Source organism: Stieleria neptunia, assembly GCF_007754155.1.
GTDB classification, from domain to species: domain Bacteria; phylum Planctomycetota; class Planctomycetia; order Pirellulales; family Pirellulaceae; genus Stieleria; species Stieleria neptunia.
The window spans coordinates 3,113,671-3,575,043 of the sequence record NZ_CP037423.1 but is presented as its reverse complement, the minus strand read 5'-3'; the positions used below and the strand labels follow the sequence as shown (position 1 = coordinate 3,575,043).

Genomic DNA, 461,373 nt, shown 5'->3' with positions numbered 1-461,373 from the left:
TCGAGACCACGTTGGTGATCTTTACCAGCGACAACGGCGCGGAGAAGAACAGTGACATTGCGACCGGACCGTTTCGTTCACACAAGGGATCGATTTATGAAGGCGGCCACCGCGTGCCCTTCCTCGCCGCTTGGGCGGCCGGAGGCATCGGCGACGGTGATGCGACGACGCCGGGCCGGACGTATCACGAACCCATCGGGCTGCAAGATCTCTATGCAACCGTCGCTGAAATCGTCGCCGCCGATCTGCCCGACCTGGCCCGTGGTGAAAAAGGCGCCGAAGACAGCTTCAGCGTCCTGGCGGCACTCCGAGGCGAATCGATCGCCGACCGCCCGCCGCTGTTGTTCAACGATCACAAAGAAGCCAAGGGGGACCCGGCCGCGGTCGCCCTTCGTCTCGATTCGCCCACGATCGACGGAACAACCTATGACGGGCAGTGGAAGCTGTTTTTCGATGCCCGGTTGTTGCGAGCCGGAGTAGCCAATCCGTACGAACTGTACAACCTGGCGGTCGACCAGTGGGAAACGAATGATCGAATCGACGACCCGACGCTTGAACCGTTGGTCCATTTCATGACCGACCAAGCGTTGTTGCATCGCACTGCCGGCGGTCATCGCGTCGCACAGTTTGCGACCACCGAGCGGCTGACGATTGAATGGCAGGCCGGTGGGGACATTGCTAACCAGGTCGACGGGAAGTCGGTCGCCGAGACGGTGATCGACTTCGGTGACACGCCGTTGACGATGGTGATGGCAGCGGTGGGCGGCGATCAAGCCGTCGCGGGCGATCGCGCGGCCGCGGGCCCAGCGTTCCGCGTCGGTGCGGCCGGTTTAGGGATCCGCGGCGGCCGTCCGGGCAAGGTCGATCGGCACGAAGCCATCGAGATCACGTTTGATCGGGATGTGATCGTTGAATCCGCCGCGATCGTGGCCGGCCAAGACGGCGTCTGCGGCGGGTCTTACCGAGTCGGCGAAGGGGCGCCCTTGGCCATTTACTGCATCGACGCCGATCTGGACGCCAAGGACCAAAGTGGCTTGCTAAGCGACATCGGGGTACTCAAGGCCGGAGCGACGTTGCGCCTGGACAGCAGCCCGCACTACGGCGTGGAAGCCCCCGGAAGCTGGACTCTGCAAAACCTGACCATTCGGCTGATCCAACCGTAGTCGTTGGGTGACCTTCGATTGGGGCAAGCTGTCTTTCGTTAGCGGCAGGGCGCGAGCCCTCCGGTCTTTCCAACGCGTTTTTGAAACGCCACCGGACGGCTCGCGGGCTGTCGTTTTTGTGAGCCGCGCGCCGCGTCAGCGGCCGGGCACTGCGACGCTGCCCGAGGCCTTGCGGCCAGCGGCTCACCATTGACTCAGCAGATCCCGACTCAATCGACAACCCGCTCGCGCCGTTCCGCTAACAAGAACGACTGGTGCACGAGCGGACAACGCTGAAAAAGGAATCACAAGCGATTGAAGTGGTCGCCGCCTTAGTCCAAGAGAAGCCGAGCGTTTTGGTTTGCATGGAAGCGGAACCGTGTCAGTGCCATCGTTTGCGGTTGGCCAATTCCGTGGCATCGCTGACGGGATTGGAAATTGTGAATTTGAGGGCGTAGTAGTGGGCAACTGGAAAAGGTTCTGATCACGGTGATGACGTATCCACATCCGTCGGAAAAGTACCGTGAAAGCGTATGTACCGCCGGCGTAACGGAATCGGGCAAGTGGATCCGTCTCTATCCGGTCGATTACCGCTATCAGCCGCGATCGAATCAGTTCCGCAAGTATCAGTGGATCGAGATCGAACTCGAGAAGACCGAATCGGCCAAAGACAACCGGTCGGCAAGCCATCGACCAAACCTTGATACCCTTCGTGTTCTTGGCGAACCGATTTCATCGAAGAACGGTTGGCGAGATCGAAAAGCGATCATCGACGCGTTGCCACATCGAACGGTCAATGAGTGGAAAGCTCAGTGGGAGGGAAGATAAGACATCGCTGGGCGTAGTGCGACCGACGAAAGTGATCGACTTGGAGATCCGACCGGCCGAAGAAGAGTGGAAGCCTAAGTGGCAAGCGTTGTTTTCCCAAATGCTACTGTTTGGTCCACCGCAGAAACCATTGTTGAAACTTCCGTTCAGCTTCCACTACGTCTTTGCGTGTAAGGACTCGGAAAAGCCGCACACGGCGATGTGCGAAGACTGGGAATTGGGTGTTCTGTTTCTGAGCGAGGGTTCTTCGTGGATTTTAGTGGCCAATCGCTCAGCCGCCGCAGGCCACAAGTGACCAAATGATTCCGAGGAACTGGGTGTGAGGATTATCATGTCGGATACGCGGCGGGTCGTGGAGGCCGTTCTCTACGTGGTGCTTCGTGCCCGCTTCTCAGCCTGGTCCCGGGAGTTTGCTTGAAAATGACATTGGTGGCTCGCCTCACGGCGTTGACCCCGTTTGAGAGAATAACAGAGCCCTACTCCCGCGCCTGCCGCGTTTTTCCGTTGAAGTCACCTTTCGGAGTTCCGCCATGGCCAAGAAGAAATCCTCTGGGAAACCTAAGCGTCGATCACGTGGTGGGTTTCCGATTGACAACGCACCCGTTCCACAATCACTTGACACAATCAACTTGAACGCTGCCGGCATCGATATTGGTTCGACCCAGCACTATGTTGCCGTGCCCTCCGATCGCGACTCATCACACGTTCGCTGCTTCGGCACCTTTACATCCGATCTGGCGTCGCTCGCAGATTGGTTGGAAGAGTGCGGCAATTTGTGTTCTGCGTTCTTACATGCGGCAACGAGCCATGCTCGTCGCCAACGCGAGCGAGCATATCCAACGGATGCAGAAGGCGATGATGGAAATGAATGTCCAGCTCCATCACGTCATTTCGGACATCACCGGCACCACTGGCCTTGCCATTTTGGATGCCATTGTTGCGGGCAGTCGAGACCCTCACCTACTCGCAAAACTTCGCGATCCAAGGTGCAAAAATGACGAGTCGACGATCGCGAAAGCTCTGGAAGGCAATTGGCGTGAAGAACATGTATTTGCGTTAAAACAGGCTCTGGAACTGTACCGTTTTTACGGTTCCAAACTGTCGGAAGTCGATTCCAAGCTTGAAGAACATTTGGGTACATTTTCCGACCGAAGTGACGGTGAGATTCTGCCGAAGCTGAAGGCTCCTAAAGCTGGAAGCAATAGCCCCCGGTTCGATATGCGCAATCAGCTCTACCGGGTGCTGGGCGTCGACATGACGACCATTGATGGGATTAGCGGTCAATCCGCAATCACACTGATTTCTGAAATCGGTACCGACATGAGTAGGTGGGCAACAGAGAAGCATTTCACTTCTTGGCTTTGCCTATGTCCGGGCAGTAAGAAGACAGGTGGGAAATTGCTCAGTGGTAAAACACGTACAAGTGCGAACCGAGCCGCCGCCGCACTTCGAACAGCCGCCGCGTCCCTGGCACGATCAAACTGCGCCTTAGGAGCGTTCTTTCGCAGGATCCGTTCCCGTCTTGGTTCACCCAAAGCGATCACGGCGACGGCCCACAAGCTCGCGAAAATAGTTTATGGGATGCTGAAGTACGGGAGGGAATATGTCGATGTCGGCAACGACTATTACGAACAGCAATACAAGAAGCGAGCAATGGAAAACCTGGCGAAACGGGCAGCTGCACTCAACCTGCGAGTGGTCCCCAATGAACTAGCTGGGTAGGAAGTTCCTTGAGAGCAGAGCCCGCCTCCGCTTCACCTGGCTTCGCCAGCCTACCGAACACAACCATCGGACATCGCAGTCATCCCTCAAAAAACCTGCCCCGAGTATTCGAGAGCGAAGACGAAGGGGTCAGCGGCGACGCCGGGATCCTGATCGTGAAGAACATGCTGTTGACCGGTTTCGATGCGCCAGTTGAACAGGTGATGTATCGGGTCCGCTGTGAACGCGAGCGCCCAATTGCTGGCAGAGGTTGTTCGCTCGAAGCAAACACCGGACCGGACACGATTGAGCAGGGTGCCATCATTTTGCAGTCATGCGATCGGTGTCCGTCGCGTTGACCCTGCCCCCGGGGCCTTGCGTCAGCAAGGCTCGTTCAGGTTGATCGACGAGGGCGGGGCAGTGGGCGGGACGGGACTGGGCAATTCCTCTTCGTCACCGGGGATTTCGCCGGGGGTCAGGTGGGGCGACGCTTCGAGATGTTCGGCGTCCATCAGGCCAGCGACGCGCTGCAGGGTGGAAAGGATTTGCAACCGCTCCCACTCTTCCAACGACGAAAGCGCGTCGCGAAAGCGGTCTTGAAGCAGTGAGGGCGAAGCCTGGAGGACCTGTTCGCCCTGCGGCGAAATCTCGATCATCACGGAGCGTTTGTCGTTCGCACTCGGTTTGCGGAGGATCAGTTCCCGCCGCTCCAGTCGCTGCAAGATGCCCGACACCGTCGCCTGGCTGAGATGCACCGCGCGGGCGATCGCTTTAGGCGATGCACTGCCGAGGCGTTGGGCTTCTTGCAACACGGCCAGCTGCGGGCCCGTGAACCCGTGGCCGTTGACCAATTTTCGAGAATGCAGGTCCACCGCCCGAATGATCTGCCTGATCGCCGCAACGATCTGGTCCTCATGCGTCAACAAATGCATTGATCCCAAAGTTGATGTAACAAAACGCGACTTCCACCACCATCACTCAATTTACCGCAATCGGCGTTCCGGGGAAATTTCAGATGGGTTCCCACGCCGAGTTCGGCGGAAAAACGCGAGGTTGACGTCACCGGGGAGCCGTCCATAGACTCCCGCCGAAGGCAAAACTGCTTTCAACACAAACCACTTTCTGATAACCTGGATCGCTCGTCCAGAGCGGCTTGACCGCAAGTTGACGATTTCTTTCCTAAGGCAACAACACATGGCGCCCGACGAATTCCTGCTCGAATACAAATCCCAAGACTACGGCACCGACCCCACGGAGGTGAGGTCAACGGATACCTACACCGATGAATATGTGCGGGGATTCGTGGAGAAGTGGGATGAGCTGATTGACTGGCAGCAGCGCTGGGAATCGGAGGGGGATTTTTTCATCGAGCAGCTCAAGGCCCACGGCGTCAAGCGGGTGCTGGACGTGGCCACCGGGACCGGTTTTCATTCGGTTCGGCTGCTTGAGGCCGGTTTTGATGTGGTCAGCGTGGACGGCAGCCCCTACATGCTCGCAAGGGCCTTTGAAAACGCCCGCCAGCGGGGACGTGTCTTGCGGACCGTCCAGGCGGATTGGCGTTGGCTGAACCAGGACGTTTACGGTCGTTTTGACGCCGTGATTTGCCTGGGCAACTCGTTCACGCACTTGTTCGACGAGCGGGACCGGCGGAAGGCGTTGGCGGAATTCTATTCGGCGTTGGTCCACGACGGCGTTTTGATTCTGGACCAGCGAAACTATGACGAAATGCTCGATCACGGTTTCAGTTCAAAGCATAAATATTACTACTGTGGCGAAAAAGTCTCGGCGGAACCGGAGCACGTCGACGAGGGGCTGGCGCGATTCCAGTACTCGTTCGACGACGGATCGGTGTACCACTTGAATATGTTTCCGCTGCGGAAGGATTACACGCGTCATCTGATGCAAGAGGTCGGTTTCCAGTCGGTGAGCACCTACGGAGATTTCCAGGAAACCTATCACGAGCGCGAGCCGGACTTTTTCGTCCACGTTGCGTCGAAGAAGTACGAGGGGGCGCCACGATGAGCATGAGTTCAGAGACAGCCACGCAGGTCGCCCGGGAGTACTACAACAGTTCCGATGCGGACCATTTTTACTCGGAGATCTGGGGTGGCGAGGACATTCACATCGGGTTGTACGAATCCGACGCGGAGCCGATCAAGGATGCCAGCCGGCGCACGGTCGATCATTTGCTCGATCGGATCGGCGATTTAAACCAGCACTCCACGGTGATCGACGTCGGGTCGGGATACGGCGGCGCGGCGCGGCGGATGGTCGAACGCTTTGGCTGTCGCGTGACGTGCGTCAACCTGTCGGAGACCGAGAACGCGCGCAATCGTCGACTGAACGAGCAGGCCGGCGTGGCAGACCGGATCGATGTCGTCGACGGCAGTTTTGAAGAGCTGCCGTTTGAGGGCGGCCTGTTTGACGCCGCCTGGTCCCAGGACGCCATTTTGCATGCCGGCAATCGGCCGCGTGTCTTGGGCGAGGTGGATCGGGTCCTCAAGCCCGGCGGGCGATTCGTCTTTACCGATCCGATGCAGTCGAACGATTGCCCCGACGGTGTGCTGGATCCGATTCTGGCGCGGATCCATTTGGCCGACCTCGGTTCGCCGAAATTCTATCAAGGCGTCGCAGAAGATCTCGGTTGGAACGATTTGGGGTTTGAGGACCTGACCGATCAACTGGTCAATCACTACGCGCGTGTGCTGCAGGTGACCGAAGACCGCCAGTCGGACTTGAATGGCAAAATCTCCGACGATTACTTGGAACGCATGAAAACGGGGCTCCAGCACTGGGTGGATGGAGGCCGAAACGGGCACTTGAGCTGGGGCGTGTTTCTATTCGGTAAGCCGTAGGGAATCAGCAATCGGCGGAAAAGAAGGGGGGCTCGACCCGACACCTCTTTTCCGCGCGATGTTAAGCTTGGCAGACCACTGCGGCGACGGACCACCGCAACACCTCCATTTCAGGCACGTATTCAGGCACGTTCCATTTCCTTTACCGATTGATTCTTGACCCAAACGACCACTTCCCAACGCCCCGCACCACCCCGCGCTCCGCAGATGCCGCGCGTGGTGATCGGTCCGCATTTTGAGATGCATCCGGTCGTATTCCTTTCCAGCGCTGCGATCGTGTTGGCGGTCGCCTTGCTGTGTTTCGTGTGGCCCGCCAACGAGTTACAGGACGCGTTTGTTGCCGTTCGCAAGACGATCGCGGTCCATTTCGGCTGGCTTTACGTCGCCTCGATGGCGTTCTTTTTCGGCTTTGCGATTTGGCTGGCGGTTGGCAAGTACGGGCAGGTCCGACTCGGTCGCGATGACGAGTCACCGGAGTTCAGCCGGGGGTCGTGGTTCGCCATGTTGTTCAGCGCCGGCATGGGCATCGGGTTGTTGTTTTTTGGTGTGGCGGAACCGATCATCCATTACGAAAGCACGCCGCCGGGTTTTGCCGACGGGCTGGACCAGTCGCGATTGTCGATGGCGGTCACGATCTTTCACTGGGGGCTTCATCCCTGGGCGCTCTACTGCGTCGTCGGCCTGGCGCTCGCCTACAGTGGTTTTCGCCGGGGGTTGCCGCTGAGCTTCCGGTCGTTGCTGTACCCGGTGTTCGGCGATCGAGTTTGGGGGCGGCTGGGCGATCTGGTCGACATCCTGGCGATCGTTTCGACGTTGACCGGTGTGGCCACGTCGTTGGGGATCGGAGCCCAGCAGGTCAACGCCGGGCTGTCGCATTTGTTCGGGATCGGTTCGGGCATCGAAGTGCAGATGACACTGATCGCCGCGATCACCGCGATGGCAACCGCGTCGGTGGTCGTCGGATTGCACGGCGGGATTCGGCGTTTGAGCGAGTTGAATTTGGTGCTCGCCGCGACGTTGATGACGTTGGTGGTGTTGGGCGTCGGCGTGTTCACGTACCTGGGTGCCGCGATCGAAAACACCGGCGCCTATTTGCAAACGCTGCCGTTTAATTCATTGCGAACCGGGGCGTTCAACGAGCAGTCACAAACGTGGGTCAACGGCTGGACCGTGTTCTACTGGGCGTGGTGGATTTCATGGTCGCCGTTTGTCGGGATGTTCATCGCCCGTATTTCCCGCGGGCGGACGATCAAGGAGTTTGTGATCGGCGTGTTGCTGGTCCCCACGGCAGTGGGCATCGCCTGGCTGACCGCCTTTGGCACGACCACGCTGCGGCAATACACCGACCATATGGAACGGTTGTCGAGCGACGACAACTATGACCCTGCCGACGAGTTGCCGAAGTACTGGGTCGGTGAAGCCGGTCCGGCGGGCGAGTTGGTTCGGCTGGATTCGGGCGAGTTCAAGCGTGAGCAGCAACCCTTGACAGCGGTCGAGTACTATCAAGCGGCGGTGGTCACGCCTGACGGGCGGTCCACGGTCGATACGCTGCCGACGGTCTTGTTTGTTCTGCTGGAAGGGTTGTTTCCCTCGGTTGTCATTCAAACGATCGCGATCGGCATCGCCACGCTTTGCATCGTTCTCTTCTTCGTCACCTCGTCGGATTCCGCGTCGATGGTGATCGATATCATCGCGTCGGGCGGGTCTCGAAATCCACCCGTCGGAACGCGACTTTTCTGGGCGATCAGTGAAGGGCTGGTCGCCGCTGCACTGCTCTATGGCGGAGGCCTGGACGCATTGCAGGCCGCATCGATTGCGGCCGCACTTCCCTTGACGTTAGTCTTGTTGCTGGCCTGTTACGGGTTGGTGACTTCGCTTCACAGAGATTCTCAAATCTCTTCATCACCACTTTACTCCTAGGGAGACATGACAATGGAATGGTCGGATTCACTACACAAAACTTACGAAGTCAAACAGATCGACGGCGACGGCACCGTGCTGGAGTCGTTTCCGGTGGACGCCAAGAGCGGCGAAGCGGCCGCGAAGCAGCTGGAAAACGTCGCCGACGGGACGGAGAAAATCACCGTTTGCCTGGACGGCGACCCCATCAACGAGATGGGTGTCGACTATTGGCTTAAACGCGTGCGACGCCGCTAGACGAGAAGTTCGATTCCATGTGGATGCTAGCTCACTTCAACACTCGCCGGAAGCGCCGCGGCGCACGGGCACTCGCCTGCCCGCGGCTGCGCCGGGTGGTCGCCGCGGCGGTGGTGCTGATCGGATCTTCGACGGCGGTTTGGGACTCGGTTGCGATGGCGGCCGAGTCGGAGCCGCAGCCGCGGCCCGCGTTGGCGTTTGTCGGCCCCGAGTTGGACGTCTCGCGTGAAGGCTATTTCACGCTGGAGTGGACGGCGGTGGACGGGGCGGCGTTGTACCGCGTCCGCGACCGCGCCGATCAGATCGCGTATCAGGGCGTGGCGACCCAATCGTTTCAGTCCGGGTTGAGCGACGGGGTCTACCAGTTTTACGTCGAGGCGATCGGCGCCGACGGAGAAATCCTGGCGACGTCCGCACCGGCCGTGGCAACGGTCGAACATTGGCGGCTGGCTCCCTCGCTGACCCTGTTTGCGATCGGAGCGATCGTGGTTGGCGGAATCGCCTTTGTGATCCTGCGAGGCCGTTGGATCGAAAAACAGATCGCAGCCGGCGACGACGATCGCGCGTCGATGTTGCAAACCGAGGTCAAGTCGGGTGGGGAATCATGATGACCGCAGACGGTGGGGCCGAAGGAATCTTCGCCATTTTGTTGTTTTCTCAATCGGTCGATGCCGGCCGCATCCTCAGCCCCGAGGCCGGTTACGGGATGCTGGTGCTGTTCGGAGTGGCATGGATCGGGCTGGGCATCTGGTGGGGCCGCCGGGCGACGTCGTATGACGGATTTGCCGTGGCGGGCCGGAACGTCGGATTGGCCCTCGGCACCGCGACGGCGGTGGCGACTTGGGTGACATCCAACACGACCATGTTGGCGCCGCAGTTCGCGCTGCAGCTCGGCATTTGGGGTGCGTTGGCGTATTCAACGGCCAGTTTCGGGTTGTTCGCATTCGCCCCGCTGAGCGGCAGGATTCGCCGCTTGATGCCGCACGGCTACACGGCGGTGGAGTTTGTCCGGCGTCGCTACGGGCGTCTGGGATCGATCCCGTTTCTGATCATCTCGCTGTTTTACGCGATGACGTGGTTGATTTCGATGGCGATGGCGGGCGGCAAATTGCTCAACGCGCTCTCGGGCATTCCGTATGAAGTCGGGATGACGGTCGTGCTGGCGGTTTGTGTGCTGTACACGCTGTTCGGCGGCATGTACGCGGTCATCGGCACCGACTTTGTGCAAAGCATTATTATCCTGATCGGGCTGGTCGTCGTCGCCATTGCGGTGCTTTTGCATGTCGACATCGCAGACGTCCATCACCAGCTACAAGAGGATCGACCGATGTTGTTGTCGATCCTGTTTCCGGCGGCATTGATGGCGTTGTTCAATAATATGCTATTCGGATTTGGAGAAATTTTTCACAGCAATGTGTGGTGGAGCCGCGCGTTTGCGATGCGTGAGGGGGTCGGCCCCAAGGCGTATTTGTTGGGCGGATTGTTGTGGCTGCCCGTTCCGATCGTCGCCGGTTTTTTGGGCCTGGCCGCGCCGGCGCTGGGGATCGGGGTCAGTCAACCCGACACGGTGGGCCCGCTGGTTGCCGCGACGCTGCTGGGGACCGGGGGCGCGCTGCTGGTGTTCGTGGTCGTCTTTTGCTCACTGGCATCGAGCATCGACAGCTTGTTGGCCGCGACGAGCGACTTGGTGGTCAACGACATCGCCGAACCGCTGGCGAAGCGGATCAGTGGCACGACCGCCACCGACCCGGTCAAACGGCGTTGGTCGTTGTTCGCGATCATTGGGTTGGGGGTTGTCACGTGGTGCGTCGCTTATCCCAATATCGGCACCCTTGCGACGGTTTTGTTTTTTGCCGGACCGATGGTCGGCAGTTGCATTTGGCCGATCATCGGTGGTCTGTATTTTCGCCGTTCCAGTCCGATCGCGGCCTGTATGGCGATGGTGGTCGGCACGTCAATCGGGCTGGTGGCGTACTATATGATCGGTTGGTTCGTCGCCTCGTTGGTGGGAGCGGCGACTTCGGGGGTGGTGTTCTTCATAGGGATGTATTTGTACCCCGATGACTTTGATTTCCGATTGTTGTCTCATTTGCCCGGTCCGCCGCCTGCGGCCCGACCGGAAGACGGCCCCATCGACCCCAGTGGACGAATTGGTATGGTTGGAGATATTTCCAGCGGAGGTGAAACGCGATGATGTTCCCCCTCTGGTTTCTGGAGTTGATCGTGGTGGGTGGGCTCACGCTGTGTGGCGTGGGCGCGGCGGCACTCATTGTGTTTTGGATCCTCGACTTTAAAGAAAAAAGAATCTGGTAGACCCGTACTGATGATGAACACGACACAAATGCGCCGTGCGTTGACGGAGTTCGCGACCAATTCGAAGGGCCGCAAATTGGATCCGGTTGATCTGCTCACCCACAGCGACATGCAAGTCGACTGGGAGACGCTCCACAAGCTCGCCGGCACGTCGATCGTCAATCCGCGGCAATTCGACCGCGAGACGGTAGTGGCGATCGCTCAGCTGGCCGCGTTGTTGGAAACGCGGAATGTCGAGATGAAAAAGCCGCTGGACGGAAAAATCGCGATCACGGCGTTCTTCGAAGCGAGCACGCGGACGCGATTGTCGTTCGAAAGCGCGGTGCTCCGGCTGGACGGCAAGGTGCTGTCGGTCCCCGACGGGCAAGTCACCGGCATCGCCAAGGGCGAATCGTTGGCCGACATCGGGGAGATGTTCAATACCTACGGAGATGTCGTGATCATGCGGCATCCCGAAACCGAAAGTGTCGAAGAGATCCAAAAGAATCTCGAACGCCCGTTGATCAATGCCGGCAACGGCAGCGGTCACCATCCGACACAGGCGTTGTTGGACTGGTACACGTTGCTGAAATGGCGACCGGAATTGAGTGACCAATCGTGCCCGAACGACAAGAAGATTCATCTGGGGATCGTCGGCACGCCGGGCTCGATGCGTGCGGTCAAGAGTTTTCTGCGTCTGTCGCTGATGTTCGTCAATGCGGTCTCCAAAATCACGTTGGTTTCCGAGATGGCCGACCCGGTCGGGTTGGATTTGACCGAACCGATCGAAGAGTCGCCGATTCCGATCGAAATCACCAACGACGTCCAAGACGTTTTGCCCACGCTGGATGTCGTCTACGTCAACTCGATCGCGTTTCTCGGTGACAGCTACCGAAATCTGGACAGCCGGTACGGGTTGGACGCGTCGTGCAATTTAAAACCGGGTGCGGTGATCATGCACCCGCTGGCGCGCAACGAGGAACTGTCCGAAGACTTGGACGAAACCGAACACAACCTTTATTTCGCCCAAGCCGCGGGCGCCGTGTTCGTCCGACAAGCCGTGTTGGCCTCCGTCCTGAATCGGCTGGATCGAATTTCGGACCTCTGCTAACGACACCACGATAGAGATTAATACGGAAGGCACCCATGTGCGGAATCACTGGATTTTGGAATCCTGCGCGGACGAACGAGCGCGAGCTGCGTTTCACTCTGGACCAGATGTTGGACGTTTTGGACCACCGCGGTCCGGACGAACGGGGCAGCAAGTTTTTTCTCGACCAAGGTTTGGCCCTCGGGCACACCCGTCTGTCGATCATCGGCTTGGATCACGGGCACCAACCGATCGAGACCCGCGACGGTGACTACGCGGTCACGGTCAACGGTGAATTGTATGGCTACAAGCGCGAACGAACTCGGCTGGCATGCCAGTCGCTGCCGAGTGACGGTAAGAGCGACAGCGCGATCACGTTGCCGCTGTACCTCCGGCACGGACTGTCATTCGTGGAGCGGTTGCGTGGAGAATTTGCGATCGTCTTGTACGACCACCGCGAAAAACGTTTGATTCTGATCCGAGATCGGTTCGGGATCAAACCGCTGTATTACGCCGTCAAGGACGACGGGATCGTTTGGGGGTCGGAGGTCAAGTCGATCCTGAAACACCCCAGCGTCGTTCCGCGACTGTGTCCCAAGGCTGCGATTCACCAGATGATGCAGGTCATGGTTCCGGGGACGACGGCGTTCGAAGGCGTGCAAGCGGTCCAGCCCGGCCACATGCTGATCGTGCAACGCGTGGGCGATCGACTGGTGACCGAATCGAAGCGTTGGTGGGACCTGGAGTTCCCCACGTCCCACGAATCGGGCGCGGATCCGCAGGAGTATGTCCAGGGCGTTCAGGACCGGTTGATCGACGCGGTCGCAACCCGATTGGAGGCCGACGTGCCGGTGGGGTGTTACCTGTCCGGCGGCATCGACAGCTGTTCGATCCTGGGGCTGGCGACGACCCTGCAGCAATCGCCGGTCAAGGCGTTCACCATCGCCTTTGACAGCGATGAGTACGACGAATCGAACATCGCCAAATTGATGGCCGATCGTACCGGCGCCGAACAGGAACTGTTACGTTTGACCGAAAAGGAACTCTACGGGCCGGCGTTCGAGCGGGCGACATGGCACGCCGAGCGGACGTTTTACAACACGCTGGCGGTGGCCAAGTGGCACATGAGCCGACGCGTCAGGGCCTGCAACTACAAAGCGGTCATCACCGGCGAAGGCTCCGATGAACTGTTCGGCGGCTATCCATTCTTCAAACGCGACTGGCTGGGACGCGAAAAAGGGGAAGGGGGGATTTTTGCCGGCGCCATCTTGGCCGAAGAGGACCAGTTGCACCCGGCCTGGCAAGACCTGTGTGGTTTCACGCCTTCGTGGATTCAACCTTGGATGCTGACGCTGCGTGCGGCACGTGCATTGCTGTCGGACGAGTTGATCGATCTGCTGGAGACCTACGACCCGATCGCCGAAGTCGCCGCGGCGATCGACCCCGACCAGGTGCGTGGCCGGCATCGTTTGGACATCTCGCAATACACCTGGAGCAAAACCATGCTGGAAGGTCAGATCCTGACCTGGGGCGGTGACCGAATGGACATGGCCAACAGCATGGAAGCCCGTCCGGCGTTCCTGGACCACCATCTGGCCGAGTACGCGGTGACCATCCCCCCAGACATCCGCATCCGTGACGGCATTGAGAAATGGGTGCTGCGTGAAGCGATGGTCAACGTGTTGCCCAGGGAACTGTACGAACGCAAGAAATTTGCGTTCATGGCGCCGCCGGCGCACACGGATCCGGTCAAACGAAACGCGGTGCAAGAGATGATCAATCACTGGTTGACGCCGACGCGGATGAACGAGTTGGGGATTTTGAACCACGAACGGGTGGAGCAGTTTGTTTCTCAGGCATGGCGTGAAACCGATGGCACGATTGCTCGTCGAAATGACATTTTGATGAATCACGCGTTGCAACTGCACATGTTGCAGGGACAGTACGTCGAAGGCATGCCGCTTCCCACGGTCGACTAACGATGAGAACTCCATGGACTTGAGCGTCAACCTAGAACGAATCAAAACCGACATCCACGAACTTGCCGAAATCGGGCGCTGCCGTGACGATCGCGGCATCTACCGGATGGCGTTCACCGATGCGGACATGGAGGGGAAACGCTGGCTGAAGGACCGGATCGAGCAAGCCGGTTTCGAGCCGCGGACCGATGGCGCCGTCAATATTTCGGCCGAGCTGTCGGGGTCGACCGACCGGCCGAGGATTTTGGTCGGGTCGCACATTGACACGGTGCCCTGCGCCGGAGCCCTGGACGGGACGCTGGGCGTCATCGTCGCCTTGGAATGCCTTCGTTGTCTTCGCGAACAGGGCGTCGTCCCCGAGCGCACGATCGAATTGATTGCGTTCAGCGACGAAGAAGGGCGATTCGGCGGGATGTTCGGCTCTCAGGCGGTGTGCGGACAATTGAACCCAGACGCGTTGGCCACGCTTTCTGATTTGGACGGCGTGCTACTGGGCGACGAGCTGCGGCGGCATGGATTCGATCCCCTCGGTGCGCTCGATGCGGCTCGCGACCCCGAGACGATTGCGAGCTATTTGGAATTGCACATCGAGCAAGGCCCGGTGCTCGATCGCGGTCAGAAATCGGTGGGCATTGTCGACGAGATCACCGGATTGTTTACCTGGTCGGTCAATCTGAAGGGCGAAGCGAACCACGCCGGTACGACTCCGATGGAGATGCGGCATGACGCCTTCATGGGCTTGGCCGACTTTGCATCGGCCATCCCCCGGATCTTGGACGAAAACGGCAGTGCGCGAAGCCGTGCGACAATCGGCAAAGCTCAGATCTTGCCGGGTGCGGCCAACACGGTGCCGGGAATCGTCGAGTTTTCACTGGATGTGCGCGACACCAGTCCGGAAACTCTGGCCGATCTGGGCAACGCGTTTCGCAAGGCGCTCTCGGCCATTGCCCGTCGCCGAAACCTGATGTTCGAATTTCAGCAAAAGAGTTACTTGCCGCCGGTCGCCGCCGACCCCGCGGTCGTCCAACGTTTGCTCCGCCAAGCCGAACAGTTGGAGTTGACACATCTGCAAATGCATAGCGGGGCAGCCCACGACGCACAAATCATGGGTAGTATGGTTCCGGTTGGCATGATTTTTGTCCCCAGCAAAAATGGACAAAGCCACTCCCCGGCCGAATGGACTGCCTGGACGGACATCGAAGCCGGGGCAAACCTGATGCTGCACTCCCTGATCGATCTGGCCAACCCGATTTCAACGACCTGACGAAACACGCCCCATGAACCGAGACGAAAACGAACCGTACGCTTCCCCGTTACTCGATCCCTCCCACGTCGATCCGCTCCGGGATGTCTATCACGAGGCCATCGTCGACAATCCCGAGCGGCAGGAATTGTTGGTCGAGGGGCACACGGCGTTGCTGTGCATCGATATCCAGTATCTCGACGCGGCGCGCGGGCACGGGGTCTTTCGCGATGCCGAGAACAGCGGTATCCCGATGGAGGCCCAGGAATATTATTTCGACCGACTCGAGAAACTAGTGTTGCCCAATGTGAGACGGTTGCAGGATGCGTTCCGGGCCCGCCAATTGGAAGTGATTCACACGCGAATTCAGGCGCTCACGCGGGACGGCCGCGACCGCAGCAAGGGGCATCGGCGCCTGGGATTACTGGCCGCTCCCGGTTCCCGTGACGCGGACTTTTTGGAGATGGTGGCGCCGGACGAAGCGCGGGACGAGATCGTGATCAACAAGACGGCCAGCGGAGTGTTTTCATCGACCAACCTGCATTACGTCTTGAATAACATGGGAATTGAGTCGCTGATGGTGGTTGGCGTGTACACCAACGAGTGCGTGGAAACGACGGTCCGCGACGCCTGCGACCTGGGATACCTGGTGACCGTCGTCGAAGATTGCTGCGCGACGGTGACGCCGGAGTTACACGAGGCGTCCTTGGCGACCTTGTGTGATCGCTACGCCCGCGTGGCGCGGTTGTCGGACGTCTTGACGACGATTCGCTCGGCCCTGCCATCGGAAACACCGGTCGACGCGACGGACGCTTGACCCCCGCCCAAGCGGACCGCTCCTCGTGCCACCTGCCTTGACACTGTGGTGTTAGCGGAACGGCGCGAGCGGGCTGTCGTTTTCGTGAGCCGCGCGCCGCGTCAGCGGCCGGGCCCTCCAACGCTGCCCGAGGCCTTACGGCCAGCGGCTCACCATTGACTCAGCGGATCCCGACTCAATCGACGGCCCGCGAGCCGTCCGGTTTCAGCGTGACAGACCGGAGGGCTCGCGCCCAACCGCTAACAAGAACCAGCCCGATCGGCGCCAAAGGTCGGGGGCATTGGCCGGCGGGGGTATTGGCCGGCAGAGGTATTGCGAGGCACCGTCGACGACCAGAACGATCGATTACAATCGGGCGTGTCCGGCATTCGATGCCCTTCGTATTGCAATTCCCCCATCGCGACCGAATCATGCACTTCCCCACCAATCAGATCGCGATCGCCGCGTTTGTGGCTATCGCGTTGATGCAAACGACGCGGATCGATGCGGCCACCGACCGCCCCAATCTGGTCTTCATCATCGCCGACGACTGTACGTTTCGTGATATCGGATGCTACGGCGGCCAGGCTCATACGCCGAACATCGATCGCTTGGCCGAACAGGGCATGAAGTTCACACGTTGCTTTCAAGCCGCACCGATGTGCTCGCCGACGCGGCACAACATCTATACCGGCTTGTATCCGGTCAAATCGGGTGCGTACCCGAATCACACGTTTGCCGAGGATGGAACCCAGAGCATCGTCCAGTATTTGAAACCGTTGGGTTATCGGGTCGCGTTGTCGGGCAAAAAGCACATCGGTCCGCAAGAGGTTTTCCCATTTGAATTCAGCGGCAAGGGCAACAACCCGGACATGCAGGCGGTCGATCAGTTGCTTTCCCAGTGCGGCGAATCCTCCACCCCGTTTTGTCTGTTCGCATGCTCCAACGAACCGCATTCGCCCTGGAACAAGGGAGACGCCTCGCGTTATCCGCCGGAAGAAGTGATCCTGCCGCCGTATCTGGCGGACACGCCCGTGATGCGGGAAACCTTCAGCCGCTATCTGGCCGAGATCACGTACTACGACGGACAGGTGGGACAGATCTTGGAATTGATCGACAAGCACAAGATGGCGGACAACACGCTGGTGGTCGTGGTTTCCGAGCAGGGCAATTCGTTCCCGTTCGCCAAGTGGACGTGCTACGGAAATGGGCTGCAATCGGCAATGATCGTGCGTTGGCCGGGGCAAGTGAAACCGGGGACCGTCACCGATGCGATGGTGGAATACGTCGACGTGGCGCCGACCTTTGTCGAAGCCGCCGGCGGGACGCCCGCTGAGGTCTTAGACGGAAAAAGCTTTGTCCCGGTGCTGACCAGCCAAGCCAACACCCACAAAGCGTTTGCCTACGGCATCATGACGACGCGAGGCATCATCAATGGCAGCGATGCGTATGCCATCCGCACCGTGCGGGGTTGGCGCTATCGGCTGGTCTGGAATCTGAATCACGAGACGAAGTTTACCAACGCCTGCACCAAGGCAGACTATTTCCAATCCATGATCCAAGCCGGTCGCGATGGTGATGCCAAGGCGGCGGAGGTCGTCCGGAAATATCAGCACCGACCCGAATACGAGTTATTCGATTGTGAAACCGATCCCTTGGAAATGAACAACATCGTCGACGATCCCAAGTACGCCAAAGTCGTCGCGCGATTGAAGAGCGAGCTTGCCGATTGGATGAAGTCGCAGGGAGATGCAGGAGTCCAGACCGAACAGGATGCGCTCCTGCATCAAACCAGGTACAAAGGGATGTCTCGTGAAGAAGCGAATGAAGCGTTTCACAAGCGGGGAATCAAAGCGAAACAAGGGCAGGGAACGCGTGCCAAGGGTAAGAAACGCAAATCCCCCTAGTGCTTTGTCAGTTTTCAATTTTCGAGCCTGCGTTTGCATTTCGATGGGAGTTGGCGATGAAGCTGCTTGTGATTTTGATAACGCTTGGTTGTGTCGGTTTGGTCTGTGTCTCGAAAGCGACGTGTGAAGACGAACCAACCGACATGCCGCCGTACTTTGTGGCACCGATCAAAACCGAGCTGCAACGTCGGGAGATTTCGGCGACTGCCAAGGCGTATGCCGTGGTCAACTGCAATGCCTTTCTGGTTGATTCTCGATTTGCCCCCGACGCGGTTGACACCACCGCGCTGGTGTCAGAATTGCAGAAGCTTGCCGGTGCGGATCCTGGGCCGTTAAAACTCGTGATGAGATTCCAGCTTGGCGGTGAAATCGAGCGATCGACGCGAACGACGATCAAGAACCATGTCAAACAAATTTGCCAATCCGCCGGCTTTGATTCGGTCAGCACTTCGGAGATCAACACATCGGCCAGTTGGGAGAACCACTACAAGCCGCTGAAAGATTTTGTCGGCGGCGAGTCGGCGATCGAGACAGTGAAGACGGATCGGTTGATCAACGCCTATCCGCTTCGCACCAAGCTCTCTCGGATCGTGATCGGCGATGCCGACTGTGTGATCGAAATCAAGCAGCCCATCGATGGTCGGCAACAGGAATTGTCGCCCGAGCTTCAATCTGCGATTCGCAGTGCGATTGAATCATTCGGGCCGGAATTAACGAAGCGGAAACTGCTGTTCCGCGTGCGAAGTACCGACGCCGGCCGAGAGCTGGTCGAGCAGATCTTTGATGCCCGTCGACCGCCGGAGATTCCGGAGAACGTGAAGGATGGCCCATTGTTTGATTTTTTGCAGTCTCAGCAAAAACAATACCGTCCCTCGCCGGCAATGAAGCTGGCGCGTGCATTGGGGTTCGACGCGATCAGCTACACGCATTCGCCGGGAGGTGGGGCGCCGGAGAAACGGATCGGACATCCGGCTCCCGATTTCGCGTTGGATCGCGTGGGCGGCGATCGGTTGGAACTGAGTCGATTTCTGAACGGGCGGCCGGGGCTGGTGACCTTTTGGGGCGTCGCTTGCGGACCGTGCCGCTTAGAAGCCCCGCATCTCACTCGCTTGCATCAAAAGTATCAAGACAGGTTCGCGATCGTCGCGGTCAACGGATACAACGAGACGCCCGAAGTGGTCGCGAAGTTCGCGGCGCAGAACCAACTGGATCACCCGATCGTGGTCGGCGGTGGAAAGGTTGCTTCGAAAGCCTATTTCGTCGGTGCTTACCCCACGACGTTTTTTGTCGATCGCAATGGCACGGTGGTGGACTACAAGGTGGGGTTTGATTCTGGCGAGGAACTTGAGGAGCGGGTTCGTGAGATGGTCGGGGACGGGGAGATCGACTGACGGGAGACGGCGGGGTTCATCTCGATCCGACGGAACGCTGTCGCAGCTCAATTTTCGGTTAGCGGATCGTTGTGCGACGTCGTCGGGGCGAGCCCGACGGACGACGGCCCGGAAGGGCCGTCGTACATGCGAAAAGCGGTCGCCTGAAGGCTAGACACCAACGGCTGCTGAACCCCTTTCATCCGTTTAACACGGATCGGTCGCCAGGTAGGCCTTCATGACTTTGGCGACGGCGGCAACGGAAGCCCGCAGTTGGGTCACACATTCGGCGGCATCGTCGAAGGGTCCACCGTCTTCGACCGATCGCAGTTCCTGGGCGAGGTCAGAGGTTTCCGCCGCGCCGACGCTGCGTGATGCTCCGCTGAGCGTGTGGCCGGCGCGTCGGACTGCTTCGCCGTCGCCCGACAAGATTGCGGATTCGATCTGCGACAACAGCATTTCGCTTTCATCCAAATACATGGCCAACAATTCACGCAGCAATTCGTCGTTGCCGGCGACCATCGTCCGGACGGGCTCGAGGTCATAGCATGCCGATTGTTCGCCGCACGCGTCCGGGGCGGTCTTCGCTTCCGGGGCAGCCTCGGTCACACTCGTTTCTGGTTCGGCTTCGATGGCCCCCGATTCCGATGCACGCGATTCCGAGGCACGCGTTTCCGGCACCTCGGGTTCCGCCGCATCGGAAGGCGGGCGTGGTGAATCGACCTCGGGTGACTGCAGGACTTTGATGAGTTTCTCTTTGAGGACGCTGATGCGAATCGGTTTGGCGACATACTCGTCCATCCCGACTTCGAGGCATTTTTCCCGGTCGCCCTTCATGGCGTGTGCGGTCATGGCGATGATGGGAATGTGGCTGCCGGATTTCTTTTCGAGTTCGCGGATCGCCTCGGTGGCGGCAAATCCATCCATGACGGGCATTTGAACGTCCATCAGCACGACGTCGAAGTGATCGTTTTGGAACGCTTCGACCGCCTCGGCTCCGTTGTTGGCCACGGTCACTTGATGGCCGAACCGGGTGAGGACACCGATCGCCAGTTTTTGATTGATGGCGTTGTCTTCGGTCAACAAGACTTTGAGGTGATCGATCGATTCGTGAATGGGCTCACTGAAATCGTAGTCGGGCGTGTCTTCGGGTGCCGTCACGCCCAGGGTCCGCACGATCGCATCAAACAACTCGGATTGCTTGACGGGTTTCATCAATCGTTCGGAGATATCCAGTCGATCGCGAAGTGCGTCTTCACCTTCGCGGCCGCCACTGGTCAAGACGATGATGGGAGTCTTGGAAAGGTTATCGTCGCGCCGCACCTGTTCGATAAAGTCATACCCACTCATTTCGGGCATGTGCACATCACTGACGACCAACTTGCACGGTTCATTACGTTGTTCGGCTTCACGCATCAGCTCCAGAGCGGATTCTCCCGAGTCAGCGAGGATGGGGACCATGCCCCAGTTGCCGAGCATTTCCTGCAGGATCCTTCGATTGGTCATGTTGTCATCGACGACTAGGACTTTGGAACCGCCGACGTACACGAGTCCGTTGGTCGCGTTGGCTTCGGTGCCGTTGGGGGCCTGACGCAGATGGATGTTGAAGGTGAATTGACTGCCCTCGCCGACTTCACTTTCCACCGCGATCGCTCCGCCCATCAAACCGACCAGACGCGACGAGATGGCCAGTCCCAGGCCAGTGCCACCGAAGCGACGTGTGACCGAGGTGTCGGCCTGTTCGAATTCTTCGAAGATCGCATTGCAGCGGTCTTCTGGAATCCCGACGCCGGTGTCACGCACGCGGAGTTGCAATTCCAGATCGTCGTCGGTTTGCGTGACGAGTTCGACTTCGACAAACACCTCTCCCTGTTCGGTGAACTTGATGGCGTTGCCGACCAGATTGACAACGATCTGGCGCAGACGTCCGGCGTCGCCGCAGAGGTAGCGTGGGATGGCGGGGTCGACGCGGAAGGCGAGTTCCAGGCCTTTGGCATGAGCCTTCAGCCCCAGCGTCTTCATCGTATCGCCGAGACTTTCGCGGAGATCGAAGGTTTGCGATTCGATCTCGAGTTTGCCGGCTTCGATTTTCGAGAAGTCCAGGATGTCGTTGATGACCGCGAGCAGCGCTTCGCCCGATTCTTGGACCATGGACAGAAAGTTGCGTTGGGTGGCATCCAGACGCGTGTCGAGCACCAGGTCGGTCATGCCGATGATGGCATTCATCGGCGTGCGGATCTCATGGCTCATGTTGGCCAGGAAATCGCTTTTGGCCCGATTGGCCTTGTCCGCGACCTCTTTGGCCTGCATGAGTTCCTTTTCGAACTTCTTTCGTTCGGTGATGTCGTGTCCGATTCCGACCACTCCGATGACATCGCCTTCGGGGCTGCGAAGCGGGACTTTGGTTGTCAACAGCCAGAGTTCTTCGCCTTGGTCTCCGTGATGCGACTCTTCGCGGTCCAGCAAGGGCTCGCCGGTCCGCATGACGTTTTGATCGTCCGTGACATAGTTGCACGCCATTTCCGGTGGTGAATAATCGTAATCGGTTTTGCCGAGCAGATCATCGGCGGATTGCAGTCCCAGCAGTTGGACGAGTGCGGCGTTGGCGGTGATGAAACGGCCAGCCCGGTCTTTGACGTAAATCAGATCGGGGACGTTGTTGATGATCGTTTTCAGCAGGTCCCGTTCGCGTGAGAGTTCCTGCTCGGCCTTCTTTTGCTCGGAGACGTCGCGTGAGATGCCGAAGGTGCCGACGATCTCACCGTGCAGGTCTCTCAGCGGCACCTTGGTGGTGCTGCACCACGTGTCCTCGCGGTTGGTGTAGGTTTCACGTTCGATCTTGGCCAAAATGGTCTCGCCGGTTTCCATGATGCGACGTTCATCGGCGAGCGCTTCCCTGGCATGTTCGCGGCCGAAGAAGTCCGCATCGGATTTCCCGATCGCCTGACGAGGATCATCCAGGCCCAGCTTGTGAGCACAGCTGCGGCTGAGTCGAATGAAGCGGCTGTCGCGATCCTTGAAATAAACGGCATCGGGAACGGTATCGAGCAGGATGGAGAGCAAGAATTTTTCGTACTCGACTTGGTGCTCGGCGTTTTTCTGATCGGTGATGTCCCAAAACATCACCTGGATTCCGACCACTTCGCCGCTGACGTCGTGAACGGGTGCCTTCCAGACTTCGACGTGCTTGAGATTGCCGCCGGAATCCTGGTGGCGTTCAACGTTGTGGTGCAGTTTGCCGGTTTCGATCACCTGACGGTCATCGGCCAAGTACTTCTTGGCGAGGTCCGCGGGGAACAGATCGAAATCGGTCTTCCCGACGATGGCCGGCGCCGACACGCCCATCACTTCGCAGGCCAGTTCGTTGGCGTATTGCAATCGGCCGCGAAGGTCTTTGCGAAGCACGCACAGCGGAAGACTTTCGACCAACGAATGATAGACCGCCTCGGCGTCTCCCAACGATCGGCTGAGATGCCGTTGTTCAGAAACGTCGTGACTGGCACCACAGAGCAGCGGTTCCGGCGATGCGTCATGGTCCAAGAGGACCGTTTCGCGGATCCAGATCGTGGGACCTTCGGTTACCGCCAGCCGATAGTCGTATTCGGCGTGTTCCGTTCTCTCCAAGTCCCCCCAGATCCCGGCAACGACGTCTCGGTCGTCGGGATGGATCAGTTCCAGCCGCGCGTTGGGGTTGGCCAGCAGGTCCTCGGCGGATTTGCGGAAAACATTTACCGTCGCCGAATCGATCCATTGAAACCGTGGCTCGTCCAAGGTCGCGGTCCAGCGACACTCGCTGGACCGTTGCAGCAATCGTTCCGGGATGGCAGGCACCAGGCCCGAATCGAGTTCAGTGTTGTTGGAAGCACTTCCGATTTCTGCATTTGCCATGGCGTCAGACCAGCAAAGTGGGGGACGACTCGATTTACCTCCCATCATAGCCGCTTCAGCCCCAGATGGCGGGCAAATACGGACCGATCGATCGAGGTGCCCAAGAAAAGCTGGACCTGGACCGGAGGATGAGTAATCATGGTGCCCATTGCCAAACTCCCGATTCTGCAACGAAGAGCCACACAACGATGACGCGATCCTGGAGGCCCGCCGCGTGCCGGCCGATGTTCCTGTTTGTCTTGCTACTGACCGTGTCTGTCCCTGCCGGCTATGCAGAGGAAAAGGAGGACAAAGCCGCATCGTCGGCTGACTCCGCCGACGTGACGGTCAAATTGGATGGCACGTTCGAAGCCATCCGGCAATTCGAAGTCACCGCGGACAACGAACATTTGACGAACTTGGTGATCGAGCGAATCGTTCCCTCCGGGACAAGCGTGACCGAAGGGCAGACGCTTGTCTGGTTCGAAACCAAACCTCTCGATGACAAGATCCGCAGCGCCGAATCGGACCTCGCGATCGCACGATTGGACTTGGAATCCGACGAGTTTGCCCACGAGCAGTTTTTGAAACAACAAACGCTCGACAAAGCCAAGGCCCGGCGGACGCGGGATCAGGCGCAACAGGCCTACGACAACTACCAACGGGTGGACCGCGAGCGGGCCATCAAGCAGGCCAAGTTCTCGCTCGAGTCCTCCCAGTTTTCGCTCGAGAGTGCCACCGAAGAGTATCGGCAACTCGAACAGATGTACAAAGAAGACGACCTGACCGAAGAGTCCGAAGAGATCGTGTTGCGACGGGCCAAGCGGGCGATGGAGTCGGCCCAGTTCTCTCTCGATCGGGCCAAGATTCAGCACGATCGAACCATCAAGCAGTCGATCCCCCGTGACGATGCCAATCAAGAAGAAACCTTGGCACGCGCCCTGATCGACTATGAAAAAGCCGTTCACGCGATGGGCATCGACAAACAAAAACGCGAGCTCGAATTGCGACGCAAACGCGTCAAGCTGGAACAGCAAGCTGAAAAGTTTGACGAGATGCGGGCCGAACGAAAGAAGGTCGTGCTGAAGTCAGCACTGGACGGGATCTTCGTTTACGGCACCGTCACGCGGGCCAAACTGCCGGCCAAACCGGTCGAACTGAAAAAGGGATCGGGTGTCAGTGGCAAGCAAGTGATCGGCACGGTCCTTGCCCCCACCAAATTGCAAGTGCGTGTCGAATTGCCCGAACCGCAATTGAAATCGGTTCACGTCGGGGACCGCTGCAAGGTCGTGCCCAAGGGGATCGCCGATGCGGAACTGAACGGCGTCGTCAAATCGATCGGCATCGTGCCCCTGACCGCCGGAAAATACGACTGCATCGTTTCCCTGCGTGGCAAAGCATCGGCCGACGTGCTGCCGGCGATGACGTGTGAGTTGCAGTTTACCACGGCGAAACCAAAGGCTGCTGACGACGCCGAGAAAGACGGCGCCGAGAAAGACGGCGCCGAGAAAAAGGACGAAGCATCGAAATGAGATTCTTGTCGCGTGGTTGGCTGGTTGCCGTTGGAGTCCTGATGCTGTTGCAGGCGGAAGGTCAAACCCAGGAGACGGTTCGGATCGGCGATGAAGTCCGACCGTTGCCGGTGGTCGAGCCGACTGAGCCGGAGGCATTGCAGGCCGCGATCGAACGTGGCGTTCAGTTCTTGATCGACGACCAGAACCCCAACGGATCCTGGGGGTCGCCGACCAAGACCAAGGCACTCAACATCTACGCCCCCGTTCCCGGTGCGCACCACGCGTTTCGCGCCGGAACGACGTCGTTGGCGCTTTCCGGCTTGCTGGAAGTCGCCCCCGATGACCCCAAAACCCAGTCGACGATCGATCGGGCCGAAGCTTGGTTGTACGAGCATCTCGGATCGCTCCGGCGGGCCAGTGGCGACGCGATCTACAACGTCTGGGGACACGCCTATTCGATCCAGGCACTCGTCCGGTTGCACCGGCGACACGCCGGCGAGACCGCGGCTCAGGAAAAGATTGTCGCGCTGATCCGCGATCAATTCGACATGCTGCAACGCTACGAATCGGTGGACGGCGGCTGGGGGTACTACGATTTCCGGTACCAGTCCAATCAGCCGACATCCAGCTCGATCAGTTTCGTCAACGGCGCCGTGCTGATCGCCTTGGCCGAAGCGCGGGAGATCGGGGTGGAACCACCCAAGCGAATCGTCGATCGAGCGATCGCCGCGACCAACCGTCAAAAGAAGTCGGATTTCAGTTACTTGTACGGCGAGTACCTGAAGGACCGTCCGGCACGAGAAATCAATCGCCCGGGCGGCAGCCTGGGACGGACACAGTGCTGCAACGCCGCGTTGCGGGCCTGGGGCGACAAAACGGTGACCGATGACGTGATCAAGACTTGGCTGTATCGCTTGTACGTCCGCAACGGTTGGTTGGACATCGGACGCAAACGACCGGTTCCCCACGAATCCTGGATGCAGGTGGCAGGCTACTTCTACTACTTCGGGCACTACTACGGAGCGGTGTGCTTGGACCAATTACCCGCCGAACAACGCGCGCCCTATCAAGCGATGCTGGCGAAATTGATCTTGGACCGTCAAGAAAAGAACGGGTCGTGGTGGGATTACCCGCTGTACGATTACCACCGACCCTACGGCACCGGATTCGCTCTGATGACGCTGCATCGGTGCAAGGCAGTCGAGGGGGAGAGGGCAGAAAAATAGGGGGCAGAGAAATGGGGGTGGGTTGGAAGCAGTGAGACAAGAAAATGGGGTAGCAGCGGATGGTGCGCGATGTCCAAACGCGCCTCTCAAAGCCCGAATCGGACGGAGTAAATTTCCGTTCCCCCTTTTCTTGTCTGGTTTCACCTCCCCATTTTTCTGCCCACCATTTTTCTGCCATCCCGTCCCCACCCTCGCCCCCGGCAACGATCGCTAAAGATCCAATTCAACGGCGCGATGCTCGGCGGCGGATTGATAGCAGGCATCGACCAGCGCCATCGTGGCCAAATTGTCTTCGCCGCTGAGGGCCGGATCGACTCCATTTTCCAACGCCACCAACAATTCGGCCATCGGTCCCAAGAACGCATCGGGGAACCAGACCTGGTCCCAGTGCGGACGCTGCCAGGTGCCCGTCGCTGTCGTGCTGTACTGCAGGGTGCTGGGGGTCCGCTGGGGATACTTGGGCCAACCGATTTCGCCGAGCGCTAATCCGCGGGTGCCTTCGACTCGGTAGGTGATGCCGATGGCCTCGGCGGCGCCCTCGCGGACCGGTCCGGCCCAGACGTCGTCACAGATCATGCAACGTAAGCCCGATGCGTATTCCAAGATGTACAGCCCGATCCCATCGGTATGTTTGAATCGGGTGCGTGGATCGGTGCGAAAGCTGGCGTAGACTCGTTGTGGATTGCCGAACCAAAAACGCATCGTGTCCAAATGGTGGATCGACAGGATTCGGCAGGTGACCCAGCCCTGTCGTTCTTGCCAGGGCATCCAGTGGGGGATCGCACGGGTGTCGATCGTTGCCAGCACCGGATCGCCCAAATCGCCCCGCGCGATCAGTCGGTGGCAGACCCGAACGGATTGGTCGTAGCGCATGTTTTGGTTGACGCACAACGTGATTCCGGCGTCGCGGCACAATCGCACGATCTGTCGGGCTTGATCGAGACAAACGCCGAGCGGCTTTTGTGCCAGGATGCCGCGGATCTGTTTGTGCCGGACGACTTCGCGGACGACGTCCAGCAGACAATCGGGAGGGACCGCGATGTCGACGACTGCGACGCGCGGGTCTTGCAGCAATTGCTGGTAGCTCGAATACACCGATTCGATCGCATGCCGCTGGGCAACCTGCCGGGCGTTGTCGATCGTTCGCGAACTGATGGCGATCGGTTGCAAGCCGGCGGCGCGATAGGCCACCAGATGGCAATCGGCCATGATGAATCCCGCGCCGATACAGCCGATGCCGACGTCCAGACGGTCGGGGAGCGTCGGCAGGTAATCGAGTGCTGCGCGGGCGGATGCTTCCGAAGCGGATCGTTGGGGCATCGAACGGTTACTCGTCCCGGAGCGACTTGGCGCTGGCGTCGTGGTTGGGATCCAAAAATGCCGCCTCCGCGGTGTCTGCATCGAATCGCTTGATACCGATCTGTTTGATCGCCGAATCCTGCAAACGATCAATCGGCGTGTAGCGGGGGTGGTGCGAGTCCTTGTAGGGGTCGTTGGATTTCGCGTTGTAGCAACAAATCATGGACCAGCGCGGGTCGGCAGATTTGTTTTGGTCACTGCGATGCAACAGATTGGAATGAAAGAAGAGCACGTCGCCGGGATCCATTTCGACATAGATCAATTCCATGCGTTTCAGGATCTCTCCAACGCGTTCAACATCCGCACCGGCCTGATCGCCGGTCAATTGGTGATGGACCCTGCCACAATGATGGGAACCCCGGATGACTTGCAAACAACCGTTTTCCCGCGTGGCCGGATCGACGGCGATGAAGGCGCTGACCAGGTTCGGTGTGAGCACCCCGTTGGCGTACCAGTACCCGTAGTCCTGGTGCCACGCCCAGGCGCCGCCGACGCGGGCATCCTTCATGATCATTTTGGAATGGTAATGATACGGCTCGTCGTCGAGCAGTTGTTCGGCAGTATCGACCATTCGATGGCAGCGGGCGAAGGCTCCATAAATCCCTTGGCCGGGGTGATTCCATAGCGACAACCGTACCGTCCCGCCTTCACCATCGGCGCGGCCGAAGGCGTGATCATCAAGTTGTTTGTCCTCCCGGGCCGATCGACGCAAAAGATCGATCTCCTGGGCGTCGAACAACGATTTGCGAAGCAAAAAGCCGTCGCGTTGGTATTGTTCACGATCGAGCAGGGAAATCGGTGCGGACATGGGGGATGGGGGATGGGGAGAGGGGGGAGACACGGAGACACGGAGACACGGAGACAAGGAGATGGGGAGAGCACTGTGTAGGATAGCAAACTTGGGGGCCCCCGAATCGAAAAACGTCGAGCGCTGCGGAGCGATCGACGTTTCAGCTCGGCGGGGCGTTGGAGCGGGCGAATTGAAGGATTTGCGCGGTGTTCAACGCGCCGGTTTGGCGGGCGATTTCGGATCCGCGATGGAACAGAATGATCGTGGGGATTCCGGAGAGCGAAAACTGGGCCGCGGTCTGCGCGGCGGCATCGGTGTCCAGCTTGGCGAGGATAAAACGGGGCGACAAGTCCGCCGCGGCTTCGGCAAACGAAGGCGCCATCATCCGGCAAGGGCCGCACCAAGACGCCCAGAAATCAACCAGGACCGGGACGTCGGATCGCGACACAAATTTGCCGAACGAGCGATCGGTCAACTCAACCGGGTTGGCGGGCAGCAAGGGGGTTTGGCATTTGCCACAGATCGGTCGGTCGTTGAGCCGATTGCCCGGCACACGATTGACGGCGAGACAGTCGGAGCAAACAAGACTCAGTGGATGTTCAGTCATAGCAATGGAGTTTGGAGTATCTGTGTGGGACGTGGCGTCACCACCTGAGCATTTTTGCGCGTCCCGCGCGTTTGGTTGTGCGAGACCGGTGGGAAGGTGAACGGGTTGCCGACGGGCATGCTGTGCATGCCGACGGGCCGTCAGCCACCGCAAAGTGCCCCATCCTTTCAGCCTGCTACTTTAACGCCAAGCGGAGCGTTGTTGGTTAGCGGCAGGGCGCGAGCCCTCCGGTATTTCAAGCTGCGACCGGGCGGCTCGCGGGCTGTCGATTTAGTCGGGATCTGCTGAGTTAATGGTGAGCCGCCGGCCGTAAGGCCTCGGGCAACGTCGCAGTGCCCGGCCGCTTACGCGTCGCGGCTCACAAAACCGACAGCCCGCTCGCGCCGTTCCGCGAACACCTGCAGTGCCAAGGCCCATCGGTCAACTCGACGGACGTGCGCTAATTCGGCATCTCGACCACGCGGTTTTGTTCGGCGGCCGAAAGCGGCTCGATGCTGGACAGTTGGTGGTCCAGGACGTCCAGATTGGCATCCGAGGCGTCGTCGTCGCGGGCGATCCGGTCACTGATCCGCTGCCGCAGCGTTTGCTCTTCGGCGTGGCAGTTCAGGATTCCGAACGTCGCCGATTCGCGCGCGGCCAGGGTCTGAAACATCTGGCGGTCTTCCCGTCGCAGAAACGTCGCATCGATCACGACGGAGTGGCCGGAACGGAGGATGCAACGCGCCATCCGGCGCAACCTTTCGTAGGTCGCATGATCGGCCGTTTCACAGTACAGAGCGCGTTTTTGCCGGTCGCTGGGACGATCCGTCGGCTGCATTCCGAAATGCCGCTTTCGTTCGATGTCGCTGCGGAGTCGGATCGCACCGTGCCGCTGGACGATCCATTCGCTGGCGGTGGTTTTACCACTGCCGCTGACGCCGTGCGTGATCCACAATGCGGGGCGGTCACGCAACGAATACTGATAAGCCAGTTCGATGTGGTGCTCGCAATCCTGCATCGCCGCGGCCCGCTCGGAGTCGGACAGACCGGGCTGGGAGGCCCGGATCACTGCCACCTTGGCACGGATCATCGCGCGATAGACCAGGTACCACCGGAGCACGACCAGTGAGGCATGGTCGCCGGTGTGTTCCAGGTAGGCGTTGATGAAACTGCGGGACAGATCCAACCGGTCGCGGGCGGCGAAATCCATGGCGGCAAACGCGGCGTCGCTGAGCACATCGATCCAACGAAACTGATCGTTGAACTCGATTCCATCGAAGGGGATCAAACGGTCGTTCCAGTGGACGATATTGGCCAAGTGCATGTCGCCGTGGCATTCGCGAATGAAGCCGTTGGCGACTCGCTGCGCGAACACGTGTCGGTGTTCTTGAAAAAACTTGCCGGTCCAATCGCCGAGCACGCGGAGGACCTTGGCCGATGGACCGGCGACCGCATCCTTGAGTGCGGTCAGATTGTCGGTCGCGTTTCGGTGGACCGAGTGGATCGAGCCGAGCCGTTTGCCATGGGCGTCGCCGGGCAGCCGTTCGGCAGTCTGATGGAACTCGGCAACACGCCGGGCCAGATCGAAGACTTCGTCGCTCGTCAGTTTGCCGGCGTCCAGTCGTTCACTGAGCAGCGCGCCGGCCGGAAACCGTCGCATTTTGACGGCGTACTCCACCGCCGGCCCCGTGCCTTCCACCACCGGCTTTCCCGCGCTCCACGTCAGCGGGACGACGTCCAAGTAAAGCTCCGCGGCGAAGCGTCGATCCAGCCGTAGTTCCTGCTTGCAAAACTGTTTGCGTTTTTCGAGTGATGAATAGTCCAAGAACGCGGTGCGAACCGGCTTTTTGATCTTGTACGCAAACTCGCCGACCAGGAAGACCCACGAGATGTGCGTCTGATGCAATTCCACTTCGTCCGCTTGGATCCCCGGATAGGCTTCGGGATTGCGAAGCCCTTCGACCAGTTCTTTGCTGGATGGTGGGTTGGCGGTCGCGGTGGCGTCGGCGTGACTCATTGTCCTACCTGGTTCGACGTATCCGTTTGGTTAGATCATCGGCAACAAAAGTGTGTCCACCGACTCGTCATCTTCGCTGATGTGGATCGGCGTTTCAAAGCCTTCGGGTTTGAGGGCGAGCACCGAACAGTTCAATTGACTGAGCAGGCTTTCGGCGGTGTTGCCGATCAGGAATCCGGCCACGCCGGTCCGACAGACCGTCCCCATGACCACCAAGTCGGCTTCGATGGTTTCGGCGACGGCAAGAATGTTGGCGGCGGCCGGCCCACGATGCAGATGGACTTCGATGTCGTCGGCGTCGGCAAACGGTTCGTGCAACAGTCGGTCAAGTCGTTTGCGGACCTTGGCTTCGCGTTTGGCCAACGCGGCATTGACTTCCGCGTCGCCGGCGCGTCGACGAAGGGCGTGTTCCATCCACATGTCCCAGACGCTGACGACGTGCAGTTTGGCGCGGTCACGCAAGGCGATCGCGTAAGCCAACTCGAGAATGTCGTTGTTCAAGTTCAAATGGGTTTCATCATCGGCATCCATGTCGATCGACGCGAGCACCTGTTTAAACTCGGGGTGGATCAGCGGCTTGAGCAACCACACGGGACAGGGACAAACACGTAGCAGCGAACGAGCGATGCTGCCGAACAACCGCCCCGTGGTCGAAACTCCATCGGCCGTCTTGATCACCAAATCGTGTCCCGCGGCGAGCACGCGTTTGGTAATTTCTTGCGCCGGATCGCCACAACGAACCAGGATCTCCACGGAAAGACTTTCGCGGCAAAACTGATTGGCCAGTTGGACCAATTTTTGTCCGCGGTCCTCGATCATCAGGTGTTCGAGTTCGTCCGGACTGGCCCCATGCGTCATCAGCCCGATCGCCCCAGGCAGCGGCTTGATCGCGTCCATCAGCGTGACCACCGCCTTGTTCTCCTTGGCGATCTCGAAGGCGCGTTTGATTGCCGTCTCGGGATCGTTCGTTCCCGCGTAGACCAAGATGTTCTTAAATCGTTGCATGCCATATTCCTAAGTGTGGTTCTACCTCTAGGTTTGCATGATTTGTGCCAAAATCAATCCGCGAAGGATTGCGAAGAGTTTGCTACGGCAAGCGCGCTGATTGTCGCGCCTGTGCGGATTCGGCACGGAGGCCTGTGGCCGTTTACTCCGACCTAGGTGTCGCCGCAGTGGCGTGATGGGCTACCGTGAGACCGACATTGCAGCCCGGGGCGTCGTCGTGATCGCCAGAATGCCAGCCTGTTCCCCCACCGTCCGGAGGCGGCTAGCGCACGACGGAACGCGATCGCCGGCGCGATGGTATGCACATTGCACGACGTGCCTGCGGTCCCCCTTCGCATCATTCAACCCCGGCATGCACGATGAGTACGGCAGCAGAATCCGCCACGGACTTGATCCGCTGGTTCGACCAGGTCGGGATGGACGATGTCGCCGTGGTGGGCGGCAAGAACGCCTCGCTGGGCGAGATGTATCGCGAATTGACACCCCGCGGCGTGCGGATTCCCAACGGGTTTGCCACCACGGCATCGGCCTACCGGCGCCATTTGTCCGAGAGCGGATTGGACGACAAGATTCGACAGATTTTGAGCGGGATCAATTACCGGGACGTGGGGTCGCTTCAACATCACGGCAGAATCATCCGGCACATGATCTTGGACACGCCGCTGTCGGACGAACTCTCCCACGCGATCGTCAGCGCCTACCACGTGTTGTCCAGCGGTCGGGGGGAATTGGCCGACGTGGCGGTCCGCAGCAGCGCGACGGCAGAGGATTTACCGGACGCCAGTTTCGCCGGCCAGCAAGAGACGTATTTGAATGTCCGCGGTCAGGCATCGCTGTTGGACGCTTGCCGGCGTTGTCTGGCGTCGTTGTTCACCGATCGCGCCATCTCGTACCGCACCGATCAAGGTTTTGACCACATGCAGGTCGCGTTGTCGATCGGCATCCAGCAAATGGTGCGTTCGGATCTGGCATCGTCGGGGGTGATGTTTTCGATCGACACCGAGACCGGTTTTCGTGATGCCGTGCTGATCAATGCCGCCTACGGGCTGGGAGAAAACGTCGTCCAGGGGAGCGTCAATCCGGATGAATACTATGTCTTTAAACCGACGCTGCGGGAGGGCTATCGTCCGATTTTGAAACGCACGCTGGGGTCGAAAGCCATCAAGATGGTGTACGACTTGGGTGGCAGCAAGATGGTCAAAAACGTTCCGGTGTCGGACGACATGGCGAGACGATTCGCGTTGTCCGACGACGACATTCTGCAACTGGCGCAGTGGGCGTGCGACATCGAAGACCACTACAGCCGCGTTCGCGGTTCGTTTTGCCCGATGGATATGGAATGGGCGAAAGACGGAATCAGCGGCGAATTGTTTATCGTGCAAGCCCGGCCCGAGACGGTCCAGTCGCGACGATCGGTCAACGCCTTGCAGCGATATCATCTGAAAGCGGAAGGGGTGAAACTATTGGAAGGCCGTGCGGTCGGCGAGAAGATCGCCTCGGGACCGGTGCGGTTGATCCGCGATGTCCATGAGTTGTCGCAGTTTGCCGACGGCGAGATCTTGGTCACCGACAAGACCGATCCGGATTGGGAACCGGTGATGAAACGCGCCGCGGCGATCATCACCAATCGCGGCGGACGCACCTGCCATGCGGCGATCGTCAGCCGCGAACTGGGATTGCCGGCGATCGTCGGCACCGGCGACGCCACGGATCGACTTCGCAATGGCCAGGTCGTCACGATCAGCTGCGCCAGCGGGGATGCCGGCGTGGTTTACGACGGCGAGTTGGCGTTTGAGGTCGAAACGATCGATCTGGGAGCGATCGGCCGCCCCCAAACCAAAATCATGATGAATGTCGCCACGCCCGACGAAGCGTTCGCGCTCTCGGCAATCCCCAATGACGGCGTGGGGTTGGCGCGGGAGGAATTCATCATTTCCAACTACGTCAAGGTGCATCCCCAAGCCTTGCTGGATTTCGACCAACTGGATCCCGCCACCCGGGCCGCGGTCGAACAAGCCACCCAGGGGTATGACGACAAGCCGCAGTTCTTTATCGATCGCCTGTCCGAGGGCATTGCGATGATCGCCGCGGCGTTCTATCCCAAAGACGTGATCGTTCGCATGAGCGATTTTAAGACGAACGAGTACGCAAACTTGATCGGGGGACGCCGCTACGAGCCGAAGGAAGAGAATCCGATGATCGGATTTCGCGGCGCGTCGCGTTATTACCACGAGAGTTTTCAAGCCGCGTTCGCACTCGAATGCCAAGCCGCGCTGCGGGTCCGCCGCGACATGGGGCTGAGCAATGTCAAGCTGATGATCCCGTTCTGCCGCACCATCGAAGAAGGGAGAAAGGTTCAAGCGGAGATGAAAAAGAATGGCTTGGTCCGTGGCGAAGACGGCTTGGAGGTCTACGTGATGTGCGAAATCCCCAGCAACGTGATCCTGGCCGACCAATTCGCCGAAATCTTCGACGGATTCTCCATCGGGTCGAACGATCTGACCCAATTGACGCTGGGGGTGGACCGCGATTCGGCGATCGTGGCCCATGTCTTCGATGAGCAAAACGAAGCGGTCAAACGGATGATTTCCAGCGTGATTGCCGAGGCGAAGCGTTGCGGTCGCAAGATCGGAATCTGCGGCCAGGCGCCCAGTGATTACCCCGAGTTTGCCCAGTTTTTGGTCGAGCAGGGGATCGACAGCATGTCGTTGACCCCGGATTCGGTGCTGAAGACCACCGTGCACATTCTAAAAGTCGAAGGGTCTGGTTCCTGACAGAATCGGTGCCGGAGGTTACAACAGGAGCGTTGCTGAACCCCTTCTGTGAGATTTCCATGACCGACGAATCACGAGCCCTGTTTGACCGACTCGGTGGCACCGCCGCCGTCGCTGCGATTGTCCAGGAGATGTACGCCCGGGTCCTCGACGACCCGGAATTGGCACCGTTTTTCGATGGCGTCTCGATGGACCGGTTGCAGACGATGCAGTTTCACTTTCTGGCCTCCGCCTTTGACGGGCCGGCCGAATATTCGGGGGCCGATTTGACCCGGATTCACTCCGGGCGTGGAATCACGGCGGTGCACTTCGCCAAATTCTGTGGGCACTTCGCCGATGCCTTGGAGGACCACGGCGCCTCCAAACGCGACGTCGATGACGCCTTGGGGCGACTGGCCCTGTACAAAGACAAAATCACCGGCGACGCCAACGTGGATGGCTAGGAGCGGCGAGTCGTCACTCGACCGCGCTCAACGGGGCTTCGGATTCGGCTTCGTTGCAGCTGAACCGTTCCAGCAGGCGATAGAGTTTTCGTCGGTGAATGCCCAGCACACGTGCCGCCTTGGCCTTGTTGCCGTTTTCTTTGGCCAACACATACATCACGTGCGCCTTGGCGATGTCGTCCAGTTTGAGCGAGTCGGGTTTGAACGCGGATTCGGCATCGCTGGTCTCCGCCGTCTCGGGGGCGCTGACGCGGTCGGTGGTATGACGCTCGACATCACCATCGACACAATCGGCGATCTCCGAGGGCAGGTCATCGAGGGTCACATCATGGCCATCGGCCAGGATCGTGGCGCGTTGGATCACGTTGATCAACTGACGAACATTTCCCGGCCAAGCGTAGCGATTGAGCGCATCCCTGGCGGCCTGGTCGACGTGCCAGGGAACCGGCAAGTAGTGATCAACCAAGCGGTCCACGTCGCCTTCACGCTCGCGCAGCGGTGGCAATTCCAATGAGAGGACGTTGATCCGGTAGAACAAGTCCTCGCGGAAATTCCCCGATTCGACTTCTTTGGTCAGATCTCGGTTGGTGGCCGCGATGATTCGGACACGGACAAAACGTTCCTTGTGTGATCCGATCCGACGCATCGAACCGTCTTCCAAGACACGCAGCAATTTGGGCTGCAACGACAGCGGCAGCTCGCCGATTTCGTCGATGAACAACGTCCCACCGTCGGCGATCTCAAACAGACCGGGTTTGTCCGAGGTCGCGCCGGTGAATGAACCTTTCTGGTGGCCGAACAGTTCGCTTTCGACCAACTGTTCGGGCAGCGCGGCGCAGTTGATGGTGACAAACGGTTTGTCCCCGAGCTTGCTGTTCTGTTGGATCGCCCTGGCCACCACTTCTTTGCCGGTTCCGCTTTCGCCCTGGATCAACACCGGCTTGTCGGTCGGCGCCACCTTGTGCACCATCTTGACGACCTGTCGCATTGACGGTGATTCACCGACCAGCTCCAGCGCGGGCCGGCTGCGCGAAATGATCGCTTTGAGTTGTTTGTTCTCGCGACGCAATCGGCCGCGATCCCGGGCCAACATGCAGTGGTGTTCCAAATCGCCCAGCGAACAGGGCTTGGTCAAAAAATCGCAGGCGCCCAGTTTCATCGCCGCGACCGCGGACTCGATCGTTCCCTGGCCGGTCAAGATGATCACTTCCATCTCGATCTTGTCCTGCTGCACACGCTGCAACAGTTCCATCCCGGACATCCCCGGCATGTTCATGTCGAACACGGCAACGTCAAAACTGTCTTGGGCGCACAACTCCAACGCTTCGGCACCGCTCGCCGCGGCGCTGACGTCATGCCCCTTTCGCTCCATCCAACGGGCGGAGGTTTCGCGGAAATCATCTTCGTCTTCAACAAGCAGGAGCTTGATCGGTGAACTGGACATGGTGGCTTGCTGAACTCGTTGGCAAGGTTTTGCGGGTGGGTAATCTGCTCGAGCGATCAATAATGCCAAACCTTTGGCATTCGTTTTGATCGCCCCATCGACTGGCTACCATCGACCCACGGGCGTGCATTATCGCACACCCGTGACGAGAACGCACGACTAGGGTGCGTTTTTTCGTCTCGACGGCAGGGCCACTCGGGAGTCCCGCCTGACTTGATCCCGCGATGGAGCTGGTCGGCGAAGAAACAGGGGGCGAAGACTGGCCGGAATTGAATTCAGTGCGATCCAGACGGATTCGCGGACCAAACCGAAGCGATGGTTGAATTCTATTGGCCGTTCCACTTTCCCAGTGTCTCCTTGACGCGTTCCACGCTGGGGAGCCAGGCTCCCGGTCGACACGGGACTGTAATGCAAACAGCGGACCAAGTGGGTTGGAACAGAGACGACGGCAGCCGAACCGGCCCACCCATGGCGTCGTGACGCTCGGCGGCGAACCGCACGACGGAGTGAAATGGGTCCGGCGCGTGAGCGCGCGGGGCAGATCGGCGATCGTTCCCAATGCGATGAAACGCTCGCCGTTGATGCGGCTCTGTGGCGACGCGACCGACAACTGCGGCACCGCATCGCCGCAAGACCGCGGCAACCCGGTAACACAGCCCCGCCGGTCACTCCAGATCGAACTTGATGCCGCCGACGAAGGTGGCACACAGGTTGTAGAGCAGCGCGCCGATGACGCCACCGATGAATCCGCCGAAGCCGTAGAACAACGGCATCAGGATGATCGCACCGATGCCGCCGATCAGGCCTGCCATCGCGTCGCCTCCCTGTGCCGCCATCCCGCCCAGTGCCATCAGCGTGACCAATCCTCCCACGAACAACCCGATGATGGCGTACAGCACGCCCAGCATGACTCCGCAGGACATCACGTCCAGCCGTTTCACCGTGACGGTTCGACGCGAAGGGGTGATCGAATGAGAGACGTTAGGGGTTTCGTAGGGATTGCCGGTTGCCATGTTGGGATCCTTGACCGAAGCGGTCGATTGGAAGAGAGAATGAGCACGCGCTACTAACGTAGCGTATCGGATCCATGCGGATGGGTGCTTGATCAGGAATCAAGGGGTCAACTTGATGTGCCGTCTCGATTTCATCTTCGGGTTGTGCCGACCGGGAAGGCTCGCGGGCTGGTTCGAACAAACAAATCAAGGTGTTAGCGGAACGGCGCGAGCCGTCCGGTCGCAGCTCGGAAACACTTCAAAGACCGGAGGGCTCGCGCCCTGCCGCTAACAAAACTGACGTGTTGTTTAGTCCCGTGGTTTAGTCCCGGTTTTGGGAGACCAGATTCGCCCGACCGACCAGCAGCGGATCGACGGTGCCGATTCGCTCCAGATCTCGATTGGCGTAGGGGATGGTGTTCAGGACGAACCGCATCGCATTGAGCCGGGCGCGTTTTTTGCAATCCGATTTGACGACCGTCCACGGGGCGTCATAGGTGTCCGAATAGAAGAACATCGCTTCTTTGGCACGGGTGTAATCGTCCCACTTATCCAGCGAGGCCAGGTCGACCGGCGAGAGTTTCCATTGTTTCAGCGGATGGGCTTCGCGTTCCTTGAACCGGCGGCGTTGCTCCTCTTGGCTGACCGAGAACCAGAATTTGATCAACCAGGTGCCACTGCGGACCAGGTTCCGTTCAAAGTCGGGCACTTGCCGCATGAATTCGGCGTATTCATCGTCGCTGCAAAACCCCATCACGCGTTCGACACCGGCGCGGTTGTACCACGATCGGTCGAACATGGTGATTTCGCCCGCGGTGGGCAGATGTTGGATGTAGCGTTGAAAGTACCATTGCCCGCGTTCGGTTTCGCTCGGTTTTTCCAACGCGACGACACGTGCACCGCGGGGATTGAGGTGTTCCATGAAACGTTTGATGGTTCCACCTTTGCCGGCGGCATCGCGGCCTTCGAACAGGATGACGACCTTCTCTTTGGATTCCTTGACCCAGGCCTGAAGCTTCAGCAGCTCGACCTGCAGTTGGTACTTTTGCTTTTCATAGTTTTTTCGCGACATCAAGTTGCGATAGGGGAAGGCCCCGTCGCGCCACCCGCTGGCGAGCTGGTCGTCGGGGCTGCTGCGGCCACGCCCGGCGGACGAGGGGCGAGCTTTTTTGAGCAAGGCATTGCGGAGCACGGTGGCGTCTTCGGGCGAGGCGCCGTCGATGATCACTTCCAGCGTCTTGGCCAGCGTGTGCACGTCATGCGGCGGCGTCGTCTCGATGATGTCGCGGACCGCGGTGATCTTGCTCTGCTGGGCCGCCGCGACGGATTGGTCGACCTCAAAGGCCTGCAACTCGTCCGGCGTCAGCGAGGGTGAGGTGTCACCGTCAGCGACAAGGCGGTTGCGGCGTTTGGACTTCTTCTTTGACTTCGCCTTCGAGCTGCTGGTGCCATTTTTCGACGGTTTGGCAGGTTTTGAGGACATTTCCGAATTGGTGGTGCGAGGGGCGACTGCCGGCGGGACACGCGCGGAATTCTACCGCAGTAGCATAGCTCGTACCAAAGGTCGATGAACCCGATGCGTCGAGTTGCCCACCACGAAACTGCGATCCGAACGTGGGTGGTTGTGATTCCGTCAATCATTCTCCGCCACGACGCCAACGCGGGGGCTCGGTGAGGGTTACAATCAACGTCTTGCCGTTTCCCCCGCCGTTCGCTTCGTCCGGAGCTGATCCATGATGCGATTCCCGATTCGAGCCGTCGTTTGTGCTTGTCTGTTCCTTGGAGTGGCTGGTTTTCCCGATGTCGGCCGTGCGGACGTGCAGGAGGATGCGGCCGCGCTGATCGATCAGGCGGGCGTCAAAGCAGGTTTTTTTGTGCATCTGGGCGCGGGGGATGGTCGACTCACCGCGGCGCTGCGGCAAAACGATTCGACTCAGGTGCACGGCTTGGTCACCGATGCGGCCGGCTTGAAAGCGATTCGCGACCGGGTGCTTGGCGAGGGCGGCTATGGTGACGTGGCGTTCGATCGCATCGATGGCTACCAGCTTCCCTATGTCGACAACATGGTGAATCTGCTGATCGCCGAATCGCTCGGCGACGTCACGATGGACGAGGTGACGCGGGTGCTGGTTCCCAACGGGGTTGCCCTGATCAAACAGGCCGGCCAATGGACCAAGGTTCGCAAACCGCGCCCGGACAACATCGACGAGTGGTCGCATTACTTGCACGATGCCACCGGCAACTCGGTCGCCCATGACGACGTCGTCGCGCCGCCGCGTCACTTGCAATGGGTGGGCAGCCCGCGTTGGTCGCGGCACCACGACCGGATGGCCAGCATGAGCGCATTGGTTTCCACCGGCGGACGGATGTTTTACATCATGGACGAGGGCAGTCGGATTTCGATCCAGTTGCCGCCGAAATGGAAATTGATCGCGCGGGATGCCTTCAACGGCAGCGTGTTGTGGAAAAAAGACATCGACCACTGGCAGCCACACCTCTGGCCGCTTAAAAGCGGACCGTCGCAGTTGTCGCGCCGATTGGTTTCGACCGACTCGGAAGTTTTCGTCACGCTGGGATTCAACGCGCCCCTGTCGGCACTCGATGCCGCCACCGGTGAACTGCTGCGGACCTACGAAGGCAGCGACGCGACCGAAGAGATCATCTCGACGGGCGACTTGTTGTTCCTAGTCGTACGAAAAGGAAAGGCGGAGCTGGAAGACTACGCCCCGCTGCACGGCACGGTCGGTGACCAGGCGCGTTCACGCAGCTTTTTCTGGAACGAAGAACCGCGTGTGTTGATGGCGTTTCAGGCCAGCACGGGAAAACAGCTGTGGGCCAAGAAGACCAAGGTTTCTCCGCTGACCCTGGCCGCCAAAGACTCGCAACTCTACTTTCACGATGGCGAAAAGATCGTCAGCTTGGACGGACGCTCGGGCGACGTCGTCTGGGAAAGTGAGTCGGTGACCCGCCGCGATGCGTTCACGTTTAACTTCGGACCGCGTCTGGTCGTCTACAACGACGTGGTGTTGTATGCCGGCGGCGACGGCAAGATGATCAGCAGCGACGCCAAGAGCGGCGAAAAACTGTGGGACGCAAGTTTCCCCAATAGCGGCTATCAATCGCCGCAAGACTTGATGGTCGTCGACGGATTGGTTTGGCTGGCACCGTTGACCTCGGGCAAGGACAGCGGCGTTTACACCGGACGCAACCCGAGAACCGGTGAAGTCGTCAAATCGTTCGCGCCCGATGTGGACACGTATTGGTTTCACCACCGCTGCTACATCGCCAAGGCGACCGATAATTTCCTGATGCCGTCGCGGACCGGAATCGAGTTTGTTGATCCGGACAAGGAACACTGGGATATCAATCACTGGGTGCGTGGTGGGTGTTTGTATGGCGTGATGCCTTGCAACGGATTGACCTACGCACCGCCACACAATTGTGCCTGTTACCCGGAAGCCAAGCTGTTCGGATTCAATGCCCTGGCCCCGCTGGCCCCCACGCGACCGATCCCGACGAAGGTGTTGGAGGCGGGACGGCGTGAAAAAGGTCCCGCGTTTGGTGCGGAACTGGCAGCGACCCAACCGGCCGCTGCGACGCCGGCGGATGACTGGCCGACCTATCGCCACGACGCCGGCCGCAGCGGCACGACCAGCGGCCCGATTTCCGAAGACGTTGATTCCAAGTGGACGGTCAACCTGGGTGGCCGGCTGACCTCGCCGGTCATCGCCGGCGGCGTCGTCTACGTGGCGCAGATCGACCAGCACACCTTGCACGCCCTGGACGAGACGACGGGCGATTCAAAATGGACCTTCACCGCCGGTGCACGGATCGATTCGCCGCCGACGATTCACCGCGGCCGAGTCGTCTTCGGCGGCGCCGATGGATGGGTGTATTGCTTGACGACCGACGGAGAATTGGTTTGGCGTTACCGTGCGGCGCCGATGGATCGCCGTGCGATGGCCTATGAACAACTGGAATCCTTATGGCCGGTCCACGGCAGCGTGCTGATTCACGATGACACGGTGTACACCGTCGCCGGACGATCAAATTTCCTTGACGGCGGGTTGCGTCTGCTGCGGCTGGATTTGGCCACCGGCAAAAAACTCTCCGAAACGATCATGGATGAAACCAATCCCGACAGCGGCAACAACCTGCAGGAAAAAATTCAAATCCTGCAAATGCCGGTCGGGCTTCCCGACATCTTGTCCACCGACGGGCGGCACATTTACATGAAGTCACAGAAATTTGACTTCGAAGGCAACCGGTTGGAAATCGGACCGAATTCCGGCGACTTCGCCACCCAAGCGTCCAAGCAACGTGGCGAGGACGCGCATATCTTCGCACCGATGGGATTCCTGGATGACACCTGGTTCCATCGATCGTATTGGGTGCTGGGGCAAAGCTTTGCCGGTGGTCACGGCGGTTACTACCAAGCCGGCAAGTTCGCGCCCTCGGGCCGAATCCTGGTCAAAGGCGACGGGTACGTTTACGGTTACGGCCGCAAACCACAATACCTGCGTTGGACCACGGTGTTGGAACACCAGTTGTTCTCCGCCGAGCAGAACCCGCCGGAGATCCCGGAGGGGTTTGGGAAGAAGCGTGGCGGTGGCGGCCCGTCGGCTCCATCGGCCTCGTTCCCGAAATCGCCGAGTTTAAATCCGCAGGGCAAACCGATCACGGTGGAGGCCTGGATCACATCGACTAAGCCCCAGGGCGTGATCATCGCCCGCGGCGGGCCGGCCGCCGGATTCGCGCTGACACTCAAAGCCGGCAAACCGCAATTTTTGGTTCGCAGCGAACAGGGACTCGCGACCGTCGCAGGCCCCAAACGCATCGTCGGCGGCTGGCATCACGTGGTGGGGGTCTTGGGTGAAGACAAAACGATGTCGTTGTATGTCGATGGCGAACTGGCCGCCAGCGGCAAGTCGGGCGGCCTGATTCATACCGATCCCGCGCAGGGCATGGACATCGGTGCGGACGGACAGACCGCCGTCGGCGACTACACGTCTCCGCTGCCGTTTGCCGGTGCGATCGACGAAGTGCGGTTGTACTTTCAGGCGGCAACCGCCGAGCAGATCGCCAAACGTTACGACGACGGGTCGGAGATCTCTGCCGACGCCGTGTTGGCGGTCAGCTTTGACGATGGCACGGCCCGCGACCACGGTCTGCATCGCAACAACGGAACATTGCAGGGCGGCAAACTGGTCGAAGGCAAGTTCGGCAAGGCCATCCAGTTCACCAGCCGCAATCAAGGTCCCAAGAAAAAGGCCGGTAACAACAGCACCGTCAAACCCGGCGACTCGCTGGTCAAACCGAAGTGGGCCAAGGACGTCCCGGTCTATGTTCGCGGCATGGTGTTGGCCGGAAACAAACTGTTTATCGTAGGTCCGCCGGACACGATCAACGAAGAGGAAACATTTCAAAAACTCAGTGAGAGCGACCCCGAGGTGCAAGCGTTGCTCGATGACCAGGATGCGGCATTGATGGGCAAGGACGGATCGTCATTGCTGGCCGTGAACATTGACACCGGTGAAATCGAAAATGAGATTAAACTGGACACGCTGCCCGCCTGGGACGGTTTGGCCGGCGCCAACGGAAGCCTGTTCCTGTCGACACTCGACGGCAGCGTGATGTGTTTTGGGAAGTAGACGCTCCACTCTCCTGAAACATTCAAGCCGACAAATGATTCAGCTTTGCCGGACTGCCGAAACCACGTCTGATACGGCTCGTTCTATGTTCAATCCTTCGCGGGGACTTCTCCTGACCTTCATCCTTTTGGCCTGGAGTTCTTGCGCCGGCGCGTGCAACATTCCGGTCTTTCGCTATGCACTGGAACGTTGGACGCCGGATGATTGCGAAGTGATTGTTTTTCACGATGGACCGCTCTCCCCCGCCGACGCCAACTTGATGAATCGATTGAATGCTTCGACCGACGACCATGGCGGACATGCCAATGCCAAGGTCATGGCCATCGATGTCCGCGGCGACGCAAACGCTGAGCGTGTGGCATTGTGGAACGAAATCGACGCAGACGCGAAGAAGTCCACGTTGCCCCATGTCCTGGTTCGAACGAAGCTGGGGCGGGGACGTTTCGTCAACCATTGGCACGGAACGCTTACCGACGCTGATCGATTGGGGATCTTTCATTCGCCGGTCCGGAACGAACTGCGTGACCGACTGCTGGCCGGGCACAGTGTCGTTTGGTTGCTGATCCGATCCGCCGACCGTGAAAAAACCGAGAACGCCAAACGGCTTGTTCAACAGACGTTCCAGACGCTGTCGTCCAAGGTGACGTTGCCCGAGGGAATTGGTTTGCCGGGTTCCGAGTTGTACGCCGACTTGCCGCTGGTCGTGAAATTCAGTCTGCTGGAGATCGATCCGGACGACCCGAACGAGTCGTTTTTGGTCGGTCTGCTTTCCGGGTTGCGTTTGTCGGCGTTCGAGGACGGAGAGCCGTTATTGGTTCCGGTGTTTGGACGCGGGCGGGCACTGGAAGTCATCCCGGCGGGTGACTTGTCGGCCCGATTGATGGAAGAGCTGACGATCTTTCTCAGCGGGGCGTGTTCGTGTCAGGTCAAAGAACAAAACCCCGGATTTGATTTGCTGATCGATGCCGATTGGGATGGCCAGCTTTTCGGCGACATCGACAACCGCCCGCCGGACCGCAGTGCAGAAGAAGGACGCAATCGCAATCCCGTCCTGGTTCCGATCCCGCAGGGCCGCAAGTAAAATAAAAACCATGAATCGAACCTACCTGTTGATGGCCGGCTCGCTGGTCGCATTGATCGGCATCGTCGTGATGCTCGGTGATCGAGAGAAACCCTCGTCCAGCGGACGGGCCGTGATGCTGTACTGTGCCGCCAGCAACCGGGCGGTGATGGAATCGATCCGCAAGGAGTACGAGCAAGAGTTCGACCGCAGCGTCGACATCCAATACGGACCGTCACAAACGCTGCTGTCGTCGATCGAAGTGGCCAAGCAGGGGGACCTGTATTTGCCGGCCGACGACAGCTACCTGAACCTGGGTAAAGAAAAGGGGCTGATCGCCGAAGAGATCCCGATCGCGAAAATGCAAGCCGTGATCGCGGTCCCCAAGGGGAATCCGAAATCGATCCAAAGCTTGAACGACTTGTTGCGCGACGATGTCCGCGTGGTGTTGGCGAGTCCCGATTCGGCCGCGATCGGCAAGGTCGTTCGTGAAACACTCAGCGCGATCGATCGCTGGGACGGCCTGGACAAGACCACCAAGGCGTATCGCGGAACCGTCAACGAAGTCGCCAACGACATCAAGATCGGTGCCGCCGATGCCGGGATCGTGTATGACGCGGTGTTGCACACCTATCCCGATTTGACCTTCGTCGAGATTCCCGAACTGGCGGCGACGGCGTCTCAGATTTCCGTCGGCGTGATCGCGTCGACCGAACACACCGCCGATGCGTTGCATTTTGCCCGCTACATCGCGTCCGCCGATCGAGGACTGGAGCATTACGGCAATCACGGATTCCGCGTCTCCGGTGGTGACACCTGGGCCGACCAACCCGAGTTGTCGGTGTTCGCCGGTTCGATGCTGCGTCCGGCGATCGAAGACACGATCGCGGCGTTCGAAAAACGCGAGGGGGTGAAGGTCAATCGCGTCTACAACGGATGCGGCATTTTGGTGGCGCAGATGAAAGCCGGCCAGCATCCCGACGCCTACTTTGCCTGTGACAGCGAATTCATGAACCAAGTCCACGACCTGTTTCCCGAACCGGTACCGGTCTCGCAGAACGAACTGGTGATCCTGGTGCAAAAAGGGAACCCCAAGGGGATCTCGTCGTTGCGTGATTTGTCCAAAGAAGGCTTGCGTGTGGGGATCGGTCATGAAAAACAATGCGCGATGGGCTGGATCACTCAGAATACGTTTCGCGAAGGCGGGGTCCAGCAGGAGATCATGCCCAACGTGACCGTCCAAACGCCGACCGGCGACATGCTGGTCAACCAATTGCAGACCGGTTCACTCGACGCCGCGGTGGCTTATCTGAGCAACGCGGCCGGTGCGTCGGAGTTTTTGGACGCGATCCGGATTCAGGGCATCGATTGCAGCGTCGCGACCCAGCCGTGGGCGGTCGCCAAACAGTCCCCATATCCGAACCTGGCATCGCGATTGTTCCAACAGATCTGCTCCACCGAGTCACAAGACATCTTCGCCGCCGAAGGATTTCGTTGGCAGAATCTCGGCAAAGACGCGACGGATGAGTGAGCCGGTGAAATCCACTTCGTCGCCGACGTTTCGGCGCCGCAGCGACACGCCGTTCTTTCTGGTGATGGGTGGGATCTCGGCCTGCTTTATCATCTTGATCGTGCTGCTGTTGGCCGCAGATGTCGTGTTCACTTCGCCGAGTGACTTCATCGATGCACTTCGAAAGCCGGAGATTCAGGCCGCGTTTCGGTTGACGATTTTGAGTTGTTCGGCGGCGGCGGTGCTGTCGCTGTGGGTCGCAACGCCGCTGGGGTACCTGTTGTCGCGCTATCGCTTTCCCGGCCGTTGGCTGGTCGACACCCTGGTCGACATTCCGATCGTGTTGCCTCCGTTGGTGCTGGGATTGAGTCTGCTGATTTTATTTCACCTGCCGATTTTCGGTTGGGAATTGGAAGCCTGGTTGCGTGACAGCGTCGGTTTTCCGGTCACGTATCAATGGCCTGCCGTCGTGCTCGCACAGTTCTCGGTCGCTTGTGCCTTTGCGGTGCGAACGATGCGAGTGACGTTCGACCAGATCGATCCGCGTGCCGAAGACGTGGCGCGGACGCTCGGTTGCACGCGGGGTCAGGCGTTCATGCAGATCGCCCTGCCGCAAGCGTGGCGTGGGATGATCGCCGCGACGACGATCGCCTGGGCACGGGCGCTCGGCGAGTTCGGGCCGATCTTGGTGTTCGCCGGGGCGACGCGGATGCGGACGGAGGTGCTTTCGACGACGGTCTTTTTGGAGTTGAGTATCGGCCAGCTGAACGCCGCCGTCGCCGTCTCGCTGTTGATGGTCGCGATGGCCGTCGTCGTGTTGTTGATTCTTCGCGTGCTCGGGACGGGGTTGAACGCGTGATCGAGTTGGACCATGTCTCCATTCATGCCGGCGAGTTTTCGCTCTCGGACATCTGCATGCAAGTTCCCCGCGGTCACTACGCCGTGCTGATGGGGCGGACCGGTCGCGGCAAGACCACGATCCTGGAATCGATTTGCGGGTTACGCAAGGTCACCTCGGGGCGAATTCTGATCGACGGCGTCGACGTGACGACGTGGTTGCCGGGGGATCGCCAAATCGGATATGTCCCCCAAGACCTGGCGCTCTTTCCCACGCTGACGGTCGGACAACACTTGGCGTTCGCGTTGCGGTTGCGGAAACGTCCGCAGAGCGAGATCGACGAGCGGATTTCTCAGCTCGCCAAAGTGCTCGGGATCACATCGCTGTTGGGGCGCAAGGTCGACGCGCTCAGTGGCGGCGAATCACAACGGGTCGCACTCGGTCGGGCGCTGTCGTTTCGCCCCGCCGTGTTGTTGCTCGATGAACCGCTCAGCGCACTCGACGAATCGACTCGCGCGGAGATGCACGAATTGCTCAAACGGGTCAAGGAGACGACCGGAGTCACGACGCTGCACGTCACCCACAGCAACGAAGAAGCCGAAGTCTTGGCGGATCAGCGTTTCGAACTCCACGACGGGGTGTTGACGGTGGCGTAAGCGTCCAGCTTGCGATCGCACGAGTGGCGTAAGCTTCCAGCTTGCGATCGCACGAGTGGCGTAAGCTTCCAGCTTGCGATCGGGACAGCGCAAGCGTCCCGCTTAAAAACGCAAGCTAGAAGCTTACGCCACTAGTAGGTCGGCACGGTGGCATCAATCTGTTTGGACCAGCGATTGATTCCGCCGTTCAAATTGCTGACGTCGGTGAATCCGGCGTCACGTAACAATTGGACGGCTTTGGCGCTCCGCAGGCCCATTTTGCAGTGAACGACGATCGGCAAGGAACGATCCAGTTCGCCGGTTCGCGTCGGCAATTCATCGAGGGGGATCAGTGTCCCGCCGAGATTGCAGATGTCGTACTCGTGCTGCTGACGGACGTCCAAGATCGTCAGCGGCTCGGCGGCATCGATGCGCCGTTTCAATTCGGACGGCTCGATGTCCCAGGGGCTTTGTGCGGTGTCCTGTTTGGGCGTCCCGCAAAACTGGTCGTAGTCGATCGGGGCGGTGATGGTCGGCTGATCGCCGCACACCGGGCACTTCGGATCTCGGCTGACTTTTAATTCGCGAAACTTCATCTCCAGGGCATCGAGCAACAACAGCCTACCCGAAAGGGACTCGCCGATCCCCAAGATCAACTTGATCGCTTCGGTCGCTTGAAGGGTTCCGACGATGCCCGGCAAGATCCCCAGCACACCGCCTTCGGCACAGTTGGGAATCATCCCCGGATCGGGCGGTTTCGGGTACAGGCATCGATAGCAGGGGCCGCCGGGCAGCCCGAACACGGACGCCTGGCCTTCGAACCGAAAGATGCTGCCGTAGCAGTTCGGTTTGCCGAGCAGGACGCAGACATCGTTGACCAGGTAGCGTGTCGCAAAGTTATCGGTGCCGTCGATGATGATGTCATAATCGGCACTGATCCGCATCGCGTTGGCGCTGCTGAACGCTTCGTCGTGCTGGTCGACTTGAACCAAGGGGTTGACCCGCCGGATGGATTCAGCCGCCGACTGGACTTTGGGCCGGCCGACGTCGTCGGAGCCGTGGATGATTTGTCGCTGCAGATTCGAGTACTCGACCCGGTCAAAGTCGACGATTCCGAGTCGGCCGACGCCGGCGGCGGCCAGATACAAACTGACCGGTGACCCCAATCCCCCGGTTCCCACGATCAGGACCGAGGCCGATTTCAATTTGACTTGGCCATCGGCGCCAACTTCCGGCAGCGTCAGATGCCGGGCGTAGCGAGCCGTCTCTTCCCGTACTAGCAGTGTTTTTTCCGCCATCCGATTATCCTCCGGCGATCGCCGGTACCAACAAAATCTCGTCCGTTTCGTTTAGCGGTGTCGCTTCGTTTTCCAAGTCACGGATATTGCGATCGTTGACAAAAACATTGACAAACGACACCAATTGATTCGCATCATCGAACAAGCTGCTGCGCAGCTCCGGGTGCGCGGTGACGACTTGATTCAAGGCGTCTTCAACGGTGGTGGCTGTAACGGAGAGATGATTCTGGCCGTCGGTATGTTTTCGCAGCGCGGTGGGTATGATGACTTTCATGCGACATCCGTGGAGGGATCGGGAGAGAGGTGGCCACAGGTGGGGCAATCGGGACGTCGGGTCACATTGAGCCGATGGAAGCTCATGTCCCGCAAGTCCATTTTAAGCAAGCGGCCGGCAAGCGGGTCGCCGATTCCGGCGATTGTTTTGATCGTTTCCATCGCAGCCATGCAGGCGACGGTGCCGGAGACGGCGCCGAAGACGGGGAATTGGCGGGTCCAAGTCGGCGGCTCCTGCGGGAACAGGCAGCGCAGACAGGGCGACCGGCCGGGGATCAGCGTCGTCAGATGGGCTTCCAATTCATACATCGCGCATTCGACCATCGGTTTGTTTTGCAACACCGCTTGTGCATTCATCGCGAATCGCTCGGGGAACAGCGGCGCGCAGTCGACGACGATGTCAGATTGGGCAACCAAATCGGCGGCGTTGGATTCGCTGACGTTTTCTCCGACGGCGACGATTTCCAGCCGCGGATTCAATTCCAACAATCGGCGGGCGATGGACTCGATCCGCGGTTTGCCGATCCAGTCGTGTGTCATCAACAGCTGGCGATTCAGATCGCTCGGCTTGACATTGCCGGCGTGCGCGAGAACCAGTTTTCCGACTCCCGCCGCGGCAAGCTCGTACGCCACCACACTGCCGACGCCGCCGACGCGCGAGATCATCACCGAGGCGGCCTTCAGTTTTTCTTGCCCCGATTCGCCGAAGTCGGGCACCCACATCTGCCACTCGTACGTGGCGCGTTCTTCATCGGTCAGTGATTGGGGAGTCGGCATCGGACAGAAGCACGCTGGAACAAGTCGGAATCGTTGGATCGGTCCGGCGTAGTTTATCGTGTGGCGGCGTTGTTTCCTACCGAGCAAATCCAGTCGGTCACGTGGTGCGTGACAGGCGCCCTTGTTCCCAGGCTCCCGCCTGGGAACACACTGTCATGGAGGCTCCCGCCTCCTGACCGCCCTCGGCGTGTGGCAGGAGCCACACCGGCCTCGCGTTCCAAGGCAGAGCCCTGGAACGAGTAGAAAAGCATGCCCCAGCGCGCGCCTAAACGCTGGCTTCGACCCGTCGCGTGAATTTCCCCAGCACCGATCGGGCGAAATTGACGAGCGTGGCGAGCTGGGGACGCCAATCATCCGGGGCATAAAAATCCAGGTAATCCCTGCCGAACAACAAGTTCTCCAGTTCAAATTCTGTCGCTTGCTGATGCCGGAAGGCGCGCAGATCGTTGATCAGATTTCGGCAGCGGACGCCGATCGTGTGGTTTGTGTGAAAGTTTGTCTGGCCTTTGACCAACAGTTCATACAAGGCAAAGGGGAAATTCGCTTTGGCCGCGATCGCCAGCGGCAGCGAGCCCCAGAACCGCGCGTTGATTTCCAGGAACACCCAGGCACCGGTTTCTCGGTTGTATCGAAATTCAAACATCCCGACGCCGGTGTAGTTCAACCGGTGGACCAGTTTCCGCGTCGCTTCGGTCAATTCCGGAATTTCGGCGATCGTTTCTCGATAGGTGCTGCCCCCGTCGATCGTTTCGCGCAATCGTTGATGTTGGATTTGCATCACGATCTGCCCCTGGTGGGCCAGGATTTCGACGCCGATCCCGACCCCCGAAAAACTCTCCTGGATCAGCACGCCATCATCGGGGAACTCGTGAATCAGGCACTCAGCCAACTCGTCGGGCGAATCGACCCGCCGCGCGGCCCGTTTGTTGGTCACGTCGCACGCGGTGATCGAAGAACGCGGTTTGACGTAAACCGGGAAACGCAGTGAGCGACGGTCGACCAGGTTGAATTTCCGGTCCGAAAAACCGCGTTGAATGTCGGCGTCGGTGATTTCACATTCACGCGGCACGTTGATTCCCAATTCCGTTGCGACGCGGCTTGTTCTGGCTTTGTCAAACGCGACCTGAAAGGCATCGTCGTTGATCAGATACCAGTGCGTGTCGGGATCCAGTTTCTCGCGTTCAAGTTGCAGGGGCACGACGGCATAGTCGTTGCAGGGGATGACCAGATCGTAATCGTTATCCTTGACCAATGCGTGCAAGGCATCGAGCCATTGGTCGTCGTGGGGCGTGTAGGGCGCCAGACAGTGAAACGCGTGAACGTACTGGGACTTCAGTGCCGGCGAATCCGGGTCGCACCAGGCGGCGTCCACCGAAATGCCGTTGCGTCCCAGCCCCCGCGCAACGGCCAACAGCACGCGGTCGTCATTGCCCAGCAGCAGCACGCGGCGTGTCAGATTTTGGCGTCGTTCGTGATTGCCAATCTCGGGTTGGTCGACTAATTCTGCCAAACTCATGGAGTATTCCCGGCAAGAGTGGAGCGAAGTTTTACGATGGCGCTGCGACGGAGCGCATCGCTGAAAAGAAGCGGGGTGAACCAGACGCTCAGTAGCAAGGCGATCAGGCACAACAGCGCGATCCATTTGCCGAAGCAGAGCGCGAACAAGGCGATGGAAATCACAAACACGCCGAGGTCGATTCGGAGCTTGTGGTACTTGCTGATCAGCAGCACACCGGCCAACACGATTGCGTGCGAAATCAACGTGGAGGCGACGACACCGTCGATACCGAAGTCTCCGATCAATGCCAGACCGACCAGGAAATTGCAGGCCAATCCGAGCAGCAAAAAGCAACTGCTGATCCAGGTCTTTTCCAGGCACCAAAAGTACTTCTGGGCGACCATCGTCATCGCCGCCAACGAACAATAACAAAGTGTCATCGGCAGCAACGATTCGCCCATCGCAAATTTGTCTTTCCAGAGTTGCCCGAACAACAGCGGGGCGAGCAACAGGATCGCAACCGACGCGGTAACGCAGAACAATCCGATCGCTTTGAGCATCAAATTCATGCGATCGGCGACGGCTTGGCGGTCACCGGATTCCCAGTCCTTGCTCAGATATGGCATGCCGGTCGATCCCGCCATCGCGCCGATCGTCATCAACAACAAAGGGAAAATGCAGGCGGTGTGGTACTGGCCGACCAGAAACTGAATGTCGACCTGTTGATCGGGATAAAAGTTGACCAACAGTAGGCGGTCACAGACCGTAAACAGATTGATCAGCGCATTGCTGATCCAGACCCAGACGGCAAAGGGAAGGATCTTTCGCCAGATCGGATCGGTCGGGTCGGAAGTGTCGTGATCATCCGCGTGCTCCGCCTCGGATCGTCCGTCGACCAGGGTGTAGCTGGCGGCAAGCGTGGTGCCGACGAGACAGGAGACCAGGTAGGCGACGATGACCGAAAACGCGCTGACCGAAGTCAATTGAAACAGGACAACGCACAACAGGGCAAAGAACAGGGTTTGTGCGAATTGGATGCGAAAGACGAATCGATTGAGACGTTTTCCTGAGAACCAGCTGGTGGCGAAATTAAAGAACACGACGAGGGGTAGCCCGATCGCCAACAGCGAGACCAACGGCGCATCGTCAGCGCTGCCGAAAAAGTACCGTGCAACGGTTGCTCGGAACAACCAGATCGACACGGACGCCAGCACCGTCAGCGCGAGACAGGCCAACAGGGTTTGGCGAAGGAAACGCGATTGCTGGCCCTTTTTTTCGAATCGGGCGACGTAGCGTCCGAACGAGCCCGGGATCCCAAACACGGCCAACGGTGCGACCAGCATCAAAAAGCTGAACGCCAAATCCCAACGGCCCACTTCGGCTGCCGACAGCGTGCCGCAAACATAGAAGCTGCGGACAAACCCGATGCCGCGCTGCACGATCATCAGCAGGCTGATCAGGACGACACTTTGGGAAAACGAATCGGCGACGATCTTCTTGGCCGACTTCGGACGCGGTTGCGAAAGGGTGGCTTGGCTCATGGACGGGAAAAGCGTAAACGTCGAATGTCGTTGCGATCGTGGGTTGATGACAGCCGTCCTTGTGTCCCGAACCGCGATTCCCGCGACGAACGACCACTGTTGGCCAACCCTACGTTGCGAAGCCTGCCGATTGCGTTGATCCGGAGTCCGAGACGTTATTGGCGGGCAGGCACGTGCGGATCGTTCCGATTGATCCAGTCGCGCGGATCGCTCGATCCCGCTGCTCGGATCCGACGTCGCCGAATCGACGCCCCTTGGCGTGGCCCGACGTTTTGGCAACCCACCACAACATCTGCCGACACAAACGTTGCGACCGGCGAATGCGATTCGGGATCCGACGGCAAGTTGGCATGACGTGTTTGCCTTGCCCACGCCTCAACCCACAGTTCTTTGCGCGGACCGATCCGCGCACGCTATCGGACACCCCCGAACCCTGGCCGGAACAAAGCATGGTCCCATCGGTTGAATTGATCACAAGTGTCGAACAGTTTTCCCCGGATGAGCTGGATCGCTGGAACGAGCTTGCCCGCAACCCGCTGCAACGTTGGGAGTGGTTGGGGAGCTGGTGGAGGGCGTACCAGGGCGATTACCGCTTGTGCGTGTTGAAGGTCAAACGCGGCGACGAAATCATCGCCTTTGTGCCGTGGTGCCTGGAGAGTCGCGTTGGAACGGGAAAGACGATCCAGTTTCTGGGATCAGGAAAGGCGTGTACCGACCACCTGTCCCTGCTGGTCGCCGACGATGACATCGATGACGTCTGTGCCGCGGTCGCTCGCTGGTTGGCCCATTCGGCGGCCCCGACGGAAAACGCCGACGAGCAACGTCTGCTCTGGGACTCGATCGAGTTGATCGGTGTCGATCGATCGGACCGGACGATGAACAGACTCATCGAGGCGATGCGACGGGAGAATCTGGAGGTTGACGTCGCCGACGGGTTGGGGTGCTACGCAATCGATCTGCCCGCATCCTGGGACGAATACGTCCGCATGCGATCCAAGAGCGGCCGTCGCGAGGTTCGGCAGTCGCTGAAGAACATCGACACGGGCACGATCCAAGTGGAGCGGGTCGAGACCCCACAGCAGCTCGATGCCGTTTGGGATTCCTTCGTCAGCCTTCATCAACGACGTCGGCACGCCTCCGGCACGACAGGCTGTTTCGACCATCCGCATTTTGACGTGTTCCTGCGTGATGCGGCATCCGCATTGTTCGACGCCGGGATGTTGGAATTGATCATCGCGTCGCATGACGGCGTCCCGGTGGCGGCCCATTTCGCGATCGCCGACGACGACCGCTGGTACTTTTACCAGTCAGGCATGGATCCAGATGCCGAAACGCTGCGTCCGGGGTTGAGCCTGTTCTGCCAGGCGATTCGCAGCTCCATTGAGACGGGGCGAAAGACGTTTGACATGATGCGTGGGGACGAACCGTACAAACTGCGTTGGCGGGCCGAACTGATGCCGGCTCAGGAGATCCGCGTATGCAGCCCCAGACGATCGGCCCAATTGCGGCATCAAGTCGTCAAGGTCGGCTTGACCTTCAAAAATCTGGTCAAGTCCGGTCTCGGGATCGGTCAACCGCAGCTTTAGTGGATTGCAACGTCAAGCCCCAGGTTCCTTGCGCCACCCCTGAAAACCAAACCCGAGACAACGCACCGGGATGTCCGTGACGATGAAGATTCGCGAACTCGCACTGCACGCTTATTACTACGGCAGCTTGCCGCTGCGGAGACGCTATCGCAACCGACTCGAAGCGGAGGGACAGGCGCCGCTGTGCGTGCTGTTTTATCATCGCGTCGCCGACACGCATCCGAACGGTTGGTCGATCGGCAATCGTGAATTTCAACGTCAGATGCGATGGTTGAAGCAAAACGTCGATGTGGTCTCGCTGCAGGAAATCCAAGCGCGGATGCGATCCGGTCGCAATGATCGGGTGGCCGTCGCGGTGACCTTTGACGACGGGTACGCGGAAAATTGCCAGCAAGCGATTCCGTTTTTGATCGAGCACGAGATCCCGATGACCTACTTCGTCGCCTTGGATTTTGTCGTCCACGATCGTCCGTTCCCGCACGATGTTGCCGAGGGCCAGCCGTTGCCCGTCAATACGCCGCAGCAGCTTCGCGAGATGGCTGCGTCGGGGATCGAAATCGGGGCGCACACCCGCAGCCATTGCGACGTCGGGGCGATCAACGACTCCGAGACGATGGTCGATGAAATCGTGACCGCCACGACAGAGCTCGGCAGATTGGTGGAACAACCGATTCGCTACTTTGCGTTTCCCTACGGCCAGAAAACCAATTTGAGCGCGGCGGCCGTTCATCTGGCCAAATCGCAGGGACTCTCGGGCGTCTGTTCGGCTTATGGCGCGTACAATTTCCCCGGCAGCGATCCGTTTCACATCCAACGGTTTCATGCCGACCCCGAGTTCATACGATTGAAGAACTGGGTCACCATTGATCGTCGCAAAGTCGGATTTGGACGCGGCTACGAATTTGCCGAAACTGGCGTCAAGACGGCCGACGTGACGGGGTAAGGCGGTCGACCGGCGGTCGTACCTGGTATGCTACCAGACGCCAATCCTTTGATTTCGCTCGTGGTATTGTTGAGGTGATACTCTTTCGATGGCGACTCGACGTCCGGCGCGTCGGCGAAAGCGACGACACGATTCCGCCGATTTTGAACAAGAACTGATCGCACTGGCCCGACAAGGTCGGTTCCGCGACATCGTGGCGGCCTGCGACAAACAGCGGCGACACGGTCCGCTGTCGGTATCGCTGTCGGTGTCGGCGATGCATGTCCATGGGGTGGCGTTGACGCAGGTGGAGCGGTTTGATTCTGCGGTCGCGACGCTTCAGACGGCGGCCGAACGAAGCGAAGCGGCGAAGAACGCGGCGCAGGCGTTGGCGATCCGAAACGACTTGTCCAAGGCATTGTTTGCGGCGAAGCGATACGGGGAAGCCGTCGCGGTGCTGACGCGGCTGCGGGATCAGAACCCCGATGAAGTCACTTTTGCGCGGAACCTGATTCTGGTGCAGGAGGAATCGGGTCGACTCGATGCCGCGTTGAAGGATTGCCAGGCGGCGGTGGAGCGCTGGCCCGACGACGTGCACTTGGCGTTCCAGCTGGGCGAATTGCGGATGGCGGCGGAATCGTGGCAGGAAGCCGTCGACGCATGGTTGGACGTTTTGAAACGGGATCCCGATCATCAGCCGGCTCGGCGAAAGCTGGTGGCGGCGTACCGGAGGCTGGGGGATCAGGCGGGCGTGACCGGGGCACTTCGCGATTGGTTGCAACAGGATCCCGGCAATCCGATCGCCCGTCATCTGTTGTCCGCACAGGAATTTGATGTGCTCGATGTGAAAGCGTTACCGACGCGGGCTTCGGACGGCTATGTGCGGGACGTATTTGATCGGTTTGCCGAAACGTTTGACGAGCAGTTGCAGTCGCTCGATTACGCCGCTCCGCGATTGCTTGGATCAATGATGGCGGAACTCGGGTTGTCGGCCGACGGCAACCTGTCGATCTTGGATGCAGGTTGCGGCACCGGTTTGATGGGCGAACGGTTGCGGCCGTTTGCGTCACGATTGGTGGGCGTGGACCTGTCTTCGGGAATGCTCCAACGGGCCGGTGAGCGCGGTTACGACGCGTTGGTTTGTGCGGAGCTGGTGTCGTATTTGAGTGCCCATCCGGCCGAATTTGAGTTAATCGTTTCGATGGACACCTTGATCTATTTTGGTGATCTGGCCGCCGTTTTTTTGGCGGCCAATCAGGCGCTGCGTGGCAAGCGCGCCCCGTTGGTTTTTACGCTCGAAAAAGGGGGCGTCGTCGACGGGGCGACGGGATACCGTCTCAATCCATCGGGACGCTATTCGCATCGTGTCGACTACGTTCGGAAGACCTTGGAACGATGCGGTTTTTCAGAGATCGGCGTCAAGGAGTCCGTGTTGCGAAAAGAGGCCGGCGAGGAGGTCACCGGACTGTGCTGGACCGCGCGCAAGGGTGAAGAGGGGTAAAAACATGGAATCGGGTGTCAGCCACAGTGAATCATCTGCAGATGCCCGCTCCCGTAACGCTCGATGTTGATTTGAAAGGCATCTGGTTTCCACGACGATTGCCACTCGGGCATGACGGCATCCTGTTCAAAGCGGACCTCGCTCAGCACGACTCGGCGACTGGGCCGATAGAAGAACAGGTTCACCGAGATGTTGAAGACTTCGTAGGCGTTGGCTCTCAGATTGGCAGACAGTTCGCCGCTTTGCAGGCTGTCGGCGACGACACCCATCGGGATTTGGGTCAAGGCGGCGCCCAGGATGGCGACGCTGCGAAGGTCACAAGCGATCTGTCCGCGGACCGCGTCATTTCCGTCGGTATAGATCGCGACAGCGGCCGGCGGATGAACAGGTTCTTCCGGCTTGATTTTGGCGGCCGAAACCTTCAACCCGAACAGGTGGTTCATGAATTTGCCGATTTCGTCGGCAAGGATGGCGGGACTGGCGATAGACATGGAATGGGGCACTAACGGTAAGACGGGGGCATCGTGAGGATCGGACCGCATGGACACGCTAGGCGAGGATCGGATCGAGCGCCGCTTGCATCGAACCTGGCGTGAAGGGTTTGGTGACGAGGAAGTCGGCCCCCGACTCGTGGGCCAGTTTTTTGGTTTCCAGGCTGCTTTCAGAGGTGATAAAACCGAAGCGAACGTTGTTGCCGGAATCGCGGACACGTTTGAGCAGATCGATGCCCTTCATCTCGGGCATGTTCCAGTCGGACAGCACCAGATCAGGCGATTCGGTGGCGATCTTGTTCAGCGCGTCCATTCCGTTTTCGGCCTCGATCACGGTGAATCCGCTGAAGTCGGTTTGTTTCAGTGTGCGGCAGACAATCATTCGCATTGCTTTGCTGTCGTCAACGATCAGGATTTTCATCTTCGTTCTCCTTGAAACGATTGGCCAGTAGCTGGCGAGGGGCTCATGCTTGGATCAGTTCGACGGTGAGCGGGGCACCACAGACGTCGTACATGATCATCAGACTGGTGGATGTTGGATCCGGCCGGGCGGCTCCGACACAAGGCAGCGAGAGGGTGCAATCCTGGTCGATCATTCCTTTCACGTTCCCACCGATGACATTGACGACTTCGCCGAACGCATCCAAAACGTCTTCGTCGTCCAGGACGTCGGTGGCTTGCGCAAACATAGCACAGGCGATGCGGCGGGCTAGTTGCTCGGGCGCGTAAATTTGAAGAGTTGCTTGCCAGGAGCCAGAGACACGAACCGCAGCCATGAGTTGGTCGGGGACGTCGGTTGCGGGCGAACCGTTCAAAGCGTGGTGCGGCAATTCGAGCATGGTCGTCAAGACATCCTGGACCATCAGCGCGAGACTCTGGTGACTGATCCTGTCGTGACCGCTCGGCTCAGATGGCCGTGGGGCGATAATAAACGGTGTCATCAATTTCTTTCCTTTGATAGGGAACGCACAGTCCGATCAGCGTCTCGGCGGCTCCGATGAAAAGGTATCCATCGGGACGCATGGCACCGCGAAGCCGTTTCAGAATGTCTTGTTTGGTCGGCTGGTCGAAGTACAGCAGCACGTTGCGGGCGAGAACGATGTCGAATGGTCCGAGGTAGGGCCAGGGCCGCGCCAGATTGATGCGATGGAATTCGATCCGCTCGCGCAGCGCGGGCTTGGCTTGCCAGGCCGCACCGCGGCGATCGAAATGGCGGAGGAGTTGGGCGGCGGGCAAGCCGCGGGAAACTTCCAGGGAGCTGAAGGTTCCCAGCCGTGCCCGTTGGATCATCTTCTCGCACAAGTCCGATGCGGTGATGCGAATGTCCCAGTCGTGCAAGTGGGAAAAGTGATCTTCCAGCAACATCGCGATGGAGTACGGTTCTTGGCCGCTGGAACACGCCGCGCACCAGATTCGCAGTTGCTTTCGATTGCGGTTCTCGGCGACGAATTGCGGCAGCACTCGTTTGGCGAGCGTTTCAAATGCGGAGGCGTCACGAAAGAAGCTGGTCTCGTTGACGGCGACCGCTTCGACCACCTGGGAGGAGAGCGCGGAATCGTCACCGCGACGCAGCTGTCGGACCAGCGAGGAGACATCTTTCAGACCTGCGGTGCCGGCGATCGGCGCCAGCCGTTGTTCGAGCATGCCGACGTGTCGCGACGCCAACCGTTGCCCCGAATGATCGGCGACCAGCGTGCGCAGAAAGGCGAAGTCGGCGGTTGGGAGTGTCATTGCGAAGGCGACCGGCTGCGTTGCGGTGATCAACTGGTGGAGGCGGTCAGCGGTTCGCGGATGCCGGAACCGACGACGCGAAGGATTTGAAAGGCGATTTGATCGAGCGGCAAAACGCGATCGGCCAGTCCGCATTCGGCCACCTGGCCGGGCATGCCCCACACGATGCTGCTCTCTTGGTCTTGGACGTAGACCCGGGCGCCGCAGGCTTTCAGCGATTGAGCGCCCCGCGTCCCGTCTTGTCCCATACCGGTCAGGACGACCCCCAATGCTTGATCGCCGAAGCAGTTGCCCAACGAACAGAACAGCGGATTGACCGAGGGGCGACAGGCATTTTCCGGGGGCTCCTGATTCAACCGCACGTGGACCCCGTCACGCTCACGCGAAGCGACCATGTGATAGTCACCCGGGGCGATCAGGATGGTGCCCGGCGTGAGCCGATCGCCGTCGGCCGCTTCGCGAACGCAGTGACCGGTTTGCGCGGAAAGCCGTTCGGCGAGCAGTCCGGTGAACACCGGCGGCATGTGTTGGACGATTAGAATCGGCGCGGGGAAGTCGTGGGGCAGCCCCGAGAGCAGTTTGGACAAGGCCTGGGGGCCACCGGTGGAAACGCCGATCGCGATCGCAGCGACGCCGCGTTTGGATCCCTCGGCGTCCCTGGTCGCGAAGGCGGGGGTCGGCTCGGCTGGGGAGACCGTCGCAATCGAATCGGCTCGCTTGCCGGCGGTCCACTGCAGCAGCTTGGGGATCAAGTCGCGCCGCAGCGACTCCAAGGCTTGTTGGATGTGTCCGGCGCCGGTCGGTTTGGTGGCGAAGTCGGTTGCCCCGGCGGCGATGGCGTCCAGCGACGCTTCGGCACCACGGCTGGTCAGCGAACTGAACATGATGACCGGCAGCGTGCGCCCCAGTTTGCGAATCTCTCGGACCGCCTCGACGCCGTCCATGACCGGCATTTCGATGTCCATCACCACGATGTCGGGACGGGTCGGGTCGAGTTGATCGATGGCGTCACGTCCGTGTTTGGCTTCGCAAACCACCTTCATCGACGGTTCCAGCTCCAGCGCGGTTTTGATCAACCGGCGCATGATCGCGGAATCGTCACACACCATGACGCGAATCTCTTTGTTCATTGTCAAGCTTCCTTTGACGTTAGGAAAGATCGCTGGAATCGCGCTGGTCGTCTTGCAGGACTTCGCCGAAAATCGTTTCGACGATCCCGTGGTCGTTTTTCAACAGCTGCGGGTGCCCGTTCTTGGCGATCACATGCGCCCCGCGGTTGAGTCCGACGTCATAGTCGGTGGCTTCTTCGTAGCGTTGGAAGTGATTGGCGATGTGATCGGCGGCGGCGACCAGCGAAATCAGCTTGCCGTCGGGATGATGGGTTTCTGGCAGGTGATGCAATTCGATGGAAGCGACCAGGGCGCGGGGAAGTCCGTTGTGCGTGGCGAACCAGGCGCCGAACGCGCAGTGGTCGATACCCAGGATTTCGTTTTCGGCCGTCAAGCACTGTCCGTCTTCGACGAACGCCAACGGATCAGCCTTGGCGAAGGACTCGGGGGCGGCGACGGCCAACAACAGACGGCCGAAATCGTGCAGCAATCCGGCGGTGAATTCTTCGCCCTCAAACCCCATCCGCAGCTGTTTATTGATGTAGCTGGCCACCTTGGCGGTGCGAAAGCTGTGTTGCCAAATGACTTCGCGGACCCACTCCTGCTCCAGCGGCATGCTTTTCATCAAGCTCGCCGCGCTGGAGGTCAAGATCAGGTTTCGACACTGCCGCAATCCGAGTCGAACCACCGCCTGGCGAAGGCTGACCACGGGAGAGCTGGCGGCGAAGTACACGCTGTTGGACAGCGACAGGATTTCGGTGGCGAGTTTGACATCGCGCTCGATGACCCCGGCGAATTCGGCGGCCACGCAATCGGGATCCTGTGCCAACTCCAACGCTTCGGTGGCAACCGCCGGCAGCATGGCCAATTCGTCCGAACGCTTGAGAAGGGCTTGTTTGAGCTTTTCGGGTGGTGAGCAGGTTTGGACGGTCATCGGAGATACCACTGTGATGGTTACGTAGGGGAGTCGGGCAATTGTCGGTGCCGCTGCGCGACGGGGTCGGCAGGAACTGCAAATTTTCTAGAACGTGGGGGAACACGGACATCGCCCCCCGACGTTGCCCCCAACCCTTGCGCGCAACCGCTCCCTCCAAATGGTGCCACCCACTTTTTTTATTGACTCGACATCGCTCCCTCCAAATGGTGCCACCCACTTTTTTTATTGACTCGACATCACCACAGGGCTATCATCAGACCACCACTCATCATAAAGGGGAGTTTGCGATGGGACGTCCGCTGCGTTCGGAACAAGTTGCTGATAGCGAAGCAAATCTCCAGATGGTGCCACCCACTTTTTTTATTGACTCGACATCACCACAGGGCTATCATCAGACCACCACTCATCATAAAGGGGAGTTTGCGATGGGACGTCCGCTGCGTTCGGAACAAGTTGCTGATAGCGAAGTGTCGATTGTTCATGCCGTCCAGCGGTGCGTTCGGCGTGCTTTTTTGGCTGGATTCGACCAAGCGACCGGAAAGGATTATGAATACAGACGTGAGTGGATCCGGCGGCGGATGGAAGCTCTGGCGTCTGTCTTCGGCGTCGATGTTCTCTCCTATGCCGTGATGTCCAATCACATGCATCTGGTCCTCCGCAATCGCCCCGATGTCGTCATTGCATGGACCGATCAAGAGGTCGCCCTTCGGTGGTTAAAAGTCTATCCCGGCCGTCGGATTGAGGAGCACTTGGGCGAACCCACTGAAAGTGACGTGCAGATGTTGGTGGCCGATCGAGAACGACTCGCTGAAGTGCGGCGTCGGCTGTCGGACATTTCCTGGTTCATGCGTTCTTTGAGCGAACCGATCGCACGCATGGCCAATCGGCAAGACGAGTGTACCGGTCGATTTTGGGAAGGCCGATTCAAGCTACAGCGGATCACAGACGAAGCGGGATTGCTGGCCTGTGCGATGTATGTGGACCTCAATCCGGTCCGTGCCGCAATGGCGGAATCGCCGGACGATTCGGTGCACACCTCAGGCTACGATCGCATCAAAGGAGACCAAGGTCAGGAAATCGATTCAGCCGCGTTTGATCTTGTTCCGATTACCACGGAGCAGGCGGGCGCAGAACGCCGCAACACGCCGGTAGATGAAATGCGTGAAAAGCAGCGAGCAAAACGAAAGAACCCGACCGGCAGACGCATCCGTCGCGACGGTTGGCTGGCGCCGTTGACTCTGGATGGTTCGACGCTCGCCAGCGACGCTGAGCTGAATCACGATGGCGTGCGGGCGAGCGACAAGGGGTTTCTGGGGATCAGCTTGAAAGACTACGTCGAACTGCTTCGTTGGACGGCCAAGCTGAGCGAAGAAGGGGCGGGGCGCAACGTACCACCGAGTCTGCAGGGTCTAGTTTCACGTCTCGGCATCGACTTATCGATGTGGCGGGACTTGGTCTGGAACTTCCAACGCTACTTTGGCAATAGCTGCTGCGCGGGTTCACCGAGTGCGATGTCACAGTTCGCCGAGTCGAGCGGCCGCAAATGGGCCAGGGGGCACCGGCGAGTCGCCGAGTGTTTTGCTGCATAGCAAAAGCCAGATCCGCATCGCTACGGTTGGTGAACGGTCACTCTATGTGACACGGTCGTCTCATATGTCTTAAGGCGATTCCCGCCGTCATCCAAAGCAGCTGGAGTGCTCGCTTGCTGCGCCCCGCTGACCGGTACTCCTAAAGGACCGCTTCGATCTCTGGTGTACTCGGTCCGATGAATGCATGGATGGTGGGTGGCACCATTTGGGAGCGGTCATTCACCGGCTTTTACGTCTCGATGCTCTTGCAGGTAGTCATCAAGTGCCTCGTGGCCCCTGCTGGTCTGAGACACAATCAACGATAGATTCTGCGGGTAAGGTCTGAGTGTTCCGGGCCCGCCATTGCTCTCCCACGACTCCGGCTCGACATCAGAGACGATTGATTCCATCAACGTGCTAAAATCTGCGAATCCTTCGCCGCTGCCGTCCTTCAAAACCAGGTCACTCACTCGATAGCTTTTGTTGACCAGCTTCGCGGACATTGCTTCATTCCACCCATTGCGATAGCCATCGCTATACCCCTCATCGCGCCCAGTGGTCCTGCCAAATTTGTGACTTCCAAACCCGACTGCGAGAATCAGCATCCAAACGAGAAGAAACTTGATGCTAAACCGTGCTCTCGGATTCTGCGGCAATTGAATCCGTAATTCGATGCCTGACTGTTTCACCTTTTTGATCCTCGGTATTCGTGGTGGATGAACCCGGCCGATTGTATGACAAAATGGCTGCAATCTGGCATCGGTGAAAGTTTGTCACCTGAACCGAAAGCCATCTGAACGACACGACCGACGCGGAGATCGCATCTATTTTCTCCAGATGATCTCGCGAAGGGTGCGAAACGTTAGGTGGCACCGATTAGAGATTGTGGGTAGTGTCTTGGAAACGGCGGCTCGACCTCGTGGTTCACGATTGAATTCGTTTTCAAGCTGGGTTTACGAGTGAGCCATGATTCGAAAAGTGCCTGCCGGTTTGCTGCCGGCAGGCACGCGGACTCGGTAGATCGTTGTGGGTAGACACTCGATGTCGTGTGCCATCTAGATCGCCGGTCCGTTTCGTTCAAAACCCGAACAGCCGAAGGAGCCACCGACAAGCGTGAGCTCGCACTACTATCCAGGGATCAAGCGATGACCACAGTTTACAAAAGATTTATTGGAGTTGATGTTGCAAGCCGCAAACTCGATCTCTTCGATTCGGTATCAACCGAACATCAAATGATCGACAACACACCCGAAGCAATCAACGCGTGGATGAAACACCTTCGTCGCAAGCGTGTCAAGACGATCGTGGTGATGGAAGCCACCGGAGGCTACGAAAGTAATCTGGTGGACGCTTTGCACGAAGCTGACATCGACTGTAGCGTGTGCAACCCCGCGCAGGTGCGATCGTTCGCCAAAGGAATTGGACTGATTGAAAAGAACGATCCGATCGACGCCAGAATGATCGCCCGTTTTGGTGAAGTCGTCACGCCAAAGTTGCGTGAAAAACCTTCTCCCGAAGAACGCAAGCTCAAAGCACTCGTGCATCGACGAGATCAAATACTCTCGCAACAGTCGGCCGAACGGAACCGCCTTGCCCAAGCCCGTGACGAGGAAGTACGTGAAGTGATCCAGGAAGCGTTGGACTTCTATAAGCGACAAATCGCAGGGATTGAGAAGAAAATTGCCTCGGTGATCGATGCCAGCGGCCCCATGTCAGAGCGATCATCGCTGCTCTCTTCGTGCCCCGGTGTCGGCACCGCAACGGTCGCGATGTTTCTGGCCGAGCTCCCCGAACTCGGCTCGCTTAACCGCGGCCAAATCGCCAAGCTCGTTGGCGTCGCACCGATCGTCCGTGATAGCGGCCAAAAGGAAGGCAAGCGTAGCACGTTTGCCGGTCGCTCCCTGGTCCGCAAAGTGCTTTACATGGCCGCGTTGGTTGCCACGCGACACAACTCGATCATGAAAGCGTTCTACCAACGCCTGCTGGCCAAAGGCAAGCCGCCGAAGGTGGCGATCGTAGCGGTGATGCGAAAGCTCTTGGTAACGCTGAACGTCATGGTACGCGAAGGAACGCCTTGGCGTGAACCCACTCTCGATCCTGCGGCCTAGCCCTCGGGGCACCATTGACATCGATCCGACCTGGCAAAGTCCCACATGCATACGCGTCGCATCGGACGGCACTCCCCCCCCTTCCTAGAACACGATGTTTGATGAGCCCCTTTCGCGTCGCCGTCACCTTGGCCTGCGCCAGCAGATGAGGCCGAGGTGACGGCGATGCGGAATGGGGCGGCCCATTTCGTTGAGTCCCGAACGAGCGTCTCGCGCCCATCACCAACACCCTGAGCTGAATCTCATCAACCAGAGCCAAAGATGTAAAACCAAGAAAAATTCTCGGCGAGCCATCACTCGCCATTGACAGGAACTAAGACAGCCGATGGCACCGTTTGGAGTGGAGATTTGGATTTGGTGGGTGGCACCATTTGGAGTCGGTGTTTGGAGTCGGCACCATTTGGAGTCGGTGGGTGGCGAACGGCTGCGGTGGGTGTCGATCAGCCGTGGCGTTTGTTTTGGATCAGAGCGATTCCAGGAACGCGTCTTCCTTGGCGGCCGGCAAACGATACTTGCCACCGGAAGCGTCTCGGTTTGAGTCGCTGGCTTGCTCGGTGGGTTGGCGTCCGGACGCTTCACCGGATTGCCCGACGAGCAGCATCAGGTCGGCGGCCAGCCGCTCGATGCTGGCGGCGGTCACCAGGGTTTCATCACTGCCGGAGGTCGTGCTCTGCGCCGTCTCGGCGACCATGGTGATGCTTTTGACGATTTCATAGCTGCCGGTTGCGACATCGGAAATGTTGCGAGAGATTTCCGAGGTCATTGCCGTTTGCTCTTCGACGGCGCCGGCGATCACGTTTTGGCTTTCGTCGATCTCGCGGATGATTTCGCTGACCAGTCCGATCGCGTTGACCGCTTCTTGCGTGTCGGCTTGAATCGCTTCGATCCGTCCGATGATGTGTTTGGTCGCCCGGCTGGTTTCTTTGGCCAGCTCCTTGACTTCGTTGGCGACGACGGCAAAGCCCTTGCCGGCCTCACCGGCCCGGGCCGCTTCGATGGTCGCATTGAGAGCCAGCAGGTTGGTTTGCTGTGCGATCGAGTTGATGACTTTGATGACGTTGCCGATTTCCGCACTGCTTTCGCCCAGACGCGTGATGGTCTGGTTGGTTTGTTCGGTGGCGCAAACGGCATTGCGGGCGACCGAGGCGGCGTTGGCCGCGTTGGCGGCGATTTCTTTGATGCTTTCTTCGAACTGCTCGACGGCAGTCGCCAGGGCATGCGCATTGGCGCTGACCTCTTCGGCCGCCCCGCTGGCCATGGTGGCTTGATCGCTCGTGTTCTCGGCATCCCGGCGCAACCGTCGGCTGACATCGGTCAGGTCATGGGTGGAAAGGTAACGAAGATTGGTTGCCGAGCGGCGCAGTGGCAGGATGGTTTCGCGGGCGACATAGATGCCGAAACCGGCGATCCCCAACAGAATGCTCGCGGCGCCGGCCAGCGACCACAGCATCCGCGCATCGACCAAGGCTTGGACAGCCGCTTCGTCGGCCGCATTGCGACGAGTCGCCATCGAAGCGACCGCATTGACCGCGGCGCGATGTTGTTCGTACTGTTGCCGCATCGGCCCTCGAGAAAGCAACTTGGCCGTTTTCACATCCCCCCGCAAACAGGCCGGCACGAACTCCTGATCCCGCACCCGATAGAACTCCTTGGCCGCTGCATAGCACTCGACGGTTTTCAACTTCTTCATCGGCCCTTCGGCGAGTTCTTGTTCCCAAAAGCGATGACCGTTCTCGAATTCTTGCTTTAATTCGATGCCGCGTCGCACCAGTTGTTGAATCTGTTCCGCACCGACGCCCTCTTCGACCTCGTGTGCCATTTCGAGCGACAGCAAGTAGGATTCGATCAGGTTGTTGGAAGGCGGGACGGTGTCCGAGATCAAATCCTTGCCCTGAATGATCCGGTTGTAGTAGGGGCCATGGACTTTGGCGACCGACAGCGTGTTCCAAGACCACAATCCGTAACCGACGAAGGAGAGTGCACAGGCACCGACAAGGATGAAGATTTTGGAGCGAACGGTGAAGCGATTGAAGGACACGAAACTATTCCTTTCCGGCGTGAATCTGTTGAATGGTAGGTTGGGCGGGTGGTGGTGACGACCACGTCAATCCATGGCGGTGGCGACGCGATCGGCATCGAGGATCAGCAACAATCGTTGTTCAAGTTTGTAGGCACAGCGCAAGAACGAACGCTGCCGGCGGTGCAGTGTGCCGGGGACCGATTCGCAGTCAGCCTGGTCAACCCGCATCACATCGCCGATTTCATCAACCAGCAAGCCGACCGGGCCTTCGCTCGAACGAATGATCACACTCATCTCCGGCCGGTCACTGGAACGGGGCGCCAACCCCAGCGCGTTGCGAAGACTTAACATGCTGACAATGTGGCCACGCAAATTCATCAGACCACGCACGACTCGGGGAGCGAGCGGGACGCGTGTGGTCGGCTGAGCCCGGATGACTTCCTGGACCTTTTGGACTTCGATGCCATACAACAGCCCATCGACCAGAAACGTGCAATAAGATTCCGGCGGGGCAGACGTGGTGGTGTTCATGATGTGTTTCAAGTGGCGTGATCGGGATGCGAGGCCGAGGTTCTAGGCGGCGAACCAAGTGTCGGCCCAACGCCGCATGGCCGGTCGGAGGAATGATTTCAGGTCAATGATTCGGGTGACGCGTTGTTGGATCACCAAGTGCCTTGCGGCGGCCGCCCGGCCACCTTCGGGTTCGGCGTGGACCGGCTGGTTGTGCAAAATGTCTAAGATTTTTTTCACCACGATCCCCGCGACGCGGTCGCCGTCTCGAAAGACAACCGTATGCAACGGAGAATCGGCACCGACCTGCAGGGAGTTCGAATCGACGAGTTGACATTCCAGCGCCCCGTCGATCGAGAACAGCGGAATGGTTTGGCCGCGGTATTGAACGACATGGAAGTCACCGAGTCGTTCAACATCCGATGTCGCGAATTTCTCCAGCCGTGCGACCGACGACAACGGGATCGCGGCGCGTGATCCGTCCCCCAAATCGACGATCAACAGCGATTCGCTGGATGATTCCTGTGAATGCCATGGGGGCAGTGTGACCGGCACGTTGCGTTCCGCCTGCCCACCGGTGATGCCGCCGGTCTGGGCCAATCCGATCAGATCCAAGATCAAGCAGATTTTCCCATCGCCCATGATGGTCGCGCCGGCGTAGACGGGAATCTCTTTGAAATGCGAGCCGAGCGGCTTGATGACAATCTCCTGCGTGTCGGTGATCTCATCGACGACCAGACCGAATTGGCGACCGTCCGCATGGAGCACGACGATGTTCAGGTCCGACGGCGGATCGCCACGCCGCCGCGGCGGGTGGAGGCCCAGTTGTTCATCCAGATAAATCAGCGGCAACAACTGTTCGCGAAGCCGGAATAACGGTGCATCGTGAATGTATTCGATTTCCTGGTGCGCCCGCAGGCTGTCGATGTGAACGAGTTCGAGCAGACTGACTTGCGGAATCGCGTACCGATCCCCTTCGGTCGTGACCAGCAGCACCGGAATGATGGCCAACGTCAGCGGGATCTTGATTCGTAGCGTCGTGCCCAGCCCGAGCGTGCTGTGAATCTCCAAGCTTCCGCCGATGCATTCAATGTTTGTCTTGACGACATCCATCCCGACCCCGCGGCCGGAAACGTTCGTCACCGCAGCGGCGGTGGAGAACCCCGGCAACAGGATCAGATGGGTCAGGTCAGTTTCGCTGAGTGTGGACGCCTGTTGATTGGAGAGGATTCCCCGTTCGATGGCTTTGGCGCGGATGATGTTGGTGTCGATCCCTCCCCCATCATCGTTGATCTCGATGATCATCTGACCGCCCTCGTGAAACGCGTTCAGACGCAGCAGGCCGCGCGGTGGTTTTCCGCAGGCGATGCGACGCTCGGGCAGTTCGATGCCGTGATCGACCACGTTGCGGACGATGTGGGTCAACGGATCCTTGATCGCTTCCAAGACCGTCTTGTCGACCTCCGTCTCTTCACCTTCCATGCGGACGTCGACCTGCTTGCCGCGGGAAGCGGCGAGGTCACGAACCAGGCGAGGCAGTTTCCCCCACGCGTTGCGGATCGGCTGCATCCGCGTCTTCATGACGCCTTCTTGCAGTTCGCTGGTGATCTGGTTGAGACGCTGTGCCGCGGCGTGCAACGGGGCGTCGTCGGTGGATCGACTGAATTGAACGATCTGGTTTCGCGCGAGTACCAGTTCGCCGACTAGATTGACCAGTTTGTCCAACAGTTCGACGTCCAGGCGAACCGAAGCATCGACGAGCGAGGCTTCGTTTTTGCTGACAGCGGGTGCTTCTTTCCAATCGGAACGGGCTTGCACCGCTGCTGCTTGCTCCGCTGCTGCTTGCTCCGCTGCTACTTGCTCCGCTGCTGCTTGCTCCGCTGCTGCTTGCACGGGACGCAACGATTCGGCGGCGTCGTGGCGGTCTGGCAAAGTCGCTTCGTCCGCCGATCCCCTGCCGCTCGTGTCGGGGTTCCCCGCCGACGTCCCGGCATCGGTCCGGGTCGCGGTCGGCACGGTCGATTCGGTCGCGGCGGGAGTTGTCGAGTCATCCGCGGCGAGCTGATCCGCCGATGGCGTTGCCGGTTGCGTTGCCGGTTGCGTTGCCGGTTGCGTTGCCGGTTGCGTTGCCGGTTGCGTCCGTACGGCTTCCAGTCGGGCGACCAGCGCGTCGTAGTTGTCATCGCCTTCGCCTTGGCCGGATTCGACTTGCCGCAGCATCGCACGAATCGCATCGACCATGTCCAGCAGGGTGTCGGCGATCGGGCGGGTGAGCTTCAGTTCGCCGTCGCGGAGCGGGACCAGCAGATTTTCGCCGACGTGGGTGACGCGTTCCAGTTTGGGCAGCGCGAGAAATCCGCAGGTTCCCTTGATGGTATGAACGGTGCGAAAAATACTGCCCAGCCGCTGTTGATCGTCCGGCGTGTCTTCCAGGGCGAGCAGATCATCATCAAGCTTGTCGAGATTCTCGTAGCTTTCGACGAGGAATTCCTTGATGATGTCTTCGAAACCGTCCACAAAAAGATCTCCGGGTATGACCCACCACCGGGCAATATCGGAGAACTTTGTGTCCCGCGTTTTTATACGTCATCGCCCCCGATTCAATGGTTGTCATCGAGGGGCGGGCGAAACACTTGCCAACGGATTGGTAAATCTGTGCGAGCGATTGGGAAGCGGTGTCGACGGCGCCGCCTTTCGCGCTTGGGGACATGGCGACGATTACGTGGCCGGGTCCGTTTGCAGCGGATTGACCAGCGCGAGCACGGCGTCCCCCGGCTCGGGGTTGGCATCGTCATCGGTGGTGACAAGCTTCAGCGTCATCCTCTCGCTGTTCTGAGACGTTTTGTCGGCGATGATGGCCAGGACATATTGCTCGGCATACAGATTCTGAAAGTCCTGGAAGGTGAATTCGTCACTGATCGCGGTGGTTTTGAATTCAAATCCCTGTGCGACCAGTTGGCTGATTCGGGAGTGGGTCAGGGTGGTGTCAAAGAGTTCGCGCCCCATCAGGTGCCGCGTCATCCCGCGGGGATTTTCTGACTTGAAGGTCAACTGGTACGTCTTGGCCCGTCCGAAGACGGATCGGCACTCGCGGACGGCCAGGCTGTTGACTTCGTCGTTGGGCGTCATGGCCAGCATGTGACCGATTCCCGAAAGCGAAATCTCGTCCCGGGCGTGTTCGTTCATGATATTGGCACAAACCGCTTCCAGCCCCTCGAGTTTCGCTTTGGTGACTTTGCGATAGTTGGTATCGATCATGACGACGGGACACCCCGCTTTCTTCACTTCCAACGCAAACCGAATCACCCACTCGTCGGCGCCCGCGATCAACACGCCGTTTCGGTTGGGATCGGACAACCCGAGCGCCTGGGCGATCGGCGAAGCCAACAGGCCATAGAAGGCCACGGTGCTGATGATGACAAGGAACGTGATGATGGCCAGTTGATCGGCACCGGCCAATTCGATTTCGGCGGTCTGCTCGATCCGCAGCGCAAAAATACTGCTGACCGCGGCGGCAACGATGCCACGCGGGGCGAGCATCGCGATAAACGTCTGCTCGCGAAAATTCAGACCGCTGCCGAGCAAGGCCACGAAGACACTCAGCGGGCGGACCAAAACGATCAACAGGGCGACGAACAGCAAGCCCGACCAGCCGACCTGTCCGACCGCGGTGATGTCGACCCGCGAACCCAGCACGATGAACAAACAACCGATCAGCAACGTCCGCAGGTTCTCTTTGAATTCGATGATGTGTTCGATATCAAATTCATGCTGATTGGTCAGCCAGATCCCCAGCACGGTGACGGTGATCAGCCCGGACTCGTGAGCGAAATGGTCGCTGACGGCGAACAACAACAGGGCGGTCGTCAGCGACACGACGCCGTGCAGGTGATCGGGAATCATGTAGCGGCGGATCCCCTGGGTGAGTCCCCAGCCGCCTGCGGCGCCCAAGACGGCGCCGACCAACACGGTCCACCCCAACAGCATCACTCCGTGCCCCACGTCGGCTTGCCCCGGATGAAGCAATAAAATCTCAAACACCAAGACGGCCAACACGGCGCCGATCGGGTCGATCACGATGCCTTCCCATTTCAACGTGTTGGCAACGCGTCGACTCGGTTTGACCTGTTGCAGCAGGGGCCCGATCACCGTCGGACCGGTGACGACCAGGATCGCGCCGAGCAGGGCGCTGAGCCGCCAGGTGAAGTCGAAACAGAAGTGGGCCGCGATGGTGGCGGCCGTCGCGGTCAGCGCGGCGCCGAGGGTGCAGAGGCGGAACGCGGGCGAACCCGCCTCGCGGAGCTCGCTCAATTTCAGCGATAAACCGCCCTCGAGCATGATCACGGCGACGGCCAGCGAGACCAGCGGAAACAGGATGCGGGGCCCGGTGATGGTCGGATCACCGCTGACCAGTTCGGCCAACAGATCGTCCGGACGGGACAACCCGCCGACGGCGACCCCGATCAACAACAGCAGCAGGATCCCGGGCAGGTTGGTGCGCCAGGCGATCCACTGGGCGGCGACCGCCAGGGCAGGAATCAACGCCAGGTAGAATAAAAAATCCATCAGCCGTCCGTCCATCCGCAGTCAGCGGGATCGTGTGTGGAGCGCCGGGTCGCGTGGGCGCCGGATCAATCGTTCGGTGCGATCCTTCAGATCGCTTCCCGCATCGTTTCGACTACGGCATCATCGTGTTGGTCGTGAACCTGGTTGGCCACCGGCAATTCCGGCAATTCTTTCACCGTCGGGCGGCGCCGGCGGCGGGTCTTCTTGGGCACCAGATGGCGGAGGGTTTCGAGTTTGCCGAAACAGAGCAGACGATCGCCGGCTTGCAGTTCGCGGTCGCCGCGGGGGTTGGGGATCACCGCGGCATCGCGATACAGCGTCAGCACGTTGACGTGATTGTCCATCAGCCCGCTGCTGGCGATCGTCGAACCGATCATGTCGGCGCCCTCGGGGATGCTGATTTCGGTCACCCCGTATCCGCGACTGACCGTCAGCCGCTGCCGCAGATCGATTTCGGGGAAATCGACGTGCGAGGCGATGTGGTCGACGATCGCGCCGGCGATGTCCAATTGGGTGCAGCGTTCGATGCCCTCGAGTCCCGGTGAGGAGTTGATTTCCATGATCTGGGGACCGTCGCGGCCTTCCAACATGTCGACTCCGGCCACACGCAGCCCCATGATTTGGGTGGCCCGCAACGCCGTATTGCGATACACCTCGTCCAATTCGATCGCTTCGGTCACCCCGCCGCGATGAACGTTGCTGCGAAATTCGTGCCCCTGGGCGACACGCCGCATCGCCGCGATCACTTGATCGCCGACGACAAAGGCACGAATGTCGCGGCCCTTGCTTTCGGCGACAAACTTTTGAATCAGCACGTTTTGGTTTTGACTTTGCAGCAGTTCGACAATCGTCTCGGCCGATTGAATCGTTTCGGCCAACAACACCCCGATCCCCTGCGTTCCCTCGAGCAGCTTGATGATCACCGGTGCGCCGCCGACACGCTCAATGGCGGGAAACACGTCACGCTTATCGCGCACAAAGGTGGTGCGGGGGATTCCGATTTGATGCCGGCTGAGGATCTGCAGGCTGCGGAGTTTGTCGCGTGAACTGGCGATGCCGGCAGAACTGTTGGCCGAGAACACGTTCATCTGTTCGAACTGGCGAACGACCGCGGTCCCGTAATAGGTGATCGAGGCGCCGATGCGGGGCAGAATCGCATCGTAATCGCTGAGATGTTTGCGGCGGAAATACAGATCCGGTGCGCCGCGTTCCAAGTCGATGGCGAACTTCAAGGTATCGAGCACCTTGACCTTGTGGCCACGTTGATCCGCCGCCTCGCGCAATCGACGCGTGCTGTAGGCGCGCGGACTGCAAGAAAGGATTCCGAGTTTCATGAAACCAGTGCTGGTGGTGTGAGTGTGGAAAGGGGCCGACGCCCGGTCGAGTCGGGCGACATGAAAATCGGAGTGCTTCCGAGTGACGGGACGCTGTGTCGAAGGTTGCGGTGTCGAAGGATGCGGTGGGTCAGGGGTGCCGTTTTCGCTTCTTCGGGATCCCTCCACGGTAGGACTTTCCCGGGTCGATCAAGAACCGTCGACGAAACGCTTCGCGGCCGAGCAGCATGCGAAACCCCATCTGGTTGCGGTCGGCCAAGGTCAGCTCGATGTCGAATTGTTGGCCCATCAACCGCACCGTCGTTTTGACCACCGGACGGACTTCGGATTGGCCACTTGAACTACGGATCGCACGCATGTCGATCACTGGAGCGGTTGATTCGACCTCCCAGGTTTCGTTTCGCTGCACCGGGTTCACTTTGAATCGCGCCCATTGCCCGTCGTCTTGTTCAAACACTTCGATGTCGAACGCGTGCAACGACGAAGAGCGCGCCCCGGTATCGATTTTGGCTTTGATAAACTTGATGCCCAAATCGGGCAGGGCAATCCATTCGCGCCAACCAATGATCGGCAGGCTGGTTTTGTCGGTCATCAACTTTGCATCAACAGAACGGGTGTGGTCATCGGCGCGGCAGGGTTGGTCACTATGCGGGGTTGGTCACTATGCGGGGTTGGTCACTGTGCGGGGTTGGTCACTGTGCGGGTCTTCGCAGTGCTACGGAACGCAGTGCAACGGAACATTGACAGATTCGCACATTTCATCGGGATCGTCCCTTCAGTGCAAGAGAAGCTGGGGGGATTCCGCCCGGGGTCGGAGCCCGCATTGTGTCACGCCGTCGGCCGCGCCGGAGCGTGTTTTTGGAATTTCCGGACTTGATCTCAAGATTGGAATGAATGTTGCGTTTCGATTGCCGATAAGCCATTATCGGATTCTTCTCTCAATCGGAAGCGAGATCACAAATGAGCACGATCATCCCACAAGCGGCGTCTAACGGCCAGCCATCTCCCCAGATCGTCATTTCGACGGTTCACGGGTTGCTGTTCACGGTCCCCGTGGAGCTGTTAAACAGTCTAAATAACGGGCGAGTTTCGAACGAATTGCCGACTTCCGCAGCAGCCTCGAACGGCCGCAGCGTGCGGGAAACTCGATAGTCGTTTGACGGCACCGAGAATCGGTAAACTCGTCATTTCCTGACACTTGGTCCGGCCGTCACCGTCTGGGATGGCCGTGCGTCACCGCAGCTGCATTCCGAAATCGAGTTCCCCATCGAGCCGCCCGGGAATTGGGGTCGGACCGTCTGCAGGACGCTGCGGGGGCTCTGCAGCCTCTTGCGGTAGGCTTGCCGGTGCCTCCGAACCGCGAGCACCCGAACCGCGAGCACCCGAACCGCGTGTCTCCGAACCGCGTGTCTCCGAACCGGGCGTGACGGCAGCGGGCGGGTCGATGGGGACGATCGATTCCACCATCGGCGCGGTGAAATTGGGCAGATCGGTGGGGGCGACGCGTGGGTCACAGCAAGCGACTTGCCGCTTGCAACAACGGTCGCATGTTTTACCGCCGAGCAGCGAACCGGTGAGTTCTTCGCACAGCGATTGCCGGGAGACGAAGATTCGATCGCCGGGTTTCAAGTGGTAGTTCGTCGTCGTATCACCGAGCTGTGTGATCGACCGATAACAGACCGGAAGGGTGACGCGACAGGAAGTCGGTTCGGTCGGCCGTGCCAGCAACAGATCACAGGCCGACGCCCGCGCGGTCAATCCGCCGGCTTCCATGATCGCGTCCAACACGGTTTCGTGGCCGGTCAACGCGTAGGCTCCCGGCGAATTGACTTCACCAATCACGTAATAGCGGTGAATCGGCTGGATCAATCGGACGTTGACGCGTGTCGATTCATGGGTGGTGTCGGAGATCAGACGCTGGATCGCGGCTTCGGCTTGTTCGAGCGTTTTGCTGGCCACCACGACGCGGCCGAATCGCGCCAGGTCGATCGTGCCGTCGGCGAGGACGCGTTGATCGGCGGGCAATCGGAAATCGGCATCACTGTCGACCGTTTCGATCAGTAATTCATCCCCGGGCTGAAGGTAGTGCGCCACTTGGACTTCTTTGGCCAGTTCACGGGGGACGTCCAGGTTGGTTGGCGTTTGCGCCAAAACCGCCTTGGTGTCGTCGGTCATGACGTGTGCGACCGGGTACGTTGAAAACCCCAGCGCGCTGCACCCGGCCAGTAGTGGCAACAGTGCGATTTGGAAAACGAACGGAATTTTAGGTTGCGTCGTGGTCATATCCAGAGCATCGGCACGACCGGTCACCTCAGCGTCGCAGAAACGGACGAGGCGTTACAGCTTCACCACCCGTTATTGATTGCCCCGGCGGGACTAGTGCTTCAACCACCTTTCGTTCTCGGGCTGCGTTTGATCAGCGGAAAAGGGGTCAGGCACCCTCAGTTTAAAAGTAGACGAAGCACTAGTCGAACAGCACGGAGTCCGCGATGACCAGCCCGAAAGCTTCTTGAAGGGCGAAGCGGCGCACATTGGCTCGCAGCGTTTCGCCGGTCATCAGCCGGATCACCGGGTCTCGCGTCGGGCCGACCATCTGAATCACGATCGTTCGATCGCTCAACAGACGGTTGACCGATCCGATCGGCACGATGTCGGTCAGCGTTTGCGTGCCGAGTTTCTGCAGCAAGAAGTTTTGACCCTGGAAATTCCCCGTGGAGATCACGGTGTCGATGTCCAGTCGTCGGTTGAGCAAGCCGACCTTGCCGGTGGCCGTCACGTTGACACGATCGGACGTCATGGCGACCGACTCGAGCAACATGTTTCCGTTCCGGATCCGACCGATCGCTTCGCCTTGTTCAAATCGCACGCCGACCAATGAGGTCGCCCCCAGCAGCGAGCCGGCCGAGGACAGGCCGGGCACGGCGGTCGCGTCGGTTCCGCCGAGTTGCATGCGGAACTGGCCTTCCAAGTCCCTGGCGTCTTTGATGTTGCGGCCCTCGAGGCGGAAGTCGCCGGTCAAATCACCGCGGCCGATCGTGCTGGTCCCCACGTAGGTGTCGAGCAACGATTCAAAATCGACGTGGTTGATACGCCAATCGCTGCGAAGGTGCGTTCCCCCCTGTCCCGCTCCGGGGGAACGGAAAGCCATGTTGCCGGTCACCCGCCCACCGGCCAAGGTGGAACGAATCATCGGAAAGCTTGCCCGCCAGACCAAGGGAGAAACCGAGACGGTCACTTCCAATGGGCTGTAGGCGTCACCGACGGGAATCCCGAACGTGGTACCTTTCTCGACGTTCGCCGAACCGGAGATCCGCACGGAATCGAAAATCCCCTCTCCGCGTCCGGCCAGCGAGGCGCGACCGGAAACCCGACCGCCGACCCAGTCGCCCGCTTGGCGGTGAATCGGCAACAGCAATCGGCTGCCGTCGGCTCGGGTCAGCCGGGCGGTCAATAACTTCGTGCCGTTGCCCAGCGACCATTGGCCGTCGACTTCCAACTGGCCGCCGGCGTAGGTGCCGCGAGCCGATTTGATCTGCACAGATCGGTTGGAGAGATCGGCATCGATTCGTAATGTGCGGGCGATCAAGACGCCGTCTGCGGTCAAGCCGTCCAACCGCAACGCGACGTCGGCCGACGGGGAATCGACGGTCAGGTTGATCGGTGTGACCGCCAAGCTCACGCGTCCGCCAAACCGGGGCTGGCTGGACATGGCCAGGTCCAGGATCCGTCGCAGCGAAAGCGTTTTGAATTCGAATTCGCTGAACCGCAATCTGCCAGGGATCTGGTCCCAACGGGTCGTCGTCTCCAACGCCGCGGCGGACCGGATGCTGACGGTCCCGCCCAGCAGGGTTCCATCCACGGACAAATCCAACGCGTCGGGTTGCACTTGCAGATGGACGTCGCACTGGCCGACCGTTTCCTCGCCGATTTTCAGCGCGTTGAGGTTGATCGTCAGATTGCCGCGGTGGTCAGTCGGTTGCAGGACTTTGGCGGCCGGGACGGTCCACTGGACGTCGCCGGACGTTTGCAACGACAGTTTGGGGCGGCGTGGCAACGATCCAATCGGAAGAGTGAATTCGGGATTGATGTGATCCCATTGCAGATCCAGCGAATGGTCGAGTTGTGTGTTGCGGGCGAATTGTCCCGAGCCGCGGACCGTGCCGCCGAACAGGTTTCCGGACAGGTTGCTGAATCGGGCAAACCGGTCGGTCGCGTCAAAATCGGTCTCCAGCGACTCAATGATCAGATCGGATTGCAGCTCGGCTTGCGGTGGCGTGTCGGTCGGGGGACGAGATGCAGTGCGCGGAGCCAGGGAAAGGTGATCGCGGGTCAGACGGATGTCGTGTTCCAGCAATCCGAGCTGCACGCCGCCGACCGCCAACGCGGGTGACGCAATGCTCAGCTCGACGTCCAGGGCGTTGAGGGTCCCCGCCGGACCGATCTCACCGACCATCTTGCCTTTCGCATCGAGTTTGCCCATGACGATCGATTCGGCGTCGGCAAGGACCAGACCGAACAGTTGATCCAAGGGCATGTCGTTGGCCGAGAGATTCGATTCGAATTGCGTGGAGTCATCGAAACGGAGCTTGGCATCGGCGCTGACGAAAAAGTCCGGGCGATCGGCTGATTCGATTCGCAAATGGGGCAGCAAGAGTTCGCGTTGTTTCCAACTGAATGTTTTGGCAGCCAGATTGAATCCGATCGACGGGCCGCGGCGCACGTCTTTGGCCGCGAAATCGCCTTCGACCGTCAACTGTTCCGGCTGATTGAGCTGGTCGACTTGCCCCCGCACCGAAACGTTTGCCGTGACCGAGCCTTGGGGAACACCGTCGGCCGCGTCAAACCCCAAACGGGAAAACAACGTGGCGACCGGGCCGATGCGGAGGTTGGCGGTTTTGACATCGGCGCTGAAACTGCCCCGCGGCAACAACTCGGCCGAAGCGGAACCGACAATCGAACCGGCGGTGGGCACCGCGTTGCCGCCGCCATCGAGTTGTTCGACCGCCCGCAACGTCTCCAGATCCAAGCGGCCATCGGCATACGTCACCTCGGCGCGAAACACGTCAAAACGCATCTGGTCGGCGACCAGGTCGCGGATCGAAAGCGATCCTTCCAGACGATAGGCCTTGCCCGTGCGGAGGGCATTGAGCGGAACGCCGACTTCGAATTCCACCGTCGCCAGACCGTCGACTTGGATCGGCAGCCCCAGGCCGATCGTCCGCAGCTTCTTGGCCAAGTCGCCGACGGCGATGTCTTGGAGCGACCAGTTGGTGGTCCAGTAGCGATAGGGGCTTTGAACCGGCGGGGTCGCAGCAGGCTGGGCAGGCGCCGGTTGGGCGGGCGCCGGCTGGGCAGGCGCTGGCTGGGCGGGCGCAGCCTGTTGGGCCTGAAGGGGCGACGCCGTGGTCGCACCGATCAGGATGGCAGCGATCAGAAGCGCAGCGATCAGAACAGGGGGCATGGTGGTTTCGTTGCGGATCATCATTTCGGGATACTCAATCGCCATTGTGTTGGCTAGGCCAATCCAACCGGGACACTTGTGCGTGACCGCACACCCGAGACGTATTGTCGCAGCGTCCTGGCTACTATTCCATGGCGACAACCGTGCGACATCGCAACCTCGAGGCATTTCGAAATTTCGAAAGCCCAGGGGGAATGCCCAGCGGGAAAGCCCAGCGACTCGACGGGACGCCCTCATCAACTCGGTGCAGACCGTTGCCGACGGCACGGAGATTGCTCGCACGAAATCATGGAAAAACGGTTCGTCGGCACTGGCGTTCGAACCCTGTGTAAAACTTGAGCCAAAGGGATTTGACGATGACACGATCGACCATTTTACTTCTGTTCGCATTGTTACCGGCGGTCAGCTGGGGGGCAGAGCCCCAGGCTCCATCGAAAACCCAGGGTGCCGCGGATCCGGTCCAGCAGGCCGAGGCGGAGACGGAGACCGACGCGACGACGATGAGCGTCTGGATGGAGAAGAAGCTGAAGCATTCCCAGGCGATCCTGCGGGGGTTGGCGATGGGAGACTTTGAGGACGTGAAATACAACGCCGGCCGCTTGAAATTGCTCAATCGTGTCGAGGGGTTTGTCCGTCGTCGGCATCCCAGTTACCGCGTGCATGTCAACACGTTCAGCCGGGTCAGTTCGGAAATCGAGCGCCAAGCCGAAAAAAAGAACATCGAAGGGGCGACGCTGGCGTTCAACCAATTGACCGTCAGCTGTGTCGAATGCCACAAGTCGCTGCGAAACGACGAGGCGGCGGACGCCGAATCGCCGGGGCTCGACCAGTTGGGCGCGGAGGACGAGCAATAGCAACGGGATGCGCACCCCCCCCAATGGGAGCAGAACGGCGCGAGCGGGCTGTTTGATTGAGTGAGCCGTGACACGTAAGCAGCCGGGCATTCTGGCGCCTGGCCGAGGCCTGGCGTCCTGCCGCTCACCATTGTGGAACCGGGGATTCATTCGGTTTCGGCCGGGCCGAGCACTCGCCGGATGATTGACCACCCGACGAGCAGACGAGGGAACGGACGAACGCGACGCATTGGCACACTTTTCCTGCCGGAGTGATTTCGCCCTGCTCGGGCATCGCGGTGCGGTGTTCGGCACCAATTTTGCAGCCCTTGCTGACGCGGTTTCTCGGGTTTCATTCCGAGCGTGGGATCACGCACCAACGTGGGAGAATTCGATGGGCACCAAAAGGACCTCTGAGCTCTGCCAGCTGTTCGAGGATTGGAAGGCGGAAGACCGCAAGCTTGCCGGGTGTGTGGATGAAATCCGTGACTGGATGTCGGAAGTCAATCAATTGGGGGTTCCCCATTTCGGCGAGACCGCGTCGCGGTTGCAGCCGTTGCGAGAGTGCTTGTTGCAGCATTTTGACCGCGAAGACGAGATGTTGGCGAAGCTGGAGACGATGTATCCCGATGCGTCGCCGGAAGTCAGTGCGTTCAAGCGACAGACGGCTGCGGATCACCGGTTGCTGCTGACCCGGTTGGACGAATTGCACGTCCGACTCAAGCAGGTCGATCCTCCGTTCAAGACATGGACCGACGCGATGGATGAAGTCGATGTCTTTTTTGAAACGATGGACCAGCACGAACGCAGCGAAGCCGATCGTGTGGGTATGTTGATGCCGGGGCAGTGTGACGCAGACGATGGTTTAATCGGCTGACCGCAATCGTCTCATTTTTCGAAAACCGATCCGAGTGTTGGGAGAGCCAGACGATGATTTCAGAATCCACACGCGGATTGCGCGTGGCCGACGTGATGTCGGGTCGAGTGAAGTCGGTGACGGCGGAGACGCCGACCGGCAAGGTGCTGGAGATCATGGAGGACAATCATGTGCACGCCTTGCCGGTCGTCGAACACGACCAGTGTGTGGGGATCGTCACGGCGACCGACTTGGTGCGGCTGATTCGCGAGACCAACGCGGCGCTGCGGAGCGGTTACCCGCACTATGAAGATTGCTTGTGGGCGGTTGATTTGGCCCATCGAAAGTTGGATCAACAACCGGTCCGCGAGATCATGAGTGTTTCGGTGGAGAAGGTTTCGCCACAGACGTCACTGTGCGACGCGGCCAAACGTCTTTCCAGCTGTGCCCGTCATCATCTGGTCGTCGAAGAGGACGGTAAACTGGTCGGATTTCTCTCGTCCTGGGACGTCGCCGCGGCGTTCTGTTAGGGGGCAGCGACGTCCGGTCTTTGTTAGCGGCAGGGCGCGAGCCCTCCGGTCTTGCAAGGTGTGATTGAACCGCCACCGGACGGCTCGCGCCGTTCCGCTAACACCTTCTGTGACATCGGGCAGACACCACAGGGGTCGCAAGCTGGAAGCTTACGCCACTTGGCGGTTGCGTGGCGCGATCAATGATTTCGGAGATCGAGCGTGGCGAGTTTGATTTTGTTTTCGCGCATGTAGCTGTGGCAATCGACGCAGCGGACGGTCAGGGAGACATAGGCCAGTGCGGCGCGATGGATGTCTTTGGCGTCGGCTGCTTTTTCAATCGACGTGCACGCTCGGCGAAAGTCGTCACTCTGTTTGCGGTATTCCTCGGTTTGGACCACGTTCCAGCCGGCTTCCATGCTCAACAAGCGAAGCGAGCGTGCGTTGCTGGCGATCTTGTCGAACTGTTCCAGCGTAAGCCCCTCCAGGATGTTTTTGGCCCGATCGAGTTTACGCCGCATCAGCGGGGCAATTTTGTCTGGGGCCAAGCGGTCGCCGCCGGCGGGATCTTGGGCGACGGCGGGCGAGGCGTGAAAGGATTGCATCGCGACGGCGGCGATGAGAGCGAACAGGAGGGCGGTGGCGCGGCGCATCGGTTTTTCCATCAGTCGGGAGAGAATCAAGGTTGGTCAACGTCAGTCTTCATCGCGAGCGGTCAGTCTTCATCGCGGGCTGGCAGGGTCGATTCGATTTCATCCAACACCCGTTGTTCGGCGGGGCAGATTTTCTCGACCCCCAGGACACCGCCGGAGGCCATGGCGACTTCCTTGGCTTGTTCGAGCAACCGGGCGCGAAGTTTGTTCGCGGTTTCGGCCGGCAAGTCTTGGTGGACCGCCGCGGCGTATTCCTTCCACAGATGCCACATTTCGCGCGGGGGCCGCCGTTGCAGCCACTGTTCGAGCAGTCGGAAGGCGAGCGGATTGGAGCTGACCCCGCGTCGCAACGCGGCACTCATCACCCCTTTGCGTTCTTCCGGCGTGACCGACCCGCTGGCCCAGGCGACGAAAACGATCGGCGTCAGCGTCATCGCGGCGATGTTCGAGGCGTCGAAGCCGGCTTCGATCAGGTGATTGGCCACTTGTTCGTCACGCACCCCGGTCGCCTTGGTCAGCTCGGCCAAACGTTCGGCGCGTTCGCTCTTCTCACGAAGTTTCTTCAAGAGTTCTTGGTCGACCCGCTGAAAGTATTGGTCTTCCAACGCCTGTCCACGTCGGTGAAGATTGTCCCGTTCGATCATTTTCCTTTCCCTTCGGTTGCGGGGCGTATAAGTTCGGCCTCGGATTCAAATTGGCTGTATTGCAAACGCGGTGCCGATCGCGGTGTGATCAGGGGCAGTTTTGGACAGGACTTGCTGGGAAAGACACGAATCGCATCGTCGGCGTGGCAGCCGCCGAATTGGACCGGCTCGGGTCGGACGTGACCTGGCGTTTTGCCTGTGCGATCCGGCGCGCCGGATCACGCAGCTGTGCGTCTGGGCACGAATTCCGGTTTTTTGGATGCGGCAAACCGTCACGTCTGGTGTGCGTTTCGCGGCGTTTCGCCGCTGTAGGGTCCAGATTTGGATTTAACACTCCGCCTTCGGCACCAAATTTGTTAAACAGCGGGCTTGTCGCGGTCGTCCCCGTTAAGGCCGCATGGAAATCACTGACCAAGAATGAACGCCGCTGATGGACACGCATGTCGCGAATCAATCGGAGCAACCCGATGCAACAGATGGGACCACGACACAACGCACGACCGTACTGGAGTCATTTAGCTATGACGACGGGATCGTGCGGCTGTTTGCGACGGCGACCATCGTCTGGGCGTTGGTCGCCACGTTGGTCGGCTTGGTCGTCGCGTTATTGTTGGTGATGCCGACGCTGACCGGCGGGCTGCCCTGGTTTTCCTTCGGGCGACTGCGGCCGTTGCACACCAACGCGGCGATCTTCGCCTTTGCCGGCAACGCGATATTCGCGGCCGTCTACTACAGCACCCAGCGTTTGTGCAAGGCCCGGATGTGGAGCGACACGCTCAGTCGGCTGCACTTTTGGGGTTGGCAATTGATCATCGTGGCGGCCGCGGTGACGCTTCCGTTGGGGATCACGCAATCCAGGGAGTACGCCGAGCTGGAATGGCCGATCGACATCCTGATCGCCGTGGTTTGGCTGCTGATCTTTGGCGGCAACTTTCTGATGACGCTGATCAACCGCCGCGAGCGACACATGTATGTGGCGTTGTGGTTCTACATCGCGACGATTGTCACCGTCGCGGTCTTGCACGTGTTCAACAATTTGGTCGTGCCGGCCGGACTGTTCAAAGGCTACAGCGTTTACGCCGGTGTTCAGGACGCGTTCATGCAGTGGTGGTACGGCCACAACGCGGTGGCGTTTTTCCTGACGACGCCGTTCTTGGGGCTGATGTATTATTTCCTACCCAAGGCGGCCGATCGACCGGTTTTCAGTTACCGATTGAGCATCATTCACTTTTGGTCGCTGGTCTTCATCTACATCTGGGCGGGCCCCCACCACCTGCATTACACGGCGTTGCCGGAGTGGGCCAGCACGTTGGGGATGTTGTTCAGTTTGATGCTCTGGATGCCCAGCTGGGGCGGGATGATCAACGGTTTGTTGACCCTGCGCGGGGCCTGGCACAAGGTCGCCGCCGATCCGGTGCTGAAATTCTTCGTCGTCGGCGTGACCTTTTACGGCATGTCGACCTTCGAAGGCCCGATGTTGTCGATCAAGTCGGTCAACTCGCTCAGCCACTATACCGACTGGACGATCGCACACGTGCACTCCGGCGCCCTCGGTTGGAACGGTTTCATGTCCTTCGGCATGCTGTATTGGCTGTTGCCGCGGATTTTCCAGACCAAGATTTGGAGCAACAAGCTGGTCAGCCTGCACTTCTGGACGGGCACGATCGGAATTCTGTTGTACATCATTCCGATTTACGCCGCCGGGCTGATGCAAGGCCTGATGTGGCGAGCGATGGATGAGACCGGAAATCTGCAATACCCGGACTTCATCGAAACGGTCCAGTCGATCGTTCCGCTGTGGTGGCTGCGGGTCCTCGGCGGTGCGTTGTACGTCGGCGGCGTCGTGATGCTGTGCATCAACGCATTGTTCACCTGGTTCGGTCGACCGGACAGCTACGACGTGCCGGTCTACTCGGCACCTCGGCTGACGGACGACTACCAAGATGAACCGAAGCCGAAAAGCGACATGGATGACGTGCCGATGCTGGACACGGCGAAAAGCTTGAGTGTTTGGGCCAAGATGGGTTGGCACCGCCGCTGGGAGCGTTTGCCGGTCAAGTTCACGATTCTGACGACGCTGGCGGTGGTGATCGCGACCCTGTTCGAGTTGGTCCCGACGTTCTTGATTCGATCCAACGTGCCGACAATCGCGACGGTCAAACCTTACACGCCGCTGGAGCTTGCCGGACGTCACATCTTTGTGTCCGAAGGCTGTTACAACTGTCATTCACAGATGATTCGCCCGATCGTTGCGGAAACCAAACGCTATGGGGAATACAGCAAACCCGGCGAGTTCATCTATGACCGTCCGTTCCAGTGGGGCAGCCGTCGAATCGGTCCCGACTTGGCGCGTGAAGGCGGGCGTCAGAGCAGTTTCTGGCACTGGCGGCACTTCGAAAATCCGGAATATGTCTCCCCCGGTTCGGTGATGCCCAGCTACGAGCATCTGTTGACCGCGGAAATGAATTACGACGGCATCGCACCGCACGTCAAAGCGGCCTGGCAATTGGGCGCACCGTACTCGGACGAAGAACTAAACAACACGGCCGAAGTCGCTTACAAGCAAGCCGAGAAGGTTGCCGCGGACATCGTCGCGCAGGGCGGACCGGCAAGCACGATGGATACCCAGGCGGTGGCTTTGATCGCTTATCTGCAACGGATCGGGATCGACTTGTTCGCGACCCCGGAACCCACTGCGGACGAAAATGCCGGTGATGCGGCAGCCGCAGCAGCGGTCGAAACTTCGGAGAGTGCCGAAGCGGCGCCGGCTTCCGAAGCAACGCCCGCGGAAGCCGAATCTGACCCAGCCCCCGAAACCGAGTGACCCACTGTTAGTGTTGTTCAAGCCATGATCAAAGACTTAGTTTCCTTCATCGACTATTCCGCCTGTGCCGAGGTTGCCTTGGCACTGTTTGTGGGCACATTTTTCCTGATCTTTTTCGGCGCGTTTCGGCTCAGCAAAAACGCCACGGAGAAGTTTGCCGCCATTCCGTTAAGCGATCGAATCGAGGACCCGCGCAGTGAGTGAAGCACCAAAGACCGACCACGCCTACGACGGCATCGAAGAGTACGACAATCCGTTGCCGGGTTGGTGGAAATGGTTGTTTATCGCGTCGATCGTTTTCAGCCCGTTTTATTGGGTGTACTACCACAACGGGGCGAAAGGCAGATCGGTGGAAGATCAGTACGGAGTCGCGTTGGCGGAGAACACGCGATTGCAATTTGCCGAGATCGGAGACTTGAAATTGGACGGTCCGACGATCGCCAAATTCATGGCCAAAGAAAGTTGGGTCAAGGTCGGCGAGTCGGTGTTTCGTGCCAATTGCGTGTCCTGTCACGGCCGCGAGGGGGAAGGCAAAGTCGGCCCGAACTTGACGGACGAAGCGTACAAGAACGTCGCGGTGTTGGGTGACATCGGCAAAGTCATCAACAACGGAGCCGGCAACGGGGCGATGCCCAAGTGGTCCAACCGTCTGCACATCAATGAGATCGTGTTGGTGTCGGCGTATGTGGCCAATCTGCGGGGACAAAACGTGGAAGGCGGTCGGCCGGCCGAAGGACGCGAAATCCCGCCGTGGCCGGAACCGGTCGTCGAGGAAGAACCGGCCGCAGATGAGGAGGCGAAGTCTTAGGAGGATTCGAACAGAACCGAAATGACCAAAACCGTACCGGACAACGACGCGCTACTGGATTCTCCCGAACACGTGCTCAGCACGATGGAGCGAGACGGCAGTCGGCGCTGGTTGCGTCCGCGATTGTCGACCGGATCGTGGTGGCAGCGTCGGCGTGTTGTGGCGTATTTGTTGATGGTGGTGTTCGTCGTGGTCCCGCACCTGCGAATCGGCGGCAATCCCGTCATCTTGCTGGACATCGCCGCTCGCGAGTTCACGATCCTCGGACGCACCTTTCTGCCGACCGACACGTTGTTGCTGGCGCTGCTGATGCTGACGGTGTTCGTCTCCATCGTCTTGGTCACCGCGATCGCCGGTCGCGCCTGGTGCGGTTGGGCCTGTCCCCAGACGGTTTACATGGAGTTTCTGTTTCGCCCAATCGACCGCTTGTTCGAAGGGACCGTCGGCAAGGGCGGCAAGGCGAAACGATCCGGCAGCGCGGCGCTGCAGATCGCTCGATTCGGCGTTTACGTGCTGCTGTGCGGTTTTCTCGCCCACACGTTCTTGGCCTACTTCGTCCGCACCGATCAGCTCACCGAATGGGTGACCAGTTCACCGATCCAGCACCCGATCGCGTTTGCGGTGATGACGGCGACGCTGGGCTTGATGCTGTTTGATTTTATGTTCTTCCGCGAACAGCTTTGTCTGATCGCGTGCCCGTATGGTCGATTCCAGTCGGTCATGCTGGACGAACAATCTTTGATCGTGGCCTACGATCACGTCCGCGGTGAGCCTCGCAAACGGGGCAAGCACACGCCCGGTGACGGCGCGGGCGATTGTGTGGATTGCAACCAATGTGTCGTGGTTTGTCCGACGGGCATCGACATCCGCGAAGGGTTGCAAATGGAGTGCGTCAATTGCACCCAGTGTATCGATGCGTGTGACGATGTGATGGAAAAGGTCGGATCACCGAAAGGTCTGATCCGATACAGCTCTCAAGATTCGATCGCGGGAAAGGCGAAGAAGATGTTTCGCGCCCGAACGATCGTCTATCCGGTGATCCTGTTGCTGTTGATGAGCGGGCTGGTGTTTGCGATCTCCACCAAGTCGGGATTCGACGCGCGGATCATTCGCCCCGGCGGAGCCCCGTTTACGGTGTACGCCGACGGCACCGCGTCCAACGAGTTTCGGATTCGCTTGGTCAACCGCACGTCCGAGCCCCAAAATTACGCGTTGGTCGCCGATCAGGGAGAAGACGTGACGATCGAAGTGTTGGATGAAGAAAAAATGAGTCTGGAGCCGGGCGAGTCGGTGCTGGTTCCGGTTCACGTCACGTTCAAGGGATCGATGACGCGTGGCAGCGGCCGCCAGGTGGTGGCGGCTACGATTTCGGATCAAAGCGACAATGTTCGCGAAGTAGAATTTTCACTGTTGGGACCCCGATAATGGCAACGGCGACGGCAATCGAATCGAACGAAACGGCAGAACGCCGCGCCAAGCGATTTTGGATCGCCCTGGTGGTGTTTCTGTTTCTCATCCAGAGCACGATCATGGGGTTGGTGATGCACCTGGCCATCGGCGACCCTTCGGCGGCCGTGGTCCCCGACTACCACAACCGGGCGCTCAACTGGGATGCGACCCGGCGCACCTTGGAGGCCGCCGACCGATTGGGCTGGAGCGTCACGTTTGAAGCTTCCGATGTGGCCGACGGCCGCGGCATGCGGGCGCTGGAACTGAAAATGGTTGATCGTGACGGACAGCCCCTGAATGACTTGGTGGTCAGCGGCAAGCTGTACCACCACGCGCGTGCCGGAGACGTCCACCCGATCACGCTCAAGTCCGTCGGCGATGGAAAGTACCTGGCGTTGGCACCGGCGGCGCGGTCGGGGATCTGGCAGTTGGAACTCAAGATCGATGGCGGATCGGAACCGGTGACACAGTCCTTGACGTTCCACATCGAAGGCGAGTGATGGATACGATTTTTGTACTGGTGACGGCGGTGGTGACCGCCAGCGTGTTGGGTAGCATGCATTGCGTCGGCATGTGCGGTCCGTTGGCAATCTGGGCCAGCGGCGGCGGCGACCAGGTCAGTCGCGGCACGTTGGTCGCTTCGACGACGCTGTACCATCTGGGACGGTTGGCGACGTACACGTTGGCCGGATGCGTTGCCGGATTGATCGGCAGCGTGATCGATATCGGCGGCGCGACGCTGGGCATTCAAGTCGCGGCGGCCAGGGTGGTCGGCACGGTGATGATTGCGATGGGGCTATGGAAGCTTTGCAGTCTGTGGGCGGGCCGATCCAACAACACCGCAGTCGCTCCGTCGGCGGTGGGCAAACTGCTCGTCAAGTTGCGTCCGTACATCTTTCGTTTGCCGGTCGCGGGGCGGGGTTTTGCGACGGGATTGTTGACGACGTTGCTGCCGTGCGGCTGGTTGTATCTGTTCGCATTGATCGCGGCGGGGACGGGAAGCCCGCTGCGTGGCGCGATCGTGATGGCCGCGTTTTGGCTCGGCAGTGTCCCGGCGCTGGTCGCGTTGGTTGCGGGGTTGCGGGTGCTGTCGCTTCGATTTGCCCGCCTGATCCCCGCATTGGCCGCGGTGATGCTGATTTTTGCGGGTTGCTTCACGGCATCGGGACGCGGATTCAGCGGTTTGGAATCGTTGCAATCACTCAAATCATCCGGGACCACGATCGAGCAGGTCGATCAAACGGGCGAGAAAGTGCTGCCGTGCTGCCAGGTGAAGGATTCACAGCCTGGGCAGGAATAAGGGGCATGCGTACCATCTGACCATGTCATCGACCGCCCCCACGCCGGACTCCGTATCCAGTACACCGCCGCAGCGCTGCGAGATTCCTTGCGTGCATTGTGGGCTGCCGACCGTTTGCAGCACCGCGGATGACCCGACACGGGTGTTTTGTTGCGGCGGTTGTCGACAGGCCTACGAGTTGATCCATGGCTGGGGGCTGGACGACTACTACGCGATTCGTGATCGAACGGGCGGATCGACCGGAGTGTTTTCCAAGGCGGACGCGTCGCGTTATGACGCGTTTGACGACGACCAGTATTTGGGCGCGTCGGCTCCCCGGCGGGCGGCCGATGGCAGCTTGTCGACCGAGTTGTCCGTCAGCGGACTGCACTGTGCGGCGTGCGCGTGGCTGATCGAGAACGTCGCCGGGCGGACGCGAGGGTGGACGCTGGCGCGGGTCAAACTGAACCGCCACACCGTTCAAATTGTGTTTGATCCCCAACAGATCAAACTCAGCGAGATCGCTGATCTGATCGGCAGGTTGGGTTACACACTGTCGCCGCTGACGACCGAGCCGGTGGACCGATTTCGCCAGGAGAATCGTCGGCTGTTGATGCAGATCGCCGTGGCCGGATTTTGCGCGGCCAACGCGATGTGGATCGCGATCGCGCTGTATGCCGGCGACGCGTCGGGCGTGGCCGGCGAGCACCGTTTGTTTTTGCGGTTGGCGGCGGCGGCGTTGGGGATCGCCACGGTGGCGTTTCCCGGCCGGACGTTTTTCGTCAGCGCGCTGGCGGCACTCCGCAATTGGACGCCGCACATGGATCTGCCGGTCGCGTTGGGGCTGTCCGTCGGGACGATCGTCGGGCTGGTCAACGCCATCAGCGGCAGCGGCGAAGTGTATTTTGATTCGTTGGCGATGCTGGTGTTCTTGCTGTTGATCGGGCGTTGGATTCAGTTTCGACAACAGCATCGTGCGGCCAGCGCGGTGGATCTGTTGCTTCGCATCACGCCGCAACACGCCCGCTTGGTCGATGAAGATTCGCCGGAGGGGCCGGACCGTTGGGTGATGGTCAATTCGCTCAAGGCGGGGCAGGTGATCCGGGTCAACGTTTCAGAAAGTCTTCCGGTGGATGGTCGGATCATCGCGGGCGAATCGATGCTGGACCGATCGTTGTTGACCGGCGAAAGCGTTCCGGTCGAAGCCAAGGTCGGGGATGGCGTGACCGCGGGAACCGTCAATCTGTCGCGACCGATCAAGGTTCGCGTCGAAGCCATCGGGGCGGACAGCCGAATCGGACGGGTGATGGAATCGGTGGAAGCGGCGATGGCCCAGCGGACGCCGATCGTTCAATTAGCCGATCGAATCGGTGGCGTGTTTGTGGTGGTCGTGACGCTGTTGGCGGCGATTGCGTTTGCCGCCTGGTTTTCCCACGGGATCGATGTCGCGACAGCCAACGCCACGTCGCTGTTGATTGTGGCCTGCCCCTGTGCGTTAGCGTTGGCGACACCGCTGGCGATCGCGGTTTCGCTCGGTCGCGCGGCAAAACGTAAGATCTTGATTCGCGACGGCGATGTGCTGCAACAGCTCAGCGGCCGCGGGAAGGTCTGGTTCGACAAAACGGGGACATTGACCGAAGGCCGCCCCCGCGCGGAATTGGTTTATGGGTCAACCGACGGTTTGCGGATGGCCGCGGCGATCGAACGCGAGTGTTGTCACCCGATCGCCGATGCGATCTTGCGCGAGGCGGACCGGCTGGATTTGATTCCGGCGACCGGTGCCGATGAAATTCAACTGGGGGCCGGCGGTTTGTCGGGCCGCTGCCAGGGACTACGGGTCGACGTCGGCAACGAATCGTTCTTGCGACGTCAGGGGGTGGAACTCTCGAGCGATGTCACCGAACACTGCGAGCGTTGTTTGCAGAATCAAACCACGCCGGTGATCGTCGCGGTCGCTGGCTGCGTGGTTGCGGTGCTGGCGATCGCCGATCCGGTCAAGCAAGACGCCAAGTCCACGATCGATCGAATCCGGCAGGCCGGTTGGGACGTCGGGATTCTGTCGGGTGACCATCAGGAGCTGGTCGGCAAAGTGTCGCGCCGGGTCGGGATCGATCCACAAAACGCATTTGGGGGACTTTCGCCCGAAGACAAATTGAAACGCGTGACGACGGGTGCCGCGGGGCCGGTGGTGATGATCGGCGATGGTGCCAACGACGCGGCGGCACTGGCGGCGGCGGACGTCGGCATCGCGGTGCGTGGGGGGGCGGAAGTGAGTCTTCAAGCCGCGCCGGTATTCGTCGCTTCGGGGACGCTGGAAAGTGTGGCGGACTTGATGGATGCATCGCGACGGACCAATCATTTGATCCGGACGACGTTCGCGGTCTCGCTGGCGTACAATGTGATCGCCGTCGTGTTGGCGATTTTCGGATTCATCAGCCCGCTGGTCGCCGCGGTGTTGATGCCGATCAGTTCGGTTTCCGTGTTGTCGCTGACACTCGGCTGGCCGACGTTTGCCGAGGACGCATCATAAATAGGTGGCAAGAGCCTACGTGTTGGTGTTTAGCCTTCAGGCGATTCGCCGTCGCTGCGATGCAGCGACCGGGGGCGGCTAAAGCCTGCACACCAACGGTTGCTGCATCCCTTATTGCGCCTATCCCCACTAATCGAGTGTTCGCAAGATGAGTGTGCTTTACATCGCATTGCCGATCGCGTTGCTGCTGGGCGGCGGCGGACTGCTCGCATGTCTGTACTGCATCCGGGACGGTCAGTATGACGATTTAGATTCGCCGTCGGTGCGGATCCTGGTGGATGAGCATCGGGTGGATGAACAGGCTCAACCAAAAGAAGAACTTGGGGAGGCCTAACCGAGAGCGGCAACGGATGTCGCTTTCGATGGGACCGATCGGTCTGCTGGGGCTGGTACGTCCGGTGTGTCTTATGGGTTTCATTCGAATCGGGATAGGGCGCCGGATTGCTCCGGGTTCCCTCCCACACCACCTAGTGCGTGTCCGCCCAGGGCAAGCTAGCACAGTGCGGTTCGCCGTTTCGGTGCAAGCACGCTTATTGTTAATGTCGTCGGCAACTGCTTCCATCAGAGAAAAGAGAGAACGGTTCAAGGCTGACTTCTCCGTAGCCGCCGAACCGCAGTTGCCCTCGCCTCGTACTCTCTTTCGTTAGGATTTCATTCGGTAGACTGACCTCTCGAAAGAACCGTGCCCCGAAATTAAAGTTACTCGCGGCGTCCAGGTGAACGCTGCCGTTACCCGACAACGATGCTTGCACCGAAACGAGATTGCAATGCCGCTCAATGACATACTCAATTGCCCGAAAAATGAACTCTGGTCGGTACTTGATTCTGACGAAGCCTATGACGACAAGGAACGTTGGTTTTTCTGCAAAGGTATCGGTATGATCGAGCTATGTCAGCTTGGGGAAATGCTGAGTGTTGACTCATACGACAACCTGATGAGCGGATTTGACCTTGTTGGCGAGCCACGTGATGAAGGACCTTGGCCGCAGACGATACCGGAAACATTGACGACGCGATTGGCAACGCTTTCCGATGACGAAATCGCAGACGTAGCACCGCGATGGGTGACAATTGAAGAGCTTCAAACGACAGCAACCGTCGAGTCCCTGACCGACTATCTGACGCGACTAAGAACCTACCTGTCGGGTAAATCGGGTGGCTTCTTCCTCGTTAATGCCCTCTGATCCGACAAGAGCGGGGTCCTGATGATGAAGTGCGGATGAAGCATTGGTTGGAGATGGAGGTAGGAAAAATTGGGGTAGGAAAAGAGAGCGTGGTGTTTGCCGGGTGTGTCGTTTTTCGGGCATCCGTTTTCCTACCCGAAATTTTCCTACCTTCTTACTGCGATATGCGTGGCCCGGAGGTGGTGCTGCGCCGACCTCCGGCTACTCGCTGCAATCCCTCCGGGATAGCTCGGACGCCGCGATGGGTGAAGGTTTTTCGCACTTGGTACGCCTGGTAGTGCGAAAAACGAAGAAGAAAGAGAAGAACAACGACTAGGCCGTGTTCGAAATCTTCAATGGTGGAAGGGAGCGATACCGGCAAATCTGGGGTCGGCACCGTGTTAGGATGGGACCGCTGAATGATCTGATGACCCTTGATCGCCTCGGATACTCTACCTAGAGTTGTCAGCGTGACGCCGATCCTCTTGATGGAATTGCTCAACGGGATGTTTTGGAAAATGTGATGGACAAACTGGAGGAAACGAAATCTGAGTCCGTGTCAGAATTAAAAACTGCCGAGGTGAACCGACGGGCCGAATTCAACGTGTCGGGCATGACTTGTGCCGGGTGCGCTCAATCGATCGAGCGGTCGTTGTTGCGGCAGCCGGACGTGAGTTCCGCCGTGGTTAATTTCGCCGGCGGAAACGTCGTCGTCAGCTACGATCCGTCGGGAACCGACGAAGCGGAATTGGCCGAAGTGATTCGTCAGACCGGGTTCCAGGTGGAAACGGGTGACCGCGACACCGCCGAGCAAGATCGTCGACAAGAGGATCACGACACATTGGTCATGTGGATCGGCGTCGCGCTGACGTTGCCGTTGTTCGTGCTCAGCATGGGCCGTGATTTCGGCCTCTGGGGTCCGTGGGCGCATGCCGGCTGGGTGAACTACTTGATGTTCGCCCTGGCCACGCCGGTGCAGTTTTATGTCGGCCGTGAGTTCTATCTGGGGGCGTATCGATCGCTGCGAAGCCGATTCGCCAACATGGATGTGTTGGTGACGATGAGCACTTCGGTCGCCTACTTTTTTAGCGTGGCGGTGATGCTGTTGTTGTCCTTCGGTAGCGAGATGCTGGGGCAACATGTTTATTTCGAAACCTCCGCCACGATCATTTCCCTGGTGATGGTCGGCCACTGGATCGAGAGCCGTGCCAAGACGCGAACCAATGGTGCGATCACGTCGCTGTTGAATCTGCAAGCGAAAAACGCGCGCGTCCTCCGTGATGGCGTGGAAGTCGATCTGCCGATCCAAGAAGTGGTTGTGGGAGATCACGTGATCGTGCGAGCGGGAGAACAGATTCCCGTCGACGGCGCGGTGATCGCGGGCGAAAGCGTGGTCGACGAGAGCATGATCACCGGTGAGAGCATGCCGATCCACAAACCGATCGGGAGCGGTGTGATCGGCGCGACGATCAACGGCGATGGAATGCTAACGGTCGAGGCGCGTCACTTGGGCGCCGAATCGGCGCTCGCGCGGATCGTCAAACAGGTCGCCGAGGCCCAGGCGACCAAGGCGCCGATCCAAAAGCTGGCCGATCAGATCTCCGGGATCTTTGTTCCGATCGTGATCGCGGTCGCGCTGGTCGCGTTTTGCGTCTGGTTCTTCGTCCTCGGCGACACCGTCGGGGCGATCTTGCGGATGATCTCGGTGTTGATCATTTCCTGTCCCTGTGCGATGGGCCTGGCGACGCCGCTGGCCGTGACGGTCGGAATGGGACGCGGCGCCGAGAACGGGATACTGTTCAAGTCCAGTGAAGCGATCCAGCGCGTCGGTGCGATCAAGCACGTCGTGCTGGACAAAACGGGAACGATTACGCGCGGCGAACAAGTGGTCACCGATACGATCACCGTCGCGGGACTCAGCGGCGAGCGATTGATCGAGATGGCTGGCAGTGTCGAACGCGGCAGCCAGCACCCGATCGCCACCGCCATCTTGGCCGAAGCCGATCGCTTGGGCGTGGACACCACGATGCCTGACGACGTCCAGTCCAGCTCTGGTCAGGGCGTGACGGCGGTTTGGAAAGGACAACGCGTCCGAGTCGGCAATCAACGTTTCATCGAGCAGGAGGCATCCATCGATCCGACGCTACAGACCCGCGCGGCGGAACTGCAACGCCAAGCCAAAACGGTCATGTGGATCGCTTGCGAAGGCGAAGTGGTCGGCTTGATTGCCGTGGCGGACACGATCAAGCCGGAGTCGGCCGAGGCGATTGCAAGGCTGCATGGCCAAGGCATCGTGGTTTCCATGCTGACCGGCGACAATCAACACACCGCCGCCGCGGTCGCCAGCCAGGTCGGGATCGATGACGTGATGGCGGAGGTGTTGCCGGGGGAGAAAACAGAGCGGATTCGCGAGCTGCAGTCGCGGGGCGAATTCACGGCGATGGTGGGCGACGGAATCAACGACGCCCCGGCGCTGGCCCAGGCGGATGTGGGAATCGCGATCGGCACCGGCACGGATGTCGCGATCGAAGCGGCGGACGTCACGTTGTTGGGCGGAGAGTTGCGAGGTGTCTCACGGGCCGTCAAGTTGTCAGCGCTGACGATGCGGAACATCAAACAAAACCTGTTCTGGGCCTTTGCCTACAACGTCGCACTGATCCCGATCGCCGCGGGCGTGCTGGCCGGTGTTGAGTCGGCGCCGATGTGGCTGAGAGAGCTGCATCCGATCACCGCGGCGCTGGCCATGGTCGGTTCGGATCTGGTGATCGTGAGTAATGCGCTCAGGCTGAGACGGGCGAAGGTGGACTAGGCTCTGTCGAATACTGAAGGGAGGGGGCGGCGGAAAGGGGGTAAGAAGATTTTGGAGGTAAGAAAATTCTGAAATGCAACTTCCCTTCGATTTCATGAATTTTCCTATCTCTCCACCGGTCGACCAGGTCCGGTCAAGTTGATGGGTACCAGTGGTCCGATGGCAGAATGATTCGGGGCAGAATGATGGGGGGGGCGTGCCCGGGTGGCTGCAAACGGTTGAACTCACGAGAGCGTCCGCGAAAAGGCAGTCGTCGGCATCGGGTTGGATCACACCCACGGATGGCAAAGCGTACCCACGGATCCCATACGGTTTGACATCTGTGGGTACGCCTTGCCATCCGTGGTCCGATCTCTGGTGTCGATCACCGACTCCCTTTAATCCAACCGTTGTTGATGTACCAATTTGTGGTCTCGTCGATTCTTTCTTGAAGCGTCTTGGCGGGTTGAAATCCGGTTTCGCGGCGAAGCCGCGAGGCGTCGCAGACCCAGGAGCCCGCGGTGGCTTCTCTGGCTTTGTCGATGCTGAGGATATGTGGCCGGCCGCGAAGTCGGGAAATACCGCTGTTGATCGTTGCGATGGTCCAGATCAGTGGCGAGGGGCTGCGGACGATCCGCACGTGTTGTTTACCCAATGATCGGCCGATCATCTGTCCGAGTTCGGCGTACGTCGGTGTTTCGTCGGCGGCGGCGAAATAGATGCCTCGGCGATCGGTCGCGTTGTGGCAAACACGCTTGCCGCTCGATGCAACGTGTTGTAGTGCGTGGGAGAGGTCGTCGACATGGATCACGGAGAAGAGATGGTCGGCAAAGCCGGGGACCAAGTGCAAGTTCCATTTCGCGATCCCGTTAAACATCTCGAATCCGTCGCGATCGCCGGGGCCGAGGACGATCGGCGGGCGGAGGATCGAGATCGGAACGGAAGCGGCAAATTCCAGCAGCGCTGCTTCACCGCGCAGTTTGCTTCTCCCGTAGTCGGAAACCGGCGTGGGATCGTCGGTTTCGGTTCGCAGGGTGGATCCGCTGCACGGTCCGGCGGCGGCCAAGGAGGACACGTGGACCAGCGTGGGCGGGGTGTCGCGATCGGCACAGGCCTCGGCCAACAGCCTTGGTCCGAGCACGTTGGCTTGTTCGAACTCCCGTTGCCGCAGCGCTTTGGTCGTTCCGGCCAGATTAAAGACGATGTCGCAATCATGGACGGCATTGTCCAGCGATCGCCGGTCCGACAGATCGCCGACGACGAACTGTGGGGCGGAGGCTTGCAGGCCGCGTCGATCCGAGCTGGATCGAACCAGGCACACGACGCGATCACCGCGCGATGAAAGATGGCGGACCAACTGGGTGCCGATGAAACCGGTCGCGCCGGTGACGAGAACGTTGGCCATCACTTCGGATCGGCTAGAGTCTGCGATGTCGTCATGACGTTGGGCGATTCGCGGTGCCGGACGAAACTCTTGGCGAGTTCCGCTACTTGAGGACCGAGCCGTAGCCTGCCGCTACGTCCGTGTCGGTTCAAGCCCCTTCATCGTCGTTTTCCCGCTCGAAAACGCATCGGTTGGCAGGCCGGATTGCTGCAACACCGAAACGAACAGGTTCGCTAAAGGATAGTTGCTGTTGCGATCAAAGGCGAGATGTTGCCCGTGGCGGAAGCCGCCACCCCCAACCAGAACCGGTAAGTTGCGGTTGTCGTGGCTCGATGCGTTGCCGAGATTGCTGGTCATCAGGACGGAGGTCTGGTCCAACAAGTTGCCATCGGTTTCTTCGAAGCCGGCCAAGCTGCGGAGGAAGTCGCCATAGGCACCAACGATCTGTTCTTCGATCAACGCCAATTGGGCGAGCTTGTCGGCGTCGCGACCGTGATGGCTGAGCGTGTGATAGCCTTCATCGACGCCTTCGATCGGCAACTTGCTGTTGCCACCGGGCAGATTCAACGTGATGAATCGTGTCGAGTCGGTTTGCAGGGCCAGTTTCATCAAGCTCAGCATCATCGCCTGGCAACCGACCAGGTCGTTGGCGTCCGGTGGGGTCGGCGGTTTGGCGTCGACGACCGGCTTGGGCAGTTTCGCCCAACGTTCGTTGGCGGCCATCCGCTGTTCCAACTCACGGACGCTGGAGAAATACGAATCCAACCGGTTACGGTCGCCGGCCCCCAGATCGCGTTGCAATCGTTTGGCGTCTTCGTTGACCACATCCATGATGCTGCGTCCGCTGCGAATTCGATCGGCTTGCCGCAAGCGTTCTTGTTGCGACTGGTCGATAAACAACGTCGCAAACAGTCGAGCCGGAGAGCTTTCCGAAGGAATCATGGCCCCGGTGTCGGTGTACGAAGGGCTTTGCGTTCCGCTGGTGCTGAGGACCAACGATGGATAGCGCGTGGCGCCGCCGCGATGTTTGGCCAGGTATTGGTCGACCGAGATGGTATTCTTGGCGCTGCCGCTGTTTCCGATCGGCGTGGCGGTCAGGATGCTCGCTTCGGCGCGGTGCCCGTTGGAAACGCCCGGGTGGCTGCTGCCGGAGACGACTGTGAATTGATCACGGATGTCGGCCATGGAGTTCAGATAGCGGGACGGCGCATACCCGCGACCGGCTTGTTCGGGGAACAGGTTTTCGCCCAATAACCCCAATCCGATCGTGACCGAGACGAAGCGTTGGGCCGGGGGAACGGATGATGTTCCGGCAGAGGCTTCCATCGCCGAGAGCCACGGCAGTGACATCGCGACGCCGCTGCCGCGCAGCACGGTGCGACGCGCCAGGCGAGTTTTTGCAGAGTGGAAACGGGTGGGGGCGGTACGCGGGGCGTGATCGTGTTTGTTCGTCATCGTTTCACTTGGTGAGGAAAGTTTGGCTGGTCACGACGGCTTCGATCAGCGAACGCAATCGATAGCCATCGGACTTGGTTTGAGAGACGATTTGGTCCAGGGTCTTGCGGTCGGCGAACGTGATTTCATGCCCGGTCGCATAGACAAGCAGTTGGGCGGCAAAGTTGCGGGCGACGAGATGGTCATCACCGGCGGCGAGTTCTCGGAAGGCGACGAAGGAATCAAATTCTCGACCGTCGGCAAGCCGATACGCCGAGTCGACTTCGGGGCCTTGTTTGTACGCCCCGCCGCGACGCGTCAGGTAATGATCACGCCACTTACCGGCGGCATCAAAGTGCTCCAACGCGAATCCGGGGGGATCGATTTTGGCATGGCATGATGCGCACTCGGTTTGCGAACGGTGTTTTTCAAGGATCTGGCGAACCGTCGTGGCACCACGCACGTCGGGTTCGATCGCAGGCACGTTGGCCGGCGGATCAGGGATGGGAATGCCGAGCAATCGATCACAGATCCAAACGCCGCGGACGACCGGCGAGGTGTTGGATCCGTTGGCCGTCACCTTCAGGATCGATCCGTGCGTCATCAGCCCGCCGCGAAACGGATGGTCCGCGATCGAGACGCGTTTCCATTGCGAAGGGGCGATGTCGGCATCGATGTCATAGTACCGCGCCAGACGATTGTTCAGCCACGTGAAATCAGAATCGACCAGCATCCGCGCCGGTTGGTTTTCGACAATCAACGTTTCCAAATAGCGACGCGTCTCACCGAGCATCGCATTTTGGACCACCAAGTCAAAGTCCTTGTGCATCCTTCGATCCGGTTCGGTGAAATCGATATCGGCAAGGTCCAGCCATTGGTCGGAGAAATCGCTGACGAACTGCTGAAGTGTTTTGCCTTGAAGCAAGCGACGCGTCTGGGCGATGATCTCCGCCGGATCGGACAAGCGCCCCGCGTCGGCGGCCGCACGCAGTTTGGGGTCGGGCCCCCTGCCGGTCAGCATGTAACTGAGTCGATTGGCGACGGCGTGGTCGCTCAGACGTCCGGGTGTTTCGGTGAAATAGATGAATCGAGGCGAACACAGCACGGCCCGATAGGTTTGACGAAGCACTTCGATCGGATCGTTATTGCCGTCGATGCCGTGATCGATCAGGCTGGCGTAGGGTTCCAGCATCTCCTTCGTGACCGGGCCGCGGAAGGCTGCGGTGGCAAAGTCATGCAACCGTTTCTTCAGGTCTTCCGCCGGTGAATCACTTTGCAATTGAAAACGTTTCGATTTCCGATCGTATCGAACGTCCAGGTCGCCGAACAAAGCCTGCTGGACGGCGGCTTGGTCTCCGCCGGGATAAATCCGCTCGATCTTCAGCGAGTGCATCGCGACACCGGGGACGTTTTGCGATTCCCCTTCGCCGAACCCGACTTGACCGCCGTTGAAGCGTGCTTTCTTCAGCGTGCTGTCGGCGGGACGAATTTCAAGCATGTGATCGGCTTCGATCCATGTGGTGAAGGTAAACGTTTGCGGAGTCTCGGTCGCTTCGAACGCGCCGACCCAATGCATCAACGGTGCGTTGGAAACACATTTGCCACTTCGAATGGAACACCACAGACCGCGATCCTCGGGCATCTTCAGCGAAGACGCATCGAGTGTGATGCGATACCAACCGGAGTGGTCCAATTCGGTCCGGGAGATCCGTCCGTAAAACGAGATTCCACAGGACCAGATCACCGCCGCGCCATCGCGCAACTCGGGATCGCGATTGCGTTGCCCCTTGCGTTTGTTTGCGATCCGTGACGCCGGCAGATCGATGACGACGTCGGACCGGTTGGGGCGAAGCCGATCAAAGGCTTGATCCAGGGCCGCATCGACGACACGCAGGTGGTCTTCGAGATGATAGTGGGACATCGACTGGGCATCGGCGATGTTGCGAAACCCATCGGTGCGCTGTTCGTCGGGCATCAATTGCGAAAGCGGGGTCGCGATCGCGAACAGGTCACCGAGCGTTCGTTCCAGTTGCCGATTGGTCAGTCGTCTGGCGAGCACACGTCCGAGTGATTGATGACGCGAGGTGATCGTTTCGTCGATCGATTCAGCGGCCGTGTGGAGAAACCGTGCTTTGGGCTCTGCTTCGACGTCGCCGTATTCCTCCGGCGGCATTTCACCGTCGGCGACGCGATCAAAAACGCGAACCCAAGTGGCAAGGTTCTGGGGTTCGGTGCTCTGGGGTTCGGTGCTCTGGGGTTCGGTGCTCTGGGGTTCGGTGCTCTGGGGTTCGGTCGAGTGTGCCAGATCGGCCCACTTCAGTCGGTTCAAATCAAATCCGCCCTCGCCTTCACTGCCGTCGTGGCAGTCCAGACAGTTTTGTCGCAAGAACGTCATCACGTTGTTCTTGCGCTGATCGGTTTGTCGCGTGCCTTGGGTGTCGGTTGCTTCCGCGGCTGCGGCCGACGGTGGCAGCAACAGTGCCATGATCAGCACTGCAAATATCGTGAGCATCGGCAACGCGTTGCGTCGCGCGGCGGTCCTCGTAGTCATGGTCATACGGCGCGCATGGCCTATGCGACGTCGACGCCTTTGGTGCAACGGCATGAAGGCTTGATTCATCACTGGGCAAGTCATTGGAGGTGGGATCGGGCGCGGCTGGGTTTGGCGCGGCTGGGTTTGGCGATCAAGGTGATCGCGGGTGTCACGACCCGTGTGGAAGGCGGGAGGGGTCGATACGGCCACGGCTGCCATTATAGCTGCAAGCACCGAGATTCACGATGCGTTTTGGTGTGCGAAGGCTTGGATCGCCCGTTGCTGAACTGTGAAGAAGGGACACAACGCGGTATTCTGGGCAAGGTTTTGGTCCGTCCGACGAATCAGGCCACGCTTCCTGTCTCCCGAAATTGTCCGCACAGGCATACCCCATGCTGTTATCCGAGCCCCCCGAGACCGCTTACGACATCCGTTTCACCCTACTCGGTTTCCCGGTCAGGATTGCGGTGACGTTTTGGTTGGGCGCCGTCGTTTTCGGCTACTCGCTGTGCCGTTTTTTTTCCAGCGAGGAGCTAGGCGTCGGGCCACTGATGATCGCCTGGGCGCTGTGTTTGCTGCTTTCGATCTTGATTCACGAGCTGGGGCATGCGTTGGCGTTCCGCCATTACGGCATTCAGTCATCGATTGTGCTGTATCACTTCGGCGGCTTGGCGATTCCGACCAGCACCTACATGCCGGGTCGATCGATCGCGCGGATCGGCGAGAAGGAACAGTTGATCATTTCGGCAGCCGGGCCGGCGTTTCAGTTGTTGTCCGCATTGGCGGTGATCCTGGCCGTCAAGTCGGCAGGTTTCAAAGTGTCTGCGTTTCACTGGATGCCATCGTTCCTGGCCGATCTTCCTTGGGTCACCGAGGGAGCTTTCATCGATAGCCAAGGGATGGAGGCATTGGTGACGTTTTACATCTTGCCGAGTGTCTTGTGGGCGTTGCTGAACCTTGTTCCGGTCTGGCCACTCGATGGAGGGCGCATCGCGCGCAGTCTGATTGTGATCAATGGTGGTACGGTCGCGCAATCGCTATGGGTCAGCGTGATCTGCAGTGGCTTGTTGGCCTTCTATGCGTTCAATCATGGGCAACCGATGATGGGCATCTTCTTCTTGATGTTCGGTGTCAGCAGTTACCAGATGTTGAACCCGATGAACAACGGTTGGCGTTAGCGCGGTCTGGTTGGCGCTAGCGCGGTGCAACGAAACGGAGTGCGTTGCAACAAAGATCGCGCGCGTCGATCCAACGATGCAGCGCGAGATGGACAACAAAGCGCGCTAAGACAGTTCGATCAAGCGGTTGTTTACAAAATTTTTCTCAAAAAGTTTTGCATGCGTTTGATGTGGCTTCCAATCACTGCACTTGATGTCGTCGCGCATGCAGGAAGCCATCCAATGTCAAGTGCTTCCAGTGACATCAAGACAACGAAGCGCTTCGTTTGCGTGTCCGCAGTCGATTCGATCGAATGCGCACAACGCATTGCTGTATCGATATTTGCGTCAACACACGTAAGACGATGTCGTTGAACGACACGGACAGCCGCGCGTTGACGCATCGCTTGTCGTGCAACGTTCAACGGGATCGCTGCGACACGTCGCGCGATCGCGAAGAACAACGACGAGGTAGCAGGAACGGAGTGTCTTGCAAGCATAATTTTTCCGAAAACATGTTGCGGAATTTGATGCAGAGCGTACAAATACCGCAGGTTTACGTCAGACAGCATTGATTGGTCCGTTGGATAACTGGCTTCAACGTTTGTCTGTCACTTACTAACGCATGGTGAGCCGTGGCCGGTGGCTTGTCGGGGAACGTTCCCACGCAAGTCACAATGACTCGCCATCGTTTCCAATTCCGCGGAGGAAAAACGTGGCTAAAAAGAAAGCAACCAAGAAGAAGGCTGCCAAGAAAAAGGCAACCAAGAAGAAAGCAACCAAGAAGAAGGCTGCTAAGAAGAAGGCCGTGAAGAAGAAGGCTGCCAAGAAGAAGGCAACCAAGAAAAAGGCGACCAAAAAGAAGAAGGCAACCAAGAAGAAGGCTGCCAAGAAGCGCAAGTAAGCTTCTGCTCTTCGCCGATTTTCAATCGGCCCCATCCATCCACCAAACCGCTCGGGTCACCCCCGAGCGGTTTTTTTGTGGTGGGTACGCGAGAGAGGCCTTCACACGCGGCAGGGGGGGCCCGTTGACGGGCTGGAAGTCTCTCCCTACCGGTGTTTAGGTCAGCAAGCAAGTGGCGTAAGCTTCTAGCTTGCGTTTTACGAGTGAAACGAGACGGCAAGCTGGAAGCTTACCCCACTTCGAAGATTGACCAAGCACGCGGTCAGAGTGTCGGCAGCGACGGCTTGGGCGGTGCGGCGGCATTTCGAGCAGCCAGGGTACGAACCATCGCTTGGCTGACGCGTTCCAGGGGGGCACGAGCGGCTTCGTCGCTGCTGAGAACCGCAGCCAGCCGTCCTTCGTCACCGGCGACACGCAGTTTGATGTCCAACGGAAGGCCGCCCAGGAAGGCGACGTCCATCTGCTCGGCCTTCTCGCGTGCCCCACCGGCCCCAAAGATGTCATAGGTCTTGCCGCAATCGGGGCACAGGAAGCCGCTCATGTTTTCGACCATGCCCAGGATCGGAATGTTGACCTTTCGAAACATCGCGATCGCCTTGACGGCATCGAGCAGCGCGACCTCTTGGGGCGTGCAGACGACCACACTGCCGGCCAGCGGGATGGCTTGCGAGAGCGTCAAGGCGACGTCGCCGGTTCCCGGTGGCATGTCGATGATCAGGTAATCCAGTTCACCCCATTCGGTCATGCCCAGAAACTGGTTGATCGAACCGTGCAGCATCGGGCCGCGCCAAATCACGGCTTCCTTGGGGTCGACCAGGAATCCCATCGACATCACGGGCATTGGCGACAGGTCGGGGCTGTCGTCGAGCATGATCGGATCGATCCGTTTGGACTCGCTAAAACCGGGACGGCCGGAGAGCCCCAGCAGATGTGGAATGCTGGGTCCGTAGACATCCGCGTCCATCAAGCCGACTCGGCTGCCCAGTCGCCGCAGCGTCAGCGCGATCGAAGCCGCCACGGTGCTTTTGCCGACGCCGCCTTTGCCGCTGCCGACCGCGATCACGCTTTTGGCGCGGAGCGCGGTTTGGCCGACGCGCGTGGCCGGACGGGCGTGCGTCTTGAATTCCAGATCGACCTGGATGCCAGGAAAGGCGGCGGCCAGTTTGGACAGCACGGCGTCGCGCACATCGTCTTGGATCGGAAGCGAGTGGGAGGTGAGGCCGAGCTGGATCTTGGCGTGCTGGCCGTCCACACCGACCGAGACGACTTGCCCCATCGAGCCCATCGGGCGTCCGGTTTCGGGGTCGGGGTGCCCATCGAGAAGCTGGCGGACGGAAGATTCGGAGAGATCAGGCATGTTTTTGAGTTCCAGGTTCCGGGTTCCAGGTTTCAAGTTGGCAGCGCCAAGTCGGATGTTGAGTCGGTTACAGGGTAACGATTTGCCAAAGAAGTGGGACCCAGCTAGGAAAATCGCAAACCTGAAACCTGAAACCTGAAACCTGAAACCTGAAACCTGAAACCTGAAACCTGAAACCTGAAACCTGAAACTTGAAACAAAAAAAAGCGGCTCGGCAGCGAACTGCCGAGCCGCTTTCGCGGTTCACGTCTTGAGTCCAGCAGCCGGGTTTATCACCCGGTTGCTACGTTTCGCTTTATCAGCGGACGTAGCGGGCACTGGCTTGAATGACGCGACGCTTTTGTGAGATGCTCGCACTCGGATCAACGATCGGAGCGGGAGGCATGGGAGCTGCGTCGGCGGCGGGAGCAGCGGCCGGAGCCGGTGCGGGAGCCATCGGGGCGCTGTAGGTTGCTCCGCATCCGCAACCGCTGTCGCACGCCGGAGCGTCGCAGCAGCTGTCACATCCGCAGGAGCTTTTGCGAAGGTTGCCGAACAGTTTCTTCAGCAGTCCTCCGCTCTTGGAGCCGCAACCGCAAGGCGAGTCGCAGCCGCTGTCGCAACCGCAGGGGGCAGCGACTTCGCAGCCACAAGCCGGAGCGGTTTCGCAGCAAGCGGTTTCGCAACCACAAGCCGGTTCACAGCACGAGCTTTTCTTGCAAGCGAACAGGTGAGCGAGCAGTCCGCCGCTTTTCTTGCTGCAGCCACACGCCGGGGCGGTGTCACAGCAAGGTGCAGCGACTTCGCAGCCACAAGCCGGAGCGGTTTCGCAGCACGGTGCAGCGACTTCGCAGCCACATGCCGGAGCGGTTTCGCAGCAAGGTGCAGCGACTTCGCAGCCACATGCCGGTTCAGCGGCGCAACCGCAAGCGGGTGCTTCGCAACCACAGGCCGGTTCGGCGGCGCATCCGCCGCAGGGGGCTTCGCAGCCACAAGCGGGGTCTGCTTCGCAGCCGCACGGTGCGGCGGCACAGCCGGTGTCACAGCATGAAGAGCTAACGCTGCCCTTCATCAATTTTTGGAGCAAGTCCATCCCTTGTGTTTGGCAACACGTCGTGGTGCCAAGAACGAGGGCCATCATCATCAGTGTCCGTATCATCGGAGCCACGTCTCCCTTAGTTTGTTACGCGGGTCGATTTGAAAAGCGGGTCATGTTGGTCGAATTCGACTGCCACTCGGGTGCGTTCGCTGGACGAAGTTGCCGGCGATCGCATCCGATTGATACACCCTTCGAGCACGGACGGACCGCGGTGTGGGTTACACAGCCCGCCGACTTCGTTCAGCTCGATGGCAATTTGTCGTGGTGGAACAACGTCTTGCCAATTGATCGGCAATTCGAATCCGCACGCGAAATCGCTTTTCAAATCCCCCGTTGCGTCCTGTGCAACGAGGAATTCTGGGTCGATCGTTCGCCGTCGGTTCGTCCCGGTCGGGACGATTTGTCAGCTTGGATCACTAACCGTATCGGACCGGTTACGGTCCGAGATTACTGTTCCACTCTATTTTCGCCAGCTTGCGAAGCTTTGACGGCTGGGCAAGCTGCTCTCGATGTGGGGGGGGACAACCGACACCCGGGTTGGTCACGTGGAACAACCGGACTGGACGGTATAAACTATCATCGACCGGATCAGGTGAGGCGTTCGGCTGCCGCCCGTTCGGGGGCTCTGGCCGCGGGAACGCCAAACGCCGCGGTGACGGGTCAGCCTGTGTTCTGTGCATTTCAGTTCTGTTCCGAGCAGTTCTGTACATTGGATTCACAGCCGTTGCCGGAATGATCCCTAGAGAAGTTGCCACTTTCGAGCGTGGGAGACGCCAGAGATGCCCGACCAAGGCCCCGCCATCGTCGATCTGACCGCCCTGCCCGGGGTCGCGTGCCCCTGTGGCATCGCGCGTCGGGCATTTCACGACCGGGGCGAGTTCCCCGGGACCGTTCATCTGACAAAAATCGATCGATCAGCCCGAACGCACTACCATACCGAACACACCGAGGTTTACGTCGTATTGGAGTGTGATGATGATGCGGCGATCGAGCTGGACGGCCGATTGCACCCCGTCCGCCCCAAAACCTCGATCTTGATCCCACCCGGCACCCGACATCGTGCGGTCGGATGCATGGAAGTGGTGATCGTTTGCCTACCCGACTTCGATCCCGCCGACGAACACTTCGATTGAGGGACTAATGAACCTCGTCGAGTCCAGTTAAGATAGCGACCAAGAGCACATCGTCCGTTGCCCAAACTCCCCTCCTGCCAGATTGCCTCCCTATGACGCGACCAACTTCTGACCTCCGACGTCGATTCGATGCGGCGTTGCCATTCCTGTTGATGCTTCCGATCTTGTGGCTCGGTGTCGCGGCGCCGGCGGCCGACTGGCCCTATTGGCGTGGTCCGAACATGGACGGGACCGCCCAGGTCAGCGGCTTGCCCGACGACTGGGATTCCAAGGGAGGCGACGGCAGCAATCTGCTGTGGAAACGCGAAGACATCGGCAGTTTCTGCACCCCGGTCACGATGGGGGGACGACTCTACACGATCCAACGGCACCTGCCCGACACCGAGCGAGAAGGCGAGAAAGTCGTCTGCCTGGACGCCAAGACCGGCGAGACGATCTGGGAAAACAGCTACAACGTCTGGCTGTCGGATGTCCCGGCAGAGCGGATCGGGTGGACCAGCGTCGTCGCCGACCCGGAGTCGGGCAACGTGTATGTGCTGGGCGCCTGCGACATCTTCCAGTGCATGGACGGGGAATCCGGCGAGACGCTTTGGAAGGTCCCGTTGCACGAACAGTTCGGCATGCTCAGCACCTACGGGGGGCGGACGAATTTCCCGATCGTGCACGAAGACTTGGTGATCATCAGCGGGATCATCATCAACTGGGGCGACTACGCCAAACCCAATCACCGCATGCTGGCACTGGACAAGCTGACGGGCGAATTCGTTTGGTTCAGCGGAACGCGTGATTTGCCCTACGACACGTCCTACTCGGCACCGACCATTACGACCATCGACGGTCAACGGCAATTGATCATGGGCTTTGGCGACGGCCAGGTCTGGGGCATTCAGCCTCGAACGGGCAAACCGCTCTGGAAATACGAACTGTCGCGTCGGGGACTATTCGCCGCACCCCTGGTCGTCGGCGACAAAATCTTTTGCAGCCACAATGAAGAAAACGTCGGCGAATGGGCCAACGTGATGGGCGCCGTCGCGGGAATCAAGGTTTCCGGCACCGGTGATCAAACCCAAGTCAGTGAGCTGTGGAAACAGTACGAAGTCGTGGCGGGATTCAGCGAACCGGTGCTCATCGATGGGCGTTTGTACCTGGTCGATGACCGCTGCAAGATGTGGGTTTTCGATGCCGAAACGGGAGAACCGATTGTCGAACAAGAACGGTTCGCCGACAGCCGCCAAAAATCGGCGCTGTTGTACGCCGACGGAAAGATCTACGTGACGACCGAAAATGGTCGCTGGTCGATCGTCAAGCCGACCGCCGACGGGTTTGAAGTGATCAACGACGGACGCTTGCGGAGTGAATCCTTTGTCGCCTCGCCGATCGTCGCCGACGGTCGCTTGTATTTCCAAAGCACGCGAAATCTGTACTGCATCAGCAATGAAGCGGCCAAACAGTCCGACCAATCGATCCGCGATGCCTTCGGAGAGGAGCGACCGGTTGCCGAGGACACGCAGATCGCCCAGGTCCAAATCGTTCCGGTCGAAGCCGTCATCCAACCCGGTGAATCGATCGAGTACAAGGTCAATGTGTTCAACGCGATCGGCCAAAAACTGGAAACGCCCGGCGACGTGACGTTCCGAGTCGAAGGCGGCGCGGCCTCCATCGACGGCAACAAGCTGACCGCTGCGGCCGATGCGGCCCACACCGGGGTCCAAGTCATCGCCCAGTTGGGCGACGCCACCGGCACCGCGCGCGTGCGGATCGTGCCCCCGCTGCCCTGGAAATTCACCTTTGACGGCCTGTCCGATCCGCCCCTGTCGTGGGTCGGTGCCCGATACCGCCACGTGATTCGCGAAATCGACGGGTCGGCCGCCTTGACCAAGATCAGCACGATCCCCAAGGGGGCCCGAAGCCGTGCCTGGATGGGGCCGAGCGATTTGTCACAGTACACCATTTCCGCCGACGCACGCGGCCAGCGAGCGTTGGGCGCCCTGCCGGACATCGGGTTGACGGCCCACGGTTATGTGCTCGACTTAATGGGCGAAGCCCAACAGGTTCAAATCCGGACCTGGGCGTCGTCCGAGGAACGGTCTTCGGCAAACGCGGCGTTCCCCTGGTCGGAAGACCAGTGGTACCGGATGAAGCTGCGGGTCGATTTGGAGAGCGAAGCCCCCGCACAGGTGGCGGTGATCCGCGGCAAGGTTTGGCCTCGCGATCAGGAGGAGCCCCAGGAATGGACACTGACGGTGCGAGACGAATCGCCTAATTTAAACGCCAGCCCCGGTCTTTACGGCAACGCAAAGGTCGCGGAAATTTATTTGGACAATATCGAAGTCGTTGAAAACAGCAACGAACCATAGTGGGGGGCTTCGTCCCGCAACGCGGCCGACGATTTGCTTCATCGGTCGTGTTGCCTAGAATGAGTTTCCCTCCCCAATGCCCCTTCCCACCCCACACCAGGTCGACTGACCCCATCGCAATGCGAAAACAAGAACTCTCGGCGTTCTCGATGATCTTGGCTGCTTTCTGTCTCGGCACGCTGACCACCGTTGCGTTCAGTGGTTGCAAGCCACCGACCGCCGTGCCACCCGCCGCGGCAACCAGCAACACGTCGGGCAGCAATACCACCGGCAGCAACACGACCACGTCGGCCCGCTGGGCGTCCAACACGACGGCCAACACCACCGTCGCGGCCGAGACTCCGGTTGCCGAAGTCCCGATGCCGGTCAAACCCGCCGTCGAAGTGGTCGAGCCTGCAGCGGCCGAGCCGATCGCCAGCGAACCGGCAGCCAGCGAACCGGCAGCCAGCGAACCGGCAGCCAGCGAACCGGCAGCCAGCGAACCCGTCGCCAAGGTCGCCGCCAAACCGACCAGCGATGCCAAGGTGGAAAACCAAGCATCGGCGACCACGTTGGTTGCCGAGGTCTCGGATCCCAACGAAGTGATGGCGAGCGGGAAGGACTGGCCGCAGTGGGGCGGAACGCGATTGCGCAACAACACGCCGGGCGTGACCGGATTGCCGCGAACCTGGAACATCGGGAAATTTGATCGTCGCAGCGGAGAGTGGGACAACAGCAACGCGGAAAACATCGTGTGGTATGCCAATCTGGGCAGCCAGACGTACGGGAATCCCGTCGTCGCCGGCGGCCGCGTGTTTGTCGGCACCAACAACGGTGCCGGGCACCTGAAACGGTATCCGTCTCAAGTCGACTTGGGATGCTTGTTGGCCTTTAACGAAGCCGATGGAGAATTCCTGTGGCAGCACAGCAGCGAAAAGCTGATCACCGGACGCGTTCACGATTGGCCGCTGCAAGGCATTTGCTGTGCACCGCTGGTCGAAGGCAATCGGTTGTGGTTTGTGACCAGCCGCGGGGAAGTCCGCTGTCTCGACGTCGAAGGCTATTATGACGGCGAAGACGACGGGCCGGTGACAGGGGAAACGGCGTTTGTCGCCGAACTGATGCTCGCCAGCGACGCCGGCAAGGCAGCGGTCGCGGCACTCGGTGAAGGCAAACTGTCCGACGGCTTGGTCGAAGCGCTGCAAACGGCCGGCGAAGCGGTCAGCGGTGACGTCAAAATTGAAACGGTCAACGAAGGCGCCGGCTGGGTCGCCAGCGGAAACTTCGGCGGCGTCGACCGCACATTCGAACTGAAAAAGGCCGGGCCTCGGTTGAGCGTGCTCAAGAGTCTGGGCATCCACGACAAACGCGACGCCGACACCATCTGGATCTACAACATGATGCAGGAACTGGGCACCAGCCAACACAACATGTGCTCGTGCAGCGTGACCAGCTATGGCGATTACCTGTTCGTCAACACCAGCAATGGCCTGGACGAATCGCACCTGAACTTGCCCGCCCCCGATGCACCGACGTTCCTGTGCATGAACAAAAACACCGGCGAATTGCTGTGGCAGGACTCCTCGCCGGGATCCAACATCCTGCACGGCCAATGGTCCAGCCCCACCGTCGCTGTGCTGGGCGGCGTGCCGCAGGTTTTGTTTTGCGGCGGAGACGGATGGTTGTACAGCTTCAAAGCCGACGGTGGCGTCGAGGGCAAGCCGGAATTGCTGTGGAAATTCGACTGCAACCCGAAGGAATCCAAATGGGTCATCGGCGGTGAAGGAACGCGTAACAATCTGATCGCGACGCCCGTCGTCTACAACGATTTGGTTTACATCGCGGTCGGGCAGGATCCCGAGCACGGTGAGGGCGAAGGCCACTTCTGGTGCATCGATCCCAACAAGCGTGGCAACGTGTCACCGCAATTGGCGATGAAGGTCGAAGGCGACAGTCGCACCGAGATCCCCCACAAACGGATCCAAGCGGTTGAACCTGAGAAGGGCGAAATCGCCGTCGACAATCCGAATTCGGCCGTGGTCTGGCACTATTCGCTGTCGGACAACAACGACGACGGCGAAATCGACTTCGAAGAGGAAATGCACCGCACGATCGGCACCTGTGCGATCAAAGACGACGTGATCTATGTCGCCGACTTTTCGGGATTGCTGCACTGTTTGGATGCCCGTGGCGAGAACGGCCAGGCCAAAGTGCACTTCACCTATGACATGTTCGCACAAAGCTGGGGCAGCCCGCTGATCAGTGATGGGCACGTCTACGTGGGCGACGAAGACGGCGACGTGGCGATTTTCCAGTTCGGCCCGCAGTACAACGAGCCGATGGAAGAAATCAACATGGGCAGCAGCGTCTACAGCACGCCGATTGCGGCCAACGGCCGAATCTACATCAGCACCAAAGACAAGTTGTTCGCCATCGAGAAGCAATCGCAATGACGAAGACCGTTGTGGACTGTGGTAATTGCGGTCCCGATTTTCACTCGATCCGTCAGTTTGTGACTTCCAACTTCGATGCCGTCGTCGTGCAATCACACAACGCGGAAGAGACGCTCACGTTGCTCCGTCAACGTGACGTCGCGCTGGTGACCGTCAATCGGAAACTTGATCGTGACTACTCCGATGGAATGGACGTGGTCAAAACGATCAAAGCGGAAGGGGACGTCGCCGAAGTGCCCGTGATGTTGGTCACCAATTACGAAGAGCACCAGCAAGCGGCGATGGAGGCCGGTTGCGTGCGAGGCTTCGGAAAGCTTGCCTTGCGAGACCCGAAGACCGTCGAACTGCTTCAACCGTATTTGGGTTCAAATTGAACCATTCCACCAGCTTCTTTTTGATCGCGATCGGCGTCGGCTTGTTGGCCGGCGGTCTGCTCGGCGCTCAACCGAGCATCAACGGATCACTGGGAAAGAGCGTCGCGCACCCGTTGCAAGCGTCGCTGATCTCGTTCGGCAGCGGCACGGCGATCCTGTTGGTGTTGACGCTGTTGGTCGGGGAATTCCCGCCCGCCTTTGCCGTGTCGCCGCGGCAGTTGCCGTGGTGGATTTGGTTCGGCGGCGCGATCGGCGTGGTGATGGTTTCGACGTCGCTGTTCATCGTGCCGCGGATCGGCTCGCTACCCTGGTTTGCCGCCGTGATGACGGGGCAAACGCTGGCGGCGCTGTTGCTGGACCATTATGGGCTGCTCGGCAATCCGAAGACACCGGTTTCTGCCCTGCGTGTCTGTGGGACGCTGTTGTTGGTGCTGGGGATCTTGGCGATCGTCGGTGCGAGAAAGCTGGAAGCGACCCAAGACACCGCGGTCGAAATCGTCGAGTCCGAGGAATAAGTGGCGTAAGCTTCCAGCTTGCGATCGGGTAAGTGGCCTAAGCTTCCAGCTTGCGATGGCGACCACCCTGCTTGCCGCACAGATTAAACTGAATGCTGCACTCCGCTGGAGGCCCCGATCGCATGTCCAATGAACCCCCTCTCGATGATGCCGATTCGCCCGAGACGCCTTCGCAGGCCGCCTCGCTAGACGATGTTTGGCAAAGCTTTGGCAGCCAGCTTCGCCGCCGCGCGCGGACACGCTTGCGGCAATATGGTCTGACCGGTCAGACCGAATCGATGGACATCTGTAACGAAGTGATGGTGGATCTGGCCAAGCGAACGGACGCCGATTCGTTGACGGCGGAGGATATCCTGTCTTATATCCTGCGGGCGATCGATAACGAAGTGGTCGACACCTTTCGCACGCTGGCGCGTCATTGCCGCGATTTTCGTCGCAACGAAGCGACTCCGGTGGAAGAGATCAAACTGCGCGGCGCCCAGACTTCGCCCAGCCAGATCGCGCTCCGCAAAGAAGTCGCCGATCGGGTGCGTTCGATCTTGGGCGATGCCGATGCCTTGGCGCTCGACATGATGTTGCAGAACCATGACTGGAACGAGATCGGTCAGCGGCTGGGGATCAAACCGGACACCGCCCGCATGCGCGTTCGCCGTGCACTCGATCGGGCGCGCGAAGAGATCGGTTTGTCGGAGTCGTCGTGATGGCCGAGCATCCGTCCGCGCAGGATTCGAGCCGTCCCGCCGCGGCAACCGCCGACACGTCGCCCCACGGCGCCGGGATCGATGGTTTGATCGGATGGTTGCAGCGGCGTCGCGAAAGTCACCCCACGTCGCCGCTGGCGGAGCTGATCGATCCGTCATCGCTGCCAACGAGGGGTCTGGTGGAATTGGCGGCCGTCGACTTGATCGGGCAACGTCGCCGGGGCCAGGAGATCGTCGTGGAGGACTACTTGAAGCAGTTCCCACAGCTTGCCGAGTCCGACAGCGATGTATTGGACCTGATCGATGCCGAGCTTTGTGTCCGCCGTGAACAAGGTCAGGCTTACGATGCCGCCTGCTTTCGCGATCGATTTCCGGAGCTTGCCGATTCGATCGAACAATTGATTCACCTGGAACCTGGTCCGGGCGAAATCAACACAGGCGAAATCAACACGGGCGACAGCTTGGACTGGGACCAATCGGTGGTCCAGCGGCAGATGACCGTTGCGGCGGGGCATCGTTCGGCCGGGCAACCCGTTTCGGAAACGCGTCCAAACGATTCGATCGATGTACCGATCCCGATCAAGCCGCCCGAGTGGATCGTCGGCGCCCGTTGCATTGCGACCGTGCAACTGCGGCGGGGACGATGCTGGTTGGTCAAAGGCCGTGACAGCGAGCGGAGCGACACGGTGGCGATGAAGGTCATGCCGCTGCCGGCGACGCTGGGCCGAACCGAACGGACGCGAATCCTGGACATCTGCGAGCGAACCAGCAGCGTCACGCACCCGTCCTGGGTGGCACCGCGGATCGCCGCCATCAACAACGGCCACCTCGCCGTCGTGCGCCCCTGGATCTTCGGTGATCCCTTTGCACGACGGCCGCCCGGTGCGGAGCACGTTCCACGTTGGGAGATGCTGGTGCGTGTCGCGTTTGCACTTGCCGCGGCACACCGCATCGGCGCGACGCATGGCAGTGTGAAATGCGAAAACGTGATCGTTGATCACAACTCAAATGCCAACCTGATCGACGCCGCATCCGGGGTCACTTGCTGGGCAGAAACCTCTGCAAACTGGGATCACGAGTTATCGAAAACACTGCCCGACCGGATTCGCCGCGACACGATCGGATTGGTCGGCATGATCGCAGGGGAATGTTTGGAGTCACCCGATCGAATCGAAGCCGCCTGGATCCCACAGATCACCGACGGAATCGATTTCAGTCGCAGCGATGCCTGCGCGATCATTGGCGAGTCATTGCAGTCACGGCTGGATCAGAGGCCCGTTAAGCGTTCGTGGTGGCTCAAGATGATGCGTCCCTGACGCGTACCACCTTCCCTCCTTTGCACGAATCAAATCCCTTGCCATCCGAACAAATCTACGAAACGCTGTTTGTCCGACAGCTGTTCAACGAAATGTCGGCCACCTATGGGACGGTCAATCTGATTTCGTCCTTCGGGTTTTGCCGTCGATGGCGGCGACAGTGCCTCGCGCAACTTTCGATGCCCAAGTCAAGCACCGTGATCGACTTGATGACCGGCATGGGCGAACTTTGCCCGGGGGTCGAAGCACGGATCGGTCCTGGCGGCAAGATCGTTGCCGTCGACAACTCTCCCGTGATGTGCCACAAGGCTCGTGAAAACCACGACGGCAGGCTGACGTGCGAATTGGAGATTCGCGAGGAAGACGCGCTCTGCAGCCAGGTACCAGACGCGTCCGCCGATGTTGTTCTCTCGTCGTTTGGCCTGAAGACGTTTTCCAGTGAACAGACCACCCGACTGGCTCACGAAGTCCATCGAATCCTGAAGCCCGGCGGGACGTTTTCCTTCATCGAGATCTCGGTCCCGCCTTCACGATGGCTCAGAACGCCTTACCTGTTTTATTTGAACAAGCTGATCCCGGTCATCGGCAGGATCCTGATGGGCAATCCGGACAACTATCGCATGTTGGGCGTTTACACGGTCGCGTTCGGTAATTGCGGCTCCGCGGTCACGGCGTTTCAAGCGGCCGGATTGAACACGAGTCTGCGGTCTTATTTTTGGGGCTGCGCCACCGGCCTGGTCGGCGAAAAACCCAACCCATCGCGTGCCGCGACATCCCAGACCTAAAAAAACACCCCCGTCCCCTTTTCATTTATCGCACGGCGTCTTCGAATGCGTCTGCCGGTTGGTAGTCGAAGTAACATTTGCGTTTGATGACTTCGGCGACCGACTCGGGCACCATCGACTCCCATTCCGGGTCGCCGGATTTGATCTTTTGCAACACGTCCCTTGATCGCACATGCAGGCAGGCGGGGTCGTAGTCTTGCACGTCAATGATGCCGCCGCGGTCACACAGATACCCGAACAACTGTCTCAACTGGGGATTGATGTCCAAGTTCTCACTGGTCGTCAATTCGCCGCGTTCGGGATCCAGCATCGGATAACAGTAGACCTGCAGGCCGTTTTTAAACATCCGCCCAAAGGATTCCAGAATGCCGCCTTGGAGCCCGGTGTAGTACTGTTCGTCAAACAGTTCCAACAGACTGCCGGCGCCCATCGTGATCGCGATCTTTTCTTTGGTGTAGCGTGACAGGTAGGCGGCCAACCGATAGTACTGGAAGTAGTCGGAAATCAGCACCGGCATCCCGCAGGTGGCCATCACATCGGCCCGTGCCAGGAAGTCCGACAGGTTGATTTCACCGGCGGCCTTCAAGTTGTTCATCGTCAGTTCCATGACCGAGACGACTTCCTTGCCCACGACGTTGGGATGCTTGGAAAATTGTTCTCGGGCGCTCTGCAGCATGTCCAAGTTGACGTTGCAGACGGGGCGAAAACTTCCGCGTTCGACCAGGATCGCTTTGCGGTAAAAGAACTCCGAAGGCTGCAAAACCTCCCCGCTGGCCGCGAACATCGCCGCACCGCTCAATCCGAGCTCGACCAGTTTCAGACTCATCAAGCGGTTGTCGACGTGGCGGAACGCGATGCCGGAGAACTCGATCATGTCGATCTCGATCCGCGAGGTCGACAAGCCGTCCAGCAGCGACGCGACCAACAACTCGGGCTCGTGGTGCAGCGCAAAGGCGCCGTGAACCAGGTTGACGCCGACGATGCCGAGGGCTTCCTGTTGCAGCGCCGCCTCGTCATCGAGCATCCGGACGTGGATGATGATCTGGCTGTCTTCGTCTTGGGGATGGGCCTGGAATTTGATCCCCATCCAACCGTGGCATGCATTGGTGCCGTGATAGTTTCTCGCCGAAACGGTGTCGGCGAAGGTGAAGAACGCGGTCGTTTCACCGCGGACCTCGCGCAACCGGTCCAGGTTCAACGTGTGTTCATAGTCGAGCATCGCCTGCAGCCGTTCACGACAGACGTAGCGTGACGCCCGTCCGTAGATCGCATCGCTGACCTTCATGTCATAGGCCGACATACTTTTAGCGATTGTGCCGGCCCCGCCACCGACACGAAAGAACCAGCGGACGACCTCTTGCCCCGCGCCGATTTCGGCAAACGTGCCATAGCGACGGGGATCCAGGTTGACCTCCAAAGCTTTTTGGTGCGTGTCGAGAGGTTCAGCGTGCTGACTGGATTGATGGGTTCGAATCATCGGGTTGGGTTCGCCGGGTTGGGTCGCGTTGTGGAAAAAGACTCGCAAGTAGATCATGGCTCGCGATTTGGGCCCGTTCCCGATGGATGCCCGCCAGCCGCGGTGGTTCGGGCACAATGAGGCCAAACGGTCATCCTGGCGACGTTTGCAATGGAACGCCCCCACGTTGCCCGCACGCAGTGCCCGCACGCAGTGCCTCCCAAGAGCCCCCGCACTGTGCCATCCCGGCGAATCAGGGGGCGGCAAACGCATTCACACCGAGAGGGGGCTGATTGCCCTTCGGGTCAAAAGTGTAGTATGCTGTGAGCACGAGATGCGTGCCGTTTTGCCCCGGTCAGTCGGAGGGTGTGAGGCAGCGAAGTCCGTGCTTGAGAGAACTCGCAAGACATGGTCATTCGAACACCCTTCCCAATTGATTGCCGACCGCAGCTCCCTCCTCTGGTGCTGGCAGATTGAACTCTCCGCCAAAAAACTCGACACTGATGCCCCCTTCCCATTCTCCCGAGGCGGTGTGTCGATACCCGACAGGTGGGATGTGGGCGGCTCTCGTCACCACCAATCCAATCCAACTCGTCGCTACGGGGTGAACGCATTCGATGTCTTGGCAACAACAAGTCATTTTCGTCGTGGATGACGATGAGCGGGCCAGAGAATCCGTCTGTGCCCTGGTGAGTTCGATGGGGTTGGAGTCGATGGCATTTGCGTCGGCCGAGGCCTTTTTAGAGTTCTACACCAAGGACAAACCGGGATGCCTGGTCACCGACATCCGGATGCTGGGGATGAGCGGCTTGGAGTTGCAAGCGGAACTCAGTGACATGGGATCGTTGTTGCCGGTCATCGTCCTGACAGCGTTTGCGACGACACCGGTCACGGTCCAAGCGATTCAGCGCGGCGCGATCACGTTGCTGGACAAGCCTTATCTGGAAGATGATCTCTGGAACGCGATCCGAAAGGCGCTTGCGTTGGACGCACGGAAGCGAGTGGAAGAAGCGCACCGTCAGGCGATCCGGGAGCGGATCAACGAACTGACGCCGTCCGAACGCACGGTGTTGTCTTACGTGGTCGCGGGCAAACCGAACAAGGTGATCGCGAATCGTCTTGACGTCAGCGTGCGAACGGTGGAGAACCGTCGCAGCGAGATCTACACCAAGCTGCAAGCCGAATCGGTGGTCGATCTGGTACGGATGGTCATCGAAGCGGACATGCTTGATACCTAAGCAAGGTCACCTCCGGCGGGTTGCGGGTTACCACATCGCTTTTCGGTTTCTGCTCTTCGTCCGGTCGGTTCCGATCTGCAATACTCTGATCATCGAGGGAACGATGCTTGTTGAGGGATCAGCAAGAATCGAGGGATCGATAACCACGATGGAACGATGATTCACCGGACGAATCTTTGTAGGGAGACACGGGCTTCGATCATGGAAGGAACCTGCGGAATACATGGGGCTCTTGGAGAATGTTCCGGCGGCAACGCCGGAACATTCCTCTGAGCCGCCACATTGTTCTGCGGAAAGGTGTAACGAAGCACGATGCGCGTGAGGCAGGCGCAGGTGTTGACGACACAACACTTCCGACCGATCGGCCCCGTCACCGTCAAACGTAACGGCCGGCGAATCATCGAGTTCACGGGGCGAGGCAGCGCCTTTGTCGGTGATCGCAAGCAACAGGTTTCGGGGCAGATACCTGGACTCAGCCGAGTTTTGTGCGTCACCGACAAGTGCTGCCTTTTTTTGTTGGATCGGTGAATAGCTTTGGCCTGCTACCGCCGCCCATTCTTTGCTGACGATTTCTCGCCACCGGTCGTTCCGACCGCACGAGTCGGTCCAATCCGAACCTTTCTGCTTTGTGGTCTCGCCTGCGGTGATGCGATGGCGTTCAACCCGAACTGAATCGGAAGCGGCTGTCGATTTTCCGGTATTAATGTCGGCGATGCTCCATCGTGGATCCCCCGGGCCTGAACAGCTTTAGTACAACGGAGGGCGGTACATCATGCCCCATTCCTCTCGATCATTTTGAAGGCACCCCTCCCATGTCCGAAACGCCCCAGGATTCCGCTGACGCGCGGGACGAACAATGGCCCAGCAAAGATTCCGGCGGCGGAACTCGCAAGACAGTGCTCTATGTCGTGTTGGGGTTAATGGTCGTTGCGTTAGGGTACGACTATCTCGTGGCCCGACCGGCGGTGAACGCGGCCTACGATCAAGTCACCGAGGCCAGTGTGGAGGCCAACCGCAAGGGCGTCGGATTTTTGTCCAACACGGACGTTCGTGAACTGCTGGGAAGGGAACCTGTGCAAACCTTCGAAGACGGCCGCTATCAAGTGGAGGTTTATCATTGGCGTGGCGGCTTGGTGGTCAAACCACACAAGCTGTACACGGTCTACTTGCGAAACAACGACGGTTTGATGTTCAATCGTCACGCGAAATTCGTGTACGAGGCATCGGGTGTCGTGGATCCCGAACGTCCACTGGTGCCGGTGGACGCTGACGAACCGCCGGCGTCCGATGACGATTCGGAGATGTCAGGCGGTGGCGGAGGCCCCAGAGCGGGCGGCCCCGATAGTGAGCCTGATGCACCGCAGCGTCCCGAAGCGGAAGGCCCAGACGCCGATGAGGCCCCCGCCGTGGATCCGTCCGAAAGCGACCCGCCTGCGCGCCCCGAATTGGAGAGCGAGGCGGCCGAATAGAGTTCTGGCCGTACTCGGCGATCCTAACGCTGTGAAGCATTTTTTCGATGTGTTTCTTTAAGTTTTAGCGGCAGGGCGCGAGCCCTCCGGTTCTTCATCTCTGCCAAAACACCCGAGGGCTGGCGGGCTGTCGTTTTTGTGAGCCGCGCGCCGCGTAAGCGGCCGGGCACTGCGACGCTGCCCGGGGCCTTACGGCCAGCGGCTCACCATTGACTCAGCAGATCCCGATCTAAACCGACAGCCTGCTCGCGCCCTGCCGCTAAAAAGAGGCTTCACAGCGTAGCGGCGATCGGTCGAAAATGTTGGCGGCTGACCGGCTGAGCCCGTTTCCGTTGAGGCACTCTTCAACCGGCCTTTTCGGCGCGACGCTGCAGACTCGCCAGGTGCGGGTCGTTCACGGCGCGATTGATTTCATCGAGCGAGGTCAGCCCACGCAGGACGTAACTGTGGGCGACTTCGCCCAGCCGCAGCATCCCGTCCTCGGTCGTGATCGTCTCCAGTTCACAGGCGCTGGCCCGCCGGGCGATGGCTTCTTCGATCACGGTGTCCACCACCATGATCTCTGGCAATGCGATCAGCTGGTCATAGCCGCCTTCGTAGCAGAGGTGACAACCGAAGGGGACGAAGACCGACGCTTCTTCCCCTTGCATGCGACTGCGAATCCGCTCGGGGACTTCGGTCGGATGCGAGCCTTCGGACGGTTTGCGGCAGACCGGACAGAGCCGGCGGACCAAACGCTGATTGATCACGCCCGCCAGGGCGCTGGCCAAGAAAATGTGGTCACTGTCGTACTGAAGCATCATGTCGACCGCCTCGGCGGTGCTGGTCGAGTGCACCGTTGCCAGCACCAGTTGTCCGCTCGCCCCGGCTCGGATCGCGGTTTCCGCCGTTTGGCGGTCACGAATTTCGCCGATCATGATCACATCGGGGCTGTGCCGCAGCACGACCGTCAGAAGTTCTGCAAAGCCGAACCCGAGGCGTGCATTGGTTTGCGATTGCATCACGCCCGAGAGTGCATGTTCGATGGGGTCTTCGATGGTGTGGATTTTCCGTGAGCCGTCATTGAGCTCATTCATCATGGCGTAAAGCGTGCTGCTCTTTCCACTCGCGACCGGACCGGTGACGAGGATCAATCCGCTTCGTTGCCCGATCAAGTGCTCGATCGATTTCAGGTCCACCGAGTCCATGCCCAGTTCGTCGAGCGGTCGGGCGCCACGCACGGGATCGAACAATCGGATCGCAACGTCTTGGCCGTACAGCGTGGGGATACTGCTAAGGCGAAGATGCGCCTTGGAGCCGTCCGGCGTGGTGATGTTGCCTCGGCCTTCGACCGGGCGGATGGATTCACCCGCGTCGGCACCTGCCAAGACGCGCAAGTGTCCTTGCAGCCGATGGCCGTAGGTGCGGGCGAGTTTGCGAACCGGTTCGATCCGGCCCAGTCGCCGGACCGAAATCAGCACGGCGCCATCGACGTCCGAAACAAACAAATCACTGGCGTGTCGCTCCAACGACCATTCAATCAGGTTGGCGGCGAAAAGTTCCGGTGGCGCAAGCTCTGTCTCACCCTCCAGGTTTCCTTGGTCTTGCAAATCGATCATTGATTCGTCGTTCACGTTGCGGGTCTTCCAGGAGAATCGGAGAAGTCGGTCATGAGTAGCGGTTGGTTAATATGAACGATAACGGCGCACAACGCAAAAAACCGCCGGTGCCCCGTTCCCAACTCGGCTGCGGCGTGAAAAATAATGGCATGAATGCGCCACCCCCCAAGCAACTTCTCCGTCGATTCTACGGCTACGATGACTTTCGCCCCGGACAGGCGGAGATCATCGAACACGTCTTAGCGGGGGGGCACGCCATGGTCGTGATGCCGACCGGCATGGGCAAGTCGCTCTGTTATCAGATTCCGGCGCTGTCAAGTGCCGACGACGACCGCTCGATCGTCTTGGTACTTTCCCCCTTGATCGCACTGATGCAGGACCAGGTCGATTCGTTGCTGCGACGGGGAATCGATGCCAGTTTCATCAATTCGTCGTTGGACCGCGCGACGCGTTTGGCCCGCTATGACGCCTTGGCCCGAGGGCAGTACAAGATTCTGTTTGTGACCCCGGAGCGTTTCCGCAAGGACGACTTTTGCGAGGCGCTGTCACGACGATCGGTCCGTCTGTTGGCGATCGATGAAGCGCATTGTGTCAGCCAGTGGGGCCACGACTTCCGCCCCGACTACACGCGGGTGGCCGAGATCCGCGCGTCGATCGGCGATCCCACCACGCTGGCGCTGACCGCCACCGCCACGGCCGAGTGCCGTCAAGACATTTACCGCCAGATCGGCATCGATGCATCGCAAGTCAAACTGTTTCACCAAGGCATCGATCGCCCGAACCTGCGTTTGGATGTGATTCCGGTTTATGACGAAGAAGAAAAACGGAACCAACTGCGTGACATCCTGCGTGATCCCGAGTACCGCTCGGGCAGCGCGATCGTCTACTTCTCGTTGATCAAAACACTCCAGCGTTTCAGCGATCACCTGCTGTCCGAAGGGATCGACCACGTCAGTTACCACGGTGATTTGCCACGCCATCATCGCCGTCGCGTGCAGGACGAATTCATGTCCGGCGATGCCGATCTGGTGTTGGCGACCAACGCCTTCGGCATGGGCATCGACAAGGAAGACATTCGCATGGTCGTGCATGCGGAAACCCCCGGATCGATCGAGTCTTATTACCAAGAGATCGGACGTGCCGGTCGCGACGGGGAACCGAGTCGGTGCGTGTGGTTGTACGCGCAAGAAGACTTGATGACGCAAATGCAATTCATCGAATGGTCCAATCCCGATGCCGCGTTCTACACGCGGTTGTATCAATTGATGGCCGAGCACGGCGAGCAGTGCAGGGCGTTCGGTCTGGATTGGATGAACGGCCAATTGCAACGTCGCAGCAAACACGACCATCGGATCGCCACGGCGATTTCGATCTTGGATCGGCACGGTGTGGTCGCCGGGCCGCGACCACCGCAGTGTTTTGAAGTGCGGGCGCCGCTACCGGCGCGTCTGCAAGACGATGAACAATTGGCGGAAAAGAAACGTCGCGATCAACAGCGGTTGTACGCGATGGTCCAGTTCGCAGCCGAAGAAGGCGATCGCAAGCCGTTCCTGAATCGCTACTTCGCCGATCCGGCGGCACCAGGATGATCCCGGCACGCGGCGTGAGCCAGTGGCGCGTGTCGACCACCGGCCTGTTGATTTCATCTTGTTCCCAGGCTCCGCCTGGGGACACACTGCTCCGGAGGCTCCGCCTCGCAAACGAGACACGCGTGTGGCGGAGCCACACCGATATCGCGTTCCCAGGCAGAGCCTGGGAACGAGGGGGCGCGCCGCTCGCTGACACGTCCCGCTGGCGTCAGCCGGTGCTTTCACGCCGCATCACGGTTTCGGCGACGATGTCCATTCCCTCGAAGGCAAAGAACCCGGGGACGAAGCTGACCGCACTGATCGGGATCGTGATCCGGACTTTGATGTCGTCGCCCGGTTCGGCTTCTTCCAGAAACGTCGGGGTGATGACCACGTTGGCGCTGGTCAGGTTCATGATCGCCAATTCTTCGTTCACCCGTGCTTGCACGTCTTCGATCGACGCGGTGGGACGAATCCCGACGCGCGCCCCTTCGCGCGAGGCTTGGACGACGGCTTCTTTGATCATGCTGATTCGCCCCATCTCGATCAGCCCAAAGGTGAAGGTCAGCATGACGGGGACGATCAAGGCAAATTCGACAGTCGCGGCACCGCGACGCGACGCTTTTCGACGGTTTGGATGGTTTCGACGGTTCATTGGAATCACTGGCGTTTGATGATGCGTTTGTTTCACTTGTTGGTCTGTGCTTGCGGTCGGGCAAGTCGTCACGACATTCGGCGATTCGCGCTACCGGCCGAAACGCTTGACGAGTGCCACGACCCGCAAGCGAGTCGACGAAGCACTAATCGACGAGCATCACGGGCGTGAACAAGAACTCGCTCTCTTCGATGGGGGCTTCTTTAAAGATCGAGTATCGGGCCACCATCGGAGCCGGTTGAATCGTCAAGTGCTTCTTTTTCATCGGGCCGGTCAGTTTGACGCTCAAGATGCGGATGCCTTCGAAGCGGACGATCGTGTACATCGCGTTGTTGCCGTTGCCGTGGACGCTGGTAAAGATCGGGATGATCCGGGGCTGGCCGATGATCGCTGCCAATTCGTCTTTGATCCCCGCGCTGATTCCGGTATCACCGTTGAGTTCCAACTCTCCATTGGAATCGAATTCCAGCGAATGGCCGAGGTCGTCCATGTCTTGGGCCGAGATGCCGTACAAGATTTGCCGGCTGAGATCGTTGGTGCTGTTGTTGCTGCCACCGATATCGACGGTCCCACGGTTACCCGGCGATCCCGTTCCGGTCGGATAGAGCGAGCATTCATAAAATCCGTCGCTGCCGCTGGTGACCTGACCGCCGGAGTACGAATAGACATCCTCGGTCTGCTTTGCGACGACTTGCTCCCAGGTTTCCAGATCCAGGGCGATCGGCAGGATGTCCAACGTCTCACCCGCATCCTTAGGCTTGTGGAACCCGGAGATGGTCTTGAACAGAGCAGCGGTCGACCGCGCCTGCAACGATTGTTCGGCGCGGCCGGTGACGGAACCAAAGAACAACGGGATGGCGGAGTTGTTGGCTTCGGTCTGTCGGACGTGGACGCGGACGGCATTGAAACGCGAGGGGTCCGCGGTGTCCAGGTCACCTGGTTGGTTGCGATCGTAGAAGCCCATTTCAATGTCGGCGTCGGCGTTCAGCGTCGGCGCTCGGGAACTGACAACGTTCTTGGACGCGATCATCGATGCGGCGTCGTTGATCTGGCACTGCACGGCGGTTGCGTCGTCGCCCTGGACCACACCATCGAACAGTTCCCAACACGCGGACATGGCCGCGGCATCCGCCGTCCGTTTGACTTCGGATCGGGAAACGTTGATGTGTCCATAGTCGATAGCGATCGCCGAGACGACCAACAGTCCGGCGACCAGCACCACACTGAAGACAAGTGCCGAGCCCTTGCGACGTTTTGCCGAAAGGCGATTACCCGAAGTGACGGTTGGAAAAGCAACGGGTTTGAGAGCGCGATCGCGCTGCAATGTCGATTGAAACATGGGATAACCTGATTAGATGACGGGACCGATCTCACTCGATAGACGCTCGCGGAGCTGCGTCGGTGTCGTTATGTCGCTGGACTTCACGCGTTTGCGCTTCGTGCTTGTCTGCACGGCGGGATGCTCAGTGGGCAAATTGGTTGACGTGGATCGTCTGGGTGTGACCGTTGGTGTAGGTCAAATGGACCGTCTTGAGCCGAATCGATGCGACCCGGTTTTTCCCGAATCCGATGTCCACCGTCTCGAGACTCTTCTCAGGCGTGTAGTGGTCCAGCGCGTGAAGGTCTTGGTCATCCATTTGCACCAGGTATTCCGGGCCGCCGAAATGGCCCCACTGCATGCTGTGTCCCTCTTTTACCGCGAACATCAGTTGGCCATTGAAGACAGCCATCGCACTGGTCCATTCAATCCGGTCGTTGTCGCAATACAGCGTCTCTTGAATCTGACTGCGTTCTTCGTCGACGAGCGTTTCGTTGCAGAAGGCACCGACGTGGAAACCGCCGCTGGAGTAGCCGTCATCGGCGGCGTAGTTCATCTGCAGTTGGAAATAGCAATCGGCGTGATCCGCGTCGGGATGTAGAAAGAACGCGATCTGGGGCGAGTTGATTTTGACTTCGGGTTCGTTGATCGTCAGTTCCCAATCCTCTTCAACCATGAACAGGACGGGTTCGGTCGCTGCGGCGAGGCCGGGGATCAACGCGAACAAGCACCAACCTCCCGCAATCAGTGTGGCGCGCATGGCACCGAGTCGAGTCAATGCGTGTGACATTTGGGTTCCCTGAATAGACGAGGCAGAAAAGATGCCGCAGCTGAGATTGGGAATCCCCTTCGGTGGTCTGGCAATCCGTCCGCTTCGAATGAAGCGTGCCGGACCCATGACTTTGCGTCCCACGCTTGCACGTGGTTTGCCGTTTCGAGGGTTTTGAAAGGGGGAACCGTTCGAGCTGACTTGGCAATCAAACGCTATGTCGATTTGCGTCTGGAAATGCCCGTTTCCCCAAAAGTATGGTCTATGAAGAGACGCCCCCCCGTGCGCGTCGTGACGGTCGTCGCAGTTGTCGCGGCGCGATGAGGGGATGCCCTCAGTTTTTTGGGAAAGCCGCCTGGGGGCCCGGCTAATGGTGACCCAGGGTTGTGGTTCGACGCCGCCGGCGTAGCGGCCGAGGATCGGCGAATGGGACCGTCCAGCTTGAGAAAGACGCGAAACGCGGCAAAGACCAATGATCTGGCCGATGGGGTGTGATGCGGTCTGCGGATCGTGGTACGACGTCCTTTCCAGGTCGTCGTCGGGAGTCCAACGGACGACGGCCCGGAAGGGCCATCGTACTTGGAACAGGAGAGTGCTGCTGGCGACGGCCCGGAAGGGCCATCGTACGTGTGAGAAGGAGAGTGCTGCTGGCGACGGCCCGGAAGGGCCGTCGTACTTGGAAAGGAGAGTGCTACGGGGCGACGGCCCGGAAGGGCCGTCGTACTTGGAAACGCGGTCGTCCTACTGAATCAGCCGTGTTCCGGGACCACTGGCCGTGGCGGTCGCGGTCGTTCGAGCGACGGGCGGCTGTTCGTACAGATCGAACTCGGCCCACAAGGGAATGTGATCACTGATCGCATTGGCCTGTTGTTCGGAAAGGCCCAGGTCGGCCTTCAAATCAATCACGCCGAGTCGGCCCGAGTATTCGGCGGTCACGCTGCTGTCGATCAGGATGTGATCGTTGGTCTTGGTGCGGTTGATATTGGTTTGGATGTCGGCCGCCAGCGAGAGCACGCCGGGGATCGATTTCAGTTGTCCCAAGTTCTTTTCGCTGACGTTCAAGTCACCCAGCAAGATGAAGTCGTCTTCGGAGTACTGTTGGAATTCGTATTCCCGGACGCGTTGAAAGACGTCGGCCAGCACGTTGATTTCGCTATCCTGGTCGTCGGGATCGACACGGTCGGGTTTGGTGTGAACATTAATCATCGTGAAGCGAAACGGCGGCTGCCCGCTATCTTGGGGGACGACGGTTTCGAACGTAGCCACCATCGGCTCGCGGTACATGCGTTTGCCGGGATCCTGCACGACATAGGCGGAACCGGGCACCAGATTGATCCGTGACCGATCCCAGACGAAGGCGTACGATTCCAAGTAGGCTTCGCCGATCGGATCACTCATCGTCGCGGCAAAATTGCCGCCGGATTCGTTCAGCAACCCGACCAGTCGCTGCAGGGCGATGCCGTCGGCCCCCTGCAGTTCTTGGATCGCCACGACATCAAACGTGCTGACGATCTTGGCGATCGTTCCCAACACATCGACGCCGTCTTCGTTGGTTCGAATGCTGGATTTTTTGTCCGCGAAGTGTTCAATATTAAAGGTCGCGATGCGAATCCGATCCGTTGGACGATCGGTTCGGTCGCCCAGCGAAATCGTTTCGCCGCGAAACGCCGTCTCGGGATCCGGCCCGAGCAATCCGTCAAGCGACGAAAAACTCAGCCCACCGGTGAGCAACATGTAAAGCGCGTACAGCAATCCGAGCGTGGTCGCGCCCGGGCCGAACCAGCGCAGCAGCGGATTTGTGCTACTGAAGGAGCTTTTTCGTCGACGTTTGGAAAAGATCCCCACCCCGGCCTCCTTGCCGAACGTTGTTGGGCCCAACCGTAGCGGCCGGGGCTGACTTTGATCACCCTCTCGATCGTTTGAGGTGGCTATAGTTAAACTTGGGCGACTGGGGCAACGGCAAAACGACAATCGGGAGTGCGTGAGATGTCGCAATGGCAGGATGTGGAGCGGCGTCTGGTGCGGGTCCGCAAGTTCGCGGGGTTGATGGATGACCGATTCGTTTTGCCCGGAACCCGCATCCGATTCGGATTGGACACGTTGGTGGGGCTGTTGCCTGGCGTGGGTGATGCAGCCACCGCAGCAGTCGGGCTGTGGTTGATCGCCGAAGCGGTTCGCATGAAAGCGTCAACGGGGGTATTGATCCGGATGTGCGGCAACGTCTTGATCGACGCGACACTCGGGGCCGTGCCGATCGCCGGTGACCTGTTTGATTGGTATTGGAAGTCCAATCGGCGGAACGCGGTCCTGTTGGAAACGCATCTCAAGAAGCGAGTGGGCGATCGATGAGGCAAACGATCGACGCGTTGCCACGGTTCACGATCCTGATTCACGCCATCGGCGGCGATTTCGCCAGGCAGCAACCGCCCACTCGGAGACCTGTCGCGGAGGGGCGCATGGGCACGGAGAGCATCGCCGCGGGACCGGTGCATTGGGACTGGTTGTTCCAACCGCCAGACGCTCGATCAGTGGGTGCGGCAGACGATCCAGGCGCGGTGAACGTCGCCCCCCCAGCGTCTGCGGTGGCAACGCTATGGACCTGGGCGACCGACCCGATCCCCGAGTTGGACCATCGACCAGCGCGTTGGAAGGATCGGATCACCACGCCGGCACTGCGGTTGGCGGATCATCGCGAGCGTTATTTGGATTTCGAAGGCGACATCGGGGCGGGCCGCGGATCGGTCCGGCAACTTGCCACCGGGCGATACGAAGTGCAACGCCAGACGGCGACCTGCTTCGAAGCTCGGCTGCGCTGGACGCGTTCAGCAACGGAAGATTCAACCACGGGGATGCGTCACGGTCGAGATGCCGACGCCCGGGTGGTGATTCGGTTTTCGCGATCGGGCGGAGACGCGCCCGAGCCGCATCACGCCTGGACGGCAACTCTATTCACCGAGCGGGACACTTAGCGACGCAGGGAAGCCAAGTGGGGTGTTCTTGTTAGCGGCAGGGCGCGAGCCTCTCCGGTCTGTCAAGGTGTCTTCGCGTGCTCACAAATCGCGGGGTGAACCGTTGTCCGAGAGCGTCTCGGAGTCCGGTTCGTCGTCCAACTGTGCGAGTTTGTAGATTTCACCCTGGGGCGCGAACGTGGATGATTGCAGGTCACCGGTTTGTCCGGTGACCATGAGGTGTTGGTCGGCCAGTTCGATCGATTCGATGATCACCGATCCGTCCAGGTGTCCCGGATACTGGTCGGGCAGATCGATCAGCGCGATTGATTCACCGTCACGCGTTTCCCATTGCAAATTCAGGTTGGTCTTGGATGCGATCAACTTGATTCGGTCTTTGAACTGAGACAGCGGCAGCGGCAGCGCCCCGGCGCGGATCTGCTTGATCGAGACGGCCAGACGGTTGGGCTGGTCGGTCAATTGGACACTCAGCTCGCATGACAACACGGCGTCGAGGCGTTGGTCCTTGAATCGAGCCGCGGCCATCAACAGACCGTCTTCGATCATCACGCGTGGCTCTTGCAATCCTTTGGCTTCGAGCGTGGGGAACCGTTTGGGAAGTTGATCGATCAGCCAGGCGTTGATTTGTTCGGCGGCAAACCGGGCCTGCCAGAGTCCGGGTTGGGCGACATCGTCTTGCAGTTTCTGCACGTCAGATTCGAGCTGTTCGACCGACTCGGCGACATCTTGCGGCGGGGGCGCGGCGATGGCGCGCTCGTAGAATTCGGGCACCTTTTTGGTTTCGCGATGAGCCCAAAACGCAGTGGCACCGAGTGAGCCGACGAGTAATGCGCCGACCAACAGCAATCGTTTGATCAGTCGCATCCACATAAACAGTCTTCCTCGTTAGAATCGAATCGGCTTCGGCAACCAGTCACGCAGACGATCGGCAACGCTTTCGCGTTTCGGGGTGGGGTCCGTCATGGTACCGGCGTGACCGGCCGTGGGCGTCGGAACCGTTCCGGAATGTTGGGCGACCGCGGTCGCCGACGAAGAGTTCCCCGTCGCAGAGTCCGACGGAGGGGTGCCCCGCTGATCGGTTCGAGCCATCAGGTATCTTGACCACCCATTATTTAGCAATCCTGCGGCCGGTTTCAAGTTTCCGCGTTGAAGTCCTTGGATTGCCAGGAACGCCTTGTCCTGTAACGCCGTGCGTTCGGCAGCGGTCGGAAACCGGTCGTGCAGATGCACGTCGTCGATCCAAATTTTACCCGGCGAGAGGCTGTCGATCGTCAATCGAACCGACTCCATTTCTTCGCGATGGATTCGTTCGGCTTCCAAAACGACATGCCGGGGTTGCCAGTGTCCGTCGCAGGGAACCTCGAATTCGGTTGAAATCCGAACGGGTTTCCCCAGCCGATTTCCCTCCAGCGAAACGCGAACGCGATGCCGCGCTGTCTCTTTGTGCAGAGCCGTCGTCGCACTGGTTTTCAGAATCGGCGCCCCGTTGGAGGCAGGTTCGTTTGTTTTTTTATTTGCACGAATGGCAAACGAGACGGCCAGTCGGCCCGAACGCGGTACCGGGATGGGTTCGCTGACCAACCAGATGCGGCCCGCCGAGGCGGTGTCGGCCGTCATCCGGATCGAGCGGGAGCCCTCGATGGATTCACCGGAGTCGAGCGTGACGGCGTCGGCGGGGAACTGCGTGTGCATCCAGCCGACGATCCCGACTTGCCCTGGGATTTCGAAACCGCCGTTGGTCAGTTTGATGTAGTCGTCCGGCAACGCGAGGGTGCCGATCTTGCCGACCACGTCACCGACGTGTGCTTTGAGCTGCGTCAGGGTTTGCTCTCCGCCCACCATGTTGCCTTGCCAGGCGACCAATTGCATCGGATCGGTTTCGCCACGCACCTGCAGCCGAATGATGGACGTCGGCGCGACGGTCAGCAATCGTGTGTCGGCGACGCCGGTCGGTTGGACAATCGCGTTGGTGTCGTCGGCCCGGAGCAAGCTGCAATCGGCAATCCGCTGTCCGGAGAACTGCAGTTTGACCTGGCTGGTCCAGGGGGCGGTGTTGATCACCGTCACGTGGATCGGCGCGGGTTGATCGGGCGCTGAAGCTTGATCGGGCGCTGAAGCCTGGGGCGCTGAAGCCTGGAGCGCTGGGGGCTGGGGCGTTGGGGCCACCAACACATGAACGTAATCCGAATCGGCACCGCGGGACGACCGCACCGGTTTGGCGTCGATCGGCGTTCGCCGGTAGTGATGGATCGTCTCGCGAAACGACCGGTGCAGCGCCAGCGGCAGTTCTCTGGCCGGAATCGAGACGCCCTGGTCGCGGTTCTGGACGCACGAATCCAGGAATCGCAGGGACGTTTTCAACGAGGCCTGACCGTCCATCGCCCCGGTTTCCAGATCCAGCAGCCGCCCCGGGTGTGCCGCTTCGTCCAAGTTCGGCCGGCCGGGCCGACGGGGGATCACCCGCACCGGAGCGGACGCGGACCAGGCTGCGATCGCCGCTTCAACGTAGTCGCCCAGCCAGATCGGACCCTGGGAGCCCTTCGCCTGCCCCGTGGTGGCCTGCCCCGTGGTGGCCTGACCCGTGGTGGCCTGACCCGTGGTGTCAATCCATCCGCGTGGTTCGATGGCAACGGAGATTTCATCGTAGCCACACCAAGCGGCGTGGGTGCCCAGTCGCGAGGTCGCTTTCCAGAGGGAGAACATCAGTGCGGTTGATTCGGCGTACCCACCGCGCGCCAGTTGGACCGTGTAGTCCGTGTTCAGGTCGGACAGCCAGTCGGCAGAATCGACCCGCAAGGTGACGTGGCGTGTCGTCGTGTGTTGGTCCGAGCCGGATTCGCCAGAAACCGGTTCGTCCAGCACCAGCGATCCGATGGAAATCGGTTGGTCAGAGGATTCGTTGGTGATCCGAACGAACTCCTGGCCGTCGTGAGCAAAGTGCAAGAGTTGATGGGTGACGACGGCGGCAAGACCGTCGGACGACACATCCATGGGGCGCCCGACCGGCAGCGTCACGGTGCGCGTGACGGAATCGAATTCCGGCGTGCCGGCGAATTCGATGCGAGCGGTCTTGCGGGCCGCGTCGAGTGTCGATTCGGCCAACGTGACCGACAGTTGGTACGCGTGATGCGGTTTCAGTTCGCCCAGAAACCCGACAAAGGACTGGCCGGGGGCGAGTTCATGCGGTTGGTCCCGCGAGGGGTCTCGTCGCGGGGTGAGGGTCAGCGATTCGCCGACGCGCTTGACATTCGGGACCAACTTGGTCGCCCCGTTGGGCATCCAGGCCGGACGCTGCCAATCGGACGGATCCACCGGCTCGATCGTGCCGACCTGCCGCCAGCGTGTGGATTCGACGTCGCGATCGGTCGGATCTGGAACGACCATCCAGGGCGTTTGCACCGAAGCGAGTTGCTTCGGCGAACGGGTCAGACGCGACCAGATGCGGTCGGATTTTTCGGTCAACCGGCAACGGATTTCGTAGACACCTGGTTGCTCGGGCGATGAAGCCGCGATCGCGATTTCCTCGGAGTCCCCCGCGGGGCTGAGCCGCAGATCGGTCTGTTCGCGACCGACCACCGCGCCGTCTTCGACGCGGATCAGCTCGTATTTCAACGTCAGCTCGCGATCGGCATAGTCCGGCAACGATCGGATCTTGACCGACAGTTGACGTTCGTCGCCGGCATCGACCAGCGGCCAAGCCGGGTTGGTCGAACGGAACTCAAACGGACGCGTCGCCAGATCCAGCCGGTGGCGGTTCGGCAAATCGCTTGTCGGCAGATCACCGGCCGGCAAGTCACTCGGCGTGCTTGATGCGATCGCGTTGGCCCCAGCGGCGGGGGCTGTCGCCGCCTCGATGGACGATTCCAATGGCATTCCTGTCGGAGCCTGTGCACCACAGTCCATCGCCGTCACGGACCAGACGACCGCCAGCGTGACAGTCGCCCGGAAGGCGAACGCGGCGTAGCAGTGCACGGCGTAGCGGCAGCCGGGAGGACATCCGTGTCCGATCATGACAGGTGAAAGTCGCGAGAGGTGAAGAGCAAGACTTCTCGGAGACTAGCTCGCGGCGGCCTTGCTCGGCAAGACGAATCGCTGACGAATCCACTCGCCGGCCGCGTCGAGCGTCTCCTGGGCGTCGCGAATCCGATACCCCAACTCCGTCTCGGCGCGGCGGCTGGAATACCAGTGGTATTGGCTGCTCATTCGCACGCCGGCGCTGTTGAAGTCGGGTTCCCGGCCGGTCACGCGTCCCCACACGTCGCCGACCAGCCCGGCCAGATACTCGATTCCGGGTCCGGCCGATCGGATCGGGGGGCGTGTCCCCATTCGATTGGCCATTTCGGTCCACAGTTTTTCGTAGGTCCAGTTGTGCCCGGCGAGAATGAACTCGCGTCCGTTGGGGCCATCGAAATTCAGCGCCGCGATCACCCCGTCGGCGACGTCGCGGGCGTCACACAAGCTGCAGCCTCCCGAGGGAGCGATCGGTTTCCAACCCGATCCGACTTCCAGCATCATCCGGCCGCTGCTGGGTTTCCAGTCCCACGGCCCCAGCATGAATCCCGGGTGCAGGATCACGGTTTCCAGCCCATCGGAGATCGCTTGACGGACCACCTCCAGCGAAGCGCGTTTGCTTTGCACGTAGGCACAAGGGATTTGTCCGCCGGCGTGTTCCAAGGGTGTCGTTTCGTCGGCGATCGTGTGGGGTGACCCGAGGGCGATGGCGTTGACGGTTCCGATGGCCGCGAGTTTCTTGGCATGCCGGACACAGGACTGGACGATCCGTCGCGTGCCCTCGCGGTTGACCTGCATCGATGGTTCGACCTGGTGCCATCCCAAATGAATCATCGCGGCGGCATGCACGACCGCGTCGCAGTCGGCGATGGCTTGATCGACCGGATCGTCCACCAAATCCAGACCCGACGCGCCGGCGGATTCTTCGGCGGGTTCTTCGGCGGGTTCACCAGCGGAATCCTGCGTCGGCGGCACCAGCGAGCTGTGGACCAGTTCGACATCCAGCCCCGCAAAGACGTCGGCGGCCGGTTCGCTGCGGACCAGCGCCAGGACGGAATCGCCGCGCTCGATGAGCCGGCGGATCACGGTGTTTCCCAGTAATCCGGTCCCTCCGGTGACAAAGACTCGCATGCTGTGATTGAGTGGCTAAGGTGTGCGGTTTGAAAGGTTGATTCAGGCCCTCCGCACCCGCGATGTTGGGGCGCGGGCGTCGACGGAAGGATTTTCGGGCTTCTGGGACGACCAGACCAATGTTTTTTAATGTGAATTTAGGTTCCCTTAAAGGCCCCTTGAATTTGCTCGCAACGCTAAAAATCAGCAAAATCGAGGTGCCAGGGGCCGAATCCAGCGAAACCCTTGGAAACAGGTGAATTGACAACTGACCGGTCTTTTGACCACCCTGTCGATCACCAATTTGGAGCGGATCGATCGCGAGACCCCTTGGTGTCTCGATGCAGCGATGGATATGACTTCCCTGGTGTCGTTTCTGGGGCAACCCGTTGCGACGGATTCGAGTCTCGAATCGACGCTGGGTCTGCTCTTCCGAATCTGATGAGAGAACTGCATGTCGCAAGACAAGCTTGAGTTAATACGCAACGCCGGACCGAGTGTTTTGCCGAGCCTACTGTTGTGCGATTTCGGCGATTTAAAAACCGAATTGGCGCGACTGGAAGATGCCGGGACGCGGGTGTTGCACCTGGACGTGATGGACGGGCATTTTGTCCCCAATTTGACGTACGGCATGCCGATCGTCGAAGGGATTCGTCGCCACAGCGATCTTCCGATGGACGTCCATCTGATGATCAGCGACCCGCTGCGGTATGCCCAGCCGATGGTCGACGCCGGCGCGGACTTGCTGACGTTTCATGTCGAAGCGGTCGAAGACGCAGGCGCCGTGGCCCGCGAAATCCGCTCGATGGGAGCGGCCGTGGGCGTGGCATTGAACCCCGACACCGATCTGTCGGCGTTGGACGGCTGCCTGGACGAGGTCGACATGGTGTTGGTCATGAGCGTCGACGCGGGGTTCGGCGGACAGTCGTTTAATCCCGTCGCCCTGGCCAAGCTGGCCGCGTTGAAACAATCCCATCCGGATCTGTTGCTGGAAATCGACGGGGGGATCAATCTGAAAACGATCGCGGCGGCCAGGGCGGCCGGTTGCGATTTGTTCGTCGTCGGGTCGGCGATCTTCAAACAAGACGACTACGCCGCGGCGATCGCGGGGTTGGACGCCGAAATCGCGGGAGGGGTCTCATGATTCGTTCCGCAACGTTGACCCGGGTGTTGTTGATTCGCCCCGGCGCGACCGATTTTGATGACCAGGGCCGCATGAAGGGTTGCCTGGACATGCCGCTGAGCAGCCGTGGCGCCGAACAGGCCGCGTTGCTGGCCAAGGAGCTCGCCAGCGTCAGCGTGAAGACGATTTATTCGTCTCCCTGTGAATCGGCACGTGAGACCGCCAAACGGCTCGCAGACGAACAGCGGGCGGCCGGGCGTGAAGTCAAAGTCAAAATCATCGATGCCTTCAAGAACCTCGATCACGGCCTCTGGCACGGCAAGCTGATCGATGAAGTGCGACGCAACCACCCCAAGGTCTACCGCCAAGGGGTCGAGCGGCCCGATGAGTTTTGCCCGCCCGGCGGTGAACCCGTCGCCGGGGCCAAGGCACGCGTCGACAAGGCGCTCCGCAAGTGCCTGAAAAAAGGCCGCGACAACGTCGTCGCCATGGTGATCCCCGAACCGCTCGCCTCGGTCGTCCAGTGCCTGCTCAGCGGAGAAGACCTGGCCAGCGTCTGGAAGAGCGAAACTGACTCGGCATCCTGGTCGATGATCGAAACCGAGATGTAGGGCATGCTGTGCATGCCAGACCGTAGGGCATGCGGTGCATGCCAGATGTCACGCACAGCGTGACCTACATTTCACGCACAGCGTGACGTACCGGACTTCGAGCGATCGTCTGACAGATCGGATTGACCGAGGGAAGGAGATTGTCAGGCGGTCGATGGCGTCCCCACCTGACATCGACCGATCGACGCTGCACTACTCGGCAGCCGGCGATTCGGATTCCTCCGCCTCGCCGTCATTCTCGCTCTCGGGCGTTTCCTCCGCGGGCGCCTCTTCCTTCTCGGGCGCCTCGTCCGCCTTCTCGGTCGTCTCCCCTTCCTCGGCAGACTCCTCCGCAGGAGTTTCCTCCGCAGGAGTTTCCTCCGCAGGAGTTTCCTCCGCAGGAGTTTCCTCCGCGGGCGGCGCTGCCTCGGACTTCATCTCCTTGGCGGCTTCGGCCTCTCGGCGGCGTTCCTCTTCCTCAAGCTCTTTCTGCCGTTTGGCGGCCAGTTCCGCTTGTTCCTTGCGGAACCGCTCGTAGCTTTCCGGACTGGTTCGCCCCAGCCCCTGATCCATCATCTCGGCGAACCCGCTGAGGGGGAAATCCTCGGAGAGTTCTTCGGAGTCGATCATGATCATGTAGCGGCGGATCGACGCGTACAGATCCTCGGCCGAGTCATCGATGGTCAACACCGGGTAGTCTTCAAAGATCTCGTACCAGATTTGGAAGGCCTCCAGATACAGTTTGATCGCCAAGTCGACTTCGGCTTCTCGGTTCGCTTTTTCCGCGTCGTAGATCAGCTTTCGGGCTTTCACCGTCCGGTCTTCCTGCTCGGCCATCGACAGGCTTTCCCAGTAGACGTAGTTGATCTGCTTTCGCAACCCTTCGGTCTTCTGGATCCGTTGGTCGAGATCTTCGATTTCGTCCAGGACCTGCAGGGCGGGCAATTGTTTGTCGGCGGGCAAACGCTGTGCGACTTCTTGAAAATTCGGTTCGATCGCTGCCAGGATCCCTGCCATCGCTTCCTTTCCGGCCTCGGTGCGTTGGTCGGGGTCCTTTTCGTAAACGTTGCGCACGTCGATCGGCAGCTGGTCGACCTTGTCTTGCCTCATGTCCTCATAGACTGGTCCGGCCAGTTTGCGGAACTTGTCTCGCAGCTCGCTGCGTTCATTCAGCAGATCCGCCAGCGACCCCAGTTTGACCGTGAATCGGGCGATGGTCGGGATGCTCCGTTTGCCGAATCGATCCCAGTTTTCCGACGCCTTGGTCCAGGCGCTGACGGCGCGTTGATCCAGCACGCCTTCGTCTTCGATGGCTTCGGCGTGTTTGATCGACCACTTCGGACCGGTTTCAAAGAAGTTGATCGGAGTTTGGCGACGGATTTCGACGCCGGCGTCGACGATGTCGTAGCCTTTATTGAGCCACAACCGTCCGACCAACCAGTTGTCCGGTTTCTGGAAAGGCCCCAGCGCTTCGCTGCTGTCCACGGCGATGTCTTGCCCGGCCAGCGAATCGTGCAGCACGGTGTCGTCGGCGAACAGGCGTCGGAACTGACGTTTCTCGTCCGACATGCCGATCTTCTGGCCATAGAACCAACCGGTGTACCAGATCAACCGCGGGGCTTTGCGGTTTTGCCGAACCCCGCGGGTCAGAAACTCGGTGCCTTCGCGGACCATTTCATAACGTTGGCGATAGTCGTCGAATTCGACCGAAACGTTGTAGGCCAAGTTGTGCGCCTGGTGTTCCCAGACCTTGTCGTAGTGCGGTTGCAACAGGGCGATGTTGTTCAGGGCTGCCTTCAGGCGATCCCATTCGTGCAACACCCGATACTTGTGAGCTTTTTCCCACAACAACGTCGCGGCGACACCACGCAGGCCGAGCGAGGCGAGTTTCATCGTTTCGCTGGCCGGGCTGATTTCACCGAGGTCGCTTTCGGCGATCCCGAATTCTTGCCGCATCGTGGCCAGTTGACCGCCCGAATCGGCGGTCCCATCGGAGGGCTGGCCCAGCAGATAAAGCGGGACCAAGGTCGCCACAAGAATCACCAGGTAAATGATTTTGCGACGAAACGCAGTCGACTGATTCATGCCGCGATCTCACGAGCTTTCAAAAAGAAGTAACTGATCAAAAAGGCCAACAGGCAATAGCCGAATGTCGCGACACTGTGACGCGCCAACACGGCGTTAAAAATATCGATTCCGCTGGCGGCGTACTCTGCCGTGGAAACCATCCGGGGCAGGTTCGGCAATGCCGTTGCCACCGCGTCCATGGAGTAGACGATCACCGCATCGGCGGACTTGATCAAGGTGTTGGCAACACCCTCGACGTCCAACTGGGTGGTCATCGCGTCTTGTTTGACCAGACGCACCAAGGACTCGATCGGGCCGCCGCCGCGTTCGATGTTCGAATCGATAAAGTGACGGGTGTCGTAGATGCTCTCGGCGGAAAATCCGAGCAGCACGCAGACGGCGGTGGCCACCATCGCGACCGGTCCGCTCAAGAACGTGCTGAACATCACGCCGAAGGCGATGATCATCGTCATCTGCAACCAGATCGAACCATACGCCTTGGTCAGGTTCCAGGCGAAACTGGATTCATCGGGGCGTAGATAAAGGCCACTCTTGGTCACCCCCAGGTACTGGCTGCTGTCCAGGCATTTCAACAGGATCTGCATGCGACCGTCTTCGGTCACGACGTGGTCAAACACGTTGCGCGTTTCCACTTCGCCGGTTTCCTTGTTGAGCCATTCGAACGAGAGCGGCAGCTCGCGTTCGTCGATCTGATACTCCTCCACGGTGAACTGTTTGGGAGTCAGAGAAAATCCGGTGTCGGGATTTTTGAAGGTCAGCGACCCGCGAATCCCCGACTCGATGTCGCCCTTGAACGATCGATAGGCCCGGATCGACAGGTCGAACGGGATCTTTTCCGGGAAGCGTTGCCGGGTCACGTTGTCGAACGTGAACTCGGCCATCCCCAGCGTTCCACCCTCCACATAGGAGTGTTCCAGTTTGCGGTTTCCCTTGGCGACACCGATCAGCCGCGAGATGCCTGCCGAGCCGTAGCCGCCGGCCAGCCGCTCGGCCCCGACATCGATTCCGGAGTCCTTGGGATCACCGTTGCGATCATAGAATTGGATTTCACCATACGCCGGAATCCTGGCCCGCAACTGACCGGTCGGCGGGCCGATGATGAACGACCCGTCGTCGTTGCGGGTGACGACGTGGCGGTGTCCACGGACGAAATTGGTCAGCCCCTGGGTTTCGCCGGGTTCGATGGTGAAGGTGTGCGAGTGTTTTCGGACGCGGTCGGTCTTTCCGACGATCCGGCCGTCGACTTCATCCGCCTGGACGACTTCGTAGTGGGTGTGGTCGAGCCCGCGGTCGACGAAAATGTAACTGGCCAAACCCATCGGGATCAGCATCACGGTTCCCACGGCGACAAATCCCAGCATCCGCCCGAGCACGATTTCGGTCGCCCGCACCGGCTTGGTCACGATCGTGTAGATCGTGCGGTTCTCGATGTCTTGCGGCAGCGAAAACGCGCTGATGAACAACGCCAGGGCCAGCACCAGGTAGTTGGTCGCGGTGAGCACAAAACTGATGTACAACCGCGCGGGGTCATCGCTTTCGGGGTTCAGGAACCAACCGGCCAGCAGCAGGATGACCACGAACAAACCGACGACGAACAACACGCGGCGGCGGATGGCTTCCTTGAACGCCAGCCGGGCCAACGCCACGATCCGGCTGGGGCTGGTGCCCGGCAGGTCGGTGCGGAGCAGGTCGCGGATCGCACGTGCGACGGCGTAGAACCCTTCACCGGGACCGTAGCGGGCGGCGGAGATCACGTAGCCGACCAGCAATCCCAGCACGATCGCCAGGACGATCAGCACGACGCCTTGCAGGAACGCGCTTTCGAGAAACGCCCCGGGCCGGAACAGCCATTCGGAAAAGGTCCAGAAATCATCTGGTTGCAAATTCATGATTCGTCACTCCCCGCTTGCGATCCTTCGGCGGCGGAGGCGTCGGCGGCCTGCTCGTCGGCAGGCGGCTCGTCGCCGGCGGTGGCCGAGACGCGGCGTGCGCCGGGGCGGGCTTCGCTTTCCCGCACGATGTTGAGGAACAAGTCCTCCATCGTCGCGGTCGGGTTGTCCATCGATTTCAAGTCCGCACCGTGCCGCGCGATGACCTCGCGGATTTCGTTCTTGGCGTCTTCGCTGAGCCCGCTGGCGTGGACTTCGGTCACGTCTTGAACCTTCAGCAAGTCGGTGACGCGGCCGAGTTCCTTCAATTCGCCCTGGTGCAAAATGGCGACACGATCGCAGACGTCTTGCACGTCACCGAGTTGGTGGCTGCACAACAGGATCGTTTTCCCCTGATCGCGGAGGGCCAGGATCAGGTCCTTCATCTCGCGAATCCCGATCGGGTCCAATCCGGTGGTGGGCTCGTCCAACAGGATCAGGTCGGGATCGTTGATCAACGCCTGGGCCAGACCGACGCGGCGCCGCATCCCTTTACTGTATTCACGCAATTGGCGGTGGCGGGCGCCTTGCAACCCGACCAGCGTCAGCAGTTCCTCGACGCGTTGTTTTCGCTGCCGCCCGGACATGTCGAACAGGCGTCCGTAAAAGTCCAGGGTCTCTTCGGCGTTAAGGAACTGATAGAGATAGGATTCTTCGGGCAGGTAACCGATCTGCTCGTTCTTTTTGGTCTCGGTGGCGTCCTTGTCGAACACCAGCACGCGTCCGCTGGTGGGGAACAGCAAGCCCAAGATCAATTTGATCGTGGTCGACTTGCCGCTGCCGTTGGGGCCGAGCAGCCCGAAGATTTCGCCCTTGCGGACTTCGATGTCCAAGGATTTCAACGCGTGGACTTTCTTTCGGCCCCAGAAATCCTTGTAAATCTTGCTCAAGTTGCGGGTTTCGATGACGACATCGCTGCCCGTCGCACTGGAACGGGCGGCGGCCGGGGCGGCGCCTGCGGGTGTGTTTTCGTCGGCGGAGTCCGCGACGGCGGTTGAATCGGTATCCACGAACAAAGGCTTCCGTAGAAAAGGGCAAAAAGGGTGGGCTGATAAGGCAGAAACAGTCGGGCCTGTCTGAAAATCCAGCCGGAATATTGAGGGTTGGTTACGCTACGCGAGATCGCTACCGGCGGTTCGGACTTTTTCCGCCAGACTCTTTTTATAAGTCTTCGCCAGGATGCGTCGTTGCCAAGGCGGTACCGGGCTTGGCACAATACCGCGGCCGTCGCGGGCGTCGATGGCGGCTCGGCAAACGCCTGCACCCAAAACTTCCATCCCCCTTGCTCCAGACCACTTCGTGCTTGATCCGCGCCATGTCGAACCGTCAAGTCGCCGATCGGACTACCGGCAGGCCGTCGCGTACCTCTACGACCGGATCGATTACGAACGCACCGCCGGCAGCCGCAATGACCATCTTTTTCGGCTCGAACGCACCGAAGAACTGTTTCAACAGCTCGGACTGGGCGGCTACCTGCATCGCCGACCGCCACGCGTCGGCGACCGCGGAGATCACCAGCGGTCGGACCGACAACGCGATCGCGGTCCCAAAGTCCCCCTGATCCACCTGGCCGGGACCAAGGGCAAGGGTTCCACCGCGACCATGGTCAGCCAGATCCTGACCTCCGCGGGCTATCGCGTCGGCCTGTACACGTCCCCGCATCTGACCGACCTGGAAGAACGCTTTCGGATCGATGGCGTGCCGTGCAGCCACCAAGACCTGATCGAACTGGTCCAACGGGTCGCCCCCGTGGTCGATCCGTTGGATGCGTCCGGCAACCCGGTGTCGTTTTTCGAATTGACCACGGCGATGGCGGTGCTGCACTTTGACCGCAACGACTGCGACGCGATCGTGCTGGAAGTCGGGCTTGGCGGCCGCCTGGACAGCACCAACGTCTGTGCCAGCACCGTCGCCGCGATCACCTCGATCGGCCTGGACCACCAACGGATCCTGGGAGACTCGATCGGGGAGATCGCGACCGAGAAAGCCGGGATCATCAAGGGCGGCGTGCCGGTCGTCTCGGGGGCGGTTCAACCCGAAGCCAAGCAGGCGATCCGCCGGGCTGCCCGGCGCGGCGGAAGTGTCCTGTTTGAGAAAGGCGCCGCCTTCGACGTTCGGATCGACCACGAATTGGCCGTCGGCAGTGAATTCATCTACCACGCCCCCGCAGCCGAATTGGCGTCGCGCGAATTGGCGTCGCGCGATCAAGCTGCGGCCGAATCGGTCGAGGGATTGCCCCTGTTCCTGGCGCTCGATGGGGCTCACCAGGTTCACAACGCGGCGATCGCGGTCTCCATCGTCCGGCTGCTGAACAGCCCCCACGTCGCCCAGCGATTGCCCGTCAGCGACCAGCAGATCGCCGCGGGGCTGCAGCGCGTCCGCTGCACGGGGCGATTGGAGCGGTTTCGGTGGCAGCCGGATTCCCCCCTGGACACGGCCGCCATTGAAGTGGTGCTGGACACCGCACACAATCATGATTCGATCCAGGCGCTGTGCCAGTCGATCAGCCGCCGCGTGATCGAGTCGCCCCACGATTCGAGCGGATCGAATCCGCCCGGGCAATTCAGCCGCCCCCTCGTCGTGATCTTCGCGACCAGTCGAGACAAGGACGTGTCGTTGATGGCCGCGGAACTCGGCAAGATCGCCGACGAAATCATCTGCACCCGCTACACGACCAATCCGCGTTCGGTGTCGCCGGACCAGTTGGTCGACGCGTTCGCCCCACGCGGCGACAGACTCGAAAGCGAGCGCGATCCAAACGTCAAGATTCGCTGCGTCGGGGATCCACAGGAGGCGTTCGACGCGGGGATCGCGGCGGCCGCGGGCGGCGGAACGTTGATCATTTGCGGGTCCTTTTTTCTGGCCGGCGAACTGCGTCCGCGATTGCTAACGCTGCCGAATCTGCGGCCCAGCGACAACCGCCGCGCGAGCGACGATCGCCACGCCAGTGACAATCGCTGCGCAAGTGACAACTGCTGTGCGGCGGCCGATCCCACCGACCAGGCGTCGTGATCATCATGCATTGCCAGACCCCCGATGCCACGCCGCGACCCTGCCACGTGCGAGTCTGGCATGCGGCGACGTCGACCGACCAGCGCGGCGAATTCGAACGTCGCTGTGAACGATGGCTGGCGGAGGAGGAATTGATCCACGCCGATCGTTTTCAACGCACCACCACGCGCAATCAACACGTCGTCGGTCGGGCGATGGCGCGGCGTCTACTGGCCGACCGCAACGTCGCGCCCGAGGCGATTCGCTTCGGCACCGGCCGACACGGCAAACCGCAGGTCGTGACGCCCGACGAAGCCATCCAGCCGTTCAATATCGCCCACACCGACGGTCTGGTGTTATGCGGCGTTGCCGATCCGCACGTCGATTTGGTCGGCGTGGATGTGGAATCGATTCACCGCCGGACCTCGACCGAACTGGCCGAACGGTACTTCGCTGAGCCGGAAGTGCGTTTTTTGCGTCGCCAGCCGCTCGCCCGCCAGCAGTACTTTTTCCTGAGGATCTGGACGCTCAAGGAGGCCTTCATCAAGGCCATCGGGACCGGGTTGCACACGCCACTGGCCGATTTCGCGTTTGAGCAAATTGATTCCGAGCGCCCCGTCATTCGATTCCTGGCCGCGGGATTGGACCTGGAAAAGCAATGGAGTTTCGTCTGCTCGACACCAAGAGAAGGGTTCATCGCCTCCGCTGCGGTCGGGGTCACGGGGTCGCATTCGCCGGCGCTGGTTCAGTGGCAGCCCTTCGAAAATCTCGTTGGGGGGCCGGCAAATCGCTCGAATGTCGGAGATGAACTTTGACAAGACGGTCCAACATATGTCAGACTGTGGCTCAATGGAGATAGGCGGCTCGACGTTTTGAGACGTTGCTTTTCACCCCCTCCCCGCCTCGATGCTTATGTCAGAAAGCTCAATCACCCTGATCCTGAATCAGCTGCGTCAGGCGGGCACCGATGAAGAACGCCAGTCCGCCGCTGCAAAACTGTATCGTTGTTACCGCGGCCAGGTCGAGCGTGTCGCACGGACACGGCTGACCCCCGGCGGCGGTTTGGCTGACGAGGAAGACGTTGCCCAGAGCGCCTTCCGAAGTTTTTTTGATCGGATCGAGACGGGCCAGCTGGACGCGCTCGTCACCGGCGGACAGGCTTGGGCGATCTTGGCGCGACTGACGCGAAACAAGGCGATCGATTCGGTGCGTTACGACAACGCGCTGTGCCGCGGCGGTGAAGGCGGCCGCCGACCCGCCGAACCGCCACCCGGCGAGTCGGGAAAGGATGACTCGGTCAATGACGTCTCGGGCAATGGCGACGCGACCCCATCAACCCGCCTGAATCGGCTCGAGCCCCGATCGGGTTCGTACCACTCGGGTGTGCCCCGGCAGGGCGCGACGGCGAGCGGACGCAATCGATTGTTGATCGGCGATGGGCCCAAACCGAGTTCCTCGAGAATTGAATTCGCTTCACAACGTGCGGGGCGCAAGCGTGAAGACTATCCGCTCGACTCGGTCCGCGACCGGAACCAACGCTCGGGTGCCGAACAGGCGGCGTCGAACGAAGCGATCGAGCGGTTTCTGGAGCAGCTTTCCGAAGCGACGTTGCGTGGGATCGTGTCCTTGAAGCTGCACGGGTTTACGAACGAGGAGATCGCGGAGCAACTCGGCTGCGCCACGCGGACGGTGGAGCGAAAACTGAATTTGATCCGTCGCTTGTGGAGTCCGATCTTGGAGAACTCCGATGAACACCGACCAACCTGATCCGCACGGGGGTTCGGCCGAGGACTCGCGCGAGAAGTGGATCACGATCGATCGGTTGTGCGATGCCTACGAAGCGTCGCTTCAGGAAGGCGAGGTCGAACGGGCACCGTTTCTGGCCGGGGTACCGAAAGACTGGCGGACTCAGTTGACCCAGGAACTGGACGCCATCGACGCGGCCTACCGCGACGCCGAAGAGACCCGCGATCAGACGGTCAAGGTTCCCGCCAGCGAGCTGAACAGTCGTCGTTTGCCGACGTCAAGCCGCTTGGCCGAGTTGGCGGCGCTGGATCGCGACAAGGTCTGGCTGGGGCGATTTGAAATCCGCAAACGGCTCGGCACCGGGGCGACGGGCAGTGTGTGGTGTGCCCGCGACGCGCGGCTGGCGCGTTGGGTGGCGCTCAAGGTCCCGCATGCTTCGCGGGTGACCAGTGAAACCAGCGCGGCGCGGTTTCAAACCGAGGCTCGTGCCGCCGCTGCCATCACGCATCCCAACGTGGTCCAAGTCCACGAAGTCCTGATCGAGGACGGTTTGCCGATTTTGATCCAACAGTGGATCGATGGACCTTCGCTGGCCCGGTACCTGAAAGATCACGGTCCGCTGGATTTTGACCAAGCGGCGGACTGGATGGCGCAAATCGCCGACGCGGTCGCCTGTGCCCACGACCATGGCATCGTGCATCGCGACCTCAAACCCGCCAACGTGATGCTGAACCAGAACCGTCCCATGGTTCTCGATTTCGGCCTGGCCAGCTACCCGCAGTTTTCGTCCGGATTGACCACCGAGGGCACCGTCCTGGGGACGCCGGCTTACATGAGTCCCGAGCAGGCCGAAGGCGCTGAAAACGCCAACCAGCCGGCGACGGATCTGTATGCGTTGGGAACGATCCTGTACGAGATGCTGGTCGGAACGCCGCCGTTTGTCGGCAAAGCACGCGAGGTGCTGCAGGCGAACAAGACGGCGATTCCGACGCCCCCGCGGAGCCGCCGCGCGGCGATCCCTCGTGATCTGGAAACGATCACCCTGCGTTGCTTGGCGAAATCCCCCACCGCACGCTACCGATCGGCCGCCGACCTCCGCGATGATTTGCAGCGGTTCCGCCGGCGAGAGCCGATCTTGGCACGCAAGGTGTCGCTGCTGGAAAACGTCTGGGTTTGGGGGCGACTTCATCCCGCCTATGCGTTGTTGGCGATGGGAATTCCGGTGGTTCTGGTGTTGCTGATGGGAATCCTGGTCGCCCAGGTGCGACACATGCAACTGAGCGATCGTGCCAACCGATTGGTTCTGAAACACAAACAAAGCGAGGCGGAGCGCGAGGCGTTGCTGCTGCACCGCCACATGGTCGAACTGTCCAGGGCGTCGCATGAGCTGGCCGAAGGCGACCGCACCCGCGGGTTGGAACTCATGCGGAGCATTCCCATTTCGATGCGAAAGTGGGAATGGCGGCTGCTCGATCTCATTTCCCACTCTCCCTCGACCGTACTCAACGCCGATGTCCCGGGCGTCAACTCGGCGTCGGCGATTCATGCGTTGGCGGTTTCGCGTCGACACCAATGGATGTTTGCCGCCTGCGGCGACGGGACGATTTTGAAATGGAAATTGCCGACCGATCGAGAGTTCTTCAACGCCGACCAAGACAAGCGACGTGGGCTCGGTCCCCCACAGATTCTGGTGCGATCGACGGACTCGGTCCACGCGTTAACCGTCAGCCCGGACGAAAAATGGTTGTGCTGGATTGATCGAGACGGGGCCGTGACGGTTTGGGATCTGGAGGAAAACGAACAAGACCAACGGATCGCGCTGCCCAAGCGGCGACGCGGTCATGCGATTGCCTTTTCCCCCGATTCAAATCAATTGTTGGTCGGCGGCGGGTCGACCAGCACCGGAGCGCGCGCCGTCGATGAGCACAGCTGGTTGGTCTTGTTACAGCGAAATGATGCGGGGGAGTTGATCCACACGTTTCAACGCGACTGGCCCGACCGGCCGGCGATCACCGGACTGCGTTTCACCGAGGACGGCAGGTTCGTCTCAACGCGAGGACGTTTCGAATCGCCGATGGGGTCCATGGGGTTTGTGGAACTTTGGGGGTCCACCCCCGAAGGGTTCCACCATGAAGGATTGCTTTGGCGTGGGCTGGGCATGCGTGGGCTGGACTTTCACGCCGAAACGCATCGGATCGCTTGGTGCGATGACATCGGTATGACCTATCTGAAGGATTTGCGCATGCCGCTGAGGCATCCGCCGAGTCAGTTCCAGGCCAGTCAACGAGGGGCCTGGCAAGTTCGTTTTTCTCCCGACGGAGACGAGCTGATCGTCGGCGGTCGAGATGGCAACGTTTCTCGCTGGTTGCTGACAGAGATCACCACCGCCACGGACTCCGCGACAGAGTCCGCGGCGGCGCCTGAGTCCGAACCGACCACGAGTACGGGCACGGCTGCCGTGTCGCCGGAAAACACGTCAGCGGTCGATCCCGCTGTCCCGCACGCTGTCCCGCCCGCGGAATCGTTCACGATTCGACACTTTCGCGATTACCAGGGGCACGAGAACACGGTGGGCGATGTGCTTTACCTTGCCCCCTGTCATAAACTGGTCGATCAACCGAAATCCGGCGAGCCGAAGTATCGTTTTTGCGAACCATTTCTCGTCACCGCCAGCGACGACGGCAAGGTGCGGTTGTGGTCCAACGATGGCCACGACGCGATCGGAACGCTGCATGTTTCCGAACGCACGCTGGTGGACGCCAGTTGGATTTCGCCACGGCAAATTGCCGTCACAGTCTCCGCGACAAAACGCCAACGGAACCTGCTTTACAAAACCCACTCGCTGGGCAAACACAAGTTGGATGTTGAAATGCGGCGTGCCCGCGGAGTACGCGGGATCGGCAGCATGCCGCTTCGTGGCGACGTCCGGCCGACGGATCCGGGACCACCCCGCTTCGCCGTCCATACCCGAGGCACCCTCTTCGTGTTTGAAGCCGGAAGAACCGATTTCGTCGCCCGACGGTCGATCGACGTCGAGCGACGCGCCGCGTTGACCGCCGTCAGCCTGATCGATTCGCAACATCTGGTCGCGTCCTTCTCTCAAGAGATCAAACTTTCCAACGAAGCTGCCAAAGCGAATCCGAATCGCAATTCAACGATTCGCGAAGAAAGTCTGCTGCTGTACGACTTGACCACCGACGCACCCCCGCAGGAACTGGTGTTGCCCCGGCTCGGAGGCATTTCTCGACTGAAGGTGGCTCCGTCGGGTGATCGGATCTTCGGATGCACCAAGGCCGGGCGAGTGTTCTATGCGACGCTGCTGCGAACGGCCGATGGCCAATGGCGGTGGGCGGACGCGCCGGTGCAGGTCTGGAAGGCGCATCCGAGTTCGGTCAACGACCTGGTTTGGCTGGCCGATCGGAATCAGCTGGCGACCGTCGGTGACGACGGCAGTTGTGCGATTTGGAATCCAGGTGACGTGCGTGATGAAGATCTGACGACCGATTCGACGACCGCTTCAACAACGGCCGGCCAGCCCGCGTTTCCATTGGTTGCCGCATCGCCAAACGTCGTCCCGAACTCGCAACCGCCCCGGCTGGGGCAACGCTTGCTGGTCAGCAGCAGCCCCGTGACCCGCGTGACCGCTTCGATCAGCGGGGACCGGATCGTGACGGTCGGCTCCGATCGAGTCATCCGCATTTGGGACACGCACAGCGGGCTGGAACTGATCGCCCTGCAACCGCGCAAAGAAAACGTCGTGGCGGTCGAGTTCAGTCCCGACGATCGTTTCCTGATGATCGCCGAAGCCAACTCTCGAATCGAAGTGATCCGTTTGGTCGACGAGCCGACGCAGGAAGATTAATGCGCTGTCAACGTCTCGTTGAGCGCAGCAGAACAGCGCAAGCGGGCTGTCGATTGAGTCGGGTTCTGCTGAGTTAATGGTGAGCCGCTGGCCGTAAGGCCTCGGGCTTTCGTCGCAGTGCCCGGCCGCTTACGCGTCGCGGCTCACAAAACCGACAGCCCGCAAGCCCCATCATTCTGCCCCGAATCATTCTGCCATCCCTCGTTTCATTCCACGTCCGTGGCCGATCGTGGATCGACTTGCAAACTGGCGAGATAGGCGACCAGGTCACGCAATTCTCTGGCTGTCAGGTGCTTGGTCAGGTCGGCCGGCATCGACGAGTTGCCTTTGCGTCGCACTTCGATGTCGTCTTGCAGGATCCGTTGTTGGCTGCCATCGGCGAGAATCAATTCGACCACGTCGTCGTTTTCGGATTTGACGATGCCGCTGTGGACACGACCGTCCAGATCCACGATGACCGCCGTTTCGAATCCCTTGGCAATTTTCGCATCGGGCAGACAGATCGATTCGAGCAGGTAGCGGGCGTCACGCTCCTTCCCGATCACGGTCAAATTGGGTCCCACCTCACCACCGGCGCGATCGACTTTGTGGCAGCGGACGCAGGACAGTTCGGTTTTTCCAAAGAACAACGCGGCGCCCCGCTCGGGGTCGCCTCCGGAAAGCGAATCCAGCCATTTCCCCAGCGGTTGCGATTGGGCCACTTCGGTTCGGTACTCGTCCAAACGCTTTTGCCGGGCATCGTCCAATCGGCCCTTGGCTGCTTCGATCACGTTCAATTGCACGCGTGCATCGAGACTGCCGTCGAGGTATTGGTCGACCGCTTGGCGAATCGCCGCGTCCGCCTTGGGGCTTTTCAGCTCGGCCAGGATGTCCCATGCCTGTTGTCGCATTCGGGTGTCGGCATTGGAGGTGGACGTGACGAAGCGGTCGATGGATTTTTCCGCGGCGTGATCGGCCAACACGGACAGACTGGCCAGTCCCAATGGGCCGCGCGCGTTGTCAACGGGAATCGATTCGGCCAGCCGGACGGCGCTGGATGCGTCTAGACGCGCCAGCGCCACGAGGGCCCGCGCCCGCGCGTCGGAACTGCGTCTGGTTTCGGCGACTTGGTCGACCAGCGCACCGGCGATTTTTTTAATTCCCAACGACGCAGCCACTTCGATCGCTCGCAGTCGCACGTTTTCCGGAGCGACCATCAACAGATCGATCTGTGGTTCCAGGGCGGCGGCGGCCAATGCGGCGTCGCGTTTGTCCAGCGGGCGGTAATCCCCCAAGACGCGGTCCAGCGGCCCCGGCGTGCTCCAATCGCCGAGCATCTCGATCGCTTCGATCCGCATCGCTTCGCTTGCTTCGGAGCGTGTCGCGTAGGTTGCGATCGCGTTGGCCGACTCGGCGCTGCCGATGCGGTAATTGGCGTTCAGGACGCGTCGGGCCAGGGCTTCGGATTCCAGCGGTTGTTGGATCAATTCCGCCAGCGCGGCGGTTGCAAACTCGATCGGTTTGTCGTGGATCGCTCGTGCGGCCTCCAACACCACGCGGGGATCGGGATCGTGCAGGAATTTCCCGACCGATCCGCTGGCCAGCCTTCTCAAGGCGATGACGCCCGACAGACGCACCGTGGCATTGGGGTGCTTGGCCAGAATGGCAATCCGATCCGCTTTGACGGCCCGCGCCAAATACATCGACGCCGCGTGGCGGATCGCGGGATCTTTGGCGTCGACGGTTCCCGCCTGGGTCAAGACGGCTTCGATTGCCGAAGCGTCTTTCAGCCGCCCGAGTGCGTCGATTGCGGCGTATCGGACGCGGGGGTTCTCGCTGTTGAGCGCCGTTTGAGCGGCTTGGGAAGCGCCGGTCCAGCCCTGTTCGCCGACGATCGCCAGCGCCGCGGCAGACAGATCTGCATCGGCGTCGGCGATCAATTTGATCAACGCCTGTTTGGCCGCGGCGTCGGGAGCGTCGCTGGACGCGCTGTGACGAGCGATTTGGCCCAACCCCCACGCCGCGTGCAAACGCGCCTTGGGCGATGCGTCGGCATCCGCCGCGATCGCGGCCAGCGTGTCGGTTGCGCCGCGTGACGCCAGTGCCCATTGGCTCTGCAGTCGAATCCGTCGATCGGCGTGTCCGATCAAACCGGCCAGCGTTTGCGGCGACAACGCATCCCAGTCGCCGGCAAGTCGCTGCTGCACGTCCGCGACGATGGGATCGTCGGCGTGGTCGGGGTCACTGATGCGATAGATCCGAGCCTTGCCCAGACCGTCCCACCCGTCGACCCAATCGCTGACGTACAACGCGCCATCGGGACCGAACGCGACGTCGGTGGCCAGGCACGTCCAAATCGGTTGATCGTCGGCGACCAACTTGTACGTCGCCCCGGCCGGTTCGACGTTGAAGGTTCGAATGCCGCTGTTGCTGGGGCCGCCACGGAAATCGCAAATCAAAAAGGTGTCGTCGAGTTGGTCGCCGAATCCGGTGCCGGGGTAGTACGCCAAACCGCTCGGCCCGTCGGTGAAATTGGCGACCGGGGGGATGATCGACGCGGGTTGGTCGGGGTTGACCGGCTGCCAGATTTTCTCGCGATTGAACGGGCCACGGTCGCTGAGGTATTGGTAATACATCCGCCAGCCGGTGTCGCCGTCTTGCAACAGGTGCACGATGCGGGCCTGGTCGCCACTGTCGCTGTTGTTGTCGACGGTAAACCAATCGCCACGATCGTTGAACGCCAGTTCCTGTGGGTTTCGCAACCCACGCGCGAACACTTCTAACCCGGTGCCATCGAGTTCGCAGCGGAACACCGCGCCGCTGGCGGGGTCGGACAAGACCTCGCCCTCGGCCGTTCGCAGGTGGTAGCCGCGGTCTCCGATCGTGAAGTACAACCGCCCGTCGTAGCCACGAATTAGCCCGTGCAGATCGTGGCCGCGAAACGCGACGCGGACGCCATAACCGTCCGACAGCACGACGCGTTCGTCCGCCTTGCCGTCACCGTCTTGGTCGACCAGTTTCCAAAGCTTCGGGATGCAGGTGTAGTAAACGTCGCCGTCGACGGCCAAGACGCCGGCGCCGGTGCCTTCTTCCAATTGATGGAATCCGCTGGCCAGCACCACGCTCTTGTCGGCCCGCCCGTCACCGTCGGTATCGGACAGCCGTCGAATCCGGTCGTCGTGCTGGGTGTACGTCACCGCCGCCTCCCCCAACAGACGCTTGTGGTAATCGATGCGATCCTGAACCGTCCTGGACGCCAGATCGGCCATCAGCCACTGTTGGTCGTGGCCGCGATTGTCGGTCACGCCGCGATTCTGTCGAAACGTCTCGCACGCATAAAGATGTCCTTGTCGATCGATGTCAAAGGCCACGACGTTGGCGACATCCGGTTCGGCGGCCCACAGGCTGATCGTCCAGCCTTCGGGGATCCGGATGGCCGACATCGCCTCGATCGGCTCTTGGGACGCCTGGGCAATCTCCGGCGGTAACGGCCGAGCCGTTTCAACATCCGCCGCCCGAACCGTCCGGATGCCCAGCCCCCTCAGCCCGACCACGTTTGTCAGCCCGACCACGCCCGCCAGCAGCGCGATCATGCCGACACGTGATCGCAACGAACGGATTCCGCCATGCCCGTCTCGAACCGTCTGGCGGCACCACAAAGAACTGCAAAGCTGGAATGTCATGAAATCTAAATCGGGTAGAAACGATACGGTTGCGGAGGGGCACGACAAACCTAATATCGACACATCATCCAATACGTCAACTCAATGGCTATCTGTCCGCCGGGAAGATCCATTAGAATAGTTGCTTTCTGGTGCCCACGAGCGAGATCGGTTCGGGAAACTCCAACGCCGACACCCCAGTAACATCGTCCATGAATCGAACCGACGACGCCTCACCTTCGCACGACCAGCCCGGGCCGACCGAAAACTCCGATCCGTCGGAAACCGGAACCGCCCCGTTTGTTGCCAAGCTTGTCGAACCGACAACGACCGATGGGGCGGCCGAGCGGACGATGGCGGGCGCGGCATCGGTGGCGGGTGCCGCATCGGAAGCACCGGTCCGCGTCGGATCGCCGTTCCGTGTCGACCCGCCGGAGCTGACAACGCCGTCCGAACCGGTCAAGACGCCGACGCTCTCGGGCGAGGCAGCCTATGGAGAGTACGGGCCGTTCCTCTACACCGCCATGGGCGCCTCGTCGGCCGCAGTCATCGTGCTCCTGTTTGCCGCCCTGGGCGCCTGGTGGTTTCCCGCCGGAGGTGCCTTGGTCGCCGTGCTCGGAACGGTCTTGTCGATCATCGGCCTGTTCTCGCGACGCCGCTTTCGTTACGCCGCCATCGGCACGTTGCCCCTGCACATGGTCCTGTTCTTCTTGAGCTACGCGCGGTCGTTGGTCTGAAGTGGGGCAAGCATTCTGCTTGCCTCGCAAGCTGGAAGCTTACGCCACACGCAAGCTGGAAGCTTACGCCACTGGCTACGCCAACAGCTCGCGCACCACGTGGGCTTCTTCCACACCGGTCAGGCGAAAATCCAGGCCTTGAAACTTGAAACTCAGCCGCATGTGATCGATGCCCAACAGGTGCAGCATCGTGGCGTGAAAGTCTCGCACGTGGACTTTGTTCTCCACCGCGTTGTACCCGAATTCATCGGTCGCTCCATAGCTCGTGCCGCCGCGGACACCGCCGCCGGCCAGCCACATCGAAAACCCTTTGATGTGGTGATCGCGTCCGCTGCCTTGGGCCATCGGAGTGCGGCCGAATTCACCACCCCAGACGATCAGCGTTTCGTCCAACATGCCGCGTTGCTTCAGATCCCAGACCAGGGCCGCGGTGCCTCGATCCACCAGTCCCGCCGTCTTGGCCACCCCCGCCTTGACGCCCCCGTGGTGGTCCCAGCCGCGATGGTACAGTTGGATAAATCGCACGCCGCGTTCGGCCAACCGGCGGGCGAGCAAACAATTGCTGGCGAACGAACCGTCGCCCGGCGTGCAACCGTATTGGTCGATCACTTGCTGCGTCTCGCCGGACATGTCGGTCAACTCGGGCACCGAAGCCTGCATCCGGAACGCCATTTCATAACCCGCCAACCGCGTAGCGATTTCGGGATCGTTGAGCTCGTCGTTTCGAATCTGGTTGATCCGCGAAACCGCATCGACGATGTCCCGCTGTTGATCACGGCTGACCCCCGCCGGATTGCCGACATAGTGGACCGGGTTTCCGCTGGCGTGCATCTGGACACCTTGGTAACGACTGGGCAAAAAACCCGAGTGCCACTGCCGCGAACTGATCGGTTGACTCTGCCCCCCGCCTTCACTGGTCAGCACGATGAACCCCGGCAGATTCTCCGTTTCGCTTCCCAGCCCGTACAGCACCCACGAACCCATCGAGGGTCGCCCACTGATCGCCGTTCCGGTATTAAAAAACGTGTGCGCGGGGTCGTGGTTGATCTGTTCGGTGTGCATCGATTTGATGACACACATCTCATCGGCCAAGCCGCCGATGTGCTTGAACACGTCGGATATCATCAATCCGCTTTCGCCGCGGGCGATGAACTTGTGCTGCGGCCCCATCACCTTCAGCTCTTTGCCCTGCAACTGCGCGATCGGCTGTCCCGCCGTGATCGAATCCGGCATCGGTTTGCCGTCCATCTCCGCCAAGACCGGTTTGTAGTCGAACGTTTCCAAATGGCTGGGGCCGCCGGCCATGCACAGATGGATCACACGTTTGACGCGCGGGGCATGATGCGGGCGGGCCAGGATGCCTTCAAAGGCGCTCGCGCCGGACGACGCCGCAGCGGATGCCGATACCGCGCCCGCCAAGTCTGATTTCAACAGGGACGCCAACGCGACCGAACCGATTCCGGTGCGGCGCAGAAACGTCCGACGTGCGAGTCGCCGGTGCAGAGAATTGGATTCAGGATTCATCGCGGTCTCAGTAGCGCGTAATGGTTTCGTGTAGGTTCAGGATCACACGGGCCACACTGGTCCAGGCGGCCAATTCGGCCACATCCAGATCGCTGGGGACCGGTGCTTCGCCGTGGGCGATCAATTTCCCCGCGTCGTCGACGTTGGCCCGGTAGTGATCCAGGTGATCGCGGAACACGGCCGCCAGGGGTTCGACAATCTCCGCCGGCGCGGCACGCGAGACGGCGTTCCGGTAAGCCCATTGCAGTCGCTGGTCGACGTCTTGGCCGCCTTCACGCATGATCCGCTCGGCAAACACCCGTGCCGCTTCGACAAAGGTCGGATCGTTGAGCAACACCAGCGCCTGCAGCGGTGTGTTCGACCGCGCCCGCTGCGCCGTGCATTCTTCGCGGCTGGGCGCGTCAAAGGCTTTGAGCATCGGGTGCAGGAACGTCCGCTGCCAGTGCGTGTACAGCCCGCGACGGTACTGGTTGGATCCCTCGTCGGCCACGTAGTTGCGGCGTGGGAAATTGAGTTGTGCATAATAGCCCGCCGGTTGGTACGGACGAACGCTCGGCCCGCCGATGGATTCGACCAACAGACCGCTGATCGCGAGCGCCCCGTCACGGACCACTTCGGCATCCACCGTAAAGCGTCCCTGCCGGGCGAACAGATCGTTGTACGGATCGCGTTGCGACAGTTCCGCAGTCGGCGTGGACGAACGCCGGTACGCCTGGCTGTTCGCGATCGATCGCATCACGTGTTTGACGTCCCAGCCCGACTGGATGAAATCGATCGCCAGGGCGTCCAACAGATCCGGATACGACGGATACGTCCCCTGCCCGCCAAAGTCATCCACGCTGGCACAGATCCCCCGTCCAAACAACAGGCTCCACAACCGGTTGACCATCGTTCGTGCGGTCAGCGGGTTGTCGTCACGGCACAACCAGTTCGCCAAATCAAGCCGCGTCGGTCGCGCATCGCCGCTGTCCAACGTCCCCAAAAATGCCGGGATCGCCGGAGTGACCACGTCACCGGAATCGTCCATCCAGTTGCCGCGGGGCAAGATTCGGATCGTTCGCGGGGAGACGCTCCGCGAGACGACGGTTTCGGGCGCCGTTTCGTATTTCGCCTTGCGGCGCGTTTCCAATTGCCGAATCTGGTTTTGCAGCGAAATCATCTCCTCGGATTCCGCCACGTAGTGATCGGTGATCGCTTGACGCTGTTGATCCGACCGCTGGCCTGGGTCGAGACGCAAGGCTTCGGCGACTTCGGCGGGAATTCCGCCGGCGGTGATCACGCCGCAATCGTCCCAGTGAACCAGACCGCCGAATTGGGTGAACGCCATCCCGTTGACCTTGGCCCCTTCACCCAACCCGACTTCCTCTGCGGTCGCTTCCAGTCGCACCCACTGGCCCGTCGCGGGAAGATCCCCGCCGCGCCGATAGCCGGCGTAGCTCTCTTGCTGTCGACCATAGCTGATGTCATCGCTGCCCCAGACCTTGCGGTGCGTCCAGTCGCCGTCGTTCAGTTGCAGCATGATCGCCGCCGGGGGATTTTGGGGATCCAGATGGACCCAACAGTAAAACCGAGCGTCTTTGGTGACGACAAAGGGCTGCTTGGCGTTGTCGAACAGGTGTTGGGTCAGCCCCTTGCTCTGCTGTTTTCGAGACGTGTCGCCGCGATGAACCGGTGCTTTGTCGCGGGCAACAAACTGCCAATCCCCGCTCTGGTTGGCGCTCAGTGCAAGCGCGTCGTCGATCCAGATCGTTTCGGTTTCTTGCCGGTCATCGATCCGGTCGATCACGTCGGCTTCCCACTGGTCCTGGGCGGCGATCAGCGATTGACGCAGCGGATTGATTTCCGCGCGGAGCACCTCGATTTGGCGATCCATGTCCGCCAGTTCCGCCTGCAGCCTGTCACCGGGGACGCGGATCATCGGCGGTCGGCTGCGCGCCCCATAGACGCCGCGCTCGTCCAAATCGGCAAAGAACGCTCCCAGCGAGTAGAAATCGCGCGTCGTGTAGGGGTCGTACTTGTGATCGTGGCACTGGGCACAACCCATCGTCGCGCCCATGAAGACTTGGGAAACGTTTCGAACACGATCGGCAAAGTAGATCGCCAAATACTCTTTCGCCTGCGATCCGCCTTCTTCGGTCGTCTGGTTCAGCCGGTTGTAGCCCGACGCCACTTGTTGATCGAGTGTCGCATCGGGAAGCAGGTCACCGGCAAGCTGTTCGCGGACGAAACGGTCATACGGCAAGTTGTCGTTAAAGGCGTTGATCACGTAATCGCGATAGGGCGATTGAGACACGTTCTGGTCGCCGTGGTAGCCGACGGTATCGGCGTATCGCACCAGGTCCAACCAATAGATCGCCATCCGCTCGCCGAAGCGTGGTGAATTCAACAGCCGGTCGACCAGATCCGCGTAGGCATCGGTTGACTGATCATTGACGAACGCCTGAACCTCTTCGGCCGTCGGCGGCATGCCCGTCAAATCGAACGACAGCCGACGAATCAATGTGACCCGGTCGGCCGGCTCGGTCGGCTGGATGCCGTCATCGGCCAGCCGCGTCGCAATCACTTGGTCGATCAATTGGGTCGCATGGCCGGGCGTGACCTGTGACACCGATTCGATCGCGTGCATCGGTTCGTAGGCCCAGTGGGCTTCATAGGGTGCCCCCTCGGCGATCCAGCGGACCAGCACGTCACGCTCCGCATCGGTCAGACTCTTGTGCGACGACGGCGGGGGCATCACTTCGTCGTCATCGGCCGAAAAAATCCGCCGAACCACTTCGCTCTCATCCGGCGCCCCCGGAACGATCGCTCCGCCCGACGCATCGGTGGCTTCTTCGGGCAGGTCGAGTCGCAATCCCCCCTCAACCGTTTGCGCATCCGGACCGTGACAGGCAAAACACTTGTCACTCAGGATCGAGCGGACATCGCGATTGAACCGAATCGGGCCGTCCGCGGCATGGGAAACCGAGGCGGCCATGAAAGCATGGACCGCGAGAACGCTGGCGGCAAGAACGCTGATTGCCGCGATCTGATAACGATGCATGGGGCGAGTTCGGCCAAACAGCCGAAGGTGATGGGAGGCGAGGCGAGATCGATCGGAAGGTTACAATACTGGGGACGCTGCGACACATCCGCTTGGCGGGAACCCCCATTTTATGCCCGACGAAGTGACATCACAGGCAACAACCGGCATCTTTCGCCGAATCTTTCGAACAATCGGGATATGCCTGGCGATTGCCGCCAGTTTGCTCTGTTTTCCGCACTGGCTACCCTGGATGATCGCCTGCTGGATCCTTTGGCATGTGATTGCAATCTACCGGGGTTCACCCGGTGCCTGGCCCCTGTTCGCCTGCACGCTGATTCTTGCCGTTCGTCTCGTCCCGCGAACCCCCGCGATGGTCTTGTTGGCACTCACGATGGTGATGCTCGGCATTTGGCGACTCCGGATGCGGTCCCAGCCGACGCCTGCGGGCGGATGGTTCCAGACCACTACCGTCGCGTTGCTGGTGTTGATGTGGGGATGGATGTGGGTGGAATACCGACGCAGTGCGACCTGTGATCATGACGTCCGCTTCCATCCCGATCGCCCCATCGTCTGCATCGGTGACAGTTTGACTCAGGGGATGATTCCCGATCGCGGCTATCCCGGCCAGCTCGAACAACGGCTCCGCGTCCCGGTGATCAATTTAGGAGTGTCCGGGATCGCGACGGGCCCGGCCATCGGAATCTTAGAGCGATCGATGGTGCACCACCCACAAGCCGTCATCATCGAACTCGGCGGTCACGATTTCCTGAAGTGGCACAGTCGAGCGAGCACGAAGGCCAATCTGACGAAGATGATCCAGCTATGTCGTGCCAATGATTGTGAACCCGTCCTGATGGAGATCCCGCGCGGCTTTATGATTGATCCCTACGCCAGTCTGGAACGCGAATTGGCCTATGAATTCGATTTGCAGTTGATCGACGATCGCTGGTTGCGGCAGGTCGTGTTGATGAGTCCGGCGGCACCGCCGGGGATGTGGTTGAAGGACGCTCAACTCAGCGATGACGGGATTCATAGCAATCCCCGAGGCAGCGGGGCGATCGCCGAGTTTGTCACCGACGCACTCGTCGATCTCTACGGTGATCAAGTGCTCAAGTAGCGTCGCAAACCGCTGGTGTGCAGGCTTCAGAGTCCGTCCAGCTTAAGGCGATCGCTTTTCTGATGTACGATGGCCCTTCCGGGCCGTCGCCCGTGGGGCTCTGCGCGACGACCTAGAAAGGACGTCGCACACCCCTCCGCCGACCACCTCTCACCCATTCGGTCAGATCATTCAGATTTGGCGCGTTTCGCGCTAGCCCTAAGCTGGACGGTCCCTTTTCTGATGTACGATGGCCCTTCCGGGCCGTCGCCCGTGGGGCTCTGCACGACGACCTAGAAAGGACGTCGTATACCCCTCCGCCGACCACCTCTCACCCATTCGGCAGATCATTCAGATTTGTCGCGTTTCGCGCTAGCCCTAAGCTGGACGATCGCTTTTCTGATGTACGATGGCCCTTCCGGGCCGTCGCCCGTGGGGCTCTGCGCGACGACCTAGAAAGGACGTCGTACACCCCTCCGCCGACCACCTCTCAGCCATTCGGTCAGACCCTTCCGATTTGTCGCGTTTCGCGCTCGCCCTAAGCTGGACGATCTCTTTAGCCGCCGCACCCAGCTGCTCCGCAGCGTGTACTGCCATGGAACCACGTTGCGTGCCGATCCTTATCCCCGATTCCCCAAAAGTCGTTAGACTGAAGTCTCTTGATCCCCCGGAGGCCCGTCATGCGATTGCTTCTCTCTCTCTTGCTGGTCACTGCCATCTGGTCGGTGCCTCCGTGCTCGGCTCAGGACTACCAACTCGTCGAGCCTTCGGGCGTGATCACGGGCGACGTCACCATGCGTCCCGGACAGATGGTGGTCGACGATGCCAACGGACGGCAGTACCTGTTTCAACGCGATCGATCCTTCGATTCCTTTGACGGTCGCTACGCCGGCTATTGGTTGCCGCCGGTCAACCGTGTGGTCAGGTTTCCCCGATCGGGCAGAGGGCGGTTGCAAGTTTCCGACTTGGACGACGCGTTTCCCCGCTACGTGTTCTCGCGGCGAAGCGTGCGGCCGGTCGGACGTCACGCGGGACATCATCAGCGCCATGGGCCTGCGTTCATTCCACCGTATTACGTGTACCCCTACGGCTATCCGACGTTCGGCTACGGATGGCAGAGTTTCGGCACCACGCTCAGCGTTGGCCCCTGGGGTGGTGGCCCCTGGGGTGGTTTCGCGCCTTGGGCCGGTGTCGGCCCCCGGGGATGGGGTGGGGCCGTCGGGCCGGGTCGTTTCCACCGCCCGCCGCTGCAATCAATCGTCATCGATTCGAACCTCGTTCCGCGCCAACCGCTCCCGCCGGTGACGGCCAAGCTGCTCAACACGGCGAAGCGCGAAGTCCGGGTGACGGTGACTGACCGCGTCGCACCGGATCAATCCAAACGGATACCGATCGCACCGGGGACCAGTCAGCCGGTGGTCATACATCGCGACGCCGGCGCGGACCTCGTCCGGCACGTGCTGACCTATGCCCCCGACGGATCGCAGATCACCCGCGAAGTCTCCACGCCGATCGCCCCGGTGCCTCGCTACGAGTTGACCGTGCATGAATGGAGGCTTCAATCGGTGGCGATCGATCGCACCGGCAAAAGCCCCAACGTGATCGAAGACTCGAATTTTCAAGGCCGGGGCTTGGGCCGATTCGAAATCCCACCCGGCGATCAATTCACCGGAGGGACCTTGGACGTCGTCCGAATCGCTTTACAAGCCGGCAATCAGGGCACCGTCGCGCCGTTGTTGGACGATCAAGACGACGCGCCGCTGCGACCGGTCTCGTCACTCGAGCAAATGCTGCTGGAACAACGCAAAGCGAGTGGGCAGAAGTGAGTGGGAGTTTGGTCAAAATATGGGTTGGTCAAAAAATGTGGGCTTAGAATCTGAAACGGCGCTCGATTGAGCAGTGCTTCATTTTTTGACCAGCAGATTTCTTGACCTCATCCGCTCCGCTGCCTCCTGATCGGGGCGGATCGACCGCAAGGCTCCACATCGCGTATCATCCATGCGTTCGTCTTGTTCTGCGTGGAAAACTGATGCCAGACCGATTGCCAATTGAAGATTGTCTTGAAGCGGTGATGGCGGCCGTCGAAGCGGAGCGGCCCGTGATCTTGCGCGCCCCACCGGGAGCCGGAAAAACAACGGGCGTTCCCCCGGCGCTCATCGACAGCAAGTGTTTACCCGCAGGTCGGGTGATCTTGTTGCAGCCGCGGCGGATCGCCGCCCGCGCCGCGGCACATCGCTTGAGTCGACTCGCGGGTGAACCGGTCGGTGCGACCTACGGCTATCATGTCCGATTCGACCGCAAGGTGTCGTCACACACCAAAGTCGTCGCGATGACGACCGGGATCCTGCTGCGACGTCTGACCAGCGACCCGCTGTTGGAAGACGTCGGCTGTGTCATCCTGGATGAATTTCACGAGCGTTCCCTGGAACTTGATTTGGCCCTGGGCATGCTCCATCGCGTTCGCACCACGCTGCGGCCGGAATTGCGACTGGTCGTGATGAGCGCGACCCTGGACACCCAACCGGTCGAACGGTTGATGCCCGATGCGGTGGTGGTGGAAAGCCAAGGCCGGGCGTTTGACGTGGAGATCCGCTACGACGAGTCGCTCTCACGCCGCTCCAGCACTCGGGACGGGATCGCCCAATCGGTTGCCGATCGGGTTCCCGATGCGCTGCGAAGTAGCGACGGTGACGTGTTGGTGTTTCTGCCGGGCGTCGGCGAGATTCATCGAACGGCGGATTTGATTCAAGGCATCGCGCGGAAGCAATCGCTGCAGGTTTGCAAACTCTACGGCGATCTGTCACCGGCCGACCAGGATGCCGTGCTGGCGCCGTCGGATCAACGCAAGATGGTGCTGGCGACCAACGTCGCGGAAACGTCGATCACGATTCCGGGCATCACCTGCGTCGTCGACACCGGACTGGCTCGCGTGATGCGATACGACACGTCGGTCGGGATCCCCAGTTTGCGTTTGCAGCCGATTTCCAAAGCCTCCGCCGACCAGCGTGCCGGCCGCGCCGGCCGAACCGCCCCCGGCGTGTGCTTTCGCTTGTGGCCGCCGGCGCTGCATCGCAGCCGTCCCGACCACACGGCGGCGGAAATCTCGCAAGCCGATCTCTCATCGGCACTGCTGATGCTGGCGTCATGGGGCGAGCGCCAGGTGTTCGATTTTCCCTGGGTCACAGCGCCGACCGAACATGCCGTCCAAGCGGCCATCCGCCTGCTCGTACAATTGGGGGCGATCGATGCGTCGCTCGCGGTCACGGCGTTGGGCGATGAAATGAACCGTTTGCCGGTGCATCCGCGACTGTCACGTCTGCTGCTGGCGGCGAAACAGTTCGGCTGTGTGGAACAGGCTGCGGTGGCCGCGGCCCTGTTGTCCGAGCGTGACCCGTTTGAGCGATCGGCGGGATCCGATGCGCATCACGAAGGAATCCAAAGCGATCTGATCCAGCGCGTGATGCGGATCCAACGTCACGCCGACGGGACACCCGACCCCGGCATTCATCCCGCCGGGGCGAAACAGATTCGACGGGTCGCGCAAACGCTGGGCAAGACGCTTCGCGAGTCATCGCACCACACCGGCGTGGACGATTCGATCCCGACCGAACAGGCGATCACTCGGTCGCTGTTGGCGGCGTTTCCCGATCGGCTGGCCAAGCGGCGTGCACCGGGATCGGCGTCCGGAGTGATGGTCGGCGGGCGCGGCGTCAAACTCGACCGCGCGTCTTCGGTTCGCAGTGCCGAACTGTTCGTCTGCGTCAGCGTCGATGGCAAGGGCGAAGAATCGTTGGTCCGACTGGCATCGGCGACGGAGGAAGCGTGGTTGCCGGACGAACTGATGGAATCCAAACGAGAATGTTTCTTCCACCCCAGTTTAAAAGCGGTGGTGGCGCGGGACCGCAGGTACTTTTTGGATCTGCTGATCAGCGAATCGACCGCACAGTGCAACAGCGATGATCAGACGACCGAGTTGCTTTGTCGTCATGCGAAGCCCCAGCTCGATTCCATTCTGCCGGGCAAAGACAAATCGCTGCAGAGCTTCCTGGCGCGGTGGCGGTTTTTGACCCAGCAATCCGCTGATTCTCCGTTGCCGATGACGGTCGATCAAGCGCTCGAATCGGTGCTGCAGGACCTTTGTCACAATCGAACCTCGTTCAACGAACTGTCACGCGCCCCCTGGCTGGATCACCTCAAGGGACTGCTCAGCTACGAGCAATCGCAGTGGTTCGATCAGCAAGCCCCGGAATCGATGCGGGTTCCCAGCGGCAATCGAATCCGGCTGGACTATCCGCCGGGCAAACCGCCGACGCTGGCGGTTCGGATTCAAGAGCTCTATGGCTGGGAAAAGACGCCGCGGATCGCCGACGGGTCGGTCCCGTTGCAGTTGCATCTGCTCGGCCCCAATCGCCGTCCCCAGCAGATCACCGACGATTTAGAAAGCTTTTGGAAGACGACGTACATCGAAGTCCGCAAAGAACTCAAACGCCGCTACGCCAAACACCATTGGCCCGATGATCCCGCCACGGCCGTGGCCACAGCCAACGGTTTAAAACCAAGAAGATGATGAGCGTTGACAGAGATTCAATTTTGGGCCATTGAAATGAACCCCTACGAGCCACCCGACGACGATCCGCCACGCCCCAAGCGGACGCTTAGGTTTTTGGGGCGGATATTGGCAGCAAAATAAGTGGGATAGGCTTCCAGCCTGTCGACGCTGGAATGACAGGCTGGAAGCCTATCCCACTCGCTAGATCCGCCACGCCCCAAGCGGACGTTTACGTTTTGGGGGGCGTATTCGCAGCAGTCGTCTTCGTCTTGCTGTAGGATTTGGCAACCCATTTAGACTCTCTCCCTCTGGGAGAGACGGCGTTTGCGCAGCAAGCAAACGCCAGAGAGGGCCGGCGCTACGAAAGTCTAGGCGACGTCCGCTACGATCGAATCCGTCACTGATACGATGGACGTCCCGAGGCGACTGACGCAAATGGCGTGTTTCTCCGGCCATCCCTGGTCAAACCCAACGTCCGGCGGTTAAACTTTCCGCCACACTGCCGCCCGGGTGGTGGAATTGGCAGACACAGGGGATTTAAAATCCCCCGGCCGTATTAGGCTATACCGGTTCGAGTCCGGTCCCGGGTACTTTTCTCTCGTTTCGCCGCTCGCTGTGATCCATCATGGTGCGTCGTTCAGCGGCCAATGTCTCACGCGAAGTCGTCAAGACAAGATCACAGCCAGCGTTCGTCCCCTCGCCGGCCACGTTCCGTGCACTCGCATTTTCTTGTCACCCATTTTCTTGTCGCCCCCGCTGCCGACACACCAAGAGGCGCCCGCCCCGGTCCCCTGGCAAGAAACGTCACGCGCAGCGCGACGTCTAGCCAGAAATGCTGACGTGGAACTGACGCAACTTCTTGTAGGACACGTGCTGTTCTTTCTGCAGACGACCTACGACGAGCGATCCGGCAATCCCAACCTTCTTGGCAAACTCCTCAACCGATGACACGGAGAACTGACCTGTGTCCACGAAGGCACTCCACTCCTCTGCGGGAATCAAACAGTCAGCGGCGAACTGATTCGCTTCGACTTCGTGCTTCGCTTGGTCGGCCGAGAAGTCGTCGAGGAATGTCTCGGTGCGCGGATGCAGCAGAATGTGGGCCAATTCGTGAAAGAAATTGAACCACAGAATATCGTGCCTCTTCCACCGATAGCTCAGTTGAATGACCGGTGAGTCGCCACACCAGTAAGCCGCCCCGCCGACATAGGTTCGAGCGAGGTGGGGAACAAAGACGACGCCGATCCCCAACCCCGAAGCGACATCCTGCAGATCGCGTTCCATGTTCTCCACGCCGCGGCGAGTCAACTCCCTGAACACTCCAAGTTCCCGGATCGTTCGCTGATTGGAAAAAGAGCCCTTCTCGATCTTCCGTGCCTCGATCACCCCTTTCCTCAGCCATGCCGCAAGCGCTTTCTGACACGCTTCCTTTCCGTCCGACTTTCGGAACGAGGGGGCGAGTTCGACGGCATGGTTTAATGCATCGAGCTTGGCCGTGCCGAAGAAACGCAACAGTTCCTGGTACTTTTCCAACCAGGTTGTCTTTTTCTCAATCCAGCCAAGCCTCGCCATTTCGGCACACGGAAACTCCTTCGCGATCTCGCAAACTTGCTTCTGTTTTTCAAGTTGCGCCTGCGCGCTCCGCGCGAGTTGATAGTATTGCTCTCGCCTGAGCCAAAATGACGCCGGCAACCCCAAGACGTTTTCCAGTTCCAGTGCGGTGTCGGCCGTGATTGCCTTTTTACCCTGAATGATTTGATTGACTTTGTTGGCCGGTCGTCCCATGCGTCGAGCGAGTTCAACCTGTGACATTTCGACGTCGTCGAGCATATCGCGGATGGTTTCGCCGGGGGGACTGACGCGGTCAGGGCGATAGGGGGCGGGCGTGATACTAGCCATAGTTGTGGTAGTTCCCAACAAAGACGATTTCGATCTCCGTGACGGTGGAAAGGTCGATGTTTCCTGTCTGATCGGACGTGAAGTCCCCTGCGGGTCGAAAGCAAATGCGATCGAGACGATGGATCTTGATCGCAAATTCGCCTGCCCGGTCCTCCGAAAGCGGATGAAGGTCCAACGGGGGAGCGCGGAACGGGATTTCGGCCAGGCTGCTGAACGCAGCAAGGTCCTCCAATCGACGCAAGATCCGAGCGGCAGCATCCTGCGACAGCGCCTTCCTGGCGGCCTTTTCTGACGTGCAAATCTTCTGCAGCTCCCTACTCGAATACCCTATCAGCATCTCATGTCGCCCGCAATGGCCATTGACCCTTGGGGTCAATCCTTCGATGCCCATCGTACGGGGCAACGCAAGGGAAATCAAGTTTGCCCTCTCAACTCGGAATCAATCCATGCGGCAAGCGTCGCGGTGATGGCCCGAAACCCTCGCAACCACTGGGGCAACACGTCACCAGGCGAGTGGCGGTCCGACAACTTGAATCAAACAACGCCGCCCCCGCGGATGTTGCATCCACCAGCGAAACTTCCAGCCGTCACCTCGCCCATCGCCACTCGTCGTTTTGGGTGGGTGGCACCAAAACGTGGTTTCTTGGGTGGGTGGCACGAAAACGTGGTTTCAGAAATCGTTCGTTCCGATGGTCGACATTCCCGTGACGTTGCTCGTCAGCGAATTCGCCGCGAGATAACGCAGCAGCTCATCAGTGCTGATGAAGTCGCCGATCTTTGCGTCAAACGCTTCGTCGGTCGCCTCGTCGATCAACTTTGCAAACTCAATGATCCGCGTCTGTTGTTCGTCGTTGGCAGGCTTGTTGCTGCGGAAGACTCGTGTGTACGCGTCCCAGCGATCGCCGGTGTATCGAATCGTGTTGAGCCCGTTCGTTTGACTCAGCAGCGACGATTGCGGTATCCCGTTCCGACTGAGAAAGGTTGCGTCGACGGCTTCGAGAATCGTGTAGAGCCCGACGAATTCCGGTTTCTGCTTTCCGACCTTCAGACTCAATTCAGCGTGTGCGGTTCGAGTGACGGCCACATCGAGCGACGCAAACACGTGCGAAGTGATTCGTTCCCGCAGCATCGTCTGATCGAATTGCATCGTATGCAACCAACCGAGGATGACGATACGTTTGATGGGCTCTCGAAAACGAATCACTGCTGCGTTTCCTGTATTCTGGATGCAAGTCATGCCGCTCCAAATCACCGCGGCACAAGGACGTTCGCGTCAGAGGAAAGAATCCTTCGACCAAACGACGAATATTTTTCAGATGTCTCGAAGGATTCGACCTACCGGCGCGAATGCACCTGGAACGCAAATCGACAGTGGAGTTCCGAAGTATGCTGAACGCCAAGCCTCGAATCGTCCTCGTCTGCCAGCTGATCACGCATTTCGCCGTGGCGGCTGCCCAGGAGTCGCAACAGGCTTCGACCACTCCCGAACCTGTTGTCTTCGACACCCAGCACGACCGCCCGAGCGGAATCCTGAGTCGGAATGAATTCTGCGTCCAGAATGGTTACAATTGGCCCAGACGTAAGGTGTGCGTCTCCTGCCTCCCATCCCCCTCCCAGCGAATACACGCGAAGGTCCACCTTTGACTTTTCCGTTTGATCGTAGCGCCAAGTTCATGGCAATCTTCCTTGCGTTACTGAGCAGCGCCCACGCGCAGCGCACAGAGGAGAGCGCGCAGCGCACAGAGGAGAGAAAGAGTGCTTCCGGCACGCAGCCGGAAACGGTGCGGTCCAGCCCCGTTGACTTTCTGCACGAGATTCAACCGATCCTGCGAGACCACTGTTACGAGTGCCATGCGGGGACCACGGAAGAGGGCGGCCTGAATTTGGGCATCAAAGCCAATGCGTTCCGCGGAGGAGACAGTGGGGCGGCGATCCGTGCAGGAAACAGCGAAAAGAGCTTGCTGATTGAGTTGGTATCCGGTGACGACGAAAATCGCTTGATGCCGCCGGAGGGAAACAAGCCGCTAAACGAGAAGCAGATCAACCTGATCCGTGCGTGGATCGATCAGGGCGCAATTTGGCCCGATGGCGCGGACGTTGTGGATCCAAAATTGGATCGAGCCAGGAATCACTGGGCCTATCAACGGCTTGCACAGACGGAAGCACCTTCACGGCAAGCCGACGACAATTGGTCGAAAGGAAAAATCGACCGATTCGTCCGCCAGCAACTCAACCGCGCCGGGCTTCGACCGGCGCAATCAGCCGACGCGCGCACGCTGGTGCGGCGACTGTACTTTGATCTGATCGGATTACCGCCGACTCCGCAGCAAACGAAGCAATTCATTTCTGCGCACGAAGTTGATCCTGACTCGGCGGTGCGGAATCTTGTGGACCAGCTGCTGGCTTCGCCCCGTTATGGCGAGCGGTGGGGACGGCATTGGCTGGACGTCGCTCGCTATGCCGACAGCGACGGGCAGGAATCTGATATGGATCGTCCGCACGCATACAGGTATCGCGATTTCGTGATCCAGGCGCTCAACGAAAACATGCCGTACGACCAATTTGTACGGTGGCAAATTGCCGGTGACGAATTCGAGCCGGAGAACGACGCGGCGATTTCGGCGACGGGCTTTCTGACCGCCGGAACCTCTTTCAAGTTGCCCGATTCGTTCCTCGAAAGCGAACGGCTGATGAACCGTTACAACGAGTTGGACGACGTGATCTCAACGTTGGGATCCGGGCTCTTGGGAATTACCGTCGCCTGTGCTCGCTGCCACGATCACAAATACGACGCGTTTTCCGCGCAAGAGTACTACCAGTTGCTGGGAGTCTTTCACAGCGGTGACCGCGTGACGAAAAAACTGCCCAGCGGGAAAGAGGCTCTCGTTTTTCAGGATTTCGACGCGAAGCGGCGCACCACCTGGCTGTTCCGCCGCAGCGACTTTTACGATCGAGAAATCGAAGTCGAAATCGGCTTCCCCAGAATGCTGTCATCCGGTGCGGAGGCTGCCGACTATTGGCGAAAGGCCCGCGAAGCCTACAGCGAGATCGGAGAAGCGAACAGCACGTTGCAGCGTCGCGCCCTCGCCGACTGGATGACCGACACCGGGCAAGGTGGCGGAAGCCTGCTGGCCCGAGTGATTGTCAATCGCGTTTGGCACCACCACTTCGGCGAGGGTCTGGTGCGCACGACGGGTGATTTTGGTGTTCGCGGCGATGCGCCTTCCCATCCGCAGCTACTCGAATTCCTGGCCAACGAATTCGTTGAGCGCGGCTGGAGATTAAAATCGCTGCACCGCGCGATACTCACGAGCGCCGTCTGGCAGCAGGCCAGTACACGAGACGCCGTGGACCGGCGCGGTTCGGAGATCGATCCTGACAACAAGTTGCTTTGGCGCATGACTCCGCAACGTCTCGAGGCTGAAGTCATACGCGATGCAATGCTGGCAGTGAGCGATACGCTCAACCTTGAGGCAGGTGGCCCCGGTTTCAAGCCATACATCGCCCCCGAGGCTAACCTTGCCCGAAACATCAAGGGCGAAGGCTATCCCAAAGACGCGAAGGACGACGCGGCCACTCGGCGACGCAGCATCTACATGTTTCACAAGCGTCTGATTCCCTATCCCATGTTTCAGGCGTTTGACCGCCCGGACTTAATGACCACCTGTGTTCGCCGGCAAAACACAACCGTGGCGCCACAGGCCATGGTGATTCTGAACGATCGTTTTGTACGCACCATGGCTCGGGAGTTTGCCGATTCGCTGGTCCAACGCACTGGCAAGCCTGGTAGGCCGGAATCTGAGCTGCAGTCATTCGTCGAGACAGCTTTCGAAATCTCGTTCGCGCGGCTGCCGACACACACAGAAACAGATACCTCGATCCAGTTTATCGAAGCGCAAACAGCGGCACGAACGGAGCGAGGCGAACAGGAGCCGCGCTTCGAAGCGCTGACCGACTATTGTCAGACGCTATTCGGTCTCAATGAATTCATTTACGTCGATTGAGTACGCTGAAATGTCAAGAAATCCGAAGCTGTTTCCTTGTGGCCGGATCGCAAACCTGCTGAGTCGCCGAGAGTGGCTGTGCCGAGCCGGGGCTGGGGCAGGAATGGTCGGCCTGGCCAATCTGCTGGCTGAGCAGAATCTTCTGGCCGCACCGAAAACGGACAGGTCTTCCATGCCAGTGACCTCACTGGTTCCGCGTCAAGGCCACTTTCCCGCAAAAGCAAAGTCGGTCATCTGGCTGTTCATGGAAGGTGCCCCGAGCGGTGTGGACATGTTCGATCCGAAGCCGGATCTCGACAAGCGAGACGGAGACACCGCCGACATCCAGGCCTTCTTCGGCAACCCGGGGCCGTTGATGAAGTCGCCGTTCTCCTTCAAGCAGTATGGCGAATGTGGGCAGTGGGTCTGCGACAAGTACACCCATGTCGCCAAACATGTCGACAAAATGGCATTCCTCAAGTCGTGCTATAGCGAATCGAACGACCACGTGCCGGCGATCTACCAGATCAACAGTGGGTTGCCTCGCCCAGGCTTCCCGACCGCCGGCGCTTGGGTGACTTATGGCCTCGGCAGCGAAAACCAGAGTCTGCCGGGCTACGTTGTGATGGGCAACACAAAGGGAGCCAAGGGCGGTCCACACAACTGGGGTGCCGGGTTCCTGCCTTCGACCTTCCAGGGGACGCTTTTCCGCTCCCAGGGCACTCCCGTTCTGAATCTCAACCGGCAACCGAAAGTAACGCAGCAGGACCAGCGAGCGCAGCTCGACCTGATGGCCAAGCTGAACGACGAACACATGCGTCGGCACGCGGACGACGCCGAGTTCGCGAACCGCATGCAGTCCTTCGAGTTAGCGTTTCGGATGCAGAAAGAGGCCACCGAAGTCGTCGATCTTTCGCGAGAGACGCAGGCGACGCATGAGCTGTACGGGATTAACAATCCGCGATCGAAGTCGTTTGGATCGAAGTGCCTGATGGCAAGGAGGCTTGTCGAAAGCGGTGTAAGGTTTGTTCAGGTCTACAGCGACGGCGAGTGGGACGCTCACGACAATCTCGCCGAAAATCATACACACCATTGCTTGGCAACAGACGTCCCGGTGGCCGGACTTCTGACCGATCTGGAGCAGCGCGGAATGCTCGACGAAACACTTGTTATCTGGGGCGGGGAGTTTGGCCGCATGCCGATCTCGCAGAATGGAAAGGGACGCGATCACAATCCGAACGGATTCCTGCAGTGGATGGCCGGTGCAGGAATCAAAGGAGGTGTCAGTTATGGTGAGACGGACGAGATCGGCTACAAGGCTGCCCAGGACCCAGTCAGCGTGAACGATTTTCACGCCACCATTCTTCACCTTCTGGGCCTCGACCACGAACGACTGACCTACTTCCATAACGGCCGCAGCTACCGTCTAACCGATGTCGCAGGCAATGTGATACAGGAGATCCTTTCGTAAGAGGTGCGAGTTTTTTTCCGAAAAGCGCGAAGGAATCTCACGTTACCCGCGAAGGAATTCGCAACGACGTCTTCCCCGGAGCCTCGACAGCATGTCAAAACCCTCGCCACCGGCTGTGATCCTCTCCATGATCACACTTTCCATCTTCGCCAGGGTGAATTGCCCCGCACAGGACATTCCGCTTGTTTACGAATTTGAGCAGACGGGCTCAGACCTGCCGAAGCCTGTGTTGCCGGATTTTGATCAGTTGCCGACGGTGCGGCCGCTTCCCGATCCGTTTGCCTGGTCGAACGGAAGCGGACGTTCTACGCAGTTCGAAGATTGGGCTCGCCGCCGTGCGGAAACCTTCACGATGGCCATAGCTGGTTGAATGACTTTCCGTGGCAGCGTGTCAATCACCCGCTGCTGTTTGATCGTCAGCGAAAACCCAAAGCGGCGTTCGATGCCGTTTACGAGTTGCTAAAGAACTGATCCGCCAGCAAGGCCGCCCACCCAACGACCGGCGGGTGCGATCCGCGTAGTGCGCCCCTGATTCCTCCAGATTGGTATTTATAAAAAGAGGCTTCCTCCTGCAAAATGTTGGTTACCAAGCTAACACCGCAGGAAAGGAAGCCTCATGGACGTCAAAGTTAACGCTGGAAGCCTTGTTTCGGCAATCGCAGAAACTGAAATTTCCGTCGCCCTGGACAAAATCGTCGACGAGTTTCGAGAAAATGCCATCTCGCTGGTCGCATCGTTTGCCGCTGACCAATCAACGCCCGAGCAAACGCATAATGTCGAAAATCAGCTTCATCAGCAACTTCTTGAGGTCGGGCGACGCTTGATCGAGTGGCTCTTTTCGCAACTCGAACCTGCGATCGACGAGATGCCCGGCACGGTTTCGTTTCGCGAGCAGTCTCATCGACGGTTGCCCGACAAGGCGCTTCGGTCGGACATCGTGACACGGTTTGGCAAGGTCTCGCTGCTGCGGGCGCGGTATCGACGCGGACGAGCCGGTCGGGTGATCTTCCCGATAGAAATCTCACTGGGCATCGAAGACGGGTTCACTCCGGCGGCGGCTGACCGGGCCGGTAAACAATTCGCGGCCTGCGGGAGTTCTCAGGAAAGGACGCTGGCAATGATCACCGATCAAATGGGAACGAAGATCGGTACGGAGAAACTTCGCAAACTCGTCGGCACGCTCGCCGACGGCATGGAACCGCACCGCGAGGAAGCTCAAGTTGAAGAACTGATGAGAATGATTGGCCAGGCTCGCGGGCTGGAAAAAACGCCGGTTTTGTCGGTCAGCCGTGACGGCGTCGCCCTGGGCCTTGCACAGTGGAGCTCTTTCGAGATGGCCAGTGTCGCGTGCGTGAGTGTCTTGGCCGATGGCAAGAAACTCGGGACGGTGTATTTGGGCCGCGTTCCCGAGACAAATCAGGCCACTCTTTCGAATCAACTGACCAGTCTGCTCACGGCAACGATTCGTGGCTGTGGCAATTGTGTCCCGGAGATTGTGTACGTCAGCGACGCGGGCAAAGTCGAAACGGCTTACTGGAGGAACACGTTGCAGGCGTTCTTTGTCGATGGGCGGCGAATCAAGATCACTCGTGTGGTCGACTACTACCATGCCGCCGAGCGTCTAACAGTGATCGCCGACGCATTGAAGTTGGGCAAGGACAAGACAAAGCGAATTGAATGGCTTGAACATGCGAGATGGTTGCTTCTGCAGCCCGGTGGCCACGGACGTGTGCTTCGCAGCATCGCAAAGATGCGTGAACTCTATTGCTACAAGGCATCAGCAACCGATGAGGCGGAGAAAGCCGAGCGGTACCTTCGACGTTATTCTCGTTTCATGGACTACGCTACAATGAAATCGCGCGGTTATCCGATCGGCAGCGGCGTAGTGGAATCGGCCTGCAAGCAGATCGTCAGTGAACGAATGAAACTGTCTGGGATGCGTTGGAGCAAAGAGGGTGGTCAACGAACGATGACGCTTCGTTGCTTGTTGCTGAGCGGGATTTGGGACGCGGTCTATAAGAAGTGGCTTGCGGCGAAACCGGCTGTCAGAGACCTTATCATCACCGAAGACGCGTGATTGGCGGATCAAGCCGCGCACCACGCGGATCGCACCCCGACCGGCTCAACAACGACGACGGAACGATTCTCACGTTTCACGGCGATGGCAGCCAGGATTCCCGAAGGAGTCGCTCCACAGACGCAAACATCGACTGGCGAGCCGACGACCTGCAACGACTGTCTGAAACGCATGGGCTGGCCGCAGTAGCCGATGGCACGCACGCATCATCGGTGCGGCCAGTTGGCGTAGTCTTTGAACACACTCGCGCCCCAGTTGCCGTACCACGTGTAGCCGCCGCGGCGTTCGCTGCCGATCTGCTGAATGTCGTAGCGGACGACGCCATCGCGGTCACTGAAGATGGGACGGTTCGTTTCGATCTCGTAAAACCTGGCCCAAAGTGGATCGGCGTTCGGGTCACGACTGAGCGCTGGCCCAGATTTGCTCTTACGGTATCGGTAACCTTCAATCTTTGCCGAATCAAACCACTCCACGCCGCATCGGACGGCACGAATCACTTCGGGAGATGGCGTATCAAGACTCATTAGATAACGCAGAATGCCGGCACTTTCGGCGCCACTGAGTGACGGATGCTCGTAAGACCGGGCCAGAACGGGGGCCAGCGTTTCGGCGTGATGCTGGGCGCACCAGACCGTGGGCGTGCCGTCGACAACAATCTGGCATTTGACGATGCATTCGATGCCACGTTCGATCGCCTTTGCCGCTGCCTGGCGACGTGCTGGATCCACGAAACCAAAGTCTTGATCGGAAACGACGTCGGCGAGCAGCTCCATCAACTTGATCATCGTGCCGTCGTTGAACGTGATGTGTCGATGGTACTTTGTGCTCAACGGATAGAACTGCGGCCATCCACCGTTGGGGTATTGCGCGTTGAGAATGTGGTCAAGACATTTCAGAACTGCAGTCCGATAGCCGTCATCACCTACGATTCGATATCCTCGCGCCAGAACGCGAATCTCGCCGGTCGTTGCACCGTTGTCGAATGTCCCCGCTGGAACTTTATCGCTCGCACGCTTCTTTCCAGTTGTATCCATATTCTTCGGCCAGTCTCCGTACTCGGTCTGCCACGAGAGGACGTTCTCGAGCACGGAGCGACCGTCGTTGCTGTGGAACCAGTCATCAGGCTTCTTCAGCAGATTCTCGGCCGGCGTGCCAGCGACGAGACGCGAGGCCACGCACGATGCGACAACAAGTGTCATGATGCAGCATTGGGATTTCATTGACATCTAACTTTCCGACGATGCTTAAAGTCTGTAATGCGACGCCGAGCAGCTGAATGATGCATTACTTTCAGGACGTGTGAACCGGCGAGTTCGTAAAATGGGATTCTATCATCAAAAGCAACTGGTTGATGATCATTTCCTTGTCGACTCGCCTGTCGGCAGATCCATTTTTCTGCCCGCGCATTTTCTGCCAACCAGCGCCGGTTCTGCCATCACCTCCCGATTCAAATTGCTCGACCAAAGCACTTGGGGCGCCGTCAATCGCAGCGGACAAGACTCGCGTCTGGCCGATTCCTAATGACATCCGATTGGGGACTTGCTACCCTCGGCAATCCCAAACGTAGAGCGGAGTCTTTCCAATGCGAATCTGTTTCTTTCTGGTCGGTTTGTGTCTGTGCCATGAGATCGCCAGTTGCGAGGATCCTCCTGCTCCAACGCTGAAGTGGGCATTGCCACAGACGGTGCGTCTCACGGCCCCCGGTGTTTTTCCGGTTCGCATGGCGACCTTACCGTTTTTCGAAAACGAAACGAGTCCAGAGGCCAAAACGAACACGGTTGCCGAGCCCCACCGTGATCCGGCAGCTCCCGGCGAGGCCGATGAGCCCTGGATGTACCCGCTGACGATTTCAAATTCTCCTGACCGACAGGAGCTGAACTCGCTTACCATGAGCGAGAGTTACGTGGAGTCCGGCGGAATCAGAATCTCTGAAGCCACCAGTCGGGTCATCCATGCAGAAGTCGCAAGTTTTGGTGAGATCGTCAAATGGTATTCGGCGAAACTGGGTGATACCAAACTCTCGCAGGCACTCGAGGCATTCGATCAGCACTCTGCAGGCGAGCCGGATTTCCGCCAAGATCGATCGGTAGGTTTCGCGGTTCCGACGACGACGCATCTGACCTATAGATTCACGCCGGATGCGAAATCGATCACAATTCTGCACGCTGACGATGCAGGCGATCGCGTTGCCATTTCATTGCTCGGAACGAAGACAGAAACCGCCATCGAAGTCATCAGACGATTCGCAATGCCGGCGGATCGTGAAGGTGCGTTGGACGCAGCCGACTAGCGGAGAGCGGAAAATAAGGACCGTCGGAAGAATAAGTGGGATAGGCTTCCAGCCTGTCATGGCGAAAACGACAGGCTGGAAGCCTATCCCACTTCAAGAGATCAGACACTTCTATTCCGCTCAATGCTGACGCAACGCTACCGACCCTCGTCGTCCGACGTCTCGAGGAGCGGCTGGATGGCGTTGGCAATCCGCTCCCCCACCCTCTGTGCGGACCGCGGGCCGTAGTGGCCGGCGGCTACCCAATCACTGTCGACTACCGATAACGATCCTCTCAGATCCAAGACGGCGACTTGATCCGGTGATGGCGAAGTGCGGTTCGAGATTGCCGGTCGATCGTCGCCATTGCTCGGCAAAAAGACCAGGATCAGTTTCGCGTCGCGTCGCTCAAAGTACTCCCGCATCTCTGAAAACAGATCGTTACCGTGCTGCCGAGCGTTTGTTTCACCGGGGCCTGAGTTGTCGTGACCCTGATGACCGTTTTTGATCGGTTGTCCGGTTGCCAAGTCTTGCGGGCGGGGCAACCGGGAATAAGCCTGGTCGGCCAACCGGCATCCGCCCGCCAGCACATAGCTTTGACTAAATGGCCGCCCGATGCGGTGGGGTAGCCCACGCGGGTTCATTGCAATGTTGTCGTGAAACCAAAACAGATCCCCCACAGGCTTCGACGGCGTCGAGGAATAGTTTGCGAAGACTTCGGTTTCTGAATGCCGTCCATAGGCGTTGACCACCACCACGCTCGGGTGGACGCGTCCCTCAAAGTATCGCTTGAACTTGTAGAAATCCCGAGCGAGATCGAAACCCGGTTGCGAGACTGTTTGCACCCTGACGGGAACAACCGAGTGCCTGGCGATCTGGGCGGCAACGGACTGATCGTCGCGTAGCCCGTAGGAGAACATCATCGATCCGCCCCCCAACAAAACGACCTCTCGACGGGCCACATCGCGATTGTCAGCGGTCGACACGGGCAACCGGAACCCCTTTTCATCGAGCCGGAGTGGCACCCTCCAGGCGCCGTCCCGATGACGCATGGCGCCGACGTAGTTGGGCGTAAACACGAAACCGAGTTCGTCATCGGGCCGGTGAATCCCGACTTCAAACCACGTCTGGTAAAAAAGCGGGAACGGGACGACCGATCGCACAAAACACTCGGCCGCAACCACGCCCAAGATCCCCCACGCCAAGCAACGCATCACGATGCGAACGCGTGGCCCGCGGGTAACCGGAGGAGACTCCATGGACAACCTCAGAATTGAAAGTAGATGAATGGCGTGGAATGAAAACCGACGGTGACAATCGACACAAACAGAAAGGCGAACGCCGCACACCGCTGCGGCAAGGGTAATCGCAGCAGGACGAACTCGTCTTGAGCGACCATTTGCCAATAGTGGAAGGCCTGCAGCAGCACGAATGACGAGAGCACCGGCACGGCGAAATGCCAGGCTTCGGGCGTCCATCGCAGGTCGGTCATGATCTGCCACGTGAAGTCAGCAATCTGTGCGGTGGACGAACAACGAAAGAGGATCCATCCGAACAGCGTGAATCCCATCGTTGTGCTGATCGAGAAGAAATACCCCAGCGCACGCTTGCGTTTCCACCCGATGCCGAGCCCCTCGAAAGTATGCCAAATGACAAGCAACACACCGTGGTAGACGCCCCACAAGACGAAATTCCAAGCTGCCCCGTGCCAGAGCCCCCCGAGGACCATGGTAACCATCAAGTTGACGCACGTTCGCGCTCGCCCACGTCTGCTTCCGCCAAGTCCAATGTAAAGATACTCCTGCAGCCAGGACGAAAGCGAGATGTGCCATCGACGCCAGAAGTCTCGCGGACTCTCCGCGAAATAGGGAAAGCGGAAATTGACCATCAGCTCGATTCCCATCAGCCGAGCGAGGCCACGCGCGATCAGCGAATAGCCGGCGAAGTCACCGTAGATCTGAACCGCAAACCCCAACGTTGCGAGCAACGCAATCATCCCGGAGTACGAATGGGGTGACGCGAAGACTTGATCGACCATCGGCGCGATCGAGTCCGCGAGGACTACTTTTTTAAAGTATCCCAACAGGATCTGATGCATGCCCATCGAAACGTCGCGGCGCGAAATGACGCGGGCCTGCTTCAACTGAGGCATCAAGCGACTGGCTCGCTCAATCGGACCGGCCACCAGTTGCGGGAAGAACGCAACATACAGGGCCACCACCAGTGGGTCGCGTTCGGCGTGGCATTTCCCGCGATACACGTCAATCGAGTAGCTCATCGTCTGGAAGGTGTAGAAACTGATCCCCACCGGAAGAATCAGTCGTAGCGTGGGCAGATGAGGCGTGAATCCGAATTGCGAAAGCAGCATTGCAAACGAGCTGATGCCGAAATCGTAGTATTTAAAGAATCCCAGAAGCCCCAGATTGAACGCGACGCTGACGAACAGCCAGAGGCGCCGACGTCGCTCGCAGCGGCTCGATTCGATCCCGATCGCGGCAAAATAATCGACCGCCGTCGACGCCCAGATCAGCGACAGGAACCTCCAATCCCAGGCACCGTAGAACACATAGCTGGCGATCAAAAGGAGCGTGTTTTGGATGGGCAACGATCGACGCGTCACCAAGTACAGGACGTAGGTGATCGCGAAGAAAACCAGAAAGAGATGACTGTTGAAGAGCATCGAATGACCGCGGCAACCCGTAAAAATGGCGAGGTAGGAATCTTGCAGGGCCCGGTCCGGTGCAATCTCGCTCCACGTCCCGATGCAACGTCGACAGGCTGGGAGCCTATCCCACGTATTTTCCGTACGTTGCTAAACTCCTCCGCGCCCCTCCCAGAGGACGTCAATTGTATAAGTGTCGCAGTTGATCGTAACGGAAGTCGTCAAGACTTTCGCAAGCCGCCGGCCTTCTCTGGCGTTTGCTTGCCGCGCAAACGCCGTCTCTCCCAGAGGGCGAGAATCTCAATCGGTTGCCAAATCCTGCGGTAATAGAATCGGCGTCCCGAGGGAGGGTGACTTCGACTTGTGCAGACGCCAATGCCCTTTCGCTGCCATCCCGCGGCGGTTCTTCAATCGCTATGCCCGTTACAAACGCTAGCGTCAGCCTGATCGGCAGTGCTTCGCAAGCAGCGGGGGAAAACCCTCGTGTTTGACTTTGGCGAGGGTTTGCCCTCAGCCGTTAACAGTGATGACGAAGGTCACGTGTCGCGCGTCTGGAGCGCGTCTGTGGTGCAACGTGGCTTGCGATTCACCCTCCCCCCAATCTTCAACTTCCGTGGACGCGGGGCGTGTCTGCGGCAGCGGAGCCGGCTATCACTATGAATCCCACCCAACGCACTTCTGTTCCCCCTCGCCGTCGCTATTCGGAACCGGTCGAAGAACGCGTCTTGATTGATGCCGACGTATCGGACTTCATCGCCATGGATGGAGCCCATGATCCCCGCGAATCCAACGGGTCTGCGACGGGGCACGGGCCGAAACAAAAACCTCGCACGGTGTCATGGTATGGCCGCATGGACAGCGGCTCGAGTGAAGTGCCGGGGCTGCATCCGCGTCAGTACGCGTTTGTCGACGTAACGGTCCAGCAGCACGAATCGCGGGTCCAGGACCTGGTCGGAAACGGCCAACCCCTGGAGATCATCTACTTGGACCCGAAAGGCAACGGGATCAAGCAGATGGCCGAAACGCTTTCGGGCCAAGCCGACCTGGATGTCGTCTATCTCATCTCCGATGGCTGGGACGGCCTGTTGCAACTGGGGGATCTGGCGATTGATCGCGCCGATCTGGCACTCGACCACGCATCGTCGCTGCGTGCCATCGGCGCCGCGCTGGCCGCCGATGGTGACTTTCTGCTTTACGGATGCGGTCTGGTCGGTTCCACCGCGGGGCTGAATCTGATCGATGCCCTGTCTCGACTGACCGGGGTGGAAGTCGCGGCGTTGGATGCGTCGATCGGAAATGTCGCGCTGGATGAAAACTGGGAACTGGAATTACTCCGCAGCGAATCGGTCGGGCAGCATTGCATCTGTGTATCAGCATCCGACTCCAACGGGCTGGCCATGCTTGCCCAGGCTGCAATCACGTCCTCCCCAGAGTCGACCGCGCAGGGGCCGATCGGGTCGTCGAGCCCAGGGGAAATCAATGCCGCTGCGTTCGACATCAACGTCTTCCTGGAAAGCGACTCCTGCTCTCCGTGGTGCGCAGGGTTTTCTCCCCATTTCGATGTCTTTCACCCGCGTGGTATCCGGGTCGACGGATTTGCGATTTACGGCGGAAGCCTGTCGCCGGCGGTCGAAAAAGTGTTGACCGCTGCCAGTGAAATCGCCTCCGTCGGCGGCAATCCGAGTGACCCGCAGCTTGTCGATCCATCATCGCCCCAACCGCCGCGATCAACCTGGCACGGCAGCCCGATGGACACGGGGGCATTCGGCGTCGATTGGGTCGTGTTCAGCGGCTGATCCTGATCGACAGACCGGAAACCTACCCCACTGTTCTGGAGGAACTTATTGGACGGGTCACCGTCCAAGACGATAGAGTGTGTGAAGTTGAATGTTCGTCAAAGCTTTTCGTCGATCGTCTTTCTCGCGTTGCGGGGTTGGAAGTGGCTGGCCGAATTAATTTTCCGTGCGGAACGTGCGCGCAAACCCTGGCTGTTGATTCCGCTGCGGTCGGAAAACAGGTGCAGTGCCCCAAGTGCCAGTCGCGTTCGGTCGTACCGGCATCAACGCTGGCGGCGACCGGCCACCGCTCCCCCGCCCCATCACGCCCCGTGAAACCGGCGGCATCGGAATCGACGATCGTGTCGTGCCCCAGTTGCCAGACGAAAATGTCCGTCAAACTGCTCGCCAAGCCGGCGGTGACGGCTTGTCCGCAATGCAAGACGCAGGTGCGACTTCCCGCCAAATCGCCAACGGCGCCGTCAAGGGTCCAAGCCCCCGCCAAACGCAACGCATCGGCCGAGCGTGGAACGGGTCCGCCCGCCCAGTCGCCCACGGCGCTGCCGAACGAATCGCCGGCATTTTCGGCGCTTCCCCCAACGCCCGGCGGCTCCGACCCATTCGATTTGGGACAACTTGATTTGCCGCAGCCCGCGGCACCGAGTGGAGCAGATTTCACGGCCCGCTCGCGCGGGACCAAGTCATCGTCCAACACCGGAGCGTTCCCGGCAAGACTGTGGGCGTGGGTCGGTGACCACAAGATCGTCACCGCGATCCTGGCCCTGAACGTCGTCGCGCTGCTGTCGTCGATCTTCTTTCCGCCGCTGTTGCTGGTGTGCGCCGTCCAGTTGCCCGTGGGTTTGCTGATCGCCGGTGCGACGTTCCTGCCGCGGTTGCATCTCGTCGAACGGGTTTCCAAAGCGGTTGGCGCCCAGATGGCTGGGATCGGTGCCGGCGGCGTGATGCTGTTGATCTTGGTGGGCCTGGCCAAAGGCGGATTGCGAATTGCGCGTCGAAGTAGCCGAAATGAGAACTTGGACTTCTCGGGATTTGATCCGTCCAGCCTGGGCGCGATGGCCGGCGCGCTGGTCGTCTTTCTCTGCGTCAGCGCCCTGATCATCTACTGTTGGAAACTGATCGGAATCGTTCGCGTGATCGCGGCCGGCTATCTGTTGGAAATGTCCATCCTGCTGGTGTTGTTGATCATCGGCGGAGCGGTCAATTCCCGCCGAGAGGCGGAGATGGCACGCTACCACAAAGAAACGATGTCGAAAATGCAGAGGCCGGAGTGGGCGACGCCAGGTATCGGGTCCCCGGGATCAAGGCCCCCAGGATCAAGGCCCCCAGGATCAAGGCCCCCGGGATCCGGCATCAACGCGAGGCAACCACCAAACGCCGGCGGGCCGAATGCGTCCGAGATTCGTATCATCGTGATGCACGGGCCGAACACTGACCTGGCCGAAGTGCGGGAGAGTTTCCTGGCGAAGGCTGGCCATCCCGACCACGAGACCCAGTCCAAAGGTATGATGATGACCGAGTGGGTGATTCAGGATTCGGGCAGTCCCGGCGAGCTGGCAGAACTCGTCGACTTTGGCCGCGTGTTGCACGTGAGCGAATTTACCAGGACGATCCGCGTGGGGATGCCGCGCGTGCGTCCGTAGCAGAACGTCTTTCGCCACGCCTGCGGGTCAGGGAGAGAGATGGCAGAATGATACGGGGCAGAATGATGGGTGACGCTGTGAAGCATTGGTTAGCAGCAGGGCGCAAGCGGGCTGTCGTTTTAGTGAGCCGCGACGCGTAAGCGGCCGTCGGAAAAATAAGTGGGATAGGCTTCCAGCCTGTCATGACGAAAACGACAGGCTGGAAGCCTATCCCACAATCAATCCCCGCCACTTATTCTTCCGACGCTCCTAAACGTCCGGGCATGCCGGCGCCCGCCCGAGGCCTTACGGCCAGCGGCTCACGATTGACTCAGCAGTTCCCGACTCAATCGACAGACCGCTCGTGCCGTTCCGCTGACACCATTGGTGCCAAATCAAGTGGCATCGGCTCAGCTTAAGGCGTGGTGACCGGCTCGGCCGATGCGGCGGCTTCTTCGCTGTTGGGGCGAATCGCTTCGAAGTAGGTTCGCACGGTTTCGCGAACGCCCATGGGCAGCGGTTCGGAGTCGAGCACAGCTTCGGCTTGGCGGCGGAAGTCGTTGTACTTGCCGGCGTAGGCCCGTGCGGCGTCTTGTTCACCCTCGGGGGCCTGCGTGATTTCGGTTTCGCTGGGCCCTTCGCCTTGAACGCCGGTCAGCTGTTCTTCTTTGCGGGTGCTGTCCAGACTGGTCGCCTTGTCACCGAGCGGTTGGCCGCTGGAGGCGATGCCGGCCTTGGTGCTGGGGCTGTTGGACTTTTTCGCGATGTTCGATTGGCACTGGCCGCGGCACTGGCTCTTGCATTCGGAGAGACGATTGAGTTGGCAGGACATGCACTGGCCGATCTTTTTGCACTCGCCTTGTTTCTTGCATTGGCTGGCCAACTTGGAGAGGCAGGCTTTGCACTCTTTCATGTTTTTGTTGCTCAGGCCTTCGGCGAGTTGCGAGATCGACTCGCTGAGTTGGCCGTTTTTTCCTTGACTGAGTTTTGCGACCATCTTTTTCAGGTTGTCGGCGACGGCGCGGCGTTGTTTGTCACCGATTTTGGAAGGATCGACCGATTCCAGTTCTTCGCTGGCCTTTTCGTAGTCCTGCGACTCCATCGCCTTGGCGGCTTGTTGCAGTTGGTCGGACGGTTTGATGGCGGCGGCGAGCGCTTGCATGGTGGCATCGGTCATTTCCAATTGCATCGCTTCACGCGCTTCGGCGAGCGATTGTTCCATTTCCGAGAGCGAAGCCATCAGGTCGTTCTCGTCGATCGATTCGGATTCCATCTCGTCGACTTTTTCACGCAACTCTTCGAGCAGCTTTTCGATCTCGGGGTCTTCGTGCTCTTTGGCGAGTTCTTCGAGTTCGGGCAACATCGTCTCGCGGAGCGACATCGATTGTTCGGTCGCCAGTGCGAGCACCGGGTTGGCGTCGACTTCATTGAGCCCGCTACCGGTCAGCGCCAGAACGACCAGCATCACGGCGGCCAATCCCGCGGCCCAACGAAGCGGCTGGTTCCACGGCTGGATGGAAACACACTGATTGGCATCGACGCGATTCAAGTGCGTGTTGGCTTCTTCGATTTGAAGCCGTTTGGCGGTTTGATGGGAGCCGGACGTTTCGTCGTTTGCGGCGAGGAATTCGAGCGTCGTGATCGATCGGTCTTTCAGATCAAAGTGCTCGTCGATCAGTCGTGCGGCTGCCTGGGCACTGCGGACCCGGGTGGCACCGATCAACAATCCGATCAGACCGCCCAGCAGGGAAATGCCCAACGCCCAACCCCAGTGCGTGGCGGGCGCTAATAAAGCGCGTGAGAGTGCGAACACGAGCGCGGCGGCGGTGCCGATCAGCAAGCCCGATGTCACGCCTTGGGTGACCGAAGCCAGCCACAGTCGCTTGCGTACCGAGTGTGTCAGGGACTCAATGGGGCTCGTCGTCGGCGAGTGGCTGTGACGAGAACTTCGCGAATCGTTGCTCATGTCGGCCTCGAGAATCAACTCAAAGGGGCGGTCGGGCGAAAAAGACTCGCTGTCTAGGGTAAGGGAGTCCCACCCGCGGGGTCAAGCATCGAAAGCGACAAAATGCGATGTGTTTCACCCCGGTCGCCGGCGGTGGCAATGGTGATGCAACCGGTTCAGCTTTCGGAATCGGTCCCACCCGGCGGGCAGAGTCAGATTCTGCGGCGATGAACGGCCGTCGCTCCCTGCCGGCGGATCGGATGGTGCAACGATTAGAACTGAATAAACGTCGACTGACGGGAAACCCTCACACCGAAACGCCCCAATCAGGTGGGCGAAATGGGCCACTCGCCCCGAGCTGCATGAATCTGAGGAACTTTGACAGCGAATCGTCGTCCAACGTCGACGTTGGAATGTGCCGGGAAAGCCAATTCCCCGGTGTTTTCCGTGCCGCCACCACCCGGACGGGCCGGTGCTGGCTGTCTCATTTCGGCGTTTGTACCGTCACGATCGGCAGGGTCCACCACCGAAAAGTGACTGCATTGACCGTCGGAGCACGCATTTATTTGCGGGTTTTTTCGGTCGAACTATACTCGGCACTCGTTTCTCGGCCGTCCTCCAGGTCGAGGGACGGCTTGTCATTTTGCCTTGTTTTTTTGGGCGGTTTGTTGAACCCGAGATCGCCCGACCCACAACACGATTGTCCACCCCACCGGCCGGTCTGCCGCGGATAGCGAAAGCCAACCGTATGCAGCGAAGCCCCCATGAAGGTCTGGTCTATGACTTCGCGTGAGCGAAAGCACTCAACGTCCAACATTGCTCCCCAGGACGTCATCGAGTCGAACATCATTGAGTCACGTTCTGCCGCATCCGCTGTTTCAGGGCGAAACAAGAAACGACGCTCGTCCAAGCCGCGTGAGTTGCGGCGACGTCGGTTGCTGGAATCACTCGAGCCGCGTCAGTTGTTGGCCGGCCCGCAATTAATCGGGATTCAGCCCAACGAGGGCGCCCTGATCACCAACGATACCGTGCGTGATTCCTCGCCCCGCGTGCTGACGTTCGGTTTCGACGAAGACCAGGTGCTGGACACGGCAACGTTTGACGGCATCCAGATCAGTCGTGCCGGAGAGGACGGACAACTGGGGACGTCCGACGATGTCCGCGTCGAACGCGGTCTGGTCACGCTCGGCGATCCCAACCAGAACGAAGTGGTGGTCCGATTCGCCGAATCGTTGCCCGATGACGACTACCGCATCGAAGTCTTCGGTTTCGATGACGTCGGCCTGGGCATCACCGGACTCCGCAACACCGCGGGCGAATTCTTTCTTCCCAGCGATCCGGCCCAACGCAGCGAGCGAATCGATTTCAAGCTCAGCCTCGGTGCGCTCGTCGAGTCGGTGGTGCCCCAACCGGTGATCCGCGATTCCAACGGCCAGCTCCGACAGAACCGCAACGAGATCGTCGTCTACTTCAACGAGGATCCGTTGTTTGTCGAAGACGACGACAACGGCAACCCCACCCTGCGCTCGGCGGAGAACCCTCGCTTCTATCAGCTGCTGTTCACGCAGGAGACGGTTCGGACCACCGATGACGAGTTGTTCTTCCCGGACGAAGTGGTCTATGACGAAACGACCCACACGGCGCGATTGTTCTTCAGCGACGACATCAACAATCTGCCGGCCATCGCCCCCGACGAGTTACAAGAAGGCGGAACGTGGCGGTTGCGAATCGGCACCGCCGTCGACGATCGCGTCGACCTGATCTTGCCGCCCCGTCAGTTGTCGGTGCAACCCACCGCTGTGACCGATTTCCAGCACGACGGGTTACGCGTCGAATTTATCCTCAATCAGATCGGTGAAGCGGCCAGCGGGCGCGAAGTCCGATTCGAAAGCACCGGCTCGGGCGGACTGTCGGTTTCCTTGGACGCCAACAACAACGTCGTGTTCAACTTCGGGCTTGCCGACCCCGCCGTGGATCCGCTGCCGACGGTCGACGAACTCAAAGCCGCCGTCGCGGCCACGCCTTCGGTTGCCGCGGTGCTGGCGGTTCGTTCCGAACGAAACGGCGACGTCAACGACGGCGGCGGACTGGAATTGCCGCGCAGCGTCATCGGAGCGCCCGCGCTGAAGATGACCGCCGTCGGCGACACCCTGACGACTTCTCTGGACGTCGGCATCTTTGGTCAAGACGACTCCATCACCAGCCTGGTCGTGGCCGAATCGATCGACCCGCAAGCGTTCCTGATTGAACTGGCCGGTGGCAACGATGATCCCGGACACCGCGACCTTGAATTCGGCGTCGATGGACTGCGCGGTCACATCAACTTGAACTTCGGTGCCGACTCGCTCGATGGCATCACCGAGATTGCGTACAACTTTCAAGGGATTTTTGACAGCCAGGGTTCGACCGACTATCTGAACCAGATCAATGCGCGGCAAAAGACGCGGATTCGTGAAGTGTTGAACCTGTGGTCGGCCGAGATCGGCGTCCAATTCCGCGAGACACTCGACGAAGGCATCACGTTTGCCGTCGGTGATACCTCAAATCTGCAATCGCGTCCGAACACCACGCTGGAGCGATCCGGCGCGATCAGCTCGACCCTCAGCGCGTCACTGCGGATCGATCCGACGTTCAGTGAATCGGCGATCGTGTTCAGCAATCAAGCCAATTTGAACCTGGACTTCGGCGAGGATTTCACCCGCAAAGCGACCGCGGCCGTCGGTTTCCTGTTGGGGCTCGAGCAAGCTTCGGACCTGCCTCCGCAAACCACGATGGCGCTCGATTCCCTGTTCCTGAACCAAAACATCGACACGTCGCTTGCCGCGGTCGATTTGGAACCGGTGTTCCCCAGCAACTATGACGTCCTGCACGGTCAATACCTGCACAACCCCGACAGCGTCGACATTGACCTGTACCGATTCGAAGTCAAATTGGATGACGCGGACAAGGTGGGAACGTTGACGGCCGAGTCGTTTGCCGAGCGTTTGCCCGACAGCAGCCTGCTGGATACGACGTTGTCGTTGTTCGAAGAAACTCGTGCGTCGACGGTTTCGGATCTCGGATTCGGTTCCTCGCTCGGCGTGACCTTTGAAGCGTTGATCACCGGCCGTTCGGGCAACGGGACGGAGGTACGTTTCATTCGATCGGACCGAGGTTTCGGCGATGACGAAATCCGCGTCAATCGCGTCTTCGACAGCTCGGGTAATCCGATCGCCAACGCCGTTTTGCTGGACCTGCCTCGCAAGGGCGTCTTCATCAGCAGCGTGACGGCTCAACAGGTCGTCGATGCGATCAACAATGACCCCTTCGCCAGCTCGATCCTGCGGGCGTCGGTCACCCTGGGTGATCCGGACTCGGATATCAGCAGCGGCACCGCGGCCCCCCTGCCGGTCCGACTGGACGGCGGTGGTCTGACGAAACTCGCCCAAAACGATGATTACTTCAGCGAAGATTCCCGCATCATCGCCTCGTTGGACGAAGGCGTTTACTACGTCGGTGTTTCCGCCAGCGGCAACGATCAATACGATCCGACGATCCCGGGCAGCGGCTATGGCGGCCTGACCCAGGGCGCCTACGAACTGCACTTGAAATTTGAGCCGCTGGTCGACGAAGTGGATGTGATCCGCGACCTGGACAGCAGCCGCGACGGGGTTCCCGGCACCCCCCTGGACGGCGACGGCGACGGGGCGCCCGGTGGCGCGAATAATTTCTGGTTCCAAACGCGACCTGAGAACCGGATCGTCAACTTTACCGATGACGGCGACGCCGTGGTTCCCGGCCAAACGATCACGATCGTCTCCGGAACCGGCATCATTCGGACCTACCAATTTGTCCCCATCGGCGGTCAACCGATTCCGGGCAACGTTCCGGTCTTCTACAGCGACGGGACCAGCGGCTTCCCGACCCCCAGCGGCAACTTGGCCTCGGCGCTGGCCTCGGCGATCAATTTCCGCCAGAACGAAACCGGCGTGTCCGTCCAACGCGTCGGGACCGGATTGGAATTCACCGGCGAGCGTAGTATCGCGTTGTCCAACGGATTCCGCGCCGCGGTCGCGATCGGCCGAAACATCTTCGTCGACAAGACCGCCGGGCCGAACGCCGACGGCAGCCTGGAAAACCCGTTCAACAACATCGCCAATTCGGATGTTGCCAACGCGTTCGGTTCGGCAATCGATGGGGACATCGTCCGCATCGTCGGCAACGGCGGTCTGGACGGATTGGTGGAAACCGAAGCGGACAACTTCAGCTACAAGATCGGTCTGACCGATGTCGGCGGCCGGTCGCTCGAGGACGGCCGCACGATGGATGTTCCCCGCGGCGTCACGACGATGATCGACGCCGGAGCGATTCTGAAACTCCGCGGTTCGTACATCAACGTCGGCAGCAGCACGTTGCAAGTCGACCGCAGCGGCGGCGCACTGCAGGTGCTCGGTGCACCCCGGTTGGTCGGATTGAGCTTGGAAGGCGATCCGGTTTCGACGACCCTGATCAGCGACGTCGATGCGGGTCTGGACGGCTACGATGACGGCAGTGTGATCATCACCAGCATTCGAGATCGTCTGGCCGATGCCGATGCCGCCGGTGACAGCCCGCCCTCCCAAGCCGGTGACTGGGGCGGGTTGATTTTCCGACGCGACTTGGACCAGTTCGAAGGCCGCCGCGACCTCGAGGACGAGGGGATCTTCCTGCAACGCGTCAATCATGCGGAAATCCGCTACGGCGGCAGCAGCAACGTGTTGATCGATTCGGTGCAACAGTTGGTCAACCCGATTCTGGTGATCAACCTGCGGCCGACCGTCACGTTCAACGAAATCACCTTCAGCGCCGATTCGGCGATCAGCGCATCGCCGGACAGTTTCGAAGAAACGTCCTATCAGTCGCCGCGATTCCAACAAGCCGGTGAGTTCACCGCCGACTACGATCGGATCGGGCCCGAGATCTACGACAACCTGTTGGTGGAAAACACGGTCAACGGCTTGTTCGTGCGAGTCCCGACGACCGCGACGCAAACACCCCGCGAGATGACCGTCTCGGGGCGTTTCGATGACATCGACGTGGTCCATGTGTTGCCGGAAAACCTGGTCATCGCCAGCAAGCCCGGTGGATCGATCACCGACGGGTTCGCGCCGTCACTTTCCCTGGTTTCGGCCCGCGAGTTGCCCGGCGGATCACTGGCCGCGGGCACCTACCTGTACAAGATGACGTTCGTCGATGAAGACGGATTTGAATCGCTGGCCAGCGCCGACCAATTCAGTTTTACCGTCAGCGACGACGACAGCAGCGTGGAACTGACGGCGTTGCCGCTGATCAGTCGGGGCAACGACTATGTCTCGCGACGCCTGTATCGAGCCGAAGCGTCGGCCAATCCGGAATTCCGACTCGTCGCCGATCTGGGCGCCAGCTCGGCATCGTTCATCGATGACTTGGCCCTGGACGCCGGCACGCCCGGTATCGTCACCTTGGATTTGAACCGCACCGGAACCCGCGGGCGATTGGACGGATCGTTGGTGATGGATCCGGGCATCGTGATGAAACTCAGTGGTTCGCGGATCGAACTGCAGCCCGGCGCGGTGATGCTGGCCGAAGGCGATGGCAGCAACCCGATCGTGATGACCAGTATTCGCGACGACCGATACGGTGCCGGCGGAACCTTCGACACCAACAACGACGACGGCTCGCCCGTTTTCCAAGCTCCCAGCCACGGCGATTGGGCGGGCATCTACGCCGGACCGACCTCGTCGATCAGTATTGACAATGGCGTGATCTCCTACGCCGGTGGGATCAGCTTGATCGAAGGCGGTGAATCGATCGGGTTCGTCCCGCTGCAATTGCAACAGGCCGACGGCCGGATCACCAACAGCCGCTTCGAATTCAACGACAGCGGCCAGGACGGTGCCGGACCGCTGGGCCGCTTCGGCCGCCTTGCGGTCGCCCCCTCGACGATCTTCATCCGCGGCAGCCAGCCGGTGATCGTCGGCAACACCTTCATCGACAACGACGGATCGATCATCGACATCGACGTCGACTCGTTGACCGGCGAACGGGTGATCGACACCGGTCGCGAAACCGGATCGATCAATCGCATCAGCGAGCTCGACGACAACTACGGGCCGATGGTGCGGTTCAACCGTTACGACGACAATGATCTGCCCGGGCTGGACCAGATCACCGGCATGGAAATCCGTGGCGGGACCTTGGCCACCGAAAGCGTTTGGGACGACACCGACATCGTTCACCTGGTCTTTGATTCGATCATCGTCGACAACATTCACTCCGGCGGCGGGCTGAAACTCCGCAGCCGTCCCGACGAAAGTCTGGTCGTCAAACTCGGCGACCAAGACAACCCGCTGCTGACCGAACTGAGTAGCGGCCAGGGCACCCCCAACAGCGCGACGATCGGAACGGGGTTGACCGCTTCGGGAACGCCGAACGACGCGATCGATCGAATCGGCGGCTCGATTTCGATTCTCGGTCTGCCCGATGCCCCCGTCGTCTTGACCAGTTTCCGCGACGACACCGTCGGTGCCGGGTTGACCCCCGAAGGCACCCAGTTCACCGACAACAACGGCGACAAATCGAATTCTCGCCCCGAAGCCAACGATTGGCGGAGCATCTTGCTGGACCAGTGGAGCAACGACCGCAACGTCGATGTGATCCCAGAATTGGAACTGGCCACCGAAGTCGCGCCGGGATTGAACGGCAGCGTTCAAAACGCCCAGGTGCTCGGGGAACTGGCCACCTCGCTGACCGCCAGCGACGAAGTGCTGCGACTCGGTTTCGAAGTCGAAGGGTTCCTCAGCAATCCCAACGACGTCGATACCTACAGTTTCACCGGCAGCCCGGGCACGGAGATTTGGGTCGACATCGACAAAACCAGCTTCACGCTCGACTCGGTGATCGAGTTGCTCGATGCCAGCGGCAACGTGCTCGCCCGCAGCAATGACAGCGGCGATGAAATCGCAAACGGATCGACCGTCGAGGTCTTTGACCCCCGTCTCGAGGGCGTCACGACTTCGCTGCAAGCCCGCGATCCGCAGTTCAGCGAGTTCGGCGTCGGCGGCGTCTATGAAGACTTTGACACCACCAACCCGCGCGATGCCGGGATCCACTTCACGCTGACCGGCAATCCGACCAACCCGAATTCACGGAGCACGTATTTCTTCCGCGTGCGAAGTGCGTCCGTCAATCCCGATGACGCGGCGGGCGGACTGACCCGCGGCGGCTACCGATTCCAGGTCCGATTGAGCGAAGACCAGGAATTCCCGGGCAGCGTCGTGCGTTACTCCGACATCCGCTACGCCAATCACGGGGTCCACGTCCAAGGACTGATGGGAACCTCGCCGCTGCTTGGTGAAGCGAGTGAGAACGAGGTGGCGGACCCCTTCAACGCCGACAACAGTCAAATCAGCCCGCCGGTGCTGATCGATACGACGACCAACAGCACCGAAATTCCCTCGCAACGGGCACAGTATCTGGGCAACATCGTCGAGAACCGCAACAACGTGATCAGCGTTGCCGGTGAATTGTCGTCTTCGGCCGACGTCGACTTCTACCAGATCGACCTGCTCAACGACGACATCGACGACGCGATTCGATCGATGATCTTTGACATCGACTACGCCGCCGGGTTCAACCGACCGGACACCAACATCAGCGTGTTTTACGATCCCGATGGAGAATTCAGTGAAGCCCTCGAGCCGCGTTTGGTGCTGTTCGGCACCAACAGCAACGTCCTGGACGACCTGACCAGCCCGAACGGTGAAAACGACGGTTCGGAAAAACTCTCACGCGGCTCGATCTCGACCGGCGACCCGTTGATCGGACCGGTCACGTTGCCCGAAGGGACCTACTACATCGCCGTCACCGGCGCCGGCGTCGAACCGGTCGCGCTGACCTCGTCGCAGTTTGTCCGTCGTGAGCCGATCAACTCGGTGCGGCGCATCGTCGAGCAACGCTTTGACACCAGCGAAGGTTTCAGCACCGCGGGTGGACCGGTCGTTCCCGACTTCTTCACCAACGTGGACATCTCGGCCAGCGAGTTTGAATTGGCCGGCGATGGGATGTTCGGCCACGGCACACCCGGACACTTCGACGGCACCAGCGGACCGGCCCAGACCTTCGGCCAAGTCTTCAGCGAGTTCTTTGTCGCCGGCGGTGACGCACCCGGATTTGCGTTCGCGGGGTTTGGGGCGGCCGACCTGGACGCGCTCAACTGGTCGCTCGATGACAACGTCGAAATCGGCGGTGACTTCGTCTTCAACAGTTCCGACAACACGTCCACTTCGATTCCGCACGTTTCGATCAACGGAACACTCGGCGGCGATCGTTCGGACCTGTACCAGTTCACCGTGGACACGGACAACGCACGCGTGATCCTGGACATCGATGACGGGCACAGCTTTGTCAACGAGTTGGACCCTGATTCGGAAAACATCGTCTTTGTCCCCGATCCGACCAGCGTGGACACGACGCTGCGTCTGTTCCGCGAGGATCCGGTGACCGGACGTTACACCCAGGTCTTCACCAACACGCTGTCGTCGACCCTGGACGGGCGAAGCGGCAGTAACAGTGTGCTCGACCCGTTCTTCGATAGCGCCGCCTTCGGAACGCCCGACCTGCTGGCAGGCACCTACGTCGTTGCGATCTCACAGTCGCAAGTCAACGTGTCGGTCGACGCCAACACCGGTGCAATCACGACCGCCAACACCGATCCGTTGTTCGGCCCGCTCGATTATCGCTTGCACGTCTCGGTGGAAGATCATCTGTTGCCGCAAGGGGTGTTGGGCAATCAAACGCTGCACTACAACCGACTGACCAACGCCGACCCGGCGACGATCACCAGTCAGCCCTTCGATTTGAGCGGCTACGTCGACGTCGACCTGCCGACGTTCTACTTCAATTACCGTTTCGATCCGTTCGTCGATACGTTCTTCAACTCCGATGACGTCCAGATCCGGATTTTCAGTAATGAGAACCCGACCGGTCGACTGATCGCCAGCAACGCCAACCTACAGGCCGACGACACCTGGTTCCAATTCCGCGAAGACATCGGCGATTTCGCCGGTGACACGGGCATCCGCGTCGAGGTGACCTACACGCCGGTCTCGGGCACAAGTGTTGAAAACGACGGCTTGTTCCTGGACGATTTCATCATCGGATTCGCCGAACGCGGCGAAACGATCTTCAACACACCGGGCGGCACCGATGAATTCATCGGATTCGGATCCGGTGGAACGGGCGAGTACCAACTCGAAACACGGCCGGCCACCCCGTATGCGGCACCGATCGGATTCGGGACGGTGGACCTGGTCGAAGACTTCGATACCAACGACCGTCACAACCAGTCGTTCACCGTCGTCGCTCCGGACGGCAGCCAACTCACCGACGGCGACACCTTTATCCTGGGTGATGGTGCGTCGATCCAAACGTTTGAATTCACCACCACGCCGGGCACCGTCCAATTCGGCAACACCCCGGTGTTGTTCGACGCGGGCGATTCACCGGCGGAGATCGCCGAGGCGATCCGTACCGCGATCACCCAACAAACCGGAATCGAGATCGAGGCCTCTTCGGCGGCCGGTCAAGACAACGAACCGATGACCGATGGCCGGCTGTCGCTTGCCGGCAGCGCCCGCGGCAGCTTCGTCGCGATCGATTCGGTCGCCGGTGCCCCGCCGCTGGGAACCGCTCTGTCACGCGATGCCGATGGCCACTTGCTGCTGCCCGCGATCCTGCACGACGGTTATGGCGACTCTAACTATGTGCGGACGCAGGGTCAGGTGATCATCGATTCGAACACGATTAGCGATGTCCGTGCGATCGGCGTGTGGGCCGAACCGGGTGTTCGCGACATCGATCCGGAAGACGTCCGCGACAACGATTTCTCCTTCGGGACCCCGACCTTCCTGCCCTTGATCGACGGCAACCATCCGTTCCTGCAGTACCCGCCGGTGGGCAATACCTATCCGGGTTACGCACGCAACCTGCCGATCTTGAACGACTCGGTGCTCGGCGGTTTGGCGCCGGGGATCGTGGTGTCCAACAACACGATCGATCAAGCGGGATACTCCGGTGTCAAAGTCGATGGCGAAGCCGCACCGTTTGTGCTGGATGTCTTTGACATGATCGAATTGGACACGCTGGATCCGAACATCGCTGGAGCGGGCAACCGAACGATCCTCGAAGGCGCCTTGCTGACCATCGATGCCGGCGGCACCCGCGTGACGTTTGAATTCGAGGAAATCGACGGCGTGGCGGGTCCGGTCGGTTCGGGAACCCAAGGCGGGAATGGTGTCCGCGACGGCCACGTGCCGATTTATTATCGCGAAGACGTCGCCTCGGGTTACAACCGAACCGCCGCGGCCGATCGTGTTTCGTATTCATCGATCGAGCTGGCCACGTCGATCATGCAGTCGATCCAGGGCAGCATCCTGGTGACCAACGGATTGGTCGAGTTGGTCACGCCGACGATCGGGCCGTCTCCGTACCGTCGCAACCAGGCGTTTGAGTTCTTGCAGCAAACCCCGATGAGCTTCGACAGCGCCGCGGTTTATCTGCAGGGTGCGAGCGCGGTTTACTTCCGAGGCAGCCAAAACGCGTTCACGACCACACAGGCACCGGTCGCCGAATCGGTCCAACCGTTTGCCCGAATCGTCAACAACACGATTTACGGATCCGACGGGCTGGAGAGTCAGTTCCCGGAAGCCGATGATGAATCCAACGATGTCATGGCCGATGCGATCGACACCAAGGTCGGCCCTAGCCATCGCAATGTCTACACCAGCACCGCTGTCCTGGGCGACAACGTCGGACCGCTGGGCCCGGGCGGAGACGTCGACTTCTATCGCGTCAACCTGGACCTCGGTGACCGCTTGGTCATCGACGTGGACACCGTCGCTGGCGGCGCGAACACGGCCATCCAGATCTTTAATGAACTGGGCGAGCGTCAATCCTTTGATGGCGGCAACGGCAACGCGTCACTGGTCAGCCTGGCCGCGACCGCACCGGACCACCTGGATCCGGCGTCAACCGGTTTGGCCGGCGGACTGGTCCAAGATGACGTCAATACACGCGACCCCTTCGTCGACTTCTTCGCGCCCCAAAAGGGCGTTTACTACGTCGCGATCAGCGCCGACAGCAACCTGAGCTTCGATCCCAACTCGATCTCCGGTCGCACCGGTGCCACGGCGGATCTGGGCGGATACACGATCAACATGGAAACGTACGCACCGCGTACGCATGTGATCAGCGCCGACACGGGCCGTGCGACCGGAATGGTCGGTTCGGACGTGATCGGAACCACCTTCGTGATCACCCAGGTCGCCGATTTGCCGGCCAACTTCATCGTGGGCGGAGTCACCAACGCGCGGACCTTTGAGTTTGTACCGCTGGGCGGTGCCGCCCAGGCGGGGAACATTCCGATCGAAGTCGGCGATGCGAACCAGGCCGAAGACTTTTTACCGGACATCATGCGTGCGATCAGCGACGCGATCGAACCGCGGGTGGGCAACTTGCGTGTGAATTACGGCGCCAACGCACACCCGTTGCCCAACAACGACACCACCGAGGTTCCGGGCCCGATCGCCCGTGTCCGTGCCACCGCGTTGGGCGGTTACGAAAGCGACAACCAAGGCATCGTCAACACGACCCGCCGCGGGCTGGAAAACGGTGTGCTGATGACGCACCGCGATGGCTTCGGCAATACGGTCGATCACGACTTCCACAGCACGATCGTTTTGGATCAAGACACGATCGGTTACGGTCACGACCGCCGCACGACGGCCGGCAGCGGAACCACGGAAAACTACGTGTTTGTCGAAAATGCCGCCAAGATCGAACTCAGCCCCGAGGCGATCGCCGCGGGACTGCGACTCGACCCGGCACCCGGCTTCGACATCGATCAAGTGATCAACGAGACCGGGATCATGGTGACCGCCGGCGCCAGCCCCGCGATTTTGAACAACGTGCTGCTCAATCTGCACGAAAGCGTGGTCGTGGAAGAGACACACAGCCCCGGATTCAGTGCCGTCGGCGGCGACCAACAGGTCAAACCGATGGAGGTCGTGGTCGTCGGCAGTGTGTTCCAACACGACGAACCGGAAGCCCCCGTCTTTACCGATGCACCGTTGGTCATCGTCGGGCACACCACCGATGCCAACAAAGGGCCGAGCAACGTCAACGGCGGAACGGACGATTTCAACTTGACCAACGTCGACGACGCGGTGACCCTGGTCAATCCGGGCGGCGACAACTTCCTGCCCGCACCGTTCTCGTCGGTCATCGACAGCAACGTCGATTCGCTGCGTGAACGAAGTGCGTTGTCCAGTCTGCGTGAATCGATCGGGCTGCCGATCAGCAACGTGCTGGCCCCCAAACGCGACGTCACCGGTGTCAAACGAGCCGACAACCCGCTGTACCCCAACACCGGTCAAGGTTCGTCGATCTTCGGCGACCGCGGTTCCGTCGAATTGGCCGACCTGGTCGGACCGATTGCGATCGCCGAAGCGCCCCGTGACAACGACGCCGAAGGCATCGACACCGACCCCAACGTCAGCTTCATCAACTTGGATGGCGGCGTCTATGAACAGTTCCGAATCCAACTCCGCGACTCCGGCGATTCCTCCGACCCGTTCGCCGGTTCGGGCATCGACAACAACACGATCGTGGTCTCCGAAATCGCCGGCATTCGTGACCGCGGTGCAAACGTCACGCTGTTTGAAGACGATCGTTTGCTGACCGAAGGCATCGATTACACCTTCAACTATGACGAAACGAAAAGCACGATCACGTTGACGCCGCTGGCGGGAATCTGGAACAACGAGCGGGCCTACCGGATCGAGATGAACAATCGGGACCGCACGGTCTTGATCGCCCCGAACGCCGACCAGATCAACGACGGTGACCAAATCGAAATCACCGACAGCAACGGCGGCAAGGTGGTGTTCGAATTCGAATCCGGCTTCGTGATCCAGATGCCCGAAGCGTTGACGGTCGAAGTCCCGATCGAAGGGACCAACCAGGGCGGTCTGATCGACGGAGGCGTCTTCACCATCAATGACGGTGTCAACCCCGTCGTCGTCTTTGAATTTGATCTGGACGGCACCTCATTGCCCAGCAGCATCCCGGTCAGTCTGCCGACCACGCCGACGCCCACCGAACCGGATGAACTGGATGCGTTCCGCAACACCATCGCCGAAAACATCGCCGCGGCGATCGCTTCGCAAGCGACGAGCCTGAATGTCGATGTGCAGGTGGACGGGCCACGGGTCATCATCGGTTCGGAACCGAACACCCGGGTCGATGCCGCGACCAGCGGATTGGTGACCGCACCGCGGACGCTCGGATTGCAAGTCCCGTCGGCGGGAGCCGATGTCGGCGGCGTGCAAGCGGGTGAGACGTTTGAAATCAGCAACGGCACCTTCGTGCAAGGGTTCCAATTTATCGATTCGACCCGTCCGACGCCGGCGCCCGGTTTCATCGGGATCAGCATCGACCCGCTGCCGGGACCGCCGACGGTGCCGCTCGATGCCGACGCGGTCGCCACTGCGATTCAGAACGCGATTTTGAATTCGGCGCTCGAATTGACCCCGACGATCATCGGCACCACCGTGTACCTGGACTTGCCTGCCAGCGGTTCGGCGACCGTTCCGTCGGGACAATTGCGCACCGTCGGAGTCAGCCGAACACCGGCCGACGGCGATTTGATCACGTTCACGCCCAATGACGGTAGCGATCCGGTGATCTTTGAGATCAACCGCACCGACGAACGTGACAGCGACGGCAACCTCATCGGTGTCAACGGTGACGGTGTGTCCGACCAGAACCACATTCCGATCAACATCACTCGTTTGACCACCGGCGACGCAATGGCGGAGCTTGCGGCCGGTGAAATCAAAGCCCGATCGATTCCGGGTTTGTTGGCCAACGACGTCAATCCGATCGACGGCGGGATCCTCAAGATCGGGGGACAACCCGGATTGCTGTTGTCGGTCTCCGGTACCAGCCTGGAAGTCGTCGGATCCCCCGACGTGACCGGTCCCTCGACGTTGCAGATTTTTGGACCGCTGTTGATTTCGGTTCCGTTCACCGCCCCCAATGATGGTGACAGCTTCACGATCTTGGACAACGGCGGCACCCCGATCAGTTTCGAATTCGACTCCAACAACATCTTGAACAATCCGAACGCGGTTCGAATCCTGTTCTCGCGGTTCGATGATCAAGACACCGTTGCCACCTCGGTCGTCAATGCGATCAACGGCTCCACCGTCGGACTGACCGCCACCAATTTGGGCGGCGGCACGATCTCGCTGGGCTTGATCCCCTCCTCACGCGTGGACGTGACGAACACGTCACTGACCAGCCGCCGCGGGATCGTCAGCGATGGCGAACGGATCACGGTCACACAGGGCAACCTGTCGGTGACCTATGAATTCGAATCGGTCAACAACGGCGGCGGCGTGACCGGCAACAACGTGCCGGTTCCGTTTGAACCCGGTTCGACCCAGCTCGCGGTCTCGCAAAGCCTGGCCGCCGCGATCACGAACAATCCGCGTGGATTGAATCTGAGTGCCGCGGTGGAATTCGACAACACGGTCAGCCCGCCGGTGCCCCGCGTCGCCCTCCGCGACCTGCCCGGTACGGTCGTCGACGTGACCGCCGCCCCGTCGCTGATTTTGACCGGCGTCCCCGGTGGTGCGATCCCGATCAGCATCTCGCCGGCCGACACTCCGTTTGACATCAAGCAAGCGATCCTTTCGGCGATCAACTCGGTCAACCTTGGCCCCGACGGCGTGGTCACCACCCTGGCCGCCCAAGACCGCGGCGGTGCGACCTTGTTCGTCGAAAACGGCGTGCTGATCGATGGGCCGCTGACGAATTACTTCCTGCCCGCGATCCGCGACGTCCAGGGCAACGCCTTGGAAGCGAACCGGACGGACAACACGACCCAGTTCACGATCTTGATGCCCACCGTCGGACTGGATTACGGCGATGCCCCCGACCCTGTCCTCAATATTCCCGGACGCTATCCGACCCGATTGGTCAACGACGGGGCTCGCCACGTCGTGACCGAAGGGCTGCACCTGGGATCGACCATCGACGCCGACCTGGACGGACAATCGTCGGTGGGAGCCGATGGGGATGACGCGTTGACCGGCGTTTCGACCACCGGCACCCTGTTCTCGGTGACCACGGTCAACGGATCGACGGCGGTCAATGTGAACATCGCGACCGTGGATCCGACCACCCGGGACGGCGATACGATCACGATCAACACCGGTGTCCGGACCGCGACGCTGGAGTTCGATTTGAATGGACGCTTCGACGAAGACCACTATGCGATCCGCCCGGCCGATCCGACGTCCGTCGAATCGATTCTGCAGGCCATCGCCGACGCGATCGAAGAAAGCCCCGTGGAACCGGCGGCGATCGAGCTCGTTTCGACCAGCATCGTGATCAGCGGTGATGACGAAGACGGCGTTTCGTTCTCCAGTTATCAAAACCCCAGCGGAGTGTTCAACTCCAACGTCGTCACGCCGATCAGCTTCACGGTCACCGGCAGCGGCATCCTGCAAGGCTGGATCGACTACGACGGCGACGGCGACTGGAGCGAAAGCGAAGCGATCGCGTTCTTCGATCCCGGTGCCGATCCAAACACCGCGCTGCCGCGAACCTCGCTCGCGCTGACCGGTGACGGATCGCGATCGTTCACCTTCGACACGTACGTTCCCGAATCGGCGCCGGCACCGTTGTTCCCGACCTACACCACCGCGCGATTCCGGTTCTCGCGAACCGGCAACCTCTCGCCGGTCGGATTGTCGCTCAGCGGTGAAGTCGAAGACTACCAGGTGCTGTTGCTCAACGGCGAGCCGCCCCAGCTCAATGACAACACCACCACCCGACGCTTCACCGTCGACGAAGGCCAGGTCCTGCAAGCCCTGGACATCGACGGGAACCTGACCGGAACGGTGCCGTCGGATGACGGATTGTTGGTCGGGGTGTTTGATCGTGACGGCGACCCCGTGTCGATCCTGCCCGAAGACGCCACCGTCCGCGACCTGTTCACCGAAAACGGAACACTCGCCGGCGAACTGGATCTGAACACCAACGGGACCTTCACGTTCCGGCCCGAAGAGAACTTCAACGGAAGCATCTCGTTCCTGGCCCGCGTGACGGACATCAAATCGAATCCGGAGCAGCAACTGGTCAACGATACGGCGATCACCGTCACGATCGACGTGTTGCCGGTCAATGACAAACCCTTCGCGACCGAGACCGACGTGCTCACCACGGCGACGATCGACGAAGACCAGGTCACGATCTTCCTTGCCGAAGACTTGATCGATCCGTTCTACGCGGCCGGACCGGACAACGAGCTCAATCAACAGCTGATCTTCCAATCGGTCTCCAGCCCGAACTTGGGCGATTCGATCTCGTCGCTCGGGGGCATTTTGGAAATCCTGCCCGACGGACGCGGCGTCCGCTACACGCCGCCGACCGATTACAACGGCGACACCCCGGATGTGTTCAACTTTGTCGTTGCGGATGTCCCCGGCGGCAACTTGATCTCCCAAGCCGCTGACAAGCCGGGCACCGTGTCGATCACGATCAACGCGGTCAATGATCCGCCGATCGCCGGCAACGATTCCTTCAACGCCACCGAAGACCAGAACCTGCCGATCGCAATCATCGGCGGCGGTGGTCTGGTCGGAATCCTCGACAACGACCGCCCCGGCCCCCTGAACGAGGGCGATCAAACGATCAGTCTGGTGCCCGGTCAGTTCCCAACGACGGCCCCACTGACGCGAACCGCCCGCGGCGGGATCGTGCGACAGCAAGGCGGACAACTGGTCTACACGCCGCCGGGCCTGTTCAGCGGTCCGGACAGCTTCACCTATCGAATCGTCGACAGCGAAGGCGCCGAATCGACCGGGTTGGTCACGATCGATGTGGGCGGCGAAAACGACGCGCCGATCTTCCAAGGGGTCGACGGCGAACGGGACGCACAAGACAAGCCGGTCGAAGTGATCTCGCTGGCCGAAAGCAAACCGAATGCTCAATCCACGGTGTACGACCTCGACACCTGGTTCACCGATCCGGAGAACGACACGCTGTCCTATCAGGTCACCAGCAGCAATCCATCGATCGTGCAGGTCGATTTGCAGGCCAGCACGTTGACGCTGACACGACCGGCGTTCGCGTTCGGCACGGTCGCGTTGACCGTGCAGGCCTTCGACGGCAACGTCACGACCGAGCAAGAGGTCACCGTTTCGATCATCAACGAAAATGATTCGCCCCTGATCATCGGGTCGCTCGATCCGCTCAGCGGCAATGAAGACGAAACGACCAGCCGCCAGCTGACGAGCGTCTTCAGCGATCCCGATGGCGATACACTGACCTACGACGTCGCCAGGCTCGGTTCGATCATCCGTCCCTCGGATACCCAGATCGCCAACCATCCGTTGATCAGTACGATCGACTTCGACGGTGACCAGATCATCATCACGCCGAAAGCAGATCAATTCGGTGAGGTCACGATCGAAATCGAAGCCAGCGACGGATCCTTCCGTGTCAGCGACAGCTTCACCTTCACGGTCAATCCGGTCCCCGACGCGCCGGTCGGCTTCGACGACGGCTACAACGTCGCGATCGGATCCATCCTTCGCGTGCTCAATCCGGCCGACGGCTTGCTGCGAAACGACCGCGATGCCGATGGCGATCCGATTGCGGTCGATCTGGCCACCGTCACTCCACCGGGGCTCGGAACCCTGGACCTCAACGCCGACGGAACGTTCACCTACACCAGCAACGCCGGCGACGTCGGCTCGGTCGACACGTTCACCTACCGTGTCGTCGATAACCCATCGAGCGGCTCGCCACGGTACAGTGCATTCCACACCGTGACGCTGACTCTGACACGGTCGCGTTACCAAAACCCGGTCCAGGGGATGGAATCCGACGTCACGGCCGATGGAAACATCTCGCCGATCGACGCCCTGCGGGTGATCAACTTCCTGGGACGCCGCGACACGACTTCCGGTCAAGTCCCCGTGGGCGACATCGGCTCGAGCCCGCCGGACTTCTACGACGTCGACGGAAACGGTTTCGTCAACCCGTTCGATGCCCTGCTGGTGATCAACACACTCGCGCAGGCGCAAAACGCAGGTCAAGGCGAAGGCGAACAGGTTGTTCGAGAACTTTCGACGGCCAGCACCGTTTCTTTTGCAACGGCTAACTCGGACTTCCTGCCCACGACCAACGTCGAGCGGCCGATCGAGCGAGAGCAAGAATCGTCGACGATCGCGGATTCGACCGATGCCCTGCTGACCGCCGGCATCAATATCGAACCGGTTTCGTCGCAGCAAGCCGGGTCGGTTTTGATCGAGAGCTCGGCCGAAACGCCCAGCGAAGAGACGATCGATCACGCGATCAGCGACTTTTTAACGGAGCTGGAGGGCTCGTTCGAACTTTGACCATCCTGAACGCCGCTGCGGCTGTCCCCCCCAGTCGCCGGCGGTCGGCGGAAATCGCCAACGCGGTTTTCGCCAACCCACTCGCCGGCCGTTTGTCGGTTCAGTTCCCCTTACTATACTAAACGTTTGCACCCCCAAGGCCTCGCTCGTGACGGTTCGTTTGCACTCCCTGATGCGACAACACGGCAATTCAAACCACCGCCGCCGCGTCCCTTTCGGCCGCGCCAGGCCCCTACACTTGTGCTCGGCCCTCGCGAGCGACTGAACACTCCCTGCTGGATTTGAGCCGAATTTTTCGTCGGCGGCCCGGCGCCGACACCACTCGATGAAGCCCTCGTCGAGCCACCTTGTTTTATCATTTTTGATTTTTGGGATTCCCCGATGAGCTTTCGAAGCCTTGGTAACCGTGTCAGGAACCTCGCCGAGCGACGCCACGATCGGCATCGCGTGCAAAAGCGTCTTCAAACGCGCCGGAACCTCGTCCAGCAATTGGAAGACCGGCGTTTGCTGGCCGGCCCGGAACTGATCGCGATCCGCCCCGATTCGGGTGCCCTGCTCCGCGACGGCGACACGCTGAACGTCGCACCGAGCGAGTTCAATTTGCAGTTCCGCGCCGGTGCGGACATCAACGAAAGCACGATCACGACCGATTCGGTCAAGCTGGTTCGCAGCGGTGGCGATGGATCGTTCAGCGAGGGCAATGAAATCGACGTCGCGATGGGATACGTCGGTCTGGAGACCCCGGGCGATACCGATCCGACCAACCTGCAACGCATCGTCTTCCGGCCCTCGAGTTCGGCGTCCTTCAACTCGACCGACCCGGCCGCGGCGCTGCCCGATGACACCTACCAAATCCAGGTGTTCGGCTCCGGCGGCAGTGTGCTGACCAATTTGAACGGTGAAGCATTCAACGGCGGCGTCAACGAATTCACCACGTTCCGCCTGGATCGTGGTGCCCAGGTGGTCGCGGTTGTTCCCCAGCCGATCAGCTACAACCCGCTCTCGCAAGCCTCCGATGAAATCGTCGTCTACTTCGACGACCAACCGATGGATCCGACGCAGGTCATCGACCCCGCCTACTATCGGCTGGTCAACACGTCGGGCTCGATGACGTCGGCCGATGACTCGACCCTGCTTGCCGAAACCGTCACGTATGATTCGGACGCCAATCGGGTCACGTTGAAATTCGAGTCGGCGATTCCCGAAGGCAACTATCGGCTCGATATCGGTCAGTCCGGCGGCGACAACTCGACGCCCTCAACGGCGATCCGGGTGGGCAGTCTCAATTCCAGCAACGCGTTTGCCGAAAACGGCTTCCTCGGTGACGCCGGCGGCGTCAGCGACAACGCAGCGGACGTCGATCTCTACAGCCTGCAACTTTCCGCCGGGAGCACGCTGACGGTCACCGTCGCGCCCCAGGCCGCGGGGCTGAACACCCGGCTGCGCTTGCTCCAGTTCCCCGGCGGAACCGAAGTCGAACTCGATAGCGTCTCAGCCGGTCCCGACCTGGACAACGTGCTGAATTTCCCGGTCGGCGTCACCGGAGAGTATTTTGTCGAAATCACCAGTGCCGACGGCTCGACGGGGTCCTACCTGCTCAACGCCGCGGTGACCGCCAGCCCGATTGCGACCGACGACGACAACTCGACGTTTGACAGTGCCACCGACCTCGGCACGCTCGGATCGGCCGATCTGCGGATCACCTCCAATATCCGTCGGCAGTCGATCGCCATCCCGCCGCGGGCCGGCAGCGAAGACGAACCGGGACACCGCCAAATTCAACGTGAAGCCCACATCGGTGCCCAGGGCACGCAGCCGACGGTCCCCGCCGACATTCGCGTGGTCAACTACTACTTCCCCGACACCCTCGGCGTCGACACCAACGGTGATCCCTACATCAACCTGATCACCGAAAAGGAAAAGCAGATCATCCGCGAGATCTTTGAGATCTACGCGCAGCTGTCGGGCTATGAATTCATCGAATCCCCGGTCACCGTCCCCTTCGGCGATCAGCTGATGATCGGTAAAGGCGACTTCCGTGCGGTCAGTCCAGGACTCGGTCCCAACGACGGCGTGGCGGGGTTGGCCAGCGGCAGCTTCGCGCTGGCAAACGGAGCCATCTACGATCAAGCCAACCGATTCTTCGGCGACGGCTACACCGATGTGATGTTCCACGAGATCGGCCACTCCCTGGGTCTGGGACACTCCTATGACATCCCGTCCAACATGGGCAGCGGTGTGCCCAACGATGTGTTGCCCGGCGATCATGATATCGTGCACCTGCAACGAATCGTGCCGCCGAATTCGACCGACATCGACATGTACGGCTTCACGCTGGCCCAGCCGGGACAGCTGCGCGCCGAGACGATCGCCGAGCGGCTGGGCACCCCCAGCTTGCTCAACACCGCGATGTCGCTGTACCAGGAAGTCGACGGACAATGGCAATTGATCGCCCGCAACGACCAGTATTTTGGCGCCGACTCGTTCCTGGAGTTGCAACTCGAAGCCGGCAACTACTCGATCGGCATCAGCAGCACCGGTAACACCGACTACGACCCGAACGTCCCCGATTCCGGATTCGGCGGCACCACCGATGGTGCGTATGACCTGCAACTGTCCTTCCAAGCCGACCAGGACGGCGCGCTGCTCGACGCCGACGGCACGGCCTTCGATGGCGACGCCGACGGCACCCCCGGCGGCGTGTACTCGTTCTGGTTCCAATCCAACGATCCGGACACGACGATCTACGTCGGCAAACAGAACAACACGACGCCCGGACCGGAAGGCGACGGGCGGTTGTCCACCCCGTTTGACACGGCCCAAGTCGCACTGCAGCAGGCGGGCAACCGCATCGTCGTCCCGCTCGACGGAGCCGATTCGATCAACGAGGGCGAACGTTTCGTCATCGACGACGGCAACAACGTGGTGACGTTCCGCTTCGGCACGTTGGGAACCGATCCGGTCAACATCAGCGCCGCCAACACCGCGGCCGATGTCGCCAACGCCATCGAAGCGGCGATCAACAACGCCAAAACGGCCGGGCGTCTGAACGCATCGGTCAACGTCAGTGTGTCGACGCGGATCGTCCAGTTCTCGGGCATCAACAACCTGAATATCGCGGGTTCGCCCACGTTGATCGCGACCCCCAATACGGTGCGGATGCTGGCCAACGGCGGGGACGATCTAGACATCGCGACGGCCTTGGACAACCGCCCCTACCTGATCGGGCAAGACACCTCCGGAAACACGCTCGATGATGGAGCGGAATTCCTGGTGCCGCAGGGCGTCAACGTGATGATCGAAGCCGGCGCCCTGTTCAAAATGCGCCGCTCGAACCTCGACGCCGGGACGTCCTCGGGCAACCTGGACCGCAGCAACGCGTCGATTCAGGTCCTGGGAACTCCCGAGCAATCGGTCCTGTTCCGTTCCTATCACAATGACTCCGTCGGCGGCGATTCCGACGGCGTCGGCCCGGGCACCTCCGCCGGCGACTTCGGCGGGATCGTGTTCCGCGGCGATTCCGATTTGGATGCCAATGGCATTTATCTGAACTATGTCAATCACGCCGACATCGACAACGGTGGTGGCAACGTGTTTGTCGACGCCAACGAGTTGCCGTTCGCACCGATCTATGTGACCGACTCGCGACCGACGATTTCGTTCAACCGTATCACCAATGCCAACAGCCCGGCGATCTCGGCCAGCCCCGATGCGTTTGACGACTCCAATGACCGGATCGGACCGGACATCCGTGGCAACTTCCTCGCCGACAATGCGGTCAACGGTCTGTTCGTCCGTGTCAAGACGTCACTCGGATCAACGATCGACAAATTGACCGTCTCGGGTCGTTTTAATGACACCGACATTCCACACGTGTTGAGCGAAAACCTGATCATTTCCGGCGCCGCGGGCGGTCCGGTCTTGACCCCCGCCGGCCAACTGGTCGCGCGTGCGGCCGGTCGCCTGGTCGTCGACCCCGGCGTGGTCGTCAAACTGGACCAATCGCGGATCGAAGTCGAACGCGGTGCCGGCGCGTTGATCGCCGAAGGCACGTTGAATCGCCCGGTGATCTTTACCTCCATCGCCGATGATCGTTACGGCGGAAGCGGGACCTTTGACTCCGATCCGACCAGCAGCAGCTCTCCCGCACCCGGCGATTGGGGCGGTTTGTACTTCGGCCAATCGACCTCCGGCAGCATCGACAACGCATTGATCGCCTACGGCGGTGGCTCGACGCCGATCGAAGGCGGCGCCGTCCCCTTCAACGCGGTCGAAATCCATCAAGCGGAGGTCCGGATCGCCAACAGCACGCTGCAGTCCAACGCCGGTGGCGGCGGCGGCGGAACGCGAAACGGACGCGGCGGGCACAGCGATGCCGCGATTTACGTCCGCGGGGCGCAACCGATCATCGTCGACAACACGATCATCGACAACGACGGGCCGGCGATCAACATCAACGCCAATTCGATGCTCTCGGTCACTCAGCGTGACTCGGGACGCTCGACCGGTCGGATCGATCGCTACTCCCAGTTCGATGACAACCGAGGCCCGTTGGTGCGGCTGAACGAACTGGACGGTAACTCGATCAACGGGATGCAGGTCCGCGGCGAACTGCTGACGACCGAGACCTACTGGGAAGACACCGACATGGTCCACGTGATCGCCGGCGAAGTCGTCGTCGGCAATCACCACACCTACAGCGGATTGACGCTGCAAAGTAGCAATTCCGAAAGCCTGGTCATCAAAGCGACCAACGGCTCGGCCGGTTTCACCGCCACCGGAAGCCCGCAGGAGATCATCGATCGCATCGGCGGCACCATCCATGTGCTGGGAACCCCCGGACACCCGGTGGTGCTGACCTCGCTCGCGGACGACTCGGTCGGCGCCGGGTTCACGCCCAACGGTGCGCTCAACAGCAACACCAACAACTCGGCCAATCCCACGACCGGGTCGGCCGGCCAGTGGCGCGGATTGCTGTTCGATGAATTCAGCAACGACCGTAACGTGGCGATCGTCCGCGAAGCAGAAAACCCGTTGACCAACGGCCGGGACGTCAACAGCAACGTCGTCGTCGCACAAAACCTGGGCGTGATCGCACCGGACCAGAAAAGCGGCGACGAAAATCGTCGGCTCGGTTTTGTGGTCAAGGGCTACATCAGCCCGACCAGCCCGGACGACGTTGACGTCTACAGCTTCAACGGAACCGCAGGGACGGAAGTCTGGTTGGACATCGATCGCACCGACACCAACTTGGACGCCATCGTCGAAATCATCAACGCCTCCGGAACCGTGCTCGCACGCTCGGTCCTCTCCGGTGATGCCGATCCGGGCAACCTGAACGCTGACACGCTGATCAAAAATCCGTTGCTCGGCGGCGATCACTACACCCAGAATTTCCGCGACCCCGGTTTCCGCTACACCCTGCCCGGAACCCCCGGCCAGACCGGCACCTATTTCGTCCGGGTCCGCAGCAATCCCGCGACGCTCGGTGACGTCACCCAGCTTCGCGGTGAAAGCCGAGGCGAGTACCAGTTGCAAATCCGGCTCGACCAAGTCCAGGAATTCCCGGGTTCGACGGTCCGTTACGCCGACATCCGATTTGCCGAAACGGGAATCGATGTGCGCGGATTGCCCGCCCACAGCCCGCTGATCGGTGAAGCCGGCGAAACCAATGCCGCGAACCAGACCTTCGATCAGGCCCAGCAGCTGGTCAACCTGTTGGAAACCGATCTCGCTGCACTGGGCATCTCCGGAAACATCTCCAGCGAGACCGACGCCGATTGGTACCGCTTCGATTTGGAACAAACCGGCGTCCAAGTGATTCCCGGCGTCAACGACAGCGCCGGCACAATCGCCGTGGTGCTGGATTTGGATTATGCCGACAAAGCGGTCCGCGCCGACACCACCGTTGCGGTCTTCAACGAAGACGGCGATCTGGTCTTCATCGGGCGAGAGTCCAACGTCGAAGACGATCGCAACGCCTCGGCCGACGGCAGCATCGACGATCTGAGCCGTGGATCCTTGGGGACCAAAGACGCTTACATCGGCCCGATTCACCTGACACCCGGCGGCGAATTTTATGTCGCCGTGATGAGCGATCGACTGTTGCCGACCGCGCTGACCGGCGTCTTCCAAGCCAATCCGGCCAACCAGGGCAACGGCCTGGTCCGGCTCGAACCGGTCAACTCGGTTTCCCGCATCGTCGAGGACCACCTCGGATTCCAAGGCTACTCCTCGCGCGGAATCGACATCCTGCCGGAGACCCCACAGGGGTTGTTCGACATCAACACGCTCTCCGGCGTCGGCATGAACGTCAAACCGTTCACGCTTCAAGACGTCGCGCTCTACGTCGCAACCGACGAACCGGAAAACGACAACAGCAATCGCAACAGCGATCACCTCTACACCGTCGATCCGTTCCAAAGCTCGCGTTGGTTGACGCGGGTCACCGATGGCGGTGGGATCAACGGCGGCGTCAATGACGTTCAAGACGTGGTGATTCGAACCGACGGCCGCATGTACGGCTATCAACGGCTCAACAACAACGCGTCCAGCGTCGGTGCGTTGGTCAACATCGATCCGGAAACCGGCGACATCACGCAGGTCGGCGTCGACAACATCAACGGCCAGACGCCAACGCCGAACACGTCGTCGTATTCCAACCAGATCCAGGACAACATTTCGCGGGTCCGCCGCGCCGACCAGTTCACGACGTCTGACGAAGTCGATGCGCTGACGTTCCGACGTGTCGGAACGACCGGCCCCGCCGCGGCTCCGACACCGATTTACGACGTGTACTATGCCGTCCGTGAATCGGACAACTCGTCCAAGTTGTATCTGGCGACCGAGGACGGTGACGCAACCTTGACCTTCAATGCCCGAAACACCTACGGGGTCAAGGGCGACATTCAACCGGCCGATGTCGCCTACCAGACGTACAGTCTGACCGTTCGCGGCACGCCTCCGGCCAACGGTGCGACTCCCCAGACCACGATCCGGATCAAGTCCAAGATCGCCGGACTGGCCGGCGCGTTCGATCTGGTCATCAACCCGAATCGCCCCAACAACACCAACGCCGTCGTCAACGTCGCCGGAAACACCATCACGTTGACACTGGGCGGCACCGGCGGGCCCCCGATCACCGGCGCGCCGACCGCCCAGGCGATCGTCGATGAGATCAACAACGACCCGGTCGCCAGCCAACTGATCACCGCCGTGATCTACAGCGGCAACGCGGACAACCGTGGCAACGGTGCGCCGGGAACACCGGCCATCACCTCCTCCGCCGTCTTGACGACCGCGGCCAGTGACGGCGCCGACGGCCCGCTGGTCGGACGCGTCACCGGTTTGTCGTTTGCCAACTTCTTCGGCACCGGCAACCTGTACGGGGTCACCGACGCCGGCGAGTTCTTGGAGATCAATCCCTCCACCGGCGACGTCATCAATCGCGTCGATGCGACCAACGCGATCGGCGTACCGAATCTGGAATTCCAAGGACTCTCCCTCGGCCCGCAAAACGTCGAAGACGGTGCCTACAAGAACGCCCTGTTCGCCGTCACCGCCGACGGCCAGCTCGTCGCCTTTGACACCTCCGGAAACGGATTCGTGGCCTTCGAATCCGGCGGCGCGGCGCAGTTGCTGACCACCGGTGCCGGACCAGACGGCGGCTTCTTTACCCTGACCACTGATGCCGGCTTGTTCGGACGCCAAACCACCGATCCGATCGCGTCGGATGCCCCGTCGTACCTGAGTGTGAACGAAACGCAGACCATCAACACGACCGGGTCCGGAACCGGCGGGACGTTCACGTTGTCGATGGTGGTCGACCAAGGCGCCATCACCAGTCCGGCGTTTGACATCGACGCCACGCAAACGTTGATCACGGTCCAAGACGCGTCCGATTTCCCGGCCACCCCGTTCAATATCCAAATCGGCAGCGAACAGATGCGCGTCGATTCGGCCACGGGCAATGCATGGACGGTGACCCGCGGGATCAACGGAACGTTTGCGACGGCGCACGCCGATACCGCGACGGTGTTCGAAAAAGTGACGTCGGTGACGACCAGTTCCCTGTCGCTCCCCACCAGTGATTTCCTGTCGGCTGCTATCAACGACACGACGTTGACGATTCCCGTCTTTGACGCGAGTGCGTTTCCGGCAGTGCCGTTTACGATTCGCATCCAAGACGAGGAGATGCAAGTCAACTTCGTCGACACGATCGCCAACGAGCTGACCGTGGACCAGCGGGGCGACAACGGAACCGCGGCCGCACACCACACCAACTTCAGAAGCGTCGAGATCGTCTCGGACACGTTGACCGTTCTCGATGCGACACCGTTCCCTTCATCCGGTGGGTTCAACATTCGAATCGGTAACGAAGACTTGCGAGTGACGGGTGTTGTCCCGAACCCGGGTGATGCCGGCGCCGAGTTCTCGGTGATTCGTGGCGCCAACGGAACGTCGCCGGCTAATCACGCCTTCGGTTCCGACGTGGCTCGCGTCGATACCACGGTGCCGATTCCCTACAACGCACCGAATTTCCAGATTCGCTCGGCGATCGCCGCACTGCCCTTCGTCGGTGGGCTGGGCAACGTGGATGTCACCGGCGGACCACTGAACGGTCTGGCGGTTTCCAACTCGGTCAGCATCGAGTTCATCGGCGCACTGGCGGCCAAGGACCTGCCTCTGCTGACCTCGGACGATACCGGATTGGTCGGCGACGAGATTCAGCAAATCTCACTCGACCCCGATATCAACGACGGCGATTTCGAGCTGAGCTTCCTCGGCGCGACGACCTTACCGTTGGATTGGGACGCATCGGCGAGCGACGTCGAATTGGCGTTGGAGAACCTGGCGACGATCGGCCCCGGCAACGTGATCGTGACCGGAACGACGCTCGATGCCGGACCGCTGAGCATTCGGTTCACCGGCGATCTGCAGGACAGCAATGTTCCGCTGATCACGGTACCGGCGGCCACGGAGAATCTGCTGCAAAACGAGATTCAGCAGTTCAACGTCACCGGTGGCCCCAACGGCGGGACCTTTACGCTCGATTTCGACGACGGCACCAACGTGGTGCCATCGGCTCCGATCAATTGGGATGACGCCGTGGGTGCGGTCGCGACCGCCTTGAACTCCATTCCGGCGCTCACCGGCAACATCATCGTCACGGGCACCGGCCCCCTTCCCGGCGGCACGATCACCATCGAATTCACGGGAACCCTGGCGAGCACCGATGTCGCTCAGTTCACGTTCAACAATGCATTGACCGGCGGCACGGCGCCCACGATTGCCGTGACGACGGTCCAGACGACCAACGCACCGGCGCCGTCGATCGTCGAGACGCGTGCGGGGATCAATGTCGACGCGCCGGTCGCCGCCGGAACCGATGGCATCTTGAGCGTCCGTGACGCGCTGGTCGGTCTGCCAAACTTCAATCCGGCCGACGTCATGGCCGCCGGCGTCTTGAATCCCCCTGGAAACGGCGTGCTGTTGAACTTTGTCGGCCAGTACGCCGGCATCGATCTGGCACTCCTGGAAATCGACAACTCGCTGAACCTGCCCTCGACGTTCGCCGACATCACCGAGCAGGCCGCCGTCGGCTCCGGAGTCGCCGGCAGCTTCATCATGGACGTTTCCGGGCTCAACGGATTTGGCGCCGATGCGATCGGATTGGCGTTCTCGCCGCTGGACTTCAATCTCTGGCACCCGACCTCGCTCCGCGGCACCGACGCCGGCCACGGGATCAACGAGGCCGAAGACGACACGCGGGTTCCCGATGAGACCAGCGAGGCCTACGACACCCCCGGTAGCTTCCGCAACTTTGACCAAGACGAAGGCGGCGTGAGCTACCAGTTCGGCCTGGAGCAATGGGTCCTGAACCAGAACTCCGACTCCGAGCACTACCTGCAATACCTGCCCGGCGTGAACGCCCAGTACGGCATTTTGACGACCGAATTCCACGCCGACTTGAGCAGCAACCCGGCCATCGTCGGTGACGTTGGCAACGGCGTCCAGGGTTCGTACAACCTGCCCGGCGGGGGTTACGGAACCTTGGAAACCGGCGCGTTCGATTTGGACGGGTCGGTTCCGGCCGATCGCCCGACGCTGTACTTTAGCTACTTCCTGGAAACCGAGGGTCATGACGGCTCGGACCTGGATTCCGATGACGAGGATCCGTTCCGCGACAGCGCCCGCGTCTTCATCTCGGCCGACGGCGGTGCGACGTGGGATCTGGTGGCATCGAACAACTCGCAACTCAGTGACCCCGATCCGACCGATTTCGGCGGAACCGCTGAGCTGCCCGGATTCCTCTCGCACCTGTCCGACGCCGGGCTCAATAGCCTGACGCCGCGGCAACAAAGCCAGCAGATCGTTCAGGAGTTGTTTGATAATACCGGCCAGTGGCGACAAGCCCGCGTGGACTTGTCCCAATACGCCGGCCTTTCCGGATTGAAACTGCGGCTCGACTTTAGCTCGGCCGGTTCAGTCAACGACGCCACGCTCGGCCGCATCGACAACGAATACAATCCCTTGGCCGCGACCGATAACGCTCCGTTCGGCGAATACGTCAGCACGACGAACAACGCACGGTCGATCCGATCGCTGGACAACCAACACCAAGGGTTCTTCGTCGACGACTTCATCATCGGGTACGCCGAACGCGGTGAAATGGTCACCGGCACCAATGGCGATTCAGGGCTGACGAACCTGTACGCCGGGACCAGCCGGACCCGTGATTTGGATCCGGAACAGTTCCCCGATATTGTCAACGGACCGTATCAATTGGAAATTCGCCGGACCGACGAACACGTCGTGCTGACCCCGCTCGGCCCGGTCGTCGGTGCGATCTTCGACACCAATGACCGGCACGTGGATGAAGCGAGCGAGACGGCGTTCCTGCCCTTCGAACCGGCGACGTTTGTCCCCAGCTTGGTCCCCGAAGACACCTCGGTGCTGGGCGGATTCACCGCGTCGGAAATCGAGCCATGGTCGGTCACCGCCACCAATCCGAGCACCGGCACAAACAGCCTGGAATCCGGTCCGGTCGGAACCAATCGCGTTTCAATCTTCGAAGTCACGCGCGCCGAACTGGGATCACTTTCAGACACCGCCGGCGTGATCCGTTTCTCCTACGACGTCAATTCCGCGCTCGAAACACACGGTTTGCGGTTCTTGATCGATGGCGTTCCGCAGCGATTGGTCAACGATTCGGGTGAAGAACCGGTGGCGGACCCGACGCTGGCATCCGGCGTGACCGGTTACGTCACCGCCGAATTCACCTTCGGTTCGGGCAACCCGACCTTCGCGTGGGTGTATGACTTCACCGACACCGCGCCGCCCCAGGGCGACAACCGCGCCTTCATCGACAACGTGCAACTGCTGCAGGGCGGGACGGGGCTGTTGGCCGATCGCAACCGTGAACGAGCTCAGGGCAACCTGATTCTCGATTCGAATTTCATCAGCAACTCGTCCATCCTTGGTATCAACGTCGAGCCCGGAACGACGGAAGCCGGCAGCAGCGTCCCGCACCCCGGATCGACGATCAACTTCCCACAGTTGAACACTCAACGACTGGTGCCCGGCGTCGTGATTCAGAACAACGTAATCTCGGGTTCGTCCGGGATCCGTTTCGCCGGCGAGACCACCGCGGTCCCGCAGCGTCCCGTCCCCTTCGGTCGCCTGCTCAACAACACCTTGGTCGGTGACGGGCAAACGGGCACCGGGATCGAAATCGTGGGCCTGGCCAGTCCCACGTTGATGAACAACTTGATCACGGATTTCAATCAGGGCATCAACGACGGCGGCACCGGGACCGTCATCCGTTCGAACTTCTTCCAGAACAACGCCAACAACGGCAACACCGGCAGCGGCGCGCTGACCGCGCCCGCGACGGCGCCCTTGTTCTTGGATGCGGCGAACGGCAATTACTACCTGAACAGTACCTCCGCGGCCGTCGACAGTTCGCAGAACACCGAACAAGATCGCCAAAACTATCTGACCTTCAAAACGGAACTCGGCATCCCGGCGTCTCCGATCAACGCACCGCTGCGTGATGCGTTCGGTCAACTCCGCGTCGACCCCAATGCATCGGCATTGGGTGATCGTGGAGCGTTGGAAGACACCGATGTCGACGCGCCGTACGCGGTGATCCTGACCCCGGTCGACAACGATTCCGAAGGCAACGATCGGGATCCGAGCGACACCGTGGTCTGGGTGACCGATCCGCTGCTGGAGAACTTTACGATCTTCCTGGGCGACGGCCGCGATCCCAATTCGCCATTCGAAGGCACCGGCGTTGACGGATTGACCGTCGATGACCCGAACGACGACACGATTTCGGATCGGGCGATCGAGATCACCCAGAATGGGATCCCGCTGGTCCAAGGCGTCGACTACGTCGTCGGCTACAACGAACTCAGCGGCATCCTGCGTCTGACGCCGCTGTCGACGCTCTGGGAACCGTCCAGCGTGTACATCATCAACTTGGACAACTCGCTGATCGCCGACCGTGCGGGCAACCTGCTGCGTTCGAACCAACGCAGCGGAAACACCCGATTCACGATCATCATTCCCGATGTGGAAATCGATTTCGGTGACGCCCCGGACACCTATCGCACGCTGCTGGCCAGTGACGGACCGCGGCACGTCATCGCCGAAAATGGCATGCCGATTCTCGGCGTCGCGATCGACGGCGACAACGATGGCAACCCGTCGGTCGGCGCCGTCGGCGACGACTTCACCGGAACCGGTGGCGACGACGATGGTCTGGCCGTCGGATCGTTCCAGGGTACCTTGGCGACGACCGCGGGGCTGATTCTGGCCGACGGCACCGTCTCGCCGACGACCGATTCGGCCGACGTGATCGCGTTCCTGGATCGCAACGATCGCGCCGGCGCCGTGCTGCCGATCACCGTCACCGGCAGCGGCAAATTGGACATCTGGGTCGACTTGAACATCGACGGCGACTTCTTGGACCAGGGTGAAAAACTGATCTCCGGACTGGACGTCGTCGATGGCGTCAACCAGGTCCGCGTCTTCACGCCGGCCACCGCCAAGACGGGCCTGACCTACGCCCGCATCCGGATTTCCGAAGCCGGCAGTTTCGATCCGTTCGGTTTGGCGATCGGCGGTGAAGTCGAGGATTACCAGGTCAGTATTGTCGATGTCGCCGAACCGTTGCCCGACCATGATGGTTACACGGTCGACGAAGACGACGTTCTGGTCGTCGATGGAACCACCGGCAGCCAACCGTCGTTGATGGACAACGACAGCCTGCCGGCCGACGAGTTCGTCCACAGCCTAGTCGTCATCGACGCGCCGCTGAAAGCTGGCACGACAGACACATACTTGACGACGTGGGGCGAAGTCCGCCTCGATGACGCATCATTGGGGCTGTTCACCTACACGCCGAATTCCGATTACCACGGATCGGATTCGTTCCGCTATCGCATCAGCAAACAGCGCAACGACGGTCCCGAAGCCGACGCCAATGGGGTGTTCGCCACCGTCAACATCGATGTCGCGCCGATCAACGACGCCCCGCTAGCCGTCGATGCGAACCTGGTCGCGTTGGAGTTCCAGCCCGGTCAATCGCCCGCCAATCAACCCCAGGAATTCCTTGCCTCGCAGTTGCTGGTCGGTGCGATCGCCGATGACGACATCATGATCCCCAGCTCTCCATGGGACGAATCCAATCAAATCGCCTCGCTGCGGGTGATTTCGGTCACCGTCGGCGGTGTCACGATCGACGCGAACAACCAGGCGGCCATCGGAACGACCCCGCAGTTCGGAACGATCTGGGCCGATTTCGCCACCGAAGCGGCGGACCCGAACGATCCGACCACCTTCGAGCGGACCTTCATCACCAAGATCTACTATCAAGGTGCCGACTACTTCAACAGCGACAACCTGCGGGCCGATAGCGACCCGCGAATCTTGGACATGTTCTCTTTCACCATCCAAGATGACGGCCGATCGCTGCTCAACGGCAATCCCGTCGCCGGTACACCGCGGACCGATGATGCCGATGCGAGCATTTTGGTCGCACCGCGCAACAGCGACCCGGTGTTGTCGTCCGACCTGGTCTCGATCACCAATGATCGCTTCAAAAACTTCTATCTGGACCAGAACCTACAGTTCCCGGTCCCAACCGAAGACAACCAGTTGATCATTCCCGCCGCATTCCTGCTGGCCAATGATGTTCCCGGTCCCGCTGTGACGATCGATCCCCTCGATCCTTTCGTCGCGGCCGATGAAGTCCTTGGCGTCAACGGCAACGACGGGGCACTGGAAATCATTTCCGTTTCGATGGATCCGCGATTCGGCACCGTTGAGATCGACGCCGCCTCGGGCGATGTCCTGTTCACACCGGCCGATGACATCTACGGTCAGGTCGAGTTCACCTATCAAGTTCAGGACATGGGCGTCGACGAGGAACTCGACGGAACCCGTAACGTGGTCCCGAGAATGGCCACGATCACCAGCACGATCTTTATCGAACCGGTCAATGATGCCCCGGTCGCCTACGATCGGGCGTTGGGCATGACCGAAGCGGTCGAACCCGCGGGGCCGAACCTGTTGACGTTCACCGCAACCGACCTGCTCGACGGTGTCAGCCCGATTACCGATTCGCCGATCACCACCACCGTGGATTCGATCACGCTGGTCGACGGCAATGCATTGGTCGACGGGCAAACGCTGGTGATCACCGACGCAAACGGACAACCGACGGTGGTCGAACTGAGCACCTCAGCGACCGCCTCGATCGGCACCGATTTGCTGCTGACCTACTCGGTGTCGGATCTGGCCGACGATCTGGCCACCAATCTCGCCACGCTGCTGGTCAACGCCGGACTGACGGGAACCGCTTCGGGCGCGACGGTCACGCTGACCGGAACCACGTCGATCGTCGTGACGGAATTGCCCGATGTTCCGGGTGATTTCGACGTGAATTTGGGAACACCTTATGACGAGAGCGAGCAAACGATTCGCATCGTGTCGTTCACCACGCCGGCCGGAAACGTGACGGTCGCCAGCGGCTTCACCGGAACCGAAACGTTGGCGACGCCCGAAGGCGGGCTGCTGACGTTGAACTTCGCCAATGGAGCCTTCACCGACGGGACGTACCAGCCGGCGGTCGACTACAACCGACTGTCACCGTTCCAACCATTTGACCAGTTCACCTACGGCATCGCCGATGACGGTCGCACGACGTTGCCGATCGCCCAGATCGTGGTCGGCTTGCCTGAAGAGACGAGCATTCAGGAAGCGACGGTCACGATCACCGTCGATCCGGCCAACGATTTCCCGTTCATCGAGAATGTCGATTCGGTCGATGTGCCGGAAGATCCGACCCCGGCCGAAGCGACGATCAACAACGTGTTCACCACCGTCCTGCCCGGACCACAGACCGCCGAAGACGAGTTGCAGGACCAGGGACGCCCCACGGTCGATCGTCTGACCGGCATCCAGGTGACCGATCCGCGCGGCGTGATGGCCGATCTGCCGATCGTCACCGCGACCGGCGGATTGACGGTGTTCCCCAACGCGGACTTGGTCGGCGAAGTGATCTACGTCTTCACGTTCACCGATGACCACCCGACGGATGCGAAATCGACCGACGTCACGGTGACCGTCAACGTTCGCCCGGTCAACGACCCGCCGCAGTTCAATCCGGACGTCACCGGCACCTCCGACAACAACGGTGCCGATGACCAGTACACGGTCGCCGAGGTGATTGATCCGAACACCAATCAGATCATTGACGGGACGATCACGTACACGTTGAAGGAGGACAACACGCAGGCCCTCGGAGACGTCGACACGCCGTTCTTCATTCCGCTTCGCCGTGATCCGGGCGTCAGCGGCTACAACCGCGTCGGCTTGCTGGACGTCTTCGTGGTCGGCCCTGACAATGAAGCCGACCCGAACATCGAGGGCGGCAATCAAACCCTGTCCCTGGACCAGATTCCGACCCGCACCGCTCTCGGCGGAACGTTGACCCTCGGCGTCGATTCGTTCGGCAATCCGGGTGTGTTCTACGACCCACCGGTCAACTACAACGCCAACATCGGTCCGGTCGACTCGTTCTCCTACACGGTGATCGACGACGGAACCACCCACGATGGCAGCGGTTTCACACCTAACCCGCGAACGGCCGCCAATCTCGTGCAGTTCGTCCTCAATCCGGTCAACGACCGGCCCCAATTCGAGGTCAACCTGTTGCCCGTCAACCTCGGTGACCCCAACAGCCCGTTGCGGAACATCGAAGTCATCGAAGACAGTGACCCGATCACGTTCGATAACTTTGCCTTTGACATCGAACCGGCTCCACCGTCGACGGCGTTTGACGAAGTCGATGTGATCAACGGCCAAACCGTCCAGTTCACCGTCTCACCGCTTTCGTTCGACGCGAGCATGTCTGGCGACTACTTCTCGACCTTCCCGCAAGTTTCGCCGACCGGAGTGTTGACGTTCCAGCCGGCAGCCGATGTGTTCGGCAGCTTTGACTTCGAGATCGTGCTGGTCGACGACGGAGCCGACGACCTGGCACGGGGCGATCTGAACAAATCGAATCCGGTCACCATCACCATCGATGTCTTGCCGGAGAATGATCCTCCGGTGGTCCGCACCGATGTCGACCCGCTGGAATTCTCGATCAACGAAGACGGAACGTTGGACATCTTCAACGTCGGCGTCGGCAACGACCGAGGCCTGTTGGATGTGTTTGCCGTGGGGCCGGCCAACGAGGGTCAAGATTTGACGCCGGGCGGCAATCAAACGCTGGAATTAAAGGAGCCGACGCCGCTGCAAACCGCGCGTGGTGGCTCGATCACTCAAATCCGTGACGGCGGTGGAGCGTTGATCGGTCTGCGTTACACGCCCCGTCCGAACTTCGTCGGCACCGACTCCTTTATCTACACGGTGACCGATGATGGGACGACGGTGGACTTCGGGACCGGCGGCGTCGAACGATTCGATCCCCAGATCGCAGCCAACTCGGTTTCGATCATCGTCAATCCGGTCAACAACACGCCGCAATACAGCGGACCGGTCAATGTGATTGTCGATGAGGATGCCGGTCCGGTGACGATCGACGACTGGGCCGTCAATGTCCTGCCCGGTCCGCGAACGGCGCTCGATGAACTCGCCAGCCAGGACGTGTTCTTTACCGTCACCCAGATCGCCGGCGATCCCAACCTGTTTGCTTCGGCACCGGTCGCGGTCGTCGACGGCGATGCGGACACCGCCCAGCTGCTGTTCGAGCCCGCCGGTGACGCCAACGGCATCGCCAGTTTCGAAGTCATCTTGACCGATGTCCCGACCGATGGAACTCCGGCCGCGTCCACCGCTCCGCGGACCTTCACGCTGCGGGTCAATGCGATCAACGATCGGCCGACCTTCGATCGTGCCGACAACCCGATCACCGTCAACGAGGACAGCGGGCCATATTCGCAACCGTGGGCGTCCAACATCAGTCCCGGACCGTCCGATGAGTCGTCGCAAACGGTTCGCTTTGAAGTCTCGACGCCGGTCGACTCGGAAGACTTGTTCCAACAATTGCCGGCTGTCAGCGATGACGGCATCTTGCGATTCATTCCGGCGGCCAACGCCAACGGCACCGTCGACTTGACGGTCACCGCGATCGACTCCCTGGGCGGAACAAGCGTTCAAGAACTGTTGCGGTTGGTGATCACGGCGGTCAATGATCGACCGGTTGCGGTGGCCGACAACGTGCCGGAGGGTGGCGAGGATGAGGTTAGCGAGGATGCGGTGCTGACCCTGTCCGTGGCTCGGTTGCTGGCCAACGACATCGACCCCGATATCAACAACCCCGGCGACACGCTGACGGTCGTCATGCCCGCCGAGAGCTTCTCGCTCAGCGGTGCCCGTGTGCTGTACGACCAGGCGACCGGAACGATCACCTACGACCCGTCGACCTCGATTGCCTTGCAGGCCTTGACCGAGGGCAGCACCGGTGTGGACGCCTTCAACTATCGCGTCGTTGATTCGGAGGGCTTGCAGAGCAACATCGTCTCGGTGGCGGTGACGGTCAGCGGTGTCAATGACGCGCCGATCGCTCTCCCGGATAACCCGACGCTCAATCCGGACGGACCGACTGTCATCGAGGTCTTGGCCAACGATTCGGACGTGGACGGCAGCTTGAATCCGGCCTCGATCGAAATCACCCTGCAACCGGCATTCGGTTCGTTGTCGATCAGCAACGATGGCGTCATCACCTTCACCGCGTTCCAAAGCTTCGCGTTGGAAGACGTGTTCCGCTATCGCGTGGCCGACAATGACGGCCAGTTCAGTGCCGAAGCCTTGGTGACCATCTCGGCCAATGCCGCACCGATCGCCCGCGACGACCAGGCGGGAACGTTCGTCAATGAAACGTTCGCGATCAACGTGGCCGCCAATGACCAAGATCCCGATGCCGCGGCCGGGGCGCCCAATCGCGGACTCGACCTGACCTCGATTCAAATCGTGACCAGTCCGTTGAGCGGCGACGTCGTGCCGCTCGGCGACGGGACCATTCGCTACATCCCCGCCGATGGATTCATCGGAATCGATTCCTTCACCTACACGATCGCCGATACCTCCGGACGGGTCAGTAGCCCCGGTACGGTACAGGTGCAAGTGGTCGGAAGCCGATTGCAGAACCCCGACCTGAACCCCGACGTGAACGACGACGGTAATATTACGCCGATCGACGCCCTGTTGGTGATCAACCGAATCGCTCGAGGTACGACGGGCAGCATCCCGGTTGAGGACGACGATTTCGGCCCTCCTTACTATGACGTCAACGGCGACAAAGTGATCACGCCGCTGGATGCCCTGGAGGTGATCAACGAATTACAGCGTCGCCAATCGGTCGGCGGTCAAGGTGAACAGGTCGAAGGCGAGCAAGTCGGATTCATCGACAATTCCGATGACGCGCCCGCCGCACTCGTCAGTGACGTGATCGACCTGATCGCATTGGACGACGACGACGACGAGGACGATCGGCTCAATGCCCTCGACGCCGCCTTCGGTGATCTGATCTAAAGTGGGATAGGCTTCCAGCCTGTCATGGCGAAACCGTGCCGCCGCTTAGGCGGCGCGGCCCAGCGCCCGAACGGTCTGCAGTTGCTCGATTCGCCACAGCAAGGCTTCTCGCTCGCGTGCATGCTGGCTGATGCAGCGGGACAATTCGTTGCTCAACCGTTTCACCTCTTCGACGGGGCTTTCCTGCATCGACCAATCCGCCAGTTGCGATTGCAACGTGCGGATCTGCTCGCCCGATGCGTCATCCCGCTGTTTCAGTGAGTCCCGCTCGGCGATCCGTTCCCGAAGCTGCTGCTGCAAACTCTCGATCGTTTGCTGTTGGGCCAATTGGGCTTGATGATGACGCTCGCGGAGGGTGACCTGGTTCTGCTCCAACTCGGTCACCTGAGCTTGCCACTTGGCCGCCAGCTCGGCTTCCAGGTCTGACCGGAACGCCTCGACATCGCGCTCCTGACGGGATTGTTCCAGCTGTTCCAATTGTTGCGATTTTTGGTCCAGCGCTTCGGTCTGTTGCGAGATCGTGTGTTGGGCGGTGGCAATTCGATCGGCGGATTCGGCCAGTTGCGACCGCAGCTCGGCCAGGTCGGCTCGCAGTTGCACGTTTTCTTGTTGGTGATTCGATGCGTCGTGACGCAATTCGCTCAGCGTGTCCTCGAGCAGTTCGACGCGATCGGCCTTCGTTTCGCCAGCGCGCTGGAGTTCGGCCAGCCGCGTATGAAGCTGATCGATGGTTTGCTGAAGTCGATCGTTCTCGGTCGACGAGGCGGTCACCGCTCGTTGACTGGCCGCGAGCGCGTGTTCGAGTTCGGTGACTTTTGCCTGATCGATGCCGTTGAGCTGCGAATCGCTGTGTTGTGCTTGTTTCTGACGCTCCAGCTCGTCCTCCAGTCGTTGCAGTTCCACGGCATACTGCTGCTCCGCTTCGTTGGCCCGCAACAACGCGTTGGCGTCCGCTGCTCGGGCGGCGGATTGGATCTCGCGAATCTGGTGATCCCGTTCCAACCGCATCGACTCGGCCCGATCGGCGCGGTCCTTGGCATCGGCGAGTTCGGTCTGCAACTTCGTGATCTCGTTCGTCAGATCAGCGGCGCGATGCCTCAGCTGGTCATTCTGGCTGGCCAGTCCCTTGTTTTCTCGCCGGGTCTGTTCCAACTGCCGTTGCGCCTCGGTGGCGAGCCGCTTGGTCGCATCGATCTCTTGATCCTTGGCAAACAACGACGCGTCGAAATCATCCGACGTGGACTTCAGCCCCGCAACGGTCTCGATCAGAGACGTTTTCTCTTCCGAGACCGCCTCAAGCTCGGCCTGCAGTTGCTCGATTTCCGATTCACGTTTGTCCGCAAGATGATCCAGGTCGGCGTTGATCAGCTCCACGATTTCGTGGTCGGTTTGCAAGATCCCGACGGTCGCCTCCAACGTCTCGATTTCATCCTCGCAAACCGCGAACGCCTCGGAGGTTTTGGAACGGAATCGGGCGAATTCGTCGACCAGTTGCGTGTAGCGGACGCGTTCCCTTTCGTGTTCGGTCTCATACCATTCGCTCAGCTGGACGGCTTGTTCTTGAGCGGTTTTCCAATGTTCCAGGATCTCGTCCTGGTCATCCATCTGCTGTTGCAGCGATTCGATCGTCGCGAGCTGTTCCGCGATCGCTGCGTGGTGCCGATTGACGATCGAGTCGTGGGCGCGTTTCAATTCTTGTTGTTCGCTGGACGCGGCAAGCGCAACGTGCTTCAGTTCATGTTTCAAAGTCGCGATGTGACGGTTCAGGGCGTGGGCGGCGCCGCGAGCTTCGGCAAGTTGTTTGTCGATCGCCGCGTTTTTTTGCTCGCGGTTTTCCTGTTCCCGCTGCGATTCATGCTGCAACACCGCGATTCGTTGTTGCAGCGTTTCGATCTTTCCCACCCAGAAGTTTTTCTGTTGCGCTAACGCCTGCTCGGTCCGCCGGCGGATTTCGGTGGCTTGCCGATTGTTCGCGGCATGGGCGGAAGCGAGTCGATGGCGCAGGCGTGCGATCTCGGCATGATAGGGACGGAAATCGTACGGACGGAAATCGGTTGCCGGCCAAGCTGCCGGTCCAAACCCTGCCGCGTCGTGCATCACCTCGGGAGAATACGGCCCCGCACGACGATCGCCCGGATACAACGGGGCTGCATCAACCGGGCCGGGGGGCATGCCGACCGGATGCGTGTCGTAGGCCTGCTCAGCAGGGGCGTGATTGGTATGCCGGCGATCGTCCATCGAATGATCCCATCCCTGGGAAAGTGTTTCGCACCGCGAGATCGAAAGAGCTGTGTTGACGCGCACCTTCGCGGTTTCCTTGCGCGTGAAACATACGTCAGCCCGTCCGCCGAGTGGAAGGTCAGTTTCACGCCAGGGTTTGACAGCAATGACACAGGGGCAATCGCCCCCCCCTCGCCGCGTTTCAGCCCGTACGCACCAAGTTAGAAAGTCACCCTCCCTACAAGGCGGTTCTTCGTGGATTTTAATGGCTAATCACTCAGGACCCAGGTTTTTCGAGGCATTGCTGCGATGTCCGAATGGGTGTTGGACGACAACCGCTCGGTTCAAACGCCCCTCCGTTGGCGCGGGCCGGTGGAGGGCACGAAGCACCTTCGCCGCATCGCAGACCAGGTGATTCCTAGGCGGGTTGCTCCTCCGCAGAGCCCGTCTCCGCTACAGCTGGCTTCGCCATCAGACCGAACAGAACCATCGGACATCGCAGTCATCCCTCAAAAAACCTTCCCCGAGTATCCGAGAGCAGCCACTAAAATCCGCGAAGAACCTAAAAGGGAAGATGACTGCAAGTCTTGCGACCTATCTAGACACCAATGCCCGGCAGGAGGATCGAGCAAAGCGGGGGGCGGTCGGCTATGATCTTGGTGGCTTGCCGGGACCGCTGGTTCGGTCGTGTGTTTCCTTTTTTCGTGGCGGAATGTGATGCGATTTGCTGTTTTGATGATGGCCGTTTGGGCCTCCGTCTTCCCTTCGATCCGGAACTCGGTCGCGCAGACGACTTCGGCGGACAGCCCTGCCGGCAACGAAAAAGTGGCGGAGATCTTTCGCACGTTTTCTGCCAAAGGCGCCCAGCGCGACGAGTCCGAGCTGACGCCGCCGGATCAGATGATCGACCGACTGCGGCTCCGCAGCGACGTCCAAGCCGACTTGATCGCCCATGAGCCCGAGCTTTCGCAGCCGCTATTCCTGTCCTGGGATTCGCGCGGTCGGATGTGGGCGGTGCAGTATCGCCAGTACCAATACCCTGCCGGGCTGAAGGTCGAGCGTTTCGATCAATACCTGCGGGCCGTCTACGACAAGGTGCCCGAACCGCCGCCGCACGGCGCCGCGGGTGCGGACAAGATCACGGTCTTCAGCGATACCGATGGCGACGGCTTGTACGACTCCGGCAAGGACGTCATCACGGGACTCAACATCGCCACCTCGGTCCAAGTCGGCCCGAACGGCATCTGGGTGTTGAACCCGCCGTATCTGCTGCACTATCCCGATGCCGACGGCGATGACGTTCCCGACGGCGACCCGGAAGTCCATCTCTCGGGATTCGGACTCCAAGACACGCATTCGGTTGCCAACAGCTTGCTGTGGGGACCGGACGGTTGGCTGTACGGTGCCAACGGCAGCACCACGGCCGGAACGGTCAGCTCACAAGCGACCAAGGGCGTTCGCTTTGAAGGCCAGTGTATTTGGCGCTATCACCCCGAAACGAAAGTGTTCGAGATCTATGCCGAGGGTGGCGGCAATACGTTCAGTTTGGAGATCGATTCGCACGGGCAAGTTTTCTCGGGCACCAACGGCGGTAGCAAACGCGGCTATCACTATCCGCAAGGCAGCTATTCGGACAAGAACTGGGGCAAGCACGGTCCGTTGACCAATCCCTATGCCTTCGGCTATTTCACCGGCATGCCGATGAAGGGGGACACGCGACGGTTTGCCCAAGCCTTCATGATTTATGAAGGCGGATTGTTTTCGAAAGCCTTTGATCGATCCATTGTCGCGCCAAATTCGTTGCACAATCTGATTTGGAACAGCCGTCTGATTCCCGATGGGTCGACCTATCGCACCGAAGACGTCGAGAATCTCGTTGAAACCGACGATCGCTGGTTCCGGCCGGTGTACGCCGGCGCCGGTCCGGACGGTGCGGTCTATGTGGCAGACTGGTATGACACCCGACTGTCCCATGTCAATCCCGTTGACGACTGGCACAAAAACAGCGGACGGATCTACCGCATCCGCCCCAAGGGATCCCATCCTGTGTACCGCGCCGGCGATCTCACCGAACGGTCAAGCGACGAATTGATCGCCCTGTTCGACTCGCCCAATAAATGGCTCCGCCGCCGCGCCGCTTTGGTCCTCGGTTGGCGCAACGACAGCGATGCGACCGAGCCCCTGGTGGAACGTGTCGATCAATCGGGTTCGCTGGAATCGCTCTGGGCATTGAATCTGATGGGAGAACTATCGACCGAACGGGCCGCCGATTGGTTGCGGAACGACAATCCCCACATTCGACGTTGGACCGTTCGGCTACTGGGAGATCGACGTGAAGGCCATCGGCAACTGGTTTCGCTGGCGGAAACGGAATCCGATTTACAAGTCCGCAGCCAACTTGCATCGACGGCCAAGCGGATCGACGGCCCGACGGGATTGGCAATCATCGACCGCCTGACGCGACGCGACGAGGACGGAAACGACCCGCATCTGCCGCTGCTGTATTGGTGGGCGGTCGAAGCCCATGCCGACGATTGGAATGCGATCCAAGCGTTCTTTTCCGACGACACGTCCTGGGACCGCCCGTTGGTCCGCCAACACCTGCTCGGCCGCTTGGCCCAACGCTACGCGGCCGCCGGCACCGCGGCCGACATGGACCACTGCGACGCCTTGGTGGCGCTGGCCCCGGACGACGCGACCCGTGAAATTTTGTTGGTCGGATTGACCAAAGCGTTCCAAGGCAGATCGATCCCCGAGTTACCCAAGCGACTCGACCGCGCGTTGTCCGCCTATCAAGAATCTCGCGGTGAGTCCGGGGCGGTGCTGGCACTACGCAGCGGTCGCCAGGGCGCCGCGGATGCTGCAGTCAAACTGTTGCGTGACCGTTCGACCGATCTCGGATTGCGAATCGAAATCGCCTACACACTCGGCGAACTTCAGGAGCCCAAGAGTGTGGATGCCCTGCTGCGGCTGGCGACGGGGCGTGAAACCAGCGAACCGGCGCTTCAGCGTGTGGCGATCAGCACGCTGGCCAATTTTGACGAGGCCCGGATCGCCGCCGGGCTGATCGGCGCGTTCTACGGAAAAATCTCACGCGAACACGGCCTCCGCGCCGCCGCCTGCCGAACCCTGGCCAGCCGCGCCGCCTGGGCGGATCGATTGCTGGAAGAAGTGATTCAGTGGCGGGTGCGAGTCCCCGAAGTCCCCGAAGACGTGATCCAGCGGTTGCGAACCTACGAGGATCCGACATTCGTCGCCCGAGTCGAACAAGCCTTCGGCAAGGCCGTGACGGTTTCCTCGGCGGATAAGATCGCGGAGATCGAGCGGCTGACCGATTTGCTGAGCCATTCCGCCGGCGATTCCGAAGCAGGTCGAAAGCATTTCATGACCAAGTGCGGCACCTGCCACAAGTTGTTCGGCGAAGGCAAGACGATCGGTCCGCCACTGGACGGTTACGAACGGGGCAGTTTGAAGTTTTGGTTGCCGGCGATCATCGAACCGAGTCTTGAAATCCGCGAAGGTTTTCAGTCCTACATGGCGTTGACCGATGACGGCCGCGTCGTCACCGGCATGATGGCCGCCCAAGATCCCAAAACCGTCACCCTCCGCACCGCCGATGACCAGACGGTCGTTCTCGTCCGCGAGGACCTGGAAGAATTTAAAGCGATCAAGACGTCGTTGATGCCCGAACAGGTCTTCAAAGACATGACCGACCAACAGATCACCGACCTGTTCGCGTATCTGATGTTGGGCACCAGGCGATAATCGGCATCGATTGCCCGCTGACCCTTTTTACGCCGCCCACGTCATTTTGAGAGCGTTGCCGTCACGTATTCGCCTGCGCCTGCGAAGAACAGCGGAGAGTTCTTCGAATGCAGGAAGGGTGCAAAATCCCTGAAGTCGGCGATCGTCGTTTCAAAATCATCGTCGGAAGGACCGTCGTTGCCTGAATCCACTTGAAACGTCACCGTATTACCCACCCTGGTGATCCGCACGAGATGAGGCCCCGTAGTCGGCAACTCTCCGACCTCTTCGTCACCCAGCTTGAAGCGATTGAGTTTGACCTTTCCCGGTTCGTTTCGCATGTGGGGAGAATGCAGCCGCAAATACACCGAGTCTTTTAATCCGTTGTAGTGAAGATCCGCGACGCCGTATCCGATGCCAATGTTCGCCACCATGTCTTCGTGTCCGAATTGAACGACAACCTCGAAGGTGAAATCGTCCATACCACAGCCGATGTCTTTGGTAAAAATCACGCCTTGGTCACGATAGGTGAACTCGTTGTAGCCCTGAATCCGAATGCCGCCGGATTCCCCTTTCTGATAGCGTGATCGGGTCGTGAGAAATGATGGCAGGACTCGAGAACTACCCAAACTCTCTACATTTCGGACCACCCCGGCAAGACCGGGGCGATTCGCTGCACGGCCATCGGTCGCCGAGGCGAGCGTACGGGTCAAACTGATCGAGGTGGAAGTTGCCACGACAATTCGTCCGGTCTGCACATCGATCAATCGGACGTAAGCGATGCCCCGCGTGCGACCACTGGGGACAATTTTACCCGCCAGGACATGTGTCGCCCCTGTCAAGTCGCCCAACTTTTGCGCTGTTTTGGGATCGAACAGGGGTGTGTTGTGTACGAGCAACTCCCCCAGAACTTGCCCCAGTGAGCCACGATCGACGACGGCAACTTTTCGGTTGACGAGTCTGGTCGTAATCTCTTCAACCATGACAAGTGTTTCATCAACAGATTCTCCGTTCTGGTCTCGGATGGGACAAACCGCGACTCGCAGATCGAGATCGGGTTCGACTTCATCACCCACCTGTAATTCGGGCTCCAGATTCCCGACCAATTTGGCTTTGCAATATTTTTCTTGCACTTCGGTGACCTGAAGTTCGGCAATTTTCGGACGTTCGACCGCCAACACCTCGCCGCTAACCGGATCTTTGATTTCCCCTTCATTTCGGAAAACGGTGAGCGTTGTGTCTTCACGAATTCCGCTGTTCGTTCCAAGGGTGATGTAAACGACCTGCGACGACACCTTGGCGATCCGGCCGGGCGATTTCCTCTGTGCCGCAACTTGTCCGATCTTCCAACTCAACATTTCTTCCAATCCGATCGACTTCACCGCGTCATCGAATGCGAAGGGTGTGATCACCTCTTTGACGTTGCTTCGCTCAAAGCGGACTTTGGTATTGGTGTCAATGTCTTGGATCGTCACGGTCTCGGTGTCTCGGCTGACGAGCGTACCAATAATGGGCTTGGAGGTATCCGTCAGCAGCACCTTGTACAGAGGGGGCGAAGCAACCTGAGCCGTCACCGGGGAGCAAACGAGAATCCCGAGCAGAGAAGCTCTCAAGTATCGAGCAAACGCCAGCGAGCGAATGTTGTGAGAAAGCATGGGCGATTGACTTACCAGGGCTGATGAAATGGAAACCGTTCAATGAGGCGAGCGGCTGCTCAGAATCGACGTCATTTCGAACGTTCTTCTTCGTGGCAGAACGTCATGCACCGGGGTGGAAGGTGGACGTTGACCAGGAAACGCCCGTCTGAACGAAACGGGAGCACCACTGTCGTGCCGCATGAAGACGAAGGATGAATCGGGCCAACATTGTAGCGACGAATTTGCAAGGGCGTCAAACTTACCAAAAAGGTGTCCGACACCTTTTTGGGGGAATGGGCAACTTGCGTCCGGTCCGGCGAGTCTGCCGACGCGCGACCACTTGGACGCTCGTTTCTAGCGTTTCAAGAACCGCACATTGACGGGCGTGCCGACGGTGATTTCGCTGCCGGTCGGCGAGAGGGATCCCGTTTCGGGGTCGATCTGCAGCGACACGACGTTGTCGGAATTTTGATTGGCAACGACGACGAACTTGCCGCTCGGATCGATCCCAAACCCCCGCGGGATTTCCCCTTGTGTCGGTTCGTTTTCGATCCATTGGATATCCGCGTTAGAGGCGTCGATCCGAAAGACGGCGATCGAGTTGTGGCCTCGGTTGGAAACGTATGCGGTTCGTCCATTGGGATGCACCAAACACTCCGCCGTGCTGTTGCCCGGTACCGCCTGACCACCGGGAAGCGTCGAAGCGACCTCCAGCATCGACAGGCTTCTTGCCGCATCGTCGTAGCGCAGCAACGCAACGTCAGAGGTCAATTCCAGGTTGGCCAGTGCAATCTTTCCAGCGGGTGTGAAACAGAAATGGCGGGGGCCTCCTCCGGCGGGCATCTTCAGCGATCGCTGCTGCGACGGTGCCAGCTTCCCCGATTCGGAATCGACGTCGTAGATCACAATCTGGTCCATCCCGAGGTCGGCGACGAAGGCTTGGGTTCCGTCGGCGTTGTAGTTGATCGAGTGGGCGTGCGCTTCCTGCTGGCGACGCGGGTTCACGCTGCTGCCGACGTGCTGATGAAAGGAAGCGATTTCCCCGAGCGAACCGTCGTCGTTGATCGGAAACGACGCGCAACTGCCGCCGCTGTAGTTGGCAACGCCGAGAGACTTGCCCGATGGATGCACCGCCACATGGCAAGCGGCCCCGCCACGCGTCGACCGCTGGTTGAGTTGTTTTAGTGTGCCGTCGTCGCCGATGGAATACGCGACGATGCCGACGGAATCATCGTCGGTCCAGGGCGTTTCCGAAACGGCATACAGCGTTTTGCCGCCGGGAGCGATCGCGACAAACGACGGGTTGTCGGCTTTGGCAGCCAACCGCGGCTGCGAAAGTGCGCCGGTGGCCTCGTCGAGCGTCGCAACATAGATCCCTTCGCTGGCAGCGTTTCCGCGTGTGTACGTGCCGAAATAGACAAGCGTCTCCGCCGAGCACATCGTGCCGGCCAGCAGAAGATACAATAGGGCCGCGAGTCGCATGGTGATTCTCCAGGATAAAAATGGAGTCGCCATTGTAGCTCGCCGGCGAACGTGGAGTCGCGGATCGCAATCATCCACTGTGCGATTCGTGGCGACGCCTTGCCAGCCGTGGATCAATCCGATCATCCTGCCCGCATTCTCTGAAATGCACCACTCATTGAATCACGTTGAGAACGAGTCTGATGCGCTACCTTTTTTCTGCCCTGCTTGTTGTGCTCGTGTTTGCAAAGACAGGTTCTACCCAACCGGTGGAACCGTCGACCGCACCAGGCGATCGATGGATCGCGGAGTATTTTCGCGCCGAGACACAAAAGCTGACCGATCGAACGTTCGCCGACATCGAGACGCTGGAAGACTGGACCAGTAAACGCCCTGAGTACCGCCGCCAGATGTTGGAGATGCTCGGTTTGGATCCGATGCCCCCCAAGACGCCACTGGAACCTGTGGTGACGGGCACGCTGGAAGCATCAGGCGTGATCGTCGAGCGATTGCATTTTCAATCGATGCCGGGCCTGTACGTGACCGCCAATTTATACCGGCCGAGCGTGCAAGATGACAAACTCCCGGCGATTCTGTATGTCTGTGGTCACGGGGGCGAACGGCACGACGGCAAGAGCCTGGGCAATAAGACGCACTATCAACATCACGGCGCCTGGTTCGCGCGAAACGGCTACGTTTGTCTGACCATCGACACGGTCCAATTGGGTGAAATCGAAGGCATTCACCACGGGACCTATCGTGAAAAAATGTGGTGGTGGAACAATCGCGGGTATTCGTCGGCGGGCGTCGAGGCGTTCAATTGCATCCGCTCCCTGGACTACCTGCAATCGCGCGACGAAGTCGATGGAGATCGCATCGGGGTCACCGGGCGCAGCGGCGGTGGGGCCTATTCGTGGTGGATCGCGGCGATCGACGAACGCATCACCGCGGCGGTCCCGGTCGCGGGGATCACCAGTTTGAAAAATCATGTCGTCGATGGTTGTGTCGAAGGCCATTGCGATTGCATGTACATGGTCAACACCTACCGCTGGGATTTCCCGATGGTGGCCGCGTTGGTCGCACCGCGTCCGCTGCTGATTACCAATTCCGACAAAGACCGCATCTTCCCGCTGGACGGTGTCGTGGATGTTTATGCGAAAGTGCAAACGATCTATGACCTCTACGACGCCCGTGACAAACTGGGACTACAAATTTCCGAAGGTCCACACAAGGACACGCAAGAACTGCGCGTCGCCGCATTTCGTTGGATGAATCGTTTTCTACGCGACGACCAGACGTTGATCGAGATGGCCGCCGAGCCGCTGTTTGAAAAGCGTGACTTGAAAGTCTTTGAGGAACTGCCGGAAGAACAGCGCGTGACGACGATCCACGAGAGCTTTGTGCCCAAAGCGGACTCGGGCGCACTCGATACGGACTCTCCCGAAGCGGTCCGGGCATTGATCGATCGGTTGAGACAACGAACGTTTCGGGGCTGGCCCGATTCGCCCGAGTCCCTGGATGTCCAGTCGATCGTGACAAACGCGCCGTCGTCCGACACGCGTGTGATCGAGTTCACCAGTCAATCGCCGTTTCGATTACCGATCTACGTGGTGCAACCGGACCAAGCCCCAAACGCCCCGCTGGATGTCGTGATTCTGGACCAGGATGGCTGGAAGAAATGGGCGGCGGGCTTGGCGGTGTTGTTTCCCGATCATGTGCCCGGCGCGAAACCCGACTCGGAAGTCGCCAAGGCATTGCGACAGATGACAACCGATCGCAACACAGCTTTCCTCGTGCCGCGTGGGATCGGACCGACCCGCTGGACCGATGACGAACGAACGCAGACGCACATCCGCCGACGCTTCATGCTGCTCGGCCAGACCCTGGCCGGCATGCAGATCTACGACGTCATCCGCGGCTTGGAAACGCTGCGGCAAACGCCCGGGTTGGAAAAGCCGATGGTCTCGATCAAGGCCGAGGGAGACGCTGCGTTTTGGGGCCTTTACGCGTCCCTGTTCGTCGATGGGATCGATCAATTGAAACTGGAAAATCTGCCCAAGCGAAATCGTGACGCGCCGGATCTGTTGAACGTCAGCCGCTTCGTTGAACTTGAGGACGTCGTGGAAGCGGCGACCACGCGATTGGTCAAAGAGTAGGGCATGCTGTGCATGCCGGGCGAATCGCCTTTTGCCCAAAGGGCATGCATATCCATAGCCTGGGGCATCGCCCCAGGGATCAATTGCGATTGAGGCATATTTGGCCAACGGCCATGCACAAGATTCGATTTTGACGAGGCGTTTGCGTATGGCCGTTGGCTAATCCTTCTCGTATGCGTCCAACGGACCTGGGGCGATGCCCAAGGCTATGGATGTAAACGGCCGTTGGCCGAAACCGTCCACGCAAACCAGACCAAAAATGCGAAAGATGTGTAGATACCGATGCCCTTTGGGAGGGTCGCGGAGGCGTTTGCGCCTGGACCGGAGAGGGTGCTTTGGCGTCGTTTTTGGCATCGGTGGCTGCGGGGCAGCGGAAACCCTCCCCTCGCTGCGCTCGACCCTCCCGCACACGGGAGGGTTGCTTCTTAACTTGATGCGTATGCCGCTCGCTGCGCTCGACGCTCCCGTAAAATGGGAGCGGTGTTTCTCAATCCATACCTTGACCGTCAGTGGTCGCCTTCGTGAACAGGCGCAATCAGGGCACGCAATTGCTCAGCTGCTTGATCCGGTCGCTCGGCGTAGAAAAATCTTTCGGCAAGTTGTAGACGCAACTCGTGCTGGACGATCGGTGAATGCACACGGTCGAGCATGCCGGCAAAAAAGTCCGCGGCTGCCTCGGGTTCCATGAATCGCGACGCCATCTTGATCGCATCCAATGCCGCTTCATCGGCCTTGGACACCGATTGCGACAAGCGTTTTTCAAGTTCCATTTCGGCGATGCGAAGTTCCAGGCGTTGGCGGTGCAGCTCGAGTTCACGCATTTCAAGCTCCATCGCTTGCAGGTTTTGGTCACGCTCGCGCTCTTCCTGTTCGCGACGTTCCATCTGCTCGCGCTCGTGCAATTCGCGCTCGTGCATCTCAAGTTCACGCTCTCGCTCACGCATCTCGCGTTCGCGCACCTCGCGCAGGCGTGATTGACGCCTTTGCATTGCAAGCCTGTGCATCTCACGTCCATGCATTTCACGTTCAAGCATCTCACGTTCATGCATCTCACGTTCTTCGGCTTCTTCACGATTTCCGGGGCGGTCACGCGTGAGCCGTTCATCATCGGGACGACGCCTCTCGGCGCGATCGTCATCCCGCGGTCTGTGATCTTGCTCGGATGTCTCGCGTTCACGGGCCTCTGCTTCGCGGGCCTCCGCTTCACGGTCATCGGCTCGGAGGGGCGTGGGCGTGAACAGTGACGCGACAAGACAGAATGCCAAACCGGCGAACCAGCCCGTTGTCAACGATCGATCGGTGAGGGTCATGTTGGGACCTGCAATTGGGGAATCGAGTGGAGGGAACGATGATCGCCATCGCAATGACCTCGGCATCCTGACGATCACGAACGCTACCGCAACAATCTAACCGGTTTGGGGCGGGTCTGCCGGAGCGACAGGACGCCGGGTTTGGCACCCACCCGACGGCGACAACGAAAAGGAGGCCGCAATCAAAGGAGGCCGCAATCAATCGTACGGGCATCAGTGTGGGTGTGCAGGCTGAGGAGACCGTCCAGCTTAGGACGACCGGTTTTTCGAGTACGACGGCCCTTCCGGGCCGTCGCCCGTGGGGCCCTGCGCGACGACCTAGAACGGACGTCGTACAAACGGGTCCGCTGACCGCATCACACTCAATCGACGAGATCCTATCGCCACTGGCACACCGTTTTCCGAATCAGCCTACGGAGCCAGCAACGCGGCGCCAGACGCTTTGGCCCACCGCGAGTGATACGTCCCCAGTCGCTGGGGCGTGGTACCGTGTGGCATGATCGTAGAAACGAGTCCGATGACGCGGTCGATGTCGTCCCACAAATGTTGCGAGGTGACGGCGGGGATTTGATTGAATGCCGTTCGATCGTAGCGTGACGTCGGCATGGACTCCAGCAAGAACTGAACCAGCGGTCTGCACCACGCATCGATGGCAACGGCCGATGCGCCCAGCGCGATCAACTTGGCAACGTCGCGGGCGCTGACTTCGCCCGGCACGACCCACAAGGGTTTGTCCGCGAAATCGTGTTCGGCCATCAATCGACGCGTCTTGGTGACCAGCGAGGCCAGCTGCAGCCCCTCGATTTCCGGTTGATTCATTCGCACGATCAAGCCATCGGGGCGGGAAACCAGCGCCGCGGCAATCTCCTCTTCCAAACGGTAGCAATCGATCGACACAAAGACCGCGGCCGAGGGTGCCAGCAGCCGCAGTTGGTCGAGTTTCGTTCGGGCTTGTTTCAGCGACACGACATCGGTGGGAAAGGAACCGGTGGCAACATAACCCCCGCCACCGATCGTCAAACCTTCCGGACCGCCTTCCCAACGACTCATTTGGTCGGGTGAATAAGCGAGTCGTCCCGAATCACCCCGCGTCGCGGCCAGCCGAACATCGATGATGCGTGTCTCGTCGAAATCGGCCGGCGTGAATCCATACCGTTCGGCGCGATAGGGGGTCATCCGGGGCAAAAATTGCGGTCGCGGTGCATCGGTGGCGGTACTCTCGTCGACCGGGATTTCCGCAAACAATTCACTCGGCTCTTCGTCACTGGCGATGTCGCGGCGAAGTGCCGAAACCACCACATCCAGGTTGGCCACCGACGCGGCCAATCGTCCGGCAACGTCGCGCGGCAATTGAATCCAGGGCGGTTCGTACCAGAACAGCGGCAACTCCAATCGAACCGCGGTTCCATCGGGGCGTGCGATCGTTTGCGATGCCGGATGCATCGGGCTGGTCGCCCACACCGACGCCGAGAGTGGCGGCAACAGTTGAAGCGAACCGAGTCGGTCTGAATTCACACGTGATCCTTTCTAGATGCTACCGCCAATTGGGAACCACTTCGCCGCGCGCCGCATTTTCCGCCGCCAGTTTCGCGACCGGGACGATGCGGCGAAAGTCCGTCGCGTCGCCTCGAATCCCCGCGCTGATCAGCAGCAATCCCAGTTGGACCTCCTGCTTTTTTCGCAGCGGTGCTTCCGTGACGCCGGGAGTCAAGCTCGCCGCCTTGCCCCGAATGAACACCGCCACGTTGCTGAGCGGATTGCCCAGGTTGTTGCCCGCATCACCGCCGATCACGATCGTCCCCGCCAAGGCGCCCAGTCCGACATCGTTGCCGACATCGCCGCGAACGAAAAGTCCGCCGCCACGCATCGCGCCGCCGGTTCGATCCCCGGCCGAACCATAGATGCCCAGGGTGCCGCCGGTCATCGCCGTTCCCGCACCGTGGCCGGCGTGCCCGCGAACCCGAATCGATCCGCTACACATGCCTTCGGCCACCCCGTGCCCGACATTGCCGAATACTTTGATCACCGTTTGGGAGTTGTAGGCAAATGCGTAGTCACCCAGTGAACCGCGGACACGCAGTTTCACCGGGTGATCGATCCGCATCAGCGCGGCGTGTTGCCCGTCCGCCCCCAGGATCTCGACCCTCGGTAATTTTTCTTCATCCCCTTGCAGGGGCACCGAACGAATCGCCGCAAGAAGTTCCGCGTCGAACAGCTCCTGCATTGAGAATTCGTGATCGATATCCGGCAAATTGGTCGAATCGACCGATTCCTGGTCAAACCCGACCATCGTGTCGTGCGTCGAATCAAGCTGCGGTGCTTCGTCGGGCAACGCGTCGATCGGCAGCGCATCGACAGGCAGCGTCTCGCTGGGCAGCGTCTCGCGCGAAACCGATTCCGCCGGCGAGGAACGCTGCGGCGTTGGCGTTTTGGCCGATTGCGGAGGTTTGGGAACGTGCGGCATCGAAACGAAAATCAAACTCGGTGGCCGGAAAGGATCCGTCGAACGATCCCCTCTAGTTTAGCCGCCGCGGCGTCCCCTGCCTCTAGCACTTCTGCATGATCGGCGACTTTCGCCCGGTCGGGGTCCGCCACATTGCTGACAATCGACAAAGCGAGCACCGACATGCCCAGATTCGCCGCCATTAACACCTCTCCTGCGGTGCTCATTCCCACCACATCCGCTCCGATGCGACGCATCATCCGGTACTCGGCACGGGTTTCATAGGTCGGGCCCAAGGTCGCCAGATAGGTTCCCTGGACGGCGACAAAGCCCCCTTCCCGGGCGGCGGACAAGGCGAGTGAGACGAGTTGTGGGTCAAAAAGCTGACCGCGCCGTCCGGCCGGAAAACCGATCGTGAAGCCGGCGGAGGCCGCCCCGGTTTCACTCGGCACCGTCTTGTCCGGCACCGTCTTGTCCGGTACTGCGATTTGCCGCCGCGCGTGAAGCCAATTGATCTGGTCGCACAGGACCACAATGTCGCCCACCGCCAGCTTCGGATTGACCCCGCCGGCCGCATTGCTGGCGATCAAACGCCTTGCCCCCAATCCCTGCATCACCCGGATGGGAAACGTCACCTGGTCGTCGGTCCAGCCTTCGTAACGATGCAATCGCCCCGCCATGGCGATCAACGGTTCGCCACCGAGCGTGCCAAAGACCAACTGCCCGCGGTGACCGCTGGCAGTCGAATGGGCAAACCCGGGGATGTCGCCGAAGGGCACGATGACGGGTGATTCGATCTTGTCGGCCAGCGACCCTAGTCCGCTGCCCAGAACGATCGCCGTGATGGTCGGCGCGGGGGCCTGCCCGGCAACCTGCGATGGGGCCTGACCGGCAACCTGCGATGGGGCCTGACCGGCAACCTGCATTGGGGTCTGACCGGCCGCATCCCAGCCGTACTCCCAATCCGGCGCCACGGTTTCGCGTAACATCGCGACCGCCGCCGCGACCGATGCATCCTGCGACGGCGTTTGATCCATCATGTGATCCCTCATGCAATTCGGGTTTGACCCGCTTCGGCCACAATCCCCGTCACAATTTTCAGCAACTGTGGCGCGGCGCGATTCGCCGTCGCGATGATTTCTTCAACGTTGGCCGGTTGCAGCGAATCGGGCAGACACATGTCCGTGATCACACTCAAACCGATCGTCTTTAACCCGCAATGCACCGCCACGATCGTTTCCGGAACGGTGCTCATCCCGACAACATCGGCGCCGATGGTGCGGAGGAATCGGTACTCCGCCCGCGTTTCCAGATTCGGGCCAGCGACGGCAACAAACACGCCGCGGTGGATTCCGATGTCTTCGCGGCGGGCCAATGCCAGCGTGCGATCAATCCACTGTTGATCGTAGGGTTCACACATGTCGGGAAAACGTGGCCCCAAACGATCATCGTTGATGCCGATCAATGGGTTGTCGCCCATCAAATTGATCTGGTCATCGATCACCATGATGTCGCCCGATTGGTAGTACGGGTTCAATCCGCCACAGGCGTTGCTGACGATCAACAACTCGGCGCCCAAGCGTTTGAACACCCGGACCGGCAACGTGATCTGTTTCAGCGGATAGCCCTCGTACATGTGAAATCGCCCTTCCATCGCGACGATCGGCACCCCTTCTAAAAATCCACAGACCAACCGTCCGCGATGGCTGGTCGCCGTGGACGTCGGAAAATGGGGGATCTCGCCATATTCGATCGACGCTTTGACATCAATTTGATCGACCAAACCACCCAGCCCGGTTCCCAGGACGAGGGCGACTTTCGGCGTTTCCGCAAACGCATTTTGAATGACCGCGGCGGCTTCTTCAATTTTTTCGTACAGATCAAGCATGTCAAATGTTGGGATGAATCATGGGGTGAACGAGAGCGCGACGCACGAATCATAACGCACGACGACTCGGCTGCCATCGTCGGCCAAAACCTCGTTAAACTCTTCCATCAGCGGCGACGATTTGTCTCCTCTCTTGTCCGCCCGGATTTTCTCCGCCCGCAATTCTGCACACCCGCATTCGCTCCATGGCCATCCCCGATCCTGACCAGTTCGAAAAGCTGGCGTCGTTCTACCTCGGGCGTCAATACGATCTTTCATCGAATCAGCGGCTGGACCAGTTGCTGATGTACGACAGCAAAGACCTCTGTACGCACGCGATGTGCGTGGGGATGACCGGCAGCGGTAAAACAGGTCTGTGTCTGGCCTTGTTGGAAGAAGCCGCCATCGATGGGGTCCCCGCGATTTGCGTCGACCCCAAGGGTGACTTGGCAAACCTGTTGCTGGCCTTCCCCGATCTCGCGCCGAGTGATTTCAAACCTTGGTTGGAGCAAAGCGATGCGACGCGGAAAGGGATGAGTGTCGACAAACTGGCCGAGACAACGGCAACCCGGTGGCGAGAGGGTCTGGCATCCTGGGGGCAATCGCCCCAGCGGATCCAGACCTTCAAGGACGCCGTCGACATCGCGGTCTACACCCCGGGCAGCAACATCGGACTCCCGCTGACGGTGCTGAAGAGTTTCGATGCGCCCCCGCCTGAATTGCTGGACGATACCGAAGCGATCGGCGAAAAAGTCACCGGCGCGGTCTCGGGCTTGTTGACCTTGATGGATCTCGACGCCGACCCGTTGACTTCACCGGCTCACATTCTGCTCTCGTCGATTTTGACGCACGAGTGGCGCGAGGGACGCAACGTCTCGATCGCCAACCTGATCCGCCTGATTCAATCACCGCCGATCACACGGATCGGCGTCGTCGACTTGGATTCCTTCATGCCCGGTGCGGAACGCTCGAAACTGGCGATGCGATTGAACAACCTGCTGGCGTCGCCCGCGTTCGCGTCATGGTTGGAAGGCGAAACGCTGTCGATCGACAAACTGCTCTACACCGCCAAGGGCCAACCGCGTGTGTCGATTCTGTCCATCGCTCATCTCCGTGACAGCGAACGAATGTTCTTTGTCACCTTGTTGTTGAACGAGTTGGTGGCCTGGATGCGGCGCCAAACCGGGACCGGCTCGCTGCGGGCGATGTTTTACATGGACGAAGTCGCCGGGTACTTTCCGCCGGTCGCCAATCCGCCCAGCAAGCCGCCGATGTTGACGCTGCTCAAGCAAGCCCGCGCGTTCGGCTTGGGCGTCACCCTGGCGACGCAAAATCCCGTCGACTTGGATTACAAGGGATTGTCCAACATCGGCACTTGGTTCCTGGGACGGCTGCAAACCGAACGCGACAAGGCCAGGGTCTTGGAAGGCCTGGAGGGGGCCGCCGGACAATCCGGCCAACCCTTCGATCGCAATCGGATGGAACAGATTCTGGCGGGGCTGGGCAACCGTGTTTTCCTGATGAACAACGTTCACCAGGGCGATCCGGTGACGTTCCAAACGCGTTGGGCGATGTCGTTTCTGGCCGGGCCGCTGGCCAGAACACAGATCAGCGATCTGATGAAAGATCGAAAATCGGCGGCTCAAGCGAGTCGCGAGGAAAACAGCGAATCGATCGCAGAGGAACATCCATCACCCCAGCGTCCGGTCATCCCGGCAGGCGTCGAAGAACGTTTCCTCGGCCAGTCCCAAGCTGCCAAACGGGGCTGCAAAAAAGTCTATCGCCCGGCGCTGGTCGGCAAAGCGTCGATGCATTTCATTCGCGCCAGTGCCGACCTGGACCATTGGGTCGACACCGTGCGGCTGCTGTGCTGTGGCGGCGGCGTCCCCGAAGACCTCTGGGAACGCAGCAAACCGCTTTCACCGGATGCCGAGCTGTTGACCGAACCGGACGAAGCATTTCAGTTCAGCGATTTGCCGGACGACATGCGAAGCAAGTCGCGATACCGCACGTTCAAGTCCAAGCTGAAAGACTATTTGTACCGCCACGAGTTCGCCACACTCTACAAGTGCCCCGGGATGACGGGGTACGCGCCCGGCGTCAACACCGAGCAGCAAGCCCGACGCCATTTCCAGCAATTGCTGCGTGAAAAGCGCGACCTGGAAACGGAAAAACTTCGTGACAAATACGACGCCAAGGTGCAATCGGTCGAAAAGAAAATCCGTACCGCAGAAGATCGTGTCGAACGCGAGCAGTCTCAGTACGGTCAAGCCAAGTGGTCCACGATCCTGTCGGTCGGCAATTCGATCCTGGGCGCCTTCATGGGTGGCCGGCGCGGCGGGGTGATGACCGCCGCGCGGGGAGTCGGACGCGCGACGCAGCAGGCCGACGACGTGCGCCGGGCCGAAGAAGCACTGAAAGACCTGCACGATGACATCAAAAAGCTGGAAGACGAACTGGACGAGGAGATCGAAGAACTTGCCAAGGAGTGCGACATCGACAAGATTGAATTGGAAACCACCGAGATCCCGCCGCGAAAAAGTGATCTGAAAACGGAAGACGTCCTCGTCCTCTGGACGCCTTGGCAAGTCGACGCCAACGGTATCGCCACGCCGCTGTTTGACTGAATGCTGTATGACTGAATGCTGTATGAATGAGTATGTTTCAACTAGCCACCCCACTGCCGAACGCTGTGAGGCATTTTTCCCCTGTGTCTGTTGAGGTTTTAGCGGCAGGGCGCGAGCCCTCCGGTTGCTCCTCTTTGCCCAACCACCGGAGGGCTCGCGCCCTACCGCTAACAAATGCTTCACAGCGCTGCCCTCTGCCCCCCCAACCAACACACTGACATGAAAGACTTTAAAATCATTCCGACCGACGACGAACTGGAAACGCTCCAACGCGACCTCAGCTTTCACCCGGCCGGCGTCGCCGATCCCAAGACATTGACGCGTCAGCAGATCGACCACTTTAACGAGCGTGGGTTCATCGCCCCGCTGGACATTTTTTCCAGTGATGAAATCAGCGAGATCCGTAACTACTTTGACGATCTACTCCGCAAGGTCACCGCAGGTGGAGGCGACAGTTATTCCATCAGCTCGGCGCACCTGAAGTACGGCCCCGTTTATGACATCTTAAAAGACCCACGGATCGTGGACCCGGTCGCGGATCTGTTTGGCGAAAATGTGATCGGTTGGGGGTCGCACTTCTTCTGCAAAATGCCCGGTGATGGAAAGTCGGTCGCCTGGCACCAGGACGCCAGCTATTGGCCGTTGTCGCCCAGCAAGGCGGTCACCGTCTGGTTGGCAATCGACGACGCCGATCAAGAAAACGCGTGCATGAAATTTATCGCGGGGTCTCATACCAAGGGGCACATGACCTATCGCCCCAGCGACTCGACCGAACACAACGTGCTGAACCAAACGATCGATGATCCGGAGCAGTACGGGGAATTGGTTTACGATCCGCTGAAAGCGGGCCAGGCATCGATCCACGCGGATTTATTGCTGCACGGCAGCGACGCCAATGATTCCAACCGGCGACGTTGTGGGCTGACGCTGCGCTACTGCAGCGCCGAGGTGCACGCCGCGCTCGGCTGGAACGAAAAAGGGGTGCAGGTCCGCGGCACCGACCCGAAGGGGCACTGGAGCAACCAACCGCGACCGGAATAGTGCTTTCCGAAGCCGCGACGTCGGGGGCACGAAGCGTCCCCCCGACGCATCAAGTGAAGAAATAACCCTCCCTGGCAGGGAGGGTCGAGCGCAGCGAGGGGAGGTTTTTTACTTGTTCCCGGGCTCCGCCTGGGAACACACTGTCACGGAGGCTCCTGCCTCGTACCCGCCAGCGGCGTGTGGCAGGGGGCGTCGATTGCATCAATGACGGATTTGATCGTAGCGCAAGGCGCCAAGACGTTTGCAGCGCCGGCCCTCTCTGGCGTTTGCTTGCTGCGCAAACGCCGTCTCTCCCAAGGGGAGAGAATCTAAGGACCGTCGGAAGAATAAGTGGGATAGGCTTCCAGCCTTTCATGGCGAAAACGACAGCCTGGCGCTGTCCGGCCAATGCCTGACGGGTTTCCGGAACAACCGGGGACGAAGAAGTTGACGATGGTTGGGTTTCCCAGTAGAGTCAAGGGAGTGGAAGCTCGCCGTATACACGGGTTTCCGCCCCCGCCTGCCCCTTCCTGGGCTACCTACACGGAACGTCCTGACCACGTCCGGATGTTTTTCGTGTCGGACTGGCCTTCGTCAGAAATGAATGTTCCGCAGGACTTTCCGTTTCCGACGCGTCGAATGGTCATTGTCCTTTCGAAATGATCACGCGACGGGTCACCGGCGCGGTCACTGCGGATCCGACGGGATTGTTACCCAGGTATCCACTGTGAAAACTCGCTTCTTCTTCGGTCGGGTCGCCGCCGCATTCGTGCTGGTGTCCGTTGGTTTCTCTCAAACGCTCGTGGGTTCGGTTGCCGCTGAAACCCCGGTGAGTTTCTCGAAGCAAATCGATCCGATCTTTCGCCAGCACTGTTACGGTTGCCATCAAGGCGCCAAGCAGTTCGGCGGCTACGTGATGACGGACTTTGCGTCGCTGGTCAACGGCGGTGAGACGGGCGAGCCGGCGATCGTGCCCGGGAAACCCGATGAAAGCTATTTGATCGAGCAGATCACCCCGGTCGACGGCGTGGCCGAGATGCCCAAACCGCCGTCCAAGCCGATCAGCGACGTCGAATTGGAATGGGTGCGGCGTTGGATCGCCGAGGGAGCGGTGAATGACTCGCCGAGCGACACCGCGATCCCGTTCAGCAACAAAAATCCACCGCACTACAACGAAGCCCCTTCGGTTCCCTCGATCGACGTCTCGCCCGACGGAAAACAAGTCGCCGTCGCGGGCTACCACGAGGTCTTGCTGATCGATGCCGCCGACGGCGCGATCCAAAGCCGCTTGATCGGGATCAGTCCGCGGATCAATTCGGTGCGTTACAGCCCCGACGGAAACCGCTTGGCCGCGATCGGTGGCACGCCGGGTGTTCGTGGTGAAGTGCAAATCTGGAATCCCACCACCGGCGAATTGGAACTGTCGGTGCCGTTCACCTACGACGCCCTTTCCGGCGCAAGCTGGTCCCCCGACAACAGCAAACTCGCCTTCGGTGCCTCGGATAATGTGGTCCGCGCGATCGACGCCCAAACCGGTCAACAAGTGCTGTTCCAGGGCGCCCATGACGACTGGATTCGCGACGTGGCCTTCACCCCCGACGGAGCGCACCTGGTGTCCGTCGCACGGGACATGTCCTGCAAATTGACCGAGGTGGAAACCGAGCGTTTCATCGACAACATCACCTCGATCACGCCTGGGGCGCTGTCGGGCGGATTGAGCAGCATTGCGATGCACCCGGAGCGAAACGAGATCTTGATCGGCGGCGCCGACGGTGTCGCCAAGGTCTATCGCATCTTCCGCGAAACCGCCCGCAAGATCGGTGACGATGCCAATTTGATCCGCAAGCTGCCCGCGATGAAGGGGCGGATCTTCAACGTCGCGATCAACCACGACGCGACCCGCATCGCCGCGGTGGCAACCCTGAACGGCAAATCCGAAGTCCGCGTGTGGTCGTATGATTTTGACGGCACACTGACGGATGAACTGAAAAAGATTCTCGCCAAACGCATCAACGATCGGTCGGCCGAAGAAAAGAAAAAAGCGGACGCGTACCGTAAAACGGAAACCAAAGAATTCGCATCGCACCGCATCGACGATGCCGCGGCCTACGCGATTGCGTTCGCACCGGACAATTCGCTTTACATCGCCGCCAGCAACGGACAACTCCAGCGGCTCGCCGCCGACGGCACGCTGGGCGCAACCTTCGAAGTGTTCCGGGCCGCCGAACGGCAGGCCGCAAACGAAGCAGACGCGATCGCGGACCGCTTCGATGCCGAGGCCTGGATCGGCCAATTGGACACCGCCGGGCAAGCCGATGTGGACCCGAAATCGATTCAATCGATCGACGTCGCGCCCCAAACCGCCGCACTGAATTCTCCCTACGCCTACGTCCAATTGGTCGTCACCGCCACGACCATCGGCGGCGAAACACTGGACGTCACCCGTGCGTGCAACTTCCAAACCCCAGCGTTTATCGCTTCCAACGCCGCCGGTTTGCTCTGTCCGACCCGGGATGGCAATGGCAACGTCGTCGTTTCGCTCGGTGACCATCAAAGCACCATGACCGTCGCCGCAACACAAATCACCGAGGGCCCCAGCGAATCGATCGGCGCGGTCGATTTCATTCAAGACGTCAATCCGGTCCTCAGCCGACTCGGTTGCAATCAAGGAACCTGTCACGGGGCACAAAAGGGCAAGAACGGATTCAAGCTTTCGCTCCGCGGCTATGACCCGATCTTTGATCTGCGGGCGTTGACCGATGACCTGGCTGCGCGGCGAATCAACGCGGCCGCCCCGGAACAGTCTCTGATGCTCCGCAAACCCTTGGGACTGACGCCACACGAAGGCGGCGCGCTGATGGCTCACGGCGATCCCTATCACGCGATCCTGCGACGCTGGATCGCCGACGGCAGTCGTTTGAACTTGGACGCCCCGCGAGTGACGAAGCTGGAGATCTATCCGCAGAACCCGGTGATCCAGACGATCGGAACCGAGCAACAGGTCCGACTGGTCGCCCATTTCGCCGATGGCAACACACGGGATGTGACGCGTGAAGCGTTCATCGAAAGCGGCAACACCGAAGTCGCCTCGTCGGGCAAGGGCGGCTTGTTAACGGCCGTCCGTCGCGGCGAAGCGGCCATCCTGGCGCGGTACGAAGGACAATACGCCGCCACGACGTTGACCGTGATGGGCAATCGTGACGACTACCAGGACCAAGACTACCAAACCTGGGGGAAAATCGACGAGCTGGTTGCCGCCAAATGGCGACGCGTCAAAGTCCAGCCCAGTGGATTGTGCGACGACGCCGCGTTCCTGCGACGCGTGACCTTGGATTTGACCGGATTGCCGCCGTCCAGCGAACAAGTCCGTGAATTCCTGACCGACGACACGCCGACGCAAGAGAAACGTGCCCGCAAGATCGATCAACTGCTCGGCAGCGAAGGCTACGTCGACTACTGGACCAACAAGTGGGCCGACCTGCTGCAGGTCAATCGAAAGTTTCTGGGCGTCGAAGGCAGCAAGGCGTTTCGCGATTGGATACGCAACGCCGTCGTGGAGAACCGTCCCTACGACCAGTTCGCCCGACAGATCTTGACCGCCACGGGTTCGAACAAAGACAACCCGGCGGCCAGCTACTTCAAAGTGCTGCGTGATCCCGAAAACACGATGGAAAACACCACGCACTTGTTCTTGGGCATTCGATTCAATTGCAACAAGTGCCACGATCACCCGTTCGAGCGTTGGACTCAAGACCAATACTACGAGATGGCGGCGTTCTTTGGCCAAGTCGCCCTGGAAAACGATCCCGCCTCCGGTGGGAAAAAGATTGGGGGAACCGCCGTCGAGGGCGCCAAACCGCTGTACGAAAAGGTGGTCGACAAGAAACAGGGCGAAGTCATTCACGCACGCACCGGCGACGTCGCGCCGCCGAGCTTCCCTTATGACGTCCCCTGCGAGATGCCCGAACAAGGCACCCGCCGCGAAAAGTTGGCGGCCTGGATGACCGACGCCGACAACCCGTACTTCGCACGCAGCTTCGTCAATCGCTTGTGGGGCTATTTGTTGGGCGTCGGATTGATCGAGCCGATCGATGACATCCGTGCCGGCAACCCGCCGACCAACCCCGAGTTGCTCAATCATCTGACCGACCAGTTTGTCGCCTCGGGGTTTGATGTCCGCGCCATGTTGCGGCAAATCTGCAACAGCCGCACGTATCAGTTGAGCGTCGCGACCAACCCGCTCAATGAAGACGACACGTTGAACTACGCGCGTGCGATGCCGCGGCGTCTGCCCGCCGAAGTCATCTACGACGCCGTCCACGCGCTGACCGGTGCCGAAAGCAACATCCCCGGAATGCCCAAAGGCACGCGTGCGGCTGCCGTCACCGATTCCGGCGTCAAACTCAATGACGGCTTCTTGCAAAACCTGGGACGTCCGGTTCGCGAAAGCGCCTGTGAATGTGAACGCTCCAGCGAACTGCAACTCGGCCCGATCATGGCCTTGATCGGAGGCCCCACGGTGGCGACCGCCATCGCCGATCCCAAGAACGAACTGGAACGCATCGTCCAAGAAAACCCGGACGACCGCGATCTGGCCGCCGAGATTTTCCTCCGCTCGATCGGTCGACCGCCAAGCGAAACCGAATTGGCGGCGTTCGATCAAATCAAACAACAGATCAAAATCGACCACGAGTTGCTCGAGAAAGAACTGGCCGCCAAAGAAATCGAGTGGGCCGAGCGGAAGCAGGAATTGGAGCAGATCCGCGAAGCCAAACTTGCCGAGACGAAAGCCCAACTCGCCGCACGGATCGAAGCCGCCAAACCGGAACAAGAACGGCTGGCCAAAGAACGTGAGGCACGAATCGAAAAGGCCACCAAGGCGCTCGAAGACGTCAACAAACAGTTGGCCGAAAAAGTGAAACAGTGGGAAACCGAACACGCCGCGGCAGTCGAATGGCATCCGCTTCGACCATCCAAAGCGGTCTCGACCAACAAAGCCAAGCTGGTTGCTGCGGACGACCGTTCGATCACCGCCAGCGGTCAAACCGGCAAGGCCGTCTACACGATCGAGTATCCGACGTCGCTGAAAAACATCACCGGATTCCGCCTGGAAGCCCTCTCCGATCCGTCGTTGCCCAGCAACGGCCCCGGCCTACCGCCCAACGGAAACTTTGTGATCACCGAATTCGAAATCAAAGTCGCTTCCAAGTCCGATCCCAAAACCTTTGCGGATGTAACGATTGCAAGCGGCAAGGCTGATTTCTTGCAACCGAACTTCACGATCGAAGCGACCTTTGACGGCAACAAACGCGGGCAAGGCGGCTGGGCGGTGGCCGGCGCGACCGGTGCCGACCACTGGGCCACGTTCAAGCTGAAGCAAGCGATCGAAAACCCCGACGGCTGTGTGCTGCAGTTCCAGATCCACCAGTTTCATAATGCCGCCGAACACCAGTTGGGCAAGTTCCGCATCAGCGCGACGACCGACGCGGGCGAGATTCCACTGGACCTGCCCGAAACGTTTCGCGCCATCGTCGCGACACCGGACGCCGATCGTGACGACGCGGCGAAACAAAAGCTCATCGATTACGTCGGCAAAACCGACCCGGACCGAGCCAAGGCCGAAACCGCATTGGCCGAAGCCCGCAAGGCGGTCCCTCGCGACGCCGAAACGGTTCGGTTGGAGCAACGTCGCGACGCCTTGTCCGTCGCAACGCCCGATGACGCCCGAATCATTCGGCTGCGAAATGACGTCGCGCAAAGTAAACAGCAAGTCGAACGATTGCGTTTGACCGCGGCAGAAGACCTGACGTGGGCACTGATCAACAGCCCCGCCTTTTTGTTCAACCACTAGAAACATCCCTTCGGAGAACCCAACCATGCTTTCGTTCAAAGGCTTCGCCGCCAAAGACCTTTGCGATCCCCACCTGGCTCCGTCACGCCGCACGTTCTTGCGTGTCGGCGGGTGCGGGATGCTGGGGTTGTCGCTGCCCCAATTGATGCAACTTCAAAACGCCTCGGCCGGTGAGGTGCTCGGTGGCGGTCCCGGTTGGGGCAAAGCCAAGAGCATCATCATGGTGTATCTGCAAGGCGGTCCCAGTCACTTGGACCTTTGGGATCCCAAGGAAAACGTTCCCGACAACGTCAAAAGTCAGTTCAGCCCGATCAGCACCAAAATCCCGGGCATCAAGTTCACCGAGAACCTGCCGCAGTTGAGCCAATTGAATGATCGTTTCACCATGATTCGATCGATGTCCTACACACCCAACGGTCTGTTCAATCACACCGCGGCGATCTATCAGATGATGACGGGCTACACGACCGACAAGGTCAGTCCGTCGGGACAACTGGAACCACCCTCGCCGAAAGATTTCCCGAATTTCGGCAGCAACATTGTCAAGATGCAGCCGGTGGATGAACCGATGCTGCCCTTCGTCATGTTGCCGCGGCCCTTGCAAGAATCCAACGTCGTCGGCAAGGGCGGGACGGCCGGTTTCTTGGGCAAGTCCTATGACCCCTACACGCTCTATCCAGATGGCGATGATCTGGACATGAGCAAGATGAACCGCATCAAGATCGACGACCTGAAATTGCGTCCGGAAGTGTTCAGCGTGCGGCTGAAGCGACGGGCCCAGTTGCGAAATCTGCTCAACGCACAGATGCCCGAGATCAACAAGGCCGTCGAGAGTTTTGAGCTGGATGAGTACTACGATCGCGCGTTGTCGCTGATCGTTTCGGGCCGGGCTCGCGAGGCGTTTGACTTGGCCAGCGAACCGGATGATTTGCGCGACAAGTATGGCCGCAACACCTTCGGCCAAAGTTGCTTGCTCGCGCGACGTCTGGTCGACGCCGGCACCCGTGTCGTCGAAGTCATTTGGCCCAAGGTCGCCAACAGCGACAACCACTCGTGGGACCATCACAGCGGATTGAGTAAGCGGATGAAGGAACAATCGGCGCCGATGCTGGACGCGGGACTGTCGACGCTGATCGAAGACCTGGATGACCGCGGCATGTTGGAAGACACGCTGGTCGTCGCCGTCGGTGAATTCGGCCGCAGCCCACAACGTGGCGTCAGCACCAGTGGCAACAACAACTCCGACGACGGACGCGACCACTGGCCGTACTGTTACACGGCCGTGATGGCAGGCGCCGGAACCAAACGCGGTTACGTGCACGGCAAGAGCGACAAAACCGCATCGGCCCCGCTGGAAAACCCCGTCCATCCGGCCGAGTTGTTGGCGACGATCTATCACAGTTTTGGCATCCATCCCGAAACCATCGTCTACAACCACCTGAACCAGCCGCGAGAGTTGGTCAAGGCACAAGCGTTGACGGCGTTGTTGAGTTAGGGGTGTCACCCAGGTCCGCTGAGGCCAGGCTGAGCTGAACCCACCGATGGAGAGCAGCCTGGGATCCGTGGGTCCGCGCTGCTATCCGTGGGTTTCATTTAACTCGTTCCAGGGCTTTCAACTCGTTCCAGGGCTTTCAACTCGTTCCAGGGCTCCGCCTTGGAACGCACGGTCGGTGTGGCTCCGCCACACGCCGCTGGCCGGCAGAAGGAGGTCGGAGCCTGCAAGACGTGGTATTCCCAGGCGGAGCCCTACGCCGTGAACGATTTTCAGCGGCAGGGCGCGAGCCCTCCGGTGTGTTGGCAAAAAGGCGCAAGCCGGAGAGTTCGGGCTGTCGATTGAGTGGGATTCGTCGAGCCAATGGTGAGCCGCTGGCCGTCAGGCCTCGGGCGGGCGCCTGGATGCCCGGCCGCTTACGCGTCGCGGCTCACTCACTAAACCGACAGCCCGCTTGCGCCCTGCCGCTAAAACCTCGTCAAGACCAGAAAAAAAATCGTTCACGGCGTCCGGCGGAGCCCGGGAACAAGGGAAGTATCTGACGTAACCCTCCCGTGTGCGGGAGGGTCGAGCGCAGCGAGGGGAGGGTTCTCGGGCAGAAGGAAATGAGCAAATGCTGCGGAATATTCTTTCGCAGCTGTCTTTCTGTTGACGTGATTCCCCACCACGATTTTCCCCTCGACGGAACTTTTTACAGGCGGGTTTGAAAATCGTTCTACGCGTCAGGCGTTTCTGCCGGTTGGCGTTTGATCACTGCCATCGAATTTTCACCCGGCAATTCACGGTGATTTCTTGCCCCGCACGTTTTTCGTGGCCGTGATTGGTCCGGTCGATGCATCCCTCGCCGTTTCAATGCTCGCCGGCATTTGAATCCATCACGATTCCCGGCGGGCGGACGATTGAAACGCGATCGCACTGCATGGGCAGGCCGCGTTTCAATCCATCACACCTTGATCGAAGGATAAGAAGGTATGAAACGTTTGAGTGTACAGGCTTTGGAAAGCCGAAAGCTGTTGGCTGCTGATATCGGCGTTGTGGATACGACGTTGTCTATCGAAGGCACCGGCGGCAATGACATCGCGGAAGTCTACACGGTGGAAAACTCTATCGTCGTTAAACTGCAAACCCAAGACGCCGACGGCGAAGTCGCGTCGATGGAGCAGAGTTTTGACGCGGAACTGATCGATGGCATCATCTTCGAAGCCTTGGGCGGCGATGACCTGTTGGTCAACGATACGTCAATCGATTCCATCATGCGAGCCGGCGGCGGCAATGATGTCGTCCTGGGCGGTGCGGGTCGCGACATTCTGGTCGCCGGTGCGGGTGCCGACGTCGTGCTCGGCGGCGGTGGCGACGACGTGATCTTGGGCGGTCCCGGCGACAACGTGATCATCGACTCGACCGGCGACGCACCGTCCGACACGCCGTCTGACACGGTCGTGGAAGAGGACACGATTGTCGACGAGACGTCCGATGCGCCGTTGGCCGAAGACTCCGATGATCAAAGCTCCGATGTCGATGACACCCCGCTGGGCGATCTGTTGACCAGCGATGACACGGAAACTCAAGACTGCGATGACGAACCGGCCGCGGAATCCGATTCCGAAACCACCGCCGATCTGAATCCTGAGGACACCGTCGGAATTCTCGGTCAGCCCGATAGCGAAGACGGAGACACAAGCGATGACGCGATCGAGCCTGTCGGCGAAGTCAGCGGAGAGCCCGTTGATGAAGTCAGCGGTGAACCCGTCGATGAAGTCGTCGTCGACTCGACCGATGAAGTGACCGGCGAACCCGTTGATGAAGTGACCGGCGAACCCGTTGATGAAGTCGTCGTTGACCCGACCGATGAAGCCACCGGTGAACCCGTTGATGAAGTCGTCGTTGACCCGACCGATGAAGCCAGCGGTGAACCCGTCGATGAAGTCGTCGTCGATCCGACCGATGAAGCCAGCGGTGAACCCGTCGATGAAGTTGTCGTCGATCCGACCGACGAAGCCAGCGGTGAACCCGTTGATGAAGTCGTCGTCGACCCGACCGATGAAGCCACCGGTGAACCCGTCGATGAAGTCACTGTCGACCCGACAGATGAAGTCAGCGGTGAACCCGTCGATGAAGTCACTGTCGACCCGACCGATGAAGCCACCGGTGACCCCGTCGATGAAGTCGTCGATCCGACCGACGAAGTCGATGGCGAAGTCACCGGTGACGTGGATGGCGAAGTCAGCGGCGAAGTGACTGGTGAAGTCGATGGCGAAGTCAGCGGCGAAGTCACCGGTGAAGTGACTGGCGAAGTCGATGGTGAAGTGACTGGCGAAGTCGATGGTGAAGTGACTGGCGAAGTCGGCGGCGATCCTTCGGATGCTCCCGAGTCGCAGTCTGACATCATCGATCCCCAGCCCGTTGCCGAAGACAGCGATTCCGAAGACAGCGATTCCGTCGATCCGGTGGCCGAAGAAACGGATGAATCCTCGGACGTCGCCGCAGAAGACGCCGACGGCGGTGCCGGTGACGAAACCGATAACGACATCATCTTCGGTGGTACCGGCAACGACTGGATCTTCGGTGAAAGCGGTGACGACACCATTTTCGGCGGTGACTCACCCCTCGGCGAAGAACTGTTGACGCAACTGCTCAGCAGTCGCTTGGCCTGAATCAATTTCTAAACGAGCGTTCGATGCGCTCGGACTCTGTTCGGCCCGGGGCAAGGATGCTCCTACGCCGGATCGTACGCGCCGCTTCCCAAGCCCGGACCGCGTGGGATGAAGTGACACATCCCGATCCCCAGGAAGTACAGGAACATCAGGGGAACCGCCAGGGCGACCATGCTGGTCACGTCGGCGGGCGTCAGCAGCATCGACAAGACGAAAATCACCAAGATCGCCACCCGCCAACTGCCGACATACATCTCGGTTTCGATCAGCCCGATGCGTTGCAAGAACAACATCACCAGTGGCAACTGAAACGCCAGTCCGAAACCCAGCGGCAACAACAGCACAAAATTGATGTAATAGGTCAGCCGAGGCTCGACTTCCACATCCATGCTGCCGTTGAACGCGAGCAGGAAGTTCAAGACGTAGTGCAGCACCAGAAAGAATGCCAGCACCACGCCGGAAACGAACAGCGTCACACTGACCGGTAAATACACATAGACGTACTTGCGTTCGTGTTGATGCAGTCCGGCGGCGACGAATTGCCAAAGGAAATAAAACACGCCCGGCGAAGACAGCACCGCACCGACGATCAATCCCGCCTTGACCCAAATCATGAACGACTCTTCGACCTTGAACGTGCTGAGCCCCTTGGTGTCGCGGATGAATTGGACTTTGGGTCGCAGATCCGACGCCGCGGGAAGGGCACGCAAGATGTCCGCGATCTCACGCGGTTTGACGCGTGCCCCGGGAGTCGCAGCGACCGGACCGCCGACCCCGGCGATCGAGACCGCGGGCGTGGACTCTGCGATCGGTTCCTCGTCGGGCGCCGCTGCCTCAGCCGACTGCTCGGCATTTGCCGGTTCACCGCCAGGCTGCTGTGTGTCGGGCTGCTCGTCTGGCGACGTCTCGGCGTTCGGCGTCTCGGCGTTCGGCGTCTCGGCGTTCGGCTGTTCGGTGTTCGGAGGCTCGGGCTCGGGCTCGGGCGATTCCCTGTCAGCCGATGCTTCGGATTTCGAGCCGGCCGCCGGAATCAGTTCGATCGATTCGGGCGTCAGGTTTTGCAGTTCGTCGGGTATCTCGTAGATCACCTGCCATTTCAGCGAGCGTTCGGTGATCAACGGCAACAAGGCCTGAACATCTGGATCGTCCAAGTCTTCGTAGCCGAGCATTGCTAAACTTCGCTTGGCGTTGAAGTCCACGATCGCCGCCTTGAGCGGTTCGGCGACATAGCGGACCACTTGGTTGGCGACCGTCAATCCGACGGCCAGTCCAATGCCTAGGCAGATGATGGCACGGACGAGAGAATGACGAAGCTCTTCGAGGTGCTCGCCGAAAGTCATCGTCGAATTTTCGAAAAGATCGTCTTTCGGCCGTGTGGCTTGGGGAGAGCGGGCCGAAGGGTTGCGTTGAGCCGTAGCGTCCACGATTGATCACTGTTCCAGGAAAGTTGAATGAGCGCGATAGACCGACACGGCCGTCTACAGCGAGTGACGGCGATCGGACCACCAGAAAGAATTCCATCAGAGAGAATTCCTTGGCTCGGCCGAAATCCATAGCCGAACAGTTTAGCAAAAGCGTCCGGAAAGTCGGACTGTCCTTGTCCGCTACATTTGGCGCTTTCATGCAGATCTTCGTGACCGCGGATTCATCATCCGTATATTTGAACCAATTGCGCCGCCATTTGTCACCTCCAGGAAGACTATGTTTGAGAAAGAATCTCCGTATCCCCTCCAATTCCGCCCCCTGATCAAACAAACCCTCTGGGGAGGCTGCAAGTTGGGGCAGTTGCTGGGAAAACCCATCGGCGACGAACAGAACTACGCCGAAAGCTGGGAAATCGTGGATCACGGCCAGGATCAGAGCGTGGTCGAGAACGGTCCACTGGCCGGCCAAACCCTCTCTGGGCTGATTCAAAATGACGCAGCCTGGACGTTGGGATCATCGTCCAAGGAAGCCAAGTTTCCGCTGCTCTTGAAATACCTGGACTGCAATCGTGTGCTCTCGGTCCAAGTCCACCCCGACGACGCCTACGGGGCGACGATGGAGGTCCCCGACCGCGGCAAGACCGAAGCCTGGTACGTGGTCGATGCCGAACCCGAAAGCCTGATCTATGCGGGCCTGAAATCGGGTGTCGATCGCGACGCCCTGGCCGCCGCGATGGCCGCCGGCGAAACCGACCGCGTGCTGCACTCCTTTCATCCTTCACGCGGTGATTGCGTGTTCATTCCGGCGGGGACCGTCCACGCCCTGGGCGCCGGTTTGGTGATCGCGGAAATCCAACAATCCAGCGACACGACGTTCCGACTGTTCGACTGGAACCGGGTCGGCGCCGACGGAAACCCGCGGCCATTGCACATCGAGCAATCGCTGGCGGTCACCGATTACGAATCCGGTCCCGTCGAAGCACTCCAGAGCGACCCGTCGGCCTCCGGTTGGCAACAACTGGTCGCCTGTGACAAGTTCGTGCTCTCGTCGCTGGAAAACGGCAGCGGGGTCGTCGGCGGTGACGGACGGTTTCACATCCTGACCGTCCCGATCGGAACCGCGACGTTGACGACCGATGACGCATCGATCCAGCTACGGCGGGGACAGTCCCTGTTGTTGCCCGCGGCGATGCCCGAATGCTCGATCGCCGTCCACGCCGATTCGACGGTGTTGCGGGCCGAGTGACGGGGCCGGAACGCAAAAGTGGGATAGGCTTCCAGCCTGTCAATGCGAAAGTGGGATAGGCTTCCAGCCTGTCAATGCGGAGATGACAGGCTAGAAGCCTATCCCACTGCGACTCCGTCTACTGTGACAACTCGTCGGTCATGATCCAGTCCGGCACCGGCACTTCGCTCTTGGCCCCGTTGGGCGTCAGGATTGCCTGGTAGACGTGATAGTCGATGGTGTTGGAGATCGACTTGGTGGCTCCGTCGGCAAACACCATGTTGACTTGATCGGAGTGGTTGGAAGTCGGTCGCGCAAGATCGCGGCAATTGCTGAGATCCATTTCCAAGATGTCATTGCGCTGGGCACCCGTGGTCCCCAATGTCCCGTTGATCCGGTGCACCGCTTGAACGGTCGGATAGTTTGGCGGGTTCGGTGGAACAATCGGCACATTGCGATCATCTTCGAAATGCCACACCATCCCCGTGGAGAATTTCGCCCGCAGGTAAGCTTGCATGATCGTCGGATTGGCGAACGACGGATTGGGCGTGGCGGACGGTTGTGCCCAATCCAATTGCCCGGTGCCACTGATCTGCTTCATGTCATTGCCGGCGCAGAATCCGGGCTGGAACCAAGCGAGTGCTTGAAGGTTTTCACTGAACATTGCCGTGTTCGTCTGGCCGTCACGGATGTCCTCCAGTGTCATCTTGCCTCCCGAAACCGCGAAGAAAGCGGGAGCAATCGCGTCACCCATGTAACCGCTTCGGAACAGACCGTTCTTGCTGTTCTCGGACTGATTGAAAACGAATGCGGCTCCGGCGGCACTTTGATTGTCGATCACAATTTGAACGAATGTTTTGGGGTTTGCATTGTTGAACCCCGAATCGACCGAGCCGTTGTTGCTGACGTAGCTGTTGTAGCCAAATCGGCCTCGTGAAACCGTGCTGCTGGGGCAGCGAAACACGTCCACCGTAGCGCCCGACAACTCATTCCAGGCCGCAACCCCGCCACCGTCGTCTTCCGAGATCACGGGGAATTTATTCAGTGACCAACGCTCGTACAGCGGCTGGTTGTCCAGAAACGGCAGAAGCTCAACCCCGTAGCCACCGATCTTCAGGTGCGGGGCGATCACGGGACCACCGGGAACCGCGGGGTCACTGCCGCCAGCAAAGCTCCCATAAAGATTCGTGTAATACGGCAACCGGCCTTTGTTGGAGTGAAAGGTCTGGGTTGCCAACCCCAGTTGCTTGAGGTTGTTCAAACACTGCACGTTTCGCATCCGCTCGCGAACGGCACCGATGGCGGGCAACAGCAAGCCGACCAAGATTCCGATGATGGCGATCACCACCAGCAACTCCACCAGGGTGAAACCCTTTGATTGACGTTTCATTTGCTCGCGTTCCGAACGAAAAGAGAAGAAGAGACCAGTGATCCGAATCTGTCGGATCTTCACGGCATGCGAACTGGCCGGCGTTGGTTTGTAATCGGTTCCCGCACGATTGGATCGGTTTTCATTATCGCGGTATTTGCCGGGGAGTGCAAATGCATCCGACCTTGAATTGCTAGAAAAATCGCCGCCGGCGACGGGATGTTGCATCAAAACGACGGCAAACGCCACGTTCACAGTCGCCCAGGAAGCCCGATCGGCATCCTCGACGGAGGGGGCATTCGGAACAATAAGTGGCGTAAGCTTCCAGCTTGCGTTGCCGGAATCGCAAGCTGGAAGCTTACGCCACAGGCCTCACCGATGGGGGGAGCACCGCTAGGAAGCAGGCCGGGAACCTGCAAAACTCTGGGATGCTGATTATTGTGTTGCGTCCCCCATCCCTTACTTTTCTTCTTAGGCCGTTTCGATCTCGGCGTCGATGCCCCCCGCTTTTCAGTGATTTATCTCGACTTCAATCGTACCACGCCCCTGGCGCCCTCGGTCCTCGAGGCGATGCAGCCGTATTGGTCGACGCACTACATGTTGCCCGGCCAAGAGCACGCGCACGCCCACGCGGTCGGCGAAGCACTGGAGGGTGCGCGGGAAAGCATTGCGGCGATGGCCGGTTGCGAGTCGTTCGAAATTGTTTTCACCAGCGGCGGAACCGAAGCGAACAATTTGGCGATCCTGGGACTACTCGGGGCCGCCGAACCGGGACACGTGTTGGTCAGCCAATTGGAGCACGAGTCCGTCTTGGGCCCCCTGTCCGGTTTGCCCCGGCGGGATCCCCGCTGGACGATCGAGACAATTCCCTGTGCGCCCTCGGGCATCATCTCGCCGCTGAAGGTCGAAGCGATGCTGCGGGCCGACACGCGTCTGGTTTGTCTGCAAGGTGCCAATGCGATCGTCGGAACGATTCAACCGGTCCGTGAAGTCGCCGACCGCTGTCACAACCGCGGCATCTGTGTCCACTGTGACGCGACCCAGATGTTCGGCAAAGTCCCGGTCGACGTCAAACACTTGCGCGCCGACACCGTTGCGATCAGCGGTCACAAGTTTTACGGCCCCAAGGGATCCGGCGCGATCTATGTCCGCCGTGGTTTGCAACTGGACCCGATCACCTTTGGCGAACCGCGTGAGATGGGATTGCGTCCGGGAGCCGAGAACATCCCCGGCTGCATCGGCCTGGGCGCCGCGGCAAGTCTGGCCGAGCGTTATTGTGTCGAAGCCAACGACCAATTGGCCGAACTCCGCGACCACTTTGTCGACCATTTGTCAGAGCAACTGCCGACCCCGCCGCTCGTGCTGTGCGAAGCTTCACCGCGATTGCCCAACACCGTTGCGTTGGAATTGCCCGGGGACGCGCGGCGGATCCACGACTCGGCCAGAGAATTGGCCTTGGCGACCGCTCAAGCGCATTCACCGCCGGACGAGTTCACGCGGTCCCTGCGCGCGATCGGACGCAGCGATTCTCAAATCGGTCGCACCCTCCGCGTCTCGCTCGGTTGGACGACCAGCAACGAACAAGTCGAACGCGCCGCAAGTTTGATCGCCGAAGCGTTTGATTCGTAGCCAAGCCCTTGTTCCCAGGCTCCCGCCTTACGCCGTGAACGATTTGTTAGCGGCAGGGCGCGAGCCCTCCGGTATGTTGGCAAAGATGCGGAACCGGAGGGCTTGCGCCCTGCCGCTAAAACCTCGACAAACACAGGGAATAAATCGTTCACGGCGTAGGGCTCCCGCCTCGCGACCACCGAAAACGTGTGGCGGAGCCACACCGGCATTGCGTTCCCAGGCAGAGCCTGGGAACGAGTTACCGCCTACGGTGTTTCTTCGAAACCGACCTGGTTGATTTCCAACAGCGCGGGTTCGTTGATGTAGACGCCGCGGAAATCTGGCGGCTGGGGCTGGTTCTTGATCCGGATGCCACAACGGCTGCAGTCTCCACCGGGGACCGCTTCGGTGGTCGTTCCCGGCAGCGACAGCAAGTATTCTGGATCGATCGGACCGGGATCGATCCACAGCCCTTCGGGCGTTAGTTCCATCGTTCCCAGATCCAAGTCCAATCCGCGGCGAATCACTTCGTAGTTGACGAAGATGTTGAGCAACGAGTTCTGGGCGTCCAGCAAATCGCCGAGTGCGGAAATCGTATCGCGAGCCGCGGTCGGTCCACTGCTGAGTCCGCGGGCGTCGCGGAGTTCGCGAATGTCTCCATTCAACTCGATTTGCGAGGCCGCAATGCGAACCGCCTGGCGTCCGTATTCAAAGTTCACGCGGTTGACTTGCAACTGGCGGACTTGTGCCCGCAACAACAACCAAATGCTGTCTTCGAATTCGTAATATCCACGTTTGGCTTGTTCAAATTCGATCAGCGACTGCCGATAGGTGTTGCGTTCTTGCAGTCGCGTGATCGGAGCGTCCCATTCCAGTCCGACGCTCAACGTGCTCGACTTTCCGCGGAGTGCGAAGGGATTGTTCTCCCCCGCCGCGGTTCCGACACCGCCGCTGACGCGAATGTCCAGCGAACTTTCCAGGTCGTCGGCAATAAACTCGATCGCGCGCCAGCTGTCGACCAGTGCCGCCCGAGCGTTGGCCCAATCGCGACGATTCCGCCGAGCAATCTCAAAGGCCTCGGCGGGCTGGATGTTGACATCCGGCAGCAACGCGCTTTCGGTGCGGGCGCGAGCCTGAATCAGTTGCATCGTCAGGATGTCATCGCCCAAGTCAGACAATAGGTCCTGCGTCGCCAGGATCAGCTCTTCGCGGATCTTCTTGGACAACTCGGTCGGTGTTTCGCCTTGGGGCCCCTCCTTCAAGAATCGATCGAGCGAGGCATTGATGGTCGCCAAGTTCGCCCGGTACGAATCCAACCGCCCCATCAAGGCGTCATAAGAATTCCCCAAGTAGGTCTGCAGGGTCGCGAGTTCACTGACGTCAAACACGGACTCGTCAATCTTGTCGACCTGAAGAAGCGTGCAAATGTTCTCCCGTTCGGTCTCGTAGAGTTCGAGCAATTGATCATTCTGTTTGATTCGCAACGGAATCGTTTCGGCCAGGTTTTCGATGTCGGTTGCCACCTTCGGCGCGTCATCCTGCTGAAGCTCCGCGAGGAATGCCTCCAGTGGCTGCAGTTCGGCCTGCAATTGACCGACCGTCTCCTCAACCGTCGGCGTCCAAGACAGCCTTGAAACCGGCAGTCCCGTATCCGGATCGGTCCCTGATTCTGTTTCACCGAGCAACGTCAGGTTGAGTTCGCCGACGGTGCTGCGCAGTTGAATCAGTTGCTCGCGTCGTGAACGCAAGTCGCGATCGATCAGTTCAAAACGCTCTAACAGCGGGTCTTGGATCCGTGCGCAGATGTAAGGCGGCAGACCGAGTGTGCCCATGAATCGATCCAGCGAGGCTTGGTAGGCCGCTTGTCGCGTCACGAGCTGGCTTTGTGAATTCAACAGGGCGCTCTTTTGTTGGGCGACCTGCAATCGTTGCGAGACAATCTCTTGGGGGTCATCCGGAATCGTCGTCAACAATTCGATCAGCGTGTTTTCCAACACCAACTGGTTCTCGCTCAACCGTGCGATGTTCTCTTCCAGGTTGCGGATCTGCAGTTGATCCTGCAGCAACCCCATGAACCCGCCGGCATCCTGAACACCGCCGAAGCCGCCACCACCGGTGCTCACACCACCGACCAAACCACTGCCCAACCCCGTGAAGCCAGACAGTCCGACACCGAACACACCACCGCTCCGGCGGACCTGACTTTCCAGTCCTCGGCCCACGGTGACGTTCAGGTAAAAGCTGCGTCGGAATCGTTCAAAGGATCGAATGTTGGCCAACAGGGCACGCTCGGCCAGCGTCAACCGTGTCATCACCTTGTCTCGACCGGCCTGTCGCAACAGCGGTTGAAACAGCTCGAAGCTCATCAGCGAACTCGCACTTTGCGTGTTGTTGCCGCTGAGTTCCCAGACGATGCTGTTGGCCACTCCGGCCACCAGACTTCCACCGGTCGTGAACGCCCGATTGAAACTGAGGCCGGTGGCGCCGACTCCTAGTTCGGAACTGTCGCCCCCACCGGTCATGTCATAGAACGCGCCGCTGCCACCAAAGAATTGCGTGTCGAACTGGAATCGTTCGCTGCTGACATCAAGCGCCGACAAATACAACGTCTCAAGTTGTTGCTGATACTCCGTCGAATGCAGCAGCGCAATCTGCACCGCCGTGTCGGCGTTGATCACCAGCACACCGTCCTCGTTGAGCGGCAAGAACTGCCACCAGTCCGGGTTCTCGACCGAATTGGTGAATCCCGCCGCGTCCCACATCGGGTAGCCGCGACGCCCGTCGACGCACTGCATGTAGCGATGCGACGCCGGATCGTCCATCGGCATGGGTTGAAAATCCAGGTCGAACGGGTTGTACATCCGGCTGCGTCGGTCGACATCGATCCCCAAATCGGCATTCGGTCGCCGTGCCAGATGGGAGGTTTTCTCCTGCAACAGGCAATGGACCTCCTGGTCGGCCTGTTTGCGGTAGTACTGGCGGTGGCATCCGATCGCGCTCAACCCGGTGAGGGCTGCCAACGACGCGCTGAGCAGCGCCGCGGCGAAGCGGTTTCGTTTGCCCGAGGTCCCGGTCCGGCTCGTTCGCACTTTGCGCAAGGTCTGTTTTGTAGCCACGTTTGATCCGCGATTCCGTTCGAATGGTTACGATGCGGCGAATTGCTACCAAAAGGCAAATCGCTGCGAGTCAATCGAGTCGTTCAATTGGCATTGCCAGAACAACCCAACCATCGATTCGGACAAGAAGGAATCGAATCATCACCGTTTCGGCAGCCGAGTGGGCGGTTTTGGCACGCCAGGGGGGCCGGTTGTTCCGGCTGTGACGGTGATTCGGCTTGACGCCCCCACTCTGGAAATCCCCTGACAGCCGGAAAGCCTGCCCGAATCAGCCGCGAATTTGGCGATTGGGGCAGAGGAAGACTGAATCGGCCAGGCAAGATGCTCCGAAACCATAGAAATGCTTGACGCTCTATCTTGCCCAACTTAGTATCCAACGGTTGGAAACCCGCACCTTTTCCGCACCAAAACCGTTTCCGAGCCTAATCGAAGGCCTCAGACGCCGGCGCCGCACCGCGTGGGCCCCTAAAAATCGCCTCCTCTGACGACGATCTGTCGCCGCCCAACCATCATGAAATTTATTATTCTGGCAGTCTTGTTGGCGATGTTCATCGCCTTCGTCGTGATGGTGGTCAAAGCGGCCAAACAGTGGCGTTGGTACCACATCACCAGCGCGGTGATCGCGATGTTGCTGGCGATCGTGCTGCTGTTCCCGACCGCAGGCGTGCTGAAAAGTCGCCAGGCGTGGCACAAGATCAAAGAAGACTTGGAAAAGCGACTGGCGAATGTCGAGGACGAGAATCGCCAGCTGCAATTTGGTGACGGCGGTGGCGCGACCGGAGCCGAAGGTTTGAAATCGCTGTCGCTGAAGCTGTCCAACCTCGGCACCGAAGCCGGCCGCCGCTGGCGAAGCTTGGCCTTCGGCGGCGCCGATCCCTCCGGCCAGATCATCTTGCGAGCCAACACCGCCCCCGTCGTGCCCGGTCAGCCGGCCCCGGAGGCGGATGCCGCGGCCGGTCCCTTGGTCCCCGTCGGCTTGGTCGTTTATGGGTTCGCCGAAGGCAAGTTCCGTGACCTGGAACAACCCGTCCCGATGGTTTATCTGGGCGAGTTCAAAGTGATCGCCAGCCAACCCAATGTGGTCACGATTGCCCCGACGTTCCCCTTGGAACGCAACCAATTGGACGCCATCAACAGCGGTCGGGCGACCAGTTGGTCCCTCTACGAAATGTTGCCCCTGGACGGTCACGAGCCCTTCATTGCCGAAGGCAGCAAGGCAGACGAAGACAACATTCTGGGACGCGTCGACGACGAATTGGTCAAGATGATCTTGCGAGCCAATCGGGAAGAGTCCAACAAAGAAACCATCGCCAACTACCTCCGCGACGGTCAACGGGGATCCCCGGAAGACCCCGCGGCCCGCTGGATCAAAGTCCGATTCGACAAAAAGTACACGATCGACGTCGACAGCCCCGAGCAACGTGGTGCGCTCGAAGGCGGCTTCTTTGACAACAACGGACGAGCGGTCGATAGCAGTCTACAACGCGCCGATGGCGGGTCGATCACGTTTGCCGTCGGCGACGAATTGGTCGTCAAAGAGGAAGCCGCCAAACTGCTGATCGATCAAGAGAAAGTCGCCTCGCTGGTCGACACCTATTACCTGCGACCGCTCAACGATTATCGCTATGTCTTGCGACGCATTCGATTGCAAATCAGCGAACTCGATATCCGCATCGCCGAAATGCAGTACGAGAAACAGGTCTTGGACGCCGCGATCGCCGCCACTCTGGGCATGTTGGAAAAGGGACAAGAGGAAAAGCTGAAGCTCGAACAGGATCTCGCCCAACACCAAGTCGAAAACGTGGCGTTGAAGGAATACTTTGACCAGGTTCGCGAAGACTTGCGGCAAATGAAAGAAGCCACGTCGGTGCTCTATCGCGACAACTTCGTCAAACTCCGTCAGATCCAACAACTCGCCGCCGCCGCAATGCTGACGGACACTTGAGCGTCTAACGTCCCGGGCGGAAAACAAGTGGGATAGGCTTCCAGCCTGTCGATAAATAAGTGGGATAGGCTTCCAGCCTGTCGATAAATAAGTGGGATAGGCTTCCAGCCTGTCGACGCTGGAATGACAGCCCGGAAGCCTATCCCACTCGCTAGATCCGACACTTATTTTCCGATCGGTTCTAACGCGCCGCGCGGAACGGACGGTCGACCCCATCAGTCACCGCACTGAGGTACAACCCCGCTCCCGTCGCGACCGGTTCCTGTTTGTTCAAGTGATCCCGGACCTCGCGCATCACGTCACGACGTGAAATTTGACCGAGCAACCGCCGATCGGAATCCAAGACCGGCAACCTGCGGCAGGACGCATCCAGGAACGTCTGCGCGATCGAAAGCAAGTCCGTGCGCGCTCCAATGGTCGGGGGATCGGTGTCGACAAACGCCATCACGTTGTTCGAAGGCATCTGCTCGTAGGCCGCATTGACCACGAATCGGATACACGACTTCTCCGAAAAAATCCCCAAAAAACGATCGTCTTGATCGACCACCGGTGCACCAGAAATTCGATGCTGCAACAGCACATCGAGGGCTTCCAGAACGTCCATGTCTGGCGAGAGGGTCGTCAGGTTCGATACCATCATGTCGCGTGCACAGGTGTTGGGCGTCATAAGGCTTGCTCCGGGAGAGAATCAGAAGGAAGAAAAACGATCCCGAGGCATCCTTCAGAAGACTGCCCGGGGATTCCGTTTTTTGCCGAAGCGACGGCGGTGTCAAGAAAATTCTTGAGCCCTGGAGATCGATGGCAGGGGCGATGCGCGACGTCGTTGGTTTCGCTGCGGTATCGCCAGGCTCGCCAAAAGTCCGCTGTGGCGTTAGGTTTTCCGTATCGGGGCGGATGTTTCCCTCCACCTGGCCACACGCCGTGCGATGCCATGTGATTCTTTTCACAACCCCAGGAGAAAATCCAATGAAAGGCCAATGGGTCGAAATCGAATTCGATTGTCTGCCGCTCCGGAGCGTGTCGCGATTGGATGCGCCCCTGGACGCCTCGCCGGCGTACGAGCAGTTCGTCCAGCGGGTCAAGGCGGCGATGAAAAAGCACGGTACCCACAACACGTATTACCTGCACCGTTGCACGTGCGTGTTTCACCTGACCAACGCGACCAATCGCGGTGAGATCGCGTTCGAATTCGAAGGCACCGCGCTGACGGGCCAGGAAGACCGCAAAACCCGATCGGTGGATCTGACGGTCAAACTGCTACGCGAGACCTGCGGCTGGCTGTCCCAACCGATCGTGGATTTTTTCGCCGAGTCGGTTCAGCACGCCGTTTTGGTCGAATTCGATCGTTACATCGAGGCCGGTGATCTGTCCAAAACCGAAGCCCGAATGCAGAAGCTGGCCGAAGAAAACGAACTCGGGCAGGGGTTTGTGGGGATGTACTTGTAGCCGCTGGTATCCCTTCGGAGCATTGGTGTCTCCACCACTTCAGTCACCCTCCCTGGCAGGGAGGGTCGAGCGCAGCGAGGGGAGGGTCTACTTGTTCCCGGGCTCCGCCTGGGGACACACTGTCACGGAGGCTCCTGCCTCCTACCGGCCAGCGGCGTGTGGCGGAGCCACACCGAACGTGCGTTCCAAGGCAGAGCCTTGGAACGAGGCAAGCCTATCCCACTTTACTTGTTCCCGGGCTCCGCCTGGGAACACACGGTCACGGAGGCTCCTGCCTCGTACCCGCCATCGGCGCGTGGCAGAGCCACAGCGGATGTGCGTTCCAAGGCGGAGCCTTGGAACGAGGTACGGTGGGGCACACTCAGACTACCCCAACACGCCGCGCGCCAGCTTCAGATACCCGCCGCCGGTCGGATCGTCGATGTCGATCTCGGGATAGTTCTTCGGCGGCTGTTTCTTGGATCCCGGTTTCTTTTGCGGCCGCAGCGGAATGTAGGCGCGTTTGGCGTCGACGATCCGCACCGGGTACTTCGAATGTTTGGCCAACAGATCGACGCGGCGACGCTGGGTGTAGTGCAGCACGATGAACCGTGCGTCGCTGGTGATCGACGCGATCTGCCAAGCGGCGGCATCGAGTCGCAGTTCGGCCAACTCCAGCATCCGCTCGGCCGCCTCGGGCAGCGGGCCGAATCGGTCCAACAACTCCTCGCGAATCAATCCGATCTCGTCGGCGCTTTCGATTTTCGCGATCCGGCGATAGAGATCGATCTTGTGTCGCAAATCGGGAACATAGTCCGGTGCCAGATAGGCTTCGATCGGCAGGTCGATGTCGACGTCTGCGGACAAGGCCGGCGGCAGATTTTGCATCTGGCGGACGGCGTCTTCGAGCAACTGGCAATACATCTCGTAGCCGATCGCGGCGATGTGCCCGCTCTGCTGGCTGCCGAGCAGGTTTCCCGCGCCACGGATTTCCAAGTCGCGCATCGAGATCGCGAACCCGGCTCCCATCTGGCTGAACTCCTCGATCGCCCGCAGACGTTTGCTCGCTTCGGGCGACAGGTGTTTGTGGGGCGCCACCATCATGTAGCAGAACGCCTGGTGTTTGTACCGTCCGACGCGGCCACGCAACTGGTGCAGATCGCTCAATCCGTAGTGGTCGGCATCATCAATGAAGATCGTGTTGGCGTTGGGAATGTCCAACCCGCTTTCGATGATCGTGGTCGCCAGCAACATGTCGTACTTGTGTTCGATGAAGTCGACCATGACTTGTTCCAGTTCGCCTTCGGCCATTTGACCGTGTCCGATCACGATCCGAATCTCGGGAACAATGTTTCGAATCTTCTCGACCACCCGCTCCATGTCACCGATCCGATTGTGCACCATGAAGATCTGGCCGCCACGGTTCAGCTCGCGTACGATCGCGCTGCGAATCAGTTTGTCGTCCCAGCGGGTGACGACGGTTTCGACACTGCGGCGTTCGGCCGGCGGTGTTTCTAAATTGCTGATATCGCGAACGCCGACCAACGCCATGTGCAACGTTCGCGGGATCGGGGTCGCCGAAAGCGTCAGGACATCGACGTTGGAATGTTTATTCTTCAAGCGTTCCTTGACGCCGACGCCGAACCGCTGTTCTTCATCGATGACCACCAGTCCCAGATTCGAGAACGCGATGTCTTTGCCGGCCACGCGGTGGGTGCCGACGACGATGTCCACCTTTCCCGCCCGCAGATCCTTCAGCGTTTGGCGTTGCTCGGCCGCGGTGCAAAACCGGCTGAGTTTTTCGATGCGGACGGGGAACTCGGCCATCCGATTGCGGAAGTTATGAAAATGCTGTTCGGCCAACACGGTCGTCGGCACCAACACGGCGACCTGGTAGCCGCTGGTCACCGCTTTAAACGCCGCCCGCATGGCGACTTCGGTTTTGCCGAATCCGACGTCGCCACAGATCAAGCGGTCCATCGGCTTGGCCAGTTCCATGTCGTCTTTGCAGTCGGCGATCGCGGTGACCTGGTCGGGTGTTTCCTGGTAAGGAAAACTGGCGTCAAATTGCTGTTGCCAGATGTGATCGGGGTCAAACGCGATGCCTTGTCGACCGGTCCGTTTGGCTTGCAATTCCAGCAACTCACTGGCCATGTCGGTCACCGCCGACTCGGCCGCTTTCTTCTGTCGAACCCACGCTTGCCCGCCGATCTTGGCCAGCTTGGGACGGTTCTTGGTGCCGCCGACGTAGCGTTGGATCAAACCGATCCGCGAGGCGGGGACATAGATTTTGGAACCGCCGTCGTATTCGATCACCAGATGCTCGACGTGCTGGCCGTTTTTTTCGATGTGATCGAGTCCGCGGTAGAGTCCGATGCCGTGTGAGAGGTGAACGACCAAGTCGCCCGCTTCCAACTGCATCGTTGCCGTGATCGGTTTCCCGGGAGCGCGGGTCTTGCCGCGTCGAACCGGACTGCGGTGGAACAGTTCGGCGCCGGTCAGCACCAAACGCTTTGCGGCGGCCAGCCGGAATCCGCCGCTGATCTGAGCGACGGCCGGCTTGATGTGTCCGCTCCGCGCGGCCTCGGTTTCGGCCAACAATTCCATCAGCCGCTGGCTGTCCGAGGGCGTGTCACCGACCAGCAGGATTTCGTGGTCGGCGGCGACCGTGTCGATCCGCGTTTGCGTCTCTTCGAGCGCCAGTGCAAAACCGTCGGCGCTGGTCGACTGCAGATCGATCGTCGTCTCGGCACCTTCGTTCAGCAGCGCCGCCGTGACCACTTTCAGGTGCGCCATCGACGCCAGCAACGCATTGAAATCGGTGAAATGGCTGTGGTCGTCGGTTCGCCCGAGCAGGGTTTCGGCCGACAGCTTGCTGTCGTGGGGGTCGACCAGAATCACCAACGTGTCGTCGGGCAAGTAATCGGTGATCGGCCCCATTTCGATGTCGTGCAGGGAATCTTCAGACGTCTGATCGTCCGCGCCGACCGCCGTGATCTCGACCTCGCCGATCGATTCGACACTGCGTTGGCTGCCCAGGTCGAACTTGCGAATCGATTCGATTTCATCTCCGAACCATTCGACCCGAATCGGGTTGGATTGGTCGACCGAAAAAATGTCCATCAACCCGCCCCGCGTCGCATACTCGCCCGGCAATTGCACGGCGGTGGTCGCGACAAACCCGCTCTGGTCGAGCCACCGGGCGACCTCGTCCATCGCGATTTCGTCCCCCACGGCCAGGCTGCGGGTGGACGCTTCCAGCTGAGCCGGGGTGGGCACCAATTGGATCGCCCCGCCGATGTACGCGGTCACCAGCAACGGGGCGGTGTCGTCGGGGGCGCGCCCGCGCAGCTTTTGCAACACTTGCAACCGCTCGGCCAGATCGCTGTCGGCCAACGCGTGTTTGCCGGACCGCCCCACGCTCAACGGCAGCGCGACCGAGTCGGCGATTCCGAACGCGATCGCATCGCCGGCGACGACATCGGCGTCGGCCGCCTGGGGCAGCAGCATCAACACGTTGGGGCAGCGTCGCGCGGCGGCCGCGGCCAACACCGCCCGCAGCGATCCCCAGACCCCCGAAAATGCCAGCTGGTCTCCCGGCGAACACGCCGCGATCACTTCGCTGACCCGCGCCTGCTCGTCCAGCAGGTCGACGATTTCGTGTAGACGCTGCGTTCCGAGGGGGCTGGCGATGGACAAGGTCGATCGATGGGTTTCAGTGGAAAGGGCGGTGGTTTGTGCCGTCGGTGGATTGTGCCGTCGGTGTTTTGTGCCGTCGGGCAACCAGTGGGCGCGCCGAAGGCAGCCCCACGGTCAGGTGCCGGCCAAATTCTATCAGGCCAACTCTCGGAAATAATCCCCACCGGTAGCAGCTCGAGCCCGCCGATGACAGGGCGCCGAAAATCCGTGGGTTCGCGCTGCCATCGGTGGGGCCAGGAATCGTTTCATCGTTCCGCAAGGAACAGCCTGACCCCTTTTCCGCGGGGCGGTTCACAGGGCACCATTTTGAAGTGACAATCTGGGCTGAACACGGACTGGGCTGAACACTGAATCCATTCACCGGGAGAGCACGCTAAATGAGTATCGGAATCGGAATCGTCGGCTGCGGCATGATCGCAAATTTCCACGCACGGGCCATCGCCGACGCCGCTGGCGCCCACCTGGTCGGTGCCTGCAGCCGCCGCAAGGAGGAGTACGAACCGTTCGCCGCCGAGCACAACTGTCGCGGATTCGCCTCGTTGGAGGAAATGCTGGCCGACCCCGAGGTTCAAGCCGTGTCGATCTGCACGCCGAGCGGATTGCACCTGGATCCCGCCGTCGCCGCCGCCCAAGCCGGCAAGCACGTGATCGTCGAAAAACCCCTCGAAATCACGACCGAACGTTGCGATCAAATCATCCAGGCCTGTGACGAAGCCGGGGTCCAACTGAGCGTGGCGTTCCAAAGTCGATTCCACGAGTCCAGCCGGTTGATGAAGGAAGCCGTTGATACGGGACGCTTCGGGAAAGTCACCATGGGCGATGCCTACGTCAAGTGGTACCGCAGCCAAGCGTATTACGACAGCGGCGAATGGCGTGGGACCTGGAAACTCGACGGCGGCGGAGCGTTGATGAACCAGGCGATTCACAGCGTTGATCTGCTGGTCTGGCTGATGGGGCCGGTCAAACAAATCAGCGCCATGACGTCGACCCTGACCCACGAGCGCATCGAAGTCGAAGATGTTGCCGTCGCCACGCTGCAATTCGAAAGCGGCGCGCTGGGGGTCATCGAAGCCACGACGACGGCTTACCCGGGAGCCCTCAAACGCATCGAAATCAGCGGCAGCGAAGGTAGCGCGATCCTGGAAGAGGAAGACATCAAGGCCTGGGAATTCGCCAACGAAACCCCGGCGGATGAAAAAATTCGCGCCGAAATGATCGGCAAGACCGATACCGGCGGCGGTGCGTCCGACCCGTCCGCGATCAGCCACGACGGCCACACGAAGATCTTTGAAGAAACCATCAACGCGATCAACGAAGGCCGCCCGTCACTGATCAACGGCCACGAAGGCCGACGCAGCGTCGAAGTGATTTGTGCGATCTACGAAAGTGCCAAAACCGGCAAGATCGTCACGCTCGGCTGAGGCACCCGCGGGCTGACAGGTGGCCTTCCGATCCCAATTGGGATCGCAGTAAGTCGCGGGTGACATGACCCCGGAAGGGGTCAAAGCCAGTAGCCGGAGGTGAGCGTCGCGACACCTCCGGAGATCCGGCCACGCACCTGACGCGACCCCGAAGGGTGTCGAAGCAAATCGCGCCCGAGCCTCACGACCGGCCTGCTGCCTCACCGCCGGCGGATTGATTCGCTGGGACCCCGTCCGGGGTCGATTGGAACCCGGGACTGGCTGCCCGGAGGTGGCGCTGCGCGAACCTCCGGCTACCCGCTGAAATCCCTCCGGGATACTGCAAATCACGTCACCGACTCTCCCAAAACCGTCGCGCCGCTCGGATGAACGGCACGTAGCTGGCCAATTGTTCCGGCGGCAGACGCGTCAACCGTTGTTCGTACTCGGACAACCAATCCCGAAAAAACTGAACGCTTTCCGGACTGACCCGCCGCCGGCCGTCAAACTCGATCCACCACGGCGCGGTGACGGCCGCGCGGTAATGCTCGCCGTGCAGCGTCATCACACGGAGGATCACCCAACCGCTTTCGGCAGCCATGATCGGCGGGATCTCACCGCCGGCTTTGGCAAATTCATCCAGGCGTGCACTGTAATGCACGCGATTGTTGTGAATCACTTCCAAGTATTCGACCGGGTCGCGCACCGCCAGGTTCAACTCCGGCTGGATCCGCAACACCTCGCCGCTGCGGCCTCGAAAGACATGCCCGGGCAACTTGCCGCCGACCAGCGGACGCATCAGCGGTCCGTTGGTCGCCACGCTGGTGCCGGCCCAGGCGGCGTCCCACCAGGCCTGCTGGGTCGGTGGCGCGGCCGGTGATTCCACGCCGTCACCGCCCTGGGACGGCTTGGACGTGACGTAGAGGCGGTTGTATCCGATCGGGGTTTTCGCCGACCGATCCCCGCCGCCGGCCAACGGCACCAGCGCGATGCCGGCATCGAGTGCGTGTCGATAGATCCGCTCGGCGTAGCGGCCGACTTGAGTCGGTTCGGCCAGCGAAAACGAGGCCGGCGTGCGGCCGTCGCGTACCGACACGACACGCCGGTCCAGCCGCAGCCAATCGCCCAGCACGAAGATGCCGTCGACTTTCCCGCTGGCCAACCAGACCGGCAGCTCCCAGGCGAACGGGTTTTCGATTCCGATTTTGACGTCGTCAGCGTTTTCGTTTCTCGTCACCGCGACCAGCTCCGCCAACGAGTGTTCGGTCGGCTCGAGCGTCGAAGCAAGCTGCGAGTCGAATCCGAAATAGACCAACCCGCGATCTTGCGTCAGGTCGGTGCGAATCCACGTCGGTTCGTGTTCGATCGAATCGTCGGAATCGCGTCGGGGAATCGGTTTGGCCGGCCGTTTGCCCAGCACCGCGGCGACGTGCAGATCCTCCGACGCCATCCTCAGCGGCACGCTTTCGGACGAGGCGACGACACAGCAATCGCCGGCCAACCATCCCTCGGCCGCCATGTCGACCATCCGCGGCAACGCGACGTTTTTTTCGTCCAGGCTCGTTTTTTCCAATTCAAACGTGCCATTGATCACCCGGTATTCGGGGCCGCGAACGATGCGAAATCGATACGGCCCGTCCGGCAATTCCAGCACCACGCTGCGATCGACGACGACGCCGATCCCCGCCGAGACGGTTTGACGCACGGGCATTTGCTTTTCCCGCGGCCCCGACGGCGCGGCACCGCGAAAAAACTCGACGCGTGAAATCACCGGTTCGCCTGTCGTTTCGTCTTGCAACTTCAACGTCAACGAACCGCCTGCGGCCAGACAGGGACTGGCCGACGTCACCAGAACGCCTACAGTAAACGCCCAACGGGCGGATCTTTGCCGTAATTTCATCCGAGATTCGTTCCGATACGATTGCGGCGCAAGCTTTGCTCCCTCTAGCCAGGTGGCGCGGACCGTGCCAAGTTTGTCACCAACCAAGTATAAACCCTCCCCAATCTGACTGACCGTTAGAGAACATTTTTGCCGTGGCTGAAGACCTTTACCAAACACTCGGCGTCGCCCGAAACGCTTCGAAAGACGAAATCAAGAAAGCGCATCGCAAGCTGGCGATCAAGTTTCACCCTGACAAAAATCCGGGAAAGGACTCGCAAGAAAAATTCAAACGCATCCAGGAAGCGTACGACGTTCTAAGCGATGACGACAAACGGGCGGCCTATGACCGCTACGGCAAGGATTTTGAAAAGATCCGCGGCGGCGGCTACCAGGGGGCGGCACCGGGAGGATTCGACGGGCTGGACCTGGAACAGATCTTCGGACGTGGCGGCGGTGGCGGTGGTGCCGGCGGCCAACCCGGGGGATTTAATTTTGAAGGCGGATTTGGCGACTTTTTTGAGCAAATCCTCGGCGGCGGCGGCGGCGGACGCGCGCCCGGGGGACGCGCCGGCGGAGGACGGGCGCGGGCCGCTCAACCCCGACCGCCACAAAAGGGCGAAAACATCCGTCACGAACTGGAGCTTCCGCTAAAACTGGTCGCCCGCGGCGGGGAAACGGAATTCTATCTCGGCGACGAAAAGTTGGCCGTCACGATTCCGCCCGGCGTGGCCGAAGGCGCCAAAATGCGACTCCGCCAACAGGGCGCTCCCTCGCCCAACGGCGGCGAACGAGGCGATTTGATCTTGGTGATCAAAACCTCGCCCCATCAACACTACCGCCGCCGCGGCCAGAACCTGGAACTGACCCTGCCGATCTCGATCAGCGAAGCGGCGCTGGGGACCAGCGTCGACGTGCCGACCCCCTCGGGTGTCGTCACCTTGAACATTCCCGCGTGCAGCAGCGGTGGCCGCAAGCTCCGACTCAAAGGACAGGGCATTGCGTCCCAATCGGGGTCCAGCGGCGATCTGATCGTCCAGCTGCAAGTCCGGCTTCCCGAATCGATCGACGAGGAGTCCAAGGAGTTGCTCCGGCAGTTCGCGGACAAGAACCCCCAGTCGCTGCGTGATGACTTGTCCTTTTGACGGTCCATCATGAAACCCCATGCCTTTCCCAAGTCGAAACGCGTCGTCAGCGGTCGCTCGTTTACCCTGGCCCTGCGCAAGGGCGGCTGCGCGGCCGACGGTTGTTTGGTCGTGTTCGCCTTTCCCCGTCGGTCCGGTGATGATCGTTCCCATCAGCCGCGACGGCTGGGCGTCACGATCCCCAAGAAAACGGGAAACGCCGTCGTTCGCAATCGCTGGAAACGCTGGATCCGCGAGTCGTTCCGAACGCAACAAGCCGCCTTTCCCGTCGGGTTCGATTTCGTCGTCCGCCCCAAAAAAGACGCCGTCGGCAACTGGAACGCGATTCAGCGGTCCCTGCCCAAACTGGCCCACAAAGCGGTCCGGCGGCTGAAACCCAAGGGCCGCTAGTGGTGCGTCTCGATTGAACGTCGGTGCGTGCCCCGAATGGCACGGGCAAGAGTGTTGGTGTGCAGGCTTTAGGAGACCGTCCAGCTTAAGGCGATCGCTTTTCTGATGTACGATGGCCCTTCCGGGCCGTCGCCCGTGGGGCTCTGCGCGACGACCTAGAAAGGACGTCGTACACCCCTCCGCCGACCACCTGCCGGATCAGCGTGCCGCTGCCGCCTGATCGTCCGTTTTGGTCCAGCTGTAACGGCGATCAGGGTCCGTTTGGCCACCTACCGGGAATCGTCACGGTCTTTCGCCGCTTGCAACTTTGACGGGTCGTAGAGTTGACAGAGTTCCCCTATGGGTGGGATGTCAGAATCGAACCGACAGGTGTGTCAACGCAGGTAGAATCCAGCCCCTTTGATTCCCATGGTGAAATGCCCCCGCTGTCAGAACCGGCCCAACGAATGCTACCCGTCCCGCTGGTACAAACAGGTTCCGTTCTTGCTGACGCTGCGGATTCGCTGGCGATGCATGCGGTGCGGTGAAAAGTTTGCCGACTGGGTTTGGAGTGAGGATCCACCGAACACTCCCTACCTGCGGCCCGATTCATCGCCGAAGGATTCATCGGCCAATCATGATGACGAGGATTCGACCGGGGCAGAGCGAACGGTCGGATCGGCCACGCTGCAGTAATCCGGTCGCGACGCTGCCGTTCGATGGCGGAAGGCGTTGACGATTTCATTGTCGCGCACCAGGAACGCCCCCGGCATCTGGAAACCGTCTCCGTCAAGCTTGCCGACGCCGTGACGATTCAAGATCGCGCACATGAATCCGCGCCAAAACACCGACAGGCCGAACAGTTGTCCGATCCGCCCGCGACCTAACTCATAGGCCCGGTACAGCCGACATTCTGGGTCGCTGATGCGATCGACGTCGCCAAGATCGTAGGCCTCAAAAAACGATCGGCTCGATTCGTCGTCTCCCATGTGCACCAACACGATCCGGGTCCCTTCCGCTTCGATGCGGCTGCGTTGTTCGCGCAGGTCTTGCAGGGCTTCGCGGCAAAACGTGCAACCGCTGTGACGCAAGAACACGACCAGCAGCGGATGTTGCCGCGACAGCTCGGCGATCGTCGTGCCATGTTGCGATCGAAACAGCTCGTTGAGACGGCTGGGCGATTCGGGTTCACTCGCCCTCGCCGGCGCGTTCCAGAATTTAAAGGTCTGGTACAGAATCACCGCGAACGGCAACCACCAGATCAAGTCGTTGGTCACGTTGACCCAGCCCCACTGCAGCGGCAGTCGTCCCGTCGTACCGGGGGCGAGCACCAGGAACTGGTACGCCATCCCGATCGGGCCAAAGGACTTGCCCAAGAACCCGACCAGCACGATCGGCCAATGCCGGTACGGATCCGTCGCCGCAATCGCGTAGCCGATGCCGTAGACGCCGACGATCATGCCGACGCACTGCCAGATCCCCGGATACAGCGGCCGATCGATGCCCGTCAGGTCGAACAGATCCATCGGCCGCAGCACCACCCAGCCGCCCCAGGCGAGATTATAAATCCCCGCCGCCAGCAACACGTACGTCATCCAACTCGGATGTTCGGTCGCGATCGTCGAATTCGTACGCTTCATCAGCTCGGTTACCAAACGGGAGCGGGTCCGCCATAATGTTGCACCGTCGTCAAGTCACGTGGCGACGCACTTTAACACTCTAGCGAATCTCTACCGCGGTACATCGCCGCGGCACATCACCGCAGCCATGGACAGCGGCCTACCGATGCGAGAAAACACGATCCAACACCGCGTTCGTTACGACGAGTGCGATCCGATGGGGTTCGTCCATCACAGCGTTTACCTGCAGTACTTCGAAATCGGACGCACCGAGTTGTTGCGTGCCAGCGGTGGTCGTTACCGCGACATGGAGGACCAAGGATTATTGGTCGTGGTCGCGCGGGTCGATTGTCGCTACAAGGCGCCGGCCCGCTACGACGACCTGATCGACATTCAAACGCGGATCGCAGACGTCACCGTCGGCAAGATCGTTCATGAGTACACGATCTCGATCGAATCGCGAACACTCGTCACCGCCACGGTCACCCTGGCCGTGATCAACCGCGAAGGCCGCATCCAACGCGTCCCCCAAAGCCTGCTCGACCAGTACGGAACCGTGGCGTAAGCTTCCAGCTTGCGATCCCGGTGGCGAAAGCCACCCAGCTGCACCACCAGTGGCGTAAGCTTCCAGCTTGCGATCCCGGTGGCGAAAGCCACCCACCTGCACCACCAGTGGCGTAAGCTTCCAGCTTGCGATCCCGGTGGCGAAAGCCACCCACCTGCACCAACCGTGGCGTAAGCTTCCAGCTTGCGACCCTGGTGGCGAAAGCCACCCGCCACCTCCTTCGACGCCAAGCCGATCGCTTTTTCTTAGCGGCAGGGCGCGAGCCCTCCGAGGCTGTGAATTATTGGTTTACATCAGCACTCACCTTCGTTTTTGACGTGATTTCAAAAACGGACAGAAAAATTTCGGTCGTGTTTGCTCCTGCCGATCCGAAATTGGAGGCGGCTGAGCAGGGAGGCCTGCCAAGTTGGCTAGCGAATCGAGCTCGTTTGGCTCGACTCGCTGCGAATCGCTCAACTTGAAGCAGGCGGCGCGCTATGCTCCCCCATTAAATGCGGTAAAAAGCCCAGATGTTGGAAGCGATTGAAGTTGTTCACCAGCACATGCCACAGTGTTTGCCCAAGGGCTTTGCGCTGGCCGCGAACGCTAAATTGATTCAGCCCACGGTTGCGACACTCCGCGTTGGGGAATTCCGCAATGGAGGGACGTTGCTGGTAGATCGCTTGAGCTTCCTCTGTCCCCATCCGTTCGCGAAAACGCCCCATCGCGTCGCTGTCAGTGGGCTTCGCTTGATAGGGAGTTTTACCATCGGCGACGGCTTTCTCAGCACCCTGAACAGCACCATAGACCGTCGTCCCAGCGGCATCCAACGCGTCGATATCCGCAGCTTTGATAAAACCACCATCGACTATGTACTGTCCTGGCACGACACCATACGTCGAACACACTGACTCATAGACCGGAAGCATCTGGCCCATGTCACTGCCTTGGTTGTTCACGTCCACGCCGACAACGATTCGAGTCTGCCCATCGGTGGCAAACTGCACATTAAACGCCGGACGAAAGCCGCCATCGCCCATCTTCATCCGTACCGCTTCGGGGTCCGTCGTCGAGGCTCGCGGAGTTGATTTGCTTTTGCGAGACTTCTTTTCCCGGCGACGGCGTTCAAGCTCCTCAAGGTTGTCTTGAGCGGCTTTGATGCGTTCGAGCCGTTCTTCGGCGGCACGCTGTCGAGCGGCTTGCTCCGCGGCCGAGACTTCGGCTTGGTTCTCTTGCTCGGATTGCTCGTTGAGTTCTTTGAGATACTTCTCCGCTTCCTCCTGCATCCGTTGCAGCGTCGGCTCGGATCGAAACGAACTGCTGCCCGCCGAAGCACGCACACGCATACCATCCTGGCCAATCGTCTCAAGCGTGATCAGTTTTTCGTTGAGCAATACGGTGATTGAATCACTTAGCAGTTGTTCCAGTTCTTCAGTGTGCTTCGTGCGAAAATCACTCAGCGTATGGTAGTTGACTGTTACTCCGCCGCAGATCCACAGGTAACAAAAATCACGCGTGGTAAGCTCCGCGATTCGCCGCGCGCTGGTGATTCCTTCGAGGGTGGCGTAGAACCACAGAGCGAAGAGAATCCTGGGATCGATGGGGTTTCGCCCACGTGTTCCTTGGAGTGATTTGATCGGTTCATAGAAGGGGGACAGATCCAGCGATTGGCAGTAGTCCCAAACCAATCGCACGCGATGATCACTGGCGACGAGTTGGTCCAGCGAGAGCATCCGCATCTCGATCTGAGTTCGTTCGGGCCGGTTGGTACGAGCTTGGCCACGCTGGGTAGCGATGCTTGGATTATTCATGCAGAAAATTTAGCGCCAAAACCAAATCTCGCAACCATTGGTCCAATTATTCACAGCCTCTCCGGTCTTTCACGGTGTTTTTGAAACGCGACCGGACGGCTCGCGCCGTTCCGCTAACCCTTTTGTCAACGACAGCCCACGCCCCCTCCAATCATCCAACCTGATGGCAAACCGGAAACCTACCCCACTTCTTCAGCCGCCAACACGGCTCGCTTGGCGACGATGCGTTTGACGACGACGTCGACGATCACGCCGGCCAGAATCACCATGCCGATGATCGCGAACTCGAGCTTGGTGCTGATGCCCAGGATGTTGATCGCGTTGTAGAGCACGCGCATCACCGCGGCACCGATCACGACGCCCAGAATGTTTCCCTCGCCGCCGCGCAGGCTGCAACCGCCCAACACCGCCGCCGCGATCGCGTAGAGTTCATAAAAGTTGCCGAAGCCCGACGGTTGCACCGAATTGACGTCCAGTGCAAACAGGATGCCGCCCAGTCCCGCGGCCAACGAGCAGAGCACGTAGGCGACCACGATCATGCGTTTGGTATTGATGCCGCTGTATCGGGCCGCTTCTTCGTTGCGTCCCAGCGCCAACAGGTAGCGGCCATACACGGTCCGGTTCAGGAAGATCGAGGCGACGATCGCCAGTGCGATCATGATCAACATCGGCATCGGCACCATCGTCGCGGCCAATGGGGTTTGTCCCAACAACGCCATCACGCCGGTGGCAATCAGAGCCGGCGTCAACGCTTTGGATTTTCCTGACGCCGTACCGGCGGCCGAGATGAGCCAGCCGACCGATCCGATTACGGCGCCGACGACCACGAACACGATCATCATCAGCACCGTCTTGAACATCTCTCCGGAAACTTCGATCGCACCAACTTGCCAGCGGTCATCGGCCGCCGCACTGCGAAACAACGGCACGAGTTGCCAGACGCACAGCCCCAGCAAGATCAGCGAGCCGAGCACCAGCGCCGACGGCTTTTTCATCCGGCCGGCATCCGATTGCCAAGCCCAGAAAAGAAACACGACCAGCGTCGGGACGAACAAAATCGTTCCCGCGACTTTCATCACCGTCGACGGCATCAACGCCGCCTCCTCGGTAACTTCGATGCCCAGGCTGCGGATTTGATAACCCGCGATTTCGAAAAGCGCCGTCCCGGGCCCCGATTCCCAACCCAGCCAGAAACGCGACGCCCCCGCCACGGCCAACAAAACGCCGATCGCCGGAATCGACCACGCCGAGATCTTTCGTTGCATGTCGACGTCGCGATCGAGCACACCGCGGGTCTGTGCATCACCGCGGGTCTGTGCATCACCGTGGGTCTGTGCATCACCGTGGGGACGCAATCGGCCCAAGTTCCACAGCCCGTACAAAAACAGACAGATCCCGCCGCCGAGCAACATCGTTGCCCAACTGCACGGTTTGCCGATCGCCAACAACCGCAGCCCGTCATAGTCTTGGCCGAATCCGAGCGTGCCGTCATCGGTCAGCCAGCGCGCAAAGCCACGATAGAACAACAGGCCGCACAGGGTGACCACGAACGGTTGCAAATCCAGCCGTGTGATCAGTAATCCGTGTAACAATCCGATTCCCCCGGCGACCAGCATCACGATCAGCACGGCGGCGGTCGGCGAGTAACCCTGTCCGACGACCAGCATCGGCAACAAACACGCGACCAGTCCCACAACCGAGCCGATCGACAGGTCGATCCCGCCGGTGATGATCACGAACGCGACGCCGATTGACAGAATGCCGAACAGCGCGCTCCAACGCGTCGTGTTGTACAAGTTGTATTGCCCGACGAAGCTGTCGTTCAAAACCGTCGTGAACAGACAGACGAAAATCAACAAGCCGAAGATACCTAGGATTTTGTTCATCGACTGATTACACCCGTTGCCAAGTTCATGATCTGTTCTTCTCCGATTTCATCGCCGACCAACTGCCCCGTCATTGCGCCTTCGTGCATCACCAGCGTGCGGTCGCTCATCGCGATCACTTCTTCCATTTCGCTGGACACGAACAAGATCGCCAGCCCCTCGGCCGCCAACGTTTCCATCAGTCGATAGATCTCTTCTTTCGCACCGATATCGATTCCCCGCGTCGGTTCGTCCAGCAACAGGATCTTGGGATTCATGGCAAGCCATTTTCCCAGCACCACTTTTTGCTGATTGCCGCCGGAGAGATAACGCACGACCTGGTCGGCCGTCGGTGTTTTGATTCGCAGGCGATCGATGTTTTGATGTGTGTCTTCGGATTCCGCGGCAAAATTGATCCACATCCCGGCGCCGGCTTTATCGGAGAGACTCGCCAACGACACATTGGTCCGGACGGCAAAGTCGATCACCAGCCCCTGCTCTTTTCGATCTTCGGGGACCAATCCCATGCCGCTGGCGATGGCGTCTTTGGGACTCCGTAGCTGGACGGTTTGGCCGTCGATTCGCACGCTGCCGCCGAGTGGTTGCGTGACGCCGAACAGACAACGCAACAGCTCCGTTCGGCCGGCTCCGACCAGCCCGGCGATCCCGACGATTTCACCCGGCATCACCTGAAAGGAAACTTTGTGTCGGGGATGATCGGGAACGATCAAATCGATCACCTCCAAGGCCGGGGCGACCTGCGATTTGGATCCATTGGCGGCCGCATCGATGCGGACCGTTCGTTCGTAGAATCGCGAAACGTCACGGCCCACCATACGGCTGACCATCGCGTCATGATTGATCTGGTCGCCGACCAACTCGCCGGCATTTTCTCCATCGCGCATCACCGCGACGCGATCGGCGAGCGTTTCCACTTCGGCCAGACGATGCGAGATGTAGATCACGCTGACGCCATGATCGCGCAAGCCCTGCACGACTTTGAACAACGCTTCGGCTTCACGCTGTGACAGGCTGCTGGTCGGTTCGTCCATGATCAACACCCGCGCGTCGATCGACAGCGCTTTGGCGATCTCGACCATCTGTTGACGGCCGATGGTCAACTCACGCACCAGGGTCTGCGGGTCGACGTCCAGTCCGACCGAAGCCAGATGCCGCCTGGAATCACGATCGATCGTTTCGCGATCGATCAGCCCGAACCGCGTCGGCTCACGCCCCAAAAAAATGTTGGCGCCGACGGACAGATTGTCGGACAGATTCAATTCTTGGTGAATCAACGTGATCCCCAACCGCATCGCTTCGGCCACACTGCCGATGGTGACGGGCGTTTGGTCGAACAGGATTTGACCTTCATCGGGCGGCTGGACGCCGGCCAGAATCTTCATCAAGGTGCTCTTACCGGCGCCGTTCTCGCCGACGAGCGCAAGCACCTCGCCGGGCATCAACGTCAAATCGATGTCGTGCAGCGCGCGGACGCCCGGGAAACGTTTTCCCAGCGAGCGGACTTCCAGCAAGGGACGCGGATTCATTCCAGGCGTCTGGCTCACTTGGCGCTCGCGTCCGATTCGTCAGTCCCAGTCAACTCCTTCAGTTCCGCCCAGAATTCGTCGACGTTGTCCTTGCGAATCGCGCGGGCGGGGATGTCCAAGAATCCGCCCTCGGGTATCGCCGATTCGTCGCCCCGAGCCAATTTGGCGAGCAATTCGACCGACTTGTAACCGTACTGATACGGGTTTTGAACGATCGTTCCGTAACAGGATCCGTCTTGGATCGCCTTCAGCGTATCGGCGTCTTCGTCAAAGGCGACGACTTTGATTTGCCCGACTTTGTCGGCACCCCGGATCGCTTCCAGGATATTGGGCGGGTTGTACGCGAACAGACCGATCATGCAGCCGATGTTCGGATGCTTGACGATCGCGTCTTCGGCGCGGCTTTTGGCGATCGCAAAATCAAAGTTGTCGGTACGGGTATCCAGGATCGTGTACTTGTCGCCCTTGAGCACACCGTCGGCGGGATCAAACGGTCGCTCGGGATCGTCGGAGCGGTTCAGCAATTCGTCGATGATGCCTTGCCGCCGCTGATCGGCGTTCAGCTGACCCAACCGGCCGACGAAGATCATCACTTCGCCACCCTCGGGCATCGCTTCTTTGACCAGCTTGCCGCACATCCGTCCGGCGTCGTAGTTGTTCATCCCGATGTAGGCCAGACGGTTGGATTTCGGTGCGTCCGAATCGTGGGTGATCAAGTTTGTCGCCTTGGCAACTTCGTTCAAGATGCTGGTTTGATTGTCCGGATCGATGGGACTGACGGCGACACCGGCGACTTGATCCGAAATCAACTCTTCCAACATCCGTTTCTGGTCGGCGGTTCCATCGGGCGGCATGCGGACCAGGCATTCGACATCGTGGTCCTTGGCCGCTGCCTTGCATCCTTCTTCGGCGATGTCCCAAAACGACGCGATCCCGTTGGTCACGTAGGCGACGCGGATCTTTCCTTCGCCGGATGTCTTGACGGCGGTCGAGTCGCCGTCGGTTGCCTGGCTGTCGGTCGCGTTGGTGTCAATCTTTTCGATCTTGCATCCGGTCAGCGAAACGCCGACCGCGATCAGCAGGGCGCCACACAGGGGCAAAAATTTCGGGGCAGCATGAGCAGGCATAAGGACGGCGATCAAAGGAGGAGCGGGATCGGAAGGGAGTCGATCGGGGGCATCGAACGCCGTTGAGTTTAAGTTCGCCGCACTGCAGTCGCAAGCTTTCCGTCGGCACGATCGGAACATCTGGCAAGGTCTGACGTGCTGTTCGAGTTTCCACGTGCCGATCGGGGCCGGGACGTGTTGCCGCAATCTCGACCTAGCCGATACGGACAACCTAACAGGTCACGTCGAGGCCCTTCCCGGTGCGATTCCCTCCCTCGCGTCATCGGCGTCACCTGTCCCCCCGTTTCTTGGAGAATGCTCACCATGACCTCAACCCTCCCAACGACAGCCGCCACCGCAACGCGGGAGAGCCGTCCCATGGATGATCGTGGTGCTCCCTATGGCGGCCCGGTCGCATCGCGTCGCAAACCGGGGCAAACGCCGGGGAGCCGAGAAATCGCTGCGTCGGGCCCAAAACCGATCGCCGCGGACGATGCTCCACTGGAATCGATTTCACGGCTGATCAGCGAAACGGCGCACGACCTCCGCGCCCCGCTGTCGACGATCCGAGAAGCGATCCGGTTGGTCCGCGATGGCGATCTGGGCAAAGTGTCCTCGGCCCAAAGCGAGTGCTTGTCCGCCGCGATCAACCAATGCAACTGCGCCGTCCAGCTGGTCGACGAGATGGTGCAGTCGCGTCGGTTCGATTCCGGGTTCCCCAATGTGACGCGTCAATGGATTTCCATCGACGATTTACGAAGCAATGTCGAAGCGACCTTGCAACCGTGGATTCTGCCGCGGGGGATCCACTTGTTGTGGGACGGTCCGTTTGATCAAGGCATTCAGATCTATGCGGATGCCACCTTGCTGCGACGTCTGATCGTCAACGTGGCCGGAAATGCCATCCGGGTCACGCGTGAAGGCGGTCCCGTGCTGATTCGTGCCACGGTCAACCGCGATCAAGGCATCATGAACTGGGCGATCGTCGACCAAGGCGCCGGGATATCGCCGTCGGACATGGAATTGATCGGCGCCGGCAAGGCACCCGCCAAGAGCGTCGGCGGGTTGGGATTGATCATCAGCCGTCAACTCGCCGCGGCGCACTTCTCGACGCTGCGAATCGAATCGCGCGTCGGCACCGGTACCGCCGTCAGCTTCCAGACGATCTCGGGAGGCCCCTCCGCGGTGGCCGCCCGCTGGGTCAAGTGGCGGTCGGAGTTGATCAGGATCGAGCAACGGAAAATCGTGAACGAAGATCAGCGGGTTCACGAGGTCCGTCCGTCCCGCTCGACCCAGCCGTCCCAATCCCCGGCACCGCCACGGCGTGTCCGCATCGACGTTCCCTCCCAGTTGATCGAACTCGGTGCCGGGGAGATGCAACCGGCCTTCCCCGACCACGTTTACCTGACCACGGTCTCCGTCGGTGCGGCCATCCCCGCGGCGGGCACCGATGCCTTTGATGCCCTGTTGCAACGCACCATGCGGATCACCGAATTGGCCTATCGCACCGGCCGACGAAGCTGGGTGATCGCCTGGGATGCCGATGGCGAAACGGGGACCGCGAAACGGTCGGAACTCGAGCGGTTGGTCCAAAACGAACTGGGAACGATGCGGATGACCTGGGGGGCTTCCTCTCTGGTCTCGGCAACGCCACACCCGGAATTCAAAAACTCGCTCGCAAGTCGATTGAGTGACCTGATGGTGCGTCAGACCTTGGCCGGCTCACAACAAGCGGTCAGCGATGCCGATCAAGTCCGCTTGGGATCCGGCCCGATGCAATCGACTCCGATGGCCACGATTCGACTGGAGCACGATGTGCAGTGGCTCCGTGATTCCTCTCGCGCCGATCGCTGACCGCATCGCGATGGCAAGGGCTCGTGCGACGCCCCCCGCCTACGCGTCGCACCTGGCATCATCGCGTTGATTTCGAAACTTCGATCAAATCGACAGCCAGCGCGCACCGTTGCGACCTCTCCTTGCTTGCCAAAGTCGACGGCACGGCACACTCAACGATGCCTTCGGCGCGCGAATCCGGCGCTGGGTGTGTGACAATGCGAACGTTTCTCAGCGACGTCGCGGCCCGGTCGATCTCCAGACCGATGGGGCGCAAAAGATTTCTGCCGGGTCGATCGCCGACGCAATCGCGATTCACCGTGTCAGTCCGCCGCCGCCGGCATGACGTTGCCTTGCCGCTGGCGCATGGTTTGCCCTTTGGTGGTGGCGACCGGTAGTCGTCCAAGCGCTGCGGGATGAAGCCCCGTGCGATCGATCGCAGCGGTGTGCCGGATGATCGAAGGTGGCTCGTCGTTGATGCCAACCTCAGCCGGTTCAGTTGACGCCGCGCTAGAAGAGGAGCCCTACGATGCCTGATCCTCCTAGAACCGCTCTGGCAGACAGCGCCTTGGCCCGTCACCGTTTGCTCGAACACGCCCGCCAGATCGAACAGTCCGGTGAAGAGGGCGATTCGGCCGCCGGGCCAGCCAGTCTGCCGGCGTATCAACCGATTCAGAACGGCACCGTGTTGCCCTTCGACAATCATGCCGATTTGATTCACGCGTTCCGCCGAATTCCGGCTGACAATCGCGGGTACCTTCACAATGCGTCTCCCGACGCCGGACGGCGGAGAATTCGTCCGGAGCACACACGCATGCCGAGCCCCTTGGAGGGTATGATCGACTTTGTCAGCGACTTGTTCGAAGCGCCCGATTTCCATACGTTCCTGATCGAACAAACCTCACTCGGTCGAGCGATCGCCGAAGGCTATGGGGCCGCTCGACGCAGCACCACTTCGTCACCGCCCGGCCCGGACGCGGAAGGACACGTGCCGGCCGCGGGAATGCGGCGTGGAGCGGGGATGAACGCGATCGGGGCGTTCCTCGACTATTCGCACAGCATCAGCATTTCGATCCGCGATCGGGCGCACCATGCCGTGATCATTGTCACGCCCCCGGACGGTAGCGACTTCGAAGCCTATCACTGCGTGCTGATGCGACCGCTGCTGCCATCGATGATGCTCGGGGATTGGATGCTTGTCTCTGCCAGCGCCGCGCGGTCGTTCTTGCGGGATTGAGAAACGCGACGTCGAGCCGTTCGTTCGAGCCGGTGCATCACCGAATGCGTCGACGCTGCAATGGCACGCCTGGAAACCTATCTCGCTTCAAGAGATCCGACACGTTTAATCCGCTTGTTGCGAAGTGACGCGAGCGGTGCCGAAACCTTCAACGCCCTCTCGGCCGGGAGGCCGCGTCGGGTGGCGTTTCGGCGCAAAAAGACAGGGTGAGTGACGGGATTCGAACCCGCGACATCCGGAACCACAATCCGGTGCTCTAACCAACTGAGCTACACCCACCGTGATGGTGTTGCGGCAAATCCAACAATCGTTTTGACGCTGAATCCGCCAGCAAGATCAAGACTTTATCCGCCGCAGAAAGTTCGGTCAACGGTCTGATTTTTTTCTCTTGCGGCGCCGCATCGTTTGCCGGGAAAAAAACGGATCAATCGGCTCAGTTTCACGCCAAAACCGAGCCCGACTGACTCGCCGGACCGCATTTTGACGACCCTGGCGGGTTGTCGATCGAGGCGATGTTCCGGAATCCACGCGAGGACGCCGGCCCGCTCGCGGCAATCGAACCGCGATCGCACAATCCATTTTCGGATGCTTCGACAGCAGTTACCCTATCGGTTTACCGCTTCGAACTCCTGTTTCTTTTGCTCGCAGATCCGAATGGCCCGCCGCAAGCCCCCAACCAAGACGCCACGCGGTTCGACCGCGGACACCCCTGACGGCGGCATCGTGCCCCCGGCGTCCGCCAACGCGGCCCCGCCGCCGGACGACGGGCCGGCCCAGACGGCAACCCAGATGGCCGCCGATGTCGATTCCCTGGGACGTCCCGGCTCCACCTGGATCGGTTTGATCAGTGCGGCGATCGGCGTGCACCTGTTCGCGTTGTTTGTCTCCTACACCGCGATCATCGAACCCTCGACCACCCACTCCAGCCTGCTGGAACTGTTCTCGCCCTACCTCCGCTCGACACATTTTGCCGCCGACGGTCGCCGGTTTTATCTGGCGCACGCGACGCCTGACGAGCAGCCCCACCGTTTGCAATTTGCATCGGCCGCCGGCGGGGACTCAGCCACCGGCGGGGGCTCAGCCACCGGCGGGGGCTCAGCCACCGGCGGGGGCACACTGATCATCGACAGACAAACCGAGTGGACGACGATCCAGCCGAGCGGCATCGCCGGGCTGGCTCAGTCGGATCGCTACGGCCGCTGGATGGGGCTGGTGGCGACGCTGGCCCAGTCCGATCGGCCGAGTCTGGCGGCGGCTTTGCTGATGCCCCTGGTTGCCGCCGATCCGTCGATCGATGCGGTTCGGATTGTGCGGTTGCCGACGCAACTGACGACGGCCGCCGATGATGCCGCGCCGCCGGTCTACCTGGCGCGCGTCGTTCGCAACGCCGACGAGGTCCGATTGGTTTCCATCGGAGCGAAACGATTGTCGACGTACTCCCGGCAGCAGGACGCCGATGCCGCGACGGAAACGTCCGGCGGGGAGGCGGTCGAGCCATGATCAGGGATTGCTACACACGCTGGACGGAGTTTTGGTTCTCGCCGTCACCGGTCGCCTCGCTCCGCCATGTCCGCGGCGGACTTTGCCTCGTCGCGGCGATCTACTTTGCCTCGGCACTGGGCGACGTCGAAACCTGGTTTGCCCGCGGCGCCCCGGCGTCCAGTTCGAATTTGGCGACGTTCTTTCGCACCGCAGAATTGACCAGCGACGCGCGCTGGATGATTTCACCGCTGTTCATTTGGGATGCGTTGGCCGGTGAATCCGCGCTCGGCGAATCCGCGCCCGTTTATCGCCTGTATCTGCTAGTCGGCATCGGATTGGCAGTGTTTGTTGCCGTCGGTGATCGACTGGCCCCTTGGAAGCTTCCGGCAAAGCTCGGCGCCCTCGGCGAGAGCAGCTGGCCGAGCGTGTTGCTTTGGGTTTGGTTCGTCGGCTGGGCCAACCGGATTGTCCTGCTGGCCGGTACGCTCGAGCCGCTACTGAGCCTCTCGCTGGCGGCGGTTGCGATCGCCCCCGTCGGCCGTCTCCGGTCCGACCAGGAAACTCCCCAACCGCTCAGTTGGAGAACGACGCTGGCCGAACGGTTGCTGTCCGTCCAGGCGACATCGATCGCCCTGATCACGACGGCGACATTGTTTGCCAGCCCGGTCTGGTGGAACGGCACCGGCGCCTATGCCCTGGTGGCGCCCGCGGAAGACCGCTTGTTCACGGTCACCGGAACGTTTTATGAAACGCCGCTGGTCTACGAGCTTTTGACCGCCCTGATCGTGTGCGTTTTGCCGGTGGGTATCTTTTTGGCGTGGAAACCCGCCACACGCAAGCTCGGCATCGCAATGGTCGTGGCCTGGTGTGGCGTCGTCGGGCTGCTTTCGGCCAACCTGCTCTATGCTGCGACGCTGGGAATCCTGGCCACCACGATCGGCCGCAAAGAAAGTTTCCGCGCCTCCGCCGGAGCGATTGGGGCAAAAACGCTCGACAACGGAAGCACGGAAACTAGTCGTTAGACGCCCGAACGCGGCAAATGTACTCACCAGTCTGCCGGACTGTTACTTTCTGTTACCATCGTGCCCCGACCGAGCCGTTTTGACGCTCGAATCATTCTTCCTCCTTCGCATTTATTCTAGGGTTTGATCCGTGAGCAGTTTGAAAGGAAAGATCGTTGCCATCACCGGTGGAGGCACCGGAATCGGCGCCGGAATCGCCACGATCCTCGCCGAAGCCGGTTGTCGCGTCGCGATCGGCGGCCGACGGCTCGAAAAACTTCAGGCCATCGCGGACTCGGTCAGCTCTGAAACCCCGATCCACTGCCACACCCTGGACGTCGCCGATGCGGCCAGTGTCGACGCATTCTTTGCGGACGTGAAATCGCATTTCGGCGATCCCGATATCCTGGTCAACAGTGCGGGCATCAACATTTTGAAACGGACGATGGCCGAGATGGTCCCCGAAGACTGGGACCGGGTGATGCAAATCAACGCCACCGGTGCCTACCGCTGCATCCACGCCGTCCTGCCGGCGATGCGCGAGCGGCGCGACGGGTTGGTGATCAACATCTCGTCGGTCGCCGGCAAGCGAGCCATTTCACTCGGTGGAGTCGTTTATTGTGCCAGCAAGTTCGCGATGACCGCGCTGGGGACCGCGATCAGTAATGAAGTCCGTGACGAAGGCGTACGGATCACCAACGTTTACCCGGGCGAAGTCAACACACCGATCTTGGACAATCGCCCCAACCCGGTTTCACAAGAACACAAAGACTCGATTCTGCAGCCGGAAGATATCGCGTCGGTCGTGGCGACCATCTGCGCGCTCCCCCCCCGGGCCAACGTGCCGGAGGTCGTGATCAAGCCGACCAAACAGGAATGGGTGTAGCGGGCTTGCGTTATACTGCGGTGCGGTCACGCCCCATTTGCCAACGCAGGCAAAACAAATCGCACAGGCATCCAGCCCGTCGACGCTGCAATGACGAGCCTGGAAGCCCATCCCACTGGCAAGTTCCGGTAATTATTTTCTGTTCGATTCCTACCGACGACATCTCATGATTCGACAACTGTTGCTTTACTTGGTCTTGGTCCCCACCGCCGTCGGTGTCTGTGTTCCCAGCTTCGGACAAGACAGTCAACAAGCGACGGAGCTGCGGTTTGCCATTCCGCCCGACGACGCCTTGCCCGGCACCGGGCCGATGCGCCGCTCTGACTGGTTCAAGAATGTTTGGAACCGTCGTCGAACCACGTTTGCATCCAATCGGGCGGCCAGTGAAGACGCCGTCGTCTTCCTGGGAGACTCGATCACCCAGGGCTGGCGCGACGATTTTTCGGGTGCGCTCCAGGGCGTCACCAAAGCGAATCGAGGGATCAGTGGTGACACGACCCGCGGGATGCTGTATCGCCTGGAGGAAGACGTCACCAGCTTGAATCCGGCCGCGGTCGTGATGCTGATGGGGACCAATGACCTGGAAGAACAAGCGTCACCGGAGCAAATCGCCGGCAACGTCAAACTGATTTTAGGCAAGCTGAAAGCGCACAACCCGCAGATGCCCATCGTGTTGTGCGAGGTCTTTCCCAGCAGTGCTTCCAAAGCTCGCCCCGCCGACAAGATCAAGGAGATCAATCAGCTGTACCGCGCCCTGGCACGCGGCGATCGACAAATCACGGTGATCGACACGTGGACCTTGTTCGCCGACGAAAACGGCGACGCAAAGAAGGTGGAGTTCCCCGATCTGTTGCACCCCAATGCGCTCGGGTACGCAAAATGGGAGGCCGCATTGCGGCCGATTTTTGCGACCTTGGGCCTGCACGAAACCGAACCCGATGCCTTCAAAATCGAACCCGATGCGATCGCGCTGTTCGGCGGCACTGATCTGAGCGGATGGGGTTACCGCAGATCGACCGACCAGATGCGGAAATCACGCGACCGCTGGATCCCCAAAACCAACGGCGCCGTGGTTTGGCCGCTCGTCGAACAAGACATCGCCTTTGATGGAATGCCATCCACGCCGGACGACCGGTACCGCGCGATCGCCGGACGCTTGGTCGTCACCACGCCTCCCGAAGGCCGAAAGATTCAACAGTTGTGGACGACCAAGGAATTTGACGACGACTTTCAGCTGATCCTTGAATTTCGCGCCACCCCGATGGCCGACAGCGGCGTCTTCGTGCGTGGCAAGCAGTTGCAGTGCCGCGACTACGCTCTCGCCGGACCCTACAAATCGCTGGAAAACTATCGCCAGGGCGATTGGAATGAATTGGTCATCACGGTCAGGGGGACCTCGGCGCATTGCACCTGTAACGGCGAAGTGATCGAAGAGGCGTTTGCAGTCCCCGAGTCCGGTCCGATCGGACTGGAGGGCGATCGCGGCCAAGTCGAATACCGGCGGATACGAATGCGCAAGCTTGAGAATTGATTCGATGAAAAAAACCGAAGTCATCAGGCTCTTGAAAGAACACACCAATCCGCGCGGCGTCGAGCATTGGAACAAGTGCGGCGTCAAAGACAGTCGGCTCAAGAGTTTTGGGATCGGTTTGACCCAGCTTCGCAAGCTCGCCAAACAAGTCGGACGCGACCATCGGCTGGCATTGGCGCTCTGGAAATCAAACGTCTATGACGCCAAAGTCATCGGGCTGTTGATCGACGATCCCAAACAGGTCACCCGCGCCCAGGCGGAAGAACAAGTCGATCAACTGCAGGGCGGATACCTGGCCCACGTGTTTGCATCCTGTGACGCGACGCTCGCCAAGGCTCCCTTCGCGTTCGATCTCGCCTGCGACTGGATGGAGAGCGACGATCCGGTGCGGCGCCGCTGTGCCTATGGTTTGATCTACGAACTCTCCAAGAAAAACCCCAAGGGCATGGATGACGCGTTTTTGTTGGCGCTGATCGACCGCATCAAGAAACACATCAAGGGCGAGGACATGTGGGTGCGAGAATCGATGAACACCGCTTTGATGGGAATCGGAAAACGCAACAAAAAACTCAACCAGGCCGCCCTCCGCGCCGCCAAAGCCATCGGCCCGGTCGACATCGACTATGGAGACGACAACGCCTGCGAACCGCTGGACGTCGTCAAACATCTGACCAGCGAGCACCTCAAGAAGAAGCTGGACTTGTAAGCCGTCCGGTGCCCATTGCGAGCGCTCGCGAGCCGTCCGGTGCCCGTTGTTAGCGGAACGGCGCGAGCCGTCCGGTCGCGCTTCAAAAACACCGTGAAAGACCGGAGGGCTTGCGCCCTGCCGCTAGCAATCAATTGCGTTCGCAGCGCCGCGATTTCGTCCGCTCCGGATTGACCGCCCTGGACGAGCTTGTTTGCGGCCCTGAATCTAACGCCACGCCGCCGATGCGGTCGCGGGCTGATTTCGAACCGGAGGCCCCCATGAATTTCACCTGGTTTTCCATCATCCTGGTCATCGCCGGAATCGGCCTGCTGGTCACGATTCTGGCACTCGCCGCCACGTACTTGTACCGCAACAGGCCGAAACCCGACCAGCGGACCTATTTCTGGGACGAACGCTAGGCACGTCATCAGGGGTTTGCAGGCTAATGTAGGACGGCCCATTCCAGGCCGTCGAATCCAGCGACAACCAGGACCGTCCCCGCCGTCTTATTCGTTGATCTTGCAGTCGGCGATCCAACGCAGCGCTTGCTGATAGGCCGAGGCCATGTGTTCGGCGGACAACGAAATCGGCGGCGCGATCTCGCCCGCTTCGAAGTGGATCACGCTTTGCAAGACCTGCCCCAGTTCGCCGGCCCGATTGAGCAAGGCGTCGTTCATGTCATCGGCCAGTGGCAACAACGGAATGACTTCGTCCATCGGCTTGTCCAACAGCGCGTCCATGACCGAAAGCAACCCGAGCGTGTAGAAGCGATCCGGTCGCGTAGCACGTGATTCGCTCGCCAGCAATTCGCACATCTTACCGCGAATCATGGCAAGCCTGATCAGTTCTTGCGGCTTGCCTTCGTCAATGCTGGTCATCAGCATCATCGAGGCCAGGGAACGCAAACGCGAGATTCCCATCAGTGTCGTGGCTTGCTTCAACGAATCGATCGTGCGCGTCGTCGCGGCGTTGGCCGAATTGACGAACCGAAGCAGTTTGAAGGAAAGATTCGCGTCGGTTTGGATGATCCCTTCGACTTCGCCGACCGTGATGTCGGGGTTTTGCAATTCCGACATCAACCGCACAATCGACGCCACATTGACTTGCGTCTTGCGTTGGCTGATGACCTGGGGACGACAGAAAAAGTAACCTTGGAAAAGATCGCAACCGAGGCTCTTGCACAGCTCGAAATCCTCCTGGGTCTCAATCTTTTCCGCCAAGATGGTGCGCACGCCCAGTGCCCGTAGCTTGCTGATATGATCAGCCAAGTCTTCTTTGGGGATCAGCGGAAACTCGATCTTGACGATGTCCGCGGTCCCGATCAGGGGTTCCAAGTCGGGGCGATAGACGAAATCGTCCAACGCGATCTTATAGCCTTCTTCGACCAGTTTTTCGATCGCCGACAGGACCTCCGGGTCCGGCTCGATGTCTTCGAGAATTTCCAACACGACGCGGTCCGGCGGCATGCACGACAAGTTGTGACTGGTCAGCAAGTTACGCGTCAAATTGATGAATGCCTTTTTCGAGCCGACGATCGTGTCCAGACCGATATCGGTGAACGTATTGAGCAGCACGTTGGCCGTCGCGCGATCACCATCGGTGATCATCGCGGCGTTCTGCTCTCCCGATCGGAAGAGCAACTCGTAGGCGAAAACCTCCACTTCAGGCGTGAAGATCGGTTGACGTCCCACGAATGCGTTTTCGGCGGGGGAAGACGATGCGCCGGGAGCGGTAGGGCAAGTCGACATGACGGATAGAATTCTGTTGGAGCGGGAGTGATGGCGGGCGAATCCCTATCTTGGCGAGACCCATGCACGTTGCTGTCGCAAGAAAGCCGGTGACGGCGCATGACCCCACTGGTGGAAGTTTAAGTCATGTTTTGCATGGCCACGCCCCGTTCACGCCAATGTCATGTCCGTCGTCCCTCACTCGGGCGCATCGGGTTGCTGCCAGGCACTCATCCCTCCGTCGACGTAAATCGTCTGGCCGTGAATGTGCTCGGCGGCATCCGACAACAAAAAAATCACCGTGCCCGCACACACGTCGCCGGTCGGAACGCGTCCGTTGGGTGTATGCAATTCCATCCAATGACGCATCTTGTCGTCCCCGATCGCGCCATCGGTCAAGGGCGTCCGCACCAGACCGGGTGCCATCGCGTTGACCCGAATCCCCAGCGGCGCCAGCGACACGCAAAGCGAACGGACCATGGCCGCGACCGCCCCCTTGCTGGTGTCATAGGCGGTGTGATCGGGCTCGGAGAGCAACCCGTTGATCGAACCGGTGAACACGACTCGCCCATCGACCCCGGCATCCACCCAACGCCGCGCGATCGCCTGGGTCAAAAAGTACCCCGCCGCGACATTCAGATGCATCGTGGTCTGGTATCGTTCATAATCCATTTCCAGATACGGCACGTCGATGTACGTCCCGGCGTTGTTGACCAACAGGTCGATCCCCGGCATCAACGTATCCACCTCCGCCATCAATGACTCCAGATACTCTCCCGGGGCCCGCGACAAATCGCACAGCACCAGTTCGGCGCGGACACCGTGCCGGCGACATTGCTCGAGCGTCTGTTCGGCCGCCGCGTCGCGTCGCAATCCGACCAGCAACACGTCGGCACCGGCTTTCGCCGCAGCGATCGCGATCGCCCCACCGATTCCCTGGGTTCCACCGGTGATCAATGCCTTTCGGCCGCTCAATTCGTTCATGATCAATTTCGCTCCATGGTGCAAGGGATTCCCCAACGACACGAACGCAGCGGTTCCTGCCGTCGTCAGCTTGAAAGACGACTGAAATACTGACACACTTTGGCTTTCCCATTCACCGCATCCAACCCCTCCAAACCATGTCCTACCAAAAACGTATCGAAGAACTCGGACTCGAACTACCACCTGCCCCCGCACCGGCCGGCGTTTACAAACCCGTCGTCGTGGTCGGCGGCCTTGCCTATGTATCCGGCCATGGACCGTTAAAGCCGAATAAGACGCTGACGACCGGTCGATTGGGATTGGATTTGGACGTCGAAGCGGGTTACGACGCCGCCCGGCAAACCGGTCTGGCCATGCTGGCCACGCTGCAAAGCCACTTCGGTTCGCTCGACAAAGTGAAACGAGTGATCAAGTTGCTCGGCCTGGTCCAGTGCATCGAAGGATTTCCCGATTCGCCCGCGGTGATCAACGGCTGCAGCGAGCTGTTCCGTGACGTGTTTGGCGAAGAAAACGGCGTCGGCGCGCGAAGCGCCATCGGCACCAACAGCCTGCCCGGAAAGATCGCCGTCGAAATCGAAGCCATCTTCGAAGTCGACGCGGATGCGTAAGCAACACATCAATGAAGAATGAATGTCGACTTGTGCGTGTCCCCTGCCGTCGCCCGACGGCGGGCGCACGACGCGAGTCCCGCGACGACATTTATTTCCGCTCGTTGCAAAGCGGACTTCACGCCTTCGATCGCGCGCCCGGTTCGCCCCCCCTCGACATTCAAGGTTTATTGATGCGTTCTGTTACCCTCTGCGTCCTCGCCGCTGCAACACTGTGGTGCAATGCCGGACTGTTCGCCCAAGACCCGAACCCCGATCAGCGAAAGTACCTGCTCGACCGTGTCGACGACGTCGCCATCGTCCAGCTCTACGTCGACGGGTTCGATCGGTTGTCGCTGCGAGAAAAAACGCTGATCTATCACCTCTCCCAAGCTGCGATCGCCGGCCGCGATATCTACATCGACCAACGCTACCGCCACTCGCTTCGCATTCGCGCCGTCCTGGAGGGAGTGTTGACGCATCCCGAGGGGATCGATGAAACGACCATCGCCGCGATTCGCAACTACATGAAACTGTTCTGGGTCAACAACGGCCCCCACAGCGCGCTGACGGCACAGAAAAATCTGTTGGAGTGTTCTGTCGACGCGTTTGAAGCGGCCGTCAAACAAGCCGTGAAAAACGGTGCCCTGCTGCCGGCGTCCGGCGAGGAACTCTTCACGCTGATGCTGGAGATCGAACCGGTGTTGTTTGACCCCGAATTCGAAACACACGTCACCCAAAAATCTCCGCCCGCAGGTGTCGATATCCTGACCGCCAGCGCCAACAACCTCTACCACAACGTCACCACCGCGGATCTGGACGGGTTTCAAGAACGCTACCCGCTCAATTCACAACTGATCAAAACCGACGGTGGCAAACTGCGTGAAAACGTCTACCGCAGCGGATTGGACAGCCTGGTTCCCGCCGGCATGTACGCCCAACCGATCGCCAACATCGTCTCCCATCTCGAAGCCGCCATCCCCTTCGCCACGCCCGAGATGGCGCGCGCCCTGGGCGCGTTGATTCATTATTACCGCACCGGCGAAGCCGCGGATTTCTACGGCTACAACATCGCATGGGTCGCCGACAAAGACAGCTCCGTCGACACCATCAACGGGTTCATCGAAGTCTACATGGACGCGCGGGGAATCAAGGGATCGTGGGAGGCCGCGGTCTACTTCAATGACCCGATCAAAATGGACATGATTCGAAAGTTTGCCGACAACGCACAGTGGTTCGAAGACCGCATGCCCTACGCCCAATCGTTCCGCAAGGACAATGTGAAAGGGATTTCCGCCAAAGCGATCCAGGTCGTGATGGAAACCGGTGACTCCGGCCCCGTCACCCCGATCGGAATCAATCTGCCCAACGACGCCACCATTCGCCAGCGTTACGGCAGCAAATCCGTGTCGCTCAGCAACGTGATGGAAGCGTATGACAAAGCCAGCACTCCGTCGGCACGGGCAGAGTTCTGTTACGACGATGCCGAATTCGCGCGGGCCGATCAATGGAAATCCACCGCCTTGGCACTGGAAGTAAACATGCACGAAGTCATCGGGCATGCCTCCGGCCAAGTCAACGAAGGCATCGACCCCGCCGTCTCGATCAAGGAATACTACAGCGCGCTCGAAGAAGGACGTGCCGACCTGGTCGCGCTGTACTTTATCGGCAATCCGAAACTGATCGAACTCGGTTTGGTCGACAACGAAACGGACCTGAAAGAGATGCAACTGGCGGCCTATGAAGCCTACACGCGAAACGCGATGACCCAACTGCGGCGGATCAAGTCGGGCACGACGATCGAAGAAGACCACATGCGGAATCGACAAATGATCGTCGGCTGGCTGGCCGCCAACACGGACGCCATCCGCGTCGACGTCCGTGACTCAAAAACGTACTTCCGGGTCACGGACGTGGCCGCCTGGCATCGCGGCGTCGGTCAATTGCTGGCCGAAGTCCAACGCATCAAATCCGAAGGCGACCGGGCGTCGGCCGAACGGCTGATGAAGGACTACGCGATCAACATCAATGTCGCCTTACGCGACGAAGTGTTGCGTCGCTACGCCGATCTGGACCAACCCGCCTACACCGGTTTCGTCCAACCCGAACTGACCCCGACGATCGACGACCAAGGAAACATCACCGACGTCCAGATTTCCTACCCCCAAGACCTGGAAACCCAAATGCTGAAGTGGTCCGGGGCGAAGGTCGATTGAAGCAAAGTTCGTGAGCCTCAACTCGTTCCAAGGCTCCGCCTTGGAACGCACGGCCGGTGTGGCTCGGGACGCCGATTCGATTGCTACGGCTTTTGGCAACCGATTGAGTCTCTCCCCCTCTGAGGGTTCTTCGCGGATTTTAGTGGCTGCTCTCGGATACTCGGGGAAGGTTTTTTGAGGCATGACTGCGATGTCCGATGGTTCTGTTCGGTCTGATGGCGAAGCCAGCTGTAGCGGAGACGGGCTCTGCGGAGGAGCAACCCGCCTAGGAATCACCTGGTCTGCGATGCGGCGAAGGTGCTTCGTGCCCTCCACCGGCCCGCGTCGCCGGAGGGGCGTTTGAACCGAGCGGTTGTCGTCCAACACCCATTCGGACATCGCAGCAATGCCTCAAAAAACCTGGGCCCTGAGTGATTAGCCATTAAAATCCACGAAGAACCCCCTCTGGCAGAGACGGCGTTTGCGCAGCAAGCAAACGCCAGAGAGGGCCGGCGGCTTGCGAAAGTCTTACCGTTTTCCGCTACGATCAAATCCGTCACTTCTACAATTGACGTCCCCCGCCACACGCCGTCGCCCAAGCGAGGTATTTCCGCTCACCGCCCAATCACTTGATCTCCACCAACTCGACGATGAAGTGCAACCGGGCCCGCGGAGGGATCGGGCCGCCCGGGGTGCCACGCGCCCCGTAGCCGAGTTCATGGGGGATGTCCAACTCGATCATGCCCCCCTCGCCGATCAATTGCAGCCCCTCGGTCCAACCGGCAATCACGCGTTTGAGCGGAAACGGGGTCGGCTGGCCACGGCGATACGAACTGTCAAAGATTTTCTTTGAATCCAACCAGCCCTTGTAGTGCGCCACCACGCTGTCGGTCGCTTTGGGTTTCTCTTTGTTACTCTTGCGCAGCACGCGGTACTGCAGTCCCGAGTCGGTCTTGGTGAAACTTCGTGGAGCATCGGGATCGATTTTGCCCGGCGAAACCTTCTCCATCTTGTCAGCCGGTCCCGCCGTGATCGCTCCCTGACTCGTTTGCACGTCTTGCTGCAATTTGTCGGCGGTGTTGAGCACGCCCCCGATCGCGCTGCCTTGCCCCCATGACGTCGCCGCCATCAGCAAAACGGCAACCAGCGGAGTTCCAAGCAAAAAGGATGGTTTCATCGAACAGACCTGACAGAGGAAAGGGGACGGAAGGCGGAGGCCATGAGAATTGTACTCGATCGGCGGATCAGCCGAGCGCACCAGAACCCCGGCGGGCAACGCTGTGAAGCATCGTTTAGCGGCAGGGCGCGAGCGGACTGTCGGTTTTGTGAGCCGCGACGCGTAAGCGGCCGGGCACTGCGACGCCCGCCCGAGGCCTTACGGCCAGCGGCTCACCATTAACTCAGCAGAACCCGACTAAAACGACAGCCCGCGAGCCCTCCGGTGCTATGGCCGAGGTGTAGAACCGGAGGGCTCGCGCCCTGCCGCTAAAACCTCAAGAAACACATGGGAAAAATGCTTCACAGCGATACCCCCGAGGACGCACGACCAAAATCGAGTGCAACGGATCCCCAGATTCGGCATACGGTTTGCGGTCTGGATCGATTTCGTTTCCGATGGCCAGACGCTGTGACCATCGGGCACGTGTCCACCGCGGTCAACTCTCTCGACGCCTGAGGAAAGCTCAATGACGACCATCAATGCGAATTTGGAAACCAAGGTGCAAAACGTCATGCAACGGCACCCGGTGACCATTCACGACTATCAAACCGTCCACGACGCCGTCGACACGATGACCGAGCACCACGTTTCGGCGCTGCCGGTCGTCGACGATGGACATTATCTCAAAGGCATTCTCACACTCAACGATCTCGTCCGATTGGTTCAAGATGCCGAACGAACGCTCGAAAGCGACCTGGCAATCTACGACACCAGTTTTTTGGTCGCGGACATCATCCGCGAAACCCTCGGCACCGATGAAGTTGCCAGTGTGATGTCGGGCGTGATGTTCAAGGTCAAGCAGGAAGACACGCTCAAGAGCGCCGCCAAGTTGATGATCGAACATCAACTGCATCATCTTCCCGTCGTCGGCAAAGACATGAAACTGCTCGGGATCCTGTCCTCGATGGACTTCGTCCGTCTGGTCGCTGACGCGACCTAGTACGACTCCAGCACGTGGCGTCAGCCAGTGGCGCGTGGCGATCTCGTTGCCTGCACGCGCCGCTCGCTTGCCGGGCTGTTGATTGAGTGAGCCGCGACGCGTAAGCGGCCGGGCTGTTGATTGAGTGAGCCGCGACGCGTAAGCGGCCGGGCATTTCGGCGCCCGCCCGAGGCCTTACGGCCAGCGGCTCACCATTGACTCCGCAGATCCCCAATTAAACCGACAGCCCGTCCCGCTGGCAGCGGCGAGCGTGGCCGCCTCTCCCGCTTGTTTCTCTCTTCAGCTCACGACACAACCTTCGATTCCAGCGTTTCGCCGGCAACCGGGCAGACGAATCCCGGGGGTTTCAATGCCAACACGCTGCAGGACACGTCGGCCAAGACGGATTCGGCGGTATTGCCGATCAAAAAGCCGGCGATCCCGGTGCGGCAGACCGTCCCCATCACCAACAAGTCCGCTTGCACCTCTTCCACCATCTCCGAGATCACATCGGCCGCCGGTCCGCGACGGACATGAATTTCCGGTGAGACATCCGTGATTCCCGCCGCCGTATGAAGCTCGCCAAGATGCGTGCGGATGTTTTCCGCATGGATCGAAAACACATCCTCGAATTGATCTTCGCCGAACGATTGCTGGAAAGGCGATTCCAACGGCAGTTCGAACGGAACTTCCAAGGGCATTTCCCAAGCACTCAACCAATGCAACGTCGCCTCATCGCTGCGTGCAATCTCCAACGACAACTCCGCGATCGATTCGTTCAGTTTCTTGTGCGGGGTGTCTTGTCGGTCAACGTCGATCGCCGCCAACACCTGGTCGAATTCGCCGTGAATCTGCGGCTTCAGTAACAGCATCGCGCACGGGCACATCCGCAACAGCGCCCGGGCCACGCTGCCGACCACCCGCCCGGCTCCGCGAAATCCGTCAGCCGCCTTGATCACCAAATCGTGGTCGTTGCGGAGCACTTCGCGGATCACTTCCATCGCTGGATCACCGACGGTGACCACGATGTCGATCGGAACGTCCGCGTCATAGAACTCGTCGACCTGTGCTTGCAGCTTGGCACGATGATCTTCGATCAACAAACGCTGCAGCTCGTCCGGCCCCGCGACTCCCTTGAACAAACGCAGAATCCGTGGCACCGGCTTGATCACATCCATCAGGGTCAACGAGGCACCGTTTTCCATCGCCAGCACGATCGCTCGCGCAATCGCACCCTCGGGTTCCTCCGTTCCCGTGTACACCAGCAATTTTTTGAATCGTTCCATCAAGGGACCCTCGAAATCATCGTTGTTGATCGTTCAACGACCGCTCCGATGCAAACGATGTACCGTCGACGCGACCGAGAAAAAAACTCCCTCGGGACGCGCCAATGCCTACCCGCACGCGGTTGGACGGCCTCCTTTCATCGCCCACTTGGAACCCAAACGCGCGCCAATGAGCACAGGCAAGAATCACGACGGCGCGCCAATATGGACCAGGTGTGACAAATCGCAAATCGCCCAATGCGTGCGGCCTGCTCGAGCAGATTCGAAGTGTCGGATGCAATGAAGTGGGAGAAGCTTCCAGCCTGTCATTTCGGCGACGCGACGAGGTTCCGTGGCGGGGGCACGACGACGCGGGCGAACCGCTCAACCGGCCGGAATCGCCAGCAAGGCTTGGCACAGCTTTTCAAACCCGGGCGTCGTCTCGGTCGCTTCGATCTGAAGCTCGCGGACCAGTTTCAGTTCCGACTGGCGGATCGCTCCGCCGGCGACCAGCATCTCGACCAGAACCGCCTGTTCGTCCAGATCGATCTTGCCGTCCTTGAGCAACACGTGACGCATCAGCGGCAGAAACAGCTCGTCGAATTCGGGGCAGACCTCATCCGCTTCGCCGAGCAGCTGGACCAGAAACGCCACGTCGTCAAAGTCCAGCGCGCCGTCTTCTTCGACGTATCGACGAATCCGTGCGACTTCGTTCGCGCTGATCTTGCCGTCGCTCAGCAGTTCGGACTTCAGTTGTTTCAGATGGGCCACAAGTCATACCTCAAGCGATTGATTCCAAGGACTACAGGAATCTAGATCACAGTCCGGCTCGCCCCAGCGATTTCGAAATCGATTTCGAACCATCCCCGGCGCCCCCTTCTCCCGATCCGATCCTAACCGACAGACCGCCTGTGCCGTTTCTAACGCCGACGATCACCACCCCACTCCCCGCTCCCCATGACATCCCCCTCATCATTCTGCCCCGAATGATTCTGCCTGCTTCAATCCACACCATTTTCTTGTCACCCCTTTTCCTGTCGCCCTTTTCCTCGGGATTTCGATTTTTCGAAAATATGCTGTAACACGCTGAGACGTGTCACGCTTGGCTGGGTGAATTCCCTCTCCTCTTCACCCTGTCAAGCACAATGAAAACTGCAACGAATGTCATCTTGGTCGCTCTCTTGGCCGTCTCCGTCGGATCGGCCCAAAATCCTTGGGGCGACTGGGTGCCCCAGCCGGTTCCGCAAACGACTTCCAACCTGACGTACCAACAGCGCGCCGGCTCCACCACGACCCATCGCAACGGCGCCGTCAGTGAATCGTGGTTCAATTCGGGCCCCACACAGGAAGCCGGCGTCGAAATCGGCGTTTCGTCTGGCAACGACAAGCAACGCGGGACCAAATTCGGGCGGGAACGGGACGAAAAGTGGTTTGCGGGGGTTCGCGGAGGTGTTCGAGCCGGTTACGCAGCCGACACCGGCGTCGCTCAGACAGGCAAGATCGGTAACACCCGGGTCAGATCGTACGCCGAGGCCGAGGCATTTGTCGGTGTGGAAGCGGGCGCTCAGGCAGGGGTGAGCAACAACGGGGTGGGCGTCAATGCGAATGCGTTTGCGGGGACCCGGGTGGGGGCGCGGACGGGGACCGAAGTCGGCCCTGTCGACGCCGCGGTGACGGGAGAAGCATGGGCGGGAGTGGGCGTCGAAGCCGGAGCCGATGCAAAGTACAAGAACGGTCGAATCAAGTTTGACTATGGCGCCGGAGGGGCAATCGGTGTGGGCGGCAAATTTGGCGGTGACGTCTCGGTCGATCTTCGCCAACCCATCAAGGCTGCCAAGCGAATGGACTCGACCCGGCGAAGCGTTTCCAACGACGTCGGCAAAACCGCTCGCACGGTCAGCGGCTCGACACGCAAAAGCGTCAAGAGCGTCAAAAGCGTCAAAAGCACCAGCAAAAAAGCGAAACGTTCGATCGGAAAGCTGTTCAAGTAACGAGCATGCGTCCGCGGACGATCGACGGGCTGCGATATTTCAGCCCCTCGATCTCGTCCTCCCCACCATGGGCCCGAAGGATCCCGCCTGCTTTAAGACATATTATTTTCTTGTCGCCCATTTTCCTGTCGCCCCTTCTCTCCGCCGCTCCCATTTTTCTGCCCCTCGATCTTTCTGCCATCTCCCGCGACCGCCCCTTTCCCCGTCAATCCTGCTAGGATGGACGCTGCCGTTTTCTACACCGGCAATGACGCTTCTCTTCACGGATTCGACGCCATGACATCGACTTCGTCCCCCAGCTTGTTCGCCACTCCGGGCTCAACCGATGACGGGTTAGTGGATGGGATCCGTGCACAAGACGATCAGGCATGGGAACAATTTGTCGAACGCTATTCGCCGCTGATCTATGTTTGGTGCCGAACGTGTGATTTACAAGCTGAAGATGCCTTGGACGTGTCCCAACAGGTTTTTGGATCGGTCCATCGATCGATCTCGACGTTTTCGCATCGTCCCGAGGGCGGAGGCAGTTTTCGCGGCTGGTTGTTCGTGATCACCCGAAACGCGATCCGCAATCATCTGCAGCGCACCTTGCGGGGGCCACGTGCACAGGGAGGCAGTTCGATCCAGTTGCGTCTGCTCGCCGAACCCGAATCACTCGACGAAGCCTCTCTGTCGGCCGCGACACTTTCAGCCGACGGTCGATCGGATCCCCAGACGCCACTGCAGGCCGCTCTCGACGCGGCCCGCGGGGATTTCGACGATCGGACTTGGCAATGTTTTCGTCTGATCGCACTCGAAGGACACACCGCGGCCGAAGTCGCGGAGCAATTCGGAATGAAGCCTTCCGCCGTGAGGCAGGCGAAATACCGGGTAACACGGCGGTTGCGACTGGACCTTGGGCGTTTTGTTTGATGGTGTAACTGGCTGCGTCCAAACGACTTAAGGATCGCCGATGGGGCAAAATGCGCGGCGGATCGACCGGTCCGCGTTGCGCGACGGTGTTGTTCAGTATGGCATGCCGGCGTTTGTCACTCCGCCGTGCGTCAGACGTCGCACCATGCCAGCGATCAATGCATCATCGTCAACCACCGGAGTCCCTGCGATGCAGATTCCTTGCCCATCAAGAAAAACGCTCCACGACCTTCTCGTCGGCGCGGTCGAAGATGACCAGGCGCGTGCAATCTGTCGTCACCTGGACACTTGCTCGAACTGTGAATCATTGACGTCAACACTCGAACAGCAACACGTCATTTTGCTGCAGGAACTTCAAGAAGATAGCAGCAGCCAAAGATACCTTGCCGAACCTGAATTCGAACTCTTGCAAAAGGCGATTTCGACGTCCCGGTCAGCGGACTGCAATACCGCGACCAAGAATGACGTCGCGATCGCTGCAGGAACCCGACTTCGCGACTATCGATTGCTAAAAAAGATTGGGCAGGGAGGGATGGGAAGCGTCTACCTGGCCGTGCATTTGAATCTAAGAAAAGCGTTCGCGGTGAAGGTTCTGCCGGAGGAAAAACTGCGGTCGGAAAGTTCGGTTGCACGTTTTCGCCGGGAGATGCTCGCGGCCGGCAAAGTGAACCACCCCAACCTGATCAGTGCTTCGGATGCGGGCAGCGTCGATGGGCGGCACTTCTTGGTGATGGAACTTGTCGAAGGTGCAGATCTGGGACGGATCGTCCGTCAGCGCGGACCGCTAAACGTTGCCGATGCGTGTGAAATCGTTCGTCAAGCAGCCCTCGGTTTGCAGCATGCACACGATAGCGGCCTGCTACATCGAGACATCAAACCATCGAACTTGATGTTGACAACCGACGGAAACGTCAAAGTGCTCGACCTGGGTTTGGCCGGTTGGGTGGAAAACGTGGAGCACACCGAAGCAGCCACAACGACCGGTGGTGGCCTCACGCACGCCGGCTCTTTCGTCGGTACCCCGGAGTACATGGCGCCCGAGCAGTTTCGCAGCGAGACCCCGGTCGATGAACGCGCGGACCTGTATGCGTTGGGTGCCACCCTGTTCCAGCTCTTGACCGGGCAAACGCCACAGGCACGGCACTTAAAGAACAGATCGGCAGCCGTCGATCTGAACTTGGACGCGCGACTGGTGGAAATTGACGGCGTCCAAAACGACCTCCCCCCGAATCTGCAAAATTACATCAATCGCTTGCTGTCGCCATCTCCGCAGCAACGCCCCCAAACTGCAGCATGCGTCGCGTTGGAGCTGTCCAGTTTTACAGAACACTCGAACTTGTTGCAGCTCGCCGAGAATTGCAAGGTCGGTCCGGGAATGCTGTCGGCCGATTTGACCGATTTCAATGACATTCCATCGCCGACGGATCTGCAACCGAAACGTGATCGCGGTCCAATGATTCCGCAAAGATCCGCACTCCCCTCGTTGAAAGTCTTTCTGCCCGTTGCGGCGGCGGCTGCAATTGCGATCGGTCTGTTGTTGCTGTTCTCGAACCGTACCGGATTCGGCGTGATGCAAAGTGCCTTGCCCGAAAAAGACGCCTCCGTGATCGCATCCTCTCCGGACCAACTCGTGAAGGAAGACGACGTGGTCCACGCGATTCGAAGTGGCGAGATCAATCGTGCCGTTTCGCTCGCCCGACAACTGATCGAACAAGCGCCGAATCAAGGTTGGAATCACGCCTTGGCCACGATGATCGCCGCCTATGACCTTCAAGCCGATGGACAAACTTCGTTAACGACTTACGAAGGTCACAGAAAGTGGCTTGGCAATCGCTGGGCACAAACAGGGGAGGGCACCAATACGATTCCCCGCATCTGCTGTTTGCACCCGGATCCCCCGGCCGATTTGTCGCGAATGCTCGACGCCGTCGTCGCTGAAGCGAAGGGACGACCGAAGGATTGGAGATACCCCCATTCTCAGATGATGTTGTTGTTCCGATTGGGACGCGACCGCGATGCGCTCGTCGCTTTGAGTGACGCGCGACGCCTCTCGCCAAATAACGTCATGCATCGCGCCGTCGATACGGCTTGGTCGGCGCTGATCTTGGATCGGATGGGACGTTCGACAGAAGCACTCCGCGCATTCGAGAAAGCCCAACAATTGCAGCTCGAACTCAAGGCAAATGCTCATACCCCTGTGCCTCAAATGTGGTTCGATTACATCGAATTGGTTGTCATCCTTGGTCAATTTGATGAGCAATCTCCGCCGCCCCAAGAAGATCATGATCCACAATCGGAGCCGACAACGCCCCAAGCAGATCGGCCGGCGGTACGTCGGAAAAACGCTTTGAATTCTCAGGCGATCAAAACGGAAGCGGCCGATGAGGGGGACATTCAACTGGTGCAGACGCCGATTGACAGAGCGGCACGGCATGAGACGCGGGATCAATGGGAGGACCGTGTCGACGGCCTGTTGATCAAACAAGCCTACGTTGACGCAGAGGCGGAATATGCCGCTGGACAACAAACACACGAGATGCATTGGCCACTGCGCTGCCGCGTCGCACTCGGACTGATGATTGCCGCGCGAGACGATTCAGATCTACGCCCTAAAGCTGACCGATACTTGCAAACCCTGGAACAGACGCTGCGAAACGCTCCCCAACTTCCGCTGCCTGCTCAAGTCGAAATACTCCGCCTACTCGCGCTCCATCAGGAAAGACAGTGGGACCAGGCGTTAATCGATCGGATCGCGGAGCAGGTCCAGGGAGAACGTTGGAGTGACTGGAGCCTTCACCATTGCCTTGCCACCATCCGATTTCGTCAGGGGCGACTTGCACTTGCATTGGATCACCGAGCGGCGGCGGGGCAACTGACGAAATCAGAGCTGCAAAAGTGGCTCCACGACTACTGGTGGACCCTCATGCTGGCCTGCAATGGTCAACTCGATTTGGCACGCCGATCGCTGATGAAATCGGAAATGGTCCAGCGGCAATTGACACCGCTACTCGGCTCCGAATCGACAGCGTCCATCGAGGATCTGGAATCGATCTTGGAGATGCGATGGATGATGCCGTTTTTTCAACATCGCCTCGGTCCGCTTGAAAACCTGAAACGGTGGCATGCCGGACAAACACCGGCCTTTGTGAATCTGGACAACCAGATTCATTCGATCACCAAACGTTTGATTGAGTCGCCCGATCAAGCCGAATTGCATTTCCAGCGAGCAATGACCTTCAGCCGCATGCGTCGGCAACGGGAAGCGTTTTCTGATTTTCAGCGAGCTGCGACGCTGAAACCAGATGATCCGATCTACCAGACCGTCCAGGCATACGTCGAATCGTTTACGAAAGACCGTGCTCTGTTACAGCAGTTCAGTCGCGCCATGACCGGCGACGAAGCGACGATGCTGCGACGGCTGGATCTGCGAAACCCCGGCACCGCGTTTGTGTTCCGCGTCCTTCTGGTCGGGACGCAACAGGAGCATACGTTTTCCGTCTATTTTGAGGATCTGGAAACACTCGCGAAAAACTTCCCGGACGATTGGTATTGCCAATATGTCTTCGCACTCTGGAAACTTCGAACCGGTCAAATCGACCAAGCGGAGGCTCACCTTCGGTCGCTCGTCAAGACCGTCGACGTCTCCTCGCTCGAACAGTATTGCACCTTAAGGTGGATCGATTGGCTAGAGGATCTCCGTGCCAAGCAGAGCGAGGAGGAACGAGCGGCTCGCAAGAAACAGTTGGCCCAACTGCAAGCCAAAGCACAATTCAATCCCGCCAACGTCGTAAAGAATTGGCAGGCCGTTTATGAGTCCATGCTGATCTCAACAGGCAATCTCGAGCCCGTTCGAAACGTCGTCGAAGCGGAATTGATGCGGACGATTCCCGGGCGAGGCATCACGATTGCGTTCGATTTGTCTCGTAGCGGATTGTCAGACATGCTGTACAACATTAACGCCTCCGCGTTGGATCCAGCAGGAACACGCTGCGCGTTCACTCCCCTACGCGATGGTAGTCTGTATCTGCTGGAAATTGCTCAGGGCAAACTGGTAAACTTCCCCGCCGGAGGTGAGGTCCGTTGTCTTGAATTCACCGGCGACGGCAAGTCCTTGATTGTCGGCCGCCCCAACAAGTGCGTCGATGTGATTGAGATCGCGACGCGCCGAGCAACTTCGCTGAACGTAAAATATCAGCCCAACTCGCTCGACCACTGTGAAACAGGCAACTTGCTTGCCGTCGCCTTCCAAGCCAAGCGAGTGGAGATCTGGGATCTGGCAACGAAGACACTTTGGCAACAACCGACGCTCTTGCTCGGCGTTCCGCGCCACATCGAATTCAATGCCGACGGCTCCCGAATCGCGATCGGCATGGGCAACGATCACACGTCTCTCTATTCTCAAACGCTGGCCCCGGTTACCGAATTGTCCGACGGCGGTCAATTCGCGTGGATCGATCACAACACCATCTGCTGCTACCGTTCAGATTCCCGTCAACTTCGAATCATCGACATTGACAAGGAACGACAAGCAAAGCCCCTTGCGACGACACCGGGATCGATCACCGCTTTAACGTATTTGAAGTCTCATCAATTGATTGTCACCGGGAATGACCGGGGTGAAGTCATGGGATGGTCACTCTCCGGCGAACAGAAAATGATCGGACACTTGCCACACGCGCTGATTCGTCGACTTTCCTCCTCCGATGATGGACGCTATCTGCTTGCGACCGGACGACGCCACCGACAGGGCGACGGAGGTTCGTGCTGTGTGTTGTTCGACCTGGCAGCGATCGAAGCAACGCACGGAAAATAAGTGGGATAGGCTTCCAGCCTGTCGACGCTGGAATGACAGCCTGGAAAGGCTGCCGTACATTGACCTTCGCGGCGATCCGCTTCGCTTGAAGCCACAAAGAGACCGTTCCCACGTGTGCCCGACGGCTCAATCCACGGACTCGACATGCCGACGCAGGCCCTCGCCGAATAGCTTCGCCCAACCGTCCTTCAGCGAACCCATGTAGGCCTCACTGACATGGCCATGATGCGTGTCTGAGAGTTTCAGAACAGAACCGTCGCCGCGCCGGTCCAAGGACAGACACAGATTGCTTGTGGAGGGACCGCCCCAATCCGGTGCGACATTCCCCACAAGGTAGATCTTGAACTCGTCGGGTTGATAAAACTGGATGGTGTACCACACCAAAAAGCCGCCTCCGTCTCGAGACTCGATCAAACCGTGGCCGCCTGGGCGTACGTCAAATTCAACCGTCGATGCTTCGTCCACCATTCGGAAATCGGGCAACCACCAGCGATCCGGCTGCTCAATGAGTGCCTTCCAAACGACCGTCCGGTCGGCCTTGATTTCAATCTCCAATTCGTATTGGACGCAACCGATCTCAAAGGTCTTCAGTTCCGACATGCGTTGTGCCTCTTTCCAGAATGCTGAAACGGGTGAAAGGGTTGAAAGGTTGAACGATGGCAATGATCGCCGAAGCGAAAACAAAATCAAAGTCGTCACGCTCGAAAGTCAATCGCGAGTGGCTTACGATACGCTGATCTGCCATGAAGCAAGTGGCATCAAGGTCGAATCCAACTCTTTTGAATGAAAGATTCATCCATGAATCGTCCAGCAACCCTACGAAAGCCCGGTGACGGCAAACGGATCGGCATTGTCGGCGATATTTACCGGTTCCTCGCGACAGGGGACGAGACGTCCGGCAAGTACACCATGTTCGAGGCCGTTGTACCGCCGGGCGGCGGCCCGCCCCCGCATGCTCACAGCCGCGAAGAGGAATCGTTTCTTGTTCTTGAGGGCGAGATGACGTTTCAACTCGGCGACCACCGATTTGTTGCCGGTGAAGGCACGTTTTTGAACATGCCGGTTGGCAGTTTGCATTGTTTCAAGAACGAGACCGACAAGACCGCTCGCATGTTGATCACCCTTGCTCCAGCCGGGCTGGAAGAGATGTTCTTCGAGGTCGGGCAGTTGCTACCCGATGACGCAGCGACGGCCCCACCGCCAAGCGAAGACGAAATCGAAAAGCTACTCAAAGCCGCGCCACGCTACGGCATCGAGATTAAAATCTCGCACAATTAGTCGCGATAGCGCAGTCCCAAGATCGGTGTCTTCCTGCCACCCACTTTCCTATCGCCCTGCCCCCGCCGCTCCCATCTTTCTGCCCCGCACTTTTCTGCCATCTCCCGTCCGCCATTGCCCCCCAACATTTCAGCGTCCCCCCGCGAAACGCGTCGGCTTTCACCAAACAGTCACCCAATCCAACACGACCAAACCCCATGAAACCGGTCACGATTCGACAGCCATCACGTCCCCCTGGTTTGTCGCCTGCACTCGGGTTGGTGTTTGTCTCGGTATGGTTCGCGGTGCTGTGCCTCGCCCCTGATCCACGTCCATTGGGAGCACCCGACGTCGCGGTCAAGGTCGTTGGAAAACTAACCGGATTATCGGACGCGTCGTCGCGGGCGGCCACGACGTTCACGCTACGTGCCATCGGCATCGGCGTGCTCGGCGTTCTGGTGGCATTGAGTCTCAGCCGTCGACCGCTGCGCCAGTCGACGATCATCGCGCTCGCCGTCGCGCCGTCCCTGGCCATCGCATCGATGTGGATCAACTATGGCTACTTTCCGATCGCATTTCAGGTCGGCTTTGCGATCGTCTTTGCCATCATCGGTGTCACGACTGGAGTGGCGATTCGAAAGAGTCTGGTCGCGAGAATTTCATTGATCGTGATCGCCGGCGGACTGTTCGTTTGGGCGATTCCACACGGCATCTCCGACAACTTGGATCGGAGTGCACGAATCACGGGCGAGTACGTGTTAGCAAGCGTCGATAAGATTCCCGCCGGGGACGAAGGCTTTGCGGAATGTGTCGCGATGGCGTTTCAATTCGCCGCAGAGATTTCCGACGCCTCCGATCCGGTGCAAGCCAACCAGACCGCGATTCTCGCACTCGGCGTCATCTTGGGAGATGAACGCGTCGCAATGGTGGCGCGGCGCTCGCTCGATCAGTCCCACCATGAAACGATCAGTCGGCTTCGCCAGAAAGTCCAACTGCGCGGCCGCGGCGACCTGCCACGACACTTTTGGGTCAGCGCGTCGCTGACAGTGCTCGCCGATGGGAATCGCTCGACTTCCGTGGGGGTCATGAAAGAGTTGATGGATTCGAATCCCGGAGGCTCTGGGTTCTCGTTCGTCGATCTCGTGGCGGATCGCGCCGGTGTCCTGTTTGCCGAAGCGGCCACCCACGACGCAACCTCCGCATTAAAGCTCCAACAAGCCATCCAAAGCGGCTTGGATGCTGCGGATTATTGCCCTCCGATCACCGACCTGCCGGAGGGAATTCCACGAGACGAATTCCAAGCGACCTACGGCGGACTCGGCGGAGAACCAACCCATCGCATTGTCCAGGAAATCAAAAACCGACTCCGCCAATGCCGTGCATTGCAGATGGATTCCCAGCAAACGATCGAGGTTCTTCCTCCAGCCGAATCCAACCCTGTCTCGCCCCCTTGAGCCGGCCACAATGTGGACGCCGTTTCGATTCTACCTCCAACCACACAACAGCCCACCGAGACGCCAAATTTTCTTGTCACCCATTTTCCTGTCGCCCCTCCTCCCAGCAGTCCACCCAATTTATCTGCCCCCGATTTGCCTGCCATCTCAGGAGCCTCAATCAAAACCGCCTCCCCATTCAACTCCTCCATCTTGCTGAACCACTTTGTTGAACCAAGTAGGTGGCACCAATTGAGTGACTTTGCATCGTGTGTTGCGGCGATGCGCTCCGCATGAGACGCACCAGTCGAATCGTTCCATTTTCATCGACGTGATAGAGCTCGGGCGGAGTCACCGTTGCGGCACGGGGTGATCCCAACATGAAATAGCGTGCTTCCGGGATTCCCCAAATCCAACGCGTCGGGTGTGTCGTGGAGACACGTTTTGGCGAGGGGTGTTCGGCGTGGAGATCGACGATCTCAAAGTGGTCCTTCAACTTGGTGATCATGAAGCGGTCACCGATGAAGACCCGAAAAGAGTACGTATTTAACGTGTAGGGGAATTCCTTGAGCGTCTTCCCGGTCTTGAGTTCGGTTACGACGAATCGCACGTCAACCGGTTCTCGACGGCCGATCGACGTCGCGCCGTCATTGGCGACGAGCCAATGCGCCTTCGGACGCGGCGAGGGCGTGTCGCATCCTTCCAAATACAACATCTCGAAGAGACGTTCGTCGAATGCCTTCTCGACCGCGCCGGAACGCAAGTCAATGAGAATCGCATCGGAATGCAACACTGATCCATCGTTCGAATAGGCCGTCGCGGTGACCAAGGCGAGAGACTGGTCCGCTAAAATATTCGTGCTAACTCCGCCGCGATCCAAACAAGGAATGCGGTTGGAAAGCCAGAGGAAACCGGCCGCAATTCCAACCAGAGCAGCCAGCAGCGCGGCAAGCGTCCCTTTTTGTGATCGCGCGAGTGGCATAAGCAGATTGGAGATGATCTTCGAAACGTCGGCGTTTAAAATACCAGCTTAACAATGCACGGAGAATAAGTGGGACAAATGGTGCAACCGATCAGATCCGCCGGCATCGATGCCTTTGCGACCGCAGGCCAATCAGTAGGCAGGTGGCGTCAAAGGAGTGCTGCTGACTGAGATGGCAGGAAAATGGCAGGCAGAAAAATGGAAGCGTCCTACGCGAAGCACAACGACAAGGCGTGAACATCACTGATCGACAGAGAAAAGGTTTAATGAAGGCATCGGAGAAGCTAGTGCTTCGTCAACTTTTATTCTTAGGGTACCGCGGAAAAGGGGTCAGGTACCAAAAATGCGAAGCACCCTGCGGGCCATTTGGTTTTTGGTACCTGACCCCTTTTCCGCTCGACAAACGCAGGCTCGAAAATTCAAAGCTGACAAAGCACTAGTCACGTGAACACAAATCCCATGGGATCAACAATCCCACCAGAACACGTCCCCAAAGAGCTGCACGAGTTTATTGGAGTGGCTGAGCGTTGGTCGATTGCTGACCCAGAAGATCAAGAACGCTTCGTACGAAGCATCATCAACAATCGCGTCGAAGAAGCAACCGAATTTGCCGATACCTTTGACCGTTTCGCAGGAGCCATTAGAGAATGGGGAAACCGCTTGCTTAAGGAGCATGATGAACGGTTTGCAGATTTCGCAAGGGAATCCTCCGATCACCCATACTTTCGTTTTCAAAGGCTGTTCGAACTACGTCAGCTCATACGAGAGTTGGGACCAGAAAAGCCCCAACTTTCGCCGGAAGCACTGAAAAAACTTCGACAAGAATGCATTCAGGACGACTATGCCAAAGCGTCCGAACTCGCCGACAAAGCGTTTCGGGACAAAGACTACACCACAGTGGTAGACCAGTTAGACAGGTTTGCTGAACTGCTGTCCGCTGCCCAAAAACGAAAGCTGGAGATTGCTGTGAAAAAGTGTTCTGAAAACGAGACCAGGGAAAAACGTTCGGATGGGCGATAGATCCGATCGGTTAACGAGCGCACGATTTTAAATTCTGGGACACTCTTTTTCGATCCCTATCCTCTGTCTATCTTTCGAAAGCAATCGTTCGCATCGGATTTCCGCCTGGATCTCCGCCGCATGAGTTTGGCTGAGTTGTCCTCGTGGACACAAAAAACGGCCGTCCCCCGTTTCGCACGTCGCCCCTGTCCGCAGGGCGGGTTATAATAAGGGGTGATTTTGCAGCGCGACGATTCGAAGGCGCAATCGATGTTGAAGCAGATGAGAGACGGTCACACAAAACGACGACCCTACCGACGGCGGGGACGACTGGAACTTCTGTGCAAGCGGATGCTACTCGCCGCAGACCTACAAAGTCCCTACCAGCCGCGTGACGTCAACTTGGACTTGCAGGTTTCAATACTCGATGCACTGGCCGTGATCGACTTGCTCCGCAACGAATCGACGCCCCAGCTCGGTGCCGGCTTTTTCCCCGACGTGACCGGAAACGGGCTGGTCACGCCGCATGACGTCTTGTTGGTGTTCAACGAATTGAACGACGATGACCCCGCGATCGCGTCTCGGTTGATCCACGATTCCGGATTCGCCGGCAACGCCAATTACGATCTGTTGACCAACGCGCCGGGAATCGAAATCTGGGCCTCGGACTTCCTGGATGAGATCGAGCTGACGATCGACGGAACCACGTTCGACAATCTGGCCGACTTCGAAGTCGACGACCGTCTGGTGCTCTCCGACAGCGTCATCGACGGACTGGCCTCCGGTCGCCTGGAAGACGGCGACCACCAGATCGCGATTTCAATCCCTGGCAGAAACGCGTCGATCGATTTCACGCTCACGGTCGATCGCACCGTCCCCGCCCCGGTGCTCGACGCCGAAGACGGCCGAATGCGATTGCGACAGCGGCGCGTCGAGTTTCTGTTCGACGAACCGCTGGCCCAGGAAGCCATCGCCGAAAGTAGTTTTGCGGTCGAAGTAACCGCCAGCGGCAACGTCCTTCAAGAGATTCCGATCCAGACGATCACACAGGACCCGACGCATCGATTGACGCTCGAATTTGCCGACAAACTCGACGATGGAGAATACCGCATCACGCTGCCACCGCGGCTTTGCGATCTGGCTGGCAACGAAATCACGACGGATCAATTTCCGATGCTGGTACGGCAAACCGCTGAATTGAATCTGAATCCCCAATCGCAATTCGTGACCGTCTCGACACCCGACCCGACCCTCTCGGTGCGTTGGGACGTCGCGGCACAAAGAGGCGTCGTCGCCACCTCTCCTGGGCCCACGGTGGCCGCGCGCGCCTACGCCATGGTCCACACCGCCATGTTTGACGCCTGGTCCGCCTACGACGCCGATGCGGTTTCGACCAACCACCAGGACCTGTTGCAGCGGCCGGCCCATGAAAACACCGATGCGAACAAGGCCCGAGCGATGAGCTATGCGGCCTATCGAGTGCTGTCGGACTTGTTCCCCGAAGCCGATCAGATCTTTGACGGCTTGATGGCCGAATTGGGCTACGATCGCGATGACGATTCGACCGACGTGACCACGCCGGCGGGGATCGGGAATGTGATGGCCGCAAAGCTCTTGGAAATGCGACACGCCGATGGTTCCAACCAACTCGGGAACAGCCCCGACGGCATCAGCGGCGTCAAGTATTCCAACCTGACGGCGTATGCGTCCGTCAACGGCGTCGGCCAAAACGTCGTGATCGATGCCTGGACACCGGAGTACGTGCCGATCAACGCCACGGCCGCGACTGCTGATCGCGAGCAGACCTTCTTGACGCCCCACTGGCGCGATGTCACGCCCTTCAGTTTGACCACGGCGTCCCAGTTTCGCCCCGAACCGCCAGAACCGTTCTTGCTGGTAGACGGCACGGTGGATCTGATCACCCAAACCATCACGCTGGCCGATCAAACGGTGCTCCCCATCGATCGATCGTTGATCGGAACGGTGATCAACCCCGACTTCATCGCCCAAGCTCAACGCGTCATCGACGCCAGTGCCGATTTGACCGATCAACAAAAACTGATCGCCGAGTTCTGGGAAGACGCCGGGCACACCTCCTTCCCACCGGGCACGTGGATGACGTTTGGGCAATTCCTCTCCGGACGCGACGAACACACGCTGGATCAGGACGCTCAGCTTTTCTTTGCGCTGTCCAATGCCGTCTTCGATGCCAGCATCGCCACCTGGGATGCCAAAGTGTTCTATGATTACGCCCGCCCGGTCCGCGTCATCCGAGAACTAGGTGAACTGGGGTTGATCGGCGAACTTGATCAGGCATCGGGGAAATACATGATCGATGTTTGGACGCCGGAGACGGGCGCGACGCAAACGATCCCGGCGATCCAGTTCTTGACGTATCAAACGCCCGGCAGTGATCCCTCGCCCCCGTTTGCCGAGTTCACGTCGGGACACAGCAGCTTTAGCGCTGCCGGTGCGACGATTTTGGAACTCTTCTCGGGGGCAACACAGTTCGGCGGGGAAGTCACGTTTGGTGCCGGAGAGTCGCGGTTTGAACCCGGTGACGTCCCCGCGACCGAGGTGACGTTGCAGTGGCCTACCTTCCGCGAAGCGGCCGATGAAGCGGGGCTCTCTCGCATCTACGGCGGCATCCATTTTGACGACGGCGATCTACGGGGGCGGAAACTCGGCGATGACGTCGCCATGGCCGTCTGGCAGCGGGCTCAACAGTACATCGACGGTTCGATCGGTTCGCCCTAAGACGATTCATCAGGCCTGATTGCCCGTTGGTTGTCACCCATTTTCCTGTCGCCCCGTCCCTCCGCCACTCCCATTTTTCTGCCACCGATTTTTCTGCCAACCCCCACACGTTTCCGCCCCAACCACTGTCGCACAGGGGCAGCATCGGAACAGACAGGAAAATGGGTGACAAGAAAATAGAGCAATCATTCGCCCTGCCAAGTGCGCCCCCACCCCATCGCCCCACCGCGAGCAGAATGCCCGAAAAGAGAGTGGGCGATACTGGATTCGAACCAGCTCGCGGAAACGCCGCAAAACACGGGGCGAAACCGAGATTCGGAGAGCGATCTGGAAGCTGCGGACCAATTTGCGGACCAAAACGCTTCGATCGAGTCGGTGGTGAAGCTGCTGGAGCAGATGGAGCACTCACAGTTGCGGCGGGTGCAAGCGTTCGCTGAGTCAATCCTGGCCCGGTGGAAGTCACACGACACGGAAGGGCGATCGGGAGACGCCAAACGCGGCAAGCCTGCGCAGAAGTCTCAGCGGTAACACCGCGGGGCATATCGGTGGCAGTTGGTGACGGCGGACCAATGCACGAGCGACAAGAACAGATTTTTGCTGATTCACTCTCTCCAACTGACGTGATGTCAGCGGCACCGACACAGGGGGCCCCATTCGCCAGAATTGTTTGACCCGCGAATCGGCGTTTCGGTTTTGCAGGTACTTGGTTATCTCCCGTCTCCGATGGAACAGGAAACGGCTGGAATGACCCAGGCGGTCCAGCCGGCCACCTCCAAACGTAGAAAACACGTTTCCTTCCGCAGTTGTGCCGTGCGGCATGACGTTTTCTTTGGACAGGGAACCGAGGTTCGAATTAGCCGCCCCCAGCCGGTTCGCGGAAACGCGTCAGGTGGTATGACGGCGTACCTGATGGACTTGAGGGCATCGAATTTAGTGGCCCCGAGTCGGGAACTGACGCGATGTCACCCCACCGATCTGTCACAAATCGCCTTGGCCTGTTTCAGAACCCGTTTCGACGCGGCGGGGATCCAGGTCGGGCGTGCAACTACCTGGAAACAGGTACTCCGGCAACGTAGTCGCCGTATGCGCTGTAAAAGCGATCCTTCAATACGGCCCGATCAACAGCCGCTTGTATTCTCACTTCTTCGCTTACCGGTAATTCTGCAACTACAAATGGCCTGAAAACCCAAAGCACGGCAAGCACGATAAAGATCCCCACGTACCCAACGACTGCGTCGGCGAGACGTAGAGACTTAAGTTCGGTGGTAGATGACTTTCTTTCAGGTCGATTCGGCATCTTTCATCTCCCAGGTTCACGTCAAAGCGATCGATCCGGATCGTCGAGCACTTATTGTGGTCACTTTCTAAGCAACCTGGGACAGTTCCTCTACAGCCACTGCAAAAAATGAAGTGTGAGGTGCCCCAATGTCACCTCAAATTGTGCCGTTTTCCCGATTGATTTTCCCGCTAGGTACTAGGGCGTCGTTATATGTTCCAAAGTGCGGTGATTCGCGACCAGGTGCTTCTGCAAAACGCAGCATTTAGAATCGCCTTCGTGTTTTGTTCACAGGCCGCCACCAATAACAGCCCTGTTCGGCGACTTGGCTATTGAGCAATCTTTATGGCTCAGTCAGTCGAACCAGCGAGTGGCTCTAGTCTCGCAGGATCCGGCGGATGATAACTCGGATTCGAGTTCGGGCCGATTCTCGTAGGGCTTAGTCGATCGTCGCGTTCTTCCGGACCGTGGCGAACAGTTCGGTCGCGATCACGTTCAGCTTGTCGTCACCTAGAAGCTCGAACTCAGACACTCCGTCGGCTACCGCATCGTTGATTGTCACGGGGGAAATTGAAAAGAGACCGCTCCCCATCCATCGGGACACCGCGGCACGTAGTTCGTTGCCCAGCTTGATCATATCCAGGGGCATGATCGCCGGGTTGTAACGAAGAAATAGCCGCATGCAACCGAAACACGTGAGGCCAATGGAAATCCTCCTGCTGGTGTTTGCATCTGCTAGCTCATGACGAAAGTTGGTAGCAACTACCCCCCCAGACATTTGAAAGGTGAAGCAATGCCGATAATCGCGTGTCCTGAGTGCAGCAACAACCTAAGTGAATTTGCGGAATCGTGTCCAAAGTGCGGTGTTGCACTGACGGCCGAGATGATCGAGACGCAGAAAAAGGAAGCCGACGATTGCAGGTTTATCGGTGGCGCTGTGCTTGGGGCGTTCCTCCTGTTCGTGTTTATCGTCGCGATCTTTGGTGGCGGTAAAGATGAGGCGAAAGAACCAGCGACACGCCCGGCGTTCACAACGCGATCCGTCTCATCAGCTCCCCGTACTGCGTTGGGAACACCGTCCCACAGTCGAGAAAAGCACCTTCAGGACGCAAGGGAGTTGGTTATGAGGGGAGCGAGAGCAGCAGTACGCAATGGGCAAATGACGAGACGCGAATTTGAGGAATACACCGGGGTCGCGTACTGACGCCCTTCACGTGTTTTCGGATCGCGGATCAACAAGGAAATTGGGATGCAGCCTAGAAGCGATCCGGCTGGATCGCTGACCGGGTTCATGCAATCGAAGCCTTGAATCACGAATTTCTCATGCCCGAAGGAGTCCTGTCGACGCCAGATTCCCGATTGAGAGGTGACACCGCGTCACCCGAGCATCCCTCCACAAATCGCTTCCGCCTGCTCCAGCACCAACTTGGTCGCCGCCGCTTGCAGATCCGGCGGATAACCGTGCTTTCGCAGGATCCGGCGGATGATGACTCGGATTCGTGCTCGGGCCGATTCGCGTAGCGCCCAGTCGATCGTGACGTTCTTCCGAACCGCGACGATCAGTTCGGTCGCGATCACTTTCAGCTTGTCGTCGCCGAGAAGCTCGAATGCGGACTCGTTCTCGGCCAGGGCGTCGTGGAACGCCAATTCGTCGTCGTTGAGCCCCAGATCCGCTCCACGGGCCCCGGCGGCACGGAGTTCCTTGCCCAGCTTGATCATCTCCTCAATGATCTCCTGGGTCGTGATCGCCCGGTTGTGGTAAGCGTTCAACGTCCGCTTGAGCATGTCCGAAAACGCTCGGGCCTGGACGACGTTGCGGGGCGACCGCGTTTTGATCTCGTCGCTCAGCAGTTTCTTGAGCAGTTCGACGGCCACGTTCTTGTGCGGCAACCGCCGAACTTCCTCCAAAAAATCGTCCGACAGAATCGAGATGTCGGGCTTCTCCATGCCAGCCGCGCTGCACACGTCGATCGGCCGGTCCCCCGTCGTGACGACCGCCTTGCCGACCAGCTGACGCACGGCGTAGTCGAGTTCGCTTTGCGACTTGCCATTCTCCTGATACTTCCGCATCATCGCAGCGACGGTCTGGAAGAACGCGACGTCGTCGCGAATCTCGTGGGCGTAGGGTTCGGTGGGGCAAAGCGCGAACGCCTTTGACAACGAACTCACACTGGCCAGCCACCGCTGTTTGCCGTCCTCCTGATCGAGAACGTAGTCTTGCGCGGCAACGGGCACTGACACCATGTCAGTCGGCTTTCCGCCGTGCCACGCTGACCAATCGAACCCGTGAAGCATGTCACAGCAGATTTCGTATTGCTTCTGCAGGGCAGCGACGGCTTGGGCGGTGTCGATGGTCGTTTCACCCTGCCCGCCGGACTCGGTGTACCCGGCCAGGATCTTGTGGACCGTGCCGCTATCCGGGTCTTCTTCGAACACAATGAAGTTTTGGATCAGCCGGACCAGTCTCTCCGGGTCGAACGCACCGCGGATCAGCACTTCCAACTCGCTCAGGCCCTTCACGGGCTTTTCCGAGTCGATCGCCCTCCACGGCTTGAACCACTCGCGTCCGGCCGTCAGCGAGCCCATACGGGCTCCTGAGCCGTCGCTGGCGACAAGCAGTTCGTTGTACCCGAACAAGGGTCGGGAACTCGGCCTTGTACGTTTGCAACTGGCTGTAGGCCTTGTCGACGGTCGTTTGTGCATCGGCGAAGCGGCTTTTTGCCCGCGAGCAAGAGTTGCTTGAGGAGATGACGGACGTTGCCGAACGTCGCGCGTCTGCTCCCCGAGAATGTGGTCGATCTTTTCCGAATCTGCGAGAATATCGGAGCTTGCGTCGGAAAGACCGCGATTAGCAATGACATGCAAGAAAGTTCAATGACCGATCCCAGCGAAATTTCGGACGATTTGCTTCGCCGCGCGGCAGAAGGTGACGATTCCGCGTTAGCCGATTTGTTGTCGCCCCACGAAACGCGTCTCCGGCGAATGGTCAAGATGCGGCTGAACCGCAACATCCAGCGGCGTGTCGATCCGGCCGACATCGTCCAGGAGGCATTCATCGAAGCCAGCAAACGGATTGCCGACTACGCCAAGTCGCCGGAGATGCCGTTCTATCTTTGGCTGCGACACATCACCGGTCAAAAACTGATCGATGCCCATCGCCGGCATCTGGGGGCACAAAAGCGGGATGCAGGGATGGAAATCTCGCTCTATCGCGGCAGCATGCCAATGGCGACGTCGGCCTCGCTGGCGATCCAACTGCTGGGCGGAATGACTTCGCCGTCGCGAGCTGCCGTGCGGGCCGAGACCCAACTACGTGTCCAAGAAGCGCTCAATAGCCTGTCCGATGTCGACCGTGAAGTGCTAGCGCTGCGGCATTTCGAACAACTGACTAATTCGGAAGTGGCCGAAGTCCTGGAAATCGATAAGTCGACCGCAAGCACACGTTACCTAAGAGCGCTCAAACGAATGAAGGAAACACTCTCGGAGATACCGGGGTTCATGGAGTAACGATGTTGGACAAAAGCGTTGCGTGCCGTGAAAATACAAGCTCGAAGCACAAGCGGGCTGTTGATTGAATAACCCGAAGCGTGAGCAAGGGATGGAAGTCCGTCCCTCGCTCGCGCTTCGGGTTATGATTTGAAAATTTACTTCGCAAAAACTAAATCAACATTTGGCTTGCGCGTCGGGCTCGTATTTATTAAAATTTTGGAGAACCAATGAACGAATCATTGCCATCGCCTGATCTGGATGAGATCGTCGAAGAGTTTACCAGGCGTTGCCGTATCGGCGAGCGTCCTACGGTCCAGGAATACGCCGAGCAGTATCCCGAGCATGCCGAGGAGATCCTGGATCTGTTTCCCACGCTATTGGCGATGGAGCAGGCCGCGCCGGAGAGCGACGATTCTCCTCCCGATCACACCCTTGATGCGGACGCTAGCACCGCTGCACTCGCCCCCTCACATCCGCAGCAACTGGGCGATTACCGGATCGTACGCGAAATCGGTCGCGGCGGGATGGGGGTGGTCTACGAAGCCGAACAGGAATCGCTGGGTCGTCACGTCGCGCTGAAGATCCTGCCGCAACGATTGATGGCCGACAGCAAACAGCGACGTCGGTTCAAGCGTGAAGCTCGCGCCGCGGCGCGTTTGCACCACACCAACATCGTTCCCGTGTTCGGTGTCGGCGAAGCCGACGGGATCAGTTACTACGCGATGCAATTTATCTCCGGCATGCCGCTCAACGATGTACTCTCAGCGGTTCAGCGCCAAGCGGAAGTCGCAGGAAGGGTGGAAGGAGAGGATGTCGAGCCATCGGGTTGGGGCAACGAAGAGGTGACCGCTGCGAATCTCGCCCATTCCCTTTTCAACGGTCAGTTTCAAACGCCGGAGATCAGCGATGTAGACTCCGGTAGCAGCGAGCTGCTTGACCAGACAATCGATTCCGGTAGCCAAAAGCCCGCCTCCCGCAATACCAGCTCGCAGCGCAAGCAAGAGGATCCTGCCTCCGGCACGTCTTCTATCCACCGTTCCGGGTCTGGCATCCTCTCGGCGGCCGAATCCGGCATCTCCCAACTCGCGTCCAAGCAAACCTATTGGCAAAGCGTGGCACGGATCGGCCAGCAAGCCGCCGAGGCGTTGGGTTACGCGCACAGCCAAGGCGTGATCCACCGAGACATCAAACCGGGCAACTTGCTACTGGACCTGGCCGGTACCGTCTGGATCACCGACTTCGGCTTGGCCAAGGCGGAAGAGGAAGACGACCTCACGAAGACCGGCGACGTGCTCGGAACCCTGCGCTACATGCCACCGGAAGCGCTCAAGGGCGTCGCGGATGCGCGTAGTGACATCTTCTCGTTGGGCTTGACGCTCTATGAGCTGGTCGCCCAACGACCGGCTTACGAGGAAAACGATCGACGCGGGTTGTTGCAGCGAATCAGCCATGCCGACGTGACACGCTTGCAATCCATCGATCGTCATATCCCGCGTGACTTGGAAACGATCATCCACAAATCGGTGGCGGCGGACTCGAAGGATCGATACCAAGATGCCGAGGAGATGGCGGCTGACTTGGAGCGGTATCTGAGCGACGAGCCGATTCACGCGCGACGCATGTCGTTGCCGGAGCGATTCAACCGTTGGGGCCGTCGCAATCCGGTGATCGCCGGGCTCGGCGCGGCGTGCACCGCGCTGCTCCTCGCGATCTCAGTGGTCTCCACCTTCGCCTACATCCGCACGACCGACGCACTCGATCTGGCCCGACAGCGAGAAGTGACGTCCCGCGTCGCAAGAGATCAGGCAGAAGTCGCACGAGATCAAGCGGAAGCGGCACGAGATGATGCACGGCAGTCACAAGCGGTCGCAGAAACTGCAACAGCACAGGCTGTAAGGGCGAAACAAGATTCTGAGCAAGCTCGGGAGCAATCCGAAGCAACCACCTATCGCCGCAATGTGTCACTGGCGTTGTCGCAATGGCGAGAAGGCCATTCGGGGACGGGAATCCAGTTGTTAGACGAATGCCCTGAGGAAAAGCGAGGCCTTGAGTGGCGGCTGACCCGCAATCTGTTTGCACAATACGATTGGAAGGTCACCGTTGGCGCCTATGACATGACAGTCATGGCGGACGGAAACCACGTCGCACTCGCGGTAGACGGCGGAATTTCAATCCGAAGTCTTCAAGACGGTGAGCAGATCCGGCATATCAAATTGCCCAGAGCAAGACGGGTTTGCGGCCACCCCTTGCAAAATGACTTGGTGGTATCGGACAAGACATCAAAGCTGCACGTTGTCGCACCCGACGGAAAGATTGTTCGGGAACAGGCGTCAGTCTTCACTCGTTCAGCAGATCTATTCAGTAGATGGATGGCTGACGTTGTGTTTAGCCCCGACGGAAAGCAGTTGGCGGTGGTAGGAAATGGCCAAACTAATGTCCAGGTTTTCTCATGGCCGGACCTGGATTCCAGTTGGACTGCCAACGGCGATTTGTCGGGAACCAGTCCAAATAGCCCTCAAGTCCTATGTGCCGCATTCACTCCCGACAGCGAGAATTTGGTCACTTGCAGCTCCAGTGGGGACATCATTCGCTGGGACACGAAAGACCGTCAGGAGGAGGCTGTTGAGCCGAAACAACGCAAGATCGCACGCACAGGCGGGTCACACGCGATCGATATTTCGACGGACGGCAAGCAGCTTTTACTTGGTCAGATAAACGCAAGCGTTAGACGGGTGTCATTCAACAGTAAATCGGTAGTGCACATTGGTAAGCATCGCGGAACCGACGGTATCTACGCAGCCAAGTTTCTCAACGGAGGACAGCTAGCAGTTTCGGGGGGGACTGACAATGTGCTCAAGATATGGAATCACCAAACACGCGAGCTGGAACATTCTCTAATCGGGCATCATTCCAGACTCAGAGCAATTGATGAATTGCATGATGGGTCGCTGATCAGCATGTGCGATGAAACACTTATCCGTTGGCCACGACCGGTCCCCCGATCACGGTTCTCGGAGGAACGCGTCACTTATCACCCAACGGAGTCTTTGATCGCAGTCCACGAAAATGGGGAAATCAAGATTCAAGAGCTCGGTTCACGACGTTCCACATTTCATGTGCCATTCGCGGTCAATCATCCAGTACAAGTGATCCGTTTCTCGCCCGATGGTAGACAGCTTCTTGCAGCAGGCACCGAGGGAGGTTCTGTTTGGGATTGGAGCATCGGAGAACGAGTGACAGGGTTTGGTGCCCCGGTGCTTTTTGTCGACGGGATGGCTCAACCAGGACCATTTTTTACTGCCGATAGCGATCACCTGATTTTTATCCGCAAAGACGGGGAGTTGGTTGTGCTTGAGACCGATACGGGCAACGCAATTAAGTTGCCTGAGAAACTCCGCAGACCGATGCGTCGGTGTATTGCTACCGCCCCCCGATCTCGATTGGCGGCAGCGGTATTTGATGGACAGATCACGGTTTTCGATCCGCTGATGGGGACGATCATTCAATCAATCCCTACCCAATTTGCACCAAACGGGGCCGCGGGATTTAGCCCTGACGAGAAGCACTTACTTGTTGGCTATCGGCGACGAATCGATATTTTCGATCTTGAGTCGGGCGAGCGAGTCAAGCGTCTCGACCGGCACTGGGGAAGCATGAGTGCGTTGGCCTTTAGTCACGATGGAACACGGCTGGTAACGGGCGGGACCGATTGTGAGGTGAATCTGTGGGAGTGGCCATCGGCGGAGCATTTGTTGCGATTGGAATCAGAACACCGCGTTTCGAAGCTCGAGTTTGATTGCCGTGATCACTGGCTCTCGGCGAGTGGTTGGAGTGGCTCACTCAATCGTGTCTGGGATGCCCGACCGGCGGAAGAAATCGTTGACGCGTTAAGACGAAACGCTATCCAAGCGGTTGATGAAGGCCCGATCACAAATTCCCCTGGTGATGTGCGCGACAATCGAATCACGCGCCGCGAAGCGGAAGCTCAGATCAACTCGCCACCGCTAGCCAATGCACGTTCCGGCGCAAACGCCGCGAAACCAGGAAACGGCAACTACGCTTTGGAGTTTGATGCGCAATCGAGTTGCGTGGATATTTCGTCCGCAACAATACATAAATCCCAACCAGTCACCATTGAGGCCACACTGTCCTTATCTTCCCTGCCTCAGAACGCAACGATGTCATGGCCTGTACATGCTGGACTTCTGTGGTTGACTGTCAAGAGCCATGGAAAATGGGCGGCGGAAGGCATGATCTCTGAGGATCGTGACATCGTTGTTCATGCGGCTCGAACTTCAACAGAGACTGTAAAGCTTGCGGCCGTTTACGACCAAAAGACCCTTTCGCTATTCGTAAATGGCGTAAGGGTAAAGAATCAGGTAAGTGCGACACATGGAAAAAGAAAACAATACAAGAAGAACACCACGGAAGAATCAGACAAACTCTTGGCAGAATCGGTGCAGTTGCTCGCGCCGGGCCGCGACGCATGCATTGGGAAATCCCACTTCTATGGCATCATCGACGAAGTCCGCATCTCCAACATCGCACGCTACACCGAGAACTACACGCCGGTCGATCGCTTCGAAAACGACGAGCACACGCGGGCCCTGTATCATTTTGATGAAGGCACTGGCAACGTCCTGTTTGACTCCTCCGGCAACCACCACCACGGAACCATTCGCGGTGCAAGGTGGGTGAACGCCGATGGATCGGCGATTGAGACGCATTAGGCACCGCCAAAAGAATGAATGGCGGTCTTACAAAGTGGCTTAAGCTTCCAGCTTGCGATCCCGCTTTCGGATGACGAACAGGAACAGCGATCCGTCGGTGACGTTTCTTCCCAGCGAAGTGGTGACGATGCCGGTCAGTCCATCGAAACCTTTTCGAAAATCGACTGGATCGGTGCAGAGTTAAACCGGCGTGGCTGGGGGCAGTCCGGTCATGAGCGATCCTCCGGTCGTTGTTCGGATTGGGGCATCGTCGGCACTTCGACCCGGATGCGAATCCCACCGGGCAGGTCGATGGTGGTCAATGCCCGACGTGGGGCGTCAAGCTGCTCAGCTTGGCCAGGGAAAGCGACGGGCAAGAATGTAGCGGGCGGACTCGCTGCCTTCAGTTCAGCCTTGATCACCGACCGCCGCAGTTTGCGTCGCCAGTAGTAGTAGGCCGGCTGGGAAACGCCTTCGGCGGCACAGAACGCAGCGACGGTGGTGTCAGCCAGTTCGAAACGCCGCAAACGCTCGGCCCAGATTTCGGCATTCTCGGATTTGGACATGGGTTTTCTCCGTTGGTTGAAACGAAACAAAATTGGTCACGCGAAGGTCGAGGCCACGGCGGTTGACGTGAAGGCAATCGATCCCGAGATCGAAGTCAGTGTGATCGCGGACCGATATCGGCCGCATTTCAAGACCGGTGAAGCTGTATTTGCCTGCGTCGACTCCATCAAAGCACGGTCTGCCATTTGGCGTTCCATACAGGCTCGCTGCTCAGTTTGGATCGACGGCCGAATGCGCGGCGAAGTGATCCGCGGGCTGGCCAACGACCATCCCGCAAGGGATTCCAATTACAGCAAAACGCTGTTTGATCCATCGGAAGGGGGATGGGCGGCTGACTTTCGAGCGGGCTACTACGAGTACATGAATCAACCCGAAGCGGAGGAATCGTACAAGGTTACCGTCGGCCTCCTGCGTCAGGTCGACTGGACGCATGATGCAGACCTCTGTCGATCGCATTCCAGTTGCCGCCTGCACACGCACCATCGCCTTCAGCGTCGGGCTGAGGTGGGCGGCGGTCGATCGGACGTCGTCAAGATTCACTGGACTGCGCAGTACCGACTCCTTCGCGGTGGTTTGCCCTCGCCGCAGCGACTCCAGAGATTCCAACGCTTTGAGTTGCTCTGCCGTGACGAGTTCGCGTGACACACCGAATTTGAAGATCCGGACGATGTTGCGAGTTTGCTGATTGACGTAGTTGCGGCAGTTGCCTGAAGCAACGAACAGGTCACGAACGTCCGCCAGCTTGATCGGTCCGAACGCATCGAGCGGGAGGTCGCCGTACTCGTCTTCAAGCAGCGTGCTGAGATTGGAGAATCGTCTGCGCTCGTGCTTGTTATTTGCGTATCGACTCTTGAGGTTTTCGCGAAACTCGGCAGTGAGGCACCCGATCGTCAGTGGCAAGTCGATCTGGTGCGTCGGAACGTCATCCGGCATCTTCTGCCCGTTGGCGTTGTAGATCGCCAGCAGGTTGTGGTACCGGGCATATGACTCCGGTGAGTCGTACTCGCCGAGGTAGTACGCCTTGCGGTTCAAAAAGACGCGGGCTTGGCCGGAGGTGTGGAACTTGTACCCCGGCATCGGGCTGGGTTTGCGTGGCATGGAAAGGCCCTCTTCAAAAACCGTTTGTAGTACGGGTTACTACAAACGAACTTGAAAACGGGCCGCGCCGCGTATTGCGGGAAACGACCACCAGTCGTTCCGGCCGGTAAAAAACGAGTCCAAACTCGAGTACTAGAAGTGGGCGATACTGGATTCGAACCAGTGACCTCTGCCGTGTGAATGCAGCCAGACAAGTCGAGAAACACAGTTTTTACGGGGGAAAAAGCAGTTTTCGTTTCCACGCATCCCTCTGTTTCCCACCGGTTTCGATCGATAAAGGGTACGGAAAAGGGTACTGAATTTCGATTGTTTCCTGGACAGTCAATCGATGTCTTGGGGTCACTGTTGGCAACAGCAAGCCGAATGCCGAATAATCGTACTAACACTTGCCGGGCAACACCCACCTCCGCCCGGTCAATACCGCAACAATTGTGGCAGCGAGTAGGTGAAGGTGAGTAATCTCCAGTGGCCCGGTAATTGTGGCTACGGATCATTGAATCCACATCAATCAATTCGAGACAGCCGGCAGCGTGCCGTTGGCATCGTCAATGCGAAACGCTAATCCGGTCTTCACGACAAGGAATTCGCATCACTGCTACTGACGTCAGGCACTAAATCTCATAATCCAGTCATGAAATTCTTGCGACGCTACCTGTATCTAACGTTGCTGCCCTCGTTGCTGCAATTCGCTGCTGGTGATGTCTTTGTCGGCACCACTCCCACCCTCCCGGTTGTCAGCGCCATAGCACGTGACTTCGTATGCACTCGATCTTCCTGGGCTTACATATTCATAGGGGTTGTCCCACGGATCCAATGGTACAAATGGAATGATGCCGTCAACGAAGTCGTCACTTGATTGAGCCAGCACCGCAAGTCCTTCTTGACTACTCGGATAGCGGTCGTACGTTGTGTAGAACGTTTCTAGTCCTTGGGAAATTTTGCTGATCTCAAGCCTCGCAATGTTTTGCTTGCTACGAATGAGATAGCTGCGAACACTGATCGTGACAACCCCCGACAGCAAGCCAATAATCACGATTACAACCATCAATTCAACCAACGTAAAGCCCTTTTTGGGAAACGCCTTCGACGAGACATAAGCTGCATTACGTTGCTCAAAACTCCGCCTATCCCGCCAATACATTTCCGGCCTCCATAATGGGAAGAACTGTCGCGAAGAGAATGAACCCGACCACCACTGAAAGAAACAGTAGCAGGACTGGCTCAACGATCGTGGTGAGGCGATTTGCTAGCAGTTCAGCCTGACGACTGTAGTCGCGCCCCAACCTGGAAAGCATTGTATCCAACTGGCCACTCTGTTGGCCAAGTAAGAAGACCTGACACATCGCGCGTGAGATTATACGGTGCCGCTCAGTCGCTTCCAGCAGATTCTTTCCGTTCCTCAAATCAAACTGCATTTCAGCAAGTGCAGACTTCAAAAGACCGTTTGTCGATGATCGCTCCGCAATTTCCAAGGCATCCACCAGTTCGACTCCGCTCCTCAAAAGCGTACTAATGACGATGGCGATTCGACTTAATGCCTGTTTTTGAACCAAGGTCCCGAGAACGGGGGTTGAAAGAATAATCTCATCCAATTTCCTGCGTCCTTTTGCCGTCATCGAATACCCAAGCAGACTGGCAGCTAGCAGGGCTGTTGCGCTACAAACCCAAATGCCGTGATCCAGGAGCGTATCGCTTAGCCACTTCAGGACCAGTGTCGGAGTAGGTAATGGCCGACCGATTTCAACAAGATTCTGAAGCAGCATAGGGACAACAGCGGTCATCAGGAAAACGGTGACCGCGATCGATACCGCAAAAATAATTGCGGGGTACAGCATTGCAGAGACAACTCGATCCTTGAGCTCGTTGGATCGTTCCCGGAATTCCGCAACCTGCTCACAGACTTCGTCAAGATTTCCAACGTGCTCCCCTACGCCAATCATGCCAATGATCATTTCGTCGAAGATGTGGCGTTCGCTGGCCATTGCGTTGCCGAGGCTTTCTCCGCTCGCAACTTTATCCCGAACCGATAGCATTGCGTCACGAAAGCCGCCTCGTGATTGCGTGAGGATTGAATCAAGAGCGTCGAGCAAAGGAACTCCTGCCTGAAGCAGAGTCGCGAGTTCACGCACCGCAATCGTTAGCTGAGACCGGTACCGCGTGGAGCGATTGCGGGCATACTGAGAGACGGGGCTTGGCGTTGTCGACTGCCGTTCCTTGACGGATTCAATGGTCAGACCTTGCGTGCGCAGTTGCTGTCGAGCATGGCGTCCGCTCGCCGCGCTGATCGTACCACGTTTGCGATTGCCCTGTTTGTCACTCGCGCGATATGCATAGGTGGCCATGCTACAACGACGTCCTCATCGTGACTCGCTCGACCTCTTCCTGGGTCGTAATCCCTGCCTGGACTTTTTCCATTCCCACGTCGCGGAGTAACTGCATGCCAGACCGCAGTCCCGCATCTCGTATTTCACTAGCATTCGCTCGCGATTGCACCAGTTTCCTAATCCCGTCGTTGAGAATGAGCAATTCTGATATCAGTTCCCGCCCCCGGTAGCGAGTGCCACCGCATGTCTCGCACTCAACGCCCGGTATTCCTTCGCAGTCGGTACATTTCCGACGTACCAGTCTCTGAGCGAGGACGGCGAGGACGCTACTTGCAACGAGGTAAGGTTCAATCCCTAAATCCAGCATCCGGGTGATCGCACTGGCCGCGTCATTGGTGTGGAGAGTGCTCAATACGAGGTGTCCCGTGAGCGACGATTGGACGGCCATCATAGCCGTTTCTTCGTCGCGAATCTCTCCTAGCATGATAATGTCAGGATCTTGACGAAGCACGCTCCTAAGTCCGCTCGCGAAGGTCATGCCTTTCTTAGTATTGATCTGCGTTTGGCTGATTCCCTCAAGCTGGTATTCGATAGGATCTTCGAGAGTCACCGCATTGCGTGTGCTCGTGTCCAGCTCCTTTAAAGCCGCGTATAATGTCGTGCTTTTTCCGCTCCCGGTTGGTCCGGTCACGAGGATAAGCCCATGCTCAGCGTGAACGACGTCTCGAAACCTCGCTTGAGTTCGATTATCCATGCCAAGTTCAGAGAGCTCGTAGAGTCGGGCGCTTTTGTCGAGCAGGCGGACGACGACTCGCTCACCAAAGCTTGTCGGCATTGAGGCTAAACGCAGATCGATAACACGCTTCCCAACGCAAACCGTTGCGCGTCCATCTTGTGGCAAACGTTTCTCCGCAATATTCATTTGTCCGGCCACTTTCAGCCGACTTACCACCTCGTCTTGGATTGATTTGGGAATACGCTGAACCTCTATAAGTACCCCATCGATACGCATTCGGACAATCATCGTTGCCTCAAATGGCTGCAAATGGATGTCTGACGCACATTTCTGAATGGCATCCAAAAGCAATGAATTCACTAGACGAACCACTGGGCCACGCGAATCCGTTTCCAGCAAATCATCCCTCGTATCAGAGGGTTGCTGTAGCAACTCGTCCAGGGAAACCGCCTCCTGGGCACGCCGCGACTCACCTCGCGCTCGATCCTCGTAGGCCCCGTCGACCAGCGTCTCAATTTCATCTTCCGGAACTGCGACGTATGACAAAGGGCTTCCCAATAATCGTCCAACGTTGTCCAACAACTCGAATGCGGGAGGCTCGGAGGCCAAAAGTGCCCGCTTGCCGTGGACATCCAAGGCGACAATTAGGCCATGTTGCCGGCAGAACTCAATTGGAAAGAACTCTACAAATTGTTTACACGCTGCCCATCTCATTTCCAGACGTGCTCAATTGGAGTTGTACATTGGGGGCAAACATCAACACGGTCTAAAGCGGCAATCCAGAACGAGCCCTACTCGGCGTGCAGTGTATTGGATCGGCCGTCGACGAGCAAACTTCACGAAGATTTTTCGAAGAATACGTTTCGCGATGGATTGTGGGACACAGGTGTGGTTGGCTAAACGGCGAATTCGATTCTCTTTCCGTGCGCCAGCGAGCGGCAGGGAAGCGAATCGCCACACCAAAGTTTCGCAATTATTGCTTGACTGGTCGGTGAGCCGATCGCTACCATCAGGCACGCCGTGTTCGGCGACTGGAAAGCCGGTCCTGAGTGTCGTCTGATTTCTTCAACTTCTGTGCGGGTTATGCGGGCGCTTTTGTCAAAACCAATGGCGGCCTGCGTTATCACGCTGCTTCTCTCTATACACACTGCCCTGCTCGTCTACTCGGCCAAGGTGCACAGCCCGACGTGGGACGAAGTCGGACATCTAGCAGCCGGGCTGTCGCACTGGGAGCTCCGAAAGTTCGAGTTGTACAGTGTCAACCCGCCGTTGGTGCGGACCATTGCGGCTGCACCGGTTTACTTGTTCTGCACACCCAAGATGGACTGGTCCTACTACAGGTCAGACCCGACGCTCAGGAGTGAAGTTTATCTCGGTCGCCGGATGATTGCTCTCAATGGAATCGATTCCCTTCGCTTCTTCTATATCGCGCGTTTAGCGCTGATTCCTCTTTCGCTCGTCGGCGCGCTTTTTTGCTTCCTGTGGGCCAAAACTCTCTTCGGCCTTGATGCGGGAGTTGCAGCTGTTTTGCTATGGAGCTTCTCTCCGAACGTTCTTGCGTACGGCAGCCTCATTACACCCGATCTCGGTTCCAGTGTCGCTTTTCTCGGAGCTTGCTTTACGTTTTGGCAATGGCTTGAAAGACCAGCCGGTGCACTCACTCTACTACTTTCGCTAGCGATGGCGATCGCCATGGTCACGAAGAGCGTCTGGCTGGGGCTTCCCGTTTTGTTCGGGGGGATTTTGCTCTTAAAGATCGCAAAGGACTACTTCTCGGCGGGCAAAAGCCGGCATTCAGCGTTTCGTACACTCGTCTTATTCGGAGTTGCCGTTGCCGGTTCGCTTGTGGGCGTGAATGCTTGCTATGGATTCCGGGGTAGCTGTAGGCCATTGGGAAGCTACCAATTCCTGAGCCAACGACTTTCAGGCGTTGAACTGATTCGCCTCCCCTTAAACGACTGTCCTGAGTGCGCACCAATGGTACGCACGTCAATGGAGCCTGCAAATCGCTTTGCCAGTCGATGGACAGGCGCCATTCCGATACCGCTTCCTGAGAATTATACGAAAGGCATTGATATCCAAATTCGTGACTTCGAGCGTGGACACTACGACGGAAGATGGCAAAGCTATCTGCTTGGCTCGTGGCAGCAAGGCGGATGGTGGCACTATTACTTGCTCGGCCTTGTGTGGAAGCTCCCGATACCAACTCTACTGGCGATAATTATCGCAGTCGTTTCGTCCCTATTAGCAAAAGAGACAGCTTCCGTTCGGTGGGGATATGTCTGCCTTCTTGTTCCAGCGACTGCATTTTTTATTGCGGTGAGTGCGAGCACGGGCTTAAATCGCTATTTTAGATACTGCTTGCCGGTACTTCCCACGCTGCTAGTTTTTGCATCGCAGACTGCGGTTCGTTGGCACGCTTCCACCAAGCGACTTGCACACGGATGTTTGTTTTCGCTTTTCATCGCGTGTTGCATCTGGCTTCCTGTGGTGTCCGTTCGCAGCAACCCACATCATCTCAGCTATTTCAATGAACTCGGGGGGGGGCCTTCAACGGGCTATCAGCTTCTTTCCGACACCAGTGTCGACAGTGGCCAGGACTTGCTTTTGCTTGTGAAATGGCTGGCCGAGCGTTCCCCCGGAGAAAAGCCTATATATCTTGCGTATTTTGGTTCGTTCAGCCCATCTGATATTGGAATTGGCTTCAAGCTTCCTCCGCCCCGACCGAGCAGAAGAGCTTCTGGACACCCGGCTTACCGTCGCGAGCAACTAAGCCCTGGCTGGTACGTGATCAGCAAAAACTACGTGGCGGGCCACTCGATGCCCGTCCCAAGTGCAACTGCAACACTTCATTTCCACTACTTCGGCCCCAATGCATTTTCTTATTTCAGGCACTTTCCGGTCGTGGAGGAAATTGGGCACTCGATGAATGTTTACCACATAACACGAGCGGACTCCGAACGATTTGCGGAGCTTGTTGCGTTAAACCACATCTCTGCCGACCGTTAGTCTACCAGCAATGGTGCGGTGAATGGGAAATTTGTTGGCTCGTATGCGTTGCGTAGATTCACGTCCGAAAGATACCGCAGATCTTTGAATTTGTCTTCACGGAGAATGACTGGCTTCAAGAACACAAACAATGATGTTTCGCTCCAACTTTTCTGCTGAAGACTTGCCAGATCTTTCACGATTGGGATCCGTTCTAGCCAAGGTATCGTATCGATTTCGTATGACTGATTCTTGCTGGTCAGGCCCCCAACGATGATTGTATAGCCGTCTGGCACGGTTACGCTGCTTTGGATCTCGTTGGTCTGTCGAGGAGGGGGGACACCTTCAGTCCCAGTCCCTGTGAACGAGTTCAACGTAACCACGTAGTCGACCTGCAGATAATTGTCCTCGCTGATCGTTGGCGTAGCAGTAATTGTCGTTCCTGCCTCTGCAAATCCTGCGAAACTCGTCGTTGCAACTGTTTGCGATGCGTTGACACTTGTAAATGGAACCTCAAGGACACTTGTGAGCTGTCCTTCAGCATTGTCGTTTATGAGCAAACGCGGTGTGGACAAAACTCGAGCGCGCCGATGGTTCGCGAGCGCTCGAACAACGACATCTGCGGTAGATGGATCCACCAACGTTCCGTTAAATCCAACTCCGGGAATAATGTTCAACGCACCACTGCTCGGGTTGACCGTGCTCAAACCGTAGCTTGAAAAATTGAACAGGCGTCGAGCGCCAGATCGGTCGCCGCCGGAGATTTCGACTCCGAGCGTGTAGTCATCTGAGGTGTCGATGATGACAATCCTTGCTTCGATCAAAACTTGAGGACGACGAACGTCTAAAGTCTCGATGAGCTTTGCATAGATTCGCTGCACTTCCGGTTCAGCAACGACGATGATCGTGTTCGTGTGCAAATCGACGGTAACATTGGCCGCCCCGACGAGACCGTTCAAATTCTCCTCAGAACCGGATAACGCGTCAAAGTCGGCTGGAAAGCCTTCGTGAAAAGCGTCGACCTGCTGCAGAGCAGCCCGACCGCCCGCATCGACGTCTAGCATAGTGCGTTGCTCAGTAAAAGCATCGTCCATAACGGCAGGAGGGGGGACGGGCTCTCGAACAGGCTGAGCCGCACCGGGAGCGAAATTAGGCGGTCGATTTGGCCCCGGCAGTGAGCGATCGTTTGTTGTCTGGCGTCGCGGCGAAACGGAAGGGCGGTCCGAGTTCACTCTGACATTCCCGCCGATTCCACGAATCGTTTCCACAAGCTCTTGTGCGGAAACATTTTTAATCTTGTAGAAGCGAACAGGGCTTTGCTCATCAGGTGCCGCTCGTGTGTCCAGTTGCTGAATGCTGCGGCGAATTAGCAGCAGAACTTCAGGGGACGCGTCAACAATGATCGTGCTTCCCTCGATTCGCGATTGGTACGGTGGTTTGATTTGGCGTTCGGAAAGAATGCCGCGAACGAGTTCGTCAAGCCTTTGAGGTGAATAGTAACGAAGCGTAAAGGTTTCCTGCTGGGTTTCGAGATCTCTGTCAAGCCGATCAAGAAGTTCGCTTGCCTGGGCAATTTCAGCCTTGGTTCCGACTAAGATCAGACTGTTGGTTCGAGACTCGATTGTTACTTCGAGTCCCTGCGTCGCCTCCTCTCCGCTGCCCAGGGCACGTCGCTTAGCTTGCAAGATCTTGGTCAACTGCTCCGCAAGCTCTTCGACCGCGACATTTCGAGCCGAAATAAATTCGATTTCAACCTGCGCCTGTCCAGCATCGAGTATTTCGATCAGTTGCTCGACACGGCGAATGTTTCTCGCAATGTCCGTAATGATGAGCATTCCACTTCGGTCTAAAGGAATAGTACTTGATCCCTGGGGTGACAAAAATGGAGTGATCAATTCTGCGAGCGAGCTGGGTTTCGTCTCATTCAGAACAAAGACACGAGTCAGAGGTGTCGCAGCATCAATTAAGTTGAGATCCTCTGTCGCAGCACTCGGACGTGCGATGCGCGGGATTTGATCATTCGTTGCAATTCGTTTAAATCCTTGTTCGTCCGTATCTGTGACAACTAACCCCTCATTGATCAGCACGCTCTGGAGAAGCTGCGGAAGACCGTCAAGCGGGATTGGATCCGGAGCAACCAAATTAATGCTCCGTTCCCTCAAAGATTCATCGTAAAGAACACGCAGGCTCAAACGCTCAGACACGTAATCCACAAAATCGGACAGCGGTATTTCGCCTTGCAATGAAAGTTGGAGCGTTGCGTCCGCGACGGGTGGAGGTGCCGGAAGTGGCTCCTGTGCGTCCACATGTGGGCCGAGTAGGCCCCAACCGAGAATACAAACCAGACATGCAAGCGGCTGTTTCATCGTACAAGTCCATTCACTTCGCGAGCTATAGCTTCGAAATTCAGGCGAGGTTTTCTGTCGGCAGATGAGGACGGGACATTGCGATCGTCGAAACACTCCAAACCAGGGCGATCACTCATTCCGAACTCGGTCTCAAATGATGCCTTGTCGATCCGACGGGCACGCGACGCAAAGGGCGGTTCGAAAGGCGATAACGAAGCAAACCCGCTATTCAATAGCGTTTCGAAGTCGTCCTTTGCAGCATCGGGTCGATTGCGAGGAGCAGTCAGCGGCGTTGCCTCAACTGGCGGGGTAAATTGAGACTCAGCAGGAGCAGCGTCGCTATGACCACCTGCCCCCATTGTTGTTGGGATCGGGCTAGCAGAATCCACGACACCATCGGACAAACACTCAGGTGCCTCACAAGTGCCCCCCCCTGCACGGTACTTTGTGAGCCGAAGCTCTTTAGCCCACTCCACCCACTCGCAACGTCGGTCGTGCATGATGAGTTCATCGAGCAGATAACCAATCTCTTCTGATGGCCGGTCAAGCTTAATGCGCGCGCGGACCAAACTGGAAATCGCAATCGGATCGGCGGGAAATCGCTCATAAGCGACTTCGTAAAACTCGACAGCTCGTTCCAACTGCTCGCCCGTTTCGTAAGCCAGTCCCTGCCCGACAATCGGTTCTGGGAATGAAGGCATCAGGTTGGCCGCATACTCAAATTCCCATGCTGCCAGATAGAGTTGGTGGCGTGCTAGATAGACTTGCCCCAAATTGTTGTGGGCCGGTCCAAAACTAACGTCCTCTTCAAGAGCTTCGCGAAATAAAGTCTCGGCTGCGGCAAGGTCCCCCCTTCGAAACCGGTCCAAGCCCTTGCGATTCAACCGCTGAGAGGCAAGATTGACGGCGGCCGGACTCAACGAATTTGTGGAATACAGCGTATCACCGACATTTTGAGCCCGATTCAAAGCGCAGCCCGACACACCAGCTAAAACGCTCCACAACGCGAGGTACGCCACAACGAGACGCCCTGAATGACTCGGCAGACGGATGCTCGTGTCACCTCCCGTGCGCAAAGCGGCCGTAAACGGAGTGCGTTCTACTCCGCTATAGGGCTGGGCAATGGAGCCTACGTTCGTTTCGGTTGGACCGGAGCGCAACAACTTTAGATCTGGGCATTTGCTTTGATGTCACACCTATTCGAGCGAGAGACGCACCATCCCTCGCTGAGCGAGTGGTTTTGCTTGTCGCATCGTAAACCAGCTGGGTCAAGATCAGCTCTGCGTTCCAGAGCTCCAACGTGGCACGCGTCCGCTCCGCCTCTCTTGTCCCTCGACGGTCTCCGACCGCCATAAGGCTAACGATCGTCGTCTTGGGATTTCCGTGCAGCTTCTCTAATTCCAGGGCAAATTTCGAAACTTGGAAAAACGTTACCCTTGATAGATGAATCGAGATCCCCTGCTGCTGGTAATCCGTATCCGGAACCGGTGCACTCGGAATACGTTGTATCGATCTCACCTGCCCTTCCCCGATTCGGCAGGTTGCGGCAAGCTCAAGAATCGTCGCGTTCCCAAAATCTTTCTCCGGCACCCGCTCCTTCGCAACCGACCCGAGTTGCCTGAGCCCCCGTATTTCCGCGGCAAGTTGCTTGCAAAGGGCTTCATTCCTTTGATTGTCACGCAAGGCAGCCCTCGCTTCTGACCATCGAATTACCGAGACGGCGATCACCGCGAATATGACTGCCTGGAAGACTCCAAAAACGAGCAACGATCGCTTCATTCTTCCTCCCTCGGCGGATCCAAGAACCTCACATTCTCCAATCGAAGCGACACCCCGCCACGGACAGATTCCGCTGACAGCTGAGGGACGTCAAGACCAGATTTTCGGAGCATGGTCGCTACGGTTTCCTGGTCAGCATAAGTCTTAGCGACGCCAACCGCCTCCCGGATCCGGTCGACTTCGAATTCCATACGACTAAATTCGAACTTCGCCGCGGATCTCTCGGGAAGCCCTTCCAGAAAGGCGTAGGCAACGGGTAAGGACGATTTCAGGACCGGAATAGGCTTGCCCCCCACTCCCCTCGTCCCAAGCAGGCGACGATGCTCACTCTGCAATCTGGATGAAATACCAACGGGGATGCGCTCATCAGGGAATACACGTCCAAAGACATCTTCCTGCTCGCGGAGGGAAACCTCAGCGTGATGCTGCAGCTTGGTGACGCGTATAAGTATCGCGGCAAGGAGAGCAGTCTGCAGCAACGCAACAGCAACCATGCAGATCAATAGCGGTTTTTGTATCGGACGATATTTGTTCTTGGTCTTGAGCGGTCCATCGCGAAGGTCAAAAATTGGCTTAGCCCTGCCATCGGCAATTCTTTCACTCTCACCTGCAATCGCCGCGGCCAAATCCAGTTGAACCTCTGAAACGTCAACATGATTGTCGATCGATTCCGGTGACAATTGCGTGATGTTGACGAATACAAGTGAGGCGGCCCCCGTCCGCTTCATTGCATCACCCATCCAGCGCAAGGCAATCTCTTGGTCCTCCCCTAGCCAATACCACTCGGCAGGAGTCCCGCTTTCAAGCCGAATAAGATCGAGCCCCGTTTCCGACTCAATGAGAATAAAATCAAGCGAACGGGTCTTCGGATGCGTACGAAAAACAGAGGAAAGAGCAAGGAACACGTTGGGGACAATTGCCGCAACGTGAACCCCTTCTTCCTCAAGAGTCTCAATGGCGTCGCACAGCTCAGACGAATCTGTCGCGACCAACAGATTGCCAGTTCCTGACCTAATCCTGTCGAAGGCAATGCATTCTGCATCTACCGGAATGCATTCTTCCAGATCAAAGACGATCTGATCTCGACGTTTCCATCTTCGCGAGACATCATGACAGCGAACAAAACTGAAGCATCCATTACTCGGCAGAGAAATCACGGCCGATCCATGACTCACAAGAACATGGTCCAGCATTTCACCTGCTTCAAGTGAAACAGCTGGATTCGGGTCCTCCTCGCGAGAGACGCAAATCAAATATGGCTCGACAGCCCTGGCCACAATCATTTGTCGTCCGCATTCAATAGTTGATCCCGAGTAAGTGCGTTCGGTGGGGGACTCAGCTCGATCGTGGCTCCGGATAACCTAATTGAAACCGATTGATCGGCGATCGCCTCGACATAAGGGTCTCCCGGGTGCCCCTTCAATGTATCTCCAACGCGTACCAAATGCTGCCGCCCTTGAAACTGAATCCATGCTCTGGCAAGTTCCGGCTGCTGATCCACAAGAGTGCCCACCAAGGTTGCGTTCAAAACGATCGATGCCTTAACCGGCTTGACCGGAACTTGCTCTGCCTTCTTTGGTGGCTTGACAGGTTCCATCTCTTCAAACGGCCCCTGGATGGCTTTTTGGGAAAGTGCGTAAAAATCCCCCACCCGCAACCGATGGCTTTCATGTCGATCGTTCGGGCGTATACGTGTGGGCTGGATGTTCATGGATGCATCTTCTTCAATCACAGGCGTCACAATTGCCAGTGTTACGGAGGCTACCGCACCAATGACACAAAAGGCGCCTGCGAGATACAAGGTGCTTCGAAGCTGGCTCTCTGTCATCTCCCAAACATCTCAACGGTTACACGACCTTTTCTTCGTTCATACTAAACGGTCAACGGCAACAGGCCAACGCTCAATATTCGTATCCACGCCGATCACGAACCTGCCCCCGCCCCCATTCTACGAAAAAACTCGCAGGAACTCGACGATCTGACATACAGAAAATCCATACCGAGTAGCATTGACTTTCTGTCGTGAGCCACTTAGCAGCGAGTCTCGCTTCTGACTCTCGTAACGCGAGCGACCCGATAAGGTGAGATTCCGTAGGCGTGGGCCTCATGTGCCTTATTTCCTGTAGTTGCTTTGGTGTTGGGCGGCTGTAAAGCATATGCCACAAATAATCAAGCGATTCGCTGTCGCAGCGGCAGACGTTAAGCTTTCCATCACCCCAGAGGGTTAGCCTCTGCGTTGCTGCGGCAATGAGTATTGCCGGTGTGTCCCTATTCCCCGAACCAGCCGCGGGTAATTCAAACCAGTGATCCCAGCGAGTCGCGGTTTTGTCGAAGTTGCTCTGCGACTGTAACCCTCGGCTCGTTTGAAGCTGTCGCAAGCAGGCGGCAACCTGCTCGGTAGGCGCCGTAGCCGAGAGCTTGCTCACATTGAGCTTTGCAGATTCATCGGCCAGGACAACGCGCCAGGTTTCACCCGCAAGACCGACCTCTTTCCAAAGAATAGGGGAATGCCCCAAAGAGCTCTCATTTTCAGCCAGTGAAGATTGCGTCAACAACGATGGCGCTGCATTCAGGGCCATCCGACGTAGGCTCGTAATAGCCCACTGGTGTCGGACTGATCTTTCATTCTCAACGGCATACGAGGCCGAACGCATGCTCGTTGATGCAATACGTGAAAGCATCAGCACCGCAACGGCGAGAATCACGACGACGGTAAGCAGAATGTAGCCGCGACGTTGCGAGCGAATTGTACGGCCCCTATTTTCCATTATCGAAGAACCAAATCTCGAATCACCGTCGCCCTGCCAGCCTGACCATCACACCGCACCCAAACTCGAACTTGATTTGGCACCGGACCAGGCGCTGAAGGTAGCGGTTGCGGGACCCCAAAGCGATCCAGACGCTCCACGCGAATTTCACGTACATCTAACGCCAAGACCGAGCGGAAGGTGGAATCCGTTCTTTCGAGGATCGGAGTCTCATCGCGTAGTTTCCGAGTTCGATAACAAATGTTTCGAATGCCAATGTTCTCTGACTCGTACGATGGCGCATCGGTAAAGAGCCAAACCGCGTCTTCCGATTTCCAGACAGCGTTTGCCGCCAGGAGGTCCGTGCGCATCAATGCGATCGTCTGTTCGGCCCATATAGCGGGTTCTCCGTCGACTGCGATTTTCGCCTGCTTCGAGACGCCGCCGAGAATCCCAACGATCGCAGCCATGAGCATCGCGGACAGCGCGATTGCAACCATGAGCTCGATCAGTGTCATACCGTACTTGAAGCGATTCATTGCGTGGATTGCTGTCAGTATTGACCTTACGCATCATTGGTACGTTGGACCGAATGCGTTGCTCCCAAATTCTCGTACTTCGTTGTGCCTTGCTAATCAGGAATAAGTATCTCGGCATAGGCGAGGTTCTGCTCTCGGCGATCCGCAGTGCGAGCAAAGACGGTCAACCGTACGCGCCTGCTGTCCCCCAGATTACCACGCCCCCTCGACTTTAGCCTCGCATACATTGTTCGTGACCCAGGAGAACTAGACTCACGTCCAAATTGGCCGAAGTCGCCGACGGCGGATAGATTCGATTGTGCCACGGCATCAGCGATTCGAGTTTCGTTGAAATTCGAAACGGACCAAGCGGAAAGAAAGCCGTCGAGTGCCTCTGTCGCTATTCGTTTGTCACGGGCCTGCTTTAGCTGCCGCAGGTGCTGACTGCCTCCGATAATCACAACCGAAAGAAGGCTTCCTGCAATCGCGATGCTAGCGACCACCTCGATGAGCGTCACGCCTTGTCTCCGCCGTTGAATTCTCTTGGCAACCACTCTAGATCGTCGCCCCCGCATCCCGACGAGCAACGCGTTCACCGGCATTTTCAGCTGGAGAAGGTCCCCGAAATATCTCATCAATCAACTTTGAGTCGTCGAGAACGTACGACTGGCCGGTGAGCCCGAGAAACAGCAACCACCGCGCCCTGTTGCCTTTGGCAGCGATTTCAACGGCATAAGTCTGAGATGTCCCTTGGTTGCTGTACCGAACGACGTAACTCCGAGAACCATTCCTGCTCAGTCCTCGCACGCGTTGAATCAGTGTCCCTGCAGGCAGCTGCACCCTACGCTGCCCTTGCCGCACATCGGATTCAGAATAGACAATTTCCTTCTCGGCCGAGTTGATGGCGATCCACCCGCCCAGTCCGGCACTGGACCGCAATCGTGCGGTCAAATCCAAACTTCTGAATTCCGCAATCGCGGCATCAGCCTGTGATCGTCTCAATGGTACCGACACACTGACCAGCGCCACACCAGCCAACAACGAAACGATGACGACCACTGTAAGTATTTCCACCAGCGTAAACCCAACACGTGAGCGCGTGTTCGATTGCGTTAAGCTGGCGGGCTTCACAGGACCATTCACTTCTAACGGTACTCTTGCAGACAGGTTCTTGGAGGCATCACGGTGTCGGAGACGATTAAATCGTTAACTAATGGAATCGTCCCGGCAGGAAAAGTCAATTGTTTTTCAGAGAGAGGCATGTTCACACTCCGCTTGAACGGCCGACTCACACGGAATCGTCGCGTCGCGGTCGCAAATCGACTGCAGTTTTTTGCATCAGAAACGCGTTTTCCGCTATAAACTTTGCGCCCCTGCGGTCTGCTCTCGCCGGCCCCTCTGAAATCACCATCACATCTCCCGCATGAACACTCCTCAGTCCATTGTGAGCGTCTTCGTCGGGCTATTGCTCGCAGCTGCTTCCGCGTGCTACCGCGCTGACTTGCGAGAAACGCCCGCTAGGCCTACTGTCAAGACGGAAAGTTTGTGGAATCCTGATCGGCCCCTCGAATTTTCCCCTCATTCCGATGACGGTAGTTTTGCGTTTCAGTTCCAGCTCGATGACTCCGTTTCAGTCTATGGAAACCTCGGTGAAATCAATCGCCTGACGCTTCGAGCGGCTCCCGCCCCGTGGGACCTGAGTGATTACTCCGCACTTTCCATTCAGATGGCCAACGGATCAGATCGGATCGTAAGCATCCATGCATCGGTTTTCGGATCACAGCAACGACGTAACCACCAAGCGGGAAGCGGCGTGCTTATCCTGCTTCCCGGCGAACAGGGGGCATTGACCATCCCCTTCGGTTTTGCCGCGGGAGAGTACGAAGGCAACCCCGCCTTTGAAAATGTCGCGATCAAGCCCAACGGACACCGCCAACACTGGAATCCTTCGAGCAGACTTGGCTTAAATCGCATTGAGTTGGTCCTCAGCTCTCCCGCCGACAGTTACGCTCTCGAGTCCATTCGCGTAGACGCTACATTTCCGACTGAAGCTGCAAAGATATCCCAATTGGAAGCGTTGCCATACGTTGATCGATTCGGTCAGTGTCGCACACTCGACTGGCCGAAAAAACTCTCGAGCCTTGATGAGCTGCGTTCCCGAAGCGATCGCGATCCGTCCACATTGCCAACGCAATCGAAGGCAAAATCGCCAGTAAATGAGCCGAAAAAAAATTGGTTTCAAATCAAAAAACTTGACGGCCAATGGTGGTTTCTTGACCAGCAGGGTGCCCCCTTTTGGTCACTGGGGGTCGCCAGAGTCGGCACCGGTACCCCAGTTCGACTCTGGAAACAACGTCAGCTGTACCAGTGGGTTCCAGCGGACCCTGGTGGACCTTTTGCCACCGCATTTTCGAAACGCAATGGCATCGGATTCTTTGACTACTACAAAGCGAATGCAATACGCGAATTCGGTCGGCATCACCGTAGAATTGCATCTGCTAGAACCACAAATCGCCTGAATTCATGGGGCGTTACCACGATCGGAATTCACTCCGACCCCGTGATCGTGAATGATTCGAAGCTTCCCTTTGCTGGGTTTATTGCGGCATCCGAAGGGCTGACGTACATCGTCAACAACGTGCCAGACCCCTTCTCCCAATCGTTCGCCAAGCAACTCTCCAGTCGGGCCGAACAAATCGCCAAAAAGCTTGCTGATCGCCCTCGCTGTATGGGAATCTTTGTGGATGAAGATCAACGATGGCCGACCGACTTGGTCTCTCAGGTATTTGCACGAGACGGCCCCGCGCGAGATGCCTTGATCCAGTGGTTGGCTAAAAAATACGAAACCATCGATCGGCTCAATCATGTATGGGAAACAGATTTCGATACTTGGAAATCAGTACGTGTTTCGGCGGCAATGATTGGTCGCTACCGCACCAGGCAGTTCGTTAATCACTCAACCGATGAAGCGCCGAAGGATCCGTGTGCCCAAGATATTGAATCACTAGAGTATTTTTTCGCCAAACGCTACTTCTCTCATTGCGAGCAAGCACTTTCGGAACACATGCCCAACCACCTCTACCTGGGCTCTCGCATCAGCTACTGCTCCCCTGCGGTACTTGCAGCTTGTGCCGAACACGCCGACGTCATTAGCCTCAATTGCTTTGATCCATTGCCGAGCTGCCGCCCTCTTCCTGCAGGAATCGACAGGCCTGTTCTGATTTCACGCTTTCACGTTGGGGCTCTGGATCGAGGCGTCCCAGCAATGGGCAAGCTGCTTGGGCATGATCAATCCCAACGGGAACGGATATTCGCATCCTACGTTGTGTCTGCGCTTGCTGATCCACGTATTGTCGGCGTTCATTACGATAGCTACGTAGATGCGTCTATCGCCGCTCAACCTGGCGAAGCCGATCGTCCCGGATGGGTCGACATCACGGACAACCCCTACGACGGACTAACAAGGATATCCTCTCGGCTTTCAGAGAAAATGACGGAGATCAGGCAAGCAGCCCCTGCAAATGCCCTCGAGCCCTTGGAGGAATTGCTTAAGCCGCAAAAGTAGGCCACCCCCGCAAGCTCCGCTGGCCCGTCAATGTCTTCGCAATCGCTTCTAGGATCACCACCAGCTACTGTTAACCGTGATCGCAATCCAACTCGTATAAGACCACTAATCTGGTTGCGCTGTTACGGCTACCCTTGCGGGGCCGATCCCCGTCGCCGGGTGCGGTGACCGGCTGAGCCTTGCCCCCACCCTTGCTGCGGTTTATTGGGGTGAACGGCACTGCTGATCTTCGTTTTTAAGCAGAACCGAAGCTCTGACAGCAAGCACTGGTAGGTCAATGACGACGCTGTCCGCAGGCTCTCCGGAATCAAAAGTGCGCGGTCGTAAAGGCAAGGTCGATAAGGCGGGTCTGTTTCAGGCTGGTAGCCCATTTGAAGCATCGTGCTTCCGGTCAACCGCTCCACCTGAGCTACCTCTCGATCACTTAATATTTCTTTCCACTGGTCAATTCTTGACGTGTCGATGCTGCGCAGGGAGTGAGATTTCCACCGGAGCTCGCGCTCTGGGATGATCTGGGAGTCGCCGGTTCCGTCTGCTACCTCCGCTTGAAATTCGGCTCCCAAAAAAGCGCATGCCTGGCGAAGCACCTTTCTCGGGGATCGAGCGAGGTCTTCGTATCGCACGATCAATGTATTGGGATCCGGGCTGCGCTGGTGCAGCAGCCAGAATTGAACGTACTTGTTCCATACCAGAGATGCGGTCCTTGGCGAACAAGTGATCCAAGGAACCTTAAGCAGACTCGCAACAACCGCGCGAGGGTCTCTGTGCACGTAGATAACCTTGCTATCTGGCAATACGCGACGGATGAGCGGGATCCGGTTCGCGTGTTCCGGCGTTTTTTCGCCAAAGAACCGAACGCCTGATTTGCCCGAGCGATCAATGCAACGCTCGGCAATGCCCCGAAAATACCTCAGGTGAGCTTCATCATCGCTAATGACTCTTGTGTGCGCCTCCAAATGAATCCCTAGATCGCTTTTCATGCGCTCGACATGCTGCCGTTGCCACCGAATTGGCATACCGTAAAAGTAGCAAAAGTATTTCGTTTCGGCGGGAACGACGACATCGGTGTGTCGATTGAGCGCTTGCTGGAGCATCGTCGTCCCTGACCTCGGGCACCCTGTAATAAAGAAATGAGAGAGGGGCATCTTCTTGACTTCGATCTGCTTAGTGTTCGAGGCAGGAGGAAAGTGGGCGTCCAAGTCGCTCATTCCACCGGGAAGCGATTCTAGAGGTGTGCTCCCTAGTCGCCCCTCTTGATGGGACGCCTCGCCAGGACAAGCCTGCGGTCGCGGTAAAAAACCATTTCCCCGGCAAATTCCTTGTGGAACCACATCCGAGATTCTCGATAGCGGTCATGGGCCACTTCCGGAGTCGTTGGGAATACGAGCATGGAAAGCTGATTTTCGGTGATGTATTCTCGTAGTTCATCCGCGCTGCTGTGCCAGAGCGGTCGGACCACCGGGTTCTCTCGTCGCGACCCAAGAAAAGGGTAATAGCGATACTCGAAGACCCCCAAGCGATCTGATGGCTGCTTGAGTTCCTCCCAGGCCGCCAAACAGTCGGTGCGGAGAACCCGGCCAAAGTGACCCACATACCGATTGTGCCATTTCTTGGCCAACAAGGGGCTCACTTGCGAAAACAACCCGATCGCCAAAGCGACGGTCGCCGCAGTGGCCCGAAGGCTCTTCACACGCACAAGTTCGGAAACGCCAGTTATGCCTGCATACGAAAAAATAAGGAGCAAAACCCAAGTCAGCATCAACCGGCGTTTGCCCGCCGCCCACCAAAAATTCACGTTCAACCAATCCGGCACGGTCGTCCAGTTGAATACGGCACAGGATTGCCATGCCACTTGCACGAGGATGAGCAGCATGCAAATCGCCAGCAGCAGCCTGCGTAGCTGGATCGGCCATCTGCCCGCTGGATGCGGGATAGCACTCAAAGCGAGCAGTGACGTGACGAATGCACATAACCCGAATCGAACCGGGTGATACTGCAGCTGCAGCATGTTCATTGTCCCGTATTCTGTTTCTACGACATTGGGCGTCACCAAATAGACAGCAAAGGCGGCGCTGCTGAAGCAGGCGAGCCACGGGAACAGGCCCCCTTTTTCCCCTCCGGCAATCGATTGCCACGTTTGAATAGGCTTGAAAAGCAATAGGCTTAGCGGGAGCCACGCCAAACTCACCGTGATCAACGGGAGAATCCCTGCTTGTACGAGCCACGCACGAAAAAGCAGGGGAATCACTTCCGCTCGACCGCACCCGAGCAATTTACTCGACGAAAAATGCGGTCGCATCTCAGACCAGAGATCAGGCATCCCCAGTATGCCCTTGGGGTAAAACGGCGTCCCCGCAAGCTGCCAATTTCGGATGTACCAGAAGCCCGCAAGAATTAACGAAGCAACTAGAATCGCAGCCAGGGTTTGCACAGCAGCCTTCCATCGCCCCTGCACAGCAAGCCACGCGACCGGTGCAAGAGTCAGCAACGTAACGTACCCCAGCGCATAGTACTTGATCCCAGCCAAAAGCCCGACGGAAAGCGAGAGGAACAACAAGCTGGAGTAGCTTCGTTCGTAGACCCATCTCCAGCCGAACAGGGCCCCAGCGACAAGCAAGGCTACGACGGAAAGGTCGTTCTCCGCTGAAACAAGCTGCCGAAGGACTGGCTGCACGGCAAAGACCGTCATCGAAACCAGACAACACGCGACCGTGGACAATCGCAGCTCAATTGCTAATGCAGCAAGGCTCGCGAACAGAATCAGGCCAGGAATTGTGTTGTGGAGTTGAACCCAAAAGTCTCCACTGAAGCCGATGCTAAAGAACAGCCCCAGCAACTCATTGTTGCCTGGGACGTACCAAAAAGCGCAGTCTTGGTTCCAAATCGACCCAGACTGGATCCAGTGATCAATCAAGGGAAGGTGGTATGCGATGGAGTCCCAGTCAAACGGTAGCTGAACAATTCCATAGGTCAGTACGTGCGCAGAAAACACAGAGAGAAAGATGAGTTGCCATCGGGCATAGCGGCTCCAGCGCCGCCGGTCGCCAGTTGCCTGCGTAACAGACGCCTTCTCTCGTCTTGCCGCTGTTGTTAGGACCTCTCCTTCACAACCACTTCGACGCAGTAATACCAAGCCGATTGCGCCCCCGTAGGCGGCAATTAGCTGAATTGCAACGAGTCGCCCCAGAAACGCCGCCTGTAGAATCCCAACGGCCCCAAGTACGGTCCCAGCGATCACAACATTGCACCAAAGCAACAGAAGGGAGGAAAGAGCAAGTGTTGGCAGGTTGCTTTTTCCGACCGCCAATCTGGCGACTAAAAAACAAAGTGTGACGTCAACCGCACCCAACAACGAAAACTCAAAAGCATCCCACCATTCCTGATTCATGTGCGTTTACCAATTCGTCGCTGTATGGGTTGTGCGCTCGGCGTGGGTTTCCAAATCGGCAAATCACCTCTCACAGCAGCCAGTACGGAATCGACTGCAACCTCCGAGCTTGCATCAAATGATTCGCGTGGATTCTACAGATGCCATTACCTAGCTCCGTCGATTCTCTGCATTTGCCACGTCGCCGGCAAGATGCGAGCCTCCAAAGCATCGACTACCTGGAATGCTCGTCGAATCAGTATACGCAATCGCTCGTCAAACTGCTCGCGGCTTGGATACACACGGTGATCTTCCCACATCAAGGATGAAGGAGGAACATCATAAAGGAACGTAACTTTCGTTCGCGGATGCGAGTGATTCCGCTCTAACAAATCAGCAATTCTTCTCTTGGTCGTCTGACCACATAGAACAAGTCGAAAGCCATACTCTTTAAACACTCCGCGGTTCCTTGGTCTCGTCAAATTCACGCTTCTCACTGATGCATGCCCTATAACTTTTTTTGTTTTCTTGAACGGTCTCTAGAAAAATTCGTTGACTGCCAAGCTCAAACCGCTAAGATCAGCCCCGCTTCAAAGGGTGTGGGGCCGCACCCCCGGGTAAGCATTTCCTTGAATACGCAGTGCTCTTTGAAGTACTCATCCATCACTCCACTTGGGCAACGGAGTCGTTCTCTTGCTAGTGCTTTCTATTCAGGCTTTCTGCGAGCCTCGCTTTCGTGGAGGCCGTCCTGGCAGAAGTGCCTTTTTTCGGACGTCCTTCCAGTTATTGTGCCGGTCTGTGCCGTTTGGCGAATCGCAGTCAACAAAGCGGCTTTGCGTCTTGATTGGTTGGCACGCTCGGCGGCGTCTCCGCAAAGGCTCGGCGGCATTCCTGGGGCGATCGTGATTGGTTCGCTCTTCTGTGCGTGCTCCCGTTGGGCATGCGTTTCAATAAGCGGTGTTTTCAATAGGAGCCTGCAAGGTCAACAATGACAAAACTGCGAGATTCATTTCCAGCCTCGTTCCTTGTGGCCCTATTACTTGCACTGCCGGTCATCGGGCTAGCGGCGTTTTGGCTTTTGCGTTTCCCGGCAGACATCGACATCCGCGACGAACCGCTGCCTGTTTCTCGCCGCTCAATTGAGAAGAAGGTCGGTGGCGTGAACCGGCCAGTGTCGGACCTCTCGCTGTCGCAGGAAGCCGAAGAAGTGCTTGCAGAAGCAAGGGAATTTCAGCAGGAAACGCTCCCCAGGCCCAACCGGGCGGAACTGAGCGAGCGTCCTCAGGGCTTGCAAAAGTCGATGAACCCCAATGTGGCATCGGTGATCGAAGCGATTGAAACGGGGCTGCACCCTGAAAGACTTACGCCAAACATCCTGCCTGCCCCGTTTGACGAAGACGCCTACATGAGAAACCCACAGGCATATTTGGATATCGCAGAGCCGGGCAGAGTGTATCAGTCGGCTCAGCCTGGCCTGAACGTCAAATCCGTCGGCCCGGTCGGACGGAATCGGCACACAATCAAACAGCTGGAGAGTGTCCGCCTGAAAGTCAAGGCAGCACCAAACTACCCAGTCACTTTCACGTCGTTTGATCTCGGAGCATTCGAGAACAAACTTCCTACCATCACCGTCGCGGCGGGCGAGGATGGAATCGCCAGTGCCGAATTCACCGGCACGGAAGGTACCGTCAACGATGTCACGATCTTAGCTGCTAGCCCGATGGCATCGGGACGCGTTCACTTCGTCGTTACTATTCTGCATTAGCGAGGACTGCTCATTATGTTTCGAAGCCTAAGCCGATTAACATTGATCCTGTTCCTTGCTGCAGTGCCTCTCCACCATCTCTTAGGCCAGGTCACGTCACCCTTGGCCTCCAATAGTGAGATCATGAGTTCGGGCGAAATCAAGGACATCCTGCAGCACTCATATACGCTATCATGCCTCAATTCGAGCGTCGCCTATACCTGCCCGGATCCGGCGGCCCCTGCCAAAAACTGGCCAAGCACTGCCCGGCCTTACAGCGGCTCAAATGGTGGCGGCCCTCTGGGAGGCTTGGGCATTGGATTCACTCCACCTCCCTCGGGAGCTGGCGGTGGATTCCCGCTTTCGTTCCCGGGAACTTCATTGCCAATTGGAAGCGGCGGCTCCTGTGTGTCCGGTGGAGGCTGCGGAAGTGCCGGCGGGTTCTCCGCCAGTGCCACGATATTCGCCAACGGCCAGATTCCGGCATCCACGCACGGCTCCCCGATCAGCGAAGGGGCGCGAGGGAACGGATCGCTGATCGAAGCCTTCGGCCTGGACTATATGCACTGGGCCGATGATATGACGGCGTTCAACGAGAACGACCTGAGCGTGAGACGCGTCATGCGATCGAGAAATCACTCGCAGTTTAGTAGCTTTGGCCCGATGATGTTTTGCAACTGGGACATGGCGCTAGAGATCAGCGGCACGTTCAACACTGTGGGGTACTTGGATACCATCAACGTGCGCGACCCCCTGGCCCAGATCCCATATTCGCTCCGCCCAGATATCGACATGGCTGCTATCCCAATCGATTGGTCGAAGTTGGGACAATTCTCGCCAAAGCAACCAGGCTTCGTCAAGGACGCGGCCATCGGCGATTTGGACCCGAATAATCCTCCTACAGACGATATTGAACTGCGTCGGGACACTGAAACCATTACCGGATCCAATTTTTGCGTGCCACTCGTAAATCAGTGCGTCGTTGAAAACTGGATTGGTGCCGAATTTACCTTTGAGCTACTTATTTCGCCGACCGAGGAGGTCTGGGATGAACTGGCAGCTTGGAATGAAGACGCATATGGAAACGGAGATCCCGGCTCGGATGGCACGTTGACGGAGTCGTATCTCCTGAACAATGGATACCCTGGATCTACCCTGACTGACCCCGATAACACTCATCTTCTGGGTCGGCTGACAAAAATTCAATTCCCAGATGGGCGGTCTGCAGAGATCTCGTACAAAGAATGGACTCCGTTCGACCTCTACAGTTCATGGGAACGCCTGTTTCAGATCGATACGGTTACAGCCGACTCCGGCGAAACACTCTCCTTCACTTATGGTGGGAGCCAGGTGGGTGGCCAGTGGGTTGTCACCGGCATCACCAATAGCGACGGTCAGTCCGTCACCTATAGCTATTCCGGCGGAAAGCTCACCGGAGTAAGCCGCAGCGACGGAACGTCGAGCAGCTTCACTTACGGAACGGACTCTGCGTCCGGCACATCTACGGTTGAGATTGATGATCCGGTCGCTGAGCCAGGACACCGCAGCAAGACCGTCTTTCTTTCCTCGATTGTAGCCGGATCTAGCAGCTACTTTACGTTTCCTGCTAATCTCATTCGAATGATCACTAACCCTTCGGATGAAGCCACGTTCGCGGCGGTACAGGTCGTTGACTACAGCCAGCCGAACGGGCAGCGGCTGAGCAATTACACTTATCTGGGCGGAGGTCGGTTGGCCCGCCTGCTTCCCCACGGGCGGATCGATATGAGCAGTGGCGTCTACCGTCGCGTCGCAACCAATTACGAAACGGGCTGGGCAATGAGCGTTGACACCAACGACGATATCCAGGTCACGGGTACAGAGGAGCCTGCGACCAGTCACCAAATCAACGATCCTTACCTGGCAGTCGGAAGCAACTTCAATTCAACAATCAAGCCTAACGGAGTACTGCAATATCACGATTACGAAGACGGCTGGAAGGTTCGCACCTGGTTCTCGGACGAGACTTTCGAAACCTGGTGCCGAGATGAGTACGGACGTGTCACGAGATATCGCGATCGAAATGGCAATGTCCAGAAGTACGAATACGGAAGCTCTGGTGGCTGCACCAAGATGTACGTTGGCCTGACCGACAACCCTTCCAATGTTGAGTCCGCGACAGCCTACGGAGTGACGCCGACTTACGACCGCTGTGCAACCAATGACGTGCAAACGTCAGAGTATGCGGTGCATCAATGGATCTACGACGATGACTACAACAGCTCCGGCAAAGTGAAACTCACGGCGTACATCAACCCGCTCGGTAAGCAGACCGACCTGTCGTACAACAGCGATGGCCTGCTCAGCCAAATCCAGCAACCTGCGGACTCATCCGGTGGGACTCGGCCTACGACGACCTACACCTATTACTCCAATGGCCAACTCAAAACGGTCACTGACCCCGAAACCAACGTCGTTGAGTACTTCTACGACAGTCTGGACCGTCTGACCAGCATCCTGTACGACGACGGCACTTCGCACCGCTACGCTTACCACGCATCAGGCAATGGTTATCTGCTATTGTCTAAATCGACCGACCGAGCCGGAACCGTAACCTCCTACACTTACGATGCCGCCGATCGACTCATATCACGGAAGACTGCGACCGCTTACAATGACGGAAGCTCAGAGACCTCGACACCTGATCTGGAATCAACTGAAACCTGGTACTATCTCCCCGGCACATCCGATCCATACGAATACCAAAAAGATGGGGCGGTGACGAGCTACAAATACGATGCCGCCGGTCGACGAATTCAGACCACCAACTATCCGCGAGACGGCAAGACGCTCACGACAAAAAGTGTTTACGTAGACTCACAGCTATTTAACACCGAAGACCCATACGGCCGCAAGACGTACTATGCCTACGATGCGACCGATGGCCGACTCATTCGGACTGTTGCCGGCACAACGCCTGAGTTTTCGCTCGCCGACTTTGATGCGGTGATCGCGTTAACACGTGACTTTTCTGCAAATGCCAGCTATGTCATCACCGACATTGTCTATGACGCCGAAGGTAACCAAATCCGCCTGCATGACGGTCGCAACATGGCGACCGAATTTGAGTACGACAGTCGCGGCAGGCGAACCGCGCAAGTTGCTGACGCTGACTATATCGATCGCAGCACGCTCTCGAGTCTTTCAACTGCGTTAGAACTACGCACTGAAACGCTCTACGGCTTGGCTGACCGTGTAAAGGAGGTGCGATCACCGAGGTACTTTGACTCAGGTGATACCTATGGCTACCAAAAGGCACGAGAGCAGTGGACCTACACTGACCGTGGCCTAGTTGCCTCGCACACCGTTGCAGTCGGCGCGGGCGAGGAAGCGGCAGAAGAATTTGAATACGATTTGCTCGGCCGCAGGATTGAACGCACCGACTTCCGGGGCAAAATCTGGGAAACCCATTTCGAAGACTGTTGCGGCCAGACCGTGGCCAGCGAGAACCCACTTGGGCACGGCAGCATCGTCCGCAAGGATTCACTGGGGCGAACAGTACACATGGCTGCAATAGAAGACTATGCAAGCCACGCGGCCTCACTGGACAATCCCGTCAACGCCAAGACGTACCGAGAGGTCACGACCAAATACGATGGCCGCGGACGCCCCGTCGCCAGAACAACATGGCTTTCGGCACGAGGAACCGTCGACATCGACGATCCACCGATCGCAGGCCTCGGCGGCGTTTCGGCATCCGATGGCCTGACCGAACAGTATCTTTATGACGACAATCTGGCTGACGGCTCAGGATTGGACAGCACCGGAGGTGTCACGCCGCTAATGGGATCAGCCGCAATCAAACTGGGGCCGGCATTGACACAACTCGCCGATACCGTGGCCAACGGCGGAGCTGGAGTAACACTCGACAGCGAAGCCCCCGGCAGCGCCCGGGTGGTCATCAATCCTGAAGGCGAGGTCCGGTTTTCGATTTCCGATGCCGCCGGTCGTAGTGTCATGAGCGGTATCCTGGACCCCAGCGATAGCTCGCTCGTCACTTGGAATTGCAATGCATACGATGCAACCACCTCCATTGGCGGTTACGGCACCGTCTTGGTCTCCCAGAACGTCAATGCTCTTGGCAATTCGACGCAACAGCTCTCCGACGCTGCCGGACGAACCATTCAAGCGATTGACGCGATCGGAGAGATCACTGCATACACCTATGACGCGGCTGGCAACCAGCTCTCGGTCCGTGACCCCAACAGCGTCGGCCAAGACTGCACCTATGACGCTTTGGGACGCGACTTGACCTGCACCGATACCTCCAGTGACGCGACCAGCAGCACTTACGATGACGATGGCAATAAGATCACTTCGACTGACGCCAAAAGCGAAACAACGACCTACACTTTCGATGCGCGTGGCCGTCAGATCAAACAAACCGACCGGCTCGGCGGCGAGACGGAGTTCGCGTATCTGGACTCGGGGCAACTGGAAAGCCTGACCGATGCCGAAGACCAGGTGACCAGCTACACGTACAACGATGCCGGCCAAAAACTGACCGAAACCTATCCGGATCACACGTCAAGCACCACGCCGGGGAACTCTGGATATGGCATCGTCACCTTTACGCTGGACCCGACGGGGCGAACGCTGCGCAAGCAGGACCAATCCGGTGATACCGTCACCTACAACTACGATTTGGCAGGCCGCCTGACGTCTCGCGATTACCGCACGCTTGCCAACAGCCCCTCGGGCACAGTCGCCGATACTGACACGTTCACCTATGACGACGCCAGCCGGATGCTGACGGCGGCTTCAGGGCGATACAGCAATACGGTGACCTACACCTACGACGTGGCAGGCCGCAAAGCAACCGAGGCACTCACCATCGACAGTGTTACCTACACTACCGCGACCGACTATGACGCAACTGGCCAAGTGTCCACGCTAACCTACCCGGACGGCACGGAGGTCGACCGAACCTACACCGACCGCGGACAATTAGCCACAATTGCCCTGGATTCGACGACCGTTGACACCAGAACCTACGACGATGGCGGACGGATGCTGACCAGCACGTATAATAACGGTGTGGCGGAAACGCGTGCGTACAACAGCGATAACACGCTTTCAAGCATCAGTTATACTGGGGCAGCGATTGGGAATCTCAGCTACGGCTGGGACGACAACAAAAACAAGACCAGTGAGAGTATCGCCGGAACGATGAGCGGCTACGGATTCGACGTGGGAATAAGCGGCTACGACGACGAAGATCGCCTAGTCAACTGGGAGCGCGACGACACCAACCTAGACCAATCCTGGAATCTGTCGCTCGTTGGCGATTGGGACGCGTTCACCGAGAACAGCAGCACCCAAACGCGAGTCCACGGTGACGCCCACGAAATTATCTCGGCGGCCAGCCAGAGCGTCACGCACGATGCCAAAGGCAATATGACGGTGATCCCGGCGGTCCTCCGTCCCGGCAGCGATCCGCTGACGCTCACATGGGACTTCGACAATCGTTTGGTTTCGGCCGATGTCGACAACGACAGCACCGACGACGTCTTTTACGAATGGGACGCACTTGGTCGCCGAGTCGCGCGCGACGATGGCACGACGGTCAGCATCTATGTCCAAAATGGCCAGCAGACCGTCGCGGACTACACCTCAGGAACCGCGGCAACCAACCCCACCTACAACTACGTCTACGCCAGCTACATCGACGAACCCGTCGTACGCGACGGCACCGGCGGACTGCGTTACTACCATCGCACCCAACAGTACAGCATCACGGCGTTGACCGATTCGTCAGGGACGATCAAAGAACGCTACGCGTATGATGCGTATGGCAACCTATCGATCTTCGATGGTAGTGGAGCCGCGCGTACATCAACGGCGGAAGGTAACCGCTATACCTACACGGGGCGTGAGTGGGATAAAGAGCTGGGGCTCTTTCACTATCGGGCTCGGATGTACGATGCGATCAGTGGACGTTTTCTGAGTCGTGATCCCATCGGTTATTCTGACAGTGCAAGTTTGTATGAATACGTTGGATCGCGTATTCTCAACGCTGTTGATCCAGCGGGCTTGCAAACCTATGTACCGATCCCTCCCGGACACAAACCGCCGACACCATCCTGGCCACATCCCCCCGGAACAACTGTACCGGGCGGTCCTCACCAACCCACTAACCCACGGAAGCCTGGATGGCCAATCCCGAAGCTGCCGGGTCCCAGGCAACGTCCAAAACAACGGAACAGCAAGCATGCTACTAGGACAAATCTATGCGTTTCTTGCCCAAACAAGGCACAGCGCGAAAGCCCAATTCCCGGAGTAACGTCGATTCCGCTTGGCGGTTATCCAGTGGGTGTCGGAGGTGGCGAAAACCAAATCTACCCATATCCAGGAAGTCCTCCAACAAACATCGGGAGTGGCGGTGCACTTCCCTGTATTAACACAATTATAAAATGTGATGATGTCGTCGCTGTGTTTCATTTCACGACAGGGGATGACCCCAGCGCGACGCTTGGCAACTTTGATTGGCGGGGCAATGGGTGTTCTGCGATTATCTGCGGAGGAAATGACGAAGACCAATCTAATTGCTTGGCGAAGGAGGTAATGGATAGTCTGAGCAAATATGGCATACCACTCGACGGCGTCTCTTCTTTAGGCGCGTGCGGGGTCACCCCTGAAGGAGGGTGGTATCAAGGCCTCTAAGCACCGGGTTTCGATCGCGGAACTCTTAGTTCTTGTACTTGTTGCCGCGATTGGGATCAAAATGTTTCCGGCAATCAGCATGCTAAATTTGAGGCTCACTCTTGTATTTGGCTCCGCTGCAGTTATGAGATTCGGCTTTGGCAGACTTCGGTTTCAGCGAAGTCCGTTCTTTGAATGTGTAGGTGGATGGCTTACTGTGTTTTTGTGGACTGCATTTTGCCTCCTATGTTTTCGTATTAGCGACCGTCCAGCGAGATGGGTCCAAGATATTCACGATGGTTATTCAGTCGTGATAATCCTGGGAAGCACTCTCTCGGCTTGCGTTGTCGAATCCCTGTCATTCGCCGTGACGAAAATCATGAACAAAATGGAAGGTGCAGGTACCGAAAAGTGAGACTTGAAGGAGAAAAGGGGAAGGGGGTATTAAACGCGACGACAACCCCGGCCGGTGACGACTGAAAGCGGCGGGCGATTGACGTGACCACAGGACCGAGTCGACTTCCGCCGCATTGGTTGGTTCGTCGATTCACGACCGCTGGCGGGCACGACGCCCGCCCCTGTCTTCGGCAGGATGCCGGTACGCGCACCTTCACGCACAAAGAACGCCGTAGGCACGGCGGGTAGGATGCCCGTCGACTGAAACCCGTCGGTGACACGATGTCAGTCGGAGAACGATGGCAGGAAGCGGGAAGGCAGAGAGGGAGACAAGGAGAGGGGGAGACAAGGAGTGGTAGAGTGATGATGGTCGTGGAGTGAAGTAGCGGGCCATCGTTCGCCGACCGGAGTGAGGGAGGGATCGACCGAGCGGAGCCGACGGTTGACGGAGGTGCTGACAGCGACCGAAGGATGAGGGCAGCGCCGAGCGTGAGCGAGCAGCACCGACGCCGAGGGCGGAGCCCGATAAGAACAGTGCGAGGCAGGATGCCGAGCTCCTTATCAAGAAGGGCGAAAGTGACCGCGCCCGAGCCCAAGCGAGGTAAGCCGGGAACGAGACGCTCGGTAAACCATCAACCGACAGCTTGTCTGTTCGGCCAAAGCCCTTTGCGAATCACCGGCAGGCTCCCCGGCAATCACGGCTATGGATCCAAACCGTTGGTGCCCAGCCTTCAGGCGCCTCTCCACGACGCCTCCGGCGCTCGTACGACCGGTAATAGATCGGCTAAAGCCTAGACATCAACGCCTCCGAACCGGCCGCTCACTCTTCCCTACGTTTTTTGGCTTTCGCCGAGCCGGACTGACGCCGTCACCCGTGACCCTCCGGCGATCAGGCCGAGAGAAGGCGAGAGACAAAAAACACTCACGTGCGATCGTTAACACCAAGTGCGTTGACTTTAACGATTGATCCCGAAGCGGTTTTCTACTTTCGCGGCGGTTGGCTGATTCCGTCGCTTGACAGTGAGCGGAAGCTGTCGCGTCATGGAGGGCCGGCCGATCCGTGAGGCGTTGAACCACGTTTCGCCTCTGCACCTTCAAGGCTCTCGACCGCCAACGACAGCCGACAGGTGCGCAGCTTCCGCGGCCTGAAGCGGCAAACCGCCGACACCTCTCCCCGCGATCTTTCCAAACCACCAAGCAACGACCACGCCACCGGTCTGCGCGCATCCAACGGAGCCAACACAATGAACGATGACTTCCTGAACGCGATCCTCGATAACCCGATCAAGGCCATCGCAGAATTCTACGCAGGCTGCCTCAACGAAAACGACCGCGCCACAGCTTATGTCAACGAAGAACTCCATCTCACCAACGAACAAGCGACCGAACAACAAATCGGATTCGCCGACCGAACACTTGGCAAACAGATCCCACAACGTCGTATCAAGCGTGGTCGCGAGGTCCGTGACGCACTTGTCGCCGCGGGACTCTACAAGGCGAACGGACGCGAAACGATGCGTGGCCGTGTCACGGTTCCGATTCAAGACAACGAAGGCAACGTCATCGGCTTGCGTGGTTACAAGGTCGACGCGCACGCCGATGGTCCCGACGTGATCGTTGTCGGTGAGGAAGTCAAAGCACCGTCCACGAATCACACGAATGACACGAACGAAGACACTGTCGCTGCTATCAAGCCAAAGTCGACAACGCAAGATGAGAACGAACTGATCCTCGAAGACAATCAAGTCATCGTCATCCGCGACGACCGACGCTACCGAATCCGTGGCCTCGAGAAGAACAAGTCGACGCTGACACTTAAAGTCAACCTGATGGCTTCGCGTGATAACCTCGTTCACATGGACACGCTTGATCTCGTGAAGGCTCGCTCACGAACGTCGTTCATCAAAGCCGCAGCGACGGAACTCTACACCGATGCCGACATCATCAAAAAAGACATCGGCACGTTGCTGCTGAAACTCGAAGCGTTGCAGTCTGATCGAATCGCGGCGCTGAAACAACCGGCGCGCGCCGAAGTGAAGCTCAGCGACGAAGAGCAACGCGAAGCGTTGGCTCTACTTCGCTCGCCCAACTTGCTCGAACGCGTCGTTGCTGACATGGACGCTTGCGGCATCGTCGGCGAATCCACCAACAAGCTCGCCGGCTACTTGGCCGCAACCAGTCGCAAACTTGCCAAGCCACTGGCGATCGTCATTCAATCATCATCGTCGGCCGGCAAAACATCACTGATGGACGCGGTGCTTTCGATGATGCCATCCGAAGACGTCAACCGCTTCAGCGGCATGACCGGTCAGTCACTATTCTATCTCGACAGCGATTCAATCCGTCACAAGATCCTGGCCATTGCCGAAGACGAAGGCATCCGCCAAGCAAGCTACGCACTGAAACTTCTTCAAAGCGAAGGCGAGCTGCGTCACGCCACGGTCGGCCGCGGCGAAGACGGGCGCAGCCAAACCCAAGAACACCACGTCGAAGGCCCCACGCAGATCTTCCTCACCACAACCGCCCTCGACGTCGACGAAGAACTGATCAATCGATGCCTCATCTTGACCGTTGATGAATCCGATTCACAGACTGATGCAATCCAATCGAAACAACGTGAATCGTTCACGCATGACTTCACCGAACATGGTTATCTTGCCGGTCAGTTGAAACGCCTTCACCAAAACGCGCAGCGGTTGTTGCAGCCCGTCGAAGTGTTCAACCCGTTTGCGACGCAGCTGACGTTCCCCAATCACAAAACACGCATGCGGCGCGATCACATCAAGTATCTGACGCTGATCAACACCATCGCGTTCCTGCACCAGCATCAGCGGACGATTCATTCGGCACAACAAGGCGACATCTCGACCGAGTTCATCAACGTCGAGCCCGGTGATATCGCAATCGCCAACGGCATCGCGGGTGAAGTCCTCGGACGAAGCCTCGATGAACTCGCGCCACAGACGCGAAACTTACTCGGCAGACTGCATGACTTCGTCGACTCGAACTCACGATCGATCGGGCTTCCGCGGGACGCATTCCGGTTCACCCGCCGCGATGTCAGGGAAGCGATCCACTGGAGCGATTCGCAAATCCAAAAGCATCTTGGTCGGCTTGTCGATCTGGAATACGTGCTCGTTCACCGTGGTCGCAACGGCCAACGCTACGTCTACGAACTGCTTTACGGTGGGGAGGGCCGCGAAGGCCAACCGTTCCTGATGGGTCTGATCGATCCGGCGAAACTCAAGACACCTGCAGCTACAACCAAAACCTCGACCCCCTTGGTCGAAACCTCAACCCCCTGAGCAAGTGAGCTCAACCCCGGCTCTGTCGCCGCTCTGCGGTCGCTTCACTCCACCTCGCACATCCAATAAGTCGTTGCGCCGCAACGACCTAACCGCTCTGGCATCAAAACCGATGCCAAAACCTCGCAAGGCCCCCTCATTGAAAGCCTTGCCATAGCTGCATCGCCGTGATCGGTGATGCCGTCTTCTTCGGCCGAGTGACGTTCACCCGGCCGCTTTCACCCTGATCGAGCACGCCCCGGCTACCGGTACGCGCCGATCACAACCCCAGGATGCAAATCCATGTCAAACCTTCCCATTCCCACCGTCCTACTGTCTCGATACTTCAACCACCTCAAGATGAACAACTGGTCGGCCACGACCATCTCGCGCCGTGACTACGTCTTGAACAAGTTCATCACCTGGTCTTCCGAACGCGGCATCGAATCCGTCTGCGAGATCACGCCCGAGTCGCTCGCGGCCTATCGTCGTTGGCTCTATCACTACCGCAACGAACGCACCGGCAAGCCGCTGAAGTTCTGTACTCAAGCTTCCTACCTCTCAACGGTTGGTCACTGGCTCGCATGGCTGACCGAACAAGGCTGGATCGATACCGACCCTTCGAGCAACATCGAACTACCCAAAGAAGAACAGCGTCTTCCATCATCGCACCTGACCATCGATGAAATCGAAACGCTACTCAGTTCAGTCGATCTCACCACGCCAACCGGTCTTCGCGACCGCGCGATATTGGAACTCTTTTATGCCACCGGCATGCGACGCGCCGAGTTGATCGCGCTGAAGCTCGACGACATCAACCACGAGTCCGGGCTTGCGATGATCCGCCAAGGCAAGGGACGCAAGGATCGCGTGGTTCCGACCGGCAAACGAGCGCTCGGATGGCTGATGAAATACCTTCACGATGGTCGCCCCGCACTGCTCGACGAAGACACCGACGTGATCTTCTTGACGTCCCTCGGCAACGCGTTCCATCCTGTCACGCTCAGCCAACTCGTCAGAAGCTACTTGACTGCGGCGGGCATCACGAAGCCCGGCAGTTGCCACATGCTCCGCCACACGACGGCGACGTTGATGCTCGAAGGCGGCGCGGACCTGCGCTCGATCCAAACGTTACTCGGTCACGAGCAGCTCAACACGACGCAGATCTATACCCACGTATCGATCAAACGCCTGCGAGAAGTCCACGACAAAACGCATCCGGGAGCCAAGGACCGACCACCGCAAAGCGACACCGAATAGCCTGCCCATCAGTTACAATGGCGGGATGCTCTGCAAGCCATCATCCCGTCGTCGAACCCTTCAACGTCGTCTCGCGCGCCGCCGCGCGGGAGGCGTTAAGTCGTGCGCCGATTCAAAACAAATCCGTAGCTGCAAAACGCTTCGTCAACAAACCTGCTCGCTCGACAAATCACTGACTGAAAACGATGCGCCAACTATCAAGTTCGCGTTTCGCTATCACGGCACCCAACAGTATAGCATCACCGCACTGACCGATTCTCTTGGGACGATCAAGGAAAGATACGCCTACGATGCGTATGGCGGGTTGTCGATCTTCGATGGAAGCGGAACCGCACGTACGACGACCGCCGAAGGCAGCCGCTACACCTACACCGGACGTGAATACGACGATGTCCTCGACCTGTACCATTATCGCGCCCGCATGTACGACTCGATCGTCGGCCGCTTCTGCTCCAGAGATCCGATCGGGTATGAGGGGAGTAAGTTGGGGCTTCAAGGTTTCGCAGACGGGCGTCCTACAAGTGGAAGCGACCCTTTAGGCGACCGGTGGACAGAACCAGAAATTCTTGGTGGTGGACCGCCAACTGGTGGCGAACCCGGGATTTGGCCTCACCAGGAAAAAAACACAAGATGCATTTTTGTGATGAACGGAATTGAACCCGGCAACGTCCCGGGGCTATCTTCTATGCCGACTAACGGAGGGGTCCTTGTTCCAAATGTCACCTCCGGACAAACAATTGTCAGCACTATCAAGAACTCAAAGTGCTGCGAAATATTTGTAGTTGGGCATCAATCGCTTTCACTAGGCAACCCTGGTGGGATCCATGCGTCTCCAGAAGGGGCTCAGAAACCCTACATTCCCATTCTGCCTTCAAAAGATGGCTCGACTGAGAAGGACATCAGGGATGCACTCGAAGGAAATGGTTGCAAAGGATGCGGGCTGTTCATGTACAGCTGCGGCGCACTTCGCCTTGTTGACTCAAATGGGAACGTTGTCGTCAGTTACACTGAAGAAGAGCGAGACGGGCAGCGCCAGCAAATAGCCGACTCAATCGGTTGCTCTGTATACGGAGGCACGAGGTCCATGAACTATGGAAAGAAGCAGTATGACTCGCCGTGCCGCTCCGAATGGGGCAAGTGTTCTTTAGGCGCCATTTACCCAACAACTCCATTTCCACTTATTAAGTTCCCTAGCAACAACCCGATTCGGTAGGTTTCGATAGTGAAGCTCCTCAGGCACGGCCTAGCGTCGGTATTTCTGGTCACCCTGTTGGCTGCAGCGTCAGGTTGCGGCGATGGCCCAAATCGACTGTCTGTGTTCCACAATTCGTTTGACCCATCGAGTGGCGCCATCTGGACTGTGGATGTAGCTGTGAGGAATCAAGCACAGCGGTGGGGACTACACGGCACTAAAGTTAGTGTTGAAGAAACGTATGCCATTCCAGACGGCTGCCAGGTGGCAGTAATGTCTGGACGCAGAGTGGTCGGAATGGACTCCGTGCTTGTGGGCGAACGAGTCAACACAAATAGAGAACCTACATTATGGTCTGGCGTGTTGCATGGAAATGTCTTCACTGAGAAGGCGACGAAAAAGCTGAAGAGTGCAGCGTTCAATTTCGTAGTGCCGCCATGGCAGACAAAGATCTTTGTGCACGTCGGCGCAAGAGGTGAACCATCAGCACTAGGCTCTTTTGGAATAGAGGAATACTTCGTCAAAAACGACGGTGAGCTCCTGAAGGCGGAGCAGTCTGCTGAACTCAAGGAGCTCCTGCAGGCCAGCGAGTCTTTTCAAGATGGTAGCGAACTCAACCGTCTATGGCCGGGGCGCCTTGTCTGGGATCACTCGGCAAAGGCGTTGATTGTGGTGGGGCCGAATGGAGTGCCTGGTTTCATCGCATTTAGCGATTCGGGTGTGGCACAGGAAATAGTGGGCAGCAATCACTTTGAAGCAAAAGATGGAATTGCGAGCGACGTCCTCAGTGCAACCCTGCTAAAAGATCGAAATCACGTAGTAACTGTATTGTCCGAATTTGATTTTTCAGACAATGCTTCGGTAGGGCTTCGAGCTCTATTGCGGTGTTGGAATGTAAAAACAGGTGCTTGTATTAGCGAGCGAGTATTCACGTCGAGACTTCCTCCAGGGTGCATTCCGATGGCGGAGGTAATGTCAATGCAGGAAAGGAATGTCCTGTTGTTTTTGCCCGGGGAAGTTGTCGCGCTCGACAGTGCATCGGGATTCGATATTTTGGCGAAAGTCCCACGTGGTGAATTACCATGTTCATCCGTCTTTCAAGTTGGAACTAATTCAATAATAGTCTGCTCAGCAAAGACTTCTCCGCCGCAGGTCCGGAAGATCGAGCACCTTTCAGTGGGCAATTTGCAGAGCATTTTGAAAAACGAAACAAAGGGGCTGAACGAAACAAAGGGGCTGGGGGTTTTAAACGACGCGGAAGCGTCAATTGAAACAGCGGCGGACGATTGACGTGACCTCAAAACCGACTCAACTTCCGCCGCAACCAGTTGGCCGCTTGGCGATGCCGAACGATTGACCGCGCACCTGCCAGGCGTTGGACTCGGGCATTGAAAATGAGCGAAGCGCAGAGCGGTCATGGATGCCGCGATTAGACACCCGTCGGTGACAGGATGTCAGTCGGAGACAAACGGCATGGATGAAGTTCGAAAGGTGAAGAGCAAATCTTGAAAGCCCGCATGCCGACCAACTGTCCAACCCGATAGACTTGGCCGTTTGTCGCCGACCGGAGCGAGGGAGGAACGACCGATGCGGAGCCGACGGTTGACGGAGGCGATAGCGGCGACCGAGGGATGAGGGAAGCGCCGAGCGACTTGAACCGCTACGGGAAAACGCTTCCATCGACGCCGCGAACCGCAGGCGCCCATCGCTTCCATCCCGCGAGTATCGGCGACGCCGAGGCACGATGCCGATAAGAAACAGATGAGACAGGAAGTCGTAATTCCGCATCAAGAAGGGCGAAAGTGACCGCGCCCGAGCCCAAGCGAGGTAAGCCGGGAACGAGACGCTCGGTAAACCATCAACCGACAGCTTGTCTGTTCGGCCAAAGCCCTTTGCGAATCACCGGCAGGCTCCCCGGCAATCACGGCTATGGATCCAAACCGTTGGTGCCCAGCCTTCAGGCGCCTCTCCACGACGCCTCCGGCGCTCGTACGACCGGTAATAGATCGGCTAAAGCCTAGACATCAACGCCTCCGAACCGGCCGCTCACTCTTCCCTACGTTTTTTGGCTTTCGCCGAGCCGGACTGACGCCGTCACCCGTGACCCTCCGGCGATCAGGCCGAGAGAAGGCGAGAGACAAAAAACACTCACGTGCGATCGTTAACACCAAGTGCGTTGACTTTAACGATTGATCCCGAAGCGGTTTTCTACTTTCGCGGCGGTTGGCTGATTCCGTCGCTTGACAGTGAGCGGAAGCTGTCGCGTCATGGAGGGCCGGCCGATCCGTGAGGCGTTGAACCACGTTTCGCCTCTGCACCTTCAAGGCTCTCGACCGCCAACGACAGCCGACAGGTGCGCAGCTTCCGCGGCCTGAAGCGGCAAACCGCCGACACCTCTCCCCGCGATCTTTCCAAACCACCAAGCAACGACCACGCCACCGGTCTGCGCGCATCCAACGGAGCCAACACAATGAACGATGACTTCCTGAACGCGATCCTCGATAACCCGATCAAGGCCATCGCAGAATTCTACGCAGGCTGCCTCAACGAAAACGACCGCGCCACAGCTTATGTCAACGAAGAACTCCATCTCACCAACGAACAAGCGACCGAACAACAAATCGGATTCGCCGACCGAACACTTGGCAAACAGATCCCACAACGTCGTATCAAGCGTGGTCGCGAGGTCCGTGACGCACTTGTCGCCGCGGGACTCTACAAGGCGAACGGACGCGAAACGATGCGTGGCCGTGTCACGGTTCCGATTCAAGACAACGAAGGCAACGTCATCGGCTTGCGTGGTTACAAGGTCGACGCGCACGCCGATGGTCCCGACGTGATCGTTGTCGGTGAGGAAGTCAAAGCACCGTCCACGAATCACACGAATGACACGAACGAAGACACTGTCGCTGCTATCAAGCCAAAGTCGACAACGCAAGATGAGAACGAACTGATCCTCGAAGACAATCAAGTCATCGTCATCCGCGACGACCGACGCTACCGAATCCGTGGCCTCGAGAAGAACAAGTCGACGCTGACACTTAAAGTCAACCTGATGGCTTCGCGTGATAACCTCGTTCACATGGACACGCTTGATCTCGTGAAGGCTCGCTCACGAACGTCGTTCATCAAAGCCGCAGCGACGGAACTCTACACCGATGCCGACATCATCAAAAAAGACATCGGCACGTTGCTGCTGAAACTCGAAGCGTTGCAGTCTGATCGAATCGCGGCGCTGAAACAACCGGCGCGCGCCGAAGTGAAGCTCAGCGACGAAGAGCAACGCGAAGCGTTGGCTCTACTTCGCTCGCCCAACTTGCTCGAACGCGTCGTTGCTGACATGGACGCTTGCGGCATCGTCGGCGAATCCACCAACAAGCTCGCCGGCTACTTGGCCGCAACCAGTCGCAAACTTGCCAAGCCACTGGCGATCGTCATTCAATCATCATCGTCGGCCGGCAAAACATCACTGATGGACGCGGTGCTTTCGATGATGCCATCCGAAGACGTCAACCGCTTCAGCGGCATGACCGGTCAGTCACTATTCTATCTCGACAGCGATTCAATCCGTCACAAGATCCTGGCCATTGCCGAAGACGAAGGCATCCGCCAAGCAAGCTACGCACTGAAACTTCTTCAAAGCGAAGGCGAGCTGCGTCACGCCACGGTCGGCCGCGGCGAAGACGGGCGCAGCCAAACCCAAGAACACCACGTCGAAGGCCCCACGCAGATCTTCCTCACCACAACCGCCCTCGACGTCGACGAAGAACTGATCAATCGATGCCTCATCTTGACCGTTGATGAATCCGATTCACAGACTGATGCAATCCAATCGAAACAACGTGAATCGTTCACGCATGACTTCACCGAACATGGTTATCTTGCCGGTCAGTTGAAACGCCTTCACCAAAACGCGCAGCGGTTGTTGCAGCCCGTCGAAGTGTTCAACCCGTTTGCGACGCAGCTGACGTTCCCCAATCACAAAACACGCATGCGGCGCGATCACATCAAGTATCTGACGCTGATCAACACCATCGCGTTCCTGCACCAGCATCAGCGGACGATTCATTCGGCACAACAAGGCGACATCTCGACCGAGTTCATCAACGTCGAGCCCGGTGATATCGCAATCGCCAACGGCATCGCGGGTGAAGTCCTCGGACGAAGCCTCGATGAACTCGCGCCACAGACGCGAAACTTACTCGGCAGACTGCATGACTTCGTCGACTCGAACTCACGATCGATCGGGCTTCCGCGGGACGCATTCCGGTTCACCCGCCGCGATGTCAGGGAAGCGATCCACTGGAGCGATTCGCAAATCCAAAAGCATCTTGGTCGGCTTGTCGATCTGGAATACGTGCTCGTTCACCGTGGTCGCAACGGCCAACGCTACGTCTACGAACTGCTTTACGGTGGGGAGGGCCGCGAAGGCCAACCGTTCCTGATGGGTCTGATCGATCCGGCGAAACTCAAGACACCTGCAGCTACAACCAAAACCTCGACCCCCTTGGTCGAAACCTCAACCCCCTGAGCAAGTGAGCTCAACCCCGGCTCTGTCGCCGCTCTGCGGTCGCTTCACTCCACCTCGCACATCCAATAAGTCGTTGCGCCGCAACGACCTAACCGCTCTGGCATCAAAACCGATGCCAAAACCTCGCAAGGCCCCCTCATTGAAAGCCTTGCCATAGCTGCATCGCCGTGATCGGTGATGCCGTCTTCTTCGGCCGAGTGACGTTCACCCGGCCGCTTTCACCCTGATCGAGCACGCCCCGGCTACCGGTACGCGCCGATCACAACCCCAGGATGCAAATCCATGTCAAACCTTCCCATTCCCACCGTCCTACTGTCTCGATACTTCAACCACCTCAAGATGAACAACTGGTCGGCCACGACCATCTCGCGCCGTGACTACGTCTTGAACAAGTTCATCACCTGGTCTTCCGAACGCGGCATCGAATCCGTCTGCGAGATCACGCCCGAGTCGCTCGCGGCCTATCGTCGTTGGCTCTATCACTACCGCAACGAACGCACCGGCAAGCCGCTGAAGTTCTGTACTCAAGCTTCCTACCTCTCAACGGTTGGTCACTGGCTCGCATGGCTGACCGAACAAGGCTGGATCGATACCGACCCTTCGAGCAACATCGAACTACCCAAAGAAGAACAGCGTCTTCCATCATCGCACCTGACCATCGATGAAATCGAAACGCTACTCAGTTCAGTCGATCTCACCACGCCAACCGGTCTTCGCGACCGCGCGATATTGGAACTCTTTTATGCCACCGGCATGCGACGCGCCGAGTTGATCGCGCTGAAGCTCGACGACATCAACCACGAGTCCGGGCTTGCGATGATCCGCCAAGGCAAGGGACGCAAGGATCGCGTGGTTCCGACCGGCAAACGAGCGCTCGGATGGCTGATGAAATACCTTCACGATGGTCGCCCCGCACTGCTCGACGAAGACACCGACGTGATCTTCTTGACGTCCCTCGGCAACGCGTTCCATCCTGTCACGCTCAGCCAACTCGTCAGAAGCTACTTGACTGCGGCGGGCATCACGAAGCCCGGCAGTTGCCACATGCTCCGCCACACGACGGCGACGTTGATGCTCGAAGGCGGCGCGGACCTGCGCTCGATCCAAACGTTACTCGGTCACGAGCAGCTCAACACGACGCAGATCTATACCCACGTATCGATCAAACGCCTGCGAGAAGTCCACGACAAAACGCATCCGGGAGCCAAGGACCGACCACCGCAAAGCGACACCGAATAGCCTGCCCATCAGTTACAATGGCGGGATGCTCTGCAAGCCATCATCCCGTCGTCGAACCCTTCAACGTCGTCTCGCGCGCCGCCGCGCGGGAGGCGTTAAGTCGTGCGCCGATTCAAAACAAATCCGTAGCTGCAAAACGCTTCGTCAACAAACCTGCTCGCTCGACAAATCACTGACTGAAAACGATGCGCCAACTATCAAGTTCGCGTTTCGCTATCACGGCACCCAACAGTACAGCATCACGGCGTTGACCGATTCGTCAGGGACGATCAAAGAACGCTACGCGTATGATGCGTATGGCAACCTATCGATCTTCGATGGTAGTGGAGCCGCGCGTACATCAACGGCGGAAGGTAACCGCTATACCTACACGGGGCGTGAGTGGGATAAAGAGCTGGGGCTCTTTCACTATCGGGCTCGGATGTACGATGCGATCAGTGGACGTTTTCTGAGTCGTGATCCCATCGGTTATTCTGACAGTGCAAGTTTGTATGAATACGTTGGATCGCGTATTCTCAACGCTGTTGATCCAGCGGGCTTGCAAACCTATGTACCGATCCCTCCCGGACACAAACCGCCGACACCATCCTGGCCACATCCCCCCGGAACAACTGTACCGGGCGGTCCTCACCAACCCACTAACCCACGGAAGCCTGGATGGCCAATCCCGAAGCTGCCGGGTCCCAGGCAACGTCCAAAACAACGGAACAGCAAGCATGCTACTAGGACAAATCTATGCGTTTCTTGCCCAAACAAGGCACAGCGCGAAAGCCCAATTCCCGGAGTAACGTCGATTCCGCTTGGCGGTTATCCAGTGGGTGTCGGAGGTGGCGAAAACCAAATCTACCCATATCCAGGAAGTCCTCCAACAAACATCGGGAGTGGCGGTGCACTTCCCTGTATTAACACAATTATAAAATGTGATGATGTCGTCGCTGTGTTTCATTTCACGACAGGGGATGACCCCAGCGCGACGCTTGGCAACTTTGATTGGCGGGGCAATGGGTGTTCTGCGATTATCTGCGGAGGAAATGACGAAGACCAATCTAATTGCTTGGCGAAGGAGGTAATGGATAGTCTGAGCAAATATGGCATACCACTCGACGGCGTCTCTTCTTTAGGCGCGTGCGGGGTCACCCCTGAAGGAGGGTGGTATCAAGGCCTCTAAGCACCGGGTTTCGATCGCGGAACTCTTAGTTCTTGTACTTGTTGCCGCGATTGGGATCAAAATGTTTCCGGCAATCAGCATGCTAAATTTGAGGCTCACTCTTGTATTTGGCTCCGCTGCAGTTATGAGATTCGGCTTTGGCAGACTTCGGTTTCAGCGAAGTCCGTTCTTTGAATGTGTAGGTGGATGGCTTACTGTGTTTTTGTGGACTGCATTTTGCCTCCTATGTTTTCGTATTAGCGACCGTCCAGCGAGATGGGTCCAAGATATTCACGATGGTTATTCAGTCGTGATAATCCTGGGAAGCACTCTCTCGGCTTGCGTTGTCGAATCCCTGTCATTCGCCGTGACGAAAATCATGAACAAAATGGAAGGTGCAGGTACCGAAAAGTGAGACTTGAAGGAGAAAAGGGGAAGGGGGTATTAAACGCGACGACAACCCCGGCCGGTGACGACTGAAAGCGGCGGGCGATTGACGTGACCACAGGACCGAGTCGACTTCCGCCGCATTGGTTGGTTCGTCGATTCACGACCGCTGGCGGGCACGACGCCCGCCCCTGTCTTCGGCAGGATGCCGGTACGCGCACCTTCACGCACAAAGAACGCCGTAGGCACGGCGGGTAGGATGCCCGTCGACTGAAACCCGTCGGTGACACGATGTCAGTCGGAGAACGATGGCAGGAAGCGGGAAGGCAGAGAGGGAGACAAGGAGAGGGGGAGACAAGGAGTGGTAGAGTGATGATGGTCGTGGAGTGAAGTAGCGGGCCATCGTTCGCCGACCGGAGTGAGGGAGGGATCGACCGAGCGGAGCCGACGGTTGACGGAGGTGCTGACAGCGACCGAAGGATGAGGGCAGCGCCGAGCGTGAGCGAGCAGCACCGACGCCGAGGGCGGAGCCCGATAAGAACAGTGCGAGGCAGGATGCCGAGCTCCTTATCAAGAAGGGCGAAAGTGACCGCGTCCGAGCCCAAGCGAGGTAAGCCGGGAACGAGACACTCGGTCAACCGTCAACCGACAGCTTGTCTGTTCGGCCAAAGCCCTCTGCGAATCTCCGACAGGCTCCCCGGCATTCATGGCTATGGATCCAAACCGTTGGTGTCCAGCCTTCAGGCGCCTCTCCACGACGCCTTCGGCGCTCGCACGACCGGACAGAATCGGCTAAAGCCTAGACACCAACGCCACCGAACCGACCGCTCACTCTTCCCTACGTTTTTTGGCTTTCGCCGAGCCGGACTGACGCCGTCACCCGTGACCCTCCGGTGGCAGGCCGAGAGAAGGCGAGAGACAAAAAACACTCACGCGATGGTTAACAGAGCGTGCGTAAACTTTAACGATTAATTGCGAAGCGGTTTTCTACTTTCGCGGCGGTTGGCTGATTCCGTCGGTTGACAGTGAGCGGAAGCTGTCGCGTCATGGAGGGCCGGCCGATCCGTGAGGCGTTGATCCACGTTTCGCCTCTGCACCTTCAAGGCTCTCGACCGCCAACGACAGCCGACAGGTGCGCAGCTTCCGCGGACCCAATCGACAAACCGCCGACACCTCTCCCCGCCAATCTTCTTCCAAAACCACCAAGCAGCGACCACGCCACCGGTCTGCGCGCATCTAACGGAGCCAACACCATGAACGATGATTTCCTGAACGCGATGCTCGACAACCCGATCAAGGCCATTGCAGAATTCTACGCAGGCTGCCTCAACGAAAACGACCGCGCCAAAGCCTATGTCAATGACGAACTCCATCTCACTGGCGAACAAGCGACCGAACAACAAGTCGGATTCGCCGATCGCACACTTGGCAAGCAGATCCCACAGCGCCGCATCAAGCGCGGCCGCGAAGTCCGTGACGCGCTCGTCGACGCTGGCCTTTACAAAGCCAACGGACGCGAAACCATGCGCGGTCGTGTGACCGTTCCGGTCGTCAACGACGAAGGAAACATCATCGGTCTGCGAGGTTACAAGATCGATGCGCACGCAAGTGGCGATGACGTGATCACAGTCGGTCAATCCGAACCCGCCATCAGCCCCGCGACGCAAGTTCCGGTTGCCACGACAGAAGAACCAACCACGAAACAAACGGAGGACACGAAAACGGACGACAGTGACGAACTGATCACCGAAGACAATCAAATCATCTTCATCCGCGATGATCGACGCTACCGAATCCGTGGTCTTGAAAAGAACAAGTCGACGCTGACACTCAAGGTCAACTTGATGGCTTCGCGTGACGACCTCGTTCACATGGACACGCTTGATCTTGTGAAGGCACGCTCACGCACGTCGTTCATCAAGGCTACCGCGACGGAACTCTACACCGATGCCGACATCATCAAAAAGGACATCGGCACGTTGCTGCTCAAACTCGAAGCGTTGCAGTCCGATCGCATCGCGGCGCTGAAACAACCGGCGCGCATCGAAGTCAAGCTCAGCGACGACGAGCAACGCGAAGCGTTGGCTCTGCTTCGCTCTCCCAATCTTCTCGAACGCATAGTTGCCGACATGGACGCTTGCGGCATCGTCGGCGAATCCACCAACAAGCTCGCCGGCTACTTGGCCGCAACCAGTCGCAAGCTTGCCAAGCCACTGGCGATCGTCATTCAATCGTCCAGCTCCGCCGGGAAGACATCTCTCATGGATGCCGTCCTCTCGATGATGCCATCCGAGGACGTCAACCGCTTCAGCGGAATGACCGGCCAGTCACTATTCTATCTCGACAGCGATTCGATCCGTCACAAGATCCTGGCCATCGCCGAAGACGAAGGCATCCGCCAAGCCAGCTACGCACTGAAGCTTCTCCAAAGCGAGGGCGAACTGCGTCACGCCACCGTCGGCCGCGGCGAAGACGGTCGTAGCCAAACCCAAGAACACCACGTCGAAGGCCCTACGCAAATCTTCCTCACCACAACCGCGCTCGACATCGATGAAGAACTGATCAATCGATGCCTGATCCTGACCGTCGATGAATCACGCGCCCAAACCGATGCGATTCAGTCACTGCAGCGAGATGCCCGAACTGCGATCGTCATGCAGTCCCGAAAATTGCAGGCTGGCTTGCGAAAGCTGCACCAAAACGCTCAGCGGTTGATACGCCCGTTAACGGTCTTCAACCCGTACGCTCCCCAACTGACCTTCGCCAACGACAAGACCAGGCTCCGCCGCGATCACGACAAATACCTCACGTTGATCGAGACCATCGCGTTGCTCCGTCAGCACAGCCGGACGATCCACGAAGGGGCACTTGATGACCAACCGATCGAGTACATCAACGTCCAACGCGACGACATTGCGATCGCCAACGGCATCGCGGGCGAAGTTCTCGGACGCAGCCTCGATGAACTGTCGCCGCAAACACGCAACCTGCTGATGAAGCTTCACGACTTCGTCGCCTCTGGATCCAAGTCGGTCGGCGTTCCCAAGGATGCGTTTCGCTTCACCCGTCGCGAGCTACGGCAAGCGATCCAGTGGAGCGACTACCAGGTTCGTAGCCACCTCAAACGCTTGGTCGATCTGGAATACGTCCTCGTCCATCGTGGCCGCGGCGGCCAACGCTACGTTTACGAGTTGCTCTACGGCGGTGAAGGCCGCGAGGGGCAGCCGTTCATGATGGGCTTGTTGGATCCCGCAAAACTCAAGGAACCGGCAACGCAAACTACACCTACGACCAAAACTGCGAGCATGCGATAGCTGACTGCGAGCATCAGATCGGCAAGCCCGAGCATGGGATGTGCATTGGGTGAGCATGTCATGAGCATCGCTTGTGATGCTCAGTAATTCACACAAGTCGTTGCCAGCCAACGACATTCAAAACGAAAGCGAAAACTTCGCCTTCAAACCTCGCAAGGCCCCCTCATTGAAAGCCTTGCCATAGCTGCATCGCCGTGATCGGTGATGCGGTCTTCTTCGGCCGAGTGACGTTCACCCGGCCGCTTTCACCCCGATCGAGCACGCCCGGCTACCGGTGCGCACCGATCACAACCCCAGGATGCAAATCCATGTCAATCGTTCCCGCTCCCACAGTCTTACTGTCTCGCTACTTCAGCCACCTCAAGATGAACAACTGGTCGGCCACGACCATCTCGCGCCGCGACTACGTCTTGAACAAGTTCATCATCTGGTCGTCCGAACGCGGCATCGAGTCCGTCACCGAGATCACGCCTGAGTCACTCGCAGCCTATCGCCGTTGGCTCTATCACTACCGCAATGAACGCACCGGCAAGTCGCTCAAGTTCTGTACTCAAGCTTCCTACCTCTCAACGGTTGGTCACTGGCTCGCATGGCTGACCGAACAAGGCTGGATCGACAGCGATCCATCAACCGGCATCGAACTCCCCAAGGAAGAACAGCGTCTTCCATCATCGCACCTGACGATCGACGAAATCGAAACGCTACTCAGTTCAGTGGATCTCACAACACCAACCGGTCTTCGCGACCGCGCGATGATGGAACTCTTTTATGCCACCGGGATGCGACGCGCCGAGTTGATCGCGCTGAAACTCGACGACATCAACCACGAGTCTGGCCTTGCGATGATCCGTCAAGGCAAAGGCCGCAAGGATCGAGTCGTGCCGACCGGAAAGCGAGCCCTTGGATGGCTGATGAAATACCTTCACGATGGTCGCCCCGCACTGCTCGACGAAGACACTGACGTGATCTTCTTGACGTCCCGCGGCAACGCCTTCCATCCGGTCACACTCAGCCAACTCGTCAGAAGCTACTTGACTGCTGCTGGCATCACGAAGCCCGGCAGTTGCCACATGCTCCGCCATACCACGGCGACGTTGATGCTCGAAGGCGGCGCGGACCTGCGCTCGATCCAAACGTTACTCGGTCACGAGCAACTCAACACGACGCAGATCTACACCCACGTCTCGATCAAACGCCTCCGCGAAGTCCACGACAAAACCCATCCGGGAGCCAAGGACCGTCCGCCGCAATCTGATCCCAACAAGCCCGGCGACAAACCCACCGAGTAGTCGATCGATCCACTACAATATCGGGATGCTCTGCCATCGATCATCCCGCCGCCAAACCCTTCAACGCCGTCTCGCGCGACCCCGCGCGGGAGGCGTTAAGTCGTGCGCCGAGTCAAAACAAATCCGTAGCTGCAAAGCGCTTCGTCAACAAACCTTCTCGCCCGGCAAATCACGCACTGAAAGCGACAAGTCATCAATCAAGTTGGCGTTTCGCTATCACGGCACCCAACAGTACAGCGTCACCGCGCTGACCGATTCAAGTGGCACGATTAGGGAACGCTACGCCTACGACGCGTATGGCGGAGTGTCGATCTTCGATGGCAGTGGTACGGCGCGGACGACGACTGCCGAAGGCAACCGCTATACCTGCACCGGGCGTGAGTACGACGATGTTCTCGATCTGTACCATTATCGCGCCCGCATGTACGACTCGATCGTCGGCCGCTTCTGCTCTAAAGATCCAAACGGCTTTATAGACGGATTGAATCTTTTCTGTGCGTATTTCGTTCCCGGAGGAGCAGACCCGTCTGGTGGTACAGTTGTAGCACCGGAGCCTGTCACGCCTGCACCAGCTTCAACGCCGTCAACTCCTTCGCCGGCACCTTCTCCTCGCCCCGGTCCCACCAGCACACCAACGGGGCCAAGGGGAGGTGTTGGTCCGGCTGCTGGACCAACTGTATTAATCCCATTAATGGCGATTGGGAATCACGCGGCTGCTTCTCAACTTGGACGTGCCAGATTGGACGAACTTGTGATGGACGGCAAAATCTGCCAAGAGCTTCATAATACTGTTCTTCTGCGTATTGAGGCGAGAAATGCAAGGGGGCCGGTACCAGGCCCGATGCAGAGGGCCGAAATTTGGCAAATTCTTCAAGATGCCATTACTGAATCGGGTCAACCTCCAGGTTGCGCGAATTCGCGTGCGTGCTACTGGCACTACTCTGGTGATGATCTGTCGGGAAGGTATCTTGCACGTGGCAGTCACGTGACCAACCGAATTTACCGAAGCGGTATTGCGGCGGAAGTCGCTACGGGACGATCCCCTGTAAACTTCCGGTGCTTTGTCTGCGGACCGAAGGACACAAACCCGAATGCACCAATGTTGATCAGGCATCCAGACACTCCTGGTGGCGCAGAAGACTTGGAAGTAAACGTACCTTTGTTTAAGGCACTTAATTGCACCGCCATGTGTCCCAAGTAACATGTCATGGATACGGTTGATAGTCAATTGTTTGCTGCGCTGAACACTGAATACCCAGTGCTGCGACTTCGTGAGGTTTTTCGGAAACTTCTAGACTTAGGCATTGCACCCGACGACATTCTCGCTTCAATCGACCGGCTTCATGATTCGATCGATGACGGGTCTGCAACATTCCCATGCCGATATAGGTACCTTGACGATGTGTACGACACATTAGCTGCTTGCCGGACTTGGATTGAGGAAAGCCAGGATCGAATCAAAGGGAACGGGGGTTGAATCCCGCAAATCAGCGGCGGACGTTTGATGTGATCACAGGACCGAGCAGTCGTCCGCCGCAATGCATGGCCGCAAAGGCTTCCCGGTTGACCGATCGGCCAATGCTCGAGCACGAAAGAACGCCGAAGGCACGACGGGTAGGATGCCCGTCGACTGAAACCCGTCGGTGACAGGATGTCAGTCGGAGAACGATGGCAGGAAGCGGGAGTACAGTTTCAGGTTTCAAGTTCCATGCTCCAAGTTGAAAGAGATGAAGTTGGAAGTTGAACAAGGTGAGCGGGCCATCGTTCGGCGACCGGAGTGAGGGAGGGATCGACCGAGCGGAGCCGACGGCCCGCGGAGTTGGTGACAGCGACCGAAGGATGAGGGTAGCGCCGAGCGCGAGCGAGCAGCACCGACGCCGAGGGCGGAGCCCGATGAAGACAGTGCGAGGCAGGAGGCCGAGCTCCGCATCAAGAAGGGTGAGAGTGACCGCGTCCGAGCCCAAGCGAGGTAAGCCGGGAACGAGACGCTCTACCAAGCGGCGTCGAGTATCGTCCCCGCCCGAAAGACCCATGCCGCCACGATACAGGCCAAGCAAAGAATAACAACATACTTGCGACAGGATCGGCTCTTGGTATCGCTTTCGTTCGCCGGCCCAACGATGCTTCTTGATGCGAAAACGACGCACGCCAACATCACCGGTAATCGATATCGGCTCACGGAAACAGCCACAATTATCATCAACAGGGTCAACACGAAATAGCTGACGGAAAGCAGTAGAAACCGCCCCTGATTACTTCTCCATCGATCTGGTTTCGAAGCCGGCATCGACCGAACCGCCCCAAGAACACCCAGGCAAAGTAGCCCTGAAATCGAAACCATTGCAATCGAAACAACTAGCAGCCGAACTGACTTAGACATCCCCTTGGGGCGTCCATAGTATCCCATGTACAGATGCCGAATCAAAAATGTGTTTGGCGCGAGAAAATCGCCAGTCTTCAGGAGTGTTCGGCTCCCAATCAATCGGGGATTGTCCAACGCGAATTGCAGCAGCCCATCCTTCCTGCCGAGAGAACTTTTTGCAGACTGTGGCAATGCCCGAACGTAGGCAAAGTCAACCTGCGTCGGAGGGTACACGTTCGTACCCTCCTGAATTGCCCGCTTACCCTGCTTGCTAATCACCACCCAACCTTGGTCGTTTTTTGTACAGCATGGCAGCACGGTGATCCAGCTAGTTGCAAGTACGACGAGAGAGAGTCTCCATGCTCGTCGAATTTCAGTGCGTGGCGAACAGACGACTGAAGCCGCCACCATTAATGGAAGCATGTAGATTTGGTAAGGTTTCAATAACGCCGAAAGGCCCCAAATGGCACCGGTTGCGATGGCGTTTGTGACGGTTGGACGCGCCGAGAACCGCATTAAAAGAAGAAATCCCGCAAGCAAGAACCACAGGAAAACGGTCTCGGTCCAGAGATAGTGGCTGAAGGCGATGAATTCGGGATGAATCGCGTACAGAAGCATTGCGATTGCTGCTATTCGCTTTGAGTACAGTAAATCCAAATACACAACCCGGGCGAGAACGTAGACGCCAATTGTGGTGGTGTAGTCGACGAAGACCTGAAACAGTCGAACATGATTTGGATCCTCACCAGCCACTAAAACTACTATTCCGGAGATCCAGATGTAGAGCGGCGGACGTTTCGGGACAACGGTAACTACCTTACCAGAAGCAAATTCTACCGCTCCCGAAAAATGGTCGACTTCGTCTCCTATTAGTTGAGGTGAGTCAACAAAGCTTAGGGCCCCCAACCGGATTAGTAATGAAAAAGCGGCGATAAGGAGAACCGTCAGCAATTCTCGTTTGTCGAGCGTCGTGCCCATTCTGTACTCATCAATGTTGAATCGTGGTGTTGTCCGATTCGACTGACAGCCACTGGCACCAATCAAAGTAAACCGCCATGCAGCCAATCTTAGCATAGCCAAGTAACTCGCTGGCACGTTGGTCCAGTCCACAAATCCGATAGTCTATCGCAAAACTCACCGGTCGCAGATCAGTCTTGTAACTGCTTATTGTGACATTACCTATCGCACCTGCCCGCGTAGTTGGCCCCGGTTCACCGAACTCGCGGACGCTGCCTCACGATTGCGAATCTTACACCTCACGACTGGCGACCCAAACCGTTCCGGGGCTTTATCGCTTCTAGCTACGGTAGTCGCCTTCGTCGCTAAGTCGAATCGTCCCCGAAACGACCGAGGTAGAGGTGCCCGACGGCGTCTTGGATGGCGAGGTTGAATGGGAAGTGGAATTCGGCGACGGTGTCGTGGCCGAATTGGATGAGTTCGGCTTCGGTGAAGTGGTCGGCTTCGACGAGTTCATCGAATTGCTCCCAGAAGAGCGCGAATTGTTCGAGCAGGATTGCGTCGCCGTGCTCGTCGATCAGTGTTCGCTCGGATGGTTTCAGCCAGTCTTCCATTTGTTTTTCTGTCCATTGCATACAGGTAGAGTATCGCGCTTCCGGGGTGCCGCGCAAGCTTTATCGACCACGACTTTTGGTTTGCCCGGGTGACCGGCGGGTTGCGTGCCGGAATTGCTCTCGGACTGGACGCTGTCGGATCGGACGGGTGTTTGGGAGCTTGCGGATGTCGACTCGCCTTTCCGCGACGCTGCGCCGGGCGGCGGCGCGAACGCTTCGTGCGCCGGACGGGGTTAGCGTCAGACTCGGCTTCGATTGTCTTGGCTTTAGGCGATCGCTTGACGCATTTTGAAATTGCTTCTTTGTCGGCGGAATTCGATGCGACTTTCGGAACGCTCGCTTAAGATCGAGCCTCGGCTTTCGTGCGAAGCGTTTGAAATCTGGCGACATGCGTTTGAATTTGTAGCGGGTTGGAAAAACCATTGTGCACCTTGGCAGTGGGAATAAAGATTCGGATCAAAAGTGTTTGGTTCGGCGGTCGGGCAATCGCACCGGTTCGTGCCGGCGTTCTTCCAGGAACTGCATCAAGTCATCTTCGGAAACTCTCCGGCAGGATCCGATTTGATACGAAGGCAATTCGCCTCGCGCGACGAGCGAATACGTCATGCTGACGCTGATTTTTAGTCGGTTGGCGACTTCCTTGATGGAAAGCAACATGGGTCAAACCTCCGCGTCAGTCGGGCCATCTAAATCCAGCCCGAATCCGGACCGGGACAAATCGATTGGTTTCACAGTCCCTTGCGTCAGTTCCACCGCGGCGTTCAAAACTACGGTGATTTTTTCGCCCTGGCGAGCATCAAGCGTTGCCACGGGGAGTGTACGGAGCCTTGTGTTGACGGAATCACCGATGTTTCGGAGACGACTTGCCGTACCTCGGACCACGACCTCTAGCAATCGCGCCTGATTTAAATGCAGTCGTGATTTCTCTCGATCTTGATGACGCAGTGCTGCAACATCCTGAGCTTCAACGTCGGCGCGCATCGTAAAACTCGCTTGCACTGAACGGCCATTGAATGATCGCGTGATCCGAACGCCGTTGTCGAAAAGCCAAGAGCGATACCCAATCGCCTCCGGGGTGAAGAGTAGACTGAGCCGACGAGCGAATAGAGTTCGCGCCAAAAACATCGGACAGCACACTCGCATCGCCGGCGCCAAAACCGCCATCACGATCGCTGCCAACACGAAGACCAGAAACAAGCGGACAATGACGTCTTCGTACGGAGGCACTTGAATCCATGCCCAGTACCCGACTGTCACGCACATCATTGCCACCAATACTTTGGTCGTTGCATGACCGCGCTCGACAGCTCGCCAGTCAACGAGTCTCGCCGTCACGAATGCTCGATGGGTCTCATCATCGAAATAGAGTGCAGGCCAAGGCGGGAGCCCGGGATCGATTAACCTTCGCTTCATCACGTATCCCTCCGGTCGAATCGTCCCGCAAAGTACTCGCTCTTGTCATAGAAGCATCGCTGCAAGACCATCGGGCGATAGCCTGGTCGCAGAACCAATTGACGCAATTTGGCGTCGTCTCGGGCGAAATAGAATTCGAGTTCAGTCGGCGTCAACAATGGCTTGTTTCCCAACGCCCAGGACATCCCGGAATTAGCACTTTCAAGCACCTGGTCACGGCTGGGCTGGTTACTGGAGTGAGACACCGTCACCGCCTCGCCAACCCGCTTGCTGAGGTATGACAAAGTTGCTTCGTCGTTCCCGGCGAACGTCTGCAACGTCCCCGCATTGCCCAAGAAGGTCTGCCAAGACTTCGGGTAAATGCGTTGGATCTGGGAAAGATCCTGAAGAACGATGACGAGTTTGACACCGAGCCCGGCAAACTGCGCGATTGCCGTTTCGATGCACTTCATCCGCCCTAACGCATGGAATTCATCGAGAAAAAAGACAGCCTGATTGCCGAATTGTTGCTGTTCCTTCTCGCAGGCCGCCAAACACGTTTGAACACACAGACGTTTAAATCCCTTCAACGCATGGTCTCGCATCGTGGGAATCGACACATACCAGGCAAGACTGCCGTTCTTGATCTTTGCCGGATCGACACAGGGACCACGCAGTGCATCCTGCATCGCTTCGATGCCGATGAAACTGAGGTGACGCCGCATGTTGGAAGCGACGCTTGCGAATTCGTCGCCGGTTCGAGAATAAAAGGCCCGTGCAACTGCTCTCACGTATCCGCCTGCCGCGTCGTTGGCAAGCATTTCATTCTCAAGAGCAAATGCGTGAGCATCATTCGGATCTGGCTCACAAGCCGCAGCAGCAAGCTCCCAGACGGTGACCAAATTTCGCTGCCCATCGGAGTAGTTGGAATGTGTTGCGATATGGGCACAAAGACCGCTGATCGCCTCTTTCGTACATTCATCCCAGTGGGGATTTTCAATAGATTCACTCTCGACCACCAAAGCATCCGCGATCAGCATCGCGTCCGCCGTAAACGTCTTCCGATCGGCACGGCAAAGCCCGTCAATGACATTCAGCCCCTTACGGAACTTTCGTGTCTTTGAACCCGAGCAGTCGAACATGTCAGTGACTGCAACTTCTTGTCCCAATGCTTCTGCGCGATACCTTGCAGTCGTTGCAGCCAAATCGCCCTTCGGATCAATCGTTAGCGAGGACGTCATGCTCGGTAATGCAATTAGATTGTTCACAAGAAACGCTCGGCCCTTCCCCCCACGCGATCCTGCTAGCAAAAAATGATGACGGTCGTCAGCCACTCCCTGAGGAACCCCGCCCTGAACCCAACGCGGCACCCTGCCGTCTGGCATCCGTTGCCCGGTGACCACTTTGCCACCCGTGACGCCCAGAAACAGTTTTGATTCAACGTTTTCACGCACGTCGAACGACAGCGATTCTGTCGCGGCGATGTTCGCCGGATGTTCAAAGTAGGCATTTGGCGGGCGCCCCACGTGGTCTGCGTCACGTCCACGGGGTAAGTCGGCCAGGACGTCACCAAAGTCGTATTCGTCGACATATCGTGCCATTGCTTGTTCCTCAAAGTTCTGGGTAGCCGAAGATCAATCAAAGCGAGGTAGCTGGGGATTGGATTCCAAGCTATTGCTGATGACGAATTGACCTTCCGCGAATCCAGCACGCCCGAGGATTTCTTTCCATCGCGGCACTTCTTCTTGCTCGACAAAGTAGAGCGCCAGGCTGCCACCGCGCTCTCGATACGTTTCCAGGGAAGCGAGCATCCTGAATCCCTCCTGGCTGCGTTTAGATTGATCGCTTTCCGAGTCCCGCATGTCGCTCAAGATCACGGTCAAGACCCGTGTTTTCTCGCTGATGCCGTTCATCAGGTTGACGTAGTCGACCGTTTTTCGAGTGGCGACGTAGATCGGTGAACGATCGGGTTTCGAGTGGTCGCGCAAGAATGTGGCCATCTGCTCGGGCGAGCCGAATTCATGACGTAGTTCGGCGGGTGAGCCTTCGAATAGCACAACTTGGTCATGCCCACTCATTTGCGACAACACGATCTTGCATTCCGCCCCCATGCTTTGATCGGTAAAGGTGTCCATCAGATCGAGCACAAGCGGATAAGCCCGCTCGCCAAAGTCATTTGCGAAACTTCCGCTCAGATCAATCGAGATCGCAAGACACGAATCGATTTCATACGGTTCAAACACCGGCCGGTCGACCGTCTCCTGCTTCTTCACACAACCACTGAATGCGATGCAACTCAGCAGGGCGGCCTGGAAGATCCTGGTTCGTGGATTCATTGCAAAGGTTCCCCGATCTTAGATTTGGTCAGATTGGTGGTAGTCTTGATGGAAGGCCGCGAATGCAGCCGTTCCCGCGACGTATAGCAACGTGCAGCCGATCGGCACGTAAATCGATGTTTCGGTCCAAGCATTGCTTCTGGCGGCGAGGCCAAAGTAGAAGACAACTCCGTCGACAACGATGATCACCGCCGCAATGGTGGCGTATATCCAGAACGCAATGGGATGGGATTGAAGGTACTGGGAAACCGGGCCCAGCCCCTTTGCCTCTTCGATCACGCGCATCCAGATGAAGGTGACAGCCAGGAAGAGCAACGCACTCGCCAGATGACTGAGATCCAGCCGTTCAAACCCCTGGTAGTCACGCAGCATCTCGGCGCCTGGAAAGGGCAGCCGGTAAAGACGCGTTTGCATCACCGACACGAGTTCGCGAATTCCCTGCGCTGCAACAGACAGGCACAGCGTGAACAAGATCGGAGCAGCGATCAGATTTACCGTCCAAAACTTAAGCACAGTCTTAAACGGTTTTCGGCGGCGAATCGCCTTTGGCATCGCGACCGATCCGTTTTTCCCAACGCCCGTGGGCAGGGCGTCGTCAAACGGCTCAATGTCCATGTTCAGTCCACGTCGATCAAACATGACTGTTGTCCTCCATCGAATATGCGGGCACGGTGGTTGCCGCGAGGGAATGAACGGGGTACTTCAGCCGGTGTTGCTCGAGAGCTTGCTCAAGTGCATAGCAAGTGTCTTCGGGACTTACCTTCTTTCTGCCTCCGACGGGCGAAACAGTGATCCTCACTGCATTGTCTTGATAGACGACGGAATCGTTCGGCAACGCCTTTTTGGGCTGCGATTTCGTCGCCGCAAGCGTCGCCTTCCGCTCTTCAATTTCAGCAAGAGCGGTTTCGTCGGGATTCTCGCGAGCATCAATCTTTTTGGCAGATGCTTTCGGAGGGTCCCCGTCCGATCGTTTAGCGTCGCGCACATCTTTCGGGGGAAGTATTGAATCGTTTGGTGGCGACGGTTCTTGCAGCGCCTTCGGAAACTGCTGTTTCAGGGAAATAGCGACTTCCTTAGTAATCGCGTTTCCCTTTTGCGCCAGTTCGATCGCCCTGTCACGAGCCGCCTGCGATACACACTCCATGCCTAGGATCTTCAGTGCCTCAACAACAAAACACGATGCGAGCTTCGGATCCGGGATCAGGATTCGGCCAAAACACTTGAACGCACCAACGCATCGGTATTGCTGGGTGCGGCAGATACCCGTTTCCTCCCTCATGATCTCGATCTGTTTCGCCCGCGAGAGTTCCGGTGTCGCCGCATGGAACATGCTGAACAGTGCCCCGCACTGCAGCGTTGACAGTGAATCCTTTCCTCTCACGCATACACCAACGTAGACTCCGATGACATTTCTCTGTTCTTCCGTGGCGGCTTTCATTTGCCCGTCGATTTCATCGTCGCTCAAACGGCAGATTTCCTGAATCACCTGAGCCGGCTGACGAACCGCCGGATCGTTACCACAAATCATCGTCAATAGGTTTTTCATTTGAGTTTTCCTGTTACAACGGGATCGGGAAGCCAGGCCAATGAGGGGTCGGAAGTGCTAGTTAGCTGGGACAGCACACTGCACCAATGCGTCGATCAGGGCATCGGGCGACTCGGTGAAGCGACTCGAGGCGTTGACACCGCCGAGATCGCGAAAGAATTGCTTGTCTTCTGCCTTTCCGGCCGGAAAATAAGCAACAACAGTTCTGTCGGTGCCGGGAGCGTTGGCCCACTGACGAACAGACGCAATGACGCTTGATCGACTTCCTTCACTCCCGAAGATGCTGCTTAAAAACCCCTCTTTCAGACCTACGTAATCGGCAACGACCATCACGATCTGTTTCGTCGCATTGCCGCGTTTCGCGAGTCCATTCATCGCTCCATCAAGTTCGAGGCCGATATCCCCATCGCCATCTTTAGCCTGGACGGACGAGAGGAATGCATTGAAGCGGCTCTTTGCTTCGTCGCTATCGATGCGAGTGAGAGGAAACTGATCCGTCCCAGACGACCGATACACCGATGCTCCAATTGAAAACGATCGAACCATTGGCGGAATCGTCTCGACCACTTTCTGTCCCGTAGAATTCGTTCGACGAATGAAGGTCCCCATGGAACCACTGCCGTCGTACAACAGGTGGATTGCGATGTCGCGATTCGCCAAAAACGCGGCGCTACCTCCGGCCTCCTGTATTTTGTGAAGAACACTGCCAGGCGGCGGAGGAGGTTCTACGCCAGGGCGAACTGGCAAGGTGCGTTTCTGGGGCGCCTCCGGCTTCTCTAGGTCGACTGGCGCCTTACTGTCCAGCATCGCGGGTTGTTCGTACCGCAATTTCGGCATCGCCCCGAAATGCGGCACCGCGAAGGAAAACGCCAGTTCAGGATCAGACGTGATTCGCACCACATTTGCGCCAGCTTGGCCGAAACACAATCGCTGAAATCGAGCAACTCGATCGATGTGCCGCTCGTTGCTTCCCCAATTACTACCATCGGTCAGGAAAGCAATTTGAGTCTTTGGTGGAAACGCTGGCCGAATGTTGAACGGAGCCGCTTGATCGTCCGTAATGCAGCCGTCAGATGGGTACAAACCAGTCACCATCGAGTAGGCCGAGTACTCATCGCTATGATGAATAGGGCTCCCGATCATTAAAATTCGGAATGGGAGTTCACCATCGCCGATCTCCCTGAGAATTCGCGCGACAGAGTACATCTCAAGGTACTCATCGTCCCCGCCGCTCTCGCCTTCCATATGCCGTTCGAAGTAGGCTTCCACTTCGCGATATTGTTTGACAAATAGCGGTTGCCGAATGCGAGCCTGGGGTGATCCGGAAGGAACCACAAACGTCAACGCAAGTCGGTGCTGCGAACCTTCGACAATCGTCAGCTTCGACCCACCTGGCAACCCGTAGGTCAGCGCCGCATTCACCTTGTCGCTAAAGCTTGGGTGCCGCTGACTTTGTGCGTCGACAACCAAATACTGCACCGGTTCTTCGAACCAAGGCTGTTGGGGAGCGAGGCCGCCACCCACGCCTTGGTCGGCACCGCCACTCACGCCGCAGCCGGTTGCAAACGCCATCAAGAACAGAAACGCGGCGCTACCCAACAAGTCGTTACCCCGATTGCGCAGGCGGAGCCCTTCTCGCTTGTCCTTGACCTCCTTGACTTTGGACCTCAGTTCTCTTCTTGCAAGAACCTTTTGATTTTCTTCGCGTTCGACAAGTGCGCGAAGTCGACGCACCGTTTCGGACGTAGCTTTTTCCGCAGTCAGTGTCGCCGACTCAAGGGCATTGGACTTTACCGCAAAATCGTCGGTCACCGAACGGAACTCCACGAAGCACATTGCGATTTTCCACAGCCAGTGCATGAGGACGGCGTTGATGAGCGACAACACCGTCATCTGCACCGCGAAAACATAAAATGGTGGTGTCGACGGAGAAGTCGTTACACCGTAAGCGTTCTATCTGCCCAGGTGTCGCTTCGTGGCTCGGGCGGCCGGCGACTGCTTTTCACCAATCCGAAGATCCATCGGGCCATTGTGGCGAATTGACCGCGGTGGCGGTGTCGGCGTATCAACATTTCGGGATTCGTGACCAACGCAAAAACGCCGGAGACCTTGATCGCCACTGCAGTCCAAAATCACGCTTTGTGTTTGTGGCCTAACCGATGCTACCGCGGCAGCTTCAAACGTCTCCAGCACGCAGGTCATCGGCGCTGCCGCGGATACTGCGTTTTGATCTCGTTGGGATGTCTCTGAGTTCTGTTTCCGCTCGACTCCCAAGCAATCGCGCGAAGTGCGGTCAACGGATTCGATCTTTTGCTGAAAGAAAAAGAGCCGCTTGATCACACCTCGCAAGTCATGTCGGCCAGGCGTTCTTCGATCTGCCATGTGCCACGGGAGATCAAGACGCTGCCGCTTTGCCATCGCTGATCAACTACGGCCAGTCGATTCACGAAGCTGGCGATAGCTTTGCACGCCGACGCATCTTCCACTTGGGCGGTTCAAATGGCAGGGAGCCGATCTGATGTCACCATAGAATGTCGAGATCGCCATCCCCGGTGCGTTGGGCGTACTCCAGGTGGTCGCACAGGTCAGCGACCGCTTCAACATCGGAACCCGCTTTGCCCTTGACGCACGAGTGGCTCAGGTCGCCGATCAGCAGGTGCAGTTCCACCCGAGTCATCCCAACTCGGCGAAGCAGTTGATCCTTCGGCCAACGACGAAGCGACGCCTCCAAACGGCCTGACACGTAGCCGTACTTCAGGATCAAGTCGCGATGTTCACGCGTCAATTGGATTCGCTCGGTCAAGTCCGACATCACGCCACCTTGGCTTCGCGCCGACGCACGCGGCGTTGCTGAGTTGTCAATCGTCGCGACGCCTGCTCGGCATCACGATACACTCGAATGCTCTCGGGATGGCGGCCTCGCCAAACATCCGGAAGCAACGCTTCGTAGTCCGTCGAGCCACCGGCAAGCTTGCGAAGGCAATCGTCCACGTAAGCCCAAGCATCGAGATGATGCCGCGCCGCCGATGATACCAAGCTGTACATCGCAGCGGCTACTTCGCCACCGCGATTGGAGCCGACGAACAACCAGTTCTGACGACCGATCGTCAGGCTCCGAAGCTCGTTCTCTGTTTGGTTGTTGTCAAACGGAATCGCTCCATCGCCTAGAAACACCGTTAACTCGTCCCACTGATTCAGCGAGTACCTGACGGCCTTGCCAAGCGAACTCTTGGGCAACACTCGCGGATCGCTGCTCTTCTCGATCAACCAGTCATGGAGTTGGTTCATCAACGGGGCCGATTCAAGCTGGCGAAGCTCAAGACGCTCGTCGGCACTACACTGCTTTGCGCGATCCTCGACGTCATAAAGTCCTCGGTACATCGCAAGCGCACGCGCAGCGGCCACCGGATCGTTCGGCTTTGCTTCGACGAACTTCCTCCGAGCGTGACAGTTACAACACGCGGCAAAGATCTGATCGTGTTTCCCCAGGTAGACTCCCTCGTGAACTCCATAGGCGTCGACCACCGCGTGGCCGTGAAAATCCTTCAAGAATCCCGCCGGACCGTCGCGCCCACGACTCTCGGTAAAGTCGAACACGTTGTACGGATGGTCTTCGCGGCCACGATACAGCCAGAAGCGAGCCGTTCGCATCTTGCCGGGCAAGGCAGGATCTTGCAGCCGCACCGACGTGTCATCGACGCCCAGTACGCGGCCCGAAACGATTCGCGATTTCATCAAGGCGATCAGCGGTGCGACGAGTGCCGCGATGTTCACAAGCATCCCAAACTGCGTGTTTCTCGGGATCATCACGCCTGCGCGGGCGAAGATATCTTCACCTCGATACAGTGGCAAATGGTCGGCAAACTTGTTGGTGATGATTTGCGTGTAAACGCCAAAGCCATAATCACTGCCGGCAACCGGCGTGGTCGGTCCACCGGGCTCGCTGCCGGCGGGAACCTGCGCGATCGACTCTCTGCACTTGCCACAGGCACGCTTATGACGACGGATTTCCCAAACGAAGAGTTCCGCCGGAATCAGATCGAGCCGCTCGCTGATGTCCGTGCCAATGATGGGCATCTCTTCGCCACAGCAAGAACACATTCGCTCTTTGGACGAGACGTCCGCCTCGATGATCTTGCGTCTCAAGTGAGCCGGTAGTTTTTCGGACTTCTTCTTACGGCGTCGCTTCTTGCGAGACTTCGGCGGATCCTGCTCGTCATCATCGCCTTCATTGACCGACTCGCCGAGATCGAACAGATGCAACTGCGAATCGTCTTCGGCATGCCGCTCGGAGGATTGACCAAACAGTTTGCGACGGTACAGGTTCAGTTCTTCGCGAAGTTGTGCGATCGTCTTCTGTTGTGACTGAACCGTTTCGACCAACTCATCATTGAACCGCCGGAGGCTCTGCAAGTCGTCTTGATTCTCCGGCTCAGTCATACGGTTGTTTTAGCGCGATCAACAAAAAACGCAAGGCAGATGACCACCTTGCGTTTGCAATTTCTTGGAGTTCTTTTCGCTTGCCGCTACGCCACTTTGGCTGTGTCAATCGAGTAGCGTTTCCTTCGCTGCGTTCCTTCGATCTGCACACCGCGAAGCATCATGATTAGTTCCGCCGAATCGATCTCCAAGTCACCGTCGGAACTTCGCGTCAGCTTCTCAAAGGTTCCACGCTCGAGTCGCTTCGACCAGATAGAAAGACCGTCTTTGTCCCAGGCCAAGACCTTGACGTAGTCACGCCTGCGATTGAAGAAAACAAACAAGTGACCAGAGAACAGGTCGATCTGGAAGTGTGCTTTGACGAGGCCCGACAAACCGCAGAATCCTTTTCGCATGTCGGTCGCGTCGGTGCAGACGAAAATGCGTGTCGTTGGTGAGATTGCGATCACAGCGTTACCTCGACCGCAGTCGCTTGGACGATATCGGCGATCAGCTCGCGTCTCTCGACGGTGGTCGCATCCGGCGGCACTTTGACGGTCGCCCCACCGGGCAAGTCGATTTCGAAGCCTCGCCGGGCTGCGCATGAAAGCTCGCTGGCATCGAACTGTACGGGGATGAATGCCGGGTCACCGGGAGACTTTTCGTCGCGGAGCTTTCGCCGCCACTGATAGAAGGAGGCCGCCGAGTATCCTTCGACTTCGCAGAATTTTGCGACAGTCAATTCAGAGTGCTCAAATCGATCGAGTCGCTCTCGCCATTGCCGGGCGAGCTGTGGGTCGGGCAATCGTGCCATGGGTTTCTCCAAAAGTGGAAAGAAACCCACCACGCTACCGCTCCCGTCAACATGGGAAGATAGAACGCTTACGTTACACCGGCGATTTCAAACACCTCCTGCGGACCAGTCACGAAGTATGCCGAGAGCCAGACAGCGATCTGAGCAAAAACCAACAGCGATGCCCCCAACACTTGGTTGAACCGCCGACGACTTTCAGAAGGTGACAACTTTGCTACGAACTCGATCCCAGCGAGCGAACCGAAGATGGCCGCAAAGCAGAATGAAAATGCCTTCGAAAAGCTCGGTTCTAAAATCCCTGTCGGGCTAGCCGGATCCGACTGTTCGAGCAACGTGCCAGACTGAACCATTGCCGTGTAACCCAAAACCTCGCAACCGGTTCCGATCACAGCAATCACTGCAAGAGTCAACCACACCACCAGTAGCAAACCGGCGGTGCGGCCTTTGAATGCCGATTTCGAGACGTAGGGCCGTCTCTTATGTCCACCGTAAGCCTTGCGTTCTGCTTCAGTTTCCGTATTCCGATGTTTCAGTTCGCGGTGATGCTCATCAACATCGGGAACTGCACTGCGCGCTTCGCGGCAGATGGCGGGCGTCTTCGCCTCGACACACGCATCCGCAAAAGCATCCAACTCGTGATCTGGCGAATCGGCCAGTTCGTTGAGTTCCGTTTCTGTATAGCTGAGTTCACACTGGAATTCGATTGCAGTATCGAATTCCTTAATCGCTTGCTGGGTCATTACCACGGCGGATGGCGCTCCTTGCACGCCAAAGTTGACGACCCGAAGGAACTCTGGGGAGTTATCATGTGCCGCAAAACCTTCTGTTGAACCTCTCGACATTGTCATTGCCTTTAAGTGGTACTCGAATGAACAGATCGACGCGAAATGCGATGATCGGTTTGCACCCGATCGAACTTGATATGACTCGGAATTCAATTCCGAGTCGTGACTAAACCACACACCATTGTCGCAATCCTTCTTTAGATGAAATTCCCCGGTACCTTCGGCGAATCCAATTGCCGCCTTCCGGTCGCAACCTAAAATGTCGGCAGCGCATGCCTCGGGACGGAGCCAAGTGAATGCGGCATCGACTAACGTGCTCTCAACTGTAGAACGATTGCTTGAAAGCGACCCCCACGCATTTGGCTTGCTCACCTATCGATCGCTATACGTAGCTCTCCAGGTCCAAGCAAAACCACTCGTTGGTTACGCCCTCACTAACGCAGCAGTTGGCGGAGGGCGATTGCGTAAAGAAAAACAGAAAGAATGACCAGATTTCTTGGGACAGAGAGCCAGCCCGTCTGGATTCACAGTGCCGCGTCCGGTTTGCGAAAGGCAAAACGCAGCCCCGAATCGGAGATGGAACCCGATTGAGAATAGCTGCAGATGGCAGATGGGAAATATATCAGCTGACCGAACGGTCACCTCGGGCGTAGTTACGAACTACTTCTGCAGATCGTGCACGACGATCGAATTTCGCGGGGGGAATTCGCCAACGAACCGTGGCGTCCACCCTCGCAGGACCATTACCAAACCGCTGCGGTCGTTTCCTCGACCGAAAAGCACTTTCGGCGCCTCTGCACGGATACGCAACCGCATGCAACGACACTCCGCCGCAAGACTCTTTGAGCCGTTGGTGTGGTATTGCGACTTACATACCGGGTTGCACTTATGATCGCGACGGCGAACCATTCTAGCAGTCGCTGCCAATCGGCCAACAATAATTGAATTACGACGCAGGCAATCAGCAAACCACGAAGTGCCGCTGTGTCCGGCCAGTCCGAAAACAGTTGACTTTCTATATCGACTATGGCATGATTCAAGTGAACCATAGGGAGGCGCAAAGGAATGCGAATCAGGCTATTTAATTTGGCTTCGGCCAAAAAGTCACAGTCTACTGCCGAGTCAACGAAAAGCCGCGAACATAACGAGATCCTTCTACGCAAACTTTTAGAATTTGCTGACTACCTAGATGCTGAGCTCGATCAAGCATCCCAGCGTCTCGAAGCTCTGCTTGATGAGCGACGGGAGGAAAGACTGCTAGTCCCTACAGTGCATTTTATCGAAATCTTATCAATGTTTTCCAGTCGCGATGAAATCCTAACCCAACTCCTGACACTTATCGACCTCCAATCACCGAAAGCTGCAGCTGAGTTCCGCAAGCGAAGCAGCGCAATTTCGAAATCCAACTTAATGCAAGAGCGGGTACAAAAGGAATTCTGGAGCGTTCGATCGCAATCCGGAATTCATACAATGCATCCGTAACGCAGTGTTCAACAAGGTGTACCTGAGAAATCGAAAGCCGTTTTCAACACCCATCTGTGGCATCATGAACGAGTAGGTCCTCAAAACTACCTAGGTAAAGGCAGCGAATCACTTAGCTTTCTCCATTTGTATTTGTCGCAAACTGCGAATCGACTCCCACGTTTTACGTGCTTCATCGATATATCCCGCCTTATGTTGACAAATGGCTAAGGTTTCAAGTAAGTTCTCGTCGGCATAGTTAGTGAACCGGCAACATTCTTCTGCAAAGTCCAAAGCAGCATTTAGCTGTGGCTCAGTTGCGTTGGGGTACAAAGCGGCAACCCACGCAAAGTTATTGGCAGAACTGTATACGGCAGAACGTAGAAGTCCTTCTTTTGTTCGCACGTCACTCCGGATGTCCGCGTCCTTCCACGACATCTGGGCGGACAAAAAAAAGGCATACCATAAACCGAGCGCCGAGCGATGGCGTCCTGGCTTAACCCGGTCTTCGTCGCCAGCAACGAAGAGGTGCTGGATCAGCTTATTAAACATATGGCCGTAAATTTCATGCGCTGCGCAATTTGGCGCAACCTGCAGGGCGAGCTTAACCGAGCGGTGCAAGCCTTCTCCTAATTGCTGCGCATTCGCAAACTCCCGTAGAGCGACTGAGCAAATAACTATCTCGGCAACTTTCTCCGAGTCAAATCGATCATGGCCGGCACCCACGGTCAATATCTCTCTAGCTTTTGGACTCAGCTCTGCATTCTGCAGGAGCATAGATCTAATCGCCGCTTCCCTCAACAAAGGAAGAACTGAGAGATACTGATCGATCACGGAAATGCGCGATGCACCTACTTCTAAAATCGCGAAAGAACCTGGGTCACGCTCGCTGACAGTCATTACCAAGGAAACATCACTTGACCTCCTAAGTTGATTGCATCTGTTGCTGCACGCTTCGACAAGATCAACCAGCTCGCTGGATCTGCCTGGATGCCGTTCGAGCACGGCGCCGTACAACAGCAAGCACGCCACTTCCAGACGTAGCGTATTGCTTGTGCATTGATGCAATTTTAGAATCGATGTCGCGCATTCCTTTATCTCCAACTCAGCTGCATCAGTCGTCCCCTCTTTATACTGCGCATTGCTGGCTGCATAAACGTAGTAGCATTGATGCCTTGCGGTTTCAATAGCAACCCAATCGTCCGGCAATTCCTTGCTTGCCTCTCGTATTGCATTGACCACGCGACGCACATGCGCTGATAGCAAACGGATCTTATCGAGCAATGCGTACACAAAACTGATCTCGCGATCAATCTTCAGTACGCGGCAAAAGAGAGGCTCCCCTGGCTTGATGTGACCAACCCTTTCCCGGATTTCTATCATACCTGACAGTGCTTGCTCTGATAGCTGTGTGTCACCTTCTGCGTAAGCGAAGCGAAAGCGAAGTGAAAGCAATGCCGCTTTGGCAAACTCTATATCAACTGCGTTTCTGTGGTCATGAGAGGAAATCAACCCTTGGAGAACCGCCTCTGCTTCAGCGAATTCTTGTTCAGCCCTTTCAATTTTCTCGTCGTGGAAACAAATAAAAGACAGTAGCATGAGCAACTCGAAACGATTCGCTTTCTCGGCGAACGAATTCGCAATGGTTCGATCCAGTTCTCTATCCAATAGTGATATAGCCAGCATAGGCTTTCCGGCAGCAAAGTAGCACGCCGTCGCATTTTGAACATTCAGGCTCCGCGTCGTCGGCGCATCTGCAACCTCCGCGGCTCGTGCAAACTCATTTGCCGCTTTGACATAGCCGGATTCAACAAGATATGTTGCAGCGGATTGGTTGAGCTTCCACGCCTGCCGATTAAGAATGTGCGGAACAAGAAGGTCGGCCGAAAGCAATGCTCGGATGCGCTCGCCGCTTTCATGTGGCAACAGCTGATCTAGGTCAGCGGCACTCACTTCGCTGCCGAGATCGAAAGCGTCACGCACCTTCAGCGCATGTTGAATCAATAGATCTGCCCCCACCAAATCAGCGAGAGCATCAGTGTCATTGACGACAACTCGCATCTTTGCGTCATTCCTGCGTTTCTCTTCTGAAAGCGACCGAACTTTCCAAGCGAGAACACTGACTGCGGCGATGAGCATTCCCAAAGCACAGCTAATAAGCTGTGCCCTACGTCGGTGTTTCTTTTGCTCGATCCGATTGCGTAGTGCAACAAATTCCTGATGAACTGCGCCCATGTCATTGAATCGACTGTCTCTTTTCATGAGTGTCGATCTCGAAATGATGCTGTGGACTGCCGGATCGCATCCTGAAGATTGCACCGCCTCGCGGAATTTTACTTCGTTTGCGAAGTCAACCCCCGTAAGTAGCCAGCCGAGAACTACTCCGAAGGAAAAAACATCCGAACGGTAGTCGAGGGACTGTGCGTCCAATTGCTCAGGCGATTGGAATCCGGACGTTCCGCCTCCGGTGTCCATCTCGACACCAATTCGGCGCGAGTTTCCAAAATCTACAATCGTGTAGTGAGGGTTTCGGATTTGAAGCACTTTCAAGTGATGTTCTGAAGCCACAAATATGTTCTGCGGGGCCACATCGCCATGAACGACCCCCGCGCTGTGGATCTCTGCAAGGATCTTGGATACTTGCAATCCCAATAAAACGATATCCTTTGTTTTTGTAAATTGTGTCTTCAGCTGTCGAAGGTTGTGGCCCTCAAGAAAACCCAGAACAAGGGAATCCCAGGCCCCATTGCTTTTATCTGTGATGTACCGCGGAATTCCGCCGACATTCTTTTCGCGAATGTGTGCAAATATTTCAATTTCATTCTGGAGTGTTCGGCGCGAATCGGAGCGTTCAAATTTAACGAACACGGTCTGTTCTGTAGCGTCATCGTACCCTTGCGCTTGCTGAACTACTGGGATGTCTCTAATGTTCCTGCTTCCAGTTAAGTCTTTCTTAATCTGTATTGTGCCGATTCTCGACGGGAGAACCAGCGGCCCTAGCCGCTCGATAATTGCCTCAAGCTTTTCTTCGCTGATTCCCCTGCAAGAATCTTCTAAATCTGCACGCGTGGGGCGTCTCCCGTAGGGGATCATCCAATCCATGCATATGCATTCTTCGATTACTTTGGCTAGGTCCCGACTTGGCGTTCCATTCTCTTGGATAGCCTCTATCAAAAGCAACTTGAGTTCATGCAGTTTAGCCATGCAGTTCTTACCAGATTATGTGATTCAAGGTGCGAAAACTCACTAACTTGCAAATCTCTCGTACGCTTGCCGTATGAGGCGTTTTTCCTTCGTAACTGTACTTCGAGACAAATGCATTGTTCGAGCAATCTCCATGTCAGTAAGGTCTTCTAGTCCTAAAACGAAGACTCGCTTTTGCTGTTCTGTCGGGTGCATTCCCATTTAGTTGACGTTTTTGCTAGCAACCCGTCGGGGGCTTGGCTGCTGTTTCTGGATCCGGTGTTGACGGTATCTTGGGCGATTCAAGGATGATTTCCCACTCGCCTAGCAAGGATGCCGACGACAATGCAAGGACTAGACATGGGGCAAGAGAATGGTGAGCGGATTGAGTCGGCTGAAGAAATGCTCGCGCTCTTTTACGCTCAGTTGGTTCCCAAAGTTACGCTCTGGAAACAACGGATCTCAGATCATCCCGAGCAACTCGCAACGCTGGAAAGAACCATCCATGATGCCTTTGCCCGCGGTGCGGACATGGTCGTCGCCGGGCTGATCTCCGCGACCATGATCGAAAAAGGTTTTGAAAAAGCATGCCAATCGAGTCGGGTCAACTTCTCAAGACCGCTTCAGAAAGGGCGCGAGACTAGGGTCGCCGTTCGATTGCTCGGCGGCATGCTGTTCTGGGCCACAGCGCTCTACTGTGCCCCTAAGAAAAAGTTGCTTGGTCGAGACGATTCGCCCCGCGTCGGCTTGCATGTTTCGCTTGCTCAATTCGGGTTCGGCAAAGGCGTCTCGCCCGCGCTGGAGAGTCGCGTGGCACGCCAAGTGGCATTGTGTCCTTCGATCGAAGTGGCTCACCGAGAACTGGTTCGCGATGGTATCACACTTGATATCAAGGCGGTCAAACGGATCGCCTATCAATCTGGCGACGGCTTATTGCGCCTACGACGGCATCGGCTCAAACTGTTTCGGCAGGGCAAGTTGGCGAGCACCGGTGAATTGGCCGGGAAACGAGTGTCGGTGCAAATTGATGGCGGAAGAATGAAAATACGCGGCAAAATGCTACCTGCATCGACTTCCAATGCGTCAAGCGATGATGTCGCTCAGGGGCAAGCTGACTCGCCCGGACGCTCGGCAAAGAAACCTGCACGCTCGTTTGAAGCGGACTGGCGGGAGCCTAAACTGATGACGATTTTTGTTCACGACGAGCAGGGGCGGATGGTGAAGGAGCATGAAGCGACGATCGATGGCACCCTGACTGGGCCCGACGCGATCGCCGAATTGGTTGCGATGCATCTGCATCGGCTCGGAGCCGCGGAGGCACATAGCGTGACGTTCGTCGCCGATGGCGCCCCCTGGATTTGGGATCGTATTGATCGCATCATTCAATATGCGGGACTCACGAGCGTCGTCACGCATCAGGTCTTGGACTGCTGCCATGCGGTGCATCACGTTTCCAAAGCGCTTGCTTCGCTTGGGCTCGACGCAGACGTCCGCCAGGGGCTTTATCGTCAGTACCGAACGCTGCTGCGAAACGGTCAATGGCGGCGAGTGGTTGATGAGCTCGCCGGCCTAGAACGCGTCGGAAAATCGGCCACAGAACTGGAAACAGAAATCCATTACCTTTGCCGACATGGTGAAGCGGGTCGGTTGAGTTACCCTGCCTATCGTCGCAGCGGAATCCCTTGTGGTAGCGGGGCGATCGAAAGCAGCATTCGCCGCGTGATCAATTTGCGTCTAAAGAGCAATGCAATGTTTTGGAAAAGCGAAAACGCGGAGCAGATGCTTCAAGTTCGCGCTCATCTGATTCCTAATCGTTGGGATGAATCAATCGGCGAGCTGGCCGAATTCCGTCGCACCCAGGCAAGCGACAGTTGGCACTGGGAGCCTCGTCCAATGAGCTGCAAAGTTGAAGCCACTGACCAACAACTCCTTTCGGCCGACGATTAACGTGATTTTTGCGTCAACTAAATGGGAATGCACCCGTTCTGTCACGCAATTTGCGATGAAGACTTCAAGTTCCTCCCTGAGTTCAAAGTAGTCTATCGCACTGGCATTTTGGGACGCCAGTATATCCACGGGCGTTGACACTTCAGTACTATCGGACTCGTTGGCTTTTCTTTTCAGGCTTCTAGAAATTGCGAGATCTAAAAGGATAGAATCAGTGTCCTCTTCTTTGGCACCGAAGAATTCTTTTTCATTCACTGAACGTCGTGCGCTTCCTGGGATATCCGATGCACGTTTCTTTGCCCGGCTCCCATATTTGCGCACCAAGTACTGCTTGGCAAAAAGGAAATGTATTGCTTGTGCGCGATGCACGTCTTGAATTTGGACGTCAGACGCAAACTCGTCAACGTCATTTTTAGAAAGCACATACACATCTTGAGAGGTGTATTGGGCGTTACTAAATGTTGGCCATCGTTTGCCGATGGTGTCTGCAGTTTGCGTGCCGAGCTGGGAACAGAACTGTATTATCCAGTCTCCAATATGGCGGGAAATGCTGAGATGGTCAGGGAAATGCCCGTTGCATTCTTCATCGAAACCAATGAAAAGTTGGAACATCTTCCACGCTACGGTTTCCCGACCTACGATTTTGCTTTTGACCGCGCCTTCTCCAGCAAATGTATCGCGACAGGTGGTGAAATTTGCGAATCGACCGGCGAGAACATTTGAGAAGATATCGAACAGTCGAGAATCTTCCTGAAGATTGCAGTCCATCCCGCGGTCAGATGCCAGATTTGCATTTCGGCAATCGCTCACGTACGTTGCGACAAGAAGTCTGCTGATCCGTCTCCATGCTCGGGCGATTAGTTCTTCGTGTGCTTGATACGTGTGTCTCCGTGCAATCTTGTCGGCGCAGTTGATACGTTGCTTCGTTTCTTTAAAAGTCTCTCCGCAGAACTGGCCGATCACAAATTCATGAGCAATCAAGGAACTAAGCTCATTTTGCGCCCAGTCCACGAAAATGTCCGATACTTGCTGCAGGTACTTTGCGTTTGGAGAGGGAGGGCGTCTCAGATTGCGAAGTCGGGCAAAGTGTCGCTCTCTATCTTCTGGAAGTGAAGCATAGTCTTGCCATTGATCAGTTCTTCTCGCTAGTACATCGGACACTAAAGCTTGCACCGTGAAAAGTGTGTTCAATGCAGCACGCAAGATCGTCGCGTGAGAAATCTTCTTGTCGGATCGCGCGTCTGGAGCGAACTCGCGCGAATCGATGGCAAACCGCGTCCGAAGCTCTTCTACGGCCAATTCGCTGATTCTTAAATTTGGGATCGGCTCCAGACAGCAGGTGGAATGCCGCTCTTGTAGCATTCTAGATGTCCTCGTTCCCGTCTCAAGCTTTAAGAATCTTGCCATTCTTTGTGATCCTTGGTTGGCAGTTAAGGTGGATAGGTGATCTTGGTCAGCAACGGCCAGGCATTATGGATTAGCAGTGTGATCGCACTGCGAGAAATTGGATGCGTGCCCCCGTTGCTCGATTGTTGGTCCGGCAACGGCAGATGCACCGGAGGCGAGAGAATCGATGAAGTATATTGGATACGATCGTTGAAGTAAAACTTCACGCGAGTTAAGTGTCTTGTCCCGGCCGTCGGTTTGAGGCTTTTTGGCATCAACGACGGGATGCCCATCGGCGGCAAAACCCTACAAATGCTGCGTCTGCATTTCGCGGTGGCTCGGCACCGGAGGCTTCGATCCATTCCCTCCATTGCTTTTCGAGCTCTCTGACGTCCCAGCCGGGGCAGACGAGCCGGGCATCGTGGTAGATATCTGGGTCGAGCTCGGGAATGACAACTTTTTTTCCACTTATGCCGATCGCCGGAATCGTTCCCCTGCTTTGGAAGACCACCAGCTCACTTTTCCCGTCGCCCCGCTCTTCTAGCCTCACCCGGTAGTCGGGCATGTGGTCATTTTCGCAGTCGTCTTCAACGACGCGCCGCACCAAACGTCTGAACTCCTTCATTGTGCTGCCCGATCCGCACTTTTTACGAAGCAATTCAAGGGAGACGGTCCACTCAGCTTGTCGGCCACAATGTTTTCTTGCCAACTCATACATCCGACGTTCAAGCGGGCGTCTTAGTCTGAAGTACTCGCGGCTCAGCGTGAGCACCTCGCGGGCGTTCACCGCATTGAAGATCCAGTCTGAAAGGTTGATACGCATCTCCGACATGCGTCCCGATTTTGTGTGGCGAACAATGCGCCAGCTATCGATCAATCCAAAACCTTCGGTAATTTCCTCGCCGCCCGATTTCAAATTCGTCTTGATTCGCGTACCGCTCAACCGATCCAACGCTGCGACCAACTGTTCGTATCCTCTACCATCCGTCGTTCGATTGGTTGTGACGAGCAAGTCATGCGCGGTCAGGTGCAAGGTGCGTTTGGGTTCGTGCCCGTCGTTGATCTTCGCGATGAGTTGACTGATGCAGTAAATCAGAATGTCTTTGTCGTGGATGCTTGCCAGCCCCAGGCTGCTCGGCGTCACCGTAATGCGAACGCCGTTGTGTTCGTATTCGCGCACCCGCGTGTCTGGCTTTGTTGACAAGCTAAAGATCGGATGCTCCATCGAATGAAGGTCATCCTTCGGGATCGCATCGGTGACATCACAGATAAACAGGTCCCCGACCGGGTATCGATCAGGTAGCAACGGCGCCCGCGTCGTTTGGCATACGTTTGTCATCTTCCGATAGTCAAACGCTTCGGCGACGAAGTCAAGTACTTTGTGTTTTCGCCCACCCTTGCCGGTTTTTTGTGTGATCTCCCACCCGAGACACAGATTCGTGTTTTTGCACACTCTCTTCTGTGCAATTACACACCCGGATTCGTGTTATTGCCCACTCGCCTTCGGAGAAATTGGTTCGATTTCAATGACTTGATCCAAGATTCGAATGGCGTAACACCCCATTAACACGAATAAAACACACGCAATTCTTTTCACCGCCAGTTGACGATGGCAGCGACGTCCCAAAATTGGGACAGGACTACCGGAAATGTGTAAAGGGTCAGTATTACTGAAATTCGAATGCCGAGACGTCCATCCGATAGCGAATCAAATGACGCTCGATTGCGTAACGCCTCGACTGTAATTGACCGTTGACATTCCGATGTCGGACGAGCATGGTCAATCAATGAACAAGCAGATTGCCGTTTACTGTCGCGTCAGCTCGAAAACGCAAGACACCGCAAGCCAGAAACCGGATCTTGAACGATGGATCAATGCTTTCGCCCCCAACGCTCCCGTGAAGTGGTACGAAGATCAGTTTTCGGGACGCACAATGGATCGACCGGGATGGAGTCGGCTGATGCAGGATATCGATGCCGGTCGGATTGACAGAATTGTTGTTTGGCGGCTCGATCGGCTCGGTCGCACCGCCAGAGGTTTAACCGCCCTCTTCGATGAGCTGCCCCGGCGCGGTATTGGTTTGGTGTCAGTCAAAGATGGTCTTGATTTCGACACTGCGGCAGGGCGTCTGATGGCCAACGTGCTTGCAAGTGTGGCTCAGTACGAAACGGAAATTCGCGCTGAGCGTGTTCGCGCCGGACAACAAAAAGCCCGCAAACGAGGCAAGACTTGGGGCGGCTCTGAACCCGGACGCCTGCTGTTCCTTTCGAGCGATCAAGTGGAAACCATTCTGCATCTTCATGATCAGGGCAAACCCAAAGCCGCGATCGCCCGCGCCTGCGGTGTCAGTCGTCCAACGGTCTATCGAATTCTCTGCCAGAACGATGCACCGTAATTGCGGCGATACGGCGATACGGCGATACGGCAACACAGAAACACGGCTCTATTTCCAACCGCCCCCTGCTCCGGCCTGGCGCCCCCAGAAAGTCAATCTGCGTATCCGATCGTCTCCTTGGATCTCTGGTCCACCCTTCGCTTGATTGACTTTTCCTGCAGCGTCCCGCCTTGCCGTCAACACTGACAAGGGCCAGCCTGCAGAACATCGCTTCGCTTGTCTTCGGCCGGTCGCGTGCCGCGAAAACCCTTGCAGCAACGACGGCGACCAGGCGGGTTTTCGCTTGCATGGTCAATCAGCAAAAGGAGAACAGCACCATGGAAACGAAGACGATAACACTTGAGAAAGCTTTTTACGGCGACTACTGCGAATGGGAAGATGAGTTCACGGTGCACATCAGCCCAAAGCTGCAAGAACAGATCGATCGCATGCAATCACTTGTGTGCGAAATAGAATTCATTTCGTCGGTCGACATTCACGTGACAGACGACTTCATGAGCGAGCAGACAGAGCGGTTGCTACAAGAGCAGTGCCCATTCGACGTGAGCCACATCACCGTCTTTGCAACCGGATTTGTCTTTTGCCTGCAGAGCAAATGGGATGCCCATATTCAGGCCGAATATGTGCTCGTTTAGCAACCTCAATAAGCGATCGGGTTCGAACCTCTGTGATCACGACGATCCAGATTTCCGTGTTTCCGCATGCACGGAAGATCGCCAATACGGAGAAACATCATGACGTGGATAACAACCCCAAAACACTTGCCAGTCGGCAGCGAAATCAGATATGGTCGAACGATGGAAGACCGCCGCGAGGAGCTCGAACGCTTTAAACGGATTGACCTGCGTCAATACGCCGAAAGCCGCGGATTCATCATCGATCGAAAAGCCAGCAGTCGTAACAGCATCGTCATGCGACATACCAATGGAGACAAGATCGGGATCGGCAAAACGACCGCGAACACCTACGTCTTCTTCAACTACAAGAATGATCAAGGTGGCTCGATCATCGACCTGGTGCTTTCGCTTGACGGAGGCAACCTTGGGACCGCTCGAAAAACGCTTCGTGCCTACGACGGTTCATCTGCAGTTCAGCGAGCCCCCTCCCCTCCGCTGCCATTTGAACTGCAACCGTCGCAACACGACGCATCTCGCGTTCTCGCGGCATGGATGAGAGCGAAAGCTATTGGTGCCATCGGCCATCCCTATTTGACCGAACATCGCGGAATCAGTGCCGCGATTCAAAATGATCCGATTTTCCACGACCGGATTAGAATTGACGCACGGGGCAACGCCGTCTTTCCACACTTCAATCAGACTGGGCTTTGTGGATTCGAACTAAAAAACGGGAACGCGTCCGGCACAACGTTTACCGGGTTTTCTCCCGGTGGCGTGAAAGGCCTCGCCTGCTCCCGGCCACGAGTTTCCGACCGTGAAATGGTGGTTTGTGAAACGGCGGTCGATATGCTTAGTCTGGCAACCGTTGAAGGGACTGAAAACCGACGCTTCTTCAGCACGTCTGGCCAATTCAGCAGCCACCAAGCCGAATGCCTTCGATCGGCTGTGAAGAACATGCCATCTGGGGCGACCAAGGTTTTGCTGGCGTTTGACCACGATGATGGTGGTCGTCAGTTGGCGTCCCAAATTCGGGACGTTATTCAAAACTGCCCAATCGAGGTCGTGGACTATTTCCCGGCGGAGCAAGGGATGGATTGGAATGACGTCCTGCGGCAGACTCTCTCCACAGGCAAAAGTCGTCTTACACCGACGTTGTGATGACACAGAAAGCCGCCGCTACGATTTCACGATTTCACGACAACACAGAATTGCGATTTGCCGGCAATCTGTTTCCACCGAAACACGACGACACAGAACACTGTGTTTCCGTGTTGCCTGAGTTCCGTCACCAAGCGTCTTCTCTTTAAAACAGTCGTCCCGGCGTGGGGGATTCGATTTGATGCCTACCGAATTCATCAAGATTCGATTGCATGTCGGATTTGCATCATGGATGCGGCTCGGATGCCTGATCATTTGCGACCATCGCATCGGCTTGGTCACAGGCGGCGAGACAAAACTCGCGAGAAAGATCATCGGCCACAAGATGCGATGTTCGGTCCTCGGTCGTGACGCGGAATAGGGGACGAAACCCGCCCTGCTCAATCCAGCATCGCAGGTCCGCGGCGGCTTCGGCAGCAGCATCACGGTCACCCTCGTGTATCGCTTCAAGCACTCGGTTCAGGGTTGCAACTGGATCCATGTTGCTGAGCATCTCACGGCATTTGACGGACTGTCAACGTGATCCGTTCGCTGATTCCGTGTTCTCCACAACGTTGATTGACTTTCCACGCAGCGTCCCACCCTGCCGGTAACGCCGCAAGGGCACGCCTGCAGAGCATCGCTACGCTTGTCTTCGGCGTGTCGCGAAGATCGCGAAAACCCTTGCACCAACACCGGCAAGCGGGTGGGGTTATTGCTGCATGGTCAATCAAACGAAGGAGAAACAGATCATGCAAAAACTTACTCAACATGAACTCAATCAATTCATCGGCGACTTAGTTCGCTACCGGCATCCACTCAATCGCAAGGTGATCTATACACCGGGCGTGAAATACGTGGCCGAAAAAGGTGAAGCGTACTGGCTGATCGATGCAATTGCGTCTTGGATCGGATCCGAAGTTTTCACCGAAGCGGCGTCAAAAGACTGCCGAATCGAATACATGCACTTTTGGACCCTGACCGTCGGCGACGACGGCACCGCCACGCTGTATGCGAAAGCGGACAGTCCGGATGAAGCATTCATCGTTCAGACAATTCCGTTCACCGACTTTCCGATGAGCTCGATCGACATTTGGGCAGGATTCGACGGCGAACACTGGACGCTGTACTTGCCGAGCGAACATTGATCACGGGAATCGACAAATGCGAAGCGCCGCGAATTCCGTTGACGCTTCGTTTCCAACCATGGTTAAACAGGAAACTGACAAACAACATCAAACGAAAGGGCAGTCCGATGACACAGAAACAGGAAACGACCGCCGCGGTCGGAAGGTAGGTCGGCATGGCGAAAAACAGAAAACACAAACCATCACGACGTGACATCTATCAGGAGGTGACCGACAAGATTATCGGGTACCTGGAGCAGGGCACGGCCCCGTGGCGAAACCCGATCAAGGGTGCCGGCGGCGATGGCTATCCGAAGAACTTGATCAGTGGCAAACGATACCGCGGAATCAACGTTCTCTTGCTCGCAATGCAGACGTTTGAAAGCGGATTCGCATCGAGTTACTGGATGACGTTCAAGCAGGCCAAGGAACGCGGAGGCCAAGTTCGCAAGGGTGAAAAGGGCAGCCTCGTCACGTTCTGGAAGCTTTACACAACGAACGATCGCGAAACCGGCAACGAAATCGACGTTCCGGTCTTGAAACATTACACCGCTTTCAATCTCGATCAGATCGACGGCATAGACGCGCCGGATGCAGTACCGCTCGACACCGAGGCGGATCCGTTTGAACCACTCGACCAAGCTGACGCCATTGCGGCCGGATTTGTGGGTGGTCCTGGGATTGAACACGACGGTGGCCGCCGGGCGTTCTATCGGCCGCGAACTGATTGCGTTCACATGCCCCCGCCAGAACGATTTGAAAATCGCGAGGCTTACTATGGAACGCTGTTCCATGAGCTGTCTCATTCGACGGGGCACTCGACCCGTCTCGACCGTGGACTGGACACCGAATTGTCTCCGTTTGGCAGTTCCGACTATTCGCGGGAAGAATTGATCGCCGAACTATCGGCGTCGTTCTTGTGTGCGGCCAGCGGGATCAGCCCACCGACGATCGAGCAGTCCGCCGCGTATTTGCAGTCCTGGATCGACGTGCTCAAGGGCGATAAACGACTGATTGTCAGTGCCGCAGGAGCCGCTCAAAAGGCCGCTGATCTGATTTTGGGCACCACGTTCAACGATGCAGCAACGGAAGCCAAGCAGCCAAACGAAACTGCCGTGGCAACGTCGGCACCAGCCGCGCCGGTTCCTAATCAACAGCCGGATGAGAAACCGTCTCAGCCGGGACTTTTCTAGCCGCATGCCGCAAGTTAGTAGCAGGACACCGTCTCATACGGTGTTCACCTTTTGTTTGACTGACTGTCCCTGCAGCGTCCCGCCTTGCCGCTATCGCTGACAAGGGCTAGCCTGCAGCTACAGGCTTCGCCCCGCATCGGCCGGTCTTGCGCGAAAACCCTTGGCCGTCGGAGCCCAATCATTCCGATTCACGGAAGCGTTCAAGCAGCTTGGCAATCTTTTTGTGATTGTTCGAAGTCGTTGAAATGATCAGCGATAGGTTTTGCGGGTACGGTGCCATCGTTGACTTTCCTCCTTTTGCCTCCCAATCCTTCGGCGAGACAGATTTTTGAATCAAAGTCATCAACAGATCGAACGAAAATCCCTTCGTTCGTGTGTACACCGGAAGGTCATACACCTTGTAAACCGTTGTGACCAATACATCCTGTTTTACAGGTTGCTTCACTTCGCTTTTGTCTGCAGCCTGAACACCAGCCACGAAAAAACACCCTAGCGCGAGCGTCAGAATACAAGCAGCAACATATACCTTTCGCATTGTTTCATCCATTGGGTTTTGAATCGCATTGATGAAAGAAAGGCTACCGAATTCACCACCATCGTGAAACATCAGTTTCGTATGGTTTTAAACCAACTCCTTGCGACAAAGGCAAGATGCCCAATCGTGGTGGCGACACGCTGAACAGGGCCTTCCACACAATGGCCGGCACGATGAGCGTCATCGCGTCTTCAGCATCAGCATGTATTGGTCGACTGGCGGTGCGATTACTGAAGCCCCGTGGATCAATCACCGTTCAATTGTTAGATGGTTGAAAAACGTCGTCCGAAACCAATTCACCGCCAAATCGTGCTGCGGGTACTCCGAACGGCCAAGAGCTGGCAAGTTTGCCGCCATAGCCGGGCGATCGCCAAACCCGGTCTCCGCCATCGCAGCTTGATTTCGTTCGGCGGGTGTGCGATTGATCTGGTGGCAAGGCTCGAATCCACTTCGTCATCGGATGACTGATTGGACACGCTGCCACGATTGAAAGTCCATCGGCAAGGGCCGGCCTGCAGAACGTCGCTGCGCTAGTCTTCGGCCGGTCGCTTACGCGAAAACCCTTGGCAGATGAACTTTCTACCGCGGCGGGAACGCGGACCATGGTCAACCAACAACGAAAGGACAAAGCCATGACACAGACACAAATCAACAAACCAGCCGACACAATCCGCTACGGAGGCGTCAAAGGCGTGATTTGGAAAAACGCCGGCAAGGACGGCAAACCCGACCGCTACTCGGTCACCTACGTCCGCAGCTACACCGACGCCGACGGGAACTGGAAGGACACGTCATCGCTCAGCGAAATTGACAATCTGAAACTGGGCGTCCTGATCCCTCAGGTTGCAACCCGCATCGCCGAGTTGAAAGCTGCCGACCGAGCGGAAGCCAACGGTGACGATGAAATCGAGGAGGGCGGCCAATAGGCCCCCTCTACCTGGCATCGGGGCCAAATTCAAATGAATTTGGCCCCAAAACCGTGGTAAACTATTGCCGAGAGGAGATTTCGGATGCAACTTGACCTGCCCAGGCAAACTGTTGATGCCATCGTTCGAAAACTTGCCGAGCATGGCTTGAACGTCAACGACAATGCTCTTGTCGTCCGGCGTTTGCTGGACGAAATGGCAGTCTCGCCTGACGGCGCGACGATCGCAGAGTTGCTCAATCGACTACGAGATGAGCAAACGCCAGAACAGCCCCAGGAAAACGCCTTGGAGTTGGCGTAACGTTTGGGGCTGATCGGTTGTTTTGATGGTCCGAGCGATCTGTCCACCAATTCGATCCACATGGAAGGCTTCGGCCAGTGAAGCCCGCCGTCCTTGTCGATACCGGTCCGCTCGTCGCTCTGTTAAACGCCAACGACGCGGCACATGAACGGTGCAAAAACACAGAATTCCGCTCGTCCCAAATTTGGGACAAACCCATCATTCCGCCCCAGCCACCTCGATTGAGATACGGATGACCTCGGCTTGATCTTCCGATCTCCGAGGCAATCGCGGGTCCGCTTCTTGGATCCAGCGCACCGACGCCAGGCCGAAAAGAGTGGCCAATTCTCTTAGATGACGGCCTTCGATGGTGATCACCGTTCTCGATGCCGCTAGAACAGTGATCTGAAGGTGGCCCGCATCGCGGCATTCAACTTCACGGACGTCGCCGTAGGAATAGCTCAGCCATCGGCCGTCGCTCAGCCGAAGCTGGAACATCATCGGCGGAAGCTCCCCCGGTGTGGCTGTCGCATACGGCGTCAGGTCGTCGGGAGAGGGCGTCGATGCTACCGCGCGCAGCGACGGGCCGCCGCGGTGTTGATCAAAAGCTCTGGATGCGCGTGACATGGCTAAATGCTCCTTCTCGGTTGTGGAAACGGTCGTTTCGGCGTGTTGGTGATCGGTCGACGTTCCGGCGATGGCGTACGCCCCGAATGCCGTGACGGCTGTCGGGACGTACGCAAATTCCACCATCTGCTCAGACGCGATCCAAAACTGCTCCATCGCCCGCGTGTGCGTTCGGCCGTGCGGGTTCGTTGCGGGGCAGGGGACTTGTCGACTTTAGGTGCCGGAGTCTTCATCAGTTCAGTCGCCGACATTTGCTCGCCGCTGCGCTCGATCGCACGCCGGACCCTCGCCTTGTCATCGACGTACAGCACGACGTCTTGGCTGCCGCGCGATGCAGTCACATAGAGCGTTTTTGCGTTGATGACCGGCAATGAAGCCGCGCCCATCGAGGCAAAGACGACGTCGCGGTCTTTTCCTTGGCTGGCGTGGCTAGTGATGACGTAACCCAGGTCCAAGTGGCCAAAGTCTTTGTCGATGACATGGCCGCCCTTCAGGATCAGATTGCCTTTCGCATCAAACCCTTTCACATCATCCAGGCGACCGTTGCTGATCCTTGATTTCCCATTCTTCGTCGTGCCGCTCAGGCTGAAACGAACGCGATCGCCCGCTGCGATGGCCACTTTTGCCTCGCGGTAGACTTCAAATCGGTCCGGTGTGCTGAGTGGCAGCGTTTTGCGTTTGCCATTGGTCAACGAAACGACTTCCACTTCATTTCCGGCCGCCCCCGCCACGCGATAGCGTTCGCCGCGTTTGATGCCGTCTTTCGCATTCTGATGAAACTGCACGATCGCGCCTTTCTGGTCCTGGTACGTGGAAGTCTCGCGTTTTTCCGCTTCCGTCAGATTCATCGGCTTCAGTTGTGTGAAAACACGTTCTTCGCTCGAAAGCTTGCCGCGATCTTTCAACGACTCGCGAATCTGTTCTGTTGCGGCATCACCCTCGGCGTGTGTCGGAGCGACAACGAGCGTCGATTTCCCGCGATCCATCGCGCTGAGATAGCTCGTTGCCAAGACTTCGTGTTTCTTTTCCGCGTCGATCTCGATGATCTTGCCCATTCGGTCGAGCATGTCAAAACCGGCAAGCAATCCTGACTTGCCGGTCGCCGGATCGATCTCATGACCGCGACTGATTGTTTCGACCGCCTGTCGATACTTGCCCTTTTGCCTTTGGATCGCTTCGACACGAGCGATGCTCAACCCCGCTTCCTGCTCCAACAATCGCATCGCCTCCCCGCGTCGGGGCGACGCGTGTTGGCGAGTATCACCGGAAAGTACGACACGGCAGTTCTGCTCTTTCGCGATGTCAAACACCGCGTTCATTGATCGCACGTCGACAAGGCCCGCCTCGTCAATCCAGACGACCTGGTCTTTAAGCTCCGGATGAAGCTTGGTGTTGCGGATCAGATGCTCGACGGTCTCGGTCCGAGCGAAGCCTTTTTCGTGCAAAACCTCTTTGGCCCCTGTGCTCGGTGCGAATGTGAACACCGTCTTGTTGTTTTTGGCGATCGCTTCGGCCGCTTCCTGCATGAGCGATGATTTTCCCGTGCCGGCCCCGCCGGTAATCGCAAGCACCGAGTCGCGTGACTGAAGGACGTGATCGACCGCTGCCTTCTGTTGAACATCCAGCCAATTGCGCTGGAAAACGTGTTCGGTTTCCGCGATAGCCGTCCGAGTGCCACGCCCATCGCGGGCAAAATCGATCATTCGCTTTTCCGCGTTCAGTACTTCCTGGGTGGTGATGAAACATCTCGATGCCCCGTCACGGTCGATGGTCCGCTGGAGAATCGGGCATCGATCGAGCGCCGCTTCCATCTGTTCGGGACTGAACGTCAGCCCGTGTTCCAAGGCGGTTCCCACGATCTGATGCCGTTCCACCGCTGAATTCCGATAAAGATGGTGATCGAGGGCGTATTGGATCGAAGCCCCGATGTCTGGCAGTTCGCGATCGTCGCCTCCCGCGGTACCGCGGCCCAGGACGGCAAATCCATCACGTTCCTGTTCGGTCAATCGTGAACACCATTCGCGGCGCAGCTCTTCGACACTGGCGCCATCGTCTTTCTTTTCTCTGGTTCGTTTGCCCAGTTCAGCTTTCTTCGCCGCGTCGCGGATGCCGCGCGTGGCCGCCGTTTGCTCAACCTGCTGCATTCGCTGACTGAATTTCTCGATCGTCGCCCGCTCCAGCCCCGCCAATTCCCAGCCCGCCTTGATCCTGCCGGACTGGGCGAACCGCGTCGGAGTGACGGCATAGCCGAGTTGGTCACGAAGCCGTCGAGCGAGCCGGGATTCGAATTTGGCTTGCAAGCTGGGACGCTGCCGGACGATTTCTTCGAATTGCCCCGCGTAGTGGCGGCCGTTCTGTTGCGTCCAGTTGATCACGAAGGCATGGATGTGCAGGTGCGGATCCGCTTTTCCGTTGACGGGGCGAGACGTCTTGTGCAGAAAGTCCGCATAGATCAATTCCCCCGTCGTCGACTTCTGCTCGCTGTTGTGATGCTCGCCATGACGAACACGACGTTGCATCAACGGCTCAACATCCTTGGCCATCGTTTCCTGTACCGTCTCGCGCAAGGCGGCGACGATGCGCTCATCGCCATTGATTGCCCAGGCGAGTGAAACGCTTTTGGGAACGGAAAAAGTGAGGTCCATTCCGGGCCGCCGGTCTTTGCGATTTCGCTGTGTCAGCGACTTCCCTGTGACCGGGTGCTCTCCTTGAAGTAGGGAAGCGAACTGTTGCTTGGTGACGTCGGTTCCACAACCAAGTCCCAACGTGTCAGCTCCCTTGCCATGCCATTGTCCGTTGACTTCTTGGCCTAGGTAATAATCGCCCTGCGTGAGCACTTGATCAAAGTATTGCCGCGTCGCTGCGACGTTCTTGCTTTGTGTGGCGATCAGCATGATGAACCCGATGAACCTCCAGGATGAAGTCCCAAGCAGAGAAGAATTTTTAGATAGGCTTGTCCCCTAAGCAGTGCTTAGGCCCTTCCAAGCCTTCCACGGGCGGGTCAAAAACGCAACGTTTGAACGTGACTCTATCCACAGACCGCACCAACGCAAATTCTTTGTGGCCACGTCATGCAGGGTGGTCACGCTGCGACGGATCTTCATCGCAGGCATCACTCCGCTGTTTACAAACGTCGCGGAACCGGGCACTCTGCCGAAAGAGATTTGGATTGGCTACAATCCAAGCATCGATCAGAGTTCCACGGCGTGGGAATATTGAATGATGGCAAGGGCCAGTGATGTAAAAAGCGAAATCGAAAAAGTAGCGTTCGAAAGTCAATCGCCGGCGGCGCACGATGCGATCTTCAAACCGATGATTCGCCCAATCGCGATCGAGCGACCAGCGAGGACCTATGGAAGGGAAGACCATGAGTGAACTAACCAAATCAGACGAATACCGACAGTGGATTGTCTCGATCAAAGATCGAGTGCAGGCCTCGCAGATCAAGGCGGCCGTGTCGGTCAATCGCGAGATGTTGGCGCTGTACTGGTTCCTGGGCGAGCAGATCATTGAAAAGCAGGCTGCCGGCCGTTGGGGCGACAAATTTGTCGACCAGATGAGCAAAGACCTGCGGACGGAATTCCCGGACGTGAAGGGATTTTCGCGGCGAAACCTGCTCTACATGCGCAGGTGGGTCACGTTTTGGCAGGATGCAGAAGCAATTGTGCAGCAAGCTGCTGCACAAAATCAGGCAATTGTGCAACAAGTTGCTGCACAATTTCCAGCCACGCCATTTCAGCTTGTTTTTCTGATTCCCTGGGGACATAACCTCCTGCTGCTGGACAAGTTCAAGGTACCAGCCGACGCCCTGTTCTACGTCCAGAAAACCATTGAAAACAACTGGTCGAGGGCGGTCCTGACACACCAGATCGAATCCGGCCTCCACCTGCGGGAAGGCCAAGCGATCCACAATTTCGAGGCCACGCTCCCCAAGCCCGAGAGTGACCTTGCCCGGCAGCTGCTCCGCGATCCCTACAACTTCGACTTCCTGACCCTGACGGAGCAGCACAACGAAAGGGAACTGGAGGACGGCCTGATCGAGCACCTGACCAAGTTCCTGCTCGAACTGGGCGCCGGCTTCGCCTTTGTCGGCCGCCAATACAAAATCACAGTCGACGGCGACGAGTACAGCATCGACCTGCTGTTCTACCACCTGCGGCTGCACTGCTACGTCGTGATCGAGTTGAAGGTCGAAAAGTTCAAGCCCGAGTACGCGGGTAAACTCAACTTCTACGTCTCGGCGGTCGACACCCAAGTCCGCACCGAAGCCGACGGCCCTACGATCGGCATCCTGATCTGCAAATCAAAAAGCGACATCAAAGTCGAGTACTCCCTCCGCGACCTCACCAAACCCATCGGAGTCAGCGAATACCAAATCACCGAAAACCTCCCCGAACAATTCCGATCATCCATCCCGAGTATCGAACAGATCGTAGCCGAACTCGGCGACTGGGAAGGCGAGTGATGCTGTCCGCACATTCTTCGTAGCTGCTCAATCATCAGCAAATTGGAATTTTGGATAATCTCGCGGAACGGGAACGTTCGAAATTTCGGCGCCCCGTTCCAATGGAGTGAAAGTCAGACTGAACAAGGCGATAATTTGGCCAACAATATGTGGCCGAGGTCCCCGTCAACCGAGGAAAGGTGTCGCGGTTCATCTTGAAACCGCCCATTCCACACCTCTGCATGCCCATATCAGTCTATTTTCCTTGACATTTTGCCGCAGTAGGGAACGGAGCAGATTAGATCAAAAATGACGCCGACCTATTGCCCATTCATCGCTCAGCTATACTGCCTTTCACTGCAGTTCCTCTGATTCTTGGGCACCATGAGCCAGCCGCTACACGATCCTCCGCTCGGCGAGTCCGATACTCGCGCCAAGCTCATCACGCCGGGGATTCATGCGCGCGGGTGGACAGAGGATTTCATCCGGCGTGAAGAAACGGCGGGGGCGATCGAGTTGGTCAATGACGTTGCCCGTCGTCGATCACGCGGAATTGTCGACTACACCTTGCGATTGAACGTGGCCGGCGGATCACAGCCGGTTGCCGTCGCGTTGATCGAAGCCAAGGCAGAATCGTTGCCACCCGGCCACGGATTGGATCAAGCCAAGGGGTACGCGCGCTGCAAGCGGATGAACGTACCGTTTGTCTTCTCCAGCAACGGGCACATGTTCGTCGAATTTGATCGTTTTACAGGACTGACCTCTGCCGCCAAACCGCTAAGTGATTTCCCCACGCCCGCAGAAATCCAGGCGCGCTACGAAAAAGGCATGGGATTCGAACTGCAAGCTGAAGCGGCTCGGCCACTGCTAACGCCCTATGACGGCGGCGAGTCAGTCCGGCGTTACTATCAAGACGCAGCCATTCGCGCCGTGTTCGAGAAAGTCGCCAAGGCAGAGAAGACTGGTCAATCCAAGCGAGCGTTGCTGACATTGGCAACTGGATCCGGAAAAACCTTCATCGCCGTCCAGCTACTCAAACGGATTGCCGATGCCGGGCAACTTGGGCGAGCCTTATTCGTTTGTGACCGTGACGAGTTGCGGACACAGGGACTTGCTGCATTGCAGAACGTTTTCGGAAACGAAGCGGCTGAAATCAGCACGGGTAACCCGCAATTGAATGCTCGCGTCGTCGTCGCAACTTACCAAACGCTTGACGTGGACCAGGAAGGTGACGAAGCCTCGTTCTTGCTGAAGCACTACCCCGAAAACTACTTCACGCACATCATCATTGACGAGTGTCACCGCAGTGCATGGGGAACTTGGTCCACGGTGCTGACTCGCAATCCGAACGCGGTTCAAGTCGGATTGACTGCCACTCCGCGTGAACTTGATCTCGGGGACGACTGTAGCGTCGAAGCCAAACGCGACATGCAAATAACAGCTGACAATGTGAAGTACTTTGGCGAGCCGGTTTACAACTACAGCATTACGCAGGGGATGGAAGACGGCTATTTGGCGCTATGCAAGATTCAGAAAGGCAGAGTCAACCTTGACAATACCGGCATCACGATTGCCGACATTATCGCTCGCAACCCCACCGATGCCCGAACCGGCCGCGCCATCACCGTCAATGAACTGCAAGCGTTGTACGAGAAGAATACGTTTGAAAAAAAGGTGCTATTGCCCGATCGTGTACAAGCAATGTGCGCCGACTTGTTTAATTATCTTTGCGCGACCGGCACGAATGGGTTCCCGGAACAAAAGACCATCATCTTCTGTGCCCGCGATTCGCATGCAGACGACGTCGCGATCGAGATGAACAATTTGTACGCACGATGGTGCGCCGCGAACGGACGCCCGCCGTTAGACGCTTTCGCTTTCAAATGCACGTCGGCGCACGGCAAGGACGACTTGAAATCGCTCAAGGGACAAGCACGCAGTCACTTCGTTGCCACCACGGTTGATTTGCTGACCACGGGTGTCGATGTACCCGCATTGCGGAACGTCGTTTTCTTTCGATACATCACTTCGCCGATCGTCTTCTACCAAATGGTAGGTCGTGGGACGCGGATTGACCCGGCGACGGGCAAGTTGATGTTCCATTTGTACGACTATACCAACGCCACTGATCTGTTCGGATCCAGGTTCGTGACCAAACCGCCTGCGCCCGATCCAGGCGGCGGTAACACAGGACCGACCCCGCCACCGCCGCCTCTGGTACGTGTCACCGGGTTTAACGTCGTCGTGAATGATGCTGGTGTCATGATCCTGGCCGAGGTCGATGGCGTTGAGATGCCGATCACGATTCAGACGTACAAGCAACAACTCGCCCAACGGTTGCTCGTGCAAGTTGCCAATATCAGCGACTTTCGGCATTTGTGGATTTTACCCAGTGATCGACGCGAATTATTTGGCAAGCTACCCGATGCCGGTCGATCACCAATGCTGATCCAGCAACTCGAGCACAAACAAGATTACGACCTCTATGACGTGCTAGCTGAGATCGGTTACGGTTTGGACCCGCGAACACGCACGCAACGCGCTGAAGCTTTTCAGTACAAGCACGCCGGTTGGCTTTCGGGTTTGCCCAAAACATCCGCTGACGTACTGGAAGCGATTGTGGGCCAGTTCGCGATCGCTGGCACCGATGGCATCGAAAACCGAAGCATTTTCGAGATTTCCGACGTCAAAAAGGCGGCTGGTCCCAAAGGTCCGATCGACGCACTGCGAGCTGTCGGCAAGCCCGTTGATGTATTGATGGACACCAAGGCGAGGCTTTTCTCGGCTTGAACGATGAAGTTTTAAAATCAGATGAATCAGACGCCTTTCAAAATCGACTTCAACGAAAACTTTGACCACCTTCCCGGTGCGCCCATTGCAGAGGCCGTCATCCACTGGCGGGCGCATCCCGAAGTCAAGCTGGAAGCCGCCGCCTTGCTTTCTGAGCTAACACAGAGATTGCCCGATTATCCCGACCCGAAACAACAGCAAGAATTGCACGTCGGAGCTGAAGTATCGCCGGACCGGGCATCGGTTCAGCAGCATCACATCTGGCACGGTTTTCAGCTTCAATCAAGTGACAAACGCTACATCGCTCAATTCACACGAACCGGCCTGGCGGTCAGCCGGCTGGCACCCTACGAAGATTGGGCGAAGTTTCGCGACGAAGCATTACGGCTGTGGAACGTTTACCGAGACATTGCCCGTCCGCCGGAAGTTCAGCGTTTGGGTGTCCGCTACATCAACGTGATCCGATTGGATACAATGGATGAAATAGGCCAAGTTTTGGAATCGCCTCCTACTCCCCCGAGGGCGATGGGACTACCAATCAGCGGGTTTGTTTATCAGACCCGGTTTGAGATTCCGGGCTATGCCTACGAAATGAACGTCGTTCAAACGATTCAGCCTCCGTCGACCGAAACGGAAGACAAGTTCGGTTTGATTCTCGACGTGGACGTGTTTACAACCAAACCGTTCGTGGACGATGAAAAGACGTTGGAACAAAAACTTCGGGAAATGCGTTGGATCAAGAATAAAACATTTTTTAGCTGCATCCGCCCAGACGCTGCCCGACTTTGGAAGTCAGAACCACCCGCTTCGGAGTAAATCCCTTGAGCCTCGCATTTGAAAACGGAACCAGCCGCGCGGCAAACTTCGTCCGCGATTCGCTCGCCCGATGCGAACGCGGACTGCAAAAGTCGGCCGCATTAGGTGTCGAAGCATTGATTCGTGGTGAGCTAGCCGACGTTTGGGATGAGTGCTCGGTGCCGGGTTGGGATGGCTACAATGCCTTGCCCGTGACCTGGGATTCTCTCAACCTTGCCCAGCAATTCTTGCGGTCGCTTCCCCTAGGCAGTCCACTGCCATCGCTGGGCGCTGAACCCGACGGCCAAGTCACGATGGAATGGGGGCGTCGCCCGCGACGCCGTTTGTCGATCAGCTTGAGTGCCGACGGTGAATTGCACTACGCGGCGTTGACCGGCCCGGGACGAACGTGCGGCAGTGAGCCATTCTTTGGCGAAGTATCCGAAACGATCTTGCGATTGATAAGGCAGGTCGCTTGATGCTGGACCCGGATAACGTTCCTGCGGTCGGCCCGAACGAGCGTCTTTCGAGATTCATTCTGACGAAACGCCACGTCAACCAAGAGACAAAGCTTCCCAAAGCCGACGCCTTTGTTCCCCATCCCTACGATGAGCTTTCGGTCACGCGTGATCTCGACGCCAGTGAACAGGAGGTTTGGCAAGCGGGCCATGATGTAGCTCAGCAACGGAGCAAGCCTCTGATGGGTCGCTGCGACGTGATTGCAGCGAGCTACGTCGGGCAAAAGCTGAAAACGGTTCCCGATCCCGTGGATGGGAATCCGAATCACGTTAACGTGGCTCTGTGGCCAAGCGACAAGCCGCAGCAACGGCTGATTGCACTTGAGATCGCCGCGGTTGCGACCTTTGTTCCAACGCCAACTGCTGATCTTTCTTGAAGTCAATTTGTGGAGCCGCAATAGATGAGAAACCCCAATATCGTTCCATTGACAATTCATCCGATCCCAAAGCCCGGGCCGACGGGTTGGACTTGGCACAAGCTTAACAAGATCGCAAAGCTCGAAAGCGGGCATACGCCCAGTCGCTCGAGACCGGATTGGTGGGGCGGTGATATTCCGTGGCTAGCATTGCCAGATATTCGGAAGCTCGATGGTCAATATGCTGATGACACTTTGGAGCATACAAACGACGAAGGTTTGGCGAATTCCTCAGCCAGACTGCTACCCAAGGGCACGGTTTGTCTATCAAGAACAGCATCAGTCGGGTATGTGACGATCCTGAATCGACCAATGGCAACCAGTCAAGATTTTGTTAATTGGATATGCGGTCCCGAACTGCATCCTGAATTTTTAATGTACACGTTGCTGGCGTCACGGGATTACATACGATCACTCTCGTCTGGAGCAATTCATAAGACGGTGTATGTTCCGACCGTGAAAGATTTTCAGGTCTGCGCACCGTCGATCAATGAGCAAACGCGAGTTGCGAAATTGATTCGAGTTCAAATGAATGGTGTTGAGTCGGCAAAGGTCGCAGTCGGAAAACAACTCGCAGCCATCAACGCCCTCCCCGCATCCATCCTCCGCCAAGCCTTTAGCGGTCAACTCTAAAACCCATACGGACGCACTCAACAGCATGGCGAAGAAAAAGGCTGCGAAGGCTAACGGAAAAGCGAACGGGAACGGCAAAGCACTGGCAGGCCAGCAATCGGTCAACTCGGTCGTGAAGTCGATTTGTGATATTATGCGACGGGGTGGTTGCGAGGGCGCGATGGACTACGTCCCGGAACTGACGTGGATGCTATTCTTGCGAATCCTGGACGAACGCGAGCAACGCGAAGAGGAAGCCGCCGAAGTGGTCGGCGCAGAGTTTTCGGAGTCGATTGAATCGCCCTACCGTTGGCGAGATTGGGCTGCGCCGGATGGTCCCAAACGCATCGAGCTGACCAGCGAAGGCAGCAAGATGGGTGACTTATTCGCTTTCGTCAGCGAGAAGCTGCTTCCGTACTTGCACAAGCTCGGCGACCAGGCCCATTCGACGGCCCGTCAAAAAGTCATCGCCGAAATCATGCTGGGGGTCGACCGAACCAAGATCGACACCGAGAAGAATCTGCAAGACGTGCTGGACAAGATTCACGATCTGTCGAGCGAAAACATCGACGACACGCACGTGTTCACGCTGTCGCAGGTCTACGAAGGCTTGCTGCTGAAGATGGGCGAGCGCAACAACGACGGCGGTCAGTTCTTCACGCCGCGAGAAATCATCCGGGCGATCGTCCAAGTCGTGCAGCCGAAGATCGGCGAAACGATCTACGACCCCTGTTGCGGCACGGGTGGATTCCTGGCCCAGTCGTTTGAGTTCCTCGCCGGCAAGGACAACGAGCTGATTTCGACATCAGATGATCTGGACACCCTGCGTTTGGATACGTTCTTTGGCCGTGAAAAGGGAGCCAAGGCGTATTCGATCGCCCTGGCGAATTTAATGCTTCACGGCATCGACCGCCCGAATCTTTGGCACGGCAACACGCTGACCAAACAGGTCATGTACGACGGTAAGCGCCCGAGGAAACCATTCTTGGCGCGTGGCGTAGGCTGGTGGGTTTTCACTCACGTAACCAGGAGGTTTCCATGGTTCGCTTGCCAGACCCCGCCGTTCGCCAACGTTGGTCGCGGCTGATCCAACTTCACGAACAGTCCGATCTTGCGGTCTCCGAATTTTGCGATTTGCACGGAGTCTCCACCGCATCGTTTTATCGATGGCGACAAAGGCTGCAGGGCGACGCCGATCAGAGCGACGCGTTTCTTGCCGTGCAGATCGAGCAGCCGCGTCCCCAAATCGGCGGCACCACTGTCCGCTTTCCCTGTGGCACGCAGATCGAGCTTGCTTCCTGCGATGCCAACAGCCTGATGATCATCGTCGACCGGTTGGCACCACAACCAAGCGAGTTGCAGCAATGATCGCGCTACCAACCACTGGCGGCATTTTTCTCTACGCCAAGCCGACCGACATGCGAAAGAGTTTCTCGGGCCTGGCTGGCATCGTGCGAAACGAGCTAGGCAAAACGCCAAATGACGGAAGCTTGTTCCTGTTTATCAATCGACGCCAGGACAAACTCAAAGCACTCTATTGGGACCGCGATGGAATGGCGGTGTGGTACAAAAGTCTGGAGCAAGGCACCTTTGAAAGAATCAGGCAAGATGGCGAGGCGAGCGTCAAGCTCGACGCAGCCGACTTGGCGATGCTGCTTGGTGGAATCTCAATCGAAAATGCCAAGAGACGTAAACGGCTCAAGGCAGCGTAAGCTGCCGCGGAAGCAGTGACGACGGACCACACTTGGGAGCAAGTTTTCTTCGGCGAAGAAAACTTGCTTTTTTTCTTGCCCAGACGGTGATTTGCTATTGCGCGATTTCGAGAAGCTTTTAGTCTTCTGTACATGGACAAGCTCAAGCAACTTCAACGCGAAATCGAAGCCCTGCGTGCGAAAAACAGCACGCTTGAGTCCGTCAATGAATCGCTTGCTGCCACCAATGCGTCACTCACCAACAAAGTCGATTCACTCGCTGTAAACAACCAATCGCTTGCTACCACCAACGAGTCTCTCGTCCAAGACGCCAAGTCACTCGCTGCGGCCAAAGAGGACCTTGAATCGAAGAACGAGGACTTACGAAAGCAACTCTCCAAAAAGCAAGACGAACTCGACGCTTTGATCCGTCGCATCTTTGGCCGCCAGAGCGAACGCTTTGAAGACGACGACCAGCTGAAGTTCGAATTCGCCAGTCAAGCAGAAATCGACGACGCTCGTGAAGGCATCAAGCAGGCGATCGAAGAAAATGATCGAGCCGGCAAACGCAACAAGCCGCCCAAGCGACGCAAGCGTGAAGAGCGTTTTCCCGACAGCCTGCCGCGCAAGGAAGTGATTGTCGACTTAAGCGACGAAGAAAAAGAAGGCTTGGTGCGGATCGGAGAAGACGTGGTCGAATCGGCACACTTCACCCGGGGTGCGGCCTATATCATTCGAAAGATCTTCCCCAAGTACGTTCACCCGGAGGATCCCCGCGCCGGTATTTTGCAGGCCCCACGCCCCGCGGCGCTGATTCAAGGCGATCGCTACGACACCTCATTCGCTGCCTCGGTCATTGCCAATCGACTTGGCTACCATCTGCCGATCTATCGTCAAGAGGACATGTTCGCCGAGTGCGGCCTTTACCTTTCACGCAGTACGCTACTAAACCTTCAAGAAGCTGCCGAACGCGTGCTCCGGCCGTTCGTGCAGTGGCTTGCTGACTTGGTTCGCACCGACAGCTGCATCGGAAGTGACGACACGTCGATCCGCTTACTGTTGCCGCAAGACATTCCCGAAGCACGCGAGGACGATCCGAAGGGTCGGCGTGCTGCGGAAGTTTTTGCAGCAGCCAAGTCGAAAGGGCTCAAAAGCATCACGGCAAAGATGTGGGCCTACCGAGGCGTTCATATTCCAATCAACGTGTTTGACTTTACGGTCAGTCGTCACCGTGATGGGCCGGACCAATTTTTAGTCGATAGCGAGTATACGGGAACTCTATTGGGAGACTGCTACGGAGCGAACACGGGGATTTACATACGATCAAACGGATTGATCGTTCATGCCGCTTGCGCGGCCCATGCGCGTCGGAAGGTGGAAGCTGCGCTAGACAATCACGCGGAGCATGCAAAGCATTTACTTGGATTGTTTCGATTGATTTATGATGTCGAAGACGAAGCTCGAGAGTTGTCGCCAGCAGAACGCTTGACACTTCGCCAAAAGCAATCGGCTCCCCTTTGGGGCCAGATGCGCGAGTACCTCCAGATGAAGATGATGGACGTGCTGAGTAGTGACAAGATCAGCGATGCGCGAAGTTACATCTTGAATCAATGGCAAGGACTGACGGCTCACCTTGAAGACGGGGAAATCCCGATCGACAACAACTCATGCGAGCAGCTGATGAAGCAAGTAGCACTGGGTCGCAAGAACTGGCTTTTTCTTGGCAGTCTTGCATCGGGTTATCGTACGGCGACATTGATGACGGTCGTCAGCAGCGCGATACGAAACGACCTGGATGTGGCGGCGTACTTGGAAGACGTACTCGACCAGCTTCTCGCAGGCAGTCGCGACTATGCCGCGCTGCGTCCTGACGCATGGGGGACAGCGCATCCGGAGTCGATCCGGGCCCACCGGCAAAAGGAGCGTGAAGCTGACAACATCCGTCGAGAGCGAGATCGGCTTCGCCGCCGCCTCGCCCGCCTGGATCAGTAGCTGGCACTGCAAGGCAGCATTCAGGACTGTCTTTCGATAAAAGAAAACTGACGTAGAACACACCTCGCGCGTCACGAGGGAGTCACGCGCCTGCTAAGCTCGCGTTGGGCCCTATGAGATCAAGACGCTTGTCCCGGCGGATCGCGGATCATCTACGGCCAGTGGATCCGAGAATCGGGCGATAGCTCTTTCCCTGAAACATGGCCACGGCGTCGCCCCGTTGGCCCACCTAACCCATGGTGCTCCTGGGCGCTTACTGTACGACGGGCTATTCACCACCGCACCGGCCACGTTCGATTGTGTGCTCAGTAACCCGCCCTTTGGTGGCAAGGAGGGCAAAGAAGCTCAAACGCACTTCGCCTTCAAGACTGGTGCGACTCAGGTGCTGTTTTTGCAACACGTTCTCGACAGTCTTTCCGCCGAAGGACGTTGCGGTATCGTGGTTGACGAGGGGGTGTTGTTCCGCACGAACGAATCGGCGTTCGTGGACACCAAACGCAAACTGCTCGAGGAGTGCGATTTGCACTGCATCGTTTCGCTGCCCGGCGGCGTGTTCACAGCGGCTGGCGCGGGCGTGAAAACCAATCTGCTGTTTTTCAATCGCGGCAAGCCGACTGAGAAAATTTGGTACTACGATTTGTCCGACATCAAGGTCGGCAAGAAGAAACCGTTCACGATCGACCGTTTCGACGAGTTCTTTAAGCTGCTAAACAAACGCAAGGATAGCGACCGAAGTTGGACGGTGGACTTCACAAAACGCAAAGCAATCGCTCGTACCGAAGCGGAGCCATTTCACCGCGAAGCGTTGAAGAAAGAGCAAGCCGCTAATGGTTGGAAGGCGGACCTGAAGGAGCTGAAAAAAGCTAAGCCACCAAAGAAGAAGGCCATTGCGGAGGCGGACGCCAAGATCAAAGAGCTAGGCAAAGAAGCTCGCGAACTTCGATCGAAGGCCGAAGCCATTGAGAACGCCGTATTCGATCTCAAGGCGGTCAATCCAAACACCCGAGTCGAAGCGGACACCCGCACACCAGCCCAATTGATCAAAGAAATTGAGAAGTACGGGAAGGAGATCGAGAAGGCGCTCGCACGATTAAAAAGTTGATGAGGGACGACTCCGTTGACGGCAATGTTATGGCGATTTCCCGGCGCATGATCCGCGCCGGGCGAAGGGCATAAAGGGCAGTTCCACCGATTTTACTCCCAATTGATTGGCAGAACCAAGTTCTCCGTAAATCTTCTCGTGGGTAAGCTGTTTGTGACGTAGCAAGAGCTTCGCAATTTTCGTTGCCTGTTCCAAGGTAAGACGCTTCCTGGCGTGTTCAACCGATATCTCGAATTCAGCGTGAGTCACTTCAGCATGTCGCTGACGATCATCTGTCAATCCATGTTCGGCTGCTCTTCCTAGAACGATTTCCTCGGCATCGACACGCGGCGTAGTAAAGCGAGTCTGCGTCTTTCGAAGGAAAGACGACCTCAGTGTTCCCAGGGTCTGTCAACAATTCACTTGGTCTGACAGCCGCTATTATGATTGGCCAGCCATTCAGAGCCGCATAGACGGCATGTCCAGCTTCATGGACGGCTACACGGTATAGCCATGACTCTTGATCGGGCGTTAGCTGGCCTCCGTTCGAAGCTTCCGTTCTTGTTAGTTCTAAAATCCGTTTGAGCCGCCCTGAGGCGGCGTTCTACGCTCTGATCGAATCCACAGAAATCTTTTCAACCTGGAGATGTGACAACGATTCATGCCATCTCCAAAATGACGAGCAGTACGAACTACGGGGGACGGTACTCCCCGCAACCATGAGTGAGTAACCAGGACTACTCAGCTCACGGACGCTGGTGGGCACGATAAAGGAGGTACCCAGATTTTTGCTTCGTCTATGTTGCGTACGTTCAGATCGACATAGAGCCAATCTAACGCGACTGGCGGAGGGTAAGGCCGTGGATCGAGTGCATGGTAGATTCTATAGGCATTGGCTCGCCTCTCTAGCCATCCGGCATTCTCGGGGGCGGCTGCTGCAAGGGCACCAAGTAAGCATGTGGTTTCTCTGTGCGAAACATCGCTGATCGTATTGGGTGACACGCCGCTTGTTGCTATGTGATTGGACAATAATGTCAGCAGCGTGGAGATTACGTGCCTTCGATCACTGATTTCGGCTATCGATTGATTCTTCCAAAATCCAGGATCTGGCCACTTGAGCGTTGAAAGCTTTTCCGCAATAGGAGACTTCAATTTAACCACGTTTCCGTATTTTGATTTCTTTTCGTCTTCGACTCGACCAACTTCAAAAATCGGCAAATGGGCAATCAGTTTCAGTGGCGGCATCAAGTTCTGCGGCCTTGGTTTACCTTCCGCTTGGTAGAGCGGGTCGACATCTGCGATCACCATGGCTTGTTCGTGTTGCCCAAGCCATCCGCGCCCTTTCTCGGAGGGGCGATATAGTCCCGGCGTTACGCCATGATAGGGTCCCGTTCCAGGTAAGCCATCTGCTTCCTCATTCTCGCGATCCCAACCGTCCTGGCCAATAAAGCAGCTTTGCCCATGTGCGTGACGTCCCGAGTCGTTGCAAAATACGGTAGTTAATCCTGCAGCAAGATAACTTGCTTGGCCAAGTACCGTATAGTCGACCGTCCGAGGAGTCATAGCGGGGACAAACAGTATACTTCTACGTTCTCCAGGTTTATTGCACATCGTCGTGCTGCGGGCAAACGTCTCAAAATCTTTAAGGATGTACTCCACAAGCTCGTCGCCTTTTTTGGGCGAGCTTCCAAATTGCTGACATAGGTCATCCCACGTCTTCCTGAGACCCATGAGATTTGTTGGAGATGAAGCCAGGAAGATTTCCGAGCAAATAAGTTCAACAACCTGAGTTGAGGATTCAGTCTTCGCGTCTAATCGTGTTCTATCCGGGTCAAAGACTTCGTTGTAAGCAATAGATGGATACTTTTTCCTGCGAAGACGCAAACAGGCGTCAAAGGAGCCGAGGGCCCCCGTCTTTCCGGGTATTTGTTCAATGATTGGAAGCACGGAGGCCCAGTCCGATAAACTGTATGTCCAATGGTCCTTCGCTGTCGAGTAAAAGGGTGGCAGACGAAAGGTTCCTGCCCAGATCGAAACGTCTAGCTTTCGCAGCCTTATTTCGCCTAGCAGCCAATCAATTGTCTCGGGGCGAGTTGAGTATTCGGGAAGCAATAGCATATCTACCTTAAACGCTTTGCACGCTCGCAACGCTTTGTCCAATATGCATCGACGCCGATGTTCGACGTAGCTGACGACTTCGATCGGTTCCTTATGTTCTCCGCGGGTGCTGCTCGTTGCATCGCTTAATCTTTGCTCACTGCACTCATAGAATGGATGTCTATACGATCCGTAATCTTCTACTTGCCATTGGATAAACGCGATGCGTTTGTAGTGGCTGTCATCACTTTTCGCGCGAACCGCCCAAGAAAGATTCTGGTACCGTGTCAGGTCTTTCCATTCAGACACACCATCGTTTTGACTGCGAGAAGACGGCGTCGCTGATGCGTTGTATGCAGCGAAACGAGGAAGACCATCTACCTGAATGTTCTGCTCCGCGGACGACTGTTCTTTTGTATCGGAGTTGTTGCCGTTGGAATCGTTCAGTGAAGTTGGTTTGGTTTCGGATTCTCTTGTTCTTTCGTCCCCCCCCTCATTTTCCGGCTGGGCCGGCAAATGAAAGCCTGCTAGATCTGCCAGTCCTGGTTTGGCCACATGAACGCCAATCAACTGACCATCTGATCTGGTTTCTGTCCAGTAATAGTGTGGTTTTAGATTACCTCTTTGGTCTTTGGCGCGTACGCTTTCGGCCGGAACGCTCTGGGATTCGTTCGCAGTCGAGGCAGACGCGATACGCCATGTTTCAAGCTCGTAGGTAGCCTCGTCCAAGCTAACATCCCACGACCGTCGTTTGGATTCGAGGGGATCGGCGTCGTGTTCAGTAGGTTCCATTCGGAACCGAAATGAAATCTGAATTTCGCTAACGTGAAGTCCCGTGGATTCACCAAATTCCTCTAAACGTGAAATGAGTTGGAGGACCTTCTGAAAAGTACTCCTCTCAAGAACGCTCGCCAAACCGTACCAAGGATCGTCTGCGTCCTCGCCGTCGTCGATATCTCGAGCGGCGGGTTTCAAGAGGTCGCAAACGGCCTTGAACATTTCATTCGACTTTGGATCGGAATGATCGGCTTGAAGGAAACTTAGTTTCAAATCCGATCTGAGGTATCCAGTGGCAATGCCTAGCACCACAGCCCAGCCAAGCGGCGTGATCTTTTCAAGGGTTCTTGCTTGATTGCTGTTATCGTCCGCTATTCCTCGCTTCAGGGTGAGAAGTAGCTTTTCCAATTCAGTCCTTTCTGGATCGTCCGCATTAGGGCGCGTTCGGTCGTAGGTTAAAAGCTCAAACCCATCAAGGTGCCAGCCGGATAGAGAGACGCTGGAGGGCTTCAGGCTGCAGATGCCGTCACACAAGCCATCCTCGGCAGCGATCGTTTCCAACGCCAAGCATCGAAGGAGAGCACCAAGTCCGGAAAACGCGAGTCCGTGACAGAGTCCAAGCAATGGAGTTTGGATGGCGTCCGATTTTCCGTAAATCAATTCGGCCAGTCGATGGATGCGGGCTGCGAGAGAGAGCCATGCGGAAACGTTGCGACGCTTGATGACATCCTTCATTTCAGCACGTGGCAATCGAGCTGCAAGTTGTCTATCGGTATAAATGACGCGACGTGCAATCTCAGCAAGTACCGACACGGCTGCCCCAGACTTTTGTTCCCACGCTTGGTCACGTTCGTCACTGAACCGCGCGGCCGCAAAACGAGTTTCAAATACGGCAGCAAGGACAGCGGCAATGGTGCGAGGCTCCACATGATCCGTTCCCCACTTTGGGAATCGACGAAGGCGTTCCAGCACTCGCTGCAGACTTCTAGGAACGCCAGAATCTTCGCGGATATAACTGGAATTGGTTGTCACGCCGCAAAGTCTTTGCAAACTGAACCGAACCAGTTTCTCCATCGCCCAACGATATTCTGCTTCGTCTTCATCCAGCGCCACCGAATGCGATGGACGAAGTATGCTCTTCAACGGATCGTAGAACACTTCCTCAAGCAAACCCAACGCATCGGTGATTGCAATGCCGGCTCTCCAATAGCGGGCACCGTTTGCGTAGACTGTTTGCGGCACTAACTGCTGATTGGAGGACCGAACGAAAGCCTGTGAGTCAAAATGGTGGCTCGGTACGGAATAGCCCAACACCGTTGTCACCGGCGGGATCATATTTTCATCCGTACTTTCGACGGTGTCCGTTAACAGGTTTCGGACTATTGGTGCACATTCCATCCCATCGCTGCTCAACCCTACAAGATTCTCAAAGGAATCAGCGATCCAACTTGGAAGATCAAATCGTTCACTGAATTTGTCCAAACGAGCGCCGAGCAATTGAAACGCCTCTGAATCTGCTCGCTGATAAGGTAGCTGGCGCTTTCGGTCGATTGTCGTCCATTTAGTTTTTGGAAGGAGTTTTGCCGTTTCAGGATTGGAATCATCCTTCTCCTGCTCGTTGAAACCTGTTATCGACACAGCAAGAAACCGCGTTTCGTTGTGCCCCACGAATCCATCAATACGTTCGATTGGCAAACAGGGAAGCCACGTTGCGTCACCATCACCAGAGAATCTCAACGCGGCGTCCCGCAGTGATGGGCGCTCGTTGAGCAATCGGCCTTGGGCCTGTTGGGTTACATTCAAGAAGACGCTTAACGAGCGGATCGCCGTGTCGTTGTCGATCTCGACATCGTTTTCAGGAAGCCAGCTTTTCAGCGTTTTGACCAAAAGAGACGATGGATCTCGATCGTAAGCGTCATTGATGAACGTGGACATCGAGAGCATCGGATCGGGCCCACTGCCTTCGCTTTGCATCGATAACCGTGAGACCGCTTCATGAAACAGCAAATGTTCGTCAGTTTGCCCTCGGGAAAGGTTCGCCAAAGAATTAATTAGATCGCCGCTTGGTTTGAGACTCGCGAGCGAGATGATGTGACGAGTGAGGTTGGTCGACCTTGGGTTCGCTTTCGCGATCGCGTTGACTCGGACAAGCAAATATCCAGAATCGACCGATTTGGTCACGCTTACCGCACGGTTGAAAAGGTTGAGCTCGTGGACAAGCAAGATGTGTTTCAGCGAGATGTCGTCTGTAGGCAAACGCCGCAATTAATCTTTCCACCAACCCACTAAGCACGGATGTAGCGATCGCTTGTCGCCAAGCGTAGCTTTGCTCCTGTTGTTCCTCGTCGAACAAAGTGGACCTGAACGTTCGCTTGGACAGAAACCGGTCCAAGCCGTGAACGGATGCGAGAATTATCCATTTGTCTGCGAGCTCGGGGAGAGACTCTTCGTCTGACGAATTCCTCCAAACTTTGTTAAACCGCGAAGTTATCTCGTCCGTGTCTGTCGCTGAAACGCTTCCCGCTGAGATTTCCTCGGCAATCAATCTCCATATCAATTCAGCGGTATGACACTGGTCCCCGAACCTGACCTCCGGACAACGCAACACTCCTTGGATAACATCTAGCACCATCGAACGGCTAGTTGCCGGGTTGAGCAGCTCCCGATTGTGTAGTCGGATGAGCACCGACCGTCGATCCACACAACCATCATCGCCCAGTGGCGCTCCGACGATTGGCGGTGTTTGAACAACTCCGGAAACAGTCGCGAGCCCCCGGTTCGCGGTTAACCAGTTCTGTACCTGTCTAGCGGCGATTGGTTTTCCCGGCTGGCGACAATTAGAAATCCCGGTTTGAGGCCGGCTTTGGCAACGATGCCGGTGCGGTCAGCGACAATTACAATTCCCGGATTTTGCGATTCGGGTCATCATCGTAACTCCTTGTTTTCACGGAGATTGCGATGGTCACGGACGGAAAGGTTAAAGAACTGCGGCGTTTGCTAGCATCTGGCAAGTCACTGGCCGCATCGTCAAGGATGACTGAGATGGATGAGAAAACGGCAAGACATTATCGAAACGACAATCGGCTCCCCTCTCAGCGGAAGAAGCCGCGAGATTACCGGACTCGCATCGATCCATTCGCCGATGTCTGGAACGAGGTGCAGATCAGGCTTGAGGCCGAACCGCGACTGCAGGCCAAGACCCTTTTCCAGTGGCTGCAAGACCGCTATCCAGGCGTCTACCCAGACTCCACTCGACGAACCTTCGAACGTCGAGTCCGATTGTGGCGCAGTACAGAAGGTCCAGACAAAGCAGTGATCTTCCCGCAGGTCCATCATCCGGCTCGGGTTGCTGCGAGTGACTTCACCGTCATGAACACACTGAACGTGACCATCGCGGGCGTTTCGTTTGAACACATGCTCTTTCATTGTGTCCTGACGTATTCCAACGTCGAGTCGGTCTCTCTGTGTTTCTCCGAATCTTTCGAAGCGCTCAGCGAGGGGATTCAAAATGCGTTTTGGGAATTCGGCGGAGTGCCCGAGCGTCACCGCACTGATAGCCTTAGCGCTGCGATCAACAATCACTCTTCAAAGAAAGAACTCACTGCTCGCTATGGAGCGTTGATGGATCACTATGGCACCAAGTCAGAGCGAATCAACGTTCGCTGTGCGAACGAAAACGGCGACGTTGAGTCATCCAACGGTCATCTCAAGAATCGAGTCGACCAAGCATTGCTACTTCGCGGTAGTCGCGACTTCGCCAGTCGTGAAGACTACATGCATTTCGTTCGATCCCTGATCGTTCGCGCTAATGATGCGCGCTTAAATCGATTTGAAATTGAACGCTCGCATTTGCGACCACTTCCCGATAGTAAGCTTGATACCGATGACAACCAACAAGGCATCATCGTCGGCAGTAGCAGCACGATTAATGTCAAGAAAAACATCTATTCGGTTCCTAGCCGATTGATCGGTCAAAAAGTCGATGTGCGGATCGGTGCCGAGTGGATCGATGTGACGCATCACGGCATCCACGTGCAACGGATGCCACGACTTACTGGCGTCGGCGGATCGGCCATCAACTACCGGCACGTGATCGATTCATTGGTTCGCAAACCGGGAGCATTCGAAAACTACAAATACCGTCAGGACATGTTCCCGACGAGTCACTTCCGAATCGCCTATGACATGCTATGCGACGCTCACAGCGAGAAGGTGGCGGTGAGGAAGTATCTTGAGATCCTGCAATTAGCGGCTCGAGAAAGCCAAGATGCGGTGCAGAATGCACTGCGTCATCAAATCCAATCGGGACAATCCATCGATGTCGATCAGGTTCGGCTGATGGTGAGTGAAGCGATCGAGATCAAGCCGGTGACCGACATCGATGTCAAAGCACCGAACTTGAAAGATTATGACGAATTATTTGACACGTTTGACAAGGAGAGTCCAAACGATGAATCAATCAACCACACGAAAGCCCCAATCGAAAAAGACCGAATCGTCGATACGGCAGCCTCCCAAGACCCCGCCCACGAGGACGAGCAACGAACGGACCGAGGAGCGGCTGAAGGAGCAGTTTCGCAGCTTGCGTCTGCCGATGTTTCGCGACCAGTTTCAAGCGACGGCCGACCGAGCAGCCGCGGAGGATCTCAGCCATGTTCAATACTTATCGGAACTGGCGGAACTGGAATGCCAGGCCCGCAACGAGAGTCGGATCAAGCGTCTAATGACCAACTCACGTCTTCCGCTGGGCAAGACATGGGAGACGTTCAACTTCGATCGCTTGCCATTGTCAGTGACACGACAACTGGAGAGTCTTCGGGAGGGATCGTTCTTGGATCGTCGGGAGAACGTACTGATTTTCGGTCAGCCCGGTGCGGGGAAGAGTCACGCGCTTTGTGCCTTGGCGAATCAACTCGTCCAGCAAGGCCGGAGCATGCTTCTGACAACGTGCAGCTTGCTGGTGCAACAGTTGCTGATCGCAAAGCGGGATCTTCGCCTGCAGAAGTACATCAAGCAACTGTCTCGTTTCGAGGGCCTGATGATCGACGACCTGGGTTACGTGCAGCAGAATCGAGAAGAGATGGAGGTGCTGTTCACGCTGCTGGCGGAACGTTACGAGAGAGGGAGTGTTCTGTTGACGAGCAACTTGGCGTTCAGCAAGTGGGACCAGATCTTCAAAGATGCGATGACGACGGCGGCGGCGATCGATCGCTTGGTTCACCACAGCGTGATCATCGAGTTGAACGTGCCAAGCTATCGCGTGGAAACAGCCAAGAAAACGAAGTCAGCTGGACGGTCAGCAAAGGCCTCTCAATAAAAATCGGATTCGTAATCGGGAATACTAGTTGTCGCTAAAGCGGAGAACCAATTGTCGCCGAACAGTACCTGAACGGCGTTCATCGGAGGCAACGGCTCGACTTTGGAACTTAGCTCTAATCCGATAAGTCCGAGTTGCTTTTGGACGATTGCACGCAGTTGGTCGAGAGATGACTTCGAGCGTGTGATAAGTACCATGTCATCGACGTACCTCGCGTACGCAATACCAGATTCACCTTCCTCGACTGCTGCCTGTACTGTCTCGTCTAGTTCAAACAGGGCGATGGACCCGAGATAGGCTGAAAGACTTGGCCCCTGTGGCATCCCAATCGACGCACCATTTTTGAACTTCTTCTCCTCACCAGAGTCGGGATCGACGTAGGCATATCCAAAACTTTGTTGGCAGAGCACGTCAATGAACTCGCGTGCACGCTCGGTTGCGTTGGTGACGCTTGAGCGGAACGATGGTGCAAACTGGGACGGTTCATCGAGCGATTTGATCGCTTCAAGAAGCGGATCGAACAAAATGCGATCGACACACACTCGTCGCACTGTGTCGTAGTAGGCGCGAACATCCAGGCGGGCGACGTAAAACGGTCGATCATCAAACGGATCGGTGTTGTTGGTTTGGACTTTCCTTGATAGATACTCAACGAAATCAGACCAACAATCCCGATAGGGACGAAAAAAACCCTCGTTGCCAGGGGGCTTCTCGTTGCGAACGATCTCCATATCGATCTGGTATGAAAAGCAAACCGCACGCACGGCCATTGAACTTCGCAATCCAGTCGTCCGTAGAACGCCTCCATCGCTGCGAACCGCAGGTATGCATTCCTCAAACTCAGTTGATTGAATCGAGCTACCGAGCAATTCATTCAAGAGGTACTGCTGAATTGCGAGCTGTTCGGCGCAAGGGATCGCCTTGAGACGTTCTTTGCCCGACTGTTTGGGTACGGACATCCCGAGTAACGGTTCGACGTTGCACGCTTCCGCTCCCTGGTTAAGCAACTCCACAAGGTAGGGCGTAGTGACATTCACGCCCCCCAACAATCGCTCCCAACTTCCTGGATCTACGGGAAACTCGCGTCTTTGGGAAAAGTGATGAGCAATCTGAATCGCGTGAGTGATCTTCGTCGATTCTTGCTCAGTCCGCGGGATGTCGCCCGTCCCGGTCGCCGTCAGATTCGAACCCGAACGGCAAAGATATTCGGTAAGCCGATTCTTCCAAGCAGATTCGTCACTCAAAACGTCAGCTGACGAACTGGAAGTATTGAATAGGTCTTCGCCGAGCGCTCCGAAAATACCCTTCCATTCTTTCTTGGGAAGAAGGTTGTCGACTCTTCGCAACGCCGCATACCGCTGTGTCATAGCCGACTGACGCCACCGCGATTCGATCTCGTCGATCTCGCACCGAAACCCATAAGCCATCAAGAATCGTCCGACTGATACGATCGCCTTCTTAATCTTCCGTAGAGCATTGCGTTTTGTCGCATTGACTAGCCAAGTATCTGGGTCGCTGCCTCGATAAGGGGAATCGTCATCGGTCGGCAAGACAATTTCGATACCGAATAGAGCCTGTTCCGCAAGAAGAGCGAGCAGCTTCGTCAATGCGTTACGCGTCGCAGCTTCCCCCGCATTATCACCATCAAAGAATAGCCGGACGGTTAGCGAAGTGGAGGCAGCCCCAAGTTCGCGGGCCAAGATCCTGACCAATTTGGCTTGATCCGCCGATAGATCGCTCCCCATGACTGCGACGGCATCCAGTCCCAATTGATGTAACCGTAGCGCATCCGTTGCACCCTCAACGATGTAAAGTTGGAGCTCGGTGTATGCGTCTCCATCTTCATTCGCAGACAGTTTCATTTTCAGAGACTTCCGTGCGACATCCAGCCCAAACAGTACCTGACTCTTCGGAAAGTACCGAGTGAACTGGTATCGTGGTTGCGTTTGAGCATCAGGCGTTCGCCCGAAGTACCCCTGCGGAACACCGTTGAAGTCCCGCACAGGAAAAATGATTCGGTCACCGATCATCGCGTCGCGGTCGGGCACATTCATTTCCAAGTCAGGTTGTCGCGAGCTGGTTGACAGTGGTTGAAAAATTAGCTGTGCATCGCGTAACGCCCCAATTTCCTCCCGATTAGTGACTGTTGTTGATAACTTCTGATTCCGCGCGTATGTGATCGAAAACTCATTGAGAATGGATGGGCGCAACGATCGCTCCTTCGCCCACTCTTTCAACCTTCGTGTTTCGTCTTTTGTCTGTTGAGCGTAGTACCGCAACGCGACTTCGGTGCCATTTAACTTTGGCTCGCTTTTTTTCCGGCGTTTGGGCAATGTCACGCCCGCCATCGACGCGACTTTCTCTAACGCGGTGCGGAAGTCACAGGCGTCAACTTTCTGGACTAAGTCAAAAACGTCCCCGGTTGCTCCGCAGGAAAAGCACCTATATCGCCAATCGTCCGATGGCAACTGATGCAACGCCATCGACGGTTTTCGGTCTTGGTGAAACAAGCAGTTGGTCCATACCCTCTTGCCTCGTCGTTGAATCGGCAGTCCAAGCGAGGCCGCGACCTCCGCAAGGCTCACCTTCCGAAGCCGCTCGACTATTTCCTGATCGCCCAATGTAGAACCCCTGTACAAAGAACCAACGAAGCAGCTAAAAACAACGGGTATCCTAGCAAGGCTAGGGGGAATAGGTAGGATGGAAGGGCGTTTCGTTGTCGAAAAAAGCCTGAGAATTAGACATCTGGAACCTAGTTGCTGCTGGCCGTCGATTGTTCGTTGACTAAGTGAGCCATGAGCAATCAAGCAACGAGTACGCTTTTTCCGCTTTGAGGCGGATAATTGGAGATGCGTTAAGGTGGACACGTTAGCTACAACGACGTGAGTTTTCGCATGTCGTCTGCGATCTCCCTTGGCCGACACCCCGGTGTTGCGCAGTTCAATTTGCGTTGACGTTCAATCTGTCGCTGATTTGAACGCGGGGCAGATCGGCAATCTGAACATCCTTCTGACGACAGAATCGCTTTGTTCATGAATGCAAATTTGCGTCGTTGGTAGGCAATTTGCCTTTGTGGCGACCTCGGGCTATGCCAAGCTAGGTAATTCGCCCAGCGGAAACTGGTTTTTGAACTACCGTTTTCTGCCGAGGCGAACTCATTACGAATTGGCCCGCGCGCTAATTCCGCGATTTGAATTTCGTTCTTGACGCCGCGGACGCGCGCCAAAGCACCTAAACGTCACGAATATGTGTGGGTCGCGAACGGCTAATGCTCCCCTGCAATGTGGAGGAGCCTGGCGCGAGCTACTCCATCTTGAACAGCATCAGGCGACCCCAGTCCGGATCGAAAGAATCGTCGGATGAATCGGTGTCGTAACCATCTCTACACCAAGCCCCATAAAAGTCTTCCTCGTGACCGGGAGAAAGCATATGCATGATATTGGTAGGCGTTGGGTGTTTTCGTGCCAAATAGCTAATCCTGTGGCTATCTTCGCTGTCGAAAAACTCTATGCCGTCTATGACGTTGTGACACACCCGATCTGTCAAACCCTTTTCCAATGGATAAGCTGTCGATACGTGCTTTTCGATAGATGCTTCTAGCAATTCCGATTGAAGCTGTGCGATTTCTAAGAACATTCTGCAATTATCGATGATATCAAAATTGGGTTTTTGGAACTGGTCACCGCTTGATGGGGCTCGATAGGAGAGCATCTCTCGAACCGCCTTCAGATGCAACACGGAAGCCTCCACATCAATCGCCATTTTACGATCAAATCTCGCTAACGCCACAACAGCCGCTTTGATCATTTTGGAATGCGTCATATGGAGTATCGCTCCGTCTTTCCAATCGACTGTCGGGTCCGTAAACAGAACAGCTCGCAGCGAGTGGAGTACCGTGTAGTAGTGCAAATATGGGAGTACTGAACGAAGATTCTTTGACGAAGCGTACTCAAAGCTCTGAGCCAGGAGCGACGCATTGAGGACCATTTTCACCGAGAAGAAAACTCGCACCGTCCATTCTGAATTGACTCCTGAACTCCACCCTTTCGTAATGCCAGAAAATCGCTCTAAAAGCTTTTGACACGCAGTTGCGACGGTACTCTCGTTGCATCGCTCGGGGATCTTATCGAAGTCAAACCACCAAGTGCGACCAGCGTACTCTGACCGATCTCCGATGAGCTTTCTGATCCCGATGTGAGTCATGTTTTTCCCAAATAGTTCAATTCAAGTTCGCAATTGATGGTCCGAAATTAGCGGCCAATATTCGTATGGCCCGAAAGAGACAAAAGCTCCCATCTCCCGTCAAGGCCATACTCCTCAGCACACTCTACACTTGGGGACTATTCACAAACTTATTGGACTGCTGACGACAGTCTGCGTCTTGCAGCGGTTCATTGAGATTCAGTGGGAATCTGGAAAGGGTAAGCCAAAATCTGGTAATGCTTCCGATCGTGGACGGTTCAAAATCCGATGTGCGACGTCTCTAGCCTGCGTCAATCTTGGCGAACTCCGCGTTCAATTGCGTTGCACCGATCCGCCCCACCGCCAGCGGTCGCAACCCCTTACATTTTTCAGCGGCCGCTTTCAGCCAAGGCAAGTTCTTTGCGAATTAGCCCGCGGAGGAATTCCGCGATTTGGATGTCGTTTCTGACGCAATGGAGCTTGAGCTCGGTGTGCAGACTTGCGTCCATGTCGAGCGTTAGCCGTTTTTGCTTTATGTTTTCGATGCCGTGCGGACGGCTGCTCCGTTCTTCGACCCACTTGTCGGCATCGGGCTTGGCTTTGGGGCGGGTGGACATGGTGATCGTTTTGCTCATCTTAACCTCCTGAGTTCGTTGACCAGTTTTTTCACTTCTTTGGATGCCTTGGAGTGACGCTTTGGAAGCACCGTGGATCCCGTTGACGCCGTCTCGGCGAATGCGACGCGTTGGCCGATGTCACTCTTCAGCACCGGAACCCCAAGTTCTTTTAGTGCCGTGCGTACATCTCTTCCAATCGCCGTGTTGGCGATTTTGCGGTTGATCACCAGGCATACGCCGATGTCCGGCTTGTAGACGTTGGCCTCGCGGACCAAGTCGATCGTCTCGGATGCTGCCCAGACGTCCATTTGCGACGGCTGCAGCGGGACGACCACGAGATCCGCGGCGAGGATGATCGAGCGTGCAAGTTCGGTCACACGTGGCGGCCCATCGATGACGACGTCGTCGTAGTCGCCGGCCAGCATTTCGATCTCTTTGTGGATCGTCGCCTTCGGCATTCCCACCACCGTGAAGTCAACCGTCTCGCGACAGTTGGACCAGGCCAAGGCACTGCCTTGCGGATCGGCATCGATCAGTAACACGCGCCGGCCGCGCAACGCCAGCTCGGCCGCCGTATGGATCGAAAGCGTTGTCTTGCCGACGCCGCCTTTTTGGTTCAGAAATGCATAAATCATTGGCCCTGTATTTCTGTGCCACCGTGGACACGTGTTTACGATCTCACAGTAAAGCAATTCCTCGATCAGCGCAACCGTTTTCTACGCTGCTCGATTGACCGCGGTCGACAAGTGTCTTTCAGCGGCAGCAGTGGCAATGGGAAATCAGTATTAGTCGTACTCCCGGATACTCAGGCTGTTTTCTTTTGCCAGGATGATGTGATCCAGCACGGAGATTCCGATCAGCTTGCCAGCTTCGGTCAATTGGTCCGTCACTCGGCGGTCTTCACGGCTCGGGGTGGGGTCTCCCGATGGATGGTTGTGTGCCAACAAGACGCGGCTGGATGCATCCTTGATCGCCGGACGGAAGACTTCCCTGGGATGGACGAGCGATGCATCGAGCGTTCCCACCGTGATCAAATGCGAGTTGATCATTCGGTGCTTTGTGTCGAGTGTGACAACATGAAATTCTTCCTGAAGCCCTTCAGCGATCAACCGGCCAAAATGCAATTGGCAGAACGCTACAGCTTTGTGCGTGGACGTGAGACGTTCGTTGTAGTTCGCTTTTACTTCAGCAACCCGCTTGCCAAGCTCGATGCCGGCCATGAGCCGATCGTACGCGATGTCCGTCAAGCCCAGCTCAGCTTTTCCGGCCTGAACAATCTCGCGAACATCCCGAGCTGCGACGCGTTCAAATTGCGATCGCAACACGAGAGCCAGCAATTCTTCGTCGCTTTTTTCCTTCACTCGGACAACCTGCCACAAGCTGTCACGAAGAATCAAGAACGAAAAACTTTGTCGTTGGTATATCCGTTGCTCAGGTTCTGCCGATGCCACAGCGGCTCCCAGTTGGACTGCCATCCACATCTGCTTCTCGGGATTACCCACATTCGTTAGGACTCAAATGAGGTCCCGGGTGTTTGGCACGGAGAGCGCTCGCCAAAATCAGCGGATGCGTTCCCCGCTGAAAGACCGTCGAGACGGACCGTTGAACGGGCCGAACTGGGGTGGGAGTACTGAGGCCAGCGGACGGCGACATGCCGGGAAAGCACCTGCTTCGGCCGCCGGAGCATCGCGGCGGTGGTTGGCGATTGCGTCGTTGGAAGCGTCCGTCAATCGTTCCGAGGCAATCGCTCAAGGTTCATGACGGTTCGTCCTTGGTCACGAACGCTGCTCCATACAGGGCCCCAGACGCCCGCAGGTGCCATCAACGCAACTGCACGTCTCTCTACTTGCGGTCGGTGATTTCCACCGTTGCGCCGAACCGCAATTCCGTCGCGCCGGAGGACGATGCAACCTCTGCGAGTTACTAAATCTCGTTTACTGCGTGAGGCGTCCGTCACCCACGCGCCGGAATCAAGTTGTCGGCCTACCGATATTCCGGAACGAACGTCAAGCATTTTCAGACCAAATTTGACCGAGTTTCCAAGCAAGGATGTGATTTGCAGTATGAATCCGTACGAACCGCCCGAAGAAGCGTCAAAGAAATCTGCGGAATCAGTATCTCGCTCGCCGCTCACCTCTGCTTGGTCCGAATCTTTCTCGTAGCTCTTCTCGCATGTGGTCGACCTCAGCTCCCATGCGTTTCGATTCAGATGGATCACCACTTCGTCTAGCGTGGTTCTGTCTGAGATACATTATTTCACACCGAAACCGCAGTAGTGCTTCGACCCAGTCACGATCCAGCGAACGATGCACTTTAGCTGCTGTGTTTTGCGAGTAAGCGGTCATTTCCGCTTTCACACGTGCGATTGCCAGTTCGTCTCGCATATCTCTTGCTTGCATCAACTTCGCCATAGTCGCCCTGCGGTACTTGAGGTCCGTGAGGCGTTCTATCTTCTCATCTTCGACGGACATCAGGGGCATCGTCTTTGAGAGGTATTCAGTTATCAACAACTCAGCAGCATCTGCACGCTGCTCAAAGTCTTCACGTGCTGTGTGTAACTGCAGCCTGACATCAAGCAGATGCAGTTGACGCTTACGGTATTCCGCCTCAAGCTCCTCCTTCTCCGAGCTTAAGCGTTCCACTGCTTCTGCTGGCTCGGAACTGGGTTTTGCAACTTCCGAACCACATCCGCAGAACAACGTCACGAGCGCGTAAGTAGTCGCCAAGATTACGATGCGATTCAAAAGAGATGCATTGGGCATCAATCTTGCTCCGTAACGGCGCGGTAGTATCCAGAATTGTAATCGTCGCTTTCGTGGGGGTTTCCTTGACCAGCTTGCCAGCCGGTAGAAAACTTTTCAAGAATGCCATCAGAGTTTTCCATATCTTTCTTAGCGTCTTCATACCCTCGATCGTAGTCGGATCCACCACAGCCGGTAAAGATAGGTAATGCCAAGAATAACGCAACAAAGGCCAAGATGCGTGCTCGGTTCATTTGTTTTCTCGATATCAAGAACGAAGCAGTTTCCCTACCATTTTAAGCAAGAAAGTCGTCCTAAGCTAGTCAAGCACAGAAGGCAGAGGCGTTGCAGATCAGTCGCGCGACGGCGTATGAGCCATACAAGGTTTGTAAGCCGGATCCGGTGGATCCAACTAGATAAAAAGACAGCAAATTGAAAGCGACTAATCTGATTCGCTTGGCAGCTTTGCTTTTCGTCGGCTGTGCACCAATGCGACTTCCGTGGTCTCAATCGCACTCAAATTGTATCGTACAAGGCACATTCGTTGATTCGCTATCTCGCGTAGGTCGTGAACACCAACGCAGATTCGCGGATCTTTTCGGTGGGCGAGGTTGGACCAACCGACGCAGGTTCCCCAACACGCTTCGGCGCGTCGGTGTCGGAGACCTCCGCAGCAGAAGTATCAATTTGCCGACACAGGTTCCCCGGCCACTGGCGCGCTGACACGCCAGTCCCCCGTTGCCCAGGAGGGCGTGTCTTTGGTCAGATCGCGACAGGGACAGCGGCAATGAGCGTGCTCCGGTGGCTGGCGCCGGTTCACGACACGACGCCCGCTGCGGCTTGGCGGGACCAAGCGATAAGTCTTGCCTTCGGTGTGCATATGCTCACCCAGTTTCCGAGAGAGAAAGTGACTGAATTGGCGGCGTTTATGAACTCGTTAACCGTGCACCGGATTTGCACGCCGGTGAGAAACCATTTTCCCGGCTGGCCAGATTCGTTTTTGCTTTGATTCGATTTCGGAATGTGGTAGCGAAGTGGAGGAGTGACCATCCGCCGGATCGGTCACGATTGCACTCAACAAGGAAGGAAACTCATGGCACAGGGAAACAAACCTACTCACCGAATCAATCTCAAATCAGTTTCAGCAGCGGTCTTCGCCAACACGACGGGCGAAGGCAAAACGTTCTACAGCGTCCAGTTTGACCGCAGCTACCGCGACGGCGAGCAGTGGAAACACACCAAGTCGTTCGGACGCGATGATCTGTTGCTGCTCAGCAAGGCCGCCGACATGGCCCACACCTGGATCCACGAACAGGAATCGTCAGCGATGCCGAGTAGCCAGTCACCAGAACCTTCGTAGATCGCACGGTGGAAAACCAGCGTGAAACGGAATCGAAACGCAAACGCTCGCCGGTGATCAGCGGGTTTTGGGCGGGGTTTGTCGGCGCCTGCATGATCGGACTGGCCGGCTACTTTGGCGGTATGCCCGAGCAGCTCACCGCTCTCGGCATTGTGGTCAGCAGTGTGATGGGGTTGCAGTTGAGCCAATTCCAGCAGTCAAACCGACGAAACCGCCAGTTGACGCAGGTCTTGGAAGCCGCCGGTTTGCAGAGTCAACTGCTTTTTCAGCCGGATCTTTTTTCAGTGCACATTCGTATCGCCCGCGCGCTGAACTCGCTCGCCGAATCCGATAATGCTACGCTACGGAATCACGCCGTCGCCAGCTTGTCCGACCTCCACGCAAAGATCTCGGAAATGTCCGAAGGGAAGCTCGTTTTCGAAAACACCGAAACTTGGCGGACGGTGTACGAGCGTCTGCTCCGCAAGCCGGAGGTCACCAAATATCGCTCGATCTCTTGGTTTCGCAATGCGGTCTATTGGCAGGATTTGCCGGGCAAAAAGAGTCTTCAACTGAATTGCGATCTGGCCGATTCGGGATTGCTGATCCAACGATCCGTCATTGCGCCGGCGTCGCTGTGGGAAACGGGCGAGAATTTACCACTTTCGCCTCTGCTCGAATGGATCGAGCAGCAGCATATTCACGGAATTTGGGTCAAGCTGGTACGAGAAGAGGATTTACGAGCCGAGCCTGACCTGCTGGTTGACCTGGGAATCTACGGAGAAATAGCCGTCGGTTCGCAATTGGTGGACGAAGAGGGGCGGACGTCACGGTTCGAGCTTGATTTCCGTGACGATGAGCGCAAGGCAGCGGAGGCGATTTGGGATCGGCTCGATCTATTTGCGACTTCTTATGCCGAGCTTCTGGATCGGGAAGCCTGACTGCCGTAGGCTATGATCTGGGAGAATTTCGATGAACGTCGTTCACTACCTGGATTCCGCTCGACTCGGGCTCATGTCGCCGTCGGCCAGTCGCCGGCATGGCGAGCTTGCTCGATTCGCGACGACCGCGGCGGCTTCTCCCCTGATGGACACACTGCTGCAAGACGGCGGCGAAGCGTGGCCCGAAACGGTCCAACGCGAGTTCCCCGAGCTAAGTTCCTATCCCGGTATCCCCGGTTTCCGGCGGCGGCTACTCGAAACCCTCGGCTGCGAAGACTGGCAGCGATTGGTTCTGGGAACGTCGTCCAATTCGCTGATTCGGATTGCCAGCCAACTACTCTTTGGTCCCTGCGAACGCGTATTGACCACCGATCTCGCATGGCCGGTCTATCGGAAAGTGCTTGAGCGTTGTGCGGCCGACCGATCTCGGACACTGCACGTTATTCCACTGCGACAGTTCATCGCCCGAAATTGTCCTACCGGGCCCGAAATTGCCGACTTCGTGTTCAAGCAGTTCCGCAAACATAGTTGCGATGGCTTGTTCTTGACCGCAGTCAGTCACGACGGAATCCGCTTGCCAGCGGGAGAAATGATCTCCGCGATTAAGAGGCGGTCGGAAGTGAAGGTGTCTGTCATTGACGGGGCGCAAGAGTTCGCCCAGGTTGACCATCATGGCTCGCTGCGAGCTTCAGACTTCTACATGACAAGCGGCCATAAATGGGCAGGCAGCTTCATTCCGATTGCAATTGGAGTTTTCGGTACCAACCGTTCCGCGTCACGAATCGACCAGATCGCCACGGATCAAATCGACAGCGGGTTAATCGATGATCCGCTCATGCAGCTCTGCTGGGACTCCACGGACTCACCGTCAATCGCCGCACCATCCACCGCCAACGTCGCGGCGCTCTTCGCCTGTGATGCGGCGATCACCGATTTGGCATCCGAGCCCGAAGCGGAACGCTGCAAGTCGCTAGGCGATTCTTCGGTCGACGGACTTCTCGAACAGCTCGCAGAAAAAGGATGGCAAACAACTCCCGGCTCAACGGCATGCCGTTCACGAACCTGGGTGTTGAACCATGCATCCCTGGCCGGCTACTCTCCAGCCGAAATTCGCGTCCGCTTCGCATCCCAAGGCATCGCATTGACCGCCTACGATCAAGGCGTTATTCGACTCTCCATCCCGCGTGTGAATTGGAACACTGACGTCCAATTTGACGTAGGAAGCCGGATCGGCTCTGCTCAGATGGCCTTCACCGGCTAAACGTATCGGAGCTGACTTTGAAAACGCCAGTGCAGATTGCCCGCTTCAACCGGTATTAGAAGCTGCAAAGCCGCTTAGGCATTCAAGACCTCCGCGCGTTAGCGGTTGGTCAAAAACGCGTCGGCCGATGCAACCGACGCGGCTTTCGTGATTCGCAATTTGCATTCGGTGTCTCTTGAAACGCTGTCTTTGGCAGCAGACTGTTTTGATCGCATCGACACGACGGCAACCTAACTTCGTGACCAGAGTGTAGCCAAAACTTCATCGGACCATCCTAAGCAATAATTATCTTGACAAAGCGATTGAAACGCCACGCTCGCGCGATCACAGTCTGAGTTGCCATGCCTTATATTCATGAGATCTTGGAACTCGAAAATGGTCAGCGACACTGAGTCTCCTGCGGGAAAGTACTCATTTCGTGAGCAGTTCTCTAGCAAATACGAGGACGGCGGGCAGACGATTCCCTCGAGAGAAAGTCCGCCAGAGGACTGAATGAACTGAAAGGCAAAATCAAAGTTGTTCACATTCCCCATCCGCGCCGAAATGTGACAAAGCCAAACAGCAATCTGTAGACCGCCATCCCCAGGGCTAAACCTCTCTAGCACCGATCGCAGGACTTCAACGAAATCATTGATCGCTGAGCCGTGTCCTTGCGCGAGCCCGGCAAGACAAGCAACGAAGGGTCCCCCGATCGACAATATGAATTGTGCATAGTCGTGGGTGAAGAATTCGGGCTCAAACATCCGCATATAGCCCAGAGATTCGTTGTTCCAAACGTTTAGGTGATTATCCCAGACACCCGATAGCTCCATACCATGGTGGCGACCGATCATCCAGGCTGAGAGTATCGCAGGCGCCCAGTAATGCGCTAAGTAAGTTGGGATACTCCGCGCACCATTCCATCCGGACTCCTGGTCCTCGGAAATCAGATTGGGCATGCGTTTGCGCACATTGTCTTCATGCTGAGCTAGCCACGCATACTCTGCGAACCGCTGATCTTGTGACAAGCGTTCGTCGTAGGCGGCATCGAGTACCACGATCGGGTCAATCTCATCAGGCCACCGCGAATCGGCTAATTCGTTGTACACGCCCACATAGTCTATGCTGCTGCGAATCCGACCGTGCTGCTTAACGACGTCAATTAACAGCCTCATCCATTCACCACGACCAAGGCGGTATAGACGATAGTTGTGAGTACCGTACTGATTTTTCAGCAATTGGATACGTGACGTTTCCGCCTTTCCTTCGGCAATGACTTGGAAGTAGAAAAGTGGTTTCTCAAACTGATCAACATCCTGCGCGAATACCTTGAGTGGGTTGCTGGCGATCGTGTTTCCAGCGCGGCTTTCCACTTCAAATATCATCAGCGGGAACCGTTGCGCGTCATCGCTAAACCAAGCGACATCGACCTTGGATGCTTCGCCGTGTTCGCTTGCGAGGACAGGATGCTCCCGTTTTACGCAATACCCCATGCTACGCCCGAGTCCAATAAGTCCATCGATAAGGGCCCTGCCCAACGGTAGTTGATGTTCCGCCATGTTGATCTCGCACGTTCCTATTGGGTGTGCTTGTTAGCAAGTGATTCCGACCAGTGGGAGGATTCGATCAGGCCAGTACTCGCTGGATCGGGCGACGCACGTCGGTCACCCCTCGCGGTAGACATCATTGGCATGATCGTTCACAACATCTTAACTCGTCGGATGAGACTACGCTGAACAGCGAAAGTCGTGAGATTGACGGAGGCGCTGACGTTAGCCTGGATAGTTTCGGGTGCGGCCAGACTCCGAGCCAAATGTTTGGTTGTAGATGCGAACCAACGTCGGTCGACGACTTTCGCGAATTCCGAACAGTTCCAATTCAGAGCAAACGATGCAACTTCGACGATTTCGAGGAAGCGGAAAGTCGCGTCGGTGTTCCCAAGTTAGACAGCCCACATCCACAGGTTCTTTCCACATATTTGAGCAAATCGGTAGCTGCCAAAGAATCGATTAGAAAAGAGAGCAACCCGCAAAGGTGATGGACTGTCAGCTTCTACTGCCGCATCAGTGATGGTGATTCGCCATCCGACCAACTGGGGGAAGAGGCGTAGTTGGGTAGGTACCGGCGAGCGCCAATTTACGTAGAATAAATGCTAGATAATTGCATCCATTCCTTTAGCGCGGGCACGACTAGAAAGTGAGTACGGAATCCGACTTCGAATGGGATGCCTTCCTGAGCCACAGTTCAAATAATAAGGTCGCGGTGCGTGACCTTGCAAACCGGCTAAAGTCGGACGGGGTGCGGGTTTGGTTTGATGAGTGGGAGATCAGGCCGGGCGACAGCATCCCGGCGAAGATCGAGAACGGACTGGAGCACTCCCGCGTGCTGGTGCTCTGCATGTCAGCTGAAGCGTTCGGCTCAGACTGGGCACAGTTGGAGAGCCACACCTACCGCTTCAAAGACCCGCTCAACCAAAGCCGACGATTCATTCCAGTCAGGCTCGACGACGCCGATATCAAAGGCTCGCTCTCGCAGTTAAGCTACATCGACTGGCGGAACCAACGCGAGACAGAATATCCGAAGTTGCTCAAGGCTTTGGCTTCGCGTAGCTTGTCAGCGGCGACCGAGCCGCCAGCAACCCATGCTCAACGTTCACCGCATGATGTCTCAGTAGGAGAATTCGTTGCCTCTGGTTTAGTGCTTCGACACATATGCAAGCACGACGAGGAAGTCGGGCGTATCGCATGGTCACCAAACGGTAGATACGTTGCCGCTCCATCGAAAGATGGACGTGTCAAGATTTGGGACGTTCAGCAAGGAACGCAGTTCCGCACCATTACCGCGCATCGTGAACCTGCAATGAGTTTGGACTGGTCACCAGATGGAAAGAGAATCGCCGTGGGCTCCATCGATTCAACGGCAAGCGTTTGGACGTTGAAGTCCACGAGGGCAAGTCGCCGACTCCGTGGACACAAAAAGTGGGTGAACGACGTCGCATGGTCGCCGTGCGGTCGTTTCATAGCAACTGCTTCACAAGACTCCACCATTGGAATATGGAACGCCAAGGACGGCAGGCACCTGCATTGGTTCGAGGATCACGAACGCCCAGTAAACTGTCTTGCTTGGTTTAAAGCTAAAGAAGATCTTTGGCTAGTTTCCGCATCTGATGATCGAACGCTTCGACTCTGGAATATGCGCGAGCAGCGATGCGTCAAAGTGCTTCGTGGACATGACGATATGGTATATTCACTCGCAGTATCCCCTTGCGTGGGGCCGCAGCTGGCATCGGGGTCGTTGGATACGACGCTTCACATCTGGGACCTTGCTGAGCCACGGAAGAACCGTATTTTGGAAGGTCACACAGGAGCCGTCGTCAGTCTTTCGTATTCGCCCGATGGAAGGCTCATGGCATCGAAGTCATATGACGGTCGAGTCCTCGTTTGGAGAACTGACACTTGGCGAACAGTGGCTGAGATTAGCGAATCAACTCAAGAGGATATGTTCGACGTTCCCGGTATTTCGTTTTCACCCGATGGTAAGGGACTCGCGACGTTGGGACTCAAAGAGCGTGCCGTCCGGATCTGGGAAGTTCAATCTGAAGCACTCCTCGCAAATCCTGGCCATGATATTGGTACACAATACACGAATGCTAAGGTGATATTGGTTGGCGACAGCCACGCAGGCAAAACTGGGCTTTCGAACCGGCTCGCTCTGGACACTTTCAGAGAAACCGACTCCACGGTCGGAGCGTGGTCCACGCAGTGGAAACAACCCCTGCCCGATGGCGACGAAGAAACCGCAGCAACGATGCGACGCATTGATGAGGACGGTCTGGGGCAGGATCCCACCGCGATGAATGTAAAGCGGGAGGTCTGGCTGTGGGACTTTGGGGGGCAGGCCGATCAGCGGTTGATTCACCAGCTCTATATGGATCAAACGCAGGTGGCGGCGCTGGTCTTTGATCCGCAGAAGGACGATGTGTTCGAGACACTGGGGCAGTGGGACCGCGACCTCAGTCGGGTCGACAAAGGCAAACCCGAACACGACAAAATGACGAAGCTGCTGGTCGCTGGACGCTGCGATGCTGGCGGGCTGCGCGTGGCTCGATCGCAGGTTGACAGCTTCGTAAAGGAGCGGGGATATGCTGGCTACTACCCAACCAGTGCCAAGGAAGATGAAGGCTGCAAAGAACTCAAGCAAGCGATTATAGACGGCATTAGTTGGGACAACATACCGTGGCGCAGTTCACCTGTGCTCTTCAAACGGCTGAAGGACGAAATTATCCACCTCAAGGATGAGGGGCGTGTGCTGCTCCGTTTCAAAGAATTTCGAGAGGTCCTGACGCTCCGTATGCAGGGAGAGGACACGAGGTTCACCGATGCGGAACTTAAGGCAGTCGTTGGCCTGCTGGCAGGGCCGGGAGTCGTTTGGGAACTGGCATTCGGAAGTTGGGTTCTTCTGCAACCGGAGCGCATCAACGCCTACGCTCAAGCCGTGATTCAAACGGTTCGGGAAGACGAGTTTGATCGCGGTTGCATTTCCGAAAAACGCGTGCTGGATGGCGACCTGACGTATCACTCTTCAGCCGAACGACTGCCAAAAGACGAGGAGCAGTTTGTGCTGTTGGCAATGCACCAGATTCTGGTGGAACGCGGATTGTGCATTCGGCATCAGGCAGAGTCTGGCCAGATGCTGTTGATGTTCCCAAGTTACTATCGTCGCGAACGGCAGGAGCCAAGCCTTACGCCAGCGGTTCAGGTGAGCTACACGTTCAACGGTTTCCTTGACGAGATCTACGCCACGCTTGTTGTCAAGCTTCACCACACACGCGAGTTCACTCACGACAATCTGTGGAGAAACGCCGCGAACTTCAAGACGCAGGCCGGTGAGAAGTCACTGGGTTTGCGTCTTATTCGCAAGCCCGAGGGACAAGGTGAACTTCAGGCATTCTTTGCCGAGGACATGCCCGTTGCAGAAAAGATCATTTTTAGCAAGTACATCCACGAACACCTCCTTCAGTCAGGCAATGATGTTCGGCGTTTTCGTCACTATGTTTGCCTCAACGACTACCGAGGAAATCCGTGTGGGACGACTGCCAACCGTGACGTGGCCATGGAGCGACTCGAAGAATGCGGTGAATCTGCCGAACTCCAGTGCCAGAGGTGCGGCGCGACACTGTGCCTATGGGACGAACTTGAAGAACGCTTCGCCGACGACGATATCCGACAACGTGTTCAGGATCTACGCGATGCGGTGAAGATTAAACTGGACGCAGAAAGCAAAGAACGAGTGCTCGTCGGTGAGGTGATTTCGACCGTGGCCCTCGCCGGTCAGATCTGTCGCGAGATTCAGGTAAGCGACTGGGGTCTCGACGCCGAAGTCGAGTTTAAAAACGACGATGGCCAAGCGAGTGCAAAGAGAGTCTGGCTGCAACTGAAGTCGGGCGAATCTTTCCTGACGACTCGCAAGAAGGACGGGCAGGCGATCTTCAAGAGTTTCAACCAGCGGCAGGCCAAGTACTGGATGGAACACGCCGAGCCGGTGATGCTGTTAATTCGGAACTCCTCTGGTGAGATCCAGTGGGTGGACATCCGCGAAGAACTGCGACGTATCACCAACAACGGCGAGAAGCAGGTTAGTCAGATTGTGTTTGATGGCAAGCGGTTTGATGTGATGAGTGTCCGGCGATGGAGGGACGTCGCGTTAAATAGTTAGAACTAACGGCGCGAATTTGGCACATCTATCGGCTATCGCAGATCGATCCCCATCACCGTCGACCGGGCTAGGTGAAAGTTCATCGATGCTGTTCCAGCACACCGTATTATGCCACGATCGATCGTGGCTGCCGCTGGGCGCCGTCCCACACCGATGCGATATCGCGCAACATGAAAATGAGCGAAGTTGGACAAACCGAGGCGGATGTTTTGGCTGGTTCGATTTGCGCTCTTTCGCAATTTGTCGCTGCGCCGTGACCCACTGCGAATCGAATTCGTCAAGACTTGATCGGTGTCGGATCACAGAGGCTATCAGCCAAGTCAGTGCATCCGTAAATTCTCGACTGCCGTCGTAGCCGTAGATGTGGTAACCGTATACCAGAACCGGTTAGCGACGCCTAGTTGACTTGTTGAGGAGGCGGCGCCGGGCTCGGCGGGTGCGCTTGCGGTCGGCCGCTTGGCGACGCTCGTCCGATCGGTACTCGCGAATCAATTCAGGGGGCTCAGCTTTCCATGCGTGGGGAGTCAGTACGGACCAGTCGGTCTCGCCGGCGAGCGCCCTCCGTAAGACATCGCCCAAGTACGCTCGCACGTCCAAGTCGTTGCGGATCGCGCTGCCAATGATCGTTAGCAGGTTCGCTGCTCGCTCTCCTGAAGCCACCGAGCCCTTAAATAGCCAGTTCTTCCTTCCCGTGGCGACGCGTTTGACGAATTGTTCACAGAACCCTCCTTGTTTCCGTTGTTCGTAGGTAGTTTTTTGCTAGCGTTTACGGCATTTTGGCTGTGGGACTTATCAATGACTGCGGCATCGCCGTCTTACCGTTGGGCCGATGCGCTACAAGTTTCTTAAGTCGGTTCAGTTCAATTTCGTTCGCCCAATAGATCCTTCGGCTTCCGAGCTTGGTCGACTGGACAGTACAGCCTGCCGAGATCTTCCAGGGCGACCTCGCGGGCTAGTTCTTCTTGGATGGCGCGGCTGAATCGTTGGCCCAGGGCGTGAGCGGGCAGCTCAATTTGGTCGAAGTGGGGACGCCATCTCCATTGCTCAAGGTGGTGCTCAAGTTTTTCTTTGAGCTAAGCTTCAGTCGCGTCCATGCGATCATCTCCATTTGGCTACCAGGTAATCGACAATCACCGCAGTTTAACCGAGGAACCTGGGAAACTCCTATTCAGCTTTTTTTGCCATTTCTGGGCCATCGCAAAAGCTGACATGCACCCGACGCAAGATTGGCGAAAAAACCTCTCTGGACGTCGTTGTCAACAATTGCGTATCAATTGATCTCGCCCGAAAACAGGAGTCTCCCAAGTTGAACGATCCTCAAATCTTTCGCAAATACTGCGATTACCATGACGAAACGGCGCGTGCTTGCAAATCTGCAAGGATCGACATTGCTCTTGGTCACACGGTCTCTGAAGAGTGCTTTGAATCCGCCATGTCCGCATTTTCGCCCGAAGAACAAGCGGCGTGGCTAGGCAAGTTCGCTTGCGGATTTGAGAAAACTGCGGTATCACAAAAGTCAGCACTTGCTGCTGCATTGACTTCATCGGGTGGCCGTCAGCGTCAGGCAGCTTAATCGTGTTCCCTCATTCTTTTGGCTGCGGCACATCTGCAGGGTGGGAAGCAGGCGCAAGTCGATCACGAATCCACACAACCAGTTCGTCTTCGGCACTTTCATTCTTGTCAAAAACTAGGTTTGAAAACTCCGTTAAGTCCGAGGGCGAAAAGCGAAGTCGTTGAGAGTCAGTCGCCAGCAGTCGGTCTGCAAGCGTCCAAATGCTCAGGCAATATGGGTCACGGTCTCGAAGGACATCCGCCACTACTCTAACAATCAGTACGACTATCGGCGTCCGAAGATTGGACGATACGCGATCGTCCGGCGACACGAGTCGTGTGGCCAAGTCCGAACCTTCAATCGCCGGTTGTAATCTTTCCGCAATCTGCGCGGCCTCTTGCTTTGACAGCGCAAGCTCGGCCTCCTGTAGAACTCCCAAGACTTGGTTGAACATTAGCTTGGGATGGTCAGTAACGCGATCCCGACCTGGATATTCCGACTGCCCGTTGAAACGAATCTCTGTTCCGATCCGAGATTTTGATCGGACGTTGCCAACAAGCACTCTAGAATTTTCGCGTCCATGGATCGCAAGCGTCACTTCGCGATCATCGTGCCAAAAACCTAGTCGCCCAGACAGATCGACGGCCAAGCCACCCCATGCGTATTTTTCGGATTGGTCGAAACGGTGCTGTCTCCATAACAATATTTTGGCCGAGATCTCTGACCCATCTGAAAGCACGAATTTACCGTCGACTTCTTCGATGTCGCCAGCCTCATGTGACCAAGGTTCAGACCACTTCTCGGTAGTCTTCTTCCACTGTTTTTCAATCTGCTTTGTTGCTCTCTTTAATAGCGTGCGAATCCAAATCGGGCACGGCTCACGGCTCACAAATTGCTTGATCCGACGAATTGTGTCGTCGTCTCCGAACTTGCCCAAAGCACGAACGAGTCGAAAGCACTCAGCAGTGTCTGGATTTTGATTGCGACATAACACGAACAATTCTTCGAGATACTGGTCGGCCCAGGCACGCTGTCGTCGTCGAATCAGCACATCCTGAAATGCATCTCGTACGGCTGGCTCTCTATGGCTTTGGAAACCGAGCTTGCCCACAAAACCGTCTGGATAGTGGTCCCTTGGTAACCATTCGACTAATTCGGCCGCCCGTCGTTCCAGCTCGACATTGTCAGTGTCTGTCCAGAGTTGACAGATCGAGAACAACTGTTCGTGGTCGAGTTGCGACAAAACCCGGTAGGCCGACCGACGAACCTGGAAAGCTGAATCTTGCATGAACGAAATCAAATACTCTTTGACCTTGTCCTCTTTGATCGCGGAGAGGGCAACGTAAGTAGCGTCGCATAGGGCGGCTTTACCTTCGACCATCCAACGCTGCCACTGATTCGATTCAACGATTTCAAGTAGCGAGTACGGTGACAGTTTAGCTAGGACCAAAAACAGGCCAGTGTCCGTCGAATATTCGGTGTTGAGAAAAAGAACCCGTCTGGCGAAGCTATCGACTACATTATTCGCGTTCAACTTGCCGGCACGAGAAACGGGACGTATCAACTGATAGAAAACATCGGGTTTTGCTCGCTCAAATGCGGATGCCATCGCGTGCGAATACTTGCGAACGTTCAGGGCATACATCAATCCCAATAGATACGCTTGCCAACCGACGATAGACTCAGGCTGGCTAAGCTTTACGATCTCGGAAGACGACGAGAGACCTAGCCGATCAAGCAACCAGATTTCCTTGTCTGCATCAAGCCAGTCTCGGCGAATAAAAACCTCCATTGCTCGCCAATGCAAAGGCTCATCAGGGGACCGAGTGTAGGACCAAATCCGGTCTCGCCACTGCTCTGCACTGCTGAACTGAGTTCGGGCAATTGCCTCGAGTGCTTCGCCGCGTGTGAACGGCTTAAGTGATTCGTCGTCGACTAGATCAATCAGCCGATCGAATAATTTTCCGCGAACGTAGCCTGTCAACACAAGTCGGCAGAAGACGGATGCCGCTGCTTCACGTTGATGTTCTGCATCACCTTTCGATACCAACTCAAGCAACGTTTCTGGAATGTCGCTGTCACCCTGTTCGATCCGAGCGATCGCCGTCTCGGCAATCGCATCAACCGTAGCGAGTAGCACATCGTCCTGGTATACAAATCCAAACTGGGAGATCGCATCGAATGCGGTGCGACTCCGACTCGACTGAACCAGTGCGATAAGCCCTGTGTGACGGAAGAAGTGTTGATTGTCTTCGTCATCAGATTGGTGACCAGATCGAACAAGATCAAGCAACGGGGATGGCAGTTGCCCAACCGATGTACACGCCAGCAATCTTGCAATATCACTTGCGACGAACCCACTTGACTCGTCGACAACTGATTTTTCAATGAACTCGCTGGTCGGTAGAAAACCAATTTCGAGCAGCGTTTCAAGCGCATCTGGCTTGAGTTTTGATGTTGTGGTAGCCCACTGCCCTCGATGCCCACTGCTACTGGCGACAATTGAGGACAATTGCTTCAGAACCACTTCGTTTTCTATATTTCGCCAGCCGACAAGGTGTGCTGGCTTCACCAGCTCCGCAAGTCGCATCAAGTAGATGTAAGTCCAGTGGTGCGAATTTGCCTGGTCGTCGCCGTCGACCTCAGCTAACCAGCAGAAATGATCTTCGATCACGCTGGCCGAGTTGCAGCGGAAAGAATATTCGTGCGATTGACTCACTTCTTTAGGATGCTCTCGAAGGAGTGACCAAGCGAGATCGTGAATCGGATCATGGTCCGAACAGCGATCGACAGCTCGCGTTGCAACGCTGACTGCGAGGCTCCTACCCAGTCCCTTCTCCTTTTCTTCATTTTCACCTGCGAACGAGGATTTGAGAAACTTGATCGCAATTTCTGGGCGATCTGGGCCAACGAGCTCTTGAATTGTAACTCGCGCAAGATGAGTGCCCCCGTTCTGTTCAATCTGTGTCTCCGCTAAATCGAGAATCGCGGAGTGTTCGTCAATACTCAAGCCCGTTGAAATCAATACTGAAGCGGCCGTTTCGGCATGCGCTCCATCAGATTTAGCGATCTCCCAGAGAAGAGTGTTGAGAGATTGGGTGCGATAGCCAAGACTTGCAACGCACCAGAAGTACGGCTTCAGCGGACAGGTGCGAATGCGTTCTTCCAGAGCACGCAACACGTCGTTGCGAACTTCAAACATCACGCTGTGCGGGAACTGGTACACCCAGTTGCGAATGTTCTCACGCAGGTACTGCTGGTCGATCGAAAGCCTCGGAGAACTCTCACTATCATCTTCTTCGAGCACGACGAAAGGCAGTACATCAAACTCCACGATTTCCGCAACCTGCTCCGGCGCAGATCGCGTAGCACTGGCCGCTGCCTCGCAAAGTGAATTAGCTAGGTTAACAGAATGACCATGCCCGACGACATCACGTACGGCCAGCACCTCTGCAAAGAGGTCTCGAACATCATCGAGCGACCGTGCATGCTCTAGCCGCTGCGATAGCCGAAGTCGGACCTCGTCTCTTACTGTAAATTCCTTTGACATTTCAGGTCACTCCTTTCGCTAAGAATTCGCATAGCCACGGTCGCTTCCATTTCCAGGTTTGTTGATTCGCATCAATCACGCCAGCTGAAATGGCTTCCTGGAATACCTTATCTTGGCTTATCTCTGGACAACCCGCCTCAACGCAAGGATCAAGCCAGTCTTCCTTCCGAAATCCATCTCGTTCTGGATCGTCTACAAACCTTTGCGCGCTTTTGGTCAAAGCGATTTGAGCAGCATTCAAGACCAGATTGCCAACACGCTTCTCAACTTTTGCGTAGAACCACTGAATGTAGGTGCTCGCTAACTTCGAGAGCGCATCGTATCCACCGTCTAGGAAATCGTGCTTCTCTTCATTTGTTAAGTTAGCGAAGCATCGCCAAAGGACTGGATGATGAATGATATTCATTCGGGTCGGATCAATTGGACGATCGGAGGATGGACTCGTGTTCTTAGGATTTCCATGACGAAGGCTGAGGTGACTCCGAATGCGTTTCGTCACGGTTTCGTTAAAACGCAGTTCGTTCAACAAGCTGAGTATTTCCTTCGGTGTAAAGTCCTTTAACACGAATGGGGTTGGCGTAAATGGAAACCCGAACCCACCTCCGCTGAGCCCACGCAGGTCGTCTTGGTTCCGGCATGAAATGACCACGCTAAACTGAGCGACACCCGACTGACTATATTCCTTGCATGCGTCGAATATCAATTGGGTCAAGAAGCTACGAGCCTCAGGCGGTAGCCCTTGCAGTCCATTCCGTTCGTCGACACCGTCTACATAGACTGCGAGGCAAGGGCGACCAGGACACGCTCGCTCCAATCTCGATACTGAACGTCTCCATGAATTCTGGTCTGGATTTTCAACTTGGTGGCGCCATTCCGCGACCGCTCTTTGAATGCTCGTGCCACTAAGCTCGGAAGCCTTCACGATGAGTGCGAAGCCCGGCGGGAGTCCACGGGACGCGAGGTTTGCCATTGCCGCTCCACTCATCGCAACGGACTTCCCACATCCGCCTTCGCCTCGCACTAGGACAAACGGTTGCATGCTCGCCGCGTCTGCGATCTCGCGAAATATCTCGCGATCAGTTGTAATTGCTAGGTCCGTCTCAAAGTCCTTAAACTGCTCAACTGCAGCTTGTTGAACACCATGGGAGCGGTCTTCCGTAAGGCTCGTAGGATCGTTGCGGCCCAACAGATTCTTAATCAACAATTGTCGAGTAACTTCGCGTTCACCAGGCGATTTCGCGACGCTATCAAGGAAGCCAACGATCGCATTGATACCAATTTCCACTTCATGGTCATGCATACCATGCCGGTCAGCAATCTGGGCGATCTCTTTCTTGCACGACGCAAGATCGCAAGGTTCAAATGTCAAGTTGCTGAATATTGGATACAGAACTGTGAATTTATATTTCTTCGCGGAATCTGCGTCTAAGTTCTTGTGCAAAAACTCCTTGAAAGCTTTGGGCGACTTCGATTCGGCGAACCACCGATTCGCTTCGTCGTCGCGTTCGCGATTCGTCGTTAAACAGTACTCGAAGTCTTTGGTTTCGCCACCTGATGCGTTCACGCTTCGGAGAAACGCATCCAGTATATCTCGTAGATCGCTTGGCTCAATCTTGGCACCCACACTTGAGTACTTGTATTGAATCAGCTTGGTTCTTCCCGTATTTCCACGAACCGGCCTGACGACACCATCTTGGCCGTGCTTTTCAAGCACGAATACCGCTACCGGGTCCGTGTTGCTGTCGTCGTTGAAGTAGAGCTTTAAGGCATCACTGGCTGCGGCAAGTTGCTGAAAAAAGAAGCCAGCAATCGAATAGTGCCCAGATTCCTTCAATGTGCTCTGTCCTCACCAATGGTAGGAAGGTGAATCGCGTTTGTCCGTCAGGAATGATACCAACACAAATTGACTGCGTCAGCAGGGCGGCCTTTTCGAGAATTGACGGTCAGGTCTTTGACGTTCTTGATCTCGGCACCGTCGATCGCCAGGACGTCATCGAGACCGAGTTTCACTTATGCTGACATCTTTCGATTCCATCCGTGGTTGAGAGACTATTTCACCGAGTCACGCCAAGACTTCGGCAGGCGTGCTCGGTTGGCGATGAGGGCAGGTTTCATGAACGGGCGTGCGGGAAAGCGGCGTGGTTTACTCGCGCCGCGGCATTCGTTCTCTTCTTCGATCAATCGTGTGGCTCGGCTGGCTTGGGCGATCGTGAGCAGTTTGATGCGGGCAAACTTTCCGGGCTGCTTCGCACGGATCGGACCGAACTCGCCGACACGGAAACGATGTCGCTTCAGTTTGCGTCGTTTGGTAACAACGCACCGAATTCATGCAGGTTCCACAACCGGCAAGCGATCTCGGAGTAGAAAAGGTTCGCGGACTCTCTTTGGGGAGCTGCAGGTCGATTTCGATGCCCCGGCGGCCGACGCCGGTGTATCCAATCGGCCGACTCAGTACGCTCGGTCGGAAGCCATCCCAAATCTGGGGCTACGAACGGGTAGCGGAAATGCCGGACGCATTTTTTGCTTGCTTTCGAAGAAAGTCGACGTTTTGGGCGAGGTGGGCGTAGTTGTTGATCATTCGGGTGTCTTTGTGGCCCATGAGGTGCGATAGGGAGACGGTGTCGACGCTGCGGATCAGGGCGTTGGTGGCGTAGCTGTGGCGGGCTCCGTAGGCGATGACTCGGAAGCCGACCTTTTCGGTGATCCGCGTCAGGCGGCATTTGATCGAGTCCTTGGTCCAGGGATTGCCTTGCGAGTTTAAAAAGAGCGGACCGGTGGGGCGTTCGGAAAGCAGGGGCTTGATGATGGCTTGCGCCTCCGGTGTCATGAAGATGACGCGGGAATCGGTTTCGCCTTTGGATTCGTCCGGTGGGAAGATGACGAGATCGTCGTGGACGTGGCGGGATTCGAGAGTGCGTGCCTCTTTGGGGCGGCAGCCGGTTGCCCAGAGGAAATCGAGGAGGGGGATGAGCGGGCCGATGGCGTGGGATTTGATCTGCTTCCACTGCTCTGGCGTGTAGACGATTTCACGACGCTTGGCTTTGGGCTTCTTTATGCGGGGAAGCGGGCTCGCGGACAGGTAGCCTTGATCGACTGACCAATTGAGCATCCGTTGAACGATGGTCATCGCGTCGTTTCGGCTGGTGGAGCTCCAGCTGTCTTTGTTCGTCCAGGTCGTGAGGTGGTGCGGTTTGAGCGCGCACGGCTTCATCGTTTTTCCGATCGACTCGATGAAGCTCTTGAGATAGTGCTTGTGTTTGTCGTAGGTGACCTTTTTGCGGTTGTCCTGGACCCAATCGAGGTAGCACTGGGTGAGTTCGTAGACGGTGCAGAGTTCGGCACGGACTGATTGCCGATCGAGCATCAGGGCGTGGTACTTTTCGAAGGCTTGCTTCTTGTCTTCGCCGAGGGTGACGCGCTGACCGTCGATGGTGCAGACCCACCGCTTTTGGGCTTTGCGGTAGTACGGCTTGGGCTGGCGTGGCATCGTTCGCTCCTGAAAAGGGTACCGAAAAGGGTATCTTCAGGAGCAAGGCTTGCAAGAAATGCAGAAAAGACAAGTGGGCGATACTGGATTCGAACCAGTGACCTCTGCCGTGTGAAAGCAGCGCTCTAACCAACTGAGCCAATCGCCCGGGCCGTCGTGGACGGTTTGGGAAGAACTTAACCTGCCAATTTGACACCTGCAAGGCCGGCGGGTTCGCATTTCTTGAAGATTTTTGCTCGGCCGTCGAGCCAAGTGAGCGACTCTGGGATCAGTTGCTCGAAGCCGCCTGAACTTTACTCCAGCGGTCGCGAAGCCGGGAATGCCAATCGGCCCGACCCGATCATGTAGACTGCGGGGGAAGTGGCCGCCACCAGACGCAGGGCTGTCGCACCTTGATGAGGCATCACCGAGGTTTTTCGTGCGCTTTGCCTGCCGATCTCCGCATCCGCATTCACCATGAACACCGCACCTTGGAAAACGCGACGCACCGAACCGGATGGTGCCTTCACGAGGGAGCCATCGGGATCGCACACCCGGATCGTGTTGCACTACGTTTCGATCGGAAACGGGTCGCGTGCCGAGATCAGCTACTGCTACGAGCCCGACGAGCGGATCGTCCTGGCCGGAGGCACCGCCGTTGCCGCAACGTCTCTCGCGCCCGGGGACCGCATCTGTCTTGAAGATGGCGCAACGGCGGAAATCACGCACACCGAGGACGTCCCCTGGGAACCGTATGATCCCGAGCAACCGCCACGAATCGTAGGGACGGTCAAATTCACTGGCTACTTTCAACGAATTGACTTTGGCGTATTCGGCGGCGGTTCGGTCGGAACCACTCCCGAGCACGCTTTCTGGTCCATCGACCGAAACTCGTGGGAACCGATTGCGAGCTTCCAACTCGGCGAAGCGTTGCTCACCGGCGGCGGGACCGTCGCACGCTTGCAGTGGATTTCAAAACCCTACTTCGCGGATTGCGAACTTCGGAACATCGAAGTTGAAGAAGTGCACCGGTACCAGGTGGGGGAAGCACCGGAAGGCGGTCTTTGGACTCACAATGGGATGGGCAACGGGTGCCAAGTCCCGAAGGCGAAGACGGTCCCTCGAAACAAGTCGTCCGCCATTCTGGACGACCTCGTCGATTCAGGAAACGTTCAAATCAAAACGGCAAAAGGAGCCGGTGCAACAAATGTCGACAATCACCACATCGCAACGAACAAAAGTGAATTTTGGGGGCGGTTGTTCAAAGAGGTCTTCGATCCCGCGCGAATCAGCCTCGACGACCCGATCAACAAGGTTATGATACCTGGGCACAAAGGCGGACATGGTTTCTACAACTACGTCATTCTTGAGCGGCTAAAAGATGTCGTGAGAGGCGTGAATCCAAATTCCCAACGTTACAAGCGACTATTGCAACGCGAATTGTTGATTATTCGCCGTCAGCTTCTTGATGAATCAACCGCCCTCAGTGGCATCTTGAGATCGGCTTCATCACTCGAAGAGGCACGTTTGGCTCGCAGTTTAGCACGAAGGTTATAGATTAAACCGATGACAGGAAAATGGTACCAGTTGACACTGCGGGAGGGTGACCAAGGAGAAGCGTTGCTAAAAGTCCCCGTCGACCAGGGGATTCCAGAATTCAACATTTGGGACCTCAGTGCAGGCAGTCCCTTGGACTTGGCCAATCCCCTTCAAATCGAACTGGAGCGGGATGGGGTGCTTGCCGACATCTATTTGACAGCCTTCGATGTGATGGTCGTCTCGCCGAGCACGGCTGAAATCCTCAGGCAAGACGCGGCTTCGGATATTCAGTTGATCGATGCAGTCTGCTCGAACGGCGGCGAGATGTTTGTCGCGAATATTTTGTCATCGGTGGATTGCATCGATCGTGAGCAATCGTCAATCATCTACCATGAAAAGACTGACAGGTTCACGCGACGAAAAGCCGGTGACATCCAGGTCGTGACGCGTTTGGTCGTCGACAAGAGCAAGCTGACGACGCCAACGATCTGTCGAGTCTCAAACTACCGATCTGCAATCATTTTGCGCCAGGACCTCGCCGAAAGACTGCAGCACGCTTCGCTTTCCGGCGTCGCGTTCGTCGAGGTCTGATCGGCGTTAGATAATCGGTGCCACCCACCTAATGCAGTTGGAGTTACTCAACGGCTGAATTGATAGCAAAGACGATCGCCGGTCGTTGCCGCGCGACTTTGGTGGGTGGCAACGTTTGGAAGGACGGTGGGTGGCACCAATTGAAGATCAGGTGATTGCAAATTGCAAATTGATCATTTCAAAGTGCAAATTGGGGATCACGCGATGCCGAAGCCGGGGAACATCTCCGATGACAATCGAAGTCGTAACACAAAATCCCGAAGTGGCATGTTCCATTCGCTCATCAATAGCCAATTTGCAATGTTCATTTTGCAATTTGCAATCCCTCGCTGATGGCACCAATTGGAAGGGTTAGCGTGTTTCTGCCGTCAACCCAACTCAAGCTGCTCGAAGAGTTTTTCAAGCACGGGGTCAGAGTTGCTTTTGGGTATCCACGATGCGTCAACATCGCTTTCTAGCAGCTGTTTCGCCATCGAAAGCAATCGTTCACGCAATTCGGGATTTTGTCCCGTACGGCTCACTTCAGTCACCCAGGCCCCAACTGCCCTCGTTCGGTTCGATCGACTGTTGTCGCCACAGTCCCAGCCCGCTCTACATTTTTCGACAATATTTCGGCATAGACAGTCGCGGATAACCCATTCAAGGCTGTCACTGCGTTTTGCTTCTTCGAACGCTAATGCAATTATTTGAATCGGAGGAATGCCACCAATTTTTTCAGCAACCGTTGCGTAAGGCACCGCTTCCATCGATCGCAACAGGGCGATGATTGACGAGAATCCGAGTGTCTTGGATGCGGTTCGCACGTTCTCCGGCCAACTGTCGGACCAGGGATGTGTAGATGATTCTGACATTGCTATGCCTTGGAGTACCGATGTGCCTGGGAAAGACCGGGAAGATCGAAGCGAGACAGAATATCTTCAGCGATTTGCAAGAGTTCTGCTTGATCCAATTTGCTTCCCTTGATCGTTTCAGCGTCTCGAATATAAGCCATCAATTCTTGCTCCCACCACCCAGCCTTTATGCCAAGAGGACCTCGTCCAGCGTGCAAAGCCTGATGGGTCAGGTCATCGACATCCACGACATAATCGTCGACGTCAATTCCGTAGTCATCCTTGAACCGCTTTCTTAGATGCTGGAGAAAAATGTGGTGCTCGGCATCGGGTGCCGCTTTGATCACGCGAGTGTTGGGGCTGATTTCACGAATCCGCTTTTCTCTCAAAGCATCGTCGATTCCAAGACTCGTTTTTGCCCTCGGAACTTGGCATCCGTTCTCCATCCCGTTGTGAGTCCAGAGACCGCCGGTCGGTGTGTGTCCGACTTGGTATCGATGGACCTGTTCGACTTCGATATTTCGAAGTTCGCACTGCGCCATGTAGGGAGCGGAAATCCATTCGAGTCTGGCCGCCTTGCCATCGGCCGTCAGCAATGCTTCGCCGAGCGTGAAGCTGGAAATGGGTTCCCACGAAGAGCGGTCGATGGACCAGAACGCGTGTTCCGGTGTTGTCCCAACGGCGGCCCCTCCAACGACGCCAAAATCGATTCGCTGAAAAACACCCGTGTAGCGAACGGTCCCGATGACCCTGGGGGGAAGCTCCGGGGCGTAGGGTTCCCAGGGGATCTCAGTGGATGCCGTTACGACGGCCGTGCCACCATCTTCCAGGAAAATTTGTGCACCGACTGGAACATTCGCGACGGGTACAACGTTTCCGTCAACGCAGTGAACCAATTCGCCTGGATCGTAGCAGTACGTGACGTCGGCCTTGTTGACCCCATCAACGCTCGAATACTCCAACAGAATGCGAGATGGTGTCTCATCGGCGGAGACACCGCCGCGGTCAGCGAGATGTCCTTTTTCGATCCCTGCGGTTTGCATTTTTGAAATTTCGATTTCTGGTTCCATTCGGCGATTCACTCCGACAAAACGCCCGAATCCGAGGTTGCAAACGGCAGTTTACCAAGTTTGGGAAATCCACTTCGCCGCGTCGTAGCCGGAAGCCTTTCCGACTTGCTTTCGTGGGCGGTTTGACGTTTCGCCGGGCGTTCGGCCGAACGATCGACGGGTGGTGAATGATCCGTACTGACGAACGCTCCTTTTTGCTGCTCGAGCGATTGATTCGTCATCCGATCGGGTGCTTTTGCCGTTACGTCTTGTTAAACTGCCAACCAGAAAACGAACGTATGACTTTTGAAGACTTGGCATGGCGAAGAACAAAAACACACGGAAGGCGCAACTCAAACGCGAGCGAAAACGACGTGCGGCCGCGAAAAAGAAACGTGAAAAAGCGCGGGCAAGGTTTCAGGCGAATCAGGATTTGGCGGTAGACCCCGCCCACTCATTCTCCTCGTTGTCTGGCGAGTTCGATTTCGGCCAATCTGCGGTTTCCCCGGATGTCGATGCCGATGCCGATGCCGACAAAAATCCTGAGATCGCCAAATGGTTCGATCGTTATTCGGCAGCGAAGGGGAATCAGCGCATTGAGATGGTCCGAGCCGCGTCAGAAGAGGACCTGGATCAAGAATGGCGTGAAGCTCTCTTTCCCGAGACGGTGTATGAAGCGGAGACGGGGGCTGATCCAGCCCAGTACGTCGATCTGTTGGAACACTTGGCGGAAAGCCATCGCGAGTTGTATCGGCAGGGGTTGCTGTGGTTCCTAAGAAGTCGCATCACGCACTACCTGTCGATTGACGACACGACGAGCGCGGAAACCGCCGTCGCCCAGGACGCCGATGAAATGACGGAAACGGGTGAAGCGTTCTACGGGACGGTCACCATGTTGCGGTTGGCAAATCTGGAAGCCGCCGCAGAATCACTGGTCCTGGCCGGATATCGCTGCATGGACGCAACCCAATTGATGCCTTGGGCGGTGGAAAAAATCCTGCACGTCATTTTCATTAAACACCTGCGTGAGTGTATCCAGGCAGGGGTGAACGACGAGTCCATTCGCATGATGGAGACCGCTCTTCAAGAGTTTGACCTGAGCCAGGACAAAGAGTTTGTCACCGTCCGCCGCGAGATCGTCGGCTGCGTGTCTGGCCAGAGCACAAGAGACTGGACAGAAAAGCAGCTGTCGGGCGATACTCAAAAATCGATTCGCAATCGCATGCTGCTCGCCTACGAATTCGCCGGCTGGCTGAACACACAGCAGTCAATCGCATTGTCGCCGGCAGACGTTTTGAGTGATCTGGTCTTAGAAACGTTCAGTCGAGAGAAGCTTGTGATGCGCGACTATTTTCGGGGCGTGCCAAAGACGGAGTTCGAAGCACATCTCGCCTCGATGCTGGGGTTCATGTCACTGGATCGATTTAAAGCTCCTGCAACACTGATCGCAGTGGAGTATTTTGGCGATTTCTTGTTCGATCGAAATCTGATCGATGCGAAGTCACTTGCGAAGACCAAGTCGACCGTCGAAGCGCTGGAACGTCAGATGAAGCGTGTGCTCAAAGACGAATGGAGCTCTTTTCGCTTTCTTGATTCCCTTCGACCGACCGAGGCGTAACGCGAAAATGGAGGCAGAATGATTCGGGGCAGAATGATCCTGCAGGTCCGAACCAGACTTCATCATCCTGCCCGGCGTCGCAGTGATTCGGACATGCAACGTGTGCGATCCGCCTCCTGATTTGCTAGCAAGAAGGTTGCCGATCGTGCGGGTTGGTTTGGTGGGTGGCACCAATTGGAGATCAGGTGATTGCAAATTGCAAATTGATCATTTCAAAATGCAAATTGGGGATCACGCGTTGCCGAAGCCGGGGAACATCTCCGATGACAATCGAAGTCGTAACACAAAATCCCGAAGTGGCATGTTCCATTCGCTCATCAATAGCCAATTTGCAATGTTCATTTTGCAGTTTGCAATCCCTCGCTGATGGCACCAATTGGGGGAAACGCAAGCTGGAAGCTTACGCCACTTTCTTGCTGACCGTGGACAAGGCACTAGGCGAGGCGCCATCGCGTGAGGGTGGCTCGAGCTTCTCCGCCGGTGATGTCGGGGGTGATCTTCAGTTCAAGCGTGGTGACGTCGGCCAGATCGACTCGGTAGTCTTCGGTCTCCTGCGTCGCCCCTTGGGGGCTGAAGTTCCATTGCTGGCGGACCAGTTCCTGGAAGGACGTGCCGCCGTCGGCTGACCAGCGGAGCACGAACTGCTGGGTCCGCTCGGTCTGCCGCTCGACAAATTCCAAGGCGATCCGACGAATGGATTGGGGTCTGACGAAGATCAACCGGATGGTCTGTTCGCCAGGTTCCGCGGCACGCCACTGCGAACCGCCTGCGGGGACCAACGCCGACTCAATCGGGGCGGCGGGGTCTTCCGATGTGACTTCGACGTCGGCGATCTGCTCCAGATCCAGCCAACCGTCGTCGGGAAGTTGAGCGGCTTGCTGCTCGGCGTTGGAGATGATCCGCTTCTTCATGGGCAGGGGTTCCGCCTTCGAGCACCGATCTGTTGATTGCAGATTGCAATCGCCTGGCCGCGTGCAAGGTGTTGATAGGAAAGGAGCTTACACGAAATCGAAGGCCTCCGAGCGGTCGGGGAGGGTGCTTTGTGACTGAGGATCAATCGATGACGCAAACCGACCCTCCCCTCGCTGCGCTCGACCCTCCCTGCCAGGGAGGGTGACTTACGTGAAGGCCTCCGAGCGGTCGGGGAGGGTGCTTTGGGGCTGAGGATCAATCGATGACGCAAACCGACCCTCCCCTCGCTGCGCTCGACCCTCCCTGCCAGGGAGGGTGACTTAAGTGAAGGCCTCCGAGCGGCCGGGGAGGGTGCTTTGGGGCTGAGGATCAATCGATGAGGCGAACCGACCCTCCCCTCGCTGCGCTCGACCCTCCCTGCCAGGGAGGGTGACTGTAAGACTGTGACGGTTACGCCGGTTGGAAGGTGGGGAGGGGGTGGGATGGCAACCGTTGCAACGGTTCGCTGGGGAGTGGAGGTGCGGTTCGGTCGATTGTGAGAATGAATCCAATTTTGTCCGTTCTAGGGTACCACCGTCGTTCACCGTGTTTCGCTCCTCCGTCCAGTCGCTGCATCTCGTTCGCTTGGCCGTGGCTCGCGCCACCGGCTGGGTCTGGCATTGGACGGGCAGCGTCGGGGATCTGTTCTTCGATCGATTCGGCCGCCTGTCCTCGATTGCGTCGGTGCTGTGGGCATCGCTGGCGCTGGCGGTTCATCCCGGATCGTGGACGTACGCGGTCCGCAACGTGTTTTCCAAGCAGGTGTTGTTCACGGCCGTCGACGCGATTCCGGCCGCGCTGCGATTCGGAGGCGCGGTGGGCGTGCTGTTGATCGTCCAGGCGGCGATGTGGATCGATGCCGCGGGCGTTTCCACCGAACTCGTCGCACCGATCTTGTGGCGTTCGATCGTCCGCGAGATCGCGCCGTTGTTGGCGTGTTTGGTGGTGATCGGCCGCAGCGGAATCGCGATCAGCACGGAGCTGGCGACGATGCGTGCCAACGGCGAGGTCGAAGTGCTCGACTCGCTCGGCATCGACCCGATGACGTTCCTGGTGATGCCGCGTGTGTTGGCGGTGATGATCAGTGTGTTTTGCCTGGCGATCATCACGGCGGTGACGATGGTCGTGACCGGCTATGCGGTGGGATTCGTGATGAATGCAATTCACACCAGTTGGAATGAATTCTATGGCGAGATCGCCGGCAACTTTGAACTCAGTGACCTGACGTTCTTCCTATCCAAAACGATGGTCGCCGGAGGGTTCGCGGGCGCGATTTGCTGTTTGGAAGGCGTCAATGCGCGAGGATCGATGACGGATGTCCCTCGGATCGCCAGCCGTGCGGGCATCCGAGCGCTGACGGCCGTCTTCGCCGTTTCGGCGATTTTGTCGATCCTGTTCTACAACAAGATCCTTGTCTTTCAATTCGGATAGGCCCTTGACCGGCAATGCCCCCACGACCGAATCAACGCCACCACAATGGGAGCTGGCTGCGCCGATTCTGGAATTCGATCAGGTGAGTTTCAAGGGAACCGGTGAGACGTCGATTCGGATGAACCAGTTTTCGGCAACGATCCGATCGGGCGAGTTGGTCGAAGTGGAACTGGAGCGGCAGCACAATCCCCGTGACCTGGTTTCGATGATGCTGGGCCTGAATCCCCCCGACGCGGGCGAGGTGTTGTACAACCGCCAAGATTGGCTGGGGATCGACTACGCGAGACACTTCCAGATGCGAAGTGAAATCGGGCGCGTGTTTGCGGGTTCGGCTTGGATCCAAAGTCTGACGCTGCGTGACAACATTCACTTGGCGATGCGACACCACGGCGTTTCGGAAACCGAGACGGAAGAGAAAGTGGAACACTGGATTCAGCGACTGTCGGGACACCAGCTCGCCAAGGTGAAATGGGCGTTGAAAAAGCGTCCTTCGGTGGTCGAGCCGTCGGTGCTGGCGTTGTGCCAGTTGATTCGCGCGATGGCCAACGGTCCGCGACTGTTGATTTTGGAACGCCCGCTTCGATTCATGCTGGAATCGTTGTACGACCACTTTGTCTCGGCGATCGACGATCTGCGTTCCTCGGGAACCGCGGTCTTGTTTTTCGCCGGTGACCGCGATGAATACCGACTCGAATTCCGCAGCCCGGTGATCAGCTGGCGGATCATCAACGGTACGATGAACACCAACGGGAGACGTCGGCCATGAACGAACCGTTTCGCCTCAGGTACGTCAATCAAATCGTCGGCGTTTTCCTGATCGTTGTTTTCCTGCTGTCGATCGTGATTTCGGTCCGCTTCACCAGCGATTTGGCGGTCAAGAAAGACCTGTTCTTTATCCATCTGCCCGAAGACATGGCGGTCCAACTGCGGACCGGCACCGAAGTGATCATCTTGGGTGAAACGGTCGGCCAGGTCGACGCGTTGGAATACATCGCCGATGATGATTTGGTTCGCGTGACGCTGGCGATCAATGCCAAACAGAGTGATCTGATCACGACCGATAGCGAGGTGACGCTGGATCGCAAGTACGGCGTCGGACCGGCCGTGGTTCGCCTGCGGCGCAATCGCCCCGAAGGCCAGACGGATCCGCCGCAGCGACTGCTGCCCGGTCAAACGATCACGCGGATCCAGAAACAGGACGACCAGGTTGATCGGATGGCCAGCAACATCGAAGCGGCCGGCAACTCGGTCGACAACGCCGCCAAAAAACTGCAACAGTCGCTTACCGAAAACATCGATCCGGCTTTTGGAAGCAGCGAGGAAACGTTCGAATCGCTGAAGCAAACCAGCGACGCGATTCGTCCGGAAGCCGTCGAGACGTTCGCCCAACTCCGCGAGACGACGGAAAATCTTGAAGCCGAATTGACCCGGCTGGCGCGGCGGGTGGATCAATTGGTCGACGGTGACATCCGCCAAACCGTCCAGCGGATCCGGGACTCTGCGACCGCCGCGACGGACGCCGCCGAGAGCGTCAAGAAGCTGGCGGCCAACATCGATGCCAAAAGCGACCAAACCAACGATGACATTGCGACCACCCTGGAGACGCTACGCGAGACGGCACTGCTGATTCAACGGTTGACCACCGAAACGCGTGACGTCGTGAGAATCGTCCGCAGCGAAGCCGAAGCATTGCCCGGAACGACCCAGCGCGTCAACGACACCGTCGAGGATACCCAGGATTTGGTCGGCGACATCCAAGACCATTGGCTGCTGAGACGGTATCGCGAAAACAAAGCGCCGACCAAGCAGGTGTCTCCGTCCTCGGTCCGCGGTGGAGGCGTTCGTTGATGGGCACTTGGTCGACCATTCCAAAAACTTGGTTCATCCTGGGCTGGCTGTCGATCATGGTGATCGCCGCGGGCTGCGCCAGTGGCCCCCAAGAAATCGTCGGCAAGGATTCCAAACTGCATCGCTACGTCGATGACGGCCGGGACGCGTACAACGAAGGCGACCTGGACGAAGCGGAAAAGAAATATCGCCAAGCATTGATGCGGGCCTGGGCGATCGATGATCCCTATGAATCCGGCACCGTGGCGTACAACCTGGCCGCCTGTTTGACCAGCCGGACCGAGTACCTGGAAGCGTCGGATTGGTTGGTCGACGCGCGGGTGGAACTTTGCCGCGCCGGAGCCTCGACCGGCAACACGTGGTTGCTGTCGGCAGAAATCGCGATCACGCAATCTCGATTCCAAGCTGCCGATCGCTTCGTCAACTACGCCGCGATGACCTGCCCTCCCTGTGACATCGTCGACACGTGCTGTCTGTGTGGGCCGGCGGGCCAGTGCGCCGATGCCCCCTGTGAAGATTGTTGCATGGTGCGGATTCCCGTCATCGGCGACAAGCTGAAAGAACAACAGCAGGACGATCGCTGTCACAGCGGCTATGAAGCTCGCATCGCATTGGCCCGGGCCCGGCTGGCGGCCAAGCAATTGGATTTGGCCGGAGCGAAGTCACACTTGGCGCGGGCCTGCGAATTGTCGATCGAATCGTGTGATCTGTCACTACACGCCGACCGGCATGACGTCGCGGCGCTGGTGCATGATCTGGAAGCCAATTTTTTGCAGGCCGGGGCGCACCGGGACCGCGAAGTCCAATTGTTGCGCTGCATCGGTCACTACCGCGAGATCCCCAACGTGCTGGATGCCGCGGCGCGCTCCTACGGCTCGGCCGAACGATTGGATTTGGCGGTCGACCGAATCATCCGCTCGGCGCGGACTCGTCTGGCCCGCGGCGACATCGAATCGGCATGGCAACGGATCCGTCACGCCAGCGATCTGGCGGCGGTGTGCGGTTGCGAAGCGGTGGAAATCCGTCTCAGCCTGACCGCCAAACTGATCCGCGAGTTGCTCGGGGACGAGACCGAGTTGCTCGATGACGACGTGAGTGAAGAAGCTTCGGAAGAAGAAGCTCCGGATGACGAAGCCCCGGTTGATGAATCGGACATCGGCCCTGACGGATCGCCCTTGAGCCTGGATCCGCCGGAGCAAGCGGCGAGCCGACCGCTTGATCACCTCAGTGATTGGATCCAGGCGAGCGGCTTGAGTGACTTGGTCGACTGAGGGTGAATCATCGGACGACGCCCTTTCGAGGTCGTCGGACAAAGTCCGACGGGCGACGGCCCGGAAGGGCCATCGTACACCAGAAAAGCGATCGCATTAAGCTGGACGGTCTCTAAAGGCTAGACACCAGCGCGACCTGCTCGCACACCTTACCGCGCGGAATCGCACCGGCGGGCATCGAAGAGGCGCATCCCCTCTTTTCCGCAGCACCCTCAGTTTAAAAGTTGACGAAGCACTAGACTTTTGTCGTGTAGGACGTCAGTGCTTTCATGTAGTTGGCGCGTTTGAGTCCTTCGGGGTTGGAGCAGTTGTTCATGCTCATGCTGCCCTTGAGTTGTTCGACAGAGAAGTAGCCGTTCTCGTCCATCCACTGAACCAACTCGTTGCGGAGGACTTGGAGGTGGTCGATCCCATGCTTGAGCAGTGTGGATGCGATCATCACGGCGTCGGCGCCGACCAGCAACGCTTTGGCGGTATCCAATCCCGAGTGCACGCCGCCGGTGGCCGCGATCGACGCTTCGATCCGGTCTCTCAGGATCGCGATCCAACGCAGGGCCAATCGCAATTCTTCAGGCTGGCTGAGTTGGAGTGCGGGCACAAATTCAAGCGTCTCCAGATCGATCTCCGGTGAGAGGAATCGATTGAATAGCACCAATCCCGCGGCTCCCGAATCAACCAAGTCACAGCCGAAGGTGGCCGGGGAGGAAAAGAACGGTCCCATTTTGACGGCCAACGGGATGCGCAACTGCTCGCGGACCGACGAGACCAGTTCGCGGTAGTGGCGTTCGACATCGGCCGAGGAGACACTGGGGTCGGTGGGCACCAAATAGATATTCAGTTCCAGCGCATCGGCACCGGCTTGCTCCATCAATTCGCCGTAGTATTTCCACCCGCCGCTGCTGAACCCGTTCAAGCTGGCGATGACGGGAATGCAAAGACTCTCCTTGGCATCACGGATCAGCTGCAAGTATTCTTCCGGCCCGGTGTTGTAGCGTTCCAGCTCGGGAAAGAAGCTCAACGACTCGGCCATGGAATCCGATTGATAGGCGTGCAAGCGTTCGAACTGCTCTCGTTCGTGTTCGATTTGCTCTTCGAACAGTGACGGCAACACGACCGCCGCGGCGCCGGACCGCTCCAGATGCAACAGCGATTCGACGCTGCCGGTCAGTGGGCTGGCCGAGGCGATGAAGGGGTTTTTGAGTTCCAGGCCGAGATAGCTGGTGGCAAGGTCGATGCTGGTCATTGAAAATGAGTCCGTGAGTCGCGTGCGTCGTTGCTGGAATGACAGGCTGGAAGCCTATCCCACGTCAGTCGTGTAGGGCATGCTGTGCATGCCATCCGTCGTCAGGCACAGCCTGACCTACGTCGGTCGGTGCTTAAACATCGGTTTGTTGAAGGTCGGGATTGTCTCGCTCGACACCGGCCAATTGTTGGTAGTAGTGCCAGGTGTCGTCGATGTCTTTCTGCGCAAGCTCCATCAATTCTTGCGCTCGTTCCGGTTTGGATCGGGCGAGCATGGCGAACCGGGCTTCCTGCATCGCGACTTCCTTGAAGGGCTTGGACGGTTTGCGGCTGTCCAGGTGGAAGGGATGCTCGCCGGCATGGGCATCGCGGGGGTCATAGCGATACAGCGGCCAGAACCCGCTGCGGACCAAGTCGCGTTGATGGGTCATGGCGGTGGACAT

At 58.3% G+C, this 461,373-nt stretch carries 301 protein-coding genes, 3 tRNA genes, 5 pseudogenes and 1 riboswitch (2 of these 310 cut by a window edge); of the genes and pseudogenes, 166 read left to right on the top strand and 143 right to left on the bottom strand.

Going from position 1 to position 461,373, the window contains the following annotated elements:
• The 5 genes and pseudogenes from Enr13x_RS12510 to Enr13x_RS12490 all read left to right on the top strand — a co-directional run.
• On the top strand, positions 1 to 1,163 hold the 3' portion of the coding sequence (locus Enr13x_RS12510; protein ID WP_145386463.1) for a sulfatase family protein. Its footprint begins 1,024 nt before the window's first position; 1,163 of the gene's 2,187 nt are visible here — the last part of the coding sequence; its start codon lies beyond the left edge, outside the window; it ends in the stop codon at positions 1,161 to 1,163.
• A 254-nt stretch (positions 1,164 to 1,417) separates the two neighbouring features.
• Entirely contained in the window at positions 1,418 to 1,600 is a 183-nt protein-coding gene (locus Enr13x_RS12505; RefSeq protein ID WP_197455988.1) for a DUF488 family protein, read from the top strand.
• Between the two features lie 34 nt (positions 1,601 to 1,634).
• Complete coding sequence (locus tag Enr13x_RS12500; RefSeq protein ID WP_145386461.1) at positions 1,635 to 1,970, top strand: hypothetical protein; 336 nt, start codon at positions 1,635 to 1,637, stop codon at positions 1,968 to 1,970.
• Entirely contained in the window at positions 1,939 to 2,265 is a 327-nt protein-coding gene (locus tag Enr13x_RS12495) for a hypothetical protein (RefSeq protein ID WP_145386459.1), read from the top strand. The genes Enr13x_RS12500 and Enr13x_RS12495 overlap by 32 nt, the downstream gene beginning before the upstream one ends.
• A gap of 292 nt (positions 2,266 to 2,557) precedes the next feature.
• Positions 2,558 to 3,692 (top strand): annotated as a pseudogene (locus tag Enr13x_RS12490) (transposase).
• A 359-nt stretch (positions 3,693 to 4,051) separates the two neighbouring features.
• Here Enr13x_RS12490 and Enr13x_RS12480 read toward each other — a convergent pair.
• The gene (locus Enr13x_RS12480; RefSeq protein ID WP_145386456.1) at positions 4,052 to 4,603 is read right to left on the bottom strand and encodes a MarR family winged helix-turn-helix transcriptional regulator; all 552 of its coding nucleotides are present in this window, start codon (positions 4,601 to 4,603) and stop codon (positions 4,052 to 4,054) included.
• A 262-nt stretch (positions 4,604 to 4,865) separates the two neighbouring features.
• On the opposite strand from Enr13x_RS12480, the gene Enr13x_RS12475 reads away from it, so the two are divergent.
• From Enr13x_RS12475 to Enr13x_RS12420, 13 genes are all read left to right on the top strand, one after another.
• Complete coding sequence (locus Enr13x_RS12475; RefSeq protein ID WP_145386454.1) at positions 4,866 to 5,693, top strand: glycine/sarcosine N-methyltransferase; 828 nt, start codon at positions 4,866 to 4,868, stop codon at positions 5,691 to 5,693.
• 2 nt (positions 5,694 to 5,695) lie between these two features.
• Entirely contained in the window at positions 5,696 to 6,526 is an 831-nt protein-coding gene (locus Enr13x_RS12470; RefSeq protein ID WP_231744241.1) for a methyltransferase domain-containing protein, read from the top strand.
• A gap of 156 nt (positions 6,527 to 6,682) precedes the next feature.
• Positions 6,683 to 8,446: a BCCT family transporter gene (locus Enr13x_RS37925; protein ID WP_197455986.1), complete on the top strand. Its 1,764-nt coding sequence runs from the start codon at positions 6,683 to 6,685 to the stop codon at positions 8,444 to 8,446.
• A 12-nt stretch (positions 8,447 to 8,458) separates the two neighbouring features.
• Positions 8,459 to 8,683, top strand: coding sequence for a hypothetical protein (locus tag Enr13x_RS12460; protein WP_145386451.1), 225 nt, complete (start codon positions 8,459 to 8,461; stop codon positions 8,681 to 8,683).
• 17 nt (positions 8,684 to 8,700) lie between these two features.
• Positions 8,701 to 9,291 carry a hypothetical protein gene (locus tag Enr13x_RS12455; protein ID WP_145386449.1) on the top strand — a complete coding sequence of 197 codons (591 nt, stop codon included), beginning with the start codon at positions 8,701 to 8,703 and terminating at the stop codon, positions 9,289 to 9,291.
• Positions 9,292 to 9,389: 98 nt separating this feature from the next.
• On the top strand, positions 9,390 to 10,877 hold the full coding sequence (locus Enr13x_RS12450) for a sodium:solute symporter family protein (RefSeq protein ID WP_315857106.1): 1,488 nt from the start codon (positions 9,390 to 9,392) through the stop codon (positions 10,875 to 10,877).
• Positions 10,874 to 10,996 carry a hypothetical protein gene (locus Enr13x_RS39380; RefSeq protein WP_261344177.1) on the top strand — a complete coding sequence of 41 codons (123 nt, stop codon included), beginning with the start codon at positions 10,874 to 10,876 and terminating at the stop codon, positions 10,994 to 10,996. The genes Enr13x_RS12450 and Enr13x_RS39380 overlap by 4 nt, the downstream gene beginning before the upstream one ends.
• 10 nt (positions 10,997 to 11,006) lie before the next feature.
• Positions 11,007 to 12,086 (top strand): aspartate/ornithine carbamoyltransferase family protein, encoded by a 1,080-nt coding sequence (locus Enr13x_RS12445; protein WP_231744239.1) that lies wholly within the window; start codon positions 11,007 to 11,009, stop codon positions 12,084 to 12,086.
• Between the two features lie 35 nt (positions 12,087 to 12,121).
• Positions 12,122 to 14,044: an asparagine synthase (glutamine-hydrolyzing) gene (gene asnB / locus Enr13x_RS12440; protein WP_145386447.1), complete on the top strand. Its 1,923-nt coding sequence runs from the start codon at positions 12,122 to 12,124 to the stop codon at positions 14,042 to 14,044.
• Between the two features lie 19 nt (positions 14,045 to 14,063).
• A complete protein-coding gene (locus tag Enr13x_RS12435; RefSeq protein ID WP_145392257.1) occupies positions 14,064 to 15,308 on the top strand; it encodes a Zn-dependent hydrolase in 1,245 nt (414 codons plus the stop codon).
• Positions 15,309 to 15,321: 13 nt separating this feature from the next.
• Positions 15,322 to 16,104, top strand: a complete 783-nt coding sequence (locus Enr13x_RS12430) for a cysteine hydrolase family protein (RefSeq protein WP_145386445.1) — start codon at positions 15,322 to 15,324, stop codon at positions 16,102 to 16,104.
• Positions 16,105 to 16,514: 410 nt separating this feature from the next.
• Positions 16,515 to 17,990, top strand: coding sequence for a sulfatase family protein (locus tag Enr13x_RS12425; protein ID WP_145386443.1), 1,476 nt, complete (start codon positions 16,515 to 16,517; stop codon positions 17,988 to 17,990).
• A 56-nt stretch (positions 17,991 to 18,046) separates the two neighbouring features.
• On the top strand, positions 18,047 to 19,381 hold the full coding sequence (locus Enr13x_RS12420; RefSeq protein ID WP_145386441.1) for a TlpA family protein disulfide reductase: 1,335 nt from the start codon (positions 18,047 to 18,049) through the stop codon (positions 19,379 to 19,381).
• Between the two features lie 186 nt (positions 19,382 to 19,567).
• Here Enr13x_RS12420 and Enr13x_RS12415 read toward each other — a convergent pair whose 3' ends face one another.
• Positions 19,568 to 23,248 carry a PAS domain-containing hybrid sensor histidine kinase/response regulator gene (locus Enr13x_RS12415; RefSeq protein WP_197455985.1) on the bottom strand — a complete coding sequence of 1,227 codons (3,681 nt, stop codon included), beginning with the start codon at positions 23,246 to 23,248 and terminating at the stop codon, positions 19,568 to 19,570.
• 251 nt (positions 23,249 to 23,499) lie between these two features.
• Between Enr13x_RS12415 and Enr13x_RS12410 the strand changes: the two genes are divergently transcribed.
• Together Enr13x_RS12410 and Enr13x_RS12405 are read left to right on the top strand one after the other, a co-directional pair.
• On the top strand, positions 23,500 to 24,759 hold the full coding sequence (locus Enr13x_RS12410) for an HlyD family efflux transporter periplasmic adaptor subunit (RefSeq protein WP_197455984.1): 1,260 nt from the start codon (positions 23,500 to 23,502) through the stop codon (positions 24,757 to 24,759).
• A complete protein-coding gene (locus Enr13x_RS12405) occupies positions 24,756 to 25,967 on the top strand; it encodes a prenyltransferase/squalene oxidase repeat-containing protein (protein ID WP_390621079.1) in 1,212 nt (403 codons plus the stop codon). Before Enr13x_RS12410 ends, Enr13x_RS12405 begins: the two co-directional genes overlap by 4 nt.
• Before the next feature lie 210 nt (positions 25,968 to 26,177).
• Here Enr13x_RS12405 and Enr13x_RS12400 read toward each other — a convergent pair whose 3' ends face one another.
• The 5 genes from Enr13x_RS12400 to Enr13x_RS12380 all read right to left on the bottom strand — a co-directional run bounded on the left by Enr13x_RS12400 (position 26,178) and on the right by Enr13x_RS12380 (position 31,724).
• Positions 26,178 to 27,287, bottom strand: a complete 1,110-nt coding sequence (locus tag Enr13x_RS12400) for a Gfo/Idh/MocA family protein (RefSeq protein WP_145386434.1) — start codon at positions 27,285 to 27,287, stop codon at positions 26,178 to 26,180.
• A gap of 7 nt (positions 27,288 to 27,294) precedes the next feature.
• Positions 27,295 to 28,134 carry a phytanoyl-CoA dioxygenase family protein gene (locus tag Enr13x_RS12395; protein WP_145386432.1) on the bottom strand — a complete coding sequence of 280 codons (840 nt, stop codon included), beginning with the start codon at positions 28,132 to 28,134 and terminating at the stop codon, positions 27,295 to 27,297.
• A 142-nt stretch (positions 28,135 to 28,276) separates the two neighbouring features.
• Positions 28,277 to 28,723, bottom strand: a complete 447-nt coding sequence (trxA, locus tag Enr13x_RS12390) for a thioredoxin (protein ID WP_145386430.1) — start codon at positions 28,721 to 28,723, stop codon at positions 28,277 to 28,279.
• Positions 28,724 to 29,162: 439 nt separating this feature from the next.
• Positions 29,163 to 30,719: a bifunctional aminoglycoside phosphotransferase/ATP-binding protein gene (locus Enr13x_RS12385; protein WP_145386428.1), complete on the bottom strand. Its 1,557-nt coding sequence runs from the start codon at positions 30,717 to 30,719 to the stop codon at positions 29,163 to 29,165.
• A gap of 30 nt (positions 30,720 to 30,749) precedes the next feature.
• A complete protein-coding gene (locus Enr13x_RS12380) occupies positions 30,750 to 31,724 on the bottom strand; it encodes a universal stress protein (RefSeq protein ID WP_145386426.1) in 975 nt (324 codons plus the stop codon).
• Between the two features lie 359 nt (positions 31,725 to 32,083).
• Between Enr13x_RS12380 and ppsA the strand changes: the two genes are divergently transcribed.
• Together ppsA and Enr13x_RS12370 are read left to right on the top strand one after the other, a co-directional pair.
• Entirely contained in the window at positions 32,084 to 34,498 is a 2,415-nt protein-coding gene (ppsA, locus tag Enr13x_RS12375; RefSeq protein WP_145386424.1) for a phosphoenolpyruvate synthase, read from the top strand.
• A 59-nt stretch (positions 34,499 to 34,557) separates the two neighbouring features.
• The gene (locus tag Enr13x_RS12370; protein ID WP_145386422.1) at positions 34,558 to 34,941 is read left to right on the top strand and encodes a group I truncated hemoglobin; all 384 of its coding nucleotides are present in this window, start codon (positions 34,558 to 34,560) and stop codon (positions 34,939 to 34,941) included.
• A 13-nt stretch (positions 34,942 to 34,954) separates the two neighbouring features.
• On the opposite strand, the gene Enr13x_RS12365 is transcribed toward Enr13x_RS12370, so the two are convergent.
• The 3 genes from Enr13x_RS12365 to ppk2 all read right to left on the bottom strand — a co-directional run bounded on the left by Enr13x_RS12365 (position 34,955) and on the right by ppk2 (position 38,860).
• Positions 34,955 to 36,385 carry a sigma-54-dependent transcriptional regulator gene (locus Enr13x_RS12365; RefSeq protein WP_145386420.1) on the bottom strand — a complete coding sequence of 477 codons (1,431 nt, stop codon included), beginning with the start codon at positions 36,383 to 36,385 and terminating at the stop codon, positions 34,955 to 34,957.
• A 665-nt stretch (positions 36,386 to 37,050) separates the two neighbouring features.
• Entirely contained in the window at positions 37,051 to 37,398 is a 348-nt protein-coding gene (locus tag Enr13x_RS12360) for a hypothetical protein (RefSeq protein WP_145386418.1), read from the bottom strand.
• Between the two features lie 301 nt (positions 37,399 to 37,699).
• The gene (gene ppk2, locus Enr13x_RS38930; protein WP_145386416.1) at positions 37,700 to 38,860 is read right to left on the bottom strand and encodes a polyphosphate kinase 2; all 1,161 of its coding nucleotides are present in this window, start codon (positions 38,858 to 38,860) and stop codon (positions 37,700 to 37,702) included.
• 250 nt (positions 38,861 to 39,110) lie between these two features.
• On the opposite strand from ppk2, the gene Enr13x_RS12350 reads away from it, so the two are divergent.
• The 5 genes from Enr13x_RS12350 (at position 39,111) to Enr13x_RS12330 (ending at position 47,092) form a co-directional block, all read left to right on the top strand.
• The gene (locus Enr13x_RS12350) at positions 39,111 to 43,028 is read left to right on the top strand and encodes an outer membrane protein assembly factor BamB family protein (RefSeq protein ID WP_145386414.1); all 3,918 of its coding nucleotides are present in this window, start codon (positions 39,111 to 39,113) and stop codon (positions 43,026 to 43,028) included.
• A gap of 211 nt (positions 43,029 to 43,239) precedes the next feature.
• Positions 43,240 to 44,109 carry a hypothetical protein gene (locus Enr13x_RS12345; protein ID WP_231744237.1) on the top strand — a complete coding sequence of 290 codons (870 nt, stop codon included), beginning with the start codon at positions 43,240 to 43,242 and terminating at the stop codon, positions 44,107 to 44,109.
• Between the two features lie 10 nt (positions 44,110 to 44,119).
• The gene (locus Enr13x_RS12340; RefSeq protein ID WP_197455982.1) at positions 44,120 to 45,619 is read left to right on the top strand and encodes a substrate-binding domain-containing protein; all 1,500 of its coding nucleotides are present in this window, start codon (positions 44,120 to 44,122) and stop codon (positions 45,617 to 45,619) included.
• Between the two features lie 4 nt (positions 45,620 to 45,623).
• A complete protein-coding gene (locus Enr13x_RS12335; RefSeq protein ID WP_231744236.1) occupies positions 45,624 to 46,457 on the top strand; it encodes an ABC transporter permease in 834 nt (277 codons plus the stop codon).
• Positions 46,454 to 47,092: an ABC transporter ATP-binding protein gene (locus Enr13x_RS12330; protein WP_145386406.1), complete on the top strand. Its 639-nt coding sequence runs from the start codon at positions 46,454 to 46,456 to the stop codon at positions 47,090 to 47,092. The genes Enr13x_RS12335 and Enr13x_RS12330 overlap by 4 nt, the downstream gene beginning before the upstream one ends.
• Positions 47,093 to 47,223: 131 nt before the next feature.
• Here Enr13x_RS12330 and moeB read toward each other — a convergent pair whose 3' ends face one another.
• The 5 genes from moeB to Enr13x_RS12305 form a co-directional block, all read right to left on the bottom strand.
• Positions 47,224 to 48,369 carry a molybdopterin-synthase adenylyltransferase MoeB gene (gene moeB / locus Enr13x_RS12325; RefSeq protein WP_145386405.1) on the bottom strand — a complete coding sequence of 382 codons (1,146 nt, stop codon included), beginning with the start codon at positions 48,367 to 48,369 and terminating at the stop codon, positions 47,224 to 47,226.
• Between the two features lie 4 nt (positions 48,370 to 48,373).
• Positions 48,374 to 48,643 (bottom strand): MoaD/ThiS family protein, encoded by a 270-nt coding sequence (locus Enr13x_RS12320; RefSeq protein ID WP_145386403.1) that lies wholly within the window; start codon positions 48,641 to 48,643, stop codon positions 48,374 to 48,376.
• Entirely contained in the window at positions 48,640 to 49,419 is a 780-nt protein-coding gene (locus Enr13x_RS12315) for a HesA/MoeB/ThiF family protein (RefSeq protein WP_145386401.1), read from the bottom strand. The genes Enr13x_RS12320 and Enr13x_RS12315 overlap by 4 nt, the downstream gene beginning before the upstream one ends.
• A 265-nt stretch (positions 49,420 to 49,684) precedes the next feature.
• Positions 49,685 to 50,935 carry a carboxylate--amine ligase gene (locus Enr13x_RS12310; protein ID WP_197455981.1) on the bottom strand — a complete coding sequence of 417 codons (1,251 nt, stop codon included), beginning with the start codon at positions 50,933 to 50,935 and terminating at the stop codon, positions 49,685 to 49,687.
• Positions 50,932 to 52,458: a lipopolysaccharide biosynthesis protein gene (locus Enr13x_RS12305; protein ID WP_145386398.1), complete on the bottom strand. Its 1,527-nt coding sequence runs from the start codon at positions 52,456 to 52,458 to the stop codon at positions 50,932 to 50,934. Before Enr13x_RS12305 ends, Enr13x_RS12310 begins: the two co-directional genes overlap by 4 nt.
• Positions 52,459 to 52,907: 449 nt before the next feature.
• On the opposite strand from Enr13x_RS12305, the gene Enr13x_RS12300 reads away from it, so the two are divergent.
• The 3 genes from Enr13x_RS12300 to Enr13x_RS12290 all read left to right on the top strand — a co-directional run bounded on the left by Enr13x_RS12300 (position 52,908) and on the right by Enr13x_RS12290 (position 56,467).
• Positions 52,908 to 54,044 carry a GNAT family N-acetyltransferase gene (locus Enr13x_RS12300; RefSeq protein WP_197455980.1) on the top strand — a complete coding sequence of 379 codons (1,137 nt, stop codon included), beginning with the start codon at positions 52,908 to 52,910 and terminating at the stop codon, positions 54,042 to 54,044.
• Positions 54,045 to 54,126: 82 nt separating this feature from the next.
• A complete protein-coding gene (locus tag Enr13x_RS12295) occupies positions 54,127 to 54,987 on the top strand; it encodes a polysaccharide deacetylase family protein (protein WP_197455979.1) in 861 nt (286 codons plus the stop codon).
• 88 nt (positions 54,988 to 55,075) lie between these two features.
• A complete protein-coding gene (locus Enr13x_RS12290; RefSeq protein WP_145386390.1) occupies positions 55,076 to 56,467 on the top strand; it encodes a tetratricopeptide repeat protein in 1,392 nt (463 codons plus the stop codon).
• Between the two features lie 17 nt (positions 56,468 to 56,484).
• Here the strand turns inward: Enr13x_RS12290 and Enr13x_RS12285 are convergent, their stop codons facing one another.
• Genes Enr13x_RS12285 through Enr13x_RS12260 form a run of 6 tightly spaced genes read right to left on the bottom strand, consistent with a single transcriptional unit; the run spans position 56,485 to position 60,732 of the window.
• Entirely contained in the window at positions 56,485 to 56,958 is a 474-nt protein-coding gene (locus Enr13x_RS12285; RefSeq protein ID WP_145386387.1) for a LysR family transcriptional regulator domain-containing protein, read from the bottom strand.
• A gap of 58 nt (positions 56,959 to 57,016) precedes the next feature.
• The gene (locus Enr13x_RS12280; RefSeq protein WP_145386385.1) at positions 57,017 to 57,379 is read right to left on the bottom strand and encodes a response regulator transcription factor; all 363 of its coding nucleotides are present in this window, start codon (positions 57,377 to 57,379) and stop codon (positions 57,017 to 57,019) included.
• Between the two features lie 43 nt (positions 57,380 to 57,422).
• Positions 57,423 to 57,899: a chemotaxis protein CheX gene (locus Enr13x_RS12275; protein WP_145386383.1), complete on the bottom strand. Its 477-nt coding sequence runs from the start codon at positions 57,897 to 57,899 to the stop codon at positions 57,423 to 57,425.
• A complete protein-coding gene (locus tag Enr13x_RS12270) occupies positions 57,865 to 58,689 on the bottom strand; it encodes a CheR family methyltransferase (protein ID WP_197455978.1) in 825 nt (274 codons plus the stop codon). Before Enr13x_RS12270 ends, Enr13x_RS12275 begins: the two co-directional genes overlap by 35 nt.
• 29 nt (positions 58,690 to 58,718) lie before the next feature.
• A complete protein-coding gene (locus Enr13x_RS12265; RefSeq protein ID WP_145386379.1) occupies positions 58,719 to 59,819 on the bottom strand; it encodes a protein-glutamate methylesterase/protein-glutamine glutaminase in 1,101 nt (366 codons plus the stop codon).
• Between the two features lie 19 nt (positions 59,820 to 59,838).
• On the bottom strand, positions 59,839 to 60,732 hold the full coding sequence (locus tag Enr13x_RS12260; protein WP_145386377.1) for an HDOD domain-containing protein: 894 nt from the start codon (positions 60,730 to 60,732) through the stop codon (positions 59,839 to 59,841).
• A gap of 428 nt (positions 60,733 to 61,160) precedes the next feature.
• On the opposite strand from Enr13x_RS12260, the gene Enr13x_RS12255 reads away from it, so the two are divergent.
• Positions 61,161 to 62,324 (top strand): hypothetical protein, encoded by a 1,164-nt coding sequence (locus Enr13x_RS12255; RefSeq protein WP_145386375.1) that lies wholly within the window; start codon positions 61,161 to 61,163, stop codon positions 62,322 to 62,324.
• A gap of 215 nt (positions 62,325 to 62,539) precedes the next feature.
• Here the strand turns inward: Enr13x_RS12255 and Enr13x_RS38925 are convergent, their stop codons facing one another.
• A complete protein-coding gene (locus Enr13x_RS38925) occupies positions 62,540 to 62,806 on the bottom strand; it encodes a hypothetical protein (RefSeq protein ID WP_231744235.1) in 267 nt (88 codons plus the stop codon).
• Positions 62,807 to 63,448: 642 nt separating this feature from the next.
• On the opposite strand from Enr13x_RS38925, the gene Enr13x_RS12245 reads away from it, so the two are divergent.
• The gene (locus tag Enr13x_RS12245) at positions 63,449 to 64,411 is read left to right on the top strand and encodes an IS110 family RNA-guided transposase (RefSeq protein WP_145386371.1); all 963 of its coding nucleotides are present in this window, start codon (positions 63,449 to 63,451) and stop codon (positions 64,409 to 64,411) included.
• Between the two features lie 463 nt (positions 64,412 to 64,874).
• On the opposite strand, the gene Enr13x_RS12240 is transcribed toward Enr13x_RS12245, so the two are convergent.
• The 8 genes from Enr13x_RS12240 to Enr13x_RS12185 all read right to left on the bottom strand — a co-directional run bounded on the left by Enr13x_RS12240 (position 64,875) and on the right by Enr13x_RS12185 (position 78,347).
• Positions 64,875 to 66,449 (bottom strand): methyl-accepting chemotaxis protein, encoded by a 1,575-nt coding sequence (locus tag Enr13x_RS12240; RefSeq protein WP_197455977.1) that lies wholly within the window; start codon positions 66,447 to 66,449, stop codon positions 64,875 to 64,877.
• A 66-nt stretch (positions 66,450 to 66,515) separates the two neighbouring features.
• Positions 66,516 to 66,962 carry a chemotaxis protein CheW gene (locus Enr13x_RS12235; protein WP_145386370.1) on the bottom strand — a complete coding sequence of 149 codons (447 nt, stop codon included), beginning with the start codon at positions 66,960 to 66,962 and terminating at the stop codon, positions 66,516 to 66,518.
• Between the two features lie 42 nt (positions 66,963 to 67,004).
• A complete protein-coding gene (locus tag Enr13x_RS37915) occupies positions 67,005 to 69,458 on the bottom strand; it encodes a chemotaxis protein CheA (RefSeq protein WP_197455976.1) in 2,454 nt (817 codons plus the stop codon).
• 201 nt (positions 69,459 to 69,659) lie between these two features.
• Positions 69,660 to 71,507 (bottom strand): cation:proton antiporter, encoded by a 1,848-nt coding sequence (locus Enr13x_RS12205; RefSeq protein ID WP_145386368.1) that lies wholly within the window; start codon positions 71,505 to 71,507, stop codon positions 69,660 to 69,662.
• Positions 71,508 to 71,593: 86 nt separating this feature from the next.
• Positions 71,594 to 72,841 carry a RimK family alpha-L-glutamate ligase gene (locus tag Enr13x_RS12200; RefSeq protein WP_145386366.1) on the bottom strand — a complete coding sequence of 416 codons (1,248 nt, stop codon included), beginning with the start codon at positions 72,839 to 72,841 and terminating at the stop codon, positions 71,594 to 71,596.
• Between the two features lie 130 nt (positions 72,842 to 72,971).
• Positions 72,972 to 73,433 (bottom strand): ATP-dependent zinc protease family protein, encoded by a 462-nt coding sequence (locus Enr13x_RS12195; RefSeq protein ID WP_145386364.1) that lies wholly within the window; start codon positions 73,431 to 73,433, stop codon positions 72,972 to 72,974.
• A 641-nt stretch (positions 73,434 to 74,074) separates the two neighbouring features.
• Complete coding sequence (locus Enr13x_RS12190) at positions 74,075 to 75,124, bottom strand: polysaccharide biosynthesis/export family protein (protein WP_145386362.1); 1,050 nt, start codon at positions 75,122 to 75,124, stop codon at positions 74,075 to 74,077.
• 181 nt (positions 75,125 to 75,305) lie between these two features.
• Entirely contained in the window at positions 75,306 to 78,347 is a 3,042-nt protein-coding gene (locus tag Enr13x_RS12185; protein ID WP_145386360.1) for an AsmA-like C-terminal region-containing protein, read from the bottom strand.
• Between the two features lie 311 nt (positions 78,348 to 78,658).
• On the opposite strand from Enr13x_RS12185, the gene Enr13x_RS12180 reads away from it, so the two are divergent.
• From Enr13x_RS12180 to Enr13x_RS12170, 3 genes are all read left to right on the top strand, one after another.
• A complete protein-coding gene (locus Enr13x_RS12180; protein WP_145386358.1) occupies positions 78,659 to 79,156 on the top strand; it encodes a hypothetical protein in 498 nt (165 codons plus the stop codon).
• Positions 79,157 to 79,529: 373 nt separating this feature from the next.
• Complete coding sequence (locus tag Enr13x_RS12175) at positions 79,530 to 80,012, top strand: hemerythrin domain-containing protein (protein ID WP_145386356.1); 483 nt, start codon at positions 79,530 to 79,532, stop codon at positions 80,010 to 80,012.
• A 53-nt stretch (positions 80,013 to 80,065) separates the two neighbouring features.
• Positions 80,066 to 80,521, top strand: coding sequence for a CBS domain-containing protein (locus Enr13x_RS12170; protein ID WP_145386354.1), 456 nt, complete (start codon positions 80,066 to 80,068; stop codon positions 80,519 to 80,521).
• Positions 80,522 to 80,700: 179 nt separating this feature from the next.
• On the opposite strand, the gene Enr13x_RS12165 is transcribed toward Enr13x_RS12170, so the two are convergent.
• Both Enr13x_RS12165 and Enr13x_RS12160 read right to left on the bottom strand, forming a co-directional pair.
• Entirely contained in the window at positions 80,701 to 81,183 is a 483-nt protein-coding gene (locus Enr13x_RS12165) for a hypothetical protein (protein WP_231744234.1), read from the bottom strand.
• A gap of 32 nt (positions 81,184 to 81,215) precedes the next feature.
• Positions 81,216 to 81,797: a hypothetical protein gene (locus Enr13x_RS12160; protein ID WP_145386352.1), complete on the bottom strand. Its 582-nt coding sequence runs from the start codon at positions 81,795 to 81,797 to the stop codon at positions 81,216 to 81,218.
• A 430-nt stretch (positions 81,798 to 82,227) separates the two neighbouring features.
• Here Enr13x_RS12160 and ccoN point away from each other — a divergent pair, with 430 nt between their 5' ends.
• From ccoN to Enr13x_RS12110, 10 genes are all read left to right on the top strand, one after another.
• A complete protein-coding gene (ccoN, locus tag Enr13x_RS12155) occupies positions 82,228 to 84,621 on the top strand; it encodes a cytochrome-c oxidase, cbb3-type subunit I (protein ID WP_145386350.1) in 2,394 nt (797 codons plus the stop codon).
• A gap of 24 nt (positions 84,622 to 84,645) precedes the next feature.
• Positions 84,646 to 84,825: a hypothetical protein gene (locus Enr13x_RS12150; protein ID WP_095739512.1), complete on the top strand. Its 180-nt coding sequence runs from the start codon at positions 84,646 to 84,648 to the stop codon at positions 84,823 to 84,825.
• Positions 84,818 to 85,429, top strand: a complete 612-nt coding sequence (locus Enr13x_RS12145) for a cbb3-type cytochrome c oxidase N-terminal domain-containing protein (protein ID WP_145386348.1) — start codon at positions 84,818 to 84,820, stop codon at positions 85,427 to 85,429. Before Enr13x_RS12150 ends, Enr13x_RS12145 begins: the two co-directional genes overlap by 8 nt.
• A 21-nt stretch (positions 85,430 to 85,450) precedes the next feature.
• Positions 85,451 to 86,854 (top strand): cytochrome c oxidase accessory protein CcoG, encoded by a 1,404-nt coding sequence (gene ccoG, locus Enr13x_RS12140; protein WP_145386346.1) that lies wholly within the window; start codon positions 85,451 to 85,453, stop codon positions 86,852 to 86,854.
• On the top strand, positions 86,854 to 87,378 hold the full coding sequence (locus Enr13x_RS12135) for a FixH family protein (protein ID WP_145386344.1): 525 nt from the start codon (positions 86,854 to 86,856) through the stop codon (positions 87,376 to 87,378). Before ccoG ends, Enr13x_RS12135 begins: the two co-directional genes overlap by 1 nt.
• Positions 87,378 to 88,178, top strand: coding sequence for a sulfite exporter TauE/SafE family protein (locus tag Enr13x_RS12130; protein WP_231744233.1), 801 nt, complete (start codon positions 87,378 to 87,380; stop codon positions 88,176 to 88,178). Before Enr13x_RS12135 ends, Enr13x_RS12130 begins: the two co-directional genes overlap by 1 nt.
• 22 nt (positions 88,179 to 88,200) lie before the next feature.
• Positions 88,201 to 90,687 carry a heavy metal translocating P-type ATPase gene (locus Enr13x_RS12125; RefSeq protein ID WP_145386342.1) on the top strand — a complete coding sequence of 829 codons (2,487 nt, stop codon included), beginning with the start codon at positions 88,201 to 88,203 and terminating at the stop codon, positions 90,685 to 90,687.
• 148 nt (positions 90,688 to 90,835) lie between these two features.
• The gene (ccoS, locus tag Enr13x_RS12120; RefSeq protein WP_145386340.1) at positions 90,836 to 91,021 is read left to right on the top strand and encodes a cbb3-type cytochrome oxidase assembly protein CcoS; all 186 of its coding nucleotides are present in this window, start codon (positions 90,836 to 90,838) and stop codon (positions 91,019 to 91,021) included.
• Positions 91,022 to 91,454: 433 nt separating this feature from the next.
• A complete protein-coding gene (locus Enr13x_RS12115) occupies positions 91,455 to 91,871 on the top strand; it encodes a hypothetical protein (protein WP_145386338.1) in 417 nt (138 codons plus the stop codon).
• Between the two features lie 535 nt (positions 91,872 to 92,406).
• Entirely contained in the window at positions 92,407 to 94,659 is a 2,253-nt protein-coding gene (locus Enr13x_RS12110) for a heavy metal translocating P-type ATPase (protein WP_197455975.1), read from the top strand.
• A 364-nt stretch (positions 94,660 to 95,023) separates the two neighbouring features.
• On the opposite strand, the gene Enr13x_RS12105 is transcribed toward Enr13x_RS12110, so the two are convergent.
• From Enr13x_RS12105 to Enr13x_RS12095, 3 genes are all read right to left on the bottom strand, one after another.
• Complete coding sequence (locus Enr13x_RS12105) at positions 95,024 to 96,043, bottom strand: NAD-dependent epimerase/dehydratase family protein (RefSeq protein WP_145386334.1); 1,020 nt, start codon at positions 96,041 to 96,043, stop codon at positions 95,024 to 95,026.
• 111 nt (positions 96,044 to 96,154) lie between these two features.
• Positions 96,155 to 97,477, bottom strand: coding sequence for a DUF1552 domain-containing protein (locus Enr13x_RS12100; protein ID WP_145386332.1), 1,323 nt, complete (start codon positions 97,475 to 97,477; stop codon positions 96,155 to 96,157).
• A 4-nt stretch (positions 97,478 to 97,481) separates the two neighbouring features.
• Positions 97,482 to 100,007, bottom strand: coding sequence for a DUF1588 domain-containing protein (locus Enr13x_RS12095; RefSeq protein ID WP_231744232.1), 2,526 nt, complete (start codon positions 100,005 to 100,007; stop codon positions 97,482 to 97,484).
• Positions 100,008 to 100,381: 374 nt separating this feature from the next.
• Here Enr13x_RS12095 and Enr13x_RS12090 point away from each other — a divergent pair, with 374 nt between their 5' ends.
• Both Enr13x_RS12090 and Enr13x_RS12085 read left to right on the top strand, forming a co-directional pair.
• Positions 100,382 to 101,167, top strand: a complete 786-nt coding sequence (locus tag Enr13x_RS12090) for a site-2 protease family protein (RefSeq protein WP_145386330.1) — start codon at positions 100,382 to 100,384, stop codon at positions 101,165 to 101,167.
• 694 nt (positions 101,168 to 101,861) lie between these two features.
• Positions 101,862 to 102,050, top strand: a complete 189-nt coding sequence (locus tag Enr13x_RS12085; protein WP_231744489.1) for a hypothetical protein — start codon at positions 101,862 to 101,864, stop codon at positions 102,048 to 102,050.
• 262 nt (positions 102,051 to 102,312) lie between these two features.
• On the opposite strand, the gene Enr13x_RS12080 is transcribed toward Enr13x_RS12085, so the two are convergent.
• The gene (locus Enr13x_RS12080; protein ID WP_145386328.1) at positions 102,313 to 103,407 is read right to left on the bottom strand and encodes an Mrp/NBP35 family ATP-binding protein; all 1,095 of its coding nucleotides are present in this window, start codon (positions 103,405 to 103,407) and stop codon (positions 102,313 to 102,315) included.
• Between the two features lie 1,857 nt (positions 103,408 to 105,264).
• Between Enr13x_RS12080 and Enr13x_RS12070 the strand changes: the two genes are divergently transcribed.
• From Enr13x_RS12070 to Enr13x_RS12035, 8 genes are all read left to right on the top strand, one after another.
• On the top strand, positions 105,265 to 105,618 hold the full coding sequence (locus tag Enr13x_RS12070) for a cupin domain-containing protein (RefSeq protein WP_145386324.1): 354 nt from the start codon (positions 105,265 to 105,267) through the stop codon (positions 105,616 to 105,618).
• Positions 105,619 to 105,710: 92 nt separating this feature from the next.
• Positions 105,711 to 107,975, top strand: a complete 2,265-nt coding sequence (locus Enr13x_RS12065) for an outer membrane protein assembly factor BamB family protein (RefSeq protein ID WP_231744231.1) — start codon at positions 105,711 to 105,713, stop codon at positions 107,973 to 107,975.
• A 119-nt stretch (positions 107,976 to 108,094) separates the two neighbouring features.
• The gene (locus Enr13x_RS12060) at positions 108,095 to 110,407 is read left to right on the top strand and encodes an outer membrane protein assembly factor BamB family protein (RefSeq protein ID WP_145386322.1); all 2,313 of its coding nucleotides are present in this window, start codon (positions 108,095 to 108,097) and stop codon (positions 110,405 to 110,407) included.
• On the top strand, positions 110,404 to 110,781 hold the full coding sequence (locus Enr13x_RS12055; protein ID WP_145386320.1) for a response regulator: 378 nt from the start codon (positions 110,404 to 110,406) through the stop codon (positions 110,779 to 110,781). The genes Enr13x_RS12060 and Enr13x_RS12055 overlap by 4 nt, the downstream gene beginning before the upstream one ends.
• Positions 110,778 to 111,296 carry a DMT family transporter gene (locus Enr13x_RS12050; RefSeq protein WP_145386318.1) on the top strand — a complete coding sequence of 173 codons (519 nt, stop codon included), beginning with the start codon at positions 110,778 to 110,780 and terminating at the stop codon, positions 111,294 to 111,296. The genes Enr13x_RS12055 and Enr13x_RS12050 overlap by 4 nt, the downstream gene beginning before the upstream one ends.
• Positions 111,297 to 111,418: 122 nt before the next feature.
• On the top strand, positions 111,419 to 111,997 hold the full coding sequence (locus Enr13x_RS12045) for a sigma-70 RNA polymerase sigma factor region 4 domain-containing protein (RefSeq protein ID WP_145386316.1): 579 nt from the start codon (positions 111,419 to 111,421) through the stop codon (positions 111,995 to 111,997).
• Entirely contained in the window at positions 111,997 to 113,313 is a 1,317-nt protein-coding gene (locus Enr13x_RS12040; RefSeq protein WP_145386315.1) for a serine/threonine-protein kinase, read from the top strand. Before Enr13x_RS12045 ends, Enr13x_RS12040 begins: the two co-directional genes overlap by 1 nt.
• A gap of 38 nt (positions 113,314 to 113,351) precedes the next feature.
• Entirely contained in the window at positions 113,352 to 114,098 is a 747-nt protein-coding gene (locus tag Enr13x_RS12035) for a class I SAM-dependent methyltransferase (protein ID WP_231744230.1), read from the top strand.
• 25 nt (positions 114,099 to 114,123) lie between these two features.
• On the opposite strand, the gene Enr13x_RS12030 is transcribed toward Enr13x_RS12035, so the two are convergent.
• Positions 114,124 to 115,575: a TonB-dependent receptor gene (locus Enr13x_RS12030; RefSeq protein ID WP_145392249.1), complete on the bottom strand. Its 1,452-nt coding sequence runs from the start codon at positions 115,573 to 115,575 to the stop codon at positions 114,124 to 114,126.
• A gap of 596 nt (positions 115,576 to 116,171) precedes the next feature.
• Between Enr13x_RS12030 and Enr13x_RS12025 the strand changes: the two genes are divergently transcribed.
• The gene (locus Enr13x_RS12025; RefSeq protein WP_145386313.1) at positions 116,172 to 116,792 is read left to right on the top strand and encodes a response regulator transcription factor; all 621 of its coding nucleotides are present in this window, start codon (positions 116,172 to 116,174) and stop codon (positions 116,790 to 116,792) included.
• An 812-nt stretch (positions 116,793 to 117,604) separates the two neighbouring features.
• Complete coding sequence (locus tag Enr13x_RS12020) at positions 117,605 to 118,261, top strand: hypothetical protein (protein WP_145386311.1); 657 nt, start codon at positions 117,605 to 117,607, stop codon at positions 118,259 to 118,261.
• Between the two features lie 344 nt (positions 118,262 to 118,605).
• Here Enr13x_RS12020 and Enr13x_RS12015 read toward each other — a convergent pair whose 3' ends face one another.
• Positions 118,606 to 119,874 (bottom strand): GspE/PulE family protein, encoded by a 1,269-nt coding sequence (locus Enr13x_RS12015; RefSeq protein ID WP_145386310.1) that lies wholly within the window; start codon positions 119,872 to 119,874, stop codon positions 118,606 to 118,608.
• Between the two features lie 134 nt (positions 119,875 to 120,008).
• On the opposite strand from Enr13x_RS12015, the gene Enr13x_RS12010 reads away from it, so the two are divergent.
• Positions 120,009 to 121,448 carry a RecQ family ATP-dependent DNA helicase gene (locus tag Enr13x_RS12010; protein WP_145386308.1) on the top strand — a complete coding sequence of 480 codons (1,440 nt, stop codon included), beginning with the start codon at positions 120,009 to 120,011 and terminating at the stop codon, positions 121,446 to 121,448.
• Between the two features lie 208 nt (positions 121,449 to 121,656).
• Here the strand turns inward: Enr13x_RS12010 and Enr13x_RS12005 are convergent, their stop codons facing one another.
• The 4 genes from Enr13x_RS12005 to Enr13x_RS11990 all read right to left on the bottom strand — a co-directional run bounded on the left by Enr13x_RS12005 (position 121,657) and on the right by Enr13x_RS11990 (position 126,014).
• Entirely contained in the window at positions 121,657 to 122,082 is a 426-nt protein-coding gene (locus Enr13x_RS12005) for a TadE/TadG family type IV pilus assembly protein (RefSeq protein ID WP_145386306.1), read from the bottom strand.
• A gap of 145 nt (positions 122,083 to 122,227) precedes the next feature.
• Positions 122,228 to 123,421: a pilus assembly protein TadG-related protein gene (locus Enr13x_RS12000; protein ID WP_145386304.1), complete on the bottom strand. Its 1,194-nt coding sequence runs from the start codon at positions 123,419 to 123,421 to the stop codon at positions 122,228 to 122,230.
• Positions 123,422 to 123,545: 124 nt separating this feature from the next.
• Positions 123,546 to 124,190: a hypothetical protein gene (locus Enr13x_RS11995; RefSeq protein ID WP_145386302.1), complete on the bottom strand. Its 645-nt coding sequence runs from the start codon at positions 124,188 to 124,190 to the stop codon at positions 123,546 to 123,548.
• 58 nt (positions 124,191 to 124,248) lie between these two features.
• Positions 124,249 to 124,341, bottom strand: a riboswitch (cyclic di-GMP riboswitch).
• A gap of 569 nt (positions 124,342 to 124,910) precedes the next feature.
• A complete protein-coding gene (locus tag Enr13x_RS11990; protein ID WP_145386300.1) occupies positions 124,911 to 126,014 on the bottom strand; it encodes an exonuclease/endonuclease/phosphatase family protein in 1,104 nt (367 codons plus the stop codon).
• 141 nt (positions 126,015 to 126,155) lie between these two features.
• On the opposite strand from Enr13x_RS11990, the gene Enr13x_RS11985 reads away from it, so the two are divergent.
• Both Enr13x_RS11985 and Enr13x_RS11980 read left to right on the top strand, forming a co-directional pair.
• The gene (locus Enr13x_RS11985; protein ID WP_145386298.1) at positions 126,156 to 126,518 is read left to right on the top strand and encodes a DUF4112 domain-containing protein; all 363 of its coding nucleotides are present in this window, start codon (positions 126,156 to 126,158) and stop codon (positions 126,516 to 126,518) included.
• Positions 126,515 to 127,138, top strand: coding sequence for a hypothetical protein (locus tag Enr13x_RS11980; protein WP_145386296.1), 624 nt, complete (start codon positions 126,515 to 126,517; stop codon positions 127,136 to 127,138). The genes Enr13x_RS11985 and Enr13x_RS11980 overlap by 4 nt, the downstream gene beginning before the upstream one ends.
• A gap of 81 nt (positions 127,139 to 127,219) precedes the next feature.
• Here Enr13x_RS11980 and Enr13x_RS11975 read toward each other — a convergent pair whose 3' ends face one another.
• Genes Enr13x_RS11975 through Enr13x_RS11965 form a run of 3 tightly spaced genes read right to left on the bottom strand, consistent with a single transcriptional unit; the run spans position 127,220 to position 132,280 of the window.
• On the bottom strand, positions 127,220 to 128,008 hold the full coding sequence (locus Enr13x_RS11975) for a hypothetical protein (protein WP_145386294.1): 789 nt from the start codon (positions 128,006 to 128,008) through the stop codon (positions 127,220 to 127,222).
• A gap of 15 nt (positions 128,009 to 128,023) precedes the next feature.
• Positions 128,024 to 131,149, bottom strand: a complete 3,126-nt coding sequence (locus Enr13x_RS11970; RefSeq protein WP_145386292.1) for a hypothetical protein — start codon at positions 131,147 to 131,149, stop codon at positions 128,024 to 128,026.
• A 45-nt stretch (positions 131,150 to 131,194) separates the two neighbouring features.
• Positions 131,195 to 132,280: an SDR family oxidoreductase gene (locus Enr13x_RS11965; RefSeq protein ID WP_145386290.1), complete on the bottom strand. Its 1,086-nt coding sequence runs from the start codon at positions 132,278 to 132,280 to the stop codon at positions 131,195 to 131,197.
• Between the two features lie 433 nt (positions 132,281 to 132,713).
• On the opposite strand from Enr13x_RS11965, the gene rpe reads away from it, so the two are divergent.
• Both rpe and Enr13x_RS11955 read left to right on the top strand, forming a co-directional pair.
• Positions 132,714 to 133,403: a ribulose-phosphate 3-epimerase gene (gene rpe, locus Enr13x_RS11960; RefSeq protein ID WP_145386288.1), complete on the top strand. Its 690-nt coding sequence runs from the start codon at positions 132,714 to 132,716 to the stop codon at positions 133,401 to 133,403.
• Entirely contained in the window at positions 133,400 to 133,993 is a 594-nt protein-coding gene (locus tag Enr13x_RS11955) for a histidine phosphatase family protein (RefSeq protein ID WP_145386286.1), read from the top strand. Before rpe ends, Enr13x_RS11955 begins: the two co-directional genes overlap by 4 nt.
• A gap of 192 nt (positions 133,994 to 134,185) precedes the next feature.
• Here Enr13x_RS11955 and Enr13x_RS11950 read toward each other — a convergent pair whose 3' ends face one another.
• From Enr13x_RS11950 to Enr13x_RS11940, 3 genes are read right to left on the bottom strand one after another with little or no spacing between them, the layout of a single operon-like run.
• Positions 134,186 to 136,057, bottom strand: a complete 1,872-nt coding sequence (locus tag Enr13x_RS11950) for an IRE (iron responsive element) (protein ID WP_145386284.1) — start codon at positions 136,055 to 136,057, stop codon at positions 134,186 to 134,188.
• Positions 136,054 to 137,949, bottom strand: coding sequence for an ABC transporter permease (locus Enr13x_RS11945; RefSeq protein WP_145386282.1), 1,896 nt, complete (start codon positions 137,947 to 137,949; stop codon positions 136,054 to 136,056). The genes Enr13x_RS11950 and Enr13x_RS11945 overlap by 4 nt, the downstream gene beginning before the upstream one ends.
• The gene (locus tag Enr13x_RS11940) at positions 137,946 to 138,998 is read right to left on the bottom strand and encodes an ABC transporter ATP-binding protein (protein WP_145386280.1); all 1,053 of its coding nucleotides are present in this window, start codon (positions 138,996 to 138,998) and stop codon (positions 137,946 to 137,948) included. Before Enr13x_RS11940 ends, Enr13x_RS11945 begins: the two co-directional genes overlap by 4 nt.
• Before the next feature lie 289 nt (positions 138,999 to 139,287).
• Between Enr13x_RS11940 and Enr13x_RS11935 the strand changes: the two genes are divergently transcribed.
• The 4 genes from Enr13x_RS11935 to Enr13x_RS11920 all read left to right on the top strand — a co-directional run bounded on the left by Enr13x_RS11935 (position 139,288) and on the right by Enr13x_RS11920 (position 146,587).
• Complete coding sequence (locus Enr13x_RS11935; protein WP_197455974.1) at positions 139,288 to 141,000, top strand: bifunctional folylpolyglutamate synthase/dihydrofolate synthase; 1,713 nt, start codon at positions 139,288 to 139,290, stop codon at positions 140,998 to 141,000.
• 5 nt (positions 141,001 to 141,005) lie between these two features.
• Positions 141,006 to 141,794 (top strand): 4'-phosphopantetheinyl transferase family protein, encoded by a 789-nt coding sequence (locus Enr13x_RS11930; protein ID WP_145386277.1) that lies wholly within the window; start codon positions 141,006 to 141,008, stop codon positions 141,792 to 141,794.
• Positions 141,795 to 141,891: 97 nt separating this feature from the next.
• Complete coding sequence (locus Enr13x_RS11925) at positions 141,892 to 142,746, top strand: sigma-70 family RNA polymerase sigma factor (RefSeq protein ID WP_197455973.1); 855 nt, start codon at positions 141,892 to 141,894, stop codon at positions 142,744 to 142,746.
• Positions 142,727 to 146,587: a WD40 repeat domain-containing serine/threonine protein kinase gene (locus Enr13x_RS11920; protein WP_145386273.1), complete on the top strand. Its 3,861-nt coding sequence runs from the start codon at positions 142,727 to 142,729 to the stop codon at positions 146,585 to 146,587. The genes Enr13x_RS11925 and Enr13x_RS11920 overlap by 20 nt, the downstream gene beginning before the upstream one ends.
• Positions 146,588 to 146,793: 206 nt before the next feature.
• Here Enr13x_RS11920 and Enr13x_RS11915 read toward each other — a convergent pair whose 3' ends face one another.
• Positions 146,794 to 150,249, bottom strand: a complete 3,456-nt coding sequence (locus Enr13x_RS11915; protein WP_145386271.1) for a PVC-type heme-binding CxxCH protein — start codon at positions 150,247 to 150,249, stop codon at positions 146,794 to 146,796.
• Between the two features lie 191 nt (positions 150,250 to 150,440).
• Between Enr13x_RS11915 and Enr13x_RS11910 the strand changes: the two genes are divergently transcribed.
• A complete protein-coding gene (locus Enr13x_RS11910) occupies positions 150,441 to 150,965 on the top strand; it encodes a hypothetical protein (RefSeq protein WP_145386269.1) in 525 nt (174 codons plus the stop codon).
• A gap of 75 nt (positions 150,966 to 151,040) precedes the next feature.
• On the opposite strand, the gene Enr13x_RS11905 is transcribed toward Enr13x_RS11910, so the two are convergent.
• On the bottom strand, positions 151,041 to 152,489 hold the full coding sequence (locus Enr13x_RS11905) for a DUF1501 domain-containing protein (protein ID WP_145386267.1): 1,449 nt from the start codon (positions 152,487 to 152,489) through the stop codon (positions 151,041 to 151,043).
• Between the two features lie 7 nt (positions 152,490 to 152,496).
• On the bottom strand, positions 152,497 to 155,529 hold the full coding sequence (locus tag Enr13x_RS11900; protein WP_145386265.1) for a PSD1 and planctomycete cytochrome C domain-containing protein: 3,033 nt from the start codon (positions 155,527 to 155,529) through the stop codon (positions 152,497 to 152,499).
• Positions 155,530 to 155,761: 232 nt separating this feature from the next.
• Here Enr13x_RS11900 and Enr13x_RS11895 point away from each other — a divergent pair, with 232 nt between their 5' ends.
• The 4 genes from Enr13x_RS11895 (at position 155,762) to Enr13x_RS11880 (ending at position 161,746) form a co-directional block, all read left to right on the top strand.
• A complete protein-coding gene (locus Enr13x_RS11895; protein ID WP_231744229.1) occupies positions 155,762 to 156,628 on the top strand; it encodes a GDSL-type esterase/lipase family protein in 867 nt (288 codons plus the stop codon).
• A 659-nt stretch (positions 156,629 to 157,287) separates the two neighbouring features.
• On the top strand, positions 157,288 to 158,433 hold the full coding sequence (locus Enr13x_RS11890; RefSeq protein ID WP_145386261.1) for a hypothetical protein: 1,146 nt from the start codon (positions 157,288 to 157,290) through the stop codon (positions 158,431 to 158,433).
• Positions 158,434 to 158,636: 203 nt separating this feature from the next.
• Positions 158,637 to 161,174: an ATP-dependent helicase HrpB gene (gene hrpB, locus Enr13x_RS11885; RefSeq protein WP_145386259.1), complete on the top strand. Its 2,538-nt coding sequence runs from the start codon at positions 158,637 to 158,639 to the stop codon at positions 161,172 to 161,174.
• Positions 161,175 to 161,660: 486 nt separating this feature from the next.
• A tRNA-Leu gene (locus Enr13x_RS11880) sits at positions 161,661 to 161,746 on the top strand.
• Between the two features lie 232 nt (positions 161,747 to 161,978).
• Here the strand turns inward: Enr13x_RS11880 and Enr13x_RS11875 are convergent.
• From Enr13x_RS11875 to Enr13x_RS11870, 3 genes are all read right to left on the bottom strand, one after another.
• The gene (locus Enr13x_RS11875) at positions 161,979 to 163,055 is read right to left on the bottom strand and encodes a HigA family addiction module antitoxin (protein WP_197455972.1); all 1,077 of its coding nucleotides are present in this window, start codon (positions 163,053 to 163,055) and stop codon (positions 161,979 to 161,981) included.
• Positions 163,048 to 163,392: a hypothetical protein gene (locus Enr13x_RS37910; protein ID WP_197455971.1), complete on the bottom strand. Its 345-nt coding sequence runs from the start codon at positions 163,390 to 163,392 to the stop codon at positions 163,048 to 163,050. Before Enr13x_RS37910 ends, Enr13x_RS11875 begins: the two co-directional genes overlap by 8 nt.
• A 333-nt stretch (positions 163,393 to 163,725) precedes the next feature.
• The gene (locus Enr13x_RS11870) at positions 163,726 to 164,259 is read right to left on the bottom strand and encodes a CotH kinase family protein (RefSeq protein ID WP_197455970.1); all 534 of its coding nucleotides are present in this window, start codon (positions 164,257 to 164,259) and stop codon (positions 163,726 to 163,728) included.
• Positions 164,260 to 164,728: 469 nt separating this feature from the next.
• Between Enr13x_RS11870 and Enr13x_RS11865 the strand changes: the two genes are divergently transcribed.
• The 5 genes from Enr13x_RS11865 (at position 164,729) to Enr13x_RS11845 (ending at position 170,586) form a co-directional block, all read left to right on the top strand.
• Positions 164,729 to 167,059 carry a PSD1 and planctomycete cytochrome C domain-containing protein gene (locus tag Enr13x_RS11865; RefSeq protein ID WP_145386254.1) on the top strand — a complete coding sequence of 777 codons (2,331 nt, stop codon included), beginning with the start codon at positions 164,729 to 164,731 and terminating at the stop codon, positions 167,057 to 167,059.
• A 10-nt stretch (positions 167,060 to 167,069) separates the two neighbouring features.
• On the top strand, positions 167,070 to 168,509 hold the full coding sequence (locus Enr13x_RS11860; protein ID WP_145392248.1) for a DUF1501 domain-containing protein: 1,440 nt from the start codon (positions 167,070 to 167,072) through the stop codon (positions 168,507 to 168,509).
• A 91-nt stretch (positions 168,510 to 168,600) separates the two neighbouring features.
• Positions 168,601 to 168,879 carry a hypothetical protein gene (locus tag Enr13x_RS11855; protein ID WP_231744228.1) on the top strand — a complete coding sequence of 93 codons (279 nt, stop codon included), beginning with the start codon at positions 168,601 to 168,603 and terminating at the stop codon, positions 168,877 to 168,879.
• The gene (locus Enr13x_RS37905; RefSeq protein WP_197455969.1) at positions 168,876 to 168,980 is read left to right on the top strand and encodes a hypothetical protein; all 105 of its coding nucleotides are present in this window, start codon (positions 168,876 to 168,878) and stop codon (positions 168,978 to 168,980) included. The genes Enr13x_RS11855 and Enr13x_RS37905 overlap by 4 nt, the downstream gene beginning before the upstream one ends.
• A 145-nt stretch (positions 168,981 to 169,125) precedes the next feature.
• Positions 169,126 to 170,586 carry a hypothetical protein gene (locus tag Enr13x_RS11845; RefSeq protein ID WP_145384490.1) on the top strand — a complete coding sequence of 487 codons (1,461 nt, stop codon included), beginning with the start codon at positions 169,126 to 169,128 and terminating at the stop codon, positions 170,584 to 170,586.
• A gap of 8 nt (positions 170,587 to 170,594) precedes the next feature.
• Here the strand turns inward: Enr13x_RS11845 and Enr13x_RS39760 are convergent, their stop codons facing one another.
• Both Enr13x_RS39760 and pelA read right to left on the bottom strand, forming a co-directional pair.
• Positions 170,595 to 170,759, bottom strand: coding sequence for an FAD-dependent oxidoreductase (locus Enr13x_RS39760; protein ID WP_145386250.1), 165 nt, complete (start codon positions 170,757 to 170,759; stop codon positions 170,595 to 170,597).
• Between the two features lie 33 nt (positions 170,760 to 170,792).
• Positions 170,793 to 171,785 carry a pectate lyase gene (gene pelA, locus Enr13x_RS11835; protein ID WP_145392247.1) on the bottom strand — a complete coding sequence of 331 codons (993 nt, stop codon included), beginning with the start codon at positions 171,783 to 171,785 and terminating at the stop codon, positions 170,793 to 170,795.
• Between the two features lie 121 nt (positions 171,786 to 171,906).
• On the opposite strand from pelA, the gene Enr13x_RS11830 reads away from it, so the two are divergent.
• Together Enr13x_RS11830 and Enr13x_RS11825 are read left to right on the top strand one after the other, a co-directional pair.
• Positions 171,907 to 172,107 carry a hypothetical protein gene (locus Enr13x_RS11830; protein WP_145386248.1) on the top strand — a complete coding sequence of 67 codons (201 nt, stop codon included), beginning with the start codon at positions 171,907 to 171,909 and terminating at the stop codon, positions 172,105 to 172,107.
• Between the two features lie 310 nt (positions 172,108 to 172,417).
• Complete coding sequence (locus Enr13x_RS11825; protein ID WP_145386246.1) at positions 172,418 to 172,876, top strand: hypothetical protein; 459 nt, start codon at positions 172,418 to 172,420, stop codon at positions 172,874 to 172,876.
• Positions 172,877 to 173,013: 137 nt separating this feature from the next.
• Here the strand turns inward: Enr13x_RS11825 and Enr13x_RS11820 are convergent, their stop codons facing one another.
• Both Enr13x_RS11820 and Enr13x_RS11815 read right to left on the bottom strand, forming a co-directional pair.
• A complete protein-coding gene (locus Enr13x_RS11820) occupies positions 173,014 to 174,114 on the bottom strand; it encodes a hypothetical protein (protein WP_145386244.1) in 1,101 nt (366 codons plus the stop codon).
• Between the two features lie 8 nt (positions 174,115 to 174,122).
• Positions 174,123 to 175,535: an MBOAT family O-acyltransferase gene (locus tag Enr13x_RS11815; RefSeq protein WP_145386242.1), complete on the bottom strand. Its 1,413-nt coding sequence runs from the start codon at positions 175,533 to 175,535 to the stop codon at positions 174,123 to 174,125.
• Positions 175,536 to 176,173: 638 nt separating this feature from the next.
• Here Enr13x_RS11815 and Enr13x_RS11810 point away from each other — a divergent pair.
• Complete coding sequence (locus Enr13x_RS11810) at positions 176,174 to 177,313, top strand: DUF4347 domain-containing protein (protein ID WP_145386240.1); 1,140 nt, start codon at positions 176,174 to 176,176, stop codon at positions 177,311 to 177,313.
• A 311-nt stretch (positions 177,314 to 177,624) separates the two neighbouring features.
• Positions 177,625 to 178,953: a hypothetical protein gene (locus Enr13x_RS11805; RefSeq protein WP_231744227.1), complete on the top strand. Its 1,329-nt coding sequence runs from the start codon at positions 177,625 to 177,627 to the stop codon at positions 178,951 to 178,953.
• A 394-nt stretch (positions 178,954 to 179,347) separates the two neighbouring features.
• On the opposite strand, the gene Enr13x_RS11800 is transcribed toward Enr13x_RS11805, so the two are convergent.
• On the bottom strand, positions 179,348 to 180,898 hold the full coding sequence (locus Enr13x_RS11800) for a hypothetical protein (RefSeq protein ID WP_231744226.1): 1,551 nt from the start codon (positions 180,896 to 180,898) through the stop codon (positions 179,348 to 179,350).
• Positions 180,899 to 181,641: 743 nt separating this feature from the next.
• Between Enr13x_RS11800 and Enr13x_RS11795 the strand changes: the two genes are divergently transcribed.
• On the top strand, positions 181,642 to 199,347 hold the full coding sequence (locus tag Enr13x_RS11795; protein ID WP_145386236.1) for a tandem-95 repeat protein: 17,706 nt from the start codon (positions 181,642 to 181,644) through the stop codon (positions 199,345 to 199,347).
• Positions 199,348 to 199,728: 381 nt separating this feature from the next.
• A complete protein-coding gene (locus tag Enr13x_RS11790; RefSeq protein WP_145386235.1) occupies positions 199,729 to 218,397 on the top strand; it encodes a tandem-95 repeat protein in 18,669 nt (6,222 codons plus the stop codon).
• 45 nt (positions 218,398 to 218,442) lie between these two features.
• Here Enr13x_RS11790 and Enr13x_RS11785 read toward each other — a convergent pair whose 3' ends face one another.
• Complete coding sequence (locus Enr13x_RS11785) at positions 218,443 to 220,635, bottom strand: coiled-coil domain-containing protein (protein ID WP_145386234.1); 2,193 nt, start codon at positions 220,633 to 220,635, stop codon at positions 218,443 to 218,445.
• Positions 220,636 to 221,334: 699 nt separating this feature from the next.
• Here Enr13x_RS11785 and Enr13x_RS11780 point away from each other — a divergent pair.
• Entirely contained in the window at positions 221,335 to 224,382 is a 3,048-nt protein-coding gene (locus Enr13x_RS11780; RefSeq protein WP_231744225.1) for a PVC-type heme-binding CxxCH protein, read from the top strand.
• Positions 224,383 to 224,423: 41 nt separating this feature from the next.
• Here the strand turns inward: Enr13x_RS11780 and Enr13x_RS11775 are convergent, their stop codons facing one another.
• The gene (locus Enr13x_RS11775) at positions 224,424 to 226,016 is read right to left on the bottom strand and encodes a hypothetical protein (protein WP_145386233.1); all 1,593 of its coding nucleotides are present in this window, start codon (positions 226,014 to 226,016) and stop codon (positions 224,424 to 224,426) included.
• Between the two features lie 336 nt (positions 226,017 to 226,352).
• On the bottom strand, positions 226,353 to 227,480 hold the full coding sequence (locus Enr13x_RS11770; protein ID WP_197455968.1) for a lactonase family protein: 1,128 nt from the start codon (positions 227,478 to 227,480) through the stop codon (positions 226,353 to 226,355).
• A 182-nt stretch (positions 227,481 to 227,662) separates the two neighbouring features.
• Between Enr13x_RS11770 and Enr13x_RS11765 the strand changes: the two genes are divergently transcribed.
• Positions 227,663 to 229,615 (top strand): alpha/beta hydrolase family protein, encoded by a 1,953-nt coding sequence (locus tag Enr13x_RS11765; RefSeq protein WP_145386231.1) that lies wholly within the window; start codon positions 227,663 to 227,665, stop codon positions 229,613 to 229,615.
• Between the two features lie 506 nt (positions 229,616 to 230,121).
• Here Enr13x_RS11765 and Enr13x_RS11760 read toward each other — a convergent pair.
• From Enr13x_RS11760 to Enr13x_RS11740, 5 genes are all read right to left on the bottom strand, one after another.
• Positions 230,122 to 230,925 carry a hypothetical protein gene (locus Enr13x_RS11760; RefSeq protein ID WP_145386230.1) on the bottom strand — a complete coding sequence of 268 codons (804 nt, stop codon included), beginning with the start codon at positions 230,923 to 230,925 and terminating at the stop codon, positions 230,122 to 230,124.
• Positions 230,926 to 231,336: 411 nt separating this feature from the next.
• Entirely contained in the window at positions 231,337 to 232,440 is a 1,104-nt protein-coding gene (locus tag Enr13x_RS11755; protein ID WP_145386229.1) for a hypothetical protein, read from the bottom strand.
• 19 nt (positions 232,441 to 232,459) lie between these two features.
• Positions 232,460 to 233,389 carry a tributyrin esterase gene (locus tag Enr13x_RS11750; protein ID WP_231744224.1) on the bottom strand — a complete coding sequence of 310 codons (930 nt, stop codon included), beginning with the start codon at positions 233,387 to 233,389 and terminating at the stop codon, positions 232,460 to 232,462.
• An 11-nt stretch (positions 233,390 to 233,400) separates the two neighbouring features.
• Complete coding sequence (locus Enr13x_RS11745; protein ID WP_197455967.1) at positions 233,401 to 234,408, bottom strand: purine-nucleoside phosphorylase; 1,008 nt, start codon at positions 234,406 to 234,408, stop codon at positions 233,401 to 233,403.
• An 8-nt stretch (positions 234,409 to 234,416) separates the two neighbouring features.
• Complete coding sequence (locus Enr13x_RS11740; RefSeq protein ID WP_145386225.1) at positions 234,417 to 235,256, bottom strand: purine-nucleoside phosphorylase; 840 nt, start codon at positions 235,254 to 235,256, stop codon at positions 234,417 to 234,419.
• Positions 235,257 to 235,441: 185 nt separating this feature from the next.
• Here Enr13x_RS11740 and Enr13x_RS11735 point away from each other — a divergent pair, with 185 nt between their 5' ends.
• From Enr13x_RS11735 to Enr13x_RS11715, 5 genes are all read left to right on the top strand, one after another.
• Complete coding sequence (locus Enr13x_RS11735; protein WP_145386223.1) at positions 235,442 to 237,862, top strand: ATP-binding protein; 2,421 nt, start codon at positions 235,442 to 235,444, stop codon at positions 237,860 to 237,862.
• A 219-nt stretch (positions 237,863 to 238,081) separates the two neighbouring features.
• Positions 238,082 to 238,903 (top strand): phytanoyl-CoA dioxygenase family protein, encoded by an 822-nt coding sequence (locus Enr13x_RS11730; RefSeq protein ID WP_145386221.1) that lies wholly within the window; start codon positions 238,082 to 238,084, stop codon positions 238,901 to 238,903.
• A gap of 706 nt (positions 238,904 to 239,609) precedes the next feature.
• Positions 239,610 to 244,733, top strand: a complete 5,124-nt coding sequence (locus tag Enr13x_RS11725) for a DUF1549 domain-containing protein (RefSeq protein WP_231744223.1) — start codon at positions 239,610 to 239,612, stop codon at positions 244,731 to 244,733.
• Between the two features lie 25 nt (positions 244,734 to 244,758).
• Positions 244,759 to 246,228 (top strand): DUF1501 domain-containing protein, encoded by a 1,470-nt coding sequence (locus tag Enr13x_RS11720; RefSeq protein ID WP_145386218.1) that lies wholly within the window; start codon positions 244,759 to 244,761, stop codon positions 246,226 to 246,228.
• Positions 246,229 to 247,196: 968 nt separating this feature from the next.
• Positions 247,197 to 248,879 carry a calcium-binding protein gene (locus Enr13x_RS11715; protein WP_145386217.1) on the top strand — a complete coding sequence of 561 codons (1,683 nt, stop codon included), beginning with the start codon at positions 247,197 to 247,199 and terminating at the stop codon, positions 248,877 to 248,879.
• A gap of 62 nt (positions 248,880 to 248,941) precedes the next feature.
• Here the strand turns inward: Enr13x_RS11715 and tatC are convergent, their stop codons facing one another.
• Positions 248,942 to 250,219 (bottom strand): twin-arginine translocase subunit TatC, encoded by a 1,278-nt coding sequence (gene tatC / locus Enr13x_RS11710; protein ID WP_145386215.1) that lies wholly within the window; start codon positions 250,217 to 250,219, stop codon positions 248,942 to 248,944.
• Between the two features lie 361 nt (positions 250,220 to 250,580).
• Between tatC and Enr13x_RS11705 the strand changes: the two genes are divergently transcribed.
• Entirely contained in the window at positions 250,581 to 251,549 is a 969-nt protein-coding gene (locus Enr13x_RS11705; RefSeq protein WP_145386213.1) for a type I phosphomannose isomerase catalytic subunit, read from the top strand.
• A gap of 118 nt (positions 251,550 to 251,667) precedes the next feature.
• Here the strand turns inward: Enr13x_RS11705 and Enr13x_RS11700 are convergent, their stop codons facing one another.
• Positions 251,668 to 252,918: a DUF1559 family PulG-like putative transporter gene (locus Enr13x_RS11700; protein WP_197455966.1), complete on the bottom strand. Its 1,251-nt coding sequence runs from the start codon at positions 252,916 to 252,918 to the stop codon at positions 251,668 to 251,670.
• A 492-nt stretch (positions 252,919 to 253,410) separates the two neighbouring features.
• Here Enr13x_RS11700 and Enr13x_RS11695 point away from each other — a divergent pair, with 492 nt between their 5' ends.
• Positions 253,411 to 254,526 (top strand): cysteine desulfurase family protein, encoded by a 1,116-nt coding sequence (locus Enr13x_RS11695; protein WP_145386211.1) that lies wholly within the window; start codon positions 253,411 to 253,413, stop codon positions 254,524 to 254,526.
• Positions 254,527 to 254,771: 245 nt separating this feature from the next.
• On the opposite strand, the gene Enr13x_RS11690 is transcribed toward Enr13x_RS11695, so the two are convergent.
• Positions 254,772 to 257,621 (bottom strand): TolC family protein, encoded by a 2,850-nt coding sequence (locus Enr13x_RS11690; RefSeq protein WP_231744222.1) that lies wholly within the window; start codon positions 257,619 to 257,621, stop codon positions 254,772 to 254,774.
• Between the two features lie 511 nt (positions 257,622 to 258,132).
• On the opposite strand from Enr13x_RS11690, the gene Enr13x_RS11685 reads away from it, so the two are divergent.
• Positions 258,133 to 259,566 carry a hypothetical protein gene (locus Enr13x_RS11685; protein ID WP_145386210.1) on the top strand — a complete coding sequence of 478 codons (1,434 nt, stop codon included), beginning with the start codon at positions 258,133 to 258,135 and terminating at the stop codon, positions 259,564 to 259,566.
• A 181-nt stretch (positions 259,567 to 259,747) separates the two neighbouring features.
• On the opposite strand, the gene Enr13x_RS11680 is transcribed toward Enr13x_RS11685, so the two are convergent.
• A complete protein-coding gene (locus Enr13x_RS11680) occupies positions 259,748 to 260,233 on the bottom strand; it encodes a CBS domain-containing protein (RefSeq protein WP_145386209.1) in 486 nt (161 codons plus the stop codon).
• A gap of 299 nt (positions 260,234 to 260,532) precedes the next feature.
• On the opposite strand from Enr13x_RS11680, the gene Enr13x_RS11675 reads away from it, so the two are divergent.
• Positions 260,533 to 261,012, top strand: coding sequence for a hypothetical protein (locus Enr13x_RS11675; protein ID WP_145386208.1), 480 nt, complete (start codon positions 260,533 to 260,535; stop codon positions 261,010 to 261,012).
• 366 nt (positions 261,013 to 261,378) lie between these two features.
• Here the strand turns inward: Enr13x_RS11675 and mfd are convergent, their stop codons facing one another.
• Positions 261,379 to 264,690, bottom strand: coding sequence for a transcription-repair coupling factor (gene mfd / locus Enr13x_RS11670; protein ID WP_390621077.1), 3,312 nt, complete (start codon positions 264,688 to 264,690; stop codon positions 261,379 to 261,381).
• 377 nt (positions 264,691 to 265,067) lie between these two features.
• On the opposite strand from mfd, the gene Enr13x_RS11665 reads away from it, so the two are divergent.
• Positions 265,068 to 266,111, top strand: coding sequence for a Gfo/Idh/MocA family protein (locus Enr13x_RS11665; RefSeq protein ID WP_145386207.1), 1,044 nt, complete (start codon positions 265,068 to 265,070; stop codon positions 266,109 to 266,111).
• Between the two features lie 331 nt (positions 266,112 to 266,442).
• On the opposite strand, the gene Enr13x_RS11660 is transcribed toward Enr13x_RS11665, so the two are convergent.
• Entirely contained in the window at positions 266,443 to 267,990 is a 1,548-nt protein-coding gene (locus Enr13x_RS11660; RefSeq protein WP_231744221.1) for a CehA/McbA family metallohydrolase domain-containing protein, read from the bottom strand.
• A gap of 134 nt (positions 267,991 to 268,124) precedes the next feature.
• On the opposite strand from Enr13x_RS11660, the gene Enr13x_RS11655 reads away from it, so the two are divergent.
• Together Enr13x_RS11655 and rnpA are read left to right on the top strand one after the other, a co-directional pair.
• Positions 268,125 to 269,114 (top strand): DnaJ C-terminal domain-containing protein, encoded by a 990-nt coding sequence (locus tag Enr13x_RS11655; protein ID WP_145386206.1) that lies wholly within the window; start codon positions 268,125 to 268,127, stop codon positions 269,112 to 269,114.
• 9 nt (positions 269,115 to 269,123) lie between these two features.
• Positions 269,124 to 269,504: a ribonuclease P protein component gene (gene rnpA / locus Enr13x_RS11650; RefSeq protein WP_145386205.1), complete on the top strand. Its 381-nt coding sequence runs from the start codon at positions 269,124 to 269,126 to the stop codon at positions 269,502 to 269,504.
• Between the two features lie 614 nt (positions 269,505 to 270,118).
• Here rnpA and Enr13x_RS37900 read toward each other — a convergent pair.
• Positions 270,119 to 271,123 (bottom strand): SelL-related redox protein, encoded by a 1,005-nt coding sequence (locus Enr13x_RS37900; protein ID WP_197455965.1) that lies wholly within the window; start codon positions 271,121 to 271,123, stop codon positions 270,119 to 270,121.
• A 127-nt stretch (positions 271,124 to 271,250) separates the two neighbouring features.
• Here Enr13x_RS37900 and Enr13x_RS11640 point away from each other — a divergent pair, with 127 nt between their 5' ends.
• On the top strand, positions 271,251 to 271,667 hold the full coding sequence (locus Enr13x_RS11640; RefSeq protein ID WP_231744220.1) for an acyl-CoA thioesterase: 417 nt from the start codon (positions 271,251 to 271,253) through the stop codon (positions 271,665 to 271,667).
• A gap of 452 nt (positions 271,668 to 272,119) precedes the next feature.
• On the opposite strand, the gene Enr13x_RS11635 is transcribed toward Enr13x_RS11640, so the two are convergent.
• The 4 genes from Enr13x_RS11635 to Enr13x_RS11615 form a co-directional block, all read right to left on the bottom strand.
• Positions 272,120 to 273,457, bottom strand: a complete 1,338-nt coding sequence (locus Enr13x_RS11635) for an IS1182 family transposase (protein ID WP_145385140.1) — start codon at positions 273,455 to 273,457, stop codon at positions 272,120 to 272,122.
• Positions 273,458 to 273,636: 179 nt separating this feature from the next.
• Positions 273,637 to 275,343, bottom strand: coding sequence for an ABC transporter permease subunit (locus Enr13x_RS37895; protein ID WP_197455964.1), 1,707 nt, complete (start codon positions 275,341 to 275,343; stop codon positions 273,637 to 273,639).
• Positions 275,340 to 276,869: a sugar ABC transporter ATP-binding protein gene (locus Enr13x_RS11620; protein ID WP_145386204.1), complete on the bottom strand. Its 1,530-nt coding sequence runs from the start codon at positions 276,867 to 276,869 to the stop codon at positions 275,340 to 275,342. Before Enr13x_RS11620 ends, Enr13x_RS37895 begins: the two co-directional genes overlap by 4 nt.
• Before the next feature lie 14 nt (positions 276,870 to 276,883).
• Positions 276,884 to 277,996, bottom strand: a complete 1,113-nt coding sequence (locus tag Enr13x_RS11615; protein WP_145386203.1) for a sugar-binding protein — start codon at positions 277,994 to 277,996, stop codon at positions 276,884 to 276,886.
• A 357-nt stretch (positions 277,997 to 278,353) separates the two neighbouring features.
• Here Enr13x_RS11615 and Enr13x_RS11610 point away from each other — a divergent pair, with 357 nt between their 5' ends.
• Both Enr13x_RS11610 and Enr13x_RS11605 read left to right on the top strand, forming a co-directional pair.
• On the top strand, positions 278,354 to 279,829 hold the full coding sequence (locus Enr13x_RS11610) for a sensor histidine kinase (protein WP_197455963.1): 1,476 nt from the start codon (positions 278,354 to 278,356) through the stop codon (positions 279,827 to 279,829).
• A 508-nt stretch (positions 279,830 to 280,337) separates the two neighbouring features.
• On the top strand, positions 280,338 to 281,045 hold the full coding sequence (locus Enr13x_RS11605) for a hypothetical protein (protein WP_145386201.1): 708 nt from the start codon (positions 280,338 to 280,340) through the stop codon (positions 281,043 to 281,045).
• Positions 281,046 to 281,250: 205 nt separating this feature from the next.
• Here Enr13x_RS11605 and Enr13x_RS11600 read toward each other — a convergent pair.
• Positions 281,251 to 281,324, bottom strand: a tRNA-His gene (locus Enr13x_RS11600).
• Positions 281,325 to 281,630: 306 nt separating this feature from the next.
• On the opposite strand from Enr13x_RS11600, the gene Enr13x_RS11595 reads away from it, so the two are divergent.
• The 6 genes from Enr13x_RS11595 (at position 281,631) to Enr13x_RS37890 (ending at position 287,052) form a co-directional block, all read left to right on the top strand.
• Positions 281,631 to 282,545, top strand: a complete 915-nt coding sequence (locus Enr13x_RS11595; RefSeq protein ID WP_197455962.1) for a hypothetical protein — start codon at positions 281,631 to 281,633, stop codon at positions 282,543 to 282,545.
• Positions 282,542 to 283,549, top strand: a complete 1,008-nt coding sequence (locus Enr13x_RS11590) for a hypothetical protein (RefSeq protein WP_145386199.1) — start codon at positions 282,542 to 282,544, stop codon at positions 283,547 to 283,549. The genes Enr13x_RS11595 and Enr13x_RS11590 overlap by 4 nt, the downstream gene beginning before the upstream one ends.
• A 130-nt stretch (positions 283,550 to 283,679) precedes the next feature.
• Positions 283,680 to 284,414, top strand: a complete 735-nt coding sequence (locus Enr13x_RS11585; protein ID WP_145386198.1) for an SDR family oxidoreductase — start codon at positions 283,680 to 283,682, stop codon at positions 284,412 to 284,414.
• A 166-nt stretch (positions 284,415 to 284,580) separates the two neighbouring features.
• A complete protein-coding gene (locus Enr13x_RS11580; protein ID WP_145386197.1) occupies positions 284,581 to 285,945 on the top strand; it encodes a GDSL-type esterase/lipase family protein in 1,365 nt (454 codons plus the stop codon).
• Between the two features lie 4 nt (positions 285,946 to 285,949).
• Complete coding sequence (locus Enr13x_RS11575; protein ID WP_145386196.1) at positions 285,950 to 286,651, top strand: DNA alkylation repair protein; 702 nt, start codon at positions 285,950 to 285,952, stop codon at positions 286,649 to 286,651.
• 260 nt (positions 286,652 to 286,911) lie between these two features.
• Positions 286,912 to 287,052, top strand: a complete 141-nt coding sequence (locus tag Enr13x_RS37890; protein ID WP_197455961.1) for a hypothetical protein — start codon at positions 286,912 to 286,914, stop codon at positions 287,050 to 287,052.
• An 87-nt stretch (positions 287,053 to 287,139) separates the two neighbouring features.
• Here Enr13x_RS37890 and Enr13x_RS11570 read toward each other — a convergent pair whose 3' ends face one another.
• Both Enr13x_RS11570 and Enr13x_RS11565 read right to left on the bottom strand, forming a co-directional pair.
• Positions 287,140 to 288,381: an EAL and HDOD domain-containing protein gene (locus Enr13x_RS11570; protein ID WP_145386195.1), complete on the bottom strand. Its 1,242-nt coding sequence runs from the start codon at positions 288,379 to 288,381 to the stop codon at positions 287,140 to 287,142.
• Between the two features lie 177 nt (positions 288,382 to 288,558).
• Positions 288,559 to 289,344 carry an SDR family NAD(P)-dependent oxidoreductase gene (locus Enr13x_RS11565; RefSeq protein ID WP_145386194.1) on the bottom strand — a complete coding sequence of 262 codons (786 nt, stop codon included), beginning with the start codon at positions 289,342 to 289,344 and terminating at the stop codon, positions 288,559 to 288,561.
• A gap of 137 nt (positions 289,345 to 289,481) precedes the next feature.
• On the opposite strand from Enr13x_RS11565, the gene Enr13x_RS11560 reads away from it, so the two are divergent.
• Both Enr13x_RS11560 and Enr13x_RS11555 read left to right on the top strand, forming a co-directional pair.
• On the top strand, positions 289,482 to 289,952 hold the full coding sequence (locus Enr13x_RS11560) for a RidA family protein (RefSeq protein ID WP_145386193.1): 471 nt from the start codon (positions 289,482 to 289,484) through the stop codon (positions 289,950 to 289,952).
• A gap of 173 nt (positions 289,953 to 290,125) precedes the next feature.
• Positions 290,126 to 292,147 carry a dipeptidyl-peptidase 3 family protein gene (locus tag Enr13x_RS11555; protein ID WP_197455960.1) on the top strand — a complete coding sequence of 674 codons (2,022 nt, stop codon included), beginning with the start codon at positions 290,126 to 290,128 and terminating at the stop codon, positions 292,145 to 292,147.
• Between the two features lie 604 nt (positions 292,148 to 292,751).
• Here the strand turns inward: Enr13x_RS11555 and Enr13x_RS11550 are convergent.
• Positions 292,752 to 293,135, bottom strand: a complete 384-nt coding sequence (locus tag Enr13x_RS11550) for an FKBP-type peptidyl-prolyl cis-trans isomerase (RefSeq protein WP_231744407.1) — start codon at positions 293,133 to 293,135, stop codon at positions 292,752 to 292,754.
• Between the two features lie 676 nt (positions 293,136 to 293,811).
• On the opposite strand from Enr13x_RS11550, the gene Enr13x_RS11545 reads away from it, so the two are divergent.
• Positions 293,812 to 294,285, top strand: a complete 474-nt coding sequence (locus Enr13x_RS11545; RefSeq protein WP_145386190.1) for a CBS domain-containing protein — start codon at positions 293,812 to 293,814, stop codon at positions 294,283 to 294,285.
• Between the two features lie 284 nt (positions 294,286 to 294,569).
• Here the strand turns inward: Enr13x_RS11545 and Enr13x_RS11540 are convergent, their stop codons facing one another.
• A complete protein-coding gene (locus Enr13x_RS11540; RefSeq protein WP_145386189.1) occupies positions 294,570 to 295,550 on the bottom strand; it encodes a universal stress protein in 981 nt (326 codons plus the stop codon).
• A 363-nt stretch (positions 295,551 to 295,913) separates the two neighbouring features.
• Positions 295,914 to 296,300: a hypothetical protein gene (locus tag Enr13x_RS11535; protein ID WP_145386188.1), complete on the bottom strand. Its 387-nt coding sequence runs from the start codon at positions 296,298 to 296,300 to the stop codon at positions 295,914 to 295,916.
• A gap of 374 nt (positions 296,301 to 296,674) precedes the next feature.
• On the opposite strand from Enr13x_RS11535, the gene Enr13x_RS11530 reads away from it, so the two are divergent.
• The 3 genes from Enr13x_RS11530 to Enr13x_RS11520 all read left to right on the top strand — a co-directional run bounded on the left by Enr13x_RS11530 (position 296,675) and on the right by Enr13x_RS11520 (position 303,245).
• The gene (locus tag Enr13x_RS11530; RefSeq protein WP_145386187.1) at positions 296,675 to 297,520 is read left to right on the top strand and encodes a hypothetical protein; all 846 of its coding nucleotides are present in this window, start codon (positions 296,675 to 296,677) and stop codon (positions 297,518 to 297,520) included.
• A 276-nt stretch (positions 297,521 to 297,796) separates the two neighbouring features.
• Positions 297,797 to 298,432 carry an RNA polymerase sigma factor gene (locus Enr13x_RS11525; protein ID WP_197455959.1) on the top strand — a complete coding sequence of 212 codons (636 nt, stop codon included), beginning with the start codon at positions 297,797 to 297,799 and terminating at the stop codon, positions 298,430 to 298,432.
• Positions 298,433 to 298,622: 190 nt separating this feature from the next.
• Entirely contained in the window at positions 298,623 to 303,245 is a 4,623-nt protein-coding gene (locus tag Enr13x_RS11520) for a WD40 repeat domain-containing serine/threonine protein kinase (RefSeq protein ID WP_197455958.1), read from the top strand.
• Positions 303,246 to 303,371: 126 nt separating this feature from the next.
• On the opposite strand, the gene Enr13x_RS11515 is transcribed toward Enr13x_RS11520, so the two are convergent.
• Positions 303,372 to 303,845, bottom strand: coding sequence for an SRPBCC family protein (locus Enr13x_RS11515; protein ID WP_145386184.1), 474 nt, complete (start codon positions 303,843 to 303,845; stop codon positions 303,372 to 303,374).
• On the bottom strand, positions 303,823 to 304,041 hold the full coding sequence (locus tag Enr13x_RS11510) for a hypothetical protein (RefSeq protein ID WP_145386183.1): 219 nt from the start codon (positions 304,039 to 304,041) through the stop codon (positions 303,823 to 303,825). Before Enr13x_RS11510 ends, Enr13x_RS11515 begins: the two co-directional genes overlap by 23 nt.
• Positions 304,042 to 304,043: 2 nt before the next feature.
• On the opposite strand from Enr13x_RS11510, the gene Enr13x_RS11505 reads away from it, so the two are divergent.
• Together Enr13x_RS11505 and Enr13x_RS11500 are read left to right on the top strand one after the other, a co-directional pair.
• Positions 304,044 to 304,523, top strand: coding sequence for a cupin domain-containing protein (locus Enr13x_RS11505; RefSeq protein WP_145386182.1), 480 nt, complete (start codon positions 304,044 to 304,046; stop codon positions 304,521 to 304,523).
• Between the two features lie 197 nt (positions 304,524 to 304,720).
• Positions 304,721 to 305,956: a hypothetical protein gene (locus Enr13x_RS11500; protein ID WP_145386181.1), complete on the top strand. Its 1,236-nt coding sequence runs from the start codon at positions 304,721 to 304,723 to the stop codon at positions 305,954 to 305,956.
• Positions 305,957 to 306,134: 178 nt separating this feature from the next.
• Here Enr13x_RS11500 and Enr13x_RS11495 read toward each other — a convergent pair whose 3' ends face one another.
• Positions 306,135 to 306,917 carry a hypothetical protein gene (locus Enr13x_RS11495; protein WP_145386180.1) on the bottom strand — a complete coding sequence of 261 codons (783 nt, stop codon included), beginning with the start codon at positions 306,915 to 306,917 and terminating at the stop codon, positions 306,135 to 306,137.
• A 459-nt stretch (positions 306,918 to 307,376) separates the two neighbouring features.
• On the opposite strand from Enr13x_RS11495, the gene Enr13x_RS11490 reads away from it, so the two are divergent.
• Together Enr13x_RS11490 and Enr13x_RS11485 are read left to right on the top strand one after the other, a co-directional pair.
• Entirely contained in the window at positions 307,377 to 307,937 is a 561-nt protein-coding gene (locus Enr13x_RS11490) for a hypothetical protein (RefSeq protein WP_145386179.1), read from the top strand.
• A gap of 330 nt (positions 307,938 to 308,267) precedes the next feature.
• Positions 308,268 to 310,673, top strand: a complete 2,406-nt coding sequence (locus Enr13x_RS11485; RefSeq protein ID WP_145386178.1) for a DUF6851 domain-containing protein — start codon at positions 308,268 to 308,270, stop codon at positions 310,671 to 310,673.
• A gap of 1,715 nt (positions 310,674 to 312,388) precedes the next feature.
• On the opposite strand, the gene Enr13x_RS38915 is transcribed toward Enr13x_RS11485, so the two are convergent.
• Positions 312,389 to 312,511, bottom strand: coding sequence for a DUF3387 domain-containing protein (locus Enr13x_RS38915; RefSeq protein ID WP_145386177.1), 123 nt, complete (start codon positions 312,509 to 312,511; stop codon positions 312,389 to 312,391).
• Positions 312,512 to 313,326: 815 nt separating this feature from the next.
• Positions 313,327 to 314,535: a DUF3387 domain-containing protein gene (locus Enr13x_RS11475; RefSeq protein ID WP_197455956.1), complete on the bottom strand. Its 1,209-nt coding sequence runs from the start codon at positions 314,533 to 314,535 to the stop codon at positions 313,327 to 313,329.
• A gap of 288 nt (positions 314,536 to 314,823) precedes the next feature.
• Here Enr13x_RS11475 and Enr13x_RS11470 point away from each other — a divergent pair, with 288 nt between their 5' ends.
• Together Enr13x_RS11470 and Enr13x_RS11465 are read left to right on the top strand one after the other, a co-directional pair.
• Positions 314,824 to 315,456: a sigma-70 family RNA polymerase sigma factor gene (locus Enr13x_RS11470; protein WP_145386175.1), complete on the top strand. Its 633-nt coding sequence runs from the start codon at positions 314,824 to 314,826 to the stop codon at positions 315,454 to 315,456.
• 209 nt (positions 315,457 to 315,665) lie between these two features.
• Positions 315,666 to 320,168: a WD40 repeat domain-containing serine/threonine-protein kinase gene (locus Enr13x_RS11465; protein WP_145386174.1), complete on the top strand. Its 4,503-nt coding sequence runs from the start codon at positions 315,666 to 315,668 to the stop codon at positions 320,166 to 320,168.
• Positions 320,169 to 320,207: 39 nt separating this feature from the next.
• Here the strand turns inward: Enr13x_RS11465 and tnpB (Enr13x_RS39755) are convergent.
• The 6 genes and pseudogenes from tnpB (Enr13x_RS39755) to Enr13x_RS11435 all read right to left on the bottom strand — a co-directional run.
• Positions 320,208 to 320,336, bottom strand: a pseudogene (tnpB, locus tag Enr13x_RS39755) (IS66 family insertion sequence element accessory protein TnpB); the annotation flags it as partial.
• A 41-nt stretch (positions 320,337 to 320,377) separates the two neighbouring features.
• Complete coding sequence (tnpA, locus tag Enr13x_RS11455; protein ID WP_145386173.1) at positions 320,378 to 320,713, bottom strand: IS66 family insertion sequence element accessory protein TnpA; 336 nt, start codon at positions 320,711 to 320,713, stop codon at positions 320,378 to 320,380.
• A 211-nt stretch (positions 320,714 to 320,924) separates the two neighbouring features.
• A complete protein-coding gene (locus Enr13x_RS37885) occupies positions 320,925 to 321,812 on the bottom strand; it encodes a hypothetical protein (protein ID WP_197455955.1) in 888 nt (295 codons plus the stop codon).
• Between the two features lie 658 nt (positions 321,813 to 322,470).
• A complete protein-coding gene (gene gspG, locus Enr13x_RS11445) occupies positions 322,471 to 322,953 on the bottom strand; it encodes a type II secretion system major pseudopilin GspG (protein WP_145386171.1) in 483 nt (160 codons plus the stop codon).
• Positions 322,937 to 324,154, bottom strand: a complete 1,218-nt coding sequence (locus Enr13x_RS11440) for a type II secretion system F family protein (RefSeq protein ID WP_145386170.1) — start codon at positions 324,152 to 324,154, stop codon at positions 322,937 to 322,939. The genes gspG and Enr13x_RS11440 overlap by 17 nt, the downstream gene beginning before the upstream one ends.
• A gap of 1 nt (position 324,155) precedes the next feature.
• Positions 324,156 to 325,586: a GspE/PulE family protein gene (locus tag Enr13x_RS11435; RefSeq protein ID WP_145386169.1), complete on the bottom strand. Its 1,431-nt coding sequence runs from the start codon at positions 325,584 to 325,586 to the stop codon at positions 324,156 to 324,158.
• A 306-nt stretch (positions 325,587 to 325,892) separates the two neighbouring features.
• On the opposite strand from Enr13x_RS11435, the gene Enr13x_RS11430 reads away from it, so the two are divergent.
• Positions 325,893 to 327,881, top strand: coding sequence for an ArnT family glycosyltransferase (locus Enr13x_RS11430; RefSeq protein WP_145386168.1), 1,989 nt, complete (start codon positions 325,893 to 325,895; stop codon positions 327,879 to 327,881).
• On the opposite strand, the gene Enr13x_RS11425 is transcribed toward Enr13x_RS11430, so the two are convergent.
• The 7 genes from Enr13x_RS11425 to Enr13x_RS11395 all read right to left on the bottom strand — a co-directional run bounded on the left by Enr13x_RS11425 (position 327,878) and on the right by Enr13x_RS11395 (position 336,395).
• Positions 327,878 to 330,226, bottom strand: a complete 2,349-nt coding sequence (locus tag Enr13x_RS11425) for a secretin N-terminal domain-containing protein (RefSeq protein ID WP_145386167.1) — start codon at positions 330,224 to 330,226, stop codon at positions 327,878 to 327,880. The genes Enr13x_RS11430 and Enr13x_RS11425 overlap by 4 nt on opposite strands.
• On the bottom strand, positions 330,223 to 331,227 hold the full coding sequence (locus tag Enr13x_RS11420; protein ID WP_145386166.1) for a hypothetical protein: 1,005 nt from the start codon (positions 331,225 to 331,227) through the stop codon (positions 330,223 to 330,225). Before Enr13x_RS11420 ends, Enr13x_RS11425 begins: the two co-directional genes overlap by 4 nt.
• Before the next feature lie 756 nt (positions 331,228 to 331,983).
• Positions 331,984 to 333,270, bottom strand: coding sequence for a hypothetical protein (locus tag Enr13x_RS11415; protein ID WP_145386165.1), 1,287 nt, complete (start codon positions 333,268 to 333,270; stop codon positions 331,984 to 331,986).
• Positions 333,267 to 333,815, bottom strand: coding sequence for a type II secretion system protein N (locus tag Enr13x_RS11410; protein ID WP_145386164.1), 549 nt, complete (start codon positions 333,813 to 333,815; stop codon positions 333,267 to 333,269). Before Enr13x_RS11410 ends, Enr13x_RS11415 begins: the two co-directional genes overlap by 4 nt.
• A 939-nt stretch (positions 333,816 to 334,754) precedes the next feature.
• Positions 334,755 to 335,273 (bottom strand): PulJ/GspJ family protein, encoded by a 519-nt coding sequence (locus Enr13x_RS11405; RefSeq protein ID WP_145386163.1) that lies wholly within the window; start codon positions 335,271 to 335,273, stop codon positions 334,755 to 334,757.
• Positions 335,274 to 335,365: 92 nt separating this feature from the next.
• Positions 335,366 to 335,827 carry a type II secretion system protein gene (locus Enr13x_RS39750; RefSeq protein ID WP_390621105.1) on the bottom strand — a complete coding sequence of 154 codons (462 nt, stop codon included), beginning with the start codon at positions 335,825 to 335,827 and terminating at the stop codon, positions 335,366 to 335,368.
• The gene (locus tag Enr13x_RS11395; RefSeq protein WP_197455953.1) at positions 335,808 to 336,395 is read right to left on the bottom strand and encodes a pilus assembly FimT family protein; all 588 of its coding nucleotides are present in this window, start codon (positions 336,393 to 336,395) and stop codon (positions 335,808 to 335,810) included. The genes Enr13x_RS39750 and Enr13x_RS11395 overlap by 20 nt, the downstream gene beginning before the upstream one ends.
• A gap of 280 nt (positions 336,396 to 336,675) precedes the next feature.
• Between Enr13x_RS11395 and Enr13x_RS11390 the strand changes: the two genes are divergently transcribed.
• Entirely contained in the window at positions 336,676 to 338,817 is a 2,142-nt protein-coding gene (locus Enr13x_RS11390; protein ID WP_145386161.1) for a hypothetical protein, read from the top strand.
• Between the two features lie 128 nt (positions 338,818 to 338,945).
• Here Enr13x_RS11390 and Enr13x_RS11385 read toward each other — a convergent pair whose 3' ends face one another.
• Together Enr13x_RS11385 and Enr13x_RS11380 are read right to left on the bottom strand one after the other, a co-directional pair.
• The gene (locus tag Enr13x_RS11385) at positions 338,946 to 339,962 is read right to left on the bottom strand and encodes a sulfotransferase family protein (protein WP_261344200.1); all 1,017 of its coding nucleotides are present in this window, start codon (positions 339,960 to 339,962) and stop codon (positions 338,946 to 338,948) included.
• A 95-nt stretch (positions 339,963 to 340,057) separates the two neighbouring features.
• On the bottom strand, positions 340,058 to 342,205 hold the full coding sequence (locus Enr13x_RS11380; protein ID WP_145386159.1) for a hypothetical protein: 2,148 nt from the start codon (positions 342,203 to 342,205) through the stop codon (positions 340,058 to 340,060).
• Between the two features lie 967 nt (positions 342,206 to 343,172).
• On the opposite strand from Enr13x_RS11380, the gene Enr13x_RS11375 reads away from it, so the two are divergent.
• The 12 genes from Enr13x_RS11375 (at position 343,173) to Enr13x_RS11320 (ending at position 369,849) form a co-directional block, all read left to right on the top strand.
• Positions 343,173 to 343,949, top strand: coding sequence for a hypothetical protein (locus tag Enr13x_RS11375; RefSeq protein ID WP_145386158.1), 777 nt, complete (start codon positions 343,173 to 343,175; stop codon positions 343,947 to 343,949).
• 123 nt (positions 343,950 to 344,072) lie between these two features.
• A complete protein-coding gene (locus Enr13x_RS11370; protein ID WP_197455952.1) occupies positions 344,073 to 350,630 on the top strand; it encodes an RHS repeat protein in 6,558 nt (2,185 codons plus the stop codon).
• A 1,619-nt stretch (positions 350,631 to 352,249) separates the two neighbouring features.
• Positions 352,250 to 354,310, top strand: a complete 2,061-nt coding sequence (locus Enr13x_RS11365) for a hypothetical protein (protein WP_145386154.1) — start codon at positions 352,250 to 352,252, stop codon at positions 354,308 to 354,310.
• Positions 354,311 to 354,592: 282 nt separating this feature from the next.
• Positions 354,593 to 355,549, top strand: a complete 957-nt coding sequence (locus Enr13x_RS11360) for a tyrosine-type recombinase/integrase (protein ID WP_145386153.1) — start codon at positions 354,593 to 354,595, stop codon at positions 355,547 to 355,549.
• A 25-nt stretch (positions 355,550 to 355,574) separates the two neighbouring features.
• Positions 355,575 to 356,762: an RHS repeat domain-containing protein gene (locus Enr13x_RS11355; protein ID WP_145386156.1), complete on the top strand. Its 1,188-nt coding sequence runs from the start codon at positions 355,575 to 355,577 to the stop codon at positions 356,760 to 356,762.
• Positions 356,763 to 357,038: 276 nt separating this feature from the next.
• Positions 357,039 to 358,031, top strand: coding sequence for a hypothetical protein (locus Enr13x_RS11350; protein ID WP_145386155.1), 993 nt, complete (start codon positions 357,039 to 357,041; stop codon positions 358,029 to 358,031).
• 1,180 nt (positions 358,032 to 359,211) lie between these two features.
• Complete coding sequence (locus Enr13x_RS11345; protein WP_145386154.1) at positions 359,212 to 361,272, top strand: hypothetical protein; 2,061 nt, start codon at positions 359,212 to 359,214, stop codon at positions 361,270 to 361,272.
• Between the two features lie 282 nt (positions 361,273 to 361,554).
• Positions 361,555 to 362,511 (top strand): tyrosine-type recombinase/integrase, encoded by a 957-nt coding sequence (locus Enr13x_RS11340; protein WP_145386153.1) that lies wholly within the window; start codon positions 361,555 to 361,557, stop codon positions 362,509 to 362,511.
• A gap of 25 nt (positions 362,512 to 362,536) precedes the next feature.
• Complete coding sequence (locus Enr13x_RS39745) at positions 362,537 to 363,679, top strand: RHS repeat domain-containing protein (RefSeq protein ID WP_145386152.1); 1,143 nt, start codon at positions 362,537 to 362,539, stop codon at positions 363,677 to 363,679.
• Positions 363,680 to 365,298: 1,619 nt separating this feature from the next.
• Positions 365,299 to 367,359: a hypothetical protein gene (locus Enr13x_RS11330; protein WP_145386151.1), complete on the top strand. Its 2,061-nt coding sequence runs from the start codon at positions 365,299 to 365,301 to the stop codon at positions 367,357 to 367,359.
• 308 nt (positions 367,360 to 367,667) lie between these two features.
• The gene (locus Enr13x_RS11325) at positions 367,668 to 368,648 is read left to right on the top strand and encodes a tyrosine-type recombinase/integrase (protein ID WP_145386150.1); all 981 of its coding nucleotides are present in this window, start codon (positions 367,668 to 367,670) and stop codon (positions 368,646 to 368,648) included.
• A 202-nt stretch (positions 368,649 to 368,850) separates the two neighbouring features.
• Entirely contained in the window at positions 368,851 to 369,849 is a 999-nt protein-coding gene (locus Enr13x_RS11320; RefSeq protein WP_197455951.1) for an RHS repeat domain-containing protein, read from the top strand.
• Between the two features lie 789 nt (positions 369,850 to 370,638).
• On the opposite strand, the gene Enr13x_RS11315 is transcribed toward Enr13x_RS11320, so the two are convergent.
• From Enr13x_RS11315 to Enr13x_RS11255, 14 genes are all read right to left on the bottom strand, one after another.
• Positions 370,639 to 371,988, bottom strand: a complete 1,350-nt coding sequence (locus tag Enr13x_RS11315; protein WP_197455950.1) for an ArnT family glycosyltransferase — start codon at positions 371,986 to 371,988, stop codon at positions 370,639 to 370,641.
• A gap of 344 nt (positions 371,989 to 372,332) precedes the next feature.
• Positions 372,333 to 372,602 carry a hypothetical protein gene (locus tag Enr13x_RS11310; RefSeq protein ID WP_145386147.1) on the bottom strand — a complete coding sequence of 90 codons (270 nt, stop codon included), beginning with the start codon at positions 372,600 to 372,602 and terminating at the stop codon, positions 372,333 to 372,335.
• Between the two features lie 435 nt (positions 372,603 to 373,037).
• Entirely contained in the window at positions 373,038 to 373,238 is a 201-nt protein-coding gene (locus Enr13x_RS11305) for a helix-turn-helix domain-containing protein (RefSeq protein WP_145386146.1), read from the bottom strand.
• Positions 373,239 to 373,993: 755 nt separating this feature from the next.
• Complete coding sequence (locus tag Enr13x_RS11300; RefSeq protein WP_231744217.1) at positions 373,994 to 375,427, bottom strand: type IV secretory system conjugative DNA transfer family protein; 1,434 nt, start codon at positions 375,425 to 375,427, stop codon at positions 373,994 to 373,996.
• A gap of 180 nt (positions 375,428 to 375,607) precedes the next feature.
• On the bottom strand, positions 375,608 to 376,309 hold the full coding sequence (locus tag Enr13x_RS11295; protein WP_145386144.1) for a hypothetical protein: 702 nt from the start codon (positions 376,307 to 376,309) through the stop codon (positions 375,608 to 375,610).
• Between the two features lie 18 nt (positions 376,310 to 376,327).
• On the bottom strand, positions 376,328 to 376,861 hold the full coding sequence (locus Enr13x_RS11290) for a hypothetical protein (RefSeq protein ID WP_145386143.1): 534 nt from the start codon (positions 376,859 to 376,861) through the stop codon (positions 376,328 to 376,330).
• A gap of 79 nt (positions 376,862 to 376,940) precedes the next feature.
• Complete coding sequence (locus Enr13x_RS11285) at positions 376,941 to 377,855, bottom strand: hypothetical protein (protein WP_145386142.1); 915 nt, start codon at positions 377,853 to 377,855, stop codon at positions 376,941 to 376,943.
• 57 nt (positions 377,856 to 377,912) lie between these two features.
• Positions 377,913 to 379,754 carry a VWA domain-containing protein gene (locus Enr13x_RS11280; protein ID WP_145386141.1) on the bottom strand — a complete coding sequence of 614 codons (1,842 nt, stop codon included), beginning with the start codon at positions 379,752 to 379,754 and terminating at the stop codon, positions 377,913 to 377,915.
• A gap of 622 nt (positions 379,755 to 380,376) precedes the next feature.
• Positions 380,377 to 380,667: a hypothetical protein gene (locus tag Enr13x_RS11275; protein ID WP_145384479.1), complete on the bottom strand. Its 291-nt coding sequence runs from the start codon at positions 380,665 to 380,667 to the stop codon at positions 380,377 to 380,379.
• Positions 380,667 to 382,295 carry an IS66 family transposase gene (gene tnpC / locus Enr13x_RS11270; RefSeq protein WP_145384478.1) on the bottom strand — a complete coding sequence of 543 codons (1,629 nt, stop codon included), beginning with the start codon at positions 382,293 to 382,295 and terminating at the stop codon, positions 380,667 to 380,669. Before tnpC (Enr13x_RS11270) ends, Enr13x_RS11275 begins: the two co-directional genes overlap by 1 nt.
• Before the next feature lie 86 nt (positions 382,296 to 382,381).
• Entirely contained in the window at positions 382,382 to 382,744 is a 363-nt protein-coding gene (tnpB, locus tag Enr13x_RS37880; RefSeq protein ID WP_261344157.1) for an IS66 family insertion sequence element accessory protein TnpB, read from the bottom strand.
• Entirely contained in the window at positions 382,741 to 383,088 is a 348-nt protein-coding gene (gene tnpA / locus Enr13x_RS37875) for an IS66 family insertion sequence element accessory protein TnpA (protein ID WP_197455455.1), read from the bottom strand. Before tnpA (Enr13x_RS37875) ends, tnpB (Enr13x_RS37880) begins: the two co-directional genes overlap by 4 nt.
• A 68-nt stretch (positions 383,089 to 383,156) precedes the next feature.
• A complete protein-coding gene (locus Enr13x_RS11260; RefSeq protein ID WP_145386140.1) occupies positions 383,157 to 384,245 on the bottom strand; it encodes a hypothetical protein in 1,089 nt (362 codons plus the stop codon).
• Between the two features lie 1,218 nt (positions 384,246 to 385,463).
• Positions 385,464 to 388,436: a serine/threonine protein kinase gene (locus Enr13x_RS11255; RefSeq protein WP_231744216.1), complete on the bottom strand. Its 2,973-nt coding sequence runs from the start codon at positions 388,434 to 388,436 to the stop codon at positions 385,464 to 385,466.
• A 441-nt stretch (positions 388,437 to 388,877) separates the two neighbouring features.
• Between Enr13x_RS11255 and Enr13x_RS11245 the strand changes: the two genes are divergently transcribed.
• Complete coding sequence (locus Enr13x_RS11245; RefSeq protein WP_145385934.1) at positions 388,878 to 390,464, top strand: hypothetical protein; 1,587 nt, start codon at positions 388,878 to 388,880, stop codon at positions 390,462 to 390,464.
• Between the two features lie 1,660 nt (positions 390,465 to 392,124).
• Here the strand turns inward: Enr13x_RS11245 and Enr13x_RS11240 are convergent.
• Complete coding sequence (locus Enr13x_RS11240; protein ID WP_231744215.1) at positions 392,125 to 393,303, bottom strand: replication initiator protein A; 1,179 nt, start codon at positions 393,301 to 393,303, stop codon at positions 392,125 to 392,127.
• 310 nt (positions 393,304 to 393,613) lie between these two features.
• Between Enr13x_RS11240 and Enr13x_RS11235 the strand changes: the two genes are divergently transcribed.
• Together Enr13x_RS11235 and Enr13x_RS11230 are read left to right on the top strand one after the other, a co-directional pair.
• On the top strand, positions 393,614 to 394,246 hold the full coding sequence (locus tag Enr13x_RS11235) for a recombinase family protein (protein ID WP_145386137.1): 633 nt from the start codon (positions 393,614 to 393,616) through the stop codon (positions 394,244 to 394,246).
• Between the two features lie 170 nt (positions 394,247 to 394,416).
• Positions 394,417 to 394,881, top strand: coding sequence for a hypothetical protein (locus tag Enr13x_RS11230; protein ID WP_145386136.1), 465 nt, complete (start codon positions 394,417 to 394,419; stop codon positions 394,879 to 394,881).
• A gap of 36 nt (positions 394,882 to 394,917) precedes the next feature.
• Here Enr13x_RS11230 and Enr13x_RS38910 read toward each other — a convergent pair whose 3' ends face one another.
• Positions 394,918 to 395,241 carry a hypothetical protein gene (locus Enr13x_RS38910; protein WP_231744488.1) on the bottom strand — a complete coding sequence of 108 codons (324 nt, stop codon included), beginning with the start codon at positions 395,239 to 395,241 and terminating at the stop codon, positions 394,918 to 394,920.
• On the opposite strand from Enr13x_RS38910, the pseudogene Enr13x_RS39545 reads away from it, so the two are divergent.
• The 5 genes and pseudogenes from Enr13x_RS39545 to Enr13x_RS11210 all read left to right on the top strand — a co-directional run.
• Positions 395,158 to 395,649 (top strand): annotated as a pseudogene (locus Enr13x_RS39545) (DUF3991 domain-containing protein); the annotation flags it as partial. The gene Enr13x_RS38910 and the pseudogene Enr13x_RS39545 sit on opposite strands and share 84 nt — an antisense overlap.
• Positions 395,650 to 395,682: 33 nt before the next feature.
• A complete protein-coding gene (locus tag Enr13x_RS38900; protein WP_231744405.1) occupies positions 395,683 to 396,021 on the top strand; it encodes a toprim domain-containing protein in 339 nt (112 codons plus the stop codon).
• 181 nt (positions 396,022 to 396,202) lie between these two features.
• Positions 396,203 to 396,382, top strand: a complete 180-nt coding sequence (locus Enr13x_RS11220) for a hypothetical protein (RefSeq protein WP_145386135.1) — start codon at positions 396,203 to 396,205, stop codon at positions 396,380 to 396,382.
• A 370-nt stretch (positions 396,383 to 396,752) separates the two neighbouring features.
• Complete coding sequence (locus Enr13x_RS11215; RefSeq protein WP_231744214.1) at positions 396,753 to 397,148, top strand: DUF6876 family protein; 396 nt, start codon at positions 396,753 to 396,755, stop codon at positions 397,146 to 397,148.
• A 155-nt stretch (positions 397,149 to 397,303) separates the two neighbouring features.
• A complete protein-coding gene (locus Enr13x_RS11210; RefSeq protein WP_145386133.1) occupies positions 397,304 to 398,320 on the top strand; it encodes an ArdC family protein in 1,017 nt (338 codons plus the stop codon).
• A 178-nt stretch (positions 398,321 to 398,498) separates the two neighbouring features.
• Here the strand turns inward: Enr13x_RS11210 and Enr13x_RS11205 are convergent, their stop codons facing one another.
• Positions 398,499 to 398,927, bottom strand: coding sequence for a hypothetical protein (locus Enr13x_RS11205; protein WP_145386132.1), 429 nt, complete (start codon positions 398,925 to 398,927; stop codon positions 398,499 to 398,501).
• A gap of 560 nt (positions 398,928 to 399,487) precedes the next feature.
• On the opposite strand from Enr13x_RS11205, the gene Enr13x_RS11200 reads away from it, so the two are divergent.
• A complete protein-coding gene (locus tag Enr13x_RS11200; RefSeq protein ID WP_231744213.1) occupies positions 399,488 to 399,781 on the top strand; it encodes a hypothetical protein in 294 nt (97 codons plus the stop codon).
• A gap of 84 nt (positions 399,782 to 399,865) precedes the next feature.
• On the top strand, positions 399,866 to 400,081 hold the full coding sequence (locus tag Enr13x_RS11195) for a hypothetical protein (protein WP_145386130.1): 216 nt from the start codon (positions 399,866 to 399,868) through the stop codon (positions 400,079 to 400,081).
• A gap of 198 nt (positions 400,082 to 400,279) precedes the next feature.
• Here Enr13x_RS11195 and Enr13x_RS11190 read toward each other — a convergent pair whose 3' ends face one another.
• Positions 400,280 to 400,687: a hypothetical protein gene (locus Enr13x_RS11190; protein WP_231744212.1), complete on the bottom strand. Its 408-nt coding sequence runs from the start codon at positions 400,685 to 400,687 to the stop codon at positions 400,280 to 400,282.
• 2 nt (positions 400,688 to 400,689) lie between these two features.
• The gene (mobF, locus tag Enr13x_RS11185; RefSeq protein ID WP_145386129.1) at positions 400,690 to 403,581 is read right to left on the bottom strand and encodes a MobF family relaxase; all 2,892 of its coding nucleotides are present in this window, start codon (positions 403,579 to 403,581) and stop codon (positions 400,690 to 400,692) included.
• Positions 403,582 to 404,114: 533 nt separating this feature from the next.
• On the opposite strand from mobF, the gene Enr13x_RS11180 reads away from it, so the two are divergent.
• From Enr13x_RS11180 to Enr13x_RS11130, 11 genes are all read left to right on the top strand, one after another.
• Complete coding sequence (locus Enr13x_RS11180) at positions 404,115 to 405,152, top strand: PDDEXK nuclease domain-containing protein (protein ID WP_231744211.1); 1,038 nt, start codon at positions 404,115 to 404,117, stop codon at positions 405,150 to 405,152.
• Between the two features lie 363 nt (positions 405,153 to 405,515).
• A complete protein-coding gene (locus tag Enr13x_RS11175) occupies positions 405,516 to 407,921 on the top strand; it encodes a DEAD/DEAH box helicase family protein (RefSeq protein ID WP_145386127.1) in 2,406 nt (801 codons plus the stop codon).
• A gap of 21 nt (positions 407,922 to 407,942) precedes the next feature.
• On the top strand, positions 407,943 to 408,737 hold the full coding sequence (locus tag Enr13x_RS11170) for a TIGR04255 family protein (RefSeq protein WP_145386126.1): 795 nt from the start codon (positions 407,943 to 407,945) through the stop codon (positions 408,735 to 408,737).
• Positions 408,738 to 408,742: 5 nt separating this feature from the next.
• The gene (locus tag Enr13x_RS11165) at positions 408,743 to 409,195 is read left to right on the top strand and encodes a hypothetical protein (protein WP_145386125.1); all 453 of its coding nucleotides are present in this window, start codon (positions 408,743 to 408,745) and stop codon (positions 409,193 to 409,195) included.
• On the top strand, positions 409,195 to 409,611 hold the full coding sequence (locus Enr13x_RS11160) for a hypothetical protein (protein ID WP_145386124.1): 417 nt from the start codon (positions 409,195 to 409,197) through the stop codon (positions 409,609 to 409,611). The genes Enr13x_RS11165 and Enr13x_RS11160 overlap by 1 nt, the downstream gene beginning before the upstream one ends.
• Before the next feature lie 24 nt (positions 409,612 to 409,635).
• Positions 409,636 to 410,283 carry a restriction endonuclease subunit S gene (locus tag Enr13x_RS11155; RefSeq protein WP_145386123.1) on the top strand — a complete coding sequence of 216 codons (648 nt, stop codon included), beginning with the start codon at positions 409,636 to 409,638 and terminating at the stop codon, positions 410,281 to 410,283.
• A complete protein-coding gene (locus tag Enr13x_RS11150) occupies positions 410,183 to 411,349 on the top strand; it encodes a class I SAM-dependent DNA methyltransferase (protein ID WP_145386122.1) in 1,167 nt (388 codons plus the stop codon). Before Enr13x_RS11155 ends, Enr13x_RS11150 begins: the two co-directional genes overlap by 101 nt.
• Complete coding sequence (tnpA, locus tag Enr13x_RS11145; protein ID WP_145384496.1) at positions 411,301 to 411,630, top strand: IS66 family insertion sequence element accessory protein TnpA; 330 nt, start codon at positions 411,301 to 411,303, stop codon at positions 411,628 to 411,630. Before Enr13x_RS11150 ends, tnpA (Enr13x_RS11145) begins: the two co-directional genes overlap by 49 nt.
• Positions 411,627 to 411,974, top strand: a complete 348-nt coding sequence (tnpB, locus tag Enr13x_RS37870) for an IS66 family insertion sequence element accessory protein TnpB (protein WP_145389223.1) — start codon at positions 411,627 to 411,629, stop codon at positions 411,972 to 411,974. Before tnpA (Enr13x_RS11145) ends, tnpB (Enr13x_RS37870) begins: the two co-directional genes overlap by 4 nt.
• A gap of 132 nt (positions 411,975 to 412,106) precedes the next feature.
• A complete protein-coding gene (gene tnpC, locus Enr13x_RS11135; protein ID WP_145384494.1) occupies positions 412,107 to 413,945 on the top strand; it encodes an IS66 family transposase in 1,839 nt (612 codons plus the stop codon).
• A gap of 220 nt (positions 413,946 to 414,165) precedes the next feature.
• Positions 414,166 to 415,047, top strand: coding sequence for an HsdM family class I SAM-dependent methyltransferase (locus tag Enr13x_RS11130; protein ID WP_197455947.1), 882 nt, complete (start codon positions 414,166 to 414,168; stop codon positions 415,045 to 415,047).
• Positions 415,048 to 415,767: 720 nt separating this feature from the next.
• Here the strand turns inward: Enr13x_RS11130 and Enr13x_RS11125 are convergent.
• On the bottom strand, positions 415,768 to 420,165 hold the full coding sequence (locus tag Enr13x_RS11125; RefSeq protein ID WP_145386120.1) for a hypothetical protein: 4,398 nt from the start codon (positions 420,163 to 420,165) through the stop codon (positions 415,768 to 415,770).
• A 693-nt stretch (positions 420,166 to 420,858) separates the two neighbouring features.
• Here Enr13x_RS11125 and istA point away from each other — a divergent pair.
• Positions 420,859 to 421,953: pseudogene (gene istA / locus Enr13x_RS39740) on the top strand (IS21 family transposase); the annotation flags it as partial.
• Positions 421,954 to 422,308: 355 nt separating this feature from the next.
• Positions 422,309 to 423,217, top strand: a complete 909-nt coding sequence (gene istB / locus Enr13x_RS39735) for an IS21-like element helper ATPase IstB (RefSeq protein WP_390621100.1) — start codon at positions 422,309 to 422,311, stop codon at positions 423,215 to 423,217.
• Here the strand turns inward: istB and Enr13x_RS11115 are convergent.
• From Enr13x_RS11115 to Enr13x_RS11085, 7 genes and pseudogenes are all read right to left on the bottom strand, one after another.
• The gene (locus tag Enr13x_RS11115) at positions 423,211 to 425,838 is read right to left on the bottom strand and encodes a CHC2 zinc finger domain-containing protein (RefSeq protein ID WP_197455946.1); all 2,628 of its coding nucleotides are present in this window, start codon (positions 425,836 to 425,838) and stop codon (positions 423,211 to 423,213) included. The genes istB and Enr13x_RS11115 overlap by 7 nt on opposite strands.
• Positions 425,839 to 426,520: 682 nt before the next feature.
• Entirely contained in the window at positions 426,521 to 427,039 is a 519-nt protein-coding gene (locus Enr13x_RS11110) for an RNA-dependent RNA polymerase family protein (RefSeq protein ID WP_145386117.1), read from the bottom strand.
• Positions 427,040 to 427,788: 749 nt separating this feature from the next.
• Positions 427,789 to 428,034 carry a hypothetical protein gene (locus tag Enr13x_RS11105; protein WP_145386116.1) on the bottom strand — a complete coding sequence of 82 codons (246 nt, stop codon included), beginning with the start codon at positions 428,032 to 428,034 and terminating at the stop codon, positions 427,789 to 427,791.
• Positions 428,031 to 428,651 (bottom strand): ParA family partition ATPase, encoded by a 621-nt coding sequence (parA, locus tag Enr13x_RS11100; protein ID WP_145386115.1) that lies wholly within the window; start codon positions 428,649 to 428,651, stop codon positions 428,031 to 428,033. Before parA ends, Enr13x_RS11105 begins: the two co-directional genes overlap by 4 nt.
• Before the next feature lie 150 nt (positions 428,652 to 428,801).
• Positions 428,802 to 429,254 (bottom strand): annotated as a pseudogene (locus Enr13x_RS38895) (JAB domain-containing protein); the annotation flags it as partial.
• Between the two features lie 873 nt (positions 429,255 to 430,127).
• On the bottom strand, positions 430,128 to 430,778 hold the full coding sequence (locus Enr13x_RS11090; protein WP_145386113.1) for a hypothetical protein: 651 nt from the start codon (positions 430,776 to 430,778) through the stop codon (positions 430,128 to 430,130).
• The gene (locus Enr13x_RS11085) at positions 430,778 to 431,011 is read right to left on the bottom strand and encodes a hypothetical protein (RefSeq protein WP_145386112.1); all 234 of its coding nucleotides are present in this window, start codon (positions 431,009 to 431,011) and stop codon (positions 430,778 to 430,780) included. Before Enr13x_RS11085 ends, Enr13x_RS11090 begins: the two co-directional genes overlap by 1 nt.
• 839 nt (positions 431,012 to 431,850) lie before the next feature.
• On the opposite strand from Enr13x_RS11085, the gene Enr13x_RS11080 reads away from it, so the two are divergent.
• The 3 genes from Enr13x_RS11080 (at position 431,851) to Enr13x_RS11070 (ending at position 434,298) form a co-directional block, all read left to right on the top strand.
• Entirely contained in the window at positions 431,851 to 432,117 is a 267-nt protein-coding gene (locus Enr13x_RS11080; protein ID WP_145386111.1) for a hypothetical protein, read from the top strand.
• 92 nt (positions 432,118 to 432,209) lie between these two features.
• Positions 432,210 to 433,037 (top strand): hypothetical protein, encoded by an 828-nt coding sequence (locus tag Enr13x_RS11075; RefSeq protein WP_145386110.1) that lies wholly within the window; start codon positions 432,210 to 432,212, stop codon positions 433,035 to 433,037.
• Between the two features lie 31 nt (positions 433,038 to 433,068).
• A complete protein-coding gene (locus tag Enr13x_RS11070) occupies positions 433,069 to 434,298 on the top strand; it encodes an aminotransferase class V-fold PLP-dependent enzyme (protein ID WP_145386109.1) in 1,230 nt (409 codons plus the stop codon).
• A gap of 98 nt (positions 434,299 to 434,396) precedes the next feature.
• On the opposite strand, the gene Enr13x_RS39370 is transcribed toward Enr13x_RS11070, so the two are convergent.
• On the bottom strand, positions 434,397 to 434,519 hold the full coding sequence (locus Enr13x_RS39370; RefSeq protein WP_261344176.1) for a hypothetical protein: 123 nt from the start codon (positions 434,517 to 434,519) through the stop codon (positions 434,397 to 434,399).
• Positions 434,520 to 434,528: 9 nt separating this feature from the next.
• Positions 434,529 to 435,836 (bottom strand): hypothetical protein, encoded by a 1,308-nt coding sequence (locus Enr13x_RS11065; RefSeq protein WP_145386108.1) that lies wholly within the window; start codon positions 435,834 to 435,836, stop codon positions 434,529 to 434,531.
• A 637-nt stretch (positions 435,837 to 436,473) separates the two neighbouring features.
• Between Enr13x_RS11065 and Enr13x_RS11060 the strand changes: the two genes are divergently transcribed.
• Entirely contained in the window at positions 436,474 to 439,992 is a 3,519-nt protein-coding gene (locus tag Enr13x_RS11060) for a TIR domain-containing protein (RefSeq protein ID WP_145386107.1), read from the top strand.
• 1,306 nt (positions 439,993 to 441,298) lie between these two features.
• Entirely contained in the window at positions 441,299 to 441,565 is a 267-nt protein-coding gene (locus Enr13x_RS11055; RefSeq protein ID WP_145386106.1) for a hypothetical protein, read from the top strand.
• Positions 441,566 to 441,575: 10 nt separating this feature from the next.
• Here Enr13x_RS11055 and Enr13x_RS11050 read toward each other — a convergent pair whose 3' ends face one another.
• The 5 genes from Enr13x_RS11050 to Enr13x_RS11035 all read right to left on the bottom strand — a co-directional run bounded on the left by Enr13x_RS11050 (position 441,576) and on the right by Enr13x_RS11035 (position 448,729).
• Positions 441,576 to 445,094, bottom strand: coding sequence for a hypothetical protein (locus tag Enr13x_RS11050; protein WP_145386105.1), 3,519 nt, complete (start codon positions 445,092 to 445,094; stop codon positions 441,576 to 441,578).
• Between the two features lies 1 nt (position 445,095).
• On the bottom strand, positions 445,096 to 446,928 hold the full coding sequence (locus Enr13x_RS11045) for an NACHT domain-containing protein (RefSeq protein ID WP_145386104.1): 1,833 nt from the start codon (positions 446,926 to 446,928) through the stop codon (positions 445,096 to 445,098).
• Positions 446,929 to 446,975: 47 nt separating this feature from the next.
• A complete protein-coding gene (locus Enr13x_RS39365; RefSeq protein WP_261344175.1) occupies positions 446,976 to 447,104 on the bottom strand; it encodes a hypothetical protein in 129 nt (42 codons plus the stop codon).
• A gap of 475 nt (positions 447,105 to 447,579) precedes the next feature.
• Entirely contained in the window at positions 447,580 to 448,581 is a 1,002-nt protein-coding gene (locus tag Enr13x_RS11040; RefSeq protein ID WP_197455945.1) for a tyrosine-type recombinase/integrase, read from the bottom strand.
• Between the two features lie 74 nt (positions 448,582 to 448,655).
• Positions 448,656 to 448,729 (bottom strand) — tRNA-Val (locus tag Enr13x_RS11035).
• 308 nt (positions 448,730 to 449,037) lie between these two features.
• Between Enr13x_RS11035 and Enr13x_RS11030 the strand changes: the two genes are divergently transcribed.
• Together Enr13x_RS11030 and Enr13x_RS11025 are read left to right on the top strand one after the other, a co-directional pair.
• On the top strand, positions 449,038 to 450,117 hold the full coding sequence (locus tag Enr13x_RS11030) for an AHH domain-containing protein (protein ID WP_145386103.1): 1,080 nt from the start codon (positions 449,038 to 449,040) through the stop codon (positions 450,115 to 450,117).
• 9 nt (positions 450,118 to 450,126) lie between these two features.
• Positions 450,127 to 450,690, top strand: a complete 564-nt coding sequence (locus tag Enr13x_RS11025; protein ID WP_145386102.1) for an imm11 family protein — start codon at positions 450,127 to 450,129, stop codon at positions 450,688 to 450,690.
• A gap of 368 nt (positions 450,691 to 451,058) precedes the next feature.
• Here the strand turns inward: Enr13x_RS11025 and Enr13x_RS11020 are convergent, their stop codons facing one another.
• Both Enr13x_RS11020 and Enr13x_RS38890 read right to left on the bottom strand, forming a co-directional pair.
• Positions 451,059 to 451,541, bottom strand: a complete 483-nt coding sequence (locus Enr13x_RS11020; RefSeq protein WP_145386101.1) for a hypothetical protein — start codon at positions 451,539 to 451,541, stop codon at positions 451,059 to 451,061.
• Positions 451,542 to 451,543: 2 nt separating this feature from the next.
• Positions 451,544 to 452,116 (bottom strand): DUF2380 domain-containing protein, encoded by a 573-nt coding sequence (locus tag Enr13x_RS38890; RefSeq protein WP_231744208.1) that lies wholly within the window; start codon positions 452,114 to 452,116, stop codon positions 451,544 to 451,546.
• Between the two features lie 772 nt (positions 452,117 to 452,888).
• Here Enr13x_RS38890 and Enr13x_RS11010 point away from each other — a divergent pair.
• The gene (locus Enr13x_RS11010; RefSeq protein ID WP_145386099.1) at positions 452,889 to 454,187 is read left to right on the top strand and encodes a hypothetical protein; all 1,299 of its coding nucleotides are present in this window, start codon (positions 452,889 to 452,891) and stop codon (positions 454,185 to 454,187) included.
• Between the two features lie 434 nt (positions 454,188 to 454,621).
• On the opposite strand, the gene Enr13x_RS11005 is transcribed toward Enr13x_RS11010, so the two are convergent.
• Positions 454,622 to 455,098, bottom strand: coding sequence for a carbohydrate-binding protein (locus tag Enr13x_RS11005; protein WP_145386098.1), 477 nt, complete (start codon positions 455,096 to 455,098; stop codon positions 454,622 to 454,624).
• Positions 455,099 to 455,684: 586 nt separating this feature from the next.
• On the opposite strand from Enr13x_RS11005, the gene Enr13x_RS11000 reads away from it, so the two are divergent.
• From Enr13x_RS11000 to Enr13x_RS10985, 4 genes are read left to right on the top strand one after another with little or no spacing between them, the layout of a single operon-like run.
• A complete protein-coding gene (locus Enr13x_RS11000; protein ID WP_197455944.1) occupies positions 455,685 to 456,569 on the top strand; it encodes an ABC transporter permease in 885 nt (294 codons plus the stop codon).
• Positions 456,570 to 456,573: 4 nt separating this feature from the next.
• Entirely contained in the window at positions 456,574 to 457,335 is a 762-nt protein-coding gene (locus Enr13x_RS10995; RefSeq protein WP_145386096.1) for an ATP-binding cassette domain-containing protein, read from the top strand.
• On the top strand, positions 457,332 to 458,417 hold the full coding sequence (locus tag Enr13x_RS10990) for an MlaD family protein (protein ID WP_145386095.1): 1,086 nt from the start codon (positions 457,332 to 457,334) through the stop codon (positions 458,415 to 458,417). The genes Enr13x_RS10995 and Enr13x_RS10990 overlap by 4 nt, the downstream gene beginning before the upstream one ends.
• Positions 458,417 to 459,688, top strand: a complete 1,272-nt coding sequence (locus Enr13x_RS10985; protein ID WP_145386094.1) for a hypothetical protein — start codon at positions 458,417 to 458,419, stop codon at positions 459,686 to 459,688. The genes Enr13x_RS10990 and Enr13x_RS10985 overlap by 1 nt, the downstream gene beginning before the upstream one ends.
• A gap of 235 nt (positions 459,689 to 459,923) precedes the next feature.
• Here the strand turns inward: Enr13x_RS10985 and Enr13x_RS10980 are convergent, their stop codons facing one another.
• Positions 459,924 to 460,931 carry a dihydroorotate dehydrogenase-like protein gene (locus Enr13x_RS10980; RefSeq protein ID WP_197455943.1) on the bottom strand — a complete coding sequence of 336 codons (1,008 nt, stop codon included), beginning with the start codon at positions 460,929 to 460,931 and terminating at the stop codon, positions 459,924 to 459,926.
• Positions 460,932 to 461,064: 133 nt separating this feature from the next.
• On the bottom strand, positions 461,065 to 461,373 hold the 3' portion of the coding sequence (gene nifJ, locus Enr13x_RS10975; RefSeq protein ID WP_145386093.1) for a pyruvate:ferredoxin (flavodoxin) oxidoreductase. 3,261 nt of this gene lie beyond the right edge of the window; only the last 309 of its 3,570 coding nucleotides appear in the window; its start codon lies beyond the right edge, outside the window; the stop codon is at positions 461,065 to 461,067.

Coding starts and splice junctions, on each gene's coding strand:
- Enr13x_RS11895 (WP_231744229.1), top strand. CDS start 155,762: ATGATCGCCTGCTGGATCCTTTGGCATGTGATTGCAATCTACCGGGGT.
- Enr13x_RS12040 (WP_145386315.1), top strand. CDS start 111,997: ATGGCCGAGCATCCGTCCGCGCAGGATTCGAGCCGTCCCGCCGCGGCA.
- Enr13x_RS12080 (WP_145386328.1), bottom strand. CDS start 103,407: ATGCCTGATCTCTCCGAATCTTCCGTCCGCCAGCTTCTCGATGGGCAC.
- Enr13x_RS12115 (WP_145386338.1), top strand. CDS start 91,455: ATGCCGCTCAATGACATACTCAATTGCCCGAAAAATGAACTCTGGTCG.
- Enr13x_RS12265 (WP_145386379.1), bottom strand. CDS start 59,819: ATGAACAAAGAGATTCGCGTCATGGTGTGTGACGATTCCGCGATCATG.
- Enr13x_RS11770 (WP_197455968.1), bottom strand. CDS start 227,480: ATGCGACTCGCGGCCCTATTGTATCTTCTGCTGGCCGGCACGATGTGC.
- Enr13x_RS11435 (WP_145386169.1), bottom strand. CDS start 325,586: ATGAGATGGGCAGCGTGTAAACAATTTGTAGAGTTCTTTCCAATTGAG.
- Enr13x_RS12405 (WP_390621079.1), top strand. CDS start 24,756: ATGAGATTCTTGTCGCGTGGTTGGCTGGTTGCCGTTGGAGTCCTGATG.
- Enr13x_RS11740 (WP_145386225.1), bottom strand. CDS start 235,256: ATGCTTGATCTGTACGAAAAAATTGAAGAAGCCGCCGCGGTCATTCAA.
- Enr13x_RS11475 (WP_197455956.1), bottom strand. CDS start 314,535: ATGGGCTCGCTGACGGCCGGACGCGAGTGGTTCAAGCCGTGGAGGGCG.
- Enr13x_RS11910 (WP_145386269.1), top strand. CDS start 150,441: ATGAATCGAACCGACGACGCCTCACCTTCGCACGACCAGCCCGGGCCG.
- Enr13x_RS11390 (WP_145386161.1), top strand. CDS start 336,676: ATGAACACTCCTCAGTCCATTGTGAGCGTCTTCGTCGGGCTATTGCTC.
- Enr13x_RS11930 (WP_145386277.1), top strand. CDS start 141,006: ATGCATTGCCAGACCCCCGATGCCACGCCGCGACCCTGCCACGTGCGA.
- rnpA (WP_145386205.1), top strand. CDS start 269,124: ATGAAACCCCATGCCTTTCCCAAGTCGAAACGCGTCGTCAGCGGTCGC.
- Enr13x_RS11750 (WP_231744224.1), bottom strand. CDS start 233,389: ATGCCGCACGTTCCCAAACCTCCGCAATCGGCCAAAACGCCAACGCCG.
- Enr13x_RS11665 (WP_145386207.1), top strand. CDS start 265,068: ATGAGTATCGGAATCGGAATCGTCGGCTGCGGCATGATCGCAAATTTC.
- ccoN (WP_145386350.1), top strand. CDS start 82,228: ATGGACACGCATGTCGCGAATCAATCGGAGCAACCCGATGCAACAGAT.
- Enr13x_RS11525 (WP_197455959.1), top strand. CDS start 297,797: ATGACATCGACTTCGTCCCCCAGCTTGTTCGCCACTCCGGGCTCAACC.
- Enr13x_RS12255 (WP_145386375.1), top strand. CDS start 61,161: ATGGGACGTCCGCTGCGTTCGGAACAAGTTGCTGATAGCGAAGTGTCG.
- Enr13x_RS11375 (WP_145386158.1), top strand. CDS start 343,173: ATGACAAAACTGCGAGATTCATTTCCAGCCTCGTTCCTTGTGGCCCTA.
- Enr13x_RS12005 (WP_145386306.1), bottom strand. CDS start 122,082: ATGAACCGTCGAAACCATCCAAACCGTCGAAAAGCGTCGCGTCGCGGT.
- Enr13x_RS10985 (WP_145386094.1), top strand. CDS start 458,417: ATGGGCACTTGGTCGACCATTCCAAAAACTTGGTTCATCCTGGGCTGG.
- Enr13x_RS12130 (WP_231744233.1), top strand. CDS start 87,378: ATGGATACGATTTTTGTACTGGTGACGGCGGTGGTGACCGCCAGCGTG.
- Enr13x_RS11310 (WP_145386147.1), bottom strand. CDS start 372,602: ATGCAATGGACAGAAAAACAAATGGAAGACTGGCTGAAACCATCCGAG.
- Enr13x_RS11290 (WP_145386143.1), bottom strand. CDS start 376,861: ATGCCAAAGGCGATTCGCCGCCGAAAACCGTTTAAGACTGTGCTTAAG.
- Enr13x_RS12480 (WP_145386456.1), bottom strand. CDS start 4,603: ATGCATTTGTTGACGCATGAGGACCAGATCGTTGCGGCGATCAGGCAG.
- Enr13x_RS12270 (WP_197455978.1), bottom strand. CDS start 58,689: ATGACACTCCCAACCGCCGACTTCGCCTTTCTGCGCACGCTGGTCGCC.
- Enr13x_RS11845 (WP_145384490.1), top strand. CDS start 169,126: ATGGACGTCAAAGTTAACGCTGGAAGCCTTGTTTCGGCAATCGCAGAA.
- Enr13x_RS12280 (WP_145386385.1), bottom strand. CDS start 57,379: ATGAAAATCCTGATCGTTGACGACAGCAAAGCAATGCGAATGATTGTC.
- Enr13x_RS11705 (WP_145386213.1), top strand. CDS start 250,581: ATGTTTGAGAAAGAATCTCCGTATCCCCTCCAATTCCGCCCCCTGATC.
- Enr13x_RS11490 (WP_145386179.1), top strand. CDS start 307,377: ATGGGATCAACAATCCCACCAGAACACGTCCCCAAAGAGCTGCACGAG.
- Enr13x_RS11360 (WP_145386153.1), top strand. CDS start 354,593: ATGTCAAACCTTCCCATTCCCACCGTCCTACTGTCTCGATACTTCAAC.
- Enr13x_RS11080 (WP_145386111.1), top strand. CDS start 431,851: ATGGCACAGGGAAACAAACCTACTCACCGAATCAATCTCAAATCAGTT.
- Enr13x_RS11010 (WP_145386099.1), top strand. CDS start 452,889: ATGGCGAAGAACAAAAACACACGGAAGGCGCAACTCAAACGCGAGCGA.
- Enr13x_RS39380 (WP_261344177.1), top strand. CDS start 10,874: ATGATGTTCCCCCTCTGGTTTCTGGAGTTGATCGTGGTGGGTGGGCTC.
- Enr13x_RS11215 (WP_231744214.1), top strand. CDS start 396,753: ATGCAAAAACTTACTCAACATGAACTCAATCAATTCATCGGCGACTTA.
- Enr13x_RS11950 (WP_145386284.1), bottom strand. CDS start 136,057: ATGAATCAGTCGACTGCGTTTCGTCGCAAAATCATTTACCTGGTGATT.
- Enr13x_RS11515 (WP_145386184.1), bottom strand. CDS start 303,845: ATGTCGGAACTGAAGACCTTTGAGATCGGTTGCGTCCAATACGAATTG.
- Enr13x_RS12095 (WP_231744232.1), bottom strand. CDS start 100,007: ATGACTACGAGGACCGCCGCGCGACGCAACGCGTTGCCGATGCTCACG.
- Enr13x_RS11510 (WP_145386183.1), bottom strand. CDS start 304,041: ATGAATCTTTCATTCAAAAGAGTTGGATTCGACCTTGATGCCACTTGC.
- Enr13x_RS12310 (WP_197455981.1), bottom strand. CDS start 50,935: ATGAGTTTGGCAGAATTAGTCGACCAACCCGAGATTGGCAATCACGAA.
- Enr13x_RS12305 (WP_145386398.1), bottom strand. CDS start 52,458: ATGAGCCAAGCCACCCTTTCGCAACCGCGTCCGAAGTCGGCCAAGAAG.
- Enr13x_RS11605 (WP_145386201.1), top strand. CDS start 280,338: ATGCCTGATCCTCCTAGAACCGCTCTGGCAGACAGCGCCTTGGCCCGT.
- Enr13x_RS11195 (WP_145386130.1), top strand. CDS start 399,866: ATGCAACTTGACCTGCCCAGGCAAACTGTTGATGCCATCGTTCGAAAA.
- Enr13x_RS11380 (WP_145386159.1), bottom strand. CDS start 342,205: ATGAATCAGGAATGGTGGGATGCTTTTGAGTTTTCGTTGTTGGGTGCG.
- Enr13x_RS12495 (WP_145386459.1), top strand. CDS start 1,939: ATGAGTGGAAAGCTCAGTGGGAGGGAAGATAAGACATCGCTGGGCGTA.
- Enr13x_RS12370 (WP_145386422.1), top strand. CDS start 34,558: ATGACCGACGAATCACGAGCCCTGTTTGACCGACTCGGTGGCACCGCC.
- Enr13x_RS11700 (WP_197455966.1), bottom strand. CDS start 252,918: ATGAAACGTCAATCAAAGGGTTTCACCCTGGTGGAGTTGCTGGTGGTG.
- Enr13x_RS11640 (WP_231744220.1), top strand. CDS start 271,251: ATGGACAGCGGCCTACCGATGCGAGAAAACACGATCCAACACCGCGTT.
- Enr13x_RS12400 (WP_145386434.1), bottom strand. CDS start 27,287: ATGCCCCAACGATCCGCTTCGGAAGCATCCGCCCGCGCAGCACTCGAT.
- Enr13x_RS12125 (WP_145386342.1), top strand. CDS start 88,201: ATGTCATCGACCGCCCCCACGCCGGACTCCGTATCCAGTACACCGCCG.
- Enr13x_RS12235 (WP_145386370.1), bottom strand. CDS start 66,962: ATGAACACCACCACGTCTGCCCCGCCGGAATCTTATTGCACGTTTCTG.
- ccoG (WP_145386346.1), top strand. CDS start 85,451: ATGACCAAAACCGTACCGGACAACGACGCGCTACTGGATTCTCCCGAA.
- Enr13x_RS10980 (WP_197455943.1), bottom strand. CDS start 460,931: ATGACCAGCATCGACCTTGCCACCAGCTATCTCGGCCTGGAACTCAAA.
- Enr13x_RS11615 (WP_145386203.1), bottom strand. CDS start 277,996: ATGCCTGCTCATGCTGCCCCGAAATTTTTGCCCCTGTGTGGCGCCCTG.
- Enr13x_RS12275 (WP_145386383.1), bottom strand. CDS start 57,899: ATGACACCGTTTATTATCGCCCCACGGCCATCTGAGCCGAGCGGTCAC.
- Enr13x_RS11355 (WP_145386156.1), top strand. CDS start 355,575: ATGCTCTGCAAGCCATCATCCCGTCGTCGAACCCTTCAACGTCGTCTC.
- Enr13x_RS12060 (WP_145386322.1), top strand. CDS start 108,095: ATGCGAAAACAAGAACTCTCGGCGTTCTCGATGATCTTGGCTGCTTTC.
- Enr13x_RS11305 (WP_145386146.1), bottom strand. CDS start 373,238: ATGTTGCTTTCCATCAAGGAAGTCGCCAACCGACTAAAAATCAGCGTC.
- gspG (WP_145386171.1), bottom strand. CDS start 322,953: ATGTATTGGCGGGATAGGCGGAGTTTTGAGCAACGTAATGCAGCTTAT.
- Enr13x_RS11110 (WP_145386117.1), bottom strand. CDS start 427,039: ATGACGCATTCCAAAATGATCAAAGCGGCTGTTGTGGCGTTAGCGAGA.
- Enr13x_RS12020 (WP_145386311.1), top strand. CDS start 117,605: ATGTCCGAAACGCCCCAGGATTCCGCTGACGCGCGGGACGAACAATGG.
- Enr13x_RS11905 (WP_145386267.1), bottom strand. CDS start 152,489: ATGAATCCTGAATCCAATTCTCTGCACCGGCGACTCGCACGTCGGACG.
- Enr13x_RS11860 (WP_145392248.1), top strand. CDS start 167,070: ATGTCAAGAAATCCGAAGCTGTTTCCTTGTGGCCGGATCGCAAACCTG.
- Enr13x_RS11595 (WP_197455962.1), top strand. CDS start 281,631: ATGCTTCGACAGCAGTTACCCTATCGGTTTACCGCTTCGAACTCCTGT.
- Enr13x_RS11170 (WP_145386126.1), top strand. CDS start 407,943: ATGAATCAGACGCCTTTCAAAATCGACTTCAACGAAAACTTTGACCAC.
- Enr13x_RS11385 (WP_261344200.1), bottom strand. CDS start 339,962: ATGCCCCTCTCTCATTTCTTTATTACAGGGTGCCCGAGGTCAGGGACG.
- Enr13x_RS11550 (WP_231744407.1), bottom strand. CDS start 293,135: ATGGAGAAGGTTTCGCCGGGCAAAATCGATCCCGATGCTCCACGAAGT.
- Enr13x_RS11955 (WP_145386286.1), top strand. CDS start 133,400: ATGATTCGTTCCGCAACGTTGACCCGGGTGTTGTTGATTCGCCCCGGC.
- Enr13x_RS10990 (WP_145386095.1), top strand. CDS start 457,332: ATGAACGAACCGTTTCGCCTCAGGTACGTCAATCAAATCGTCGGCGTT.
- Enr13x_RS11425 (WP_145386167.1), bottom strand. CDS start 330,226: ATGAAACAGCCGCTTGCATGTCTGGTTTGTATTCTCGGTTGGGGCCTA.
- ccoS (WP_145386340.1), top strand. CDS start 90,836: ATGAGTGTGCTTTACATCGCATTGCCGATCGCGTTGCTGCTGGGCGGC.
- Enr13x_RS12045 (WP_145386316.1), top strand. CDS start 111,419: ATGTCCAATGAACCCCCTCTCGATGATGCCGATTCGCCCGAGACGCCT.
- rpe (WP_145386288.1), top strand. CDS start 132,714: ATGTCGCAAGACAAGCTTGAGTTAATACGCAACGCCGGACCGAGTGTT.
- Enr13x_RS11660 (WP_231744221.1), bottom strand. CDS start 267,990: ATGAAATTACGGCAAAGATCCGCCCGTTGGGCGTTTACTGTAGGCGTT.
- Enr13x_RS11105 (WP_145386116.1), bottom strand. CDS start 428,034: ATGAGCAAAACGATCACCATGTCCACCCGCCCCAAAGCCAAGCCCGAT.
- Enr13x_RS11925 (WP_197455973.1), top strand. CDS start 141,892: ATGTCAGAAAGCTCAATCACCCTGATCCTGAATCAGCTGCGTCAGGCG.
- Enr13x_RS11730 (WP_145386221.1), top strand. CDS start 238,082: ATGAAAGACTTTAAAATCATTCCGACCGACGACGAACTGGAAACGCTC.
- Enr13x_RS12425 (WP_145386443.1), top strand. CDS start 16,515: ATGCACTTCCCCACCAATCAGATCGCGATCGCCGCGTTTGTGGCTATC.
- Enr13x_RS12415 (WP_197455985.1), bottom strand. CDS start 23,248: ATGGCAAATGCAGAAATCGGAAGTGCTTCCAACAACACTGAACTCGAT.
- Enr13x_RS11965 (WP_145386290.1), bottom strand. CDS start 132,280: ATGCGAGTCTTTGTCACCGGAGGGACCGGATTACTGGGAAACACCGTG.
- Enr13x_RS11315 (WP_197455950.1), bottom strand. CDS start 371,988: ATGGGCACGACGCTCGACAAACGAGAATTGCTGACGGTTCTCCTTATC.
- Enr13x_RS11765 (WP_145386231.1), top strand. CDS start 227,663: ATGCGCTACCTTTTTTCTGCCCTGCTTGTTGTGCTCGTGTTTGCAAAG.
- Enr13x_RS11255 (WP_231744216.1), bottom strand. CDS start 388,436: ATGGATTGGATGATCCCCTACGGGAGACGCCCCACGCGTGCAGATTTA.
- Enr13x_RS11900 (WP_145386265.1), bottom strand. CDS start 155,529: ATGCATCGTTATCAGATCGCGGCAATCAGCGTTCTTGCCGCCAGCGTT.
- Enr13x_RS12475 (WP_145386454.1), top strand. CDS start 4,866: ATGGCGCCCGACGAATTCCTGCTCGAATACAAATCCCAAGACTACGGC.
- Enr13x_RS11295 (WP_145386144.1), bottom strand. CDS start 376,309: ATGAATCCACGAACCAGGATCTTCCAGGCCGCCCTGCTGAGTTGCATC.
- Enr13x_RS12290 (WP_145386390.1), top strand. CDS start 55,076: ATGGCGACTCGACGTCCGGCGCGTCGGCGAAAGCGACGACACGATTCC.
- moeB (WP_145386405.1), bottom strand. CDS start 48,369: ATGGCGGAAAAAACACTGCTAGTACGGGAAGAGACGGCTCGCTACGCC.
- Enr13x_RS12445 (WP_231744239.1), top strand. CDS start 11,007: ATGATGAACACGACACAAATGCGCCGTGCGTTGACGGAGTTCGCGACC.
- Enr13x_RS11325 (WP_145386150.1), top strand. CDS start 367,668: ATGTCAATCGTTCCCGCTCCCACAGTCTTACTGTCTCGCTACTTCAGC.
- Enr13x_RS12185 (WP_145386360.1), bottom strand. CDS start 78,347: ATGGCGATTGAGTATCCCGAAATGATGATCCGCAACGAAACCACCATG.
- Enr13x_RS37885 (WP_197455955.1), bottom strand. CDS start 321,812: ATGCCACGCAAACCCAGCCCGATGCCGGGGTACAAGTTCCACACCTCC.
- Enr13x_RS11780 (WP_231744225.1), top strand. CDS start 221,335: ATGCGATTTGCTGTTTTGATGATGGCCGTTTGGGCCTCCGTCTTCCCT.
- Enr13x_RS12340 (WP_197455982.1), top strand. CDS start 44,120: ATGAATCGAACCTACCTGTTGATGGCCGGCTCGCTGGTCGCATTGATC.
- Enr13x_RS12105 (WP_145386334.1), bottom strand. CDS start 96,043: ATGGCCAACGTTCTCGTCACCGGCGCGACCGGTTTCATCGGCACCCAG.
- tnpA (WP_197455455.1), bottom strand. CDS start 383,088: ATGGCACGATTGCCCGACCCACAGCTCGCCCGGCAATGGCGAGAGCGA.
- Enr13x_RS11160 (WP_145386124.1), top strand. CDS start 409,195: ATGCTGGACCCGGATAACGTTCCTGCGGTCGGCCCGAACGAGCGTCTT.
- Enr13x_RS11715 (WP_145386217.1), top strand. CDS start 247,197: ATGAAACGTTTGAGTGTACAGGCTTTGGAAAGCCGAAAGCTGTTGGCT.
- Enr13x_RS12150 (WP_095739512.1), top strand. CDS start 84,646: ATGATCAAAGACTTAGTTTCCTTCATCGACTATTCCGCCTGTGCCGAG.
- Enr13x_RS11810 (WP_145386240.1), top strand. CDS start 176,174: ATGAATCCCACCCAACGCACTTCTGTTCCCCCTCGCCGTCGCTATTCG.
- Enr13x_RS11560 (WP_145386193.1), top strand. CDS start 289,482: ATGTCCTACCAAAAACGTATCGAAGAACTCGGACTCGAACTACCACCT.
- Enr13x_RS11830 (WP_145386248.1), top strand. CDS start 171,907: ATGGGATTCTATCATCAAAAGCAACTGGTTGATGATCATTTCCTTGTC.
- Enr13x_RS11495 (WP_145386180.1), bottom strand. CDS start 306,917: ATGCCACTCGCGCGATCACAAAAAGGGACGCTTGCCGCGCTGCTGGCT.
- Enr13x_RS38900 (WP_231744405.1), top strand. CDS start 395,683: ATGGTGGTTTGTGAAACGGCGGTCGATATGCTTAGTCTGGCAACCGTT.
- Enr13x_RS11415 (WP_145386165.1), bottom strand. CDS start 333,270: ATGATTGTGGCCAGGGCTGTCGAGCCATATTTGATTTGCGTCTCTCGC.
- Enr13x_RS11470 (WP_145386175.1), top strand. CDS start 314,824: ATGACCGATCCCAGCGAAATTTCGGACGATTTGCTTCGCCGCGCGGCA.
- Enr13x_RS11155 (WP_145386123.1), top strand. CDS start 409,636: ATGAGAAACCCCAATATCGTTCCATTGACAATTCATCCGATCCCAAAG.
- Enr13x_RS12455 (WP_145386449.1), top strand. CDS start 8,701: ATGTGGATGCTAGCTCACTTCAACACTCGCCGGAAGCGCCGCGGCGCA.
- tatC (WP_145386215.1), bottom strand. CDS start 250,219: ATGACTTTCGGCGAGCACCTCGAAGAGCTTCGTCATTCTCTCGTCCGT.
- Enr13x_RS11820 (WP_145386244.1), bottom strand. CDS start 174,114: ATGGAGTCTCCTCCGGTTACCCGCGGGCCACGCGTTCGCATCGTGATG.
- Enr13x_RS12055 (WP_145386320.1), top strand. CDS start 110,404: ATGACGAAGACCGTTGTGGACTGTGGTAATTGCGGTCCCGATTTTCAC.
- Enr13x_RS11075 (WP_145386110.1), top strand. CDS start 432,210: ATGATCGGACTGGCCGGCTACTTTGGCGGTATGCCCGAGCAGCTCACC.
- tnpB (WP_145389223.1), top strand. CDS start 411,627: ATGATCGCGCTACCAACCACTGGCGGCATTTTTCTCTACGCCAAGCCG.
- Enr13x_RS12315 (WP_145386401.1), bottom strand. CDS start 49,419: ATGCCGACTCCCCAATCACTGACCGATGAAGAACGCGCCACGTACGAG.
- Enr13x_RS12025 (WP_145386313.1), top strand. CDS start 116,172: ATGTCTTGGCAACAACAAGTCATTTTCGTCGTGGATGACGATGAGCGG.
- Enr13x_RS11790 (WP_145386235.1), top strand. CDS start 199,729: ATGAGCTTTCGAAGCCTTGGTAACCGTGTCAGGAACCTCGCCGAGCGA.
- tnpA (WP_145384496.1), top strand. CDS start 411,301: ATGGTTCGCTTGCCAGACCCCGCCGTTCGCCAACGTTGGTCGCGGCTG.
- Enr13x_RS11915 (WP_145386271.1), bottom strand. CDS start 150,249: ATGACATTCCAGCTTTGCAGTTCTTTGTGGTGCCGCCAGACGGTTCGA.
- Enr13x_RS11190 (WP_231744212.1), bottom strand. CDS start 400,687: ATGTCACGCGCATCCAGAGCTTTTGATCAACACCGCGGCGGCCCGTCG.
- Enr13x_RS11005 (WP_145386098.1), bottom strand. CDS start 455,098: ATGAAGAAGCGGATCATCTCCAACGCCGAGCAGCAAGCCGCTCAACTT.
- Enr13x_RS37890 (WP_197455961.1), top strand. CDS start 286,912: ATGAATTTCACCTGGTTTTCCATCATCCTGGTCATCGCCGGAATCGGC.
- Enr13x_RS39750 (WP_390621105.1), bottom strand. CDS start 335,827: ATGCGGGGGCGACGATCTAGAGTGGTTGCCAAGAGAATTCAACGGCGG.
- Enr13x_RS11505 (WP_145386182.1), top strand. CDS start 304,044: ATGAATCGTCCAGCAACCCTACGAAAGCCCGGTGACGGCAAACGGATC.
- Enr13x_RS11620 (WP_145386204.1), bottom strand. CDS start 276,869: ATGAATCCGCGTCCCTTGCTGGAAGTCCGCTCGCTGGGAAAACGTTTC.
- mobF (WP_145386129.1), bottom strand. CDS start 403,581: ATGCTGATCGCCACACAAAGCAAGAACGTCGCAGCGACGCGGCAATAC.
- Enr13x_RS11945 (WP_145386282.1), bottom strand. CDS start 137,949: ATGAATTTGCAACCAGATGATTTCTGGACCTTTTCCGAATGGCTGTTC.
- Enr13x_RS37895 (WP_197455964.1), bottom strand. CDS start 275,343: ATGAACAAAATCCTAGGTATCTTCGGCTTGTTGATTTTCGTCTGTCTG.
- istB (WP_390621100.1), top strand. CDS start 422,309: ATGACGAATTATTTGACACGTTTGACAAGGAGAGTCCAAACGATGAAT.
- Enr13x_RS11635 (WP_145385140.1), bottom strand. CDS start 273,457: ATGAATAATCCAAGCATCGCTACCCAGCGTGGCCAAGCTCGTACCAAC.
- Enr13x_RS11200 (WP_231744213.1), top strand. CDS start 399,488: ATGACACAGACACAAATCAACAAACCAGCCGACACAATCCGCTACGGA.
- Enr13x_RS12320 (WP_145386403.1), bottom strand. CDS start 48,643: ATGAAAGTCATCATACCCACCGCGCTGCGAAAACATACCGACGGCCAG.
- Enr13x_RS11275 (WP_145384479.1), bottom strand. CDS start 380,667: ATGTCGGACTTGACCGAGCGAATCCAATTGACGCGTGAACATCGCGAC.
- Enr13x_RS11920 (WP_145386273.1), top strand. CDS start 142,727: ATGAACACCGACCAACCTGATCCGCACGGGGGTTCGGCCGAGGACTCG.
- Enr13x_RS11285 (WP_145386142.1), bottom strand. CDS start 377,855: ATGAAAAACCTATTGACGATGATTTGTGGTAACGATCCGGCGGTTCGT.
- ppk2 (WP_145386416.1), bottom strand. CDS start 38,860: ATGTCCTCAAAACCTGCCAAACCGTCGAAAAATGGCACCAGCAGCTCG.
- Enr13x_RS11995 (WP_145386302.1), bottom strand. CDS start 124,190: ATGTCACACGCATTGACTCGACTCGGTGCCATGCGCGCCACACTGATT.
- Enr13x_RS12195 (WP_145386364.1), bottom strand. CDS start 73,433: ATGACCGACAAAACCAGCCTGCCGATCATTGGTTGGCGCGAATGGATT.
- Enr13x_RS12030 (WP_145392249.1), bottom strand. CDS start 115,575: ATGATTCGAACCCATCAATCCAGTCAGCACGCTGAACCTCTCGACACG.
- tnpC (WP_145384478.1), bottom strand. CDS start 382,295: ATGACTGAGCCGGAGAATCAAGACGACTTGCAGAGCCTCCGGCGGTTC.
- Enr13x_RS12350 (WP_145386414.1), top strand. CDS start 39,111: ATGATGCGATTCCCGATTCGAGCCGTCGTTTGTGCTTGTCTGTTCCTT.
- Enr13x_RS11975 (WP_145386294.1), bottom strand. CDS start 128,008: ATGTGGATGCGACTGATCAAACGATTGCTGTTGGTCGGCGCATTACTC.
- Enr13x_RS11825 (WP_145386246.1), top strand. CDS start 172,418: ATGTACCCGCTGACGATTTCAAATTCTCCTGACCGACAGGAGCTGAAC.
- Enr13x_RS37910 (WP_197455971.1), bottom strand. CDS start 163,392: ATGCTGATAGGGTATTCGAGTAGGGAGCTGCAGAAGATTTGCACGTCA.
- Enr13x_RS11440 (WP_145386170.1), bottom strand. CDS start 324,154: ATGGCCACCTATGCATATCGCGCGAGTGACAAACAGGGCAATCGCAAA.
- Enr13x_RS11875 (WP_197455972.1), bottom strand. CDS start 163,055: ATGGCTAGTATCACGCCCGCCCCCTATCGCCCTGACCGCGTCAGTCCC.
- Enr13x_RS11685 (WP_145386210.1), top strand. CDS start 258,133: ATGAAATTTATTATTCTGGCAGTCTTGTTGGCGATGTTCATCGCCTTC.
- Enr13x_RS11775 (WP_145386233.1), bottom strand. CDS start 226,016: ATGCTTTCTCACAACATTCGCTCGCTGGCGTTTGCTCGATACTTGAGA.
- Enr13x_RS12260 (WP_145386377.1), bottom strand. CDS start 60,732: ATGACCGTCCAAACCTGCTCACCACCCGAAAAGCTCAAACAAGCCCTT.
- Enr13x_RS12385 (WP_145386428.1), bottom strand. CDS start 30,719: ATGAGTCACGCCGACGCCACCGCGACCGCCAACCCACCATCCAGCAAA.
- Enr13x_RS11025 (WP_145386102.1), top strand. CDS start 450,127: ATGACAGGAAAATGGTACCAGTTGACACTGCGGGAGGGTGACCAAGGA.
- Enr13x_RS38925 (WP_231744235.1), bottom strand. CDS start 62,806: ATGTCCGCGAAGCTGGTCAACAAAAGCTATCGAGTGAGTGACCTGGTT.
- Enr13x_RS11760 (WP_145386230.1), bottom strand. CDS start 230,925: ATGACCCTCACCGATCGATCGTTGACAACGGGCTGGTTCGCCGGTTTG.
- Enr13x_RS12460 (WP_145386451.1), top strand. CDS start 8,459: ATGGAATGGTCGGATTCACTACACAAAACTTACGAAGTCAAACAGATC.
- Enr13x_RS12365 (WP_145386420.1), bottom strand. CDS start 36,385: ATGTCCAGTTCACCGATCAAGCTCCTGCTTGTTGAAGACGAAGATGAT.
- tnpC (WP_145384494.1), top strand. CDS start 412,107: ATGGACAAGCTCAAGCAACTTCAACGCGAAATCGAAGCCCTGCGTGCG.
- Enr13x_RS11735 (WP_145386223.1), top strand. CDS start 235,442: ATGGCCATCCCCGATCCTGACCAGTTCGAAAAGCTGGCGTCGTTCTAC.
- hrpB (WP_145386259.1), top strand. CDS start 158,637: ATGCCAGACCGATTGCCAATTGAAGATTGTCTTGAAGCGGTGATGGCG.
- Enr13x_RS12070 (WP_145386324.1), top strand. CDS start 105,265: ATGCCCGACCAAGGCCCCGCCATCGTCGATCTGACCGCCCTGCCCGGG.
- Enr13x_RS12190 (WP_145386362.1), bottom strand. CDS start 75,124: ATGACCACGACGCAACCTAAAATTCCGTTCGTTTTCCAAATCGCACTG.
- Enr13x_RS11405 (WP_145386163.1), bottom strand. CDS start 335,273: ATGAATCGCTTCAAGTACGGTATGACACTGATCGAGCTCATGGTTGCA.
- Enr13x_RS11680 (WP_145386209.1), bottom strand. CDS start 260,233: ATGACGCCCAACACCTGTGCACGCGACATGATGGTATCGAACCTGACG.
- Enr13x_RS12135 (WP_145386344.1), top strand. CDS start 86,854: ATGGCAACGGCGACGGCAATCGAATCGAACGAAACGGCAGAACGCCGC.
- Enr13x_RS11090 (WP_145386113.1), bottom strand. CDS start 430,778: ATGCCCAATGCATCTCTTTTGAATCGCATCGTAATCTTGGCGACTACT.
- Enr13x_RS11545 (WP_145386190.1), top strand. CDS start 293,812: ATGACGACCATCAATGCGAATTTGGAAACCAAGGTGCAAAACGTCATG.
- trxA (WP_145386430.1), bottom strand. CDS start 28,723: ATGACTGAACATCCACTGAGTCTTGTTTGCTCCGACTGTCTCGCCGTC.
- parA (WP_145386115.1), bottom strand. CDS start 428,651: ATGATTTATGCATTTCTGAACCAAAAAGGCGGCGTCGGCAAGACAACG.
- Enr13x_RS11980 (WP_145386296.1), top strand. CDS start 126,515: ATGAGGCAAACGATCGACGCGTTGCCACGGTTCACGATCCTGATTCAC.
- Enr13x_RS11340 (WP_145386153.1), top strand. CDS start 361,555: ATGTCAAACCTTCCCATTCCCACCGTCCTACTGTCTCGATACTTCAAC.
- Enr13x_RS12090 (WP_145386330.1), top strand. CDS start 100,382: ATGCTGTTATCCGAGCCCCCCGAGACCGCTTACGACATCCGTTTCACC.
- Enr13x_RS11520 (WP_197455958.1), top strand. CDS start 298,623: ATGCAGATTCCTTGCCCATCAAGAAAAACGCTCCACGACCTTCTCGTC.
- Enr13x_RS12450 (WP_315857106.1), top strand. CDS start 9,390: ATGCTGGTGCTGTTCGGAGTGGCATGGATCGGGCTGGGCATCTGGTGG.
- Enr13x_RS11345 (WP_145386154.1), top strand. CDS start 359,212: ATGAACGATGACTTCCTGAACGCGATCCTCGATAACCCGATCAAGGCC.
- Enr13x_RS11465 (WP_145386174.1), top strand. CDS start 315,666: ATGAACGAATCATTGCCATCGCCTGATCTGGATGAGATCGTCGAAGAG.
- Enr13x_RS11485 (WP_145386178.1), top strand. CDS start 308,268: ATGCTACTCGCCGCAGACCTACAAAGTCCCTACCAGCCGCGTGACGTC.
- Enr13x_RS12205 (WP_145386368.1), bottom strand. CDS start 71,507: ATGGATTTTTTATTCTACCTGGCGTTGATTCCTGCCCTGGCGGTCGCC.
- Enr13x_RS11030 (WP_145386103.1), top strand. CDS start 449,038: ATGAACACCGCACCTTGGAAAACGCGACGCACCGAACCGGATGGTGCC.
- Enr13x_RS11865 (WP_145386254.1), top strand. CDS start 164,729: ATGGCAATCTTCCTTGCGTTACTGAGCAGCGCCCACGCGCAGCGCACA.
- Enr13x_RS11330 (WP_145386151.1), top strand. CDS start 365,299: ATGAACGATGATTTCCTGAACGCGATGCTCGACAACCCGATCAAGGCC.
- Enr13x_RS11175 (WP_145386127.1), top strand. CDS start 405,516: ATGAGCCAGCCGCTACACGATCCTCCGCTCGGCGAGTCCGATACTCGC.
- Enr13x_RS11070 (WP_145386109.1), top strand. CDS start 433,069: ATGAACGTCGTTCACTACCTGGATTCCGCTCGACTCGGGCTCATGTCG.
- Enr13x_RS11040 (WP_197455945.1), bottom strand. CDS start 448,581: ATGCCACGCCAGCCCAAGCCGTACTACCGCAAAGCCCAAAAGCGGTGG.
- Enr13x_RS12000 (WP_145386304.1), bottom strand. CDS start 123,421: ATGTTTCAATCGACATTGCAGCGCGATCGCGCTCTCAAACCCGTTGCT.
- Enr13x_RS11365 (WP_145386154.1), top strand. CDS start 352,250: ATGAACGATGACTTCCTGAACGCGATCCTCGATAACCCGATCAAGGCC.
- Enr13x_RS12010 (WP_145386308.1), top strand. CDS start 120,009: ATGAATGCGCCACCCCCCAAGCAACTTCTCCGTCGATTCTACGGCTAC.
- Enr13x_RS12500 (WP_145386461.1), top strand. CDS start 1,635: ATGACGTATCCACATCCGTCGGAAAAGTACCGTGAAAGCGTATGTACC.
- Enr13x_RS12200 (WP_145386366.1), bottom strand. CDS start 72,841: ATGAAACTCGGAATCCTTTCTTGCAGTCCGCGCGCCTACAGCACGCGT.
- Enr13x_RS11890 (WP_145386261.1), top strand. CDS start 157,288: ATGCGATTGCTTCTCTCTCTCTTGCTGGTCACTGCCATCTGGTCGGTG.
- Enr13x_RS11815 (WP_145386242.1), bottom strand. CDS start 175,535: ATGCTCTTCAACAGTCATCTCTTTCTGGTTTTCTTCGCGATCACCTAC.
- Enr13x_RS11220 (WP_145386135.1), top strand. CDS start 396,203: ATGCCTACCGAATTCATCAAGATTCGATTGCATGTCGGATTTGCATCA.
- Enr13x_RS11800 (WP_231744226.1), bottom strand. CDS start 180,898: ATGAGCAACGATTCGCGAAGTTCTCGTCACAGCCACTCGCCGACGACG.
- Enr13x_RS11350 (WP_145386155.1), top strand. CDS start 357,039: ATGGACTCCGTGCTTGTGGGCGAACGAGTCAACACAAATAGAGAACCT.
- Enr13x_RS11590 (WP_145386199.1), top strand. CDS start 282,542: ATGATCAGGGATTGCTACACACGCTGGACGGAGTTTTGGTTCTCGCCG.
- Enr13x_RS11210 (WP_145386133.1), top strand. CDS start 397,304: ATGGCGAAAAACAGAAAACACAAACCATCACGACGTGACATCTATCAG.
- Enr13x_RS12065 (WP_231744231.1), top strand. CDS start 105,711: ATGACGCGACCAACTTCTGACCTCCGACGTCGATTCGATGCGGCGTTG.
- Enr13x_RS11085 (WP_145386112.1), bottom strand. CDS start 431,011: ATGAACCGAGCACGCATCTTGGCCTTTGTTGCGTTATTCTTGGCATTA.
- Enr13x_RS11565 (WP_145386194.1), bottom strand. CDS start 289,344: ATGAACGAATTGAGCGGCCGAAAGGCATTGATCACCGGTGGAACCCAG.
- Enr13x_RS11500 (WP_145386181.1), top strand. CDS start 304,721: ATGAAACCGGTCACGATTCGACAGCCATCACGTCCCCCTGGTTTGTCG.
- Enr13x_RS11410 (WP_145386164.1), bottom strand. CDS start 333,815: ATGACAGAGAGCCAGCTTCGAAGCACCTTGTATCTCGCAGGCGCCTTT.
- Enr13x_RS11580 (WP_145386197.1), top strand. CDS start 284,581: ATGATTCGACAACTGTTGCTTTACTTGGTCTTGGTCCCCACCGCCGTC.
- Enr13x_RS11205 (WP_145386132.1), bottom strand. CDS start 398,927: ATGTTTCACGATGGTGGTGAATTCGGTAGCCTTTCTTTCATCAATGCG.
- Enr13x_RS11020 (WP_145386101.1), bottom strand. CDS start 451,541: ATGTCAGAATCATCTACACATCCCTGGTCCGACAGTTGGCCGGAGAAC.
- Enr13x_RS11855 (WP_231744228.1), top strand. CDS start 168,601: ATGTCAAAACCCTCGCCACCGGCTGTGATCCTCTCCATGATCACACTT.
- Enr13x_RS11675 (WP_145386208.1), top strand. CDS start 260,533: ATGAAAGGCCAATGGGTCGAAATCGAATTCGATTGTCTGCCGCTCCGG.
- Enr13x_RS11150 (WP_145386122.1), top strand. CDS start 410,183: ATGGTGTTGAGTCGGCAAAGGTCGCAGTCGGAAAACAACTCGCAGCCA.
- Enr13x_RS12395 (WP_145386432.1), bottom strand. CDS start 28,134: ATGTCCGCACCGATTTCCCTGCTCGATCGTGAACAATACCAACGCGAC.
- Enr13x_RS39745 (WP_145386152.1), top strand. CDS start 362,537: ATGCTCTGCAAGCCATCATCCCGTCGTCGAACCCTTCAACGTCGTCTC.
- Enr13x_RS11540 (WP_145386189.1), bottom strand. CDS start 295,550: ATGGAACGATTCAAAAAATTGCTGGTGTACACGGGAACGGAGGAACCC.
- Enr13x_RS12295 (WP_197455979.1), top strand. CDS start 54,127: ATGAAGATTCGCGAACTCGCACTGCACGCTTATTACTACGGCAGCTTG.
- Enr13x_RS12470 (WP_231744241.1), top strand. CDS start 5,696: ATGAGTTCAGAGACAGCCACGCAGGTCGCCCGGGAGTACTACAACAGT.
- Enr13x_RS11970 (WP_145386292.1), bottom strand. CDS start 131,149: ATGATCGGACACGGATGTCCTCCCGGCTGCCGCTACGCCGTGCACTGC.
- pelA (WP_145392247.1), bottom strand. CDS start 171,785: ATGACACTTGTTGTCGCATCGTGCGTGGCCTCGCGTCTCGTCGCTGGC.
- Enr13x_RS12100 (WP_145386332.1), bottom strand. CDS start 97,477: ATGACGAACAAACACGATCACGCCCCGCGTACCGCCCCCACCCGTTTC.
- Enr13x_RS11370 (WP_197455952.1), top strand. CDS start 344,073: ATGAGTTCGGGCGAAATCAAGGACATCCTGCAGCACTCATATACGCTA.
- Enr13x_RS12285 (WP_145386387.1), bottom strand. CDS start 56,958: ATGTCTATCGCCAGTCCCGCCATCCTTGCCGACGAAATCGGCAAATTC.
- Enr13x_RS11785 (WP_145386234.1), bottom strand. CDS start 220,635: ATGGACGATCGCCGGCATACCAATCACGCCCCTGCTGAGCAGGCCTAC.
- Enr13x_RS11530 (WP_145386187.1), top strand. CDS start 296,675: ATGAAAACTGCAACGAATGTCATCTTGGTCGCTCTCTTGGCCGTCTCC.
- Enr13x_RS11065 (WP_145386108.1), bottom strand. CDS start 435,836: ATGGCGGAACATCAACTACCGTTGGGCAGGGCCCTTATCGATGGACTT.
- Enr13x_RS11235 (WP_145386137.1), top strand. CDS start 393,614: ATGTCGGACGAGCATGGTCAATCAATGAACAAGCAGATTGCCGTTTAC.
- tnpA (WP_145386173.1), bottom strand. CDS start 320,713: ATGTCCAAATCCGAGAATGCCGAAATCTGGGCCGAGCGTTTGCGGCGT.
- Enr13x_RS12245 (WP_145386371.1), top strand. CDS start 63,449: ATGACCACAGTTTACAAAAGATTTATTGGAGTTGATGTTGCAAGCCGC.
- Enr13x_RS12360 (WP_145386418.1), bottom strand. CDS start 37,398: ATGGCAACCGGCAATCCCTACGAAACCCCTAACGTCTCTCATTCGATC.
- Enr13x_RS11720 (WP_145386218.1), top strand. CDS start 244,759: ATGCTTTCGTTCAAAGGCTTCGCCGCCAAAGACCTTTGCGATCCCCAC.
- Enr13x_RS12180 (WP_145386358.1), top strand. CDS start 78,659: ATGACACGATCGACCATTTTACTTCTGTTCGCATTGTTACCGGCGGTC.
- Enr13x_RS12300 (WP_197455980.1), top strand. CDS start 52,908: ATGGTCCCATCGGTTGAATTGATCACAAGTGTCGAACAGTTTTCCCCG.
- Enr13x_RS11985 (WP_145386298.1), top strand. CDS start 126,156: ATGTCGCAATGGCAGGATGTGGAGCGGCGTCTGGTGCGGGTCCGCAAG.
- Enr13x_RS11610 (WP_197455963.1), top strand. CDS start 278,354: ATGGATGATCGTGGTGCTCCCTATGGCGGCCCGGTCGCATCGCGTCGC.
- ppsA (WP_145386424.1), top strand. CDS start 32,084: ATGAGTACGGCAGCAGAATCCGCCACGGACTTGATCCGCTGGTTCGAC.
- Enr13x_RS11570 (WP_145386195.1), bottom strand. CDS start 288,381: ATGTCGACTTGCCCTACCGCTCCCGGCGCATCGTCTTCCCCCGCCGAA.
- Enr13x_RS11050 (WP_145386105.1), bottom strand. CDS start 445,094: ATGTCAAAGGAATTTACAGTAAGAGACGAGGTCCGACTTCGGCTATCG.
- Enr13x_RS39760 (WP_145386250.1), bottom strand. CDS start 170,759: ATGCGTTTCAGACAGTCGTTGCAGGTCGTCGGCTCGCCAGTCGATGTT.
- Enr13x_RS11745 (WP_197455967.1), bottom strand. CDS start 234,408: ATGATGGATCAAACGCCGTCGCAGGATGCATCGGTCGCGGCGGCGGTC.
- Enr13x_RS11245 (WP_145385934.1), top strand. CDS start 388,878: ATGGGGCAAGAGAATGGTGAGCGGATTGAGTCGGCTGAAGAAATGCTC.
- Enr13x_RS12170 (WP_145386354.1), top strand. CDS start 80,066: ATGATTTCAGAATCCACACGCGGATTGCGCGTGGCCGACGTGATGTCG.
- Enr13x_RS11795 (WP_145386236.1), top strand. CDS start 181,642: ATGAAGGTCTGGTCTATGACTTCGCGTGAGCGAAAGCACTCAACGTCC.
- asnB (WP_145386447.1), top strand. CDS start 12,122: ATGTGCGGAATCACTGGATTTTGGAATCCTGCGCGGACGAACGAGCGC.
- Enr13x_RS12175 (WP_145386356.1), top strand. CDS start 79,530: ATGGGCACCAAAAGGACCTCTGAGCTCTGCCAGCTGTTCGAGGATTGG.
- Enr13x_RS11575 (WP_145386196.1), top strand. CDS start 285,950: ATGAAAAAAACCGAAGTCATCAGGCTCTTGAAAGAACACACCAATCCG.
- Enr13x_RS12380 (WP_145386426.1), bottom strand. CDS start 31,724: ATGCAACGATTTAAGAACATCTTGGTCTACGCGGGAACGAACGATCCC.
- Enr13x_RS12420 (WP_145386441.1), top strand. CDS start 18,047: ATGAAGCTGCTTGTGATTTTGATAACGCTTGGTTGTGTCGGTTTGGTC.
- Enr13x_RS12160 (WP_145386352.1), bottom strand. CDS start 81,797: ATGATCGAACGGGACAATCTTCACCGACGTGGACAGGCGTTGGAAGAC.
- Enr13x_RS37900 (WP_197455965.1), bottom strand. CDS start 271,123: ATGAAGCGTACGAATTCGACGATCGCGACCGAACATCCGAGTTGGATG.
- Enr13x_RS11555 (WP_197455960.1), top strand. CDS start 290,126: ATGCGTTCTGTTACCCTCTGCGTCCTCGCCGCTGCAACACTGTGGTGC.
- Enr13x_RS12430 (WP_145386445.1), top strand. CDS start 15,322: ATGAACCGAGACGAAAACGAACCGTACGCTTCCCCGTTACTCGATCCC.